Genomic DNA, 461,373 nt, shown 5'->3' on the forward strand with positions numbered 1-461,373 from the left:
AAACTACGTCTTCTAATCTATCTATAATCAGAACCATCGAGAACGAAACACGAAAATTCAAATTAATCGAATGGGGTGCCTTGAGGATGATGGAAAAGTGGAATGTCATTCAATTTCCGGGAATGAAAGCAGGTAAAGGAGGTACGGAAGCTCGGGAGGAGCTGTCGGTACGTCTGAAACAATGGCTTGGCTCCCGCAAGGCTGTCCAGATGGTTGCTTCCCGCAAATGGGTACTGCTGCTTACGTTTATGGGGTTCCTGCTCGGAAAGGCAATGATCCTGAATGAGTTATCTCCCTTTGCCATTGCTTACTTCGCCGTAATTGCTTTCATGCGCAGGGATTACATCATTCCGGTAGGCGCTGCACTTCTCGCAGGCAGTCTCTTTGCACCGTTTCCGGTACCACTCATTGTTGCATCGGAGATCGCCATCTTTTATCTGCTCTTCCGCGGTCTGGAGTCATATGATCGTGCTGAATTATCTTATGCACCAACGATGGTGTTTACGACTACATTTATGGTCAAGTTATTCGCGGTTGTGATTGGACCATCCTTCAGCTGGTACGCGATGCTGATGCTCACGATGGATTCGGTATTAAGTTTCGTGCTCACCCTTGTTTTTATACAAGCCATACCGATCTTCACCTACCGCAAAAAAAAGTTCAGCCTAAAGAACGAGGAGATCCTCTGCCTGATCATATTGCTCGCTTCCGTTATGACGGGAGCCGTAGGGTGGACCATTCAGTCTTTATCCGTCGAGCATATGCTCTCCCGTTATCTCATATTAATCTTTGCGCTGGTGGGCGGAGCCCCCCTTGGAGCCTCAGTTGGGGTCATTACCGGCTTGATTCTGAGTCTGGCTGACATGTCAGCGGTGTATCAGATGAGCCTGCTTGCTTTTGCCGGGATGCTGGCGGGTATGCTTCGAGAAGGCAAACGTGCGGCGGTTGCACTGGGCATGCTGCTGGGTTCGTCCATTCTATCCATATATCTGGGCGGACCGGGCGATGTGATGAACTCATTATGGGAGACGTGTGCAGCTATCGTACTATTCATGTTAACACCTAAAAGCCTGATGACGGCGATATCCAAATATGTACCGGGTACGCAGGATCATACCAAATCGCAGCATGAGTATGCCAAACGAATACGGGATATCACGGCAGAACGGGTAACCCGGTTCTCACAGGTATTCCGTCAACTGTCACGTAGCTTTGATCAGATGTCCGGTGCAGGGGAGCAGGTACAGAAAGAAGGTGGAATGGACCATTTCATGAATGCGGTTGCCGAGGGCACATGTGCAAGCTGTTTCAAGCGTACACAATGCTGGGATGCGAAGTTTATTCAAACCTACAAATATATGACGGACGTGATGAGTACGATTGAAGGAAACCCGGAGATCTCAGGCAAGCAGATTCCAGTGGACTGGAACAGGGTATGTGCGAAACCGGAAGAGGTCCTTGAAGTCATGCGTGCCCAGTATGGACTGCATCAACATAACATGCAATGGAAGCGTCAAATTATCGATAGCCGGCAGCTGGTTGCAGAGCAATTGTCCGGTGTATCTCAGGTCATGGAGGACCTGGCCAAAGAAATTCAGCGGGAAAGTGATGAGATGGTACAGCAGGAGGAGCAGATTCGGGACGCACTGGAGTCACTGGGCTTGTCTATTCACTCCATTGAGATCATCAATCTGGAAGCGGGCAATGTAGAGATTGAGATTGTACATGCATATACACGTGGATTCGATGAGTGCCGGAAAATGATTGCTCCGCTGATCTCGGATGTACTGGACGAGCATATTGCCGTCTTGCATGAGACCATGACCGATCCTCGTCAGGGATTGGCGACCGTTACGTTTGGTTCAGCCAAAACGTTCGAGGTTACCACGGGTGTTGCCGCCGCCGCAAAAGGGGGAGATGTGATGTCAGGCGACAGCTTCAGTACGGTTGAGTTAGGCAACGGTACATTTGCGGTGGCACTCAGTGATGGAATGGGCAATGGAGAACGGGCACGCATGGAGAGTAGCGCGGCGCTGAACATACTGGAACAGTTGCTACAGTCCGGCATGGACGAGAAACTGGCGATCAAATCCGTGAACTCCGTTCTGATGTTGCGCTCCCCTGAAGAGATGTATGCAACAGTGGATATGGCGCTGATCGATGAATATACGGCAGAGACCACGTTTATGAAAATCGGATCGACGCCAAGTTTTATCAAACGAGGACAGGAGGTTATTCAGGTTTCGGCCAGCAATTTGCCAATCGGTATTATTAAAGATATTGAAGTGGATCTGGTGACGGTACAGCTTCAGCCGGGGGATATCCTCATTATGATGACGGATGGCATCTATGATGCACCGGGGTATGCGGTGAACAAAGAGTTATGGATGAAACGGCTCATTCAAGAGATTGATACAGATGATCCACAAGATTTGGCCGATTGCCTGCTTGAAAGTGTCATAAGATATCAGCAGCATGAGATATTGGATGATATGACCGTCGTTGTTGGAAAAGTAGAGCATTTCCGCCCTGAATGGGCCACACTGCGTGTGCCTGGCATCAACCGGATGGAGCGTCCACGGACCGTCAGTTAATTGCATATTCTTCTGTTTGAAGTCTCTTCATTCTGGCAATGCTAGTCATAGAGTTGGAGAGTAACGAATAACGGAGGGATATCGGATGAAGCAAATCTTATTGATCACCGACGGTTGTTCCAATGTAGGACCAAGTCCAGTGCTGGCAGCGGCCGAAGCGCTGGAAGAGGGGATTACGGTTAATGTGGTTGGCGTGATTGATTATGGAACCATTGGTGAGTTGGGTAGCCGGGAGATTGAGGATATTGCCAGAGCTGGAGGTGGAATCAGCCAAATTGTAGGTACACGTCAGCTTGCCCATACGATGCAGATGATGACAAGGAAAACGGTGGTTCAGACCATTCAGCAGGCGGTTAATAGAGAGTTAACACAAATTTTGGGAGAGAAGGAGCCCAAAACGGTAACCGATCTGGAGCCTGCACAACGCGCCCGGGTCGTTGAAGTGATGGATGATATGGCTGAAACTACAGCGTTACAGGTTATATTGCTAATAGACGTCAGTGCTAGCATGAAGCCCAAACTGGCTGCGGTAGAAGAAGGCATTCGTGATTTAATGTTAAGTTTGCAGGCGCGTATAGGTCAGAGCAAGCTTTCCGTATTTCATTTTCCCGGACGACACAGCGGAGAAGATGCGGTAATGGATATTGACTGGACAACGGATCCAGGCCGTGTTCGGTCCTTGTTTGGAAGGTTGCAGATGAAGGGTGCAACGCCGACAGGTCCTGCAATTCAGAAGGTGATTGATTTTTACCGTTATGGTACACTGGAGAAACAGCAGGAAATAGAAGGGAACTATCGCATTGAAAGAGAAGGGATGCTCGGTGACAACGTTGTCTGACGCCTCTTTCCCGCCAGGAACAGTGGTTACAGGGAAATGGAATCGCAGTCGTTACACGATTCGGAAGCTACTGGGCAAAGGAGCTAATGGCATCGTTTTTCTTGTCCAACGGGGTGAAAATGGCAAACACTACGCGTTAAAAATGGGATTTGATCCGGTTGATCTGCAATCGGAAGTCAATGTGCTCAAATCTTTTCAACTACAGCGTAATCATGAGGCCCTTCGGCAGAGCGGCATTCCTTCCTATCTTAAAGATGTGGATGATTATGCCGTTCGTGGCCGGGATATTCCCTTTTATGTGATGCGTTACGTTAGAGGTGAGGCACTTCATCACTTTATTCGGCGTCAGGGGACAGACTGGACACTTCTGGTGGGACTTAGACTCTTGCAGAAGCTGGCACAATTGCATCAGGCGGGATGGGTGTTTGGTGATCTCAAACCTCAGAATGTGTTGGTATCCGACTATGGGCAGGTGGAATTGATCGACTACGGCGGAGTTACGTCGATTGGTCGAAGCGTCAAACAGTTCACCGAATGGTATGATCGGGGCTTCTGGAATGCAGGTAGCCGTACGGCAGATGGTACCTATGATGTATTTGCATTTGCATTATTATTGATTCATGTACTTGAAGCAGACGCGCTCAAGGCACTGGCGGCCGAAGGATTACCGCAACTGCGAAGTGTGAATCAGCTCGTAGCGCTGGTGGAGCGCAGTGAACGACTGGGTCCTTTTCGCAATTGGACGACTCAGGCATTACGAGGTCAGTTTCGTGATGCAGGTCATGCGGCACAAGGGTGGAAGGAAATGATGGCACGCCCCACGCCTCTCCGCCGTCGTTCCAAAAGTACAACACCGCGCTGGCTTATGAACGCATTCGCTGTATCTGTGATATTACTTATTGGAGTGCTCATCTATGCACTACTTTTCTGATCTGTGAGAGTGCATATACATAACGCAAGGAATGAGGAACAGGTATGGAGGCTTTACGCTGGAACATGCTGGTGAAGAACGTGCTGGATGCAGCGGAAGAGCATCAGTTATGGGTTCCCGGGGATCGGATTGTCGTCGCAGTATCGGGCGGGCCGGACTCGGTAGCTTTTTTGCATATCATGCACGAGATCAGCAAGCGGCATGTGCCACTTGAATTGATCTGTGCCCACGTGCATCATGGATTCCGGAGTGAATCTGATGATGAAGCGGAGAAAATGATGGAACTGGCACAGCAGCTTGGTATTACATTTGAATGGACCAAGGCCGATGTACCTTCATATATGGAGCTGACGGGTCAAGGACCACAGGAAGCAGCCCGCAACAAGCGATATGCCTTTTTGCACGAAGTGGCTTCCAAATATAATGCGGCAAGCATCGCTTTGGCACATCATGCCGATGATCAGGCGGAGACGGTCATGCTTCATTTGCTTCGTGGAACCGGCTTGTCGGGACTCTCAGGAATGAAGTTTAAAAGACGAGAAAAAAATGTGGAACTTATTCGTCCATGCCTTCGTATAAACAAGACAGACCTTGTAGAAGCTTGTAATACCCAGGGTTTTATGTATTTCAATGATGAGAGCAACGCCCTGCGTAAATATCGGCGTAATGCCATTCGCTTGGATGTGCTTCCTTTTTTGGGGCAGTATAATGGACAACTCACGCCGTCATTGAATCGGCTTGCCGAAATTGTGGGTGATGAAGACGATTTCATGGAGCAGAGTGCATATGACACATACAGGTGTCTAGTGCAGGTGAACGGCGGAAGGCAAACCTTTGAGGTGCCTTCCTTCTTGAAGTTACATGTCGCTTTACAACGAAGGTTGATTAAACTAATATTGAATTATCTGCCTTTGGACAGTGATTTTGTCGACTTTACCCGTATAGAAACCATTCGGCACAAGGTCATGGAGACCCATGTGACGACCTGGAGCCTGGATATAGGACAGACACTCGCCTGCACTCGGGAGTATAATCTGATTTCTTTTGGCATACGGACGGACGTACAGGATCAATCTTACGAGTATCGTCTTGCGCAATGGAGTGGAACTTATGAGCTTTCACTCACCCCAATTAACCGGTATATTCGGTTGATGACGGTGAGTCCCGAGGACTATCATGTACCGGAATCGGCGGATCAAGCCGCGTTTGATGCGGATCAACTGCTTATGCCGCTGGTTGTGCGTTCACGGTTACCTGGAGATACCATGAAAGTGATGGGATTAAACGGAAGCAAAAAGGTGAAAAATATTTTCATCGATGAGAAAATCCCCCCATCTGTCCGTCCACGTATTCCTGTGGTATGTGATGGAGCAGGTCATATCATCTGGTTACCGGGTGTTCGACGGTCCAGTGTGGCTCCTGTCAGGGAGGGCACTTCCGCAATCCTGTACATGACTGTAGGCGATTCAGCGATTCAGGGGTAGTGGTTATGGTTCAGGTAAGGCTTTCATAGTATAACTTAGGAGGTTCGCACAGTTGCAGAACGACATTCAGGAAGTATTGATCAGTGAAGAAGAAATTCAGAGTAAAGTCAAGGAATTAGGCGCAACACTAAGTGCCGAATATGCAAATCGCAATCCTTTGGTCATTTGTGTGCTCAAGGGTGCGTTTATATTTATGGCTGATTTGGTTAAAAACATAACGGTACCTGTTGAAATGGATTTTATGGCAGTATCCAGTTACGGCGCTTCCACCAAGTCATCAGGTGTTGTCAAAATCATTAAGGATCTGGATGTATCCGTTGAAGGACGGGAAGTTCTGATTGTCGAAGATATTATCGACAGCGGACTTACACTCAGCTACCTAATTGAACTGCTAGAAAACCGCGGTGCCGAGTCGGTGCGTGTGGTTACGCTGTTCGACAAGCCTTCAGGCCGTAAAGTTGAGTTGGAAGCTCATTACACAGGCTTTGACATTCCTGACGCGTTCATCGTTGGTTACGGTTTGGATTTTGCGGAGAAGTACCGGAACCTGCCCTATATCGGGATTTTGAAGCCGGAAGTCTATAGTAGCTAATATCCTGCCCGACCCAAGCCTTGAGCTGTTCTTGGCTTCTGTTGAGAAGCCATGTCGGGCTATGTTAAAATAATTAAAGTGTCTCGAGAGGAGGTAGGGGATGAATCGGTTCATCCGGAATTCTGGTTTTTATTTGATTCTTTTTTTAGTTGTGGTGGGGATAGTCCAGTTCGTCAGCAATGGCGGCGAAGCCACCGATAATCCTAGATATGATCAGTTGCGTGCAGCGATCAAAGCCAACAATGTCTCTGAATTGACGGTTCAATTCAACGGTCAAACGTATCTCGTGACCGGTCAATACAAGAAGGCACCTGATGGCGCCAAATCAGAAAATTTCTCAACGTATATTCCTCCTACGGATGAGGCAATTAGTGAGCTTGTAGCTGCAAGTGAAACTAACAATTTCCAATATCATCAGGAGCCAATGAAAGGTGACAGCATCTGGTTGACGTTGCTGACTTCCTTTATTCCTTTGATCATTATGTTCCTGCTGTTCTTCTTCCTGTTTAATCAGGCTCAAGGCGGCGGCGGTAAAGTAATGAACTTTGGTAAAAGCCGTGCTCGTCTCTACAACGAAGAGAAGAAGCGGGTTACATTTGAAGATGTTGCGGGTGCTGACGAAGAGAAACAGGAACTTGTTGAGGTTGTAGACTTCCTCAAGGACCCTCGTAAATTCGCAGCAGTAGGTGCGCGGATTCCTAAGGGCGTATTGCTCGTAGGGCCTCCAGGTACCGGTAAAACATTGCTCGCTCGTGCCGTAGCCGGTGAAGCGGGTGTACCATTCTTCACTATTTCAGGTTCCGACTTCGTGGAAATGTTTGTCGGTGTCGGTGCATCACGTGTACGTGATTTGTTTGAAAATGCGAAGAAAAATGCCCCATGTATCATCTTTATCGATGAGATTGATGCTGTAGGACGTCAGCGTGGTGCTGGTCTCGGTGGTGGTCACGATGAACGTGAACAGACACTCAACCAGTTGCTCGTTGAGATGGACGGATTCGGAGTTAATGAAGGTATTATCATCATAGCTGCAACGAACCGTGCAGATATTTTGGACCCTGCCTTGCTGCGTCCTGGACGTTTTGACCGTCAAATTACGGTTGACCGCCCTGATGTAAGAGGTCGTGAAGCTGTCCTGAAAGTACATTCCCGTAATAAACCATTGACCAAAGATGTGAAGATGGATATTATCGCGAAGCGTACAACAGGCTTCTCTGGTGCAGATCTGGAAAATCTCTTGAACGAAGCGGCATTGCTTGCAGCGCGTCGTAACCGTAAAGATATTTCCATGAAGGAAGTTGACGAAGCGATTGACCGTGTCATCGTTGGTACGGAGAAGAAAAGCCGTGTCATCAGTGATCGCGAGAAACGAATCGTTGCTTATCACGAAGCAGGTCATACCATTGTAGGATACTTCCTCGAACATGCTGATATGGTACATAAAGTGACCATTATTCCGCGCGGACGTGCGGGTGGATATGTAATCATGTTGCCAAAAGAAGACCGTATGCTGGTTACCAAGCAAGAATTGCTGGATAAAGTAACCGGACTTCTCGGAGGTCGTGTAGCTGAAGAATTGTTCATCGGAGAAATTGGTACTGGTGCATACAGTGACTTCCAGCAAGCGACAGGTATTGTTCGCAGCATGGTAATGGAATACGGTATGAGTGAGAAATTGGGACCTATGCAATTCGGAAGTTCACAAGGACAGGTATTCCTTGGTCGGGATATCGGTCATGAACAGAATTACTCGGATTCCATTGCTTACGAGATTGATCAGGAAATGCAACGCTTTATCAATGACTGTTATGAGAAGTGTAAGGACTTGCTTGTTAAACATTCAAAAGAGATGCACCTGATCGCTCAAACTTTGCTTGAGGTTGAGACTTTGGAAATGGATCAGATCAAGCAATTGATCGAAACAGGTTCTTTGACTCCAAAAGCAGAGAATGACAATGATGGTGAAGGCACACCAACTGAAGGCGGAGAGCCAATCATCGACACCATCGGTGATGTGCGTGTTCGTATTCAAGGTAAAGATGAAACGCCTGAGCCACCAGCCGGAGATATTCCAAACGAAGCTCCGAATCTGGAAAAGGGTAATAACAATAACCCGGATGATGGCGGAACTAAGCCAACGTCTTAATGCATAATACATCTGGCTATGATAGCAGGTGAAATCAAGAGAGCCCTCGAGGCTCTCTTTTTTTATCCATTATTTTAAAAGAGGATAGATAAAGATAAACGGGAGTTAGATGGCGAACCAGTTAGCAAACAGGTGGTTACAGCGCTGTTCCGGGCCTTTTTCATTTATTGACAGAGTCGTGAACGTTGTGTAAATTAGTTGTTAAACCGCTTGTGATTCGTTTCTCAAGCGAAGATAACGACTTAGGTTAGCCCACGAAACAGCGCATGACGCTGTCCCGATAAAGGAGAGGATCACAGGTGGAAGCTCTGGCTTTAGAGCGCAAGGCTGAGATGAACCGCGAGCTGCGTGAGCGGCTTATGGTGTTGAAGAAGGAACGTAATGCCATTATTCTTGCCCATTATTATCAACGTGACGAAGTACAGGAGGTTGCCGACTTCCGTGGAGATTCGTTTCTGTTAGCCCAGAAGGCAGCACAGACAGATGCGGATGTGATCGTTTTCTGTGGTGTTCATTTTATGGGTGAAAGCGCTAAAATTCTTGCGCCAAATAAAACAGTTATTATCCCGGACGAACGTGCGGGCTGCCCAATGGCAGATATGGTGAATGTGGATGGACTACGCAAATTGAAAGCACAACATCCTAATGCCAAGGTGGTTACGTATATCAATTCCTCGGCTGAGATCAAAGCAGAGACTGACATCTGTTGTACATCGGCGAACGCAGTCCGGGTTATTCAATCGGTGGATTCCGACGAAATTATCTGGGTACCGGATAAAAACCTGGGACATTATGTGCAGCAGCATACAGACAAGAAAATGATTATCTGGGAAGGTTACTGCAACACTCACGATATGCTTACAGTCAAAGATGTGGTGGAGATGAGAGCCAAGCATCCCAATGCGGAGTTTGTTGTCCATCCAGAGTGTCGCCCTGAGGTTGTAGAAATGGGTGATTTTGTAGGCAGCACAACAGCTATTCTGGAGTATTGCAAAAATTCATCAGCGAAGGAATTTATCGTAGGTACCGAAGATGGTACAGGATATCAGCTTCGTCTGGATAGTCCGGATAAACAGTTCCACTTTGCTACCAAGTTCCTCGTATGTCCCAACATGAAGGTGAACAACTTGAAGAAACTGGTGAAATGCCTGGAAACGATGAAGCCGCAAATCTACGTGCCACCGGCCGTTGCCGACAAAGCCAGAGAATCACTAGAGCGCATGTTGTTGGTAAAGTAGGATGCGCTACTCTTGCTCCAAGACAGGTGAATAACATGATACCGCAATATTTAGTTGATTTTGATCTGTCTGCGCTACCCATGGTAGAGACGGATGTACTGGTTATAGGCTCAGGGATTGCTGGTTTGTTTACTGCCATTAAGGCAAGTGAACAACAACGTGTATTAATGATCACGAAGAAGTCATTACTTGAAAGTAACACCAGATATGCGCAGGGAGGCATTGCTGCGGTTATTGCTGAGGATGATTCACCTGCTTACCACTTGCAGGACACACTTGTAGCAGGAGCGGGCTTATGCCGCTCCGAAGCGGTAGAGGTATTGGTGAATGAGGGGCCGGACGGAGTGAAGGAACTGATTCGTTTGGGTACTTTATTTGATCTGGAGAACGGCGAGTTGGCGTTGACGCAGGAAGGTGCGCATAGCCACCGCCGTATTTTGCATGCCAACGGAGATGCAACAGGATATGAGATTGTACGTGCGCTTGCTGTTGAAGTGAATGAACATCCCGGGATTGAAGTATGGGATGAGCATTTTGTTGTTGACCTGATTACAGATCGAGATCGAGGGGAATGCATTGGCGCTCTGGTTCAGAAGGATGACGGATCGCAAGTGTTCGTGAAGGCACAGGCAACTGTTCTTTGCTCTGGTGGGGCAGGACAACTGTACCGATACACGACGAATCCGGATGTAGCTACTGCCGATGGTGTAGCCATGGCCTATCGGGCTGGGGCTATTGTTCGTGACATGGAATTTATCCAATTCCACCCCACCTCTCTATGTTACCCGGGAGCCCCGCGTTTCCTTGTGTCAGAAGCCGTACGCGGTGAAGGGGCATATTTGCGCAATGTGAAGGGCGAGCGCTTCATGGATCGTTATCATGCCCAGCTTGAACTGGCTCCACGCGATATCGTGGCACGAGCGATTGTTAGTGAGATGGAGTCCACCAACAGTACCTTTGTGTACTTGGACATTACACATGAACAGCCAGAGATGATCAAGCATCGGTTCCCTACCATATATGAGACTTGTATGCGTTATGGATTGGACATGACAACGGACTGGATTCCCGTTGCACCTGCTGCCCATTACATGATGGGTGGAGTGAAAACGGATTTAAGTGGAGAGAGCAGTATCTCCCGATTGTTTGCTTGTGGCGAGGTGTCTTCTACAGGAGTGCATGGAGCTAACCGCCTGGCAAGCAACTCATTATCAGAAGCGATTGTATTTGGGCGGAGAATTGTTGATCGTATTCAATCTCTCCCTCCGCTTGGTTTATTACAAGCAAGAGGGGCTACGCCTTCATCTGTGGACATGAATAAAAAGATCAACAAGATCACGGAAGAGCAAAAGCCGGTATCCGAAAGACGTTTACGACTACAGAAAATGATGGTTCGTCAGGTCGGCTTGCGCCGGAATGGTGAGGACCTGCAGAAGGCTATGGACAAGCTGCAACAGGAATTGCAATTTTTTGATCAGACACTCACTCATAAGGAAGAGCTGGAGTATGCCAACCTTCTGACCTGTGCCTGGTTAGTTACCAGCGGAGCATTACATCGCGAGGAGAGTCGGGGGGCTCACTATCGTGAGGATTTCCCGGCGCGTGATGATATCGTGTGGCAGAAGCATAGTCTGCAACAGCGAGAACAAGCGATTGTGGAGGAATTGATGTCATGATACTGAATGGATATAATGAAGGGCTTATCGAATCGATCAAAAACTGGCTTCGTGAAGATGTTGGTGCAGGTGACGTTACAACAAGTGTGACGATCCCGGCAGGCAACCAATCCAAGGCCATTATACACGCCAAAGACAATGGTATTATTGCAGGCATGATCGTAGCTGAACTTGTATTTCAAGTCGTTGATCCTGATCTTGTATTTACACCGAAGGTAACAGACGGAGACCAGGTCACCCATGGCACGATTTTGGCCGAGGTAGAGGGAAGTACACATTCACTGCTTACGGGGGAACGACTGGCACTTAACTTGCTGCAACGTATGTCCGGAATAGCTACGCGTACGCGTGCCTACGTGGATGTGCTGGATGGTCTTGAGACCAGGCTCGTGGATACACGTAAGACAACGCCGGGCCACCGACTACTTGAGAAATACGCGGTGCGCGTGGGTGGCGGAGCGAATCATCGATTTGGACTGTACGATGCCGTTATGATTAAGGATAACCACATCAAGGGTGCAGGCGGAATCACCGAGGCGGTACAGCGTGCGCGAACCGTTATCCCACATACGATGACGATTGAAGTGGAGACTGAAAATTTGGAGCAGGTGAGAGAAGCCTTGCAAGCCGGGGCAGATATCATTATGCTGGATAACATGCATCCAGAGCGGATGCGTGAAGCGGTTGAACTTATTCGTGAACAGGCTCCTCATGTGAAGGTTGAAGCATCCGGTAACGTGTCTCTTCAGACCATTCGTGGTATTGCAGAGAGTGGTGTGGATGTAATTTCGGTTGGCAGGTTAACCTATTCCTTTGAGAGCCTGGATATTAGTCTGGATTTAAATGAAAAGAAAGAGGGGTGAACCTCTTTGATTCTAGTTGTAGACGTGGGGAACAGCAATATGGTGCTCGGCGTATATCAAGGCCGGGAATTGCTGCACCACTTTCGTCTGAGTACATCACGTCAGTCAACAGTGGATGAATACGGCGTATTGATTTATAATTTATTTCATATGTCCGGCATCAGGGCAAGTGACATCGAAGGTGTCATCATCTCATCTGTGGTTCCGCCACTGGTGAATGTAATTGAAGAGATGTGTGAGAAGTATGTAGGCAAAAAAGCTTTGCTCGTTGGGCCTGGTATTAAAACTGGCTTGAATCTGCGATACGAGAACCCTCGTGAAGTGGGGGCAGATCGTATTGTTAATGCAGTGGCAGCCGTTGAGAAGTATGGCGGCCCTCTCGTCGTGGTCGATTTCGGTACCGCAACGACTTTTGACTGTATTGACGAGAAAGGCCACTATCTGGGGGGAGCTATTGTACCTGGCATTCAGATCGCCACTGAAGCGCTCTATGAGCGGGCATCCAAGTTGCCTCGTATAGAGCTGGAGAAACCTAAAAAGGTTATTGGCCGTAATACTATTCATGCCATGCAAGCAGGTATTATATATGGCTATGCAGGGCAGGTAGATGGTATTGTAGAACGTATTCGCGAGGAGATGGGAGCGAAGCCCCGAGTTATCGCGACGGGTGGTCTCGCTACACTTATCGCAGAAGAAACCCGTAGTATAGAGGAAGTTGATCCGCTGCTTACGCTTGAAGGGCTGCGTATTATATATGAGCGGAACCGGGAAAGGTGAGCATAGTGACGGCATACAGCGGGCTGAGATTACAGCTTAAGTGTTGTGCCGTTTTTTCTGTGTTACGACTATTATGGCGATACGCCAAAGGAGGCTGAATGACTTGGAAAACAACAACAAGCATGACCGGTTAATTCGTGGTACAGCAATGAATGGAAAGGTAAGAGCCTTTGCTATCCAGACTACGGAACTGGTTGAGGAACTACGCAGAAGACACGATACGTTTCCCACGGCTACAGCTGCCATGGGGCGTACGGTTACAACAGCAGCCATTATGGGTGCAATGCTCAAAGGTGAAGAGAAGTTAACGGTACAAGTCAACGGTGATGGGCCCATTGGACAGATTGTAGCTGATGCCAATGCGAAAGGCGAAGTACGAGGATATGTTTCTAATCCGCATGTACATTTGCCAAGCAATAGTGTGGGGAAACTGGACGTTGCAGGCGCGGTTGGAACGGAAGGTTTTATCAACATAACGAAGGATTTGGGACTGAAAGAACCATATCGTGGCAGTGTGCCTATTATTTCAGGAGAACTGGGCGAAGACTTCACGTACTACTTTGCGCAATCGGAGCAAACACCTTCTGCTGTAGGCGTTGGTGTGCTCGTTGATACGGATAATTCCGTTATTGTCTCAGGTGGATTCATTATGCAGCTGTTGCCGGGATTGACAGATCCAGAGATCACGGCGATCGAAAACGCCATTAGTACGTTGCCGCCAGTGACGACGTTGCTGGAGCAGGGACTTGAATTGGAAGAGTTGCTTCGCCGATTATTGCCAGATGTACAAGTGATGGAAGGATTGGATATTCATTTTAGCTGTGAGTGTTCACGTGAGCGGGTAGAGAAGACACTAATCAGCCTGGGCCAAACGGAGATGGAGCAATTAATTGAAGAAGAGGGCCAGGCTGAAGTGGTCTGCCAATTCTGTAATGAAGCCTATGACTTTAACAAAGAACAACTTGAGACCATCCTAGAGCAAGCCAAGAACTGATCTATGCGGGGACGGGATGCGGAATGACAAGACAGGAAAAAGGGTTGTGGACGGCTGTAATTGTCTTGACGCTAGGTATGCTGGTCATGGGTAGTGTGATGGCTATGCATGGTCTCAGACAGGGCAAAGACGAGGCAGATGCATCCCATGATGCCAATACGGAAGAAGGAAGCACCGTAGCGACGATCAACGGAGAAGTTATCACGGACAAAGAGTGGACCGATGCGCTGAAACGACGTTACGGCAGTGAGTTATTACTCCAGATGTTAAACCGTAAAGCAGTATATGCCGAAGCAATTGAACGCAAGCTGATCGTCACTCCCCAAGAGATTGCAAGAGAACTTGGCGCCGCGATGGATGGGTACGATTCAGAGAAATCATATTTTGACGAGATGAAGTCTCAATTGGGCCTGTCAAAACAGGAACTTGAATTGGAAGCCGGCTACAGGCTGCTGCTTGAGAAAATCGCAACGATCGGTATACAGATCAAGGATGCAGATATTGAGCATTACTGGACTGAACACCGTGAGGATTACGTTTCCCCCGAGAAATATGACTTGTCCATCATCGTAGTGAAGGAAGAAGATGAAGCCGATTCCTTACTGGATGCGTTGGAGAAGGGGGAGGACTTTGAAGAAGCTGCTCGCAAGCAATCGACAGACAGCTTCTCTCGTGATGCTGGTGGCAGGCTGGGATGGATTGAGCGGAATGATCCATTCCAGTCAGAAGAAATCCTTCAACTTGCTGCCGGGCTGGATGTAGGCGATATTGCCGGACCGGTTCGAGTGGAAGAAGGTTATGTTATTATCAGACTTAATGATAAAGAAGAACGCCAGGTGCAATCGGCCGAAGAGGTCCATGAGGAGATTCGAATGCAACTGGCTCTGAGTCAGGCTGATCCGTTGCCGCAGGTAGAGCAAATGCTGCGTAACAAGTATGAAGCCGTAATTCTGTCCGAGATTCCTGCCTCCTGAATTCAATGGAAAAGACTTCCTCTTGCTGCTGCATCTTGATAAAAATACTCTGTCTGCGGTCTTAGGGCCAAAGGCAGAGTATTTTTTTTAAGTACTCATATTGACAATAAGGGTTAACGTTGATAAGATGAAAATAATAAATACCTACTCGTTTACTCGGATATAAAAGATTTATTTATGAACAAAGAAACTTTCGGAAACCTCCGCCCTGTCTAGAAATCTTAGCAGTAAGGGATAGGATCAACAGGATTTCCGCAGTTCTTCTATAACAGCTAGAGGCTACCGGCCGCACAGTATAGGTTAACAGGACTCAAGTTTTATTCATCCACTAAGGAGGGCATTCATATGGCTAAAGTAGTTAATAACGTAACAGAACTCATCGGAGGTACTCCGCTTGTTCGTCTGAACCGTATCGTACCTGAAGGCAGTGCTGAAGTATTCGTGAAGCTGGAGTACCAGAATCCAGGTTCAAGCGTGAAAGACCGTATCGCAATTAGCATTGTGGAAGAAGCGGAAAAAGAAGGCAAGCTAAAACCAGGTGATACCATTATTGAAGCAACAAGTGGTAACACGGGAATTGGACTCGCGATGGTGGCTGCAGCCAAAGGCTACAAGTCCGTTATTGTAATGCCTGAGACGATGAGCTTGGAGCGTCGCAACTTGCTTCGTGCGTATGGTGCTGAGCTTGTGCTTACACCTGGAGCTGAAGGTATGAATGGTGCTGTTAAAAAAGCCGAAGAACTGCTGAAAGAAAACCCTTCCTATTTCATGGCTGAGCAATTTAAAAATAAAGCCAACGTGAAGATCCACCGTGAAACGACTGGCCCTGAGATTGTTGAAGCAATTCAATCTGTGGGTGGTACGTTGGATGCTTTCGTTGCGGGAATTGGTACAGGCGGAACAATTACAGGTGTAGGGGAAGTGCTGAAAGAAGCTTTCTCTGGTATTAAAATTGTTGCAGTTGAGCCAGCAGCTTCGCCAATTCTGGCGGGCGGCAAACCTGGACCACATAAGATCCAGGGGATTGGTGCCAACTTTATCCCTGAGATTCTGGATCAGGAAATCTATGATGAGATCATTCACATTGAGAATGATGATGCATTCGAGACGGCTCGTCAGGTAGCGAAGGAAGAAGGTATTCTGTCCGGTATTTCTTCAGGTGCGGCGATCCGTGCAGGTCTTCAGGTAGCGAAACAGTTGGGTGAAGGCAAGCGCGTTGTCGTAATCGTGCCAAGTAACGGCGAACGTTACCTCAGCACACCTCTTTACAACTTCGAAGGCTAAGTCTACAAATGACAAAACCAATCCTCCTTGCCCGTATGACGGGTATGGAGGATTTTTGGCGTAATGCTTTTAAAAGGGGCGGCGCTTTAGTATACTATCAGACAATAGAACTAGCGACAGATGGAGGGCGGCACACCGCAATGACACACCTGATGACAACATACGCCGACTGGATGGAGTGGGCTGAACAAGGCTGGACCATGATGCCCTATATCACGAAGTCGGATGAGGGACCGTATCATGGCGGTTTACCGTTATCGTGGGAGGCAGCTTGGGAGCAGGCGTCACCATACGCAATTGTGCTGGAGAATGGCAAAGGCGGGAGATATACATTTCTGGGGTTAGACCCCGTATCCGTAATTTCCGGTAAAGGTCAAGAAGCGGTTATTCATGATGTGACGCAAGGAACCACCTTGACGGACAGCGGCAAGCCGCTTGATGTATTGAAGAGATGGACTGCCCCATATAACGCACCTAAGGTTAATGGGGCTCCAGACTTTGGGGGTGGATACGCAGGTTATCTCAGCTACGATGTAGCAAGATCATTGGAGAAGCTTCCAGTCTTGGCTGAAGATAATCCGGCTCTACCGGATTATTGGTGGATGCGCTTTGAAGAAATATGGGCGTATGACCATGAGCAGCAGGCACTTTTCTGCATGGTTCATCTGGCTATAGAGCCTAACCGGAACGAAACGGATATCCGTAGTCTATATTCAGCGGCAGAAGCACGAGCGACAGCGATGCAGAAACGTTGGCTTCATATTATGGGGGCTGCACAGGCTGAGGAACAACAACAGGCACTGGAACGCCGCAACAAGCAGGTCAATCGTACACCGCAGCCTGAAGATGCGGAAAGGGAATCGGAAGGATGGGAAACCTCCTTTCCCCAGGAGGACTTTGAACAAGCTGTGCGTACGGTACAGGAATATATCAGGCAGGGCGATGTGTTCCAGGTGAACCTGTCCTTGAGACAGGAAAAGCGGCTTCATTCGAGCGCTGAGCATATTTATGAATGGCTGCGCCTTGTGAATCCATCACCGTATATGGGAATGCTGCGTAGTCCAGACTTTCAATTGGTAAGCGGATCTCCCGAGCTTCTGGTCAAAGTGGAGAATGGCAAAGTCAGTGCACGTCCCATCGCAGGGACCCGAAGAAGGGGCCGGGATGAAGCAGAGGACAAAGCTATGGCGGATGAATTGCTCAGCAGTGAGAAGGAACGGGCGGAGCATATTATGCTCGTTGATCTGGAACGGAATGATATCGGACGGATTGCAGCCTACGGTTCGGTTCATGCGCCTGAATTGATGACCATCGAGAAGTATTCCCATGTCATGCATCTCGTTTCCCAGGTGGAAGGCAGGCTGGCAGAAGGGTTATCCGTATTTGATGTGATCGCTGCGACATTCCCGGGTGGAACGATTACAGGAGCCCCAAAAGTCCGCACCATGGAGATTATCGAGGAACTTGAGCCTGTGCGGCGTGGGCCTTATACGGGTTCCATCGGGTGGATGGATTACAGTGGGAATATGGAATTGAACATCGTCATTCGTACACTTGCCATTAAGGACGGTATTGGTTATGTACAGGCCGGGGCAGGGATTGTTATTGATTCCGATCCATATCGGGAATACAAGGAATGCCGCAACAAGGCAAGAGCCATGATGAGAGCTGTGAATTACAGCGAAGAGGCGGAAGCAAGCAGAGCTATTGAACAAGAACAAGCGGAGCGAACAGAAGCTGTTAAACTAAATTAAATTAAAATAAAACGAAGCAACCGTCACTTGTGTTGACGGATGATGAGGAGGAGCAGGCATATGATACTGGTTATCGATAATTACGATTCCTTCACGTACAACCTGGTTCAATATCTGGGTGAACTGGGCGAGACGGTGGAAGTTCGCCGCAACGACGAGATTGATCTGGCAGGCATAGAGGCACTGGCACCTGATCATATTCTGATCTCTCCGGGCCCGTGTACACCGAATGAAGCGGGCATTAGTCTGGCAGTCATCGATCATTTCAAGGGAAGCATTCCGATCTTTGGTGTGTGCCTGGGGCATCAGTCCATTGGACAAGCGTTTGGTGGCAATGTCATTCGTGCGGAGCGCATGATGCACGGCAAAACATCCGAGATGCACCACAATGGGACATCGGTCTTTGCCGGATTGCCATCTCCATTCACAGCTACCCGTTACCACTCCCTGATTGTCGAGCGCAGCAGCTTGCCTGACTGCCTGGAGATTACAGCGGAGACAGCTGAAGGTGAGATTATGGGTTTGCGCCACAAAGAATATGCGATTGAAGGGGTTCAATTCCACCCGGAATCCATTATTACAGACCATGGTCATCAGATGCTTCGTAACTTTTTGTCCCAACAAGTGAAGGTTTAACATGCAATATGCCGCGATAAACGGAGAGTTGGTCAATATGGCGGCGGCCGTGGTTCCTGTAACGGATCACGGCTTTTTGTACGGACTTGGACTGTTTGAGACGTTCCGGACGTATCAAGGTGTCCCATATCTTTTGGAACGGCATCTGGAGCGCATGGCCTCGGGGTGTAAGGAACTTGGCATTCCTTTTACAACGACCGCAGCAGAGGTGACTGATTGGATTCAACGTTTGATGGATGCGAACGGACTTCGGGAGGCGTATGTGCGATACACGGTATCAGCCGGTGAAGCACCGCTAGGCTTACCTTCTGGTGATTATTCGAAGCCGAATCATATTTTACTGGCAAAAGCATTACCTGAACCTTCTCCCTCTTTATATGAGAGCGGCAAAATGCTCCAACGTTTGTCTACACCTCGCAACACGCCCGAAGGAGAAGTTCGGTTCAAGTCGCTGCATTATATGAACAGCATTCTGGCGAAACGGGAGCTTAATGGATACGGGCAGTATGTGCAGGGTGCAGAAGGGCTACAATTAACCCGTGATGGGCATGTCGCTGAGGGTATTGTCAGCAATGTGTTTTGGGTACGGGAAAATGTGCTCTACACGCCAGCACTCTCAACCGGCATTCTGCCGGGTATCACGAGAGCTTTGGTACTGGAAATTGCCTCGCAGCAAGGAATCCCCTGTATAGAAACGTTAGCTGCCTGGGAGGATATCCTGCAAGCAGATGAAATATTTCTAACAGGCTCGGTGGCTGAACTGGTTCCGGTGACAACTCTGCGGGATCAGGACGGAGCCGAAACGATAATTAGCAACGGACATATTGGCCCGGTTACAGCAGTCCTTCTGGGTATGTACCGGCAGAAAGCGGGGTATACTTCATGACACTTACACCTGTCATTTATGAACGGAACTATGCATGGGGGCCAGCTGAATTGAAGCTGGGTACAAGAACACAGATTATGGGCATTCTTAACGTCACGCCTGACTCATTCTCGGATGGTGGACGTTATACCAACGTGGAGCGGGCGGTTGCTCATGCCAAACAGATGATGGAGGACGGTGCGGACCTGATTGATATCGGCGGGGAGTCCACCCGCCCAGGTTCAGATGTCGTGGGCGCCGATGAAGAGCTCAGCAGGATTATTCCGGTTATTGAAGCATTGCATCAGCAAGCTCCGCACATTCCGATATCGGTAGACACGTATAAGGCCGATGTTGCACGTCAGGCTATTCTAGCCGGTGCCCATATTATTAATGATGTGTGGGGTGCCAAGGCAGATGCAGATATGGCCCGCACGGCAGCAGAGCTGGGGTGTCCCATCATTCTGATGCATAATCGGCAGGAGCGAAACTATACTGATTATCTGAGTGATGTCGTGAGCGATTTGCAGGAGAGCATACACATTGCATTAACAGCCGGCGTGAAAGCAGACCAGATTATCCTGGACCCGGGCATTGGTTTTGTGAAGGATCTCGGAGAAAATCTGAAGCTCATGTCATCGCTCGGTTTGCTCAATGAAATGGGGTATCCCGTTCTGCTAGCCACCTCACGCAAAAGATTCATCCAGAACACTCTGGATGTCGGGGCGGATGATGCGTTGGAAGGAACGGCTGCGACCGTTGCATTTGGCATTGCCCAAGGCTGCCAGATGGTTCGGGTTCATGATGTGAAACCGATTCGGCGGACGGCAGACATGTGTGATGCCATGTTGTATGCTTCTCCGGGTATACGGAGGAAATAATGCTGGCGGGTCCCTGGTGACCCGTCCAGTGGAAGCGCAGCGTTTTTCAAAGGCGAAGCTAAGGCATAACTTCAAATAGATTAAAATTTCAATATATATAGAGGGCAGGCGGATCGTATGGATAGAATGGTATTGCATCGTATGGAGTATTACGGATATCATGGTGTTTTTGCAGAAGAACGGAAGCTTGGGCAGCGGTACTATATTGATCTGGAGATTGATATGGACCTGGGTGAGGCCGGACGTAACGATGATCTGACCAAAACGATTAATTATGCGGAGATCCATGAGCTGGTGAAACAGATTGTAGAGAATAAATCATTCCAGTTAATTGAAGCTTTGGGCGAACATATTGCATCTTCTTTACTAGACACTTATACTATTATCAATGCATTGACAGTCAAGGTGACGAAGCCACATCCGCCATTTGATATTCATTTTGAGGGCGTAACGGTAGAGCTTCGCCGCACAAGAAAGTGAGAACCGATCATGATTGCACATTCGACCTCTGAATCTTCAGAGGCTTATATTGCTTTAGGGGCCAATTTGGGTGACCGGGAACAGACGCTGTTTGAAGCATTGTCTTTGCTGGATGAACACCCTCATATATCCGTTCTGCGTTGTTCTGCACTATATGAGACGGAGCCTGTAGGATATGTAGATCAGCCTGCATTTCTGAATATGGCAGTCGCCGTACAGGTGATGCTGACACCAGAGCAGTTGCTCACGGAATTACTGGATATCGAGAATCGGCTTGGCCGTGTTCGTGATATTCGCTGGGGACCGCGCACCGTTGATCTGGATCTGCTCTGGATGCAAGGTGAGACGCGAGATACCGAATTGCTTCAATTGCCTCATCCTCGTATGGGAGAACGGGCTTTTGTGCTGGTCCCACTGTCGGATATCGTACCGGAGGGCGAGATTTCAGGTTTGTATACCTTTGTACACTCATCGTTGTCTGTACTGGATGGAAAGGATGGAATACAGCTTTGGAAAACATGCAATTGGCCAACCGAATCCGGGCATTCCGGAAGCTGAAAGGTTTAACACAACATGAACTTGCGGCTGAGACCGGCATCTCGCTGGCCATTCTGGGAACCATTGAACGGGGAAACCGTAAGGTATCACAGCAAGAGCTCGATCGAATTGCTGGTGTGCTGGCAATCAGTATCGAGGAGTTGCGGGGCAACTAGGACCGTTTCGGTTTCGTCATGTTACAACAACCAAGACACTGATCGAATTTTATATCGTGATATATACAGAATTAAAAAAGGAGTGGAACGACTACCGTGCTTAACATTGGTGGCATTGAAATGAAAAACCAGGTCGTACTTGCGCCGATGGCTGGCGTATGTAATCCGGCTTTTCGTTTGATCGCAAAAGAATTCGGAACAGGCCTCGTATGCGCGGAGATGGTGAGTGGCAAAGCCATTGTCCATGGCAACCAGCGTACGCGTGAGATGTTGTTTGTAGATGAGCGTGAGAAACCGCTGAGCCTTCAGATTTTTGGGGGAGATCGTGATTCCCTTGTAGAAGCAGCCAAAATCGTGGACAAAGAAACCAATGCAGACATCATCGATATTAACATGGGATGCCCTGTGCCAAAGGTAACAAAATGTGATGCCGGTGCACGTTGGTTGCTTGATCCGAACAAAATCTATGAGATGGTATCCGCTGTCGTGGACGCGGTGGAGAAGCCGGTGACGGTCAAGATGCGTATCGGCTGGGATAACGAGCATATCTTCGCGGTGGAGAATGCGCTCGCGGTTGAACGTGCTGGCGGACAGGCGGTAAGTGTACACGGCCGCACGCGTGAGCAACTCTATACAGGCACAGCTGACTGGTCACACATCAAAGATGTAAAAGAAGCTGTCTCTATCCCAGTGATCGGCAATGGTGATGTCCATACACCAGAGGATGCACGCCGTATGCTGGATGAAACGGGTTGTGACGGAGTTATGATCGGTCGTGCTGCCCTGGGTAACCCATGGATGCTGTATCGTACCATTCAATACTTAAGCACGGGGGAATTGCTTCCTGACCCGAATGGCGAAGAGAAGATCCGTGTTGCCATCCTGCATATGGATCGCCTGATCGCATTGAAGAATGAGACAGTTGCCGTACGCGAGATGCGCAAACATCTGGCTTGGTATTTGAAAGGCCTGAAAGGATCTGCCCGCATCAAGGATGTTATTATGGAAGGAACCAAGCGGGACGAGATGGTACAGATTCTGGAGAACTTTGTGAGTCAGCTGAAAAGCGAAGGTAATTTGGAGTCAGAACCGGTAATCACCGGAAATGCATCGTAATTATAAACGCATCTGTAAAACGTTTACACCTATAGGGGACGTAACATTGACTTTTCGAGATCGTTCCCCTATAATTTCTCAGTATAAATTCGCCATGTGCGTTAATAAGGATATAGCATCAGGAGGAATATTCTATTCCTCTGGAGAACTTCATATAGTTTTGAAGATGTATGCGAGCGGAGCTCTGTAACAAGCACTGATTCCGTTGCCGTACAATCAAATTTATTCCCATGACAGGAGAATCGGTTGAGATGAGCGACAAGGAAGTTATCCTTACACCAGAAGGACTCAAGAAGCTGGAAGAAGAATTGGAAACATTGAAATCAGTGAAGCGCCGCGAAGTGGCTGAACGGATTAAGGTAGCCATCGGGTATGGAGATATCAGTGAAAACTCTGAATACGAAGACGCGAAGAATGAGCAAGCTTTCATCGAAGGACGTGTAATCACGTTGGAGAAATTGCTTCGTAACGCGCGGATTATTAACAGCGACGAGATCGATACCGATGCCGTAAGCGTGGGTGCAACCGTCACTGTAGAAGATCTGGAGTTTGGCGACATCACGGAATATACAATTGTAGGTACTGCTGAGGCAGACCCGCTTCAGAACAAGATATCGAACGAGAGCCCTGTAGGTAAAGCGATTCTCGGCAAGAAAAAAGGTACAGTTGTTGATGTAAGTGTGCCTGCTGGCGTAATTCAATATAAAATTATGGACATTAAAAAGCTATAGCAACGAAGCAGTTGGGCACGGTAAACAAAAGCTTCCTTAGGGAAGCTTTTTCAACATTAGAGGAAAAACGACCTCTCGCGATGCCTGCAATGTAAATAAGGAGATGAATACAGATCATGACGGATGAAGTCTTGAATCAGGAAACCGAACTTAGCGAGCTTTTACAAATTCGCCGTGACAAATTGGACGAGCTCCGCAAATTGGGAATCGACCCTTTTGGCCAAAAATACGTACGTACCGAAGAAGCCGGCTCCATTCTGAAGAAGTATGAAGAACTGACCAAGGAAGAGCTGGAAGAGAAGCACATCGAAGTCAGTATTGCCGGACGGATTATGGCGAAGCGGGGAATGGGTAAAGCAAGCTTCGCACATATTCAGGACCTGAGCGGCAGAATCCAGATCTATGTTCGTCAGGATAGCGTGCCTGAAGACAAGTATGCGGCATTTAGCTTGCTGGACCTTGGCGATATCGTTGGAATAACAGGTGTGATCTTTAAGACCAAAACAGGTGAAACTTCTGTCAAAGTGAAAGATATTGAAGTGCTGTCCAAATCGCTCTATCCGCTTCCGGATAAATTCCATGGTCTCACTGACGTAGAGCTGCGTTATCGCCAGCGTTATGTTGACCTGATTATGAGCCCGGACGTACAACAGACCTTTATCGCACGTTCCAAAATCATTCAATCGATGCGTCGTTACCTGGATTCCCTTGGATATCTGGAAGTGGAAACACCTACGTTGCATACCATCGCAGGAGGAGCGGCAGCACGTCCGTTCATCACACATCACAATGCGCTGGATATGGAACTGTACATGCGGATTGCGATTGAACTTCACCTGAAACGTCTGATTGTTGGCGGGCTGGAGAAGGTATATGAGATCGGCCGTGTATATCGGAATGAAGGTATGTCCACACGTCACAATCCGGAGTTCACCATGATTGAATTGTATGAGGCATATGCCGACTACAAGGATATTATGCAATTGACGGAGAACCTGGTTGCTCATATTGCACAGGAAGTACTGGGTACGCAAGTGATCCAGTATGGAGATTATGAAGTAGATCTTACGCCACAGTGGCGCCGTGTTACGATGGTGGATGCAGTTAAGGAAGTTGTAGGCGTAGACTTCTCCGTACACATGACGGATGAGGAAGCACACAACTTGGCGAAGGAACATAAGGTTCCGGTTGAAAAACATATGACATTTGGTCATATTCTGAACGCGTTCTTTGAAGAATTTGTAGAAGAGACGTTGATTCAACCGACATTCATTATGGGACATCCTCTTGAAATCTCACCACTAGCGAAGAAAAATGATGTAGATCCGCGTTTCACGGATCGCTTCGAATTGTTCATCGTTGGACGCGAGCATGCCAATGCCTTCACAGAGCTGAATGATCCAATCGATCAGCGTCAGCGCTTTGAAGCACAGATGCTGGAGAAAGAACATGGGAACGACGAAGCTCATGAGATGGATGACGACTTCATCCGTGCGCTCGAATATGGTATGCCACCAACAGGCGGATTGGGAATCGGGGTTGATCGTCTGATCATGCTGCTTACCAACTCCCCGTCGATTCGTGACGTACTGCTCTTCCCGCACATGCGTCCTCGTACGCAAGATTAAATAAGGAACGTAGGATACGTTCATAATAGAAGAGGAACCTGCCGTTCAGTATCATGCTGGGGCAAGTTCCTCTTTAGGTTTACATAGACGCTAAAAATAAAGTTTGTCAGAAGGCCCTTGCTCACAGCACACCATAAGGGTAACACCGCGTCTTGAAATTGTTAGATTAACCTGTTCGTATTTTTGTTAAAAGAGGTGCCCTTCATGAAGTTCAGGCTTCACTTTGCCAAATTCTTATCTCCTCCGTTAATTCTGGTCGGTGGTTTTCTGCTTATCATTGCGATTGGAACGGTGCTTCTCATGTTGCCAATCTCCAACCAAAGCGGTATGCATTTGGCGTTTATTGACGCGCTCTTTACATCAACCTCTGCCGCATGTGTAACTGGACTTGTCGTTGTGGATGTAGGGACAACGTTTAATTTGTTTGGTCAGTTCGTCATTATGGTATTAATGCAGCTTGGTGGACTCGGATTCATGACCATGGCTACTCTCTTTGCCCTTGTATTGGGCAAGCGAATCTCACTCAAGGACAGGTTATTACTTAAAGAAGCCATTAATGCAGACAGTATGGAAGGGATAGTACGCATTATTCGCAAGGTGTTGATTTTTTCCTTTACCATTGAAGGGGTGGCGGCTGTCATACTAGCGCTGCGCTGGGCAACGGAGATGCCATTGGGTCAGGCTGTTTACTATGGAATATTTCATTCTGTTTCATTGTTTAATAACGGCGGATTCGATCTATTTGGTAACAGCTTCCAATACTACACTGGAGATTGGATATTCAATGTGACCGCTTCTGTGCTCGTTGTCTCTGGTGGACTGGGTTTTGTTGTATTGAATGACCTGTTTGAGTATCGCAAACGCCGCCGTTTGTCTCTTCAGTCCAAACTGGTGCTGTCTGTATCCGGAGCGCTGATCGGTATAGGAGCGATTGTGTTGTTTGTTTTCGAATTCACCAATGGACATACACTGGCTTCACTCACATGGAGCGAGAAGATCTATGCATCCTTCTTCCAGTCTGTCTCTACACGTTCGTCGGGAACGAGCACAATCGATATCACGGAGATGAGGCAGGCTACCCAATTCTTCTTCATTCTGCTGATGTTTATCGGGGCTTCCCCAGGATCGACCGGGGGCGGAATCAAGACGACTACATTCCTGATCATGATTGGTGCAGTGTATGCCATGATTCGGGGAAATAAGGATATTGTGTTTTTCCGCCAGCGTGTTCCGAAAGAACTGCTGATGAGGGCGTTGACCATTATTATGGTTTCTCTGATCATATTCATGATCGTGGTGATGCTTCTGCTTACGACAGAGGATGCGCCATTCCTTTCACTGATGTTTGAAGCTGCGTCCGCAATCGGTACCGTGGGTCTTTCTGTGGGAGTGACTGATGAGTTGACCAATTGGGGAAAAATTATTATTACCTTTACCATGTTTGTAGGTCGGATTGGGCCATTAACCATCGCGTATGCCCTTCGTCCGCGCAAAGAGAAGAAACTGTATCGTCATCCGGAAGGCCGGATCATTATCGGATAAAAAGAAAAACCGTCAGACATTCAGAACTAACTCCTGTTATCGTAACGGGCCTTAGTCACAACGAATGTGCTGCGGTTTTTTTTGGTTTAACGGCACAAGGAAGCAAGATGCAAAGTGAGAACATCGTCCATGAGCTTGGCATTCATCTGATCCGGTCTAAGCACGGTATGTATGCCTAAGCCATCTACCAGTGCATACAATCTCTCGATCTCCAGTTCTTTGTCCAGATCGGGTCTGGAGAGGTCGTGCTTTATCAGGTAGTTGATAACAGAACCTACAGCTTGTCTGAGTTCATCATATACGGTATTAGCAAGTTCTTTGAGTGTAGGATCGGTATTCGCTCTGGCTGTAAAAGCGTACCACACCTCCATTTCGGCCAGTTTTTCTTCCGTGTTTGGTAAGAATTCGAGCAATAGGCATTTCATATTGTCCATGGGAGAGCCGGTAAAGGACATTTTTTGGACTCGACGAGACACCCGTTCAGATACCAAATTCATGGCATATCGTAGTAGTTCCGATTGAGTAGAAAAGTAGTGACGCATCGAACCAACCGAAACTCCAGCTTCTTCAGCAATATTCCGAACAGAGGCCTGTTCCATGCCATCTCTTCGTATAATACGCCAAGCTGCCTCGGCCACGAGCACGCGCTGTTTATCGTGATCAACAAGTTTAGGCATAGGCATATTATATCACTGTTGATTATTATAGTACACACGTGCTAAATTATATTTAATACATTTGTATCAAAAAAAGGAGAGGCTGAAATGATTGGTTATTTCATTATAGGTTGTGAGATTGCCTTTTGGGTGTTTGTGTTCGCAGGTCTGAGTGTCAGGTATCTCCTTGGCATGAAGCGAATAGGCATCGGTTTGTTAATGGCGACGCCGGTTATCGATCTGGTATTGCTGGTAGCTACAGTTATGGATCTACAGCGAGGAGCTACAGCAAGTATGATTCATGGTATAGCTGCGGTGTATATAGGAGTAAGCATTGCCTATGGTCACCAGATGATCGCTTGGGCGGATCGATATTTCCTATATTGGTTCAAAGGTGGAGAAAACCCTCGTAGTAACAAGTTATATGGTAGAGAACATGCGAGTCGTGAGCGTAGTGGATGGTTTAGACATCTATTGGCTTGGGCTATAGGAAGTGCTTTTTTATTGGCCATGATATGGTGGATTGGAGATGCTGAACGTACAGCTGTCTTCAATAATTTGATCAGAGTGTGGGGATTGATACTCGGTATCGATTTTCTGATAAGTTTTAGTTACAGTTTATGGCCAAGAAAGGTTCCTGCTAGGAATGTTAAACGTTAAAGTGAAAATGGACGTGCGTATGAACTTGCTAAGTTGGGAGAATACCATATGTACGTCCGTATTAGATCAATCCGATTGTTAATATAGTTTCAAAAAAAGACTTGCATTCAATATCTGTACATGGTATATTCTAATTCCGGCCAAGAAAACACGGTTTACACGGTGCGGCAAGCAAATGAAATAAGCTTCGAAAGAAACTTAAAAAAAGAGCTTGCAAAGTTGGTTCGGATGTGATAAGATATAAAAGTTGCTGAAGAGAAAGACATTCGGTAACAAAATAAGTTTGATCTTTGAAAACTGAACAACGAGTGAGTAAACATTCTGCTTGCAGAATGAACGCGAAAGTTCGAGACAAGCCTTGGCTTGAATCGACTGGAGTACAAATGAGATTTTTAATCTCGTCAGATTCAAAATGAGCTTATCGCTCTTTTCAATACTTTATTGGAGAGTTTGATCCTGGCTCAGGACGAACGCTGGCGGCATGCCTAATACATGCAAGTCGAGCGGACTTGAAGAGAAGCTTGCTTCTCTGATGGTTAGCGGCGGACGGGTGAGTAACACGTAGGCAACCTGCCCTCAAGTTTGGGACAACTACCGGAAACGGTAGCTAATACCGAATAATTGTTTTCTTCGCCTGAAGAGAACTGGAAAGACGGAGCAATCTGTCACTTGGGGATGGGCCTGCGGCGCATTAGCTAGTTGGTGAGGTAACGGCTCACCAAGGCGACGATGCGTAGCCGACCTGAGAGGGTGATCGGCCACACTGGGACTGAGACACGGCCCAGACTCCTACGGGAGGCAGCAGTAGGGAATCTTCCGCAATGGGCGAAAGCCTGACGGAGCAATGCCGCGTGAGTGATGAAGGTTTTCGGATCGTAAAGCTCTGTTGCCAGGGAAGAACGCTTGGGAGAGTAACTGCTCTCAAGGTGACGGTACCTGAGAAGAAAGCCCCGGCTAACTACGTGCCAGCAGCCGCGGTAATACGTAGGGGGCAAGCGTTGTCCGGAATTATTGGGCGTAAAGCGCGCGCAGGCGGTCATTTAAGTCTGGTGTTTAATCCCGGGGCTCAACCCCGGATCGCACTGGAAACTGGGTGACTTGAGTGCAGAAGAGGAGAGTGGAATTCCACGTGTAGCGGTGAAATGCGTAGATATGTGGAGGAACACCAGTGGCGAAGGCGACTCTCTGGGCTGTAACTGACGCTGAGGCGCGAAAGCGTGGGGAGCAAACAGGATTAGATACCCTGGTAGTCCACGCCGTAAACGATGAGTGCTAGGTGTTAGGGGTTTCGATACCCTTGGTGCCGAAGTTAACACATTAAGCACTCCGCCTGGGGAGTACGGTCGCAAGACTGAAACTCAAAGGAATTGACGGGGACCCGCACAAGCAGTGGAGTATGTGGTTTAATTCGAAGCAACGCGAAGAACCTTACCAGGTCTTGACATCTGAATGACCGGTGCAGAGATGTACCTTTTCTTCGGAACATTCAAGACAGGTGGTGCATGGTTGTCGTCAGCTCGTGTCGTGAGATGTTGGGTTAAGTCCCGCAACGAGCGCAACCCTTATATTTAGTTGCCAGCACTTCGGGTGGGCACTCTAGATAGACTGCCGGTGACAAACCGGAGGAAGGTGGGGATGACGTCAAATCATCATGCCCCTTATGACCTGGGCTACACACGTACTACAATGGCCGGTACAACGGGCTGCGAAATCGCGAGATGGAGCCAATCCCAACAAAGCCGGTCTCAGTTCGGATTGCAGGCTGCAACTCGCCTGCATGAAGTCGGAATTGCTAGTAATCGCGGATCAGCATGCCGCGGTGAATACGTTCCCGGGTCTTGTACACACCGCCCGTCACACCACGAGAGTTTATAACACCCGAAGTCGGTGGGGTAACCGCAAGGAGCCAGCCGCCGAAGGTGGGATAGATGATTGGGGTGAAGTCGTAACAAGGTAGCCGTATCGGAAGGTGCGGCTGGATCACCTCCTTTCTATGGAGAATCGTTTCCTGCAACGGAAACATTCAAATATGCAGCTTAGCTGCAAAACACTCACTCGTTGTTCGGTTTTGAGAGCTCAAACTCTCAAAACAGCTTGCTTTTGCATGGAGCTTGTTCTTTGAAAACTAGATATCGAAACGAAACAAACGCGAATTAGAACATTCCTTTTTAGCTGAACTTGTGTTAAACAAGTTTCAATAAAAACGGTAGATTGCACGTACGATGGTATCGAATGGGAGCGACTTTTGGCTTTGCGCAAGCAAAACAAGGGAAGCGAGCAGTCGAAACCGGAGCACGAGGTTAAGCTACTAAGAGCACACGGAGGATGCCTAGGCGCTAGGAGCCGATGAAGGACGTGGCGAACAACGAAACTGCCTCGGGGAGCTGTAAGCAAGCTTTGATCCGGGGGTGTCCGAATGGGGAAACCCAGCTGGGGTAATTTCCAGTTACTCATAACTGAATACATAGGTTATGCAGAGGCATACCAGGGGAACTGAAACATCTAAGTACCCTGAGGAAGAGAAAACAATAGTGATTCCGTCAGTAGCGGCGAGCGAACGCGGAGAAGCCCAAACCAGAGAGCTTGCTCTTTGGGGTTGTGGGACGTCTCACATGGAGTTACAAAGGAACCGGTTAAGCGAAGAGGTCTGGAAAGGCCCGCCAAAGAAGGTAAAAGCCCTGTAGTTGAAAGTCTGTTCCCTCCGAGACGGATCCCGAGTAGTGCGGGGCACGTGAAACCCCGTATGAATCCGGCAGGACCATCTGCCAAGGCTAAATACTTCCTAGCGACCGATAGTGAAGCAGTACCGTGAGGGAAAGGTGAAAAGCACCCCGGAAGGGGAGTGAAATAGAACCTGAAACCGTGTGCTTACAAAAAGTCAGAGCCCGTTTTAGGGGTGATGGCGTGCCTTTTGTAGAATGAACCGGCGAGTTACGTTCCCGTGCAAGGTTAAGGTGAAGAGCCGGAGCCGCAGCGAAAGCGAGTCTGAATAGGGCGACTGAGTACGTGGACGTAGACCCGAAACCGGGTGATCTACCCCTGTCCAGGGTGAAGGTGCGGTAACACGCACTGGAGGCCCGAACCCACGCATGTTGAAAAATGCGGGGATGAGGTGGGGGTAGCGGAGAAATTCCAATCGAACTCGGAGATAGCTGGTTCTCCCCGAAATAGCTTTAGGGCTAGCCTCGGAAAACAGAGTCGTGGAGGTAGAGCACTGATTGGGTGCGGGGCCCGCAAGGGTTACCAAGCTCAGTCAAACTCCGAATGCCATAGACTTACTTCCGGGAGTCAGACAGTGAGTGCTAAGATCCATTGTCAAAAGGGAAACAGCCCAGACCATCAGCTAAGGTCCCCAAGTGTGTGTTAAGTGGGAAAGGATGTGGAGTTGCACAGACAACCAGGATGTTGGCTTAGAAGCAGCCATCATTGAAAGAGTGCGTAATAGCTCACTGGTCGAGTGACTCTGCGCCGAAAATGTAACGGGGCTAAACACACCACCGAAGCTATGGCTTGATGCTTTGCATCAGGGGTAGGGGAGCGTTGTATAAGGGTTGAAGGTGTACCGTAAGGAGCGCTGGACATTATACAAGTGAGAATGCCGGTATGAGTAACGAAAAGATCAGTGAGAATCTGATCCGCCGAAAGCCTAAGGGTTCCTGAGGAAGGCTCGTCCGCTCAGGGTAAGTCGGGACCTAAGGCGAGGCCGAAAGGCGTAGTCGAAGGACAACAGGTCGAAATTCCTGTACCACCGTAAGCCGTTATGAGCAATGGGGGGACGCAGTAGGGTAGTGACGCGGACTGATGGATGTCCGTCTAAGCAGTAAGGCTGATGTGTAGGCAAATCCGCACATTGTAAGGCTGAGCTGTGATGGGGAGCGAAAATTATAGTAGCGAAGGTCATGATCTCACACTGCCAAGAAAAGCCTCTAGCCAGGTGATGGTGCCCGTACCGCAAACCGACACAGGTAGGCGAGAAGAGTATTCTAAGGCGCGCGGAAGAACTCTCGTTAAGGAACTCGGCAAAATGACCCCGTAACTTCGGGAGAAGGGGTGCCCCGGTAGTGTGAATAGCACGAGGGGGCCGCAGTGAAAAGGCCCAAGCGACTGTTTAGCAAAAACACAGGTCTGTGCGAAGCCGTAAGGCGAAGTATACGGGCTGACGCCTGCCCGGTGCTGGAAGGTTAAGGGGAGTGGTTAGGAGCAATCCGAAGCTGTGAACCGAAGCCCCAGTAAACGGCGGCCGTAACTATAACGGTCCTAAGGTAGCGAAATTCCTTGTCAGGTAAATTCTGACCCGCACGAATGGCGTAACGACTTGGGCGCTGTCTCAACGAGAGATCCGGTGAAATTTTAATACCTGTGAAGATGCAGGTTACCCGCGACAAGACGGAAAGACCCCATGGAGCTTTACTGCAGCTTGATATTGAATTTGGGTACGATCTGTACAGGATAGGTGGGAGCCTTTGAAACGTGAGCGCCAGCTTGCGTGGAGGCAACGTTGGGATACCACCCTGATCGTATCTAGGTTCTAACCTGGTACCGTAATCCGGTGCGGGGACAGTGTCAGGTGGGCAGTTTGACTGGGGCGGTCGCCTCCTAAAGAGTAACGGAGGCGCCCAAAGGTTCCCTCAGAATGGTTGGAAATCATTCGAAGAGTGCAAAGGCATAAGGGAGCTTGACTGCGAGACCTACAAGTCGAGCAGGGACGAAAGTCGGGCTTAGTGATCCGGTGGTACCGCATGGAAGGGCCATCGCTCAACGGATAAAAGCTACCCTGGGGATAACAGGCTTATCTCCCCCAAGAGTCCACATCGACGGGGAGGTTTGGCACCTCGATGTCGGCTCATCGCATCCTGGGGCTGAAGTAGGTCCCAAGGGTTGGGCTGTTCGCCCATTAAAGCGGTACGCGAGCTGGGTTCAGAACGTCGTGAGACAGTTCGGTCCCTATCTGTCGTGGGCGTAGGAAATTTGAGAGGAGCTGTCCTTAGTACGAGAGGACCGGGATGGACGTACCGCTGGTGTACCAGTTGTTCCGCCAGGAGCACCGCTGGGTAGCTATGTACGGACGGGATAAACGCTGAAAGCATCTAAGCGTGAAGCCCCCCTCAAGATGAGATTTCCCAGTATGTAAGACCCCTTGAAGACGACGAGGTAGATAGGCTGGGGGTGGAAGTGCAGCAATGCATGGAGCTGACCAGTACTAATCGGTCGAGGGCTTATCCAATTAGCAAGTTGTAATTCGCATGTTTCGTTTCGAATCTAGTTTTCAGAGAACGATCTCTGAAATGTAAGCTACGCGTTTGGTGGCGATGGCGGAGGGGTTCCACACGTACCCATCCCGAACACGACCGTTAAGCCCTCTAGCGCCGATGGTACTTGGACCGCAGGGTCCTGGGAGAGTAGGACGCCGCCAAGCAAAGAACCACTGCCGATGTTATTCGGTGGTGGTTTTTATTATATAGTTTTATTATGCAGTATGGGATTAAAATACAGATTGAATTTGGTGATTTCTCAGCACAATAGGATGTATACAGGTAACGTTATTCGATACGAATTGACGTTTTTTTGCGTAATAACTAGACTTGTCCGCTCTGGAAAAACAGTTGTGTTCATCAGGCAATACACCTGATATAACCAAGTACTTTTCCTTGACAGTCTAAATATCGCTTTGCTAAGATGGCAATAATAAATTTTTCAGAAAACGTATTTTCGGCGTAAAATACAGCCTGGAATCTTCGGGTTTTGGACCGTAAAGCTGAGCAAACATAAGGAGGAACACTTGCGTGTGGGAAGATAAATTTGGTAAGGAAGGCCTCACCTTTGATGATGTATTGCTAGTGCCACGGAAATCCGAGACACTGCCTAAAGAAGTAGATGTATCTATTCGTTTGAGTGATACTGTAAAGCTAAATATTCCTTTGATCAGTGCGGGTATGGATACAGTAACTGAAGCGACATTGGCTATTGCCATTGCACGTGAAGGCGGTATCGGTATTATCCATAAAAATATGTCGGTTGAACAACAGGCAGAAGAAGTAGATCGTGTTAAGCGTTCGGAGAGTGGTGTTATTACAAACCCGTTCTCACTGACGGCAGATCATCTGGTATCTGATGCGGAAGCAGTAATGGCGAAATATCGGATCTCCGGTGTACCTATTATTGAAGGAGATCAGAAGCTGGTTGGTATTTTGACCAACCGCGATTTGCGTTTTATTCATGATTACGGCATCAAAATTAGCGAAGTCATGACTCATGAGAATCTGGTTACCGCTCCTGTTGGCACTACACTGCAAGAAGCTGAAGGTATCCTTCAGAAGCACAAGATTGAGAAACTCCCATTAGTTGATGAGACAAACACGTTGAAAGGTCTTATCACGATTAAAGATATTGAGAAAGCTATTCAATTCCCTCATGCAGCCAAAGATGCTCAAGGACGTTTGTTGGTTGGTGCAGCGATTGGTATTTCCAAAGATACATTTGAACGTGCTGATGCTTTGGTACAAGCTGGTGTCGACCTGATTACGGTAGACTCGGCTCACGGACACCACATCAATATCATTGAAGCTGTACGTCAGCTTCGTGAACGTTTCCCTAGCCTGACCATCGTTGCAGGTAACGTCGCTACTGGCGCTGCCACTCGTGACCTGATCGAAGCAGGGGCTTCGGTAGTCAAAGTGGGTATTGGTCCAGGTTCGATTTGTACAACACGTGTTATTGCTGGTATTGGTGTACCTCAAGTAACTGCAGTGTACGATTGTGCAACGGTGGCACGTGAATATGGAGTTCCGATTATCGCGGATGGCGGAATTAAATATTCTGGTGAAATTACGAAGGCACTGGCTGCAGGCGCACACGCGGTGATGCTTGGAAGTTTGTTTGCCGGCACAGCAGAAAGCCCGGGAGAAACTGAAATCTTCCAAGGACGTAGCTACAAAGTATACCGCGGTATGGGTTCAATGGCTGCAATGAAACAAGGTAGTAAAGATCGTTACTTCCAAGATGATGACAAGAAACTGGTTCCGGAAGGAATCGAAGGTCGTGTCGCTTACAAAGGACCATTGTCTGATACGATCCACCAACTGATTGGTGGTCTGCGTTCGGGTATGGGATACTGTGGTACAAGTAACTTGGAGCAACTTCGTAACGATACAGGCTTTATCCGAATTACAGGTGCGGGACTGCGCGAAAGTCATCCCCATGATGTACAGATTACCAAAGAAGCACCTAACTACTCGTTGTAATCTGAAGAGAGTTAATCATTTCCAGGACAGGCTCGGTGATTTTCACCGGGTCTGTCTTTTTTTGCAGATACCCCTGTGATAGAATAGAACAAGCGGTGACGATCCATGGATGGATTAAGGCGTTGCGGCGGCTTTTTGACGTGAATCTATGAATATGGTTTTGAAAAGCAAATGCAGTGCCAGAAAAGGCTGCCAGGTAAACAGAAGCGCGGACGTCCTTTTACATAAGCATTTGCAAAATGCGGACTAAGTGACAATCGATAACGAACTTTAGGAGCAATAATATTGCTCGTTCGATACAGCGCATATAGCACACATCTCATACATCAAACACGCAGGTTAGGGAACAAGAAAATCGCAGCATAAGCTGCACTGAAGCAATTAATAATGCTTTGGATCGAAGGGAGTATTCATCATTGAAAGCCAAACACATGAATAAAAAGAAACGCCAAATGCTCAAAAAGAGCGTAGCCTCTGTAATGCTAATTAACATGCTTTGCATGTCTGCAGTAATGCCGGTCATGGCTGCTGCGGATAACTCCGGTCAGGTTCTGACTGCTGCGGCAACAACAACAAAGACGGAGAAAGCCGTACAGGTTCCTGGGGTAGACTCACTTGGGCTTGAGGTTAGATCAGCGGTGCTAATGGAAGCCTCAACGGGACAGATTCTACTAAATGTCGATGCGGATAAAGCGATGCCACCTGCAAGTATGACCAAGATGATGACAGAGTACATTGTCGCAGAACAGGTCAAACAAGGTAAATTTGGCTGGGACGATATTGTACCTGTTAAAAAGAATGCTGCACAAAGTGTCGGATCACGTATTTTCCTGGCAGAAGGTGACGAGCACACAGTTAAGGATCTCTATATTGCTATGGCTGTTGGCTCTGCCAATGATGCTACGGTTGCTTTAGCTGAGTATGTTGCCGGTTCCGAAGAAGCTTTCGTGAAAATGATGAATGATGAAGCGAAGCGTATGGGCATGAAGGATACATTCTTCATCAACTCTTCGGGTCTGGATCGAGCAGATATGCCTGCTGATTTCCGCCCAGCTGAAGACAAGGAAACAGTGATGTCCGCTCTGGATGCTGCAATTCTATGCCGATACATCATTATGGATCACCCGGACTACACAGAATTTACAACGATTCAATCCTACAAGTTCCGTCCCAATGATAAAGCTCCAATTATCAATTACAACTGGATGCTGGAAGCGAATAAAAATATAACCAATTTCAAAAGCTATGCCTATGAAGGTCTGGATGGAATGAAAACAGGCCATACCACGAACGCAGGTAATAACTTTACAGGTACAGCAGAACGTAACGGTATGCGTCTAATTAGTGTTGTTATGGGCACAGATTCGGAATCCGCACGTTTCAGAGAAACTAAAAAGGTATTGGACTATGGATTTAACAACTTTGAAGTGAAACAGGCTGTTGCAGGCAAGACCAAAGTGACGGGCTGGGAAGCGGTACCTTTGAAAAAAGGGAAAGAAACAACCGTTCCTGTTGTAACAGATAATGCGGTAAGTTTCGTTGTTCCCAAAGGTACTCAGAACCTGAATGTGACGTTCAAAGCCAACGTAACTGAGGCTGACAAGTTGGTAGCACCACTCAAGGCAGGTACGAAGGTTGGTACGGTAACGTACACGTATAAAGCAGATGGAATTGAGCCACAGGAAAAAACAGTGAACTTGATCACTGCTGAAGAGGCTGAAAAAGGCGGATGGTTCCGTTTGTTCTTCCGTGCTGTGAAGGATTTCTTTGTGGATCTTTTTGACGGAATCAAAAACCTGTTCTAAGCCTTAGCGAACTTCATGGAGAGAGTATGATCATGATTTTAATGTTTACATGGTCATATCATTGACAAAATACAAGTTATTCCGACCGGATGGATTGTATATTTACAATTTTTCCGGTAAAATATCAAGTTAGAATTCACGTATGATGAAGTGAAAAAGTACAATGTTCGTTTACCGTATGCAAGATCGTGGCTGGTAAGAGAAGGGGAATGAGCGTATGAAGATCGGCGTTTTAGCACTTCAAGGAGCTGTCACAGAGCATATTCGAAGTATTGAACGTGCTGGAGCAGAAGGTATAGCTATCAAACAGGTTCAGCAATTGGAGGATTTGGATGGTCTTATCCTTCCTGGCGGGGAAAGCACGACGATCGGTAAACTGATGCGCAAGTATGGGTTTATGGATGCCATTCGGGCGTTTGCTGCTGAGGGCAAACCGGTATTTGGTACCTGTGCTGGCTTGATCGTTATGGCTAAACACATTGCAGGGCAAGAAGAAGCTCATTTGGAGCTAATGGATATGACAGTATCCCGAAATGCATTTGGACGGCAGAGAGAGAGTTTTGAGACGGATTTGCCAGTCAAAGGCATTGAGGAGACGGTAAGGGCTGTATTTATACGGGCGCCCTTGATCGAGAGTGTCGGAGACCAGGTGGAGGTTCTCTCCACATACAAGGATGAGATTGTTACCGCTCGTCAAGGGCATTTGCTGGCTTGCTCCTACCATCCGGAATTGACGGATGACTATCGTCTGCATACTTATTTTGTAGACATGGCCAGATCCTACAAACACACGGTAGACTCTAAATAATGCATGATGTACAACCTATGATCTCCCGGTCATCGGATCACTTCCCCAGAAGCCGTGTAAGGCCACTGGTTGGCAGTTGCATCTGAACGGATGCCTGATGTTGCCTGTATCTGCTTCATAGCGGGAATCGCAGCTGAGGGTGACAAGGGGGATATAGGTTGTTTTTTGGGTTACAGGTTCCGATAAGTATATAGTAAGGTGTATACAGTAGAGTTATGAGAATGGATTTAACATAAGGCTTCACGTTGTGAGGTTATTTAGGAGGGGTATATCGTGCTTGATGTGAAAATATTGCGGAATGAGTATGCACGTGTAGAAGAAGCATTGACTAAACGTGGCAAATCGCTGGATCTTATCGCTGGATTTACCGAGATGGATGCCAAGCGTCGGGAATTGCTTCAAGAGAGTGAAACACTGAAGAGCCGTAGGAATACAGTCTCCGCGGAAGTTGCTAGACTGAAGAAGAATCGTGAAAATGCTGATGATCTGATTGTGGAGATGCGTGAAGTCTCTGATCGAATCAAAGCCATGGACGAAGAAGTTCGGGAACTGGAAGTGAAGATCAATGATCTCACAATGGCGATTCCGAACATTCCTAACGAAAGCGTACCTGTTGGAGCTTCTGAAGACGACAATGTTGAGATTCGTCGTTGGGAAGAGCCGAAGTCATTTACTTTTGCACCAAAAGCACACTGGGAAATTGCGCAGGATCTCGATATTCTTGATTTTGAAGCGGCTGCCAAAGTAACAGGTTCCCGTTTTACCTTTTATAAAGGTCTGGGTGCGCGCCTGGAACGTGCATTGATTAACTTCATGATGGATCTGCACAGCGATCAACATGGATATGAAGAGATTCTGCCTCCATACATCGTTAATCGGGACAGCTTATTTGGAACAGGTCAACTGCCTAAGTTCGAAGAAGACCTGTTCAAGTTGAAAGATACCGAATATTATCTGATCCCTACTGCTGAAGTTCCGGTAACGAACTATCATCGCGAAGAGATTCTGAATGTAGATCAATTGCCTAAGCACTTTGTGGCATACAGCTCTTGTTTCCGCTCTGAAGCCGGTTCGGCTGGACGGGATACACGCGGCTTGATTCGTCAGCATCAATTCAACAAAGTAGAGCTGCTCAAGCTCTCTACTCCGGAGACTTCGTATGAAGAGCTGGAGCAAATGACTCAAAATGCAGAGCGTGTGCTTCAATTGTTGGGCTTGCCGTATCGCGTCCTGACTTTGTGCACGGCAGATATGGGCTTCACTTCAGCTAAAACGTATGATATTGAAGTGTGGTTGCCTGAGAGCGACACTTATCGTGAGATTTCTTCGTGCTCCAACTGTGAGGACTTCCAGGCACGTCGTGCCAATATCCGTTTCCGCAGAGAGCCAAAAGCCAAACCGGAATTTGTTCATACATTGAACGGGTCAGGATTGGCTGTTGGACGGACGGTAGCCGCTATCCTGGAGAACTATCAACAGGAAGATGGTACGGTTGTCATTCCTGAAGCATTGCGTCCTTATATGGGCGGTGCAAGTGTGATTGCACGTCGCTCTTAAGTTAGAGTTAGCTAACCATCCTCATCAAGGGGAATACAAATTCAATCCGTCATTTTGGAATGGCGGATTGGAGTGTTTTGTATAACTGAGGCAGTTGTCTGATACGGGATTATCAATTTTAATATAAAAAGGTTGCATTATAATGTCGAGATGTGGTATGATACTTTTCGTGGCAAGTTTATAAAAGTTAATTCCCTGGAGAGGTACCGAAGCGGTCATAACGGGGCGGTCTTGAAAACCGTTAGGGGGCAACTCCACGTGGGTTCGAATCCCACCCTCTCCGCCATACTACACTTATAACAAGGATTCGAGCGATCTCGCTCGAGTCCTTTTTTGCGTTGTGAGTTTGTCCAGCGTAGTGAGCATACAGGTTGGTGACCGATGTATACGTTGCTCAGTACAACGTTATATTTTGAATAAGGCTAATATGTATAAAAACATCTTCATCGCCGCACTTTATAGGAGTGGAGGTGGTAAGATGAACCGCGAGTTAAACATCGATCAGACAGAGCTTGTAGGGGCTTGGCAAGAACGTTTGCCTCAAGTCCTGAATGTTGGAGACCAGGCTCAGGTAATGGCCGATGAAGCCGATCAGCAGGCGATTCGGATACACATTGCTACAGCAGGGCACGAGATGTACTCTTTTGATTTCAAATGTGCATATGTCGATTCCCGTGAAGTCAGCGTACAGCTGATTGATGTGGAACGGGATGGACGAACGACGGATGAGCGTACAGAACCGATTCAGGAACTGGCTCACGATTATACACGGCACATTCATGAATGCGCCCAGTCGTTACAATCCCAGACGAGATAATAGCCTGAAATCTGAAGGAGTGAACTCAATTGACTAAAGCCAAAGCGGGAGTAGACAAAAACCTGCAAAATGTAGTCGATGATCTGGAGCAGCCTGCCGTAAACAGTCATCATGCCCAGCAAATTCAGCAAGATATTAATGATCGCCGTCATCAGGATGCACTGAATCATGACAAAACGGAAGATAGGGACCCATCCCATTCCTAACAATGATGAGGGGGCAATAATATGAGCAAACCAAAAACAATTCCCGTACCGGAAGCGCAAGCATCCGAACAGCATCGTCATTCATCCAAACGCTCTTCCATGCAGGAACCATTATCCGGTTCCAAAAAAGTAAAAAATCAAAATCATGTGGATCATTTGAACCCCCAAGGTTAATAGAAGAAACAGAATCACGCAAAAGTCCCTTGTTACCTAATAGGGGGCTTTTGCGTATTCATACATATATAAAGACAGGCACATGGTTATTCCCAAAGCTGACATAGGTCTTTGTAGCCATTTTAAAGAGGAAAGATCACATTTTTCCCAAATTAGGTTTCGGTATCTGGTGATATGGTATATCATTGATATTGAATTACTTTTTTTTGGGGTTATCACGAGAGGAGAGAAACAAATGACTAAACGTATGGGGGCGCTTCTTCTCACGTTGCTGTTGACCGTATCTATGGCATTGACAGCATGTAGCAGCAAGCAGGAACCAAAAGAGGCATTGAAGACGGCTGCGGCCAATGCTTCCAAATTGACTTCGTATGAAATGAGTTCTAATTTCACTATTAATGAATTGAGCTATAAACCTGGGGATGCTTCACAAACTGATCCTACCATGACTCAGTTTATGAGCATGCTGAAGGATGCTCAGTTGAATGTAACAGGTGTATACCAAAGTGAGCCAATGCAGACAGAGATGACTCTTGGCATCGAGCTTAAAGGCGACATGGGTATGACCTTTAACATCCCAATGGTGATGACGGCAGAGAAACTCTATGTGAAAGTGCCGAATATTCCGTTCTTCCCGATTCCGGAGAATGTTGTTAACAAGTTCCTAGAGTTGGACCTGAAAGAACTGGCTGAGCAAGAGGGTACGGAATGGAACCCTGATGCTATGGACGCAGCCAAAACGCAAAAGCTGAGCAACGAAGTCATGGACGCAGTGCTGAGCGAGTACGATCAAGCTAAATTCTTCAAAAATCTAGACACCAAAGATGCAAAACTTCCTGAAGGTGTAGATGCGAAGCAAGTTGTACAATTCTCGGTGAATAATGACAATGTTAAAGAAGCAGTTACTGTACTGGTAACAAAAGCTATGCCTAAAGTATTGGATATTCTGTCCAAAGAGGAATATCGTGAAATGCTGCAAATGGATCAGGCTGATATCGACAAAGCTAAAGAAGATCTGAAGATCACTGAAGCAGATCAGGCTGAAATGGCTAAAGACTTGGATAAATTGAAAGATGTTCTGACAATCAACCAATTCAACATCGATTTCGCATTGGACAAAAACGACTTCCCTGTATATCAAAAGATGGTCGCTGATGTGCTGATCAAGCCAGAAGGTACAAAAGACGAAGTGAAATTGGCATTTACCGGTTCCAATACGTACACTAAGATTAACGAAAAAGCAGCATTCAAAATCAACATCCCTACTGGCGATGACGTAATTACTATGCAAGAGTTCGAAGAATTGATGAACGCTTCATACGGATACTAATCTCGCTGCATTCAAACCGTCTGTGATTCAAGTGAAGGATAATCTCCTTCCGCTTGGGTACAGGCGTTTTTTTTTGTTAGACAGCGTAAGAGGGGATGTACGCAAAATAGTTGATCTTTGATGTTGAATCGTGGCTGGTGATCTATACAAATAAAACCGCACTCTCTCCTACATAACTAGGGTAGTGCGGTTTTGTACATTAAACTTGTATATTGTTGAATTGGGAATACAGACAGCTTTATTGGGAAGCTTCTAAATCAATTAATTCGTAAGTTCGTCCAAGTCTTCAGCAAGTACAGCATAGATCTGATGATCCTGATATTTTCCGTTGATCTTGAGGTATTTGCGAGCAGTACCTTCAAACTGGAATCCGTTCTTCTCCAGTACGCGCTGTGAACCTTTGTTGGAGGGCAATACTGCAGCCTGAATCCGATTTAACTTTAGCGCACGGAAGCCATAAGCTACGGCCAGTTTAACCGCTGCTGTCATTCGTCCGCCACCCTGATAATCTGGATGGATAAAGTAACCCATATCCGCATAATTGGCAACGCCCAATACGACATTGTTGATACTTACTTGTCCAATCAACAGGCTGTCTTTAATAGTATAGATTCCAAATTGATATCCTGTACCATCTTCTGCTGCCTTGACCCGATCCTCAATCCGCCGAGTCTGAGCATCCAGTGTATAGAATTCATCGTCTCGCACGGGTTCTACAGACTGGTAGGGGACGCGTGTGACCTGAATCAGGTCCAAATAGGACTGTGTATCTTGGGGTGTGAGCAACCGAAGGCTTATGCCATTGGCTGTATCATAGAGTGTTAGTGCCATTACAGCACACTTCCTTTCTAATTGGGATGTTTGTAGTCGGTGACTACTTTAACTTTTGGCGCAGACTTCTGAAAAATTGAGTTAGCATCGTGGAGCATTCAGGTTGGAGAATATCCGCAATAACCTCGGTGCGATGGTTAAAACGCGGCTCCTGTAACAGGTTCATCAGTGTACCTGCACAGCCTGCCTTGGGATCAGCCGTACCATAGATTACGCGGGGGACCCTGGATTGTACAATTGCACCTGCACACATTGGACAAGGTTCCAATGTGACGTACAGAGAACAATCCAACAAACGCCAAGCTCCGATGCTCTCGCTGGCCTGACGAATAGCCACCATCTCTGCATGGGCGGTGGAATCCAGTGTAGTTTCACGCAGATTGTATCCCCGACCAATAATTTGGTTATTTTGTACGATTACAGCTCCAATCGGCACTTCCCCAAGAGCTTCAGCCTTGTAGGCCTCGGCAATGGCCTCTCGCATCCAGTGCTCATGTTGAGCCTCTTCAGATAAATTCCCAAGATCGGGCTGGGGAGAATGGTCATTCATTACTATATAACTCCTTCCAAAATCGTTTATTCAGCGAACAAATATTCGGGTTGTTAACATGTTGTGTATAGAATTGTGGATAACCGTGTAGTTGCTCACATAGTTATAAACAAACTATCCACAAGCCTGTGGGTATGTGGATAAATATAGTGATTAATTTCATTGTAGAGTTCGAAAATGCAAAAAACAACGAATTTCGAGCTTTTCAGTCATTCGGTAACTTTTGGACACAGGTCAATTATCCTTTTCAAAAAGACATACAAGCGTTATGATGGAGATAGGTTTTGCCATATATCGCCAGAGGGTACAAGCCGAGAGGTGAACAAAAAAACTTGTCTATTAAAACGAAATTATCCATGATTATGTCGTGCTCAGTGCTCGTTATTTTAGTGTTGAATATCGCACTGAGTTATTATACTACAGAAGAGAATCTGAGGCAGGACAGTGAAACCAAGATGGTGCTCACTGCAAAGCAGATTGCAATTGCTGTCGAACAGAATCAATACAGTTCGGATTATGTAAAACGGCAGATTGGAAACAATCTGTGGCTTGCTGCTGTCATGGCAGCGGAAGAATTGGACCCGGATATTAATAATATCACAAATGAAGAACTTGTACGCTTGAGCCAAAAGGTCGGCGTCTCACATATTTCGTTAATGGAACAGACGGATGATGACATCGTTGTTAACCGCTCCTCAGATCCGAGAGAAATCGGGCTGTCCACCAAATCCATGACTTATTGGTATCAGGCCTTTAAGCAATTATTTGAAAAACAACAGGTGACGATTCCCCAAGGACAGAAGTTGGAGCATTTCTGGTCAGATGGATTCGAATATTCGACATCCAGTCCTTCGGATATTGATATCTGGGGTTACTACCATGATGGAAAGAGAAACTACATAATCAATCCCTTCTATAATAATACGGAAGTTGATGACTATGTGAAAATCTCTAGTCCGGATGAGATTTTAAATAAAATTCGTGAGGTCAATCCCTCCATTCTGGAGATTACAGGCATCAATCCGTTGACTTTTGGTAGCCCGAACATGGGTGATGACGGAAGAGATTCGAACTTTAGCAAGTTGAATAACAGACCGATTCGTTTTGGTACATACCAGTATGGTTCTACGGATGAGGATCATCGTGCTGTGGTGCGTGCCATTCGAACAGGGCAAAATGTATCTTTTGTCAGTGAAACGCACGAACAGAAGGTACTGAAGAGTTTTATTCCCATTTTCACACCCAATCAGTCTTCCTATGTGATCAGTATTGTCATGGACTATAAGCAAATATCCTCCATGGTATCTGAGCAGTTGGTGAGCCATGCCTCCATATCGTTGGTTTTGCTGGAGATTGTGATCTTTGGCAGCTATTTGCTCGCAGGGTATATCACACGTCCGATCCAATCCATACTGGGCAAAGTGAATGATGTAGCGGATGGGCACTTTGATTTCCGTCTGAAAGTAAAGAGGAAAGATGAACTTGGCCAACTGGCCAATCGTATTAATGCCATGATTCGTAATCTGGGCCATTATACGAGCCGTCTGAAACAGATGTATGAAGAGAATCGGGCGGTGAAAGAACATCTGGAGTCCATTATCAATCAGACAGCGGATGCCATTCACATTACGGATCTTGAAGGAAAAGTGCTGCGGGTTAACCGGGCATTTGAACAATTATATGGCTTTCGAAGTCGTGAGGTGGAAGGTCGTAATCTGAAGATCATCCCGCCAGAGGCAGAAGAAGAAATGAAACGTCAGCATGCCCAACTCGTTGAGGGGATGTCCATTACGTCCAACGAAACCACCTGGATGAAGAAAGACGGGACCCGAGTAGAGGTCAGTGTCAGTACGGCTCCGGTACGTGACGAGGCTGGAGAGATTACCGCGCTCATTAGTGTCTCCAGGGACATTACAAGCCGTAATCGGATGGAAGAGCTGCTGAGACGTTCTGAGAAGCTAACAACCGTGGGCCAGCTTGCAGCAGGTGTGGCACATGAGATTCGTAATCCACTGACCACGCTGCGCGGATTCCTGCAGTTACAGCAAGAGAGCAACAAGCTGAATCATCGTCATCTGGATCTGATGTTATCGGAGCTGGATCGAATCAACCTTATTGTTGGTGAATTTCTGATTCTGGCGAAACCGCAGGCGGTTCATTTTCAGAATCGGGATATTCGTTTTATTCTTGGCGATGTCATCTCGTTACTGGATAGTCAGGCGCATCTGCATGGTGTAGAATTTGTACTGCGTGCCTCATCCGATTCGGCTATGGTACACTGTGAAGAGAACCAATTGAAGCAGGTATTCATCAATTTGCTGAAAAATGGTATGGAGGCCATGCCAAATGGAGGAAACATCCATATCAAGCTCAAGCATGACGAGCAATCGAAACGCGTCAGAATTGAGATCAGGGATGAAGGGATCGGTATCCCGGAAGAGATGATGCCCAAGCTTGGGGAGCCTTTCTTTACGAATAAAGAGTCTGGAACAGGGCTTGGCCTGATGGTCAGTCAGCGCATTATTCAATCACATAAGGGCATGATGGATATTAAAAGCGTCATGAACAAGGGAACAACGGTTATTATTGAACTGCCTGCATCCGAGCAACAACCGGAAGTTATTGAGGTAGATCAGGTAACAGATGACACACTTACAGATGAAGAGAAATAGATGAGGTGAGATTACCTTTTGCGTATTAATAAATTTATTAGTGAAACAGGTTATTGCTCCCGGCGTGAAGCCGACAAGTTGGTGGATAGTGGTCAGGTAACCATTAATGGAGTTAAGGCTGAACTGGGCAGTCAGGCAGAAGAAGGCGACGATGTACGAATCAATGGCAAGCCAATCAAGGAAAAGAGAAAACACGTATATATCGCGCTGAATAAACCGATCGGGATCACAAGTACAACTGAGCAGCATATTCAGGGCAATATCGTTGATTTTGTCGGGCACGATGAACGTATCTTTCCTATTGGACGTCTGGATAAGGACTCGGAAGGTTTGATCCTGATGACCAATGATGGTGATATCGTTAACCGGATTCTTAGATCAGAAGGGCGCCATGAGAAAGAGTATATCGTTACTGTTGATCGATCTGTAACCCCGAGTTTCCTTAGGGGTATGAGCACTGGGGTGAAGATCCTGGGTGAAATGACCCTGCCTTGTACAGTGACCCGGATGACGGATCGAGTATTCCGTATCATCCTGACTGAAGGAAAGAACCGTCAGATTCGGCGGATGTGTAGTGCCTTTGGTTACGAGGTTCGTAAGTTGAAGCGTATTCGGATCATGAACATCCATCTTGGAGAAATGGCGACAGGTTCATGGAGAGAGCTTACCCCTGCTGAAAAAGCGGAGCTGGGCGGTCTGTTGGACTATTCGCTGGAATAGTTGATTCGAGTTCGACTAATTAACTGATTGAAGCCCTGCTTTCCGAAAAGGAGTGCAGGGCTTTTTGGTGCAGATTTAATGAAGACTGGTCAATAATACCGAATAGTACAGAAATATGTAGATGAACCAGGCATAAGCCTTATAAAACCAAAAAGACCGTTCTCCTTGTACTTGGAGAACGGTCTTTGGTTAATGAATCGCTGCAGGCCTCTAGTTTCCTCCGCCAACGGCTTTTACATTTGTATTGTTACTTTGATACTTCCGAATGATAGATACCTCTACACGGCGATTCTGTGCCCGTCCCGTATTGGTGTCATTGCTGGCAATTGGGTGATACTCTCCATAACCACTTGGTGTGAATTTGGAAGGGTCCAATTGCGAGTTCAGCAACAGGATTTTCAGGAAGTTGAGCGCACGATCTGCGCTTAGATCCCAGTTATCCTTATATTGGTTGTTCGAAATGGGAATATTATCGGTATGACCGGATACAACCACTTCATATTCAGGGAACTCCTGCAGCATGCTTGAGATTGCTTTCGCCAGGGATCGTGATTCAGGCTTCACATCTGCTCGGCCTGAGGAGAACAGGGCGTTATCACTGATGGTGATCTTCAATTCAGACTGATTCAGCTTGGTGTTCAGCTGGTCTGAAAGTCCGTTCTTCGAGATATATTTGTCGAGTCGCTCTTTGAGTTTCTCCAGGTCTTCTTGTTCTTTCTTAGCCATCTGTGCATCTGTAATCTGAGCTGGTGTTTTCTTGGTGATTTCTGTAGGTTCCTGTTTGTTCTTACCCAAATCAGCACCTGGCGTATCCGGATTCATGGACGAATGGTCCAGAATCCCGGAACCTCCATTTAATGCACTGTTTAGTGCGGAAGCCATCTGCTCGAACTTAGCTGCATCGATTGAACTCATACCGAACAATACAATAAACAGAGCGAGCAACAAGGTCATCAAGTCGGAATAGGGAAGCAACCAGCTCTCGTCTATATGCTCTTCATGTGGTTCGTGCTTCTTAGCCTTTTTCACCTGGTGATCCCTCCTTCTCTTCCAGTTGTTTACGTTCGGAAGGTGTCAGGAATACGGATAACTTTTGGTTGATGGCGATGGTGGATACACCAGACTGTATGGATAACAGTCCTTCAACCATCATCAGCTTGATCTCCATTTCTTGCTTGGACATCCGTTTCAGCTTGTTAGACATCGGGTGCCATAACACGTAACCACTAAATATACCAAGGAGTGTTGCGATAAATGCTGCCGCAATCGCATGGGAGAGTTTCTCCATGTCACTGAGATCGGCAAGTGCTGCGATGAGACCTACAACGGCCCCGAGAACCCCTAGGGTTGGTGCGTACATCCCCGCCTGAGCGAAGATCAAGGCACTGCCACGGTGGCGCTCCTCTGTAGCATGAATATCTTCCATGAGCACATCACTTACAAATTCCTGATCGTTGCCGTCTATAATCATACGCATACCGCCACGAAGGAACTGATCGTCAATCTCTTCTACTTTTGATTCCAGTGCAAGCAAACCTTCACGACGGGTAGTGGAAGCCCAATCCATAAATGTGCCGATCAGGGATACGCGATCAATTAGTACTTGATTTTTGAAAACAATCCCGAAAAGCTTAGGGATTTTCTTAACTTCAGACATCGGAAATGCGATAAAGATGGTTCCTGCCGTACCAACAAAGATAATAATGTAGGCTGCGGGATTGTTAACCAGGTTGATTAAGGGCGCACCCTTCAAGAACATACCAAATACAAGGGAGACCAGCCCCAAAATTAGTCCAATAATCGTTGAAATGTTCATCATACACCTCATCCATGAGATAAAATTGAATCCTTTCAAGCGGCTGTGTTCGGGCTTCCGGACGAATTTTTGGCCGCAATCCGTTCAATGTTAGGCATTCCTTACGGTTGCTAAAACAGTTAAAACGGTCATATATGTATTTATCGACCAGAAGGCCTTTTTTTTTAAGGGCTATTTTCAGGTATAATAAGATCAAATCCGCTCCTTAGGGGCCGAATAGGAGTGAAAAGCCAATGGGCGTAAAGCATGGACGGGATTATGAAGGAATTTTGACAGATCTGACAACGGCAATCGGACGCATACCGGATCGGTATGTTTTCTTTGAAATGGATGCGGAAGAGTGGGGGAGACTGGCTGCATCTGACCAACTTGAAGTGGATGAGGCATTGGCGGAGGATCTGTTCTATGCGCTGGGCGAGGAGTCTGTTATTCCGGTTGGAAGTGGCGTGGTCATCCATGATAAGGAACAGCACCGCATTCATATTTTGATCGGGGAAGAAGAGTTGACATTTGTACCTTTAATTTAGTGTGTTTACATGCATTTTCAGGGGTGTAAATGGAATTGGAATTCCCCTCAAAGCCTTATGGTTATTGGTTCTATGCCATGTAGTTGATTGGATTTTGAAGCTTGTCCGTGGTAAGATGTTAGTCGTGAAATGGGCCAACCGCATGGCGGTGAGCCTGGCCTTTGAGGTTGCTGTTGATAGCGCCGAAGGTGTCGGTGGTTATACGGACGCATGTCTGTAATGTACCATCCTATGGGGAGGAAGATAACGCATGGTTTTTTCGCAAGAGGAAGTCGAAGCTCATCTGGGAAGGCTGGAAGGCTGGGAACTGGAAGAGGGACGGTGGATTGTACGTAAATTCGTGTTCTCCAACTACATGAAAGGGATTGCATTTGTGGATGAGGTCGCTGCGATCTCGGAAGCATTCAATCATCATCCTTTTATTACGATTGATTATACAACGGTTACGCTGCGTCTCACATCATGGGATGCGGGTGGTATTACATCTGTAGATATCAAGGAAGCAGGGCAATATAACGAAGCTTATGACAAAATGAGGTCGCAATAACGAGGTTGGTTATTATCACGCGGCCAGAAGTGAGTGAACCATACATGTCAGACTATAATCAGAAACAACCTCTTATTGCTGTCGTAGGCAGTCTCAATATGGATCTTGTAGTGAAGACAGACACGATTCCGGAAGAGGGAGAGACGGTGAGCGGTGAGGAGCTGCATTATCTCGCTGGTGGCAAAGGGGCGAACCAGGCTGTTGCTGCTGCGCGTCTGGGTGGACAGACGACGATGATTGGTGCGGTGGGATCGGACGGTTTTGGCGAACGTCTGCTGCACAGTCTGACGGAAAGTGGTGCAGATGCCTCGCGGGTTCGCATATTGGAAGACACGGTTACAGGGACGGCTTCCATCTGGCTTTCTCGGGGAGACAACCGGATTATTGTTATTCCTGGTGCGAATGGGCAAGTGGTGCCTGAGATGCTGGAAGAGGCGGATACGGTAAAAAGCCTGACTGCAGCCGCAGCGGTGCTGCTACAGCTGGAGATCCCGCTGCCAGCGGTTACCCGCGCCGCCCAACTGGCGGCTGAAGGCAGCGCACTGGTGGTGCTCAACCCGGCTCCCGCAGTGCCGGGTCTGCCCCAGGAGCTCCTGCGGTGCGTCGACGTTGTCACGCCGAACCGCAGTGAGCTTGCCGTGCTTACCGGCCGGGATCATCTCCGGCCGGAAGACCTGGATGCGGCGGTCGCAGAGCTCGCCGCATCCCTCGGGGCCGCTGTCGTCACGACGCTCGGCCCCGAGGGGGCTGTGTACGCGGCGGCGCCTGGTGGCCGCGTACAAGCAGGGCGTGCCGGCGCGTGCCGTGCGCCCGGCTACGCCGTAAGCGCCGTCGATACGACCGGCGCTGGCGATTGCTTCAACGGCGCGCTGGCGGTAGCCCTCGCGCGCGGTGAGACTTTGGACGCGGCCGTAGGCTTCGCCATGGGTGCGGCCGCGTTATCCGTGACAAAGCTCGGCGCCCAGTCCGGGATGCCGTCCGCACGTGAAGTTGAGGCCTTTCTGGCTGAGCATGCCGCAGAGGCTTAATAATTGATATAACAAAGAGGCTCTTATTCTCCGAAAAGGGGATTAAGCGCCTCTTTGTTATGCGTGTGCAGAGATTATTTCTTCTCTGACAGCCACATGGCGATATTTGCAATTTCTTCATCCTGCAGCTTGCCCTTGAAGGAAGGCATGCCACCTTTACCTTTGACAATCGTAGAATAGATCTTCTCCAGATCATCCTGGCTACCGATGTTAGCCAGAGCAGGTCCTACGCCACCCTGAAGCTGATCCCCGTGACAGGAGATACAATTGGCTTTGACCAGTGCTTCAGCCTGTCCGGCATCCAATGTTACTTCCGGCATGGTTGGCTTGGCTTCTTCAGCCACTTCTTCTTTCCCTGGAAGCGTAAACATTAAAACAATAGCTAAAGCGCATGCTGCAAAAAATACTCCGCTCATGATCCATTTGTGCATCCCTTATGTCCCCTCCAGAATGAAAGATCATCTAACCTGAAACTATCCATATCATTATAACGGAACCTGTACTGACATCATAGCATTTTGTGGGAATTTTTTGAACTAATCACATAACAAGGGGCAAATTTAGTTGTTTTGCAATGGATTCTAACCGCGAGGCCCTTCATAAACCATACAGTGAAAGGGCTTCAAGCCGGTTGGGGTCTGCCGTTCGTATGTATCATGGGTGACAAATCCACTCTTCAGATAGACTTGAATGGCACGAGCATTCCAAGTGAGTACTTCCAGATCAATCTCATTCGTGGGATTTCGGCGAATGGCTTCCTGTACAATGGCAGTGACAAAAGCTGTCCCTTGACCCTGACCACACAGCTCTGGATGCATGCCAAGGCCAATCCGGGTTACCCCTTGAAGTGGGAAGTATTGAGCAAACCCACATATACGATCGTTCTGATCCAGGACGATTGCATATTGCTCCTGCCGCAGCTGTGCATCTCCGAATTCCACTTCCAGAGCTTTCATCTGCTCCCAGGGGAGCCAGCTGTAGATATTGTAAGGCGGATCATACTGCCAACTGCAGATAAGCTCCGCATGTTCTTCTCGCATGGGTACAACGTGAAACGTCACAGGGGTTTCCTTCATACACCTGCATGCTCCTTTCCTTGAAACAGAACTCTTTGTCCACTCTACAAAAGTGATGTTCATTTAGCAAGTCTTCCTTCCCAAGAAAAAAAATGAAACAAAAGTTCCGGTAATTTCGTTTATATTATAACGGGATGGGTAAAAACATCATAAGGGCACGGACGAACGAACGCAAAATGAACCTGTTGATGTCGCAGAATATGCCCCGAGTATAACTTGCAACATGAATAAGGATTGAAGCACAAAAAAACCGCCGGATACATTCCTGCGGAGAATGTACCGGGCGGTTCTGTTATGCTTCTTGCTTCGTTCCAGTATGTTTAATGGTTACAGCATCATGTTGCTCAGCTTGTCCCTAGTCAAGGGCCAGTGATTCATATGCGTCCGTGCTCATAATCCGTTTTGCGCCAACATAACGATTGGCCCAATAGTTTTCACTCAATGCACTGATCGTAACGCCTTTGGAAGAAGAGGAGTGTGCGAACTTTCCATCCCCTACAAAGATTCCTACATGAGATACGCCTTTACCTGTTGTATTAAAGAACACCAGATCGCCAGCTCTCATTTCCATGCGGGATACGGAATCGCCCATGTCGAATTGGGAACTGGATTGGCGTGCCAAATCAATACCCAACTTGTCGAATACATACCGGGTAAATCCGGAGCAGTCAAAGCCGTTAAGCGTTGTTCCCCCACTTTTGTATGTAGTTCCCATTGCTGAATCAATTACTGTGTCCATCTTTGAATCTGCGAATGCGCTACCTGCACCAAGCGATAAAGCGAATGTGATGCTAAGTACAGCTGCGGTTAATTTCTTCTTGAACAAGAGATATTCCCCTTCCAATGCCTGCGAGGTTAGCTTAAGGATTCGGTTGAAGGTCCCCTATGATCCCTCTGTAGCAAGATCAATTCACCCATAACTGGTTCCCCCGCTTCCCAGGTGCCAGGAATTTGGCTATGCTAGTTATGCACCTGCGAAATCAAGAAATGACGATTTAATTTTAAGTAGTTACAAATATGAATGTAAAGATTACAAAGTTGTTACTAAAAACTCACTGCGATTATTGTAACAGAGGAGTACGGCTTTGGCAACGTTTAGCAACAAATTTAGCAAAAAAAACCTCGACCTTTGACGGGGAAAGGTTGAGGTTTGCCTATTTATAAGTACATATTAGGCCATGAGTTTAACATGTGATGGTAACAATTTTTAAACTATCTGCTCTCACCTTTGGATATTTTGGACTGCCATAATCGGAAATGGCTGCATATTTTCCACAGACTCAATAGACATCTGGCAAGTGGATACGTCTGTTGTAGTATAAGTCCGGTCAGTCCCGTTAATAACCATGAGGCTGTAGTGAATGCCCCAAAGACGAGCAGGTGTACTCCGCCCAGCAGTAATGCAATGCCGATTACAGCGATGAGATGACGCAGTGCAATCCAGAGTGCTTTGAGGGTACCGTGAGCCCCGCCTTCTCCTTCTGGTGCCGAAACACCGAACTGCATATAGAGTATGACATGGTGGATGATCCAACCATATACAATCCAGGCAGCAACATAAGGTATGCCAGGCAAAAGTAATTGAAGGGAATGAAATCCGTCCATGAGAATCGAGTAGAGCTTCGGTATGAGCCAGTAGGCGGGCAGAAGTATCAATAATGTACGTATGGTGTGGAGCAGCAGCATCGGTTTCCACAGATTTTTGATTCCGCGGACAAAGGGGATGCGCTCTTCTGTAGAATTAAAGTGCTGAAGTGAGTAGAGCAGTCCTGCCTGAATGAGGGGGCTGATCAACATGCGAATCAGCAGCATGCCCCCGAGAATCCATAGATAACGATGAACCTCCGGATGGGTAGACAGGTTAAGTTGACTTTCCATTTTGAACAAAAGTGTACTCAGATCACCGGCATCAGCATCTGGATAGCGAAGGAGCAGTGGGATGACGGCCGATTGTACCATTCGATAGAAGAAATATCCCCAAATGAGTTGATAGAGAAATAAGAGTGCGGCAATGAACATATGCTGACGGACGAGAAACCAGCCTTCACGTATTTTCGCTTTCACCGTTTCCACCTCACCATGACAGACCTCCGAATATGGCTTCTATTAGTTTGGTTACACTCATGCTCCAGCGGGACTTCGTCTGCTCATCCAGTCCGGATTTCAGGAAATTGTTCATATGGCGGTTCTCCAACACGATCGAGTACAGGGGATCGGTCATGGCCCAGGATACGGGGGATGTGTGAGTTAATTTATACGTGATGCGATCTTCTTTGCCATTCCATTGCTTGGTGAGGATATGCCCGTCTTCAAAAGCAATGCGAACAGGAACGGCGCTGTAATCACTACCTTTTTTTGCGATCGTCACGGATGACTCGTACAATGTTTGACCGTCTTTCTGTACGGGCGTAATACGAATCTTCTCTACAGCAAAGTCAGCCATCCCGTTACCATAGACGTATTGATCAAAATAATCAGACCAGGAAGTGCGGGTCACTTGTTCCACAATTTTCTGAAAATCAGATGAAGTGGGATGTTTGAAACGGTACTTCTTCACATAGGTAGAGAGAATACGTTCCATCTTTTTGGCACCGACTTGATGTTCGATACCAAGCAATACAAGTTTGCCACGTGTATAGACATTGGCCGCATACTCATTCTGTGAATCGAACTTCCAGGATTCTTGTGTTAAGGATGAAGGAGACGTAATCAGTCCCGATTGTACCGGCAGATTCGGAATCAATCCGTATTCCTGCTCCATCAGTTTGTCTTCTGCATAAGAGGTGAACCCTTCATCCAGCCAGGCTTCCTCGAATTCGTTGCTGGCAACCATGCCGTAGAAGTACTGGTGTCCGATCTCGTGGACTACGGTACGTTCCAGGTCATAACCTGGCGTGGTGTCATCGGCTCCAAAGGCTGTAACTAGCGTAGGGTATTCCATACCTCCAGCGCCATTCCCCGCTTTGGGTGGAACTACGATGGATAAGGTAGCATAAGGATATGGGCCAAACCATTTGCTATAATTGGCTAGAGCGGCCTTCGCGGCGTAGAAATAACGTTCTTTCAGATCCTGATGAGCTGGGTCCAGATATAACTTGATTCGTACACCAGGCACATTGGGTGCAGAGAAGGGTTCCTCGGCGTACACAAAATCGGGTGAGGCTGCCCAGGCGAAATCATGCACATCATCGGCATAGAATTGATAGACCTTTTCTCCATTCTTCACCACGGCTTGCTGCGTCGGAAATCCGGTAGCAGCCACTTTGTATGTTTCGGGCACCCGAATACGTACACTATATATACCGAAGTCAGCGTAAAACTCTGAATTGCCATGGTACTGGTGCAGATTCCAGCCTTCCGTTGTTCGTCCACGTCTGCCCTCAGGTTCATAGGCACTTAATTTGGGAAACCATTGACCTGCCATGACAAAATGATCAGCAGTTCCCATCCGGGCAAAAATCTTCGGCAGATTCACTTCAAATCGGGTGTGGAGCGTGATGCTTTCCCCGCCTTTGACGGGTTTGGGCAAGCGTACTTTAATGAGGGTGGTGTCCTTGATATTTCCGTCATCTGGTTGCACATACTGCATCCGGTGCAGCAGAGAGAGCCCGTCCTCCGTTTTCATTTCGGTAATGTTCATGGAGCCATAACCATTGGTAGGCATGACATCACCCCGAAGTTTTCCACCGGATTCCTTCATAAAGGTGGTGTCAGCAGAAGAGAAGGCGTTGGGATACATATGAAAGTAAAGCTCGCTGACGGTTTTTTTACCTGGATGTGTCCAGGTAATCGTCTGAGTCCCTTCCAGTACATTCCCTTCGACCAGTTTTACATCCATGTGATATTCCACAACACGGTTGCTGTACACTTCGGCAGTAGGGGTCTGTACACTTTCTGGAGGTGCTGGCGTTGGGGCTATTGCCTTAGGCTTGCCCGATTCGGGGGCGAGTACTGGCAATTCGGAATGAGTTGAGCGATTATAACCCAGAGTGATCCATATCCCTCCGGCAAGTACACACAGGGCCAGGGATGCAGTGAGCCAGCTCTTGGCGCGTCGTGGAATCATCGTTAAATACCTCCCGTTGACAAGCATCTACAGCATGTATATGTTTGCAATGGGGCAATTATTAGTTAAAATATTTGTATCAACCCTTGGAGGTTATAAACATGGACCAAAACGAGCAAAACGGCAAAAAACAGATTGCCTTGAATATCGTTAGTGCAAAAAGCAAGCATAAAGGCTTCGGTGCAGGCTCCATTGAGCTGAATAACCTTTCCCCGGTCATTATTGATAATGGCGAAGCCAAAATCGATATCGGTGCGATGCATGCGAAGAGCAAAGTGGAACGCAATATCAAGTTCTCTACCAATCGTGAGGATGTGCCCAACGGACGCCAGGTATGGCTGGTGTGGGTAGCTGTCGATCGCACGGAGGAAGGCCAACTGTATGGTGGAGCAACGGCATGTGAGATGTGGATTGATACGGAAGCAAGACGTGGATGGAAACTGCTGGCCGAACATGTGAATCGCATGGATTATGCCTTGAAGCGTCGCTTCATGCTGGATGAGCTTGGACCCGAAGCTCGAGCTGCACTTAAGACACTGTTGATCTCACACAACGAAGACTGGTGGAATGCTTCTCCAGATGTATTGAAGGAAGCACTCGCCTAAGGCAGATCTTTTAACACAGTCTAAAAGAAAAAAAGCAAAAGGCCCCTTAACCGGAAATTTCGGTTGGGGGTCTTTTGCTTGTGCCTTAATCGTATTCATCGATCTGAATAATTATGAGTTTTCATCCAAAGTGAATTTCCAATTGTTCAATATAACCAGATGTTATAGGTGACGCAACTAAGTCATCGCTCATTTACGTCATTCTACCCACCAACGTTTGAAATCTCCCCACCAAGAATGTTTCTCTTCCTGTATGCCTTGTTGATTCTGTACCTGACGAGTCTTCTCATCTTCTCCAGAATCCGAATCATCCGTCGTGCCATGGCATACCTCTGTCGGTTCAGTACCATCAATAAAAACTTCCAATCGTTTCTCTTCACAACCGTTGCCTGCCAGCTTGCCGGATTCCGGATCAATATATACACTTACGACATGATCAGGCACGGTGAAGATTTTGGGTGGTACGCTCGCAAGGGCCTGTTCTGTGAACTGGGCAAAGATCGGCGCTGCCCGGCGGCCATCCGAAGTGGAGATGGCTTTGCCTTGGTCGTACCCAACCCATACCGCGGTGGAGAGCTCCGGTGTGAATCCAACGAGCCAGGCATCCGTGTTGGTTGTTCCCGTTTTTCCCGCAACCGGGCGTTTGATCGCCTTAGACACCCGGTTGCCCGTTCCTCCATTTTCGAAGACACTTTGCATTAAACGAGTCAGTACATAAGCTGCCGCAGGTTCCACAACGGCCTCAGCCTTCGTCTGAGGCGATTCATAGAGCACACGTCCTGCAGCATCTGTCACTTGTAGAATGGCTACAGGTGGCGTCCGTTGTCCACCAGCAGCAATGACGGAAAAGGCCGACGCCATCTCCAGCGGGCTGACAGGTGACGTTCCCAGTGCAAGAGAAGGTACGGCGCTCAGGTTGCTTGTAATGCCGAGGTTTTTTGCCATACTCACAACCTGCTCAGGACCGATCTGCATAATGGTGTTCACCGCATAAATATTGTCTGAAGCGGCGATCGCCTGTCTTAGATCAATCTCACCCAGATACTTGTCTCCAAAGTTGCCGGGTTTATAGGTTTTGCGGTCATTGTCATAGTGAAAAAGGGTAGGTTCACTGTTAAATATGGATGCACTGGTGAGCTGCTTGGATTCCAGGGCTGCCAGATACATAATCGGTTTAAACGCCGAACCTGGCTGGCGCGTTGTCGCTAGAACATGGTTAATCTGATTGGTACGGTAATTCTTGCCGCCTACCATGGCTTTGATGTAACCCGTACGAGGGTCGATGGACACGAGGGCCGTCTCCAGCTCACTTTTGGCATCCATACCCTTCGCTATGGCGTCTTCCGCTGCTTTTTGTACACGCAGATCCAGGGTGGTGTAGATGTTCAATCCCCCATGATCCAGCATCGCTTCACTGATTCCCAACTCTTTGATGGCCAGATTCCGGATATAGTCACGGAAATACGGGGCGCTTTCCACCGTTTTACGCTCACTTTCCGGTTTGAACGAAAGCATTTTCTCATAGGCCTTATCCGCTTCGGCCTGGGTGATCTTGCCGATATCAGCCATGGCATTCAGCACAATCTTCTGTCGGTCTTTGGCATTTTTCATATGGTTATAGGGTGAATAGTAGGTAGGTCCTTTCGGGATTCCTGCCAGCATGGCACTCTCTGCAAGATCCAGCTGTTTGGCTGATTTGCCAAAATACATTCGTGAAGCCGCTTCGATTCCGTACGCACCATGCCCATAATAGATTTCGTTCAGATACATCTGCAAAATTTCATCCTTGCTGTATTTCATCTCCAATTGTGCCGTGTACATGGCTTCCTTGGCTTTGCGAGTCCATGTTTTCTCATGAGATAGATACAGGTTACGCGCCAGCTGTTGAGTCAATGTACTTGCACCTTGCGACATCTGCATATGTTCGAGGTTAACGAGCACAGCCCGTCCCATCCCTTGCACGTCGAACCCGTAGTGATTATAGAATTTGCGGTCCTCTACAGCCAGAGTGGCATTGACCAAATCTGGAGCGATATCCTCCAGTTGAACGGGTACAGAGTCTTTGCCACCTGCGGAGAAGGTAGCGATGACTTCACCCTGACTGTCCAGTAATCTGGAATTCCGATCAGAGTCTGCTAGGGGAAGGCTGGTTGCGTATAGATAGACCAATCCTGCAGCGGTAGCAAGTATGGCGAGCACGGCGAGCAGAGACAGGTTTTTAAACAATTTACGTACACGGAACCCGCGTTTGCGGGTCTTTTGATTTGGCTTGGTCATGGAACGGGCTCCTCTCTTTTCTTCCAGTATGGGACTTGATTGGCAGGGATATTCAATCGGGTGCATAAGCAAACAAAATGTAGCATTTTCGCCTTAAAAACCGTTTTGCAGTATAAACGTCAATCGCGTATAATGCAAAAGGGTAATGAAAAGGTAAGATTCGGCACAAGATACTAAAGCGCGTAAGGACGAACAGACGAATGGTCATTGATTCATTGATTAGTCAGACGCTCTGCACGCTCTGGTCAATTTAATCTATATAATGAAGTGAACCGCGGACCTTTCCCGCAGGCCAGCAATGATAACGCGATATGGCGCCGAACGCTGGACGTGCTTGGGCGAACCGATTATAGTGCACAGCACTTGGTCGGGTATGGCTGATCATTAACTTTACGGAAAGAAGGTAGAGATTATGGAATTGTGGTTTACGGAGAAACAGACCCCGGTATTCGGGATCACCGCGAAGATTAAGCAGACCTATGTTACAGAGAAAACGGATTTTCAAGATTTGGCCATGGTAGAGACCGAAGAATTCGGTAACATGTTGCTTCTTGATGGCATGGTGATGACAACTGTAAAAGACGAATTCGTATATCACGAAATGGCGGCACACCCTGCGCTGAACACTCACCCGAATCCGAAAAAAGTTCTGGTTGTCGGTGGCGGCGATGGCGGAGTCATTCGTGAAGTCATTAAACATGCTGCTGTAGAAAAAGCAGTTCTCGTCGAAATCGACGGTAAAGTTATTGAATACTCTAAAAAATATTTGCCTGAAATCGCCGGCAAGTTGGATGAGCCTAATGTTGAAGTGCTCGTAAACGACGGCTACATGCATATTATTGAACATAAAAATGAATACGATGTGATCATCGTAGACTCTACGGAGCCTGTCGGCCCGGCTGCGCCATTGTTTGAGCGTGGGTTCTACCAAGGCATCTACGAAGCATTGAAAGAAGACGGAATCTTCGTTGCCCAAACGGACAACCCTTGGTTCAAGGCGGATCTGATCCAGAAGGTGAACAAAGACGTCAAAGAAATCTTCCCGATCGTACATGTGTACGGCTGTAATATTCCAACCTATCCAAGTGGTTTGTGGACATTCACTATGGGTAGCAAGAAACATGACCCGCTCGAAGTGGATGAGACTCAAATCCCGGAGATGGATACCAAGTATTACTCTCCGCGTCTGCACAAAGCAGCATTTGTACTTCCTAAATTCGTGGAAGATTTAACGAAATAAAAGGGGAAATCATTAATGAAACTGGATCAAGCTTATTCAGGAAACGTATTTATTTGCAGCTCTGAGGATTATGAGAACTCCAAAGCGGTTATCTATGGTATGCCGATGGATTACACCGTCAGCTTCCGTCCGGGTTCCCGTTTCGGCCCATCTCATATCCGTCAAGCATCGGTTGGACTTGAAGAGTACAGCCCATATCTCGACAAAAGCATTGTAGACATGACATACTTTGACGCTGGAGACCTGCTCTTGCCTTTCGGTAACGCGGGACGCAGCCTTGAAGTAATTCATGAATACATCGGCAGTCTGCTCGCTGACGACAAATTCCCAGTTGGTCTCGGTGGCGAGCATCTGGTTACTTGGCCAGTCATCCAACAGATGTACAAGAAATACCCGGATCTTATTCTGATTCATATTGATGCACACGCTGACCTTCGTGAAAACTATGAAGGCGAGCCATTGTCACACTCCACACCAGTGCGTAAAGCAGCTGAGTTGATGGGTGGCAAAAACATCTATCAGTTCGGTATCCGTTCCGGTTCCCGTGAGGAGTTCCAGTACGGTCGCGAGAACATCAACTTCTATCCATTTGAAGTGGCAGCTCCGATGAAGGAAGCTCTTCCGAAGATGGGCAACCGTCCGGTGTATGTGACCATCGACATCGATGTGCTTGATCCGTCAGCAGCGCCAGGAACAGGTACAGCAGAAGCGGGCGGCATTACGTCCAAGGAACTGCTGGAAGCCATTCATATGATCGCAGGATCTGATGTAAATGTAGTTGGTTGTGACTTGGTTGAAGTTGCACCAATCTATGATCCAACACAACAGACACAGATTGTAGCTGCGAAGCTGATCCGTGAAATGCTGCTTGGATTCGTGAAATAATCACAGAATAATCGATAAGTATAACGCTCTCTGTCTGCGCGGGTTCAACTTTGCGCAGGGGAGGGCGTTTTGTATTGTTAACTTTTGTACAGAGCTGTGCTATACTGACTACATAAGTATTCAGTAGTATATTAATTGATATATTACATTCGTGAAGTATATGGTGATCGGGTTCGGTCATATACTAAAAAGAGCCTTTACCGCTGCCAACGGTAAAGACTCTTAGGACCCGAAAGGCTGTGGATTGCCACGGCGCGCATGAACTAAATAATGCTATTCAAGCAAAACCCACCGTCAGGCTTCCGACCTTATGAGGTGGGTTTTCGCTTGCTACGAAACTTTTTGCGCAACCAACGGTAAAGCTTTCGCCCACTCAGTACAATACTGAGGATCGCAGCAATCCATCGGATTACATCAAGCAACGCCACAAGTTTGACCAACGACGTCACCCCCTTTTGGGAAGCTGCGCCGTGGTCTGGAAAACATCCACCGATATTCAAAAGTCCATAACATTAATTATAGCACGTACGTTCCCTTGTCTCTACCATTTATTTCATGTGTTAGTATGGACTCTCCTCTTACACAGATATCGTGCCTTGGTATGACTCTATCTTAATATTTGTGTATAATATGGAAATAGAGGAAGGGAAAGGTGAATATGAATGCGTATGATTCGGGCTCAATTGAGTATGTATCCCAGGTGGCTGACTGCAGTTTTTATAGTGTTTGTCATCAATTTTGTATTAGCAGTGACGATATTTCTTAACTTTACGTTGATGGTGGCTGATCTGGCTATGCTTTTTGCTGCATATAGTATTCGGGAATATAAATACAACAAAATATATTTTAGTTTATGCCTTTTATTAAGTATCAGTTTTGTTATCCTTGGTATCAGGACATTTCCCATTTAACTTAGAGTACACAACGTTTAGTAATCAACCACCCTTGCCTGCATGATACCAATCATGGGTAAAGGTGGTTTTTTTCTTGCGAAATTGTCATCAGGGTTAATCAGATTGTTACGTTAGAACCATCAAATTTGGGTAAAACCATAGAAGGAGGTGTTACGATGACAACCAAGAGTACAATGACATGGAAACGGATTGGTGCACTCGCATTATCGTTAACGCTGGCTTGGGGGATGGGTCCGGTACATACGCTATCAGGTGCTAACGCTGCATCTTCACAGGCATGTGGAAAGGGAGATCATGGACTATCTGCTACATTGAAAAAAGGCAGCGGTGTGGAAGAGCAACACCTGCAATTTACTGACATTGATTTTCTTAATGATACGACTGGACGAGCTGGGGGTGAAGGCTTCCTGATCGGTACCTCGAATGCAGGATGTACGTGGCAGTCCATATATACCGGGCAGTGGCAATTCACTCAGCTTGATTTTCCGAATAATGTGAACGGATATGCGCTGGCGCGAGTGAAGGATTCACCTGCAACCTATCTGATCCGTACCCATGATGGGGGATCGCACTGGACGCGGCTCGATACGCCGGGCATTCAATTCAAACGAATTGATTTTCGCAATAAAGATGTAGGTTATGGTTACACCTATAATGGTGCATATCAGACGAAGGATGGCGGGGTAACCTGGAGTAAAATGAATACACCTGCCAACACGCGTGCAGCTGCCTTTGCAACAGAGAAACAAGGGTATGCCGTCGTGGTTGTACCTGGATCGGGATATCATCTGAAGCAAACGAGTGATGGCGGCAAGAACTGGACAACCTCTCTTCGAGTTGTCTCAGACACATGGAGCGGAGCGGATCTGTATGCACATGGCCAACAAGTATGGGCCCTTTTGTATGGTGATGTAGGCATGTCCCAACAATCGTACTCCCTCTATGCGAGTGGTAATCAAGGCAAGAACTGGACCCAAGTATTTGCACAATCCACAGCAGGGGGAGGTCCTGCACCGGGTACAAACAGTACGGGCAAAGGAAACGGACCAGCCAACCCGGGTGGTCATCCCGGCAACATGGCGTTGATTGGTAATCAGACGGCGTATCTGTCTGCAGGTTCACCCGCAGCTGGCAAAGTGGGTATTGGACGTTCTTATGATACAGGTTCCACGTGGAAAAATATTGACCTGAAAGATCCGGGATACAGTTCCCGTATCTCGTTCCCATCGGCCAAGACGGGTTGGCTCGTAGTCACAAGTGATAACTCTCCTGCGATCTATCAGACTACAGATGGTGGAACGACGTGGACACAAAAAATGTTGTTGCCTTCAGAGCAGGATTAAGTAGCCTGTTATTCTGAAATAATAAACGGGCAAATCCAAATTAGAAATGTATAAAAATCAATTTGGTAAGTCTCTGTATGAATTTCTATAACAAACAAGCCTCTTCCTAATCAATTACACAGGAAGAGGCTTGTTTGTGTAGAAATAAAAACGGTTGAAACCTACTCTAAAACGAGTTATTGTAAGCGATAACAATACATTATATGGAGGTTGAAATCATGGTTGATGTTATTTTAAAGGCGGATTCTGATAAAGGATTAATAAATCGCAATATATATGGTCACTTTTCCGAACACTTGGGACGTTGTATTTATGAGGGGCTGTGGGTAGGAGAAGATTCACCTATTCCGAATACGGATGGGATTCGAAATGATGTATTGACGGCCTTGCAGAAGCTTAATATTCCAGTACTTCGCTGGCCAGGCGGTTGTTTTGCCGATGAATATCACTGGAAAGATGGTGTAGGTCCGAAGAGTGAGCGTGCTCGTATGATCAATACACACTGGGGCGGTGTGGAAGAGAACAATCACTTTGGTACACATGAATTCTTGAGATTATGTGAGTTGCTCGGCACGGAGCCATATATTAGTGGCAATCTGGGTAGCGGTACAGTGCAGGAGATGCAGGAATGGGTGGAGTACATCACGTTTGATGGCGAATCGCCGATGGCGAACTGGCGTAAGAGTAACGGTAGGGAAGAACCGTGGAAAATGAAGTATTTTGGCGTGGGAAATGAGAACTGGGGATGCGGCGGCAATATGCGTCCTGAATATTATGCGGATGAATATCGCCGGTATGCTACATATGTACGTAACTATTCCGGAAACGAGATTTATAAAATCGCTTGTGGACCCAACGAAGGTAACTATGAATGGATGGAAGTCCTGATGCGGGAAGCTGCTCGCTTTATGGATGGAATCAGTCTTCATTATTACACCATCCCTACAGGAGAGTGGAATGATAAAGGCGCAGCTACAGGATTTGGTGAGGCTGAATGGTTCACTACCTTGAAAAAGACGCTCCATATGGATGAATTACTGGTGAAGCACTCCGAGATTATGGACAAATATGATCCAGAGGGCAGAGTCGGCATTATTGTGGATGAATGGGGCACGTGGTATAACGTTGAGCCGGGAACCAATCCAGGGTTCCTGTATCAACAGAATACGATGCGGGACGCTGTGCTTGCAGGTGTTAACCTGAATATTTTCAACCAACATAATAAACGGGTACACATGGCAAATCTTGCGCAGATCGTCAATGTGCTTCAATCGCTTGTGCTCACGGAAGGGGACAAAATGCTCCTGACCCCTACGTACCATGTATTTGATATGTATCAGGTTCATATGGATGCACAGCGACTGGATTTGAATTATGAAAGCCCAGGATACACATTCGGAGAAGAGACCATTCCGCAGCTCAGCTTATCAGCTTCCCGCAACAAGGATGGGGTCATTCATGTGACAGCTTGTAATCTGAGTCACACGGATGAGTTGGAAGTTGTGTGTCAGCTGGACGCAGCTCAAGCGGCTAAAGTAACCGGGCAGATTCTGCACCATACTGATTTTGGTGCATTTAATACCTTTGAACAGCCGAATCATGTTCACCCTGTGGCGTGGGATGGAATCACACTGGAGAATAACACACTGCGTTTTGTCCTTCCACCAGCATCGGTTGGGGTGCTCGCTGTCGAGGGTTAATGCATGAAAAGGCAGGAACCTTGCAAAGGCTGTAATGATCAGTACGATGTGAAGATTAGCGATGCCAAAATGGCCAGACTTGTGGAGATTGCCTCACGTTCGCGTCCGACGGTACAGGATGAGGAATATGAACGTCGGCTATCCATCTGCTCTGCTTGTCCGGGATTGCAATATGGCACAACTTGTCGGCATTGTGGTTGTCTCGTACAGGTGCGAGCGAAGCTGAGTGAGTCGACATGTCCTTTTCCTTATGAATCGCAATGGGCCTGATCGGAGGAACGAATCTTATTATAATGAAGCAAAAGGGAGTTGCACTTTACAGGTGCGGCTCTTCTTTTTGGCTTGATGAGGAAAAAACTCTGAATTTGGATTTGAATTGAGCGAGGGAACTGGATATAGTTATACAGTAGAGTGTAGGATAGCGAGCTATCCGGGAATATGAGCGCGTATAGCGACACAACAATACGGGAAGGGCTGTTCTCACCAGCCGTGCCTGATTTTGCGTCGCCTCGAATATAATGGAGGTTAACATTCATGTCGAACATGCGACCGGTACACATCCGGCTGCACAGCCGTTATGAAGGTGAAGATGTGCTGCAGGAAATGCAGGGTGAAGCCGTGTTAAAAGGGTCTGTTCTTTATGTTCGTTATGAAGAACCGCAGGTTGGACCTGAGGGAGGTACAACCCGTACAACATTGAAGCTGGGCGGACAATCCATCAAGATTATACGTCATGGTGAGGTGGAATCGGAGCAGACTTTTGAGTTGAATCGGAAGCTTCCTGGTTTCTACCGATCACCATACATGTCGTTTGCCCTGTCCACGCATACACAGAAGCTGGAACTTTCCATTCAGGGATTGAGCGCACGCGCAGCGTGGAGCTACGACTTTTACCGCTTTGATGAAGAATCTGGACATTTCGCGATTAGTTTGCATATACAGGAGGAACCAATTTCATGACACGTAATCCACTAGATACGATTAACGAACGGGTAAGTACGGCCATCGGCAACGCCATTGTGACGGCCGGAATTGTTACGCAGGACGAATTGCCAGCCATCACATTGGAAGTGCCGCGTGAGAAGACACACGGGGATTTGGCGACCAATGCTGCCATGCAGCTGACCAAGATTGCCAAGCGCAATCCGCGTCAGATTGCTGAAGAGATCATTGCCAATCTGAATCTGGCTGAAGCCGGAATCGAGAAGGCTGAGATTGCGGGCCCAGGATTCATTAACTTCAAATTGGACAAGAGTTACCTCTATCCAGTACTTGCGCTTGTGCAGGAGCAGGGTGAAGATTACGGAAGAATTAACATCGGAGAAGGACGCAAAGTCGAGATGGAGTTTGTCAGTGCCAACCCGACAGGCAGTTTGCATCTGGGTCATGCCCGTGGAGCAGCTGTAGGTGATGCGCTATGTAACATCCTTGACTACGCAGGATATGATGTAACCCGTGAATACTACATTAATGATGCAGGTAATCAGGTGTTTAATCTGGCTCGTTCCATTGAAGCTCGTTATCTGCAAGAGCTGGGCCAGGATGCTGAGATGCCTGAAGACGGTTATCACGGTGAAGATATTAAAGGATTCGCCAAGCAGCTTGTTGCTGAAAAGGGTGACGAATTGCTGTCCATGCATCCGGGTGACCGTGCGGCTTATTTCCGTGACTTTGGTCTGGAGAAGGAACTGGACAAAATCAAACGTGACTTGAATCGCTTCCGTGTTAACTTTGACATCTGGTTCAGCGAAACTTCACTGTACGACAACGGAGAAGTGCTGCGAGTGCTTGATGAATTGCGTGACCGTAATGAGATCTATGAGCAAGATGGAGCAACTTGGTTAAAAACGATGCAGTACGGTGACGACAAAGAACGTGTATTGATCAAGAACGATGGCACGTATACTTACCTGACGCCAGATATTGCTTATCACCGCGACAAATATGCTCGTGGATACGACACGATGATCAACATCTGGGGTGCCGATCACCATGGATATATTCCACGGATGAAAGCCGCGATGCAAGCACTGGGTAATGACCCTGAGAAACTGGTGGTCTTGATTGCACAGATGGTGAGCTTGTTCCAGAACGGTGAAAAAGTGAAGATGTCCAAGCGTACAGGTAAAGCTGTAACGATGGAAGACCTGATGGATGAAGTCGGCATTGATGCCATCCGTTACTTCTTCACAATGCGCAGCATGGACTCCCATCTGGACTTTGACATGGACCTTGCGATTTCGACATCCAATGAGAATCCGGTATTCTACGTACAATACGCGCATGCCCGTGTATGTAGCGTATACCGTCAGGCTGAAGAACAAGGTATTGAACTGTTGCCACTGGCACAGATTGACCTGTCCAAGCTGACAACAGAGCACGAGTATGACCTTCTCCGCAAAATGGGAGAGTTGCCTGAGGAAATCTCGGCAGCAGCAACAGGATATGCGCCTCATCGTATCATCCGTTATGTATACGAGTTGGCATCCCTGTTCCACAGCTACTACCGTGCAGAACGTGTCATTACGGAAGACACGCAGCAAACTCAAGCACGTCTGGCACTGATCGGTGCTGTACGTACCGTTATCGCAACAGCGCTTCGTCTGGTAGGCGTAACCGCTCCTGACAAAATGTAAATTCCAGGCTCGCGGCCTATCCGCCGCTCTGCCTAAGGCAAAAAGTCTCCATGTCCATGTTGAGTGCCTTCAACGTGGTACATGGAGACTTTTTTTGTTCTGTGCCCTAGCTGAAGAAAACGAAATGCCTGACCCATCCAAGGCATACTAGCCTGCTCTGACATCACAGTGGGCGTAACCTAGAGTTTCAGCCGCTACGTAATACTTCCTCGTGCGTACTGCCTGGGCCGGGCTACTGCGTTTCGCTACAAGCCTCAATCAAATTCTGCTGACGGCTGACAGAGCTGGCTCACTCCCCGCCCTCCTGCATTAGCTTCAGGGCATCAATCTCGCCACCACGCACCTTGCTCTTCGCTGTGGTAGTCTTGCGAGCGCGCAACGGGATCGTAGCACGTTTGACGAGTGTCTTGATTTCACTAGGGGATAACCCCGGATGTTTGGAGAGCAGCAAGGCGATAGCGCCACTCACATGGGACGTTGCCATGGATGTGCCGCTCATCTCGTGATGTTTGCCTTGTACCCAAGAGGAGACGATTTTATCACCGGGTGCATAGACATCCACATATGCGCCACGATTGCTGAAGGACGCAATGCGTCTGTTTTTGTCGGTTGCCCCAACAGATATGGTCTGGGGATACCGTGCAGGGTAATCAATACTGCGGCGTTTGCCGTCATTTCCTGACGAAGCAACAATAACGATTCCGGCATGGTACGCACGGTTGACAACATCAAGAAGCGCCTTGCTACGTGTTTTCATGCCAAAGCTCATATTGATGATATCGACCTTGTTGCGTACACACCAGTCGATGCCAAGTACAATGTCGGATACATAAGCCGATCCGTTGTGGTCAAATGCTTTCACCGGATAGATCAGGGAGCGTGGAGCTACACCAATCATTCCTGCGGTGCTGTTAGCTGCGGCGATGGTCCCTGCAATGTGGGTGCCATGTCCGTTATCATCATGAGGAAGCAGGCTGCGGTTTAACAGATTGATTCCACGTGCCAGTGAATAACGAAGATCAGGATGATGATAATCAGCACCTGTATCAATCACACCGATTTTAATCCGGTGTCCGGTAGACACAGACCATACTTTGGGCGCCCGAATCTGCTTCACTCCCCAGGGTATGCCTTGAGCATTGCTTGGTTTGCTGTGGAGTGCAGTGGCATGAAGGGAGATGGGAACGTCTTCTTCAATCGTAATTTCATCCCCATAGCGGTATAGGTCCTCCGGGCGTTGGACTGGAGCGATAATGGAACGAGCCAGTCGCGAGGAACGGACAGCCCCAAGGTCGGTGAATTCATTCCGCATTCGGGACAATTCCACAAGACAGGCCTCGTACTGCTGCGGTTTGGCAAATCGGATCAAATATCGCCCACCCTGTTCTGGTTCAGGGCGTCGCATTCCGTCAATCAATTGATGCAATAAACCAGTATAGTCCATAATGGGCAGCCCCCTTCGGGATGAACATGCTGAGGTATTCTATGAATGCGCTCATCCCGCCGCATGGGGAACTTGCCCTTTTTTTACAAAAACACATTCTCTTCGTGTCAAAACGGGCGCAGGGACATATGATGGATGGAGAGCTAGAGGGCTCTTGCGGGGAACCTGGTGAGGAGTAATCCTCCAAGGGTATACAGTCAGAAGGCGGAGGGGACTCCGTCTTTTTTATTATGGAGTTGTCTCTTTGGCAAAAGAGGATATTCCTGTGGGTTTGATGTCACTTCACGTTTAATATGTGGACATATTGTTGCTGCTCTCCGCATTTGCGTCACATCCGTACATAAAAACTTGCTTTTTAACGCTAAATAGGTTTTACTTAGGTTTGTTAATGGATATGTTATACGTAACAGTCCAGTTCGTAGGGGTTAAAAAGTGAATTTTGTGTGAGAGGAAGTGTCTGCAGTGAGTACCTCGCTCAATTTGAAAATTGATAAAGAAAAGGTAAAAGAGATCCCTTTGGTGGACCTTGCCTTTATGGTGCTGAAAGCGGCTAATACGCCGTATTACTATCGTGACTTAATGAATGAGGTAGCGAAGCAGCGCGGAATGACTGATGAAGAAATCAACGAGTTTATCGCCCAGCTATATACCGAGATTAATATCGATGGCCGTTTTGCTTGCGTCGGTACAAGTCTGTGGGGCTTAAAGCGCTGGTATCCGGTAGCTGGAACAGAAGATTCCATGACGGGTGCGAAGCGTCCGCGTATCATCAACGATGAAGACGATGATCTGGAAGATGAAGACTTCGGTGAAGAAGAAGACAGCTATAGCAGCGATGAAGGCTTCGACAGCACGGATAAAGACGAAGAAGAAGACGAAGAAGAGGAAGAAGAAGACGACATCTTTGACGAAGAAGACAGCGAAGAAGAAGTGCTGGTTGAAGATGACGATCTGGAAGATGAAGACCTCGAAGAAGACGAAGAAGAGTCCGAAAACGAGGATGAATTTGACGACGATTCTGATAATCGATAGTCATTTTTGACGTCTATAATTTACCCGTTTCCCCGGAATAGTCAGCCTTGACAGCAGACGGGGTAACGGGTAAACTATTGCATGGGCTTATGAATGAGCGACAATATATTTATGTTTTTTATAGAAGGTGCCCCGTCCTGCGGGAGTACTTTTTTTTGTATTTTTAGAGGCATAATTTTGCAAAATGATTTTTTTCCGTATGCTCCCGGCCAACATTTCGTGGCCCGTTTTTGTATATCAAAAACACCAAATGGAATGAAGGCCATCGGAATATTTGCACCATTTTTTGCTGTAGAACAACGTGTATTTAAACCGACTTCGCAGAAAGAGCAGTTCGCAGATGCAGGGAATTTCTGCCATTGCTCTTTTTAACGATGATTACCTGGGAAACAGGTTACGATAACACCATATATCGCCTGAATTTCTGTACTTATATTAGGAGGGTAATAACAGTGACAAAGTATATTTTCGTGACGGGCGGAGTTGTGTCCTCCCTGGGCAAAGGGATTACGGCTGCTTCTCTGGGCAGATTGCTGAAAAACAGAGGGCTTAAGGTAACGATCCAGAAATTTGATCCATATATTAACATCGACCCGGGAACAATGAGTCCTTATCAGCACGGTGAGGTTTTTGTAACGGATGATGGCGCGGAAACGGATCTGGACCTTGGCCACTATGAACGTTTTATTGATATCAATCTCTCCAAAAACAGCAACGTCACGACTGGTAAAGTATACTCTTCCGTCATCAGCAAAGAGCGGCGCGGGGAATATCTGGGCGGAACGGTACAAGTTATTCCACACATTACGAACGAGATCAAAGAGCGTGTATTCCGCGCTGGACGTGAAGCGGGTTCGGATGTGGTTATTACGGAAATTGGTGGAACAGTGGGCGACATTGAGAGTTTGCCTTTCCTGGAAGCTATCCGTCAGATCAAGAGTGATGTAGGTCGCGACAATGTGATGTACATCCACGTAACACTTATTCCTTATATCAAAGCAGCTGGTGAAGTGAAAACAAAACCAACGCAACATAGTGTTAAGGAATTACGCAGCATCGGTATTCAACCGAATGTGATTGTATGCCGTACGGAGTATGAATTGTCTAAAGACATGAAAGCCAAGATCGCTCTCTTCTGCGACATTGATGAGAATGCCGTGGTTGAATGTCGTGATGCAGACACCTTGTATCAAGTACCTTTGAACCTGCGTGAAGAAGGCTTGGATGAGATCGTGGTAAATCACCTGAAACTGACTACTCCTGCACCGGATATGAGCGAGTGGGAAGGGCTGGTTGACCGGATCAACAAGTTGGAGCATACAGTTGAGATCGCTATTGTTGGTAAATATGTAGCGTTGCATGATGCATACCTGAGTGTTGTTGAGTCGTTGTCTCATGCAGGATTTGCATCCAATGCTGATGTGAAAATTCGCTGGGTTCCTTCTGAAGATATTACGGATGAGAATGTAGGCGACCTGTTACATGGTATTGGCGGTATCCTTGTTCCTGGTGGATTCGGAGATCGTGGTATTGAAGGTAAAGTATCGGCAATTCGTTATGCTCGTGAGAAACAAATTCCGTTCTTCGGTATTTGCCTGGGTATGCAGGTTTCCGTTATTGAGTATGCACGTTCCATCGTTGGTTTGAATGGTGCGAACAGTTCCGAGATTAATCCAGCTACGGAATTCCCTGTGATCGATCTGTTGCCTGAGCAAAAAGATATCGAGAATCTGGGTGGCACGATGCGTCTGGGTCTGTATCCTTGTAAGCTTCAGGAAGGTTCTTTGGCGATGGCTTGTTATGATGACGAGCTGGTGTATGAGAGACACCGTCACCGGTATGAGTTCAACAATGAATACCGTGAAACGATCGAAAAAGCAGGACTGGTTATCTCGGGTACATCCCCGGATGGACGTCTGGTTGAGATCGTGGAACTTCCAGGACACCCATGGTTCCTGGCGGTACAATTCCATCCGGAATTCACTTCCCGTCCGAACCGTCCGCAACCATTGTTCCGTGATTTTGTAAAAGCTTCTCTGGTGAATGCGCAGAAGTAATAAATTTTTTTGTGTTAACGTAATAGATATTGGGGATGTTCCTGGCAACCATAGCGGATGCCGGAACATCCTTTTTTTGCGTAGAAAGCAGGTGGAAATGCTTTTTGTCATTTTGTGAAGGTAGCAGGATTTTAATGGAAGAGGTAGAATACTTATCATGACGACTATGGGATAGTTATCCAGATTCGAAGATGTGCATGCTTTCCTAATTCTAGGAGGTTACAGAGTGGAAGATAAAAAAGTTTTGATTGTTGATGACCAGAATGGTATTCGAATCCTGTTAATGGAAGTGTTCAGCAGTGAGGGGTATAACACGTTTCAAGCACCCAACGGCAAGGTTGCTCTGGAGATTGTGAATAATGACAAGCCTGACCTGGTATTGCTCGATATGAAGATTCCTGGGATGGACGGTCTGGAAATCCTGAAGCATATTAAAGAAATTGATCCGGGTATCAAGGTGATCATGATGACCGCTTATGGTGAACTGGACATGATTAAGGAAGCCACGGATCTCGGAGCGCTCATGCACTTTACGAAACCGTTTGATATCGACGAGATGCGAGTGGCTGTGAATATGCAACTTCGCAACGGTACCGCCAATAAATGCAGCTGAATCCTGTTGATACAGGATTTTTTTGCGTGTGGAGAACATAGAAGGTACTAAGTGGGAAAATGAGGTATTTCACTCCTTCATCAGGGGAATATTGGAAATGGGGAAGTTATAAAGCGGTGTCTATGAAAACTGTGCTGCAAAGCACAGCATTTTTGCAAATGCTTGTTTAGTATTTGACATGGGATGTGGTATAATAAGCCCGTATGTGATTTCGGCTAAAAACCATAGACACAACCCAAACCCCTAGGAGGATTGAAACCATGCCATTAGTATCTATGACAGACATGTTGAACAAAGCACTTGAAGGAAAATATGCAGTTGGTCAATACAACATCAATAACCTTGAGTGGACTCAAGCGATTCTTGGTGCTGCTGAAGAAGAGAAATCCCCAGTAATCTTGGGTGTATCCGAAGGCGCAGCACGTCACATTGGTGGCTTCTACACTGTAGTTAAAATGGTAGAAGGACTCATTCACGACATGAAAATCACTGTTCCAGTTGCAATTCACCTGGACCACGGTTCAAGCTTCGACAAGTGTAAAGAAGCGATCGACGCTGGATTCACATCCGTAATGATCGACGGTTCCCACCACTCTATCGATGAGAACATCGAAATGACTAAAAAAGTTGTTGAATATGCACACGCTAAAGGCGTTTCTGTAGAAGCTGAAGTAGGTACTGTAGGCGGACAAGAAGACGACGTTATCGGCGGTATCATGTACGCTGACCTGAACGAGTGTATCCGTATCGTTAAAGAAACAGGTATCGATACATTGGCACCAGCTCTTGGTTCCGTACACGGTCCTTACCATGGCGAGCCTAACCTGGGCTTCAAAGAAATGGAAGAAGTTCGTGACGCGGTACAAGTTCCACTCGTATTGCACGGTGGTACAGGTATTCCTAAACACGACATCGACAAAGCCATTTCCCTGGGTACGTCCAAAATCAACGTAAACACAGAGAACCAAATTGCTTTTGCAAGAGTGGTTCGTGAAGTGCTTGCAGCTAAACCAGACGCTTACGATCCACGTACATTCATCGTACCAGGCCGTGAAGCAATTAAAGAAACCGTTAAAGGTAAAATCCGCGAGTTTGGTTCTAACAACAAAGCGTAATTTATCTTTACCAGTTCCATACTGTGAAATGGAAAAACACCGCCTAGCCGGTGTCTTTCCATTTTCACACCTTATTTCTACATCGGAAGCCAACAGCACGTATTGCCGTTCATCGGCTGCAAAACACGTAGGGGGACATTAAGCTTTATGGAAAAATTGATGATTAGTGGCGGACGTCCGTTACAGGGAACTGTAACTATAAGCGGCGCCAAGAACAGCGCCATTGCGCTTATTCCTGCAGCATTGCTTGCCGAGTCAGAAGTCGTGTTGGACAACCTGCCGCTTTTGAGTGACGTGGCGGTTTATGCAGAAATTTTGGAGGAACTCGGAGCACACGTAACTTGGGAAGGCAGTCAGATGAAGATTGACCCTTCTGACATCAAATCCATTCCTATGCCGAATGGTCCCGTGAAGAAGCTTCGTGCTTCGTATTATATGATGGGTGCATTGCTAGGGCGTTTCAAAGAAGCGACCATAGGTTTACCAGGGGGCTGTAATTTTGAGCCTCGTCCAATTGATCAACATATCAAAGGGTTTGAAGCGCTTGGCGCAACCGTAACAAACGAACATGGCTCCATTCATTTGCATGCCAAAGAGCTGCGGGGAGCAAAAATCTATCTTGATGTAAGCAGTGTCGGCGCAACCATTAATATCATGCTGGCGGCTACTCGTGCCAAAGGCTCTACAATTATCGAAAACGCGGCTAAAGAGCCTGAGATTATAGATGTAGCAACACTTCTGAATTCCATGGGTGCCAGCATCAAGGGTGCAGGTACCGAAACGATCCGTATTGAAGGGGTCTCGGAGCTTAAAGGCTGCCGTCATTCCATCATTCCGGACCGTATCCAAGCAGGTACGTATATGATCGCTGCAGCGGCAACGCGCGGAGATGTTCTGATTGACAATGTGATTCCCAAACATCTGGAAGCTTTAACGGCAAAGCTGCTAGAAATGGGTGTTGGCATTGAGGAATTGGATGAAAGTATACGTGTCATTGGTAAACCAAGCTATAACCATGTGGACGTGAAGGCACTTGTATATCCTGGTTTCCCAACGGATCTACAGTCACCAATGACCAGTGTTTTGACACAGGCAACCGGTGTGAGCGTCCTGAGCGACTTTGTATACAGTAATCGATTCAAGCATGTGCCTGAGTTAGTGCGGATGGGTGCAAAGATTCGAGTAGAAGGACGGTCAGCAATCATTGAAGGCAGTGCATTAAACGCGGCCAAAGTAAAAGCATCCGATCTTCGCGCTGGAGCAGCGCTGGTGATTGCAGGTCTCACCGTCAGTGAAGGTGTGACTGAAGTAACGGGGGTCGAATATATCGACCGCGGTTATGATCATCTGGTGACTAATCTGCGCCTGCTCGGTGCAGATGTATGGCGGGAAACTGATTAATAAGAAGCATTATGCATGATTCAGTCCTACGCATGTTTATTTTAACTGAACTGCATATCTTTTTGATGATTAGGTAAACCTGTTTTAATAGAGTTCTCAGTCTCTCCGGCATAAGATGAAATGTTTCTGTTTCCTTTACCGGAGGGTCTTTTTTTGAATTAAACTTCATATGGCTGTAAGAACATCATTTCTCATCCCCAACCCCCGGTTTTGTTTGAACTGCGCTCCATAGCCGGTCTATCCGGATTGATCGCCTCAATGCATCGTTCACTCAATACCGGATCTTGCCGAATGTTGGCCATCCCACCCGGAAACTTACACTCAAAGACAAGTATTTGCATTATAACGGTTACATTCCGTACAATGGACAGAAGGGATTGTGGCAGACGCCGCTCTCTATAGCCGGAACATCTAGCGAAACTATCCATTTCACACGGACTTATTAATTGAATAGGTGGTTATTATATGGATCTACAAATTTCCGATTTGGAAGAAATGAAACTAACGGACCTCTACAAACTGGCCAAAAAATATCAGATACCTTACTATGGTACGTTAAAAAAGAAAGAATTAATCTTTGCTATACTACGTGCACAAGCTGAACAGAGCGGCCTGATGTTCATGCAAGGCGTACTCGAGATTTTACCTGAAGGTTACGGTTTCTTAAGACCTATCAACTACTTGCCAAGTACGGAAGACATCTACATCTCAGCTTCTCAGATTCGCAAGTTTGACCTAAGAACAGGTGACCTCGTATCAGGTAAGTGTAGAACGCCTAAGGAAAACGAGAGATACTTCGGTTTGTTGCAAGTCAACGCTGTAAATGGTGAGAATCCATCGGCGGCTGCAGAGCGACTTCACTTCCCGGCACTAACCCCACTGTATCCGCAGAAAAAACTGGTTCTCGAAACATCCCCCAACCATTTGTCCACACGAATTATGGATGTGCTCGCCCCGGTAGGATTGGGACAGCGCGGATTGATCGTAGCACCTCCCAAAGCGGGTAAAACGCTTCTCCTCAAAGAAATTGCCAACAGCATCTCAACTAACAATCCTGAAATTGAACTGTTTGTCCTGTTGATTGATGAACGTCCAGAGGAAGTAACGGATATGTCGCGTTCGGTAAAAGGGGAAGTTGTGGCTTCGACATTTGATGAACTGCCTGAGAATCATATTAAGGTGGCGGAATTGGTGCTTGAGCGTGCGCTTCGTCTGGTTGAGGCCAAAAAAGATGTTGTTATCCTGCTGGATAGCATTACGCGTCTCGCCCGTGCATATAACCTGGTTATTCCACCATCCGGTCGTACACTTAGTGGTGGTATTGATCCAGCTGCGTTCCATCGTCCGAAACGTTTCTTCGGTTCTGCCCGGAATGTGGAGGAAGGCGGAAGCTTGACGATCCTGGCAACGGCATTAATTGATACGGGATCACGTATGGATGATGTCATTTATGAAGAGTTTAAGGGTACAGGTAACATGGAGCTCCATCTGGACCGTCGTCTGGCAGAGCGCCGCATATTCCCGGCGATCGACATTCGTCGTTCCGGTACACGTCGTGAAGAAGTGTTGCTCAGCAAGGAAGAGTTGGATACAATCTGGGCAATTCGTAAAAACATGAATGATTCCCATGACTTTGTTGAAGGATTCCTGAAAAAACTTCGTAACAGCAAGACAAATGCAGAGTTTTTGGCGGCATTTGATTCGGCTGGTAATAGCCCGACAAGCAATTCGGGTACAACAACAACCCGTCGCTCACCTAGACAGACAGCAACGTCAGGTACATCGACTTAAGTGTCGTTCGACCAATAACATACTTTTACAGCGTTGCTGTAAATTTTACAATACACTCGTCGTTAGGTTTAACCCATTAGATGTGAGGAGAACATCATGTATTTAGTATACGCAGATGAAAAAGGTAATGTATTTGATCATCCTTCCCTGTACGGGCTTGCCCGCAGTGGAGATATGATCGTTGAGATTATGGAGGATGAGTTGATTCCTCTGCCAGAAGGTGCAACGTTGGTTGGACTCCCGAGTACCCGGCCCATTGGTATGGACCCGGACACCGGTGAGATGCTGCCAATGCCAACAGACACACAGGCTGTAGGTGCTTTGCTTCCACAGGGATTCACTCGTTTGTGTCTCCCTGGTTATGTGAAGACGGATAAAGAGTATAAATTGCCGTTATTCGGCTATTCCGCAGTAGTTTGGAAAGATGGCGGTTTCTATGTCACCGCTTCGAAGTCGGATAGTCCTGAAAAATGGAATCCACTCAACTGTGATCGTGACGATGTGCGTTCCGGGGTCAAACGATTGACGGAGCAATACCCCGAGAACCGTCTTTACACCCATCTATCCAACTGTGCGCTTGGATATGAATGTCTAACTTCATCAAACACGTTCCTGAATCGTTGGGAAGGTGGAGTGCCGGTATCCTATTCTTGCAATGCGGGCTGTTTCGGGTGTATCTCCGAGCAACCGGATGATAGCGGCTTTGTTTCCCCGCAGACACGTATGAACTTCCGACCACGTGTGGATGAGATTGTGGAGGTTATGCTGGAACACCTGAAGACGCCGGAGTCCATCATTAGTTTTGGACAAGGTTGTGAAGGGGAGCCTTCCACGCAGGCCAAGCTGATTATTGAAGCGATTCGCGAAGTGCGTTCCGTAACGGACATGGGGTATATCAACATTAATACCAATGCCGGTCTGAATGATCACATTAGAGGTATTGTAGATGCTGGATTGGATCTGATGCGCGTAAGTACAATTAGTGCACTGGATGACCATTATAACGCTTACTATAAACCACGTGGTTATACCTTAGCCAATGTTGAGAAGTCGATGAAATACGCAGCGCAGCAGGGTGTATACACGTCCATTAACTATCTGATCTTCCCAGGCGTAACAGATCGTGAAGAAGAGATTGAGGCGATGATTGAGTTTGCAAGAAGAACCGATCTACGCTTGATTCAGATGCGTAATCTCAATATTGATCCAGAGAGCTATCTGGAATTAATTCCTCCTGCTCAAGGTGATATCTTGGGCATGAAGCAGATGATTGAGATCTTTGAAGACGAGTTGCCTGGTGTTGTGATTGGATCGTATACTCATGTTCCACCCGCTGGAATGGCACGTCCAAAACGGTTGATTACCTCTTAACAATAATGGATTGCAACAGGCGCAAGGTCGTGTTATAATCTCAGGGTTGTGCCATTTACTCTGGGTCCGCTTGAGGCTCAGGGCGGAAAGAGGTGAAAGGTAATGAAAGAAGCAATTCATCCTAATTACACGATTGGTCAAGTATCTTGCGCTTGCGGGAATACTTTTGAGACAGGTTCGGTTAAAGACGGACTTCGTGTAGAGATTTGCTCCGCGTGCCACCCGTTCTTCACAGGTAAACAGAAGTTTATCGATGCTGGCGGCCGTGTTGATCGTTTCAAAAAGAAATACGGAATCTAATTGGACAATTCTTGGAGTTGTCTGCTAATTGCATCCAACACACCCCTGCTGATCTGGCAGGGGTTTTTATATGTTATATGTTAAGCATAATCGCATTCACGTTCCTCTGGTTGCAATTTGGATAACCTTACGTTATACTATTTCTTACCGTGCTAGATGGGGAGGTAGCGGTGCCCTGTAACTCGCAATCCGCTATAGCGAGGTTGAATTCCTGCTAGAGGTTTTGCCGATGTGAGGTTTGGTCCCTAAACGTGGTGTTGACGGTTGGGTCCTCCGCAATGAGTACTCATGAACCTGGTCAGGTCCGGAAGGAAGCAGCCATAAGTGAGATCACTCTTGTGCCGGAGGGTTGCCTAGCCCGAGCTATTGTTCAGGGGTGCCACTTGGATCGCAAATATCGATAGCAGGTGCACGGCTTACCTTTTAAATGTAGAGACCTTTGCAGTTGTATGTATGCAGAGGTCTTTTTGATATGTCTTAATAAACCACGCATGAATGAGTCAGATAAAGTTTGGATTCACCCTGGAATATAGTATAATAGGGGAACGACAAAGGACTCGAATGCGAAGTGGAAGGAAGGTAACGCATCATGGAGCATATCGCGTTATACCGGGCTTGGCGTCCCCAGTCGTTTCAAGATATGGTGGGGCAACAGCATATTATTCAGACCTTGCAGAACGCGATTCGTGAACAGCGGACTTCCCATGCCTACTTATTTAGCGGGCCCAGAGGAACGGGAAAGACAAGTGCCGCCAAGATTTTGGCCAAAGCTGTGAACTGCGAACGTGGGCCTGCGCCTGAACCTTGTAACGAGTGTGAAGCTTGCCGCAGAATTACGACTGGCGCTGTGATGGATGTGCAAGAGATTGATGCTGCATCCAATCGGGGCGTTGAGGAAATACGTGATCTTCGGGAAAAGGTTAAATATGCGCCAACCGAAGTCCGGCAGAAAGTCTATATTATTGATGAAGTGCACATGCTGACAACGGAGGCATTCAATGCTTTGCTCAAAACATTGGAAGAGCCACCACCACATGTGATGTTTATTTTGGCAACAACGGAACCGCACCGCCTTCCGGCTACCATTATATCGCGCTGTCAGCGATTTGATTTTCGTCGGGTGTCCCTGGAAGAGCAGACAGCGAGACTTACACTGATCTGTGAACAGGAAGGCATGGAAGCTGACCAGGATGCGCTCCAATACATTGCCCGTTTATCGGACGGTGGAATGAGGGATGCACTTAGTGTGCTGGATCAGATCTCTTCATTTACGGATGGACGAGTAACGTACCAGCAGGTTATGGACATGACGGGTGGAATTGCTTCAGAGCAATTTGCCAAACTGGCTGCTTCGCTGCTCAAAGGTGATGTTGGTCATATTTTGCAGATGATTGAAGGTTTCATGCATGAAGGAAAGAGTGCAGACAAGTGCATGGAGAATTTACTGTATTATTTCCGTGATTTGCTTATGATTAAGATGGTACCTGATGCAGATAAACTGACGGACCGGGTACTTAATCCGGAGTCTTTCCGTGATATGGCGGAGTCATTCACCAAGGAACAACTGTTCCACATGATTGACACCCTTAATCGGTACCAGAGTGAAATGAAATATGCAGTACAACCACAGACATTATTTGAAGTTGCATTGCTTAAACTGTGTAGTATTCCAGCTCAAGGTGAGGCTTCTGTTCAGGTGGGAGCTTCAGCTCATGCAGCACCTGCTGATGGGGGTGAGATCAACCGCTTGAAGCAGCAGCTTGCTGAGTTGGAGAAGAAGTTGGATCGTGCACTGAAAAGTGGTTTGTCTGGTGGAGAAGGTTCATCGAGTGCTCCATCTCGCCCGGCAACAAGAGCGCCGGTATCGAGAGGCAATTCACCTGCGAAGCTTCCTGCACAGTTGGATCAGTATGTTGCGCGCAAGGGAGCCCCTGAGTTCGCAGAGATCAGCAAAAAATGGAGTCAGATCCTGCAACGAGTGAAGGAAGAGCGGGTTACCGTTCACGCCTGGTTTGTGGATGGTGAGCCGGTATCATTGCTTGAAGACAATGTGTTGGTTGCTTTTAAAAACAATATTCACCGTGAAACGACGGAGAAGCAGGCTAACCGCGAAGTCATTGAGCGGGTGTTGTCGGAACATCTTGGGCGTTCGGCACGATTGGTGACGATGATGCTCAAAGATTGGACTGGAGCAATGGAGGGAGCTTCTGAAGCGCCAAAGGAGGACTTTAAGCTTGAACCTGAGCATGAAGACGGCGGTTCAGGCAACAAACAGCCTTGGATTGATGAAGCCATCCAGCTCTTTGGTGAGGATCTTGTAGTGATCAAAGAATAATGCGCATAGCGCGATAACCATAACAAAGGAGATGAACAATTATGAACAACATGAACCAAATGATGAAACAAGTGAAGAAAATGCAGGAGCAAATGCTGAAAGCACAAGAGGAACTGGCGGACAAAACAGTCCAAGGTACTTCTGGTGGCGGTGTAGTGACGGCTGAAGTTAACGGACACAAGAAATTGCTTGCTATCACGATCAAACCTGAAGCGGTAGATCCGGAAGATGTTGAAATGTTGCAGGATCTCGTTATGACAGCTGTTAATGATGCTATGGCCAAAGCCGATGAGATTGCCAACAAGGATATGGGCAAGTTCACAGGCGGCATGAATATTCCGGGATTATTTTAATTAAAAAATTGATCCTGTCAAAGGAGACACAATCGATTGTATTATCCCGAACCAATAGCCAAGCTGATTGATGCCTTCACCCGGTTGCCGGGTGTGGGTCCCAAGACGGCAGCGCGTTTAGCTTTTCATGTGCTTAACATGAAGGAAGATGACGTTATCGATTTTGCCAAAGCACTCGTAAGTGTGAAGCGTAATCTTCATTACTGTTCTGTATGTTGTAATATCACTGATACGGACCCGTGTCGCATCTGTCAGGATAAGTCCAGGGATGTCTCTGTAATCTGTGTAGTTCAGGATTCGAAAGATCTGGTGGCCATGGAGCGCACCAAGGAATTCGATGGGTACTATCATGTGTTACAGGGCGCGATTTCACCTATGGAGGGAATTGGCCCAGACGATATTCGTTTGAAGGAACTCTTGGTTCGATTAAGTGATGAACGTATAAAAGAGATCATCTTGGCAACAAACCCCAACATTGAGGGTGAGGCTACAGCGATGTATATCTCCCGCTTGGTGCGTCCGTTTGAGATCAGTGTGACTCGTATTGCGCATGGATTGCCCGTAGGTGGCGATCTTGAGTATGCGGATGAAGTGACCCTTTCCAAAGCGTTGGAAGGTCGCAGGGAGATGCGTTAGTGTGATCAATTTGTATTACGCAGCGGACTTCCTTGGAAACTTCGGATGCTAAATAAGTTTCGATATGCAAAGAGAGCCTTAGGGCTCTCTTTTTTTTGTGAAGAAAATGAATGCTCGAGTTCTAAGTTTGTCCTTTCCCTGATAAGTATGAGAATATGCTGTGCTGATCAGGAGGGGGAGAGATTATGTTTTTGTGGCGAAATACACGGAACTCGGTAGAGAAACACAACAGAATGTTGAAGGAACTTGAGGCGGATCAGATCTATGCAGATATTCAAATGGCTAAGCAGGAATGGGAACGGGCTATGAGACAGTTTGAAGATGCACAGGGGCAGGATGAGATTGATTATGCTATTTATGTATTGGAGGCAGCTGAGCGGAAGTACCAGATCCACTTGAGAAGAGCAAAGCGAGCCAGAGCTAATGATGATGTTACATCACAGCGAGGGGTTAGTATGTAGAGTCATGTTTACATTAAACACGGAGGTGTAACATATGAAGAGTATCATACTGGGAAGTGTATTGGTTATATCATTACTGGGGCTTATCGTTATTTTATTCAGAAAGCGGATAGGGTTATCGTTTTTCACGTCATTTGGAATTCATCTGGTGCTGGCTGCAGTAGGGATATATATCGTGAATTATTCCGGCTGGATTACAGGTACCTACATCCCGCTGAACCCTGCAACGATAGGGACTGTAACTGTTTTGGGATTGCCAGGTGTGGGGCTATTATTAGGGTTGAAAATTTCTTTGTTCGGATAGTTGACTCGCAGGATATTTATATGGTACATTATATCTCGTTGCTTTGCTTGCTTGGTTAGATGCTTTAGATGAAATGAAGGAGTTCATTGCGAACTTCGAAAAAGAATTTCAAAAAAACACTTGACCAAAACAAACGAAGTATGATATATTATAAAAGTCGCCGCTGAGAGAAAATGGTGACGAAAAAACAAGTTTGATCTTTGAAAACTGAACAACGAGTGAGTAAACATTCTGCTTGCAGAATGAACGCGAAAGTTTGAGACAAGCCTTGGCTTGAATCGACTGGAGCACAAATGAGATTTTTAATCTCGTCAGATTCAAAATGAGCTTATCGCTCTTTTCAATACTTTATTGGAGAGTTTGATCCTGGCTCAGGACGAACGCTGGCGGCATGCCTAATACATGCAAGTCGAGCGGAGTTGATAGGAAGCTTGCTTTCTTGATACTTAGCGGCGGACGGGTGAGTAACACGTAGGCAACCTGCCCTCAAGTTTGGGACAACTACCGGAAACGGTAGCTAATACCGAATAATTGTTTCCTTCGCCTGAAGGGAACTGGAAAGACGGAGCAATCTGTCACTTGGGGATGGGCCTGCGGCGCATTAGCTAGTTGGTGAGGTAACGGCTCACCAAGGCGACGATGCGTAGCCGACCTGAGAGGGTGATCGGCCACACTGGGACTGAGACACGGCCCAGACTCCTACGGGAGGCAGCAGTAGGGAATCTTCCGCAATGGGCGAAAGCCTGACGGAGCAATGCCGCGTGAGTGATGAAGGTTTTCGGATCGTAAAGCTCTGTTGCCAGGGAAGAACGCTTGGGAGAGTAACTGCTCTCAAGGTGACGGTACCTGAGAAGAAAGCCCCGGCTAACTACGTGCCAGCAGCCGCGGTAATACGTAGGGGGCAAGCGTTGTCCGGAATTATTGGGCGTAAAGCGCGCGCAGGCGGTCATTTAAGTCTGGTGTTTAATCCCGGGGCTCAACCCCGGATCGCACTGGAAACTGGGTGACTTGAGTGCAGAAGAGGAGAGTGGAATTCCACGTGTAGCGGTGAAATGCGTAGATATGTGGAGGAACACCAGTGGCGAAGGCGACTCTCTGGGCTGTAACTGACGCTGAGGCGCGAAAGCGTGGGGAGCAAACAGGATTAGATACCCTGGTAGTCCACGCCGTAAACGATGAGTGCTAGGTGTTAGGGGTTTCGATACCCTTGGTGCCGAAGTTAACACATTAAGCACTCCGCCTGGGGAGTACGGTCGCAAGACTGAAACTCAAAGGAATTGACGGGGACCCGCACAAGCAGTGGAGTATGTGGTTTAATTCGAAGCAACGCGAAGAACCTTACCAGGTCTTGACATCCCTCTGATCGATGCAGAGATGTATCTTTCCTTCGGGACAGAGGAGACAGGTGGTGCATGGTTGTCGTCAGCTCGTGTCGTGAGATGTTGGGTTAAGTCCCGCAACGAGCGCAACCCTTATATTTAGTTGCCAGCATTTCGGATGGGCACTCTAGATAGACTGCCGGTGACAAACCGGAGGAAGGTGGGGATGACGTCAAATCATCATGCCCCTTATGACCTGGGCTACACACGTACTACAATGGCCGGTACAACGGGCTGCGAAATCGCGAGATGGAGCCAATCCCAACAAAGCCGGTCTCAGTTCGGATTGCAGGCTGCAACTCGCCTGCATGAAGTCGGAATTGCTAGTAATCGCGGATCAGCATGCCGCGGTGAATACGTTCCCGGGTCTTGTACACACCGCCCGTCACACCACGAGAGTTTATAACACCCGAAGTCGGTGGGGTAACCGCAAGGAGCCAGCCGCCGAAGGTGGGATAGATGATTGGGGTGAAGTCGTAACAAGGTAGCCGTATCGGAAGGTGCGGCTGGATCACCTCCTTTCTATGGAGAATCGTTTCCTGCAACGGAAACATTCAAATATGCAGGTTCTTAGAACCTGCGACAGCGATTCATTTCGGTCCGTCACTTCGGTGTGGATGAAATGAAGAGCACAAGCAACTCACTCGTTGCTCAGTTTTGAGAGTTCAAACTCTCAAACGTTTGGTGGCGATAGCGAAGGGGTTCCACACGTTCCCATCCCGAACACGACCGTTAAGCCCTTCAGCGTCGATGGTACTTGGACCGCAGGGTCCTGGGAGAGTAGAACGCCGCCAAGCGTAACCCATTTTGGGTTCAAATAGTATATGTAATGTGGGCCCTTAGCTCAGTTGGTTAGAGCGCACCTCTGATAAGGGTGAGGCCGGTGGTTCGAGTCCACCAGGGCCCACCATCTATACCTTTAAACTTTATATGGGGCCATAGCTCAGCTGGGAGAGCGCCTGCCTTGCAAGCAGGAGGTCAGCGGTTCGATCCCGCTTGGCTCCACCAAAAAAGTTTTACAAGTTTGTTCTTTGAAAACTAGATATCGAAACGAAACAAACGCGAATTAGAACATTCCTTTTTAGCTGAACTTGTGCAAACAAGTTTCAATAAAAACGGTAGTTAAATTGCTTTTGCGAGGGTATTGAATGGGAGCGACTTTTGGCTTTGCGCAAGCAAAAAAAAGGGAAGCGAGCAGTCAAAACCGGAGCAATATGGTTAAGCTACTAAGAGCACACGGAGGATGCCTAGGCGCTAGGAGCCGATGAAGGACGTGGCGAACAACGAAACTGCCTCGGGGAGCTGTAAGCAAGCTTTGATCCGGGGGTGTCCGAATGGGGAAACCCAGCTGGGGTAATTTCCAGTTACTCATAACTGAATACATAGGTTATGTAGAGGCATACCAGGGGAACTGAAACATCTAAGTACCCTGAGGAAGAGAAAACAATAGTGATTCCGTCAGTAGCGGCGAGCGAACGCGGAGAAGCCCAAACCAGAGAGCTTGCTCTTTGGGGTTGTGGGACGTCTCACATGGAGTTACAAAGGAACCGGTTAAGCGAAGAGGTCTGGAAAGGCCCGCCAAAGAAGGTAAAAGCCCTGTAGTTGAAAGTCTGTTCCCTCCGAGACGGATCCCGAGTAGTGCGGGGCACGTGAAACCCCGTATGAATCCGGCAGGACCATCTGCCAAGGCTAAATACTTCCTAGCGACCGATAGTGAAGCAGTACCGTGAGGGAAAGGTGAAAAGCACCCCGGAAGGGGAGTGAAATAGAACCTGAAACCGTGTGCTTACAAAAAGTCAGAGCCCGTTTTAGGGGTGATGGCGTGCCTTTTGTAGAATGAACCGGCGAGTTACGTTCCCGTGCAAGGTTAAGGTGAAGAGCCGGAGCCGCAGCGAAAGCGAGTCTGAATAGGGCGAATGAGTACGTGGACGTAGACCCGAAACCGGGTGATCTACCCCTGTCCAGGGTGAAGGTGCGGTAACACGCACTGGAGGCCCGAACCCACGCATGTTGAAAAATGCGGGGATGAGGTGGGGGTAGCGGAGAAATTCCAATCGAACTCGGAGATAGCTGGTTCTCCCCGAAATAGCTTTAGGGCTAGCCTCGGAAAACAGAGTCGTGGAGGTAGAGCACTGATTGGGTGCGGGGCCCGCAAGGGTTACCAAGCTCAGTCAAACTCCGAATGCCATAGACTTACTTCCGGGAGTCAGACAGTGAGTGCTAAGATCCATTGTCAAAAGGGAAACAGCCCAGACCATCAGCTAAGGTCCCCAAGTGTGTGTTAAGTGGGAAAGGATGTGGAGTTGCACAGACAACCAGGATGTTGGCTTAGAAGCAGCCACCATTGAAAGAGTGCGTAATAGCTCACTGGTCGAGTGACTCTGCGCCGAAAATGTAACGGGGCTAAACACACCACCGAAGCTATGGCTTGATGCTTTGCATCAGGGGTAGGGGAGCGTTGTATAAGGGTTGAAGGTGTACCGTAAGGAGCGCTGGACATTATACAAGTGAGAATGCCGGTATGAGTAACGAAAAGATCAGTGAGAATCTGATCCGCCGAAAGCCTAAGGGTTCCTGAGGAAGGCTCGTCCGCTCAGGGTAAGTCGGGACCTAAGGCGAGGCCGAAAGGCGTAGTCGAAGGACAACAGGTCGAAATTCCTGTACCACCGTAAGCCGTTATGAGCAATGGGGGGACGCAGTAGGGTAGTGACGCGGACTGATGGATGTCCGTCTAAGCAGTAAGGCTGATGTGTAGGCAAATCCGCACATTGTAAGGCTGAGCTGTGATGGGGAGCGAAAATTATAGTAGCGAAGGTCATGATCTCACACTGCCAAGAAAAGCCTCTAGCCAGGTGATGGTGCCCGTACCGCAAACCGACACAGGTAGGCGAGAAGAGTATTCTAAGGCGCGCGGAAGAACTCTCGTTAAGGAACTCGGCAAAATGACCCCGTAACTTCGGGAGAAGGGGTGCCCCGGTAGTGTGAATAGCACGAGGGGGCCGCAGTGAAAAGGCCCAAGCGACTGTTTAGCAAAAACACAGGTCTGTGCGAAGCCGTAAGGCGAAGTATACGGGCTGACGCCTGCCCGGTGCTGGAAGGTTAAGGGGAGTGGTTAGGAGCAATCCGAAGCTGTGAACCGAAGCCCCAGTAAACGGCGGCCGTAACTATAACGGTCCTAAGGTAGCGAAATTCCTTGTCAGGTAAATTCTGACCCGCACGAATGGCGTAACGACTTGGGCGCTGTCTCAACGAGAGATCCGGTGAAATTTTAATACCTGTGAAGATGCAGGTTACCCGCGACAAGACGGAAAGACCCCATGGAGCTTTACTGCAGCTTGATATTGAATTTGGGTACGATCTGTACAGGATAGGTGGGAGCCTTTGAAACGTGAGCGCCAGCTTGCGTGGAGGCAACGTTGGGATACCACCCTGATCGTATCTAGGTTCTAACCTGGTACCGTAATCCGGTGCGGGGACAGTGTCAGGTGGGCAGTTTGACTGGGGCGGTCGCCTCCTAAAGAGTAACGGAGGCGCCCAAAGGTTCCCTCAGAATGGTTGGAAATCATTCGAAGAGTGCAAAGGCATAAGGGAGCTTGACTGCGAGACCTACAAGTCGAGCAGGGACGAAAGTCGGGCTTAGTGATCCGGTGGTACCGCATGGAAGGGCCATCGCTCAACGGATAAAAGCTACCCTGGGGATAACAGGCTTATCTCCCCCAAGAGTCCACATCGACGGGGAGGTTTGGCACCTCGATGTCGGCTCATCGCATCCTGGGGCTGAAGTAGGTCCCAAGGGTTGGGCTGTTCGCCCATTAAAGCGGTACGCGAGCTGGGTTCAGAACGTCGTGAGACAGTTCGGTCCCTATCTGTCGTGGGCGTAGGAAATTTGAGAGGAGCTGTCCTTAGTACGAGAGGACCGGGATGGACGTACCGCTGGTGTACCAGTTGTTCCGCCAGGAGCACCGCTGGGTAGCTATGTACGGACGGGATAAACGCTGAAAGCATCTAAGCGTGAAGCCCCCCTCAAGATGAGATTTCCCAGTATGTAAGACCCCTTGAAGACGACGAGGTAGATAGGCTGGGGGTGGAAGTGCAGCAATGCATGGAGCTGACCAGTACTAATCGGTCGAGGGCTTATCCAATAGCAAGTTGTAATTCGCATGTTTCGTTTCGAATCTAGTTTTCAGGGAGCAATCCTTGAATGATGTTGATGATTGTTATTTGGAGAGATACCCAAGTGGCTATAAGGGGACCCTCTGCTAAGGGGTTAGACTGCGTAAGCGGTGCGAGGGTTCGAATCCCTCTCTCTCCGCCATCTTTACCTAAAGATGGACAAGCAATCAAGACACAATTTATATGGCGGTGTAGCTCAGCTGGCTAGAGCGTACGGTTCATACCCGTAAGGTCGGGGGTTCGATCCCCTCCGCCGCTACCATATTACCCAGGAGGCTTAGCTCAGCTGGGAGAGCATCTGCCTTACAAGCAGAGGGTCGGGGGTTCGATCCCCTCAGCCTCCACCATATACGCCGGTGTAGCTCAACTGGTAGAGCAACTGACTTGTAATCAGTAGGTTGGGGGTTCAAGTCCTCTCGCCGGCACCATTAATGCCTGGAACCGTGGTGTAGTTGGCCTAACATGCCTGCCTGTCACGCAGGAGATCGCGGGTTCGAATCCCGTCGGTTCCGCCATTAATCCTAAAAATTAAATATGGCTCGGTAGCTCAGTCGGTAGAGCAGAGGACTGAAAATCCTCGTGTCGGCGGTTCGATTCCGTCCCGAGCCACCTTTAATCCCTGGAGGATTAGCGAAGTGGCCAAACGCATCAGACTGTAAATCTGCTCCCGTACGGGTTCGGTGGTTCGAATCCATCATCCTCCACCAGTTTTATGAGTCATTAGCTCAGTTGGTAGAGCACCTGACTTTTAATCAGGGTGTCGAAGGTTCGAGCCCTTCATGACTCATCTTTAAGAAAAGAGTGATTAATCATTAATTTGATTAGTTGCTCTTTTTTTGTTGTGTAATTTTATCTCAATATGGATATTTATTAATGCTGGGCAAGATATGATAAACTAATAGAAAACATGCAGAGTGGTGACGTTCATTATATGAAGCTCATACCTGATCTAAAACAGCAAATTGAAGTCATTATAGGCACAAATTTGGACGAATATGAAATTACAATAGAAGAATGGATGCAATCTGTTGCCAATCTAGTTGGTAATCATGAAAATTCAGAGACCTTTGGTGATGAAGGTGAGCGTCAGGAGTTATCTGATCAATCTGCATCTCCAATTTCATCCGATGTGATCAGTTTGAATACGGGAAAGCGTATATTTTTTAAGGTTCGGATGAATGAGCAAGAAGAGACTGTCGTGTGTTGGGGATGCCCTGCAAAATCTATTACCGTGGAGACACGACAATTGATTGAGCTTTTGATCCGTACTAACACGGCTCTACCCGATGAGGTACAACCTGTTGTATATGAGAATGATAGGGAGCAGTATTTGACTGAATTGGGTCTCTGGCTTAAAGAGCAGATCGAAGAACCAACCAAGCAGGAATCTGAAGCGGTTCCTGATCGCTTTGTGGTGCCCGCAGGCTTAAATGCTGAGAAGATTCTCTTCTTGCTGCAAGGGGATACACCGGATGCACATCGTTTACGATCCAAGGAACTCAACAAGTTGCTTGAGAGTTACTTTGGCGAGGAGATAGTCTTGATTCCTTTGGGGGAGCAAGAGTGGATTTTCATGGGTGATAAAGAAATTGTTACTGAAGAAGCCGAAGAAGATACAACGGAAGCCAAAAAGGATTCACTGAACGCTTTTTGTCTGGGGTTACATGAATTGGTTGCCAGTGAGTGGGCTGGGGTGTTCCATCTGTCTGCATCTCTGCCATGCATTCCTGCGCAACAACTTGTATCGGTCACAGTTCTTCTTAAAGAAAGTGTTCACTTAGGGAGAGCATTCCATGTTACGCAGCATATTCATCTCCCATGGGATCTTCACCTGGAGCGGTTGGTAGCGAGCATTCCAGATGATCAACGTATACGTTTTATAAAGGAAACTGGTAAAGACACGGTAATCTTCAATGACAGTGAGACACTTGCTACGCTGGAGACCTTTTTTAGCCTGGACTGTAATGTCAGCGAGACAGCGAAACGACTTTTCATTCATCGTAATACGTTGGTTTATCGTCTGGACAAGATAAAACAGGAGATTAGTTACGATGTGAGGCACTTCGAAAGTGCTGTTCTAGTGCAGTTTTTACTACTAATGTACAAAGTGACGAAAAAGCATTGATATTTTTGTGCAGTTTGCGAATAGTCAAACCTCACGTAGATAGGGTATTATAAAAATACAAATTGTATTCGATTACAAAATGATCTCTGAGGAGGCAACAATCATGGCTGGAGTACGTTTAGAGCATATTTTCAAAAAATACCCGGGTTCTGATAAAGCAACTGTAGTTGACATTAACCTGGACATTAAAGATAAAGAATTTCTGGTACTGGTAGGTCCGTCCGGTTGTGGTAAATCAACAACACTTCGTATGATCGCAGGCCTTGAGGAAATTTCTGAAGGTAAACTCTATATCGGTGACCGTGTCGTTAATGATGTTGCACCTAAAGACCGCGATATCGCGATGGTATTCCAATCCTATGCCTTGTATCCGCATATGAGCGTATATCAAAACATGGCGTTTGGTTTGAAATTGCGTAAGGTTAAAAAAGATGAGATCGACAAACGTGTACGTGAAGCAGCTAAAATCCTGGATATCGAACATTTGCTTGAGCGTAAACCTAAGGCATTGTCCGGTGGTCAACGTCAACGTGTCGCTTTGGGACGTGCGATTGTCCGTGATCCACAAGTGTTCTTGATGGATGAGCCTCTCTCCAACTTGGATGCCAAACTGCGTGGTCAAATGCGTGCTGAGATCACTAAACTTGCGAAACGTTTGGAAACAACTGTTATCTACGTAACGCATGACCAGATCGAAGCTATGACGATGGGTGATCGGATCGTTGTTATGAAGGATGGTATCATCCAACAAGCAGCTTCTCCGGAAGAGTTGTACAACCTGCCGGCTAACCTGTTCGTAGCTGGTTTCATCGGTTCCCCGACAATGAACTTTATCTCGGGTAAACTCGCTGAGCAAGGTACTAGCATGCATTTCATAGCTCCTGGTGTGGATGTTGAAATCCCGCAAGGTAAAGCACAAGTGTTGAAATCTAGAGGATACATTGGTAAAGAAGTGATTCTGGGTGTTCGTCCAGAAGACATTCACGAAGAGCCAGTATTCCTGGAAGCATCCCCGAACTCTGTATTCTCTACACACGTAGATGTTACAGAGAACCTGGGTCACGAAATGCTCCTCTACTTGAGCGGTGTTGGTAATGATACAACGATCGCACGTGTAGACGGACGTTCTAACACTCGTGATGGTTCCACAGTTAAAATGGCCATCGACATGAACAAAGTTCATATCTTTGACAAAGAGACTGAAGTGAACGTACTTCTTCAAGACAAATAATACTGGGATTCCTCGGTGACGATGGAACCTGACAGTTAACGCAATTATACATTGTAATGAGAGCCCCTTCCGTTATTGCTGGAAGGGGCTTTTTTAAGATTAATGAATATATAAGTTTCGGCAGAGTGGAAGGATTAATAATCGCAAGAAAAACACCCCTTAAACTACGAATGTAGTATCCTAGAAGGTGCTTCGATCAGAAGACTTTTCTTACTAATGGTTGTCGGAGGCTGCGATTGCATTCATCCCGGAATTCATTTAAGATTATTTGAAGGTCTGTCTTCATTTATTTGAGAGAATTGACTGTTGGAAGGGTATGCATTCTGTACCTCATGTTGTGAATGCGCTAATAATGGAAATAACTGATACACGATCTGATGTACATAGAGGGACAGCTAATGCTGAAAGGAAGAGACAAATGGCGAAAAAAGTGAAAGTATCTGAACTGGTGCAGCAATTTCAGTTGGAGGTTGTTTCTGGATCTCACGGATTGAAAAGAGTCATTACGGTAGATGACCTGAATCGTCCTGGTCTGGAAATGGCCGGTTATTTTGAATACCATCCACAAGAACGGGTACAGCTGCTTGGAAGAACGGAATTAGCTTTCTTTGCAATGTTACCTGAGCAAGAGCGGCGCGATCGTATGCAACGTCTTTGTACGGAAGAGACACCTTGTATCGTTGTCACGCGTGGACTGGAAGTTCCACAAGAGCTGATTGATATTAGTGAAGAACAGAATCTGGCTGTACTTCGCAGCAACATGGCTACAACGATTCTATCCAGCCGGATCACGGGATTCCTGGAAAAGAAATTGGCACCAACAGCAACCATTCACGGTGTACTTTGTGATGTCTATGGCGTAGGTATGCTGATCACAGGTAGCAGCGGTATTGGTAAGAGTGAAACAGCGCTTGAACTGGTGAAACGTGGACACCGATTGATTGCCGATGATGCGGTAGAGATCCGCCAAACGTCAGATTTTCAGTTGCACGGTACTGCACCTGAATTGATCCGTCATTTACTCGAAATTCGAGGTGTCGGTATTATCAACGTCATGACATTGTTCGGGGCTGGTGCGGTTCGGAATAACAAACGGATTACCTTGGTTGTACGTCTGGAGGCATGGCAGCAGGATAAACAATATGATCGGTTGGGTCTGGATGAAGAGACTACACGTATCATTGATACGGATGTACCTCTTGTTACGATTCCTGTTCGTCCGGGACGGAACTTGGCGGTTATTATTGAAGTGGCAGGTATGAACTATCGCCTGAAACAGATGGGTCTGAATGCTGCGCTGCAATTCACGAACAAGCTGACAGCAACCATCTCGGAAGATATGGAAGACATGGATTAAGAAATATTTTATACAAGGAAATGAAGATAAATGGTTGACATGTACTGCTTCTCTTAAGGCGCAGTGTATGCCAACCATTCGTCATGCGTGCGATTGATTGAATAAATAGGAGTGTGAATGAATGGATACATTATTACTGTTGAACCCGATTGCGTTCTCTATTGGAGCGTTAAAGGTTCACTGGTACGGGCTTATTCTTGGTGCCGCGGCACTTATAGGACTCCTGCTCGTGATCCGGGAGGGCAAACGATACAATATTCCACAGGAAGTGTTCATGGACATGGTCTTGCTGGGCGTGCCTTCTGCCATCATTGGTGCCCGCATCTACTACGTCGCATTTAAATGGGAAGATTATAAAGATAATTTCTGGGATGTCTTTAAAATATGGAATGGCGGTATCGCCATCTATGGTGCCCTTATTGGTGCAATCATCTGTGCAGTTATTTTCTTCCGTCGTAAAGGATATAACTTCTGGCGTATGGCCGATATCTGTGCGCCTGGACTGCTCGTTGGACAGTTGATCGGACGCTGGGGGAACTTTGTGAATCAGGAAGCCTACGGCGGTCCTGTAGAAGAATCATTTTTGAGAGACAAGCTTCATCTGCCAGACTTTATTGTGAATCAAATGAACGTAGAAGGCGTATTCCACCATCCTGCGTTTTTGTATGAATCGATGTGGAGTCTCGTTGGTCTGGTCTTGCTGCTGGTTCTGCGTCGTCAGAAGTTTCTGCGTTCAGGTGAACTGTTCATGTCTTATTTCATCTGGTACTCTATCGGTCGTTTCTTCATTGAAGCTCTACGTACGGACAGTCTTGGCTTCCAGGCTCCGCAATGGGTCGCTTCATTAGTAAACGGGCTATGGTCTCCAATGACTGCAATGGGCTTTGAACAAGGATATCTTGATCCTGCTTACGGTAACGTAAGAATCTCGCAACTGCTCGCTATTGGCATCATTATTGTTGCTGTTGTATTCATTGTGGTGAGAAGAGTGACAGGTAAAGCAGATGTTCGTTACAGTGATCCGATTGTATCGTCCAAAGTTACCTCAGATGATATGGAGCATACGGGAACAGTTGCTGGCAAAGAGAATAAGTTAACACCTCCAGCCAAAGATGAATCCAAGCAAGTTGATGATAAAAAGGAGTAATGCAACATGATTGACACGGTATTGTTTGATCTGGATGGCACGATTATTGATACCAATGAGCTGATTATCAGCTCATTCCAGCATGTCATGGGGGGATGGGAGCATTCAGCTCCATGGACACGGGAACAGATTATTCCACATATGGGCGGCACACTGGAGCAGCAAATGCGTACCTTCTCTGGCCAGGAGGAAGTCTCCGAGTACGTGAAAGGTTACCGTGCTTATAATGATATCCATCATGAAGCGATGGTTAGACCTTTTCCACATGTCATTGAGGTAGTAGAGGCGCTGCATCAGGCTGGCATTGTGATGGGTGTGGTCACAACCAAAATTCGTCCATCTACATTAAAGGTGCTAGAACGTTTTGACCTATTGAAGTATATGAAGACGATTGTAACAGTAACTGACGTAACGAATCCGAAGCCGCACGCTGAACCGGTACTGAAAGCGATGACGGAACTGGGTGCAGATCCTGCCAAAACGTTAATGGTGGGTGACAGTCCAGTGGATATCCAATCGGCTCAAAATGCGGGCGCACTCTCGGCGGGGGTTGCATGGTCCCTTAAAGGGGAAACAATCCTGAACGGATATGGACCCGATCATATGTTGCATGACATGAGAGATTTATTGAAACTCATCCGTATTGAAACGGGACGTTCATGAGAAAAGTAACCCGCTATCCGGTAGAGGACCAGAATGCACTTTGGCATATCTACAAGACAGTGAGTCCGTGGAAGGGCGTTCGTAATTTTATCTGGATCCAGTTGTCACGTTACTGTCCGATCCTATCGGTGAAGAATTGGATTTACCGCCGAATGCTCGGTATGAAGGTGGGAAAACACACAGCCTTTGGCCTGATGGTGATGGTGGATGTATTTTTTCCGGAGAAAATAACGGTCGGCGAAAACTCGGTCATCGGTTACAACACAACGATTCTCGCTCATGAGTATCTCATTAAGGAGTACAGACTCGGTGAGGTGATTATCGGGGAAAATGTACTGATAGGTGCCAATACAACGATTCTGCCCGGGGTAACTATAGGAGATGGAGCTGTTGTGGCTGCTGGAGCTGTCGTACATAAGGATGTTGCACCAGGAGCTTTTGTTGGAGGTAATCCACTTCGTGATTTATCCCGCGCGGCAGCTTCTACAGAAGAAACTGTCTTTAACACGGATGATTCTTCTCAGGGTAGTGTGCATTGAGTCAATAAAGTAATGAATGAAGATGGGTTGAAGTTAAAAGCTGCTTATGGCAGCTTTTTTCGTATATAAATACCGATTGGCGAGCGTAATGGTGTGCATATAAAACGATATGTCGATCCAAGGGCAATCAAGCTTTGGTATTGTTGACGGTAGTGCGGATTTCGTGTTATCATATCCCATATCCTTTAGTTTGTTAGCACTTTACCATGTGAAAGTATTCTTGGAGAAATGAAGCATGATAAGGATTGGACTAAACCAATAGTTGAAGGCTTATGCGATAATACTGTGATTCAGGTTTATAAGATAGAATGGGGATTTACACTACATAAATCCTGTTGAAATAGAACGAGTGCAACTCTTAAATTACTGACTCGGGGTGAATATTACCAATGTCCAAACCAAAAGGTTTTGAAAAACCGACCGGATTCCGCGACTATACACCACATGTAGTATCCAAGCTGCGGACGATTGAACGCAATGTACTGGAATGTATGGAACGCTGGGGTTACCGTCAGATCATCACACCAACCATTGAATATTACGATACGGTAGGTGTGGCAAGCTCTACATCAGATCGTAAATTATTTAAATTGCTAAACAGCCGGGGAACCACACTGGTACTCAGATCGGATCTAACGGCTCCTATTGCACGCGTCGTTTCATCCATGCTCAAAGATGAGCAGTTGCCGCTGCGTCTGTCCTATCATGCGAACGTATTCCGTTCTATTGAAGAGGAAGCTGGGCGTGAAGCTGAATTTTTCCAGACGGGCGTGGAGTTGGTTGGAGACGACTCGCCTGAAGCGGATGCAGAAGTTGTTGCGCTTGCGATTGCCTCTTTGCAGGCAGCGGGTGTGTCTTCTTTTAAAATAGCGATGGGTCATATGGGATTCCTGAACGGATTACTGGAGGAAGTGATTCCAGGCCAGACCGCTGAGCAGGAGCAATTGAAGGAAGGGTTGCTCGGACGTGATTATGTCGGCTATCGCCAGTCGATTGAAGCATTGAATCTGGAGCCTAAGTTGAAAGAACAGCTTGAAGCGATCCTTCGTCTGCGTGGTGGCAAGGAAGTATGCACACATGCGGTAGAGCTAAGTTCAAGTGCTGAAGCAGCACAGTCGATTGCACATCTGTGTGCCGTATTCGAAGTGTTGGAAGCGTACGGTGTATCCGAGCATGTGCTGATTGATCTGACGATGATCGGTGATTTCTCCTATTATACGGGCATGACCTTTGAAGGGTATGCAGCCGAACTGGGATCTCCGGTATGTAGCGGCGGACGGTATGATAATCTGTTACAACAGTTTGGTCGTTCATTGCCAGCTACAGGATTTGCACTGAAAACGAACCGTATTATTGATGGTGTTCATGGCATTACCATTGAAGAGAAAAAACCGGTACTTATCCAATATACCCCGAAGCGTCGGGCCGAGGCACTAACAGAAGCGGCAAGATTACGCAGTATGGGACAAAATGTAGTGACACTCCTTCTTCCTGAAGATGGGGCTGGGGCAAGTGCCGTATCGGTTGAAGCAAGAACCGCTCACGCTGAGCAGGTTATTACTTACGGATCTGAAGAAGGAGGACGCTGAGATGTCGGATATTCTGAAGGTGGCCATGCCGAAGGGCCGAATCTATAAAAAAGCCTCCAAATTGTTTCGTGAAGCGGGGCTGGATATTCCAGAAGACGTGGACGATACACGCAGATTGGTCATCGAAGTACCGGAAGCGGGAATGGAATTCATTATGGCTAAGCCAGTAGATGTTCCAACATATGTGGAGTACGGTGTTGCCGATATCGGAATTGTTGGTAAAGACGTGCTGCTGGAGGAAGATCGGGATGTGTACGAACTGTTGAATCTGGGAATCGCTCAGTGCCGTATGTCTGTGATCGGACTTCCAGACTGGAAGCCAGGCATCCAGCAACGTGTTGCAACGAAGTATCCAAGGATTGCTTCACAGTATTTCCGGGAGCAGGGGCAGCAGGTCGAGGTGATCAAGCTGAATGGTTCCATTGAGCTAGCGCCCCTGATTGGTCTGGCAGACCGGATTGTCGATCTGGTGGAGACAGGTCAGACACTGCGCGAGAACGGATTGGTGGAGATGACAAGCATTCTGGACATCACCAGCCGTCTTATCGCCAATCGGGTAAGTTATCGGATGAAAAATGCACGAATCCAGGCTTTATGTGATGCACTTCAGCAGGTCATACCGGCATCGAATGAGATATCGGCGGGAAGCTTTCGGGGATAAACTACTGCGTCAGAAATATAGATGAGAAACATGTAAAGCAGAAGCAGAAGCAAAAGCAAGAGTAAGAGACACAAAAAGGAAACGAATCGGCCACAAAAAGGCAGGCATTACAGAGGATGAGGAGGTTGTACGTATGAAAATTGTACCTGCACGGGAGTTTGATCTGAAGCGGGAAGTGGAGTATGGCACGCCGGAGCAAAATGAAACGGTACGGCGTATTGTCAGCGACATTCGCCGTGAGGGTGATACGGCACTGCTGCGTTACACGGAGCAGCTGGACCGCACAAAGCTGACTGCCGCGGAGTTGCGCGTGCCGCAGGAAGAGCTGCAGGCGGCTTATGCAGCCGTGGAGCCATCCTTTGTGACGGCGATCCGGCAAGCCGCCGCCAACATTCGTGCGTTTCATGAGAAACAGAAACGCAACTCGTGGATGGATTGGCAGCCGGACGGCAGCCTGCTGGGCCAGGTCATCCGACCGCTGAAGCGGGTCGGCGTTTATGTACCTGGCGGCAAAGCAGCGTATCCATCGTCTGTGCTGATGAATGTGATTCCGGCACAGGTGGCAGGCGTGCCGGAGATTGTTCTCGTGACGCCGCCGTCTACGAATGGTGGCGAAGGTATTAACCCGTACATCCTCGTTGCTGCTGCGGAAGCAGGCGTGAGCGAGATGTACCGGGTTGGCGGCGCTCAAGCTATCGCCGCCCTGGCTTACGGCACGGAGAGTATTGCACCGGTCGACAAGATCTGTGGACCGGGCAATATTTACGTGGCGCTCGCGAAGCGCGAGGTGTACGGTGCGGTCGATATCGATAGTATCGCCGGGCCGAGTGAGATTGTGGTGCTCGCCGATGATACGGCGAATTCGGTGTACGTCGCCGCCGACCTGTTGTCGCAGGCGGAACATGACGAGATGGCATCGGCCATTCTCGTCACGAATTCGGCCACGCTGGCGGAAGCCGTGCAGGGCGAAGTGCAGCGGCAGCTTGAAGTGCTGCCGCGGCGGGATATCGCTGCTGCTTCCGTGGAGCAGTATGGCGCGATTATTGTGGTCGATTCCATCGATGAGGGAATTGACGTGGTGAACCGGCTCGCACCGGAGCATCTGGAGATCATGGTGCAGGAGCCGATGGCTTACGCTGGCCGGATCGAAAATGCCGGCGCGATCTTCCTCGGCCCATACAGCTCGGAGCCGGTGGGGGATTATTTTGCAGGACCCAATCACATTATTCCGACCAATGGAACTGCGCGATTCAGTTCACCAGTGGACGTGGATGATTTTATCAAGAAATCGAGTCTGATCTATTATAGTAAAGAAGCGCTGCTGAAGAACGGAGCGGCTATTATAGAGTTGGCCCGCCATGAGGGTCTTGAAGGGCATGCCCGTGCAATCGCTGTAAGGTTAGAACAGGAAGGAAAGGCGGAATCGGACAATGGATAAGCAAAATAATGGTGTGGAACTTGAAAACAAAGGTGCGGTGCGCCAAGCAGAGGTTGACCGCAAAACAAACGAGACCAATATTCAGTTGGCCTTTAATGTAGATGGAACAGGACAATCCACGATTGAAACGGATGTACCTTTCCTGAATCATATGCTGGATCTGTTCACAAAGCACGGACAATTCGACCTGAACGTGCAGGCCCGCGGAGATATTGATATCGACGATCATCACACGGTTGAAGACATCGGAATCTGTCTCGGACAGACGTTGCGAGAAGCGTTGGGTGACAAACGTGGAATTAAGCGTTACGCCAGTGTTTTTGTACCAATGGACGAGGCACTCGCTCAGGTCATTATTGATGTGAGTAACCGACCTCACTTTGAATACCGTGCAGAATACTCTTCCCAACAAGTAGGCAGTTTCTCCACGGAGCTGGTACATGAATTCCTGTGGAAATTAGCGCTGGAAGCTCGGATTACGTTACATGTCATTGTGCACTATGGTCAGAACACCCACCACATGATTGAAGCGATCTTTAAGGCGCTGGGACGTGCACTGGATGAAGCAACGATGATTGATCCACGTGTAACGGGTGTGCCTTCCACGAAGGGAGTGCTGTAGACGATGGCGATTGCAATTGTCGATTACGGTATGGGTAACCTGCACAGCGTCGGCAAAGCGGTCGAACGTCTTGGCTACGAAGCGCTGGTCACGGGTGACCGGGAAGAGATTCTTGGCGCAGATGGTGTCATTTTACCAGGCGTAGGTGCTTTTGGTGATGCGATGGTTCATCTGCGGGAGAGTGGACTGGATAAGGTGGTGAAGGAAGCCGCTGCCGGGACCAAACCACTGCTCGGTATCTGTTTGGGCATGCAATTGTTATTCAGCTCAAGTGAAGAGCATGGTGAGCATGAGGGACTGGATATTTTTCCAGGTAAAGTGGTGCGATTCGCACCAGGAGAGCTGAAAGTTCCTCATATGGGATGGAACCGTTTGGAATTTCTGCACGCGGAAAATCCTCTATTTACGGGGCTTGAAGCAGGTCACGTCTATTTTGTCCATTCCTATCATGCGCTTACTGAAAACAGGGACGATCTGCTGGCGGTAACGGATTACGGACATCCGGTGACAGCCATTGTAGGCAGAGGATCCAACTTCGGCATGCAATTCCACCCAGAGAAAAGTGGAGAGCTCGGTATGAAGCTGCTTGGCAACTTTTTGGCTCTGACAGGAGCACCTGTACAAAGGTAAAACATCATCTCTTCTTAACTATAGAAAGCGTACAAATCTAATTCATATTCAGGAGGCCTTGTATGTCATCTTTTATCCTATATCCGGCGATTGATATCCGGGACGGCAAATGTGTAAGACTGGTGCAGGGAGATTATAATCAGGAGACCGTGTATAACGATGACCCGGTTCAAGTGGCTTTATCCTGGGAGAAACAAGGCGGTACATATGTCCATCTGGTGGATCTGGATGGTGCGAAAGCGGGTTATCCTGTTAACGATGAGCTGATCGGGCGGATTGCCTCGGCTGTGAACGTACCTGTTCAGGTAGGTGGCGGACTTCGTACGGTAGCTGATGTAGAACGTTTGCTGGGTCTGGGTGTTAGCCGGCTGATCATTGGAACAGCAGCGATTGAGGATCGTGCATTTACAGAGGAAGTACTGGGACGTTATGGCGACAAAGTGGCAATTGGCATCGACGCTCGTAACGGTTACGTGGCAACTCGCGGTTGGCTTGAAACATCGGAAGTGCAAGCAGAGGTGCTCGCGAAGGAACTGGCGGCATATGGAGCAGAAACATTTATCTTTACGGATATTTCCCGTGATGGCATGATGCAGGGTCCTAATGTGGAAGCGATTGTGTCTCTAGCTAAGGCAAGCGGACGGACGGTTATTGCTTCAGGCGGTGTGAGTGTAATGGATGATCTGCTTCGTCTGAGTCGCCACGCGGATGATGGTGTTGGTGGAGCAATTGTGGGTAAAGCACTGTATACGGGAAGCATCGATCTGTCTGAAGCAGTACGTGCGGTCAATAAGTAAGGGATATTCGGATAGAGAGGAAGAGGTAGCATGCTGGCAAAAAGAATCATCCCCTGTCTGGACGTGAAAGACGGCCGGGTCGTCAAAGGCGTCAACTTCGTTAATCTCCGCGATGCGGGTGATCCGGTAGAGCTGGCGGCACTATATGACCGCGAGGGCGCGGACGAATTGGTCTTTCTCGATATCTCCGCTTCGGTAGAAGGTCGCGAAACGATGGAAGAAGTCGTGCGGCAGACGGCGGGCGAGATCGCTATTCCCTTTACGGTAGGTGGTGGCATCTCCAAGGTAGAGGACATGAAGCGGATTCTCCGTGCAGGAGCGGATAAAATTGCAGTGAATACAGCCGCGGTACTTAATCCGCAGTTGATTGCAGATGGTGCACGTCGCTTTGGCTCGCAGTGTATCGTGGTAGCGATCGATGCCAAGTATAACGAAGCTTGGGGCGAGTGGGAAGTCTATACCCATGGTGGACGGAAACCCTCCGGGATCAAGGCGCTGGAATGGGTTAAACAGGCTGAGAGCTTGGGCGCGGGGGAGATTCTGCTCACAAGTATGGACGCGGACGGAACAAAAGACGGCTTTGATCTGAAGCTGACGGCAGCGGTATCCGAATCTGTGCGTATTCCAGTCATCGCATCGGGCGGTGCGGGCAAGGAATCTCATTTCTATGATGTATTTACCACAGGCAAAGCGGACGCAGGGCTGGCCGCAACGATTTTCCATTACAAAGAAATCGCCGTACCGGCGTTAAAACAACATTTGAGAGAACAAGGGGTGGAGATCCGTGACTAAAGTGAGCGATGAAATCAAGGAACAGTTATCCTTGGAACAGGTTGTGGAACACATTCGTTGGAGTGAAGGTTTGGTTCCTGCCATTGTGCAGGATGTAGATACCCGTGAAGTTTTAATGATGGCTTATATGAATCGCGAATCTCTGAAGTTGTCGCTGGAATCCGGTGAGACCTGGTTCTGGTCACGCTCGCGTCAGGAGTTGTGGCATAAAGGAGCAACATCTGGCAACGTGCAGACGATTACTTCCCTAAAATATGATTGTGACGGCGATACCTTGTTGGTTGAGGTGAAACCGAACGGTCCGGCTTGCCATACAGGGGCGGTAACTTGTTTCCATAATGAAATCATTGGTTTGCCAGAGAAATCGGCAGACAAGGCTTCGGATGAAGCGGGTGCGGCATCTGCTTCTGCAAGTTCCGGTTCCGAAAGTCGCTTTGAGGTATTGGCTGAACTGGAATCCGTTATTGCAGAGCGTGAACGTGAGCGTCCTGAGGGTGCATATACAACGTATCTGTTTGATAAAGGTGTAGACAAAATACTGAAAAAAATCGGTGAAGAAGCGTCCGAGACGATCATCGCCGCCAAAAATAAAGATAATGACGAGCTTCGTCTGGAAGTCAGTGACCTGATGTATCACCTGCTCGTCCTGTTACAAGAGCGCAAGCTACCGCTGGACGACATTATGTCAGAGCTGAGCCGCCGTCATGAACGGCCTCGCCGCGATTAAGGAGGCGAGTTTCGTGCGTATAGACTATCATACACACCATGAGCGGTGTGGACATGCCGTGGGCAAACTGGAAGAGTACGTGCAGCGTGGTGTGGAGATCGGACTATCCCAGATTGGATTGTCCGATCACATGCCCTTGTTGCATGTCGATCCGGCTCAATATTATCCGGAAATGGCGATGCCTATGGATGAACTGCCGCGTTACGTAGAGGAGTGTTTCTCCCTGAAAGAACGTTACCGTGGGCAGATTGACGTACGTGTTGGTCTGGAAGGTGACTATATCGAAGGCTGGGAAACAGAGATCCGTGCAATCATTGAGCGTTATCCATGGGATTATGTGATTGGCTCTGTGCATTTTCTTGGGGAATGGGACATTACGGATTTCCGCCAGACCCATCACTGGGAGGGCAAAGACATCCTTGAAGTATATCGTCAGTACTACGATGCCGTAAGCAAGGCAGCCGCCACGGGCATGTACGATATTATGGGCCATACGGATGTCATTAAACGGTTTGGCTATGTTCCTTCAACGGAGCAGACAGAAGAACGTATCTCACTGGAGAACGCAGCGCTGCAGGCTATTGCCAAAAGTGGTTGCGCCATGGAGCTGAATGCTTCCGGGATATCGAAGCCTTGTGCCGAGATGTTCCCTAGTCGCAGAATGCTGACAGAAGCCATTCGCTTGGGTATTCCATTAACCATGGGCTCTGATGCACATGACCCAATGAAGCTGGGCGATTATTTGCCTGAAGCTGAAGCACTTTTACATGAGTTGGGCTGTACGGAAGTCGCTGTTTTTGAAGGCCGTCATCGCTCGTTCATTCCTTTAAATGTATAAGCCATTGGAGTATAATGAGGGTAGGAAATAACCTTTTAGAGGTAGTTCAAAAATTCCGCCTTTGATTACGAAGGATGCCTAATGGCATCTTCAGCATCGAAGCTGGAATTCAGCCGAAATGTCCGTTGCTCACGTAGTTTTGCCTACGCTCCGCTACTCCATTTCTAGCTTTATCCCATCTTCTCGGTACTGAAAACCGGTCTTTTTGAACACTCGCTTTTAGATAAGGGATTATATAGGGACTTCAACCCTCGGGAGGGCATTATGCAGCATTCGTTACGTATTTTTTCCGGTTCATCGAACCCTAAGCTGGCAGAACAGGTATGTGACAAGCTGGGTGTACAACTGGGCAAGATCAAGCTGTCCAGGTTCAAGAGCGGAGAAATATACGTTCATTATGAAGAAACGATTCGTAATTGTGATGTGTTTCTGGTACAGTCGTTGTCTCATCCGATCAACGAGCTGTTTGTCGAGTTGCTTGTGATGATTGATGCTGCAAAGAGGGCTTCAGCGCGCACTGTTAACATCATTGTTCCGTATTACGGTTATGCTCGTCAAGAGCGCAAATCCGCACCACGGGAACCGATCTCGGCCAAGATGGTAGCAGATGTATTAACTACGGCTGGCGCCAATCGAGTGGTAACGATTGACCTGCACGCAGCGGCCATTCAGGGATTTTTCAACATTCCGGTTGACCATATGACATCACTGGATCTGATTAGTGATTATCTGTTAAGCAAAGGAATCGAGAACCCTGTTGTCGTCTCCCCGGATGCGGGACGAGCATCGATGGCAGAGAAGCTGGCGAACCGTCTGGATTCTCCATTTGCCATTATGATCAAGAAACGTCCAAGCCATAATGAATCGGTGATTACCCATGTCATTGGTGATGTAGAAGGACGGACACCTATTATTATTGAGGATCTGATCGACACTGGAACAACCATTCTGAATGTCGTGGAAGGGTTGAAGGAACGTGGCTCCAAAAATGTATATGTATGTGCAACACACGGATTGTTCTCGGATGGTGCAGTAAGTAAATTGAATCACCCGTCGATTGAAGAGGTGGTAGTTACGGACTCGATCGCACTGCCAGATGATCACCCTGAATGCTTCAAAGTGTTACCTGTTGCGCCAATGCTGGCCCGCGCTGTACGCATTATTGTGGATGGTGGCTCCATGGCCACATTGTTTAAGGATTCTGGCATTTAGAGCATCGAAGATATAACGGTGTGCTGCCAGATGAATTGTTCCGTGTCTGAGTTGTTATCTGCTCAGCACGGTTTTTTTTGTTTTGGCTCTTTGAATTCAATTCTTGCTTTGCTGCTCAGAGGCTTGTGCTATAATAACATAAAATCAGTTATGATAGCGTTATCATATAGTATTCAGCCCCTAAGGTGAGATGGATGCTGAACAGTAGAACCACGGCTGAGAACATTGGCATCGTGGAGTGAGGAGTGGGGTCTATTGTCTCGTAATTGGTACTATCGGTTATTGTTCTCGTACTTCCCAATTTTTTTTCTTACGGTGACCATACTCATTTTCATCGCGTTTGTTTTCATCAATGACATCTCTAAAGAGGAAACAAAAAAAGCAGACCGGATTTCCTCCAGTTATATGATAGACACGGTGGATCGCACAATCAGGGATATTGAACTATCCATCCTGGAAACGGTACAGAGTCAGCAGGCATACAAACTCTATTTTAATAACACAAACCTGACCAGCTCGGACACGGTGTATGCAATTGCGCAGAATTTACGTGAGCTATCCAATTCGTCCTCATGGATTCAGTCCATCTATCTATATGACAAGCGAAATAAACATGTTCTGACCGTAAGTGGTTCCAGAGAAGTGGAAGGTTTCTCGGATAAGGCATGGATTGATCAGATGGGTACCGGGTCGATCGGTTCAGGCTGGCAGCCGGTCCGGGAATTCGATGCGGACTCTGTTCAACGTACCCCTATTCGCGTATTAACCGTGAACAAGGACATGCCTTTGCCTTTTGGCTCTCAGGGCACATTGGTCATTAATATCAAGATGAGCAGCATTGAACAGAGTGTAGATAGTATGGTTAATGGTCAGCTCTCATTCCTGACGATTACGGATCGGGACGGTAAGGTTGTGTATAACGCACATTCGGACCAAGAGGGCTCGATAGACGGTCAGGAACTGAATAGGCTAGCGCTAGAAAGACTGGGCTGGACAATATCCAGTGGAATTAAGGCTGGCAACTTGTTTGGCTGGGTATCGGTCATATCTTATGTATGGGTGATCATTGCTATTGTGACTGTCATCTGTGCGATTGTATATATCGTGTATATTACTCGCCGTAACTATAAACCCATTCAGATCATCATGAACCGGATTGAGTCTCATCAGATTCGGGCGTTCGAACACTCAGGTGCTCGCACGGATGAGATGAAGATGATTGACGGTGTGCTTGAGAATCTGATTAATCATATGATGGATTATGACAAGAAAAGCAGGGAAAATGTACTTATGCAGCGCAGCAAGTTGTTCAATGCCCTGTTGCATGGTGAACACATGGAAAATGCAGCAGAGCAATTAAAAGAGCTTTCTCCATTGAATGACGTGCATGACTCGTCGCGTTTTGTCGTTGTTGTTGGAGAGATTAACCGTTATGAGAAGGGATTTCAGGAGAGGTACACGAGAGGTGAACAAAATACGCTGAAATTTGCCTTGATGAACGTTTTGCAAGAGCTGTCACGTAATACGGGAGTCCAATGCTGGACGGAATGGATTAGTGTGGATCGAATTGCAATCCTTTTTGTGTTCAAAGAACAGAATGATAACAACTTGGATATGTCTGGGCAGATTCGTGTTGTAGCTGAGGAATGCAAATCTTGGGTAGAACAAAATCTACGCATTTCCTTAAGCTTTGGCATTGGACCTATCGCTCAGGGAATCGGTACAATACGAGATTCCTATGCGGCCGCAGAAGCGGTAATGCAACGTAAACTGTTGATGACTGGAGATGTCGGCCAAGCCGACTGCGGTGAAACGCAGCATCCTTTGCTGGATACCTATACCTATCTGCAGATGATTGCGGACTTTGTTAAGCGGTTCCGGATGTCGAGTGGACAGTGGCGGGAACAGTTGGAGGAGATCTTTACAGCGTTTGAACAGAACAAACTGCCGGATGATGAGATTCGTTCTCTGATTCAGGCCATGTTACAGATGCTCAGCCGAGAGGTGGCCATGATGTCGGAAGGACTCCAGGAAGAGCTGTCCGAAGAAAACATCAACAGATGGTTGAGTGCTGTAGAAGAGGCAGAGACGCTTGCGGATGTGAAAAGTCTTTTGTTTGATGGTCTGACGGACTTGTTCAGAACGTATGTAGCGGTAACGGAAACCAAGAGCTACAAAGCCATGGTCAACGAAATGAAAAATTATATCGAAGAACAGTTTGCGAATCCTGATCTTTCATTGAAACATCTGAGCGATCGATTCCAGATTACGGGCAAACATGCGAGTTATTTGTTCAAGACAGAATTCAACATGAAGTTTGTTGATTTTGTTACAGAGCTTCGCATGAAGGAGACGGAGCAGCTTCTGCTCAATACCGATTACTCTTTGCAGGATATTGCCCTGAAGGTGGGGTATGCAAATGGAATTACGTTGGGACGTGTATTTAAGCGGGTAACGGGTATTACACCAGGAGATTATCGTCGTTTGAAACGTGAACATCGAGAACCCGAAGAGTAAAGCAAAAGTGATCCTATTCTGAGATCTGTACATCAGGATAACACAGGGTGAATTTCATGTAGTCACTTTCCACTTAGGAGAGAGGCTTGCAGAGGTTCGCCCTGTTTTCGTTGAACAATACTCTTATACTAAATCGGATGCAACTGTTTTCGCAGGATAACAAGCTAATATTCCTGTTTTTTTCCCGTTTACGAATATAGGCAGTGTGTGAAAATGGTTTATCCGACTTGGGACAGGCAGTTCTGATCCTTGAGGCGAAGAGTGCCGTCAAAGCCTAGAGCAGCGCAGCTTTGGGAAAAGAATCAGTCTGCGAAAATAGGCTTAACATATAAACCATAATCCGTTTGTAAGCGCTTCCGAAAGAGGTTTATTGCAGGATGACGGAAAAATGTGAAATACTCTGGGCAAGCTTTAAACATTCACGCAAAGCCAAAGGGGATGACAAAATGAGAAGCAAAGCAACCAAAGGGAGTCTAAAGAAATGGATGGGTTTGGCGCTTACGATGGTAATGGGCGTTTCTTTACTTGCGGGATGCTCATCAGCATCAGAAGAATCAGCTGAAGGCGGAACATCAGGCAATGGCGAGCGCGTTACCTTAAAGGTGGAGATTTTTGACCGTGGTAACAGTCCTTCACCGTACACAATTACGAACAACTATCTATCTAAAATGATTCAGGAGAAGTTCGGTGATCCCAACAATATTGACGTACAGTTTGTACCCGTTCAGCGTTCTGAGGAAGTTACCAAGCTGAACGTCCTGATGGCTAGCAATACGGATGTCCCTGATATTGTCTTTGTTTATGACTCAAGCGTGTTTTATCGGTATGCCCAGCAGGGTGGTTTGACTGATGTTGGAGAGTTGATTGATCAGCACGGTCCGAACCTGAAGAAGTTCCTGGGTGAAGATACTTTGAAGTTTGGGCAAGTGGAAGGACAACAGTTTGCTGTTCCGGGTAAACGTGCTATCACAGGCCGATACAGTTCTTACATCCGTCAGGATTGGCTCGATAAGCTGGGATTGCCAGCGCCGAAGACCACGGATGAATTATATACAACTTTGAAAGCGTTCAAGGATAAAGATCCTGGTGGTCTCGGAAGCAAAAACATCCCAATGGGTATGGCTCTTGCACCAGCTCAATTCGAAACGCTCATCTACTCATTCATCAAGCCAGTTAGTGGCGACCTGACCTATGGTCAACGGTATGAATTGCCACTGCATGAAGGATTCAAAGAATCGATGCAGTTCCTGAACAAACTGTACAACGAAGGTCTGATCAGCAAAGACTTCAGTTTGGATGAAGACAAAACGCAGTTAGGGAAAGACATTCAAAACGGTAACGTAGGTTACTGGTCTGAAGATGTGGATGCCATGTTCTACGGAGATGGCACACTGGATAATTTGCATAAAAATGTGAGTGGCAGTGAAGTGTTGCCGGTTGATGTGTACACCAATCCAAATGCAGACAACAAACACATCAAGTCACGCTACGGAACAAATGGTATGTACATTATGATTCCGAAGAGCAGCAAACGTTCTGTCGAAGCGATCAAATATCTCGACTGGATGGCATCTGACAACAATCTGATTGATATCTACAGTGGTGTGGAAGGCGAGAACTATGATTTGGTAGACGGCATTCCAGTAGTGAAAGAGGATGCATCCCAGGAAGCGCAGGATCGTCTGTTTAACGCAGGGGATACAGCCATTATCTCGAACGGTAAAAACATTGGTGATCAAGCGACGAATGAAAAGGCATGGATTATGGGCTTCCCGCAAAATAATCAGGAGATGCTGAAACAATCCATTGATATTGCTAACACCGATACGGTAGGACCAATCATTTTCGACAAACCGATTGAAGCAGAGATGAAGTACAGCACAGCTCTCAAAGACAAATTAAATGTCATTATCGTAAAAACAGCGATGGCTAAGCCAGCAGAATTCGATGCGGTATATGAAAAAGAAATGGCTGATTTCATGTCTCTGGGTGGTACTGAACTGAAAAAAGAACTTGAAGAAGCAGTTCAGGCACTTCCTGCAAATTAAGTAGCTCCACATTTCAATCTCCAAGACAGATACCCATACTACTGCTTAACTAGAAAGGAACGTGTGCCGCCGGACTGGCGGCACAGCCGTTTCCTTGTTGATAGGAGGAAACCGACTTGACCACCACATACTTGAAGAGGTATTGGCAATTATACGCTCTGATTTCACTGCCCATTATCTACTTTTTAATCTTTCGTTATGGACCGATGTACGGTGTACAGATCGCCTTTAAGGACTTTAACCTGTTTCAGGGAATCAGCGGCAGTGAGTGGATCGGTTTTGATGCTTTTCGCGAAGTATTTGGAATGCGGGACTTCTACACGACATTGCGCAACACCTTTATGCTGAATTTTCTTGATCTGGTCGTTTCATTTCCAGCTCCTATTATTCTGGCAATCATGCTTTATGAAGTTCGATTCAAATGGTTCAAAAAAATCTCACAAACGATATTGTACATTCCTCACTTTATCTCATGGGTAATCATCGGGGGAATTGTGTACCAATTGTTCGGTAATCAATCCGGTATGGTTAACGGCGTACTGGAAAGCATGGGCTTAAATTCAATACCATTTTTGACAGAAAAAAATCCATGGCTTGTGACGTATCTCTTCACAGGTGTCTGGCAAAGTGCAGGATGGGGAACCATTCTATATCTGGCCGCATTAACCGGCGTCAACAAGGAATTGTTTGAAGCAGCTGAGATCGATGGAGCATCGCGGCTGAAGAGAATCTGGCATATTACATTGCCAAGTATTAAACCAACCATCGTGACCTTGCTTATTCTCAATCTTGGACATATGGTCAGCATCGGTTTTGATCGGCCTTATATCATTGGTAACACGGCCGTGCGTGAATATTCCGATGTACTCAGTACCTTTGTATACAGAGTTGGTCTTGAATCAGGACAATACACGCTGGCAACTGTCGTCGGACTGTTCCAAGCAGTGGTGGGACTCATATTCGTGCTAGGATCTAACTATATTTCGAAGAAAGCAACCGGTGAAGGTATTTTGTAGGTTGTGGATGAACGGAAGAGACGCCAATCGGCTTGTTTGTATAGACCATCAGTAAAGGAGCTGTGCGCATATGAGTGAACGCACCTCAAACCGGATTTTTGATATCGTTAATATCTCCTTTATCACCTTGTTTGTTATATTCTGCCTGGCTCCATTTCTGCACACGATCGCGATCTCATTCAGTTCTAACCGTGCGATTACGTCAGGAGAAGTGACCATATTCCCGAAAGAATTCAATTGGGATGCGTATATTCAGGTGTTCTCTGATCAGTCGATGATCTATTCACTGGGTTACACGACAGTTCTGACCATTGCTACTACTGTGCTGTGCATGGTGTTCACACTGGCAGCTGCTTACCCGTTAACCAAGAAAAAATTAAAAGGGCGCAAGCTCTTCATGTATGTCATCATCATTACGATGTTCTTCAGTGGCGGGATCATTCCTGAGTATTTGCTCATTCGTGACCTGAACTTACTTAATTCCGTGTGGGCACTGATTCTGCCAGGACTGGTCAGTCCGTTTAACCTGATTATCCTGATTTCTTTCTTCAGAGGTATTCCTGAAAGTCTGGAAGAATCCGCTGAGATTGACGGCAGTTCCCATGTACACACGCTATTCAAAATTATATTGCCACTATCCATGCCTGTACTGGCTACATTAGCTCTTTTCTATGCGGTTGGACGCTGGAATGGGTTCCAGGATTCCCTGATGTATATTAATGATCCGAAGCTGTACCCGCTTCAACTGAAGTTATTCCAAATGGTACAGAACAATATGGTCAGCGAGCTTACCCAGATGGAGGGTGCTAACCGTACGCCATTGACTCCCGAGAGTCTCAAGGCCGCAACCGTTATTTTTGCAACCGTTCCGATTCTACTTGTCTATCCGTGGCTGCAAAAGTATTTTGTCAGTGGTGCGATGCTTGGCGCGGTAAAAGGTTGAGTTAAGGCTGATGTAAAAAGTTTAGCCAGAGGGAGGAGAAGGAAAACAGATGCAGCACATAGACAAGGGCGAATACTCATTCTCGACATGTTGGAACATCAGGAAACATCCAGTAGGGGAAGATATGATTCGGGAGATTGCGGATCTCGGCTTTCGTCGGGTGGAGCTCAATTATAATGTGACGAAGGAGATGCTCACGACGATTGAGCCGATGATTGAGCGTGGAGAAATCGGAATTTCTAGTGTCCACAACACCTTTCCACATGACCCTGATCCAGACTACGGTACGGATTCCATCTTGCTCGGCTTCGAAGATGAAGTGAAACGTAAACGGGCGATCGAATTGCTGGTAGAGTCGGCTGAATATGCCCAACGTTATGGTGGAGAAGCAGTTGTTGTACACCCGGGAGAGGTACCTTTTCCTGAGGATATCAGCAAAGACCTTGGAAAGATCTATAACGAGGAAGGTCCGGACTCACCGAAGTATCGCAGTAAATGGGCTGAATTGATGGAGCGGCGGGAAGCCCTCAGTTCAGGGTATGTGGAGAAAATTATCGCCAGTCTGGATGAGGTATGCAATCGGGCGGCAGCTAAAGGTCTGGATGTTCGTTTTGGCATCGAGACAAGATCGCGACCACAACAGATTCCTACCCTTGCCGAAGCCAAGACTATCATCACAGCTCTCAAAGGGGCTCCGGTTGGTATCTGGTACGATACAGGTCATGCCATCATGATGGACCGAATGGGCCTTTATGACAGTGTGGGAGAAATGCAAGGGCTGATGGATGATATCGTAGGGGTCCATATCCATGAGACACTTGGTCTCTCTGACCACTGGTGCCCGTATGTACACAGTAAGGATATGAACTTCTATGATGCCTATCTGCCGATGATTCGTCGCGCACAGGTGAAGGTGTATGAGTTGAAGTCTGCCTGTAAGGCAGAAGAGATTCATGAGAGTCATGACTTGCTAATGAAGAAGCTTGGAGTGACAGAGTAGGCGCGGTGAAGTGGGGAACAGTTTGCATGTTCACAGCCTGTGTTCAACGACTGTTTCCTCAGTGACGGAGACACATGAGTATTTAGTAAAACAAGCACAGATTTTCTGGCGACTTTTGTAGAAATATGATATATACTGACGAGAAAAATGAACTCACCTACGGGCGGTATGAGAAGGCTTCCGGTCTGAATTGAAGGCACTGAAGCAACATACTCCGCACATCGGGAGAATGCATTGGTATGGAGGGGACTGCACATGTACAAACAACTGGTGGACAGTAATGACAGAGCGGTAGAAAGAGGCATATCCCGGCAGATGCTTGACCCGGAAAGCCGTTTCTATGGAGGGACAGTTGATCCCTTCACAGGTGTTGCCTGGGTCAACCATACGACTGGAACGCCCACGGATATGTGTTACTGGGGAGCTGCGCTCTCCAATCCGGACTCTATCTATTACCGGGATGAATCGTTGTTAAATCGACTGCTGTTAGCTACGGAATTTGTACTCCGTTTCCAGCATGAAGACGGTTCAATATCGCCTGGCTGGACCAATTACCATTCCCCTCCGGATACTGCATTTGTCGTTGTAGGGTATTCACAGTTGTATCAGCTTCTTCAGCAGCAAGAATGGGAGCCGCTTCAACCTGTATTGAACAATATGAGGCTGTTTCTGGAACGTACAATCCCAACCATGCTTACAGGAGGTTGTCATACGCCCAATCATCGCTGGGTGCTATGCGCGGCGCTTGGTTTCCTGCATAAAATATTTGATCTGGAGGAAGCTGTGCAGCGCGCAGAGCAGTGGATGGATGAAGGCATGGATATCACACCCGATGGGGAGTGGACAGAACGGAGCAACGGGATATACAGCGCAGTTAGCGACATCATGTTAATTCATGCTGCGCGCCTGCTCAATCGTCCTGAACTGCTGGAACCAGTGAGGCTTAATCTCCGCATGATGGTGTATCTGGTCCATCCAACGGGTGAAATTGTTACGGATTATTCAGGGCGACAGGATCTGGGCAGTGTTCATGATCTGTCACCTTATTATCTGCCTTATGCCATTTTGGCTCGGCTGGACGGTGATCCACTCTTTGCAGGTATGGCAGCCTGGGCTGGAGATACATTGACAGATCCGGGAGTATGTTCTGTGAATACGCTCATTCGATTAATGCTTGAGCCGGAGCTTCAGCAGACGAATGATACACGTGATGCATTACCGGAACAGTATGAGGTCATGCTGAATGAACATTTTGTACGGGAAGAATATTTGGAGCAGATGGACTCAGTGGGGCATCACGGACGGATCTCTCACAGTCGGATGCATACGGATTTTGGTGCTCCGGTAGCCCGAATTCGGGATGGTGCTACTAGCGTGACTGTGATGACAGAAGTTCCTTCTTTCTTCGCGCTTCGTCATGGCAAGGTGCGTCTGCTGGCTGTGCAACTGGCCTCGTACTTTAATCCAGGGTATGTACCTATGCAGCAAATGACGAGGCTGTCCGAAGGGTATCGACTAACTGGTGAGCAGAAAAAAGGTTATTACGGCCCAATTCCTGCGAACCTGCTGCCAGAATCGGCTGCATCAGATATAAGTCCATGGTATTTGTTACCTCATCAGAGTCGTCAGCTTACTCATGAGCAGACATTCCGTGTAGGAGCAGAATTACAGCCAACGGAAAACGGATGGAACATGCATCTATCTGGACAGGAACCGGAGGACATTATGATGCAGTTATCCTTTGTATTCGGAAGCGAAGGTGAGCTGACCTGTGAGGACGCGATTGAAACGAGTGAGGGTCACTATTTGTGGAAAGGCGGTACATTACGCTATACCTGCGGAGAAGACTGGCTGGAGATCACCGGGGGCGAACTGGGTCATCTGGCGGCAACGGTACGTGAGGCAAAACTGCCGGACAAGTGTAAGGTTGTGCTGGTCAATTTCATGACGCCGTTTGATAAAACCCTTCATATTTCACTTTCTCCTTCGATGGCGTCGAAAATCTAGATTTATTAGATATTTAAGCCATAATAGTTAGAAGACCGAGCCCAAATGCTCGGTCTTCTTTTTTTACGAACGACGAATGACTGCAATTAACGTTCTAAAATGATATTCCCACTGTCCAGCTCAGTCCAGTAATGTATGAACTATGATCATTTAAGTTGCTCTAACGCAGTTTCGATTGGTTTAGTGAACAGAGGATCATCTTTGGTTTTGCTCCAGTAAACGATAAGAACATTTCCTTTCTCATATAGAAAAGGGAATGTTGTGAATTGGGCGCTTTCCATGTGTTTATTGAATTCTTTTGTCCCGTTGATGCGACCCTTTTCTGAATTGAAAATATAAAAATGTATAAATTCAGGGCTATATGGTTCTTCTTCCACGGGCACTTCAACGGAGTACACCTCAGGTACAACATCATCTAATTTCAAAGGATACCCGGTTATACCAAAGGACACTAAATCCAGTTCTTGAGACTCGAGCGCGCTCAGTACATCCTCTAATGTGAACTTATTTTCTATGTTTTCTATATCTTTTGAACATCCATTCAAAGCAAACAAGCATATTAAGATGAATATAAGTGGTTTTATCTTTGAGATCCTCAATATAACATCCCCTTAAAATAATAATGATGTGTCTTTATTTTTTATTACATACGCGAAAAAGAGGCTGACGGACAGAGCTAATATACGTTGTTTAATTTTTAATGGAGATAAACCACTAAAAAGGACAATGAGGATAATAATACCATAGACTACACTCGTATTATTATAACCGGACCGAATCCAGTTAAATGCCGCGTAACCGACAAGAATAGACTAATGCAATACTGCAAAGAGAGCCTATGGTAAGTGAGTGTAGGAGTCTCTAGGTAAACATGGTTTTCCTTTGAATAAACAACGCTCCAAGGTGATAGGTTTCCGCAAAATGGAATATCATCTTCTTTTGCATTTTTTTCATAAACGACATGAAACTACATATTGAGAAGTGGGCCTTAAGATGTGGTATACTGAAGAGTATGAATGAAATGCAAAGAGGAGGTGCCTTGGAAGATGAAGGGCAAGCTAGTGCGGGCTGAGGGACACCTTGCCAATATTATACCGATTCACTTGGATGCTTCTTTCTTCTTTGAAAGAGCTGTCCGCTCGCTGGACCGTAATCATGTCGACAAGGCATTAAAATATTTTCGCAAAGCTGTTGAATACGAACCGGAAAATCCGGTAAATCATTGTAATATGGCGGGTATATTATCGGAGAAGGGGGATTACGAAGCCTCCAATGCCATTCTGGCTAACGTGCTGGAAGTGGTAGATCCATCGATGACGGAATGTTATTTTTATATGGCGAACAATTATGCAAATATGGATCGGTTTGAGGAAGCCGAGCAAGCACTTGTTACCTATCTGGAGGAGGACACTCAAGGTCAGTTCATGACGGAAGCCGAAGAGATGATGGAGCTTCTGTATTATGAGCTGGATCGTCCGACTAAACTGAATCGAATCAAATCACGCAAAGGTGTAGTGGAGCACGATCAGGCACGGGAACTGCTGGAAGAAGGAAAATTTGCACAGGCTGCTGAATTGCTCGAAGGCATGTCTTCTGATTATCCTGATTACTTGGCTGCCCGTAACAATCTGGCACTCGCCTACTATTATATGGGTCTGTTTCCCAAAGCAAAAGAGACTATTGCCGAAGTGCTTGAACAGGAACCAGGGAATCTGCATGCACTCTGTAATCTGGCCATTTTCCATCAAAATGAGAACCGGGCTGATCAAGTACTGCTTTTGATCAAAAAATTGCGGGTCATCGTGCCATTCCAGCACGAACAAGTCTACAAACTGGCGACAACGATGGGAATTCTGGGCCAACACGATACGGCTTATGTTCACTTCCGGCGTTTGCTCAAGGACGAAGAGACAGCTGCTGATCCGGCACTTGCTCACTATGCAGCAGTGGCGGCTTATAATACAGAACGTTATGATGCTGCTGAGCGTTTATGGCATCATGTGTCCAAGCTTGATCCGGGTTCCGAAGTATCCCGGTATTATCTGTCAGGTCTTGAGGCTGTAAAACAAGGCGAGCAAGAGCCAGAGAAGCTGAGCTATCACTATCATCTGCCATTTGATGAGCAATTCAGACAGTGGGAGAACTACGGTAGTGGCATACCTGAAGAAATGAAGAATGATCCACTGATTCGCTCATCCTTCTTCTGGGCATTGCGTCATGGTGATCGGGCAACCAAGCTACAGGTTATTCATGCGCTTGGGATGATCGGTGACTATGAGGTGCAACAGGCTCTGCAATCCTTTATTGAAGAGCCTGGAGAAGAAAAGGATCTGCTTGAGGCAGCACAAACTGTACTGAACGGATTGAAATCGGCTGAACATGAGGATCGGAATTCTCAGGTGGTTCGCCCCTTTTCTCCTATAGCCTTGAAGTCTATTGGGAAGGTTCCATCCACATCAGAGCAATCGGACACTGGATCAACTTCCCATTGGCAGGCTGTTGTTGATCGTGCGTTACAGATGTCTGAAGCAAAGGCTGAGTTGCAGCACGAGATGGAACGGCTCTGGACGGATTATGTATCCCGGGTACATCCGGAAGTTCCGGGTACGAAGCAGATTGAGGGTTGGGCTGCAGGACTTGAATATTTGGCAGCGAAGAATCACAGTCGGCCCGTTACCTATCAAAGCATTGCTGAGCGGTATGGGATATCGGCATCAACGGTTAGCAAGTATGCTAAACAGATTCATTCGGTTTGTAACAGCAAGCCACCACTAGTATAGAAAGTTCGCTTCAACTCGTTTTCAGAAAGACATCATCAGGTGAAGGATACAACAACCGGGAAAACGGGTAAACTTAACGAATGGGCTTCGTAAACGCCTGTAGGATATCATCTTGGCAAGTTCATCGCTAGTACAACACATTCTCACCTTAATTAAGGAGGCTGTATCTATATGTCTAAATACAGAACGATTGTGATCGGAACGGGACCTGCGGGTCTGACAGCAGCGATATATCTGGCTCGTGCTAATCTGAAACCACTGGTTATCGAAGGTCTTCAGCCGGGTGGTCAATTGACGACGACAACGGAAGTTGAGAATTTCCCCGGTTTCCCGCAAGGTATCATGGGTCCGGAACTGATGGACAACATGCGTAAGCAAGCTGAACGTTTTGGAGCGGAATTCAAAAACGGTTGGGTGGAAGAGGTTGATTTCAGCAAACCGCCCTTCAAGGTCAAAGTTGGAGGAATCGGTGAACTGGAAGCTGAATCGATCATTATCTCCACAGGTGCTTCCGCTCGTTATCTCGGTATTCCGGGCGAGCAGGAAAATGTGGGACGTGGTGTAAGTACATGCGCGACATGTGACGGTTTCTTCTTCCGTGGCAAAAAAATCGTGGTCGTGGGCGGTGGAGACTCCGCGATGGAGGAAGCGAGTTTCCTGACTCGTTTTGCAACAGACGTGACATTGGTTCACCGCCGGGATGAATTACGTGCATCCAAGATTATGCAGGATCGGGCTCGCAGCAATGAAAAGGTGAAGTGGGCGCTGAACCGTACTCCACTCGAGGTCGTACCAGAAGCTTTGGGTGTCAAAGGGCTGAAAGTGCGCAACAACGAGACGGGGCAGGAAGAGTTGCTTGAAGCAGATGGCGTATTCGTTGCCATTGGTCACACACCGAATACCGGATTCCTGGGTAATGCGATTGCACTGGACGAACATGGCTATGTTGTCGTTAAACCCGGAACAACGGAGACCAATATTCCAGGTGTATTTGCCTGTGGCGATGTTCAAGATACGAAGTATCGTCAAGCTATTACGGCTGCAGGATCAGGATGTATGGCGGCAATGGATTGTGAGAAGTTCCTTGAAGGAAGCATTGTCCATGATTGGAGCGAAACGTTGGATAAATAAGCATTACATGCGTGAGGTTAGGCATATGCTGGGAATAAGAGACAACGGGAAGTCTCATGAAATGAGAGAAGCCGGAAGGCTTCTCTTTTTTTGAAACTACAGTGGGCATGAGATCGTATACATATAGGGCATATTAGCTGTGAGGTGAAGATTTTGGGGGAAATGATAAAAGATTGGTTACAGAATGCGACAGTGAGACGATTTTTAATCCTGCTCTTGTTCTGTTTAATTTTGTTCAGTATGGGGAGTATGCTGCACATGATTCTGCTGTTGTTCCTGGTGACGTATGTCATGAACAGGTTACAGCATTTCATTACAGGTGGTTTAAATCGGTTGTTTCCAATCAATTATAAAGTTGTAGTCATCCTACTCTATATGATTGTGATTGCAGTCATTGTGCTTGGCATTTCCAGATATTCACCACGGATCGTGGATCAGGTCGTCCAGTTGACAAACGAGATTATGAAATTTCTGGATAGTGCAGACGGTGATAATTTTGCGTCCAAAATTGCGGGTTATCTTCAATCCTTCGATATTAAAAATTACACCAATGATGCATTGAAATATATTTTCGCTTTGAGCAAATGGCTGGAGTTTATTCTGCTCGTCATCATTCTGAGTCTGTTCTTCTTGTTGCAGAAGCAGGAGATATCCAAGTTCACGTCCAAGTTCAAAACAAGTAAAATTGGATGGTTCTACAATGAAGTTGCTTATCTGGGAGACAAGTTCGTATCTTCTTTTGGTAAAGTCATTGAGGCACAGCTTCTTATTGCGGTGTTTAATACGGTACTGACGATACTGGGCTTATGGATTCTGGGTTTCCCGTATCTGTTCGCTCTGACCATTCTGGTGTTCATGCTCAGTCTGGTTCCCGTTGCGGGGGTTATCATCTCACTTGTACCGCTCTGTCTGATTGGGTATCAGATGGGTGGACTGAAATTAAGCATTATTGTGATCATCATGATTATTGTTATTCATGCTTTGGAGACGTACTTCCTGAATCCAAAACTGATGGCACACAAGACCAAATTGCCAATGTTCTACACCTTTATCGTACTAATTCTGTCGCAACACTTTCTGGGGATCTGGGGACTGATCATTGGTATTCCGATCTTTGTCTTCCTGCTCGATATTCTGGATGTGAACAAGATGGAGAAGACGGAAGAGCCGGTACGTGTGGAAACGAAGTTATAACGTAGAAAAATCAACTGAGTCAGCCCAATTTCTACAATTTTAGATTTTCATAAAAGTAAGGGAGCCTTCCTGTGGATGGAAGGCTCTTTTTTTGTTGGCAATACCGTCATTAGATAGCTTTCTGCGTAAAAATGACAGGTGGCGGGGTGCATAAGATGAGTCACCTATATGAGGGGACGATGTTGATCTTTTATGAATGGAACGAGTGAAGATGCAATATCATGAGTTGAGGCTTCCTCTGTTATGGGGAGGAAGGAATAAAGCGTGCGTTTATAAATGAAGGTAATGAGGATGTATACGTATTCAAAAACGGTGCGTGATGTGGTTCACAACCCCGGCGGAGCAGGAGGTACTAGAGGTCTTCTCGTCTTGACCCAGGCGTATCCTTCAATTATAGTTGGTACGTAGGACTTAAACTATTTTAGATAGATAAAGGTGGCTTGCAGCATGTCTGAGAAAATCTACGTTGGGGTCGATCTCGGCGGAACAGCAATCAAGGTCGGTATATGCGATGAACAAGGTCAGCTAATGCATACGTATGAAGGACCGACTGAAGTGGATAAGGGCGTAGACACGGTCATCGCCAACATCGAGAAGTATGTCCGACATATCGTAGCCGAATCACCGTACAGTTGGGAACAGCTTGAGGGTGTAGGTGCTGGAGTGGCCGGTTTCACGAATGTACGCGAGGGAATTATCGTTCATGCCCCTAACATCGGATTTCGGAATGTGGCCATTCGTTCGATTCTGGAAGAACGTCTGGGCAAGCCAATCAAAATAGATAACGATGCAAACGTGGCTGCACTGGGTGAAGTCTGGGCAGGTGCGGGTAAAGGCGTAGACAACTGCGTATGTTATACACTCGGTACGGGTGTTGGCGGAGGCTTGATCCTGAATGGTAACATTTATCAGGGTTTCTCCGGTATGGCGGGAGAACTGGGTCATATCAGTGTTGTACCTGATCTGGAAGCCATCAAATGCGGTTGTGGTAAAATGGGATGTGTAGAAACAGTATCGTCTGCAACGGGTATTATCCGTATGGCAAAGGATGCCGTAGAGCGCGGGGATCATACGTCACTGGCACTCGTCGACAAGATTGCAGCCAAAGAAGTATTTGATGCTGCCAAGGCAGGCGATGAAGTGGCACAGCGCATTGTGAATCGTGCGGCCTTTTACCTGGGCAAGTCCATGGCTACTGTAGCAGCTGTCATTAACCCGGAGATGTTCATCATCGGTGGCGGCGTATCCAAAGCGGGCAATTTCTTGTTTGATGAAATCCGTACTGTGTTTGCTAAGCTGACGCCAGAACCGTTGCAAGATGGGGTTCAGATTCTGGAAGCTACACTTGGTAATAATGCAGGTATTGTGGGTGCAGCAGGTCTTCTCTTGCGTTCCTAGTATCCTCGTAACAATATATGAAGACAGCAATATGATAAGGAGGGGACATTTATGCTTGAAGGTGAAGGATCACCAGGCACAGGCGCCACGCTCATTATCATTACGGGCATGTCCGGAGCAGGTAAAACCATTGCAGTACAAAGCCTGGAGGATCTGGGTTTCTTCTGTGTGGATAATCTGCCGCCGGTATTGATTCCAAAATTTGCGGAACTAATTGAACAGTCAAACGGCAAGATTGGTAAGGTTGCATTGGTTATCGATCTGCGCGGGCGTGAATTCTTTACGGCTCTGTCCGAGTCTTTGAACTATATTAAAGATCATTTTACCATTCATTGCGAGATTTTATTCCTGGATGCTACAGATTCTGTACTTGTTCAGCGTTACAAAGAAAGCAGGCGCAGACATCCTCTGGCTCCTGAGGGCATGCCGCTGGATGGCATCCGACTGGAACGCAAGATGTTGGAGGAACTCAAAAACTCTGCGACTCAGGTACTGAATACAAGTACAATGAAGCCTGCTCAACTGAAAGAACGTATCATATCCCGTTTTTCTCATCTCGAGAGCCAAATGCTGTCGGTGAATATTACATCGTTTGGATTCAAGTATGGGATTCCGATTGATGCTGATCTGGTGTTTGATGTACGTTTTTTACCGAATCCACATTATATTGATCATTTGCGACCGAATACGGGACAGAATAGTGATGTGTACGAATATGTTATGAAGTGGCCAGAGACACAGGCGTTTCTGACCAAGCTGCTGGATATGCTGCATTTCCTGATTCCGCAATACCGGAAGGAAGGCAAAAGCCAGGTTATTATTGGAATCGGCTGTACCGGAGGCAAGCATCGTTCGGTAGCAATATCGGAATATTTGGGCAAGATGTTGGGAAGCAGCGAGACAGAAGCTGTTACCGTGAGCCATCGCGACGCTGACCGGGACCGTCATTGAAGAGGGTGAAGGGATGAAAGAGGCCGGACCACGAAGAGAACGTCCGAGAATAGTTGTAATGGGCGGCGGAACCGGATTATCCGTGATGCTGCGCGGTTTGAAAGAGAAGCCGCTGGATATCACGGCCATCGTCACAGTTGCAGATGACGGTGGAAGTTCAGGCATCCTGCGCAATGAGCTACAGATGCCGCCTCCGGGCGACATTCGCAACGTGCTTACGGCACTGGCTGATGTAGAACCATTGCTTTCAGATATGTTGAAGTACCGTTTCAATACAGGCGCGGGGCTTGCAGGCCACAGCTTGGGAAATTTGATTTTGGCTGCAATGACGGATATTTCGGGCGACTTTGTGACCGCAGTGCGGGAGCTTAGCCGCGTGTTTGCCGTTCGAGGTGAGGTATTGCCAGCCGCAGGCCAGGCCGTTGTGTTGCATGCCGAGATGGAAGATGGGACAATTATTACAGGTGAGTCCAAAATCCCTGAGGCGGGTGGACGCATCAAACGTGTTTTCCTTGAACCGGATCACGTGGAGCCGTTGCCAGAGGCAGTAGAGGCCATTCGTCAAGCTGATGCTATTCTGATCGGGCCAGGCAGCCTCTATACAAGCATCCTTCCCAATTTACTCGTACCTAAGCTTGCAGAAGCTGTGGTAGAGGCTGATGCGGTGAAGATGTTTATCTGTAATGTGATGACACAGCCGGGAGAAACAGATAACTATACGGTAAGTGACCACCTTAAGGCGGTACACGAGCATATAGGTCATCAGCTCTTCGACTATGTTATCGTAAATAATGGTGATATTCCGCTGCAAGTGCAAAATAAGTATGCGGAAAAAGGAGCAAAACCGGTTGTACTGGATATGAATGTACTCGAAAGTGCCGGTTATCAGGTGGTTGCAGATACCCTTGTTCTGTTCAAAACCTATCTGCGTCATGATGCTGACAAGTTAAGTCATCACATCTACCAACTGGTACAAAATTGGATGTTACGGAAGAGGTGAAGTCCCATGTCGTTTGCAGCACAGACCAAAAAAGAATTAACCATGATCGAGAGCGAACCGTGCTGCGAAAAGGCGGAACTTTCAGCCCTCATCCGTATGCTTGGTGCAGTGCAGTTATCGAATAAAAAAGTGATCTTGGATATTTCGACGGAGAATGCCGCGATTGCAAGACGGGCATACTCTCTGCTTAAAAAGCATTTTCAAGTGCATACGGAATTACTGGTCCGCAAAAAAATGCGGCTGAAAAAGAACAATGTATATATTGTTCGTATTCCAACCATGGTACAGGAGATTCTCAATAGTCTTCATATTGTATCTGAGGGCTTTCTCTTTACCCCAGGGATCAGTACGGAATTGTTTCAACAAAACTGTTGTAAACGGGCCTATCTTCGCGGTGCATTTCTGGCCGGTGGATCGGTTAATAATCCGGAAGGTTCCTCGTACCATCTGGAGATTGCGTCCATGTATGAAGAGCACTGTCAGGCACTGGTTGACCTGGCCAATGAATTTCATCTGAATGCCCGGTGTATAGAACGGAAAAAAGGATTCATCCTATACATTAAGGAAGGCGAGAAAATCATTGAGCTGCTCAGCATCATTGGTGCTCATCAGGCCTTGTTCAAGTTTGAAGACGTACGGATTATGCGCGACATGCGTAACTCCGTTAATCGGATTGTCAATTGTGAGACCGCCAACCTGAATAAGACCATCGGAGCGGCGGTGAGGCAAATCGATAATATCCGGTTGTTACAAAAGGAAGTTGGTCTGGAATCTTTGCCTGAGAAGCTTCGCGAAGTGGCGGAAGTTCGACTCGCTCATCCGGATATCAACTTGAAGGAAGTTGGCGAGCTCCTTAAAGGTACAGTCAGCAAGTCGGGAGTGAACCATCGGCTTCGTAAAATTGATGAGCTGGCTGAGAAAGTACGCACAGAACGTTATGGTTAAGACGGAGTAGGGTAAAGTAACAAGGTCGGGAAAGTCAGCCGTTAAGGATCTGGGAGACTCACTTAGGTCATTGGATGCGCTGTGCAAAAGATGAAATTAGGGCAAGATAATGTCCTCCAAAGCACCCTGAGTTTTTTCTTCTAGTGTCCTGCACGGGTTAATGGTATAATGTTGTATAAATATAATTGTGTATTTAATGTCCAGATTTCATAATAGGGGGTAAGTTTCCATGACAAAGCACCCGGTAGTTGTCCGTTTGAAAACGGGTCTCCATGCCAGACCTGCGGCACTGTTCGTTCAAGAAGCGAATAAGTACTCGTCTGAAGTGTTCGTCGAGAAGGACGACAAAAAAGTTAATGCAAAAAGTATCATGGGGATCATGAGCCTTGCAATTAGCACAGGTACGGAAATCCAGATTAGTGCAGAAGGCGCGGATGCCGAACAGGCTGTAAACGCTTTAGTTAGTCTGGTAAGCAAGGAAGAGCTCGAAAACCAATAAGATATGATCAATCTAATGAAGAAGTCCCGAAAGGGGCTTTTTTGTGTTTTTCACGTTTATGCTATCGTCAAGTGCAACATTATGGAATTTGTCCCGTCTGTTAAGGTATCAAATCGTTTAAAGTTTGAGATGTTAACACATAAGGAGGCTATCGTGATGGGTAAACAATGGATGAAACCGTTTGGTGCGGTGCTGGTGGCAAGTACGTTGCTTATTGGAGGAACAGCATGGGTTGCACCAGGTAACTATGCTTACGCTGCAGAGGTTCAGGGTGTACAACAGAATGTGATTAATGTTGTGGGTAAAGGTGAGATTCAGGTGAAGCCTGATATCGCTTATCTGTCCATTGGTGTGAACAGTACTGCAGAGACAGCTGCATCTGCTCAAAAAGCGAATGCTGCCAAAGTTCAAAAGGTATCCAACTTGCTGAAGAATACGTGGAAGATCAGTGCAGACGACATTCAAACGAGTCAGTTCTCTGTACAACCCAACTATACGTATAGCGAAAAAGACGGACAACAAATTAAAGGATATACAGCGCATCATACGCTGACAGTCACATATCGTCAGATGGATAAGATTGGCGAGTTGCTCGATGCTGCTTCGGGTGCGGGTGCCAACAATATTGAAAACGTGCGCTTTACTGTAGAAAATCCGGAAAGTTATGAATCCCAAGTGATTGAAAAAGCTGTTGCCAATGCAGATGTGAAAGCGGGCGCCATTGCAAAAGCAGTTAAACGTCAACTGGGTGCTGTTCTTTCCGTGAGCCAAGGTGATGCCGATGTGCCTGTATTCTATGCAAGCGAGGCGTTGATGTCCAAAGCACAAGATACAGCAGGTGGTACTGAGATTGAAACAGGCCAGGTTAAAGTAAGTACAATCCTGAATATCACGTATGAAATGAAATAAACAAGATCGAACTAAGGATTGTAAACTTAAGAACCTTTATAAGTGTCATTTGAAGGGTACAACGAAATAATGACAAAGACTTTGTCCTGTGGACAGAGTCTTTTTTTGTTGGAAAAGCAAACTTTGATGAAGTTATATAGAAGGGTACCTTTTTGAAGCAACATGAAATGCTGTATATTGGTATCTTTTTTGTATAGTTGTTCGTGACAAAAAGGTCATATCCCCATATATTTTCCTACTGATATTCATCAACATTGTAACTCGAGCTGTAAACCTTTCCGAATTCGGGTTAATTATAATAGAGAGGTGAGCGTATGAGATATGCGATCAGGTCAGGATTACATACGCAATGATCCCTAATTGTGAATTCAGAGAGGAGTTTTATATATGACATCATGGAAAAAATGGACAAGTGCATTGCTCGCAGCAGGAATTATTGTAGGTAGCGGTTCGGTGTGGCAGGACAGTTCGGTTCAGGCGGCATCGGTATCCTCGAAAGTGACAACCACAGCTGAGGTGACCCTGAAGTCGGGTGGAAAAACACTGACTCAAAAAGGACTTCTTCAAGGTGGTTCAACTTGGGTATCTCTTACGGCAGTTAAAGATGTGGCAGGTGGAACGTTGAAATATGATGCGAAAACCAAAGAGTACGCTTTGACAGCAGCCAATAACACGATGACGATCAGCCTATTGGATGGCGAGCCGAGTGTTCGAATTAACAACTATTATCCTCAAGTGGACGCAAAGCTGATCAACGGCAGATTATATATCCCATTCTCAGCAATGAGAGATTATCTGGGTGTACAGGGGAATTGGGATGCCAAAACCAAAACGTTGTCACTCAGCAAGTTGAAACAAAATAACGTTAAAATTAAAGCGGCAACAGTTAATGTCACTGTAAAAAATGCTGAAGTAGATGTTCAATATCCACAGGTGAGTGGACTTGCCAGCAAAGAAGCTGAAGCGGCGATCAATAAAGTGCTGAAAGACGAAGTGGATACTTATGTAGCTGACTTCAAGAAACAGACATCTGAATTCGGCGGTGCAACCGCCAACCGTCCATATGCATTTGAGAGCTCCTATGTAGTGACGTACAACGAAAAAGGCGTGCTGGGACTCATTACACAACGATACGAAGATTATGCTGGCGCTCATGGCATGACATACCGTACGGGCCACACCTTTGCACTGGACACAGGTAAGGAGCTTACGTTAGATGATGTGCTGCAAAATAACAAAACGATGCGCGAGACGTTGAGTAAAAAAGTGGGTGAGCAACTGAAAGCCCGCGGTGGATACCTCGACGGTTATAAAGGTTTGAATAAAGATCAAGATTACTATGTGACACCAACGGGTGTAGTTGTGTTCTTCCAGTTGTATGAGTATACGGCGTACGCAGAAGGCTTCCCTGAAATGCCATTTACGTACAAAGAGCTTCTCCCTAAAGGCACAGAACCTTTCAGTAATGTAAATGGAACCAAATAAAGAATCATTATTATGCACTCTTAAGTTATTTTTCTTATAAAATGAAAAAAGAAGCCCCCATCATAATTATGATGAGGGCTTCTTCTCGTATAGACAACACAATTATATGTTGCTGATTACGTTAGGTGTTGATTATGTTAACGCATAGACCGTGGTCTACGTCACACTTAGATGCCTTGTGATCCTACGTTTTCGATAACTTTATCAATGATACCGTAATCGGCGGCTTCAGCAGCACTCATGAAGTAGTCACGATCTGTATCTTTCTCAATCCGCTCCAGCGGTTGACCTGAACGCTCAGAGATGATGCGGTTCAAGGTATCACGCATTTTCAGGATGCGGCGAGCACGAATTTCGATGTCAGAAGCCTGACCTTGTGCACCACCAAGTGGTTGGTGAATCATAATTTCACTGTTTGGTAATGCAAAACGTTTACCTTTTGCACCGGCATTCAACAGGAATGCACCCATGGAAGCCGCCATACCTACACAGATGGTAGATACATCCGGTTTGATGAATTGCATTGTATCGTAAATCGCCATACCGGCTGTAATCGATCCGCCTGGGCTGTTGATGTATAAGTGAATGTCTTTCTCCGGATCTTCCGCAGCCAGGAACAACATCTGTGCCATAATGGCATTAGCCACTACGTCATTAACATCGCTACCAAGGAAAATAATACGATCCTTCAGCAATCTGGAGTAGATGTCGTAGGCGCGCTCACCCCGGTTGCTCTGTTCAACGACCATTGGAATAAAACTCACGTGAAAAACCTCCTTGGAATGTAAATGTTATTGGTGTTTATACTTAAACTGTTACCGTATTACCCACATAATAAACAATTCCAAACAAAAAGTCAAAGAAAGTCAAACTAACTTGCAAAAAAAAGAAACCTTTCCGGTTTCATTGGTTAAATGGGTTATGAGCTGTTAAATAAAAATGGCGCGCCCGCCAAGAATCGAACTTGGATCTCAGGCTTCGGAGGCCTACGTCATATCCATTGGACCACGGGCGCACATTAATTTGCTACCAATTTATGTAGCTTTCTAAATATATGACAGCAATAATGATTATAGCTCATGAAATATTTAATTGCAAGCAGTTCGTTGTGGTATTGGTTTGGATTAACCTAAAAATGATCATGATGAAGAAGAGTGGATAAAGAGTGCATTTAAGTAAATGCTATTAGAGGTTTTGGACATGCCGTATGAAATGTAATTCTGAGCGATATGTAGATTGAATTCATTTGTTTCTTCTATATATGGTATGTGTGAGCTAGTCCTAGATCATGGAAGTCTGGGATTGTGAAAATAGGCGCGTACAAACGCTGAATGCGTGTCGAAATAACACGTTGAAACACTTGCATGTCGCGTCAGTTTTAGGTAGAATAGACGTGGGACTTAAAAAGTTAACCCGGGACGTTTTAGGGCCACGAAAGAGAGCTTAGAACGAGAACTTGCGGGAGTGGAAAGCATGCGAACGATTTTAGAAGTACAAAAGCAGCTTCTGCCTGATCTCATGGATATCTTGAAAAAGAGGTATACGATTCTACAACAGATCATGTTATCGGATGTGATCGGACGGAGAACGTTAGCTAATTCCATGCAGATGACCGAGCGGGTTCTGAGGGCTGAGACCGATCTGTTAAAGGCTCAGGGACTTATTGAAATTGACAGTGCAGGAATGAAGATCAGCGAGGCAGGGTATGATTTGCTGCAGCAGTTAGAGCCCGTAGCCAAAGAGTTGTTCGGATTATCCGAGCTGGAAGAGCGCATCAAGCAAGCCTACGGTCTGCAAAAGGTAGTTGTGGTTCCTGGCGATTCGGACGTTTCTCCATTTGCCAAAAGGGAACTGGGCAGAGCCGGAGCGAAGGCTCTCGGCAATATCATGAGTGACAACGACGTTGTCGCCGTTACTGGTGGTTCAACAACGGCCGAAGTCGCAGAACAACTAAATCCGCCAACATCGCTCAAAGGTGTCTGGTTCGTACCAGCACGCGGTGGACTTGGAGAAAGCCTTGAAATTCAGGCTAATACGATCGCATCCACAATGGCAAAACGGGTAGGGGCGCAATACAAACTCCTGCATGTACCGGATTTGCTCAGTGATCATGCCTATGAATCATTAATCCAGGACCCTAGTGTTCAGGAGATTCTGCAGCTGATCAGGCAATCACGGATTGTTATTCATGGAATTGGTGATGCCGTAGAGATGGCCAAAAGACGCAAACTTGCGACGGAGATTATAGATGAACTTCAGGAGCAAGGGGCCGTATCTGAATCTTTCGGTTATTACTTTAATGATCAGGGTAAGGTGGTACATACCATGCTTACACTGGGTATGCGACTTCAGGATATTGAACGAACCGATGTTGTGATTGGAATTGCAGGTGGCAAAAGCAAAGCTGCTGCTATACATTCCGTGTTACGATTTGGTCAGGAAGATATTCTGATTATTGATGAGGCTGCTGCCGAAGTCATCGTTGCTGAAATGGAATAAGGTTTTACTTTGTATCACAACTATTGTTGTCTTGACGGACTTCACCGTCTGTCTTGAATATATAAGTTTCATAAAAAATTAATCAAAACTTGGGAGGAACTTACTCATGATTAAAGTAGGTATTAACGGTTTTGGACGTATTGGACGCTTGGCATTCCGCCGTATTCAAAATGTAGCAGGCATCGAGGTAGTAGCAATCAACGACTTGACTGACGCTAAAATGCTCGCTCATTTGCTCAAATATGATACAACTCAAGGTCGCTTCGATGGCGATGTTGAAGTACACGATGGCTTCTTCAAAGTGAACGGCAAAGAAGTTAAAGTATTGGCTAACCGTAACCCGGAAGAACTTCCTTGGGGCGACCTGGGCGTAGATATCGTTCTGGAATGTACTGGTTTCTTCACAACTAAAGAAGCAGCTGAGAAACACTTGAAAGGTGGAGCTAAGAAAGTTGTTATCTCCGCACCAGCTACTGGCGACATGAAAACCATCGTTTACAACGTAAACCATGAAATCCTCGACGGTACTGAAACTGTAATCTCCGGCGCATCTTGCACAACAAACTGCCTGGCACCTATGGCAAAAACACTGCAAGACAAATTCGGAATCGTTCAAGGTTTGATGACTACAATTCACGCTTACACTGGCGACCAAAACACGTTGGATGCTCCACACCCTAAAGGTGACTTCCGTCGTGCTCGCGCAGCAGCTGAAAACATCATCCCTAACACAACTGGTGCTGCTAAAGCAATCGGTCTGGTAATCCCAGAACTGCAAGGCATCCTTGATGGTGCAGCTCAACGTGTACCAGTAGCTACTGGTTCCCTGACTGAGCTCGTAACTGTTCTGAACAAAAAAGTAACTGCTGAAGAAGTTAACGCAGCTATGCAAGAAGCTTCCGATCCAGAAACTTTCGGATACACAGAAGACGAAATCGTATCTTCCGATATCCAAGGAATCACTTTCGGTTCCCTGTTTGATGCAACTCAAACTAAAGTTCTGACTGTTGGCGACCAACAATTGGTTAAAACTGTAGCTTGGTATGACAATGAAATGTCCTACACTGCACAATTGGTTCGCACTTTGGAGCACTTTGCAAAAATGATTAAGTAATATCTGTAATAACATAGAGCGGAAACAGATGCTATATTGTTTCCGCTCTTTATATATCTACATTTTGCAAATTTCTCAAAAACACCAGGATTTACGAGGGATTTTAGCTCTTGATTGGTCCACCAAATACATGGGTGCGGAGGAAATACAGATGAACAAAAAAAGTGTACGCGATATCGAATTGACAGGAAAACGGGCTTTTGTCCGTGTAGATTTCAATGTGCCGCTCGAAGATGGTAAAATTACAGATGACAAACGTATTCGTGCAACGCTTCCTACAATCAACTTCTTGATTGAAAAAGGCGCTAAAGTCATTTTGGCAAGCCACATGGGTCGTCCTAACGGCGAAGTGGTTGAATCCTTGCGTTTGACTCCAGCAGCTGAGCGTTTGTCTGAATTGCTTGGTAAAACAGTTGTTAAAGCTGACGGTTCTGTTGGTGACGCTGTTAAAGCTCAAATCGCTGAACTGAACAACGGCGACGTATTGTTGCTTGAAAACGTTCGTTTCCACGCAGGCGAAGAGAAAAACGATCCGGAACTGGCAAAACAATTTGCTGAACTGGCTGACGTTTTCGTTAACGATGCGTTTGGCGCGGCTCACAGAGCACACGCTTCGACTGAAGGAATCGCTCACTTGCTTCCAGCAGTGTCCGGTTTGTTGATGGAGAAAGAACTTGAAGTGTTGGGTAAAGCAATCTCCAACCCTGAGCGTCCTTTCACAGCTATTATTGGTGGATCCAAAGTTAAGGACAAAATCGATGTAATCGACAACCTGCTGAACATTGCAGACAACGTAATCATCGGTGGCGGTCTGACTTACACGTTCTTCAAAGCACAAGGACATGAAATTGGACAATCCTTGCTGGATGACTCCAAACTTGATGTTGCTCTTGGTTTTATCGAAAAAGCGAAAAAATTGGGCAAAAACTTCTACCTGCCGGTAGATATCGTAGTGTCTGACGATTTCAGTGCGAAAGCAAACACACAAATCGTTGACATCGATGGTATCCCAGCAGATTGGGAAGGTATCGACATCGGTCCTAAAACACGTGAGATCTATGCTGATGTAATCAAAAACTCCAAATTGGTTGTGTGGAACGGACCAATGGGCGTATTTGAAATCGAGCCATTCTCCCACGGTACTCGTGCAGTAGCGGAAGCTTGCGCTGAGACAGAAGCTTACACTGTAATTGGTGGCGGTGACTCCGCAGCAGCAGCTGAGAAGTTCAAATTGGCTGACAAGATGAACCACATCTCTACAGGTGGCGGTGCATCGCTCGAGTTCATGGAAGGTAAAGTACTTCCAGGCGTAGTGGCATTGAACGACAAGTAAGTTTTAGTAGCCTATAGCATGAAGGAGTTGAAACCCATGAGAACACCGATTATCGCAGGTAACTGGAAAATGTTCAAAACGGTTTCCGAATCCAATGACTTCATTCAGGAAGTTAAAGGAAAAGCGGAAGTTGAAGGCGTGGAAACTGTAATCTGCGCACCGTTTACAAATCTGCCATCCCTGGTAGAAGCTGTTAAAGGCACAAACATCAAAATTGGTGCACAAAATCTTCATTTTGAAGATAACGGTGCATTCACAGGTGAAATCAGCGGCGTGATGCTGAAAGACCTGGGTGTGGATTATGTCATTATTGGTCACTCGGAGCGCCGTCAATATTTTGCGGAAACCGATGAGACTGTCAATAAAAAGTTGCATGCAGCATTCCGTCACGGATTGACTCCAATCTTCTGCCTTGGTGAGACGCTTGAAGAGCGTGAAGCGAACCAAACAAAAGACGTATGCAAAGTGCAAACAGTAGCTGCTTTTGCAGGTCTGTCTGCAGAGCAAGCGGCACAAGTTGTTATCGCTTATGAGCCAATCTGGGCGATTGGTACAGGCAAATCCTCCACTTCCCAAGATGCGAATGAAGTTATTGCTTACATCCGTACGCTGGTGAAGGATCTGTACAACGAGACGGTTGCGAATGCAGTTCGTATTCAATACGGCGGCAGTGTTAAACCAGAGAACGTAACAGAATACCTCGGACAAAGCGACATCGACGGCGCACTTGTTGGCGGTGCCAGCTTGCAGCCGGCTTCGTTCATCGCGCTTGTTGAGGGGGCGAAGTAAGATGACAGCTCCAAAACCTGTAGCACTGATCATCATGGATGGCTTTGGTCTGCGTAACACGGTGGAAGGCAATGCGGTAGCGCAAGCCAAGAAACCGAACTATGACCGTTTCATGAGCCAATTCCCACATACAACGCTCACTGCATGCGGTGAAGCTGTAGGTTTGCCAGAAGGGCAAATGGGAAATTCCGAGGTAGGTCACCTGAACATTGGTGCCGGCCGGATCGTATACCAGGATTTGACCCGTATCTCCAAATCCATTCGTGACGGCGAGTTCTACGACAATGAAACACTTGTCAAAGCCGTTCGTGAAGCGAAACAAAGCGGCAAAAAACTTCATCTCTACGGCTTGTTGTCTGATGGCGGCGTACATAGTCACATCGACCACCTGTTTGCTATGCTAGATCTGGCCAAAAAAGAAGGAATGAATGATGTATATATTCATGCTTTCATGGATGGCCGTGATGTTATGCCAGACAGTGGTAAAGACTTCATGCAGAAACTGATCGCTAAGATTGAAGAAGTCGGTGTAGGTAAAATCGCTACGGTTCAAGGTCGCTATTACGCGATGGACCGTGACAAACGTTGGGAACGGGTTGAGAAATCATACCGTGCCATCGTTTATGGAGATGGACCAAAATACACTGACCCACTCAAAGCGGTTGAAGAATCGTATGAGAAATCCGTATTTGATGAATTCGTTGAACCAACGGTTATCGTTAAAGCGGATGGTGAGCCGGTAGGTTTGGTTGAGAGCGGCGATTCCGTTATCTTCCTCAACTTCCGTCCTGACCGTGCGATCCAGTTGTCGCAAGTATTCACGAACCAGGATTTCCGCGGTTTTGATCGTGGTCCGAAGTTCCCTGTGGGCTTGCACTTTGTATGCTTGACTTTGTTCAGCGAGACGGTTGAAGGTTATGTGGCTTATTCGCCGAAGAACCTCGACAACACCCTGGGTGAAGTTCTGGTACAGAACAATAAAAAACAACTGCGTATTGCAGAAACTGAGAAATACCCGCACGTTACCTTCTTCTTCAGCGGCGGTCGTGATGTGGAGCTTCCGGGCGAAACTCGTGTACTGATCAACTCACCAAAAGTTGCAACGTATGACCTGCAACCAGAGATGAGTGCGTATGAAGTAGCTGATGCATGTGTTCGCGAGATCGAAGCAGACAAACATGACGCCATCATTCTGAACTTTGCTAACCCTGACATGGTTGGACACTCCGGCATGCTGGAGCCTACCATCAAAGCGGTTGAAGTAACAGATGAGTGCATGGGCCGTGTTGTGGATGCAGTACTTGCCAAAGGCGGCGTTGTACTAATCACTGCGGATCATGGTAACGCGGATATGGTGTTCGATGAGAAGGGACGTCCGTTCACAGCTCATACAACGAACCCGGTTCCATTCATCGTTACCGATGCAAATGTAACCCTGCGTGAAGGCGGAATCCTGGCAGATATCGCGCCAACGATCCTTGACCTGATGCAATTGCCTAAACCGGCTGAAATGACAGGTACATCTGTCATCGCTACCCGCAAATAAGTTACACAACAACATATATAATTGGGCGGTTTGGTGTTTGCGCATTGAACGAAGGCAGCAGAAATAGTCTGAAGAAGCGAAGCGTTCGCCTTTATCACATGATTTCAACTTATGAAAATAAGTTCAAAGAAATCAGGGGATAACAGCGATTGGAAGACGATTCTGCTGATGTAGTAAAATAAGGGCAAACACAAGTTGGTCCAAAAATTAAATCCCAACTATAAAGGAGATTATCACAAATGACTATTATTTCTGACGTGTACGCTCGCGAAGTCCTCGACTCCCGCGGTAACCCTACAGTAGAAGTTGAAGTATACCTGGAGTCCGGCGCAATCGGACGCGCAATCGTTCCATCTGGTGCATCCACTGGTGCCCACGAAGCCGTTGAGCTTCGCGATGGTGACAAATCCCGTTACCTCGGTAAAGGCGTTCTGCAAGCTGTTAAAAACGTAAACGAAACAATCGCTCCAGAAGTTATCGGTATGGATGCATTGGATCAACTGGGTATCGACAAATTGATGATCACTTTGGATGGTACGCCAAACAAAGGTAAACTGGGTGCTAACGCAATCCTGGCTGTATCCATGGCAGTAGCTCGCGCAGCTGCTGACGCTCTGGACCTGCCATTGTACGTATACCTGGGCGGATTCAACGCTAAAGCATTGCCAGTTCCAATGATGAACATCATCAACGGTGGTGAGCATGCTGACAACAACATCGACGTTCAAGAGTTCATGGTTCTTCCAGTTGGAGCACCAAGCTTCAAAGAAGCTCTTCGCGTAGGTGCAGAGATCTTCCACAACTTGAAATCAGTATTAAGCTCCAAAGGCTTGAACACAGCTGTAGGTGACGAAGGTGGTTTCGCACCGAACCTTGGTTCGAACGAAGAAGCAATCACTACAATCATCGAAGCAATTGAAAAAGCTGGTTACAAACCAGGCGTTGACGTATTCTTGGGTATGGACGTTGCTTCCACTGAGTTCTACAAAGATGGTAAGTACACACTTGCTGGCGAAGGTAAATCTTACACTTCCGCTGAGTATGTTGACCTTCTGGCTTCATGGGTTGAGAAATACCCAATCATCACAATCGAAGACGGTATGTCCGAAGATGACTGGGATGGTTGGAAATTGCTCACTGAGAAATTGGGAGACAAAGTACAACTCGTTGGTGATGACCTGTTCGTAACAAACACTGAGCGTCTGGGCAGAGGTATCAACGAAGGTATCGGTAACTCCATCCTGATCAAAGTTAACCAAATCGGTACATTGACTGAAACATTCGATGCAATCGAAATGGCTAAACGCGCAGGATACACAGCTGTAATCTCCCACCGTTCCGGTGAGTCCGAAGACAGCACAATCGCTGACATCGCTGTTGCAACTAACGCTGGTCAAATCAAAACGGGTGCTCCTTCCCGTACAGACCGTATCGCGAAGTACAACCAATTGCTTCGCATTGAGGATCAACTGGGTGAACTGGCTCAATACAATGGTCTTAAAGGATTCTACAACCTTAAAAAATAAGCTGGATATTCAGCTTTTACAGGCAAGCCGGGTAACCGGCTTGTCTTTTTTATTGCAACGAAGTAATGGTATAAAGTAAGCATCACGCGATGGTGAAATTTAGGGCATTGTATAAACTGTACTACTTGTAGTACAACCATAGCTATGTTACAATTAAAGTATCTGTTTTTATGGTGAGATGTATGCCCACATGGGTAGGAGGTGGAAAGAATGGATATTGCTTTGAAATTGCTGCTCGTTGTTTTCTCGATCGGTCTAATCACTGTAGTATTGCTGCAGCACGGGAAAAGCGCTGGTTTGGCGGGTGCCATCTCCGGTGGTGCGGAACATCTTTTCGGTAAAACGAAAGCGCGCGGATTGGATCTCTTCCTGCAACGTGCAACGGTGGTACTGGGTGCAGGATTTATGATTTTGTCTATCGTTGTTACGGTGGTTTCCAAGTAAGAATTGGAACTGCTGTTCAATGAATAGCTTAAGCTAATGGCTTAATTGATGAACCTTCGTTTCGTGAAGAAACGGGGGTTTTTTAATAAATTCTTACGCGTCCAAACTTTTCCAACAATTTAATCTATAGACTCCATGATTTTCGGTCTTCTTCTCACTTCTGTTTGGTTTTCCTTCCTTAACATGCAACACACCCCTATCATGTATGGTATGTCCCTCGCTTATTCGTTACGCGAAATCACTCCCTATAATGAATGTCATGTGTACGAAAATTTTCGGATGTAGTTCTTTGCCAGATGCGCACAGCACGTGTATCGCATAAAATGTCTGTATAGATACGTGAAAGCGTGATTTTAGAGGAGCGTCCGGGAACTGTGGTTTTTTTGCGAGGTACGGATGGGTCGGATTGAATTCGTGTATACTAGGGTATGAGATAGTATGGTTGCACTACTACGCTCTTCACAACAGTGAAATTGCATTGCATGAAAATGGTAATAATTCCGATACATAAAGAGATGAGACTTGCTTACACTTTTATGTTTCCCGAGGTGAATATATTAATGATAACAGAACAACAATTGCTCGACTTCATGCGGGAAACCGCTTATAAACCTATGACTTATCAGGAGTTGGAACAGCACTTCGCTATTGAAGATGCAGCTGATTTCAAAGCCTTTTTGATTATGCTTAATACGCTGGAGGAATCCGGTAAAGTTTTGCTGACCCGTAACAATCGCTATGGCATGCCAGAGCGTATGGATTTGGTACGTGGACGTTTACAGGCTCACGCCAAAGGTTTCGCTTTCCTTATCCCTGAGGATCGGGAGCACCCGGATGTGTACATTCACGCCAATGATATGAAAAGTGCGATGAATGGTGATACGGTATTGGTTAAAGTCACATCTCAAGGACCTTCAGGTGGTCGTTTGGAGGGTGAGATCGTCCGTATTGTTACTCGTGCTGTGACACAAGTCGTTGGTGTGTTCCAGAGCCATGAGGTGTACGGATTTGTCATTCCGGATGATAAACGGATTAATCGCGATATTTTCATCCCACGTACCAACTTTGCTGGGGCGGTTGATGGACAGAAGGTCGTAGCCAAGATCGTCAGCTATCCGGAGGGCCGTGCGGCTGCCGAAGGTGAAGTGATCGAGATTCTCGGTCATAAGGATGAGCCGGGTATTGATATTTTGTCCGTCATTCGCAAGCATCAGTTGCCTGAAGCTTTCCCTGATGAAGTGGTAGAAGAGGCGGAAAAAGCACCCGACTCCATCACGGATGAAGAGATTGTACAACAGGGTCGCCGTGATCTGCGCGGACTTAACATTGTCACGATTGATGGCGAAGATGCCAAGGATCTGGATGATGCTGTAAATGTAGAGAAACTGCCTAACGGGAACTACCGTCTGGGTGTTCATATTGCCGACGTTGGCTATTATGTGCAGGAGAATTCCAAGCTGGATCAGGAAGCCTACAACCGTGGATGCAGTGTGTATCTGGTAGACCGGGTTATTCCTATGCTGCCACAACGTCTGTCCAACGGAATCTGTAGTTTGAACCCCCAGGTAGACCGCCTGACCCTGTCTTGTGAGATGGAGTTTAACGACCAGATGAAGGTTGTTAAACATGATATTTTCACGAGTGTAATCAAAACCAAAGAGCGGATGACGTATTCCAACGTCCGTAAAATCCTTGAAGGTGAAGAGCCGGAATTGCTCGAACGTTATAAGGATCTGGTAGATGATTTCCATCTGATGAAAGAGATTGCCTTGAAGCTGCGTGCTATGCGTATGCGCCGTGGTGCGGTTGACTTTGATTTTGAAGAATCCAAAATCATTGTGGACGCAGAATGCAAACCGGTAGATATCGTAAAACGGGAGCGTTCGATTGCAGAGCAAATCATTGAGGAATTCATGTTGGCAGCGAACGAAACAGTGGCAGAGCATTTCCACTGGTTGAAGGTTCCTTTCATTTATCGTGTGCACGAAGACCCGGATCAGGAAAAACTGCAAAATTTCCTCGCCTTTGCGGCGAATTTTGGACACCAGGTCAAAGGACGTGGCAATGCGATTCATCCACGGGCGCTTCAATCGTTGCTTGAGGATATCAAAGAAACGAAAGAACAAACCGTGATTAGTACGATGATGCTGCGTTCCATGAAACAGGCGAAGTATGACTCTGAAATGTCGGGTCACTTTGGCCTCGCGGCAGAATTCTATAGTCACTTTACGTCTCCAATTCGTCGTTATCCCGATCTTGTCATTCACCGGGTGATTCGCGAAGTCATTGAAAATAATGGTGCATTGCCGGAGAACCGTCAGGAGTATTTGGCAGCACGTATGTCCGATATTGCGCAGCAGTCTTCGGAACGTGAACGTGTGGCGGTAGAAGCTGAGCGGGATACGGAGAAAATGAAGAAAGCCGAGTACATGCTCGACAAAGTAGGCGAAGAGTTCGAAGGCATGATCAGCAGTGTGACCAGCTTTGGTATGTTCATTGAGTTGGAAAACACGGTTGAAGGCTTGATTCGCCTGAGCGCACTCACGGACGACTATTACCATTTTGACGATCAGCATATGGCTCTGATTGGTGAACGTACCTCGAAAGTCTTCCGCATCGGTGATGAAGTGAAGATCCGTGTGGCACGTGTAAGCATGGAAGAGTATACGATTGATTTTGAAATGGTAGATATGAAACCTCGCGGTGAACGTCCTGGCGGCTTCGGTGGCGGACGTGGCGGTAAAGGTGGACGCCCAGCAAGTGGTGGCGGTCGCGGCGGTGCCAAGGGTGGACCGGGTGGTTTCGGCGGTTCACGTGGCGGCAAAGGCAGTTCGGCAGGTGCTGGAGCCAGCCGTGGTGGCAGATCAACGGAAGAAAGCAGCAAAGGTGGACGTGGCGGTCGCGGTGGAGCAGCAAGTGCAGGCGCGGGCGCAGGCTCATCTGGTGGCTACGCAGGTAAAGGCGGCGGCAAACCTAAAAGTGAGCGTCGTGCTGGTGATGCTGGTGGATCAACTGGTCGGGGCAAAGGCGCGGTGAGCTTTGGTTTTGGCTCAGGTAAAGGCGGATATAGCTCTACATCGGGTGGATCGGATAGTAGTTCAACCGATGGACAAGGAAGTGGCCTGAACAGCGGCAGCGGTCGCGGTGAAGGAAGCTTTAAGTCCGGCAAGGGCGGCGGTAAAGGTGGCAAAGGCGGAAGTGGGCGCAAAAACACTTCGCCAAGCGGCGTATTTATTGGAGAGAATGCAACTCCTGGTGGCGCTCAGGAAAGCGGAGCACCACGACGCAAGCGGAAGAAGAGCAAAAGTGCAGCTGGTAACGGCACGGCAGCTTTTGTACGGAAAAAGAAAAAATAAAGCTAACGTAACTTGGAGAGATGGATTACAATTCGTTCCTTCAGGTTAATCGTTGGAGAAAATACCCACTTCAGCCGGTGTGTTGTTTCGCACAGTCTGGAAGTGGTGTAATGAGGAGGGGCGGCAGAGGTCGCCTCTTTCTTGATTTTAACAGCCGTACTTGCTACAATTAAGGTCTGGCACGTGGTACCTTGGTGCAACATTGGGTGCGCTGCTATAGAGCATGGTACCGGCTTATTTTACGGAGAAGGAGTGAGGACATGGGCAAGAATGATGGACAGAGTAAAGTGCTCGCACAGAATAAAAAGGCTTCCCATGACTACTTCATTGAAGATACGTATGAAGCGGGCATGGTGCTTACCGGAACGGAGATCAAATCTCTTCGTAACGGCCGTGCGAATATTGGTGATGCATTTGCCACGATTCGAAACGGTGAGATTCATATTCACAATATGCATATTAGTCCTTTTGAACAAGGGAACCGAAATAATCCGCTCGATCCAACACGTACGCGCAAGTTGTTGATGCATAAAGTGCAGATTCACAAGCTGCTCGGGCTGTCGAAACAGGATGGGTACAGCATTGTTCCGCTGAAAATCTATATCCGCAATGGTTATGCAAAGCTTTTGCTTGGACTGGGTAAAGGTAAGAAGCAATACGACAAACGTGAAACTGCCGCGAAGCGCGATGCTCAACGTGATATCCAACGGGTACTGCGCGACAAGCAGAAGGTTGCGCGTTAAGTGGAGCGCTGGGCGTAAATGCTTTACTTTTAAGTGTATAAGATAGTTTTTTTATGATGAAGCTAGGAAGATTGATGTATGAGTTAAGGAGTCTCAAGGTTTGTCCTGCAATGGGCAAGATTGAGGCTTTTTTTATTTGTGTTTGGGGAAGGTGATTTGATGTGAATAGCCGAAGTGTGCAGTTGGCTGATTTTTGTTGTGTGTGACTAAGAAAATTGCCAGGAGCATGGAGAGTGCGGTGATGAATTTAAATTATCAGCTGTTGCGTAGTTTATCAGGCGCGTGGGTAAAATACTAAGGTACAGTTGTTCGTGAGCCGATCTGGGTAAACTTTACTTCCGATTGGCGACGCGGTATAATATGTAGACGATTGAGCCTGTTGTATTGGATAACCTTGTACACATGCTCAGCCTGCTGGAATGTCTTCCAGCAATCTGTACTATTTCGGTGATGTGTCCTGTGTTATGATTACTCATGTAGCAGACTGGAATGCCGAGTTTGAAAGAAGCATCTTTTTACCTTGGAGGAAAAAGATGTGCAGCACCTTTGCTCCGTATTCACGGATTAATCCTGGAGCCCTTCTTCATTGAGGGGGCGTTTATGGATTCGACGGGGATAGTTCGAGCATGGGTAGCGGGTAGTGGGGACGCGTCCGCTTTATCAACGCTAAAGCCTATTAAACGGCAAACAACAAACAAACTACGCTTTCGCAGCCTAAGAAACTGTGTGCGTGCTTCTACCCTGCATCGCCCATGTGACAGGGATAGGGGCTAACTAGTAGTGGGATACGCTGTCACATCTCCGCCTGGGGTGTGCTGAAGAAGACAATCAGGCTGACCCAACGTATAGCCGGTTACGGGGCGATACTCGGGTGACATCAAAACTGTGACTACACCCGTAGAAGCTTATGTGTCGTTATCTTCGGACAGGGGTTCGACTCCCCTCGCCTCCATTAGAGTCAAAAACCATCAACCAGTAAATCTGGTTGGTGGTTTTTTAGTTTATGATATAATAAACAGAAATTTAGATTGGGGGACTCAGGATGTTTACAAATCGAAAACAACTCCAAGAAATTTTAAACAAAGCAAGTCAACATGCACGGAAACAAGCTAAAGAATCAGGCGCCTCTATTTATTATATAAAGAATAACAAACGCGTTCGTGAGGATGCTGCGGGTAATAAATTTGAAATTATATTTGATGCTACTGGGAAACGCCAGGAGTTTGAGTATCATGAGTGAAATCAGACCAGTCATGACGGTATTTGCTGGAACCAATGGAGCAGGGAAAAGTACACTCAGTATGCAAATGAGAGAGTGGCTTGGTGAACTGGTTGATCCGGATCAAATTGCAAGAGAGTTGAAGCCAGAGAATCCGCGCAGTGCTGACCTGTCTGCTGGCAGGGAAGCTGTGAAAAGAATCCGATCTCTCATTAAAAGTGGTGTAAACTTCGCTATTGAAACGACATTGTCCGGATCATTTGTTTTAAAACATATGGAAATTGCAAAAGAAAACAGTTACGAAATTGTCGTATACTATATCGGCCTTGAGGATGTGCAAATGCATATAGATCGTGTTGCCTCTCGTGTTGAACAAGGTGGACATTGGATTGCAGAAGAAGACATTCGTTATCGATATGGTCAGTCTTTGAAGAACCTTAAACCGGCTCTATCTATCGCAGATCGGGTTATCATCATTGATAATACATACGAGCCTTTAATTGTTGCTGAAATCATACAGGGTGATTTGATCTATTGTGTTGAGTCCATACCTGCTTGGGCTAATCCTGTTCTTGTGGGTTACTGATACACGGGACATCACAACAGTGACTATACCCGTAGAAGCTTTTGTTCCGTTATCTTCGGACATGGGTTCGATACCCCCTCACCTCCATTAGAGTAAGCAAAATCCACCAACCATTGTTCTGGTTGGTGGATTTTTATTTTATGATATAATAACCTAAATTATATAAATGGAGGGAATCGAGGTATATGTAGGTCGAAAAGCTTTAAGAAAGTATATCAGGTACATTTAGGTTCTGAAACGTATATAGGTATCTATAGCCTGCTTTAACTAGACCAAATTATGATAATAGAAAATACATACGGGCCATCCATTGTTATGAGGATTTTTAATAGCTTGTTGATTCTATTTTGTGGAGCCTACGTTGATTTGTGCTCGAATTTAGTATTAAGAAATTAGATTAGGTAACATCCATACTGAGACTACTCCCCGCAGATCTTTGGAAGAGGCTTGACTCTCAGGGTCTATTTTATGAAAAACTAATTTTATAGTGTGTAACATTACATAGCACAATGTTGATTCTATAACAGAGTAAAGGAGTAGTTATTTTGGATCCGTACTTATATTTGTTTTTTCATGTTCTATCACATGCTCTTCTTGGGGCGGTAATTGCATACTGCTTTTTGCCAAGGGATACATGGAAAAATCTTATGATATGTCTATGTTCGGGTGCACTGTGTGGAATATTTCCTGATATTTTTGGGGATAGAAGTGTAGCTCCGTGGTCTCATTCTATATTGTTTACACCCCTTTTAGCTTTAGGAATAGCATATTTGACAAAACTGTTCTATAAAAAGACAAGTTTCAAATTAATCTGGGGATCTTCTATTTTGTCTGTCTTGTTTGGACACTTATTTTTAGACTATATGGGACATGATTTACCAGCATTCTATCCCCTTAGCGATAAGTCATATATTATGGGAGCCATTACATTGGGAGATCCATGGATATGGTTTCCATTAATTATTGGTCTTGGATTGAGTGTTTTTTTGAGGAACAAGCCTAAATTACCCGTAGTTACTTCGATACTATTCATATTGGTATATTTAGTTTTTCGAATAATATCCAAAGAAATAATCGAGCATAAAGTTCAAGTTCAACACCCAGTTCCTGAAAAGTCATACATTATAGTGGAGCCCGATAGTCATTATGAATTTCCTTTAGATCCCAGAAAGTGGTTAGAGTTCAGGTTTCGAGTCATCAGTCCTCATTTCTCTAAAGGTGGTGATGCGGGTATACTGGGAGAGAAATCAGACAAACTATTCTGGTACGATTTTTATCCAGTAGCCTTTGAGATAAATTTATCAAGAGGAAAGTATGTTCCAATAAATTCACAGGATTCTAAAGTTGTGATATCTGTTACTAAGGAATGGAAAGAAGCGGGTTCTAACTTTATTCAGGGAAAGTATGATGGAAACCTTCTTACCTACAAAGAAACCACCAATGGTCAGTGGGAAGAAGTTATACCGCAATAGTTTTCTACAGTTTCTATCCACCATCAACCAGCGGTCTGGTTGGTGGTTTTTCTGTTTATGCTATAATCTTTGTAAAATAAGCTGATGCAAGCCTAATTTACTCTGTAATCTCCCAAAGGAGGCAAAAAAGCATGAGCGAAACGCAGCAACATATCTGCGAGTTTGTTGCAGGGATACAAGCATATGTCTCGCCAGTAAATGTGATTAATCCTTGGAGAGATTATGTGACGGGCTATGATATCGGCCCCGAAGCGGTGAAGATTCGTTCTGAACATTTGGTCAGGTATTTGGAACCACGAATATCCAAGGCTCGGTACATTTTTATTGCTGAAGCCGTGGGATATCAAGGGGCGAGGTTCTCCGGCGTACCTTTGACGTCCGAGCGAATGGTTACCGGGAATCACTCACTGGTGAATCACCAGATGATTTTTGCAGGTGATCCGGGTGTCCGAACAAGCCTGCCCAATATCGCCAAACCTAACCGGAGTCAGGCACTGTATGGTTTCGCAGAACCGACAGCATCCATCATATGGGGCGAAGTGTTATCCAGTTCAAGGTGGAAACCAACGGACTTTATATTTTGGAACATCTATCCCTTTCATCCTTATCAATCTGCCGAAAACAGGATGACGAATCGAACGCCGACTTTGGCAGAGTTGGAGGATGGTGTGGTATTCGCCAGACAGCTTATGCAACTGAATCCTGATGCTCAGATCGTGGCTATTGGCAGAAAGTCAGCAGACACGTTAAGCTCCCAACTCATTAAACATCACCATGTTCCTCATCCTGCAAATGGAAGGGCAGTACAATTTCAAAAAGCAGTAAGGTCAATGATCTAGCCCATTTTGAACTGGAGAAATGTAAGGCTGACATATGCATTTTTATCGTTCAAGTGCCCTACACATAATGTAATGTCCTATCATATAAAGATTGGTTGGTGAAGCTAAATGAATGAAAAATACTGGCTTGTGGTGCAATATCCGCTGAAGAGCGCGCAGGGTAGCAAACGTGATCATTGGTTGAAGGAAAAGGTGATGGAATATCTGGAAACCGTTCTGACCCAGGCGGAGTTGGGAGAGGTGGATGGATGTGACCTGGGCAGCCGTATGGCTGATCCGAAGGAATATGTAATGAACATTTTCTGTGTGGTAACGGATGAAGATCGGAGCATAGCGCTAGTTAAAAAAGTGCTGAGAGAGAGTCGGTTGGATTATACCCGCATCCAAATCGCTACGATGCCATATGGCACAGAAGGAAGCTACACGCTGAAATATGCCTCCAAAAAAGGCGTTACCGAATTCTCGCTTTGATCACGCTTCGTTGTTTCTTACCATAACGAACGCTATGCTTGTCCTGCACTAGGGCAGTATGCTCCCGACATTTTTCCCACTTAAATTCATCATACGAGAAAACGATAATTGGATTTTCCCAACCTTAACCACTCGATCAACACTCTGTAAGTAGTAAGAATTATGCCCGTAGATATTGTAATTTTGCTCAAAAGTATGTACATATCAAGGTAGACGTTTATCATCGTCTTTTGTGTATCCAGACCCTCCGCTTCTGCCCCGCTTCACTCTCCATCCGGCACAAACCACAGCTTATTATCTGTACCTCCAACATTTTATAAAGCAGTACTTCTTGCGGCTCCAATTAGGGGCCCCTACCCGCAGCATTCACCACGATCAGATCCCCAAAGCCTCATTTCACTTCACTCAGTCAAGCTATATCCAAGCGATAAAAAGAGTTGAGCCTCCTCCATACACAGTCCTATAATATACAATTGTATAAAATCCGAGAGAGTGGTGGATATCACAACAGGTCATCCGATCCCAGCCGATAAACCCATCACACCTCGGAAACAAAGGAGGGTTACAATGCAAAACAGAGCAAAGGATACAACAACAGAGGCAACAGAAGCAGCAGAAGAAGATGCCACGATTGAAGCGAAAGCAACAGCAACAGCCCAATCAGATATTGAGACCGATGCAGAAGTAAACGCAAATACAAAAGTGAACATTGGTGCAATGAAGAACAATTGGACTCCCCGTTTCAAAGAGTTCATTCAACGCAAGCCCAAGACACTCGCTTTTAAAATCCCGTTTGCTTACTTTGTCATTATTCTGCTAACGGTGGCGTTCAGTGCGTTGGTGTTGAATCGAATCTCGGAAAGTGACGCGCAGCGAAAGATCAATGAAGCATCATTGCAAACAATTACATCCATTGAAACCAACGTTAATCTGATGATCGAGAACGTGAACAATTATTCGAAAATGATTTTTTCCGATCCCAACTTGCAGAACCTGCTGCGGCAGGGCAATGTGTACTCCAATTTACAGACACAGTCCAAGGTCAGCGCGTATTTGACCAATCTTATGCAAGCGGTTCCAATTATCGATTCAGTATATATTTACGATAATTCGGGGCACCGATTCTCGGTTGGTACACAGGAATGGCCCACGTTTATGGAAGCGAATGTGAAGGAAGCGCCGTGGTACGAACAGGCACTGAAGCATAACGGAAGATATCTGCTCAGGCTGAATGGTGGCAACAACGACAGCGGAGTCTCGGCGACGGGGGATAAGGATGGGCAAGAGGTGGTGTCGTTTATTCGCCTCATTCGGGATTTGGATGATACGTCTCCGCTTGGATTTCTGGTCATGAACATCAAGGGAAAATCCATTGCTCAAGCCTATGCCAACCTGTCTGCACCGGATTCATTTCAGGTGGCCATCCTGGATGAGCATCAGCGGGTGATTGCAACCAACGCTACCGATGGAAAGAAGGCCGTGCCTGCTGTATCCGGCGAATCCATATCTGTGGCTTCTGGACAGGAAGGGATGCACGAGATGTTAGAGGCCAATCAGGCCAAGTTAAAACAAACATTTCAAGAGCAATCCTTCGGCTTCATCACCTTGCAATCGGGTGGTCAGGAATATGCGGTTACCTATCGTTCGTCTGGTGATGATCAGTGGAAATTCATCAGCATGAGCCCATACCAGGCTACCGATACCCGCAATAAATCCATGGTGATGCTTGCGCTGATCCTACTGGCGGTAAACGGGACTGTCTTTTTTGTCAGTTCATTCATCATCTCGCGCAGCGTCATTAAGCCGATTCACAAGCTGCTTCGCTCCATGCAGAAAGCACCAAGCGGCAACTTCCGCAAAGTGACGGTTGAGCTGAACAGCTACGAGTTCGCACAGCTATATGGAGGATACAACCAAATGATTGAGCAGATTGACCAGATGTTGAAACGCATCATTCAGGAGCAGCAGACGATTCGCCGAGCAGAGCTGAATACACTTCAGGCGCAGATCAAGCCGCATTTTCTATACAACACACTTGATTCCATTACCTCCCTGGCGATGTCGGGCATGAACGATAAGGTATGTGAGCTGTTAGAAGCGCTCGGAAGTTATTATCGGCTGAGTGTCAGCAAAGGGCGTGAACTGATTACACTGCACGAGGAGGTTGAGATTGTACGCAATTATCTGACGATCCAGCAGGTACGATACCCCGGTGTATTTGAGGTGCAGTACGATATTGCTCCAGATTGTGAGCGAGTGATGATTCCCAAGCTTGTGCTCCAGCCGCTGGTGGAAAATTCGCTATATCATGGCATACGCCCTAAAAGCAGTCCAGGCACGATACGCATTCAAGCTCGTCGATCCAAGGAAGGGGTACTTCTAACGATCACTGACGACGGAGTCGGCATGTCCGAGGAAGAAGTGCAGCAGGTTCAACGCACAGAAATGAACAGGTCTAATCGCTCGAACCCATCTAACTCTTCTAATACCTCTAATCCTACCTATAACGCTAAACACAATCCAAGCTTTGGCTTATGGGGGACGATGGAGCGGCTTCGCATTTTTTATGACAGAGAAGATGGACTCAAGCTGCAGAGCGAGGTTGGAAAAGGAACAACCATTATCATAACGATCCCGAAGGGAGCCGATGAATCATGGAATTAACTGTGGAACCATTAAAGGTATTGATAGTGGATGATGAGTACCTCATCCGAAATCTGCTGCGTATGCGTATCGATTGGGAGCAGCAAGGCATGAGCATCATTGGCGAGGCCTCCGATGCTGCAGAGGCTTTGGAACAGGTCGAGCTGTTGCGCCCGGACATCGTGTTCACGGACATATACATGCCCAAGATGGACGGCATTGAACTGAGCGGTATCCTCATGGAGCGTTACCCGAACTTAAAAATCGTGGTTGTGACGGGACATGATGAATTTGAATATGCTCGTCAGAGTGTGAAGCTGGGCATATCCGATTTTATTTTGAAACCCATTCGTGCTTTTGAGTTATTACAGGTTACGGCGAAGCTGCGAGTGGCAATCGAGCAGGAGATGGGGCGTGAGTACGAGCTGATGAAGCTGCGAGAGGAGATGAAGCAGAGCCTGCCTTATCTCAGGGAGCGATTTGTAAATCAATGGTTAAGTGATGTGATACCTGAGGATGAACTACAAGAGAAGGCGCGTTTCTTCGGTATTCCCATCTCTTCAGGCGAACCAGGATCACGCATCGCAGTAATGGAGGTGAAGGTTGCTGTACCGCAAGCGAAGATAGCTGCACCAGAGGTATATCAACATCTGTCCGAACCATATCACCCAACACCCCAAACACTCCAAACACATGAAGCACATCGAGGACCCCAACAACAACACGGTCAGCCCCAATTAAGCCAGCATCAGACAGAAGCCCATCCACATACTGCCGAGGAAATACATATTTTGCTGCGGATGGTAGGCATGAAGCAGGTGCAGGCATTTTATCCGCAGGATCCGCAAACCATTATCGTCATGGACCCGCATAACCGGATAGTTGTGCTCTCGCTTGGTGCGGATACGGAATTTTCCAATCAGGTGCAGCAGCTTCAGGAAGAACTTCAACATACACTTAAGCTCGAAGGGTGTGAAGTTGATGTGACCGTAGGGATTGGGCAATGGCAATCAGGATGGGGAAGGGCCTGTGTGGGATACCGGGAAGCTTGTCGTGCACTCGATTATCAGGCGTTTGTGGGGAAAAATCAGGTTATTTGCTTCGAGGATCTGGTCATCGAAGGCGGAAAAAGGCGGTACCACTCGGATGCTCAGCTGCTCCAACAACTGCAATTTTACGTCAGTGTTGGTGCGGGGGAAGAAGCCGTATTGTTGCTGGAGCGTATGCTGTCAGTGCCGTTCTCGGACGTTTCACAGTTTCGGATGGCAGCCATGGATGTGGTTACGGAGTGCCAGCGTGCCGCCATAGAGCAGCAACTTGAGGGAGAACACGCATTGAACAAAGAGGCCGTTGCGGCCATTTTTACAGCAGGTCATCTGCCTGAACTAAAAAGCATGCTGGAGCAGCATGTCCGCACGGTATCGGATGTCATACAAGCCAAACGACAGGCCAAGGAAGGTAATCTGATCGACCGGGTGATCGCTTATCTTGAAGAGAACATGGGCAATGCGGAAGTGGGGCTTTCCAGCACCGCGGCTGCTTTTTACGTAAGTTCGGGCCATCTGGGGCGGCTGATGAAAAAAGAAACCGGGCAGACATTTGTGGAATATCTGACTCAACTCCGCATGAAGAAGGCTGAAATGCTGCTGAAACAGACGGATATGAAAGGGTATGAGATTGGGGAGCAGGTAGGCATCCCGGACCCACATTATTTCAGCGTCTTGTTCAAAAAACATATCGGCCGATCCATGAATGAGTATCGGAATGTAAAAACCTGAAAAACGAGAATGCAAAAATGGGGAGTGTGGGGGAGTGCAGAGAAGGTTTGAGCGTAAACTCACTTCCACTTCCAGTTCCACATATGTTCGAATATTACAAATCGATGCCTGTTTTCTAAATGGAGAACAAAGCACAGTTTGCCTAAAATATGGGATATAACCAACTAAAACGCATAGGGAGGTCCATAGAGATGAAAGCGCTATTAAAAAAATCAGCAAGTCTAATTCTGACTCTGGGCATTGTAAGCAGTTTGGCGGCATGTTCATCCGGTTCGTCCGGCGGAGCACAGGGGGAAAGTAACGGCAAGATTAAGCTGACGCTGTGGGATCAATCGGTCGGCAATACCGATCCTTCGGCCAAGTTACTACCCGAGATTGTTGAGAAATGGAACAGCGAGCACCCAGACATTCAGGTTGAACGCACGGGCACGACAGGAGAACAGTACAAAACCAAAGTCAAAACATCAATTGCAGCTGGTGAAGCGCCAGACCTGTTCTATGGCATGGGTGGCGGCAGCTTCATGCAGCCATACATCAAATCCGGTAATGTGCTGGAAATCTCAAGTTACCTGACGGACGATATTAAAGAACGAATGGGACCGGGTATGGCGGAGGCCATCAATATGGACGGCAAAATCTACACATTGCCCGTGTATACCCATATCGCCAACCTTTACGTGAATACGGAATTGTTCGAGCAGGCGGGTGCCAAGATTCCGACCACATATAACGAACTGCTGGATGCAGTCACTAAGCTGAAAGCAGCAGGAATCACCCCGGCTGTGATTGGGGAAAAGGATCGCTGGCCGGGCATGTACTGGTACGACATTATTGCGATGCGTCAGGCAGGCAATGCTGCGGTGATGGAAGCCTTTAAAGATCCGTCAAAGTGGGATTCGCCCGATTTTGTTGCCGCCGCGACCAAAATGCAACAGCTTGCGCAAGCAGGAGCGTTCAACAGCAGTATGTTTAGCATGAGCTATGACGAGATGCTTGGGGCATTTAATGCAGGCAACGGGGCGATGATGTTCCAGGCCAACTGGGTGAATGCAGGAATTGAGGACCCGTCCTCCGCAGTCAAAGGAAAAGTGAAAGTGATTCCGTTCCCGGTATTTGAAGATGGCAAAGGCACAAATACCGAAATCTTCGGCGGTGCCGTCGATGGTTTCTACATCAACCAGAATACCAAACATCCGAAGGAAGCCGTGGAATTCCTCATGTATCTGAGTGAGCAGCTTGGTACGCAAGGTTTCCTGGCTGGAGCGGGTCTGCCAAGCTGGAAAACCGATGCACTCGACACATCCAGCCTGTCCTCTCTTGATCTGTCTGCGGCAGATATTATGAAAACGGCGACCTCATTCATCGCGTGGTGGGATAACATTCTGCCTGCGGAGTCTGCCGAAGCGCACAAAAACCTAATTGCCCAGCTGCTTGCTGGCGATGTAACACCGGAAGAGTTCTGCAAACAGATGGCACAGCTCAAACCAACAGAGCTAAGTCTATAGAAAACAGGTAGGCAGGTATACGTGCGTGCAAGCTTACAAGCTTAAATGCTTACAGGCCCTAGGTCCTTACACTACAAGTCTTTGCAAATTACCTGTGAATATCTTGCGCATAGACCTTGTGAGCTTGCAATGTGCTACCGCTTCTAACAATGAAGATGAACCCAAACAAGGCGTGGTCCGGCATATCCCGGTCACGCCTTTGAGAGGAGAACAACAATGAACTCTGTATTTTCCAATAAAGGCACGATAGCCGTCTTTGTACTGCCCACCCTGCTTCTGTTCTGCGGAATTGTGCTTATTCCCATCTTTGTCTCCAGTTATTACAGTCTGCTGGACTGGAACGGCGTAGGCAGGGGTACATTTATCGGCCTGGACAACTATGTAGAGATGTTTAAGGATACCCGGGTGCTGAATTCGATCAAGAACTCCCTGTTATTCGCGGGTGCTTCGGTGTTCATTCAACTGCCGATCTCGCTGGTGCTCGCACTGATTCTGGCGTCCAACGTCAAGTGGGAAGGCTTCTACCGCACCGTATATTTCATCCCGGTGTTGATCTCAACGGTGGTTATTGCCCAGTTGTGGTCAAAAATCTATAATGCCGATTACGGCCTGCTGAATGTGCTGCTGCAAAGTATCGGCTTATCCAGCCTGGCGCAGGACTGGCTGGGGCAGAAGGACACCGCGCTGGCGGCATCTTTTATTCCAACCTTGTGGCAGTACGTGGGGTATCACATGCTGCTGATGTATGCAGGTGCGAAGTCCGTGTCTCAGGATGTGCTCGAAGCGGCTCGAATGGATGGTGCTTCCCGTATTCGGACGGCGTGGTCCATTATGATCCCGTTGATGAAGCCAATTCTGAAGGTAAGCCTTGTTTTTTCGGTCATCGGTGCATTCAAGGTGTTTGACCTGATCTATGTGCTGACAGGTGGCGGGCCATTTTACACCACTGAAGTGCCAAGCACGCTGATGTACGCTACCATTTTTGATACGTTCCGGTACGGATATGGCAGTGCGATCTCGGTCTTTATTATTGTGGAGTGTCTGGTGTGTACGATCCTCATTAATTCATTGTTCAAAACGGAGTAGAGGGAGGCATAAGGCATGAGTACCGTAGAAGTCATGTTGCAAAAAAAGCCCAAGCCGAGGTCCATCTCCGGACCGATCGGGAAAGTGTTCCTGCAAGCGTTTCTGATCCTCGTTGCGATTGTGCAGATCTATCCCCTCATCTGGCTGGCGCTGTTTTCCCTGAAGGATAACAGTGAGATTTTCAGCGGTGATGTAGCCGGGTTGCCCAAAGCGTTTCTGTGGAGCAACTACACCAAAGCAATGTCCGACGGCCATGTGCTGACCTATTTTATGAATAGTGTGCTGGTTACTGCGGCCTCCATTGTCTTGGTACTGATCCTGTCCTCCATGACGGGTTACGCAATCACGAGAATGAACTGGAAGCTCAGTGGGTTGACGATGACGATTATTTTGCTGGGCATGATGGTGCCGATTCATGCAGCGCTGCTGCCATTGTTTATTATTTTGAAGAATCTGAGCCTGCTCAACAGTTACTGGTCTCTGATCATTCCCTATGTGGCATTTGGCATTCCGATGGCGGTATTCATTCTGGGCAGTTTTTTCAAAGGTATCCCAAGAGAGATGGAGGAGTCGGCGGTTATCGACGGCTGCGGCATATACCGGACGTTTTTCTCCATTATCCTGCCTCTGGTAACCCCGGCTATATCAACGGTAGCTATCTTCACATTTCTGTCCTGCTGGAATGAGCTGATGTTTGCAGTTACGTTTATCAATAACACGGCTTACCAGACATTGACGGTGGGCATGATGTCGATGGTGGGAACGTACATTACGCAATGGGGTATCATTGGTGCGGGACTGATGATTACGACGGTGCCAACGGTGGTCATCTATCTGCTGCTGAACAAACAGGTGCAGAAGAGTATGATCGCAGGTGCAATTAAAGGTTAGCTGGAGGCTGGACTGGAGGGCGTGGCGGTAGAAGGGCTTGCTGCTCGCTCGCTGTGCTCTCTTTCTGGTGGATATCGGCTGATTCAGGATTTCGCAAGGTGTGATCTCTGGACTAGACCGGAGCCTGTGGTCATGGAATAATAAGGGTGTATGTAGCCAGGCAGTTGCAGAGAGGGGTCATTATAATATGGTCAATATCGTGATGGTAGAGCAGGAGTCTGTTCGGGAAAAGGTTGTGGCATTCACGTTTGATGATGGGCCACATCCGGTGTATACACCTCAAGTTCTTGAGATATTCCGCCGTGCAGGTGGGCGGGGGACGTTTTTCATGATTGGCCAAGAGATAGAGAACCACCCGGAGATTGCCGCGGAGGTGCACCGTGAAGGGCATGAGATCGCCAACCATACGTACACGCATCCAGATCTGACCAAGTTGACGCTGGAGGAAGCCGGGGAGGAGCTGCAACGTGCAGAAAATCTTGTTCAAAAAGTTACGGGGCAACCTGCCCGCTGCTTCCGACCGCCGTATTTTGGCGTAAACGATGATATATTGTCTCTGGCGGCGGAGCGTGGATATCGTACGATTGGTGCGGTGAACGGTGATGCGAGAGATTGGGACAATCCCGGCGTTGAGCACATTCTGGAGCATACCCGGTCTGCGGTGAAACCCGGCAGCGTGCTCATATTCCATGACGGGTACGGGGATCGTTCCCAGACGGTGGAGGCGGTTCGTGTGCTGGTGGATGAACTGGTCGCGGAAGGGTACCGTCTGGTGACGGTGAGTGAGTTGCTGGACATTTCTCGTGATCATAATGCAAAGACGACATAATCAAGTGGACCCATCATTCTTTGAATGACAGGGTCCTTTTTTAATATATATAATGCATAGGAAGAACGGAGCGGGAGCACAAACTTTGCTTGCCCTCTCAAACTACTTTATAATAATAGGCTAAACTAGATTATGTCAGGAGGAAACAATGGACTTTATCAGAAATCAACTAGAAGAACTCGGCATGAGTGGACCCTCCATTGGTTATCTTTCAAACATCATTATGATTATTTTTATAGCAGTGATCTCGATATTGGCGAATGTGATTGCCAAGCGAGTGGTACTGAAGACGGTCCATCGTATCGTAAGTAACAACCGTTTCAAGTGGGGCCATATTGTGGTTCAGAAAAATTTATTTCAGAAGCTGTCGCATCTTGTGCCAGCCATTATAATCTATTATTCTGCTTATATTTTCTCGCCCTATCAGGCCATAATTGAAAAATCAGCAATGACCTATATGATTGTTATCATGATTACGGTTCTGAATGCTCTGCTGAATGTCTTCGATGATATCTATCGTACCTATGAGGTGTCGAAGATTCGCCCAATCAAGAGTTACATTCAGGTAGCCAAGATTGTCCTGTTCATTATCGGGGGCATCATCGTCATCTCCAGCCTGATTGGACAGAACCCGCTCATTATCCTTAGTGGACTTGGGGCGTTATCGGCGGTATTAATGCTCGTATTCAAAGACTCAATCCTGGGCCTCGTGGCCGGTGTACAGCTATCGTCAAACGATATGGTGCGTGTTGGTGACTGGATCGAGATGCCAAAGTATAATGCGGACGGTGACGTCATCGACATTACTTTGAATACGGTAAAGGTTATGAATTTTGATAAAACGATTACGATGATTCCAAGCTACGCCCTCATTTCGGATTCGTTCCGTAACTGGAGAGGCATGCAGGTGTCCGGCGGCAGAAGGATTAAGCGGAGTATCTATATTGATATCAGCAGTATCCGTTTTTGTACGGAAGAGATGGTGGCTGAATTTGAGAAAATCCACTACCTGACTGATTATGTCACGGAAAAATTAAAGGAAATTCAAGCATACAATATGGAGCACGAGGTGAATACCGAAAGCAACGTGAACGGCAGACAACTGACAAATGTCGGTGTATTCCGGGAATATATCCATCAATATTTGAGGAATCATCCAAAAATCAATAAAGATATGACGATGATTGTGCGACAATTAGCACCGGAAGATCGCGGGCTGCCTCTGGAAATCTATGCATTCAGCAATGATATTAACTGGGGTGTATATGAGAACGTTCAGGCGGATATCTTTGACCATATCTTCGCGGTGGCGTCAACATTTGGACTACGGGCCTTCCAGAATCCAACCGGACATGACATTGTGCAACTGAAAGAGGATAAGCAATATGCACGAGAGTATTAAGAAGATTTATCAAAATAGATGTGACGGCCACCATATTGGTGGTCGTTTTTACGTTTGGATGCCCCTCCAAATTGGCCATGGGTGAGAACACGTCGAGTGTTGGTAAGTTGGCTAATTTTAAAATTACAGGAACAGATCCAAGTGCTTTATTTATGAGACTGACGGCACAGTTCTGGAATCGGGATCAAATACAGTTAGCAAAACAGAATTACTGTAAAAACAAGTAGACAATATGTATTTCTTTACATTATAATCTAATTAATTCCATATTTTGAAAGGGGTGATTTGGAGCTTTTTCTGATCAGGCGTGTCTATGAACGAGGGAAAAGCATGGAGTCTCTTTGGCGTGCTAACTTTTCAAAAGAAATGGAGGGAGAATGAAATGAAGAAAACATTGTATTCTGCTATTATGATGACGCTTTTATCAGGATCGATTGTGGGTACGGCCTTGGCGGATAATTACGAGTCGAATGACACTTTGAGCAGCGCGTATAAAATCCCAACGCAAACGGTGGCCACTCCCTACGGTCCGGCTTACTGGGGTGGAAGTGCTTGGTCTTATCTATCTTCCCCGACAGATGTAGACTACTTTACATTCAGAGGGCATGGCAAATCTGTCGTGCTGGGTTCTCCTTCCGGTTATGATTACGATTTGTACGCCTATGACAGCGCTGGAAATTTGGTTGCTTCTTCTACGAATACGTCAGGAGCGGATACGGTTCTTGTCGACTACAATAATGTATATTTTAAAGTGGTAAGCAAAGATGGAAGATACAGCGATACCGATGCTTACAGCGTAACCTTTTATAAAAGGGATGTCTGGGTGCCGTGACCAGCTCGTGAGAGTAAAATAACGTTAGGTATCGTAGACTTTAATGCTTCCGTCTCATGAATAGGAACTCTACCGCCTCAATGAGGTAGTAGAGTTTTATTTATTCAAGCCAATGGTCTGGAAGAATGGGTTATCATTTCCCCACTTGAGTTCATTGGAAAATTTAATGGAGGTGAGTGTCGTGGCACGTGCATTAGTTGTGATGATTCCTGCAGAAGGCCATATCAATCCGTCGCTTGGATTAATCAAGGAACTGGTTGAGAACGGTGATGAAGTGGTCTACTGTTGTACCGAAAAATACCGGACGAAGATTGAAGCGATAGGCGCACAATTTAAAGCATACTCTTTCAACGAGGCAACTCTGCTCAATAACCCTGGAATGAAGCCATTCGAACTCAAGCATCCTTACCAATTTTTATATATGATATTGAATAAAGTGATTCAACGCTTTATACCAGATGTTCTGAATCTGATCGAACATGAAACCTACGATTATATCATTTTTGACTCCATAATAGGCTGGGGAGGACAAATTCTAGGTGAGAAGTTAGGTATACCAACGGTATGCTCAACCAGCACCTTTGTTTTTGTGGAGCCTCTTGGATCAGACAATCAACTGAATGATGATACGGAGGAGGTCAAGGAGCTATATAATAGCATCGTGGAAATGTCCCAGCAAATAGCTTCCCAGTTCGATGTGGCTGTACCTTCCCTGGCGGAACTTTCAGGGCATTCAGGACAACTGAAGATTATCTATACAAGTCGTTATTTTCAACCCATGGGGGACAAGCTGGACGACAGCTTTGTGTTCACCGGCCCATCCATTATCCCACGCAAGGATGCGCCAGCTTTTGCAAATGAATCTCTGCATGCTCTTTATAAGCAGGTCGTTTATATTTCGATGGGAACCATTTTAAATAAAGATCTTGATTTTTATAAGCTTTGCTTTACGGCCTTTCGTAATTTGCCTGTGCAGTTTATATTATCTTCTGGGAAGGATACCGATATAGAGCCCATTGCTGATCTCATTCCTGACAATTTCATCATAAGACCCTATGTCCCTCAACTGGAAGTGTTGCAGTGTGTAGATGCTTTTCTGACCCATGCAGGCATGAACAGTACCAGCGAAGCTTTGTATTACAATGTACCATTAATCATGCTTCCGTTAACATCGGATCAGCCGCGTGTAGCAGGCCGGGTACAGGAGTTGGGAGCAGGGGTCATCGTGGACAAAAATAACCTTACACCCGATGTGCTTAGAAACGCAGTATTAGAAGTGCTCGGTAATGCCTCCTACAAGGAGCATGCTGAGGTTATTGGGAAAACGTTACGCGATGCTGGCGGGTATAAGCAGGCTGCTATGGCTATTAAGAACTTTATAGGCAATCAGCCGTTATCGGCGACGCCCATCTCTTCGTTTGAATGAAAAGGAGAGCGTTCTTCATGAGAGCTAGAAGAGGAAGCCGTCACCCGACTAAAACGGAGTGGTGACTTTCAATTGATTCAAGCGCGTATGGAGGGGTAGATAAACGGAGAGGGGCATTATTTTTACCATATTGTTCGTATACCTTTTGCAAAGGAGAGTCTTCAGATGAATCATCAAATTCCGGAATATACATTGAACGATGGCTTGAAAGTGCCTGCAATTGGATTTGGTACCTATAGTTTAAAAGGTGAAGAAGGCGTTGAATCGATCGCGTCCGCAATGGATACGGGTTATCGATTAATTGATACGGCGTATAACTATGAGAATGAGGCAACGGTGGGCAGAGCAATCAAACAAAGCTCCATCGCCAGAGAAGAACTGCTCATTTCCTCGAAGCTGCCGGGGCGTTATCACGCTCATGATAAAGCACTTGTGGCGATCCAGGAATCCCTGTACAGAGCGGATCTGGATTATTACGACCTGTATCTGATTCACTGGCCCAATCCGAAAAAGGACATGTATGTCGAGGCATGGCAAGCACTGATCGAAGCCAAAAAACGTGGATATATACGATCCATTGGAGTCAGCAACTTCCTGCCTGAGCACAATGATCGGCTGATTAAGGAAACGGGGATAGCGCCGAGTCTGAATCAGATTGAGCTGCATCCGTTCTTTGACCAAGCCGATCAGCGGGAACAGGATAAAAAGCATGGCATCGTGAACGAATCCTGGAGTCCGATTGGACGTGGCAATGATGCCGTACAGGATATTCTGAAGGATGAGAACATTCTTCGGATTGCGGAAACGCATGGCAAAACGCCAACCCAGATCATTCTGCGCTGGCATGTTCAACTGGGTTCCATTCCCATTCCGAAAGCCGGCTCCTTGCAGCATCAACAGGAAAATATCGATATATTCGATTTTGAGTTGAGCACAGAAGAGATGCAGGTCATCTCTGCATTTAATCGTCCGGATGGACGTTTGTGGGATCAGGACCCAAGCGAGTACGAAGAATTTTAAAGAACGACAAATGAAGGGCTGCTCTCATGTCAGATATGACAGGAGGCAGCCCTTTATTGCTTTATTGTTGAAGCATATTAAGCAATGTTGCAGTTTTTCATGTTGCGTAATTTCTGTTTACTGTTCAGCAGGGATACGGAAGGTCAGAATCTCATACGGTTTGATATCAAAAGAAATTCGACCATTTTCCACGGCGCATTCCGCTTCGTTATTCTCGAGCAAATCACACGCGTACGCCGTAGCACCTGCTCCCTCAGGCAATTGCAGGGAAGCACGGCTGCGGCGGCCATGTGCTTCGTAGACTCGGATGATCATATCATCGTTGTTCTCGGCTTTTTTGATAACCTCCAGCACGACATTATCCTGATCGACCGATGCAATTGACCATGTTCCCGGCAACGTACCGGTTTGCGGACTTACTTCACGGGCAACCAGCGGACGGTTGAGATCATAAGCAGCTTGGATGACACGTCCTTCACGGAAGTCGCCCTGATGCGGATAGAGCGCGTAGGTGAATACGTGCTGCTCTTTGTCGGCATTTTCATTCGGGTACGTTGCGCTCTTGATCAGCGACAGTCGCATCACCGAGTTATGAATATCATATCCGTATTTGCAGTCGTTCAGCAGAGCAGCACCGTACCCGTTCTCCGCCAGATCGGCCCACTTCTGCCCGCATACTTCAAACCGGGCTTGATCCCAGCTCGTATTACGGTGGGTAGCACGCTCAACGTTGCCATACTGGATTTCGTAGACGGCCTTTTCACTCCAGATATCCAGCGGGAAAGCGGCTTTCAGCAGCAAATGCTCCTGCTTCCAGTCCACAAACGTACGGAAATCAATCCGGCGCGTATGCGCGTAGAAGATGATTGTCTGCTCAATGACCGAGTCCAGGAACTGTCGCTTCACTTGAAGCACGGAACGTACCGGCCCACTTTCAACCCACTCCAGCGACTGCAGGTCATTAATCTCCCACATATGCTGTTCATAATAATCGTCAATGTTCCATGCCTCGTATTCCGCAGGTCGATCCTCGAACACTTGCAGCACGTTACCACGCTTGCCAGACTGAAGCAGCTCACGGCCCTCCAGCTTGTCCCATACGGATGTGAACTCGGCACTTTCATTCAGGTGAATATTGTACCAAGGTGTATGGATGTGGCGCCGATCTGCTTCCCACTGTGCAACCGATACGCCCGCAACAAGCTCGTCTGTCAGATCTGGTGTGATTCGGAAGGATTTATACCCGGATGCAGGCACGTTCTCTGCAAGGAACACAAGTCCGCCTTCGGGAGTCCGCTGGCTTGGTACAGGGCGATCTCCATCATAGACGGTTACTTTTCTCGCAAAAGCAGGCAGTTCAACCACATCCGTCCGTACAAATCCGGTCGTGTTGAATACTACAATGGCTTCGCCATCAGATGTAATTTGGCTTGCAATGCCGTTCAGCGCACTGTCTTTCAGCTCATCCGTGACACGCAGAACTTCTTCATACTGCTCCTTGGAATCCACATATACCTGCTCAATGGAGCTGCCCGGGAGAATATCATGGAACTGGTTCAGCATCGTGAGCTTCCACGCATGCTCCAGTGCATCGGTTGGATAGGCCGCATGTGCATTCGCCTGACGATGAATCATGGCATATAGTTCGGCATCGGCCAGCGCAAATTCGCTATGACGGTTATACCGTTTGTTGCGCGCCATGGAAGTGTAGGTACCCCGGTGATACTCCAGATACAGCTCACCCGACCAGCGAGGAACGGAAGGAACATCAGCCAGATTTTGCTCCAGCTTCTCGAAAAACTCGCGTACAAAGGTGCGTTTCACCGCGGGTACACCCGGCAATCCGACATCGAGTCGTCTGCCATGCTCCAGCATCTCTTCGGTTGGTCCGCCGCCGCCATCTCCAAATCCGAAACATTGAAGCACATCTGCATTGATGTTTTTGTTCTGGTATCGCTGCCATGTACCTTTCACTTGCGAAGCATTAAATCGTCCATTATAGGTCGTTTCGAAGCGACGCTGCCTGAAATCAGGGTGTTTGTCATAGTCTGTTGCTGTGATAAAGTGGGTCAGGACCTCTGATCCGTCGATTCCTTTCCAGTACATCGTATCGTTTGGAATTTGGTTTGTATCATTCCAGGCAATTTTGGTTGTCATAAAATAATCAATGCCGCTCTTGCGCATAATCTGCGGCATCGCTGCACTATAACCAAATACATCCGGCAACCAGAGCACACGGTTCTCCACACCGAATTCTTCCTTGAAGAAACGTTTCCCGTATATAATCTGACGAATCATGGATTCACCCGAGATCAGGTTACAATCGGCTTCCAGCCACATTGAACCTTCCGCTTCCCAGCGGCCTTCGGCCACCTTTTCTTTGATTTTTTCATATAGGGACGGGTAGTCTGCTTTCAGGTATGCATACAGCTGGGGCTGAGAGGACATAAAGGTATACTCCGGGAACTTGTCCATCAGATACAATACACTCGCGAAGCTACGAATGACCTTCTCCCGAGTCTGATCCAGCGTCCACAGCCATGCCACATCGATATGCGTGTGTCCGATACAGTGCACGGTAGGGATGTGATCACCGGCAGGGCGGATATCACCATAGACATGATCTTGCAGATATCGGCGCGCTTCCAGTACCGACGCATGGAATTCTGCACTGTTTTCCTGACGCAAATCCAGCAAATTCACGGCTTTATTCAGATGTTCGACCAACTTCAGGCGCTCCAGATCATCCTCACGCAACAGATCCGCAGCATCCAGCGCAGCCTTGAGATCGTAATACAAATCGGAGACTTGCTGATGATGCTCGGCGATATATACATTTAGAAAAACATCCGCAGCAGACGTACTGCAATACGCATATAATGCCAGTTCGAATTCATCACCTTTTGCCGCAGCGGGTGTCAGGTCAATTTCCGTATGGTTCACGTCTAGACCGCAGATCAGTTCCCCATTGAGGAATGCTAAGAATTGCGGATTATCGTAATTCCAGATGTCATCAGCACCAGTAACGATGGTACATACGACCTTTTTTCCTTCCAGATGGTCCGGGATTCGAATGCGGGTTTTGAAGCAACTGTGTACATCTTTGCCACCCCAGCCATCACCCTTACGGAATACGTTCCAGGAGGAAGGGTCCTCATGCACCAGTTCCCAGGAGTGGTATCCACTTTCTTTATGATAAAGCTCAGGGATATATGTCTTTGAGGTTAGTCGTGCACGTTCCAAGTGTTTCACAATGGTATGGATTCGAGTATATAAGGAATTCATTTTCATGTTGGTTTCCCACCTTGGTTTGTAGTAAGTACAGGCTGTAGTCGTTGTTGGGGCGAAAATACTGCAAGCGCTAACATATCAACTCTATCATAACAAAAGAGAAATGGGCGAAACTACGTATTGTATGCTGAAAATAACGTCTTTTTATTGCATTTCATGCTAAAATAAAATCATTAGAATCAGGATAGGGGGCATGTCCATGACACCATCGGTTTTGGCATACGAGCAAGGATATGCGATCCATGTGAACCAGCCTGGAGATTCACTTTTTTATCATCTGGATTATGACGAGCGCTCCCATGAACTGAATATGGAATTTCAGCATTTCCATGATTTCTATGAAATCTGTATTCTTCTGGATCGAACAGCTGCGCACATCATTGAAGGCAGTTTATATGAGATCCAGCCTCTGGATATCGTTCTGCTGCGGCCTTCATTGCTGCATAAAACGCAATATCCGAAGGGTGCCCCGCCGAAACGATTGATGATCACCTTTGCCATGCCACGTAATACACCTGGTCTTGAGAGCGGTTACACAGAGCTGTTTTCGATTTTTAATAAACCGGTCCCGATATTCCGATTTACAGAAGAAAGACGCAAGGAAGTCCTCGCGCCGATCAATGATATTTTTGCTATATCGCAGCAGTCTTCTGTCCTTCAATCGGTTATGATTCATAGCAAGTTCGTGGAGTTTCTCTGTGCTCTTCATCGTTACTCACCAGAGAACGGGTATGTGCGTGAAGAGACTGGATCAACGATGTCCAGGCGCATGTATGCCATTGCCTCTTATATTCACAGCCATTATCAGCAGGATTTATCTTTGGACGAGGTATCCAAGCGTTTTTATGTAAGTGCCCATCACTTGTCTCGCCAATTCAATAAGGTTACCGGCTTCACCTTCACGGAGTATGTGCAGATGACCCGTATTCGGAATGCCCAGCAAATGCTGCTGAATTCGAGTGAGAAAATCACAGATATTGCTGCACAGTGTGGGTTCACAAGCTTTTCCCAGTTCAATCGCATCTTCAACAAACAGAACGGAATGTCACCAAGTGCATATCGCCGAAGCAGACATTCGCAGAGCGAGCGTGAAGTTATGCTTGTGGGTGAGAGACCCGAACCACTTGGGAGCCTAGAGTGAGAGGGACGAGGAGAGTGATGGACAGACCTATAATCTACTTAACATGTTACTCTTTTCTGAATAGAAGCTTTTTATAAAAGAAGGAATAGAGAAGAGAAATGGTATATTGTTTGGTCCATATATTTACGATTCAGCTAGGGACAAACCGCCATCATACATCCGATATACTTTGTCACAATATTCAAGCATACGCTCATCATGGGTAACCATAATGGCCGCCTTTTGGCGTGATTTCACTTCTTGCGCGATTAGACTAACCACTTCATGGGCTCGTTTGGTATCCAAACTGGCGGTTGGTTCATCGGCTAAGATGATGTTGGGATTATTCATTAAAGAACGAGCAATGGCTGTCCGTTGTTTCTCACCACCGGATAACTCTTCGGGAAAACTTTTTAACTTCAAACCCAGCCCCAGTTCTTCCAGCAGCTTGGTGGCAAATGCCTTATCCTCTTTTTTAATCGTCCCCGCCATCCTTTTTACAACTAGCAGTTGATCCAGAACATTTAGATAGGGAACTAGATTTGAAGATTGCATAATAAATCCAACTTCTTGCAGCCTTATATTAGATAACTCTTTCTCCGTAAGCTTCGAAATATGATTTCCGTTTAGTTGAATATCTCCTTCGGAGGCTTTCAGCATGGCCCCAGCAATAGATAAGAATGTACTTTTACCAGAACCAGAAGGTCCAACTACAGCAACAAACTCCCCCGGTTCCACGGATATGGATACATGATCAAGCGCGGTGATCCGATTGTTTCCTTCGGCATAATACATAGTCACTTCCCGCATGTGCAGTCCCTTACTCATTATTCAACCCTCCCGAGCGCCTTAAGCGGATCAATCTTAGTAATTTTGCGAACAGATACCAGCGAACTTAACATAGCAATAACCAGCAAGATAACAGAATAATTGAAGACAAGACTGGTTTCCAGCTTAAATGGCATTCCTTTTGGCATAATTGCTGCTGTCCCATAAGTCAGCAAGATTCCAACAACAATACTAGTCAGCGAAAGTACAAACACTTGCGAGATAATGGCTTTTCCCAAGAAACGGTTACTAGCGCCTATCGCTTTCATAATGCCAAACTGGTTGGTTTTTTGCATCGTAATGACATAGAAGAATACCCCGAGTACAAATGCAGAGATCGCTAGTAGAAATGCAAGCATCATCAGAATAGTTCCGTTCTCCTCTTTGTACCCTGGCATGCCTTGCACAGCTTCCGACCGGGTAACTGTATCCGTGCTGGATAACTCTTTATTTATAGCTTCTGGATCAATATTCTCGCCTTGTAACATGATCGCATTAACCGGTCCGGCAATTCCTTTATCTGAACCTGGAGCCGCGAAGGCAATCTTCCGCCATTCAGCCATTGGGGTAAATACGGATGCAACGTGGTTATACGTCTGATTCTCCACAAATCCGATAATAGTCAATGATTCCGTCGTTCCATCCAGTTGAAACGTGTCCCCAAGTTGATAGCCCTCATCTTTCATGGTTGAATTCACCACGACACCCGTAGGGTTCTCGGAAGACAGGCTTTCACCTTCTACAATAGCTGGTTCCAAAAAGCTTCCTGGGTCAATTCCTATAATCGCTATATCCACCTTATCTTCATTCTTGGTGCTATTCTCTTTCAGTGCCGTTGCCATCGTACTTCCCATGGGTGCAGCAGCATCCACATTAGGAAGTTGTTCCGCCTTCGCCACCAGTTGATCTGACAGCAGTGACTTGCTCATGGAAGACTGAGCTCCTTCTTCAAAGATGACATAATCAGCCTTCATGGTCTTGAATGTTGATGCAGCTAGCGTAGACAATCCATTTCCCAGACCGGATAAAATAAATACCAACCAAGCCATTAGTACGAAGATAATGATAATCATCAAAAACTTCATTTTACTATGCATTAACTCCTTCATCGCTAAAAACATGATCTGTTCAACTCCTTCTCTATCTTTTTTTGACACAAGTGTCAATTTAGATGCGCGGCCACGCGGTCTTCATTATTAAACGATATAAATGACACTTGTGTCAAATTAAAGCCAAGAATAAAGTTAGCTCTTGGCTCCTCCGATCCACATTTGGAACAGCAGCTTTCCCCAATCAGGCGTAGGGATATTTAGCATATTAGGCGTATTAATTAAGTTAAAAAAAACACCAATAAGTACAGGTAGAGGAATATCTTGTCGCAGGGCTTGATTCTGCTGAGCGCGTTCAAACAAGCGTGATAATTGAATTTTTAGGGTCCTATGTGCTTCCTCAATAAATTCAAGATCTCTCGCTGCCGCAGCAGAATTAGTTGTATTAATTTTACTGGCATCTCCCAGAAGTTGATGGAGCGTAGATTCTTCTGCGTAGATCAGAAGCAGTTGCTCAAGAGCATCCATTGGATCAGTCTCATCAATGGCTAATGAATTCTCTAATACGGTTGCAATTGATCGCTTCATACAAGCAGCGACGATCTCTTCTTTATTCGCGTAATATTGATATATCGTGCTCCGGGCTCCGGACAGATGCTGTGAGAGCAGCTTGAGATGAAAACCGTCATAGCCATGCTCAAGTACTAATTTTTTAGTTGTGTCCAGTAGCTCTGTTTCAGTAAAAGATTGTTTTCGTCCCATTAAATCTCTTCCTTTTTATCATTTAAAATCGGTGTGAACTTCACGTAATCGATGTGTACTGCAGGTCTGTAGAAGTTCTTCACTTTACTTGCTTATTATGATCAGTTTAGCATATGTTTGATGGCCATAATACCAACCAAGACTATTGTTCTGGATAAATGGGCGGACGATATACAAAAGGCAAACCCTTGAACTTACAGAGGGTTTGCCTTTTTCTTTCTATTTATCGAATAACGAATATATACCGATACGAATACAATTGATCTTACGATCAGACTCACGCATGTACCGAATGAATCTTGATGTTATCCTCGATCCTTCGGCGCCAGCTCGATAGCAGAGCGAATGGCAGCCAGCATGCTTTTATCATCGGCGATATTTTTACCGGCGATATCGAAGGCTGTACCGTGGTCAACAGACGTACGGATGATACCGCCTTTCAGACCAACGGTGATGTTCACGCCTTCTTCAATGCCCATTACCTTGATCGGTGCATGGCCTTGGTCGTGATAGCAGGCTACGACGATATCGAAGTCACCGCGACCAGCGCGGAAGAAGAGTGTGTCCGCCGGGAGTGGACCAACGACGTTAATGCCTTCCTTCTGTGCACGTTCGATACCGGGCTGAAGCTTCTCTTCTTCTTCTCCATTACCGAACAAGCCGTTCTCTCCAGCATGAGGATTGATTCCGCATACGGCAACGCGCGGATTCTCAAAGCCTGCTTTTTTCAACGTATCATGAGCAAGCTTCACGACGGTGTAGGTTCTTTCCGGGTTAATACTTGCAATGGCATCGATCAGACCCATGTGTGTTGTCAGGTGAATAACGCGCAGATTAGGCGTGGTCAGCATCATCGAGAAGTCCTGTGTATCGGTCAGGTCAGCCAGAATCTCGGTGTGCCCCGGATACAGGTGCCCCCCTTGATGGAGAGCTTCTTTATTCAAAGGTGCGGTGCAGATGGAGTGAATCTGCTGTTTTTTGGCAAGATCAATGGCTTTGGCGAGAAACTGGAATGCTGCATCTCCAGCCACGGCAGATACTTTACCGTATTCCAGATCCGCAGGAACGAGGTTCAGATCAATCACATCCACAGTACCGAATTCATACTTGGCTTCAGAAGGCTCTTGAATCGCATTAACGTTCAGACTTGAACCGATGACTGGCAACACACGCTCCAGAATCTTTGCATCACCGATAACGAGTGGATTGCACTGATCGTACATTTCTTGATGACCCAGTGCTTTCATAATAATCTCCGGTCCAATACCTGCTGCGTCGCCCATCGTAATTCCAATTGTAGGTTTCATACGAGAATACCCCCTTTTAATTTTTGAATCGCATGGATAAAGACATCCGGTTTACCGAATCCGCCTGCTTTGGTAATCACATGCAGATCATCAATCCCTATAAACTTGGAGATCGGCACGCCGATTTCAAGCTCATCCAGCAACTCGAAGCCGCTAATATTCCATTTCAGACAGATTTGTTTTGCTGTATCGCCACCGGTCATGGATACCCCTTTGAACAATCCCTCTTCCAGCAGTTTGGCACAGATCTCACCCATCGCAAGTACAATCTCGTTGCTGACTTCCGTGTGATTGAGACCACGAATTTCGCCCGTTGCTCGTGCCAGTTCGATATCCACCTGTTCAGCGGTGGAGTAGAGGACAACATCTTGTCCTTCCAGCGCTTTGTCTCGAACCTCGTTATATACACGTTCCATCTCTTCCGCGCGGTCTGCGGTTGCGGATACCGCTTTGAAAGAATGGAAGGAGACTGAAGCTACGCGGGACTTGCGCATCAAGCGATGCAGCTGCTCTCGGGAGTTTTTGTTCACGCTGCCAACCACCGTTAGGATTGGACCGGGATTCTCCGGGATATCAAGTGACGAAGCCCTGGATTCCAACTCGTAATGTGCGGGGAGGTAATTGGCAATGCCCGCCGAACCTGCCCAAGTAAAGGTATACTCCAACTCGCGAGTCATCTGCAGAATCAGTTCCAGATGTCTTTCTTCGGTGGAGTCCACCATTACATACGGGATATTCTTTGTTTTCAACTGCTCTAGCTTGGTGCGAATATGATTCTGCCCGGCTTCCAGATCGGCGACGGTGATCTCGCCAACTTCGTACTTGGTCTGTTGTTTCAACAAGTCCGGAAGGTAGGAAATCGTTACAGGTGTCTTCGGATCATGGGCAATTTCAGTATCTGCCAGCGGAACGCCGTTCAGGTAATGAATTCCTTCCAATATCGTCCGGTTATTTTTTGGATAACCTGGGGCAATCATCATAAAGTCCGGCTTTACGACATCATATACAGCATCAATCTCGATACCGATATTACCGCGCATGGTGGAGTCCATTTTTTTGAAAATCGTCTCAAATCCGTTGTTCTTCAGCAATTCAGCAGCCCGATATACACGGTCATACGCTTCCTGCGAGGATATGGAACGACTATCTGTATCAAAGACGACGGCATCGTAACGTGTAAGAGGGCCTTCATCCATATTAAAAAGAACACTGGTCTTCAAGCCGTGACGGGCAAGCTGCACCCCGCTGTCATTGGCACCGGTCAAATCATCTGCAATAATGGCTAATTTCATGCAGTCATCCCTCCTTGTAAGCACAATTTAATAAAAAGTCCGTTCAGATCATCCATTAAGCACAGATTAAGCAAATTAAATCAGGTGATACCCATTTATGTGGTTGGTCGTTGATTGTATTTCTCGACTCCACCTGATTTCTCTAATCGTTTGGAGAGGAACCCGATGAAGATCGGCAACAGGATGGCTGTTGTTACAACGCTCGCTGCAATTTGCACCGTAGCAATCTCGGCAATTGGGCCAAATGAAGCATTAGCAGCCACGATGGCAGCAGGTGTACCTACGGCATTCCCGGCAGTTGAACCTTCGGAAGCACCAACGATAGGGTTCCAGCCGATGGCTTTAAAGAGCAGGAAACCGATTCCCCCCGTTAATAACACGGTTAACACACCCAGTAAAATTCCGCTAAGACCACCTTGAATGATGGAGGAGAAGCTAATGTTCATACCCAGAGCAAATGCAAAGAACGGAACAAGTTTGTCACTGCCTTTATGCAGCCATTCCGCCAGATTGCGGTCCAGATTACCAATAATGACACCAACGATGAGTGGAAGCAATACCGCAACAAAGGCCATAGGGGAAAACATACCGTTTGCAAAACCCATCGCACCAAAGATGGAGAGCGCTACCATGGTCAGGAAAGGACCATCACTGAGAGCGAGGAAAGGGTAGGCTGCTTTGTCATCTTCTTTCCCGTATTGGCCGGCGAGAGCAATGTACAAACCGCCATTAGAGTTAGTCATCGCAGCAATAATGGCAAGCGGGGCCAGACCGAGAAATAACCCGTTTGAATCCGCGAACAAAATAGCGATAAAACCAAGGGCTGCACCAATCACCCATTTGAACGTAAGCAAGGTCAAACCTTTGCCGACAGAGGAACCTGCTGTTTTAAACGTAATCTGTGTACCCGCAATGAACAGGAATAGGGCAATCAACGTACTGGCACTGTTAACAAAAAGTGCTTCCGTGAATCCGCCAATGCGCAGGGCATTCGGGAAGAATGTATTAATGGTTGCACCAAGTAACAGGGGAACGACCATCATACCGCCAGGGATGCGATCTAAAGTTGCTTTAATGTTCATAGTAGTAGCTCCTTATGAAGTAATCGTTTTTATGAAGCGCTTGCAGGGATTATATTATCCCATATCGTTTAATATAGCAACAATAAATTATTGTAAATTTTAAATACGCTGTTAACTGTTTAAAAATGCAACACATAAAAGCGATAAAAAAGACGCAAACTTAAAGTTAATCTTTAAGTTTACGCCATAATGTGGCCCGGTTAATCCCCAGACGCTCTGCGGCCTTTGATTGATTGTTATTTTCCTCCTGAAGCACGAACTGAATAACTTCTTTCTCAATCTCCTTCAGCGTACCGTTCAACTTCATTGGGCTTGAAGAAGGTTGCTGATCCAGCAAGCGGGACAAGGTAGCCGTGGTGATTACATAATCTTGTTCGTTGAGTGCAGCCTGCTTGATCAGATGTTTCAGCTGGTTGACATTCATATGTGTGATCTGATCTTGGATCAGCTGTAGAGCATCTTCTTTGATTCTCACCGCAGTAGTTCCGTATTTGTGGTAGTAATCCGTCAGGAAATGCTGCATCAGTGGAGCCAGATCCTCCGGTCTATCCGCAAGATTTGGCATCATGATTGTATTAAGCTCCAGATCAAGTGACCACTGCGGGTTCAATATCTGTTCCCCGAGTATAAACACACCTATTTGGTTTTGAAGGCAACTCTGGATAAAGGCGAGCAACTCCGGATCTTCCATACGTGTTTCCATGTGGTTAATCTCTACATTTCTAACCTTGGCGAGTGGTATCTTGTGCAAATGACCGGGCGGAACTTGTGAGAGATCCATCTGTAATAAGAGTCCGCCACCGGAGTACATCTGATGAATATGTTTGACCAGAAAAGATTTACCGGAATCCGCTTCACCCCGCAGATAGATCGGTTCATGATTCTCGTAGAGTGCCCGAATGTTCTGTAATACCGCCTGCATGGCAGGGGATTCGGCAACGATAGGCTCCATCGATGCGTCCGTAAACGTTGTGATGCCGAATTGTGCAAAGGCATAGGGTTGTCCTTTTTCCAGCATATATACCTTGTAGTTCTTGTTGTCCAAGGTCGTTTCATAGGCGTTAACCGTAAGTTGATAATCGTCCACCATAAACACATTTTGGATCTGGGATTGATGGAATTCCAGACTGGTATTGGTCAGATATATGTGATTATCGGTCAGCGGATTTTGCTCAAAATCGGTCAGGTTCTCAAATACAACCTCATTCCGTTCATTTAAAATAACTAAATTGGGATGTTCCCGTGTAACCAGGTCATTCAGGATGATCGATATCGCATGATTTTTGCTCAAATAACGATAGACCAACTGCGCATCCTCCATCGCTCTAAGGATGGATTCCTGGCCGGATTGGATCAACAATCCCTCCAGACCATAAGTCTTCGCGGTGTTGACGGTGATCACATCTCCGACAATCTGTCGGTACCCGGAAGCTTTCAACTCCAAGAGTAATCGTGCCACATCTTCCGAGCTATGTATGGTATAGACCTTGAGGGGCAGATCCATCAGATCAATAATCGATTGTGCACCAGAGGTGATGTTGGAGAAGCCAACAATAGCTGTTTGGCCGTTAAACTGGCTTGCTAGTGTAAGTGAACGAATCATATCATAGCCCGATAACTGCACATCAATGACGGGAATGGTCACTGCTTTTTTAATGAGTTGGGCGGTTCCGCCGCGGCTGATGATAATCTCTGCACCGTTTTTCTCAGCTTGAGTTGCTAATTCCACACCGTTTGCCAAGTCGCCCACGTCCGTCTGAATGGTTAACTGGGGAAAGCGAGGAATGCACTCTTGTATAATAGGAATCATCGATTCGTAGGGAGCAATAAAGTGAACTCGTGTACGCATAATTTTCCTGCCTTTATAGAAAACTTTGATCCCCTTATTATAGCCAACTTGCGAAGGAATGGCACCTATGGGGGAACCAGCCCTGTTGTGTCTGCAAAATACCTGTGTTTATGCCTTCATAACTCTCCGAGTGGAATGTGATGAAATGCACTGAATCGAATCGTTATGTATTTCAAAATTAATGCATAATTGCACACGCTAAGTATAGAGAAATGAGGAGATTCTAAATGGGAGAGATTCATAAAGTTGCTGAGCCGGATCACATCATTAAGGATGTTGTCGGAAAGTTCCCGTGCAGGGTGCTGTGGAGTGAAGGCCGCCCATGTCTGGAGTATCAAAGGGAAGAGAATGTGGCGTTAATCACAAAATACGTCCATAAAACGTATAACGTTGAGCTGTTGGATGTGTTTTTCACAGCGGTGGAGAGCCTTCCAGTTGAGCCATAGATTAGCAGGGAATTGTGGATTGCGGGCAAAGGGTTTAGTACTTACGTTTTTGTGTGTTTATACAAGGTCATAAGGCGACACTATAGGTGTTCGTCTTTTCTTTTATTACTCCATCATTACCCGAGTTTGGATCGTAGTAACTCCACTTGCCATCGTGAAATGTGAAACGTATGTGGGCGTATTCATGTATTATAGTATACATATGAACTTTTCGGAGGAGGAACAAGTAATGGGAATCTTATCGAGGTTTAGAGACGTGATGAAGGCCAATGTGAACCACATGTTGTCTCGGGCGGAAGACCCGGAGAAAAGTGTGAATGAATATATGCGCAGCCTGAGCAGTGATCTGGGTCAGGTGAAGGCTGAAACGGCAGCGGTGCTGTCGGATGAGAGCCGGGCGAAGCGAGCATTGGATGAGTGCAGCGCCGAGGTCAACAAGTTACAGCGGTATGCGGAAAAATCGGCGGAGTCGGGAGACGAAGACAAGGCACGTGGTTTTCTGGAGAAGAAAGTGAAGTTGGCTGACAAATTGAACGAATTACAGGCTGCCTATGAACGTGCTTCAGCCAAAGCCAAGATGATGAAACATATGAATGATAAACTCGTTGCAGATCTGGGGAAATTGGAGGCGCGGCATGCAGAACTGAAAGGTCGCATGGCAGATGCAAAGGGGCAGCAACAGGTCAACGAACGGAATGCATCTGCGGGCAGAGCTGATGCTACATTGAAGGCCATGGAAGACAAGGCGAACCAGGCGCTGAACGAAGCAGAGGCTTTGGCAGAACTTCGTGCTGGGGCACAGGAAGATGATTTGGACGAATTAATTGCCCAGTTGGAGAGGGACATGAACGCAGATGCGGGTAATAATGAGAGTGCGTCGCCAAGTGCAGAGGAAGAACTCGCAGCGATTCAGGAAAAGCTGAAGAATAAGTAATACGTTACACCATTTCGTTAACATTGAGGTGAGCAGATGCCGGTTATTGAATATAAATGTCCAAACTGCGGCAGTGGTATGATCTTTGACAGTGTGTCAGGTGCATTATCCTGTCCCAGCTGCGGCCGCCAGGACAACATAGAGCAGATCCCCGATCCCTTGAAGAGACAAGTATTCACCGAAAATGAGGTCAAGGAATACCACTGTAACAGCTGCGGAGCTGACATTGTGACAGAACCGGAGACCAGTGCGACGACCTGCAGTTTCTGCGGTGCAGCGGTTGTACTCAGTGATCGGCTGACGGGCAATCTGGCCCCTGCGATGGTGATTCCCTTTTCGATCAACAAGGATCAAGCCAAGCAGGCTTTCAAAAAGTGGTGCAAAAACGGCCTTTTAACGCCAAGTGGCTTCATGTCCGCCGATCGGATTCAGAGCATTACCGGCATGTACGTTCCGTTCTGGTTGTACGAGTTACATAACAAAATCGAAGTGCATGGTCGTGGCACCAAGGTCAGATCCTACACCCAGGGCGACTACCATTACACGGAAACACAGCATTTCGATATATACCGCCGGATTCGGCTGAATTACGTGAACCTGCCCATCGATGCATCGGAGAAAATGAAAGATGAACTGATGGATAAGCTTGAGCCTTTTCCATATAATCAGCTGAAATTGTTCAAGACCCCGTATCTGGCGGGGTACATTGCGGAAAAATACAGTTATACGGACGAGGAACTTTTCCCACGGGCCAAGGATAAAACGAGATCGTACATTGATTCTTATATTGCCTCAACTGTATCCGGATATACCAGCGTGAGCTACACGGACAAACAGATTGATACTACGCTCAAAAATGCGGACTATGTGCTGCTCCCAGTGTGGATGGTCAACTATGACTACAATCGGGCACAGTATACCTTTGCCATGAATGGTCAGACAGGTAAAGTGGTCGGCAAACCACCGATCAGCAAAGCCAAAGTGGCAGGATGGTTCGCAGGAGTCTCTGCGGTCTCGTTGTTGTCACTGAAGCTGGTTTCCTGGATGATGGGAGGTGGATTCTTATGAGAAAAAGAATCCCTCTGGCCGTGATGGCTACGCTCATTTTACTTATGATCACCCTTGTCGCTCCGTTGATTCCCATGTCATCGACATCCGCAGCGGAGGGCAAAAATCTCATCTACGATGAGGCCAACCTGCTGAGTGAGCAGGAGAAAAGTGAATTGAATGCACTTGCGAATCAGTATGGCGCGGAACGGCAGACGGACTTTGTTATTTTGACAACAAATAATGTTGAGAATCAGGATGTTATACTCTTAACTGAAGATTTTTATGATGAGCAGAGGCTAGGATACGATAAAGAACATGGTAATGCTGTCATATTGACGATGGACATGAATAATCGTGAAGTATATTTGGCTGGGTTTTATAAGGCAAAAGAATATCTGAGCGATCAGCGGCTTGATGCTATTCGTACCCGAGTTACCTCTGAATTGTCCAGTGGGGATTATAAACTCGCATTTGAGAAATATATTGAGCTCTCTTACAAATATATGGGGTATAAACCTGGTGTGAATCCAAACAATATTTTGTTCAACGGTTGGTTTCAGTTGGGAGTATCTGTAGTTCTTGGCGGTATTGTTGTTGGTATTATGACCTATCGTTCCGGGGGACGTGTCACGGTCAATCGTGCGACTTATGAGGATTCAAGCAATTCTAGTGTAATTGATCGTCAGGATCGTTATATCCGTACAACCGTAACCAAGCGCAAAATCGAGAAGAACAACAACAACGGTGGCGGAGGAGGAGGCGGGGGTACCTCCCGAGGCGGTCATTCACACAGTGGAAGTAGAGGTTCGTTTTAGTAACTGAGTAATCGGATTACGTTAAATAGAAGGGATGGGAATTAGTATGGGATTTTTCAGAAATCAATTTTCGAATGTGGTGGAATGGGAAGAGTTCAGAGATGACATGATATTTTGGAAGTGGAGCAACCGGGAGATTAAGAAGGGGAGTAAACTGATCATCCGTTCCGGTCAGGACGCCATTTTCCTGAATAACGGTAAGGTGGAAGGCATTTTCGAGGACGAAGGATCATTTAATATCGATTCCGAGATCATTCCGTTTCTTTCTACCTTAAAAGGATTCAAATTTGGATTCAACAGCGGCATGCGGGTCGAAGTCTTGTTTGTAAATACAAAAGAGTTCACCGTGCGGTGGGGCACACAAAGTCCGGTGTTGATTCCAACACCACAACTGCCGGGCGGGATGCCGATTCGGGCCAACGGTACATTTAATTTTAAAGTAAGTGACTATGTCACCCTGATTGATAAGATTGCAGGGATCAAACAAAGTTATCTGGTGGAGGATGTCAAAATCCGAATCACTTCCGTGCTGGATCAGCTTCTAATGAAGTGGATTAGCCGTGAAGGGAAGGATATGTTTAACCTGCAGGCGAACGCCTCGGATATTGCCAAAGGTATTCAGGAAGATCTGGATATGCAAATGATGGATATCGGCATTGGGATTACCGGTTTCCAAGTGATGAGCTTCAACTATCCAAAAGAGATTCAGGATATGATTACAAAGACCGCTTCGCATGAGATGATTGGTAATCTGCAAAAGTATCAGCAGGTGAGTATGACAGACGGCATCTCATCCGGTAAAGTACAGGGCGGCGGCGCGGCTTCGGATATGGCGGGCATGATGATGGGTATGAACATGGCCAATGAAATGATGAAAAACATGAACCAGAACCAAGGCCAAAACCAGAACAATAATTCCAATTCGTCTCAGAATCAGAATAACGATCAGAAACCAGCGGGAAATAGCAACGGTGATTCAAATACATCTTCATCTACAGAAGGCAACAAGAAGCCAAACTTCTGCCCGAACTGTGGAGCCAAAAATGAAGGAGCCAACTTCTGTCCGAATTGTGGGCAAAAGCTGAGCTAATTAAATAAATACATGTAGGGCTAGGTTCGTAGTAAGTGAAATTGCTGCGGAGCTAGCCCTTTTTTGTTTGGATTCATACTTATAGCAACATGGAGTAGAGCAGAGGAACGGGTGCAGTATTTTAATTTTTATAAAAGAGTTGACAACCGATCACAAATCATTTATCTTTAACTTAAGATATTTAATTTAAACATAAATAGCAATCAAAACAAATATCTTTAATCCATTACACAAGGAGAGATCAAGATGATGATCCCAACATTGACCAGAATAAATGAACTTTCAAGAAAAGCCAAAGAGGGCGGATTGACGGAGATGGAGAAAGAGGAACAGGTTCGTCTTCGCCAGGAATATCTGCAAACTTTTCGCGGTTCGGTCAACGACATTCTGCTGAATGCAACCATCTATGATCCAAACGGCGATGACGTGACTCCTGATAAATTGAAACAAGAACAGGCCAATCAAAATAACGACTAGAATACAATTCGCTAGATCATATATCTTAATTTAAAGATAATACAAACTTACTATAAATCACTTACCAAACCAAGGAGGAAATAATCATGACTATTCAAACAGCAGGTATTCACCATATTACAGCTTTCGCAGGAGATCCACAGGCCAACGTTGATTTTTATGCCGGAGTTCTGGGACTTCGTCTGGTGAAAAAAACAATCAACTTCGATGCACCTGATGTATATCATCTGTATTTTGGCGATGAGCACGGAAGCCCAGGTACCATCATTACCTTCTTCCCATCCGCTGGATCACCACGGGGCAAAATTGGCGGAGGTCAGGTCGGCATCACTTCCTATGTCATTCCTCCTGGGTCGATTGGCTTCTGGCAGAATCGGCTGGAACAGTATAACATTGAGGTAACCAAAACAAGTCGCTTCAATGAAGACCTGCTTCAATTCGAAGATGGCGAAGGCCTGCGGCTTGAGCTTGTTGAACGGGAAGAGGGAGCAACCAGCACTTGGGCGCACGAGGGCATTCCAACAGATAAAGCAATCAAAGGCTTCGGTGGTGCTGTCCTGTTCAGTGTTAACCCGCAAAGAACGATGGATGCTCTTGAGAAAATTTTGGGATTTGTCAGAGTGAGTGAAAATGAAGAGTATGCCCGTTTCCGGTCCAGCGGGGATATCGGTAATGTCGTAGATGTTCCAGTGACCCGTATGGCTCTGGGTATGGGCGGCGCAGGAACCGTGCACCATATTGCATGGCGCGCTACAGACGATGAGGAGCATGCACAGTGGAGCGAAGCTGTACGTGATTACGGGTACCAACCGACTCCAGTGCAAGATCGTCAGTACTTTAACGCAATCTACTTCAGAGAAGCTGGCGGCATTCTGTTTGAAATTGCTACAGATCCTCCGGGTTTTGCCAAAGATGAACCTGCTGATTTGCTTGGACAAAAATTGATGCTGCCTGAATGGTTTGAGAAATACCGCCCTCAAATTGAGGACAATCTGCAACCGATTGTGGTAAGAACGCTCGTACCTGCTACAGCTGCGAACTAATAAGAGTTCTAGAAAAAACCTGAAAAAGCGAAGCGTTCGCCTAAAAGCTTTCTGAAAGAAAGCTACATCGGAAGTATACGCTATCCCCGGATTTTCCCTTAGGAAAAGGGAATTGAAAAATCTGGGGATAACAGCGATTGGAGGGTTATTCGTCATCGAAGTGTAGGTGTAAATGAAAAACCTAAAGGAGCAACGAAGGATGATGGAGAAAAAGGTTACCTGGCTGGAGCTGTTTTACGATCTGCTCTTTGTAGCAGCGGTCTCCAAAGCGGGTCATGTCTTGTTACATGCCGAACACGGAGTAATTTCGTTTGAATATTTAATGAAGTTTGTGCTTATTTTTATCCCTGTTTGGTGGGCATGGGTCGGTCAGACCTTGTTTATTAACCGTTATGGTCAAGACATCCTGATCCATCGAATATTCCTCATCCTTCAGCTTCTGTCCGTTATGGTCATGACGGCGAGTCTTTCTACCCATTTTGACCAATACTACTTGTCCTTCTTCATAGGATATATCGGCTCGCGGGCATTTACGGCGATTCAGTATCTGACGGCTCACAAGTCAAAAGGCGAGCATCAGCAGCGAGCGGCCCGTTATTTGGGTATCTGTTTCCTTATTGGCATATTGATCTCATCAGGTTCATTGTTCTTCGATTCCTGGTTACGCTACGTGATTTTGTATGCGGGGATTGCTGTGGACATTGTGCTTCCGCTGATCGGACGCAAAAATCTGGTGAAGGTACCGGTTCAGACCCATCACTTGTTGGAACGTTTCGCGCTCTTTACACTCATCCTGTTGGGTGAATCGGTGGTAAGCATTATCGCGGTGCTGCAAGCCGATCACTGGGATATGAAATCCATTCTGTTTGCCGCCTTTACGTCCATCTTTGTCATTGCGATATGGTGGCAATACTTCGACAACGTGGAGAAAAAAGTCAGCAAAGAGATTCAGACTGCCGGGCAAGCGATCATATACGGCCATCTGTTCATCTACATCTCTATGAGTATGATCGCTGCCTCAATTCAGCTGTTATATCAGAATCAGTTAAACTATGTGTTCATGCTGGGGTTTGTATTTGGATCAGCGTTACTGTATTTCTTGTCGACATCACTTGTGTTCCATCGTTACAGACACGCACATCTACGACTCCGGCCACGTCATCTGGCAGTCATGGTGGGATTACTGGTGGCATTTGTCCTTGTTGATCTGGTCTACCAGGTTCCGAGTTATGTCATCATGGGCGAAGACATGTTATTCTTCCTGGTGTATGCGAAACTTACGACTTAATATGAGTACTATAAAATGAAGAAAAGCCACGGACAACAGGTGTCCGTGGCTTTTTATTATGCCGCTAATCCTGGACATTTTTTAATAATATAAATAAAGCACAAATCTAATTTAATTTCTTCTATAGAATCTGTTAATATGAGACTAGGTACAAGTGAATCTACCAGATCATAGAATATCTTTTTATAAAATGAGTGTACGTTTTGTTATATAAATTGAACTAAACATTTACACGAAACGGAGAGGACAGAAAAAACCTGAAGAAGCGAAAGCGTTCGCCTTTATCCCCGGATTTTCCCCATATAAGGGGGATTCATAAAATCTGGGGATAACAGCGATCGGAAGGTTATTCTGTCATCGGAGTGTCCAGTGTAAATATTCTTTAGTTCAATTTATATAGTTCATTTTATATATAGCGATTCGTAGATATGGGGATGACAATCAGGAGGGAAATCATTGAGCACACATCAAATCGGAGTTCCATTGGAAGGGTTTGCAGAGTTTAGTCGTACGGTTGCCGCTGAAGGAGCCGTTTTACTCAGAAATGAAGGCCAAGTGCTTCCACTTCGTGAAAACGAAAACGTTTCAGTTTTTGGTCGCATTCAAGTCAATTATTATCGGAGCGGCACGGGTTCAGGCGGTAGTGTTCATGTAGCTTATACAACGAATCTGTTAGATGGACTTCGCAGCAAAAAGAATATTACTGTTAATGAAGAGCTGGCAGCTGTCTATGAGAAGTGGATTGAGGAAAATCCATTTGATGATGGCGGAAAAGTATGGGCGGCTGAGCCATGGAATCAGAAAGAAATGCCTTTGACGGATGAACTGGTTGCACAGGCCAGAAGCAAGTCTAGCAAAGCCATTATCGTTATTGGACGTACAGCAGGAGAAGACCAGGATAATGCGGATGCGCCAGGAAGTTACCAACTGACAGAAGATGAGAAAGCGATGTTGAAGCAAGTTACGTCGCAGTTTGAACACACAATCGTTGTGTTGAATGTCTCAAATATCATCGACATGAGCTGGTTAAACGAAACGTATCTACATCCGATCCAAGGCGTAATTTACTCCTGGCATGGCGGTATGGAGGGTGGTAATGCGATTGCCGATGTGCTGGCGGGGGACGTTACACCAAGCGGTAAACTGACAGATACGATTGCATATTCCATCGAAGATTACCCTTCGACAAGCAACTACGGCAATGAGTTCAAGAACCTGTATCAGGAAGATATCTATGTAGGTTATCGTTATTTCGAAACGTTTCGACCTGAGCGCGTTCAGTTTGAATTCGGTTACGGCCTGTCTTATACGACGTTTTTGGCCCAACACGAAGAAGCAAAATCAGTGTCCAAAGACGGCGAAACCTACATTGAAGTTCGTGTAAATGTGACCAACTCAGGTACAACATATGCGGGCAAAGAGGTTGTGCAAGTTTATTATGAAGCACCACAAGGCAAACTGGGACAACCGGTGAAGGCTTTGGTGGCTTTTGGCAAAACAGGATTGTTGCAGCCGGGCGAGTCAGAACTTCTGACGATCAGCTTCCCGATCCATGCCATGGCATCTTACGATGATGCAGGCGTTACAGGTCTTGCTTCCGCGTACGTATTGGAAGAAGGCACATACCGACTGCATGTAGGAACCAGTGTGAAACAAGTGCAGCATATCAGCATTGATGGCCAGGATGGCTATAGTATTGAATCTCTTCAATTGGTGGAGCAACTGCAAGAAGCGATGGCCCCAACTGAAGATTTTACACGGATGAAACCAGGTTCACGCAAGGAAGATGGATCTTATGAACTGACTTATGCAGAAGTACCGAAACGTAAGATATCCATGGCAAACCGGATTGAGCAGAATCTCCCGCAAACGCTGGAGCAGACAGGTAACCAGGGCCACAAGCTGAGTGACGTTAAGGCTGGCAAAGTGAGTCTGGAAACCTTCATCGCTCAACTGAGTGATCAGGATCTAGCGGCAATTGTCCGTGGCGAAGGCATGAGCAGTCCGCTCGTTACTTCGGGAACAGCATCTGCATTTGGTGGTGTCAGCGACAGCCTGTTTAACTACGGTATTCCGGTAGCATGTACGGCAGATGGCCCGTCCGGTATTCGTATGGATAGTGGCGAGAAGGCAACACAGGTATCCATTGGTACGTTGCTTGCGGCCACATGGAACAAGGATCTTGTTGAAGAGTTGTATGTGATGGAAGGACAGGAATTGCTGAGAAATCAGGTGGATACCCTGCTCGGACCTGGACTCAATATCCGCCGGAGCCCGCTCAATGGCCGGAACTTTGAGTACTTCTCCGAAGATCCGCTGATCTCGGGTGTATTTGCCGCAGCATGTACGAAAGGTATCATGAAGGGTGGTTCCAATGCCACACTGAAACACTTTGCCTGCAACAATCAGGAGAAACACCGCAGTAAAGTAGATGCTGTTGTCTCCGAACGTGCACTGCGTGAAATTTACCTGAAAGGGTTCGAAATCGCTGTAAAAGAAGGCGGAGCAAACTCCATCATGACCTCCTACAACCCGGTTAACGGACACTGGGCGGCATCCAACTACGACCTGAACACCACGATTTTGCGTGGCGAATGGAATTTCGAGGGAATCGTCATGACCGACTGGTGGGCGATTATGAACGATGTGACCGAAGGTGGAGAAGCTGATCGCAAATACACCAACTGGATGATCCGTGCGCAGAATGATCTCTACATGGTTGTACCGAACTACGGCGCAGAGATTAACGGCTGGGACGACAACACGATTGAATCCTTGGAAAATGGAACACTTACGCGCGGAGAACTGCAACGCTCGGCGATTAATATCTGCAAATTCATCATGAATGCACCGGTGTCCGGCAGAAAACACGAGATAGTGGAGAACGTCGCTTCGTTCCAAGCGAATGCATCCCTATCTGCTGCACAAGCTCAGGATCTGGTTGAGAACGCACAGGTGAAACCTGCGGTAGCTGAACCGGTCTACATGAAAGTGGACAAGGCAGGCCATTACCGGATTATCGTACAGATCATGTCCCCTGAGCCGGAACTGGCTCAAAGTGCATGTAACCTGCTCCTGAATGATCAGTTGGTGACCACCATCCAAACGAATGGTACAGAAGGCAAATGGATCAGACAGAAACTTGTCAAAGTAGATCTTGAAGCAGGACTGTATGAATTGAAACTGGACTTCACCAAACCAGGTCTCCAGATTGACTGGATCGAATTCAAACAGGTGTAGAAGATAATCGGAAATATCAGGTGATAAGAGCAATCGAAAGGTTGTTCTGTCATCCAAAGCAGAATACGTTGGTATATGACAAAGGACACTGTACGCGGGTGTCCTTTGTTGTAACACAGAATAGCTACTGTTATGATAGTGTTATGAGATTCGTAGTTCTGAACAATGGGGTCAGGGGTGTTGCGAGGAATGAGAAATTATAATTTTTTAAGTCCAATCCTGCTGGTTGTGGTGGCGCTGATTGTGAGAGGCCTGGTGACTAACCTGGGAGTTCTTTTCGGATTATCACAAGAAGTGGCGAGTAATATTGCCATGATAGCCATGATTATTGCTGCACTGATTATGTTTAATCGAATGACGAAGGCTCGGCGTAGAAAATAGAAAAAGCTCGGATAACCAGAAGGTTATCCAAGACACGAAGACACCCTCTGGGTGTCTTTTTTTGTATTGACGTTCTGATCCTAACGTTTTAGACTATTGCTAATTGATAATAACATTATAAATAACAAAAATAACAAAATCATTAAACAAAGTATATGATGTCCATTGCACTCTCTATTTGCTAGCCCATTCCGGTCCCCAAAGGAGAATCCAATCATGAAGATCATTACCGACAAACCATATATCGTTCAGGACGGCCAGCCTTTGCAGATTGCAATCTGGAAGCTGACCGTCGTCAAATAATGATGAAGAAGGACCGCAGGAGCGCTGATGAAGCGTTCAGTCGGTCCTTTATGTCATGGATCAGGCTGTGTGCAGTTCGAGAGATGTGTATCGATACGGGTTAACGGTTCTAGAATATTCAACGATGAAGTGAAGGGAGCGATCCTTATGAAGAGACAGCCTGTATTGGAAGTCATTGCTGTGGATGTGGAAGATGCCAAGGCAGCTGAGGAGGGAGGGGCTGATCGGATTGAGCTGGTGTCTGCGATGTCTGAAGGAGGACTTACCCCCAGTTATGGCGTCATGGAGCATGTGGTATCCCAGGTATCCATTCCGGTGTATGTCATGATCCGTCCCCATAGCCGCTCGTTCCGCTATAGCGCAGATGACATCCACGCCATGACCCGGGATGTACGCGTGGCGAGGGAACTTGGAGCCGCTGGCATCGTAATCGGTGCCCTCACCGGAGATGGTGAAGTGGACCTTTTACCCATGCAATTATGTATGGCCGAAGCTCAGGGTTTGGGCGTTACGTTTCATCGTGCAATTGATGTGAGCACAAGCTTGACTGAGGCGCTCAAGGCCATTAACACATTGGGCAACGTAGAGCGTGTACTTACATCGGGAGGGAAACAGACAGCGCCTGAAGCCATACTGGAACTGAAACAGCTTCAGCAATTGGGGCAAACCTTGAACATCGCTGTCATGGCAGGGTCGGGGGTCACCATAGAGGGAATTCAAACGCTAGTGAGGCAGACGGGTATCACGGAAATCCATATGGGATCAGGCGTGAGGTACAAAGGCAACTTTAATTATCCCATTGATCCACATTTGGTTGAAGAAGCCAAGCAACAGTTATTGCTTGCATCACAGCCATTCATGGACAGTAGTGCACTGAGTAGTGGTCCAAGCAAGGGTGGTCCAATGATATGGGGATGCGCTAAATAAAAGGAGTGATACGCCATGAATTATGAACTGCAACCAGCCGAATGGATTAAGTCCGCAGCACAGGTCAGCCCATCCGAACGCCAGCTGAGATGGCAGGAGATGGAGTTCTACGCGTTTATTCATTTTACGGTAAATACATTTACGGATCAGGAATGGGGCACTGGGGAGGAAGACCCGGCGATTTTCAATCCTTCTGAACTGAACGCAACGCAATGGGTGCAGGCATGCAAGGCTGCGGGGATGAAGGGGCTGATTCTGACATGTAAGCATCATGATGGATTTTGTTTGTGGCCCAGTCAGTTTACAGCGCATACGGTCGCGGCTAGTCCGTGGAGGAATGGTACGGGGGATTTGGTTCAGGAAGTCGTCGATGCCTGCCGTGAGGGTGGATTAAAGTTTGGCGTGTACCTGTCTCCTTGGGATCGGCATGAAGCCACTTATGGAGATTCCGAGAGGTATAACGAGTTTTTCCTCCAACAGTTGCGCGAGCTGCTTACGAATTATGGCGATATCTTCTGTGTATGGTTCGATGGTGCATGCGGTGAGGGTCCGAATGGCAAAAGGCAGGTCTATGACTGGGACGCCTATTATGCGCTTATTCGTGAACTTCAGCCTGAGGCTGTCATCTCAGTATGTGGCCCGGATGTTCGCTGGTGCGGCAATGAGGCGGGGCATACACGGGAATCGGAATGGAGCGTTGTGCCAGCGCATATGCAGGATAATGAGAAGATTCAGGAGCAATCACAACAGGTGGATGATGGTGAGTTTGCCACAAGGATCAATACGCAGGACAGTGATTTGGGAAGCCGAGAGGTCATTCGTTCCCAAGGTGGGCAACTGATCTGGTACCCTGCCGAGGTGAATACCTCGATTCGCCCAGGATGGTTCTATCATGCCAGTGAAGATGATCAGGTCAAAACACTGGAAGAACTGCTCGCCGTTTATTACGGCGCAGTGGGAGGCAACGCCACCTTTTTACTCAATCTGCCACCGGATACGCGTGGTCTCATTCACGAAACGGATGTGGAGCGACTACAGGAATTGGGAGATTCGCTGCGTACCATTTTTCAGGAAAATTTCGCCTTGCAGGCGCTGGTAAAAGCATCGGAGACGATGGATGAACAACATGCCGTATCGGAAGTGCTGACGGAACGCCGGGATACGTATTGGTGTCCTCACGAAGGAACAGAGCAGGCTTGGATTGAGCTGGATTTGCGGGAGGAACGATCGTTTGATCGGTTGGTGCTGATGGAACATATCCAGACAGGTCAACGGATTGAGCGTTTTACACTGGAGTTACAGACGGCAGATGGTGGTTGGGAAACGTTCTACACGGGGACGGTGGTGGGGTATAAGCGAATTTGCTGTTTCCCACAGGTCACATCGAGAAGGATGCGATTAACCATTCATGAATCCAGATGGTACCCTACGTTGTCTGGGTTGGGCATATATCTAAGTGAACGGGGAGGGCTGTAACATGGCGGTGCTGACGTATAAAGGTTCACATTTCATGTATGATGGCGAGCCTATTCGGATTTTGTCGGGTGCAATCCATTATTTCAGAGTGGTCCCCGACTATTGGGAGGATCGGTTACTCAAGTTGAAAGCCTGCGGTTTCAATACGGTGGAAGCGTATGTGCCGTGGAATGTTCATGAGCCGCAGCCGGGGCAGTATTGGTTTGAAGGCATGGCTGATTTGGAACGTTTTATTCGCATTGCGGGAGATGTGGGTCTGCATGTGATTGTTCGCCCGAGTCCTTATATATGTGCCGAGTGGGAGTTTGGCGGATTACCTGCCTGGCTGCTTGCCGATGATGAAATTCGTCTGCGGTGTAGTGATGCAAAATTTCTGGAGAATGTGGATCGTTATTATGATGTGCTTTTGCCCAAATTGAAACCTCTTCTGAGCACCCATGGCGGGCCGATCATTGCAATGCAGATTGAAAATGAGTACGGCAGCTTCGGGAACGACGCGAGTTACCTGCATTATTTACGTGATGGCATGGTAGAGCGCGGTATGGATGTGTTGTTATTTACCTCGGACGGACCGACAGACCACATGCTGCAAGCGGGATCAGTCCCGGGGCATCTGGCTACAGTTAATTTTGGATCAGGAACGGAAGGAGCGTTCGCCAAGTTGCGTGAATATCAGGCGGATGAACCTTTGATGTGCATGGAGTATTGGAACGGCTGGTTCGATCACTGGGGTGAGTCACATCACACCCGAGAAGCCACAGATGTGGCTGGTGTGTTTGAGGAGATGCTTCGAGCAGGAGCCTCGGTTAACTTTTACATGTTCCACGGTGGAACGAACTTTGGATTTTATAACGGGGCGAACTGTCAGCAGAAGGATCAATACGAACCCACAATTACAAGTTACGACTATGATTCACTGCTCAGTGAATCCGGGGAGCCGACAGCGAAGTTCCATGCGGTGAGGGACCTTATTGCTCAATATAGCGGCGAAGATCTGGGTGAGCTTGTGCTGCCAGAATCAAAGGGGACCATCGCTTATGGGCGGGTGGAGTTGACCCAACAGGCGTCATTACTGGCGCAGATGGACCGGATATCAGTCCCGGTACAACGCACGAATCCGGAACCGATGGAGAAGCTGGGTCAGGATTATGGCTTTATTTGTTATCAAACCCGAATATCCGGGCCAAGGGAGCGACAGGAACTGGTGGTTCAGGAGGTTCGTGACCGTGCGCTTGTGTTTGTTGATGGGCAATTTCAGGGCGTGCTGGAACGGGGGAATACGGCATTATCGGTTTCCTTTGCAGTGCCGCCTGAGGGCGCAGATCTATTGATCCTTGTTGAAAATATGGGGCGAATCAACTATGGTCCGTACCTGAGAGATCCGAAGGGCATCACCGAAGGTGTGCGACATGGCTTTCAATTTTTATATGATTGGACGATTCATTGTCTGCCATTAACTGATCTGTCGGGTTTACAATTTAGTGATGTGATTAGCGAAACAATTAATGAAGTACAGGGACCAGCATTTTATCGAGGAGAGTTTAATATCACGGATGTAAGAGATACTTTTCTGCGACTGGATAGCTGGACCAAGGGGGTTGTATTTGTAAACGGATTCAATCTGGGGCGCTACTGGAATAAAGGACCGCAAAAAACGTTATATGTACCAGCCCCGCTTCTTCGTGAAGGTGAGAATGAAATCATCGTATTCGAGCTTCATCAGACGGATGATCTGGCAGTAACGTTTGTGGATACACCGGATTTGGGCTAGAAAAAGGAAAATAGTAGAGTCAAACGATTAATGGCAATTGTCGTGTCCGCCGGAAAAAGGTATACGTTGGGTATGGACATTGACTACAAGAGAGGATGAGGAAAAATGAAAGTTGGACTCAGCACCTACAGTCTGCAACAAGCATTGGATCGCAAAGAATTAACCGTACCAGATGCCATTCGTTGGATCGCCGATCAGGGCGGGGAACATGTGGAGATTGTACCGATGGGATTCAGTCTGATCGATAATCCGGAGTTGATTGATGAGATTAAAGCTGTGGCAAAAGAGGTCGGGATCGACATTTCCAATTACGCCATCGGCGCAAACTTCGCTGTTCAGGAGGACGCCGAAGCGTTGGAGCAAGAGATCCAGAATGTGATGCGACATGTGGATGTGGCTGCTGCGCTCGGCGTGAAGCTGATGCGTCATGACGTGGCTTTCCGCCCTGCACCAGAGGGAACTGTAGCACAGTTCGAGATCGACCTAACGGTACTGGTGAAAGCCTGTCAGCGGATAGCCGATTATGCAGCGGATTTTGGAATCACAACAAGCGTTGAGAACCATGGGTACTATGTGCAGTCGAGTGAGCGAATTCAGCGTTTGTTACACGAAACGGCGCGGAGTAACTTTAAGACCACGCTGGATGTCGGCAATTTCCTCTGTGTGGACGAAGACCCGGTGAGTGCCGTGAAAAATAACATTCCGTACGCGTCGATCGTGCATGCCAAAGACTTCTACTGGAGACCTTCCTACCGGAACCCCGGTGAAGGCTGGTTCCAAACCTCGCATGGCAATTACCTGCGCGGTGCCATTGTGGGCCATGGCGATATCGACATGCCTGAGGTATTCCGTGTATTGAAAAAATCCGGGTATGACGGATATATCTCGGTTGAATTTGAAGGCATGGAGGATTGCAAAACCGCCTCACGCATTGCCATGGATAACGTCCGCCGCCTATGGGAAGAGGCATAGAGCTGAGTACTTGTTTTAAATGAAATATGACTTGTTACGTATGGCTCAAACAGAAAGTTAGTTCAGTCAGAAAAAGTAGTGGAGGGGGCGAAATCGATTCTGAAGAAACGAAGCTAAAAGCTTTCTGCAAGAAAGCTACTTCGTAAGCATTAACTCGCCTTTATCACCGGATTTCCCCTTTTGAGAAAGGGGATTAAAGAAATCTGGGGATAAGAGCGATCGGAAGAACGATTCGCAACCGGAACGTCTACCCAATGGACGCCAATTATTTTATTTATGGAGGAGTCAGCACTATGTCCAAATTGAAAGTCGCCGTTATCGGTGCCGGATCCATATCCGATTGCCATTTGCAAGCCTACGCCAGTAACCCGGACGTTGAAATATACGCTATCTGCGACCTGAATGCAGAACGTGCCACAGAAGTGGCGAAGCAATATAATGCACCTCATGTGTTTACCGATTACAAAGAATTGCTCGCACTGCCTGAGATCCATTCCGTCAGCATCTGTACATGGAACGACTCCCATGCGGAGATTAGTATTGCTGCTCTGGACGCGGGCAAAAACGTGCTGTGTGAGAAACCACTCTGCCAAACGGTGGAGGATGCCCTCGAAGTAGAGAAGGCGGTTCATCGCAGTGGAAAGCTGCTGCAAGTCGGTTTTGTTCGCCGATATAGCGACAATGCACAAATTCTGAAGAAGTTTATCGACGAGGGTGAGCTGGGCGAGATCTATTATGCCAAAGCCTCCAGTCTTCGTCGTCTGGGCAATCCGGGTGGCTGGTTCTCGGATATCAACCGTTCTGGTGGTGGTCCGCTGATCGATATCGGGGTGCATGTAATCGACATTTGCTGGTATCTCATGGGCAGACCAAAGGTGAAATCCGTCTCCGCCAACGTGTCCAATCGATTGGGAAACCGCTCGAATATTAACAATCTGTCGTTCTACAAGGCAGCGGACTATGACGCGGGGCAGAACACCGTTGAGGACATGGCGAATGCACTGATTCGTTTCGAGAACGGTGCGAGCCTACTCGTGGATGTCAGCTTCACGCTCCATGCTAAAGCGGATGAGACTTCGGTAAAGCTATATGGCGATAAAGGCGGTGCCGAGCTGGAGCCGGAAATTTCGATCATTAGCGAGAAATTCAACACCATTTTGAACATGACGCCACAGGTGGATTTCAAATCATTCGACTTTATGGGATCGTTCCGCAATGAAATCAACCATTTTATCGATAGTACACAGGGCCGCAAAGAAACACTTAGCCCCGTCGAAGACGGCGTCGAGGTAATGAAGATGCTCTGTGCCATCTACGAATCGGCACGCCAGGGCCGCGAAATCACGCTGTAAAGGTAGGATTGTATTGCGTTGTTACGCTACGTTGATACTTTACTACTCCGTTTCATTGAAAGTTATGAGCACTTCATTCCTTTTCGATGAAAAGCTCCGCTCGGGGTGGGATTCGGAGTCGACTTCTTGGCCCGCGGTTGGAGTAGAGCAGGGAGCGAGTGCTAACGAATCTGAGGCGTCTTATTCAAGGATTCGAAGCGCTGGCAGAAATCTAAGGAACCTGACACATGCTATATCAGAATAAGCAGCAGTTTACAGCGTTTTTACCACCTAATTTCGGGAAATAACGTGTCTGATGTTCCTTACAATTTAAAAAGTGGACCTAAGGATCAAATAAGACGCCCTGAGTTCTTTAGAAAATTTTCTACCCATTCGCCAGGATCACCCGCTTGGATTTCAAGACGTTATAAACGCGCTGACATCCATCATCGTATATCTTCCCTGAACTGAAGTTGAAGACACACCCTATAGAAGACTTACCGTTTACGCTATAACAGAGAGTGCAGAACTAATCCAAAACAACGAATCGCATTCTCTCTGCTCTTGTATTTCCCTATAGAAACGAAGTGAATATGGGGTTCCATGGTAATTGAAGATGGCACCGCACTCGAAATAACAGAGTTACTAAGCCCCTTAATAGTCACATTAAAAATGACAGGATTTGCGATGTCCTTCTTAGTTGAATTAAACATTACACGATAACGGAGAGGGCAGAAGAAATCTGAAGAAGCGAAGCGCTCGCCTTTATCCCCGGATTTCCCCTCTAGGGAAATAATCAAAAAAATCTGGGGATAACAGCGATCGGAAGATTATTCTGACCGCGCAGTGGCCGAGTGTAAACCTATGTGTTCAGCGTTTGACATGAAATCCAAAGGAGATGAAACAGGATGAGCGAAGCCAAAGAAACCGTACTGGAGCAGGAAGAGCAGATTGTCGAAGCCGGCGTGCACAATTTTAGCAAAGAGGATGAATGGATCAAACCGGAAGATCCGCTGCTGAATGAGCGGCTGGAGTGGTTCAAGGATCAGAAGCTGGGGTTGATGATGCACTGGGGGCCGTATTCACAGCTTGGTCTCGTGGAATCTTGGGCGCTGAGCGACGAAGATGGCGATTGGTCGCGCGATGACATCGACTGGACGGATGACATGGAAGACTTCAAGCGGGAATATTTTGATCTGAACAAAACCTTCAATCCGATTCGTTTCCAGCCTGAGGAATGGGCACAAATGGCGGCAGATAACGGGTTCAAATATTTCCTGTTCACCACCAAGCACCATGACGGTTTCTGCATGTGGGATACCAAGACGACGGATTACCGGATAACGGGCAAGGACACGCCTTTTCATACCCATAAGTATGCGGACATCTGTCGAGCATTATTTGATGCATTTCGGGCCAAAGGACTGGGCATCTCAGCGTATTTCTCCAAAGCGGACTGGCATACCCCGTATTACTGGGCACCGGGCATGGAGCGTGGACGTCATATGTGGCGCGGGCCCTCGTATGATCCCCATAAGTATCCGTGGCTGTGGGAGAAATTCGTGGAGTTCACACATGAGCAGATCATGGAGCTACTGACGAATTACGGGCGAATCGAATGTCTGTGGCTGGATGCTGGATGGGTGCGCGAAGGTCGCCATGGTCAGGATATCAGGCTTGGAGAAGTCGTGGAACGGGCGCGTAAGACCACACAACCTTGGCTCCTGTCCGCAGATCGCACCGTGGGTGGGGCGTATGAGAATATCGTTACCCCCGAGCAGACCATACCGGAACATCCGATGAACATTCCATGGGAGAGCTGTATTACCGTGGGGAACTCCTTTGCCTTCGGATTCGATGATCAGTATAAAACGGGAAGACAGCTGGCACATATTCTACTCGAAGTTGTGTCCAAGGGCGGTAACCTGGCGCTGAATGTAGGTCCACAACCCGATGGGCGTCTGCCAAAAGGGGCAATTCGAGGCATCAAGGGCCTCGGTGAATGGTTGGGTACTCATGGGGAAGGCGTCTATGGAACCCGGATCTGCGGGCCATATTTTACGAAAGATTGGGCTTTCACACAGAAAGAAGAGATCAACACCGTGTATGCCTTCCGTATATACCGAAACGAGAATGAGACCGTACAACCACAGTTAATCATTCCTTATCTGGAAAAGGTAGAGCGGATCGAACTCGTCGGTAGCGATGACGTACTTTCGTATCAGCAGACAGAAGACGGACTTCTTGTGGATCTGCCCCAATCCGCTACAACCAATGAAGCTCCCATCACACATACGTTCAGATTGGTCACAAGCGCATAGAGGTTGTTCAAAAAGTCCCCAATTGATCACGAAGTAAACCACGAAGCGAACTCGACATCGAATCTTGCGTTCACCTTCGGAGTCCGGTGCTCATGTAGGTTTGCCTACACTCCGCTCCTCCTCTTTCAGGTTCTCGCAGCCTTCTCGGTGCTGAATCGTTAACTTTTTGAACTTGCATGTAAGAATGCCATGTCAATTCCGGGGGAGATATAACCACCTCCGGGATTTTTTTATTCATACATAAGGGACACGATGCCCAATAGAAACGGCTCGCAATCGCTTGTCACACAAGGGTTTGTGGAATAAAGAGAAGTCGGAGAAAATTGCAAATTGATAAAAGTTTATCGAGCGATGTACTATCAAATCAAGAAAGCGCTACCTGATATGAATGTTTACATCATATTTGTTGAACAAGGAACTAAGAACAGAAAAAAGGATGTTTAAGGGATGTAAATGTAATGTATTATTACACTTGAGGTGTAGAAGGAGTGACGCAAATGAGTCGAGCTACGGAAAGCATACCCGCCAAGATGGAACTCCATCAGAGGAAACATGTAGAGCCCAAGCGGCAGCATCCATTCATCAAAAGCCTCAAGAAACACTGGGAGCTCTACCTGCTCGTGCTGCCCCCGGTGTTGTATCTGTTGATCTTCAAGTACATTCCTATGGTAGGTGTCCAAATCGCCTTCAAGGACTTCAGTGTGGTCAAAGGAATCTGGGGAAGCCCGTGGGTCGGATTCAAACACTTTGAAGCCTTCTTCCAATCTCCAAACTTCTGGCTGTTAATCAAAAACACGATAGGCATCAGCTTTTATTCCTTAATTGCCGGTTTCCCCATTCCGATCCTTCTGGCGCTGGCGCTGAATGAGATTCGAACGGGTTACTTCAAGAAGACCGTGCAGATGGTCACTTACGCTCCGCATTTTATCTCAACGGTTGTTATGGTATCCATTATCATTCTGATGCTCTCCCCGCATGTGGGCGTGGTAGACAAGCTGTTCACACTGCTCGGCTTCCCGATGACGAACTTCATGGGCATTCCGGAATACTTCAAATCGATATATGTCTGGTCAGGTGTGTGGCAGGGCATGGGATATTCATCAATTATATATATCGCAGCTCTTGCTGGTGTTGATCCATCTCTCTATGAAGCAGCAAAGATGGACGGCGCATCAAGGCTTCGGAAAATATGGCACATCGACCTCCCATCGCTCGTTCCAGTCACCGTTATCATGCTGATTCTGAGTCTGGGCAGCATTATGGGTGTGGGCTTTGAGAAAATATACCTGATGCAGAATCCACTCAACACAAGCGCTTCGGAGGTTATCTCCACGTATGTGTACAAGGTGGGTCTGATCGGAGCGAATTTCAGCTTCTCCTCGGCAGTTGGGTTCTTCAACTCCATTATCAACCTGATCCTGCTGGTTATCGTCAACGGCATATCGCGCAAAGTATCCCAGAACAGCTTGTGGTAAAGGAGGAGTTTATCCATGTTCAACCTGATTAATCGTAACCGGATCAAGGACCCGCTCGGTGACCGCATTTTCATGACATTCAACTATATCTTTCTGTTCGCCATACTGCTAACAGTGTTTTATCCGCTTTTGTATATCATCAGTTCTTCGTTCAGCTCTTCACGAGCCGTGACATCCGGTCAGGTGTGGCTGTTCCCGGTAGACTTTAACATCAAGGCGTACATCTCCATTTTCAAAAGCCAACAGCTTATGCTCGGTTTCTATAACACGATCATTTACACCGTGGTGGGCACGTTCATTAACGTGGTGCTGACCGTCATGCTGGCGTATCCTTTGTCACGAAAATCGTTCTATGGACGAGGGGCCATCATTATTTTCATGATGATCACGATGTTCTTTGATGGCGGTCTGATTCCCACCTACCTCTTGATGAAGGATTTGCACCTGCTCGATACACGTTGGGCGATGTGGCTGCCCGGGGCGCTCGCAGTATTCCAGGTAATCGTGGCAAGAACTTTCTTCCAATCTTCCATTCCGGAAGAACTCGGGGAGGCCGCGGAAATGGATGGTTGCCGGGATATCCGGTATCTGATCAGCGTAGTTCTTCCCTTATCAAAGCCCATTCTGGCAGTCATGACACTCATGTATGCCGTAGGTCACTGGAATGCGTACTTTGATGCATTGATCTACCTGCGTTCCGAGAAATTGTTCCCTCTACAATACGTGCTTCGCAATCTGCTTATCCTGAACGCGGCTGATCCGGCGATGCTCGCCAATACCAGCCAACAGATGCGGGACCAAGGGTTCGAGCAGGTGTTGAAATATGCACTGATTGTTGTCGCGAGCATTCCAATTCTGATCATGTATCCATTTGTACAGAAACATTTTGTTAAAGGGGTCATGGTTGGTTCCCTGAAAGGTTAATCCTTGTGAGTTAAGCCCGGTTGCCTCTTGAAAGGAGGTGGAAGGAACACGCCGGCTTCCGGGGTCGATTTTATACACGTGCAGTACAAGTCAATAATTTGCCGTTATGAACAAAAAGGAGGAGTCAGATTGAGAAAATCTTGGATTTCGATGTTGTTTCTGGTCTTTGCTTCGATGGCTTTGTTGTCCGCATGCAGTTCATCCGAGGAATCGGGTGGAAGTAGCGACGGTAGCGGGGAGAGCGGCGGTCCTGTAACCATGACCCTCTTTGCTCCGCAAGGCAAAGCGTCCATGGAAGAGAATGAATTTACCCAATTTATCGAAGACAAGTTCGACGTTACCCTAAAATGGGATCTGGCCCCAACGGACGCTTTGCAGGATCGCAGACAATTGCTGCTGGCTAGTGGTGATTATCCGGAAGTATTTCTTCACGGCAAGTTCACCACCTCAGACCTTCAAACCTATGGAAAACAGGGCGTGTTCCTTCCGCTACAAGATCTGATTCAGAAGTATGGTCCGAATCTGACCAAGATTATGGAAGAGAAACCATACTTCAAAGAAGCCATTACGGCACCGGACGGCAACATCTATGCGCTGCCTATCTTCAATGAATGTTACCACTGTACGTATGCACAGAAATACTGGATCAACACGGAATGGCTCGATAATCTGGCTCTGAAAATGCCAACCACAACTGATGAACTGTATACCGTTCTGAAGGCGTTTAAGACACAAGATCCAAACGGTAACGGGAAAGCGGACGAGATTCCACTTACAGGCGCACCGAACAAGTATGTATGGAATGGCAACATTGATGCCTACCTGATGAATAGCTTTATATACAATGACAACGACAAATATCTGATCGTGAACGATGGCAAGGTGAGTTTTGCCGCCAATCAGGAAGGCTGGAAGAAAGGGCTGGAGTACATGAACAAGCTCTATGCAGATGGCCTGATTGATCCGGCTTCCTTTACACAGAATGATCAGGCGATTGGACAGCTGGGGAACAAGGAAGGCGATGAAGTGGTCGGTTCCATTACAACGGCGCTGGTCAGTTATCTCGTGAATACTTATGACAAAGATATCACCCGTCACCAGCACTGGGAGATCGTTCCTCCATTGAAAGGACCAGATGGAGTGCAGACGACAGGCGCCACGCAGAGCGTAGGTGAGTTTGAGTTTGCCATCACGAACAAAGCGACAGAAGCACAGCAGATTGCCGCCATCAAGATCGTAGACTACATGTTCAGTGAAGAAGGTGCGCTGTACGCGGAGTATGGACCAACTGAAGGCAAGGGCTGGAAGAAGGCAGATGCCGATGAGAAAAACATCAATGGCGAGCCGGCCAAATACAGCTACTACAACCTGCCTGAGCGTGATCCAAACGTTGTTGTGAACGAGAGTTGGTCACAGATCGGAGCACATGACTTGTCCAACACGTTCCGTAATCTGTTTGCGGAAGGACAGAATCCTTTAGAAGCAGAGGGTTATGGTACACGTCTGGCTCAAGCTACCAATGTGTATGAACCTTATGCACCCAAAGAAGTATACCCTGCGAACGTATTTATTCGTCCAGAGGATACGGAATCAGCCGCACAACTGACTACGGCCATCAAGGATTATGTACAGACGAATATGGCACAGTTCATTATTGGCAGCAAGAGCATTGATAAGGAATGGGATTCGTATGTCAAAGGCTTTGATGGTCTCGGACTGAGTAATTACCTTGAGATCTACCAGCGTGCCATTGAGAAGAATCAATAATTGAAGGATTCAATATAGAGGCTGTCCCGTCTGTCACCCGTGACCGGGACGGTCTTCTCCTATGACAACCCCACGTCATCCGATATAATGTACTGAATATTTATGGAAAATTAGCGATCAGCACAGATGTTTGTCGTCATTCAGCATGAACAGTAATGGTGGGGGGATCTCGGAGATGAACAACAATTGGTTTAGACGTTTGCTGTTATCGTATCTGCCTGTTTTCTTTATTGTGACGACCATTCTATTCTTTATTTTCTTTCAAGTATTCAATGAACAGAACCGTAGAGAAGCGCTTAAGGCCAATGAATTTCTGGCCTCTCAGGTCACGCAATATCTGGACAACTCCCTGCGTTCCATCGACTTCAAGGTACTGCGTGAGATTTTGACCAACCCTAACTTGAAGAATTATTTCTCGGTATCTGGCAGCGATGATGTGTATGCCGGCATTCAGGCGGTCCAGGTGGTTGATGAATTGAAAATAGAGTATCCGCTGATTGATTCGATTTATCTCGTTCGATACGGGGATGGCACGGTCTTCAGTAACGGGAAGGCTGTTCCGATTGAAGAGTTCCCGGATGCAGACTTTATTGCAGATAGCCGGTCAAGGGATGAACAGAAGTGGGCAGGGGCACGAGCGTTCCGGGCTTTTCCATCGCAAGCGACTGAGCAAGTGATTACGATTGTGCGCAGTGTAGGAAACGGCAAAGGACTTGTGGTCACAAACGTGGACCTGAGTACCCTGAGAAAATCCATCATGCAGATGTATGATCCGGAATTTACGTTTGTGAACATCTTCAACCGTTCGGGCGGCAATCTGTGGGATAGCAGCATGCCAGGAGGGGGTGCAGCTTCTACTAAAACCACGTCGGGAGAAGTCTTCTCCGAATTCACGTCGAGTTATAGCGGTTGGAAGGTGCAGACAGGTCTCAACAATGGAAAAATCGTCAAATGGACGCTGCAATTTTATAATATCTGGTTTGCCTTTGCGGTAGTGGTTGTGTTGATCGGGGTGGTGTGGGTGATCTACGTGACCCGTAGAAATTACAAGCCGATTCAGCAGATTGTCACGTTAATTCAGACCGTCTCTTCGCAGAAGCAATCGGGGCTGGGCTATGGCAAGGAGAATGAGTTTCGATTCATCCATACAACGCTGGAACGCATGATTGATCAGACGAGACAATATCAGGAGGAGCACGAAGAGAATCTGATTTTGCAGAAAAAAATGTTCTTTCAGGAGTTGCTGGAGGGCACACGAGACTTTACGAGCACGGAGCTGACAGCGGAGATGAAGAAGTTCAAACTGCCTGAGCTGGAGCATCGTTGGGCCGTCATGGTAATTGAAATGGATCGGTATGATACATTTGTGACGGAGTATCATCATCAGGACCAATCCCTCCTGAAATTTGTGTTATCCAGTATTCTGCAAGAGAGTGCACGCCATGAAGGGACGGAAGTATGGGCTGAATGGATCTCCGATCAGCGTCTGTACGCCATCCTCTGGATTCCGGAAATGGAACAAGCTGAGGAGACTGAACATCGATTGCTTGCTGGTTATCTGGACAGAATCGATCAGTATCTGAACTTCACCGTGACCATTGGTGTTGGTCGGGTTGCTGTTGATATTCGGGGGTTGAGAGCTTCATTGAAAGAAGCCGTGCACGCGCTGGAGTACAAGGCTGTACTGGGCATAAATCGCATCATTCCGTGTAGTGATGTGCCGAATTCGACCAATGATGTGTATGAGTTCCTGAAGACCATCTCCCTGCTGGTACAGGCGATGCGCTTGTCGGACGATGTTTGGGAAAAGCATTTTGAGAGACTGTTTGAACAAATCAGTGAGTCCGTTCTGTCCCGTCAGGAAATTATGAATACAATCCAATTGTTATTTCAACATTACAATCGGGAATTCGCCGAACTTCCACGGGAGTATCAGGAGTCATGGGCTGCTATATTCACCCCGCTTCTTCCAAGGCTTGAGGGCTGGGAGACGTTAGACGATCTGCGTGAGCTGTGCTGGGAAGGGTTCAGAGAACTGGCGTTGCAGATGCAGACGCTGCATTGTTCCCGAAAACACAGATCACATATTCTGGAGATTCGCAAATACATCGAAGAGCATTACAACAATCCTGATCTGTCGCTGAACTACCTTAGTGATCTATTCGATATTAATCCGAAGTATCTGAGCAAGCTTTTCAAGGATGAGATTGGAGAGAAGTTTGTGGATCTGCTCATTAGTCATCGCATCGAAAAAGCTAAGCTGCTCATGCAGGAGACGGATAAGGCTATTCAGGAGATCAGTGAGGAAGTGGGTTACACGAACTATAATTCCTTCAACCGGGCTTTCAAAAACGTGGTGGGTGTGGCACCAAGTGACTACCGCAAAGCCATGTGAGTGCACGCGCCTAACTAATTCCGAACGCATAAGGAGAATGTGCATATGGACTATAAAGATGCTTCGCTTCCCATTCAGGAGCGGGTTCAGGATCTGATCGGACGGATGACAACGGCAGAGAAGATTGGACAACTCATTCAGCCGATGGGATGGAAGACGTATGATAAAGCAGCTGATGGTACAGTACAGGTGACGGAAGAGTTCAAAGCGTACATGGAACAGGGTGGTGTCGGTTCTCTGTACGGTGTGCTTCGGGCCGATCCATGGACCGAAGTGACGCTGGAAACGGGGCTTACCCCACGGCAGGGGGCCGTTGCCACAAATGTCATTCAGCAGTATGCCATGGAGCATTCCCGGCTGGGCATACCCATTTTGTTTGGGGAAGAGTGTTCCCACGGGCATATGGCGATCGGGGCAACAGTTTTTCCGGTACCGTTAACAGTGGGCAGCACGTGGAATATGGAGTTGTACCGCAAGATGTGTGAAGCCATCGCTGTGGAGACCCGGAGCCAGGGTGGAGCGGCAACGTATTCCCCGGTGCTGGATGTCGTACGTGACCCGAGGTGGGGACGGACGGAGGAATGTTTTGCCGAAGATCCATACCTAATCGGTGAATTCGCAGTAGAAGCCATGAAGGGACTACAGGGTGACCGCCTTGATTCCAACCAGACAATTGTCGCGACACTCAAGCATTTTGCGGCTTATGGCAGCTCGGAGGGTGGGCGCAATGCTGCTCCAGTTCATATGGGCTTACGTGAATTACATGAAATAGATCTGTTGCCGTTCAAAAAGGCAGTGGAAGCCGGAGCTTGCTCCGTGATGACCGCATATAACGAAATTGATGGCGTACCTTGCACGTCCAGTACGTATCTGCTGAATGACCTTCTGCGCGAGCAGTGGGGTTTTGATGGGTTTGTGATTACTGATTTTGGTGCCATTCAGATGCTGGTTCATGGACATAACACCGCCGAGAACGGGGAGCAGGCCGTGGCACAGTCCCTTCAGGCAGGTGTAGACATGGAGATGTCCGGGTACATGTACCGCAAACATCTTGGTCAGGCGCTTGAGCAGGGAATGATCGAAGAGAAGGATCTGGACTTGGCTGTGTGGCGAGTGCTAGAGATGAAATTCAGACTTGGTCTGTTTGAACAACCTTTCGTAGATCCTGACTTTGCAGAACAGGTCATCGGATGTGAAGACCATACACAGCTGGCGAGGGAAGTTGCACAAGAGGGGATTGTTTTACTGAAAAATGAGGGAAATACTCTTCCGCTTGCCAAAACAGGCACGAAGCTGGCCGTCATTGGTCCGAACGCAAACCATATCTATAACCAACTTGGGGACTATACCTCGCCACAACCGAGAGAGCAGATCGTCACCGTACTGGATGGCATTACGCGCAAGCTTGGCGCGGATTCGGGTCAGGTGCTGTACGCGCCTGGCTGCCGGATTAAAGGCGACTCCAGAGAGGGCTTTGCGCAAGCGCTGGCTTGTGCGGAACAGGCAGATGCCATCGTGATGGTGATGGGCGGGTCCAGCGCCCGCGATTTTGGTGAAGGTACCATAGACTTGCGGACAGGTGCTTCAGTGGTGACCGATGATCCATGGAACGACATGGAGTGTGGCGAGGGCATTGACCGGGCTTCCCTGAATCTCATGGGTGTTCAATTGGAGCTGGTGCAGGAAGTACATAAGCTCGGGAAACCCGTTATCGTGATGTATATTAACGGCCGCCCCATTGCTGAACCTTGGATTGATGAGCATGTCCATGCCATTGTGGAAGCGTGGTACCCCGGACAGGAAGGTGGTAACGCGATTGCGGATATTCTGTTTGGCGATGTGAATCCATCGGGTCGTCTTACCGTCTCCATTCCCAAGCATGTTGGGCAACTTCCGGTCTATTATCATGCCAAACGCACTCGTGGCAAGCGGTATCTGGAGATGGATCTGGCGCCGCAGTATCCGTTTGGATATGGACTGAGCTACACCGAATTCAAATACGAGAATGTAAGAGTTATACCGGATGTGATCGGCCCGGATGATGAAGCACAGGTGATGGTTGAAGTCACGAATACCGGAGCGGTATCGGGAAGCGAGGTTGTGCAGTTGTACATCACGGATGTGTCGGCTTCGGTTACGCGGGCTGAAATGTCACTTAAGGGTTTTCGTAAAATCCATCTGGAGCCAGGACAGACTCAGACCGTTACATTCCCTGTGCAAAAAGAACATCTCGCACTGATCGACTCTCGTCTCCAGTCTGTCGTAGAACCGGGTGAATTCAGGCTCATGGTTGGCCGCAATTCTATGGATTGGACCGCCTGCAGTCTGCACATCCAGAAGGTGGAGGTGCAGGTATGATTCGAATTCAGCGATTCATCGAAGATCTAAAACAGCGACAATGGCTGGATACGATCGAGCTTCCAGCGTGGGAGATGCAGAGGGCCAGATACATTCGGCCAGGGGAATACGAGTACGAACAGGCAGAAGTAAATAAAGATGAGCAGGCAGACAAGGCCATGCAAAGCTTGAATCCGCTGAAAAGCGTACACGGCACGACGTATTTTCTGAGTAATCGTGTGGAGATTCCGGCGGAATGGCAAGATCAAGCTGTTGGGCTGATCTTCGAGGCTGGAGGAGAAGGGCTGCTGAAGGTGAATGGCATGCCGTATCACGGACTGGACCGGAATCACGGGTTCGTACCCTTGCCAAGAAGTCGGGTAGGGGATACGCCGCAGTTGGAGATTGAACTCTACGATCCGATTCCGGAGCCGCAGGATCCACTCAACCGACAAGCCGTTATTCAGCCGCCTATTCAGGGCATTCGGGCAGCACTGGTTTATGTTAATCAGCCATTGCAGAGCCTGATGTACAGCGTTACGGTACTCACCGAGTCGCTCCGGGCATATAACGAGAAGGAACCCAAGCGGATGGCACTTGTTCAAGCCATTCATCAGGTGATGGATGACATGTACAATGACCCGAATCGCTGGAGTGATACAGCCTGGATACAGAACTTCGAACATGGATTAGTACAGTCGGTACAGCAGGAAGATCCGGAGGAGTATCGAAGTGGCTTCATGCATCTGGTTGGACAATCCCACATTGATATTGCCTGGCTGTGGCCTGTACGTGAGACGGTTCGCAAGTCCAGTCGCACGTTCTCGACCATGTGTACGTTGATGGACACGTACCCGGATTTTGTGTATTCCCAGAGCCAGCCGCAGTTGTATGCCTTCGTGAAGGATAATTACCCGGAGCTGTACAAGCGTGTTAAAGCCCGCATTGCCGAAGGACGCTGGGAATTGGTTGGAGGCATGTGGGTGGAGCCGGATCTGAATATTCCGAGTGGAGAATCGTTGGTTCGGCAGATTCTGTATGGACAGAACTTCTACCAGGCGGAATTTGGCAAGCGCTCCAACATCGAGTGGCTACCGGATACCTTCGGCTACTGTGCTTCTTTGCCGCAGATGCTGAAGCTTGCGGATATTCCTTATTTTATGACCACCAAGCTGAATTGGAATGATACCAATGCGTTTCCGTATGACCTCTTCGACTGGGTGGGCATTGATGGTACTTCGGTGCTTGCGTATCTGAACCATGGGGTGAATGAGCATACGCGTCCCAAAGATGTGGATGAACATTGGCAATCATTTAAACAAAAGGATGTTCACCCTGAGCAAATGTTGCTTTACGGACATGGCGATGGTGGTGGCGGCGTGACGAATGAGATGGTGGAGTTTGCGGAGCGATCCCACTTGATGGTGGGGCAGCCAATCAGTAAATTCAGCACAGCAGGGGCTTTTTTTGAAGACATATCATTAAATAATCCGACGTTGCCGAAATGGCACGGGGACTTGTATCTGGAACTGCATCGCGGAACGTATACAACTCATGCGAGGAACAAACGTAGCAACCGTAAGGCAGAGGTATTATATCGGGAAGCGGAAATCTGGGGGCAATTTGCCGGGGCTTACGGCGCGCACACGAAGAATGATCTGGATGAAGGCTGGAAGTTGATTATGCTCAACCAATTCCATGACATTATTCCGGGAACGTCGATTCCAGAAGTTTACGTAACGTCCACCGAGGAGTACACGAAGGTATTTGCACTGGGTACATCCGCACTGCGGGAAACGCTGGATACCCTTGCGGAGAACATTGCTACAGATGAAGTTGATGGTCTTCCCTACATTATATTCAACAGCCTTGGCTGGGAACGTGGAGAAAATATCACCATTACAGGGGATGCCCACCTCGCCAGGATGGCAGCATTTGATCGTCAAGGAGACCGTCTGGCCTGTGATCTTGAACAAAAGGAAGACAAGTATACGTTGCTCGTGCATGTTCCGTCGATTCCTGCTTTTGGGTATACAACCATATGGCTGCGCGAAGCATCGGATGTTATCCTTCCAGTAAGGGAAGAAAAATCCTTCCCTTCCACGTGGGAAACTGAATTTTACACGCTTGAGTTTAATAACTTGGGAGAGATCACTCGATGGTATGACAAAACGGTAGGACGTGACTGGCTGAAGCCTGGTGATCGGGCGAATGAGTGGCAGTTTTTCCACGACAAACCGACGTACTGGGATGCATGGGATATCGATCCACGATTTGAATCCCAGCGAGCTGGTGCGGTGCAGTTGATCTCCAGAGAGATTGTACAGCGCGGGGCTACGCGAGATGTACTACGCTTTGTCTGGAAGTTGAATCAATCGGAGATCAGTCAGGATATCATTTTGCATCGTTACCAGCGGCGTGTTGATTTCCGTACAAAAGTGAACTGGAATGAGAGCCATAAACTGCTCAAGGTGGCATTTCCGGTGGACCTGGTGGCAGCCAAAGCGGCTTATGAAATTCCGTTTGGAGCGTTGGAGCGTCCAACTCATAACAACACCAGTTGGGAGCAGGCGCAGTTCGAGGTCTGTGGACATCGTTGGGCGGATATCTCGGAGGGCAACAGCGGTGTGAGTTTGCTGAATGATTGCAAGTACGGGTATGACATCAAGGATCGGACGATCCGCCTGTCCCTGCTTCGTGCCCCGAAATGGCCGGATGAACATGCCGATCAGGGCGATCATGAATTCACGTATTCTATCCTGCCCCATCAGGGCGATTGGCGACAAGCCGCCGTCGTTCGCCGGGCGATGGAGCTTAATCATCCGGTGGAGGTTGTGGCAGCGAGTCAGTCTTCGGGTCACTTGCCAGCTGAACACGTTTGGGTTCAGTTCAACAGTGAGCATGTCATTCTGGACGCAATCAAGCCCGCGGAAGACGGCTCGGGAACGGTGCTGCGTTTCTACGAATCATCAGGAGGTCGGGAAACGGTGCAGGTTCAGTGGGCTGAAAAGGAAATCAAAGCGTCCATCATTAATCTTCTGGAGGATGAGATCCATCCGTTGGCTTGTTCAAACGGCACAATTGAACTGACATTCAAACCGTATGAGATCAAGTCGGTGAAACTTGTTGATATCAGTAATGAGTCGAACCTTACATTTACATGAGAACGTAGAGTTACTCACTCAATCACAGGAGGTATGACATGAAATTAACGAATAAGATCGGTGTCATCGTGGATAGCTTTGGCGTAGGTGTACGGGAAGGGTTGAACAAAGCCAAAGACGTAGGTGCAGAAGGTGTGCAGATCTACGCCGTCAAGGGAGAGATGGACCCTGAAAACTTGTCACCTGCGGCGCGCAAAGAGTTAAAGGGTTACATCGATTCTCTGGGTCTTGAAATTTCAGCACTGGTTGGCGATCTGGGTGGACATGGGTTTCAGGTCAAGGAAGATAATCCGTGGAAAGTGGAGAAGTCGAAGCGGATCGTGGATCTCGCTTTGGATCTGGGCACCAACATCGTCACAACACATATCGGTATTGTTCCACACGACCCTTCATCGGAAGTCTACGCTGCGCTGCATGCTGCTTGTGAGGAGTTGGGCCAATACGCCAAAAGCGTTGGCGCATACTTTGCCATTGAGACAGGACCGGAAACGGCTGCTGACTTGAAAGGATTCCTGGATACGTTATCGACCAACGGAGTATCGGTGAATTTTGACCCGGCGAATATGGTGATGGTGACCGGAGATGATCCGGCGCGGGGTGTTCATCTGCTCAAGGATTACATCGTACATACCCATGTGAAGGATGGTGTGCGGCTGAAGGAAGTTGACCCACGAGACGTATACGGAGCAGTCGGTTATGCCCCTATGGATCACGATAAGATTGCCGAGATGGTCTCTTCCGGAACCTTCTTCCGCGAGGTTCCTCTGGGTGAGGGTGGCGTTGATTTTGATGGATACTTTGCAGCGCTTCAGGAGATTGGTTACACCGGTTATCTGACGATTGAACGTGAAGTAGGCCATCAACCGGAGCAGGACATTCGCAAAGCGGTTCAATTTATCCAACAATATCGATAGGGAGCTGAGCAGATGAAAGTGGGCCTGAGCACGTATAGTTTGTTGAACGATTTGAATTCGGGTGAGATGACGGTGCTGGATGTGATCGACTGGATTGCGGCGAACGGCGGCGAGCATATGGAGATGGTACCTTACGGTTATACCGTGGAGGATAATCACGATCTGGCGGATGCGATTCGGGAACGGGCAGCGTCTGCGGGTATTGAACTGTCCAACTACTCAATGCCAGCGAACTTCGTGCAGGAGACGGAAGAGGCGTTTGAAGAGGAGATGGCTCGGGTCAAAAGACATGTGGATGTCGTACACCGGATGGGTGTAAAACATCTGCGTCATGACGTCACGGCGTTTACCCTGCCAAAGGAGAAGATGACCATCACCTGGTTTGAGCAAAATCTGCCGCTGATGGTGCGGGGAAGCCAGATCATTGCGGACTACGCCGCGCAGTTTGACATCACGACAACCATTGAGAATCACGGCTTCAGTGTGCAGGCGAGTGACCGGGTGCAGCGTGTACTGCATGCTGTGGATCGTCCGAACTTCAAAACAACACTCGATATTGGAAACTTCATGTGTGTGGATGAGAATCCGATCATTGGTGTCATGAAAAATCTGCCGTACGCTTCTCTGGTCCACTTCAAAGATTTTTACTTCCGTCCTTATGATGAGCATCCAGGTGAGGGTGAATGGTTTACGACGGCCAACGGTAACTTCCTGCGTGGGGCCATCGTTGGACAAGGTGACATTCCAATTCGTAAAATTGTAAAGCTGATCAAAGACTCCGGCTATGATGGAAACATTACGGTGGAGTTCGAAGGCATGGAGGAATGCAAATCCGCATCCAAAATCGCCATGGACAACCTGCGCCGCTTCTGGGAAGAGGCGTAACGAAGCATGATGAAACATAATAAGGGAATGGATCAAGGGCCACTTTTCGAAGTGGCTCTTATTTTTGATCATTAGGATTCTGGACTGTCCATCGGTCCAGGATCATTTCGATGTAACGCATGGTTTCCGTTGTCATACCATATACACGAGCTGACCGATCATCCCCTGGGGTGATATAATCCCAATATTTTTCTGCCAATTCTGCATTCCCTTGAAAAGCCCTTTCAGCATAATCAGAGATTCGGATGGCCAGTAACCGTGAGGCTTCGGAATCCGGAGGTTCCATCTTGCATGTATGAACATCTTTAAGAATATCAGCCCATTCCATGGATATTGAATTGTTCTGATTATTCAGAGGTAACGATTCCATTTCTTCAGGTGTAAAAACATCTTGACGGAACTTGCCCGGAGGTTGATCCAGTTCACGGATGAAACCCAGCATCTCATCCAGACTGATTTTACCGGAGGCTCTGATGGCATATATAGTTGAAAAAAGAAGATGCTCGACCTTGCTTAATCTCTCCTGCTGTTCCTTAACGACGGCCAGTTGTTGTTCCAACGTATTATTCCATAAAGTGAGATTACTCTCTGGTTCAGAGCGAGTAGCATCCTGATCAAGGAATTCTCCAATCTCATTCAATTTAAAATGCATTTTCTTCAGAATGGTAATCTGCTGAAGTCGTAAAATATCCTTTTCACCATATAAGCGATACTGATTGTTCTCATTACGGGCCGGTCGCAGTAAACCCAGCTTCTCATAATAATGCAGTGTTCGGATGGATACTCCGGTATGTTTGGATAGTTGTCCAACGGTATACAACAGGCAGATCCCTCCCTCATGATTTATGTATTCTCCACCAGCGCCATGCATTGAGCACCGCCAGAATGATCCCACCGACGAAGATTATCATCATATACAAAATAAATATTTCGGCCAACCCGTTATCTTGCGCGGTATAGCTTAACAATGCCGGTCTATCACCTGGCATAACAACGAATCTGGCTACTTCCAGGTAAGCGATATGAAATCCGATGGAGGCCCATAGAGAACCGGTCAAACTGCGCAGAAGCTGTAACGTAATTCCATAGGTCAAGAGTAGGATCATATAATCCAAGGTTATCCGGTTTCCGGCATCCATACCGACGAGCTCTTGCAATAGGCTGACACTCATCGGAACCAGCAGAAAGAGTATGATTTGAGTTACATAAGCGAAAAACACAGGAAGTCGCAGTCTGGAGCGTAATCCATCATAGACCATGCCTCGCATGGATAGTTCCTCTGGCAAAGCTTCATACAAGAAAGCAATACAACTATTAAGTGCAACAGCAAGCAAGAACTCGGCTGAGAAGTGCCACTCCGTAATCGTAATCCAGTTGTTCATACTAGCTATCGCTAACCCGATGAAGGCCAGAGAAGTGGCAAATAATGCGCCAAAGAGCAAGTGAATTATGCTTTTTCCTGTCAGAGGAAGAAGAATGGACTTCATATGGAAGTGTCTTCGAATGACGAATAGTACGGGCAAGACGATACTAATAATGACAACAGCCTGGATGAGATGAACCATCCATTCAGCAACACCAATAGTGCTGACAAACTCCCCTGCGAGTGTAGCAAAAAACAGACCCAATGTCATCGTCAACCAACTCATTCCAATAATGGATATTCCACTGCTGCGTCGTTTCTTGGTTACATGTTCAGGTGACATACTCATGCTAATCCCCTCCTGAAGCCAGTATAAACCCTCGAGTTAACGTCAGGGTCAAGCAGGAAATATGCCTATCAGAATATGGTTCTGCGCAAGGATTAAGTTACGAGCAGCACAAGTGTGGTATACTGGATATATTCAGCCTGATAATAACTGGCTATGGATAGGAGATGTCACTGATCTATGCAGGTATTCGAGGACTGGAATCAGAAAGTAAAGAGGACGTTTAATGCTACGAACCCAGAGGTAGTATTGACGGTATCGGAAGCTGGAAGTTTGCTTGGTTTGACCAAAGACCAGATGAAACTGTACGTGGACAAGAACAAACTAACGAAGGTCCCGATCATGAGAAGTGTTCACCGATACCTCTTATTGAAAAGTGAAATAGATAACATCGTTCAAGCTCGATAACTTCATAGGATTGAACACAACCATTTTACCGATAGGATTCGGGAGAGTGGTCTTTTTTTTATCTGAAAGGGGACGGAACGTGCTGAATAAAGTGTCAAATTGGTTCTATCAGCGGGTGAATTGGAAATGGTTTGCAGCTGCGGTTGTTGTTTTTGCCTGTTTTATTGCATTCATTCTGCCCTCGCAGGCGGCAAAGTCGGAGGAAGCCACAGGTGGTGGACAGTCCCCGGATTCATCGTTTCTGTACACGGCGGATGATCTTTATCAGATGGCTGAGCAGTATGGAGAAGCAGGGCGAAGCGCCTATATTCAGGCACGGTTCACATTTGATCTCATATGGCCTTTGGCCTATCTGTCCCTCTTAGTTGTTCTGTTATCGATACTCTATCGTGTGCTTCCGGTAAAGAGTCGCTGGCGTTGGGTGAATCTGATTCCGATCTTAGGTTGGGTTATGGACATGCTTGAAAATATAGGTGCATCCCTGATCATGTATCGTTATCCTGAACGTACGTCTGTGCTTGCTGAACTCACTCCGCTATTTACCCTGTTGAAATGGTGTCTGATCTATGCCAGTTTTGCAGCACTGGTTCCGGGTGTTCTGATCACTGCTCTCTATTATATACGCAAGCGTAAGAAGTAGTGGAGCGAGGGATGGATTAAGAATATGTTGGTAACCCTAATCGTGTAAAGGTCCGCAGTGATGAGTGCAGAAATATACGCTTGTCAAAGGACAACCTGTTCATATATACTCATGTCGCAAGTGGCGTGAATCGTATAATTACAAGAGCCCAAGGAGATGAAGAACGCATGTCGATCAGCTTGAATGTGTATCTGGTTACAGACGGTAATGGACGTGAAGCGGTAGATTTTTATCAAAAGGCATTTGGAGCCGAAGTGCTCGCGCTTCAAACATTTGGCGACGGTCCATCTGACCCGAATCACCCCATCCCGCCAGAAGCGAAAGACCGTATTATGCATGCTTCTTTGCAGATTGGTAGCTCAGTATTAATGTTGTCTGATACGTTTCCAGGTATGCCGTACACTGTAGGTAATCATGTTACGGTTACTGTGAACACGGATACGACGGATGAAGCCAAAGCGATTTTCAACCAGTTGCAAGACGGTGGCGAAGTGAAAATGCCGATACAAGAAACGTTCTGGAGTCCAGCCTACGGTTCGGTTGTCGATAAGTTTGGCGTACAGTTTCAGATCAGTGCTACGCCGGGACAAGCTTAAGAGTGTACTCTTCACTAATATAAACTTCAAATGGCAAAAACCTCCGCGGTCTGCTTTGAGCAGTTGTGGAGGTTTTTTGCTTTTTTTTGTAATGACTCGTGATTAATCTTCCTTGATTAGTCTTCCTTCTGAATCTTGGAAGGATTGTTGATTTTATAGGGAACCGGGTTACGTGTCAGCTTCTTCTTGATAATTTTCGCTTCAAACGTGATAACATCTCCCACTTCCAGTTCCTGTTTCTTAACCGTAGCACTGTGGCTGGACCAGGCTTCCCCAACATCGATGACGTCTGGCTCCGTTATGGTAACTGCTTCGTAGATGATGACTTCATCATCATTGTCAGAGAAATGATTCGGTACGGTGGTGAATTCTTTGACAACGGCACTCATCTTCACTTTGCCTTCGGGCAGATCAATCTTGACGCTCTTAGCTTTGCTTGCTGTTTTGGCTTTGGGTTTGGCTTCACTGGTTGCTCCAGACTGAGGTCCAACATACTCTTCTACAAGCCCATCCGGATCACCCTTCATCCCCGAGGAGAATTCATCTGTGTCCGTGTCGTCCGAATCATCCAGATCCGGCGGAATTTCATCCAGGTTAACCAAGGCATCTGGAGTTTGCGTAAGTTCAGCAGGGGTAACTGGTACGACTGTATCCGAAGTTGTCGATTCTGTGCTGCGATCTGACCCGGCATTACTTATGCTTCTGGCACTGTAACTGGACGCTTGCATTTCCTTCAGATAAGACGGGTGAATACAATGCTTTTGACCATTATCCAGTTGAATAACGGCTGCCATGTGATCGACATATCCAATGATGGTGCACGGCATGTTTAATCCGTTTCCTTTATAATAGAACGTTTTGAGTTTGGTCGCTTTACCGGAAAGCAGGCCCCACTCCTGACATTTCTCAATCAGTTCATCTTCGTTATCCAGCGCAATAAAATCCTGCGGTTCAATCATAAATGCGTATGTCATATGGAATTTCCGCCCTTCCAATCCATTCTTCATGTTCATCGTTTCCAAATTACAACCAGTGTATCACAAATGAGCATTTTGCATAAATCGAAACGCTGAAATCTGTACTCGAAGATGAAGATTATCAAAGCCTGCTCACAGAGGCCTATGCTATAATTTGATCAGAATATATGGTGGGAAGTTGTTACTATATATGTTGAACTAAAGATTATTTACACAGACACTACGATGACAGAACAACCTTCCAATCGCTGTTATCCCCAGATTTTTTCGATTCCCTTTTACTAAGGGAAAATCCGGTGATAAACGCGAAGCTTATGCTCCCGAAGTAGCTTTCTTGCAGAAAACTTTTAGCTTCGCTTTTTCAGGTTTTTTCTGTCCTCTCCGTTATTGTGTAAATGATTAGTTGAACTTATATAGCCTTGATATACATATATCATGAAGGGAAGATATGCATGGAGAAGAAGGTAAATCATCAAGCTGTATGGCTTGCTATAGGTGTTGCCATGGGAGTCAGCATTGGTACGGCTACACAGCAGCTTGGACTCGGGATTGCTTTTGGCGTGGCGCTTGGCATTGTGATTGGTTCGGTGGTTAGCAAACGTGCAGGGTCAGACTCGGAACATATGCTCAGCGAGCATGTCCGGGAATTGCACAAACCAGATGACTGGGAAGACGCGCTGCATTGCTCGCAGGATCATCCGGTGCTTATCCTGAAACACAGCACGACTTGTCCAACCAGTGCGAGAGCGTACAGAGAGTTTATGGCGTTTGTAGGCACCCATGCATCAGATCCCAAACAACCTATGGACTACCGCATCGTCAAAGTGATTGAAAATCGTTCGTTGTCCCGCCATATTGCAGAGGAAACAGAGGTTCACCATGAGTCACCCCAGGTACTTCTGCTCGATCAGGGGCAAGTCATCCATCATACCTCTCATGGCAAAATCACAAAAAAGAGATTATTGCAGTGGGCACAGAATCCATTTGGATAAATAGTAAATCTTATAGACCCGTTCTTTTCAGCCCATTGCTGAGGAGAGCGGGTCTTTTTTACGTTTTTTTTACACCCATGGAGGCATTTCTTTACCCCTTTTTTACAGCGTTTCATATTACGATTTTACATGTAGCAGGTGCAGAGAACGGTAGCGAGAGGGAGGAAGGGCACATGGTGAATGATGCCACGATGATTGGATTGGTTGTGCTGCTGTTTGCGGTGTTTTGGGGATTCGTGAAATTCTGCGAGAAGGCTTGAGGGTAGAGAGGGGGATGCCAAATGATTGTCATCGGCATGATTGTACTCGCACTGGTGATATATCTCGGTTATGTGCTGGTGAAGCCGGAGAAATTCTGATGCTGACAATGTGCGTAATGCACGAACAAGTGAACGTCGAATAGGGAGGAAATGCGGATATGGGTATCGGTGTAGTGCAAGTAGCGGTGACGCTACTTATCATCCTACTGCTGGTGAAACCGGTGGGAAAATATATAGTGAACGTGTTTGATGGACAGCGAACGGGGTTGGATCGGATTTTTGGCGGACCGGAGCGACTGCTCTATCGAGTAATGGGAGTACGCGAGAACGAATCGATGGGGTGGAAAAAGTACCTCACGGCTGTTCTCCTCTCCAACTTTGTAATGTTGGTGTTGATGTTTCTGGTGCTACGGCTGCAAAAGTATTTACCGCTCAATCCGGATGGCATCGGCAATATGCCAGCGGCGCAGGCATTTAATACGGCCGTATCCTTCATGACCAACACGAACTGGCAGTCGTATACGGGCGAGAACGCCTTGTCGTATCTGTCACAGATGCTGGCCGTGACGTTTCCGATGTTTACGTCGGCAGCAACGGGATTTGCAGTGGCTATTGTGTTCATTCGCGGGCTGATAGGCCGCCGGGATGAACTGGGGAACTTTTACGTCGACCTTGTACGGTCGATTACGAGAATTTTTTTACCGCTGAGCTTCATCGTGGCCTTGTTCCTCGTGTTCCAGGGGGTGCCTCAGACACTCGCGGGAGCGGTGAACGCAACCACGCTGGAAGGCGCGCAGCAGACGATCTCACGTGGACTGGTCGCCTCACTGGAGTCGATCAAACACATCGGAACGAATGGTGGCGGCTGGTTTGGAACCAATGCTGCACATCCATTCGAGAATCCGACGGCCCTGAGCAATCTGGTGCATATCGTCTGTATGATGCTGTTACCCACTGCACTGGTATACGCCTTCGGCTTGATGGTCAATAACCGGAAGCAGGGTTGGGCATTGTTCGCAGCGATGAGTTTTCTTTTCCTAGTGATGTTGACCACCGTATTTGTCTCCGAATATCGCGGTGTACCCGCGCTGGATGCAGTAGGTCTTCAAGGCAATATGGAGGGGAAAGAGGTTAGGTTCGGCATACCGGAGTCGGCCTTATTCACAGCGGTCACGACGGCGGCTACAACAGGTTCAGTCAACAATATGCACGAGTCGCTCACTCCGCTTGGAGGTCTTGTGTCACTGGCTCAGATGATGCTCAATAACGTGTTTGGGGGCAAAGGGGTAGGACTGATCAACGGACTGCTGTATGTGATTCTGGCTGTGTTTATCTGTGGATTAATGGTGGGACGGACACCTGAGTTTCTGGGCAAAAAAATCGAGGGCAAAGAAATGAAGCTCGCATCCATCGCCTTGCTCATTCATCCTTTGATTATTCTGGGGCCAACGGCAATCGCGCTTATGCGGCCCGAAACCGTTGCGTCCATCTCGAACGGGGGGATGCATGGCCTGACCGAAGTTCTCTATGCTTTTGCCTCGGGTGCAGCCAATAATGGATCGGCCTTTGCAGGACTAAATGCCAATACAGACTTTTACAACATCGCGATTGGTATCGTTATGCTGCTGGGAAGGTACGTTTCGATGATCGCCATGCTGGCTATTGCGGGTTCACTCGCCACCAAACGGGTTGTGCCTGTAACTACGGGCACGTTGCGGACACACACACCTCTATTTGCTGGCATTTTGGTCATGATGATCATTGTAGTTGGTGCGCTTACGTTCTTCCCGTCGCTTGCCCTTGGACCGATCGCAGAGCATCTGGCAATGATTCAATGAGAAATATGACAGGGGAGCAACAGAGGAATTGGTATAAGGACGTAACGTACGGAGGTGGCAGTGCACGATGAATGCAGTCGAACGAAAGAAGGAGCAGACGATGCAACACATGGATACAGAAATGTTTAGAACGAAGGGCAATGAGCCGGATAACAACCGAGGTAATATTCAACGTGATCCCGGATCGAAACGGTCGTTAAGCAAGGATATGATACTTCAGGCTTCACTCGATGCGTTCAAGAAACTAAATCCGATGTTCATGATCAAAAATCCGGTCATGTTTATTGTCGAGGTTGGTACATTCATTACGCTCTTACTCTGCATCAATCCCGATCTATTCACCGCATCCGAGGCTGGGTGCGGGTACAACATTGCCGTGTTTTTCATTTTGCTGTTCACGCTGCTGTTCGCCAACTTCGCGGAGGCACTTGCAGAAGGCAGAGGTAAGGCTCAGGCGGATACGTTACGCAAGACGAAGTCGGACACCCTGGCCAATCTGGTGCAGAAGGATGGAACAATCCGGCAAGTGTCTTCGACCCAGTTGAAAAAAGGCGATATGGTCCGTGTGGAAGTTGGTGAACTGATCCCGACGGACGGTGAGATTATGGAAGGCTTGGCCTCCATTGATGAATCGGCCATTACGGGAGAATCCGCCCCGGTCATCAAGGAAGCAGGGGGAGATTTCTCCTCCGTTACCGGGGGGACACGTGTCGTGTCCGACTACATCGTCATGCGTGTTCAGACCGATCCGGGGGAGTCATTTCTTGACCGAATGATCTCTCTGGTTGAGGGGGCACAGCGCCAGAAAACACCAAACGAAATCGCGCTGACAACCCTGCTCGCCGTATTAACTCTGATTTTTCTGATTGTCATACTCACGATGGTTCCAATGGCGAATTACCTGGGTATTCGACTGGATCTGGCGACATTGATCGCACTGCTCGTCTGCCTGATCCCAACCACAATTGGTGGATTGTTATCGGCCATTGGTATTGCCGGGATGGACCGTGTTACGCAGTTTAATGTGCTCGCCATGTCGGGTAAAGCGGTGGAAGCAGCCGGGGATATCGATACGTTGATTCTGGACAAAACGGGGACGATCACATACGGAAACCGTATGGCATCTGAATTCATTCCAGTTCAGGGCATTACTTCATCAGAGATGACGCGGGCTGCTTTACAGGCTTCTGTGCGAGATGAGACCCCGGAAGGGCGTTCTGTTGTGGAATTGGGAGGCAAACAAGGCCAAAGTTGGTCTGAGACGGAGTATGCCAATGCGGAAAATGTGGAATTCACGGCAGAGACCCGGATGTCCGGTCTGAATCTGAGTAGCGGAATGAAGATCCGCAAAGGTGCGGTGGATGCGATCAAAAGATATATTACTTCCTCAGGAGGTAGCATACCTGGTGATCTGGATGAGATTGCAAATCGTATTGCAAAGGCTGGAGGTACGCCACTTGCTGTGGCCATCGATGAACGAATCTACGGTGTGATCTATCTGAAAGACACTGTGAAGCCAGGGCTGAAGGAGAAGTTCGCTGAGATGCGCGCCATGGGCATCAAGACCATTATGTGTACAGGCGACAATCCGCTGACCGCAGCAACCATAGCGCTGGAAGCGGGCGTGGATGATTTTATTGCCGAAGCGAAGCCCGAGGACAAGATTGCGGCGATCAAAAAAGAGCAGCAGGAGGGCAAACTTGTCGCCATGACGGGCGACGGTACCAATGATGCTCCTGCTCTGGCGCAGGCCGATGTGGGCCTGGCGATGAATTCGGGCACCATGGCGGCCAAAGAAGCGGCCAACATGATTGACTTGGATTCCGACCCGACTAAGTTATTGTCGGTTGTCTCCATTGGCAAACAGTTGCTGATTACACGCGGCGCACTGACAACCTTTTCGATATCCAATGATATCGCGAAGTATTTTGCGATCATTCCAGCCATGTTCATTCTCGCTATGCCGCAGCTTCAGGCGCTGAATATTATGAATCTGGCTTCGCCGCAGTCCGCGATCCTGTCGGCGCTCATCTTCAACGCTATTATTATTCCGCTGCTTATTCCCATCGCGATGAAAGGGGTTAAGTATCGGGCGATGTCAGCCGAACGACTGCTTGGTCGCAATGTGTTCATCTATGGCGTAGGTGGTGTGATTGTACCTTTCATCGGCATTAAGCTGATTGACATGGTTCTGTCGGGATTTTTTTAACGAGATAACAACCCATATCAATATTGTCCTTCTATCCTAATGAAATCAGGAAGTGATCTGTATGAACATGTTCTTGACCGCCGTACGGTTATCCGTTGTGCTTATGCTGATATGTGGCCTAATCTATCCTCTCGTAACGACTGGCGTAGCTCAACTTCTCTTTCCTGCGCAGGCGAACGGCAGTCTGATTACGCAAAATGAGAAAATCATCGGCTCGTCCCTGCTGGCGCAGGAAATCCAATCGCCGGGGCTGTTCCAGCCCCGGGCATCAAATGCCAATTATGATCCAACGGCTTCGGCCGGTTCCAATCGCGCTGTAGCCTCAGAGGAGTATATCGGCGAGATGAAAGAAAAGATTGCTCAGCTTAGGCAGGAAAATCCGGGATTGAAGCAGATCCCTGCTGATCTCGTGACGGGTTCAGGCTCTGGACTTGACCCGGATCTCTCTCCCGAAGCCGCTGAGGCACAGATGCCGCGAATTAGCAAAGCTACAGGGCTTAGTGAACAGCAGCTTATGCAACTTGTAAAAGAGCAGACGGAAGGTCGTCAGATGGGTATATTCGGGGAACCTCGTGTGAATGTAACGGCTCTGAATCTGGCGCTGACAGCAGAACTGAAGTAACGAACGAACATATTAGCCTGCTCACGATATATCGGGAGGGGCTTTCTCCATTTTTATCTTCATAGTAAACAAGAAAGGGGGAGAGGACGGATGGAAGACAGCTTCAAGCGCAAATCACCGGAAGAGATGCTGAAGATGATTACGAAGCTTCAGCAGGGTACGCTCAAAATCTACATCGGCCCAGTCAGCGGATCGGGCAAGACGTATCACATGCTGCGGGAAGGGAACACGTTACGCCAACAGGGCATTGATGTGGTCATATGCGCCGTCTCCACGATGCGTAGACCGGAAACGGTGGAGCAACTTGGGGCACTCGAAAGGATTCCAAGCATTCACTGGGTACGCCAGAGTGATGATGTAGAGATGAAGGATCTGAACTTGGATGCACTATTGGCGCGTAATCCGGAGGTTGTACTGGTGGATGGTTTGGCACATCGCAACAGAGAAGGTGCTCGGTATGCTACCCGGCTGGAGGATATTCAGTTTTTGCTCCGAAACAACATCAGTGTCATGACAACGGTGAATGTGTATGAGCTGGAAGGCTATACAGAGCTGGCACGACAACTTACGGGGATCGCAGCAGAATATACGGTGCCTGCCGATACATTGGAGCTTGCGGATGAAGTGAAGCTGATAGACGTCACACCAGAAACCTTACTGAGCCGTCTGGCAGAAGGTCATCTGAAGGGGCATGAGGGAGAAGCAGTTTTTCGTCAAGGCAATCTGGGTATTCTGCGCGAACTGGCCCTGAGATTGGTTGCAGAAGGGGTGAATGAATCCCTGCGTGAGCATCGGGAGGAGATGGGAATTACCGTCACAACAGGCATCATGGAACGGATTCTGGTGTCCACGCAATATCATTGGAATGGCTCCATCTATATCCGGCGTGGACAACAGATTGCCAAACGGCTGAATGGTGATCTGTGCGCCGTGGTTTTTCGGAATATGAAGCAGCCATTAACCAAGGAGGCAACCGTATTTCGGCGCAATATGATCAAGTTGGTGGAGAAGTTTGGCGGCCATATGGAGGAACTGTCCGTATTACACCGTCGCAACATCCCGTCTACGCTGGCGCGTTACGCCATGGAGCACCAGATTACCCGGATTGTGATGGGACACTCCCGGCGTACACGCTGGCAGGAACTGTGGCAAGGGTCCGTTGTTAACTCGCTGCTGCGCAGATTACGTGGTGTCGATCTGTTTCTGGTTGCTGATCGAGCGGCCCGGGAGGGTGAACGTGTGGTTCCGGCTAAAGTTAACGATGTGGAGTCGCTGACATACCGCAGACTAAGCGAGCAGGAAATGAAGGAACAGATTGGCCAGATTCAGCGCGGTACATTCAAAATATATATCGGAGCCGCACCAGGTGTAGGCAAAACCTACATGATGCTTCGGGAAGGCAATGATTTGCTCCGTAAGGGCATCGATGTGCAAATCGGTTTGCTGGAGACACATGGCAGGGCGGAAACCGTGGAGCAGATGGGTCACCTGTCTGTGATCCCTCGCGCGAAGCGCGTTTATCAGGAGACTCGTCTGGAAGAGATGGACACGGAGGGTATTCTGCAACTTTGTCCGGAAGTGGTGCTTGTGGATGAACTGGCGCATACGAATGTGCCCGGAAGTGTCCGGCAAAAGCGTTATGAAGATGTCCTGCTCCTGCTGAATGCAGGCATCTCGGTGATTACCACAATGAACGTACAGCATCTCGAAAGTCTGAATGATGCCGTTGAACATATTACCGGTGTTCGTGTCCGCGAGACCGTACCCGATCGGATCATTCAGATGGCGGATGAGGTGCAGTTGATTGATGTCGCGCCCCAGGCCTTGCGGCAGCGCATGAGGGAGGGTAAAATCTATGCAACTGCCAAGGTCGAGCAAGCCCTTGCGAATTTCTTCAAAATCGGTAATCTGATTGCCTTGCGAGAACTTGCCCTGCGCGAACTGGCGGACGATGTCGATGAACGGCTTGAAACACAGCAGGCCAAAATTGCACTTCGAGGACCTTGGCGCAGACAGGAAGCGGTCTTTGTATGTGTAAGCAGTGATCGTCATGCCGAGCGGCTGATCCGGCGCGGATTCCGCATGGCTTATCGTCTAAAAGCCATCTGGCATGTACATCATATCCACATCGGTGAGTCCATGAGTGACGAAGTGAAGTGCCATCTGGAAGCGTTGGAGCAGCTGACGATTCGGCTTGGTGGCCAATTTCATATTCATCACAGTCCAAGGCTGTGCGATGTACCTGAGATTTTGGCAAGAAAGGCATCGGGGGCAAGAGCAACCCAGCTGGTGGTCGGGCAGGCAAGACGGGTGTGGTGGCTGAATGGCTACCGCGGCTCAGGGTCGGTGGTCAACCGACTTGTACGCTTGTCGCGGCATCTGGATGTATTAATCGTTGCAGATTATGATTATGAACTGAGCGGGATGTGAATGGATATTGTCTGAACAAATAAAAAAAGAAACGCAGGCAGCCCACGGGAAACGGGTTCCGGCATATGTATGGGTGACCCTCGGGGTGACGCTGCTAACTTTACTGCTTCATGCCATCGGCATGAGTGGTGATTTGGTTAATGTAGCGCTTATATATCTGTTTCCCGTCCTGGTGAGTGCCGTGTATTGGGGAATGGGGCCAGCTGTATATGCCGCGAGTTTTAGCGTCATTATGTTTGACTTCTTCTTTGTGCCGCCATATCTGAGCTTTACGGTTGAGGATTTGAGATATCTCATCTCCTTTGTTGTGTATCTTGCAGTAGCGATCCTGACAGCAAGTCTTGCAGGTCGTTTGCGACAACAGTTGGAGAGGGTAAAAGCACGCGAGGCCACGACGAACTCCCTGTACGCATTGAGTCGTCAGATGACAGCTATTACGGATCTGAATACGTTGCTGGTTAACATTGCAACCCAAGTATCGCTTACCCTGGGTAAGCCAGCAGCTGTGTATCTTCCGAATGGGCAGGGGGATCTGCTGGTTACAAGCTCTTCTGCACCCGCATCAGAAGGGGAAAAGGATGGCTGGGGAGATGGAGAGTCGGAGATTGCCATTGCCAAATGGGTATATCATCACGGACAGATCGCCGGTAAAGGATCATCTACTCTGCGCGAATCTCCCGGACTTTACGTGCCGTTACGCACAGAGGAGCAGATTCATGGCGTGCTCGCCGTAAGCATGGACGCTGGCGAGATTCATGAGCAGCAAGAAGAGCTTCGTCTGTTGGAGGCATGCGGAGGACTGGCCGCAGGTGCTATTGCCCGAGTGAAGCTGGCGGAAGAGGCCAGATTAGCGCAGATTACTGCTGAATCAGAGCGCATACGCACAGCGCTGCTGGATTCTGTCTCTCATGAATTGCGTACGCCCCTAACCGCCATTATCGGCTCGGCTACAGGATTGTTGGAGAATGATACGCTTTTTACACCCGAGGATCGGAGAGAATTAACAGGCAACATTCGGGATGGAGCCTTGCGTATGAATCGTCTCGTCACAAATCTTTTAGGTATGGTTCGGCTGGAGAGTGGCATGTTGCAACTGAACCGGAAATGGTGTGACGTGGAAGATATAATCAGCGTTGTACTGACACAAGTTCGGGAATTCAGTCCGCATCGTAACATTCAAGTTGAACTTCCTGATGATCCGGTGTTCATTTATGGAGATGAAGTATTGCTGGAGCAGGTGCTGGTCAATATCGTCAGCAACGCCATCAAATATTCGCCCGACGAGACCCAGATTGTCATCATTGTGGCGAGTGACAGAAGTCCGAATCAATTGACGATCATGGTTGCTGATCAAGGCATCGGTATACCAGAAGCAGAAAGAATACGTATATTTGATAAGTTCTATCGCTCAGAGTCGACTCAGCATGTCACAGGGACGGGGCTTGGTCTGGCGATCTGCAAAGGCATTGTGGAAGTGCACGGAGGTACCATTGTGGCAGAGCCGAATCCGGGCGGGGGAACGAGAATGCGCATAGATATCCCCATGGAGGCTCAGGGATCACGGTTTCCCTATTCAGAACAAGGAGAGGTTGAAGAATAACATGAACGCACCACTAGGGGCTCGCATACTGGTGATCGATGATGAGCCGCAGATTCGCAAATTGCTCAAGGTCACCCTTCAGGCACACCAATTCGAACTCCACGAGTGTGGGGATGGCGAAGAGGGCGTTATTCAGGCCAGTATTGTACATCCGGATCTGATCATCCTTGATCTTGGTTTGCCGGGCATGTCTGGCATGGAGGTACTTCGCCGGATTCGCGAATGGTCACAGGTACCGATTATTGTGCTGACAGCGAAGGATCAGGAGGGAGACAAAATTGCCGCGTTGGATGGTGGTGCAGATGATTATATAACCAAACCATTCGGAATGGGTGAGTTGGTCGCCCGTATTCGGGTGGCGCTACGTCATGTAGCCAAAACGACAGATGAACCCATATTGCGTTTCGGATCACTGACGGTTGATCTGGCCCAAAGGCAGGTTGAACTGGAGGGGGCTTTGGTGAAATTAACTCCAACGGAATATGAGATGCTGAAGGTGCTTGCCTCCAATGCAGGGAAAATCATCACTCAGCGTCAGCTTTTGCAGCAAGTATGGGGAGGGCATCATCATGAGTCTGACAGTCATTACCTCCGGGTATATGTGGGACATTTGCGTAAAAAATTAAAGGAAGATCCGACGAATCCCCGATATATTCAAACGGAGCCTGGCATTGGTTATCGCTTTTTGCTCCCTGCCGAATAAGGTCCAAGGGAGCGAGACATTTCTTAACCATGATGTGATGCACGATTTCAGTTCGTGAGCGCCATGGAACGAACAAAACACCATCCCCTTTAACAGCAAAGGAAACGGTGCTTTTGTATTATGATGTGTATTTTGGCAACCAGTCGCCGTGAGCCTCAATCAACTCATCACACATGGCTACGATGTCATCGATAGACAGTTCTGCAGCTGTGTGTGGATCAAGCATGGCGGCATGATAGATATGCTCTTTTTTTCCAGTAATTGCCGCTTCGATTGTCAGCAGTTGCGTGTTGATGTTTGTCCGGTTCAATGCCGCGAGTTGTGGAGGCAGATCACCAATGTACGTAGGGCTGATTCCTGATCCATCGACCAGACAAGGTACCTCGACACATGCCTCACGCGGCAGGTTTGTAATCAGTCCGTTGTTCATAACGTTTCCGCCAATCTTGTAAGGGTTATTCGTCTCCATCGCTTCGATAATATGCGATGCGTATTCACGGCTGCGGGTATGTTCAATATTTTCGCTGGCAAACAGCTTGGTACGCATTTCTTTCCAGCCTTCAATCTGGTTCACACAGCGGCGGGGATATTCATCCAGTGGAATATTGAAGCGTTCAATCAGCTCCGGATAATTCCGCTTGATGAAGTAAGGGTGGTACTCGGCATTATGCTCAGAGGATTCCGTTACATAATAGCCAAAACGCTGCATCAGCTCAAAACGAACCATGTCGTCATGCTGTTCCTTCTGTTTTTCCTTCGCCCGACGTTTAATCTCGGGGTACAGATCCTGCCCGTCTTTGGTAACTTCGAGCAGCCACGCCATGTGGTTGATCCCTGCAATCTTAGCCACAACACCTGTCTGATCGATCCCCAGTGCATCAAACAGATGTGGTACACATACCTGCACACTATGACACAATCCTACAGTTTTGATCCCACCATGCACATTCATGACGTTGGTAAGCACGGCCATCGGGTTGGTGTAGTTCAGGAACCACGCATCTGGACATACTTCCTGCATATCTCGGGCGAAATCCAGCATGACCGGAATCGTCCGCAAGTTACGGAAAATTCCGCCAATGCCGAGTGTATCTGCAATTGTTTGACGCAGTCCGTATTTCTTCGGAATCTCGAAGTCTGTAATGGTACATGGATCATATCCACCGACCTGGATAGCGTTGATGACATATTTGGCCCCGCGCAGCGCTTCTTTACGGTCATGATATACGTTCACAACGCAACGACTTCCAAGTGAACGGGCCAGACTGGTCAGCAAACGCTCTGAATCGCTCAAACGTTCAGCATCGATATCAAACAATGCCAATTCAAAATCCTGCAGTGCTTCGGTCATCATGACATCACCCAATACATTTTTGACAAAGACAGTGCTACCTGCACCGAGAAATGTAATTTTATTCATTTAAGTTTAGCCTCCCTGAAAAATGTTGTACCCCAACTATAGGCCGATTCGGCACATATAACTATGGCTCAACCCCTCTCAAACATGTCATAATCCCATTTTTGTGCCCGCTTTCAACTAATATGGAAGCACTTTAGCTGTTATAATATAAATAGACCAAATGAAGAGGTAAGCGGAACGAAGTCAGGATGGAGGGCGAAAAATGAGTCGCATTGAGATGAATGTGGTTCCCGCAGGCTGGACACAGATGGAGCTGATGTTGTTGTTTTTTGGGTGGGAGGCATGTGATCCTGCGCATTATTGGGGACCGGGTGTACGTGATTCTTACATTGTGCATTACATCCATGAAGGACGGGGTACCGTGTACATGGGGGATCAGGAATACAAGCTTAGCGAGGGACAGGGATTTGTCATTCTCCCAGACATACTTATTCATTATGAGGCAGATCCGAAGGAGCCCTGGACGTATTCGTGGTTTGGTTTTAAAGGCGTACAAGCCAAAGCATTCATGCAACGTGCCCAATTGAGCCCGGAGCACCCGATATATGATGCCCAGGATACAAATACGATGGAACAGTTGTATACAGAGATGGTCCAGGCTTCCACGCGTCCGGGAGGCGATGTTTTGAACCAGAGTCTCTTGTATCGCTTGGTGGCAGAATTAATCTCTTCTTCGCCTGTGAAGGAAGAAATAGGGAAACTCCTTTCGAACAAAGAGACGTACATCCGGCAGGCGGTGCAGTTTATGGAGAACAGGTACAGTCAGCGGACCTCCATTCTGGATATTGCCCAAGCTGTGGGACTGGATCGCACGTATCTGTCGGGATTGTTCAAAGAGCGATATGGCATGTCGCTACAGTCCTTTTTTCTGGAGTACCGTATGAATCGGGCTGCCGAACTTCTTCAGAATCCAGGGCTGTCGGTCAGTGAAGTGGCCCATTCTGTCGGTTATACAGACCCATTACTGTTTTCCAAGATGTTCAAGCGAGTGACGGGTGTGTCTCCAAAGGGTTCGAGAAATCGAGATTAGACGCACCTAGTGCTTCAAATTTAAAAGAAAAGTTTTGATCATTATTCGTCGTCCCGCTAAACTGATACAGAAATGTATCTGAATATGTGATACTTGGTGCTTTGCCCGTCAGGGTGGAAGCTTAATAGGGAAGTCCTGTGTAATACCGGCGCGGTCCCGCCACTGTAACAGAGAAGTCAGGTAGCGATAATCCACTGGTTTAGACCGGGAAGGAGCAGTAAGTGACGATGATTCCGGAGCCAGGAGACCTGCCAGGTTTAAGAAACACAGTAGTACCCTACGGGAGATAGGAAGGTGTTTAGAAAGCATGATTTTTTCTGAAAATCTGTTTATTTAAGGCGTCCTCATCCAGTAACACGGAGATGGACGCTTTTTTTATGGACGAATAACATCATGGCACATACATAAAGTTGTGGGGAAGGACGTTAGAGCACTTTAGCAGATATATCGTTAAACGATTATTACAATTGGTAGCAGTATTGTTCGGCATCACGTTCCTGACGTTCCTGCTAACCTACCTGTCTCCTGGAGAAAGTCTGTCAGGATAATACTAATGTGCGGATTTTCTTTATAGTCTAAGTAAGGTTATGAAAAAAGAATGATGCAAGAAGGGTTACCCCAGAAGTCCATAGATGACTTTCAGGATAACCCTTTTGTTGTATAACAGGCATGTTGTGTGTAGTTGGGATGTGACACTGGAATCACTTGTGAATGCTTTATCGTATGTGGTTCAGTACACCTATATCATTAAGCACACCATAGTTTTACGCAGGCTGTATAGTACTTAGTCTGACACTTCATGGCTATTTTATCATACAATTATTGATTGCTTCCTTGGGTGATTATCGCTTTACAGATATTCAGTCTTATTTTGGAGAGGTACTCCGCATACAGACTCTTCGGTCCACATGCAGTTGGCTACATATGCTTAGCCAGTCGTGCTGACATGAGAGATTCAAACTAGTGCGGTACTTGGGATTGGAAGTCATTCCGGCTAGACTGATCAGCATGGTAAAAGACAATATCGCCATCCTTCAGCGGCCAGGTTCTACCTTGACTGTCTGTTGGCTTTTTGTTGAAACCTTCCATCTGCCATTGATTCATCAGTGGTGCATGAATGTATTGCAGATGGGGCGCCTCTGTATTTCCATTCCGCAGGCTCTCCATGTTGAAGTTGACTACGATAAAACCATTCTTTAGAAAAATCTTCGATTTCTCATCCAGCTGATTTTGTCGGGCGAGGGGTTCGAGATCCGTACCTTTTGGTACGGCATATACATCGGCCGGCAAGCTGTACTCCCCGTACCAACGCTGGATTGCTGCATTGGCCCGGTCCACTTTGACCCCGGAAGAAATCTCCGTTTTGGGCCCAATGAGTGTCCGAATCGGAGCGGACAGGATCATCCAGTCATAACGACCTACCCATGTTTTTTGATGAGATGTCTGATCGACTAGGCGAACCATATGTTCTGCCAACGTACGCTGGCTGCGTTCTTCCGCTGTCAGTCCATAAGTATACTGATAACGCGCTGTATCACCTAACTCTGTCCCGGGTACATTTCGAAGACGTGAGTTAAGGACAACAAAGCGTTTCTCCAGATCCTGAGCCGATCCGATACGGATTAGGCGTTCCTGGCCTCGATGGTAGTACAGATCCACTTCTTGACGGGAGGACCCGTCTTTACTCACAAAAGCAAAAGTGGGTGTAATTCGAATACCATCCTGTTTGCCAAACATATTGCCCTTGGTTTTCAGATCGAACTTGAAATGGTATCCTGTCTTCACAGTCGCGTTAGCGAATCCCTGCACCGGATGGCTTCCTGGTCGAATAGGCAATACAAATGGAGCCAGGTTACCTCGCGGATCACCATCAATGCTATTCATCCCGGTCCAGTAGCTATAGCCCGTTGGTTCGGGGCTACCCAACCGCTTGCGAAATACACTTTCCCAGTTGTAATCAGAGATATCAGTGACGTGAAAATCATATAACCTTCCGATAACATCTACCGGTACGGTGTCTGCTGCAACATGATGTGCCAGATTGGTATTGGCATCCTGTTGTTCGGTAAAGTTTGCAGGTGCATTCTCTGCAATATTGCGGAATACAATATGGTATTTGCCTTCGTCTACCCATACAGGGAGATAGAATGTGGTGTCCAGTTGATTGACCGGAATATCCACCCATGTTTTGGCAGGGATAAACTGACTCCGATCTGCGTTATAGACATCAAATGGGAATTGCACCTGTTTGATTCGAAAATATTTGGCATAGTCCCGATTTCCATAACCGGGATAACTCGCTGCGTCCAAGTGCTGTCCCGATGTGGGAATTCGCACAATGAACGGACGTTCCAGAATGAGTGCAGCACTGGTTGGGTCTGGTACGGTTTTCTGATTATGCGGCTGATCATCCGATACCCAGGCGTAGTTGACGACAGGGGTGTGTAGGGTGACCGTGTTGATGCCGTTAATCGGTAATATTTTATTGGCACCGCCATTCACGTTACCCGGTAGCAAATCATAATAGATCTCACCAGAGCTTGTGGTGTTTGCTTTATTCAGCAGGGAATTGCTGATCATATTACCCGGTTTGTACAGCACATCACGCCCAATCATCGTTGGATTAGGAATATTGGATGGCGTTGGGCCATCTTTGGTTGCTTCCACATCATTCATAATGGTTGTGTTGTTGAATTTCACTAGATCATTATTCACTTTACTTTGAGGTGTGTTGGACTCAGCCATCCCTTTTAACCGTGATGTATCATCTGGCACACTGGGAGGTTGGTTCAAACCACCTGTTAATTTGGGTGGAGTATATGAGATTGAAGTGGTTTGCCCTGGTCGTACATGGCTTTCTACGGATTCATCATTTTTAGACTCCAGTGTTGGTGGTGTGTATCCTGTTGGATTCATCGTAACGGTCTCACCGGGCAAAGCGTAATTATTCATGGTTGCTTTAGCGATCTTGTATACTTCCAGATTGTTAATTTTCCAGTAGGAGTAGTCTCTTGTGATCTGGAAGTTGTATGGCTTGGGTACCGTGTCGTTCGCGGGTACAGGTGGCCCTGGTGTACAACCATCATCATCACATTCCTCTGGTCCAGGTACTGTCCACTCTCTGTCGTACGAGATTGTGACATTACAGTTGTATGTAACTTTACCGCTCATTTTCGCCCAAGCTTGTTTAAATAGGTAATTGTCAGCAAAGGCATTTGTGTAGAGTGACTCGGAAGTAGGGATTCCTCTTAACACATTGAATGTCTCATTATCTCTGTTATCTGACTTGATAACACCGTTGGTATTTGGATCGAGATCATTCATGCTCATGATGGTTCCAGCAGAAGGTGGTCCAATCGTTGGTGTGCAACCTCCACCGCCTCCGTTACCGTCGCCTTCGCCAGTACCTGGGCTCTCTTCAACACCAATGTTTGTAGTGGTAGTTAACTGAAAATCGTCCTTCTCCCACAATACGGTGATGGTTGTTGTTCCTCTGCTGACGGCTTGGACTACTCCGGAGTTACTAACGGTAGCAACACCAGGATTGGATGATTCCCATGTAGTTGTACCACCGCTACTGGTGTTTACATTGGTTTCTGCACCAAAGTTTCCATCTCCAGTTTTCGTTTTGACCGTTGCATTCAATTGTTTGGACTGGTTCAAGCTAAGTTGTCCGCCAGCGGTAAGATTGATCTCTTTTGTTATTTCGGCTTGGCCTTCCCAGTATAGATCTGTGTTAAAAAGATAATCTGCAGAATATTTGGGTAACTCATAGGGTCTGTATTCAGTAGGCTCAATAGCTGCACCAATTTGCACAGAAAATTTTGTCTTTTTCTCAGTAAATGATTCTACATTTAATAGGATAGGTAGTCCAGGCCGATAGTAAGCTGTGTTATCCATATAGATAGGAGATATGGAAGTAGAAGTAATTTCGTTTCTTGGATGTGGATTACCTTGTTTATCTAAATACTCTGTAGGCTCATAGCTAGGGGCTTCTAAAGATAAATTTACACATATTATCGAAGAATTTGGCTTATTGGTAGCAGGATTATTACCTAACTCTTGTCCGTTACATTCTCCAACTACTTTCCATTTCATATTATCTAGTTGAAAAATATAAATCCCGATATTAGTAGTTCCCTTACCTTGAAGAGGGATAATTTTTTTCTGGGATTTTGAGGGAGTAGAAGGCTCTATTCTGGAAGATTGCAAAATGGGTTTGTCCCCAGGACCACCTCCTGCAAAAACAGCAGGAGGTGAAATGAAGACTAAACTTAATGTGAGAATTGCGAGAATCGTTTTTTTCAATAGTTTAAGCAAATACACATTACTTCACCCTTATCATTAATTATTAATTAGGTCTTACTCTGAAAACCGTCCCATTTTTTAGAGTGAGTAAAACTTCTGGATTGAGTTCTTTGTCGAAATGTAACAAACCTTCTGCCCAATAAATTGGATTCTTAACATTAAATACTCCTTTTGCACCAAGTAAATTACTGATACGAGGTGCGCTGTAACTAAAAATCGCTTCGCTATTAGGTGATTTAAGAGGGTTAATAGTAGGAGAGTTAATTAGACTTCCACCTTGTAATTGATTCATAGTGTTCTTTATTTCAAGATCGAATTCAACAAATGAATAATATGCTCCTCTTACCAGTCTGTCTTTCTCATCTACAAAGACAGGGTAGTAAATGCTTCTATCGGAATCTGTAACATAAGGGTTAACAACAATCCAATTTCTCACTTTGAGATCAGCGTAATTAGTTTTGGTAACTATTTCTTGATTACGAATTTTGGAAAAGTCCCCAGTCACCTTGCTGTAGTCGTAAGGATAGTTGCTCTCTGAAATCACCTGATACTTAGGCGCAATAATATTCAAATTCGTCCCCGTCAAACCCACTGCTCGCAGTTCATTCAGAGCCTGAAAATCGGCAGGTTTTTCCTTGGAAACTGTTGCATAACGGGCGATCAATACAGCTACTTCAGCTCGTGTTGTAGTACGATCAACGCCAAATGTTTTATCGTTTGCCACACTCATCAGTCCTGTTCCCAGCGCAACGGCTACTGCATTTTTTTGAGCGCTTGCGAGTTTACCAGTGAAATATTCCTTTGTAGGCACAACGGTGTTGGTTACATCAGAGAGTGCTTGTTTGTACTCAGGATCAACCACGGTTAGCCCTTGCGTTAGCCAAGTAGCCATTTCGCCTCGTTGAAGAGCGCCTTGTGCATCCAATTTTCCCTTGTAATTAGAAGGGTTGATAAAACCTTTTGCGATAGCAATTGAGACACCACTCTTTGCCCACTCGGGTATGTCCGTGAAATTATTTTGTTCTTGTGTCGTTGCATTAGGCTGGTCGGATAAACGTCCCAGGATACTTGCCATTTCAGCTTTGGTGACTGGTGAACTTGGTTTAAATGTCCCATCGGCATACCCCTTGAAATACCCTTGTTCCACGGCTGAATTAATCGCTGCGGATGCCCAGTGTGTAGCTGGAACGTCCTTGAATTTAGTTGTAGCTTGTGCGGCTTCTACAGAACTCCCAACACCTCCAAAACCTACGATACCCCCTGTTAATAAAGCCAATGCCGTTACGCCGGAAATCATCATTTTTCTCATAAATTTTACTCCTCTCAATTGTGAGTTTTTCTCCTTGATATGTACTTTTCAGGCTACTAGATACTAAATTTGTAATAATAATCAATATTCTACCATGTATAACTAGGCTATTGGTATGATTTATCAATATATTTTCTCCTTTCTACACAACTGTTACTAATGCTCAAGACCTATATTTCCTCAAAAAACACAAAAAAAGGCCACGAATCCGCAGATTCATAGCCTTATGCTTTAAGGTCTCCAACATATGTAGTTCCATCAATAATCAATAAATCAAGAATACTCGATTTCCAAACATTTGAAAAGCCCTATTCTTCTTACTCAAAATAAAGTCAGGCTATCGGTGTTCCATTAGGTAATGGACTATCCGGTGTGAGCAAGACAACATCGCCTTCACCAGGCACGCCGCCTAGCACAAGTACTTCAGAGACAAAACCGGCAATACGCCGGGGTGGGAAATTAACTACAGCAATGACCTGTTTGCCGATCATCATGTCAGGCGTGTAGCGCTGGGTAATCTGAGCACTGGAGCGCTTAAGACCAAGTGGTCCGAAGTCGATCGTCATTTTAATAGCGGGTATGCGAGCCTTGGGAAAGGGTTCGGCTTCCACCACGGTACCAACACGGATGTCATGTTGCATGAACTCTTCAAAAGTAGCCATAGGGGTAGATCTCCTTTCAACTATTGGGGACTATTTATAAATGAAAAATCAACAAAAAATCCAGATTACGCTGTATCGTAACCTAGATTTCTGTTGTGTTGCTTTGAAACAAATTAAGCGCCGTTCCAATTCTCTCCGGTGAGGTATTTCTCGGTGAGGATGGATAACATCTGAATACCTACTTCATTATGTCCGCCTTCTGGAATAATGATATCGGCATACTTTTTGGATGGCTCGATAAAAGCATCATGCATTGGTTTTACCGTTTCGAGATATTGCTTGTACACGGATTGGATCGTGCGTCCGCGTTCTTCAATGTCTCGTAGTACTCTACGTAGAATCCGCACATCGGAATCAGTATCAACGAATACTTTGATGTCCATCAGACTGCGAAGATGTTCGTCAATCAGCACATGTAACCCTTCTACAATGACAATATGGTTCGGTGCCAGTTCAACCGTCTCATTGGCAGCACGGTTATCTATGGTGAAGTCATATACGGGGGCATACGCCGCTTGGCCTTTTTTCAACAGGGTGAGATGCTCAATCAACAGATCATTATCGAATGCAAACGGGTGATCGTAATTGGTGAGTCGGCGTTGCTCAGGTGTGAGCTGCGACTGGTCTTTGTAATAATTGTCTTGGGATATAAACGTAACCTTACCTGATCCCAGACGGTCTATAACGGAGCGAGCTACCGTCGTTTTACCGGAGCCGGTTCCTCCGGCGATACCAATAATGAGCATGGTTGTTCCATAAGCCTCCCTAGAATGGCAGCATAGTCATGGATAAAGAGCACTGTTCCACAATCGATTCAGCATCTTTACCCACATGTCTGTCTGTGAATACACAATTCCTTCATTGTACCACAGCGCTTTGCTTTTTTCATCTGCCTTGGAGAGGGATGTATTCCCTAGGATTGGATGATTGACTTTTTTTAAAACAGCACTATAATAAACTTATATTCATAACACGGACTGTTACTGGGGAAACCAGGCATGACCGAATTCGATTGCTTTACTGTAATCGCTTTCGGTCTTTTTTTATTTTTGTTGGGGGGTGAGAACATTGAAGGTTATCAAGAAAGTAAACAATAACGTAGCCATCGCTATTAATGAACATAACGAAGAGGTTTTTGTCGTAGGCAAGGGTGTAGGATTTCTGAAAACGCCCTATGAGCTGACGGAGACGGACTTGGTGGAGAAAATATTTGTAGCACCAAAGAATATCCGTATGTATGACCTGCTGAACAGTATTCCGATTGAGGATATTTATCTCGCGGAGGAAGTCATCAAGCTGGGCAGTCAGATCCTGAATAAAACATTTAACCCGAATCTGCTTCTCACCCTGTCTGACCATATCAGTTTTGCATTAACCCGAACGAGAGAAGGCATCCGTATCAAAAATCCACTGGAATGGGAAGTGCGGACACTCTATCCGGACGAGACCCGGGTGGGGGAGGCTGCGCTGAAGCTGATTCAGGAAAAAACGGATATCGCTCTGCCAACAGCCGAAACAACACTGATTGCTCTGCATTTTGTTAATGCACAGGTTGGATCGGGAGAGATGACGGATACCACCAAGGTGACCACAGTTACGGGCGAGATCCTGTCCGTGATCAAATATGCGCTCAAAATTGACTTTCAGGAGGATTCCATCCATTTCATGCGCTTTGCCACACATATCCGGTATTTCATTCTGAGGCAGATGAGCGGTAAGTCCCTCAAGGATGAGAATGAATCGCTGTTCCTGATGGTGAAGGAGAGGTTTCCGAAAGAACTGGCTTGTGTGGAGAAGATTGCTGATTTCCTGAAAAATAATTACGGCTGGACCTGTTCGGATGATGAAAAATTATATCTGATTCTGCATATCCAACGATTGATCTCAAATGAACCAACGGAATGAACTAACCGAATAATCCATATTGGACTGTTACTGATTCGATCAGGCATGACCAAGCGTAGGGAATGACGATTCCCCGGCTTGGTCATTTTTTATATATCCAATTTATTCATGTAGAGGAGAAGGGTCATGAACAACAAAGACTTGGCTAAAAACGTACTTGATCTCGTTGGCGGCGAGCAAAATATATCGGGTCTGACACACTGTGCAACCCGTTTGAGATTCGTATTAAAGGATGATAACAAAGCAGACCTCAAGGCGCTGGATCAGCTCGAAGGCGTGCTCAAGGCACAAAATTCCGGTGGACAGGTTCAGGTTGTTATCGGTGCCAAAGTAGACGCGGTATATAGTGAAGTGAAGAATCTAACTTCTGACAAGATTGGAGAGCTTACGGAGTCTACAGACAGTGGACCGAAAAAGAGACGTAACCCCGTCAACGTAGTGCTTGAAACCATCGCAGGTATATTCACGCCTGTTCTGCCAGCACTTGTTGGTTGCGGGATGATCAAATGTTTGGCTACCGTTATAACTGCCATGGGTTACCTAGAAGGCTCCGGTTTCCTGACAATCATTAACATGATCGGGGACTGCATTTTCTACTTCATGCCGTTCTTCCTGGCTGTCAGTGCAGCAAACCGTTTCAAAACCAATCCCTATTTGGCGGTAGCTCTTGCTGCGGGACTAATGCATCCAACCATTTTGAACGCTGCGGCTCAGATTGCTGAGACGGGTGTAAACAGTATTGATTTTCTCGGCATGCCGATTCTGTTGATGAAATATTCCTCTTCCGTCATTCCAATCATTTTGGCGGTATGGATTATGAGTTATGTGTATCCAATTGTTAATCGAGTAATTCCTAAGTTTTTGCAGGTCCTGCTTACCCCAATGATTGTTTTGTTCATTATGATTCCAGTGGAACTGATCGTGCTTGGACCAGTAGGTTCATATATCGGTGACTGGTTGACGAATGGCATTAACTCATTGTTCTCCACTGCAGGTGTTCTTGCTGGTGCGATCCTTGGATTTTTCAAACCGATCATGGTTATGTTCGGTATGCACTATGCCATCATGCCGATTCAGGTTCAACAAGTGGCTACCCTGGGTGCAACCGTGCTGTTACCAACGGCACTGGCGGCGAATTTGGCTCAGGCTGGAGCAGCCTTCGGTGTGTTTGTCCTAACGAAGAGTAAAACGATGAAATCAGCGGCTGCTTCGAGTGGATTCACTGCGTTATTCGGGATTACCGAGCCGGCGATCTATGGTGTAACGCTGAAATACAAACGTCCGTTTTTCGCAGGTTGTCTGGCAGGAGGATTAGTTGGTGGATTCTACAGCTTGGTGCATACAACAGCGAATGCAATTTCACTTCCAGGTGTATTGGCAATTGGCACGTATTCATCGGATCGTTACATGTATGTCGTTATTGGTTGTGTTGCCGCAGTTGTACTCGGGTTTGTGTTCACGCTGTTGGCGGGCATCAAGGAAGATACAGATGGAAATAAATCGAAGCAGCAAGCTACGAATAAAGCAAATAGCAATCAGGTAGCAGTTGCCACAGAGGTAACTCCAGCGTCCGTATCATCACAGACATCCACTTCTTCTGACATGCTTATCGTTAGTCCAATGACAGGGGAGATCAAACCGATCTCTGAAGTGGAGGATCAAGCGTTTGCCCAAGAATTGATGGGTAAAGGCATTGCAATCGTTCCGACAGATGGCAAGGTATATGCTCCATTTGACGGGGTAGTCGAAGCACTTTATCGCACCAAACACGCCATCGGATTGAAAGCTGCGAATGGTGTCGAGATCCTGATTCATATCGGGGTGGATACCGTCAGTCTGAAAGGGAAATATTTTAACGCCCATATCGAACAGGGACAGACAATCAAGGCAGGGGATTTATTGGTTGATTTTGATCCGAAGGGTATTACGTCAGCAGGTTATAACACCATTACATCAATTGTGGTAACCAACATGCAACAGTACGGAGATGTGCTGACTACAGCGACCAGCGGCCCGATCCGGGAGAGTGAACCTTTGATCAAGCTGATTCCATAAGAACTGCTCATCTTTTCATTAAGCTACAAGTTACAAGCTAGATGGTCTTAATAACACGTAATAACAGGAGGAAACTAAAATGACGAATTCCAATTTTCCAAAAGATTTTTTATGGGGCGGTGCACTGTCTGCCTGTCAGGCCGAGGGAGCTTATAATGTAGATGGTAAGAGTCTGACCATTCCAGAAGTGATGAAATTTAACGAGAAGAACGACCGTAAAGTGACCAAGCAGATCAGGGTTAATTGGGAGATGATTGAAGAGGCCAGGAATGACCCGGATACCGTGAAATATCCGAAGCGCCGGGGAATCGATTTTTATCATAACTTCCGTGAGGATATCGCCTTGTTTGCTGAGATGGGCTTCAAAGTATTCCGTTATTCGATTTCATGGGCCAGAGTATTCCCGGGTGGCGACGATGCTACTCCGAATGAAAAGGCATTAGAGTTCTATGATCAGGTTATTGATGAATGTCTTAAACACGGTATGGAGCCCTTGATCACTATCAGTCACTTTGATACACCAATTGTACTGATGGACAAGTTCGGAGGATGGTATAACCGCAAATTGATCGATCTGTATGTGAACTATTGTGATGTGCTGTTCAATCGCTACAAGGGCAAAGTGAAATATTGGGTGACGTTCAACGAGATCAACATGAGCGTGAAAGCATCGGCCAAAACGCTGGGAATCATTGATTATGATGCTCCAAATTATGAGGAAATGTTGTTCCAGGGGTTGCATCATCAATTTGTAGCTGCATCCAGAGCAACCAAGATGGCACATGAGATTGATCCGAATAACCAGATCGGAAGTATGGTGGCTTATTTTACAACGTATCCTTACACTTGCAAGCCGGAGGACGCACTCCAGATGCAACAGGATGATCAGATGAAAAATCAGTTCTATCTCGATGTGCTCAATAAAGGCGAGTACCCTTACTATAGTAAAACGTATTTCAAAAACAAGGAGATCCAGCTGAATATCGAGGACGGCGATCTGGATAGCATTAGTGCACACACGGCTGATTTCGTGGGGATGTCGTATTACAACTCGATGATTTCCAGCAGTGATACGGAGCAGCTCGAACTAACGGCAGGTAATGTACACAGCGTATATAAAAACCCGCATCTGCCCGCTAACGAGTGGGGGTGGCAGATTGATCCGATTGGCCTGCGGTATACGCTTAATCTCGTCTATGATCGGTATCAAAAACCTGTCTTCATTCTGGAGAATAGCTCAGGTTTCTACGATAAACTGAATGAAGACGGAACGATCAACGATCCTTACCGGATTGATTTCCTAAGCAAACATATCGAACAGATGGGACTCGCCATTGCTGATGGGGTCGAGGTGTTGGGATACACGATGTGGGGACCAATCGACATGATCAGTTCAGGGACCTCCGAGATGAGCAAACGGTACGGATTTATCTACGTCGATCAGGACGACTACGGCAATGGTACGCTGAAAAGATATCGTAAGGATTCCTTCTTCTGGTATCAGAATGTGATCCGTACCAACGGAGCAGAACTGTAACGCACCATGAACATTTTGGGTCGTATCCAAAAAATACCCGGCGGCTTGCTGATTGTTCCTATGCTGGCCGCCGCGGTCATCAACACGGTGTTTCCATCATTTTTTCAGATCGGAGATCCAACAACAGCGCTGTTCACATCGAAAGGTACCATGGTGCTGATCGGTATGATTTTACTGATATCAGGAACACAGCTTAACTTGTCACAGCTTCTGGTGACCTTGAAGAGAGCAGGGGTGCTCTGTATTTCACGCATCCTCATCAGCTGCCTGTTCGGATGGGCGTTTGTACACTTTTTTGGCATACGTGGGGTCGGGGGAGTGTCTGCGGTAGCCTTCATTGCCGTTCTGACCAGTTGTAATCCAGGATTATATCTGGCCTTGATGAACACATATGGAGATGATGTGGATCGGGCTGCGTTTGGCATTCTGAATCTGATCGCCGTACCGGTTATTCCGGTCATGATATTGAATTCGGCAAGCGGTGTCGGTATCGATTATCTCAGTGTACTTGCTACACTAGTACCTTTTTTGATCGGGATACTGCTTGGTAACCTGGATAGCAACATACAAAAGATGTTTGCTCCGGGAACACTGATTCTGCTACCTTTTCTAGGTACAAGCTTTGGGTCCAATATTGATCTGCGTATTGCATTTCAGTCCAGTCTGTCCGGCTTGCTGGTCACCGTGTTATTTTTGCTGATCTGTATGTTGCCGCTCATTGGAATCGATCGCACGATATTAAGACGGCCCGGTTACGCAGCGGCTGCGACATGTTCGGTTGCTGGATTATCCATGGTGGTGCCTTCGATGGCTGCCGGGTTCAATCCGGCGTATGCACCATATGTAGACACAGCTATCGCTCAGATTGCGTTTGCCGTGATCCTGACGTCGGTGACCGTGCCTTACATCGTGAAGCGTTTGGCTGGAGGAACAGCAACGGAAGCTTCTGCTTCGACAAATCACTAGAAAAAAACAGCATGTGTTCTGTCAGATTATGACGGATCACGTGCTGTTTTGCTTTGTACATCTATATGATCTCCTGGGGGAGGAGAGGGATCGATCGGTTTATTTTACAGACCCAGCAGTTGTTTAACACTTTCAGCTACAGCTTTGCTAGATTGCGGATTCTGTCCTGTGACCACGCGGCCATCTGTTGTGACATAGGAACCGAAGGCAGCAGCTTTATCATATTGTGCAGCGCGTTCTCTCAAAGCATCTTCCAGCAGGAAAGGAACATACTCGGTTTGTTGAGCCAATGTTTCTTCTTCATTCGTGAAGCCGGAAACGGTTTTGTCGTTGATCAAAAGCAGGCCGTTGGACAGCTTCACATTCAACAGGGCTGTAACCCCGTGGCACACGCCGGATACAACGCCACCTTTTTCATAGATATCACGAGAAAGCTCTTGAAGTTCGGCATTGTCCGGGAAATCCCACATTGTACCGTGACCTCCTGTGAAGTAGATTGCATCGTAGTCACTCGCATTTACTTCGCCAGGTTTCAACGTATTTTTCAATTGGTTCATGAACGTTTCGTTCTCGAAATAGGCTTTGGTGCTCTCATCCAGAGAATCGCCGAGGCTTTTCGGATCAAGAGGTACGTTACCACCTTTAGGGCTAACCAGATCGATCTGAACATTGTCATTATGGTCAAACTCTTCAATAAAGTGAGTTGCTTCGCTCAGCCACAAGCCGGTAGGCTCATCCTTCGTTGCGTACTTATCTACATTTGTTAGAACAACCAGTATCTTTTTCATATAAAAAACCTCCCGTAAAGTATATAACATCAATTTATATTAAATATCACAAAATTAAATTGTGTAAAATCTATTAGTGAATATAACATAACCATGTTCTAAAGTAAAATCATGAACGTATCGTCAATCTCCAATGTGACTTTCAAGCGTTGGAGTAAAGAACAAACTAGTCGTAGTAAATATGCCCGTAAGAATGCACTTTTACTTAGTATGCCCTGCTTAATTTACTCAAATTGTAAGCGGAGGTAGGCGGGTGTAAGGGAAATTGAGATTAATTCAAATTTGAAGTTAATTTGATTGTACAACTAGTTCTTTTGATTTAGAATGGCGGAAGATGCCAACAAAAAACTGGTACAAATTACATATATACTTGGAGGAACATTCATGAAACGTTCAGGCAAATTTTTCGCTTCAACAGTAGTTGCTGCTGTTGCTGCAGTATCCATCGTCTCTTCAGCTTCAGCGAGCACAGTTTCAGTCTCCAACATCTCTGGCGTAACACCTATCAACATTAGCAGTATGGATATCGAAACGGCTTTGATGATGGTTCAGAGCGAACGCGCCAAATTGCTGGATGCGCAATTGCAAACGCAAATCCAGGAAGTACAGAACCGTAATCAACAGATCGCGGAGTTGAACTCTCAATTGCAGGTAGCCCAGCAAAACGGGGATGAAGCAGCTGTTCAAAAGCTGAAAGGTCAAATTGATGCTGCAAGCAACTCGCAACAGATGGACATGCTTCGTCTGCAGTCCATGTCCAACAAGCGCAATGAAGCGTTTGATGTCATGACAAACTTTGTCAAAAAAATGCAGGATTCGAGATCATCCATCATCGGTAACATGCGTTAAGAACGGATGATTAACTGCTGCAACAATACAAAAAGAGCGAAGTCGGAATTCAAATTCCGAAACTTCGCTCTTTTTGTGTTTCTCTTTTTTTATGATATATATCATCTAATCCAAGTTAGCCCGACCAGTCACGACGCCGAGTGAACAGATCCTGCAACTCGTCCGTCGACAATTCGGTAATCCAGTTCTCAGAGCTTGTGATGATGTTATCGCTGAGCTGCTGTTTGCTCTCCAACATCTCGTCGATCCGCTCCTCCAATGTGCCAAGAGAGATGAACTTATGCACCTGAACATCTTTGGTCTGACCCATCCGGTAAGCCCGGTCGGTGGCTTGATTCTCAACAGCAGGGTTCCACCAGCGGTCAAAATGGAAGACATGATTGGCTGCGGTCAGATTCAACCCCACACCGCCTGCCTTGATGGACAGAATGAAGACGGAAGGTTGCTTATCCTCAGGCAATGTACGGGATTGGAATTCCTCAATCATACGATCCCTTGCCGTTTTGGAGGTACCCCCGTGCAGATACAGCACAGGCTCCTGCAACTCCTGACGCAGTACCTGTTGCAGCATCTGTCCCATACCGATGTATTGGGTGAAAATAAGGCATCGCTCGCCTTCGTCCCGCAATTCCCGGACAAGTTCCATCAGTCGTTCCAGTTTTGCGGAGCGACTAATCAGCATCGCCATATCTTGCGGACTGTACAAGTCATAAGCAGATGTTAATGCGCCGTCTTCAGGCAGTTCCTCAGGCAAAGCCTCTTTGGTCAACAGCAGAGGGTGGTCACACAGTTGCTTGAGCTGGGTTAACGCCGATAGAATGGCACCTTTGCGCTTGATGCCTTCCAGCTCTTTCATTTTATCCATCAGGGCCTGTACGGACTGGTCATACAATGCACTTTGTTCGCCCGTAAGGTGAATGTAAGTCTTCATCTCGTTTTTGTCCGGCAGATCAAGCTGGATATTGGGATCTTTTTTCTTACGGCGTAGCATGAATGGTTTCACCAATTGCTGTAGATCCTGCATGCGCTGCTCATCTTTATCTTTTTCAATGGCACTGATGAAGCGAGTCTGGAATGCCCGGGCGTTGCCCAGATATCCTGGATTGATAAAGTCATAGATCGACCACAGCTCGGACAACCTATTCTCGATCGGCGTACCTGTCATGGCAATGCGGTGTTTCGCAGGGAAGCTGCGGACAGCCAGCGACTGTTTGGTCTGGGCGTTTTTGATATTCTGCGCTTCATCGAGACAGATGCATGACCACGTATAGGTTTGTAACATCTCCTGATCCAGTGTAGCCGTAGCAAAGGACGTGATAATAATATCCACCTGCTCAGTCTGATCCCGGAATTCTTCTCCACTTAATCGGCGTGCGCCATAATGCAGACTGACATTAATGGAGGGTGCGAAGCGGCTAATTTCCTTTTGCCAGTTGCCCAGTACGGAGGTTGGGCAGATCAGAAGAACCGGGGCTTGTCCCGGCTTACGTGGTTCATGATCCTTGATGTGTAACAGATACGTGATGAACTGAATGGTTTTCCCGAGACCCATATCATCGGCAAGACATGCCCCAAGGCCAAATCTGCGCAGGAAACCAAGCCATGCAAAACCTTCCTTCTGATACGATCGCAACTCGGCATGAAGCCCTGTCGGAATGGGCAGGGAAGGTGCGCCGCCTTGTCCGCCCCCGAGTTGTGCAATAACCCGGTTCAGGTGCTCATTCAGTTCTACTTCCAGCCGAATGTTCTGATCATCCTGTGGTGGCTGCTCTTCCTCGGTTTGTTGTCCTTCCTTCCATTTCTGGTTGCGATATTCCCGTTGCTCATTGTGCAGCAGATGCAGGTGCAGAATATCCTGGAATGAGAGTCCCTGTTCCCGATCTACACCGCCCATGGCACGACGTATCTGTTCCAGCAGGTCGGGGTCGAGAGGAACCCATTCTCCACGGAAGCGAACCAGTCGTTCATTACGGGCAACAAGGTCGGCGAATTCATCTTCGCTGAGATCCGTGTCACCAATCGCAATTCGCCAGTCAAAATGAATAATCGAGTCCAGTCCAAAGAAAGACTGTCCCCGTTCACTGCCTTCCTCCGGCTGTACCTTAGCACGCAGCTTTGGTTTCTTCTTACGGGCTGCTTCCCACCAACCAGGCAGCAGAACTTGCCAGCCCGCTGCGAGTAACCGCCCGCTATCCTGCGTCAGGAACTGCCAGGCTTCCTGATCTCCCAAAGGATCACTCAGCACATCCCGCCTACCACTAATGGAGCTTCCAAGACGCGGCAGATGTGCACGCAGCTGATCCAGCCATCCGGCCGAGCGATCCAGAATGAACGGTGTCCATACCTCTGGCCATTCACCTTCAAGTCTGCCCCGTGAATCCAGCATGACGGGCACCAATACAGCGGCATCCAGCTTGTTCTGCAACACCAATCGCAGCCGCCAAGATGGCTCATCCTCGTCCGGCTCCTGCAATTGCAGCATGGGTCTGAATGGTGCGGCATCTGCTTTCCAGCCAATGGATACGAGCCAGGACTGAGCATCCATCCCGGCTGTCTTGGGTAGAGTGCCACGCTCTGGGAACAACTGCGGGAATTCACGCCGCAGATCCGTTGCAGCTTCTTCCGAACTGTACCAGCGCTGGAATACAAAGGCGGAATAGGCCGCCCCAAGTCCTTCGGCATAACTCTCGTCCGTTTGCTGAATCGCTTTGGTAAGCGATGCCCGATCCTGCTTTTTCAAGCTATCCGGGTCCCAGGTCCACTGAAGCTGTCCTGCACGGTATGCCTCGAAGCTAGGTACGTATTTTCGTTTCTCTATGGAGGATGCCAGTGCTGGAGCTAGTCGAATCAGATGTTCCGCTTGCTCGTCCCACTTCCATTCAATATGAAGCAGCGTATGCATCTCGGCAAAAAAGGGAATCACTTCTTCCGCAGGCAGAACAACCAGCTCAATCTCCTCAATCTGCCGAACTTCCAGTTCGGTCCCGTAGAAGGAAGGCGCATGCCAAGCGAACAATCGCTGCTTAAGCGACTGTCCCGGTACAAAGTGGTGTGTGTTGAGTGCTCCGTAAAACAAAGCATCGCCATATCCGGTTAAAGCGACGTGAACCTCAATCGTTTCAGTGTAAGGATGAATTAAGCTCATGAGATCAGTTTACCTTTCCGAAGCTCTTCCTGCAGGGCGCGCAGCCGACTGTTACGAACGGCGAGTGTGGTGATGAATTGCTCCCAGTGCGCTTCTTGCTTCATTTTTTTATAGATTTTGGACAGACGTTTCAACAGCTTCACCGCTGCTTTGTATCCGTCCCTGTTTTTGTGTCCGATATAACGCTCCACTGCCTGATGATAGAAGGGAAGCAGCAGCTCAGGTGCATCTTTTTCGATTGGTTGCAGCATCGCTACGCGGAATTCGAGAGGTTCCGTTCCCGTACTCAGCTGAAAATCAATCCATCTGCGCCACTGTCCACGCGAATGCATAGCATCTTCGTAGGCGGGGCGGGAGTGGGGAAGCATACTGACAAGCGTGTCCCACATACGGTTCTCTGCATCGGGCAGATGTTGAATGGCCGTATCCCATAGATGCATGTAATCATTCAAAGGTGTATTACGCCGATTCGCCAGAAGGGGGCCAAGTTGTACCAACCAATCCCCAAGTCGCTTCCATTCAGCCGAATCTGCGAGTACATGGAGAAAATGCAACAGTTGTTCTGGCGGGAAGCCGTAGGCCGAGCTTCCATGGATGAGTCGCTGCCATGCCTGATCATCTTGCCCCAGATGGAAGTGCATCCAGCTCTGCGCGAGTATGAGTGGTAAAGGCAGTGTTACGGCTTTGCCTGGTCTATCACTACTACTTCCATTATTTTGAGCGCTACCCAAGACACTCCCACCTGACTGGGAAGGTGACGAAGCGGCGGTTATATTGCGTTCTATATCATCTAAGATGGCCTGTTCCGACACTAACATGTCCCGCGACCCTTGCAGCTCAGGTACGATCCAGTTCAACCACAGTTGTCGATAGATCGGAGTGAAGAACATCATGCTGGCTGTCTCAGGCATCATCTGTTTACGTAAATAAGCTGAGGTTTCAGACAGTCTGTTCCAAAGTTGTTCAAGCTTGTTTCCCTTTAGACCTGACAGGTCTAGTGGATGGTTAAAGATCCGTTCAATGTCTTTCTGAAGTGCATCCACCGCGAGCTGGGCAGGGTAGCTCAAGTACACGGGGGTATGAGTGATTGAGTTACGAGCCGGCGGCACGCAGAATCGGATGAGGTGCAGCTGCACATGTAGTTCAAAAAGTTGGTCCATTGCAGCGGACAGCCTTGGTTTAATGGCATACAGCTCGTCCGTTGCTTCCTGTACGTAGGATGTGCTTGCTGTGCCAGTCCCCAGCCGTCTCAGACAGGAGTGGAATAGTTCGTGCCATTCCGAGATTTCGAGATCAGCAAGCTCTGTTGCACGTTCCTTGATCTGGCTGTATTGGTTGTCCGGAATGTCCATATCCTGTTGTTCATCGGCATCTGCATAGCTGGATATTCCTGCGGACATGGCCCCGACGGGTTTGGTCGTTTGTTTGAGTGCAGTACTGGAGTGCGCATTCACAATGGCATGGACAGGTCGCTCAAGTTGCTCGGCATAACTCATTAATACAGCCGTCATATGTTTGCATACGGAACTCACCGGGCAGGTACAATGACTTGTAGTCAGGGATTGCATGCTTAGTGTGACCTCGTACTCTTCCGATCCTTGTACAACGGCCGAGATCCCTTGTTGTTCGGAATAGGTTAATGGTCCGACACGTTTCTGTTTATAATATTGGAATCCGCGCATGATCGTCAGGTTATTAAAATGCTCTGCAACCTGCCTGATCAACTGTTGCCACTGCGCATCATCCATCCTCATGTTATTCGGTATGTTCATCATTCCATCTCCTGGGGTAAACATAGGTTCAGTAATCACCACGTCTATGACGTGATGTTGTAAATTTGTTGTATCCATCATATCAGTTATGAGCCAATCCGTGCATGGGTTATGAAGAATTTGAAGTTATTTTAGACCAACTGGAATCAGGATGAACACGTCGGTTCTGCTGGCGGACGGAATGCATGATTGCACCATATTGTGTATGCTTATGGTATGTATTCCTTTCAGGAACGATGCAGGCCGGGGAAACGGCCATACTACACACAACAGGAGAGAGCATATGAAAATACTTACGTTAAACACACACGCCTGGGCGGAAGAGGATCAACTGAACAAGATCAGTCAACTGGCTGATTTTATTAATACACATCAATTTGATGTGATCTCCATGCAGGAGGTCAACCAATCCATGCAGGAAGCGGCGCTTTCTGAAGAAGAACTGAAGATGTATTATGCTACTGAATCCGATGCTGTGATTAAAAAAGACAACTATGCCTACGTCCTGCTTCAGCAGCTGACAGAGCAATATTACTGGACGTGGATTCCGGCTCATGTCGGGTTTCAAAAATACGATGAAGGACTGGCGATCCTTAGCCGGACGCCGATTAAGCAGGCTTTTGGGGAATACGTGTCCCACATGCGAGATTATAACAACTATCGTACACGCAAGATTGTGGGAATTCAGACAGTCGTCCAAGGTGAAGCAACCTGGTTTGTGAACGGACATTATAACTGGTGGGATGATGCGCAGGAACCTTTCAAGGGACAGTGGGAGTTGACGGAGAGCAAGCTTGCCCCCTACATGGACCAGCCGTTATATATAATGGGTGATTTCAATAATGTCGCGGAAGTGCGTGGTGAAGGCTATGATTATATGATGAATAAAGGCTGGAATGACCTGTACACCACAGCATTGCAAAAGGATGAAGGAGCAACCGTGGTGAAGGCCATTGCCGGCTGGGCAGATAACAAACGCGATCTTCGGATCGACTATATTTTCTCCAATCGTCCGATTCAGGCTAAATCTTCTACCGTGGTCTTGAACGGTAAAAACGGACCGGTAGTATCTGACCATTTTGGCGTCGCTGTAGAGATATAACAGCCGTGTGAGCATAAACCGTAAAGGTGATATCACCGCAAGTACGAAACAAAGCCTCCGCTGACTTCCTGTAAAGGGAAGTCAGCGGAGGCTTTTCACATTCTAAATCATTTGTTATGTACATTTCATATCGTTTGTTCTTTCTGTTGTGGAACTCTATTGTTATTCGAGCGCCAGCATCTGATGTACGAACTTTTTCAGATTCGCGCTTGTCTCACTAAGCTGTTCGATACTTTCCATGAACTCGGTAACAAGCTTGGCCTGATCCACTGTTGCGGTTGTAATCTGACCGATCTCCTGCTCCATATGTTTCATGGAATCTTGCACGCTGCCTAGGGACGATTCGATATCAGCTGCTGCTTGCTTCGTATGATCCGACAGCTTGCGTACTTCACTAGCAACCACACCGAATCCGGCCCCCTGATCGCCTACACGGGCTGCCTCTATCATGGCGTTGAGTCCAAGCAGGTTGGTTTGTTCCGATACTTCACGAATGACGTTTGTTACTTTACTTACACTGACCGAGTTCTCTGAAGCTTTTTTGGAATTGCGCAGAATCTCTTCCGATGTCGCGGAGAGTTCTTCGGAATGTGCAGCAATCTGCTGAATGCCGCCGACGAGCGCATTAATGGTTGTTTCGTTTTCACGGATCAGCGTTTCCAGTGTCATGTGACTATCCAGTGCGTAGTTCACACCCAATATACCCACGACCTGATCGTTCTCTTTAATAGGGATTAGAATGGCATCAAAAGGTCTGCCCTGCAGATCACCAGGCATGCGTGCCACGGTACGGGAATCTCTGTTAGTCAGCATTTTGAAATGTTTATAATCATCATGCAGCTCATCCCCAACCTTCACGCCAATCTCCAGACTTTTTGCTTCGGAAAAATACAATACTTTCTCATGATCATTAATGGATATGGATATGTCGTCACGAAACATTTGGCTAACAAAAGGCATAGCATTTACCAGAGATTCAAGAGTATTCAATGTGCATCTTTCCTTCCCGATACAAAAAGTGGAATTTTTCAATCTATATAAGTTGAACTAAAGATATATTCACACGTACACTCCGATGACAGAATAACCTTCCAATCGCTGTTATCCCCAGATTTTTTTGATTCCCTTTTCTCAAGGGAAAAATCCGGTGATAGCGTATGCTTACGATGCAGCTTTCTTTCAGAAAGCTTTTAGGCGAACGCTTCGCTTTTTCAGTTTTTTCTGTCCTCTACGTTTCTGTGTAAATGATTAGTTCAACATATATAGTTTCTATATCGGTAACATTTTCCGTTTTTTGAATTAATGTCCCAATGAAGGTGTAATTGGCGAAGTAAAAACCGAATTTTCTGATTTTTTGAAAGCGTAATCAAAAATCTGTAGCCACCACCGAACATGTCAGTTATACTGGGATTATTATTCGGCTATTCAGAAGATAACCAAGGGACATACCTATTTCCCGGTAAGGGGATTACCCACCTAGGTTAAGCGCTATACTTTATTACTGCATATTAGTTTGGTGCTCCAGTGTGGATGGTATGAATGCTATGATATAAGACTTTATTTCAACGGGAGAAGGATGTGCGCCATCGATGACGACCTATTTCAGTGAACCACAGAGCATGTATTACCGATTTGGAGAAGATCAGGATCAGGTGTTGAAGGTACTGGCCGAGAGGTATATTGGAGCCAATGCACAGGCTGATTTTGTATATCGGGTATTCCAAAAGTCTGGTATTTTGCAAAATGAAAAAGGGCTTTATGATCTGAATTTAGGTAAACGCTTTCCTGATGCACCTAAAGACCATATATCCTACGCAGCTGCATTGGTTTGGGGGGACGAGGACCGGAATCTGGACGTGCTGGTCCGTTGTTATGGCCCTGTTCGTTTCTATTTCAATGAGCAGTTGGTCTATCGGTCTACCGTAATGGATGAGATTAGTCCTGATGCAACGGTGAAGCTCAGCATTGACATCAAGCCTGGTTGGAACACCATTTGGCTGGAGATGAAAAACACCCCTGCCGGCTTTGGCTGCCAGTTTGGCTCAGATGAAGGTAAAGTGCGCATTTTGAATGTATATGCTCCATTCCAGGAGAGACAGGGGCAAGCGGGGTGGGTGTTCTCCCAACCGAACCCAGCCACGAGTAAACAACCGGACCTGCTGGGAAAAGAAGCAGACTACAGCTTGAACTGGCTGCCTGAGACAGGTTGGTCTGACGAAGATAAAACCAAGCCAGCTTTCGAGCGAATATTCGGAAATCTTGCTGGTAAGCATGCTTATGCTTGGACCCATCTGAACAATAACGATTCAACCGGGAATGCGGTGCGATTGTCAGGTCAATCTTCCGGTTCTCTGAGTATATGGATTAGCGGCAAGCCCGTGGCGCAAGTGAAGGAAGCGGGTCCGTTCGAGGTGGATGTAACAGCCTCTTTTGGGCGGAGTGACCTGCTTGTCCGAAGTGAATATGACGATACGGCGGGACCTTGGCATTTTAATTTGAACGCAACCGTGTCGGGCAAGCCGCTCTCACTGGAACTTCCTCAGCGTGTGCACGGAGCTAATGGAGAGTCTTGGTTATATGTTGGACCTTTTGAGTCGGAGGTTGAACCGGACTTGGCGGATCTGACTCGAACGGACCGAGTGTATCAAACGGGTCTAGAACAGACGTATTGGCGCTTAGATCGACCGGATGCTTGGATCAGACCTTATTATGAGAACGCGATGTTAAGCAACAAATGGACAGTGGGCAGTGTGACCAATTATGGTCGCTGGGATTATCCATTGGGTGTCACTGTATATGGTCTACTACGGACGGGGCGTTATTTGCAAAGACCGGACATTACACGTTATGCGGCTGAGCATGTGCAGGCATGTACCCAGATGTATGAATACTCCTTATGGGATCGGGAGCAGTATGGTTTCCCGGCAGTCAATCAACAATTGGTCATGCTGAAAATGCTGGATAACTGTGGTTCTTTTGGTTCGGCCATGCTAGAAGCGTATTCAGAGTGTCATGAACCAACGTTTCTTCCGATTGCTGAACGGATTGCAGATTTCATGCTTTCCCGCCTGGAACGGCAGGAGGATGGTGCATTTTATCGCACATGTGTAGGGGAGTATGCCGAGAATACCATGTGGGCAGATGACCTCTATATGAGCACGCCGTTTCTCGTTCGTTATGCACGGGTGACAGGCAACTCAGCCGCATTGGATGAAGCCGCCAGACAATTTTCACTGTATCGGAAGTATCTGTTTATGCCTGAGTTCAAGATCATGTCCCATGTGTATGATTTCAAATACGGACAGGCAACGCAGATTCCATGGGGACGGGGAAATGGCTGGACACTGTTTTCCTTGACAGAGGTATTGGAAGCTTTGCCAACAGAGCATCCCGAGCGCCCAGCCTTAATAGATTTCTTCAATGAGCTGTGTGAGGGGTACGCAGCGCTTCAAGGGGAAAGCGGGTTGTGGCATCAGGTGTTGAATGTTCCGCAGACGTATGAAGAAGCCTCCTGCACGGCGATGTTTGCCTATGGTTTTGCGAGAGGTGTACGCTTTGGCTGGTTCAAAGACCCTGAAGTTTACGTCACAGCTGCCGAGCGGGCTTGGAAGGGACTTATCTGCAAAGCCATTGATCGTCAAGGGAGTGTGCATGGCGTGTGTAGCGGATCACGATATGCGTTTACGGCAGAGTATTATGATCAGGACTTGCGTACCGTTACCAATGACAATCACGGAATAGGCATTATGATGCTGGCAGGAACTGAAGTAGCAAAAATGAAGAAACATCTGGCTGAACACAGGGTGTCTTCACCTGCCGTCTCACATTCCTGACAGACCACCGAGGTCTGATTTTCATACTATCGTTTCTATACAACAAGTTGTCTTCTGCTCCACGTAATACGGTTGTATATCCGTAATCATATTTGAGACGGGATCATCACCGCCGGGAATATCATTCCTGGTGGTTTTTGATTCCTGTAACTCCTTACTTTTTTGAAAGGAAAGCTTACTTTTGTTTATGTCATGTGCAGTAATAGACCGATACAATAGGTTTTGTAAGCGATTCCATAAATGCAAGAAGGGGAGGAAATTCATTTATGATGATTACAAAAAAGTGGGTAACCCTGTTCTGCCTGTCCCTGTTATTGTTCGCTACAGCCTGTTCTGGAGGGGCCACCGATACACCATCTTCTTCTGGAGAAGCAAGTGGAAGTGAAGGAGATTCATCAGGCAAGATTGAACTGCGCATGACTTGGTGGGGATCACAGACCAGACATGATCTGACGACCAAAGTGATCCAATTGTTTGAAGAGAAACATCCGGGAATCACCATTAAACCTGAATATTCCGGTTGGGACGGTTACTTTGACAAGTTGACTACACAGGTAGCTGGTTCGAATGCACCGGACATCATCCAGATGGATTACGCCTTTTTGACTGACTTTGCCCGGCGTGGTGCCTTGCTTGACCTAACCCCGTTTGCAGAGAGCAAAGAGCTGCGGACAGAGGATCATGATCAGAGCATGATTACAGCCGGTTCGATTGACGATAAATTATATGCGATTACCCTCGGAGTAAACGCACCAGGTGTCATATATGACGCCACCGTATTTCAGGAATTAGGTATAGAAGAACCACAAGAGAGCTGGACATGGAAGGATTTTGGGGATATTGCGACCGAGATTGCCGCAGCCAAAGGTGAGGGGTTCTATGGATCTGCAGACATTTCCGGTACAACAAACATGTTTGAAGTGTTTATTCGGCAATCCGGGAAAGGATTGTTTGATGGTGGCACAATGACCGCTACCAGCGAGGAACTTCAGCAATGGTTCGATATGTGGAGCGCACTACGCGAGAATGGTGGAGTGACCACAGCGGAGATAACGGCATCCACAACCAATGCGCTGGAGACACGCCCGATCTCGCTGGGTACAGCTGCCATGGATTTTGCATGGTCCAATCAATTGCTGACATTCCAGCAGGTGAACAAAAACCAGGATCATAAGCTTGGCATACAAGTTCTTCCGCATGGTGTAGGTGAAAAGCAAATCGGTGAATATCTGAAACCAGGCCAGTTCCTCTCCGGTTATGGCAAAACCAAACATCCAAAGGAAGTTGCCATGTTCATTGATTTCATGGTCAATGATCCAGAAGCAACCGCTATTCTTGGTTCTGAGCGTGGGGTGCCGGTTAACTCAAGCATTCGTGAACAGATGCAGCCTACGCTGCCGGAAGCGGAACAAACCATTTTCCAATTTATCGACACCGTATCGAAGAACTCCAGCGAGATTGACCCGCCATACCCGCAAGGATTTGCTGAAGTGGACACAAGTTTCAAGAGCGCAAGCGAGCAGATCGCCTTCGGTCAAGGTAATACTCCAGATGTCATTGCCCAGTTTATTGAAGGAGCCAAGGCTACGCTTGGATCGAGTCAATAATGATTGAAACTGTCTCACACTTCTAATTCTGCGGGGAGGTTGCGAAGATGACGACATCACAGGTCAGTCAAGCCCGAATCGAGCGTGTAACTACCCGGCGGGTCAAACGGAGATATGCGCATAATGGAGCCGCACTTCTGTTTCTCGCCCCATGGCTTGTCGGATTGTTATTCCTTACCCTAGGTCCAATGTTGGTATCGTTATACATCTCGTTCACCGATTACAGTATCCTGGCCGCCCCTTCCTGGGTCGGTCTGGATAACTACACCACGATGTTTACATCGGATAAACTGTTCACCCAGTCGCTCAAAGTCACCTTCACGTATGTCGCTGTATCCGTACCGGTCAAATTGATTTTCGCGCTGCTTGTAGCGATGTTGCTGAATAAAGGGATTCGAGGACTCGGCATTTACCGTACGGTGTATTACATCCCGACATTGCTTGGAGGTAGCGTGGCGATTGCGATGTTGTGGCGTAAAATGCTGGGTGGGGACGGGCTACTCAATAGTGTTCTTGCCATGGTAGGCATTAAAGCGCCCGATTGGGTAGCGAATCCGAAATATGCTCTGTACTCCATCGTGCTGTTATCCGTGTGGCAGTTCGGATCGTCGATGATTATTTTCCTAGCAGGCCTGAAGCAGATTCCACCCGAATATGATGAAGCCTCAGCGGTAGATGGTGCAGGTCCCCTGCGGAGATTCTTCTATATAACGTTGCCGATTCTGTCACCCGTTATCTTCTTCAATCTTGTCATGCAGCTGATTACATCCTTTCAATCGTTCACGCAGGCTTTTGTTATCAGTAATGGTAGCGGAGGGCCAGTGAACTCAACCCTAATGTACTCTCTGTATCTGTACAAAAAAGGATTTTCATTCTTTCAGATGGGCTATGCTTCTGCGATGGCCTGGGTGCTGGTCATCCTGATTGGCGTATTTACATTGCTCGTATTCCGCAGTAGCAAGCTGTGGGTGCACTATGAGGATGGTGGGAAATCATGATTGGACAACGGAACTCTACAGCATGGGTCGTCAGCAAACATGTGTTGATCTCAGGCATCGCCTTTGTCATGCTCTATCCGATCCTCTGGATGCTGGGCAGCTCATTCAAACCGGGACATATGATCTTTACAGAGACCTGGTTTTGGCCACAGGAATGGAATTGGGAAAATTACATGAATGGCTGGGCGGGAATTCAGGGCAACCCGTTCTCCCGCTTTCTGACCAACTCTGTCATCCTGTCGCTTGGCGCCGTACTGGGCAATGTCATCTCCTGCTCTATGGCGGCATATGCCTTCGCCCGACTGAATTTTCGTTTCAAAGCTATCTGCTTCGGACTGATGCTTATGACGATCATGCTGCCCCATCATGTGACGCTGATCCCGCAGTATATCCTTTTCAACCACCTGGAGTGGGTGAATACGTATCTGCCTCTCGTCGTGCCAAAATGGCTGGCGACCGACGCATTCTTCATTTTTCTCATGGTACAGTTCTTCCGGGGATTGCCCAAAGAGCTGGATGAGGCGGCTACCATTGATGGATGCGGTCCTGTGAAAATATACACCAAAATCATCATACCACTGGCTTTCCCAGCATTGGTCACTACGATGATCTTTACATTCTTGTGGACATGGGACGACTTCTTCAGTCAGTTGATCTACCTGAGTGACGTTAGCAAATACACTGTGCCGCTGGGTCTGCGCCTGTTCCTTGATTCCAGCTCTCAATCCGATTGGGGCCCGATGTTTGCCATGTCGGTGTTGTCGCTGGTGCCATGTTTTATCGTATTTATCGTGTGTCAAAAGTACTTCGTGGAAGGAATCGCGACCTCTGGGCTCAAAGGGTAATTCCAAGACGAAACGAGTTGATTTTTCCATGAGGAAAGGAAGATGGTCTTCATTCATTAATCAAAAGCTGCAACAAAGCAAGCTCTCCACGTTGATGGTGACTTGCTTTATTGCGTTTAACCTGTTGCTTGTCTCGGTTGTTGTCTGGCTAGCATATCAGTCTTTCTCAGCAGTCACCTTTGCCGAGATTAGCAAAGCACGCCTGGCTCTTCTGAACGAAAGCACACGTCGGGGATTTGATTTCATCACAGGGGTAACCGGAACCGCTTATGCTTTGGCTAGCAATCGGGAACTGTCCAGTCTGCTCGAAACGGCTGATACAGGCAGGCTTGCACAGATTCACCAGCGGAGAGAGGTCTCTCGAATTCTGGATCATACCATGGTCGTGAGTGAAGGCATCACTTCCATTGAACTGTATACGGATGCCTTTAATGAAGTGACAGTGACTATGGCTGATCGCATATTTCCGGTGGACACCATCGCACACGACTCTTGGTTTGCTACGCTGGAAAAGGCTGATGCGGCTTGGGTTCCGCTGCGTGAGAACGAATCAGGCCAATCCCTGGTCGGATACGCCCAGCGGATTTTCGACAGTCGTGGTGGAACGGTTGCTTATGTGCTCATTCGACTGAGTAGAGCGGACATCGTACGCAGGTTTGCTGATGTACCCATGGTGCTTGATGGAAAAGTCCTGTTGGTAGATACGGCTGGTAATGTCGTAATGCAGATGGGGAGAGTTGATCCAACAGGGGAGAAGGAACGGGCGGATCGAAGAAATGAAGCTAGTACAGTACAGGAAACGGGTGAAGCTGTAAATTCATCTTCTTCTATTATAGATAGTGCATGGATTCAGGAACATGTACAGCATGGTGCAGACGGGTACGAAGTAGTTTCCGGCCAACCTGGAGGTGCTCAATTGGTGCTGTACTCCAGGCCAGCCATGCTTCAGTGGCGCCTCGTACAGACTATTCCGGTATATACACTGTTATCTCCGCTCAGACAAGCAGGCTGGCAGATCCTCGGCATCGCCGTGCTGGGACTATTATGCTCGGCTGTGCTGGCGTACCTGTTTGTAAGGCAGATCATCGGACCTTTGCGACAATTAATCAAGCGAATGAGACAACTGGAGAAAGGGGACTTCGATACCCGGGTCCAACTTTCGTTTACGGAGGAATATGCCCATTTGGCTTATGGCTTTAATCACATGGCTTCACAGCTCACGACGCTGATGGAACAGGTGAAGGATGAGAGCCGGGCCAAGCGTGAAGCCCAGACGGGCTTGCTTGAGGCCCAGATCAAACCCCATTTTCTATACAATACCCTCGACATGATCCACTGGCGCGCACTTGATTACGAAGCCAAGGATATCAGTCGCATGATTGTACAACTCAGTAAGCTGTTACGGATCGGGCTGAGTGGAGGGAGATTGTTTATAAGGGTTCGTGATGAGTTGGAACATGCCCGTTGCTACGTTAACATCCAGTCAGAGCGGCTACCGTTCTCCATTCAATATCAGGAGCAGATCGATCCGCATATTCGCGGTTGTTACATTCCCAAGATCATTTTGCAGCCCTTCATCGAAAATGCCGTTATGCACGGGCACCCTGAAGAAGGCACACTTCGAATTCAGGTGCATATGCACGAAGAGGTTGGCCCGCATGAGGATATCGTCATTCGTATCACGGATAATGGGCGGGGGTTGCCGGAGGGGTGGAAACTCGAAGAGACGTGTGGCATCGGTGTAAGGAATGTACATCAGCGCATCCAGCTTTATTGTGGGAGGAGGTATGGCGTTCAACTGGGTGATAGAGAGTCAGGTGGCGTGGAAGTGACCATTACGCTGCCGCGTATTGAGACCGACGAGCAATTAAATCTATGGCTGGACGGTGAAAAATGATGAAGACCATTATGCTTGTTGATGACGATCCTCATATTGTAAAGGCATTAACAGATCATATCGATTGGCCTTCTATGGGCCTCAGCATTGCAGGCACTGCTTCCAATGGCTTGGATGCGCTGGAGCTGTTTCACCGCATGCATCCAGATGTCGTTATGACTGACGTATATCTACCGGGGATGACCGGGCTTGAGATCACACAGACGTTGCGACGTGATCATCCCCACTTGCCGATCATCATTCTTAGTGGATATGACGAATTCGAGAACGCCCGGGCAGCCATGCGCTGGGGGGTGAATCACTTTTTGCTGAAGCCGGCAGAGGTTGAGGAGATTGAGTCTGTGCTGCGTGAGGTGTTACTGGAACAAGATGTGCGAGAGCGGCATGAGCGACTGGAGCAGACGTACAAGCAGGAGGTCGGACGGGTACTTCCGTATTTGCGCAAACAATTTCTTCACGAACTGCTGACTACGCGATATCGGGCAGACGAGCTGCCCAAAGAACGCATGGACTATATAGGCATTCATATGTCCTCCCAGACACGCGCCATTAGCCTGCAACTGAATCGCCCCGTATTTTTGACACGAATGAAAGAACGGGATTGGCAGCTTCTCCGCTATGGGGCGGCCGATATTATTCAGGAAACGGTGAAGGAGCAAGCGGCGCGCATGAATGGTCAGGTAGAGATTGTTGATTATTCGGATCAGGTATTTGTGTTGCTTCTATTAGGAGATAAAGATCATCTGGAAGAATGCCTGCCATTCGTGGAGAGGATGATCGATCAGATCTTTACGTATCTGAAAATTGAAGTGAGTGCTGGAATCGGAAGATCCAAGAGTCACCCATGTGAGGTGATAGATTCCTATCTCGAGAGCAGGGAAGCGGTGGAAAAAGCAGAGTTTCAAGGTGGAAGTCGTATCTACCACTATGAAACATCAGAGGAAACAGAACCAAGTGTGACCGATTATTCATTATTGCTTCGTCAATGGAACGAGGCTTGGGCGGATATTCGACCTGACTTGGCGGAAGAGGTATGGCATCATATTTGCCTTTTGCTGAAAGAGGGGAAGTGTGTTGGGATACAGGATGTACAGGTTGTGGCGGTCAGTCTGTTTGACACGTTGATGCATAGCTGGAACCGACTTCATCCTATGTCAACGCCGCCGCTGGCGATGAGTGATTTTTTGCGTGAAATTCAATCGAAATATGCTTTGCATGATCTGGTAAAGTGGATGGATCGTATTATCTGCGACTGGCTGGAACAGATACGTAAGGAGATGAGCGAGAAGAAAAGCAATAAACTTATCGAGCAGGTGAAACAGTATGTAGAGCTTCATTACGCCGAAGAGATTAGTTTTGAAGCGATAGCCAAGGGGCTGTTCGTACATCCGAAGTATCTGAGTCAACTTTTTAAAAGGGTGACCGGTGAGAATTTCGTCAGTTATTTGAACGGGTACCGGATTCAGCGAGCGTTGGAACTGTTGCAGTCGGGACATTACATGGTATATGAGGTGAGCGAGATGACGGGGTTCCGTAATGCAACGTATTTTAGCCAGGTGTTCAAAATGCTTACGGGCAAGAGTCCGTCTGAGGTGGGGTAGAGCGATACAGGTACAGTAATTAAATAAAGTGGAAGAGGAGGTATGGTTCTTATGATGATCGATCAGCAGGAATATTACATTAAAGGCTTATCTTACTCCATTAGATCGGCAGAGGAAAAGGATGCTGAGACCTTGTCTTCACTACGTGTACAAATCGATGGGGAAACCGAGAACATGGATCGTGAAGAGGGCGAGGCGTATATCGACGCAACCGGGTTTAGGAGGATCATCCATTTGGACAGTGAGAAGTCACGGAATCTGTTCCTTGTTGCTGTAGTAGCGGGTGAGATTGTGGGATACTCCCGATGTGAAGGTACAGTGCTGAAGCGCTTTTGCCATAGAGTTGAGTTCGGCGTGTGTGTAGCCCGAGAGTTCTGGGGGCATGGGATTGGCAAGAACTTGTTAGAGAAGTCGATAGAATGGGCAGACCAGACTGGTGTAGAGAAGATGACGTTGAACGTGCTGGCATCCAATGAAAAGGCAATCGAGTTATACCAAAAGAGTGGCTTTGAGATCGAAGGTATTTTGAAAAAGGATCGTAGACATGCGGATGGACAGTATTACGACACGATAGTGATGGGCAGGTTCAGAGACTTATAATGGTATAAAAAGTGAAAAGCAGAATCTATATAAGCCCACAGCTTACGGAGTTTAATTATTAGATTTGATACCGACATAATAGATAGCAGTGTTATTGAGAAGATGTATTATGTTTCTTATCTTATAGAACGAATGTAATGATGTTGAATGAGTCTATTCACAACCTATTATTGAGATAGATTAGACCGGTGAGTGTATATAGGATATAGTAAGAGGATATTGCCATTGGAAAAAGAGATTATGAAGAGATTGAATCAAATATATAATAATTTTATAGATGGGATATTTTACAAGTAGTAATTGTGTTGTGTATATGATATATTCTATTTCCGGCCAAAAAAACACGAGAAACAAAGTGCCGCAGGCAAAACATATAAGCTTCGAAAGAAACTTAAAAAAAGAGCTTGCTAAGTTGGTTCGGAAGTGTTATGATATAAAAGTTGCTGAGGAGAACAACGCTCGGTAACGAAAACAAGTTTGATCTTTGAAAACTGAACAACGAGTGAGTAAACATTCTGCTTGCAGAATGAACGCGAAAGTTTGAAACAAGCCTTGGCTTGGATCGACTGGAGCACAAATGAGATTTTTAATCTCGTCAGATTCAAAATGAGCTTATCGCTCTTTTCAATACTTTATTGGAGAGTTTGATCCTGGCTCAGGACGAACGCTGGCGGCATGCCTAATACATGCAAGTCGAGCGGAGTTGATAGGAAGCTTGCTTCCTTGATACTTAGCGGCGGACGGGTGAGTAACACGTAGGCAACCTGCCCTCAAGTTTGGGACAACTACCGGAAACGGTAGCTAATACCGAATAATTGTTTTCTTCGCCTGAAGGAAACTGGAAAGACGGAGCAATCTGTCACTTGGGGATGGGCCTGCGGCGCATTAGCTAGTTGGTGAGGTAACGGCTCACCAAGGCGACGATGCGTAGCCGACCTGAGAGGGTGATCGGCCACACTGGGACTGAGACACGGCCCAGACTCCTACGGGAGGCAGCAGTAGGGAATCTTCCGCAATGGGCGAAAGCCTGACGGAGCAATGCCGCGTGAGTGATGAAGGTTTTCGGATCGTAAAGCTCTGTTGCCAGGGAAGAACGCTTGGGAGAGTAACTGCTCTCAAGGTGACGGTACCTGAGAAGAAAGCCCCGGCTAACTACGTGCCAGCAGCCGCGGTAATACGTAGGGGGCAAGCGTTGTCCGGAATTATTGGGCGTAAAGCGCGCGCAGGCGGTCATTTAAGTCTGGTGTTTAATCCCGGGGCTCAACCCCGGATCGCACTGGAAACTGGGTGACTTGAGTGCAGAAGAGGAGAGTGGAATTCCACGTGTAGCGGTGAAATGCGTAGATATGTGGAGGAACACCAGTGGCGAAGGCGACTCTCTGGGCTGTAACTGACGCTGAGGCGCGAAAGCGTGGGGAGCAAACAGGATTAGATACCCTGGTAGTCCACGCCGTAAACGATGAGTGCTAGGTGTTAGGGGTTTCGATACCCTTGGTGCCGAAGTTAACACATTAAGCACTCCGCCTGGGGAGTACGGTCGCAAGACTGAAACTCAAAGGAATTGACGGGGACCCGCACAAGCAGTGGAGTATGTGGTTTAATTCGAAGCAACGCGAAGAACCTTACCAGGTCTTGACATCCCTCTGATCGATGCAGAGATGTATCTTTCCTTCGGGACAGAGGAGACAGGTGGTGCATGGTTGTCGTCAGCTCGTGTCGTGAGATGTTGGGTTAAGTCCCGCAACGAGCGCAACCCTTATATTTAGTTGCCAGCACTTCGGGTGGGCACTCTAGATAGACTGCCGGTGACAAACCGGAGGAAGGTGGGGATGACGTCAAATCATCATGCCCCTTATGACCTGGGCTACACACGTACTACAATGGCCGGTACAACGGGCTGCGAAATCGCGAGATGGAGCCAATCCCAACAAAGCCGGTCTCAGTTCGGATTGCAGGCTGCAACTCGCCTGCATGAAGTCGGAATTGCTAGTAATCGCGGATCAGCATGCCGCGGTGAATACGTTCCCGGGTCTTGTACACACCGCCCGTCACACCACGAGAGTTTATAACACCCGAAGTCGGTGGGGTAACCGCAAGGAGCCAGCCGCCGAAGGTGGGATAGATGATTGGGGTGAAGTCGTAACAAGGTAGCCGTATCGGAAGGTGCGGCTGGATCACCTCCTTTCTATGGAGAATCGTTTCCTGCAACGGAAACATTCAAAACTGCAGCTTAGCTGCAAAACACTCACTCGTTGTTCGGTTTTGAGAGCTCAAACTCTCAAACAGCTTGCTTTTGCATGGAGCTTGTTCTTTGAAAACTAGATATCGAAACGAAACAAACGCGAATTAGAACATTCCTTTTTAGCTGAACTTGTGTTAAACAAGTTTAAATAAAAACGGTAGTCAAATTGCTTTTGTGATGGTATCGGGTGAGAGCGACTTTTGGCTTTGCGCAAGCAAAACAAGGGAAGCGAGCGACCGAAACCGGAACAAAATGGTTAAGCTACTAAGAGCACACGGAGGATGCCTAGGCGCTAGGAGCCGATGAAGGACGTGGCGAACAACGAAACTGCCTCGGGGAGCTGTAAGCAAGCTTTGATCCGGGGGTGTCCGAATGGGGAAACCCAGCTGGGGTAATTTCCAGTTACTCATAACTGAATACATAGGTTATGCAGAGGCATACCAGGGGAACTGAAACATCTAAGTACCCTGAGGAAGAGAAAACAATAGTGATTCCGTCAGTAGCGGCGAGCGAACGCGGAGAAGCCCAAACCAGAGAGCTTGCTCTTTGGGGTTGTGGGACGTCTCACATGGAGTTACAAAGGAACCGGTTAAGCGAAGAGGTCTGGAAAGGCCCGCCAAAGAAGGTAAAAGCCCTGTAGTTGAAAGTTGGTTCCCTCCGAGACGGATCCCGAGTAGTGCGGGGCACGTGAAACCCCGTATGAATCCGGCAGGACCATCTGCCAAGGCTAAATACTTCCTAGCGACCGATAGTGAAGCAGTACCGTGAGGGAAAGGTGAAAAGCACCCCGGAAGGGGAGTGAAATAGAACCTGAAACCGTGTGCTTACAAAAAGTCAGAGCCCGTTTTAGGGGTGATGGCGTGCCTTTTGTAGAATGAACCGGCGAGTTACGTTCCCGTGCAAGGTTAAGGTGAAGAGCCGGAGCCGCAGCGAAAGCGAGTCTGAATAGGGCGAATGAGTACGTGGACGTAGACCCGAAACCGGGTGATCTACCCCTGTCCAGGGTGAAGGTGCGGTAACACGCACTGGAGGCCCGAACCCACGCATGTTGAAAAATGCGGGGATGAGGTGGGGGTAGCGGAGAAATTCCAATCGAACTCGGAGATAGCTGGTTCTCCCCGAAATAGCTTTAGGGCTAGCCTCGGAAAACAGAGTCGTGGAGGTAGAGCACTGATTGGGTGCGGGGCCCGCAAGGGTTACCAAGCTCAGTCAAACTCCGAATGCCATAGACTTACTTCCGGGAGTCAGACAGTGAGTGCTAAGATCCATTGTCAAAAGGGAAACAGCCCAGACCATCAGCTAAGGTCCCCAAGTGTGTGTTAAGTGGGAAAGGATGTGGAGTTGCACAGACAACCAGGATGTTGGCTTAGAAGCAGCCACCATTGAAAGAGTGCGTAATAGCTCACTGGTCGAGTGACTCTGCGCCGAAAATGTAACGGGGCTAAACACACCACCGAAGCTATGGCTTGATGCTTTGCATCAGGGGTAGGGGAGCGTTGTATAAGGGTTGAAGGTGTACCGTAAGGAGCGCTGGACATTATACAAGTGAGAATGCCGGTATGAGTAACGAAAAGATCAGTGAGAATCTGATCCGCCGAAAGCCTAAGGGTTCCTGAGGAAGGCTCGTCCGCTCAGGGTAAGTCGGGACCTAAGGCGAGGCCGAAAGGCGTAGTCGAAGGACAACAGGTCGAAATTCCTGTACCACCGTAAGCCGTTATGAGCAATGGGGGGACGCAGTAGGGTAGTGACGCGGACTGATGGATGTCCGTCTAAGCAGTAAGGCTGATGTGTAGGCAAATCCGCACATTGTAAGGCTGAGCTGTGATGGGGAGCGAAAATTATAGTAGCGAAGGTCATGATCTCACACTGCCAAGAAAAGCCTCTAGCCAGGTGATGGTGCCCGTACCGCAAACCGACACAGGTAGGCGAGAAGAGTATTCTAAGGCGCGCGGAAGAACTCTCGTTAAGGAACTCGGCAAAATGACCCCGTAACTTCGGGAGAAGGGGTGCCCCGGTAGTGTGAATAGCACGAGGGGGCCGCAGTGAAAAGGCCCAAGCGACTGTTTAGCAAAAACACAGGTCTGTGCGAAGCCGTAAGGCGAAGTATACGGGCTGACGCCTGCCCGGTGCTGGAAGGTTAAGGGGAGTGGTTAGGAGCAATCCGAAGCTGTGAACCGAAGCCCCAGTAAACGGCGGCCGTAACTATAACGGTCCTAAGGTAGCGAAATTCCTTGTCAGGTAAATTCTGACCCGCACGAATGGCGTAACGACTTGGGCGCTGTCTCAACGAGAGATCCGGTGAAATTTTAATACCTGTGAAGATGCAGGTTACCCGCGACAAGACGGAAAGACCCCATGGAGCTTTACTGCAGCTTGATATTGAATTTGGGTACGATCTGTACAGGATAGGTGGGAGCCTTTGAAACGTGAGCGCCAGCTTGCGTGGAGGCAACGTTGGGATACCACCCTGATCGTATCTAGGTTCTAACCTGGTACCGTAATCCGGTGCGGGGACAGTGTCAGGTGGGCAGTTTGACTGGGGCGGTCGCCTCCTAAAGAGTAACGGAGGCGCCCAAAGGTTCCCTCAGAATGGTTGGAAATCATTCGAAGAGTGCAAAGGCATAAGGGAGCTTGACTGCGAGACCTACAAGTCGAGCAGGGACGAAAGTCGGGCTTAGTGATCCGGTGGTACCGCATGGAAGGGCCATCGCTCAACGGATAAAAGCTACCCTGGGGATAACAGGCTTATCTCCCCCAAGAGTCCACATCGACGGGGAGGTTTGGCACCTCGATGTCGGCTCATCGCATCCTGGGGCTGAAGTAGGTCCCAAGGGTTGGGCTGTTCGCCCATTAAAGCGGTACGCGAGCTGGGTTCAGAACGTCGTGAGACAGTTCGGTCCCTATCTGTCGTGGGCGTAGGAAATTTGAGAGGAGCTGTCCTTAGTACGAGAGGACCGGGATGGACGTACCGCTGGTGTACCAGTTGTTCCGCCAGGAGCACCGCTGGGTAGCTATGTACGGACGGGATAAACGCTGAAAGCATCTAAGCGTGAAGCCCCCCTCAAGATGAGATTTCCCAGTATGTAAGACCCCTTGAAGACGACGAGGTAGATAGGCTGGGGGTGGAAGTGCAGCAATGCATGGAGCTGACCAGTACTAATCGGTCGAGGGCTTATCCAATAGCAAGTTGTAATTCGCGTGTTTCGTTTCGAATCTAGTTTTCAGAGAACGATCTCTGAAATGTAAGCTACGCGTTTGGTGGCGATGGCGGAGGGGTTCCACACGTACCCATCCCGAACACGACCGTTAAGCCCTCTAGCGCCGATGGTACTTGGACCGCAGGGTCCTGGGAGAGTAGGACGCCGCCAAGCGAAACCCCATTGGGGTATTTTTTTTCGAAAATTGATAAGGGCCCTTAGCTCAGTTGGTTAGAGCGCACCTCTGATAAGGGTGAGGCCGGTGGTTCGAGTCCACCAGGGCCCATAGCAAGACCACAACAAGAAATACACCAGAGTATGGGGCCATAGCTCAGCTGGGAGAGCGCCTGCCTTGCAAGCAGGAGGTCAGCGGTTCGATCCCGCTTGGCTCCACCATTCCCTGATAGCTCAGTTGGTAGAGCACTCGACTGTTAATCGAGTTGTCACAGGTTCGAGCCCTGTTCGGGGAGCCAGTAAGGCCCGTTGGTCAAGGGGTTAAGACACCTCCCTTTCACGGAGGTAACAGGGGTTCGAATCCCCTACGGGTCATAATATGGAGGCTTAGCTCAGCTGGGAGAGCATCTGCCTTACAAGCAGAGGGTCGGGGGTTCGATCCCCTCAGCCTCCACCATATAACTTTATAACGACGCGGGGTGGAGCAGCCCGGTAGCTCGTCGGGCTCATAACCCGAAGGCCGCAGGTTCAAATCCTGCCCCCGCAATTAACTTTCCTTGAGAAAGTGATCTGGAACCGTGGTGTAGTTGGCCTAACATGCCTGCCTGTCACGCAGGAGATCGCGGGTTCGAATCCCGTCGGTTCCGCCATTTTTTTTAATGTAGTAAGGCTCGGTAGCTCAGTCGGTAGAGCAGAGGACTGAAAATCCTCGTGTCGGCGGTTCGATTCCGTCCCGAGCCACCATTTATAACACCATGTAATACGCCGGTGTAGCTCAACTGGTAGAGCAACTGACTTGTAATCAGTAGGTTGGGGGTTCAAGTCCTCTCGCCGGCACCATGTAATCCTGGAGGATTAGCGAAGCGGCCAAACGCATCAGACTGTAAATCTGCTCCCGTACGGGTTCGGTGGTTCGAATCCATCATCCTCCACCAGTTTTTCTATGAGTCATTAGCTCAGTTGGTAGAGCACCTGACTTTTAATCAGGGTGTCGAAGGTTCGAGCCCTTCATGACTCACCATTATATGCGCGTGTGGCGGAATTGGCAGACGCACTAGACTTAGGATCTAGCGTCTTTGACGTGGGGGTTCAAGTCCCTCCACGCGCATCCTTTATTTGCGGAAGTGGCTCAGCGGTAGAGCATCGCCTTGCCAAGGCGAGGGTCGCGGGTTCGATTCCCGTCTTCCGCTCCAATATTTTGCGCCCTTAGCTCAGCTGGATAGAGCGTTTGACTACGAATCAAAAGGCCGGGAGTTCGAATCTCTCAGGGCGCGCCATTATAACTTCATATTATGCCGGCGTGGCGGAATGGCAGACGCGCTCGACTCAAAATCGAGTGGGAAACCGTGGAGGTTCGAGTCCTCTCGCCGGTATAGATAACGGGATGTAGCTCAGCTTGGTAGAGCACCTGGTTTGGGACCAGGGGGTCGCATGTTCAAATCGTGTCATCCCGATTGTTGTTATGCGGGTGTAGTTCAATGGTAGAACTTTAGCCTTCCAAGCTAATAGCGTGGGTTCGATTCCCATCACCCGCTTATATATTGAAAAAGAAAGAGACGGTACTCACCGTATCTTTCTTTTTTTGCATTCACAGGCATATATTCCATGATTTTATACAAAGACCACGGATTATTTGGCTGAATATCATGTACCAGCATGTATCCCATCCTCACGATATATTTCCCTCTCTTTTAAGTCTGTCCTTAGTCATTGTGGAAGTGTTCAAATAGAGAAGGTCTAACACATGTTCGAACACAAGAATATCTTTTCTTTATCACAATTTATAAAAACGCTTACAAAAATAGCTTGCGTAAATCATTAACCTGTAATACCATATCAATTAAGCGCTTAACCTTTAGGGGTAAGGCGCTTAAACTTAACGTAGATTAAGCGCTTAACCCGTAAAGGAAAGGACGGCGATCAATTCATGAATACAATTCGACTAACGATGGCTCAGGCACTGCTTCGATACCTGGATCAGCAATATATCTCGGTTGACGGGGTGGAAACCAAGTTTGTGAAGGGAATCATCGGTATTTTTGGACATGGCAATGTAACAGGCATTGGAGAAGCGCTGGAGCGCAGTCCGGGAAGCCTGACGTATATGCAAGGCAAGAACGAACAAGGCATGGTGCATACGGCAGCGGCTTATGCCAAGCAGAAGAACCGTAGACAGATTTATGCATGTACAACATCCATTGGACCTGGTGCTTTGAATATGATTACAGCGGCAGCTACTGCAACGGTGAACCGGATTCCGGTTTTATTGCTTCCTGGAGATAACTTTGCTACACGGGAACCGGACCCGGTACTTCAGCAGTTGGAAGTGAGCAGTGATTATACAATCTCAGCAACTGATCCATTCAAAGCCGTCAGCAAGTACTGGGATCGCATTGTTCGTCCCGAACAGTTGATGATTGCTGTTACACAGGCGATGCGTGTGCTAACCGATCCAGCAGAGACGGGAGCAGTAACGCTCGCATTGCCGCAGGATGTGCAGGCAGAAGCGTACGATTACCCGGAATCTTTCTTTGCCCGCAAAGTACATTATCTGGATCGTCGTCCCCCGGTACAGGCAGCCATTGAGCGGGCAACGGAGCAGATTGCCCGAGGCAGAAAACCGCTGCTCGTTGCAGGCGGCGGTGTGTTGTACTCTGAGGCGTCCGTTCAACTCTTGGAGTTCGCCGAGGCATTTGGTATTCCGATCGCCGAGACGCAGGCGGGCAAGAGCGCAGTTTCTTGGGACCACCCACTAAATGTGGGGGCAATCGGGGTTACCGGCTCTCTGGCAGCCAATAGGCTGGCGAGAGAAGCAGACGTTGTGATCGGCGTCGGTACGCGGTTCTCGGATTTCACGACGGCGTCCCGCTCTGCTTTTCAGCACCCAGAAGCTTCATTCATCAACATCAACCTGAACGGCATGGATGCCGCCAAGTTAGGCGGAGAAGCCATTCTGGCAGATGCACGCGAAGGATTGCAGGCTTTGCAAAAGGAATTGCAGGAAAGACAATACCGAAGTGCATATGGTGCATCCGAAATCGCTGATCTCCGCGCTGAGTGGAATGCAGAAGTGGATCGGCTGTATGCAGCTCAACATGAAGCAGGGCTGGCACAGACTACAGCAGTTGGCATCGTTAACCGGACCATTGATCCATCCTCCGTCATAGTGTGTGCGGCGGGCAGTCTGCCAGGCGATCTGCATCGTCTGTGGCGTGCGGCTGAACCAAAGACGTATCACATGGAGTATGGGTTCTCCTGTATGGGGTACGAGGTAAGTGGAGCGTTCGGAGCAGCACTTGCCGAGCCGGATCGTGAAGTGTACGCCATGGTAGGGGATGGCAGTTATCTGATGCTGCATTCGGAGTTTGTGACCAGTTTGCAGGAACAGAAGAAGATGACTATTTTATTATTCAACAACAATGGATTCCAATGTATTCATAATTTACAGCGGGAACATGGTAGTGACGGGTTCGGCAATGAGTTCCGTTATCGGGAATCCGAGAGTGGACGACTGACCGGGGATTACATGCCAATGGACTTTGCTGCACACGCCCGAAGCATGGGAGCCAAATCCTATAGAGCGGAGACAGCAGAACAGCTGGAACAAGCACTCCGAGATGCGAAGAACGAAACAGTGAGTACGTTGATTGAGATTCCGGTCGTGCCTGGAACCAACGCAGGTGGATACGAGTCATGGTGGAATGTGGGTGTACCTGAGGTATCTGCCGAAGAAAAGGTAGTTCATGCTCATCACACCATGCAAGCCAACCGTGCCAAAGCAAGACCGATTTAATCCGGTTTAATATAGTGAACAACAATGTTGAACGACAAAGGAGACGTGGAGCAATGAGCAAGCTGCCATTCCAGCTTGGGATTCATCCGATCAATTGGGTCGGTGAAGATGTGAAGGAGCATGGTGATGCGACAACGTGTGCACAGATTCTGGATGACATTCAGCGTCTTGGGCTGACGGGTACAGAGATGGGACGTAAATATCCTACCGATCCTGCTATATTGCGTGAGGAATTGAGCAAAAGGAATATCAAGCTGGTCTCCCAGTGGAAATCCGTACTTTTCTCCGACCCGGCATATCGTCAGTCGGAGCTGGACAGTTATCGCAGACATGCGGAGTTTCTGCAATCCATGGGCAGTAAGGTAATCAGTACGGCGGAGGTAGGCGGGTCACTTCATTTTGATCCAAGACGAACTCCGAATGAAAAAGAAGTGCTCAGACTCAGCGAATCTGAATGGCATATTCTTGCTGAAGGGTTGAACGAAGCAGGAGCTATTGCTCGCGAACATGGGTTGAAGCTTACGTACCATCATCATGGAGGCACAGTGGTAGAGCAACCGGATGAGATTGATCGACTGATGGAGCTGACAGACCCTTCTCTCGTGTATCTGCTCTATGATACTGGTCATGCCTACTATGGCGGAGCCGATCCACTTGAACTGCTGCGCAAACATTATGATCGGATCGCCTATATCCATCTGAAAGATATCCGCCCGCATGTGCTGGATGAAGCACGCGCGGAGCAGTCTGATTTTGTTGGTTGCATTCGTAGAGGCGTGTTCACCGTACCAGGGGATGGATGCATTGACTTTGCTCCTATTCTGCAAGAACTGATCACACGAGGGTACGATGGCTGGGCGATGCTTGAAGGAGAGCAGGACCCTGCGATTCATAACCCGTATGAGTATGCGAAGCGATCTTTGAACTATATGGAGTCTTTATACTAACACAGCTGATCCGTTCAGCATTGCAGCGGTCAGATGCTGCACCTATGAAGTGAAAAAGGAAGAAGGCCAGCAAGAGTATAACGTTACGATTGGAAAATAAAAATGACTTACTCTAGCCGTTTACGAGTTCTTACGATGGAATGAGTAACTAGTCTAGATATCCATATACAACATGGAAAATCCCACTACAGAAAGGGGCTCACATGCAATGACTTACGTATCCTTTCCGGTATCCAGGAAGAAGGATTTCACCGCCATTGGTCGCTTGTGCATCGACTTGAACGCCAATGAGATCAATCGCCCGATGGAAGAGACGATGACGTTCACAAAGTATGTTGGCGGCTCTCCGGCCAATATTACGATTGGCATGTCCAGACTGGGTATGGAGACGGCTTTTATCGGTAAGATCGCGGGTGACCAGATGGGCAGATTCATCCAGAGTTATTTGGAGAAGAACGGCATCGACACATCAAATGTAGTTACAGATGACACTGGAGCGGTGACAGGGCTTGCTTTTACCGAAATCAAAAGCCCAACGGATTGCAGTATCCTGATGTACCGGGACAATGTAGCGGATTTGTTATTACAGGCGCAAGAGGTACAAGAGCAGTTGATTGCTGACTCCAAAGTGCTGCTAATCTCAGGCACAGCCCTCGCGCAGAGCCCATCCCGTGAAGCCGTATTACAGGCACTAACGTATGCAAAAAAACATGGCACAGTTATTGTGTTTGATCTGGACTATCGCCCATACACATGGACATCAGATGAAGAGACAGCGGTCTATTACAACCTTGCAGCCGAGAAATGCAATATCATCCTCGGCACACGTGAAGAGTTCGACATGATGGAGACATTCGATCACAATCCGGATCATAGCGATCAGGTGACTGCGCAGAAATGGTTTGATTTCTCAGCGAATATCGTTGTAATCAAACACGGCAAGGAAGGGTCCATTGCTTATACGCGTGAAGGGCTTTCCCACCGCGCGGACAGCTATCCGGCAAAAGTGGTCAAAACGTTCGGCGCAGGCGATTCCTATGCGGCTGGGTTCCTGTATGGATTGATGCAGGGCTGGACAATTGAGCGCAGTATGGCGTATGGCAGTGGCGCAGCAAGTATCGTCATTTCGAGCCACAGCTGTTCGGATGCAATGCCAACGGTCGAACAGGTAAATGACTACATTGAACGTTGCAATCGGGGCGAGATCACCGTGTCTTGAAGCTCGTTGCAATACTTTGAATAACACACTCATACAGATCAACATCAATCATATAAGTTCAACATAAGGGATCACACATAAGCGAAGGGAGACAGGGCTATGGGAAAAGGAATTTCTGAAGCGTCTGCAACAGCGACAATGGTACAAAACTGGATCGGAGGTGCCTGGGTAACCCCAGCGTCAACTCGCACGGAGCCAGTGGTGAATCCGGCTACAGAAGAGGTTATTGCACATGTGCCATTGTCCGAACAAGCGGACGTGGATCTGGCGGTTCAGACAGCACGAGAAGCGTTCAAATCCTGGAGCAGCACACCGGTTCCACGCCGTGCACGTATTCTGTTCCGATACCAGCAGTTGCTGGTTGAACATTGGGAGGAGCTCGCCCGCCTGGTAACGCTGGAGAACGGTAAAAGTTATGCCGAAGCGTATGGCGAGGTATTGCGTGGCATTGAATGCGTCGAGTTCGCGGCTGGTGCCCCGAATCTGATGATGGGCAAACAACTGCCTGACATCGCTACAGGACTGGAGTCGGGCATGTACCGCTACCCAATCGGTGTAATTGGGGGGATTACCCCATTCAACTTCCCGATGATGGTGCCGTGCTGGATGTTCCCGCTGGCTATTGCGTGTGGTAACACCTTTGTCTTGAAGCCGTCCGAGCGCACACCGCTGCTGGCAGGCCGCCTGGCAGAGCTGTTCAAGGAAGCGGGGCTTCCTGACGGTGTGCTCAACATCGTTCACGGTGCGCATGATGTCGTGAACGGGTTGCTGGAACATAAGGATGTTCAAGCGATCTCCTTTGTCGGATCACAACCTGTAGCTGAATACGTCTACACCACTGCATCCAAGCATGGCAAACGGGTACAGGCACTGGCTGGTGCCAAAAACCACTCCATCGTTATGCCGGACGCCGATCTGGATCTAACCGTGAAAGAGATTACCAGTGCAGCTTTTGGTTCAGCAGGGGAGCGTTGTATGGCATGTGCGGTTGTTGTAGCTGTGGGTGATGTGGCTGACGAACTGGTACAAAAGCTGGTGGAAGCGGCAGACCGCATTACCATTGGTAACGGCATGGATGAGGGCGTGTTCCTTGGTCCTGTCATCCGTGGACCACATAAAGAGCGTACACTCAGTTACATTGAAGCCGGAGAGCAGGAAGGCGCGGCATTGATTCGGGATGGACGTAAGGATCAGGCGACAGGTGAATCCGGTTATTTTGTAGGGCCTACGGTATTCGACCAAGTTGATAGCAATATGAAAATTTGGCAGGATGAGATCTTTGCTCCGGTACTCTCGGTGGCAAGAGTGTCTACGCTGGAGGAAGCCGTTGAGCTTGCGAACCGTTCCGACTTTGCCAACGGGGCGTGTCTGTTCACTCGCAGCGGGGCGAGTATGCGTCAATTCCGTGAAACGATTGATGCGGGCATGTTGGGTATTAACCTGGGCGTACCTGCACCAATGGCATTTTTCCCGTTTTCCGGTTGGAAAAAGTCCTTCTATGGTGATCTACATGCCAATGGTACGGATGGTGTTGAATTCTACACTCGCAAGAAGATGGTAACGGCGCGCTGGTAACAACCAGAGCATCACTCGGGCTAAGGGGAACGCCCAGCCCATATGGACGCACATAGGGAGGATAACGGAATGGGCAAGGACAAAGTGAGAATTGGCATCATCGGTGCTGGACGGATCGGCAAAATTCATGCAGACAATCTCCTGCGTAACCCGCATGCCGAGATTGTGGGAATCAGTGACTTATTTGCAGGTCCTGAATTGGAGGCTTGGGCCTCCAGTCGTGGCATCCCTGTTGTAACAACGAACAGCAGCGAGTTGATCTCGATGCCTAATGTAGACGCGGTGCTGATCTGTTCTTCAACAGATACACATGTGCCGCTGATCGAACAGGCCGCCCAGGCGGGCAAACATATCTTCTGCGAGAAGCCGGTCAGCATGGATCTGGCACAGACCCAAGCGGCGGTAGCGGCAGTTCAGAAGGCTGGCGTGAAGCTGCAAATTGGATTTAACCGCCGCTTCGATCACAATTTCAGACGGATACGTGCGCATGTGCAGGATGGTACGATTGGTGATCCACATATTATCAAAATTACGTCTCGCGACCCGAGTCCACCGCCTGCGGAGTATATCCGGGTGTCTGGCGGGATCTTCATGGACATGATGATCCACGATTTTGACATGGCCCGTTATCTGTCCGGGAGTGAAGTGGAAGAAGTGTACGCTCAGGGCAACGTGCTGATCAATCCGGTTTTTGCGGAACATGGTGACGTGGATACAGCGATTGTAACGATGACTTTTGCCAATGGAGCGATTGGTGTTATTGATAACAGCCGTCAGGCAGTATACGGATACGATCAGCGTGTTGAAGTATTTGGCTCGAAGGGCAGCGCCGCAGCGGCGAATGATCATCCAAATACGGCTGAGATCAGTACAGCGGCCGGGCTCATGCGCGACAAACCGTTACACTTTTTCCTGGAACGCTACAATGAAGCATATGTACAGGAGACAGCCCTCTTTATCGATGCAATCATTCATGATACACCGGTTATCGTTGATGGCCATGATGCAGTACAGGCAGAACGAATTGCACTGGCAGCAAAAATGTCCATGGAGCGGGGAAGACCTGTGAAGCTGAGTGAAGTCCCTGGGGTGTCACTGGAATCGCAAACGGCAACGCCATAGGTGGATGATTAAAGTCACTTTTTTCTAATAGAGCGTAAGAATGGTCCAAGTTTTTGTTTTTTATAAGTATCAGGTTGTTGTGGACGACTACAGAAAGGAGTGGATGGCAAGATGTCAGAACGTATTGTGAAACCCGTGGTCAACCCGGAGGGAGACGGTACACTTATAAACGTAACACCGGAGTCGGCGGGGTGGGAATATGTTGGCTTTCAGGTAGCGAAGCTGGCGGAGGGGGAGACGCTAACCCGTGAGAGCGGTGATCAGGAACTCTGTGTGGTGCTTCTCAGTGGTTTCGCCAATGTAAGTACCCGGGAGCACACATGGGATAATATCGGAAAAAGAATGAGTGTTTTCGAGAAAATTCCACCGTATTCGGTCTACGTCTCAACTTCCGATCAAGTGCAGATCACAGCACGTACCGAACTGGAAATCGCTATATGTGTTGCACCCGGTAAAGGCACGTACCCGGCTCGTCTCATTGCACCCGAAGATGTAGGGGTAGAGGCACGAGGATATGGCAATCTGGAACGCCAGATTCACAACATTTTGCCGGAACAAAAAGAAGCGGACAGTCTGCTCGTTGTTGAGGTATTCACGCCAGATGGGCATTGGTCCAGTTACCCGCCACATAAGCATGATCGGGACGCTCTCCCGGATGAATCTTTGCTGGAAGAAACGTATTACTTCCGTGTGCAGCCTGAGCAGGGATTTGCCATTCAGCGCATATACACGGACGATCGTTCTGTGGACGAGACGCTAGCAGTGAAAAACGGTGAAGTGGTGCTTGTTCCGGACGGATATCATCCGGTAGGCGCTCCTCCGGGGTATGAGGTCTACTATCTGAACGTGATGGCTGGACCAACCCGGACCTGGAAATTCCATAACGATCCTGACCATGAGTGGTTGATGAAAAAGTAAAACAGTTCATGCTACGCACATTGTGCTGGCTTCAAGTTGCGTATGCAGACTTCCCCCTGCATAATGAGAAGAGAACAATTATCTATGTATAACGAAACTTATATATAGCACAAATGGGGAACAACAATGAAAGCAACCATATACGATATAGCACGCGAGGCGGGTGTATCCATTGCAACCGTCTCGCAGGTCATTAATGGCAAAGGCAAGATCAGCGAGAAGCGGCGCGCTGAGATTATGGAGATCATGGAACGCCTTCACTATCAACCCAGTGCGATCGCAGCTGCACTTACAGGGAAGCAGACGTATACATTGGGGCTGCTCGTACCGGACATCTCAAACCCTTATTTCGCAGAACTCGCAAGAGCCGTGGAGGATCGAAGCCGTCAATTGGGTTACAGCGTGGTCATCTGCAGTACGGATAATAAGGACGAGCGGGTAGAGCGTTACCTGAATCTGCTCCAGCAAAAAAGGGTCGATGGCATGATGATCGGAACCGGGGTCGATAATGCAGAAATTTTGTCACCCCTCTTGCAGCAGTCTATCCCTGTTGCTCTGATTGCCCGTCATATGCCATCCCTGTCGGTACATATGGTCACTATTGACGACATACTTGGCGGAGCACTCGCAGCCGATCATCTGCTTGAACTTGGACACACCCGTGTAGCAGTTCTGTCGGAACCGTCCAAAGTCAGCAGCAGTCAGGAACGTGTACGTGGATTCCGTGAAACACTGATTAAGGCAGGCCATACGCTGGAACCGAATCAAATCCGAGAATCGGCAGCTGACCTGAGCTCGGCCAAAAAAGAGGCGTTACTGCTGCTCGGTGAGAAGGATCACCCGACAGGTTTGTTCTGTTGTAATGACATTCAGGCCATTGGTGCACTTCAGGCAGCCAAAGAGCTGGGGCTACGCGTACCAGAGGATGTGTCGATTATCGGGTTTGATAATACCATTCTGGCTTCGGTGACCAGTCCACCGCTTACGACCGTTGCCCAGCCAATTGAAGAACTGGGACATCGCGCTGTAGATCTGTTGATTGAAGAGTTAAAGGATGAGCGAAAAGAACCGCAGAAGATTGTCCTGAAGCCCGAGCTGGTTATCCGAGAATCAGCAGGTCGTGTATTGAGCTGAAAACAAATAGTTTTCGGCGTACGCTGAACAGACGTGAGGCCAAGTCTACGAGTGTCATATTCATGGCTCGGGATAAGTGTTATCGTCTTACCTCGTTCTGAATAGGTAATAAAACAATATAACAAAGTAACAAACAAGCCGCGTTTACCCTATGGGAGAACGCGGCTTGTTCATTTAAATCTTTAATTTTTAGTGTAGCCCAAAACGTCATCGTAATTGAGGGACCAGAGATAAGAAATGACATTGGAACAGAAGGAGTGAGATGTTATACTGGGATATATCAATAATTACCAATTTATATGTTTTATGTAGATCTAGAGAGGGGATTGGGATGAGTAGACAAATCAAGATGATTATGGGTATCTCCATAATTATTGTTTTTTTAGCTATTGCAGTGCGTATGTATACCTCTGGTCAATATACTAAGTATATCCCCAGCAAACACACGACGTTTCGAGCAGAGGTCACAAATCATATGACGATGCTGGATACATTGGATCGACTGACGATTAGGAAAATCTCCGACAATGAACCGTATAATGAAGATGATGAAGTGACGATTACAGATCCCAATAAGATTAGAGATATGCTGAAGCTATTAAAGGATGTTGATCTTAAAAGAGTAGGGGAATTCGACGTTTCCGAAAGGAATCCGCATTACTATGAGTGGCGACTTACCATTAATAAAGAAGGTCGCTTTACCGATGGATTTGGACTGACGTTTTATAATGAAAAGTCCATCTCAATCTACAGCGAGGCAAAAACGAGAGACAAATTTGAGGACTACGAGATTACCAATGAGTTTAATCTGAATGAGATGGACCGCCTTTTTGAAAAGCTGAAGGAGGAGCAAACATGACCATCATATCCAACTATTATGTACGCCCTATTGAAGAACAGGATATCCCCTTTCTGTGGGAGATGTTATACGCATCCCTGCATAGAAGAGAAGGTGATGAACCTTTTCCAATCGAAAGTATTCATACTCCCGGACTGTCCAAATACGTTGAAGACTGGGGAAGAGAAGGGGATTTCGGGTATGTTGCAGTTGACCAGCAGGGCAAGAGACTAGGTTCAATAACATTAAGATTCTATACGGATCAGAATGCGGGATACGGTTATGTGAGTGCAGCTACGCCAGAGATGGGGATGGCTGTAACGGAAGATGCACGTGGAAAAGGAGTAGGTACTTTACTGCTTCAGACCGCATTAGATGAGGTTGAACGGCGGGGAATTGCAGCAGTCTCGCTCAGTGTTGACCCGGATAACCAAGCGATTCGCTTATATAAGCGGTTAGGATTTGTGGAGGAGTCCTTAAATGGTACATCAGTAACGATGGTGCGTGTTAGTAAACTTGAATCTTAAATGATGAGCGTTCGGATCACTGGCAAAACTGAGTAAACCACGTGGAACTGCAAAAGAAGAGGCGTTTCCTCATGGGAACGCCTCTTTCTGTGTGCCATGTACAGCATCGGTATCTCTCTTATTATACTAAGTCCGTAGCACTTCAATATTATTTCAACAAAAATGCCAAAGCCTCATCATACGTTTCCCATTGGAATTCAGTCTGGTGCGCGGACTCTTTGGAGATCCGATTCAATTGCATTTTGGCGATCGCACCACCTACGGCTACACTAGCTCGCTTCATCCCCCACTGTGTCAGTAGTTTCTGGTGTTCCACAATTTTCTCTTTGGTGTCCTGAGGGAAAGCCTTCATGTTCCGCATATCTACTAGCACATCAAACGAATTCCCCAATTGTTCCGCTATTCTCTGGATTTCTGTATTCGTTTGTTCGACATGTTCAGGAGAAACAATACCTTCCCAGATAATTTCAATAATAGGTTTAGTTGAATCCAAACGTCTAACAGACATGTAGGCAACTCCTCGATAATAAAATAATATGTAATATATGAGACTATAAGCCTATTAATTATACCTTTTTATAACGAGAATGAAAACTAAATTCATAATTAAGTGGTTCTTATGGACTACTTATTCCTAGGGAAGTTAAATTCAGGGATTGTTATCATATCTTCTTTGGAAGGAAGGTTAAATAGCTAAAAGCCGCCCAGAGAATGAACTCCAGACGGCTTCTATAACTGTAACATGATAAATTGAAAATCCTACGTAAATTAGAAGCCAATCTTCAAACTGTTACCTTCCGTTGCTACACCTTTGGAAAGGGAAATGCTCAGCTTTTGTTCTGCCGAGAAGCCTAGTGTTTCCCCGTCATGTAGTGTGACGTCGTTCTCAACAACATACGTTGTGGTCATGAACATCATCTCAAATACATCGCTTAAGGATTCAGACGATTGCATAATCTCCATCTCTTCTTTTCCAAAGTTACGTAGTCCGTAAGTGTAAGCTGAAGCGGCCTCGGCATTTTGGAATAATCCGATGAAAATCCAGAGCGAGACTGGCAACTCATCATGTTTGATCCCACGGCTGGTTTCGACATACTGACTGGCTTCAACAACAAGTGGGGCCATGTATATGGCAAGCGCGTGATCCAACTGTAACAAAGCACTCGCTGTTTGAGTGAACAGAACATGTCCTTCAATTGCATCTGTTGCGTTCAGAACAGAGACAATAATCTGAGACTGGTGCCGTGAGGTAACTTGCTCCGCTTCTCGCCAAAGGATATTGAGTTTGGCATTCTCCTCAACTTCACGGTCAGGCACAGGCGCGGCAATGTGGGCACATACTACCTGCATTCCATTCACTTCGAAAAAGAGATTGCCCTCCTCTGGGCGTTCTTCAATCTCGATATCCCATTCGTTCTTCATGTTCCTGATGAAGAGGTCAAAATCACAATCCTCACGCTCCAGCAGGACAAAACCCACGATGGTTTCACTGTAATTCGTCGATTCGACAGCACCACCTGCAGGTACTTTCTCCTTTTTGCGCCGCCGAAGCTTGTCAAACAATCCCATGACATGTTCTCCTTCCAATTCCAGAACGATTCTGGTCATTGTACACTGCTATCTATTCACTACCTTACCATAAAGGAGTTAACATGAATCGAAGCAATGCACCATTCGACAGAAATTACAGGAACAGAACGAGCAACAACGCAATGATCGCAGGCAAACCTTGTTTGATAATGATGGAACGTGAAGAAGTTGCTCCCCCATAAAGAGCCGCGATAATCACACACGCCAGGAAGAAAATCTGAATATGCTGTCCAACGGCAGCATCCGGATATACGAGTCCCCAGATCAGACCTGCCGCAAGAAATCCATTGTAAAGGCCTTGATTGGCCGCAAGGGATTTGGTGGATTTGGCGAATTCCGGCGTGAGATTAAAGGTTTTCATTGTGCGTGGACGAGTCCACATAAACATCTCCATCACCATGATATAGAAGTGTTCGACAGCTACAAGAGCTACAAAAATGATACTAATCAAAGGAAACACCTTGCTTTCTGATATGTAATTTATTTACTTGTCCATCCTAGTATAAATGTTTGCAACAAGAACGGAAAGAGCAAATTTGATTTGTAACAATTTAATTGCGTATTATTTAAATTATTTATTGTTTTCCAGTTGAGTTATGATGTTGAAATTAAAAAATGGTTACAAAGCTAAGCATACGCCGATTGTCGACAATCCATTCATTGGGTAATAATGAACAATAAAGAAGTAATATTGCTCAGGAAAGGGAGGAGATTACTATGGGAACAGTTCAATTCGTCATGTTGGCTGATGATCCATCCACATTTGTGACCCGAGTTGTACCTTTTATCGACATTGAGCTTGCAGGAATTCCGGGTGACCGTCATTATGGTCTGCTTCGTCCGGCGGACTCACGTCAGAAAATCTACAAGCGTGGCACACCGATTGCGAATCGCCGCCAGATCAGTATTGTGTCTGAGGAAGAATGTGCTCTTATTGCTGAGAAAATGAACATTCCTGAAGTGCGTCCAGAGTGGCTTGGTGCCAATATACTGGTCCGTGGCATTGATCGATTGACGGAACTGCCTGCTGGAACGCGGCTCCTATTTCCAGACGGGACAGGGTTAATATGCGAAGGAGAGAACCTTCCCTGTGTACATCCGGGAAAAATGATTGAACAATTCTACGAACAGGACGGTTTGCGCAAAAAATTCGTGCCTGCGGCGCGCAAAAAACGTGGAATCGTGTGCTCGGTTGAACGGGAGGGTGTAATTCATACGGGGGATACCATAGAAGTCATTTACCTGTCCTGATTTTCAGGACAGGTTTCTAATTGATCAGCCCTCGGCGCTCACCATGCGGATGTCTAGAGTGTAAGTATTCCTCTGGTGTACTGCTCATCTCACATTATTTAGGTTCTCTGAACAACAATGCCCGCACAGCAAAACGGGGTAAAATGAGTTGCCTGCGCCATCTCGAAGGTTGACTGAGGAGGCGATAGAGCCATTCCAGGTTAAGCTTCTGCCATATCGCAGTGGCACGTTTGGTTTTGCCAGCCACGATATCGAGACTGCCTCCAACACCTATGGCTACACGAGCGTTCAACTGGTGGCGATACTTGTTAATCCAGTGTTCCGCATGGGGGGCGCCAAGAGCCACGATAAGAAAGTCTGGTTGAGCAGTACGAATCTCTTCCACAATCTGTTGTTCCTCATCTGCCTGGAAATAACCATGGTGTCTACCTTTTACGATAACTCCGGGGTAACGCTGCGCAATGATCTTTACTGCCTGTTCACTGACGCTTTCCTCTGCTCCCAGCATGTAGAATGACCAGTGTTTTTGATCACCTTCCTCTAATAAACGAAACAGCAGATCACAACCGGTTACCCGTTCAGTCAATTGTCCGCCGCGGAAACGGGATACCATCACAATACCGGCACCGTCAGCTGTGACCAACCCGGCTTGATCGACGACTTTCCGAAGAGATGCATTCTTTTGACAGGACATAACAATCTCGGGATTACCTGTGATGACATGGAAGAGTTCATTGCTTTCCTGATCTACGACTTTATCAAGGATCGCAACGGTTTGATCCATCGTGACATTGGGAAAAGGGATACCCATAATATTGGTTGATTGGCTCATATCTCATTACCTTTCTTAATTAGTCGCATTACCTTGAACAGACCTGTTATTTCATTCCAGTTTAGTATATCTGATCTTCTGGAAAAGGACTATTTTACCTGTTGTCGCGTTTTTACAATACGGCCTTTGGGGTATAACGATAGGATAGGAGTGCGAGCTTGGCAGATCGCGTATCCAATACATAAAGGGAGTGAGTCCATGGAACTGAAATATGAATTCTATATCAATGCTGGACTGGAAGAGGTGTGGAATGCTCTAATATCACCAGACGGCACACGGAACAGCTTTTTCGGCAGTGAACTTCGCACCAATTTCCAACCAGGCCAGCCGTTTGCTTATGTAGGGCCGGGCAATGATGGTGCGGAGACTGTCCATGTGTATGGAGATATATTGGAATTTGAACCGTTGTCCAAACTTAGTTATCAGGAGCATCCCGGACCGTCGTACCATGCGAATCATGCCGAGCTTCAATCCAGAGTGGTCTTCCAGTTGGAAACTGTAGGTGAGTGTACGAAGCTGACGCTGATCAATGATCAATTTACAGATAACCATCCTTCCATTGCGAATGCACAGAGCAGCTGGTGGATGATTCTAAGCAGTATCAAAACTTGGGTGGAGACGGGGAAAACACTGAATTTTGGCTGGTAGCTGGGAAGAGGTAGTCATTTAAGATTTATTTTCATAAAAAATAAAGGCAATTAATATAAGAACCAGTGCTGTTTCAGCGCTGGTTCTTGTTTTTATACAAAATTAAGACCATTGCTCTACACTTAATGTCTGATAATGTCGAAATATATATCATATGAGCTAAGAGGAGAAATGAGCATGTTTCGTAAACGTACTGAATCGACCAAACACCTTCGTACAGATACTCATCAGAGATTATTGGAGTATAGTCGTAAACTGGTAGCAAACGCAGAAAAGGGCGACTATGACGCATGGATTGAAGATGGCATTGAGTTTCAGGATACTGATGAAATAGCTAGTAATATCAAAAAAGCAGTACATATGATGAAAGCTCAGAACGAAGACGTGGAAATGCGCCTTAGAATGCTGAATCAGGCAATGAATGTGGGATTATGGGAATCAAAAATTGTTGCTGGTGATCCACTGGATAACAATAATATCGTCGCATTTTCGAATGAATTCCGCCAAATGTTAGGCTTCCATAATGCCAAGGATTATCCCGATTCATTTGCAAGCTGGGCCAAATCGATCTATCCGGATGACAGACCCCAACTGGTGCAGGAGATTATGAAACATGTGAATGACACAAAAGCAACAACTGCCTATAACGTCATCAGCCGTATGATTACAAAAAGTGGAGAAATTCGCTGGTTCCGATGCCTTGGACAAGTCATCCGAAATCAGGCTGGAGTTCCGGTCAAACTTCTGGGCATCATGTTTGATATTCATGAGGAGAAGAGCAAGTCTGATGAGCTGGAAGCACTCGTCACCCGATATGATCTGGTTAACCGCGCCTTGGTGGAGGCACCGTGGGATATGACCGTTGTGGCTGGAGATGTAGTTAATCCAAACAATGAATTTTGGTGGTCACCCCAGTTCCGTAAAGAGTTAGGGTTTAAAGACGAGCAGGATTTCCCGAATGTGTTCAGCAGCTGGAGCAGCCGACTTCATCCGGAAGACCATGATCGGACGATCAACGAATTTGCCAGACACATGAACGATTACAGTGGTCGTACGCCGTACGATCTGGATTATCGTCTGCAGCGCAAAGACGGGGAGTATCGGTGGTATCACGCGGGTGGGGAGACCATTCGGGATCAGGATGGAGTACCACTCCGTGTAGCTGGAACCATTCGAGATGTTACCCATGAGAAGAATAAGGAACAGATCGTGGAGGCCATGAATCTGAAAACAAAACAATTGTCGGAGTCCATTGGCGAGATGGTACGTGGAATCAACTCGATCACCGATCAGGCACAGGATCTGGTTACTGCACAGGAGTTATCCGCCGATGCGGCCATTCAAGTGAAAAGCAGTGCAGATGATACGAAGAATATCACCGTGTTTATTCGAGAGATTGCCAGTCAGACCAATCTGCTGGGGTTGAATGCAGCCATTGAAGCTGCACGAGCGGGAGAGCTGGGACTGGGATTTGGCGTCGTTGCAGGTGAAGTGCGGAAACTGGCTGATCACAGTTCGGAGGCCACAGTAAATATCGAAGATAGCATGCAGAAAATGAAAACATTGATTGATCAGATTCTTGAGCACATCGGTAATATGTCCACGTTAACGCAAAATCAAGCTGCTCTGACACAACAGGTGAATGCTTCAATGGATGAGATCAACACCATGTCACAGGATCTGGTTAATTACTCGAGGAATCTATAATCTCGAAGCCGTTTGTTGTAACATCACGATCATTGGCAACAACATCAACAAAAAACCACCGGGAAGCATTTCTGCTCCCGGTGGTTTTTTGTATTTCTATTTTATAGCTAAAATGTATAGCTTCAGTTTCAGCTATTGAATTAAACTTGTTGAACTTTGATCAGGTTTGTATTACCGGATTGACCGATTGGAACACCAGCGGACAATACAATGATGTCACCTTTTTCAATGTAACCAGTTTTGATTGCGTTACGCGTAGCCGATTCGAACATTTCATCCGTTGTCGTTACTTTGTCGCCCATAACCGGAATGACACCTGAGAGCAGGCAGATTTTCGCCAATACTTCTTCATGTTGTGTAACTGCGATGATTGGTGCTTTTGGACGATACTTGGAGATCATACGTGCTGTGAATCCACTCTCAGTCGAAGTGATGATTGCTTTTGCATTCAGTACGAGGGAAGAACTTACAGCGCCCTGACTGATAACTTCAGTAATATCAGCGATCTGTTGAGCCGATTTTTGTGCGAATTGCTCTTTGTAATCAATCATTGTTTCGGCACGGCGAGCAACAGCAGCCATCGTGCGCACGGATTGTACCGGATATTTACCAGCAGCTGATTCACCGGACAACATCACAACGTCAGCACCTTGAAGTACAGCATTGGCCACGTCACTAACTTCGGAACGAGTAGGGCGTGGGTTCACTTGCATGGACTCCAGCATGTGTGTAGCTACGATAACCGGTTTACCAGCGCGGTTACATTTATCGATCATTTCTTTTTGCATCATTGGTACGTCTTCGATTGGCACCTCAACACCGAGATCTCCACGAGCTACCATGATACCGTCAGAAGCCAAGATGATGTCGTCCAGATTAGTCATACCTTCTTGATTCTCGATTTTAGAGATGATCTGTACGTGCTCTACACCGCGTTCTTTCAGAATGCTGCGGATTTCACGGATGTCGTCGCCTTTACGAACAAAGGATGCTGCGATAATTTCGATATCGTTTTCGACCCCAAATCCGATGTGCATAACGTCACGCTCGGTTACACCTGGCAATGTCGTTTTGATTCCTGGCAAGTTAACCCCTTTGCGTGGTTTCAGAATGCCGCCACTGATGATTTTACAATGGATATCGGATCCTTCCACAGACAGTACAGTCAGATCCACAAGGCCATCATCGATGAGGATACGATCGCCAGGTTTCACAACGAGGTTCAGTTCCGGATAGTTTACCGAGATACGCTCAGCGTCACCAAGAATTTCTTCGGTAGTCAGGATCAGTTCTTTACCCGCTTGCAGATGGCAGGATGCTTCTTTCAGTTTACCGATACGTACTTCCGGCCCTTTGATGTCCATCATGATCGGTATATAGGTGTTCAGTTCGGAAGCTGCTTTGCGGATATTGTTAATGCGTGTAACGTGATCTTCCAGTTCGCCATGAGCCATGTTCAGACGGGCAACGGTCATACCTTCCTGAATCATTACTTTTAACAATTCGATTGAGTCACAAGCAGGTCCCATGGTACAAATAATTTTTGTTTTTAACATGCTAATTTCCTCCTCATATTTAAGCTTATATGTGTATTGTAGCGTTTTCTGTCGAATCAGGGTATGAACTATAGTACAATGATTAGAGTATAGTCCGATAATGAGGTGTGTTATGGTCACTCCACTTGAAGTACGACATATTAATGGTGTCGGTTGGTACGAAGAAGCTGTGCAATCTCAAGAAACTTGGCGGCTTAGTTTGGTTACTTATGGAAAATGTGTATATTGGGTGAACGGTGATAAACAGATCATGGAAAAGGGTGAATTGCTCCTCATTCCAGGTGGTACCCCATATTACGGCAAGAGTATTCCTACAGTAACGCACACACAGATTGTAATTCAACTGCAACGCGACCATACTGAAACTCTGCCTGCACTGGAACGGTATGAGGCTTTGCGGCATAAACCTGGATGTTATGAGCTGATCCATCAACGCATGAGCGCTATTTATCAACAATGGCAGGAGCGTCCGTCTTATTATGTCATGATGAGCCAAGCCTTATTGATGGAAGTGTTGATTTATATGAACAGGGAGCTTGATCGTGGAGTTATCCCGCCGGAGAGGCATAATCATGTTGAACGGATGAAGCGATATATTGAGCGGCATTATCGGGAGAAAGTGACGAAGGAAGAACTCGGGGACGAGATCAATAAAACTCCCAATTATGCTGCCGCATTATTCAAAAGCATGACAAATCAGACCATCAGTCAATATGTCCATGATCAACGGATGAAACGAGCCATATATCTGCTCACTGAGTCACAACTCTCCATCCAGGAAATTGCCGAATTTCTCGGCTACCGGGACCTGTCTTATTTTTACCGCATATTCAAACGTATAACCGGAAGTCCACCGTCTGACCTTCTTCATGAACGTCCACCTATAGCATGAAACGCGTACTCCAACCCAAATAAAGTTCTTCTATATAAGTAGGTTTAATTCAATGAGTACAAAAAAAGAGGGCCTATGCCCTCTTTTGCTGTATAGCAGGATCATCATCCCACCTGTTACATATATATATGTCGTTATACATGACTGCTTGGGTTAGAGGCTGTGAGTGGCTGCTTGCCTTTTTTTCGTGCCTGCCCAAGACGAAGAGCAAAGACATGTACAGTCCAATACGCTCCCTCAGCAAACAAAATGCCTCCAGCGATGTCCAGCAAGGAATGCTGTTTTACAAACACCGTTGAAGCAATAATCAACCACAGCCATACCGACCAAGAAATCCGTGCCAAAGGCTTAAAGTTCAAGTGTCTGTTGATCACAATAAACAGCAAGTAGCTGGTCAGAACGTGAACACTTGGGAAACAGTTGAAGGGCGCATCATTGGTATAGATAAACTGTACTAACACGCTGCTCAGATCAGTTCCGCCGATCTCCGGGCGCGGGACATGGGTAGGAAACACCGCAAAACAGACATTGGCAGCCATGACACCAACATTATAGGTAATCAACGTACGCCAGAATAGCGACTTGTTCGTCAGACCCAGATAGAGAAATCCAAGATACAGAATGGGCATCCAGCTAATGTACGGATAAATAAATTCTTTGAGAAAAGGAATCTGTGTGTCAATCCAAGCATAATTGTAGAAGACATCACTTCCGGTGTTGCTGCCTAGAAATACGTAAATGGAGCCTTGGAGCGGTATGCACAGAATAGCCAGTAAATGCCCCCAGCGCTGAAAGAATGCTTTCATAGTATCCCCCTGATTTCATTATGCATTGTGAAACTATCGTTATGGGTACTTCATAGATATAAGACGCTGAAGAGTCGCCACACCCCTGCAGCATTGAACTCTTGTAATACTATAATGGACAGATAAAGGTATAAGCCATACCTGATTTTAGGGGAAAAGAAGTCAGGATAAGTCTCTTTTTTGTTACTTTTATAGTTTTATCCATAATAGGAATATTCAATATACGGATGATGTGATACAACTATATTGGCATATAAGTTCTTATGACAACGGAGAACATAAATGAAACGAGGTAGGTAAATGTATGATTAATGCGCAATCCAAGCCAAAACATTCCTTTTCCAAGCGCAAACCTGTGCTCACCGTTGTGATTATTGAGCTGCTTCTTCTGTTAGCCGTATTTGCAGCAGGGGCCATTGCAACGATAAAACAACTGGACTACACTTCCCCTGTACTCATTTCTTTTACACCCATTGCCATTGTTCTGATGATCTATCTGACGTTAAGACGCAAGTGGGGAGAGACTGGCTTCCGATCTTTGCGAAGTATCCCGGCTGGCCACGCAAAGTATTATATTCCACTACTCCTTGTACTGGGTACACTTACCCTGAAAGGATTTGGGGAGCTGAGCTTGTCACGAGTAGCCTTTTTCATCTTTTTTACCTTGCTCGTAGCTTTTGTTGAGGAAACGATCTATCGGGGGCTTATTTTCAAAATATTGCTTCGAAAAAGTGCAGTGGCCGCAGTTGTGACCTCCAGCATCTTGTTTTCCATCACACATCTATTGAACGCATTGTCTGGTCAGGATACGACGGATACGATCATACAATTGATCTATGCGCTGCTCCTGGGAGCTGTACTGGCGTTATTGATGCTGAAGAACTTAAATATCGTACCGCTTATATTGTTTCATTTCATACATAATCTGATTCAATTTCTAGGGAATGATCTGGAGGACACAGGTACACTTCCTTACGATCTGTTTATACTGGCAGTACTGATTGCTTACTGTGCATGGTTAGTGTGGAGCATTCGAACAAATTCGTCTATTCCATCCAAAGGGAGTGAGCAAGCGAATACGGTTGTTCATTAAGGGTATTGCGGGTATTGCTTGAAAGTAGTTATCATACAGTTTCCCGTCAGCAGTTGGATCATGGTATACTTCAGTCTGGCGGGAAGACAGATATGTTCATGATACGAGGTCTGCCTATCCGTACATTAGATTCAGACAGTAGGTGATATTGTGGAGAAGACAGCACAAGGCGTAGCAGAATGGATGGTACAGGAGATTAAATTCACAGGAACACTTCATCAGGAAGCTGCCATAGAATATGTGAAAATCCATTTTGGTGAAGAGTTTGTTTTTGTGAACGAGAACGGCAATACATCATTGTCCAAGGAAGTGAAGAAAGCTTTCCGAAAGCTTCATCGTGGGCAGATCGCCTGGGATCGGGATGCATTTATGTGGGCATGGACATAGTGTGTTATACTGGAGTAAGATGATTCATTGGTTGTGTTGGATATGCATGTCAGAATGTTATATAAAAAATGTATAAGATGGATTAGATCTGCATATCCTTTCATAAGACCGTACATAAGCGGCCACACACATAAGTGTGATAAACCCTGTCCCCGCGCGTGTTAATAACATGTATTTCCAAAGCTGTTTGAAAAGAAAATACAAAGATTTGCTTTTTTGCTGAATTGGAGTTATAATAAAAACAAGTTGTAGAGAGTGGAAAACCTAATTCATATATTGTAAAGGGCGATCACTTATAGGTTTATGACTGGTACCTTTTTCAATGTGTGAATTTTTATTTGCTTGCTGCAAAGAACAAAGGAACATGTTAATTTTTATTTGGAGGTGTAATTCACATGCAAAACGGAACAGTAAAATGGTTCAACGCTGATAAAGGCTTCGGTTTCATCGAAGTTGAAGGCGGAGAAGATGTATTCGTACACTTCAGCGCTATTACAGGCGACGGCTTCAAAACTCTGGACGAAGGTCAACGCGTACAATTTAAAATTGTACAAGGAAACCGTGGTCCTCAAGCAGAAGAAGTTGTAAAACTGTAATTAAAGCATAGCTGCCTTTAACATGTTAAAATGGTAAAGGCAGCTTCTTTTTTTTGATCAGTTATATAAAAGTCGACCCATTAGTTGACGAGGCAGGAGTCCGGTGGGACGTGAAACTTCCGCTAAGTGTAGGCTTCTGTGAAATAACGTCGGTTAGATGTTTTTCCATAACAAAGGGGGTAGAAGTCATGTATAATCGCAAAAAACCGTTGGAAGAAATTCCACAAGCTGATGCGGCAATCTGGGAATGTACGAGTGATACGTGCAAAGGATGGATGCGGGACAATTTTGCGTTTGATAACGTACCTACTTGTCCGATATGTGCTTCTGAGATGGTCAGCACGACTAGGATGCTACCATTGCTTGAGAATTCGAATAGTAATCTGAAAACGATGCCTAAAGGAAATCGGATTTAACATAGCTTACCCGCCTCTAACGAGGTGTTTTTTTTTAAGATTAAATAGACACCCTGTGCGAAGGTAAGGGTATTAAATATGAAGTTCCCGGCATTCGTTTTGGCGAATGCCTTTTTTTGTATCATTTTTTAACAGTAAATATAGTGTAATTGACGTGAATCGTATGAAAAAGATAAAGACCCCTTTTGCTATAAGCAAAAAGGGTCTTTGTTATGACTATAATTTTTACAACGATCAGATTGGAATTTAGATGAACAGGAACGGCAGCAGAAACAATGTTGCTACCAGAGCCAGATCGATTCCTGCTCCATAGCCGTAACCCCCACCGTATCCTCCGTAACCATATCGACCGTAGGCCGAAGATTTAACTTTTTTTGTTGCAACAGCGTTTTTCTTGCTGCTTTTTACCAGCTGCTGTTTGGATTTGACTGAACACAGCCGTGGTCCCTCGAAACACCCGTTCAAATAAATTTTGCCATCACGACATTGACTAAGCGTACCATACATATGCTTACCGTCGTTCATAACGAGACAAACGGAACGTCCAACGTGCGGAGAAACCGTTTCTTCACATACCCGATTAATTCTGTACATGCAAATCCTCCTCATTAGATGCGGTTGCCGCTTGAATTCAACGGTTTGTATATCATAGTAAAAAGAAGACCAATTGGTATGGACGAGTACCCGGAAAATCGAATGGGGAGGAGCCGTTTTTGAATCTACTCCATACACTGGGAGAAGTGAGGAGGGGATGTCGCGTGGATTATCATGACATGCTGGCTCGGTTAGGGGAGGGAAGTGCCCATCCTGGAGGATTTTTGGCAACATTGAAGTTGCTGGATGGCTTATCTCTGCCTGTGAGTAATCATATTCTTGAGATAGGGTGCGGCACTGGGAGGACTGCGTGTTACCTGGCTAAAAGTGGATATCGGGTAACTGCGATTGATCTTCATCGCAATATGCTGGATAAGGCAGTTCGGCGAGCGAGACGAGAACGGGTGGATGTTCGATTTGTTCAGGCTGATGTAACATCGTTACCTTTTCCGGAAAATCATTTTGACGTGGTATTTGTGGAGTCGGTCACGATCTTCACCCCATGGCGGAGTGCACTTGCTGAGTATAGAAGGGTGTTGAAGCCCGGAGGACTTTTAGTGGATCGGGAGATGGTTCTATCAGGCCAGAAGACCGAATTGATGTGTCGTAGGTTAAAGCAATTTTACGGTATACGAACCCTGGTAACGGCCACAGCATGGAGAAAACGCCTCAAGCAGTGTGGTTTCACCAAGGTAGAGGTCAAAGAACATTCGCGATCCATGGCAAAATGGAGCGTTGATCATGATCCACATCGCGAGATCGATATGAATTGGTTTGAGGATGAACGTATGCAGCGTATGAGTCTTACCAATGATCGTTTGCTCGCGAAATACGGCAAAAAGTTGGGATATGCTGTTTTTGCGGCTAGGGCACCGTTGGAGGTCAAAAACGAAAAATAGGAAAAAGACAACTCACACAATCGTGTGGGTTGCCTTTGGTTTGTTCTGACAGAACGTACTACAGCATATCGTTGTCGATAATCCGCCAGTGATGTTTGAGCAGGGCTTCCAGTTGGTTCTTATCCTTGGCTCGAAAAGCACTTAAAATTTGCCGGTGCTCCTCATTAACTTCGAGCAGTACCTCAGATAGCTTTGGTTTATTATCACTAACATACGACTGCCGGATGAAACTGTTCTTCAATGTGTTTAACATCTCAATGACTGTGGCGTTACCACATCGCTGAATGTACAGATTATGGAACTGATATTGGTTTTTGTTGTAGGCAGCAAGATCAAGCTGGCTGATATCTTCGTCCATTCGAACAACCAGAGTTTCCATCTCCATAAGTTCTGATGGTCTGAGATGGTCTGCTGCAAGTGTGGCAGCGAGTGCCTCCAGCACACCGATCGCTTGGGAGAATTCCAGTTTTTTGCCTGCATCAAAAGGAGTGACAATAAATCCCCTGCGCGGGATGTATTGCAGCAGATTGTCTGAAGCCAGCTGGAAAAGCGCCTCCCGAGTAGGCGTGCGACTGATGTCCAGCTTTTTGCATATTTCTGCCTCGTTGATCTTCTGGTTGGGAAGCAAGGTTCCGTCCTGGATCTTCTGGGCAATGTAATCGTATACGTGATCTTTCAAGGACCGGTATTTGGGTAACTCCATACCGAATCCTCCTTTCTATGTATAGTGAATAAATAGATGGGTGTGAGGCCGTACTGTACGCGCCGTTCAGGAGTTTCAAGTTTTTATCATCTTAACACCGAGGGGGAAGTTGGGCAAGCAAACTTCATGTTTCAGCCGATGTAAATGCCATGTTATATATAGCACATTTTATGGAATTAAAGCGTATAAATGTTTAAATAATGATTGTGATAAACCAGAATGTTTGTTAGTATTACTTACATATAAGTCCATATATTGTATTATGTATATTGTATACAAACCATTATGTTACTCATTCAAAAAAAGAATAGGGGTATGATGTGTGAAAAAAGTGCTTTTGCCAATGATGCTGTTGTTAGTGGTTGTATTCATGTCCGCATGTGGGCAGGAAAAAACGACAGAGACCGGATCAGACGCTACTTCGTCTTCGGGCAGTAGCTCTGCGGAAAAGGAAGTCATTGTACTTGGAACCAGTGCGGACTATGCACCCTATGAATTTCATAAGAAAATCGATGGTAAAGATACCATTGTAGGTTTTGACATCGAGATTGCCAAAGCAATTGCGGCTGATCTGGGAGCCGAGCTGAAGATTGAGGACATGGACTTTGATGGCCTTCTTATGGCCCTCGGTTCAGATAAGGTTGATTTTGTGATATCAGGCTTAACCCCTACCGAAGAACGAAAGAAGAATGTTGATTTTACGGATATCTACTATTATGCAGAGCAGGCTGTACTTGTTAGAGAAGGGGAAGATACCGCATTAAAGTCCATAGATGATCTATCAGGCAAACAGGTTGGCGTGCAAAAGAGTTCCATTCAGGAAGGGATTGCTCAGGAAATAGAGGGAGCAAAGCTCACTTCTCTGGCCAAAATACCTGAGCTGATTCTGGAGTTGCAGACGGGGCGTGTAGACGCACTCATCCTGGAGAAGCCGGTGGCTGAACAGTATGTGAAGAACCAAGAGGGGCTTGTTGTTGCAGGTGTGGAGGTTGAACAGGCTGAAGACGAGGGTGGTTCGGCCATCGCGGTGAAGAAAGGTAATCAGAAGCTGCTGGATCAGATCAACACTACATTGGAAAAGCTCAAAACAAACGGAGATATTGAACGGTTCGTCGTTGAAGCGAATGAGATGCTCGGCGAATAAACCGGACGAGTGAGGGATATGCCGTGAATTTAGATTTTTCCTTTCTATTAGAACATTGGCAGGATTATGCACGAAGTGCGTGGGTCACGCTTGAACTTTCCTTCTTCGGCGTATTGTTTGGTACGTTGCTGGGTGTATTCATGGCGCTAATGCGAATATCCCGAATATGGCCAATTAAATTTGTGGCATCGGCGTATATTGAACTCATTCGGGGAACGCCAATGCTCGTACAGATTCTTATTATTCATTATGGTCTGACGGTTGTAGGTGTGAACTTGCCGGCATTTATGTCGGGGGTGGTAGCTCTGACGATGAATAGCTCGGCCTATATGGCAGAGGTGTTCAGGGCCGGGATTCAAGCGATTGATAAAGGACAGACCGAAGCTTCGCGCTCCCTTGGTATGACAAATGGTATGACACTTCGTTATATTATACTGCCGCAGGCTTTTCGTAACATGCTTCCAGCCATCGGTAATGAATTCATTATTATCATTAAAGATTCTTCGCTTGTCTCCATGATCGGCATAGCCGAGATTATATACACGGCCAGAACGATTCAGGGTGTTACGTTCCAGCCGCTTGCTCCGCTGCTTGTTGCCGCCGGCCTCTATTTTATAATCACATTTACACTGGCTAATTTACTCTCTTGGTTGGAACGTAGACTGTCTACCTCTCGCTAACTATGGATAAAGGATTTGATTCGAGAAAGGCTTGGAGTAGGCTGGAGTGGAAAAAGAGAGATGTAGTCGTAAATGGCGATGGCATCGCATACATTGTTATTGTATTTTGTATACAATATTTTGGAAAGGTGTTGGGTGTGTATGTCAGATTCCAAAATGTTAATTGATTGGTCAGAGCGTTATGCTGCACCTAATTATCATCCGCTCCCTATTGTTATTGAACAGGCGGAAGGGGTATGGGTGGAAGACCCTGAAGGCCGCCGTTATATGGATATGCTAAGTGCATACTCTGCATTGAATCATGGTCATAGACATCCTGTGATCATACAGGCGCTCAAGGATCAGGCAGATCAGGTTACGCTGACATCACGGGCATTCCACAGCAGCTCCGCTTCTCTTTTTTATCAGAAACTCTCACAATTCACGGGGAAATCCAAGATTCTCGCCATGAATACAGGAGCGGAAGCGGTGGAGACTGCGGTGAAGGCGGTACGTAGATGGGCTTATCGTTGCAAAGGTGTACCGGGAAATCAAGCCGAGATTATCGTATGCTCTGGTAACTTTCATGGAAGAACTCTGACGGTTACGTCTTTTTCTTCTTCAGCGGAGTATAAAAAAGATTTTGGACCGTTCACACCTGGATTTCGGATTATTCCCTATGGAGATATAGAAGCGCTGAAGCAGGCCATTACACCAAATACGGCTGGTTTTCTTGTAGAGCCTATTCAGGGCGAAGCAGGAATCGTTATCCCGCCTGATGGATATTTGGCAGAAGCTTTTGCTCTGTGTGAGAGCCAGCAGGTGTTGACTGTATCTGATGAGATCCAGACCGGATTTGGAAGAACAGGTCGCCGTTTTGCCTCCGACTGGGAAGGGGTTGAACCGGACATTTGGATTATGGGCAAAGCGCTGGGGGGAGGAGTCATGCCGATCTCGGCTATTGCTGCTGATGCGGAGATACTTGACTTGTTTGAGCCGGGGTCTCATGGTTCTACGTTTGGGGGTAACCCACTCGCCTGCGCCGTAGCTATAGCAGCTCTGAAAGTTCTTGAAGATGAGAAGCTTGCCGAGCGATCGGAGCGTCTGGGGAACTATTTTATGAAAAGACTTCGAGATATTCGCAGTTCAGCCATACGGGATATTCGGGGGAAAGGCTTGTTTATCGGTGTTGAACTGCATGAACCAGCCCGCCCTTATTGTGAGCGTTTGATGTCTGCTGGACTGCTGTGTAAAGAAACGCATGAGACAACCATTCGATTTGCCCCACCACTGACGATTAAAGAGTCCGAGATTGATTGGGCACTGGAGAGAATTGAGCAGGTATTGATCACCAAAGAGGGAGCTGACCTACATGAAAAATGATGATGATGTCCATGGTGGAATAAAAGATACTTCTATTGATACAAGTCAAACATCTGTGCGACGTAATATTGCTATCATTAAGGTTCCTTTTGGACTCGGTGGAGCAAGAGGTGGAGCAGAGTTGGGGCCGGATGAATTGATTACAGCTGGACTGAAGCGGGAGATTGCGAGTCTTGGGCTAGTGCTTTCCAAAGAAGTGCGGGTAGATTGTCCTTCTGAACCAGCTGCCCCTATTGAGCGAAATCGTGTAAAACACTTAAATGAGGTACGTCAGGTCAGTGAGAAGGTGTGTAGTGAAGTATCAGGCGCAGTAGAGGAGGGGGCTTTCCCACTTGTGCTTGGGGGAGATCATAGTGTAGCGATTGGTACTTTTGCCGGGCTAACAGCACACTATTCGAATTTGGGTGTGATCTGGTTTGATGCGCATGCAGACTTGAATACGGAAGAACGCAGCTTGTCCGGTAATATGCATGGGATGAGTGTGGCTGCATCCTTGGGGCATACTGCATTCAATCTGTCGCACATTGCTGGAGCAGGCGCGTTTATTGATCCGTCCAACTTGGTCTATATTGGTCTGCGTGATCTGGATGAGTATGAGAAAGAGCAGATTAAGGGACTGGGAATCCGAGCATTTACGATGCATGATATTGACCGGATGGGAATAAAGCAAGTTATTGAGGAAGCAATAGCTACAGCGGGAAAAGGGGCAGATGGTATTCATGTCAGCTTCGACATGGATTGTCTGGATCCGCGGGAAGCTCCGGGTGTGGGCACTCCAGTACCTGGTGGTCTGAATTACCGAGAGGCACATTATGCATTGGAGATACTTGCTTCCACAAATCAAGTTACGTCGATGGAACTGGTTGAGGTGAATCCGTTGTTTGATCACAATAGACATACGGCAAGGCTTGGTGTGGAACTGATCGCTTCCTTACTTGGTAAGCGCATATTGTAAGCACTGAGAAGTGAAACGGAATGTGTAAGCTGTACCCAAGGAATATACTTTCTTATCTATTATAGAAGGAAAGAAAACTGAGATCTCCGAAAACTAGGGCTAGTCACAATCAATTGTTCACTGCAATCGCAGTGGAAGTGGCTTCCCTGGTTATGTTTAATGGATATGTATATTAGAAGCGCTGTAATAAGGATGCTGAGAGTTATTTGTATGTACAGGAGCGTCAGATTACATATTGTGCTGATGATGTGGGTTGATTATAATTTTTGAAAAAAGACTTGCAATTGAAATCTGTACATGATATATTCTAATTCCGGCCAAGAAAACACGGTTTACACGGTGCGGCAAGCGAATGAAATAAGCTTCGAAAGAAACTTAAAAAAAGAGCTTGCAAAGTTGGTTCGGACATGATATTATATAAGAGTTGCTGAAGAGAACAATATTTAGTAACGAAACAAGTTTGATCTTTGAAAACTGAACAACGAGTGAGTAAACATTCTGCTTGCAGAATGAACGCGAAAGTTTGAAACAAGCCTTGGCTTGAATCGACTGGAGCACAAATGAGATTTTTAATCTCGTCAGATTCAAAATGAGCTTATCGCTCTTTTCAATACTTTATTGGAGAGTTTGATCCTGGCTCAGGACGAACGCTGGCGGCATGCCTAATACATGCAAGTCGAGCGGAGTTGATAGGAAGCTTGCTTCCTTGATACTTAGCGGCGGACGGGTGAGTAACACGTAGGCAACCTGCCCTCAAGTTTGGGACAACTACCGGAAACGGTAGCTAATACCGAATAATTGTTTTCTTCGCCTGAAGGAAACTGGAAAGACGGAGCAATCTGTCACTTGGGGATGGGCCTGCGGCGCATTAGCTAGTTGGTGAGGTAACGGCTCACCAAGGCGACGATGCGTAGCCGACCTGAGAGGGTGATCGGCCACACTGGGACTGAGACACGGCCCAGACTCCTACGGGAGGCAGCAGTAGGGAATCTTCCGCAATGGGCGAAAGCCTGACGGAGCAATGCCGCGTGAGTGATGAAGGTTTTCGGATCGTAAAGCTCTGTTGCCAGGGAAGAACGCTTGGGAGAGTAACTGCTCTCAAGGTGACGGTACCTGAGAAGAAAGCCCCGGCTAACTACGTGCCAGCAGCCGCGGTAATACGTAGGGGGCAAGCGTTGTCCGGAATTATTGGGCGTAAAGCGCGCGCAGGCGGTCATTTAAGTCTGGTGTTTAATCCCGGGGCTCAACCCCGGATCGCACTGGAAACTGGGTGACTTGAGTGCAGAAGAGGAGAGTGGAATTCCACGTGTAGCGGTGAAATGCGTAGATATGTGGAGGAACACCAGTGGCGAAGGCGACTCTCTGGGCTGTAACTGACGCTGAGGCGCGAAAGCGTGGGGAGCAAACAGGATTAGATACCCTGGTAGTCCACGCCGTAAACGATGAGTGCTAGGTGTTAGGGGTTTCGATACCCTTGGTGCCGAAGTTAACACATTAAGCACTCCGCCTGGGGAGTACGGTCGCAAGACTGAAACTCAAAGGAATTGACGGGGACCCGCACAAGCAGTGGAGTATGTGGTTTAATTCGAAGCAACGCGAAGAACCTTACCAGGTCTTGACATCCCTCTGATCGATGCAGAGATGTATCTTTCCTTCGGGACAGAGGAGACAGGTGGTGCATGGTTGTCGTCAGCTCGTGTCGTGAGATGTTGGGTTAAGTCCCGCAACGAGCGCAACCCTTATATTTAGTTGCCAGCATTTCGGATGGGCACTCTAGATAGACTGCCGGTGACAAACCGGAGGAAGGTGGGGATGACGTCAAATCATCATGCCCCTTATGACCTGGGCTACACACGTACTACAATGGCCGGTACAACGGGCTGCGAAATCGCGAGATGGAGCCAATCCCAACAAAGCCGGTCTCAGTTCGGATTGCAGGCTGCAACTCGCCTGCATGAAGTCGGAATTGCTAGTAATCGCGGATCAGCATGCCGCGGTGAATACGTTCCCGGGTCTTGTACACACCGCCCGTCACACCACGAGAGTTTATAACACCCGAAGTCGGTGGGGTAACCGCAAGGAGCCAGCCGCCGAAGGTGGGATAGATGATTGGGGTGAAGTCGTAACAAGGTAGCCGTATCGGAAGGTGCGGCTGGATCACCTCCTTTCTATGGAGAATCGTTTCCTGCAACGGAAACATTCAAATATGCAGCTTAGCTGCAAAAACACTCACTCGTTGTTCGGTTTTGAGAGCTCAAACTCTCAAACAGCTTGCTTTTGCATGGAGCTTGTTCTTTGAAAACTAGATATCGAAACGAAACAAACGCGAATTAGAACATTCCTTTAAGCTGAACTTGTGCAAACAAGTCAAGTGTATAAAGGTAGTTAAATTGCTTTTGTGAGGGTATCGGGTGAGAGCGACTTTTGGCTTTGCGCAAGCAAAACAAGGGAAGCGAGCGACCGAAACCGGAACAAAATGGTTAAGCTACTAAGAGCACACGGAGGATGCCTAGGCGCTAGGAGCCGATGAAGGACGTGGCGAACAACGAAACTGCCTCGGGGAGCTGTAAGCAAGCTTTGATCCGGGGGTGTCCGAATGGGGAAACCCAGCTGGGGTAATTTCCAGTTACTCATAACTGAATACATAGGTTATGCAGAGGCATACCAGGGGAACTGAAACATCTAAGTACCCTGAGGAAGAGAAAACAATAGTGATTCCGTCAGTAGCGGCGAGCGAACGCGGAGAAGCCCAAACCAGAGAGCTTGCTCTTTGGGGTTGTGGGACGTCTCACATGGAGTTACAAAGGAACCGGTTAAGCGAAGAGGTCTGGAAAGGCCCGCCAAAGAAGGTAAAAGCCCTGTAGTTGAAAGTTGGTTCCCTCCGAGACGGATCCCGAGTAGTGCGGGGCACGTGAAACCCCGTATGAATCCGGCAGGACCATCTGCCAAGGCTAAATACTTCCTAGCGACCGATAGTGAAGCAGTACCGTGAGGGAAAGGTGAAAAGCACCCCGGAAGGGGAGTGAAATAGAACCTGAAACCGTGTGCTTACAAAAAGTCAGAGCCCGTTTTAGGGGTGATGGCGTGCCTTTTGTAGAATGAACCGGCGAGTTACGTTCCCGTGCAAGGTTAAGGTGAAGAGCCGGAGCCGCAGCGAAAGCGAGTCTGAATAGGGCGACTGAGTACGTGGACGTAGACCCGAAACCGGGTGATCTACCCCTGTCCAGGGTGAAGGTGCGGTAACACGCACTGGAGGCCCGAACCCACGCATGTTGAAAAATGCGGGGATGAGGTGGGGGTAGCGGAGAAATTCCAATCGAACTCGGAGATAGCTGGTTCTCCCCGAAATAGCTTTAGGGCTAGCCTCGGAAAACAGAGTCGTGGAGGTAGAGCACTGATTGGGTGCGGGGCCCGCAAGGGTTACCAAGCTCAGTCAAACTCCGAATGCCATAGACTTACTTCCGGGAGTCAGACAGTGAGTGCTAAGATCCATTGTCAAAAGGGAAACAGCCCAGACCATCAGCTAAGGTCCCCAAGTGTGTGTTAAGTGGGAAAGGATGTGGAGTTGCACAGACAACCAGGATGTTGGCTTAGAAGCAGCCACCATTGAAAGAGTGCGTAATAGCTCACTGGTCGAGTGACTCTGCGCCGAAAATGTAACGGGGCTAAACACACCACCGAAGCTATGGCTTGATGCTTTGCATCAGGGGTAGGGGAGCGTTGTATAAGGGTTGAAGGTGTACCGTAAGGAGCGCTGGACATTATACAAGTGAGAATGCCGGTATGAGTAACGAAAAGATCAGTGAGAATCTGATCCGCCGAAAGCCTAAGGGTTCCTGAGGAAGGCTCGTCCGCTCAGGGTAAGTCGGGACCTAAGGCGAGGCCGAAAGGCGTAGTCGAAGGACAACAGGTCGAAATTCCTGTACCACCGTAAGCCGTTATGAGCAATGGGGGGACGCAGTAGGGTAGTGACGCGGACTGATGGATGTCCGTCTAAGCAGTAAGGCTGATGTGTAGGCAAATCCGCACATTGTAAGGCTGAGCTGTGATGGGGAGCGAAAATTATAGTAGCGAAGGTCATGATCTCACACTGCCAAGAAAAGCCTCTAGCCAGGTGATGGTGCCCGTACCGCAAACCGACACAGGTAGGCGAGAAGAGTATTCTAAGGCGCGCGGAAGAACTCTCGTTAAGGAACTCGGCAAAATGACCCCGTAACTTCGGGAGAAGGGGTGCCCCGGTAGTGTGAATAGCACGAGGGGGCCGCAGTGAAAAGGCCCAAGCGACTGTTTAGCAAAAACACAGGTCTGTGCGAAGCCGTAAGGCGAAGTATACGGGCTGACGCCTGCCCGGTGCTGGAAGGTTAAGGGGAGTGGTTAGGAGCAATCCGAAGCTGTGAACCGAAGCCCCAGTAAACGGCGGCCGTAACTATAACGGTCCTAAGGTAGCGAAATTCCTTGTCAGGTAAATTCTGACCCGCACGAATGGCGTAACGACTTGGGCGCTGTCTCAACGAGAGATCCGGTGAAATTTTAATACCTGTGAAGATGCAGGTTACCCGCGACAAGACGGAAAGACCCCATGGAGCTTTACTGCAGCTTGATATTGAATTTGGGTACGATCTGTACAGGATAGGTGGGAGCCTTTGAAACGTGAGCGCCAGCTTGCGTGGAGGCAACGTTGGGATACCACCCTGATCGTATCTAGGTTCTAACCTGGTACCGTAATCCGGTGCGGGGACAGTGTCAGGTGGGCAGTTTGACTGGGGCGGTCGCCTCCTAAAGAGTAACGGAGGCGCCCAAAGGTTCCCTCAGAATGGTTGGAAATCATTCGAAGAGTGCAAAGGCATAAGGGAGCTTGACTGCGAGACCTACAAGTCGAGCAGGGACGAAAGTCGGGCTTAGTGATCCGGTGGTACCGCATGGAAGGGCCATCGCTCAACGGATAAAAGCTACCCTGGGGATAACAGGCTTATCTCCCCCAAGAGTCCACATCGACGGGGAGGTTTGGCACCTCGATGTCGGCTCATCGCATCCTGGGGCTGAAGTAGGTCCCAAGGGTTGGGCTGTTCGCCCATTAAAGCGGTACGCGAGCTGGGTTCAGAACGTCGTGAGACAGTTCGGTCCCTATCTGTCGTGGGCGTAGGAAATTTGAGAGGAGCTGTCCTTAGTACGAGAGGACCGGGATGGACGTACCGCTGGTGTACCAGTTGTTCCGCCAGGAGCACCGCTGGGTAGCTATGTACGGACGGGATAAACGCTGAAAGCATCTAAGCGTGAAGCCCCCCTCAAGATGAGATTTCCCAGTATGTAAGACCCCTTGAAGACGACGAGGTAGATAGGCTGGGGGTGGAAGTGCAGCAATGCATGGAGCTGACCAGTACTAATCGGTCGAGGGCTTATCCAATAGCAAGTTGTAATTCGCATGTTTCGTTTCGAATCTAGTTTTCAGAGAACAACAACTCTGAAATGTAAGCTATGCGTTTGGTGGCGATGGCGGAGGGGTTCCACACGTACCCATCCCGAACACGACCGTTAAGCCCTCTAGCGCCGATGGTACTTGGACCGCAGGGTCCTGGGAGAGTAGGACGCCGCCAAGCGATTTCCCTTTGGGGTATTTTTTTTGCCCCCCTTGCCAAGGAATAAGGGATATATATTAGGGCCCTTAGCTCAGTTGGTTAGAGCGCACCTCTGATAAGGGTGAGGCCGGTGGTTCGAGTCCACCAGGGCCCATAGCAAGACCACAACAAGAAATACACAGTGTATGGGGCCATAGCTCAGCTGGGAGAGCGCCTGCCTTGCAAGCAGGAGGTCAGCGGTTCGATCCCGCTTGGCTCCACCATTCCCTGATAGCTCAGTTGGTAGAGCACTCGACTGTTAATCGAGTTGTCACAGGTTCGAGCCCTGTTCGGGGAGCCATATGGAGAGGTGTCCGAGCTGGCCGAAGGAGCACGATTGGAAATCGTGTAGGCGTCACAAGCGTCTCGAGGGTTCGAATCCCTCTCTCTCCGCCAGATATTTTTTAGCAAGGCCCGTTGGTCAAGGGGTTAAGACACCTCCCTTTCACGGAGGTAACAGGGGTTCGAATCCCCTACGGGTCATATTATGGAGGCTTAGCTCAGCTGGGAGAGCATCTGCCTTACAAGCAGAGGGTCGGGGGTTCGATCCCCTCAGCCTCCACCATATAACTTTATAACGACGCGGGGTGGAGCAGCCCGGTAGCTCGTCGGGCTCATAACCCGAAGGCCGCAGGTTCAAATCCTGCCCCCGCAATTATACTTTCCTTGAGAAAGTGATCTGGAACCGTGGTGTAGTTGGCCTAACATGCCTGCCTGTCACGCAGGAGATCGCGGGTTCGAATCCCGTCGGTTCCGCCATTTTTTAATTAAATATACACCGTGCCGGTGTAGCTCAACTGGTAGAGCAACTGACTTGTAATCAGTAGGTTGGGGGTTCAAGTCCTCTCGCCGGCACCATTTTTAGTATTTACATCTGAATTTGTGATAGAATGTATATTACAAGTAAAACTGTTAATACTAAGATTCTCTTAGTGGATGAATGGCTTACTCTATGGCGGTCGTGGCGAAGTGGTTAACGCACCGGTTTGTGGATCCGGCATTCGGGGGTTCAATTCCCCTCGATCGCCCCATGATTTTTTAATGGGGATTAGCCAAGCGGTAAGGCAACGGACTTTGACTCCGTCATGCATAGGTTCAAATCCTATATCCCCAGCCATTTCATTACGAGTCATTAGCTCAGTTGGTAGAGCACCTGACTTTTAATCAGGGTGTCGAAGGTTCGAGCCCTTCATGACTCACCATTATATTTTGCGGTCGTGGCGGAATTGGCAGACGCGCACGGTTCAGGTCCGTGTGGGCTAACCCCCGTGGAGGTTCGAGTCCTCTCGACCGCACCATATGTTTTGCGGAAGTGGCTCAGCGGTAGAGCATCGCCTTGCCAAGGCGAGGGTCGCGGGTTCGATTCCCGTCTTCCGCTCCAATATTTGCGCCCTTAGCTCAGCTGGATAGAGCGTTTGACTACGAATCAAAAGGCCGGGAGTTCGAATCTCTCAGGGCGCGCCATTATTCTCATAAGTATCGGGATGTAGCTCAGCTTGGTAGAGCACCTGGTTTGGGACCAGGGGGTCGCATGTTCAAATCGTGTCATCCCGATTTTTTTTATTTGCGGGTGTAGTTCAATGGTAGAACTTTAGCCTTCCAAGCTAATAGCGTGGGTTCGATTCCCATCACCCGCTTCCTAGTAACATATAGAAGAGCCTTTGCTTATAACAAAGGCTTTTTTTGTGTTAAAAAGAATAAGTGTAATTTATTTAAAATAGGGTCAATTGTCATTTGATTAAGGATGGAATCTTTGTTTAAATAAATAGAACAATTCGTATCTGATTAACCGTATTTATTTATAAAGGAGGACAAACAGTAATGAAAAGAGCTCTGGTCATTGGTGGAAACGGAACATTAGGTAAAGCCGTCGTTGCGAAACTGAGAGATTATTCCGTTAAGGTTATTACAGCAGGTAGACAATCCGGAGATGTTCAGGTGGATATGACGTCGACAGAGAGTATTACTACCCTCTTCGAAACGGTGAGAAATATTGATTACGTCATTGTGGCGGCGGGCCAGACCCATTATGCTAAACTCGAAGAACTGACACCTGAGAACAATATGATTAGTGTGCAGGGTAAACTGCTTGGACAGGTCAATATCGTATTGATTGGACAGCACTATATTAACGACAAGGGGAGTTTCACGCTGGTCAGTGGCATTATACAAGACCACCCTATTGAGCAAGGTGCATCAAGTGCTATGGTCAATGGGGCTATTGATTCGTTTGCCAAAGCGGCAGCGTTTGAGTTACCAAGAGGCATTCGTTTGAATTCGGTTAGTCCTAATCTGTTTGTAGAGTCTGCGGAAAAATATAAGGATTTCTTTATTGGATTTAATCCTGTACCTGTAGAGAAAGTGGCTAATACGTTTATCCAGAGTGCACTTGGGATTGAAACAGCCCAAAATTTTAAAATATATTAAAAGCCGGAAAGTTATATATGATTTTGATGATTACCTATCCCTAATTAAATGCAGGATGAGAAAGGTGTACATGAAATACATTTAGCTGTTAAGCATGTAGAATGATTTTTCATAAAACAGGACTGAATGAGGCCATTTGGAATATTAAATATAAAGGAGATCCACCGAAAATCCGGTGAATCTCCTTTTGTTTGCTGTGGATGAAACAGACGGTATGTTTACTATTATGGAGCAGGTAGTCCAAGAACTTCGAGCATTTCATTACGTTTGAGCGATTCGGCAATGGGGCCGTCAATGAGCCATTTCTTAGCATTGAGGACATAGACATGACCATTTTGGACAGCGGGTAAGCTTTTCCATACTTGGAGTTGCTGGATTTCGTTGAGTTCATCTTTTGTTTTTTGCAACGCTTCAGCTGACCCATCTGAGCTAATGGACACGATAAACAGATAGTCTGCTTTGATTTCAGGCAAAAGTTCTACCGAGATACTGGCATTCATCCGATCCGGGTTCTCTGCCTCGAGTTTGGTAACGAGAGCATCGGGAGTGAATCCAACCTCATAACCCGCTCCTACATAACTGGAAGCTGGGAATGGCGTGGATGGAATGGAAGAGAAGAACAAACGCATATCCTTCTCTTCCAGGCGCAGGAATGCAGCTGTAGGTTTGGTCTTGGTGATATCGGCTGCAAGCTTCTGAGCTTCAGTTACTTGATCTTTATTTTTTTGTAAAAGCTGTTCAGCCCGCTCTTCAATATCTAGCGCATTAGCTACCTGCACGATAGATTCCTGCCAATTACGGCGATCATAAGTGATCGTAGGCGCGATCTTCTCGAGTTGTTCGAGAATTTTGGCATCCAAACTGGCATTGGCAATAATGAGGTCCGGATTGGCGCTAACTACAGCTTCAAAATTGACACTTTCATTAATGGGTTCGACAGCCACGCCTTGGGCTTCAAGTTGCTCATTCAGATAATCTTGCCGGCCAATAGGTGTAGCAAGTACCAGTGGTACCTCCAAGGAGAGGAGAATATCCTCCATATTAATGGACACAATCCGTTCAGGATGTGCCGGGATTTCTTTGCTGCCACTGGCGCTCTCCACGGTCTTAGTAGCTGATTCAGTGGATGAGTCGCCATCTGCAGATGGCTGCGAAGTGCTTGCAGGTGTCTGCCCACACGCAACAAGTAACATGGCGAGTATGAACAGTATCCCCGTTATTTTGACATAATGCTGTTTGTACATCATAATCCCCCTGTGTTTCTAATGATATTGATTCTCAGTACACTTTATATTGTAGCGGTCTCATGTTGGGGGAGACATAGCCTTCTGTGCTATCCGGTCATGGATTAATGTGCTGAGTTCCACCAAAAAGTTTCAGGGTTTCATCGATGATCTGATCATGAGCATATGGTGAATAATCCAACCACGGCATTTCATCTAGCAGATATACATGTTGGTTCTGCACAGGCATCAAATCTTGCCATTGCTGAGTATGTTGTAGTTTATGCCAACGTTGCTGGGATTCTGAGTCCTGGTCCACAATCAGTAACATGCGATCTCCAACCATTTGAGGCAACTCCTGTTCATCCAATGCACGATAGACTTGCCCTGGAAGCAGATCATGTGAAGGCGCCACGCCCAGGTCGTTATATAGAACAGCGCCCCCATTGCGTCGCCCGTAGATTAACAGATGACCCATCATGATATGAATAATGGAGACCGTATCCTTACCGATTAAATGAGTAAGCTGCTCTTTGGCTTGGATTACCTTGTCATCGTACTGCTCCAACCATTGCTGAGCATCTTGTTGCTGTCCCACAATGGAGGCAACTTGTATGAAGTGTTCCCGCCAGCTCAATCCTTTCCATGGGATAACGATGGTAGGCGCAATTCGCTGTAGCGTTCTTTTTAACGTATGGGCTTCGTACTCATTACAGAGTATGAGGTCAGGGCTCGCTTGCATCAACAACTCAACGTTGGTTTGCCAGATATGAGGATTCATTCGTTTGCTACGCCCCAGATGATAAGGGATATTGGAGAAAAAAAGATTCCTGTGTTGATCCCGTCGGTTATCGATCAATGCCGCATGGGGGATGATCTGTAATGCCAGCAGATGGCCAGTGGTTCCGAAGGAGAGAGCGGCAATTTTACTGCGTTTCTGTCGTTGATAGGTAGAGGGAGACACGCCAACATATTTTTTGAATTTGCGACTAAAGTAAAACTCGTCCTGAAAACCAACCTGTGAGGCGATATGTTTGATGGTTTGGCCGGGGACGAGCAGCATCTCTTTGGCCCGGTCCATGCGGATGCTATTCACGTATTCCATGGGACTGATGCCAGTGCTGTTTTTGAATACCCGCGAATAGTGCCACACACTCATGCCTGCCACTCCGGCAAGAACTTCACGAGAAAGATGCTCAGCATATCCAAGCTCAATAAGTTCAAGCGTTTGATCCAAAGCAGAGGTGTGTTCGGAATCTCCTATTGCACTTTCTTTGGGAGGAGCATACACATGGGTTAACAATTCATGCATCAAAGTCTGAATACGAAATGGACGATTTTCTTGAGGTACAGAGATGCATTCATGGAGCTGTGAGGCAATTCTGGTACATTCCTGAAAAAGTTCATGCGGTAACTCATCGGCATAAGCCGAACGAAGTAACCCTTTTTGGTATACCTCCATTACAGTAGATCCGGAAGTAGCTTTATTGATGTCGGAGAGAGGCTTCAACATATCAAAATATATCGCGATGCCCTGTAAAGGATGAACCTCATCCGTTGTATATTCTATCGCTGTTCCTGGCAGGATTAGATACATCTTGCCGAGTGTGGCATGATTCAGCCTATGCCCAATACGGATATCGGCTTCACCGCCAGTACAGATGAGCAGAAGATGTGAGTCCGCTAATACGAATGGGGCAAGAAAAGACGCTTGATCGAGAACTTCGGATGTCTTGAATCTTGCATATAGGTCACGGGTATGGTCACCGTTAGATATCAGTGGAAAGACTTGCAAAGTCACCAGAATCCCTCCTTAACTTGCAATAGTAACATTACATATGATGTATTTGAGAATAATTATCAATTATCGCATATTGTCATTCAAATAAGAAGTCCATATGATAATATGAAAATGAAATAGCGAATTCTAATCATTGAACCGCGTAACTTTCCACTATAACTTGAATTGAAATAGGTTACCGAGTTGGAAAATAGCCAATACATAGTTCCCATCATCTAAACCGTTGAGCGAATAATTAGTGAAAATCTTAACTGATGTTAATCGTAGAATTACTTAAATAACAGATCATTTAATTCACTACGCAAAAAAAGACAAGCCCCTCTCCTACGATGTCCGCAGGAAGAGGAACTTGTCTTTTTAATTAGAGCTTGCGATTAGTATCTTTCCAGAATCGTCTGTGTTTTCAAGCCATCTGCAGGAATCAGCCAGTTGTTGTTCTCCAGTAATTGCAGCAGTTGGGTACGGAGTCCGGATACGGCTACAGCATCATCGGTTTTGAAAGAAACCTCTACGATATTCTCAATACCTGTACCTGCTGCGTCACGGATCGGCCATACTTCGAGTGTAAGCTCTTGACCACTCCATGTACCTTCATATCGTTGGAATGTGATTGGGACCATATGCACGGGATTGAGTCAATTGCTGCTTGCCCCAGTTGGAGGCAGACCAGTTTTTCAATTTGCCCGGAAGCTTGTCCAGTAACATGTTCAAGGCTTCTTGCTGGGAAGGAAGTTGGACTCCTGTCGCTTTGGTATCGACTTTTTTGGTATTGGAGAAGCTCAGGGTTTGTTTGCCATATCCCCAATCAATCTCAGCCTCGTAGTTATCATCTGATTTGTCAAATCCCTCTTGATTAGCCAGAGTCAGCGCTGCGTTGATATCGCCATTGATTACAGGGTAGCGTTTTTTATAAGTCAATTCGTAGTTATTCTTGTCATCCTTTTTGCGAAAACGAACGTTCCATCCTTGTTGATCCAATCCGAGAGCATTGGTGTCGAAGTACTCTACGTTAATGTTTCTTGGCGTGGAACTCAGGCCGAGTGTCTGAATCACTTCACTGCGTGGTGTCCCATCTGTATTCAATACAAGTTCCGGCTTGGCCAGAAACTTTACTTCATATGCAGGAACGGCATTGGCAGCAGCTGAAGCCTGGGGTGCTCCCAGAAATGTCATTCCACTTCCCAATGTTACGATGCTCAGCATCAATGAGGCGGTTACCTTTTTCCACTTTTTCAAAACCAATCACTCTCCTAATCTGGATTAACGTACAGACTCACTTTATCGCCTGAATATATGAAAGCGATTAAAGGGAAGTGCACATTGCGTTAACCCTGCATAGATTTGATGAATGGCAAATGATAGTTTATAGCGGATCAGGGCATTCAGCCATGGAAAATGGGGAAGCCGTGACTCACCTCTCGCAGCACTTCTTTGAAGCGGTTTACCTGAACGGAAGGGTGGCGATCCTTGTTATGTACCGTATAGATATGGCGCGGTGCCTGCTCTCCCGGAATTGGAAGAACTTGAATGAGCCTGTGCTGTTCCTCCCACTGTACCGCCATCCGAGACATGAATGAGACATGCCCCCCGATTAACACGAGCTGTTTGATCGCTTCCAGGGAATCCATCTCCACGGTACTCCGCAAACGAATATCATGTTGCGCAAGCCATTGATTGGTTAGCCGCCGTGTACTGGATTCATTGCCATGTAAGGCAAAAGGAATCTGCGCGATATGATCAGGTGTTAATGCATCCTTCTGGGCCAACCCATGTTGCGGGGAACAGATTAATACCAGGTCGTCTTCACACAGCGTCTCAGCTTGCAGGGCAGGGCCAACAAATGGCTCGGAAGAGATCACCCCCAGATCAATCTGATGCCGAATCAGCATCTCGCGAATAACAGGTGATGGTTTGACGGATAAGACAATACGAATGCCCGGGAATTCCTGAGAAAAGGTGTTGAGTATGGTGGGCAGCAAATATGTAGCCGGTACATAGCTTGCTCCAATGTGCAGGGTGCCGCGATAGAGACTGTCATATTCCTTTACGACCCGCCTTGCCTCTTGTGTCAGAGCATTGATTTTGACAGAATAGTGGAGCAAAGCCTGTCCGGCTTCGGTTAAAAAGGTCTTTCCACTACGCGATTCGAATAATCGCACGCCCATCTCTTCCTCCAATGACTTCATATGAAATGTAACGGTGGGTTGCTTGATCCCCAGTAACTCGGCCACGCTTGTCATGTGATGATGCTTGTCGATCAGCTCAACAATTTGCAATTTGATCAGATTCAATGTCCCCCAACTCCTCTCACTTCTACTAGCCCCAATATATAAGATGATCTAATGTTTTCATAAAGACGGAGAGTACAGAACCAATCTGAAGAAGCGAAGCGTTCGCCTTTATCCCCGGATTTCTCCCTTCATAAAGGGAATATAAGAAATCTGGGGATAACAGCGATCGGAAGATGGTGCTGTAATCGGAGCGACAACATGAAAATTAATTTAGTTCACCTACTATAGATTTAATCTATGAACATCAACAGAATTCATCTAAAAAGTTAATTCCAATTTTACATACAAGACATACAACTCGCGAAAGCGGACGTTAGACTGAGAACAGTGCAAGAGATCAAGTAACAGAAGACAGGCAGGGATGCTTATGAAATTAGAGATGACAGGAATTCAAAAATCATTTAATCAAACACCCGCGCTGCTGCCAACAGATCTAACGCTAGAACATGGAAAGTTCACGACCTTGCTCGGCCCATCCGGCTGTGGCAAAACAACACTGCTCCGCATGTTGGCCGGGCTGGAACAGCCGGACGCGGGGGAGATTCGTGCAGATGGTCAGTGTATCTACTCTGCGGCGAAGCGGATTGATATACCAACACACAAGCGTAATCTGGGCATGGTGTTTCAAGATTTTGCATTATGGCCGCATATGACCGTATACGAAAATGTAGCGTTTGGCCTGAAGGCCGGAAAACAGAAATCTGATCTGCGGCAAAAGGTGAACGAAGCGCTTGGCATGGTTCGCCTGCAAGGCATGGAAGACCGATATCCTCATCAGCTGTCTGGTGGACAGCAGCAACGGGTTGCTTTTGCCAGAGCCGTAGCGGTCAGACCTGGTGTGATCCTGTTCGATGAACCACTGAGCGCACTGGATGCTGTACTCCGGGAAGAGATGCGGATTGAGATGATGTCACTGGTTCGGGACATGGGATTGACTGCGCTGTACGTCACACATGATCAGATTGAAGCGATGTCGATGTCAGATGAGATTGTGGTGATGCAGAAGGGGCGAATATTGCAAAAGGGAAGCCCGGAAACGATCTACTCGGCGCCAAGTGATCCGTATGTCGCTTCGTTTATCGGAAAGTCCAACTGGCTCACGCCTAATCAATCGATGGTGCGTCCAGAGCATGTCACCTGGAACAAAACAGGTCATGACGATCTGTGTTATCCGGGGACGGTACTTAGTGTCAGCTATGTAGGTGAACGATATGAAGTACGAGTGCAGATGGAAGGGCTGGGCATATGGACAGCTTATATGAACCAAAGGGTGCGCGTAGGGGAGCGGGTGCAACTCTATGTAACCCCTGAGCGGATATGCCGAATGGACGGTTATGAACACCCGAGTATGAAGCAGAACGAAGCGATCGCAGTGGCATATTAGATTGTTGAACAAGCACGCAGTTGGAAGCAGAAGTACACATTTTATAAGAAACCAGGGGAGATGGACGAATATGTTGGGTATGAACACACGGAAAAAGAGCGCAATGCTGTTATTAACAGCGGTAATGAGTATCAGTTTGTTCGGATGTAGCACAGGGAACTCCACCACAGGCAACGCAGCACAACCCGCAGGTGAAGGAAACACAGCAGCAGCGGCGGAAACAACGAAACCGGCTGGTGGCAAGTTGGTCTTGTACAGTGCTGGCCCACAGAAGCTGGCAGATAACATCGTGAGCGGATTTACAGACAAAACAGGGATCGAAGTTGAGATGTTTCAGGGAACGACAGGAAAAATTCTGGCTCGTATGGAAGCTGAGAAATCCAATCCGGTTGCAGACGTTGTGATCCTGGCCTCTTTACCTTCAGCACAGGCTCTGAAAACCGATGGACTGACTATGCCATACCCTGAAGCAGCCAATGCAGACAAGTTGAACAAGGACTGGTCGGATGCAGAGGGCAACTATTTTAGCAGCAGTGCTTCCGCACTGGGCATTGTGTATAACACCAAACTGGTATCTACACCACCAACAAGTTGGGCAGAGCTGGCTACGCCTGCGTGGAAAGATGCAGTAAACATTCCCGACCCTACATTATCAGGTTCAGCACTCGACTTCATCACAGGCTACCTGAGCGCGAACGGTGAAAAAGGTTGGGATCTGCTGAGTGCCTATAAAGCCAATGGTGTAGCGATGGCAGGCGCCAATCAGGAAGCACTTGATCCGGTCATTACGGGTGCCAAAAGCATCGTAGCAGCAGGTGTGGACTACATGGCGTATTCCTCCAAGGCAAAAGGCGAACCACTGGATATCGTATATCCTGAGGAAGGCACGGTAATCAGCCCAAGACCGGCAGCGATTCTGAAATCCAGTCCAAATGTAGAAAATGCCAAAGCGTTCATTGACTACCTGTTGTCCGATGAAGCACAGAAGCTTGTTGCAGATGCTTATCTGATTCCGGGCCGCGAAGACATTGAAGCGACTAACCGTGCCAATGTGAAGGATATTCCACAACTTAAAGTGGATTGGAACTGGATGAGCGAACATGGCGAAGAGACAGCGGCGCGTTTTTCCGAGACTTTTAAGTAAGAAGAACAAGTATAGAGACAATTAGGCAAAAGGAATATCTGCTGTCTGTGGAAAGTCATGTGAGGTGAACGTAGTGAAACCTGTTGTAATGGACAACAACCGAATTTTTCGGAGAGTGGGCGTGATTCTGGCCCTCTTTCTGCTGACCATAAGCATTGGCGTACCGCTCTTGCTGATCTTCTGGCAAAGTGTGTATCCGGACGGGCAGTGGGATTGGATGGCTCCGATTCGCACGATTACCGGTCATCATCTATCAGGTGTATTGCTGAACTCCGTCTGGCTTGGCATATGCGTTGTAGCGGTAACTACGCTGCTGGCGCTACCGCTGGCTTGGATGATGGCGAAGACCCGAATGGGCGAGCATCGCTGGGTCGATGTAATCCTGATGATTCCGTTCATGACTCCGCCGTATATCGGATCGATGGGCTGGATTCTGTTTATGCAAAAAGGGGGATATCTGCAGCAATGGGTGCCCTCATCTGCGGGTTGGAGTGAGCTGTTCTTCAGCTTCTGGGGCATGGTGCTCATCATGAGCTTGCACCTGTTCCCGTTCCTGTATCTGCTGCTTCGAGATGCGTTGATCCGCATCGGTGGCAATCTCGAAGAAGCGGGAGCTGTGCACGGTGCACGTGCAGGATACCGTTTCAGACGTATTATTTTACCCTTATTGTTGTCGTCCTACGGCATGGGGATCATGCTGGTCTTTGTCAAAACGATTGCGGAATTCGGAACTCCGGCAACCTTCGGGCGCAAGATTGGCTATTATGTCATGACCTCCGAGATCCATAAGTACATCTCCAGTTGGCCGATTGACTTCGGCAAGGCGACTTCGCTGGCATCGGTGCTGTTGTCCGTCTGTCTGGTGATGTGGTATATGCAGTCTGCCATGAGTCGAAAGTTCACGTATCGTCTGGTCGGTGGCAAAGGGCAACGTTCGAAGCGATATTCTCTTCGTGGCGGAGCAGGATTGTTATGCGGGGTGTATCTTGCGATTCTGTTGATCCTGTCGATAGGTATCCCGTATTTCTCCATCATTGCCGCTTCGACCATGAAGTTACGGGGATCGGGAATTGCATTTGATAATCTGACCTTGGATCATTACAAAGAGCTGTTATCTTGGGGATCGGTGAGCATGAAGGCCATCGGGAACAGTCTCGGTCTATCCCTTGCGGCTTCAACGGTCGCTGTTATTATCGGAACTGGATTTGCGCTGGCGATCGGCAGATCATCTTCATTCATGCAGCGTGTGATTGACTTGTTCAGTCTGTTGCCTAATACGGTGCCGGGTATCGTGATGGTGGTGGGTTTGATTCTGTTCTGGAACTCACCCTGGATGCCAGTCACGTTGTATAACACCTATGGCATGGTTGTGCTCACGTACGTTGTGCTCTTCTTGCCTTACACCGTGCAGTATGTAAAATCGAGCTTTACCCAGATTGACGGAACGTTGTTCCAAGCTGGGCAAGTGTTTGGCGGGAAGCCGCTGTATATTCTGCGGCGAATCCTGATCCCGCTGATCCTGCCCGGCATGCTGGCCGGCTGGATGATGACCTTTACGATTGCTACCCGGGAGCTGGTAGGTTCGTTATTGATTCTTCCGCCGTCGATGCAGACGTCGGCTACGTATATTTTTGCCCAGTTTGAACAAGGTCAGGTGTCGTTGGGAATGGCAATGGCTGTTGTGACTGTAGGCATGACGGTGCTGATGCTGCTGGGAATCGAACTGCTGAATTCAAAGAGAAAGTGGAATGCATCATGATCAAACTGAACGTATGGGGCGGTGCAGGGGAACACGGACGTTCCGCCTATCTCCTGAGCGGGAGCCAGTTCCACCTTTTGCTGGATTGTGGTGTGAAAAAAGAAGGCACGGGCGAGTATCCGATGATTGACCCGGAGATTGTCCCGCAACTGGATGCGGTCCTGTTGTCCCACGCCCATGAGGATCATTCGGTCGCCATCCCTTTGCTGTACAAGATGGGCTACCAGGGTGAAGTGTGGACGACGAGAGAGACGAGGGCGCAACTGCGTACGTATTTTGCCAACTGGCGAAGGTTTGCAGAACGTGTCGGAGAGAAGCTCCCTTACGATGAAGCAGATGAGCAGGCTATTCGTTATCGGTATCTGGAGGATAAGGTTGTATCCCAAACCTGGTTCGAACCCATTCCTGGAGTAAAAGTGATGTGGGGCCGGAGTGGACATCTGGCTGGATCGGTATGGTTTGGGGTTGAAATGGAAGGTAAGCGGATTTTTTATTCCGGGGACTACACGTCCGAATCGATGCTTTTACAGGAGGATTATCCAGCGGAGGCGTTCTTACGGGAAAACATGATTCGTGAAGATACGTTGTTCGATACTCCGAGCAGTGAACAGTGGGGCGCGGAGGAACTAATTGCTATAAACAGTGGGCAAAAGGCTGGAGAACTCATAACGTCACCAGATCAGACATCTGTTGCATCAGAAGCGTCGTCAAGAACACTCGTATCCACGGAGATACCCATGAAGCAGAGAAATTTCACATCCAAAGAAGCAGATGGAGTAGGCAGAGCAAGCGGAGTAGATAGAGCAGCAATATCTTCAGTCGGGCTGGTAGATCTGGCGATTGTTGATGCGGCCTACGGTACGGACCAAGATACACAGGCTGACAAACTGGAACAGCTCGAACGAGCCATTCGCCATACGATTGCACGCGGTGGAAAGGTGCTACTACCCATGCCTGTCGTAGGGCGTGGACAGGAGATCATACTGTGGGCACAGCAACAATTCCCGGCTATTCCAATCGTAGTGGAACAAGGGCTGGTGGACGGTATGAAGCAACTTCTGCATGTTCCGTATTGGTTGAGGGAGAAGGGAGAGCATGTCATCGGAAGTTCGTTGAAAGACGAAATCGATTGCTTTCTGACCGGACGAGGATGGGATCTACCTACAACCACCCAAGAGCGGGAACAACTGTTGGAACATCATGCTGCTTCGCTATGGTTCATTCCGGACGGCATGATGCAGTCCTCGCTTGCCCGTTGGTACTATAGTCAATTATCGGACAGGGAGGAGAATCTGATTCTGCTCACTGGGCATGTTGCTCATGGTACATTTGCTGATAAGTTGCTACGGGTTCCTGACAAGTATGGAGCATGTGAGGTGCGGAAAATACGTTATAAAGTTCATCAGGGCTGGAAGGATGTTGAACGGATGCTGCATCAGGTTCCAGCAAGGCATACGGTCCTTGTGCATGCTGACCGGGTAGAGACGGACCGATTAAAAGAAGGTTTGCTCAGAAATAGCCCGTCACCGAGAACAGTGATACATTCACTGTCTGCTGGTGACGAGCTATATGTGTGAATTGTGCATGAATCGAATTGATGCGTCAGATTGGAACGTCCCTGGGGACGTTCTTTTTCCATTGTTGTCTGATCATTTAGGGTTCGCGATGAATGGGGTGCTCCAGTTCGGCATGACCCATCAAACTATCAACGGCTTCACCATCCACCAGTATATCCAGACTCTTCACTTCATCAAATTGAAACATCGTTGTTGTTAAAGCTTCCAATGCGAGCAATTCTCCACTGGTACCGAGGTTCGCTTCAGCGGGGATATGAACATCCAAAGTCACCGTACCCTCAGCATATTGGACAGAGAGCAATTCCACCTGCTCCCAGAGGGAAACAAGCTCTGAATCGGTGTTCGTTTGCAACGCTACAAATGTTTTTTCATATTTTTCGGAGTCATCCTTGTACTCAATTTCCTGCTCTGTTTTCTCTAGCTCAAGTACCTGAGAGTCTGCCAAATATACATCGACGACTTGTGTATTCATTGTGCCCAGATCCACCTCCGTTTCGGATGGGTTTGGTGCCTGCACCTGTCCTCCCTGAACAGCAGGTTCATTCGAACCGGATTGGCTCACTGGCTTCTGGGCACATCCAACTCCGATAAGGATCAAGCATGATAATATAAGTGCACAACCTAGCTTCTTATTCAAAGAAACACTTCCTTTATCTGATTTATTTGATAATTTATAGGCCCAAATACTCCTTGATTCCATCGGCTATCGCTTGAGCGGCTTTCATCTGAACAACTTCGGACGACATCAGTTCTTCATCGAGCACATTACTCAAGAATCCCACTTCCAAAAGCACTGCAGGCATGGTCGTGTCTCGGATTACTTCCAAGTTGCCATTCTTCACACCACGATCTCTGAGACCCATGGCTTTCACCAAACGTTGATGAATGATAGTAGCTAATTCCTTGCTGTTACTGCGTTGATAATAATATGTCTCCGTACCTGTGGCTTGGGGGGCGGACTTCACGCTATTGCCATGGATAGATACAAATACATCCGCATTTAATTGATTGGCGAGTTGAACACGCTCAGGGCGGGTCGGATAGGTATCACCTTCACGAGTCATCACCAATTCGATATTGGGTTCATTGAGCAACAGGGCTTGTACTTTGTGAGCTAATGCCAGATTGTATTCCTTTTCGGGTTTGTTCGTGATGCTGATCGTCCCTGGATCACTGCCACCGTGTCCTGGATCGATGACCACAACCTTGCGTCCTGAGTCGCCTACTGGAGTGACTGGAGCAGGTGTGACATTGTCACCCGCAACATTCAGATCAATAATCAGTTTGTCGGCAATCACATTGTGGCTGTACTGGACATTCTTCACATTATTCAATTCTACGACAATGCGAACTTGTGCCGGTTCTCGTTTGAACAGTGAATATCTCACTTCTGTCACATTGGGATAACCGCTCACATCCAACTTGCCATTGAGTCCTTGATCCAGCGGCTGGGGGATATCACCAAAGGTGGCTCCGGGCAAGTCCACAACCAGACGATCAGGGTACTTGAGGGTCGTTACTATCGGCTGAACGGCCCCATCGGTGGATAACACGAGCTGATTATTGGCAAATTGGATATCGGTAACCTGAGCGGTAGAGCTTGAATCCCCTTTTCCAGGACTATTTCCTGGTTCAATAGCAGGTTCCTTACTGGTGTTTGTTAAGTATACGATCTTGTCTTGATTGTTCCATCTTACCTTAAGCCCCATTTGTTCACTGACAAATCGAATGGGAACCACCAGCGTTTTATTCAAAATCTGCGGTGCTGTGTTCAAAGTGACTTGTTTGTCAGCAACCATGGCTTGCTTTTGGTCCACGGTTAGGGAAATCGTCTGTTGATCTTGCTGAATTTTTACAGTGCGTGCTTGTTGGTTCCAATCGACTTTGAATTTCAAATTTTCGGCAACGACACGAATTGGGATCATCACGTTTCTATTGATAATCGTCACCTGTACATCACTTGGGAGGACTAATTCCTCTCCATCCATAAAGATTTTCGACGTGCTTGCAGCGGCATTTCCCTGATTAGGGAGCAAAACGAGTAAGAACAGACTTAAAAACAGTAGTAAAATGGTTTTCTTCATTATGCACCTCGACTAATATTAGAGCATTTTCTTAATTCCAAAATATCCCTACATATTATAAACGGTAAAAATGTAAAAATGTTTCTCTTCTGATATCTAATTATCAATTGATGGAAGAAAACATGATGTGTGATCGCAAATGGGATGAATATTTCTCTTTTTATTTTCAATGATGTAATTAAATTTCATATAATGTTTGACTTGTGAAATTTAATATCATATACTGGGTGAAATTATGGCAGGATGACGTGTTCATCGGGTCTTGCAGGAGGTTGGAAGTGGATGGATACAGGCAGCTATCCGATGTGGGAGAAGTATCGTTTGAAGCAGGAGCATCTGGTCATCGGACTAATGTCAGGAACGTCACTTGATGGAACTGACGCGGCACTGGTGCGTATTCAAACCGATATGAGCGGGGCATTACAGCAGATAGAGCTGGTTGATTTCGTCTGTGTGCCTTATTCGAATGGATTGAGAGACGTACTGATCCGGTTATGTTCACCGGGGACGGCGCGTGTCGACGAGCTGACAGCCGCGCACTTTGGTGTATCGGAGTGGTATGCGCATAGCGTTACGGAACTGATGCAGTCTGCCGGTATCTCAACGCAGCAGGTGGAAATGATTAGCATGCATGGACAGACTGTATGGCATGCTCCTGTAGCATCTGCATTTCCAGGGCCAACGGGAGCAAGTATTGATGTGGTATCGACATTGCAGATCGGTGAATGTGCTGTCGTTCGAGAACGGACAGGACTTCCAGTGATTGGCAACCTGCGGGCAAGGGATATGGCGGCTGGTGGGGAAGGTGCCCCGCTTACGCCTTATGCGGATGCTCTGATGTTCCGTAGCCCGACGGAAGGACGGCTGGTGCAGAATATCGGTGGCATTGGCAATGTGACGGTGCTTCCCGAGGAGTCATCTACCGAAGGTATTTCGGCATTTGATACGGGACCAGGGAATATGGTGATGGACGCCATTGTGCGGCAGGCAACGGATGGGCGGCAGCATTATGATCCGAATGGAAGTATTGCCGCACAGGGAAAGGTCGATCAGGGTCTGGTAGACCTGTGTTTGGAGGATGAGTATTTCAAAAGACTTCCACCGAAAAGTACCGGGCGAGAAGTATATGGAGCCGCGTATGCAGTGAGACTGATGGAGATGGCCGCAAAGCGTTCCTTATCTCTTGAAGATACGCTGGCTACTGCCACCTGTCTGACCGCGGAAACCATCGTGCGTGCAGTGAAGGATTTTATCCTGCCCAAGGTGCAAATATCGGCCATGCTCGCGTGCGGTGGTGGCACTTCCAATGCCACGTTAATGGAGATGATCCGTCAGAGACTACCGAAGGATATCCGTTTGGAACGAACGGCAGATTATGGTATACCCGATGATGCTCGGGAAGCCATTGGATTTGCTTTACTTGGCCATGAGGCACTTATGGGAAGAACCAATACACTTCCGGCAGTAACCGGCGCAAAACACGCCGTAATCTCGGGCAATCTCACACTTTAGTGAGACCTGAATTTAATATGAGTTCAGTTATGGAAGGGCGAGGAATTCGATTAGACGCGAGTGGAATTATAAGATAAAATGCTTGTACATGAATGCAGTACGGAAAGGAGGAGCGAATGGAAGGCATGAAAGGTGGACTTGTACGTTTACGCGCATTAATGGATGACTTGACCCCGTCCGAACGGAAGATCGGAGCTTATATTCTCGATCACCCGCAAGAAACTGTTCAATCCTCGGTGGCCCAGTTGTCTGAACGGAGTGGAGGCAGCCCAGCTGCCATTATCCGTCTCTGCAAATCACTAGGTGTAACGGGTTTTCAGGAGCTGAAGCTGAAGATTGCCGGAGATTTGCAGACGAGTGAGCCATATCAATATACGGAGATTCGTCCCCAGGACTCCATGGAGAGCATTATTCAGCATGTGTCCGCAAACAATATTCAGTCGGTGAAGGATACGGTTCATATTCTGGACCCACGTCTGGTGGAAAAAGCTGTGGACGTGCTTCATCAGGCAAACCGGATCTTTTTCTATGGAGTAGGGGCCTCCAACCTGATTGCGCTGGATGCACATTACAAGTTCATGCGAATCAATCGCACAAGCTTTTCGTTCGCCGATCCGCATATGCAGATTTCGTCCGCAACGACGCTTCGTGAGGATGATGCGGTGGTATGTATCTCGTATTCAGGGGAGACGTCGAACGTAATCTCCTGTCTCAAGCATGCTCATGATGGTGGTGCAGCGACAATCAGCATTACCAAGTGGGGCAGCAATACACTCAGTAGTATGGCGGATGTGCCCCTGATGATTACTTCTACCGAAAGTGATATTCGGAGCGGAGCAACTTCGTCACGGATTGCACAGTTGAACGTGATCGATATTTTGTATCTGGCGATTGCCAGTCGGGATTACAACCAGTCGGTGGAATATTTGGAGAAGAGCCGACAGGCTATTCTGGAGCACAAGTGAAGTAGAACCATATGAATCCCTTTCTGTTTATGCAGGAGGGGATTTTTTGACGGATTATATCCGCTTTTAGAATAAAAAAATAAAAAAAAGAGCCCAGACTAATGTTGGGCTCCTCTCTTACCACCTCTAATAATACCCCTTGTACGGCTCAGGAAGGCCCCGCAATGGCGCTGCGGACAAATCCGTCAGCCAGATCAAGCCTGTGCTGGGCTTCCGTTGCGTCCACACCTGCCATCAGCATGACGATTGCCGTTTTTACATGACCGTCTGCACCGGTAAAAGCCTCTTCAATATCCGCTTCATTTGCTCCGGTTGCCAGATGGATCATGCGTTTGGCCCGATGGACAAGCTTCTCGTTCGAAGGGTTCAGATCAACCATGAAATTACGGTAAACCTTGCCCAGACGAATCATGGCGGTAGTGGTGAGCATATTCAGAATCATTTTCTGGGCGCTGCCTGCCTTCATACGTGTTGAACCCATGACAACCTCTGGGCCGACAACAGCCTCAATGCTCACATCAGCCAACAGGGTCATCGGCGTGCCTGCATTATTACTCAGGCTGATCACCGTAGCCCCGATCTCCTTGGCGTGTCTCATCGCACCCAGCACATACGGCGTTCGTCCACTGGCTGCAATGCCAACCACAACATCGTTTTTGTCTAAGCCATGTTCATCAAGGTCCGCAACTCCCAACTCCTCATTATCTTCAGCACCTTCAACCGGGTCCTTCACTGCCCGGAATCCCCCTGCAATAATACCCTGCACCATGGAGGGCGGGGTTCCGTAGGTAGGCGGGCATTCCGAAGCGTCAAGTATTCCTAATCGTCCACTGGTACCTGCGCCTACATAAAAAAGCCTGCCGCCAGACTGAAACGCCTCCAAGATCCGATCCGCAGCTTGAGCAATGACCGGAATGAGGGGCTGAATGAGCTCCGCAATCCGTTGATCTTCCTTATTAATGAGTTCCATAATTTCTGCCGAAGGCAATTCATCTATATGATCCGTTAGTGGATTGGGTTGTTCTGTTAGTAGTGAATTCAGCATGTGATTCATCCGTATGGCCTCCTTCTCTCTTTTAAAATGATTCATTCAGGGAACAGTGTATTCTTGCCAGTTGTGCTGCCCCAACCGCTGGAGCGGGGGCATCTTCACGATATACAAAGTCCAACTCTCCATAATATCCCGATAACTTCAGGATAAATGTATTTCGGAAAAGTGTAGCGTATCGAAACATTGATCCGGACAGGACAACCGGAGTGGATACAAATTCGGGATGACGGGCAACCAGCGCCTTGGCGGTATCCGCCAATTGTGAGGCTTCGTCGATGATCAGTGCCCGGGCGGCCTCATCTCCGAGTTCAGCTGCTTCTATAGCTAAGCGGGCGATGGATGCGGTCTCGGTTTTGCCCCAATCCGTCTGATACACTCGCGTCTTTAACTCCGATATATCCCGAAGGTTCAGATTCTTTAGAAGAAGCGGGGTTAAACAGGTTGGAGGAAGAACACCGTCATAACTCTGCATAACCACTTGGAGTGCACGCTGCCCAATACGATAGCCACTCCCCTCATCTCCGAGCAGATGACCCCAGCCTCCTGCACGGTATCGCTCGCCTTCCAGCGTAAATCCGTACACGATGGAACCTGTTCCAGAGATACACAATACACCGTGCGTATGTCCGAGAGAGGCCATCAGAGCAATCTCTCCTTCGGATACAACCCAGACTGGACAACCTTCTGATGCCTGTTGATTACGACTCTTCATATAGTTATTTACTGCTTCGGCTATTAGTTGCCGTTCTTGGATCGTATCTACACCTGACATACCAAGGCATATACCCTCACAATTTGTCGATAAATCACTTATTAGATTAAATAGCTGTTCCAGCACTCGTTGCAGTTCGGAAATGGTCTGTTCAGTGGATACGCTGTGAGGATTCGTGGGACCGCCGCTGAGTCGGGCAAGAATTTCACCAGATTCAGAAATGACTGCTGCATCAGTATTGGTACCGCCTCCATCTACGCCTACATATACTCGCAAAGTGGCTCACCTCGCTTGCTTGGGTTTTCTTTTTACATAGTATAGTTGCATGAAAAGAAAAAGTAAAATTAAATTTTATAATAAAAAATAATGTTGAATTTTTATTTTACAACTCATATAATGAATTCAATCTACAATTTTGGAAGGAATTAATACTGTTAATGTCAATTAAGTTGACGTTAATATTGCATTTAAGAGATTTAGCCTGCGACTGGCAGGCCCAATCTACAGGGGAGGTGCTTTTCCTTACTGCCGCGTGTATAGGTGGATTGCGTTTGAAGGCCGAACGATCACAAAGGGGTAGCATGGTTAGGCAATGAAAGAATCGGATGATGACATGCAAAGGAGATGAAGGGATGAAAAAGAAGGGTCTGGTATGGGCAATGTTGTTGATGATGGTCTGGGTTACAGCCTGTGGGAATAGCGGAGGTGCTGCTTCGGATGACCCGAATGCCGATGATACGGTAACGGTATGGACCTATCCTGTACATGGCACATATGAAGATGAACTGAAGGATCTAATCTCTGATTTCAATAAAGAACACCCGAACATTACCGTGAAGACGGAAATGCTTTCCTGGGCGGAAGGGCCCAAAAAATTCGATGTCGCTCTGAACGCAGGTAACCCGCCGGATCTTTACTTTCATAGCGTAGACGGCACATATGTGAATACGGGATTGGCACTTGAGCTGGACAGCTACCTGACACCTGAGATCAAGGACGACTACCTGCCAGGTACGCTTGATTTAGGCCAGATTCAGGGGAAACAGTATGGACTGCCTTTGTATCAATTCCAATGGGCTTGGGGTGGTAACAAACGCATTCTGGAGGAAGCAGGCATTGATTGGAAGTCCATTCAGCAAAATGGCTGGACCTGGTCCGAATTCAACGATGCTGCTGCCAAGCTGACCAAAACGCTGGATGGCGGGGCCAAGCAATATGCACTGGTTACCGACGGAACCTCACTTGACTTCATTGAGATGCTGTCCCGGAATAACGGGATGATTGATGTTCTTGATAAAGACGGCACGTTCCAATGGAATGATGGTCGCATTCTGGATACCCTCTCTTTTATCAAAAACCTGATGGATCAAGGTTATATGCCGAAGGAAACGGCGGCTCTCGCTCCAGCGAAACGGACGGATATGTTCTACGCGGGGGAAACGGCGATTATCTCCAAAGCGATTCCTTATTATGATGTGATGATTCAGAACCGCAACAAGGACATCGATGATGGCAAGGTACAGGGAGAGAAGATTGATTTTGTCCTGCTGCCTGTACCACATAATGATGATCAACCTGCGGCCACAACAATGGGGGGCGAAGGGTATGTAGCCTTCAAACAGAAAAAGGACAAAGGCGAACAGCATGCCAAAAATACGTTCCTGGTGATGGAGGCGCTCAGTGGTGCCAAAGCAGGGAACTCGGCCAATGAACTGGCGCTTCCATTCGTAAGACAGTCCCAGGTGGATCTGTTTAAAGGAAAAGAGCTTGGTCAACCGGATAATCTGGCTGCTGCAAAAGTCATGGCAGAGAATATCGCGATGCCGGTTGTACTTGAACTGGATATCGACAAAGCATCTCAGCAAAAACAATTCAAGGAACAGGTTGTGAAGCCTAATATTCAGGCGCTGTTCTCGGGTGAAAAATCACCGGAGCAGATCGCAGAAGACTTCAAGAGCAAAGGCCAGCAGATGTTTGGACAATAACTCGGACAATCAAACATAACGTAAAACCACACTGATTAGGAGAGGAGGATTCGCCATGCAGACCGCCCTTGCGCCAAAATCGTCAGTGCCCCGGACTTCCCGGGTTGCCCGGTTTTGGCGAGACTACGGGTGGGCGTATTTGTTTATTTTGGCGCCTGTCCTGCTGTTTCTCATTTTCACACTGTATCCCGTTCTGACGGCTCTTGTGATGAGCTTCCAGAAATACAATATTATGAACTCGACGTGGGTTGGATTGGATAACTACGAGCGTTTGGTGAAGGATGAGACATTCTGGAAGTCGATTAAAAATACAGTCATCTTCACCGTAGGCACAGTCCCGGTCAATATTCTCATTACATTTGTACTGTCCTATTTCATCTATCAGATGAAAAGTAAATGGCAGACATTTTTCAAAGCTACCATGTATCTGCCTGCGGTAGCCTCCGGGGTGACCATCTCCATTGTATGGCTGGCGATCTTTGATCCGACGGATTCGGGACTGCTTAACCGTTTCCTCGGTCTGTTCGGCTTGGATCCGGTGATCTGGCTGGGCCAGTCGGGAACGGCACTCTTTTCCCTCATTCTGATGAACTGGCTTGGATCGCACGGAGCGGGCATTATTCTGTATCTGGCAGCCATGGGCGGTATTCCGAAATCGCTGTACGAAGCGGCGGATATTGATCATGCCAGCGGCTGGACCCAGTTCAGCAAGATTACATGGCCGCTGCTCAAACCAACGACGCTGTATCTGCTCGTCACGGGTGTCATTACATCCTTCCAGGTGTTTATCTCGGTTTATCTCATGACACAGGGTGGACCAAACTTTGCGACAACAACAATCGCTTATCTGATCTATGAAACGGCATTTAAATTCTATGAGTTCGGATTGGCTTCGGCTCAGTCGTTTGTACTGGCGATTATCATCATTGTCATCTCCGTCATACAGTTCAAATATTTCTCCAGCGATATTGAGTATTAGAGGTAGTTCAAAACACGTACGATTAGAGCACGTTGCATTAAGCATCCGGGGGTGAATGAAATCCATGAAATCAACACAGAAAAAGATTCTGCTCGTTGTTGCATCCATTCTGCTGGTAGTCTGGGCGCTGGTGACGGTCATTCCGATGTATTGGATGCTCGTTGGTTCGGTGCAGGATAGCGCGATGTCGGCTTCGTTTAAACCACAGATGATTCCGGAGCAGTTGTCGTTATCACCATATGAGCGCTTTTTTGCCAAAACCGATGCCTGGCGCTGGTTATACAACTCGCTGCTCATCTCGATCATTCTGACCGTAACAAATGTATTCTTCGCCTCCCTGGCGGGATATGCGTTTGCCAAACTGAAGTTTCCGGGTAGTCAGGCGGTATTCTGGACTTTGCTTGGGACCATGATGATCCCGGCGCAGGTGACACTGATTCCTTTGTACATTCTGATGGTCAACGTGTTTGACCTAGGGGACACGTATACGGCCATTATTCTGCCTGCTGCCGTTAGTGTGGGCAACATTTTCTTGATGAAACAGTTCATGTCTACGCTGCCCACATCGCTGATACATGCGGCACGTATCGATGCATGTAGTGAATTCGGTATCTTCTGGAAAGTCATTCTGCCGATGGCAAAGCCGGGAATTGCGGTGCTGGCGATATTCACGTTTGTAGCTTCGTGGAATGAATTCTTCTGGCCGTTCCTCATTACCAATTCCAACGAGATGCGTACTATTCAGGTGGGGCTGGCCTCGTTTGTATTTGCCGAATCAACCGACTTCGGCGCGATGATGGCGGGGGCTACAATAGGTGCGCTGCCCATGATCATTCTGTTTTTCTCACTGCAACGTTATTTCCTACAAGGCATTACGATCGGTGCAGTCAAAGGTTAATTCCAATATATGTTCAACTAAACATTTACACTATAACGGAGAGGACAGAAATAACCTGAAGAAGCGAAAGCGTTCGCCTTTATCACCGGATTTCCCCTTTTTATAAAGGAATCAAAGAAATCTGGGGATAACAGCGATCGGAAGGTTGTTCTGTCATCGGAGTGCCAGTGTAAGGATTCGTTAGTTGAACTTATATAGTTCAGGACAAGCGACAACGTAAAGGGGGATCTACCTATGGCACGCGTGGAGTTTCGCCAAGTGCGCAAAGAATTCAAAGACGATCATAAAGGAACGTTCACGGCTGTAGCCGGCTCGGACTTTGTTATAGAAGATAAGGAATTCGTAGTGTTTGTGGGTCCTTCGGGCTGTGGCAAGACAACGTCACTGCGGATGATTGCCGGACTTGAAAAGCAAACAAGCGGTGATATTGTGATCGGTGACCGGCTTGTTAACGATCTGCATCCGAAGGATCGCGATATCGCGATGGTGTTTCAGGATTATGCACTCTATCCGCATATGACCATCCGCGAGAATCTGTCCTTTGGCCTGAAAAATCTGAAAAAGCCAAAGTCCTATATTGATGAACAGGTGCAGAATGCGGCCTCCATTCTGGGACTGGAAGCGATGCTGGAGCGCAAACCACGCGAGCTGTCTGGTGGTCAGCGCCAGCGTGTTGCGGTGGGACGGGCGATCGTCCGTGATCCGCAGGTGTTTTTATTCGATGAACCACTGTCCAATCTGGATGCCAAGTTGCGGGTACAGATGCGGGTGGAGTTGGGTGAGCTGCATAAACGTCTCGGTGCCACGATTGTGTACGTGACGCATGATCAGGTAGAAGCCATGACACTTGGGGAACGCATCGTGGTCATGAATCATGGAGACATTCAGCAGGTGGCTTCACCAAAAGAACTGTATGCGAGTCCGCGGAATATGTTTGTTGCCGGATTTATCGGTTCTCCGGCGATGAACTTCATTGATGCCCGGATTGAAGGCACGCAGGTTGTCGTGGACGGTGCATCATTCACCTTGCCAGAAGATGTACTCGCTCGTCTTCAGAGTCATCAAGGCAAGCCGGTGATTATGGGTCTGCGTCCAGAGCATATTTTTGGTGATGATGTCGCTCCGAATATCCCAACAGACCATATGCTGCAGGCGCGGGTTCAGGTTGTAGAACATCTGGGCTCCGAAAATTTGGTATATTTCCATTCAGGTGCCCGTACTGTTACGGCCAAGGTCCACCCGGAAACACATGCTTATGTAGGTATGGACAAAAATTTTGTGCTGGACCTACGTATGGCGCACTTTTTTGATCCAGAGACGGAGCTTGCGATTGGACGGGAGTAGGCGGGGCTGAAGTTCGTTACAATTGGCATGCCTCGAAAATCCGTCGTTAAGGTGCGGTAGATTCGTTAGCACGTTGCAAGTTTGGTACAACATACTGATCGGTGGTGCGGCCAAGCCAACCCAAATGGGTAGCCCTTTTAAGACAGCCCTTGTGGGCGAACGCTTCGCTTCTCCAGATTTGTTCTGTTTTCTCCGTTATCGTGTAAATTTTTAGTCCAACTTATATAGAAGGGAGAATAAAAATGCGTAAGCTGAGTGAAGTATTGATCAAGTCGGGTGCGGAAATCTATCGGGATATTATTCCGGTGGCCTTGTACAGTGTCGTTAGTTCCATCGTATTGGTTCCCATTCTGATGTTTGCTCCGTTGCCGATCGCGGTGCTGCTTCTGGCCCTGATGTATATGCCCATCCTGTTCGGGGTCTGTTATGCCGTACATCACAGATTGGAACGTAAGGAACGGCGCAATGGGCTTAAGGATATCTGGGTCGGAACATTGAAGGGAATAATCCCGGGAGGATCGGTGGGTGTGCTTTTCGCGGTGCTTGGCTTCATTCTATGGTCAACCTGGTGGTATTACGGTGGACAGGGTGGAATTACAGGTACAGCAGTGGGTGTATTCCAGACGTTCTTTGTTCTCATGGCGCTGATGTCACAGTTCTATACCTGGCAGCTTTTTTTACAAAAAAACATGGGCATCGTTCAGGCGATGGGGGAAAGTGTAAAGCTGTTCTTCCGTCACCCGGGGTACACGATGGGCGCTTGTTTTCAGGCCATGTGCCTGACGGCTCTGCTGATGCTGACTGTCGTTGGTTTCGGAGCGCTGTTTGGAGGTATGTTTGCCATTTATCAGCATAAGGTAGCTCTTAATGTACTGGAGCCTGAAGAAGAGCCTGTCGTAACAGGTGGTAATGATCACCAGCATACAGGCTGGGTCAGCCAGGGGAATGTGTGATGGGTCAGTTGAATGGGACCGAGCAGATCCCGGCTGTAAAAACGGGAGTTGATCTTCTGTCCAGAGGGTTATCGCATCCATGGATAACAGGTAACCGAATCGGTCTAATTACAAACCCGACTGGTATTACAGCGGATTTTGTATCGACAATAGATGTGTGCGCCGGACTGGCTAATACCGAGCTTACGGCGCTCTATGCCTGTGAGCACGGACTGTATGGAGAGCTTCAGGCGGGTGTCAGATTCGGAGACATGTTTCATCCACGTCTGGACATTCCGGTGTTCAGCCTGTATGGAGATTACAAGAAACCTATGCCTGCAATGCTGGCTGGAGTGGATACGGTGCTGTTCGACATTCAGGATGTGGGTATCCGTTATTACACATATGCCTCAACCTTGTTCCATATGATGGATGCCTGTGCTGGAGCAGGCAAACGTATGCTCATTCTGGACCGTCCCAATCCGCTAGGTGGAAACGTTGTGGAAGGCGGCGTACTGAACGCGGGGTATGAATCACTCGTTGGCGCTTGGCGTGTACCTGTACGTACCGGATTGACGATAGGTGAACTCGCCCTGATGGTCAACAGCGAGATGGATGTACCTTGCGAATTGGACGTGGTTGCCATGGAAGGATGGCAGCGCTCCATGGAGTTTGCGGATTGTGGGCTTCCCTGGATGTTACCCTCTCCCAATATGCCCACGCTGGACAGTGTGCGGGTATATGCGGGTACGTGCCTGTTCGAAGGCACTAATGTATCGGAGGGCAGGGGCACGACCCGCCCATTCGAGTGGATTGGGGCACCCTGGGTTGATGGTGAGCGTTTGGCGGAACGATTTCGGGAATACAAGCTGGAAGGTGTACATGTGCATCCAGTGTACATGTCCCCAACATTCTCCAAACACGCAGGTGAGCTGTGTGGTGGCGTAAGGATTTTTGTAACGGACAGTAGGAAATTTCGGGCGGTAGAGACAGGGTTGGTGCTTTTGCATGAACTGGTGTCACTCTATCCGGAGCAATTCTGCTGGCTGGAGCCACCAGAGCCGGGTTCAAGATACTTTATCGACCTGCTGGCAGGGGGTAAGGAAGCCAGGGAAACGATTCATGACCGCGCGGAATTCATTCGTTTAATGAACGCGTGGAATGTACAGGCAGCGGAATGGAAGGAGCGGCGAAAGCCGTTTTTGTTATATGAATGAACGGATGTTTGTTAGCGGAGGGAGGCATGAAATGAGTGGGCCAAAAGAGTTATACCAGTCGAAGCTGAAACAGATGACCTTGCGTGAGAAAATCGGGCAAATGCTGCTTTGTGGCTTTCATGGCACCGAAGCTGCTGGCGATGTGGAATCCTTTCTCCGAATGTATCCAATCGGTGGCGTAATCTACTTTGCTCGCAACGTTGAGTCGCCAGAGCAGGTAGAGCGGTTATCGTTAGGGTTACAACAGATTGCCAAAAGCAGCGGTAATGTGCCGCTCTGGATATCCATTGATCAGGAGGGCGGCATGGTTGCTCGAATTACCGAAGGGATAACCTTGATGCCTGGACCAATGGCCATTGCGGCTGCCGGTTCCATTGACGATGCGTATCAGGCGGCATATATCAGTGGGGTGGAGCTGAAGGCCATGGGCATTAACATGAACTTTGCTCCGGTATTGGATGTAAACAATAACGCGGCCAATCCGGTCATCGGTGTACGATCATTCGGCGAATCTCCACAATCCGTTGCAGAATATGGAGCCAGAACCATTGCGGGAATACAGGACGCTGGAATTGCAGCGACAGCCAAGCACTTCCCGGGGCATGGGGATACGGATACCGATTCCCATCTGGACCTCCCAATCATCACTCATGATCGTGAACGGGTAGAGCGCCTGGAGTTGATTCCATTCCGAGCCGCTATCGCCGAAGGTGTCGATGCCATGATGTCGGCGCATATTTATTTTCCTGCACTGGAGCCAGAGCGTCTGCCTGTAACGCTATCGCAAACCGTATTAAGCGGTCTGCTTCGCCAGGAACTGGGTTATCAGGGCATGATCGTGACAGATTGCATGGAGATGGATGCCATTGCCGTGAACTATGGCACTGTCGATGCAGCCGTAATGGCGGTAGAGGCCGGGGCAGATCTGGTGTTAATTAGCCATACGGCTAAGCTTCAGGCAGAGGCATTTGATGCGTTGTTAGCAGCTGTGAGGAGCGGGCGGATTAGCGAGAGACGTATTGATGAGTCGGTGAATCGCTTGCTGATGTACAAGGCGAAGCGTGGTTTGTTGGAGAGTGGAATGGGTGGTGCAGGTGATGAGGAAGTGTATGGCGTAGTATCGAATGCATCATTGCCAAAGGCATCAAACGCTCCTGCTCTATCCAGTGGGTCGGAGCGCAACAGTTCATTACACCAAGAGGTTGCTCGCCGTATTAGCGAGAACAGTATCACACTGGTGCGCGATCAGCTGAATATGCTGCCTTTGAAGCCGGAACGCACGCTGGTCATAACGGTTGCCACGTCCGTGACGACAATTGCCGACGAACAGCTGACTCAGACGTTCACCTTGGGCTCAGCCTTATCCATGTATGGTCTGGATGTTGTCGATCTGACGGTCACGCCCGAGGAAGTCGCCATTCGTTCCGCACGTCTGCTTCAGGCAGCGGAAGCAGATGACATTCGGCAGATTGTGGTGGGAACCTACAATGCGGGAAGTCCCTCCGGCGATCCACAGTGCAGGCTGATTGGTTGGATACAGCAATTGGGCAAACCGCTGGCTGTTGTGGCATTGCGAAGCCCCTACGATCTGCTGGCGCTTCCGGATGCCCAGGTCTATGTAGCGGCTTACGAGAGCCGGCCACTTGCCATGGATAGCGTCGCTCAGGCGCTGATGGGGCGCATTCCTTTTGCGGGGAAACTTCCTGTAACATTAAAGCAGACAGATGATGAAAGAGCGGATGTCTCCTAGGCAGTAATAAGAATATGAGTAAAACTACCTTTTGCAGGATGGAGAAGAGATGGATTGTGGGTTGAGCGAAACGGAAGTGTGAGTCGTTAAAATGAGAACATATACAACACAAAGAGACGATCCTTTAAAGGACCGTCTCTTTGCTCATTATAAGCTATTAATTATAGATTATTGCAATTGCAGTGCTTTGGCTGTCTGTGTCTCAACTTCATCCAAAAGTGAAGTCATGTCCATACCTGCGTGGTTGCCAAGCAGGATAATGGTGATATCATCGGACAGATTACGTGAAAAGGCTGTGGCAAACCCGCCACCACTACCGTTGTGGAAGACGGTACGGTTTGCGCCATTCTCTTTAAGAATCCAGGCGTAGCCATAGTTTTTATCAGAATAAGGCTCATACATCTGTTCAATCGTATCCTGGCTTAGAATCTTGTCCGTATACAGCGCACGATCCCATTTCAGCATATCGTCCACCGTGGAATAGATGGTTCCTGATCCGGATTGAGACACATAGTAAGGTGCAGTTACCCATGCGTTATCTTCTTGAACAAAACCACTAATCGTGTGCACTTTACGGGAGGCCTCTCCCGAATTTTTCATACCAAGTGGTTTCAGTATCGTCTGCTGCACGTAGTCGGCATAACTCATGCCAGATACCTGTTCAACGACGTATGCAAGTAAAACATACCCGCTGTTGCTGTACAGATAGGCACTTCCTGGTTCAAACTTCAGCGTTTTGTGGCGAATCTCCTCTACAGTCTCTTCCATAGAAGTTCCTTCACCCCGACCAAATGCGGATGGCAGACCTGAAGTCTGGGATAACAGCATATGCAGCGTGATCTGATCTCCCTTTGGTATACCAGAGATATACTTGGAGATCGGATCTTGCACATTAATCTTACCATCCTCCACGAGACTCAGAATGGACGCGGCCGTGAAGGATTTGCTCAGCGATGCGATTCGGGTCTTTTGATCCGGTCGATTCAGCGTCTGTTCATCGGCAAGTCCGTAGCCTTGCTTTAGAAGTACTTCACCATCGCGGGCGATCAGAGCCATACCTGGATAGTTGATCTCGCGCAGATATGTATCGACGCTGGCAACCTCGCTGTTCAGCATGCTGACTTGATCAGTGACCATACTTACACTCATCTGCCCCGTGGCTGTACGTTGGACCTTGATGTCTGCTTTGATTGCATTAGCCATGGCTCGGACAGGCACCATCAACGTACCGTTAACGGTACGTGAATTCACACCTGTAGCCAGATCAACCTTGTTTACTTTAATGGAATTGCTGCCAGCCTGATGGATCAGCTTGTCTCTGCCAACGGTAATGGTAGCCGTCTTCGTGCGATTATCCCATTTCAACGTGCCTTTGACCGATGTGACCACATCCCGCAGTGGAACAAACGTTGAACCTTTGATGATAAGTGGTGCGTTCTTCCAGGATTGTTGCTCACCATTCACTTCAATGTGAACTGCTTGCGTCGCCTGCGCTGCGGATGCCGTAATACCAGCTTGTCCCAGAATCGGGCCTGCACACAGGATGAGCGCTAACAGAATGCGGAACATGGATGAATATACAGTGGAAACATGTTGCCTTTCATTTGCCTTGCGTAAGATTTGAATCCTCTCCTTCCAATCGTTTCATGAATAACCAGCTTATGAGCATTGTAAACGATCTCGCTAAGGGGGTCAAAACGAATAGAAGGATTAGGTGAATCCATCTAAACTGATCGAAAAGATTAAATTTATTCTAATTTAGTATCTATACATAATATTTTTACAGCGATTGTCCGATAAAAGGATGGGTGAAGATTATGATGGGGGATAGTTATATGAAGAAAAGGATTCGAAATTGGTTTACTTTAACCGTAAAAAAACGCCTGATCGCTGCATTACTCCTGTTCCTGATTGTACCGAGCATTACTGTTGGTTGGTTGTCTTATCAAAAAGCTGCTGACCAGGTTAAAATGGAAATTATTCGTTCCGCACAAGCCAAAACAGAAATGCTTAGTCTGCAGATAAATCAAATGCTGGATATGGAGAAGGATAACGCAGCACAGATGGCTGCGGGTATTACTTCAAACGATATTATTAATAAATCCCCTGCACTGCAAAGGCAGATGGATCGGATGTCTCAGAATCATAAGGAACTGGGTGTACTCACCGCAGGTGCGGAAGATGGCAGCTGGATGAAATCTCCTGATCCCGGGGAACAGATCTATGATCCACGTGAACGTTCATGGTATACGATGGGCATGTCCCAGGACGAACCTGTAATCTCGGATACGTTCCAATCGGTCACAACAGGTGAATGGGTTGTAACGGCAGCTGCCAAGCTGGCTGATGGCAAAGGGGTATTCGGGGCCAATGTCAGTCTCAATCATCTGAAAGAATCCGTTGATCAGATACGTATTGGTAAAGAAGGCAAACTGTACATGCTAGATAACGGGGGTAAATTCCTGTTCCACTACAATATTGAATCCGGTACACAGTCGGATGAAAGCTACATTAATGAGATGTATACGAAAGAAAGTGGAACGGTGAAGTATACATATGATGGTCACGAAGTGGAAGCTGTGTATTTCACCAATCCGGTGACAGGTTGGAAAATTGTTGGCGAGATGGTTCCTTCCGAAGCAAGTGAAGCGGTAATGCCTATTTTGATCCGTGCAATTACAATTGTGGCATCTGCATTGGTTATCGGGTTAATTCTGCTTATATTCATTATCCGCAGTATTCACCGGCCATTGCTGCAATTAACGCAGGCAGCATCCAAAGTAAGCGCCGGGGACCTCACCGTTCGGGTAGGTTTACAGCGCCGAGATGAGTTCGGACAGCTCGGGGAAAGCTTCGACACGATGACGACTTCACTACGTAGTGTGCTTGGAGAGGTGCATGATACATCCAGCCAGCTGGCGGCATCTTCTGAAGAACTGATGGCGAGTTCCGAGCAGACATCCAAAGCCACAGAACAGGTGGCTGAACTGATGCAGGATGCAGCTGCGGGAACGACTTTGCAGAACAATAGTCTTGCTGCTACAGGTCAACTCGTGGGCGAAATGTCCATTGGAGTCAAAGAGATCTCATCAAGTGCTGAAGATACCGCTCGTATCGCTCTGGATGCATCCACTAAGTCGGAAGCAGGTATGGTTACAGTAGAAGAAGCGGTTACCCATATTCAGCAGGTGAATGATGAGAGCAAAGCCATGTCTGTGGTCATCGAGGATCTGCGCGCGAAAAATGAAGAGATTCTTGTGATTGTGGCCGAGATTACGGCCATTGCCAAGCAGACGAACATTCTTGCATTGAATGCATCCATTGAAGCTTCAAGAGCTGGCGAGCAAGGGCGCGGATTCGCGGTTGTAGCCAACGAAGTGAAGACACTGGCTCACAGTTCAGGCGCTTCAGCCGAGCGGATTAATGAGCTTATGCATGAGATGCAGGAGAAAACCAATGCGGTGCAATCCACTTTTGCCCGTACGGGAGAAGGTATGGTGAAGAGTTCGCAGATGGTTACAGAAGCAGGCGAAGCATTCAATATCATTCGTACTGCGGTACAGTTGGTGGCTGCACAAGCTGGAGAAGTATCCACGGCTTCCCGTCAAATTGATGGGGGCATGAGTCATATCAACAAGGCAGTAAGTGATACAATGGTTCTGTCAGACAGAATTGCCTCTGGAACGGAAGATGGATCAGCGGCTGCTCAAGAGCAGTTGGCTACAATGGAAGAGGTTGCAGCTTCTTCGGCAGCATTGTCACGTATGGCTGAAGATCTGCAAAGCATGATTGAACGGTTTAAGTTGTAACCGAGATTGAAATGAGACTGCAGGGTTGCGACCCTGCGGTCTTTTTTCTGTTGAACAAGGGGCATCCGTTATGTCTTTAAACACAGCATTCTTTTCCGTTATATTGACATATAACAAACAAAAATATATTATATCTATAAATAAACAAACATTATTATAAAATATTTTATTAATATACGGTTGGAATGACCATACAATGATAAAAAGGAGCTTTTACATGAAATTATCGGAATCCTGGTTGCAAACAGCTTCATTGGAAGAGATCAAGCGTGGTTATATGGAGGAGGGTCCCGCCTATATATGTGTCTGCTGCGGATACAGGACGGAATCGGGGATTATCTATCCTGAAGAAGGAGTGCTCTATGAGGCAGCCCGTTATATGCGAGTGCATATTGAGAAGGTTCATGGATCGGTATTTGAATATTTGCTGGAGCTGGATAAAAGCGTAACCGGATTGTCTGATGTCCAGCGGGGCTTGTTGTCACAATTCTATGAAGGCAAGAAGGATGCTGAAGTACAGAAGACCCTTGGCATCGGGAGTGCTTCCACCATTCGGAATCATCGGTTTGTATTGAAGGAGAAGGAACGGCAGGCCAAAATATTCCTGGCATTAATGGAACTTCTCAAAAGTAAGGATACACAGGCTCCAGCCGAATGGGTATCGCCGGTGACAAGACATGAACATACGATCCATCCGAACTCATTTGATATCACAGAACAGGATCGGGAAAAGGTGCTAAACAAGTATTTTCCAGAGGGTACTGGCGGTCGGCTGACGACGTTTCATATGCAGCAAAAACATAAATATATTGTGCTCACCGAAATTGCCAAACGATTCGAGACAGAGCGCAAATATTCCGAGAAACAGGTCAATGAGCTGCTGAAGGAAGTTCATGATGATTACGTGGAAATACGGAGGTATCTCGTCGACTATGGTTTGCTGGAACGTGAGCCAGACGGCAGTCAGTATTGGTTGGGAAGCCACACAGATCAACAGAGCGCCAAAGTTGGAAAACAGGAGCGCAAAGAAAAGGGGGAGCAGGAGCAGATGAATCGTCGCAAAGAATTGCAGGAACAGGCCAAAGAAGTTAAAACGGAAGCGGGCGTCTACCAAATTCGGAATGAACGTAACGGTAAAGTTTATATCGACAGCACACTGAACCTGAAAACCATTAACGGACAACGGTTTATGTTACAGATGGGTAGCCATCTGAATCGAAGATTGCAGGCTGAATGGAATGAATATGGAGAGAATGCGTTTGTGATCGAGGTGCTGGAGACATTGAAACAAGACGATAACCCGTATTACGATTCCAAAGATGCACTCGCCAAATGTCTGAATCGCTGGTTTGAACAGTTAGAGCCCTACGGAGATCAAGGTTACCACGGAGATAAAAAGCAATCTGCTGAATAGGAGGGATATTTCCATTCTAGAATGCCCGACCTTTTAACACCCAAAGCCCCTTTGCCAATATGATGGCAAAGGGGCTTTGGGTATTACAGACTACTTAATTTTATAAGTTGAACTAATCGTTTGCACGATAACAGCGATTGGAAGGTTATTCTGTCATCGTAGTGTTATTGTAAACAATCTTTAGTTCAACGACTACAGCTTGAATTGTTCCACCAGCTTCTGCAGCTTGTGAGCCAGATGGGCAAGGGAATCAGCAGAGGATGATATCTCCTGCATGGAAGCCACTTGCTCCTCCGTAGCAGCAGAGATGTTCTCCGTTCCATCGGCATTGGTTTCCGATATGGCGTGGATCTGATCAATGGATTGCACCACTTCGGCTGTACTTGCAGACATCTGTTGTGAGGCGGCTGCAATGTTCTCAAGCTGATGATTGACGACCCCAACAGCCTCACTAATCTGGGCAAAAGCTTCATCTGCAAACTGAACGGCACGAATGCCGTTGCTTACATCCTGTTGCCCGATCTGTACACTGTGATTGGCCATTGAAATCTCCTGTTGAATCGCTCCGACCATCTCTACAATCTTCTGGCCGGACAGGCTGGATTGTTCCGCGAGCTTGCGGACTTCGCTGGCAACAACGGAGAAGCCGCGTCCATGCTCACCTGCACGCGCTGCTTCTATAGAAGCATTGAGAGCAAGCAAATTGGTCTGTGCAGCGATATCTGTAATGACAGATACCATCTCACCAATGGATGTGGAATGCTGTTCAAGTCGTCCAGCAGTATCTGCCATACCTTGCACAAAGCGACTGACAGAACTCATCTCGGATACGGCCGTCTGCATGGTAGCATTCCCTTTATCCGCGAGCTCACTTGCTTGCATGGCAGCTTCGGATACTTGCTGTGTGCTGTTCGTTACCTGTCCTACACCTCCAGCAAGCTCATTCATCTGTAGTGCCGTATGTTTCAGGCTGCTTGTTTGTTTCTCAAGTCCAGCTGCGGATTCTTCCGTGATCAGGGCGACTTGCTCTGTTGCTTTGGTTGTCTCCGATGAGTTGACTGCCAATTGTGTGGATGAGGCGGTTAACTCGTCAGCCGTGTGTCGCACGTCCTGAATAACGGTTCGTAAGGATTCGCTCATCTTATTGAAGCTGGTGCTCAGCTTGCCGAATTCATCCTGTCCCAATACAGCAACTTCGATGGTCAGATTACCATTACTAATTTCGTCAGATGCCTTCACCAAGCGGTTCAGTGGTTTGGTGATTGATTGCACAATCCAGAAAATAATGATGGAGCTTACCGCAATTGCAATCGCTACAACAATAAGTGTGGTGTATAAAATCGGACGGACAGATGCCGTCACTTCCCCACTGTCGATGACACCAACCACGGTCCAGCCCGTCGTTTCATTGGTGGAGAAAAAGGCGTGTTCCTGGTTTCCATTTAGTGTATAGGTCAGACTTCCGTTTTTCTGTGCGAAAATATCTTTATAGGGTGCCATGGTTCCTTCGGTCCCCGGTTTTTCGGTAGGATGTACAATGATTTTATTGGCATTATCAATGATATAGATATAACCCTTCTCGCCAATCTTCGTGGAGTTAACCGTCTTCGAGAGGGCTTCAAGCGACAGGCTGACAGAGACGACACCATGGCCATCCGCTGAGGTCTGAGCTACTGAAGCAACAACATTGCCGGTATTGCTTGATAAGTAGGGGGTAATTACGGTAGGGACATCTTTGTTCTGCGTAGCAGCCTGATACCACGGGCGTTCGCGCGGGTCATATCCTTCTTTGTTCACCGCAGTTACAGGGGAGTTAATATATACGCCCTGATCGGTACCGATGGAGGCAAGTTCCACGTCATCATGCGTTTCCTTATAAGCGTCGAGCAAGGTACGGATGGTATCTGTTTCGTCACCCTGATTGGGTCCGACATTGCCTGCATCCAGCTGACTTGCCAGGAAATCAACATTTTTGCGTGTTGCACCAATGATCTGGTCAATGGTCTGGTTGAGCACAGTAACACTGCTGATCGCGTTCTCATACATTTTCTCTTCAACCTTGGCATCAGCTGTTTGGAACGAGATAATGCCCAGACTAATGGTTGGAATGAGCAATACAATGGCAAATGACAAAATCAGTTTCTCTCTCATCTGCATTGTTCTTTTGACCCCTTGTTTACGAATTTTTTTCATACACATTCCCCCTCTGTGTAACCCATCCCCATGTCTAGTGGACAAGCCCATCTGGTAAAAGATATTTCATTCCATCCTTTCCAGAAGTTTCTGGTGCTATCGTATGACAAATTTCGCGTTTATTCAACATAATTTATGAGTTTCGCGAAAATATTTTTTGGTTTTGTAGGTATTTAGGATTACATCTGTTCTATAAAAATTAATCTGTCTCTCCCTTAGTGCACATCATGTGTTATATTTCTGAATTATGTGAAGTGAATTTTGCAAAATGTGAAATCCATAAGGCATGTAACTGGGCATGTTGAATACACAAAGAAGTTGTTTTCATGAAGAATGGACTTGGATGGATCTACATCCATATATATCGGTTTATGGGGACAGAAATTGGAGAGGGGTTGTACGGCAGTTGGACCAAAGTACACTACAGATATCTGGACAGGAGGACATGGAAGAGGTCCAGGATCAAGCTACATTCATGCAGGGGGTCAAAGATTGTATTCCAACCCTGCTTGGTTATTTGAGTATTGGCTTTGCGGCGGGTGTCATTGAAATGACCGCAGGTCTGAGTCTGGCGGAAACGGCACTGCTCAGCCTGATTTTATATGCAGGATCGGCTCAGTTCATTGCAGCAGGCATGCTCGCATCGAATGGGTCAGCAGTAGCCATTATGTTCACCATATTTTTTGTGAATCTTCGCCATTTGCTGCTCAGTGCGGCTGTATCACCGTATTTTCGGCATCTGACCCCGCTTAAAAATATGTGGATTGGTTCACTGCTTACCGATGAGTCTTTCGGCGTTGCGATGACACGTGCAATTGGCAGAGAAAGGCTCAGTGAACGCTGGATGCACGGTCTGAATATTACCGCATATCTGAACTGGTTCGTGGCTAATATGGCGGGAGCGTACTTTGGACGCTGGATCACTAACCCGGAACGACTGGGTCTGGATTATGCCCTGCCAGCGATGTTTATTGGACTGGTTGTACTCCAGTTGGTGCATCGCAAAAACAAAAAAATACACATTAATGTGGCTATTATCGCCGTGGTCTGTGTAATCTTCGCCAGCATGGCTTCACTTGGCAGCATGAGTGTCATTGTGGCTGCGGTCATTGCGGCAACGATGGGAGTGTTCATGGAACGATGGAAGTAAGATGGGATGTATTCTGGATTATTATGGGCTCAGCGTTGTTAACATTTATTCCGCGTGTACTGCCACTGATGCTGTTCAGCAAGATACAGATTCCAATGTGGTTATTACGCTGGCTGGAGTATGTACCCGTAGCGGTCATGGCAGCGCTGATTGGTCAGGAACTGTTCATGTCGGACAACCAGTTGGTGCCGATTACGCAAAATGCAGCTCTGTGGGCATCCCTGCCTACGATTGCAGTAGCTATCTGGACACGCAGTCTGCTGGGAACCGTATTGGTCGGTATTGTGGCTATGATGATACTGCGATATTGGATCGGATAATTGCTAGGAGATTCATAAGATGGCGACCCTCAGTGATGAAAACGCTATTTTCTATTGTAGCCGAAAGGGATAAAATGAAGACTGAGGTGTACAGTGTTTCCATTTTGCACAAGAGGAAGGAACGATTTCAATCATGAGTACAAGTCCATCCGTTATATTGTTTCAGGGAGACTCGATTACAGATGGGGGAAGATCACGCAATGATGATCCAAATCATTTTCTCGGACACGGGTATGCGTATCTGATCTCCAGCAAACTGGGTATGGAACTGGCGGGTAAGCAAAAGACCTTCTATAACAGAGGCATCAGCGGGGATCGGGCATCGGACCTGTACGCACGCTGGAATGAGGATACCATTAGTCTAAAACCGGACCTGATCAGCATCCTGATTGGGGTTAATGATGCCTGGCGCACGATGAATGGTGAACCTAGCGGGGTAACGGATCGTTTCGGACGGGCGTATCGCCATTTGCTCGAAGAAACTCGGGAAGTGATGCCAGATACGGGGCTGATTTTGATGGAGCCGTTTATTCTGAGAACCGGAGCGACTGCGGAGAAATGGGAAGCCTGGGAAGAGTATGTCGGTCAATATCAGAAACTGGCCCAAGGTCTTGCTGAAGAATTTGGAGCTGTGTGGGTACCATTGCAGCAGACGTTTAATGACGCTCTGAAACAGGCGGATGCAGCGTACTGGTTGTGGGATGGCGTACACCCAACCGCAGCAGGTCATGAGCTGATTGCACGCCAATGGTTGTCTGTTGTACAGAATTCTTCGCTTGCGATTGTGTGATAACAACAGCGGACAGCTAGGATATGGGCAGCAGCATTATAGGTATTCAGGATTAATTGAGGATGAGGATATAAGATAGTTAAGAATATGAGATAACCATAAAAAGCCTGTGGTGACAGGCAGAATGCAACGGAGAACCTGGCGAAGGTTCTTCGTTTTTTTGGTTAGGAAGGAGAAGGAAGTAACGTCGTGGAAAGGGTTATAATGGATAATTCTTCAAAAATGCTATCATATCCGGTAAAATGAAATCGATTACATTATAATATGGGCATGACAATCCATTAACGAAGAGTGGTGAATCCAGTGGAAGATTCCATTCACGAAGTCGAAAATGAAAATATAAACCAACGTGGTACTGAGAGCAGAGCATTGAGTTCCTTAAGTGCCGACAGACTCTTGGAGAAGTTATCCCGGCCTGAATTGGCTACGTTATACACAGACTTGAAGGCTTACGGTGAACGTGCCTTGAAAGAACCCATGCCTTCCTTGTCGTTCCGTCTATATCGACAGTTCAGCGATACGGGTGAGCGGAAAGCCTATGAAGAGGCTTATTTCGATCGAAGGGGCAGGCTGGCTGCTGTGGCGATGCTCGCATTAGACACAGCTAGGCCGGATGCACTGCAGGCGCTGGAAGAAATATTGTGGGACGTGTGTGGTGAGTATACGTGGTGTTTGCCCGCGCATCTGGGTACGGGAGAGGTCAACCAGGTGAATGGGAACATCGATCTGTTCGCCGCAGAGACGGTACATATGCTGGCCGAGATTGTGACCATTCACGCCGAGCGGCTGGATCGCCTTGTCATAGAACGGATCAGGTCTGAAGCAGAACGGCGAATCTTCACTCCGCTTTACCGGGAGCAACGGAAGTTCCACTGGCAGACAGCGGATCACAACTGGTCGGCGGTCTGTGGTGGGTGCTGTGGCATGGCCGCATTGTTGCTGCTCGAGGATGAGTCCACACTACAGGAATCGATCTCCCATACGGTCAGCTGTATGAACGCATTCTTGAGCGGATATGGCGAGGATGGTGGCTGTGCCGAAGGCATTGGATATTGGGTATATGGATTTGGTTATTTCACCTATTATGCCGAGATGCTTCGTGAGTACAGTGAGGGCGAACTAGATCTGCTGACGGGTTCCAAAATAACAACTATCGCAGCCTTCCCGCTGCGAGTTCATCTGTCGGGCGGCACATATGTGAATTATTCGGACAGTGCCGAGCAGGAAGAGATCCCTTCCGGATTGCTTTCTCTGCTCGCATCCCGGGTGGGGTTGCAGATAGATCTTCCATTTCATATCCCACTGCTTACTGATGATTCCTGTCATCGCTGGGCTCATCTATTGCGGAACGTGATGTGGAGCGATCCGCCAGTATACGGTGATGAAGGTGCCTCTGGGCAGGCTGAACGGGGATTTATTTTTCAAAATCTGGGCTGGATGATTGCAAAAGGATCGCTCGATTCTCCGGATACAAAACATGCGAACGGCGCACCCCTTCATGTGGCTATTTCCATTAAAGGCGGGCATAACGATGAACCTCACAACCATAATGATCTGGGGCAGTTCATTATCCATTGCGGTGGTGAGAATATTCTGTGTGATCCAGGAGCAGGGTTGTACAGCCAAGCGTATTTTGCACCAGGCAGAGAGCAGCTGTTCCACATCTCATCATCCGGGCATAACGTTCCGCTCATTGAAGGCCAGGAGCAATGCTCCGGTCGGCAAGCGCAAGCTCATGTGTTAGAGGTAAAGCTGGCAGAGGGTGGCTGTGAGCTGAATGCAACAATGGATCTAACATCCGCATACTCTGGGGCAGCTTCACTGGCTCGTTATACGCGCCAATTTCATTGGAAGATGGCTTCTGACGGGAGCGGGAATGGAGCGGAATTGCGTCTCATTGACCGTTTTCAATGGAAGAGCAGGGTGGTGTCTTCGGCAGAACGATTCTCTTCGGTGGATGATTCAGATGCAGGATGTTCGAGCGTAGTGGAGCGCTGGATGAGCAGAGTACAACCTGAGGTGGTGAAGAGTGGTAATCTTCGCTGGCAAGGTGCACATGGGGCGATCCATATGACGTATGATGCGAACCAGTGGAAAATTCTTACGGAGAAACTGGACACAGTTGATCATGACAATGTTCCAGTCACATTCTATCGGACGTCACTATCATGGACAGGTGCAATTGATGAGACGGATGTTCGGACAGAACGCCCTAATCCGCTTGAAACGGTATGTGAGGTACGCTTCATCATTGAACCGAAAATGGGAGAAACCGAGGTGAGCATGCGTGAGTAAATATACATCTGCGTCCACGTATCCATGGAAAGACGAACTCGAACATTACCGTACATTGGCAGAACAAGCGGGCCCCCCTCCGGCAGACGGCTGGAATAGAGAGCGCAAGTTGGTACTTGTTGAAAGTGTTGTTCGCGCTTACACACCATATCAGGACAGCCAGGGTACAATTATCGACCCGTTCTCGGGTGTGGAGAGATATTATTCTACACCGGCCTATGCAATGGCTGCGGCAGTTCTGGTTGATGCAGGGCGTACAGATCTGCTTGACTCCGCAGCGGCAGCCCTGTCACAGAGCATTGATGCCGTGGTCAAAGGTAGCGCACCTGACAATCACCCTGATTTTTTTCCGGTGCTCATGATGAGAGCATATATGTTGTTGAAGTCACATCTGCCGGAACAAGCGAAGATCTGGGCTGAGGCACTCAAGACAATCAGTCCTGAACAAGATTATGTATTTACGATGAGCAAGATGAACAATCCCAATCGCATGATTAACTGGAACGCCATTATGATCTCTGGCGAATATCTGCGGTGGCATGAACAGCTGGCGAATGAGGGTACTGCGTGGATGGATCGATATCTGGAAGCCTATCATCTACCCCGGTTTACGGCCCTTGGCTTGTATCAGGATGGACCGATGGATCGTCCAAATTGTCCATTTTCCTATGATATTGCCACCCGTTATCACCTTGGGGTGATGCTTGAAGCTGGTTACGAGGGAAAGACTGCGGATACGTTACGTGAGCAGCTGCGCCATGGTGCCTTCAGCTCGTTACTGACGCTCTCGCCGCTAGGTGAGATTCCACCGCGTGGTCGCAGCTCCCAGCATCAGTGGAATGAAGCGGCGGCGGCTTATGTATGTTCTACACATGCAACGCAGGCTCTGGAGGCGGGTGATCCGGTGATGGCGGGTGCTTTTGCACGTGCGGCCAATCGGTGTTTTGCTGCTGTGGAGCGCTGGAAGATGGATGATGGACGCTTGAAAATTGTACGCAATGAATACAAGCCAGAAGATCGGCATGGGTATGAAATCTATACCAACCATACCTGTTACAATCTGTGGACGGCAGCAGCGCTGGCTCACGCTTGTCTCAGTGATCCGGGAGACGATGTGAGCGAAGTGTACCTTCCTTCCGAGTTAGGCAGCAGGGTTTTGCAGACCGATGGGTGGTTTGAAACTGTGATTGCTTCCATACCTGGTCAGCAACTGGTATTACACACGGCGATGAATGATCCGTATACGATCCCTGGTTTGGTACGGATTCAGCAGATGGGGTTACCTGGTCTGATTGGTCCGTCCGCCGCCAGCCATGTGCAGGCCGGATTTACGGAATTTGCCGATGGGGAGGTCCGACCGCTCAGCTACTGCCCTGCCTGGAAGACACCAGATGGGGTATGGCACAGTCTTGCAGAGGGGATTCCATCCGGTGGTACATATGATCGTGACGTTGGATTAGACCCTGCACAGGGAGGAGGTTCCGTTGTGTACGAGAAGGTGGACCATAATACGCCGAATCAAGTGGAGCAACATCTGGTGGAAAGAGCGTCAGAAGATGGCGGCGAGCATCGGGTTAATTCTTTTGCCGTGACATGGGTCGGTCCATTACCCGGAATTGAATCATTGCGTACCCATTATGTGCAACAGGCGGATGGGCTGACCATAACGTATGAGTTCGAAGGTGAGATTGCGGCGGCAGGTGCACTCATTCCATTGATGTTCCATGATGGTCGCGAACAGGCGGTAATTACCCATACGGATCATAACGTACGAACGGAGTATCGGGGGGCCTATGTAGAATCTACAGCGCTGGATCAGGAAGCCATAATTTATCTGGTGGAGCAAGCCGTGGCTTCACGTAATGGGTTACTGAAGGAAGCCCGGATTGAAGTGAACGGAGCACGTAGGTTGTCATTTGCGATCCGATTGGGCGAGTTTAACTGAAGGGTGTTCAGGTTGAGGATCATTAGATCTCCAAACATCTCAAAACAGCTCGAAGCATAGTTGAAAGTGTTATTCGTGGATGATTAGTGATATTTATCGGATAGCTATTGCAGTTACGGCATACGACGCTATAGATAAGTTGAGGATGAGCTGGAGCATCAAGCTTAGATGTCTGGTATTGAATCGAGGAGGGATATGTTCATGAACACATCAACGTCGGTAAAATGGCTCGAGGAAGCGTGGCAACAGGGGGCTGCCAAGACAATTCGGAATGCAAAGCGGATCAAGGATACATTTCCACACATTGCCCCGCAGGGGACGTATGACCGGAATGATCCGGAATGGTGGACAGCGGGTTTCTGGCCTGGATTGTTATGGCTGGTCTATGGGGATGCGCCGGCAAGTGAAGCGGCGGCTTCGCTACATCGCATTGCCGAAAGCTGTGAGCGGCAACTGGAAGGTTGTCTGCGTGATCCCGAATCGGTAGATCACGATCTGGGGTTCATCTGGCTGCTTAGTGGCGTAGCCAACTACCGCCAGACGGGTAGCATGGATGGACGGCGGCGCGGCATGCTTGCCGCCAACCTGCTCGCTGCCCGGTTCCACGTGCGCGGTGAGTTCATCCGCGCCTGGAACTTCAGCTCGTCAGCAATGGATACGCGCGGCGTAGCCATCATTGACAGCATGATGAACCTGCCGCTGCTCTACTGGGCATCCGAGCAGAGCGGCGACCCGCGCTTCCGTTGGCTGGCGGAAGCGCACGCGGACACCGTGGCGCGCGAATTCATCCGCGCGGACGGGTCCATCTGCCACGTGGTGGAGTTCGACCCACACACGGGGCAGAAGCTACGAGAGCATGGCGGACAGGGCCATGCTCCAGGTTCCGCCTGGGCGCGGGGGACCGCCTGGGCGTTGCACGGGTTTGCGCTGTCTTTCCGGTATACGGGCGAAGCCCGATATCTGGAGACAGCGGAGCGTGCGGCCGATTTCTTCCTCGCCATGCTTGGCGAAGAGATCGTGCCGGTGTGGGATTTCCGCGCACCTGCGGAGCATCAGGTGGCGTGGGACTCGTCCGCTGCGGCGATTGCCGCAAGCGGGTTGCTTGAGCTGGCGAAGCTGTCGCCACGCGGGGAGACCTATGCTGCCGCGGGAGAACGCATCGTCCGCGGCTTGCATGAGCACTATAGCTCCCGCGACTCGGCAGCGGAAGAAGGTCTAATCATGCAGGGAACGGTGCATTACCCGGAAGGGCGAGGGCTGAATGTGCCGATTATATACGGCGATTATTTCTATATGGAAGCGCTGGCGAAGCTGCGTGGACATGCGGGGTTATTTTAAAAGAAGAATTGAGAACTACGGGCTGGAAGAACTGAAGGGGAGAACGGATTAGTAAGGTATTAGTGTTGTGAGCCTTCGAATTATTTCATTAGATTCAAATAGTTAACCAGTTATATATTCAGTATTTAGTTGTCAGTAGCATCAGTAGCAAACCATCATCACCTGTCCACGTGAGGCTGTCTCCAGTATTAGGAACGATATCCCTTCTATTGGAGACGGAGTATACCTAAGCTTGAGCTTTGAATAGACAAATCAAGGTGAGTGGACAGGTGGATGGTGTACATAATCGAAAGAAGACAAAAGAAGTATCTGGCCTATGAATATCTCATTCTTACGGGTCCAGTTGGGGTACAGAATTAGCTATGCTTTACTGAAAAAATCGATTTTCACTTCGAAGGTGTACGTCTCAGGATGACAAAGTCGGCAGAAGATTGATCTGGATAGCGCTGCGGAATAATCTCATGAACTTTGAAATCAGGGTAGTCGAAGAGATACTCGAACAGATTACGGTCCTGGATTGTATCAATCCCCGGGTTGCCGTTTTCTTTCAAACGGGTGTAAAGCACCACCCATGCTGTTGAGGAGTGCAGAATATCATAGAGGGTATTGCGAAAATCTGTTTCATCCGTGATGTGATATAACACATCCAGACAGACCGTCAGATCGGCTTGCAGGAAACCACGGTTAATCCATAGGCCTGGTGTATACAACATGAAGCTCTTGGACGAATCCTTGGCAAATTGGGAAGCACAACGCTTTACTGAAGAAGCCGCTACATCCACGCCCAGGTAGTCCTCATAATTCATGTATTGCAACTGGTTGCCATCCCCACATCCAAACTCAATGACACGATGAATCCCTTCACGTTGAATCAGTCCGTTCACGACCTCGGCCTTGAATTCAGCCAAAACCCCGTATGAACCCCTCCCAGAAGTTTCACCCGAACGATATGTTTCCTCCCAATACCCGATGTAATCAAAAGGCTGAACCATTATGTTTCCTCCAATCCTGTTAAAAGAAGTTCAAGACAGTCAATATACATAGGTATGCGTAATATTCGCAGGTATGATCGGTTGAAACAGGAATCGAAGATAAATTAATTTCCATAGAATTCCCTGAAAATTTCCTGAAAGTCTAAACATCTGGAAAGGACTTGCCGACATAAAACATAAGGAAAAAAATGATGATAATCGGGGGGAAATGATGTTAAAGCCAAGATTGACCAAGTACATGGTGATGATGCTGGTGTTGATGCTGAGTATTTCCAACGTAGGCTTGGCCGCTGCGGCAGACAAAGAACTGTCCAAAATTGTGGTTTCCAAGAATGAGATGTCGCTCGAAGTTGGTGATTCTGGGTCTGTTACGGTGACAGGGGTATATTCAGATAATACCTCGGCTAATGTAACGATTAGTACAACCTGGAGTAGCGAAGATACTTCGATAGCAACTGTATATAATGGTGCAATCACGGCCAAAAAAGAAGGTAAAGCGACGATTACCGCAGCTTACCAGGGCCAGAGTCAGACCGTTCAAGTGAAAGTAACGAAGAAGGTCAAAGCTCTTTCGAAAAACGTGCAAAGTCTGGATTTACGCACGGGAGATACAAAAGAAATTATTTTGACAGCAACGTATAGTGACAATGAAACAAATAATGAAGCAGCAAGTACTGCAGAATGGTCTACCAGTGATGAGAAGGTTGCTACCGTGGTGAATGGTAAAGTAACTGGACAAAGCGCTGGTACAGCTGTGATCACAGCCAAAGTTGGCAGCCAAAGCGTGACGGTGGATGTTAACGTTGAAGTGGTTAAACGTGTAGATGTAGATAAACAGCAAGTTAACTTGCTGTTGAACAAAAGTGAAAGTGTGAAAGTGACGGCTACGTATCCAGATGGTACAACCAAAGATGTAACCGATCTGGCGGAGTGGACATCCAGCAATGAGAAGGTCGCAGATGTTCTCAAAGGCGAAATTACAGGATACTCGGCAGGTTCTGCCAAGATCACAGCCAAATACGGTACGAAATCTGTATCCGTTGACGTGGATGTGGATCTGACCAGCAAGCTGAGTGTGGAGAAACAAAGTATTTTCTTCCGTTTGGATGGGGACAAGAGTACAGCCAATATCGTATTAACGGCTTCTTATCCAACCAGCAGCGATGTGAATGTAACGGATCAGGCGACATGGACATCCAGCAACGAGAAAGTTGCAACGGTATTCAAGGGGCAGATTACAGCCATTAGCGCAGGTTCAACAACGATCAAAGCAACCTATAGTGGAAAAACTGTAGAAATTGCTGTAGATGTAGATACGGCAAGATATCTGGATATCAAAGATGTAAATGACAAGCTCGCCATGAGTGTTACCGGTGATAACAAGTCTAAGACATTGGTAGCCAATGCCGAATATATTGATGCCAGTACAGAAAATGTAACTTCCAAAGCAACATGGACTTCAAGCAATCCAGATGTCGTATATGTATCAAACGGCGATCTGATTGCATACAAATCCGGTACGGCTACGATCACTGTAGCTTATGGCGGTAAAACGGTTAAATTCACAGTGAATGTAGACGTAGCAGACAAGTATGAGATGGACAAGAAAAAAGCATCGGTAGCCGTTGGTGGAACGACTTCTGCCAAAGTACTGGCGTTGTATGGTGAAACATCCAAAGATGTATCTGAAGATGCAACTTGGAGCAGCAGCAGCGACAAAATCGCTGAGGTAGATAGCAAAGGGGTTATCACAGGTGTTGCTACAGGTAAAGTAACCATTACCGCGAAGATTGAAGGCAAAACACTGACTCTGCCTGTTGAAGTAGGTATGGCTAGTGGACTGGAAGCAGATGTGAACTTCGTTGTTCTGTCTGCCAAAGAAACTCAGACGATCCTTCTAACAGGTACGGATGAGGACGGCAACACGTTGGATGTTACATCCGAAGCAACCTGGAAATCCAGCAATGCACGTGTAGCAGATGTGAAAAAAGGCGTGATCACAGGTAACAGCAGTGGTAAAGCCAACATCACAGCAGAATACGGCTCCAAAAAAGTGACGATCCAAGTTGAAGTGGATGTCATCACACGTATTGAAGCTTCCGAGCCGGTTCTTTCCCTGAAATCAGGCGATACAGCTGATCTGACGGTAACTGCCTTCTTGAGCGACGGTAGCGAGCGTGATGTTACGGACAAAGCTGAATGGAAAACGAACAGCTACAAAGTAGCTCAAGTGACCAAAGGTAAAGTCAAAGCTACAGGTTCAGGTAAAGCCAAAATCACAGCAAAATACGGCAGCAAGTCTGTAACGGTTGCTCTAGATGTGGATACACTGAAATATTTGCAGACGGATAAAGTAACGTTGACCATGAAACCTGGTGAAAAGGTAACCGTGGCTGCAACTGCAACGTATGCCGATGGCAGTGAAGCGAATGTATCCAAACCGGCTCTCTGGAAATCTTCCCGTATTGCTACAGCATCGGTGAAAGATGGAATTATTCAGGCGAACGGCAAAGGTAAAGCAACAATTACGGTGACATTTGCAGGTGTGAAAACCAAAGTAACGGTAGTGGTTGAAGCAAAGTAAACGATATTTTTCAACTGTGAGTGTGAAACGTGCAAATAAAAACGGTGATGCCAGCTAATAGCTGGTATCACCGTTTTTTGTTTATAAACTAGAGCGTGTCTTCAAGCGCTAACGAATCTGAAACGTCTTATTCAGGGGTCTGGAGCGTTTGCAGAAATCTAAGGAATCTGAGACACGTTATATCGGAAAGTACAGTCTTTTATAGCACTTTTGTCAGGTGTTTTTGGTGAATAACGTGTCTGAGATTCCTTACAATTTATAAAGAGGACCTAAAGACCAAATAAGACGTCCTCAGTTCCTTAGAAAATGAAAATAGTCTGGCCATTCGCCAACGTCCAGAACCCTTGCATACACCCATTGCAGATGTATCCAAGTGCTTCTGTGACGCTCCCTGTATGTTCTATAACTACATCGTGTTAGACAATACCAGCGCACCATAGGCAAAAGCGATCACGATCAGGATGGCGGGATGCAGCTTGGTTTTGGTCATGACCCAGAGCGAGATGCCTGCAATGATCAACGTCTGCCAGATGCCGATGGAATCAGTGGACAGCTGCCCGAATTCCCATGTGAGCAGAATCATGAGTACGGCGATAACAGGCTGCACAAGCAGGGTCATGCCTTTGACTTTTGGTGACGTGCGATGTTTGTTCAACAGACGAAGTAATATAATTAGTGCAGTTGCGGAAGGCACGATTGTGGCAAAACTTGCGATAAATGCCCCGAACCATCCTGCTACGTGGTACCCGACAAATGCAGCAATTTTGGTTGCAATCGGGCCGGGAAGGGCGTTACCAATCGCCAGTACATCACCGAATTGCTCGGTGGTCATCCATTGGTAGTGGTTCACAATCTCTTCCTGCATAAGCGGAATGGATGCCGGACCGCCCCCATATCCCAAGATGTTTGCTACGAAAAATCCCCAAAATAATTCCCACCAGGTCTGGAGCATCCTTAGGACACCCCCTTATCGGACTCGCCTTTGGACTTGAAGCGCTGAACCAGATCCAGATGGAAGACACCATATCCCAGGAAAACCGCGATCACAATCCCCGGATGGATATCCAGCAACTGCAATAGTACAAAGGCAATTACGCCGAATAGGGCGGCAAAAACTTTACCGAGTCCCTTCCAGGCTTTCATGGCAAATTCATAAGCCATCATGCCCAGCATGACAAAAATGACTGGCCGCACGGCGGCTACCATGCCTGCAACCACTTTCGACTCGCGTAGCGCGTACATGGAACCGAGCAGCGCGATAATGGCAATGCTTGTCGGTAAAATGTGAGCGAGTACGGACACGATCGCGCCCAGCACACCTTTGGTTTTATAACCGAGATATGCGGCCATTTTGGTCGCGATGGGACCCGGCAAGGCGTTGGCGATAGCCAAAATCTCGCCGAACTCCTCATCACTGACCCATTTGTAACGCGTAACGGCTTCGTAACGGATTAACGGGATCACCGAAGGGCCGCCGCCATATCCGAGAATTCCGGTTCGTACCATTCCGATGACGAGACCGTTGTAATCTTTCCAACCCATGCTGATTTCCTCCTAGAGTCTCATGCCCATCCGGCTTTTATAACGTTTCAACAATAGCTGTGATTCCACTTTGACGATACCCGGCATCTTATAGAGCTTCTCCAGCAAGAACTGCTCCATCTCTTCCATATCCGCAAAAATACCATGCATGTGCAGTGTACTCGGGCCTGTCATATGATAAAGACTGGTGACGGCTGGCTCTTCATCCAGTTTCTCAGCGACTTCATCCAGGAAGGGCGGTTCAACATCGACATTGAAAAAGGCCGAGACCTGAAGCCCAACTTTGCCAGGGTTTATTACAACGGTGAAGCGTTCGATGATTCCTTTTTCGGATAACGCATTAATGCGGGCCTGAACGGCTACACGTGACAACCCGATCTGTGTACCCAGATCCGTATAGGATATTCGGCTGTTGTGGTGAAGCGCGGCGATGATTTTGCGATCCATCTCGTCCAGATTGTACATTTGTGGAATTTCTCCTCCTTTGGAGGAGCGTTTCTCTGACATGTTGACCATCCTTTTCTCTCGCTATATGAAATAAACAATAAAATTTTACTAAACATACAATGTGTATGTGGCATTCATAGTTTAATGACGAATCGTAACTGGAGTCAATCTATTTATCATGATTATTGAATTTAACCGATTTTGAGCCTTCATTTTGTCATTTGGACCAATCGGAAATAAAAAGACCACTCGCATAGTCCAATAGCGAGCAGCCGTTAAATAATAGATAAGCTGGAGTAAAGCGCAAAGTGTGATACGAAGCATGTACGGTTATCCCTGTGCTGTCTTGGGCAATAAAAGGGTAACGGTAGTCCCTTCGCCAGGCTCGGAAGAAACTCTCAACGTTCCTCCTGCACCACGGGCACGCTCTTCCATACTGAACAATCCAACGCCATTGCCAGCGGTTGCTTCGCTGAATCCGGCACCCTGGTCTTCAATAATAACCATCGTCATGTCCTCAGCGTCTTCTATAGTAACACGTGCCTCGGCAACATCGGCATACTTCGCGACATTGGTTAAGGCTTCCTGAATAATCCGGTAGATGGCTATCTCCCGGTTCATTTCCAATCGTTTGCGCAAATTACATTCCAGATCAACTTCGATCCCGTAGTGACGGGTGTAATTCTCGATATACGTACGAATCGCCGGAACAACACCCAGGTCATCCAGAACGGATGGTCTCAGCTCCCATGCCATGCCGCGCACATCTTCCATGATGCCCGTGACCTGTTTCCGGAGTGCTTCCACGCCCGGTTGAGGCTGATCTGCCAGTAGTCGGTCCATCTGGATCACCAGAGAGAAGAGACTCTGTCCGATCCCGTCATGCAGTTCACGCGAGATCCGGCGTCGTTCCTCTTCCTGAATGTTCATCACTTGGGACATCATTTTCTGCAATTCGCCTTCGACAGATTTCAGCTTGGTTACCTCGCTGCGTACAGCCAGATATTGATATGGCTCGCCATCGTTATCGAGAAAAGGCACGATGGTGGTGTTGACCCAATAATAACTGCCATCTCTGGCACGATTGCGAATCTCCCCGTTCCATACCTTACCTGAGGATATCGTGTCCCACAGGTTTTTCATAAAGCTTTTGCCATGGTATCCAGAATTAATGATTCGATGATCCTTACCGATCAGTTCCTCGCGCTCATACTGCGAGATTTCACAGAATTTATCATTCACATACTGGATTTTACCCTTGCGGTCTGTCAGGGCTACAATGGAGGATTCATCTAAGGCAAATTTCAGATCACTCAGTTGATGCAGAGAACCCTTCAGCCTGCTGCGAAATTCGTTATCCGTAATGTGATTATCGATTTCGTTCAGCAGGAGGCGTACGGGCTGGTCTGCGAGTCCACTTAATCTGTTCTTGCGTGCACTACTCAAAGTTCAGCAACCCCTTTTTCATGGCGAACTTCACCAGTTCCGGTCGTGTACGCAGGCCAAGTTTCTCCATCAGATTGCTTTTGTGGGATTCGACCGTTTTGACACTGATGATCAGATGTTCGGCGATTTCCTTGTTGGCGTAACCCTTGGCAATCCAGGACAAAATCTCTTTCTCCCGCTCGGATAACGTGTCATACGGTCCGGCGTTTTCCTGTTTGGCTTTGTCCAGGTATTCACTCATCAGCCGCTTGGTTGCACTGGGGTACAGATAGGCGCTACCCTCTGCTACGGAACGAATCGCAGCAAGCAATTCTTCATGCGGCGCACTTTTGAGGATATATCCGGATGCTCCCGCATGGATGGCGCGGAACAGATATTCTTCATCGTCATGCATGGTTAGTATCAAAATGGAGACATCTGGCATCAATTTCTTCAATTCAGCGGTAGCAGTCAGACCGTCTTTGCCTGGCGGCATGCTGAAATCCATCAAGACCACATCTGGCTTCAACTCTTGAGCCTTGGCAATGGCTTCATCGCCATCTGCGGCATCTCCAACGATATGTATATCATTCTTTCCTTCAAGTAAGGCGATCAGCCCGGAACGCACGACAACATGGTCGTCTACAACTAATAGTTGAATCACATGATTTCCCCCTGTCCGCTTCCCTAGTTCTATCTATATCATAACAAAAAAAGAAGCCATTCAGAGCTTTAATCTCCGAATAGCTTCTCTTACTCAACGTGTGGGATAGAAACATTGAACCTTAATGTTCTGTTTGGCCGAAACGTTCCTGAATCATATTGGCAATTTCCTGGACTTGTGCCTCCACGGCAAGAGGATCATATGGCCAGAACCGTTCCCCATCCAGCTTGAACACTCGATTGTTCTTCACGGCGTCCAGGGATGACCAGACGGGTGATGTTTCATCCAGCGAACCACCATTGGATAAATCCAGGAAAATATAATCACCGGCATAATCCGCCAGTTTCTCCTCGGATACAGTTACAGTATCTTTATCCTGATCAATCAGTTCCTTTTGTACAATGTCTGGTGCTTTCAGTCCGAGCTGTTGGTAGATGGCTTGCCCACCGCGGTTGACACCATCTCCGTTGATATACCAATCCTTACCAAAAAGACTGAAGTTGGAGAAAGTCGTACCTTCCTGAACCAACCCTTGAATGGAGTCCTTGGCTGACTTCACTTTTACTTCGAATTGGGACAACCAGTCTGCGGCTTCCTTTTGTTTGTTTAAGATTTCTCCAAAAGCAGTGATTTCCTCATGCACATTGTCGTATGTACCATAAGGGATGATGAGGGTTGGTGCGATTTTGCGATATTGCTCATTCAGCTTCTCATCTCCACCTACAGTGACGATCAGGTCGGGCTCAAGTGAAAGAATTTTTTCCACTGAACCACCGTCAATACGACCAATGTCTGCTACGCCTTCAACCAGATCAAGCACATAAGGGCTTTCCAGCTCATAATCCGGTGCGCCTACTGGTTTGATACCAAGTGCGAGAAAATCAGCGAGGTAGCCCTGTGTCACAATCCGCTGTGGGTTCGCGGGTATTTCAACGTCTCCATTAAAGGTGGATATGAACTGCGTTTTTGCGGCGCTGTCTGCCGGTTGTTCTTCTGTAGCAACAGGTGAGGAAGGTTTATTTTTTGTGGTTTCTTCCACTTGGCTTGAGCAGCCAATAATTCCAATCACCAGTACCAGGAACATAAGCCCAGTCCACCATTTTGATTTAACCCCTGTCATTCTGCTTCTCCCCAATCAATAATGATTATCTTTCTCAATAAAACCTCCTTAGTATCGTAGCTTTTGGATACAAGTGTCGTCCATCTCAAAATGTGACCTCTTGAGCATGGACAATGGTTACCTGTTCTTTTCACCATTCTCCCGAATCAGGATATCTACCATAAGCTGAAGTTGCTTTTCCAGAGCCAGCGCATCATTACACCAGAATTGTTCCAGCTTGAGAGGATATATCCGGCTCTTTCCGTTATTCATAACCTTGTTCCAGTGTGGTCGTTCCATGAGTTTGACTTGTGCATCATGATAGAGACCGCCTTCATGTGAGGAAAGCACGAGAAACATATGGTTTGCTGCATATTCCGTCAATTGATCTTCCTGGATGAACTGATGATTATTAGGTTCCAGAACGTCACGTAGAATACTGGGAGGAGGTGTAAGATTGAGTCCATAATAGACGTTGTATGCCGCTCTGGCGGTTACATTCCAGATACAGATCGTTCCATCTTCCCAGAGTTCATATAACCCAACGGTTTCATCAGGCTGGATTGCAGCCCCAAGTCGTTCAGCTTCACTGCTGACCAGCGCGGTGTAATGATCTATCCAGTTTTCGGCAGCCTGCTCTCGACCTATGATTCGTCCGATAAGTTGAACGGTCTCCATTCGATTTAACTTGTCCCATGGCAGGACCATAACTGGAGCAATCTGTTCCAGTTGTTCGAGCTTATGGGGCAAATAGTATAGATAATCTGGCGCGATGATCAGATCAGGTGGTTCAGTTCGGAGGATTTCTTCCACACCATATTGATCTAAATCCAGTACATCATGCAACTCGTCTTGGATTAGCGGTGACATAGCCCAGGGTAGGAATGAGGCGGCAATGGGGTAAACGCCTAAGGCTAACAGATCTCCTGTGTACTGTACGGTAGCAATTCGTCTTGCGCGGGGCTGTAGTCGGTATTCACTTGGACTAATCCCAGTAAACTGCTTAAATTTTCGACTTAAGTATAAACCGTCGGAGTATCCCACAAGCAGCGCAATTTCATTTAAGGTGGCATGCGTGGACAACAGGTATTGCTTTGTCTTGTCCATACGAACTCGGGTCAAGTGAGCTTGAAAGCTTCGTCCAACCTGTTTTTGAAAGAACCTAGAGAAGTAGCTCGCATTAAACCCGGTTAATCTGGCGAGTTCTTCACGGGTGAGATGACTGTCATAGTGATGATTCATGTAGCGAAGTGCTTCACGAATTATACTGTCTACCATTTCTGTAGAAGGTTTAATCGCCAGCTTGAATAATTCAAGCAATTCACTCAGCAGATAATGAGACCTGGCTTCTTCGGTCTGGACACTTCCTGTCCTTTTTTCGGAAAGATCCTGGATGATTGCCAGCATTCGCAGAACCTGTGGACTTGCTCCGGTCTTCGAACCATGTGAGGGCAAGTTCACTGTTGTTAGCTCATAAACACGTTTGTCAGGACTCTCTTCCGTTAATGCATAATCCTGAAAACCGATATGATACAGGGTGAAGGCAGAAGGTGGGATATGTATCAGCTCCAGGGAGCATTGGGGATGTAGAAAAAGTAACTGTCCTTTATGTAAAACACCGTGCTCATTACCATATCTATAGTCCACCGTCGCTGTGCAGGTAACCAATGAAGGCGTTTTTATGGAAATGGTACTGTTGTGCTGTGTGGATTCCCATGGAATAACACTGGCAGTTGTCAATACAAACATATCTTTAGCCTCCTTAGCTGTATATACTATCTATGAATATACGAATGTATGGACTCGATTATATCAATCTGTGTGAGTGACGTCGATGTATACAGATGAGCGAAGACAGGTGAACAGACTAAGGCTTGCTCCGCTGTAAATAACTATAATAAAAAAAGCCTTGATACTCCCCTAAGGAAATAACAAGACTTCTTCCATATTAAAGACAGATGTTGTTATCCAAACACCTTCGGCTGAAGATGTAGAGCGATTTGCTCCGTCTGCCGGATCATGTCCGGTGAGAAGGTGCAAGGCAATCTGCTGCCAACAAGCAGCACGGCGCCAGGCACGCTTCCTTCCTGGAACACAGGTACTGCTATGGCACATACCAGCCGCTCAGCGAGCATTAACGGGCAACGACCGGGTGTATGCTCCCCGGTGGATTGTGCATCAGATCGAGCTGTGCGTCCAGTCCGAAGGGCTGTGCCCACCAGATCTTGTCCGGCGCGCATTTCCATGCGTTTCACCCGTTCATTACTAGCCCCAGAGGTATACTTCCAGCGTAGCATCGTCCCGTTCAGACAGGCAAGTCCACAGAAGTCGCTGGATGTGTTCAGGCGCAGGCCGTCGATCATCTCCTGAATGCCAGATGGCAGTTCATCATGCATGAGAGGACACTTCCTTTTTCGAAATTATAACGTACGTGACGTGTAATTATTATCATTAACCTTTGAACAGGATCATCTTAAAGTAAGGGTATTACAATGTTAATTCTATTGTAGACCCTTTCTCGTACGTTGTAATTCAGGGAAAACCCCTATTTCCGTTCTATAATCTACTGAACTTAGGCAGTGGAGGACTCCTGAATCAGGTGCACCAAGGGATTGAAGAAGTGCGAAGGATGAGGCATATCGGTGAAATGTGACTTTTCTCACAGCAAATTCAGGGAGTTTCTCGTTAATGATCAGGTAATCCCCCGATAACCCTCGCGCTACTTTCGCGGTATGATGGATACATAAGGAATCACCGAGGGGGACGAAGGTTATGGGTACAGTATTTGTAGAAAGAACAACCCAGAGAGCAGAGCAGAAACAAACGGAGGCGGGCAAAATGACACGAGAAACAGGCGGAATCCTTTCGTTCGTTACATCTGAGCAATGGGGCCTGATTGAAGCAAAAATGCAGCCCAAACGGGTGAAGTCGGGGTATAGTCTCTTTCTCGAAGGCGATGAAGCCGGATATCTGTACTACATTCGTTCGGGACGAGTGAAAATGACCAAGTCGACGGAGGATGGCAAGGAAATTATTTTATCCATTCAGCAAAGCGGCGATCTCATCGGTGAATTCGGCGGCATCGGCGGATTGAATCATAGCTACAGTGCAGAGATGGCGGAAAAAGGGGAACTGGCCATTATCTCGCTTAGCGATCTGGAAAGTATACTCAGCAAACATGGCGACCTTGCCTTGAAATTCTTGCAATGGATGGCACTGTCGCAGCGGATCACCCAGTCGAGATTCCGTGATTTGCTGCTCTATGGCAAGGCGGGTGCGCTCGCTTCGACACTGATCCGTGCCAGCAATTCGTATGGTAGGGTTACACCGGATGGTATTGTGCTGGACATGAAGCTGAACCATACCGATCTTGCCGAGATGATTGGAGCTACCCGGGAGAGCGTAACGCGGATGCTGGGGGCATGGAAGGAACAAGGTACGCTGGATATGATGGACGGCAAACTGATGATTCGTGACCTGGCAGCCCTGCGCTGTATGTGTGGATGTCCGACATTCCCAAGCTGCCCGGTAGAGCTGTGCCGGTTGTAAATTAGTTTGTTCAGAGGCTTCACCTCCATTGGCGATTGGGGTCGTTACGGAGTAAAAGAAAAAAAGCTGGCGTCCCATATATGGGAGTCAGCTTTTTGTGTTTCTTTGAAATTGTTCATGTGCATATTCACTGGAGAGAATCGAATAGATCACAGAGTCATGAAAGGAACCTTTGTAGAACCAGTGCTCCCGTAGCAGACCTTCACACTGCATGCCAATCTTCTTCATGACATTCTCCGAAGCAGTGTTATGCGGACGACATTTGGCGTAAATCCGGTGAATTCCGAGTTCGTTGAAACCGAAGCCTAGTAGAGCACTGGCTGCTTCGGCGGCATACCCTTTTCCTTGATAGGTGGGATTAAGGACATAGCCGATCTCTGCATTGGTTTTCTCCATAACGTGAATACCGACTCCGCCAAGGAGAGTTCCATCACTTTTCAAACATATTGCAAGTTCAAAGCCCTTTCTTGGATGTGCCTGCTGTGTGTCCAACACAAACTGCACGTATGCTCGTGTATCTTCTTCCGTATTCGGTCCCCATGCCGTATGCTGAGTAACTTCTGTCATGGATGTGTAGCTATGTATACTTTTCCAATCGGTCTCCCGAATTTCCCGGATGATCAGTCTGTCAGTCTCCAGTTGCATCGTTGTTCACTCCTTCACGTTTGAATAACTTTACTGTCCATTGTACAACAAAAATAGCCCATAACAGATTCAACGAATGAATCGGTCATGAGCCTGATGTAGATCTATGATGTATGTGGCATGCTATTGTGGTTGTTTACATTGAACTGCGGGATAAGTATAAGCCAGCTTACGGATAATTTCCTTTTGCCATCTCGTATCACCCAGGTTGGTTGCCAGGTTCAGAAGATCCAAATAATCGTCAAGCTGCAGATCAGCCTTTTGCAGAGTTGTATTCATTCGATGTTCGTTCCCCTTTATCTATAAAATCGTAAAATCATATGCAGTAGAAAGTTACAAAGAGACAAGTTCAAGAATGATAATCATTATCATGTTTATATATTCATTATGCAATGAACGCTGGCAAAATGCAATCCCAAGTCCGCATCGAATTTAACTTTTTTCTGAAAATAGGCTCACCCACAGCACATAGGGAATGTATACACCGAGATATGCAGACGGATACAAGAACCAGCCATTCAGCAGGAAATGGTGAATTTCGGTGGTGAATGTGGTCATATGAGCATTCGTCGCATACACATCACCAGCGATGACGGTTGCCGCACTGTAGAAACAGAGTAGCGCAAGAATATGGAATACTCGGGTAACCATGCGGGAACGAAGAGCAACATAAGCCATAATCAGCGGAACAATCAACAAGAGCAACAAAAATATTAACTTCATCATCGTTTTACTCCTTCGGTAAATGGAATTCTAATGATAATCAGTATGGGCCAATAGACTCAACTTCTAAACTTTTTCATAAACTTTACAAAAAGAAAGAGGAATTCAGCATATGAACAATTAAATTAAAGGAGGATAACCCATTATCAGGTAATTTGGAGGAGGAGAAAGGGAATATGAAGAAGGCGTTATGGCAGCACTGGATCGGGGCATTCCTGGTCTTTATCATGATGGCAACCGCACTGCTGGGGCCGGGTTCGCAAAGTCCGGTACAAGCTGCAGCACCACTTACGGTATCTCAGGCCATCGCTGCCCAGAGCGGTGGAGGAACAGCAACGGTTGAAGGAATCATTGTTGGACATGCTACCGGGTCGCTTACCGCGAAGTTTACATCTCCGTATGCCAATGATTTTAATGTTCTGATTGCGGATTCAGCGTCAGAGCGGACCAACGCCAGATTATTGGATGTACAGATTCCCTCATCTTTCCGTTCGCAATATGGATTGGCGTCCAACCCCAGTCTTGTAGGAAAAAAGATCATCGTAACCGGAACCTTAGGTGCCTACAACAGCTATGCAGGAGTCAAAAACCCAACGTCCATCACACTTTCCTCCGGAACAACCAATCCTGATCCAGAACCAAACCCGGGCACAACACTGCCGGACGGTACCGGCAAGAAAGTATTGTTTGATAATACCCACGCCCAGACAGCAGGTGCTGCCGACTGGATTATTGACGGGGCATTTTCGGATTTTGCCAATGGTTTGCGAAACGCAGGCTTTGCCGTGGATCAGCTGGAACGCAGCATCCCGTATACATTCGGTGAGCAAGCTATCACCTATAATAAATTGAAAGATTACGACGTCTTTGTCATCGGCGAAGCCAACGTGCCGTTCAAAGCGACTGAGCAGGCAGCGCTTGTGCAGTACGTGCAGAACGGAGGAAGTATCTTCTTCATCTCCGACCACTATAATGCAGACCGCAACAAAAACCGCTGGGATTCTTCCGAAGTATTTAACGGCTATCGCCGCGGTGCCTTCCTGAATCCGGCCAAAGGCATGTCCTCGGCTGAAGCCGAATCACCAGCGATGCAGAGTGTGACGAGTTCAGACTGGCTCGCGACGAACTTTGGTGTCCGTTTCCGCTACAATGCCCTTGGAGATGTAAATGCATCGGATATCGTTGCACCTGCACAATCCTTCGGCATTACGACTGGTGTTAATTCTGTAGCCATGCATGCGGGATCGACCATTGCGATTATAGACCCGAACAAAGCCAAAGGCTTGGTCTATGTACCAAGTGGTGTATCCAAGTGGGGCAATGCCGTGGACCAGGGCGTATACAATGGTGGTGGACGAGCTGAAGGAGCCTATGCTGCCATTGCAAAGGTTGGTGTAGGCAAAGCCGCATTTATCGGTGACTCTTCACCTGTAGAAGACGCGACTCCGAAATATTTGCGTGAAGAGACCGGTGCTACCAAGAAGACCTATGATGGATTCAAAGAAGTGGATGATGCAACGTTCCTTGTGAATACTGTGAAATGGCTCGCGGTCAAAGAGAGCTACACCAGTCTGGCACAAGTGCCAGGATTGACATTGGATACGGCAACAAGCCTGCTTCCTATCGAAGCTCCAGCCGCATCAACCGAGCCGCAACTTGAGCCATGGGCTGCACCAGCGGCAGGGTACAAATGGTATGATCCAACTACATTTAAGACAGGTTCATACGGCAAAGCGCAATAATTAAAGTAGACAAACATCAAATTATTATGCGAATAGGGTCTGACCGTGGAGTTTTGCGGACAGGCTCTTTTTTTGCTTGTTATATCAGTTACAATGAAGCTCGTGATTAGCTCCTACAGCCCCGCCATTGCATAAATATGTGCTCCAGAGGGGAAGGTATGGGTACTAATGATGCGGCGTGAAGCCCAACCCAACCAAGGAGGCGGCGAATGATGACCCAGCAAGCAGACTGTGACAGTTCCTCGATGAGGCAGAAGCTTAAGGCAGATCTCCATCGTGTAGCAGAGCGTATGAATCTGACGTTATCCCGATTTGACAATGACAGTGCCTGCCTGCTGGGGCAATTTGCAGAGATTCGAGCGGAAATCAAGCAAATCGAGGTGCTCGCCTCTTCGTTTTATCTGGATTGTTATCTGTCACCTTTTACCGAGAAGTTTGCCGAATTAACATCGAGCGTACAGCATCTATCTGACCGGAGATATGGGGCGTTGATTGTGATTGAACGGGAGATTCCGTTGGAGTCGATCATTCATTCAGGTGTGGCTGTGGATGCAAGAGTGACGCATGCGTTGCTGGAATCGCTATTTATTCCCGGTGCACCTCTGCATGATGGGGCTGTGTTGATTCGTGGCAATCAAATTGTATCCGCTGGTAATGTGCTGCCGTTGTCGCAAGCGGAAGTGCATGAACGAAAAATAGGCACTCGTCATCGGGCTGCATTGGGTTTAAGTGAATTGACGGATGCGGTTGTGTTGGTTGTCTCCGAGGAGACAGGACAGGCTTCATTCGCTGTGGATGGCGATTTGCATCCAATCAATGTGGTCGAAACGCTCCCTTAAATGTGAATGATCAAGTGGCCTACTTGGGGCGATTAAGTTGATGCAGTTGAGGGAAGTGTACCTTTCTCCTGTAAGGGAGAGAGGTTTTTCTATGGATAGACGATAAAATTATAATCTGAAATTCGACCGCTATGCTCCCGCCATATGAGAAACATCGATCGATGCTTCTCTGACATTGCGATGTGATTTTGCACAAACTGGGTATTCATGGGTACAATAGAGGATGGTCAATGAATAGAGAACAATGCGATTGGATCGCAAAAATGGTTGGAGGAGACGGTTAGCACATGAGTTGGTTTGAAGCAATGGAGCATCACGATTATGAGGAACTGGTTCTGTGCCAGGATCGAAATTCAGGGTTAAAAGCAATTATCGCCATACACGACACAACACTCGGCCCTGCGCTGGGAGGCACACGGATGTGGACTTACGCTTCAGAAGAAGCAGCCATTGAAGATGCCCTGCGCCTTGCCCGTGGTATGACATATAAGAATGCGGTATCCGGCCTGAATCTGGGCGGTGGCAAAACCGTTATCATCGGAGATCCGCGGCGCGACAAAAACGAAGCGATGTTTCGGGCGTTTGGACGATATATTCAAGGGTTGAACGGACGTTATATCACGGCCGAAGATGTGGGAACAACGGAAGAGGACATGAACTTGATCTATCAGGAAACCGATTATGTGACAGGCATCTCCGCGAGTTATGGTTCATCCGGTAACCCATCGCCTGCAACGGCTTGGGGTGTATATCGGGGGATCAAGGCAGCGGCCAAAGAAGCATTTGGTACCGATCTGCTGGAGGGTAAAACGATAGCGGTCCAAGGTGTCGGCAATGTGGCGATGCATCTGTGCAAATATCTGTATGAGGAAGGTGCACATCTGATCGTTACGGATATCCATAAGGACTCGGTGAAACAGGCTGTGGACCGCTTCGGCGCAACAGCAGTTGATCCCGCAGACATCACGAGTGTGGAATGTGATATCTATGCACCATGTGCACTGGGCGGCACGATTAATGACGATACGCTCAAAACGCTCAAGGCAAAGGTTGTAGCGGGCTGTGCCAATAATCAGCTGTTGGAGACCCGTCATGGGGATCAGCTGTATGATATGGGCATCGTATATGCGCCTGACTATGTTATCAATGCAGGTGGTGTAATTAACATTGCGGATGAGTTGAACGGTTATAACGCGGATCGGGCGTGGAGCAAGATCGGAGAGATCTATTCCAATCTGGAGAAAATATTCGAAAGCTCACGTACCGAGGGCATCGCTACCTATGTTGCCGCAGATCGTCTGGCTGAGCGACGGATTGAACAGATGAAGAATACGCGCAGTACATTCTTGCAGAATGGTCATCACTCATTGAGTTCCCGGAGATTGCGCAAGTAAACTTAATAGATTCATAAAAAAACTTAAAACGGTCTGTTAGATAACGGCAACATCCATTCCCAAGATGGATAGTCGATCTGACAGGCCATTTTTTTATGTTGCTATCAGAATTTCAAAAAAAAGAAAAACAGTGGCAATATCTCCCTAATTGATCAATTTTACTATGGATTTTTCCGATAATGTATGTACATCGTTCAGATGCAGATGGTTCAGGGAAGTGGGGAGAAGGAAATGGGGAAAAGAAAAGGTGTAGGACATGAGCTCAAAAATATGTCGCTTAAAATCAAGCTGCCTTTCATGATCAGTGTATTGGTTGTTTTGGTTCTGCTTGGTGCAACGACCACAAGTTATATGATTTCATCTGATGTTGTGGTCAAGAAAAGCAAGGATGAAATGAATGTGATGGCTGACCGCCTTGGGGAAGGGCTTTGGACAGCTATGCAACTTCAACAACAATTGAGTCATTCGATATCCGTACATAGTACTTTTAAAGAACTCTTAAAGTTGCGTGATACAACTGACATGACGGATGAAGAATTTTTATCGGATGAGAACCCGTATTTCAATAAGGCCAATACGATCTTGACCGACAGTATATCGGAAACGGAAGGAAGTAAGCCAGATCTGTTCGTTTTTGATAAGGAAGGAATCATGGTGGCAGGAACCATGCCAGAAGTCATTGGTCAGTCACGGGGAGATCGGGAATATTTTAAGGAATCTATACAGGGGAAATCCTTCATCAGTGACGCGGTCGTCTCTAAGACTGGCAAGAAGCTCATTATTGTATTCTCGGAGCCTATCACCGATGAAGAGGGGAATAACCTGGGTGTGCTTGCTATGTCGGTGGACAGCAGCTTCTTCCTGGGGCAACTCGGAGACATTAAAATCAATGGTCAAGGCAGAGTTGAAGTACTGAGTCGGAGCGGCATCATTATGTATGATTCACTGGACCCTTCCGTTGTGGGACAAACGCTGGAAGAAGATAAGGACGCGATGGGAATTATCGAGGCTAGAGCCACCGACAAAGTGAAAATCACTTCGATGGATCGAGAAGATACCTACTATCGTATTAATCAGATTCCGGGTGCAGATCTCTCTGTGCTCATTATTGACGATTATGATGATATCAAGCGTCCGATAGAGGATATGCAGCGCCAGATGGTTATCGTGATATTGATCGGGATTGCTCTGGCTATTGGTGTGGGATTACTGATTTCTCGCAGTATTACAAGACCTATCATACGTCTGAGCGGTCTGTTCCAACAGCTTGCTCAAGGCAATCTGACCGTTAAGGCCAATGGCAAGTATAACAGCGAATTCAAGGATCTGGCGGAGAGCTTCAATGGTATGGTGGAGCAGAACAGGAACCTTATTACCGATATGAATAGTTCGATTCATGTCCTTCAGGCCAGCACTCAGGAGTTGGAGGAGACATCCAGACAGACGGCAAGATCCATTGATGAGACATCGGCAACGTCCATGGGGATTGCCAAAGCCATGGAGGCTCAATCGGAAGATACCGAGCAGATTGCAGGCAAATTCAACAGCTTTGGCGATAAAGTGGCTGCCATGAACAGCAGTGCACAGGATGTGAAGGCAAGAGCAGATGAGATCGAAACGGTATTCCACAACGGGAATGAAGTCGTGAATGAACTGATGCGTATCAATGAGGTGAACGAACGGGAAGTGGAGAAAATCTCGGAGATTACCGTCAAACTTCAAACCAGTTCGGGCAGTATTAGTCAGATCACGGAAGCCATCAGCCAGATTGCGAAGCAGACCAATCTGCTTGCATTGAATGCTTCCATTGAAGCATCAAGGGCAGGTGAGCATGGCAGAGGATTTGCGGTTGTGGCCGAAGAGATCCGCAACCTGGCAGAGCAGAGCTCCCGCCAATCCAAGGAAATCTCCAGCATTATCGAGCAGAATCTGGCCGATGTCGCCGAGAACAACCAAAGTGTTGCAGAGATTCATACCATCTCCTCCAGACAGGATGAGCTTGTCTTGCAGACTCGTCAAGCGTTCGATGTGATTCTGGAGAAGGTAACGGTTATCAATCGACAAATTGCCACGATGGCAGGACAGATGCAGGAGATGTTACAGAACAAGGATGACGTACTGGAGTCTGCCCATAGTTTGTCGGCTTCAGGAGAGCAGGTATCCGCTTCGGTTGAAGAGGTAACAGCAACCATGATGGAGCAATCTTCAACAGTACAGCAGTTGGCCAACATGGTTGATACGATCGATCAATTGACGCAAAAGCTGGCCGAATCGGCTGCGCGATTCAAGGTGGAGTAAGGTGCTGTCTCAAAAGGAATTCCGCCTCACTCCAAGCGCTAACGAACCTACTGGAGCTAGAATAAAAAGTGGACACCCGTTAACGGACGGAAGGATAATAAGACTAACGGAGGTGTCCACATGGGAGAACAGCGGCAACGATATAACGAAGAATTCAAGAAACAAACGGTCAAATTCATTCAAGAGCAGACGAAGACACTTGGAGATTTGGCAGAAGAACTCAACATTCCAAAAAGTACGTTGCACCAATGGATGAGTAAGTACCGCGAACTAAAACATGAGCCTGTTGCCAGTGTAGATCGAGTGAAGGAACTGGAAGCAGAGCTTCAAGAGATGCGCCGATTGCTTCAAGAGAAAGAGCACACGCTTGCGGATACACAAGAAGAACTGGCGATTGTAAAAAAAGCAGTGCACATCTTCAGCAAACCAAAGAGCTAAGATTTCAGTTTGTGGAAGACCATCGCTCCGAGTTTTCTTTGGAGAAGATGTGCAGAACCTTTCAAGTATCACGGAGCGGATATTACAAATGGCGAATGGACCGAACCAGCAAGCGGCAGGACCGCAAAGGCGAGGTCATGAAGCGTATTCGCTATCATTTTTACGACCACCAGATGCGGTGTGGAAGTCCTAAAATTACGTATCTGCTCCATTTAGAAGGGTTGCGAATCTCTTCACGTACCGTCAGTATATACATGCGTCAAATGAATCTACGTTCTGTGGTCATGCCCAAATATCGCGTTCAGACTACGGATTCCAAACACAACCATCCCCTTGCACCAAATACGCTGAATCAGCAATTTAAAACGTCCAAACCGAATACGGTATGGGTTACCGACATCACCTACATTCCTTGCCGAGGAGGTCGTCTATATCTCGCCAGCGTTCTGGATTTGTGCACACGTGAAATTGTAGGCTGGCGTCTATATAACCATATGGAAACCAGTTTGGTGATGGGTGCACTGGAGGAAGCTTACAAGGCCAAACGCCCCGCTCCGGGATTACTCCATCACTCGGATCGCGGCTCTCAATACACGTCCAAAGAATACGTGGAGCAACTAAAATCATACGGAATGGAATCAAGCATGAGCCGCCGAGGAAACTGTTATGATAACGCCTGTATTGAGTCATGGCACAGTATTTTAAAGAAGGAACTCATTTACTGCAACCCTCGTTTTAAGACACCGGAAGAGGCTTATACTGCCATCTACCAGTACATTGAGTTCTATTACAACCGCAAGCGAATGCATGGCGCGCTAGGGTATCTTTCCCCTGCTCGTTTTGCGATGCAATTTACGGACAAATCCGCAGCGTAGTGTCTACTTTTTTGACATAGGTCCATACCGCACCTTAAAAGGCGGATCATCAACGCTTGCAAGATTTAAAGAATCTCAGTAACGCTATTTCGTCAAAAAACGTTGTCAAAACCTAGAAAATCGAGTGAATCGACGAAATAACGTCTCTGTGATTCGTTAGATCTCAGATCTGGGCAAACGGGAGCGAATAGCGTGTCTCAGGTTCATTAAAACAAAATAACACGAACAAGGGATGTCCCCTGTCATATTCATGACTTATAGGACATCCCTTTTTTTTATGCTCTCGATCAATGTGCTCTAGTCCATTTAGTGATCAATGAGATGCAACAGTTGAGGGAGAGGTGTGCGAGGCTTGGGCATAGGCTGATCTTCAGCGTTAAAATACCCCATGTGTAGTGTACCTACTATTTTTTCCTCAGATGTCACACCAATGGCTTCACAGAATAGCGGATTTTCGTTGAAAGGGCTTGTCTTCCATACAACGCCGATGTGTTGTCCCCAGGCGAGCAACTGTATGTTCTGGATCAGTGCCGAGGTTGCAGCAAAAGCCTCTTCCCACGCCTTGGAGGGCAGGTTGGCTGTCATAACCACAACCAGATGCACAGGTGTCTGTGCACAATAGGCCGCTCTGATTTGTTGTCCGTACTTTGTTACAAATTCAGGATTGCGTGTACTCAATACAGCGCTTGCGAATGTTTCTCTGCCCTCATTCATAAACAGAATGAAACGCCAAGGTTCCTTTTTGGAGTGAAAAGGAGCCCATATCGCGTCCCCCAGAATCTCATGAATCGTTTCCAAGGGAATGGGTAGGCCATTAAATTCCTGAATCGTACGTCGTTCGATCACGGTCTGCTTAAGACTTGTTTTAGGTTTCATCATGTCCCTCTATAACTCGAAGGAAGCAGCGATCTCATCAATGATTTTGCTAAGACCGATGGGACCGTATCCTGCAAACCACAGGTTGGCATCACCGATATATACATGATCGTTCTGGACTGCATTCAGATTGGACCAGATGGATGTATCCATGATGTTATTAAGCACAACCTTGTTTTCTTCCCCTGGACGCAGAATGATAAACAGTCGATCCGGGTTCAGCTCAGGCAGAATTTCCTCGGAAATTGCCACATTCCATGATCCCTCGAAATCTACACTGTCTACTGAAGCAGGGGTTAATCCCAGAGCACCAAACAGAGTGAAGTTATCATCAGGTTTAATCAACTGAAGCTGTTTATCCTGCACGCGCATGTAGGCCACCGTTTCGTCTTTGGCTTTTACGGCAAGCTCATCATGGGTTTGGGTGACTTTGGTATCATAGGCATCTTTGACCGCTTGGGCTTCTTTTTCTTTGCCAAGAACAGTTGCCGTTTCCATGAATCGCTCCCAGTCTCCTTTTTCTTCATTATCAAAAAGGATCGTTGGAGCAATCTTGGAGAGTTGCTCATAGTTTGCTTCATTTAACGTTTTGGAGGCCAGAATGAGATCCGGCTCAGCCTGGAGCAATGCTTCAAAATTGGGAGACTCGCCGGAACCTACGGCAGTGGTATCTTTCATCTGATCTGCCAGATATTCAGGGAATCCGAGATCGTTATACGTTACCATGGCTGTTGGTTCAATGCCGAGAGCGAGTAACTGGTCAGCAAAGACGTAGAGCATACCCGCAATTTTTTGGGGTTCGGCAGGAATTTCGATATCCCCTTTAATCGTAGAAATGGTGCGTGTATTCTCACTTCCCTGTTCAGCGGTTGATGGCTCTGCCCCACTGGATTCGGGTGAAGGGGAGTTCCCACTGTTCTGGGAAGTCCCACAGCCCGCAAGCATGCTGCATAGAACAAGAACGGTTATAAGGAATCGTCCTGATTTGAAAAAGGTAGAGAAGCGTTGGTTATTAGGTAAAGACACGTTGTACACACCCTTTAATTGATTTTGATTATCATTATCAAAATAATTATAGGTCCATTCCAAATCGTAATCCATGGATATTCCTGTTTAATGCATGGACGTTTGGCTCAGGAACAATTGACTAACCCGATTCAGAAACAGATCATGGGCCAAGGAAGTATAACAGGAGTAGGGGGAGGAATCGCCCAATTCATAGACTTGATTCATACGAACCGCCTCCCATTGCTGCCAAATTGAATTTTGCATAAGCGATGCTACAGTGTGCGCACGCTCGTCTGCTTGGCCACTTGTAAACAGAATGAAGTGTTCAATATCCGACTGAACCAGCTGTTCCAGTGACATTATACGGGAATGGGATACGTGGTGTAGGGCTTGGGGTACGGATAACTGCAAATCATCATAGAGTACCGTCCCCAGATTACGGTTGCCGTAGACCCGGAACTGTCCATCTTCGTATTGCGCCACAGCCACAGGTCGGTCATCGATGGCATGCTGTATACTGGAGATTTTTTGTTTGACCGATAGATCATAACGTTCCAGCCATTCTTCAGCAGCTGTTATTTTGCCTACGGATTGTGCAATGGAGTACATTTGTTTACGCCAATCTCCTGTAAAAGATACGGTACAGGTGGAGGCAATATGCCGAAATAATTCGGCTTTTTTGGGCTCTTCATAATCGGTTCCTTCATACCCAATGATCAGTTCCGGATGTGCGTTCATTAATAGTTCCAGATCAGGCTGATCTCTGCCCACTTGAATCACATTTTTGAATTCATATGAGGTTCTATGGACCGGATTAATCAGTGCCGCATAAGGCTCAATACCAAGGGCAAGCAGATGTCCCGTATAGGGATGGGCAAGTGAAGCGATACGTGTTACGGAGCGATGCTTTTTAATATAAACCATGGGAGACAATCCGGTGGTTGCTTTGAATTTTCGGCTAAAATAGAATTCATCTTCATACCCGACCTGACGGGCTGTTTGTTTGATCGTGTTGTCCGAGGCCAGTAGCAGATCACCGGCTTCCCGGATGCGTACGGCGTTCAAGTATTCAATGGGGCCTTGTCCAATCATTTTTTTGAACAATCTGGAATAACGGTTGACACTCAGTCCAGCCATTTCAGCCAGTTTTTCGCGTGTGAAGTTATCCTGATAATGTGTATTGATATATTTTTGGCTCTGCCTTACCGCTTCCATGGCGGTACCTTCCTGGGATTTTTGCTTCTTTTGCTTCAATAGGACAAGACAAAGTTCCTGAAAGAGGATCTGACGTGCCATTCCAGCCCATGGATCTTCCTTCTGCCCACCTTCATGGATTTGAATGGCGAGAACGGGAGCTGAGGGAACAACAGCGGCAATGAATTCAAGATGTGGATCAATAACTTGTTGCATGTTGCCATCTAGTTCTTCGTTGTAGACATTGTAGGTTAAGGTGACACATTCAAAATCATGCTGTACCTCGGTGGTTGCGATACAGGTGTGAGAAGGCGGGACGGAAAGGACTTGAGGAGCGCATAGGGAGATGACTTTGTCTTCGACTTTGACGGTTAAGATCCCTTTGATCACAATAAGCAGCGTATGATGTGGACGGGATGGAAAGGACACTTGTTCAGCATTGTTGTCGACACGCCGGGCATCAATGAGCCTATATAAAAGATTCATGAGTTTCATCTGATCTTCTCCTGACTGCTGTGAATGTACATACTATACTGCTGCTTATAAAAGTTATCTATATCAAAACGTGATGCACTTCTGATTCAGCAGCTTCATGAATTGATCCAGCGCACTACTGACATACCGATCCTCACCGCGGACAAAGGTTGTCGTGGTATGGGTAAAACGATCTGCCAGATCAAATACGGAGAAATCATCCGGTTTCTTGTGAATAACGTTGCACGGCATAATGGTAAAAGCAATTCCAGACTCCACACAGCTAAGCAGGTTTTCCATCGTACTCACTTCGATGATATTACGTGCGGACAGTCCCTCTTCCTGCAAAAATTCTTCGGTCATTTCACGATAAGGACATCCCTCGGGGAAAACAACCCATGATACTTGGCACAGACTTTCAGGTGGTGTATCCATCTTCTTGGAGATGATATGAACCGTGTCCTGCATCTCATATTCCACCTTCAGACCCTCTTTCACACAAGCCCCGCTGATAAAAGCACCATCAATCTCATCGTCCTGTATTTTCTTGCGCAGTACTTTGGGTGAAGTGGCGTTGACGAGTGAGATGGACACCTTCGGGTAGGTTATCTGATATTCATTCAGAATCTCCATAAAACGGCTGGATGCCGCCGTTTCTACAATGCCGATTTTCAGCGTGCCGGAAGGCTCACCGGGATCGGTCATATCCTGCTTCAGATCATGTAAAAGGTTGTGAATCTGTGTGGCGTACTGGACGAACTGTTCTCCTTTGGAGGTCAGTACAACACCTTTGGGAAATCGGTTGAACAACTGGATTTGATATTCCTGCTCCAGTTTTTTGATGCGCGTAGTGACATTGGATTGCGCGTAATTCAGTTCTTTGGCGGCCTGTGAGATTTTGCCTGAACGCGCCACCGCGAGAACAATATCGATATCGGAAAGTTCCATGCTGTATCCTCCTGAACGTGGGTTAACTTTAATTACTTCCGCAGATGTTGATGTTAGGTATCTCTTTGAGAGATACAACTATATATTTCAATCATTTTACGATATATCGGAGCCGCCGTACAATATCCTTAATGACAAAGAGAGTAGGGATATGACATGGATAACATGAATACACGTTCAACATTATTAAGCCCGGTAACGATTCATCAGTGGCAACTAAGGAACCGAATTGTGATGGCTCCGTTGACCCGGGGATTTGCTGATGATCGGGAGGGGACCGTGACGGATGAGATGGTGGCGTATTATGAGCAGCGTGCGTGGGATGGTGTGGGGCTGATTATTACCGAGGGCATTAACCCGAATCTGGCAGGCAAAGGCACTTATGGCATCCCTGGCTTATATACAGATGAACAGACGATTTCTTGGAAAAGGGTAACGGATGCTGTTCACAGACATGGCGGCACCATTATTGCTCAACTGTGGCATGTTGGCAGGCTGTCCCACTCCGATCTGATCGGAACCACTCCAGTGGCACCTTCCAGCCTTGCGGCAGAGGGAAGAGTGCATAAGCTGCATAAACCGTATCAGGTTCCTCAAGCGATGAGTACACAGGATATAGCGGATACGATTCAGCATTTTCAGACGGCTACCCGCAATGCGGTTCTGGCGGGGTTCGACGGGATCGAGCTGCATGCTGCGCATGGGTATCTGATCGACCAGTTTATCAATGAGAAGACCAACCACAGAACAGACAAATACGGAGGAGACACAGCGGGCAGATTGCGGTTCTTGCGGGATATTATTGTGGCTGTGAAAAAAGAGATCAGTGTAGATCGAATATCGGTACGATTCTCCGAGAAAAAGGATGATGATGCATCCTATGCATGGGCAGATAAAGCTGGAATGATCGATGCATATCTGAACTTGTTCCGCGAGACGGGAATTACAATCTTGCATCCCTCAACAGATCAATATACAAAAGCGTGGGAAGAGGAGCAGTCCTTTCACGAGCGGATTCGAAGTCAGTGGGATGGAATTATCATTGGTGTGGGGGATTTGGATGTTCAAACCGCAGAGCACGCGATTGGTAAGGGAAGCATAGATCTGGCTGCGTTCGGCAGACCGTTTATCGCCAATCCAGATCTGGTACAGAGACTGCATACGGGTCAGCAATTGATTGAGTATGATGCGAATGCACATTTGCCTATTTTGGTGTGAAAATAAAGTGAAAAAAAGGGCAGAATAGGCTGCCCTGAGGTTCAGATACTTTTTGAGTGATCCAGCGGTTTCATTTCGTTTCTTCTTGTTGAGCTTTTTTCGATATACCAGAGAATGATCATAGACAACGCATAGAACAGACTGACAGCCAGAATAATGATCCATACACTTTCCATGTCCATGCTTTTGATGAAAATGCCTGTCAAATATGGGCTAAGTGTATAACCCAGGCAACCTACGAATAACAGCAAGCCATTAAACCGGCCCTGATGTGTATCGGGTACACGCGAAGCAATATACAGATTGATATTGGTCTGCACGAGAATCTCTCCAATGGTCCACAGCACCGTGGATAAGGCGACGATGGAAAAGTGGGGGAAGGTTCCGAGCAGGTTCAAGGCTCCAAATCCGATTCCATAGAAGAGTGCGCCTGTAGCTATGGAGTTTAGGGCAGTAAATTTGCGTGTAGCGGACAGGATCACGGTGGTAAGAATAATGACGCTAATGGCATTGATAGTCATGACAGAGCCGTAATATGCTGCCCCGTTCTCGCCAAACGAGTGATTCATCTGGAGTGGGAGGCTAAATGAGTATTGCATATAGATAAAATAGTTAAGAAATGACACAACGATGAAAAAGGCAACAAGTGGATTTTTCAGCAGTAATCTGAATAACGGCGAAGGCGGTTGGCTCGATCGTTGTTGTTCTTGTTGTCCAGCATGTTCGCTGCTTGTTGATGCCAATTCCTTGCGTGTGCCGATCTTAACCTGGTTGATGATGATAAAGGTAGATATCAGAAACACGGTGCCGATACTTATAAAGACAATGTTGACGTGATCCTTGATGAAAAAACCGGCGATCAGTGGTCCGATGGCTATACCCAGATTGGCCCCCAGATACATGAGGGAAAAGGCGGACTTTCGCTCTTTCTCCTCCGTACACAGTTGAATAATCAGTGCATTATAAGCAGGCCGGGTAATACTGATGAAAAACATGACTGCAATCAGTAGATAACCAACGGTAATGGTGCCTGACCAAAAAGAGCAGCTTATAATCAGGATGGCAGACAACAGTTGCCCGATGACAATAATTGTTTTTTTTCCCATAAGATCGCTTAAATAGCCGCCGAGCAGTACACCGGGTCCGCTAATCAGGGCTGCCATGGACACAAAGATCCCTGCACTGACCACATTCATGCCCATTTGCAACGTAAGCACCAAGGTAATCAGGGAGAATACAAAATCTCCCGTGCTGTTAATCGTTCTGGCTAAACAGAGATAATAGATATCGCGGCTCAGACCCGCGTAGGTTTTGAATAAAGACAATAATTCCAGCCCTCCCCAAGATAACCGTCACTCCAGACCAAAAACGGTGAGGATCATCCGTACATCTTACACAGTTTCAGCAACCGTCACTTCAATCTTGAAACGATCGTACATATCCAGCAGGGTTTGACGCAATTCCTCGAACGAATCACCCTCGACGATAGCATACCCTGATCGGGTCATGGTATCGTTGACGTCCCCGGCCCGCTGCCCCACTTGATAGGATACATTGAACTCAATGATGCCAGGGATATCGGCATAATCTTCTATTCCGGATATGTGTTGAATTACCCCTGCGCGTGAAGGGAAGCAGATCATGCCTGTGAATTTATGGCGCGTCTCCTGTTGCTTAAATTCATATATTCCAACTTCCAGATCAGTGACGGCTTCGAAGAAATCAACGCCATGAGTGTTCTTGATACAAGGAGGCATAACATGTGATCCCCCGATTCTTGCACCAATTTCTCCAAACACTACTTCTCCTTCTGGAGTCAGAAAAAGTTCGGCATGTGTTACGGATTGATTGATACCCAAGGCAGCAATGGCCTGTTCATTGAGTTCTTTGATGTGATGGATAAAATCAGCTTCCGTGCCTTCAGGGAACGTAATACTGGCCGGAGGTTTCTGCTTCGTCGCAATGTCCAGGCAGTTATACAGGTATTGGGAAACAGATGCAAATACAACTTTGCCCTTGGACACAATGGAATCACAATGAAACTCCGTACCGTGGATGAATTCCTCCAGCAAATCCCTTTGCTGTGCTTGTCTTGTATGGTGTAGATAATATACCAGTTCATCCATGCTGGACAATTTGAACGTATTGATACTTCCATATCCGCTGAGTGGCTTCACAATAATCGGAAACCCGTGTACAGCAGTGAAATGAATATAGTCCTGTTCATGTAGAGCAATGGCAATTTCGGATGTCCGAATTCCGCGTTGATGCAGCATTTGTTTCATGATCCATTTGTTGCGAACAGCCTCAGCCTGATTGCGCTGCATACCGGGGATCCCGAACTCGGAACGGAGCTGACCACCGATCTCAATCGCATTCTCACCCGGCGTTAACAGAGCAGAGATGGAATGGGATTCTCGGATCTGCATCATATGCTCCCGGATGGCATCTACGGACTCCAGATGATCGACATATCTAATTTCGTCAAAGAAGTCCCTGAGGACCTCATCATGATGCAAATTATGCCGTTCAATAATCAGAATTTTCTTGTGATCCGCCAATTTCTGCAAAGGTTTAACGAAGTTTAATCCAGTTGGAAGCCTGAAATCAGATATGTATACAATGGTTTTCATACGTTCTCGTATATCCCCTTTCAATAAAATACTAAATATAGTAAAAATTCATTTCATAACATTATAGCTCAATATTTTCCATTTTGAATACACCTTTTGGTTAAAAATATGAACCAAAATACATATTTATGTTGCGTTAAAGTGTTAATTGACAATAGGAAATTTTTGGTATACGATCTTTAGCGGATTAGAAATAAAAAGGAGGAAATAGAAATAAATGGAGATCGTTAAAGAGAAATATGCCATACTGGGAACGCTAGGAGACGATGAAGGATTCCTGACTTGCAGCATGCATATCGCGAAGAAATTAGGCAACTCGGAACGTATCAAGCCATACCCTGAATTTGAAGCGGCTGCGGAAGACTTGAGATCAGGGATCATATCCTGCTTGCTGGTCCCCGGGGCGTATCCCAAGCTCAACAGCTTCATCATGGATTCTGAACTAGCGGTGTCTGAGAGCTTTGTGGAGAAAATTCCTGCGCTGGTTCTATCCGGCTTCCATGCGGTATGTCCCGATCAGATCGATATTATCTATCATCATCCAGCAACCACATACTTGTTATCTGAACTTGATACAACCTATAGAGAGAACAGCACCGTATCGTCCAACCCTGAAGCTTGCAGGAAGGTCATGCACAACACGGAGAAGTCCATTGCGCTCACGAATCAGCTATGCGCTGATCATTACGGGCTTGTGACCTACAAAGTATTGCGCGAGGGAATCAATATGCCATGGGTATGTTTTACACAAAATACACAGAGGGTGAATACAGTCATATGAAAAGAATTGCTATTATACTAGATAAAAATCTGGAACCTGGCGCCGCCGCTAATGTGGCTGCCCTGTTAATGGGACAAGCATCGCTGAATGAGCCGGAGTTATATTCTGATCAACCTGTGCTGGATCATAGCGGCGTTCAGCATGCCGGCATCCGATATAGCACTGTCATTCTGAAGGCCGGGGAGAATCAACTGATCAATCTGGCCAAACTCTGCTCAGACGACAGCGGGGGACTGAGCCATGTTGTTTTTTCACAGACAGGCCAGTCGCTCAACAATGCCTTTGAACAATATGCAGTTGAGATCGCTTCGATGGAATTGGAAGATACCAAAGTGGTAGGTGTCATTGTATGGGGCGAGGATGATCGAGTTAGGGCAGCGACCAAAAAATTCAGTGTCATGAAATAAGGGAAAAGGGCAGAAGCGGATCTTAGAGATCACTCTGCCCTTCTTTATATATGAAAGAATTGTTATAGAGGTTGTTCAAAAGTCCGCTTTTGATTATGAAGGATGCCTGAAGGCATCGCATTTATAGATGATTGCTGATAACGGCAGCTTTCTTTTCCGTAAAGTAATACACCAAAGCGAGCAGCGGCATAATCAGGCCAATCAGCGTTGTGAGACTCCAGCCTCCGTTAGCATAAGACCAGCTTCCAAGGGATGAGCCAATCGCACCGCCGACAAAAAAGATCGACATGAATATGCCATTCACGCGCCCTCTCGCTTCATTTCCTAGCGAATAGATGATGCGTTGACCCAGCACCAGATTTCCCGAGACAGCCATATCCAGTGTGATCGCCACGATCACAAGCAGTATCAGTGCTAACGTGGAGTGACTCTGGAACGCATAAGCAAGACCAAACGAAGCAGCAGCGATCACCATGGCAGCACCTGTCAGAATACGTGTTAGTCCGCGATCAGCCAGTCTCCCGGCAATGGGAGCGGCAATAGCACCACCGACACCAGCCAGTGCGAACCAGGCAATCCCTTGCTGTGACATATCAAAATCGTTAGCGAGCCTGAGCGGAACCGTAGTCCAGAACAAGCTGAAAGCACCAAACAGACTGGCCTGATAGAACGCCCGGCGGCGCAGCAGCGGCATCGTTCTGAACAGTGTGCCCAAGGACACGATTAATTGCCCGTATTTCAAGGTGGGTTCAGGCTGGCGAGCAGGAAGAGCGCGTGATAGGAGCAACATGAGAAGTGTTATGACAATGGCGGAGAATACAAAGACCGTCTGCCATCCGAAGAGGCTGGTGATAAAGCTTGCGACAGGACGAGCCAGCATGATGCCCAGCAGCAGACCACTCATTACATTGCCAACAACCCGTCCGCGCTGTTCCTCGGAAGTAAGATATGTCGCATAGGGCACCAGAATTTGAGCGACCACAGAACCTATACCAATGAACAGAGAGGCAGTCAGAAATACAACAGCAGTGGGCGAGAAAGCCGCAGCAATCAGGGCAACAACCAGTACGATGAGGAAAAGAACGACCAGGCGTCGATTCTCGGTAATGTCACTGAGCGGCACGATAAACAGCAAACCAATGACATAACCAATCTGAGTCAACGTTACGATCAATCCGGCAGCGGCAGAAGACAGACCCGTTGTCATGCTGATCGGACCGATAACGGTCTGAGCGTAATACAGATTTGCCACGATCAATCCACAAGCGGATGCCAGCAAAAAAATAATCCAGGTGGGTACAGGTGCCTTCTTCACTTGTTGTCTCATATCCATCATAATCATCCTCCACAGTTCTAAATTGGTATTCCCAATAAACAGGTGATATTTAAAAACGTTAATTACTAAACGGTGTGTTCACTAATTACAAATATATAATAAACTAAACGTATAGTATTGTAAATAGGCTCTACATATTTTAATGAGAAAGTTAATGAGGATGAAAAGGTGAGCGGAGGATGGAATTGTGTGTATTCATGGCAGTTTAGTATAATGAACGTATCGTTTTTATGAAAAATACTGATGATTAAATATATTTTATACATCCAGGAGGGCTCAAGATGACTGCCAAAAGAGGACGTCCGCGTAACATGGAAACCCAGAATGCCATTCTTACAGCATCGTATGAGTTGTTGTTGGAGCACGGATTCGGGGTGGTTACAATCGAGAAGATTGCTGAACGTGCACAGGTGAGCAAAGCCACTATCTACAAATGGTGGCCGAATAAAGGCGCTGTCATCATGGACGGATATATGTCTGCGGCAACGGCAAGATTGCCAGTGCCAGATACAGGGTCGGTATTGGAGGATATACGCATACATGCGAGTAATCTGGTTCGTTTTTTGACCAGTCGGGAAGGAAAAGTGATTACACAGATTATTGGGGAAGGGCAGTCGGATGCAGGGCTCGCCGAAGAATACCGTACAAGATACATCCAACCACGTCGGCGTGAAGCTTGGGGGATTCTGGAGAAGGGTGTGGTGCGCGGCGAATTGAAGGCAGGGGTGGACATTGGACTGTACATTGATCTGATCTATGGGCCGGTGTTCTATCGTATGTTAGTGACGGGGGAAGCGATGGATGATGCGTTTGTAGATCTGATGCTTCGTTCATTGTTGGAAGGCATTCAGTCCAAGTAGATATAGGGATAGTCGCGATACAAGTGGGAGGAAGAGGGAAGAGGGCGATTCGTAGGAATCACCCTGGAAGGAGCCCATGTATATTGTACGTGGGAGATTGTTAGACCTGGAATATAGGTGAGATGGCTGTGGGCCATGAATTTGTAACATTAGAGGAAAGGAAGGATGAGTGCTGGGTTAACACCGGGGGTTCATTCCATACCGAACTGGGCAGTTCGCGGCGTAATACAGGGGCAACTTCCTTGGCAAAACGCTCCACTTGCTCCAGTTGCTCGCTATGCGTCAGTCCATCTACGCTGATACTCAGCACCTGATGTCCGTAAGCGGCATGATAGTCCAGAATTTTCCCAATGATCTGCTCCGGACTGCCGATTAACACAGGGCCTCGTGCAATGTTATCCTCCAGATCGGTGAAGGGGGACTGGTTATGCTGTGCGGCGGCAGTGGCATGGAACGCTTCATAATATGGCTTATAACGGCGAATGGCTTCTTCGCCCGTATCCGCAAGATAGAGGCTGCCGGCACCAGAGCCAATCACTGCTTGCTGCGGATCATGACCATAATAATCGAGGCGTTCCCGATAATGATCAATCAACGCTTTGTATTTGGCTTGCGGGTGAAAAGAGTTCGACGTGAAGAGCGGCTCGCCATATTTGGCAGCGAGTTCCGTCGAGACCGTGCTGGACGCGCTACCATGCCAGATTGGGATGGATTGCTGAAGCGGCCTGGGCCACGTGGTCACTCCATCAAGCGGAGGGCGATACGTTCCCTGCCAGGTTACATTCTCTTCAGACCACAGCCGTCTTAGCAGATGGTAGCGTTCATCGAGTGAGTCCCATTGTTCCTCTTCGCTTATGCCAAACAGCGGATAGTGCCGAGGGTCATTGCCTTTCCCGATGATCATCTCCAGCCGTCCGTCCGATAATTGATCCAACGTGGCATAATCCTCGGCAACCCGGACTGGATCAAGTATACTAAGAACAGTAACGGTGGTTAGTAACCGAATGCGTGTGGTTGCTGCGGCTATTGCCGTTAATACGACAGGTGGCGAGGAAGATAGAAACGGCGCACCGTGTCGTTCACCGATTCCATAGGCATCGAAACCCAGTCGTTCAGCCAGCTTTGCTTGCTCTAATATATTATGGAATTTCTGCTGAGTTGTCAGAGCTTCCCCGGTTACGGCATTAGGCAGATTCATCATGAGACTAAACAAGGCAAATTTCATCTGACCTTCTCCTCGAACTGAATTGATAGTATCTGTGTCGTATAATCCTATTGAAATAGTAGGATATGTAAGTTGGATTAAATGTATCACGTTCTCACGGATTCTTCTAATGGATTTTTTCTATAAGCAGGAACAGCGAGGCCTCCTTGCATAAATGTGAAGGGAATTGCCACGATTTTTATTGACCGCTGTAAAATTTAGGATTAAAATTGTGCTTATCATATAAATTCAAAATTATGGATTTTCATTGTGGAGGTGGGATACATGGAACCTACAACTACGATACGCTCATATATTGAGGACTACATCAGGAAACAGGGGTACACCCTGCAGTATTTTGCCGATATATCGGGAGTTAACGCTGGAACGCTTAGCGCAATTATTAAGGGGACTCGGCCCATCGCTATGGCGCAACTGGATCTGATTACCCAAGGCATGAAGCTGGAAGAGGGGTATTTCTACGAGATTTATGGGGCTGAATGTTTCGTGGAATCGGCACCTCATTGGAGGAGACTGGAACCATTCCTGCAACGCTGTGCTGAATTGGACAAGCTGGAATGTATTCATAAGGTTATCCAGGAAGTGACGGATGACCGCTCGTATATCTCGGAATTGTTCGAGATGGCGGAAGGCATGCTTGAACGTGGACAGACGAAGGCTGCACGGATGTTGTACGAATGTGTGGCGGAGTGTGAGAAATATCAACACTCGGAACGTCTGGCTCTGTGCCAGTATCGTATCTTCACGTTATCTCTTGGCCAGGACCAGCATGATAACCTGCGGGCCGCTGTGCATTTTGAGCCATATATTAATCGGCTGGATGAGGAGAGGCAGCTGGATGCGATAAGGGAGTTGGCTAATACATATGGTGGGATATGTCACTGGGATAAAGTGTTCCAGTTAGCTGAAGAACTGTTGCAACGGGTCAAATTTTTGGAACAATACAAAAATAAAAAAAAGGGATTGGAGTTTATTAGAGCCTCCAAACACCCGTTATTTACTTATAAATACTATGCTTACTTATTAATTGCAACAGTATGGGGAGAACGTAAAGAGTATGAAAGGGCACTAGAGTATACTTCGTTCTATTCAAATATTATTATTGAAGACCCTACTTCAGAGGATCAAGAATTTGTTGAAAGATACAAAGATTGGGCTGAAGTTAATACTTATCTGTACAAATTGATGATGGGTAATTATGATTCACTAAATTCCTATTTAGATTTTATTGAAGAGAATGAAAATGAAACCCTTCTTGGTCTGGTTAAGGTTATGGAAGCGGCTAATTTATATAATTTGAATGTTGACCACGCCCTAAGAAGATTCGACCTATATATTCATATGTTATATGACGATCGTAAATATGAGAGTAGTTATAATGATCAAATAAAGGATGATAGATATACTAAATTTTGGGCTGAATTAGCATTCTATCAGTTATCCAAAGAAAGATTTCATGAAGGATTTAGGAACCTACTTACCTGTCTGAAATCTGCCCATAAGATCAAAGATGACTCTACCATAATTTATTGTGTGGGTTTATTTGAAGAATACAGAGTTCAGGCTTCTGATTCAGTAGAGTTCCAATATACAAGTCTTATCAAGGAGGTTTACGGTCGATATGATAAAAAAAGCAAAATTAGTATTAACACTGTTTAGTTCGTTCATCATGTTCTCTAGTTTAACTGGCGGTATAAACTCTATTATAAATGCAGTTTTTAATCACGGTTTGGGAGGATACTAGAACTTAATCAGTCAGTTAATTAAGGTCCCACACTAACATGCGTCTTATTTCCGGATCTGGAGATGGGACGCTTATTTGTAATGTCCATTAAATCATTCATAACGAAAAGAGGATTTATCATTGCATATTGATATTCAGAAGCTTTACGACAAATATATGACGTTGAACATCCCTAATCCATTCACTTTAGAGCAAATTCATGATCGACTAACCAAGAAATACTACGCTGAGAAGGTGGATTTAGAAGAGTTTTCCGACTTACGCAACGACCCTCATGCGGGATTTGATCAGGCGGTTGCAGCTTATGTATTTAAGGATGAGAGGGGAACCAAGCAATTAATTAGCCTGAACAAGGATGAAGATATCCATGAGCCACTGGAATTTGCATGGATAATCAGATCCACTGTGCGAGGATTTTCTCTTCTATTAACTCTTGAGATCGATGTATTTTATGGGATGGAAGAGAGTGAGATAACTCTTGGCAATCAATGTTTTGAGGAATATCTGATCCTACTCTATTTAACAGGTTACATTGAGTTTGAGAATGACTCCTTCATTAATCCATTACGTGTTCGTTATCGAGAGGGCTACAGACTTCGTTATTTTGGTATGCAGAACGGTGATGAAAATTACCTATACAAATAGATTACTTTTCGATAAATTTATTAACTTCTCGTGAGAGAAAGGTGCGAGAGATACTTAGGGTAAAATGGATAATATGTCCATAACGCACTTTAACGGTAAAGGATTCGCGTATTCTCGAATACGATATGTAGACATGTTATAATTTTCTTTGCCCACATCTTGTAGAAAAGAAGAGACGTCAACTCTCTATGCAAATTGCTTGATGTTGAAAGTATCTCTATGTAAATAAATATTTTATTCTGCAAAGGAATAAAATATGAATTTTTTGGCAATGTATCCTAAACTGTTATACAAAGAGGGGGTGCATGCTGTGAGTGAACCGATACAGATCACAGATAAAATCGAACGGAACAGGCAAGAGTTGAGTCGTTTGGCGGAGAACCATGGCATGCAGGACAACAAAGTCCTCCGACAGTCCATGGTACTGGACGAGCTTATTAATGAATATAATCGATTCAAATATAAAAGCCATCTCAGGAACAGACAACCGATTGCATAATGCAGTCGGTTTTTTGGTCTAATTAGTGTTCTATAGAAATAGCGTAGTCGACTGTAGCGATACAGTCGGCTTTTTGGCGTTCACCCTGAAACCTATGCGGATAACTTGAAATTCCGTACCAATTCCAGGATTGGCAGGATAGCGGATGATCATTAAAACTGGATATGATGACCCCAGTTATATCCAGATTGATCAGTGAAGGGGGCTCATACAATGATCGGGAGAGGGAGGGATGAACGGAAATGATGGACAAGGTACGCATTTTTTTTGGAAAAAATGTAAATCTGCGCACCAAGTTGCTCCTGTTGTTCCTGGCGCTGACGTTGCTGCCGCTAAGTTTGCAGGGATTGATGAACTACAAGCATTTCTCGAAGACGATGGATCGCAAGACCGAGCAGTTCACCATTGATATGGTTCGCCAGATTAACGCCAATCTGAATCGGCTGCTGAAGGACTATGAGCGGTTGTCGCTCTTGCCGCTTTACGATCAGATGGTGCTTGGCATTCTGGGCAAATACAACGCTTCAATGGGGTCGGGAACATGGGCGAGGTCTGAGGATTATCTGAAAATGAAGCTTTACACATCGGGTCAAGCTTATGACCGGCCCGAGATTCGGGGAATTCATCTGATCAGCAACAGCGGTATTTTGTTCTCCAATCTCGATTCACTGGCGGTCAAGCCGGTATGGGACAGTAGGCAGGATGATTGGTTTGCAGAGCTTGAAGACTCGGAAGGGACATGGCGTCTGCTTCCTCCGCATCAACCCGGCTATTACACGGGCGGTCAGCAAGAATCGTATATATCGGTGGGCAGAGTGCTTCGAGATCCGGGCACGCTCCAGCGATTGGGTTACATTCTGATTGATATCCGTCTGGAGGCCTTCGGTCAACTGTTATCCAATCTGAATTATGAGCAAGATGCAAGCCTGATGATTGTAGACAGCAAGCAGCGTCTGCTGTTCGAACGGACCTCAATCGGAGGGATGTCTGCGTACGACCAGTTGCTAATGCAGGGACAGCTTCAAAGCTATGCAGGAAACCAAAAAGTTATTCTGGATGGGCAGTCTTATCTCTATGTAAAACACCATTCCAGCTATTCCGGGCTTTCGGTGATCAGTCTTACACCTATTGCTGTGATTCAAAAGGAGTCGGGTGAGATGCTCACCTTCACAATATGGTTCGCTGTGTTATGTATGGCGGGTATAGCGATTCTGGCGGTTCTGTTATCTTATCGTATCACCCGGCCGCTGATTCGACTGAAGCACCACATGATTCGGGTGGAGCAGGGAGATTTTAGCCAGCGTGTAGCACACTTCAGCAGTGATGAATTCGGACAGATTAGCCGGGGCTTTAACCGAATGATGAAAGAGATTCATCGGCTGTTCAATGAGGTGTTTCTGCTGGGCATTCAAGAGCGGGAGGCAGAGTTGTCAGCGTTGCAAAGCCAGATGAATCCCCATTTTATATATAACACGCTGGAGTCCATTAACATGATGGCCATTCGCCAGAAGCATGCTGAGGTATCGGACATGGTGACGGCGCTTGGCAAGCTGCTGCGTTATACGATTGATAAGGTGGACCGGATGGTTCCACTTGGAGAAGAACTTGCTTTTGTACAATCCTATGTACGCATTCAGCAGGTACGTTACGACGGCAAGTTAGAGATTATCTATGATATCGAAGAAGGGATAGCCGAGTATTTGATTCCCAAGCTGGTATTGCAACCGCTGGTGGAAAATGCAGTCTACCATGGCATTGAAGGGCAGGAAAATGGAGGAGTAATCTGGGTATCTGCCTTGAAATTCGACCATGAGTTGCTGATTAGCGTGCGAGACAACGGTAAGGGTATGACTCAGGCAAAGATTGACGAGTTAAATGAGTCCATATCAAAACAGCCATCCAATGAGGCATTACGTTGCCATGCCGGGGACAGTCTGGGGCTTAACAATATCGCTCAGAGGCTTCGCCTCATGTATGGAGAAGGCGGCAGCCTAAGCATTGATGGAAGTCCCGGGCAGGGACTGGTGGTCACGATATCCATTCAACTTCTACCGAAAGGGGATTGAAGCGCATGTATAAAGTATTGCTTGTAGAGGATGAGACGGTCATCCGTCAGGGACTGAGGGAGCTGATCATACAAGTGTCTTCTCAGTTTCAGGTAACGGGCGAAGCGTCGAGCGGTACCGAGGCGCTGGATTTTCTGAGATGTGAGGTGCCGGACGTGTTAATCACGGATATCCGCATGCGTGAAATGGACGGACTAACTTTGGTAAGCAAAGCAAGAGACATGTACCCTGAATTGCTAATGCTCATCATTAGCGGCTACGGCGAGTTTGAATATGCACGCAGAGCGATGGAGTTCGGGGTGTTGAACTACCTGTTGAAGCCCATCGATCGTTATGAACTGGCATTATGCATACAAAAGATTCAATTGCTGCTGGATCGCAGATACGGTATTACAACTCTTTCTATCCCTGAGCCATCTGGCAAAACAGAACACGCTGGTGGAGATACACGGAAGATTATCCGAGATGTGAAGGAGCACATCAAGCAACATCCCGATGGAGATCTGCGACTTCAGACGATAGCCGATCTTGTTAACTTGAACCCTACTTATTTAAGCCAATTGTTCAAGAACGAAATAGGCATCAATTATTCCGAATACATCACAGAGGCACGTATGGAGCGGGCCAAGTGGTTGCTGATCAATACGGGTCTCAAAATCTATGATGTGGCACGGTTATCCGGGCATCAGAGCCCCAAACACTTCATGTTGGTGTTCAAGCAGCAGGTGGGATGGACCGCAGGAGAATATCGAGACCGATTCAGTATCTCTTGAAAAACCATACCATTTCTGTAGTTGACGTGATTTAAGGGGGAACGATGCTTTCGTTATACTTTGGTTGCACATATATACCACGACGTCCATAAGGGGGATTTCCATGAAAAAAGCAGGACTGATACTGGTTTTTATATTCATGATGATGGCTTCAATCGCGTGCACAAGCTCCAATTCCGGCAGTGAATCTGGCAGTTCAAGCGGAGAGAATGGAGAGGTCGAGCTGAAGTTCATGATGTGGGGCAATCAGGCGCATATGGATGTGTACAACAAGTTGATCGATGACTTCACAAAGGAAAATCCAGGCATCAAAGTAACGATGGAATCCGTACCTTTCGCAGAATACCAGCAAAAGATTTCGGTGCTTGCCGCCGGAGGCTCTCTTCCCGATCTCGCCTGGGTATCGGAGCGAATGATACCACAATTCAAGTCCAACCACATTCTGGCCGATGTATCTGAGTTTAAAGATGATGCACAGTTTAAGCTGGATGATTATATTCCAAGTACATTGGATTTGTTCCGTGATGGCAATCAACTGCTGGGATTACCTTTTTCTACACCTCCGGTGGTCATGTTTTACAATAAATCGCTATTCGATCAAGCCGGCCTGACTGATCCAAACACACTTGCTACCCAAGGACAATGGACATGGGAACAGTTCGAAGAGTCCGCCAAAGCCATTACCAGCAAGGATGCGACCAACCGAGTCTATGGCGCCAACTTTTTTCGCGACTGGAAGACCTGGGCGGTGCTTTCCTCCTACTCCTGGTCCAATGGAAGCGGTCCATTCGACGAAAGCATGACAACGTTCACCTGGAACGATGCCTATGGCGTACAGACTTTTGAATTGCTGGAACGCATGATGTTCACCGATGAATCACACCCGAAGGCGGGCGAACAGGTCAGCTTTGATGCGGGTAATGTGGGCATGTTCTTCGATAATTACAGCTATGTTTCCAAAGCAAGGGAGATTACGGATTTTGAATGGAGCATCGCTCCTATGCCTTCCGGTTCTCAAGGCAGTGTGCCAATGCTGGGGCAGGCCGGATATGCCATGTTCAACGACAGCAAACATCCAGAGGAAACGAAGAAACTGTTGAAGTATTTTGCCAGTGAGCAGGGAATTCAGGCGACAGCCACCTACTTTGTGCCTCCGCGTACCTCTGTTCTGAACTCAGATGCATTCATTCTTCAGCCGAATAACCCGAGCAAAGAGCATATCGTGCAGGCGGTCATTGATGAAATGCCAAAAGCGCGCTTAATTCCCGGTCATATCCGTTGGCAGGATATCGACAATGCGGTATTGCAGGGATTTGACCGACTGTTTGCAAAGACAGCGACAGCTGAGGATAACCTGAAACAAATACAGGAAGAGATCCAAAGTGTGTTGCAACCCTAAATCATTTGATCGAAACCGGAGGTGAGAACGATGGGCAAATTCAAAGAATTACTTGAACAGAAACCGCTGTCGCTGGTGATCAGCCTGCCTGAGAATGATATTGCTTTGGCACGGGCAGCCATGGAAGAGGGCGCTGATGCACTGAAGGTGCATTATAATGTTGGTCATCGCGCCAGCGGGAATCATTTTGGTCCATTGGACATGTACGCCGAGGTGTTTCGGGCGATCCGCAGTGAGTTTGGTGGTCCGCTTGGGGTCGTACCTTCTGGCAGTATTGATGGAGCAAGGCGAGAGGATGTGGAGAGGCTTTCCGGACTGGGTTTTGATTTCTCTTCCATCTATGCACATCACTTGCCATCTTTCATGTTGAATGACTTGGGGCTGGACCCAACGTTTGCGATCAATGAAGAATATGATGCTTCCCTGGTAAAATCGGCAGCTCACTTCGGGTTCACTGCTCTGGAGGCATCCATTGTACCTGGAAAAGAATATGGTACACCGCTCAGCTTCGCGGATGTGCTCAAGTATCGCCGTCTGGTCTTGCAAGCCCAGGTACCGGTATTGGTTCCTTCTCAGCGAAAGCTGGTGCAGGAGGATGTTCGGGTGCTGCGCGATACCGGGGTAAAGGCGATCATGCTTGGGGCGGTCGTGACAGGCAACACGGAGGAGCAGTTGCGAAGGGCTGTGAACGGGTTCCGTAATGCGGTGGACAGTCTGAACCGTCCGGACTATATAAGTTGAAAGTCACGTGAATCACGGGGGGCACCCCATGTTAGCATTCATTCGTTCTAACGAATCGAGGACATGTTATTCGCGCCCATTTGTACGGATCTGAAGTTTAAGGAATCAGAGAGACGTTATTTCGTCCATTTGGTCGATTTCCAAGGTTCTGGCGACATTTTATAGAGATATAACATGACTGAGATTCGTTACCCAGTGCATTCTTTAAAAATCTGCCTTATAAGATGCGGTCGATCCGATAGCGCTTGGAGCGAGGGGGATCATTCCTTTTGAGACAGCCCCTTGTATAGAATCGTCGCAGAGTTCAGCTTCGGAGGAAATTTTATTAAAAGGGGGAGGCCTGATTGACCCATTCACACAAGCGCAAAAGAGGGGGACCGCTCGCCAGAGAGGCCCAGATCGCAGGTTGGCTGTTTGTATCGCCGATGGTGCTTGGGTTTACCCTGCTGCTGTTATTTCCCATGGGTCTCGCGTTATACATGAGCCTGACCGATTGGCCGCTGCTGGGGGATCATCATTTTATTGGGTTGGATAATTACCGGAATATTATGACAGACGCGATGTTCTGGAAAGTGCTCGCCAATACAGTTTATTTCACAGCGGGGCTGGTGCCGCTTAATATTGTGCTCGCCCTGTTGCTTGCGTTGTTGCTGTCCAGAAATCTGCGGGGCATCGGAATTTTCCGAACAGCGATCTTTGTTCCGGTCATGACCTCATTGATCGTATGGGCCATCGTGTGGAAGCTGATGTATGCGACTGAGTCTGGATTGATTAATCAGCTTCTGTTGATGCTGGGCATCAAGGGTCCGGCTTGGCTTTACAATCAGGATCTGGCAATGCCAGCGATTATCGTGACAAGTGTGCTGAAAAATGTAGGTCTGAACATGGTGCTGTTCATAGCAGCCATTCAGCAGGTACCGCGTTCGCTGTACGAAGCGGCAACATTAGACGGGGCGGGCAAGAGGGGAACTTTCTTTCACGTCACACTGCCCATGATCACGCCAACCGTGTTTTTGACCGTAGTCATGACCGTGATTGGTTCACTCAAAGTATTCGGGCAGATCTATGTGATGACACAGGGCGGGCCGAGCAACAGCACCAAGGTATTGGTTTATTATATCTGGGAAAAAGCATTCAAGTTATTTCAGTTTGGCTATGCTTCTGCTCTCGCATATGTACTGTTCTTTATCGTGCTAATTCTGACGCTGCTGCAATGGCAGCTCCGAAAGAGGTGGGTATTCAATGAAGGCGATGCCTAGTCCTTCGGGGCGGAAGATAGGAAGTACTCTGGGGACGTATTTGTTGCTGACTCTGATTTCCCTCATTATGATTGTGCCATTTATCTGGATGATATCGACATCATTCAAGGAACCCCAGAGCATATTCACCTATCCACCGCAGTGGATACCGGAAACATTCCGATTTCAGAACTATATCGATGTCTTTCAATTGATTCCGTTTCACCGTTTTTATTGGAACAGTATCTACATTTCTGCTTTGGTTGTGCTAGGAACTGTATTCTTTGCTTCCCTCGCAGGGTATGCATTTGCCAAAATTCCGTTCAAGGGACGCAATGTGGTATTTCTCATCCTGCTGAGTGCGATGATGATCCCCCATGAGGTGACGGCAATTCCGATGTTTCTGTTCATGCGGCAGCTGGGGTGGATTGATACCCATCTTCCGCTGATATTATTGCCGATCTTTGGCGCGGGTGGTGTATTTGGCATCTTTGTGATGCGGCAGTTCTTCATTACGGTGCCAACGGAGCTGGAGGAAGCGGCGATGATGGACGGCTGTAACCGATTCCGAATATATGCGCGAATTATGCTGCCCATTGCCAAGCCGGGTATGGCTACGCTGACGATCTTTACGTTTGTGACGATCTGGAATGAGTTTTTTGATCCGTTGATCTTCATTAACTCGCGTGATCTAATGACGCTGCCGCTTGGATTATCCCTGTTTACAGATGAAGTGGGTACAGCCTGGCAATATCTGATGAGTGCCACCGTCATGGCAACCTTGCCACTGTTAATTGTTTTTTTTCTGGCACAGCGGCGCTTCATTGAAGGGGTTGCCATGACGGGACTGAAAGAGTAAGCCGTGTAATACGTGCAATAGAACGAAGGAGGGACAACATTTGCGTGAACGGATGAGCATGAAAAAGGAAGAAGCAGATGTCGTTATTGTGGGAGGGGGTCCTGCGGGTATAGCGGCAGCCATTGCGGCTGGACGGCAGGGGATACGAACAGTGTTGGTGGAGCGATATGGATTCGTGGGCGGGATGTCAACCGCCGCTATGGTCTATCCCTGGATGACTTTCCATACGGAGCGCGGTGAGCAGGTTATTAAAGGTATTGCGCAGGAGATTGTAGATCGTTTGCAGGCACGTGGCGGCTCCCCGGGGCATCTGCGCGATACGGTTGGATTTGTTCATACCGTCACGCCGTACCATCCAGCCATCTTTCAGGTGGTTGCAGCAGAGATGTTACAGGAGGCAGGTGTCCGGCTGTTATTGCACAGCTTTGTGGACGAGGTGGTCGTTGTAGAGGATCGGGTGGAAGCGGTGCGAGTGACCAACAAATCTGGAAGAAAGGAGTTCCAGGCGAATGTATTTGTGGATGCAAGCGGTGATGCGGATCTGGCTTATCTTGCGGGTGCTTCTGTGGCAAAAGGACGAGACGGCGACCATCAGTCACAGCCAATGACCATGAAATTCCGCATGCGTGGTGTCGATCTTGGACGAGTGAAACAATACATGCTGGAGCACCCGGAGGACTTCTATGTGAAAACTCCTTTTGCTGAACTGGACAGCATTCCGTTAACCGGGGTGAGTGGTTTCTATTCCCAGTGGAAAAAAGCAGGTGTGCCGATTAATCGCGACCAGGTGTTGTTTTTTACCGGACCGGCAGAGGATGAAGTGCTGATTAATTGTACCCGGGTGCAGGGGCTCGATGCGACGGATGCCGAGGATCTGACCTCTGCGGAGCAGGAAGGCCGGAAACAGGTGCTGATGATCGCTGAGTTTTTGCAGCGTGATGTGCCTGGATTCGAACGGGCTTCGATCTCGGCAGTAGCGCCGCAGATTGGTATTCGTGAATCGAGACGGATCATTGGGCAGTATGCATTGACACAAGCGGATGTAGTTGCAGGACGGAAATTTGACGATGTGATTGCCAGAAGTGGTTATCCGATTGATATTCATGACCCTTCGGGTCAAGGTGTTGTGGCTGCCTTTATAGAGGGGGATGGGGCGTACGATATTCCGTATCGCTGTCTGATCTCTCGCAATATCCGCAATCTGCTGGCGGCAGGACGCTGCATCTCCACCACACATGAGGCGCATGCAACGACAAGGTTGACTCCAAGCTGTATGGCTACCGGGGAGGCCGCAGGAACAGCTGCTGCACTCACAGTGAAGATGAAGCTGGACCCGGTTGATCTGCCAATCGAGCTGTTACAGGCGGAATTACGTCACAACGGAGCGGCGATCTAGCGGATGAGCTGATTGTGGACGAATTGGGTGAATCGGGTGAATCATTAATAGTGAAAGTGGATGTTTATTTAATTCGCGGTGGTGGCGTAAGTTTTAACGAACCTGAAACGTCTAAATTCGGGGCTATAAGCTGAAATGAAAAATGTAACGAATCTCAGCGAAGTTATTTTACTCAAAACCCTGTAATAGGGGGTAAAAGTGGGGTAAATCGGAAGAATAGAGCGTCTATGATTCGTTAGATTAGGCAATGTCCCGAAAAAGGCTAAATAAGCTTCCCTCAGTTCGTTAGAAATTGGTGGGAAGCTTGTGAATTGATGAGCATAACTGTAGCCCCAAAGACTCCAAATCCACTACATAGGTGGGTTTAGAGTCTTTGGGGCGCTTTCATTCTTTTCATCTATTAGGTTCTTTCCTTCAAGTTCATTTCTTCATATCTGATCAATCATGGGGTCTCGGTTCCGTCATGCTCCTTCATGTTTCGTATTATCTCATGCCTTATTCTCAGCGCTTCATTCATTCAGTCATTCAATTCATCCGTGCCTCAAGTCGTCTTGCGACAATGGATAGCGCGTAGTTGATGGCAAAATACAATACGGCTGCGAGCAGCAGGGCCGGGATAATGTAATCAAAACTTTGACCGCCAAGGATCTGCACGTTGTGCATCAGCTCCGGCAGAGAGATGATGATCGCCAGTGAAGTATCCTTCAGGAGTGAGATGAACTGGCTGACCATCGGCGGGGACATGCGGCGTAGCGCCTGTGGCATGATGATGCCACCGAGAGTCTGCATGTAACTCAGGCCCGAGGAGCGGGCAGCTTCCACCTGACCGCGCTCGACGGATTTCAGACCGCTACGGACGATCTCGGCGATCATCGCGCCTTCAAACAGACTCAGTCCAACAACTGTGGACCAGAAGACGGACATTTTAATCCCGAGCTGTGGAAGTACCATGTGGATGAAGAAAATGATGAGCAGCAGCGGCAGATTCCGGATCGTATCCACGATCACTGCGACGATCTGTGACAGAACAGGGATACGGGTAAATCGGATTGTACCCAGCACAGTGCCAAGCACAAAGCTGAATATAATGGATAGCCCTGCTACCTGCAGGGTAATCAGGAATCCATGAAGCAGAAAACGAAGGTTGGGCCACGCATAGGCCCCGCTAAAGTCCATATTTTATTAGCCTCCTTCTGTATGCAGGAATGAAATATCGAAGATCAATAGATGGGGCATGGACAAGCCAATATATTTCCCTAAAAATCTGCGCAGGTACAAGTCAATCTGTTACATGGTGACCTGACCTGCCGGTTTGTTCTTTTTCGGTTTGCCTTTGGTGCTGCGCGCTTCTGCATCGCTCTGTCCAAACCTGCGCTCCATATAATGTACCAGGAAGCTGAGTGGTAGTGTCAGCACCAGATAGAACAGCGCAACAATGGTGTACACACTTAGCGGCTGGAACGTATCCGAGTTAACCAAGTCGGCAAAATACATAAGATCCATACCGGCGACAACGGCAAGAATGGATGAGTTTTTGACCAAATTGATGAACTGGTTGCCGATGGACGGCAGTACAATCTTGATGGCCTGGGGCAGAATGATAAGGTTCATGGCCTGTACATAGGACAAGCCGGAAGACCTTGCTGCTTCCAGTTGTCCACGCGGGACCGTCTGAATGCCCGCTCGGATCGCTTCGGCAATGAAAGCGGCGGTGTAGATGGTCAGACCCAGAGTACCGGAGACAAATCCATCCAGCGAGATGCCTAGTGCAGGCAGTCCAAGATAGAAGAAAAACACAACCAAAAGTAATGGGATGTTTCGGATAAATTCCACAAAAGCCGTGCCAATCCAGTTCAGCGGTTTCACAGGGGATATCCGAAAGATAGCCAGGATCGCGCCAAGGATAAAGCTGCCAATGAGAGCCATAATGCTCACTTGAATCGTATTCAGGAACCCTTCCAGAAAACGATCCGAGTGTCGCATTAGTACGCTGAAATCCAATGTGCCCATATAGGCGAAGCCTCCGTTCTCCAGATGTAGAAACGGCGATTACGTCTGCTCATGCTTCGCATCCAGCAGACGAATTCGCCGCTTACCTATCTTAATTCGGGTTACTCGGGCTTCGCGCCCAGCCATTTCTCATGTAAAGTGTCATATTCCCCACTGTCTTTCATGCTTTTGAGCAGCGTGTTGACTTCCTCCACGAAGGCAGTGTCACCTTTGCGAATGGCCATACCATAAGGTTCGCTTGTGAAATTGCCACCAACCAATTGGAAGCTGTTATCCGTCTGTTGCATACCGATGAGGATGATGTTATCTGTAGTCAGCGCTTCGCCTTTACCTGCTTTGAGAGCAGTGAATGCATCCTGATAGTTATCGAATTCAAGCACCTCAGCATCCGGGGCTTTCTCGCGAATATTCTGAGCGGATGTGGAGCCTTTCACCGCGAGTACTTTCACCCCGCTGAGGCTTTCTAGGCCGGTAATCGCACTGTCGTTTTTCACCAGCAGGGATTGGCCTGCTTCAAAATAAACATCACTGAAATCTACCTGTTCCTTACGCTCATCCGTAATTGTCATTGTGGCAATGATGATGTCGATGTCTCCATTTTGCAGCATGGGAATACGTGTCTTGGAAGTGACCTCTTTCAGTTCGACCTTGGTCTCATCTCCAAGGATCTGTTTGGCGAGTGCTTTGGCGATATCAATATCGAACCCTTCAACGTTGCCACTTGCAGGATCTTTCAAGCCAAACAGCTTCGTATCGTATTTCACACCGGCGATGAGCTTGCCGCGTTCCTTAATCCGCTCAATCGTGCCTTTCGCCTCAGCATCGCCACCACCGCTCGCTGAAGGTGTATCTGTACCTGTGCTACAACCTGACAATACAAGGGAGAGAATGAGGACAAGCATAAATGATGGCCATTTCAATAATTTCTTCATGAATAAAAGACCCCTTTCAAAATGGAATAGTGGATTATTCTTAATGATGAATCAGACGGCTCAGGAATTGCTGTGCTCGTTCTTCTCTGGGGTTGTCAAAAAATTCAGCAGCGTTGGCCTCTTCTACAATTCGGCCTTCGTCCATGAAGATGACCCGGTCCGCAACTTCGCGGGCGAATCCCATCTCATGAGTAACAACGACCATGGTCATGCCATTATGGGCAAGGGAACGCATAACATCGAGGACTTCCCCGATCATCTCGGGATCGAGAGCAGAGGTAGGTTCGTCAAAAAGCATGATTTTGGGCTCCATAGCGAGTCCTCTGGCGATGGCTACCCGTTGTTGCTGTCCACCGGACAACTGGGAGGGATAACTGTCTGCTTTGTCGGCAATGCCCACCCGGGTCAGATACTTCATTGCTGTTGCGGCTGCCTGTTCTTTGGGTTGTTTGCGCACCTTCATGGGTGCAAGGGTAATGTTATCGATGACTTTTTTGTGAGGATAAAGATTGAAGTGTTGAAATACCATGCCGATGTCACGGCGGAAGAGGTTAATGTCCACCTTTTTCTGATGTAGAGGAATCCCACTGACGACAAGTTCACCTTCGGTAATGGTCTCCAGGCGGTTAATACAGCGGAGTAACGTGCTTTTGCCGGAGCCGGAAGGTCCGATAATGACGACGACTTCTCCTTCTTCAATGTGAAGATGGATATCCTTGAGGACATGAAAATGACCGAAATGTTTCTGGACACCCCTAAATTCAATCAAGAGTACACCCCATCCTTTCTGCAACGTCTGTGTGTAAAAGGAATAATAAGGAATAAATTGAAACTAGTTATTTAATCATACATAGTCATCCTGCTTATGGCAATTGGTTTGTGATAAAACATGACATAAGTAATAGGTTACCTAGGGCTATAGCCAGAAAATATGTTATATATCTGTCATGTTACTAAACCCCTTGTGACGAATCCTGATAGAAAAATGAATCTATTCTCCTAGTTGCTTTCCAACCTTTGGAATAGTTGTATAGAGTATACTGAAAGTGATGTTTGATTTATGACTCTGATTAACAAAACAAATAGCATCAAGTTCCACGTGTACATGGCAAGAAAGCTCAACCCTACACGTCATGCCATTGATATGATGGAGCGAGAGAGCGTCCGTTTGAACGTAAGTAAGGAAAGTAAAAGCGATGTATTGATCCCATAACAATTCCATTACATGTAGAGAGGATGATTCTGCACGATGAATACATATCACTCCCCAATGTCGACAGGAGCAAGTGCCCAGTCCGATGTTCGAGCTTATGAAGCTAAGTTGCCCGTCATCCCTGCTCAGGATTTTCAGCTTACAGACTATGGAGCTGTTGGAGACGGCGTAACAGATAATACGGAGATGTTCCGACTTGCCATCGCTTCATGTGCTGAAGCAGGAGGTGGGAGAATCGTCATTCCTGCCGGGGTATGGCTCACAGGTCCGATTGTAATGCGCAGCCGGATCGAACTACATGTGGAAGAAGGGGCACTGGTTACGTTTAGCCGAGATTTTGATCAATACCCATTAATTGCATCAAGCTTCGAAGGCTGGCAGGTGGTACGTTGCCAATCCCCGATCGATGGTGATCAACTGGAGGATATTGCGATTACTGGTGAGGGGATATGGGATGGGGGCGGGGAAGCGTGGCGCCCGGTGAAACGCTCCAAAATGACCACTTCACAATGGAACCAATTGGTCGCTTCCGGTGGTGTTGTAGAGCAATCCGGCGGAGATGAAGAAATCTGGTGGCCTACCACAGCTGCACTTGAGGGCGGCACCATTGCAAATCGATTGCATCAGGAGCAGGTACGTGATGTCGCTGCCTATGAAGAAGTCAGAGACTTTTTACGCCCCAACATGGTCAGTTTGCGCAGATGCAAACGGGTATTGCTGGACGGTCCAACGTTCCAGAACTCGCCTGCATGGAATCTGCATCCCTGGGCATCTGAGCATGTCACCATTCGTAACGTGAGTGTGCGAAATCCGTGGTTTTCTCAGAATGGAGATGGGCTGGACGTTGAATCCTGCCGTCATGTGGTGGTGGAGAATAGTGTATTCGATGTCGGTGATGATGCGATCTGTCTGAAATCAGGCAAGGATGCCGAAGGCCGTGAACTGGGTCTTCCATCGGAGTACATCACCATTCGGAATTGCACGGTGTATCACGGTCATGGCGGGTTTGTAATTGGCAGTGAAATGTCCGGTGGAGTGCGGCATGTGCGTGTGTCGGATTGTACGTTTATCGGAACGGACATTGGACTTCGCTTCAAAAGCGCACGTGGGCGCGGCGGAATGGTTGAGGACATTCAGATTGAGCGCATATATATGAAAGATATCATTATGGAAGCGATCTCGTTTTCCTTTTTCTATGCAAATCAGGAAGGGTCTGCCCGGGGCAGTGATCTATCTCAGGAGATTAGCGAAGAGACGCCAGTGTTCCGAGATATTCGAATATCGGATGTGATCTGTGCGGGTGCCGACACTGCGTTGCTTGTGAGTGGATTGCCGGAACAGCCTTTGGATGGGGTGATCATCCAGCGTTACAACGTGCAAGCTCGCAGTGGTATCCAATGTGCTCATGCAAAACATCTGCATATCGCTGAATTGAAGGCGCAGATCACTGAAGGTCCATTGGTTCATTTGCACCAGTGCAAAGGGGCGGAGCTAGAGAGCATTCAGGGAAAAGGTGCGGATGGCCGACTTCTGATGGTGACCGGACACGAGTCCGCAGGCATTGTATGTCGTGAAGGCGATGCAGACACAGACGGTCGTCAGATATCTGTGGGTCCCGAGGTGCGAAGTGGCGTGATCATTCGTAGATAAAAAGTATGTAATAGGGTTATACAATTTGGTCCAATTCAGCCGTAGTGGTGCAGCCATGATCCAGTAATCGTGATGCCTTTTGATATAAGGAATGCGTAATCTCTGGAGCGAGGCTACCCACTCGGCTTTTATATGAAGTTATCTGATGATCTACCGGTGTTCCTTACGATAGCGCAGCGGTGTTGTACCGGTAACCTGTTTGAATGTTTTGTTAAAATGAGCCGTATGCTCAAATCCTACCTTCTCAGCGATCATCTGGACACGCTCTTGTGTGGACAGCAATCTTCGTTGTGCCTCCCGGACACGAACAACACGCAAATATTCGCTAAACCGAAACCCCGTAAATCGGCTGAACATTCGGCTCAGATAGGATGGACTGATATAAAAACGATTGGCTGCACCCTCCAATGTAAGTGGTTCGGTATAGTTTTTATTCACATAAGTGACAATTTCACTGATTTTGTCCTGCATCGGATGCAAGGGACCGGGGCATGACTGCCGGATGTCCTCCTCTACCCGATGGATACGGATCAAAAGTTGGGCAAGCAGACTTCTTACGGCGATCTCATAGTGAGGGCGTCGCTCTTTGCATTCTTGCAGCATCTGCCACAATATACGCTCCATCTCGGGCTGTTCCGCTTCAGGCAGGCGAAGGAGTCTTGAACAATTAAAAGGCAGCAGACCACATATGCCAAGTTCCATCCCCGTTGCAAAAGCAGGAGAAAAACCGATTAATATCCGTTCGAAGCCGGGAATACTTCCTTTGGAGGTGGTATGTACATCGTGTGGATTAATCAGAATAAAATCACCCTTGCGGGCGGACAGAATCTGACCATTCATGGAATACACTCGTTCACCTTCAAGTAAGTAATACAGTTCGTAGAATGGATGAGCGTGAGGTTGTGGCATACCATTCCCATCATGTCTGCGCATATGTTCAATGGTAAATGAATGTTCACCGATTCGGTATTTGGGTCCAATCCGGTCCTCTATGAGACTCATGGTACAGCTCCCCTCTGCTTCACGGATTAACAACGATATCCATATCATAACGGAACATCCATCTTTTTGTAAACGCTATCATTGGAAATGAAATATTTCTTTAATCCTATCGTTAAATACCGAGAGAATGAATTCGGCATGGCACTTATGTGCTGTCAAGGTGACAAAACTTGAATGATGTTTTAGAGTAGGGGGAGAGAGGCGAAACTCTGGTTAAGGAGTGCCTTCAATATGATTTGGAAGGAAGGAAACAGGTTATGACGACACATGAATTATCGCCATTGGTTGCTGCGCTCAATATGCAACCTCACGTTGAAGGCGGTTGGTATAAGGAAGAATGGAAGGCGTCTTATCAGATTCCACAGTCCGTTCTGCCGGATACATACTCCGGTCCACGATTCTCGGCAAGTTCCACGTATTTCCTGCTGCACGCACATGAAATCTCCGAGTGGCATACGGTTCTGTCCGATGAACTTTGGCTGTGGCACAGCGGCAGTCCAGTTGAACTGAAGCTGGGTGGCAATGGGGAGAACCCGGAGAACGAGGAAGTTCTTGTTCTGGGGATGGATATTGCTGCGGGGCAATCACCACAGGTGCTCGTTCCTGCCGGCGTATGGCAGACAGCGCGTCCGCTGGGCGATGAGCCTGTACTGGTAACTTGCGTAGTAGCGCCAGGTTTCCACTTTGATGATTTCAAGCTAGTATCCAAAAGCGAATAGGTTTTAATATGTGAAAATCCCGATCCGAGATGCTCAGGGCATCCGAATCGGGATTTTTTTGGATCGAGCGTATTAAATATGCTGAGGTCTATGCCCAGTTCAGGGATGTAGGATTCCCTTTTGGATCAGCATCACTTTGGGCAATGACTAATCACTTCGGATTCTCGTTACTCATCCAGCTGTCCACATAAAACTCCTCATGATAATCCGGTTGCTGAGCTAGTTCTTTGAGCTTCTGTTCAGCTTCTTCAGCGGTAAGATATTCTCCAATAACTGCTGTAAACTCACCAGTGGACGTTTTGAGGAAAGAGATGTCCTCATCCGGATAGGATTCTTTAATTATACCCATCGATTCTCCAAAAGGCATTGATTCTGTGCGGAGAGAGTATACCTTCCGAGGTGTGACCGGTTTGCCGTCGGAAGTCAGTTTCACTTCCAGGTATCCAGGGTTCTTAAATTCCGTTACGGCATACTGTACCCCTTCTTTTAAAACAACTACGAATCCGACGGAAGAGTCGTCTAAAATCATGGAACCATAAACATCTTTCACTAAAGGCTGGGTCATGAAGTCGGCTTTTACTTTCTTTATATCCATGTAACGTGCACCGCTAAAAGTGAAGAGGATACGATTCGGTGCTTCTTTGTGTACCACATTATAATGGGGTGCATCATTAGTCTGATTTTGATCGTCGGTGCTAAAATTGATTTTTAGCGTATTTTCGGTTGCTTCCGATCCCACAGTTACTCCATCTGTAACTTTGCCTCCATCGCCAAATTGCAACACCTGAACAATAGAGCCGACCACAGGTATTTTGGACATGGCGTTTGCTACGGAAGGGATGTTCACCACGAAGAGAAAAGCAGCACATGCCGCTATGACTGAGGCATAACGAATCATTCGAGATGAATTCTTGCGAGCAGTGGCTCTTTTCTGTGCATGATGAATAACGTCAGTAAGTTGAGCAGGGATTTCAATATTTTCGTAACGATCTTTTCCTGTCATACGTTCTCAACCTCTCCTTCAATTAAATCCATTTTTAATTTGTTGATAATCCGATAGAATTTTGACTTAACGGTATTCTCCGACAGGGAGAGCACTTCAGCGATCTCCCGGAAACGCATATTACCAAAGAACTTTAATATAATATAGGCTCTATCTTCGGGCACGAGTCGATCCAGTGCGTCATATAGATCCATTTTTTCTTCTAGCGACGCCCCTCGCTCTGGAGCTACAAACTCCTGCACATGATCCTCTATATAGGTCACTCGCTGGTTGCGTCGAATATGATCTATCGCTGTGTTAATCACAATTCGTGACATCCAGGAATCAAAATAAGTCATGGACTCCATCTTTCCATAAGCGATGTACCCTTTATAGACCGCTTCGGATACGATATCCAGCGCTTCTTGTTCATTTTTAACATAGCAGTATGCCAGTCGATATAATTTATTTTGAATCTCTGTTATTTTTTCGCTGAACTGTTCTTCTTTTGTCTTTCTATGGTTCAGTCTAATCACTCCTGATCCCCCCTGATCAACCTAAATATTCAAGTCACCGCTCGTTCCAGGCCTGGTTTCTATAGAAGTGCTTGAGTTCGTTTGACACTCGTTAGACTGGTGAGGAGAAGAAATAGTTCTAAACGGTCAAGAATTTTTTTTCTTTCGGCCCTGAATAGGATAACGAGCCTCGCCTCCATTCTTAACAACGAATAGTTTGCCTATAACATCACATACCAAAACACCCGCTCTTCTAAGATCGAAGGCGGGTGTAATCGAATTCATCTGCTTATATTAGAAGTTAAAGTTGTCTGGATCAGAACCAAATCGTTTATTCTCGTTCAGACTGTTAATCTGCTCTATTTCTTCCGAAGTTAACTCAAAATCATAGAGATCAGCATTCGCGTGAATACGCTCAGGTGTAACGGATTTCGGTATGGTCACGATGCCGTTCTGCAGATCCCAGCGCAGAATTACTTGTGCGGGGGACTTGCTGTATTTGGCGGCGATATCCTTCAGCAACGGATGATCCATCAGATGACCTTGTCCGAGCGGAGACCAGGCTTCGATCTGAATCTGATGTTTGTTGCAGTACTCACGAAGCTCTGACTGAATCAATAGTGGGTGAAGCTCCACCTGATTAACTGCTGGTTTGATCGTGGCATCGATCATCAAGTCTTCCAGATGGTGAATCTGGAAGTTGCTCACACCGATCGCGCGGATGCGTCCTTCTTTATGGAGTTTCTCCAGCGCTCGCCATGTGTCTTTGTACTTGCCCTTAACCGGCCAGTGGATAAGATAGAGATCCAGGTACTCCAGTTCGAGTCGTTCCATGCTTGCTTCGAAGGCAGCCAGCGTGGATTCATATCCCTGATCACTATTCCAAACTTTAGTGGTAATGAACAGATCCTCACGAGCTACTCCAGATTCACGAATACCCTGAGCGACACCTGTTTCGTTGTTATACGCTTTGGCTGTGTCGATGCTGCGATAACCAGCTTGAATGGCTGTTTTGACAGCATGAACGACTTCGTCTCCGTCTTTAACTTTGAATACCCCAAAACCCAGCCATGGCATTTTGACTCCGTTATAGAGCGTGGTTGTGTCCTGCACGTGTTTCATGGTCCGAAATTCCTCCTCTTATTGATTCATTGTTCCACTATGTAATTACCCTGCTGTTCAGTAGCCAATCGATATCGAAGGGCCGTCTTGAATGATTATACTAAAATCTGTCTGGTCTTGGTAAAGGGAGTGATCCATTTTACGAAGTAAACGCCGCTATTATCCTTTTTCTTCAACCAGAGGTTTGGTTTTGACGCTTGTGGGTGATAAGATGAAGTATACGAAACATGGAAGTCAAGACTTTGCTATGGAGAATTTACATAAGAAACGAAGAAGTGCGGAATCGGGTACAGATCGGACCGTACGACTAACGATAAAGGAGCAAGAATACAATGGCTAAACCTAAACAAACCAAAAAAGCAGCTGCTTGGTCTCTCGTAGTAATGGGAGCGGGATTTGCTGCATCCTTGCCGTTCCAGGGCGTTCCCGTGGGCAAGTTGCTGGTAGGATCATTTGAAGCGGGACTCGTGGGTGGACTTGCGGACTGGTTCGCCGTTACTGCACTATTCCGTCACCCGCTCGGCATTCCAATTCCGCATACGGCATTGTTGCCAAAAAATCGGGATAAAATGACGGAAGGTCTGGTCTCCGCGGTAGAGAATAACTTGCTCAACAAAGACAGCATTACCGAGAAAATTGCAGATTTCAAAGCAGCAGAGACGGTGCTCGATACGTTGACACGTGAGCTTCACAGTGACGGGATCAAGATCATGATTGATACACTCTGCAAACGAATTCTGGCTGGTCTGCCGTTAGAGCAGATTGCTCCGCTCGTGGCACGTGAGATCAAGTCACAAGCGGGAGCCTTTGATCTGGGTCCGATTCTGGAACGGGCTGCCCACCAGATGACAGAGCGTGGTTACGACGCCAAAGCGCTGGACTACGGACTGAAGCAAGCCGAGGAGTGGCTGGTTAAACCCGAGACGATCATGTTTTTGGGTGAAAGCGGCATGAAAGCCATCAGCGGCATTCAGATGAACGGATTGATGCAGTTTGCGATGAATGCGTTCCTGGGTTATATGAACGAGGAGCGTCTGGGTGGCATTTTACAAGGATATCTCTTCGATCGGGTAGAGGATATGAAACGTGAAGGCAGTGCTCTAAGATACAAGGTGCTTGATATGGTACGTACCCAGACGGTGCGTTTGGCAATGAGTGAGGCTATGCAAGATGGAATCAACAGCTGGAAGAACAATATGTTGGAGGGCTGGAACGCAGAGGAAACGGTGCTGAACAAACTCACCGAACTGAGAGACAAGGCGCTCGCTGCGATGGAAGATGGACAGTATGTAGATACGTATGCACTGCCTGCCATTGAGCGGGTACTGGTTGATCTGCGGGCAGATGACGAGTTGATGACAGGCATGAATGCCAAGATCGTAAATGGCGTCACAACACTGCTGGAGAAAAATCATTCCAAAATCGGTAAACTGGTACGCGAAAATGTGGACAAAATGGACAATGCCACTTTGGTTTCGATGATTGAGGATAAGGTTGGACAGGATCTGCAATGGATTCGGATCAACGGAGCCGTTACCGGATTTGTTATCGGGATTGCGCTGACTGCGCTACAGATGGCATTAGCATAACCTAAAAGAGCCACCCTTGAAGTAATAGGGCAAGGCTCTTTTTGTTATGCAAATATCAATGGAGATATAGATACGCATCTTTTTCTATTTAGAGGTTAACTGCTTGGCTTGCCCTGGCAGATCGTCCGCTGTGACCTCTTCCCAGTGTGTAACACCACGCAGCGTGGATACATATAGTTTCAGATAGGCCCCATTTTTGAGTAGCTTACTGGTGGAGAAGCTAAGTGTTTTGGATTTTCCTTCGTCTGTATAGCCGATCAGTTCATAAGCATATCTGCCATTGTCATCCTTGTTGACTGTAGTCTGATTCACAGTGGTATAGTAGGTTGTTTTGCCGGCAGGGTTATCGGGAGTCAATTTAGCAGGGTCCATGAAGAAGAGCCACAGGCAAGTCAGAATAACGAGTACCAATGCGAGAATAGTGAATGCTTTTTTCATGTTCTTGTCCTCCTTTAATCTCGGTAAATTTAGGACGATGCGATGTCTTTATATTTCAGGCGGCGGATCGACCAGGTAGCAAACAGAAGGATAAAGAGACTGTTCATGAAAAGAAAAACGATATTCTCCGAGGATGTCAGTCCCTTTTGACTCAGAACGCCCATGCCTATAGTTAACAAGGAGTAGGGGAATAACATGCCGATTTTCAGCACATACATGCCTAGTCCCAGAAAGACTGCACAAAGGCTGATGCCAATTGGCGTCGCAAAGCTTCTTATCCGGATCGACAACCCTAGTTGCAGTGCAGCAATAGAGATAGCGGCAAACCATCCTCGCAGGCTCCATACGACGGTCTCCATCGGGAACGGACCCGGAATGACGAACAGTTTGCCTGCTGCCCAGTACATGAGCATGAAGAAGGCTTGAGCCGAGAAGATCAATATGCCAACAATGACCAACTTGGCAACAAATAGGCTGGTGACTGACACTGGAGAAGCCAGAATCATATTCCAGTTGCGATTGCTGTGTTCCAGGCGGCATACAAAGGCACAACAGATAGCGATCAGGATGGGCAGGAAGAATTCTCCGTAAAACAAACTGACCTGTGTCCACAGGCTGTACCACCCGTTTTGTAAAGCCGCTTGATTAAAATAAAAGTTAAAGCATCCGATAAGCAGACTGATAATAGGCAGAATGGCCAGTACCAGGCTGATCCGGGAATGCCGAAGTTTAAGCCATTCTGCGGAAATGCTCCTCAGCATGTGTTCCCCTCCTCAAATCTCTTGTCTTGAAGCATGAATATTCCCTGCAAAATAGAAGATGGCAGCCATCAACAAGGCGGCTAAGAAAAGACCGACAGGCAGCATACCCGATACATAGGTACCCGAAGATGCGCTGTAAATATAAGTGACTGGATTCAGATCCATGTAGTAAGACCAGATGAAAAGGTGACGTACACCTGCTGGAAACAACCCCGATGTTGTTCCGATGAATCCGCCCAGCATACCCAGACATAACGCAAAAGCCTGATTGCGTACTGTAAGAGACAACCATTGCTGAAGAGCGGTGATGGCGAGTGTAGTTAGCATTGTGCCTATAGCGAACTGCCCAAGCAGGGAAAGTGGCAGCGGACCGGAAATATTTTTGGATAAACCGAAACCGACAATGAACACAGCTTGCGCAAGGATACCATAAAGGATCAGGCTGTTCGCACATATGTATTTGGCTGTGTAGACATGATTACGTCCGGTGTTGGTCGTCATTAGCATCTTCCAGGTGTTCCCCTTATGCTCCATATCACAGATGCGGGATACAACGATAGCCGATATAATGGGCAGAAACAGACCGTTCATGGAAGCGATGCTGAAGATCAAGGCTTCCCAGCTCGCATTGGCTGCACTTCGGGAGATGGAGATACTCATGGACATGGAGGCCCAGATCATCTCAGCGGCCAGAAAAAGAGATAGCATGACCCAGATCTTTTTGCGGCGGATTTTAAAATACTCTAAGGATAGAGCTTTCATTACAGGCTCCGCTCCTTTCCGGTCAGATCCAGGAATATACCTTCCAGACTTTTCTTGTATTCCTCGATACGAATCACAGGAATATCGTGTTGTACCAGCACCTTATTCATCTGCGAGACTTCTTCGTCACGAAGGTAGTCGAACACCAGTTGTTTGCCCTGGACTGTAGGCATGTAGCCTTGAGTCAAAAGGATTTTTTCCGCCCTTGCCGTATCCGTCGTCTGAAAACGTATGGTAGCCTTGTTATTGGCCTGAAGACTCTGCATGCTTCCCTGAAACAGAAGTTTGCCATCACTGATAATGCCGACTGAGGTAGCAATCTGTTCGATCTCTGATAACAGGTGGCTGGATAGCAGGACTGTTATGCCGTATTGACCTGGAAGGGACTTGATCAATTCCCTAATCTCACCGATCCCCGACGGATCAAGTCCGTTCGTAGGTTCATCCAGAATAAGCAGGCTTGGGAAGGCAAGCAGGGCCATGGCAATACCGAGTCTTTGCTTCATCCCCAGCGAATACTGATCGGCCTGTTTATGTTTTTGATTTTCAAGTCGAACAATTTTGAGAGCTTCATCAATATTTTTGTTCGGTACGTTCCGTAGTCGCTGCATGACTTTCATATTCTCAAGTCCAGTCAAGTGGCCGTAATAAGATGGAGATTCGATCAGTGAACCTGTCTGATTCAGAATGGAAGGGCGATGTTTATTCAGATCTTTGCCAAACACCTTTACAGTGCCTTCGGTAGGTTTGATCAAACCCAAAAGCATTTTTAATGTGGTTGTTTTGCCTGCTCCGTTCGGACCCAGGAAGCCAAAAATCTGTCCCGTCTCAACTGCCAGATTGACCTGATGTACGCGGTTAGTACCGCCATAAGATTTAGACAGGTTATGCGTTTCCACGATGGGGGAACTGTTTATCATTGATCTCAACTCCATTTCACTAATGTCTCTGTTGCTCTAAATATAGATCAGGCTTCTTGCTCGTAGCTGAAGATAACCTTACAATTACCTTAAATGGAAATGGAAAATATCGGATGATTGCCTTTATGATGTATAATAAAAAGGGTGATATCAATGGAATTATTGAAGAATAAGAAAATATTGATCGTAGATGATGAGCCCGAAATACGGGAAATGATTGAACGTTTTTTACGGAAAGAAGGTTTTTTCCGGATCTATACGGCTGGTAACTTCGTGAATGCCTTGGCGGTATGCAGACTTGAAAAGCCGGATGCAGCTATTCTGGATGTGATGCTTCCGGATGGAGATGGGTTCTCTCTGCTCTCTTCGATCCGGTCATTCTCGGACATGCCTGTTCTGTTCTTGTCTGCACGTGGTGAAGATGAGGATCGACTGCTCGGTCTGGGGCTTGGAGCAGATGATTATATGGTCAAGCCCTTTCTGCCAAGAGAGTTGATTCTCAGGCTGATGGCTATTCTGAAGCGGGTATATGCCTCCAATACGGTGGAGAGATTGCCTGTATTTCGTTTGGGTGGACAAACCATTGATCTGGAGAGCGCTGTTGTACAGAGGACAGACAGGGAGCTTCCATTGACAGCTAAGGAGCATGCCATACTGATCAAGTTGTATGAGAATCAGGGCCGAATTGTAACCAGTGATGCCCTGTGTCAAGCCGTCTGGGGAGACGAGAGTTATGGGTATGAGAATACCCTGATGGTGCATGTTCGGCGAATCCGGGAGAAGATTGAGGAAGATCCATCCAAACCGATATTTCTGCTGACGGTACGGGGACTTGGTTATAAATTGATGGTTCAGGAGTCTAGGTAATGGATGGCGTTGTTCGAATTCTAAGAAGGTTCGTCGGATCAACCATTCTGGTATCTGTGGTGCTATTACTATTCAATCTGATTCTGCTAGGTTCGCTGATCTTCAAGGAAATTCATGAAGGGCCTTCCCCTGGTGCGGTTGTGAAGCAGATGGCTAGTGGCCTGAGCAAGGGAGAGCAGGGGGAATATGCGCTGGACAGCGATGGAATGCAATTGCTGGATACATATCAGGCTTGGGCTATGCTGCTTGATCCCCAGGGCAAGGTACAGTGGAGCGAACAGCTTCCGGCTGAAATCCCGCGCTCTTATAACGTGACGGATGTTGCGAAGTTCTCCCGATATTATCTTATGGAATACCCAGTGTATGTGTGGGAGCGTAAAGACGGATTATTGGTCGTAGGCTACCCCAAGAATACGTACGGAAAATACCAGTTCGACTTTTTGGCAGAGTGGCTTAAGTCATTACCTGTTCGGATCATCCTATTATTGGTGTGTAATGTGGCTCTTGCTCTTCTGGTCTCCGTATTAATTGGAACACGGGTAATCCGTAGTATTCGACCGTTGATCAATGGCATTCATGCGCTGGCAAAGGAAGAGCCTGTTCATGTCGAGACCAAGGGTATATTTAATGATCTGTCTCAAAGCATCAATTCAACATCTCGCATGCTTCAGGATAAGGATGATGCTCTTAAAGCGAGAGATGAAGCTCGATCCAACTGGATCGCAGGCATTTCTCACGATATACGGACGCCATTGTCCATGATTCTGGGTTACGCGAGCGAGTTGGAAGAGCAAGTGGATTTGCCAGCTGAGCAAAAACAGCAGGCATCCATTATTCGTCGCCAGGGTGAACGTCTGCGGTCACTGGTCAGTGATCTGAATTTGGTGTCCATGCTGGAGTATGAGATGCAGCCCTTGCAGTTGAAGTCGATTCGACTCTCTGTTCTGGCAAGACAGGTCGTGTCAGATTTTTTGAACAATGGCCTGGATGAACGTTATCCGATCTCGCTTCATGTTCAGGACGAAAGTCTTCAGGTTATGGGGGATGAGCGATTACTGTATCGTGCAGTAACGAACCTGATACATAACAGTATCAGGCATAACCCGGATGGATGTGCAATTGTGCTGGAAACGAGCCGTTCAGCGGAGGATTTATGTTGTGAATTTGTGGTATCTGATGATGGGATAGGAATTCCAAAAGAGTATCTGGACGATGTGGTGGTACTCCCTTATGCCGCAGGACGTGTACGGCCCTCCCGCCAGGGACATGGCTTGGGGCTTCCAATGGTATCAAGGATTGCAAAGGCTCATCGGGGAAGGCTTATTCTCACGAGTGACAGTGGGGAAGGGTTTAGAGCTGTATTGCAGTTGCCTGCTACTTAGAAAAACACCTGCCTTGGACAGGTGTTTAAAACTTTATACATGTAACAACGAACTATCGCAATTTTGTCATCGTCATAGTAAAAGTAATGTTTCTTGTCAAAATGACGCGAAAATCCAAAGAATGGATTTACAAAAAATAGCAAATTGTGCTAGGATGAATATAGGAAATAATTACATAAATTAAATATTTTGGGATTGTAAAGACTTGAATTCAACCTTGGTGTTTAGCTTTTTTTAAGCTATACATATAAAAAAAATTGAATGGAGGTTTTTTCAATGAAACAATTCAATCTCGAAGCATTGGGAGCAATTGAGGACATCAGTGATGATGAGCTGATGGTCATTACAGGTGCGGTATCTGTAATTGATGTTGAAGCAAGCGGCGGTGTATTCTGTACGGTAAGTCATGAATGTCATTATAATTCGGTTTCACCTTCTTCTTGGCTGACTTGTTGTTAATTTTTACTCTTATCTTCGGGCACATAGCTGATTTCAGTTATGTGCTTGATTTTGTTATATGAGGTTTTGGGCACGAACCATCCAATAGAAGGGGAGATAAAACGATGAACATACAGGAGCGGTTACATGACTCCCGGTGGAGTTATGCACTCTACTTAACGGAGAAATACAAGCAGTTTGTGCAGCGATATGCTGCCCAAGTTCCCAATGATCTCTTATTTAGCGAGGAAATTGCTGTTGATATAAATGAAAAAAATATAACTGCTGACGTTCAGCATGGGGACATGCCTGTGGAGCACACTTCCGAGTCGGGAAGGATGCAGAAATGGCTTGAAAAGTTTTTTCAGGACCAGGAGCTATTGTCCAATCGCTTCCAGGCTGAATCCATGAATATGGAGACGGTGCAGGCTATGTTTAACGATACAGGCTTCATGTACGACTTTGTGCAGATGCCCTGGCATCAGGAACTCTGCAGCACATTTCTGGAGAATGAGCATTTGGAGATCGAATATTTTATTGAGGGGAATACGGAAGAAATCCCGTTCTTTGAGTTTTCTAGACCCTTCCTGCAACGATCCATTCAGATCATGACGGACGGCTTGAATGATGGATATGAATGGCTGGACAAACGACGTGTTACTGGGCTTGTTCTGAAGACCGTCTCGGATAAAGTGTTCCACATGTCTGCCAAGACACTAATCTATGAATTAAATAAAGCGAGATTGCAAGATGAATTGAGAGGTGAGGATTCCCGGCAGCGGTATCTGCACTTTGTGAACCAGAACATGCAGTCCAGGGATCAGATTCTCTCCTTACTACTGGAATATCCTGTTCTTGCACGAGGACTTGTCGAGCACACTCTTCGGATCAGTCTGAATATGATGCGTGTTCTGGAGCGGCTGACAAGAGATCGTCGTGAACTGGAATCTTTTTTTGATTTCAAGCTGGATAAGCTGGAGGATATCGTATTTCTCGGGGATTCCCATAACGGTGGAGCTAGTGTATTGCGGTTGGCATTTGCCGAAGGGGTCAATGTCATGTACAAACCTAGGAACATGGCCATCGACACCGCTTTTGCCAGTCTGTTGCAATGGTTTAACGATCAGCGAATAGGATTACCCTTCCGTATTGCCAAATCGCTGGATCGCGCCGAATATGGCTGGCAGCAATTCATTCCCTATGAGGAAGTCACCAGTCTGGAGGGAGCGGAACGCTTTTTTGAACGGCAGGGGCAGTATCTCGCTATTTTGTATGCCGTTAATGCAACAGACATGCATATGGAGAACATTGTTGCTCAGGGCGAGCATCCCTTCTTCGTCGATCTGGAATCACTGTTGCATAATCAACCTTTCAAATATGAGGAGGAGAAGGCACACTATACAGCGCTGGAGAAGACCCTTTCGATATTGAATGATTCCGTGTTAAAAACGAGCATGTTACCAACGTTGGATTCCAACGCTTTGTATCACAGTGATCTGAGCGGACTTGCAGGGGATGTGGATCAGGTACTCAATACGTATGAGATTCATGATAAAAACACCGATACCATGAGAATCCAACGAAGCAAGGTGAGTGTGAGTCGATTTAGTCATTTGCCTTCATATGAACATACACCCATTAAACCTGAGCGATATATCCAAAGTTTGAAGGAGGGTTTCTATCGCATATACAGTGCTATTATGGAGCAAAAGGAGTCATTTATCTCAACAGTCCGCAATGACTTCCATGGTTGTGCTGTACGTACCATTGTTCGTCCGACCGTTACCTATTTTACGCTGATTGAAGCCAGTTCCCATCCGAAATATCTCAGAGACGGGTTGGATAAGAATCTGTTGTTCGACATGATGTGGATGATTGTGCGGCAGGATCGTGATCGTGAAAAACTGGTGAGATATGAGTGCCATGATCTATTGCATGGCGATGTACCCATGTTCCAGACGTTTATCGGTGAGCAAATGTTGTTCCACCACTACGACAACCAAGCGATTGACGGCGTGTTTTCCTCCGATATTTTAACGCAGACCGCGGATAAAGTGCGGGCGATGAATCCCAAAGACATGGATATGCAATGGGAGTTTACCGAGCGTACAATCCAGACTAAATATGTCCTGGAACGCTCATTCGCCATGGAGAAAAGCACGGAAAGCGTCCGACCGGAAATATTGAATGAAACTCAAATACACATGACCAAAGAAGAATATTTGCAAGAAGCCGTGAGGATTGGGGAGTACATAAAAGATATTGCTATTATGGGAGATGAAGGTCTTTCGGTGTCATGGATCAGTATGGGTATGGATGCAGACGAGAAGCTGATCTACAAATCTTCCGAGTTGGGGTTATATAACGGGGTAACCGGTATTGCCTATTTCTATCTGTATCTGAGTCAGGAGACAGGTGACCACAAATATATGCAGATGGTTAATCTGTGCATTCAGACTGCCTGGGAAATGATTCGCAAAAACATCGACAAAAACATCTCATTGTTCACTGGCTACGGGTCGCTTCTCTATCTGCTGGTGCATAAAGCTAACGTATGTTCCGAGCCGGGGATCAACCCGGATACGCTGGAATTACTCGATATCTTGGACGATATGATTGATAGTGATCAGCAATTGGATGTGATCTCAGGTTGTGCGGGCACATTGATGGCATGTGTGGACATGTATACGAGCTTCCAATCGCAAAAAGCGCTGGATGTGGCCGTGCGATGCGCAGACCGATTGCTGGATCTTGCCCAGCCGATGGATCAAGGTATGGCTTGGGTGACGTCAGCGATCAATAAAACGCCACTTAGCGGTATTGCACATGGCAACGCAGGTATCTGTCTGAGTCTGGCTCGTCTATACAGTACTACAGGCAACAAAGCCTATCTTGAAACTTGTATGGAAGGACTGAAGTATGAGGAAGCCCTCTACAGCCCTGAAGTAAACAATTGGAAAGATCTGCGGTTCACCGATGGCAACATGCCGGAAGAACACTATGTTATGTACTGGTGTAATGGCGCACCCGGTCTAGGGATCGCCCGCGTAGGGATAGCGCAGCAATTGAGGTCATTGGGAGCTATGGATACGATAGAGACAGATATCCGCAGGGCGTTAGCCAAGACGATGGAAGAAGGGTTTACAGAAGTTAGCTATTCGCTCTGCCATGGGGATATGGGCAATCTCGAGCTGTTCCTTCTCGCAGCCGATTACTTGCAGGATGAAGAGTTGAAGGAGTTCTCGGTTCAGATGGCAAATTACATTGTGACACAGGTGAGACGTGATAACCATCATTGGAGATGCGGCATTCCGGGTCGTCAGCAAATCCCAGGACTGATGCTAGGGCTTGCAGGAATTGGATATCAATTGCTCCGACTGTACAATCGTGACCTGCCTTCAGTACTGATGATGGAAGGACCAAAGGGCAAGGGGATAAGGGATATGGCTCAGACATACGCTATGGAAACGGCGTCCGCTCAGCAGCAGATGACTACTATGGAGCAGTCATCCCATATGGGGCAGCATCATGCCTGAACGGCCTGTATTCCGTCTGCGCCGGAAGAGACAACGCAAAATCCCTGTCAAACTGCAAATGAATCAATATGATTGTGGTCCCAGTTGCTTGCACATGTTACTCGCATATCATGGCTATGAAGCTGATTTCACCGATCTGAGGGAACGTTTTGCAATGCTGGGAAACGGCAGGGATGGTAGCTCCATGCTCAAAATGAAAGAGGTTGCTCAGACCTATCACTTGAAAGGGATAGCCAAAAAAGCGCCTGTTGAATCACTTAACAATGATTTTCTGCCAGTCATTTGTTTCTGGGAGGACAATCATTTTGTCGTGCTTGAGCGGATCAAGACGAGTGGGCACTTCATTATTGTTGATCCGGCTTTGGGAAGGCTGGTTATCAGTACGCAGGAGTTTGCGGAGAAATATTCAGGTATTTTTTTGCTCGTATATCCGGATGAGGGCTTTGTACCCTTGTCCGAGAAAAAGATTAGTAAAGTGGCGTACTTCAAGGATTTGATTCGCAGTAACAAAAAATATTTTGGTTGGACCGTTCTACTTGCTCTGGGGCTGCAATTGGTTTCGGTGGCCTTTCCGTTCTTGATGCAGGTTTCGATTGATGCGGCCACTAGCGGTGAGGGCTACTCGTTATTTCCTGTCCTGATCACCAGCATTGTGCTGTTAACCCTATTTCAGATCGGTTTCAGTTATATGAAGGATATGTGCATCGTACGGCTTCAGGAATTGCTGGATTCCCAACTGACGACAAACTTTGTCTCTCATATGCTCAAACTGCCTTATCAATATTTTGAAATTCGTTCGCGCGGGGATTTGATGCTGCGGATTAATAGCAATACGACCATTCGAGAGATATTATCCCAGAAGATGATCTCTACGCTAATCAATCTATTTTTAATTGTTGTGACCTTCACGTATATTGTAATCCAGTCCCGTTTGATCGCTTTTACACTGCTTGGTGTTGGACTGGTTCAAATTCTTGTTTTTGTATACACACGTAGCAGATTCAAGAAACTGACACAGACCCAAATTGTTGCCCAAAGTTTGGCTGGATCATTCATGACGGAAGTGTTGGAAGGCATCTCGACCATCAAATCACTTGGGATTGAAGAGCGTACCGGGGAAAAATGGAGAGCACTATTCATGCGTCAGCTCGCAACGGTCAAGGAAAAAGCTATTTTTCAGACAAGAGTAAATACCGTGACGAATACGCTGAGTTTTATGACTCCGATGCTCATTCTGCTGGTGGGACTATATCAGATTATGCAGGGGAATATGACACTTGGTATGCTCGTTTCATTCCAGTCCCTGGCCGCGCTGTTTCTGGGGCCGCTGAACTCGCTTGCTTTGATGCTGAACGAGTTCGTGATGGCGGATGCGCTGCTGGATCGAATCTATGATGTCATTCAAGCCGAGGAAAGTAATAAATTCAAGAAGAAAACACCGACCCTCCGAGATGTAAAGCTGAATGGGGATATTACAATTGATCAGGTCAGTTTCAGGTATACGGACTACGGGGAAGATGTGCTGAAAAATATTAATATTACGATTAAAGCAGGGCAAAGGGTCGCTCTGGTTGGCAAATCAGGCTCAGGAAAGAGTACCTTGGCGAAATTGCTGGTAGGGCTGTATACGCCCACACAGGGTAATATCTATTTTGACGGCGTGGTTGTAGAAGAACTGGAGCAGCAGGATATTCGCAGCCAGATCAGTATCGTGCTTCAGGATAACTTTGTGTTTAACAACACCGTGTATGACAACATCAGGCTACATGCAGAGGGTTCAACGCTGGAGGATGTAATGTTCGCAGCGAAGCTGGCGGATATTCATGACGATATTGAGAAGATGCCAATGAAGTATAACACACTGATCTCTGAAGCGGGTTCGAATCTGTCTGGAGGGCAGAAGCAACGTGTCGCTCTCGCACGAGCATTGGTAAGCAGACCCAAAGTTCTTCTGTTGGATGAGGCAACTAGTGCTTTGGATACTGTTACAGAAGCGACGATTGCCCATAATCTGAATATGTTGAAATGCACCCAGATTATCATTGCTCACAGACTCAGTACCATTCGAAGCGCGGACACCATATATGTACTGGATCAGGGGGTACTCGTGGATGCTGGAACACATGATGAATTGATTGGACGGTGTAAATCCTACAATGATCTCGTGTGTGAACAACTGGACGAAACCGGGGCCAGACAGTATGGATGAGGCTAGTGAGGATGATGTTGACGGAAGACAAAAGGCTTTCTTTTCTACACAATATGTGTTGAAGAGAATGCTTTTTTGTTATATATGGAAAATTCGAGAAGCTAAACTGATGCAAAATTCAGGAAATCGGGTAATATACACGCGAACACGCGTATGAATCATATTAGGAAGAAAGATACATAAAAACGATGCTCTCAGCCGATGTGGTCATGTTGATTTTGTACTATGATTCAGTTAACAGAAGCAGAAGGCATGGGTGAATGATCCTGATTCATTGGGTGCACATATACATTGAAATCATAAGAAGAAGGTGATTGGTATGAGGCCAATACAAAAAAAGGTATGTGTATTCTTACTAATTGTGCTATCTATCTTTATTTTGGGAGGCTGTCAGAACATGAAAGAAAGTGAGAAACAGGCACTTTTTCAAGAAGCAGAAGCGAAAGCGGTCAAATATTTCAAAGACAAGTATGAGATGAACGTTGTTATTACCAGCAAGGAGTTGCTACCCGAAATGGCACTGGACTCGATTGCAATGGAAGGGCATGTGGTAGAGCAGGAGGATCAGGAGTTCACTATTTCCTATGACTATAGTGATAAAAAAATCAAAAATTTTGGAATGAGCCCTGCCATCAAGGCAGCCATCATTGAGAAAGGCTACGATCCTTTTGCCAAGTAGATTGTATTGAATTTTGGGAGGTGAACATAACATGGGGGATACACCAAGAATTGATGATGAAACATACCGTCTGATGTCGGAACTGGCTTATGAAAATGCCAAAGCAGGTACCGAATATGCGAATCTACCAGGCTGGCAAGTGCTTGAGGATACGCATGGCAACGGTTATTCCGGTTTTGACGCAGTGACTTTTTACAATCCGGAAACGGGGCAGGCGGTCATTTCTTACCGAGGAACAGAAGGAAGTGCCGGATGGGATCGTAAAGGGCCTGATTTTCTGGCGGATGGTCAGATTGCGATCCCCGAACTGGGCAGAAAAATTGAACAATCTACCGATTTCACACCCGATTGGTTATCAGGTGGAATTCAAAAGGTAAAAGACGTCACCGGACTGACTCATTTGGATAATGCGGTGGGTGAGCTGGATAGACAGATTGATAAAAAGCTGAATCCTTTTCCAAATCAAATGTACGAAGCAGAAGACTACGCGAAGGATATGCAGAACAAATATAAGAATTTGGACTTCTCTCTGACAGGGCATTCATTAGGCGGCGGAAATGCTCAGTATGCAGCAGCGCATACGGGAATGACGGCAGTAACCTTTAGTGCGCCATCTGTAATATCCAGCTTGACTCCATCACTGAAACGTAAGGCAGAAGAGGGTGGATTCGATAATCAGATCGTAAACTTTGGTCACCCGGGTGACTTTGTCGCCAGTGGATTCTTTGGTGGCTATGATCGTCATGTGGGTTCCATGTATTACATCAACTCTAATTACAAGGACATGAATGACAACATGAGCATGGGAGATAAGATGGGTAACACCTTTGGTGGGAAGGAATACCACGACCTGAAGCAGTATCAGTTCGAGAATGGTTATATTTCCAATGATCTATACGACCCTACCACTGGTGAGAAAATCAATAAAACTCCCCGTGAACCTTCCAATATCATGACGGAGCTTGCGGATGTTATGCGTAGCTTTGGTGTGCAGACTAACAAGATGGTTGCAGGTGTTGGCTCAGTGGGGGGAGCTTCAGGTCTGATTCAGGTAACGCCGGAAGAACTGAAAAGTGTCGCTTCACGGTGGAAGCAAAATGCACAACAGTGCAATGCGGAGCTGAATCAGGTGCGAACCCGCATGGCCCAATATCTGCATACGAGCCGCAGTCGCAGACTGGAGCCAATTGTCACCCAATTGGACGCATCCATTCATGAGCTTGGCACATGGCATATGAAACACACCAGCCAGTTCCTGAACTTTATTGATGAGAAGGCGGATGCTTTCCGGCAGGCGGACGAGAGTCCGGTTCATTTTTAATTAGGATTTCTGGGTGGCTAGCGTTGATATCACGTACATAGGGGAGGGGAACACGAGTGGGTGGACAATTGCTGGTGGAATTGAATGATCTTCGGATTGCGGAAAAAGAACTTACACAGCTGCTGGCCCGTCTGCAAGCCGATGAGCAAGAAGCGCGGGCGCTATACAGTCGGCTGAACGATTGGAAAGGCCAGTCCGCAGATCATACAAGACAGCAGATTGAAGAGTTTTTTGCGGGCTTGTCCAGACGTATTCAATCCATTGAACAGCAGAAGAAAAGCTTGCTGCAATACATTGAGATCATGATCCAGACGGATCAGGAACGCTAAAGGGTGGTAAGGCTGATGCCAAATTGCGGATGGTAATCAGCGTGGATAAGAGTGTGACCGTGGAGCGGCATGATTAGTGCCTTAACCACGGATTGTAAAAAACATGGGTAGCCAATCAAAATGATGATAGCTAAAAAGCCTACGGCACATCGGGTTTGATCCCGTATGCCATAGGCTTTTTGTTATCTGAATTTTTCTCAGGTTTTCGTAAAACTGTAAGTTAGTTCTTAACGTTTTTTGCGACGTGTAGCCAACGCAATCCCCAAGAAGGACAGGATCAGGGCCAGAATGGATACGATCAATGTTGCTTGTTGAAGCTTCAGCGTACCCGGGTCTGTATCCGTGTTGTTTGGTTCACCTGTAACGGTGTCATTGAGTGCATCGCCCAGCGTGGTGTCATCGTTTGCTTTGCTATCGTCGGTAGCTGCATTATCTCCAGTGGCGCCTTCTGTACCTGCACTATCATGTCCATCGTTGGCATGACCTCCACCTGCCGCAGCATTACCAGCAGCAGCCGGATCTTCGCTAATCGTTGTGATACTGTGCGGGTTGGCATCACTTGGTTGGCCTGTCCATTCTACGATGCTGCCATCACTGTAGTATTGGAAGGCATCCCAAGCTATTTCAGCTTCCGCCTTAGGGTTCTGTGCAACGAAGTTGAACTGCTGGAATTGTCCTGCCAGAATGCCTTCGTTATCGCCGTCAATTTCCCACGTAATCGATGTTACTTCATTGGAATCGTTCTTCTCTGTGGTGATTTTCCAGCCTGCCAGTGGTTGATATTGCTTGAATGCAACACCTTCCGGAACTTTCATGGTGATTTTGGTTGTAGGCAGTTCTTTCTCGGATGGAATCTTAATCGTGTACGTCTGCCATGCACTTGTCTGTGCAACGGATGGGCTAACGGTAACATGAGCGCTAGCGAATCCGGCGAATAACATGAATGCTGCGGTACCTGTTGCGATAGTGGATGTTAGTTTGGAAATCCATGATGTTTTCTTCAAAATAAATAACCCCTCTCAGTTCTTATCATATATGATGCGGCCCATTTTCTTAAATGAGTGTCTACGTTCTGCAAAGGCCGTTTCGGTTACGAATTGTTCTTTCGATGACCGTTATTCCCGGAATTTATTGATCCAACTATATAAATTGAACTAAAGATGGTTTACACATACACTCCGATGACAGAATAACCTTCCAATCGCTGTTATCCCCAGATTTTTTGATTCCCTTTTCTTAAAGGGGAAAATCCGGTGATAAAGGCGAACGCTTCGCTTTTTCAGGTTTTTTCTGCCCTCTCCGTTTCAGTGTAAATAATAGTTCAATTTAAATAGTAATAAGTTGAAATCCGGGAATAAAGGCGAGTGCTTCGCTTCTCCAGAATCAATTCGTTCCCTTCACTACATTTGCAGTTTGTAGAAACACTCATTTTAGATTGGGTCACTTTTCAATATAAACGTTGTGTAACTATGGCTTGGCGGTGTCAATCTCAAATTCGGCATCCAGTGCATCCAACGTCTTGGTCAGGAGATGTACCTTGATATTCCAACGTCCAGGCATGGAGATATAATCTTCAGCCTTGTACACACCGGTGTCGTTTTTCGGAATGGTAATCTCATAGATCCCCATATCCATGTCCAGATGTGTGAGTGACAGTGTGATCTGTTCCAGATCGTTAACGATACTTCCATCTGCCCGTTTCACATCAACTTCGAATTGGTTCTCTCCCGTTATATTGGGACTCACCTGAAGTGTGATCGCCGAGCCGTCTTCTGTAGTCTTTGTCTCCTGATACGGTCCGACCGCAGCGGGTTGTCCTGGAGACAGGTGTGTCAGTACGGCAGCAAGAGCGAGAATGACAGCACCGGTGGCAAGTTCCGCTTTCAGGCTGCCGGATAATCTGCTTCCCGTTGCTGCTCTTGCCAATCTGGCATGACGCCAGGCGAAGACAAGCATTACAATAAGCAGGACGATCTTGCCGATCAGGACAAGGCCATAAGCTGTAGTGAACAGGGAAGTCAGCACAGGTGCTGGTAGAATAATCAGACTGCTGTATATCCCTGTAGCAACCAGAGCGGCTACGGCGCCAATTCCCCAGGCGGTAAACCTGCGAATAGCAACCCAGTAGACCTCTCCTCGCACCTTCGATGGTAGCTTATCCGCCAGTGGAGGCAAACATATCGCCATGGCGGTTAGTGCGCCAATCCAGAAAGCGGCACCGATCAGATGCACGAAGTCCATGGCAATCGCGAGAGCACGTTGATCCGCCGCAGCCGGATGTCCCGTCATGGCATGCGTGAACAGCCATCCAAGCACGAGCACAAGTGAGCCATAGGAAGACCAGATGCGAGCACGGATGGATCGATCGCGATCATATCCGGAGAGAATCGTGACGGCCAGCAGCATTACAATGAGTATCTGTAACATCCAGATCTGACCAAAGGATGTCAGCTTGAGCGCACTTCCGATCAGTGCCCAGCTTAGTTCGTTCAGAGCCACACCAGATTCATATAACGTATTCAGTGGCAGGCTGACCAGAGTGGCAAAGGAAGCAGCAGCATAACTGATCCATAACAATCTGTAGCTGCCCGGAACGTCCATAGGTTCTCTTGTCATGGATGTCGGTGCGATTCGCAGCAGTAAGAATGCAAGTGTCCCCAGAATGACAGACAATCCGAGATACTGAATCCAGTCTGTCAGGGATACAATCCATTTCAGCGGCCCACCTGTTGAACCGGAACCGGATGTAAGATCACTCAGTCCGGCAGGAGAACCGGATGGTTCACCGATATGGAAAACATACGCCCCTTGAATTGGGTGTCCATCGGCAGATACAGCTTTCCAGTTAACGGCATAAGTCCCGTTCCCGAGTCCAGCTTGCAGGCCAGTCTCCAGAATATGAGGGCGATCCACATCGATCTTTACATTTCCATCGTCTGCCTGATTGCCGTCAGGGCCGGTTATTTTGATATCATAAAAGGCCGTCTGCAAGGATTCGTTGAACTCCAGCGTCAGCCGCTCCGGAGCAGCTACGAGGATCTCATTTTCTCCTGGCGAAGCCTTAACAATATAAGCATGGGCAGATGCCCACTGTGGCATAACAAGGCAACATACGAGCAACAGACAGGTGACCAATGCCCAGTGCCGTTTGCCCCATTTCAGGGTAAAGCGTGTAAAAATCAAAAAATCATCACCCTCAGGTTATAGATTTGTAGTCATTCATGGTCCTTAAACACAATCTAACCCATTATAACTTTGTCCAAAATGACTGCGTATGACTACATTGGGCTATAAAAAAACGATTTGGTCTACATAATTGTGACAAAAGCATGAATGCTATGTCATTTCTCACCTATGTCGGAAGCATCATTGACTCCGAATTAACAATGTTTATTTGCGAAGTTTACGTCCTGCAAGCCCGCTCTCTAGTGCGTAGCGGGTGAGTTGTACCCGGTTTTCAAGCTGGAGCTTCTGCAAAATGTTTTTGAGATGATTCTTCACCGTCTGGTCTGAAATACCGAGTTGATCGGCAATCTCCCGATTGGTATATCCCGCGGATACCCATTGCAGAATCTCAAGTTCCCGCGCCGTTAGCGGGTTATCTTGCACATCTTCACTGCGTGGTGCGGGGAACTCCTGCAAAATCCGGTAGGCCAGTTCCTTACTGAGCGGTGCGTCGTCACTGACGATTGCGCGCAGGTATTCAAGCCAGGTGGAAGGCGTTAGATTTTTGAGCAAATAGCCTTGAGCGCCTTGTTTCAGTGCTTCGAACAGAAACGTCACATCATCCGATACCGTGACCATAACAACAATAACATAAGGGAATCGCAGCTTGATCTGACGGGTGGCTTCCAGCCCATCCATGCCCGGCATCTGCACGTCCATCAGGATCAGGTCGGGCATCCATTGCCCGGTGAGCTCCAGCGCTTCCTGTCCATTCGAAGCTGTACCTATCACTTCAAACAGGCTGTCCTCGGATAAAATGCTACAGATCGCTTCACGCGCATGCGCATGATCATCAACAACCAGTACACGTACATGTTCCATATTAAGCATGCTCCTTTCCTATCGTCATTCGGGTATGCCCCGGTCTTGAATCGAGGGTGAAAGACCAACCCATCTCGGCAGCACGCTCCTTCGTAATTCGCAGTCCGTACCGATCCTTCAGATGAAGAGGATCTCCACTTAGTCCATTCCCATTATCCTGAATATAAATGAACCAGGCAATTGGGTTACCTTCCGCGTGAACCTGAACGCGGGTAGCCTGCGCATGTTTGCGTACATTCAGTAGTCCCTCCCGGATACAAGCGAGCAGTTCCACTTGTTCCTTGGCAGAGAACGTTACACCCTTGAGTTCCCAATGAATCTGTGCACCAGGTACCGTTTCCTTGACGAGCACTTCGACCTGCGCATGCAATGAAATAATTTCTGATGTTACCGTAGAGGAAGGAACAAAACGCAACTGGGCAATAGCTTGCCTTACATATGTATTGACTTCATGCACGGTTTTTTGAATCTCCTGGATCTCATGCTCATGTCCGCTCCCTGCTAGACTACGGCCTGCTTTATCGGTCTTCACTGAGAGCAGGAAAAGAGACTGAGATATGCCGTCGTGAAGTTCCCGTGCCAATTGGTCACGAGCTTCCAGCGCTGCTTTCGCTGCACGTTCCTGCTCCAGAGCAGCCCTGGCACCTTCGAGCATGTGGAACAATCGGCTGAGCAGAGTCACGCTGACGAGGTAAACGATGAGGGGTGTTAACCAGTTTCCTGCATCCATCGAAAGGTACGGCATCAGAAACTGATGGCGAATGTATTCCCAGATGCCAACCGTGAATGTAGGGATCAGCAGAATCATCCATTTAATTTGTTTATAGGACATGAATGCAGAACTCCTTTGATCTAGGATTAGCTTAATTAGGTACTTTATTTATACAGGGATGGGATCATTATAACGCAAGCTTGTCCAAGACCCTAGTCTGTGTCTTTAGAGAAAGCTGGGGAGGATCAGGGAGTATTTAGAAGGATATCTAAGAACGACAAGGGGTGAAATGTTGTCACGCTAGGTGAGGGTTGGTGTGTCCAGCTGAGGAAGGCTGAGTCCGTTTTCCCTATCGGAGAAGGTCCTCTATACTTAATATAGAACGTGAATTCATTACAAAACATGTTAAGGAGTGAAGCAACAACATGAGTCAAGAAGTATTGGAACGTCGCAGTGAATTGCTCAAAAAGAACATTCATCAGATGCTTGTTCAAGACAATCAGCACGGTATCAGTCGCCAAGACAACATGTTTTTGCAGCAGATGATTAAAGAGCTGCATCAGACCTCACATGAGCTGAATACCAAATCTTAATGTAGAATCTGCACGAGAATGAAGTTGTCTGGTGTACGATTCATTCCATGAAAATGAAAATGGCGCTATCTCCGATCAGACCGGGGATAGCGCTTTTACTTTTTCTGGGCTTATAGAAGAAGTTCTGTTTATTTTACTGCAACTGTTGCTGGGCGGTTCTTTTCTCAATATATTGAATGAACAACTCGGCAAGCTCCGGATCAAACTGTGAACCCGAACATGAGCGTAGCTCCCGAATGGCTTCTTCCACGTTCTTGGTTTCCTGATACGGCCTCTCTGTCGTCATGGCATCAAAGGAGTCAATCACGGTCAGCATCCGGCAGAGCCGGGGAATCTCGTTACCCTTCAGGCCGTAAGGATAGCCTTTGCCATCATAACGTTCGTGGTGAAGTTCAATATACGGAATCAGATCGGCGAAGCGATCGTTCGTGATCACCATTTTTTTGCCCCAGGTGACATGTCCTTTGATCGTTTCCCATTCTTCTGCGGTGAGCTTGTCCTTTTTGTTCAGAATAGACCAAGGAATCTCCAGTTTGCCGATGTCATGAATCAGTGCTCCCAGCACGAAGCGACGTTTTTCCGCATTGTCCAGTGCGAGCAATTCACTGATATCCAGTGCATATTTGTAGACCCGTTTGGAATGTTTAAACGTATCCATATCTTTGTATCTGAACAGATTGAGCTGCTGTTCGATGTCACGAACGTCCTGTACCAGATCAATCTCGTGTTCCATGCCATCATTGCTGCCGTGGCGGTGCACGTTGTTCTTGCCCTGTTTCTTCGCATAATATAGTGCTTTATCCGCCTGATCCACAAGCTGGGATTTGTTATACATATCCACCTGATAGGGCGCGACGCCAGCAGAGAAGGAGAGACAACCGTGTGGAAACACTTCAACGCCTTCAAACGGCGTGTCGTTCAGTTGTTTACGCAACTTGTTCATAAACCTGTAGGATTCGTCCAGCTCCATGCCTGGCATGAGCAAAGTGAACTCTTCTCCTCCATAACGAAAGGCGGTAACAGGTGTGCCTTCCGTCTTTCGCATTAAAAAATCCCCCAGCAGGGCTAGCAGACTGTCACCTTGAAGGTGGCCAAACCGATCGTTATACTTTTTGAAATCATCAATATCAATAAGCCCCAGACATAGCGGTGTGCCCTGCGTTCGAGCGTTAGTCAGTTCGCTTTCTAACATGCTTTCGAAATAACTATGGTTGAACAGACCCGTACGTTGATCCGTGTTGGCCTTTTCCTCAATCGTCTGATACATCACGAACAACTGCCTGAATGCATGGGAGAGCAGAATGCTAAGACTTAGATACAACAACAGGCCAAGTACGCCATTGTGCACAACCAGAATTGTCAGGACCAGCGCCAGAATCAGCGTACACAGATAAACCAGCAGGGATTCGGTAACGAATGCCCGCTTCATCTGCTGTAATGCATCCTTTGTTGAGAAATGAAAGAATAAGCCAAGTGTGATCGTGTTGATGATGAAGTAGGCTGCGAGCGCTGCAAAATAAGGAATCAGGTTATAGCCGTCCAGAGTTCCCGATTGCCCGCCAGTCCACTCAAACACGGCAGCTGCTCCCGTAATCATGAGACTGTAGATGCTGAAATTAACAATGTGTTTCCACCAGGTTAGCTTGCGCTCTTTGATTAACAGGATGATGGAGACAGGAAGCAGTACGGATAAACTGAAAGCTCCGCCAAACATGAATATACAGGCAAGGTATACCGATGAATCCATGGATTGCTGATTGCCTTTGGGTGGAATCTGGAACGTGAAATAATCCAGAATTAACGCCGCACCCAGCATGGTGTAGACCATAACCCAATCCGCCGTGGTTAGATGAAGGTAAGACCACTTGTTCATGTATAGAAAAACACCGATCCCGGTACAACTAAGCAAAATAACATACATACTGCTTCGATCTGCCTTATGGATAAGGTTACGAATAAAGTTCATAAAAAATCTCCTGCTTGAGTTTAGTCTAATCTTGATGTGTATATAAATTGAGCTGATGGGTATTAACACTTACACTTCGATGACAGAACAACCTTCCGATCGCTGTTATCCCCAGATTTTTTGATCTCTTTTCCAAAAGGGAAAATCCCGGGATAAAGGCGAACACTTCGCTTCTTCAGGTTATTTCTGTCCTCTCCGTTATCGTGTAAATGTTCAGTTCAATATATAATTGGTGTTCTTGCATCGGTATATACTATATAGATGTATAACATAACAAGTTGACTGGCAAAAATCCAGAAAGAAAAAACAGGCCGCTGGCAGCCTGTTTGTCTTGTTGGGTGGTATGGATACTAGCCGCCCAGCTTGTATCCCGAAGTTAACGCTACAACGACAGAAGCCACGATGATTGCGTTGATGACAATGCGGGAATATTTCACACCTTCAAATTTTTTCATGGAGAAGACCTCCCTTCCTTGGAGTCTACCTGTTTTCTTCAAGCCTGATGAGTTTTAGCAGGTTGCACAGCCTTTTTGTCCCGATTCACCATCATGTATTGAATAAAAAGGAATATGCCAATATTCATGACCACATCACCGATGCTGATGACCTGAGTCCGTGGATAAGGGCTGGAGAGTGGGATGATATCACCGAGAAAAGGCAGATTTGTAGATGCATCCATCATAAAATGCTTTGATACGGCGCCGCCTTCCCGGAGCATGTCTACATAGTAGGGTCCCAGTACAGCGGAGGCTTCCACAGAAACAGGCATGCGCCCACCGTTTACAGCCATAACGGCAAAATTGAGAAATACCCCAATCCAGATGAGCATGAAACCGGTATGGTGTCTGTTGAGCCACAGGAAAGCGAGCCCTGTAATGTAGACGGCAGCAAAGAGATATCCATTAATGGATGCCACCCATTCGAATCGTTCCTGGAGATAGAAAATAAAGAACTGGATTAGCAGCAATACAGGGAAAATCCAGCCACTTCGCAGCTTGAGTGCTGCAAACTGGTTGAGCCCATGCCGCAACCCGCCCCGAAAAAATCCAACGATCAAGCCTAGTAGAATACCGTCATATACCATGGAGTAACTCCTGTTCGTGCGGAGATATGCAATATGATTGCGTGTTTGTGTACATAAAGGATTCGACCTTATATTGGTAATTCCTGCATGAGAAAAATGATTTTGTAGAAGAAATTTGCAAAATGCTGAACAAAAAACCGCCTTTACGAATCTAGGGGTCGAAACCCCTGTGAAATTCGGTAAGGACGGCTGCTTATGGTGCCAAAATACGAGCTTTAATTCGGTTGAAGACGGAATTTATTTTATTCAGATCCACCGTTCAGATAGTTGAAGAAAGGCTGGTCCACCCAGAAGTCATACGTCGTAATGTCCGCATCAGGTGCCAGCTTCAGGAAACCTTCCCGAATGGATTTGGCATTCTCTTTCAGAGAGAAGGACTGAGCGTAGTAATTGCCAAGCGCGATCTTATTATTGGAAATGACAGGGTAGTTCGCCAATGCGGTTGGTGAATAATACAGCGGTTGCCACCAGGAGCTGAGAATCAGTGGAGATGTACTGTCACTGTTCTTTTTGGCATATTTCAGCACAATGTCGTTGAAGCGAACTTTGTCTGCCACATTGTTGAACTCGAACTGGATATCATATTCCTTCGCAGAAGCAATATAGTTACCATTCTCGATCTGTGTCACTTTATAATCAGGCGTTTCCTTCGGCTCGCCCCATTCCTTCAAATAAATGAAGGCAGATGTCTTGGGTTGGAATTGCACATCAGCATCAATACCTTCGCTACGCAACAAACCAACCAACTGTACAGCATGTTGAATATTATCGTGGCCGTAAGTAAGTGTCAGTTCATCGATAAAGTTGGAATCAAAGCGGCTATCCTTCAGATTATAACCTGTTACGAGATCATCTCGCAGGGCCTGATCCACAATCTTTCTCAGCTCAGGTGATTCGATCAGATCCGCTGTGCGATATGCAGCATACAGTTTGGAATAGATGTCCGCATCGCCGGAACGCCCAATCTCATGTTTGTATTTCCCTTGACTGACCAATACGCGTCCAAGCAAAGTATCAGCGAAATCTTTACTTGCTACGCCACCCTTAAGGAGAGCGGGGTATAGGCTTTCAGGGATCAGGCCTGTATCGATCGCAGCAGCCAGCTCCTGTGCGGCTTGTCCCTGAACACGGTTTGGTTTAATGCCAACTTTGGCAAGTGCTTTGGCCGTTTTCTCTGTGGGATATGTATAAGCGAGTTCCTTGAATCCGGCTGCTTTCACCGCGATGAAGACGGCGGCATAAGTGCTCAGTTGATCCTTGGCACGTACTTCTGTACCCGTAAGAACCCCATTATTGTATAAGGCTACGGCAGCATCATATGAAGAATCACCAGAAGACAGATCGGTAAAGACAGGAGCGTTAGCTTCACTGTCACTTGCTTGAGTTGCTTCCGTGATGGCTGCAATGGCTTGAATGAAATCACCTTTGGTAATCTGTTGCGGCAATTGAATGTTGTATTTCGCTTGCAAGAATTGAGCAAAATCCGCTGCGCTTTCCGTGTAAGCAACTGGCGCCTGAGCTACCGGTCCTTTGACACTTTGTGAGGTGGTTGGTTTAGCCGGAGTTGCAGATGCTGCAGAAGCGGAAGCGGGCAAGCTAAGGCTGCCGAGTGTTACCGGAGCGGCGAGTAGGGCCGCCAACGTGATCTGGGTGATTTTTTTCAAATGAATAGCCTCCTTAAAATGGGTTGGAAAATAATCAGCTTTGGGTTATAATTCTGACAATTCCTATCAGAATATAATAATTGGATTGACTTTAGCACGGAGACGCGCTGGATGTCAACGGAAAAAAGCTTGATACAGAACGGTTTCCAAAGCTTGGTAGAAAGCGAATTGTCAATTATATTCTATTTGAGTGTATACGCTCAAAGATTTATTGACAAGGATCGACAGTATCCGCTAGGATAAGAAAAAAGAATGTTGAAAAGGGGTATTTTCAAAATGAAAAGAGGTTTATCGTTCGTCTTATCGATCATCATGTTGGCTATTTTGTTGGCAGCTTGTGGGAATTCGGCTTCCAAAGACGAACAATCCGCCCAAGGCAGTGATTCGGAGAAATCTCTTCGGATGGCCCTCGTACTTCCCGAAAAAATAGGGGTTAACCCTTTCTTTGTACAGATGGATGAAGGTTTCAAAAAAGCAGGCGAAGAATTCAAAGTAGATACCAAGACGATTGAATCGACAGACCCGGCAGCATTTGAACAAAATCTGCGTGCTGCGGTTGCCGAGAATTATGATCTGATTATTACAGCAACTTTCCAGGCAGAAGATGCATTGAAGAAAGTCGCTGCAGAGAATCCGGACAAGTCTTTTGCGATTGTAGATACAACCGTTGATCTTCCTAACGTTCGTAGCGTTGGTTTCCGTGAATATGAAGGGGCGTACCTGCTCGGTGCAGCTGCTGGATTGTCCACCAAAACAGACAAAGTCGGCATGATCGCAGCAATGGATGTACCATTGATCAAGAAATATACGGAAGGTTTCAAAGCTGGATTGGAATCCGTGAATCCGGATGCAGAATTCCTCGTGAACTATGTAGGTGGATTTAATGACCCAGCCAAAGCAAAAGAATTGGCGCTGGTACAATTCGGAAAAGGCGCTGACTTTATCGCTGGCGCATCCGCTGTAGGCGATCTCGGCGTGTTCGAAGCAGCCAAAGAAAAAGGCTTCTACACTTCCGGTCAGGATACGGACCGTACGGTTGAAGACCCGGAACATATCGTATTGTCTCAATTGAAGTCAACCGATACGGTTGCTTATGAGACTGTGAAAGATTTTGTAGAAGGCAACTTCAAAGCAGGTGCAGTAAACTACGGTTTGAAAGAAGACGGTGTAGGCCTGACTTACGTTACACGTGACAGCGAATCTCCATTGAATGCTTTTGTCGGACAAGAAGTGATCGACAAGGTTAAAGCAATCAAGGATGATATCGTATCCGGCAAAATCGTAGTCAAAGATCCATTGCAACAATAGTTTTGAATGTTCTTTTCAATGAATGAGTGATGGAAATGATCAGCCGGCTGCCCGATCAGGCAGCCGGTTTTGCTGCTATTAAATGACCAGTATATGTTCAACTTATCGTTTACACGATAACGAAGAGGACAGAAATAACCTGAAGAAGCAACGCGTTCGCATTTATCCCCGGATTTTCCCGTGTCAAAAGGGAATCAAAAAAATCTGGGGATAACGGCGATCAGAAGGTTGTTCTGTCATCGTAGTGGCGAGTGTAACCTTTTTAAGTTGAACTGAGAGGAGCGAACGCAAGATATGCTGTTGGAGATGGAGCAGATTACGAAGAAATACGGCGGCTTCACCGCTAACCGGGACATCCGTTTTAATTTGCGTGAGGGAGAGATTCATGCCCTTGTCGGTGAGAACGGGGCTGGTAAAACAACCTTGATGCGTATGCTGTACGGTATGGAACAGCCCACGTCAGGCACAATCAAAGTCCGCGGACGTGAGGTGAGCTTTGCCACGCCGTCCCAAGCGATGGCAAGTGGCATCGGTATGGTGCATCAGCATTTCATGCTGTTCCCTTCCTTTACGGTGGCGGAGAACATCGTGATCGGACGTGAACCGGCTAAGGCAGGCGCATTTGATCGCAAAAAGGCAGCAGCCCAAGTAAATGAGCTTGGCAGACAATATGGCATGCCAGTTGACCCATGGAAAAAAGTGTCCGAGTGCCCGCTTGGCATGCAGCAGCGTGTTGAAATTCTCAAGGTGCTGCATCAGGGCGCAGACATCATTATATTGGACGAACCTTCAGCGGTACTGACACCGCTTGAAGTGAAGGAACTGCTGGCGAATATGAAATCTCTCGCCAAGTTGGGCAAAACCTTTGTACTGATCACGCACAAGCTGCAAGAAGTCATGGATGTAGCCGATCGGATCACGGTGCTTCGGGATGGTCAGGTGACAGGCACGTTGGAAGCCAAAGATACACATGTGGAGGAATTGTCTCGTCTGATGGTTGGTCGTGAACTTGTGCGTATGGACAAGCAGCCATCGGTTCCAGCGGAAGCCGTGCTTCAGGTGGAAGGGGTTAATCTGTCCGGAGCGAAGGATCGTTCGGCGCTCAAGGACATCCACATGGAGGTACGAAAAGGTGAGGTCGTGGGTATAGCAGGCATCTCGGGTAACGGCCAGTCGGAACTGATTCAAGTGATTGCGGGACTGCGTAAGGCGGATAGTGGTCGCGTTATACTCTCCGGGCAGGATACAACCAACTGGCCGGTACGGCGCATTCGGGAGCATGGACTTGCTCATATCCCGGAAGATCGTTACATGTGGGGAGCGGCCAAGGATGCGAGTGTTCGCGAGAACGGGCTGATGGGACACCATCATCGCTTGCAGTCACGCGGTATTATCAAAGCCAAAGCAGCAAGAACAATGGTAGAGAGTTGGATCCAACAGTTCAGCATCAAGACGGGTTCTGCGGAGACCAAGGCACAGTTTCTGTCTGGAGGAAACTTGCAGAAGCTGATTGCTGCCCGTGAATTTGCACAGGATACACCGTTTCTAATTGCAGCTGAACCGACTCGTGGTGTGGATATCGGAGCGATGGAGACAATCCATGCTGAATTGCTGCGCAAACGTAGCGAGGGCGCGGGTATTCTGCTCATTTCATCGGAGTTGTCCGAAATTTTGCAATTATCTGATCGGATTATTGTCATGTATGAAGGTGAAATTGCCGGAGAACTGAGAGCAGAGGAAGCAACTGAGGAACAGATCAGTTTGTTAATGGCAGGAGGGAAAGAGCGGATATGAATCGGGTAAAAGAAACACTTCGCGGACTCGTCCAGCCGCTGCTTGCCGTATTCATCGGTCTGATTGCAGGGGCTGTGGCGATTCTGATCGTTGGCGGTAATGTGGTGGATACGTATGCGGAGATGTGGAAAGGGGCCTTCGGCAACTTCTACTTCTTCACCAATACGTTGGCTCGTTCCACACCAATCATCTTGGCGGGGCTTGGCGTAGCATTGGCATTCCGTGCCGGATTCTTCAATATGGGAGCCGAAGGCCAGATGATTCTTGGCGGGCTTAGTGCCGCGCTCACGGCGCTCTATCTGCCAGGACCAGGCTGGTTTGTGTGTATTGCTGCGATTGTGGCAGGTATTGTTGCCGGGGGAATCTGGTCCCTGTTTGCAGGCTGGCTGGATGCACGCTTCGGCATGAACTTGTTGATCACAACCTTACTACTTAACTATATTGCCATTTATTTCGGGGGCTACATGGTCTCCTATCCATTTAAGGACCGCACAGGATCTGCAGCGATGGCACAGACTCCGATGATTGATCAAAGTATCTGGTTACCGAAGTTGTTCCAAGGCATGGGACTGCATGCTGGCTTCATTATTGCCATTGTAGCGGCTATTCTAATCTACTGGTTCACACATAAAACGGTGACCGGTTATGAAATCCGCATGCTCGGCAGCAACCCGTCCTTTGCAACCTACGGCGGTGTTCGCCGCATTCGCATGATGATGCTGTCCATGGTCATCAGTGGTGGACTTGCTGGACTCGCGGGTGCGGGGGAAGTGCTCGGTACACAGTACCGTTTCCTTGATGGCTCATTGTCATCGGCAAGTTACGCATGGAGCGGCATTATGGCAACGCTGCTTGCCCGCTCGCATCCACTCGGTACAGCTGTAGCAGCTATTTTGCTGGCTGCGTTACAGACAGGTGCCATGGGGATGGAACGGAATACGGATGTGCCGCTGGAAGTCGGCAGTGTCATCCAAGCTGTATTGACGTTATTTGTATCAGCTCAGATCGGTTATTCATTCCTGAAGCGGAGAAAGGAGAAAAAGTCCAATGCAACAACTGTTTGATGCAGCCATGTTTGGCTCAACCTTGCGGATTATGACTCCAATCCTGCTTGCAGCGCTCGGTGGGGCTTTATGTTCTCGTGTCGGTCTGTTTAACGTGGGTCTTGAAGGACTGGTTCTGATCGGTGCGTTCTCCGCTATTGTCGGTAATTATCTGTTTGGCAATGTGCTGCTGGCGGTACTCTTTTCCATTATAATTGTGATGTTATTCTCGGCGCTCTTTGCCTTTATAAGCATTAATCTGAAAGCCAACGCCATCGTGGTCGGGATCTCGCTTAACTTCCTGGCTGCGGGGGTGACGACCTTTGCACTGCGTGCGATTTTTGATGTAAAAGGTGCATACTACGACAAAGACATGGTGGGACTTCCCAAGTGGGATATTCCGCTGATTAAGGACATCCCGTGGGTGGGCGATGTAATATCGGGACATAGTCCGCTGGTTTACCTCGGTATTGTGCTCGTGATTGCACTACAATTTTATCTGTTCAAAAGTGTATCCGGCTTCCGCCTGCGCTCCGTAGGTGAGAACCCGATTGCAGCACAGAGCATTGGGATCAAGGTACGTGGCATCCAGTATGGTGCCGTTCTGATGTGCGGTGTGTTGTGCGCTCTGGCTGGAGCACAGTTGTCGCTCGGTCAGGTGACGATGTTTACCGAAGGCATGACTGCTGGTCGTGGTTTTATCGCGCTGGTGGCAACGATGTTAGGGCAAGCGAATCCGCTTGGCGTCATGGGCTCCAGTGTGCTGTTTGGCTTCATGGAAGCATTGAGTATTCGTCTGCAAGGTTTCTCCCTGCCAACGCATTTCACATTGATGCTGCCGTATATTGTGACGCTGGTCGCGATGTTCTTTTTCAAAGACCGTACCTATGCACAGGATGCACTGAAAGCGGGCGGAAGCTCGCGTTAATTCTGAATGTCTATGTTAGAGACAGTAAAAGAAGGAGGAATTCCACTTGCATAACAAGGCTGAACGTTTGAAAAAAAGTAAAACCCCGGCACCCAAAACAGGCAACGATCACGGAAATCGGCTGCCGCCAGGACAGATGCTGACGGAGAAATTCCCGATTCTGCATGAAGGGGAAGTGCCGGAATATGACCTGTCCACCTGGGACTTGAAGGTATTCGGTGAAGTAGAAGAGGAGAAGGTGTTCTCCTTAGCTGAGTTGCAGGCGATGCCACAGGTGAACACGGTGAGTGATATTCACTGTGTTACCCGTTGGTCGAAATTCGATACGCCGTGGGAAGGTATACGCTTTTCCGATTTTGTGAAACTTCTGGGGGTTAAGCCAGAGGCAAAATACGTCATGATCCATGCAGATCATGATTATGAAACAAATGTACCGCTCGAAGAATTGATGCATGATGATGTACTGCTCGCATTCAAATATAACGGTGAGCCACTAACACCCAAGCATGGTTTTCCACTGCGTATGGTTGTGCCACAACTTTACTTCTGGAAGAGTGCCAAGTGGGTACGTGGTCTGGAGTTTATGACAGAAGACCGGAACGGATTCTGGGAAGTGAATGGTTTCCACCATTTTGCCGATCCGTTCAAGGAACAACGCTTCTCGGGTGAAGATCTGCCGATTCCGGAAGACGAGTGGACGAAGAAGGAGTTTGATTGATATGTTGATGCCTATTTTGCAGATTCATTCGGAAGACATGCCGGCATATGCCATCGTCTGTGGTGATCCGGCACGTGCGGAGAAGATTTCCCATAAGCTGGAGCAGGTGAGAGAACTGGCGTTCAGCCGGGAGTATCGTACATTTGTTGGATTGTATGAAGGGGTACAGATCGCTGTGGTCAGCCATGGTGTAGGTTCACCTGGGGCAGCTGTCTGCTTCGAGGAATTGATTCGGGCGGGTGTAACAACTCTGATTCGTGTAGGTACAGCGGGATCGTATACAGCTGATTATCCGGCAGGCAGTGTGATTGTGAGTACAGCCGCTGTTCGTACAGACGGGTTGACTCGCCAACTGGTACCGGATGGTTTCCCGGCGGTAGCGGACATTGGGGTGACTCAAGCGTTGATCGAAGCTGCTCGTGAGCAAGAAAGCGCGGATGCTGCAACCTTTGCAGGTAAAGTGGGCGTTGGTATTACCGTAACACTGGATGCATTCTTTGCAGGCGTGGAAGAGATTCCACACCGCAAGTATAAGCAGGCTGGAGCACTTGCGGCCGAGATGGAAATTGCGGCGCTCTACATCGTCAGCACCTTGCGTGGCGCTCGCGCCGGAGCCATTGTCGCGATCGATGGATTCGCGGACAGTGATCTGGCAGCCGAGTATGATCCGCATACGGATGCAGTTGGACAAGCGGTGGAGCGCGAGATTAATGCAGCGCTACGCGCACTAGCCGCGCTTGCTCGCCAAGATCAGGCGTAGGTTGGTTAAGGCAATACATTTTTGCTCATTGTTACAAGCAAAACAGTAGATGATGTCCATTTGAGGTGGACAATATAAAAAGGGCGTCCCGTAAGGTCATGAATATGACCCAAGGGGCGTCCTTTCCTTTTTAAGAGGGAGATGCAGGTACAGTAGCGAATTGTATTTGCATGGCATGTCATTAAATTAGGAGAGTGATTAAATATGGGCTGGAGTGAATTACGTGAAATTCCTAATGAATACAGCGATGAGGTACAGCGGATTGATGAACAACTTCTGAAACTGGTTGCAGCCAGAAAGGATATAACCGGAGCAGTCCAATACCAACCCCCTCAAAATACCATCGATGAATGGGTGAGCTTACTGGATATGAAGGAGGAAGATATCCGATATGTTCTCCGTAGCGTGCAACCGATGCCGCAAAGACATTACTTTCCAAGTGAACCTCTTCAATTGACGAGTGTGGTGCCGATTATGAAAAAAATGATTAAAGATTCGTGTGAGTATATGATCACGCATTCGATGCAATATGAAGGTGAAAGCCTCGTTTATGTGGAGATTCAATATAAGGGGAATGAGGCTGAGCGTATACAAATGGTTCCACATTTGGCTCTGGAAATATTCAGCGAACAGAGATATATCACCATGAGACATGGCAGTCGTGGAGGAGGTGGGGAGACGCAAATTAGTTTCCGAGTGGTTCCTGCCCTTCCTTCTTCTCTGGAAAACGTTCGATTCTCCTTGATTCCCTCAATACCAGAGATGGAATACAAAGTAGAGGAAATCATTTTGGATAAACAGGTTGATTTCGATTAACGAAAGGGTTTAGAGATGGATTTAGCTTAACTTGGGGGGGTGTCCCTCGAAGAGAATGATAATGCAGAAAGTGGGCACGTTATATAAAGGAACATCAACATGAATACGAAAAAAGGGAGGACTCTATGATGACACAGAACAATCAACCTCAGGACGAGGCGGAAATTCGCAACAAGCTGGATGAAGACGGGGATTCCTTGATGGAGAAAAAGAAGATTTTGAGCGGAGTAGACATTGAGCCGCAGGCGGACGAATGGGCAGCGAAGCCATCACCTGTTGCTTTTAATGAAGGAAATACTTCTTCGAAAAAATAAACAACATGAGCATCATATTGGCTTGATGGAATGAAGATAAATTAACGAAGCAGGTACCCTTATGGTATCTGCTTTTTGGTTGTATAATAATGTAAAATTCAGTAGACGAAAGAGTGATTGGGATGAGTACAGGTACGATTAACATCCGAAAGGCAGAAATGAGGGACTACTCTGGCGTGTCATTGTTGATGGATGAGCTGCACCAGATGCATGTCGAGGCGCGGCCGGATCTATACAGAGCGTTGGAGACTAGAATGGAGAAAAAGGAGTTCATCGAACTGCTGGAAACGGACAAGCGTTACCTATATGTTGCCGAGTCTTCCGAAACGGGCTTGATTTTGGGTTACGGGAGCGCGCAGTTAAGTGTAATTCAGGATAACCCATTGATGGTGGATCGCAAGATGTTGTACATCCATGAACTTGTAGTGGATAACAAACATCGGGGCCTAGGAACAGGTAAACAGTTACTACAAGCATTCATCGAGTTAGGGAGAGAGCTTCAGGCAGAAAGTATGGAATTGTCCGTGTCAACGTTTAACTCTGGGGCACAGGCTTTCTATGAACAGATGGGTATGGTCGTTCGCAGTAGCAGGATGGAGTATACCTTGTAAGATGCATCGCTCTATTTAATTAGGAAGAATTCATCCATTTTTAACAAAATATCAGAATACTCTTGAATACCCCTATGGGGTATGTTACTCTTAGAAAAGAACGAAAGAAAAGGGGTGTTCATGATGGATCATCAGAGCCATCCCGAGGAACCTTTGCAATCCTCCAAGTCAGATTCAACGGAAGCTTTGGCTACAGTTCAAGAAGTGGTATCCTGTCATACCGAGGGCAGTGATGGGAAGCATGTGCGCAAGAGTCACCATTCGCAGGAGATGAAGAGTAATCTGGTTTCTCGTTTGAACCGTGTGGAAGGTCAGATTCGCGGGATCAAGGGATTGATCGAGAAGGATACGTACTGTGATGATGTGCTGACGCAGATCGCGGCGGCTCAGTCTGCTCTTAATTCAGTAGGCAAACTTTTGCTTGAAGGCCATATGAAGAGCTGTATCGTTGAGCGTATTCAGGCTGGTGAACATGAGGTTGTGGACGAACTGCTGGTTACGATGCGGAAGTTAATGAAGTAAGCTGGATTTATTTACCAAATCAAGTTATCATTTTAATATACCCCAAGGAGGAATTTACAATGTCTAATGTTACGTTGAACGTTACGGGAATGTCTTGCAATCACTGCGTGAAATCAGTTGAAGAAGCTGTGAAGAATACCGGTGCGAGTGGTAAGGTTGATCTGGCAGCGGGAACAGTAGCGGTGGAATATGATGAGCAGACGGTGAACGTGGATCAGATCAAAGCTGCCATTGAAGATCAGGGGTACGATGTAGTCTAGCGGGATCACAGGCTTAAACCGAACATGCTCATGGGCGAAAAAGAGGTCAGAGTACCTTTTCCCAAGAGTCAGGTTTAAGCCTAATTTTCTGTCTGATATATACCCCTTGGGGGTATAATGGGTGCAACATACAAAAATTGAATCGACATGAAAGGAGCTGACATGATGGATAACTCAACGAATAAACCAATGGATAGATCATCCGAACCCACACCAATGCCACCTATGGCAGAAGCACCAGGGCTGAAGGCAACACTGCACATCACGGGGATGACTTGTGCTGCATGTTCGACGCGAGTGGAGAAGGGATTGTCCCGCATGGAAGGTGTGCATCAGGCCAATGTGAATCTGGCCATCGAACAGGCAACCGTTTCTTATGATCCAAAGACAACCAACGTGAATGCGTTGCGGGATAAAGTTGAGGCTCTTGGCTACGGTACGGTGTCCGAATCGGTTGATCTGAACATCACCGGTATGACGTGTGCCGCCTGTTCTGCCCGGATTGAAAAAGGTCTTTCCCGACTACCGGGGGTATCTCAGGCGAATGTGAATCTGGCGCTGGAGACAGGGCATATCGAATATGCCGCTGGTGCATTGAAACCTTCGGATATTACCGCCAAGATCAAGCAGATGGGCTACGGTGCTGAACTGCAATTGACACAAGAAGAGACCACATCGGTTCGTGAACGTGAGCTGCAACGCAAAAAGTGGAAATGGATGATATCTGCTTTATTATCGATTCCGTTGCTGTGGGCAATGGTGGGGCATTTCTCGTTCACATCCGGAATCTATGTCCCCGAACTATTCATGAACCCTTGGTTCCAGCTGCTGCTGGCAACGCCGGTACAGTTCGTGATTGGGTGGCAATTCTATGTGGGGGCGTACAAAGCCTTACGTAACCGCAGTGCCAATATGGACGTTCTCGTCGCATTGGGTACCAGTGCAGCGTTTTTCTATAGTCTGTATCTGACGTTATCCAGTGGGTACTTACCTTCTACAACCATGGACCATGGGGCAATGGGAACGAGCACAGCCGCCATGCCCTCGGTAGAACTCTATTATGAGACAAGTGCAATTCTGATTACGTTAATTCTACTGGGAAAATGGTTCGAAGCTGTGGCGAAAGGTCGCTCTTCACAGGCGATCAAAAGCCTGATTGAACTGGCTCCACGTGAAGCCCGTGTCATCCGTGATGGACAGGAAGTGATGGTTCCTGCCGCATATGTCGCGGTGGGTGACTTGGTTCTGGTGAAGCCGGGTGATAGCATCCCGGTGGATGGTATTGTTGAAGAAGGGCAATCCTCAGTAGATGAATCCATGCTTAGTGGAGAGAGCCTTCCCGTGGATAAAAAGCCAGGAGATCCCGTTACAGGTGCTACGCTGAACAAAAACGGGGTATTACGGCTGCGTGCGACCCGAGTGGGCTCGGACACGGCTTTGTCTCAAATCATCAAAGTAGTCGAGCAAGCTCAGGGTTCCAAAGCACCAATCCAGCGGATTGCAGATGTCATTTCAGGCATATTTGTTCCAATTGTCGTCGGTATTGCCGCGTTGACATTCTTGATCTGGTATCTGTTTGCAAGTCCAGGTGACTTCGCTGATTCCCTTGAAAAAGCGATTGCCGTGCTTGTCATTGCTTGTCCATGTGCACTGGGGCTGGCAACGCCGACTTCTGTCATGGCTGGATCAGGACGTGCAGCTGAATATGGCATTCTGTTCAAGGGCGGCGAACATCTGGAGTCGGCACAACAGATTCAGACCGTGGTGCTCGACAAAACAGGTACAGTAACCCAAGGTAAACCGGTCCTTACCGATGTTATCACGGCTCCGAATTGGACGGAATCTGATCTGCTTGAGCGAGTGGGAGCGGCCGAACAGAGTTCCGAGCATCCGCTGGCAGAGGCGATTGTTGCAGGTATTCGTGCCAAGGGTCTGGAGCTAACCCCAACAGAGAAGTTTGAGAACATACCGGGATACGGCGTGCGAGCTTCAGTAAAAGGGCAAGAGATTCTGGTCGGCACGCGTCGTTTGCTTGCAGATGCACAGGTGAATGTCTCTGAGGAAACCGTTCAGCAGATGAACCGTCTGGAGGAACAAGGGCGTACAGCGATGCTGGTAGCGGTAGATGGTCAGTGGGCAGGGATCGTGGCTGTGGCTGACACCATCAAGGATACCTCTCGTGAAGCCATCGGTCGTCTTCAGGCGATGGGGATCGATGTCATCATGATTACGGGAGACAATGAGCGAACAGCTCGCGCTGTAGCTGAACAGGCAGGGATCGGTAAAGTACTGGCTGAGGTTCTGCCGGAGGGTAAAGCTGCGGAAGTGAAGAAACTTCAGGAGAGTGGCCTGAAAGTCGCGATGGTAGGTGACGGCATTAATGATGCTCCGGCACTCGCTACAGCGGATATTGGGATGGCGATCGGAACAGGAACGGATGTAGCGATGGAAGCGGCGGATATTACGTTGATGCGTGGTGATCTGAACAGCATTGCAGATGCGATTGAGATGAGCCGGCGCACGATGGGTAACATCAAACAAAACCTGTTCTGGGCACTCGGATACAACGTGATTGGTATTCCCATTGCGGCAGTTGGCTTCTTGGCTCCATGGCTGGCAGGGGCGGCGATGGCGTTCAGCTCCGTGTCGGTTGTACTGAATTCGCTGCGTCTGCAACGCATGAAGCTGAAGAGAAATGACTGACCGACCTTTGTTTGGAGATATATTCAACGCCTCATTGTCAATGAAGTGAGGATGAATAAATACGCGGTTCGCTGCGGCGGACCGTGTTTTTTGTTGAGAAAAATACAGTTGCGTCGCCAGAAAGTAAGCCTGAATCGGTGGTATTAGATGTTCTTTTCTACGGAGAAAGGAAAGCATAATGCTCTTTTGTGAAAATGGATCAATTGTATTCATGAATAAAGCTTATATTTTCTGAATTTTTCAAAAAATGAGTTGACAATATGGACATATTCACATAAAATTTAAACGATCGTTTGATTCAAACAACTGTTTAAATCAAATTAGAACTATTTGAGTAATGGAGGACACCATTTATGTTACAGGCTTTACGTACATTGTTTAAAAAACCGCCAGTGATTGTAGGGATCGTAACAGCACTTATGTTCCAAGTGATCTTTAGCGTGATCTGGATGACCGCATATTCTGGAGTAAATGACCGTGCGAAAGAATTGACGGTTGCGATTGTGAACGAGGACGGCGAAATGTCCAAAGGAATCGCGGATTCGCTCGCAGGAACACTGCCTTTCCATACCGTATCCAATCTAAGTGCGGCTGAAGCTTTGGATCAGCTGAATCATCACCAAGTACACATGGTGCTGGATATCCCGGCTGGGTTTAACGAATTGCTTCAGACGGCTGGCTCAACCGCCGAGATTAAATACACCATTAATGAAGCGAACCCGGTTACGATCAAAAGCATGATGCAAGGTGTATCACAAAGTGTGACAAACACGATTAACAAACAAGCTACAGCACAAGGAGTACAGACGGTGTTAACCGCTTCAGGTGCGCCTGCCGATCAGGCTGCTGAAGCCGCTACAAACCTGACTACCCGAGTGGAAGGAACGACAACGTCTATCAACCCGGTTAACGGGATGAATAATCAGATGGTGCCAATGATGATGGTACTGGCTTCCTATGTAGGTGCCATGATCATGGGGATGAACCTCCAGACAGCCATGGGTATGCTGTCATCCACCTATTCCCGATTGACTTTGTTTGGCGCGAGAGTAGTCATTAATGTGGGTTCCGCATTGGTTGTTTCCTTGCTGGGATCATCGCTGATCGTGGCACTGGGAGGACAGATTGCACAAGGATTCGTTGCATTCTGGTTGTTCCAGGCGCTCTTCCTGTGCACGTTCATGTTCTTCTCCCAGTTCTTCCTGATCTGCTTCGGACCAGCGGGAAGTCTGTTCAACATCATCTCACTGTCCTTGCAACTGGTATCCTCCGGTGCTATGGTACCACGTGAATTGCTGAACAGCTTCTATAGCGGCATTGGGCAGTACCTGCCTGCAACATACGCCGTTCAGGGTATTCTGAGCGTGCAGTTGGGAGGCCCAGGAGTTCAGTCTGCTGCGGGCTCTATCGTGATTGTACTGTTGGTTGCCGTTGCGTTGTCACTGGTCGTGACGTTGTTGAAAAAACAACGTATGCCAGCTATGGCTCCAAGCCCTGCTCAAGCAAACAACTAATACAGCAGATGTATACCATTGCTTTATAGGATAGGACAAGCACCCCGATGATTTTCATCGGGGTGCTTGGTGTAATATAATAGACAGATGATTCGCTGGCTGCAGTCCTTGAGCTGGAGCGAATGAGATGAACGGACAAGAGGGAGCGGGACGGAATGACGGAACCGGAGTTGGATATCAAAACGAGGATATTGCTTGCAGCCAAGAAGCTTTTTGCACAGCAGGGGTATGACGGGACGAGTGTTCGTCAAATATGTGATGAGGCAGGTGCCAATGTGTCGCTGGTGTCTTATCATTTTGGCGGCAAAGAAAAGGTGTTCGAAGCATTATTTGAGCATTTCTTCCCTGGGCATATGATGAACGCGCTGGCTGAAGAGTCCATGTCCTCGCCTGTGGAAGGTATCCGACGAATTATTGGTGAAGTTGTGAAGTTCACGATGACGGATCGGGAGATGAGCGATATTGTGCAGCTTGAAATTACACTGCGTACACATCGTACAGCTACCGTATTTCGTTTTCTAGACCCTGTATGGACCCGAGTGAGGGACCTGCTGCAAGAAGGAAAAGACCAGGGATTGTTCCAGGTCGAGTCCGTATCTTATGCGATGCTTCAGGTTATGGGTGTGGCTTTGGCGCACAAACGGGCCAAGAATTCACGATTTGGCTTTGATTATCAGGATATGAATACAGACGAGCTTGCTGAGCAGACAATTGAGTTCGTACTTCGAGGATTGGGAGTGAACCACCATGAATGAAACCATTGAGTTGATGATGAAACACCGCTCTGTACGCAAATTCAAGCCAGACCCGGTAAGTGATGAGCAGCTTGCAGCCATCGTAGCGGCTGGGCAGATGGCTTCCTCTTCAAGTAGTGTGCAAGCCTATACCGTAATTGCTGTGACTGATTTAGAGCAAAAAGCCAAGCTGGCTGAATTGGCAGGCAACCAGGCCTATGTCAATGAATGTCCGGTGTTTCTCGTATGGTGTGCTGATCTGTATCGGCTGAGTGATGCCGCGAAACGTCATCTTCCTGAGAAGGAATCGTATGCCGATTCAACCGAGAATTTCATGGTAGCCACGATTGATGCTGCTCTGGCTTCCCAGAACGCCGCTCTTGCAGCGGAGTCACTAGGGTTCGGAATCGTATATATTGGCGGGCTTCGTACCCGGATTGAGGAAGTTGCTGAGCTGTTGGGATTGCCGGAAGGGGTATATCCGGTGTATGGCATGTGTATTGGTGTTGCAGATCAGGAAACGGGAATTCGCCCGCGTCTGCCACTTAATGCAGTTCTGCATCGTAATCGTTATAATGCCGAGCAGAGCACCAAAGGTGTTGAGCAGTATGATGAGACAACGACGGCGTACATGAAAGCACGAACTAACGGTGAACGAACGACTCCATGGTCCGAACTGATGGCGAAGCGCCTGACTGAGCCGACAAGGTTGCAAGTGAGACCGTTCCTGGAAGGCAAAGGATTCTTGAAGCGCTAAGTTGAACTGAAGGTAGTTACACTTGCCACTCCGATGACAGAACAACCTTCCGATCGCTGTTATCCCCAGATTTTTTGATCCAATTTTTCTGAAGGTGAAAATCTAGTGATAGCGTATGCTTCCGAAGTAGCTTTCTTTCAGAAAGCTTTTAGGCGACCGCTCTGCTTCCTCAGGTTATTTCTGTCCTCTACGTTCCTGTGTAAAAATTTAGTTCAACTGATATATAATAGTAGACTAGAAGTCAGTCGGTGGCGAAGCCGACTGGCTTCTTTGTGCTGTATTGGCAGGGCAAGCGAGAGTGCTTGCTACTACCAGATTGTAATCAAGTTAAGCCATAGAAACGCTTTGTGTTCTGATAAAAAAGACGGGCGGCCCGCTCGGTTCCCATGCCAGTGATCTCACTCCACGCCTGGATGACCTGTCTGGTCATGGCCGGGTGTGTCATTCGTCCCTGAAATGGTCCTTCGAAGGGCCAAGGTCCGTCGGTCTCGGCCATCACTTGTTCTGATGGATATTGCCGGGCGAGTTCACGAATCTCTTCTTCATACCGAATATCCGGCGTGAAGGAAATGAAATAACCGTTGTCCGCCATGCGCCTTACGGTTTGGCGAGAACCTTTGAACCAGTGGAAATGAGCACGTCGGAACTGATATTGCTCCAGCAAATCACAGACGATATCCGCATCATCGTATACCGCATGAAGGACAAGTGGTTTGTTATGCTTTTTGGCAAGTTGGATGAAACGTTCAAGCAGTTCAATGTACCCGCTCTGATCGAAGCGTTGCCCTGCCTGCTCCGCTTCCTGACGATTGTAATAGGGAAGGCCAACTTCTCCGATGGCTGTGGCTTGTCCCATATGCTTCTCGATCCATTGGAAGAATAGGTCCATTTCTGCAACGGACGGCAGTTCCTGTTCCGGATGGAAACCGAAGGCCGGATAGATGTTACGTGGATGTTGTTTTGCAAGCTCCAGATTGGCCTGGGCAGAAGCGAGATTCATAGACACGGCGATGACTGCCTCGACTTGCTGAGACGGGAAAGATAGCAGCATTTCGCGTTGTTTGTCAGGGGTATACTGATCGAAGTGAATATGAGCATCAATTAATGGTGCAAAAGCTTGAGAATGCATGAGGGAATTCCTCCTTGTGTTCAGTTATATTCTAACTATGTTACGCAGAATTTCTTAAGGCGGATCACCTATTAAAGGAAAATAATAACTTAAAAACCCGCGCTATTATGATAGGCGGGCTTTCTGCTGTTCTTCTCGCATCCACTGAGCAATCTGCCGTTTACGCTCCAGAAAAGCGGATTCCTCCGTAATTTCTTCTCGTCTTGGGCGATCAAAAGGAACATGTACCTCGTGCAACACTGTTGCAGGTCGGTTGGATAATACATAGACCCGATCCGCAAGCAGCAATGCTTCTTCGATATTATGGGTGATGAACAGCACCGAGCGGCGGTTCTGTTCCCAGATATCGAGCAACCAGCGCTGCATGTCGCTACGTGTCAGTGCATCCAGCGCGCTGAAAGGTTCGTCCAGCAGCATGAGTTCCTGCGGACTGAGCAGGGCGCGCAGAAATGCAGCACGCTGCTGCATTCCGCCCGACAGCATATGAGGGTATGCCTGCTCGAACCCGGCAAGACCCACGCTGCTTAACCACTTACGAGCTTCTGCAAGTGCTTCGGTCCGAGGGGGAGTGCTTGAAGCCACTTCTCCAGCAAGCAGTACATTGTCTTCAATGGTACGCCAAGGGAAAAGGGCGGGCTGTTGCGGCATATAACTAATCTTGCCACGCTGTCCCGTTACATTTTGACCGTTCATAAGCACTTGGCCTTCCTGTGGCTTTAGCAGACCGCCGATGATATGGAACAGGGTACTTTTACCGCAGCCAGAAGGCCCGACGATAGCGACAAACTCGCCTTGCTCCACAGTCAGGGACAGTCCGTTCAGAACCGAAAGCCTACTCCGTCGTTCGCGGAATGATGCATGAACATTAACAACGTCCAGTGCAGGTGGAACCGGAGCAGGAGTCGTAATGGCAGGTTGATCAGGCGTAGCCGGGTGATGTTTTTCACCATGCTTTGGCTCCAATACACTTGTTCCTCGTTCAGGCTGGACTTGTTGGTCCAGTTGCCGATTCATATGATCATCACTTCCTAATATACAGATTACATCTTTACTATCGCTTCTGTGGCCGCCAGCCCACAAGCAGCTTCTCCAGTAGGGCAATGAGCAAGAAGAGCAACAAGCTGAGCGCGACAATAATCATGATTGCCACGAATAGGCGATCCGTGCGATAGGCTGACTTTTGCAACATCATATAATAACCAATACCCTTGTCTGCACCAATCCATTCGGCAATGATGGCACCCATCACGCTATAGGTAGCGGCGATTTTGACACCGGAGAACACGGATGGCAGAGCATGAGGAAGCTCCAGCTTCCAGAAAATCTGATGACGTTTCGCACCAGCCATGCGCATATAGTTCATCATCGCCGCGTCAGTACGGGTCAAGCCATCCATCGCCGCCACTGCAACAGGGAAGAAGCAGACGAGGATGATCGTAATCAGCTTGGGCAACAGCCCGAATCCAAACCAGATTAACAGGAGCGGCGCGAGCGCGATGGTTGGGATATTTTGACTAAGAATAAGTAAAGGGTACAGGGCTGACTTGAGAAAAGGGACCAAATGCAGTACCATCGCAATCAGTAATCCAACCGCTGTTCCAGCGGCGAATCCAATCAGCGTTAACTGAATGGTTGCGGAAGCGTGCATGCCAAGCCGTTCGGCCTGGGTTGCCGCTTCGCGGGCGATGTCGGACGGTGAAGGCAGCATCCATTTCTCAATATGGAAGAGGGAGACGGCTCCCTGCCATATCGCTATAAAGAGAATAACCGCCACAATGGGCGGCCATACACTTTTGAAATAGGCAGGCATTAGCGATACTTCTCCGTCAGGGTATCCATGCTGAAGCCGGTAGGGCTATGGGCGATTTTGATCTGGGAGATGATGCTTGGGCTGCCAGCCTCCACGAGTACCTCGTGCATTTTACGGACAACTTCCAGCAGTTCCTCTAGTTCCCCCTCCATCGTGGTGTCGAGCGCGTTCACCTGATATTTCAGGCCGGATTGCTGAATAACTTCAATGGCGCGATCAACGTAAGGATAAGAGTTCTCGCCATTTGGCGTTTTCGGGATAACCTGAATACTAAGTAGTGTGCTTGCCATGAGAGATCACGGCTCCTTTCGTGATAAATAAAATGAACTAATGACTGTTACACTTGCCACTTCGATGACAGAATAACCTTCCAATCGCTGTTATCCCCAGATTTTTTTGATTCCCTTTCTCTAAAGGGAAAATCCGGTGATAAAGGCGACCGCTTCGCTTTTTCACGTTATTTCTGTCCTCTCCGTCATCGTGTAAATATTAAGTTCGTTTTATATGAGAAATTTTATTGGGGTAAAAACTCGTTCGTATATGCCTTGCTCACATCGATCTGTTCATCCAGCAGTTTTTTGCTAAACATCCAGTCGGTGTAGTTCTGCCACACTTCCTGCTTTTGCTCACCCCAACGCGGGGCGTCATCCGTGTATTTTGGACTAAGCCACTTCTGGCTTGCCAGTACCAAGTCTTTATCCAAGTCCGGTACGGCCTTGATCAGAATGTTTGCTGCGTCTTCGGGATGATCAATTGCGTATTGATATCCTTCTGAAGTGGCTTTCAGGAATGCTTTCACCAACTCAGGGTCGTTTTGGATCGTCTGCTCGTTTGTTACTAGTACAGGCGTGTAGTAATCCAGTGCATCTGAATAATCCTTCACATATAACATGTCGATCGGTTCTCCGCGCAGTTCGGCTTCAATACCTGTCCAGGCGTAGAAAATCCATGCGAAATCGATATCCCGTTTCACTGCGGTGAAAAAGTCGGCATCACCCATGTTAATGTTTTTCACTTTGGATACATCGGCTCCGTCGCCTTCCATAATGGATTGCATCACGGCTTCTTCGACTGGGGAACCCCAACCGCCATAGGTTTTACCTTCAAAATCTTTCGGTGACTTGATATTCCGATCCGCCGGAGCAGCGAAACCAGATGTATTATGCTGAATAACTGCTGCGATGGAGACCAATGGAACACCCTGTGTGCGGGCTTGAGTTACACTCTCCTGATAACTTACGCCAAAAGGCACTTCATTCGAGGCAACCATTGTATCTGCGCCACCGGCACCTGGTTGTACAATCTCAACGTTCAAGCCTGCGGCTTTATAAAAACCTTGATCTACAGCTGCATACAGGCCTGTATGATTCGTATTTGGTGTCCAGTCGAGCACCACTTTAATATCTTTCAGGGCGGCAGTGTCACCTTCGTTGCTGCTTTCCGTATTTGTGTTGCCGTTCTGCCCAGCTGGGGCAGCTTCTTTGCCACCACATGCGGCTACAGTCACCATAAGCACGCATAAGAGCAACAATCCCATCGTTTTACGCCATTTCATCTGTGGTTCTCTCCTTCGGTATGTCCGGCCGATTGGCACGGGGTACTCCTTGGCTTCATATCCAATCATCTTGCATAAATCGACAGATTTATACCAGTTGAGATCTGGATAACGTCACTTTTTTTAGCTCTCTGGCTATATAAAAGAACATTAAAAAAGCGTCCCGTATTCCGGGACGCGTGCAGGCGTTAGAGAGGTGGCGTTCAGCCATAGGGCTGTGCCATTTCGATATACTCCGATTCCTACGCTGGCATGATCCAGATCAGGTCTAAGGGTTAGTATCTTGGTGGGATACACTCTCAGCCGGCCAATTCCGACTCCCCTGGGAAACTATGAAGTTACGGGCATTACTAGGTGTAATTATAGGCCAGAGGGTAGGACCTGTCCAGTCATGAACTGGATAGGGACACGTATAAGTTATAAACAGGCCGTTATACATATGTATAACAGCCTGTTTGGATGTGTTATTTTCAATAATTATCGTGGGGAATCATATAAGGCAATCTGACTGAGTGCAAAAGCATCGGATTTTGGGTCATAACCTACCTGTTTCTGAGTGGTTTCCAGATTTAATCGTTTAAACCGATTATTCGAGATCCCATGCAGTATGGTGAAGGGTTCCAGATCGGTAGTTGTAATTGCTTTGAACATCAAATCACACAAGTCAGCCGGACTAATATACGCGCTCATATCCCTTGCCTCCAGCACGGGTCCGTCCGGTTGAAAATCATCATATGCACCTATACGTATTGCTACACTTTGTAAACCTTCGGTATACGCAAAATAGGAAGCGAGCGATTCTCCAAAACATTTGCTAACCCCGTACAAATTCCGTGGGCGTGTCGGCATGTCCGGATAGACCTGAGCATCAATGGGATACCCCTCGATCGTCTGTGCACTGCTTGCCAGAATGACTCTTCGTACACCTTGGTCCTTGGCTGCACGGAATACATTAAATGTGCCTTTGATATTGATGTCCAACAACGATTCATAAAATCCGGCATGCGGGGAAGGATCTCCCGCCAGATGTACAACCACATCCATGCCTTCGCAAGCATGCTGACAGGCTTCGGGGTCTGTCACATCCAGTGTCATGATCTCATGGCCTGTCCCTTGATACGTATGCAGTCTGTCGATATTCAAATCCGTTAGTCGCAGGTGAAATGTCTCTGACAAGTGTTGGGACAAGTCACGTCCAATTTTTCCGGCTGCGCCGGTAATTAAAATGTTCATGAAATCAGCTCCATTTCTTAGCGCTGGAAGAACTCAATCCATTCCTTTTCAGGTCCATAGATGAAGAAATAGCGGTAACCGTTAGGCAGTGTAATAATCTCTCCATCGATAAATTCGGCTTCGGTGGATTGAATGCGTTTGTACTCAGAATCAAGATCATCCACGTGGATCGCAAAATGGTGCACCGTACCTTCGGAAGGCAGCTTGTCGCTGTATCCTTGAATTAGCTCAATCTCAGTCTCGTTACTTCCATTGAAGCCGAGAAAGGCGAGCTGAATGACGCCGTTAGTATGGGTTACCCGGTCTTTCAATTCAAGACCAACAATCTCCGTATAGAAACGCAGCGTGGTCTCCAGATCACGCACGGCAATGCCGACGTGGTCAATGCGCTTTTGAAAACTCACAATCAAAAACCTCCTTATGTAGTGAATGTTTCTACCATTTTAAGGGATATCATAGAGCTGTACTACATGGTTGTCAAATCCAATTTTAATTTGGAAAAACCATAACTGTTCACAGAATGTTCACTTATGTGGAGGGTTTCCTCATCTCTATAATTACGAAGGTAAACAGAGAGGATGAGAGAATTGCCAACAAGCAAGAGGGAACAAATTATTTTCGGATTAATGATGTGTACAGGAATGGTCTTGGTCATGATGTTCTTCAATCTATGGCACAGTGGGTTACTCGGCAAGATGTCCCCGATTGAGATACTGCTTCAATTCATATTATGTTTTGTCATCGCGTTTCTGGTGGAGTCTTTCATAGTTGGCCCTGTGGCGAGAAAGATTGCATTCTCATTGCTCTTCGACAAGTCCAACAAGATTTTGGGTGTGCTCGTTATGTCATTTTTTATGGTGATTGGCATGGTTCTGATCATGTCCATGTATGGAATGATCTCGGCTTATCTCGCTGATCAATTAAGTGGGTCATCCGTACTCCGTACGTATCTCCATACCATTGCTCGTAACTTCAGCCTTGCGCTTCCATATCAGTTGATCGTTCTGGGACCACTCGTCCGATATGTATTCGGTAAATTCATCAAGGATAACGGGCCTGTATTGCCTGTCGTTAATAAAAGTGTGTGATTTGGTTGACCATAAGTATTTCCTGGGCAATCTTGTGCAAATGAATAGATATTATTCTCACCTTTAATGAAAGGAGATGAGAGAGGCAAAGATAGGGTACTTGCCGCCATATTACAGCGCTAACGAATCGAGGACACCTTATTAGGCGAGTTTCTAAGGGAATGAAAACCTAACGAATCTCAGCGGTGTTATTATGCAAAAAACCTCCAACGAGACATTTAATTGAAGCTAATTATCTATAATAACGTCTCTAGGATTCGTTAGATTTCAAACATGCGGAAATGGAGGGGGATAGCGTGTGCTAGGTTCGTTAGAACAGAATAATGCTACAAAAAGATGTCCACCGTCAGGTCATGACAGTAGACATCTCGATTTCTTTAATAGGTATTTCTAATCCTCAGGACTAGACCAACACAGAACTGTTAAGTCGCAGAATTCACTATATGTTTGTTCTGCCATTGATACGTGATTACGCTAATGACAAGCAGGCCAACTGCAAAGATCGCAAGCATCCATGCAGACTGATTAACCGCCAGATGATCAAGACTCCATCCCGTAGTCAAAGGCAGAATGGCACCGCCAACCCCACCTGAGGCAATCAAAATGCTGGGTGTGGATTCTTCTGTTCCGGGCAACAGTTTACTGGCGAAGACAAGGGCAATGGAGAATATCCCTGACATCGCAAGTCCAAGCAGTAAGATGATGAGAAATGCAGACCAGATTTGGTTTGTAAATGGAAATATCATTAACAAGAGAACAGATGCAAGACAACTGTACAGGACATATACGCGGTATTGGAATTTCTCTGCGATATAACCGGCGAAGAGCCGTCCCACGGACATGGCAATCCAGAAACAGGTGACACTAAGGGCTGCTCCGGCTTCCTTCATGTTCATTTTCTCAATCAGGATCGCCGGCATGAAGTTCGCAAGACTCATCTCTGTGCCAACATAGAGGAAGAAGAACAGGACGAATAATACCAGAAGAGTCCTGTTACGGCCACGATAGGTTGGACTGGATGTACTTGCAGATGCGGGATGCATCTCACCCGATGTCCCAGCAGAGTGCGTATTTACGGAAGCATGATTTGAACTCTGTCGCTCCAGAAACTTATCGAGTTCACCGAATGATCCTTTCGCCCAGAAAACAAAGGTCAGCGCTGCGCAGATCGCAACAACGAGAAAGGAGAGACGCCAGTATCCGGCAGCAATCAGACCGCTGGCAATGAGCGGCATGACCATCGCCCCAATCCCGAATAACACTTCCAGTCGACTCATAGCAACGGCTGTATTGTCTTTGATTGCAGCGATGATAATGGTGCCAATAACAGCTTCAACCATTCCGAATCCAAAGCCGGCAGCGGGTGCAATGACGAACATCCAGCCCCATGGTGGCAGCAGCATGTAGGATAATTCTGCAATACAGAGCAACGCTGTGGCGATTAACAGGCCTCCCCGTTTACCAAAGCGTCTGTTCAGCCATGGAGATAACAATACACCACCCAGGAATCCGGCAAATTGAGCAAAGATCAGCGTTCCGCCTTGGCTATAATCTTTGCCGTAATGTTCAAGTGCAACCGGTAGAATGGAACCGAGCACAACGTGGGCAAGTCCAATCAGGAAATAGGACAGACATCCGATCCAAAGTAATTTTTTCATAAAGAACTCCTTCTACTTATATACATAAATTGAGGATCACAATAAAGCGCAATCTTGAAGACAAAGTCTATCATAACAGGACATGTTAAGTTGTGCCATGAATTCCTGATCGATACAGAAGGTTGCAATCTGGTCCGGCGTTCGTATATACTGAGACCAACAATTACAGATCGGACCATGCCGTTGAAGAGCATCCAACTCGGAGGCGTTTTCGCCAGGGGAGCGATATTTCCCCAAGTTAACCGGAACCGCCCGTTATCGCGGACCAAGAGGCTGGAAGCAGGATATCCTGATTCAGCAAGTTGGGTGGCACCGCGAGCAGAGCGCTCCTCGTCCCAAGGGATGAGGGCGCTCTTTGTATTTTTACAGCCAAAGGAGACGGTGACCATGTTAGAAATGAAATGGATTCGGGCACATGCAGAAGAGGTTCAGGCAGCGGCAGACGGGAAAAAAATCAAGATCAACATTCGCACATTGTTAGATCGGGATGAGGAACGCAGGGCACTTTTGCAGGAATCGGAAGAAGGACGCAGATTGCGCAATACGTTATCCGCGGACATTGGCAGACTCATGCAGGCCGGGAATCGGGAACAGGCCGAGGGTTTGCGGGCTCAGGTGAAACAGATCAATGAACAGTTGGAACAGGTGGAAGCGAGGCTCGCCCCTGTGCAGGAGGAAGTAACCAAGCTACAATGGCTGGTACCCAATATCGTGTCCCCGGATACCCCCAATGGCTTGTCGGACGCAGACAATGTAGAGCTGCGACGTGTGGGAGAGGTGCCAACGTTCGAGTATAACACCAAAGATCACGTGGAACTTGGGGAGTTGCATGATCTCATCGATATTCCCCGTGGAGTTAAGATTGGCGGTACGCGAAGCTATGTATTAAAAGGCGCTGGCCTGTTATTACATCGAGCAGTACAGCAACTTGCGCTTGATTTGCTTCTGAAGCACGGCTTCACACCGATGGAGGTTCCGCTGATGGTCAGGGAGGATGCACTGGTGAACACCGGATTCTTCCCAACCGGTCGAGATCAGGTCTATGAACTCGAAGGGGAGAACAAGTGGCTGGTGGGAACTTCTGAAGTGCCGCTGGTCTCGTATTATGCGGATGAGATTGTTGATGTTCAAGAGCCTGTGAGGCTGGCTGCGGTATCGACGTGTTTCCGCAGTGAAGTTGGCTCCGGCGGACGGGATGTACGCGGATTATACCGTGTGCACCAATTTGCCAAAGTTGAGCAGGTCATTCTCTGTGCTCCTGATGCGGAAGAATCGGAGCGCATGTTGCAAGAGATTACAGGACACGCCGAAGAATTGCTGCAATTACTGGAACTGCCGTATCGTGTTGTCGCTGTATGTACCGGGGATATGTCGCAGAAAACGTACAAACAGTATGACATCGAGACCTGGATGCCAAGCCGCGGTGCATATGGAGAAACGCATTCGTCGTCGAATCTGCATGATTTTCAGGCGCGCCGTTCGAATATTCGTTGCCTCGATGCCGAAGGCAAGTTGGTCTACTGTCACACCTTGAATAATACGGCGGTGGCATCGCCGCGTATCCTGATTCCTTTGCTTGAGAATCATCAGCAGGAGGATGGAAGCATTCACATTCCGGCAGCCCTGCGGCCCTATATGGGCGGGGCCGAGAGCTTGATTTTGCCAGAGCAGGATGAAGTGAAGTAGAGAGGTTAGGTAACGCTTTAGGAATTCAAAAAGGGGATGTTCCACACGTTATGTTGCATGTGACGATGGACATCCCTTTTTAAACTGAAATAGTATTTACATAAATCAAGCTCCTACTATGTTGGGCTAGATTCAAAGGTTTTTATAACGATTTCACGCTGATCTCATGAATTGTTCCAAAACTCTCACTTACGACATTCAACTTTATGCAATTCGTATCCGATATAATATAATAGGAGTAAAATATTGGATTATGGGAGATGGATATAGAAATGAATAGAATCAAATTAGCGCTTCGAGGCACGCTCGCTCTAATTATGGCATTAACAATATTGGTCCCTTCGTTGGCCTTGGCGGCTACCGGTGACGTGAAATCGATTGAAATAACCAATAGCAGCCCGCAGAAGATGAGTGTTTCCGAAACAGCTGCGCTTCAGGTGATGGCAACGGTAGAAGGTTTTGATAACAAACAGGATGTTACCGAAGGTGTGACTTGGTCCACCAGTAATGCAGCGGTTGCGACGATGGTGAAAGGCAAAGTCAAGGCTGTGGCCGCAGGCGAAGCAACGATTTTTGCAGAAGTAGACGGGTCTAAAGCCCAGTTGGTTGTCCAAGTGCAGGAGAAGATCAAAAGCATCAAAGCTTCACCGAAATCCTACAGTTTTGTTAAAGGCAGTGAAAGCAGCCTTCCGAAAGTAAGCATTACACGTGCGAATGGTAAGGAAGAGGATGTGACGTCTGAGATTGTGTGGTCCGTATCCACTTCTTCGGCTGTCCTGGAAAACGGTAAAATCAAAGGGGTTACACCCGGCAGAGTATTGCTGCAAGGCAAATACGGAACAACGATTGTGAAAGTCCCCGTTGCCGTGACGGATGAGATTACTAAAGTCGAGGTTACCCCTGCAACTATGCAGCTGAATATCAAGAAGTCCAAAGCGTTGAAGGTTATCGGCACCTACGCGAATAATAAAACGATTAACCTTTCGAAACAAATCATATGGACTTCTTCCAATACAAATGTAGCTATCGTGAAAAATGGAGCCGTTAAGACACTGACCGAGGGACAAGCAACCTTGACAGGAACTTATCAAAATCAGACAATAAAGGCAGAGGTTACCGTTGTACCTTTGCTCAAAAAGCTGATTACAGGCCAGAAAAAACTGGTTTTGTCCCCACAGGGAAGCACAACACTGAGTGTGATGGCCCAGTATGATACGGGCAAGACCACTGTTGTGACCAACAGTGCGGTGTGGAGTAGCACAAAGCCGGGCGTAGCGACAGTGACAAATGGCAAGATCGTGGCTGTAGGCAAAGGTAAAACGTCCATCACGGCCAAGTGGGGCAACAAAAAAGTGACGATCCCCGTTACGGTAAAATAAATCTTCATATAATAAAGCATCTTGCATGATCCAAAAATTGGTTTCAGTACATGACATCGTTAAAATCATCAATATCATCAAGGTAACAGACAACCAAGGGGCGTAGACATACGCTCCTTTTTTGGATATATAGAAATATGTATCTGAAATGCCTTCTGCTTCAACAACTATATAAGGGGATTGGATGGGATGAATATGAAAGCTTCGATTATAAGCTCAGGCCCTAACTCTAGTGATCTGGCTTACCTGAAATATCTTCTTTTATCCCTAAGTTTCACACTTACATTTCAACGGAGTACTACGATTAAGTGCATGAAGCAACGCACCTATGAAAAATACAGAGAAGGTTACCAATTAAAATGTCATGGTGCAGAGGAGGTGCCTGAATGAAAGATCCATTGCAACCGGAAAACTGGCCTGCCTGGGCGACAGAGGCGGTGGAGATTGCTCCGGCCAACCCCAATTGGGATGCACAGGCTCAGGAAGAAATCCGGCAACTTAAACACCTGTTACAGCAGTTGAATATCCATCAATTCGAACATATCGGAAGCACATCCATTCCAGGGTTACCCGCCAAACCCATTATTGATCTGATGGCAGAGGTACAGTCATGGGACGACATGGATCTGATTGCCGATCAGTTGAATCCGTTGGGCTGGAACTATGTTCCGCCTGAACTGGATGGCCGGGATTATAGACGATTCTGGGTGAGAGTTAAGGATGGCAAGAGAGCTGTGCACCTTCATCTTATGCGCCCGGGAGAGGACCGTTGGGATCGTCAAATGCGGTTTCGGGATGTGCTGAGAAAACGCCCAGATCTGGTGGAAGCTTACGCCGTCCTGAAGATGAAGCTTGCTGATGAGAATAAAGAAGACAGGGAATCGTATACCGCTGCCAAAACGCAATTTATTTTACAAGTGCTTGATGAAGGCGTGTGATTAATTGAAAAGCGTACTTATCAGAGACAGGCTGATCTATTTCTTCGCAGTCATGATGACCATGGCGGCAGGGCTCGCATCCAGATACTATAGTGAACGATTGCCGGGTTGGGTGCATGAACATTTCGGGGATGCATTATGGGCGGGCATGATTTATTTCGGAGTACGTATGGTGTGGCCTCATCGCAGCTTGGTATGGGCGATGTGTTTGAGCTGTGTATTCAGCTGGCTGATTGAGTTCTCACAGTTGATTCAGACGCCTTGGCTGATTGATTTACGCTCTACCGTATTAGGTGCTCTTATTTTGGGACATGGTTTTCTGGTGATCGATCTGATTCGATATTCGGTTGGTATTCTGTGCATGGTTATGATAGATCGTTATTTCCTGAGAAATAAGATGGCTGGAGCATGAAATCAAGTGAATCATGGAGGTGCGCTGATGAATGTTGAAAAACTTTTTGCCGAATCGCCCGAATTCGAAACACAGCGGTTAAAGCTTAGACGCCTTGCGATGGATGATCTTGAAGATTATTATGCATTTGCCTCTGATCCGCGAGTGAGTCAGCAAAGCTTGTGGAACTGCCATGAGACGGTGGAGGATTCAATTCAATATATTCAGCGGGTGCTGGATAATTATGAACGGAAAACGGTACATATCTGGGCTTTTGTTTTAAAGGAAACAGGGACCTTGATCGGGAGGGGTGGCATTTTTGATCTCAACGAACCCATGCAGAGTGCTGAACTAGGGTACGCGATAGCCAGCAGTCACTGGGGTAAGGGGCTCGCAGCGGAAGCGATGCAACCCATCGTGGATTATTGCTTTCGGGAACTGGACTGCAATCGGTTGGAGGGGAAATGTAATGCAGGCAACATAGGCTCTGCACGCGTAATGGAGAAGCTGGGTATGTCGTACGAAGGTTTGCTACGCAAACAGTTGAAGATCAAAGGTGTATTTACGGATCAAAAATTGTACTCCCGTATCCGGGATGATCTATAATACTTCCAATGACTCATAGGGTACATCGCAGAAATTGAAGGAGGCAGAACCATGATCTATAGTATTATTTCCCGTTCGTTGTGGGAGCAAGTGTCAAAGGGGAGTGTGTATGCACCAGATAGCCTGGAGACGGACGGATTCATTCATTGTTCCACCAAGGAACAGATTCCATGGGTAGCCGGGCAATATTATGCAGGCCGCACGGATCTATTATTACTTAGTATTGATGAGAAGGCGTTAGAGCCAGAACTGGTGTATGAGGATCTCTACGAATTAAATGAACTATATCCACATATCTATGGAGAGCTCAATCTGGATGCGGTTCGCAAAGTCATTCCATTTGAACCGAATGCAGACGGCACATTCTCATTTCCTGAATAAAATAACATGTGACGTATCTTTCTGAACGTGATCAGGGGTCATATTACTTTTCCGAAGGGTGGTTAACGGATGCATATGAATCAGGTTTTTTTGGAGACAGCGGAGAAGCAATTCTTGTATTACAAGCAGCTCGGGGAAAAAGCCATGGCGCAACTGGAGTCCGAGCAATTGTTTCAATCTTGGAATGAAGACGCGAACAGCATTGCGGTAATCGTAAAACATTTATGGGGCAATATGCTGTCCCGTTGGACGGATGTACTGACAACAGATGGTGAGAAACCGTGGCGTGAACGGGACGCCGAATTCGTGAATGATATTTCTTCCCGGGAAGAGTTGCTCTCCAAATGGGAAGAAGGCTGGAATTGTCTACTCGAAGCCATTCGTTCGTTTACCCCGGAACAATTGTCTCATATCATATATATTCGGAATGAAGGTCATACCGTGATGGAGGCCATTATTCGGCAATTAGCACATTATCCGTATCATGTCGGGCAGATTGTATTTGCCGCAAAAATGCTCAAAGAAACAGCTTGGGACAGTCTCTCGATTCCGAGAAACGGGTCAGATCAATATAACGGCGGCAAATTTGCCAAGCCGAAGGCACGCAAACATTTTACAGAAGATGAACTTCATATAGAAAAAGGTGAGGAGCAACAATGACTCAAATTGCATTGATTCGCCATGGAAGTACAGCGTGGAATAAGGAAAAACGTTCACAGGGACAGACGGATAATCCGCTGGATCAGGAAGGAAGGGAACAGGCGGTATTACTTGCCGCGAGACTGGCCGAAGAATCCTGGGATGCCATCTATGCAAGTGACTTGGAACGTGCAAGTGAGACGGCTCGCATCATTGGTGATCGCTTGGGCATTCAGGAGATTCATCTGGACCCTAGACTTCGCGAGATGGGCGGAGGACAGGTCGAAGGAACGACGGAAGAGGAACGGTTAGCCAAGTGGGGAGCGGACTGGAGTACTCTGGATCTGGGACGTGAGCTTGTAGATGCAGGGACTGTTCGAGGTAGTGCGGTGCTTGAAGATATTGTACGGCAGCACCCCGATGGAAGAGTGATTGTTGTCAGTCATGGGGCCGTCCTGAGGAATACACTGCGAGGACTGGTGCCTGAACTGGATATCAGCGTGAAGCTGTCCAATACATCCATTACCCGGATCGCCAAGAATGAGAATGTGTGGCAATGCGAACTGTACAATTGCAGCGTGCATTTGGATTCGTCCAGGGAGTCCTAATAGATGGATGCTCTGACGTTAAAACGCTAGCAAACTTTGTGGACAAAGGGGGAGATGGCGCATGACCAAACAGCCGTATTCATGGACGGAGGAGATCTTATCTCCGCTGGGTGAGGAAGCGGTTATCATCCAGTGTGGAGATCAATTGTCTGACGCTGTGCAGCGCAGAGTGATGTCTGTATGTGCTTTGCTGGAAAAAAGCACTTTGCCAGCCATGATCGAATGGGTGACTTCTTACACGTCCGTTACAGTATTTTATGATCCGTTCATCTCCTCTTACCCTCAGTTATGCAAGATTCTACTTCAACAGTTGAATCAAATGAAGGAATCCGTACAAGACAAACCCAGAACGGTCACGATTCCCGTATGTTATGGTGGCGAGTGGGGCCCTGATCTGGACTACGTTGCCAGTGAACATGGACTGACCGCAGAGGACGTTATTGCGATTCATACATCCGGGGATTATCTCGTACATATGATTGGATTTGCACCGGGTTTTCCGTATCTCGGTGGGTTGTCTGAACAGATTGCTACGCCCAGACGGGCAACGCCAAGGCTTCGGGTTGAGGCGGGCACAGTAGGTATTGGTGGCAAACAGACGGGAATCTATCCAGTGGACACACCCGGGGGATGGCAATGTATTGGACAAACGCCACTCCGGTTGTTTCGGCCGGAAGAGAACGTACCGAGTTTGCTGGCAGCAGGTGATCGGGTTCGATTCAAACAGATTACGATGCAGGACTATCTGGCGTTGAAGCGGAAGGAGGGCGAACGATGAGTATTGAAGTGATTCGCCCTGGTCTGTTATCTACCGTTCAGGATGAAGGCAGAACCGGCTATCGCCGGTATGGTATTCATCCTGGCGGGGTCTTGGACACCTTTGCAGCCAGAGCAGCCAATATGCTTGTGGGCAACTCCCGACATGCGGCAGTGCTGGAGATGACGATGACGGGACCGGAGCTTCGATTTCAGGAGAGCCAGCTAGTCTCATTATGTGGAGCTGATTTGACGGCAACGGTGGATCATCTGCCTGTACCTTTGTGGCGTCCTGTGCTGGTGCGGGCAGGAAGTGTACTGAAGTTTGGCCCATGTCGTCATGGTTTGCGTGGATATCTGGCGATTGCGGGTGGAATAGCTGTGCCTGAAGTGATGGGCAGTCGAAGTACAGACCTCAAGACAGGTCTTGGCGGTGTGGAGGGCCGAGCCTTGCACGTGGGGGATCTGTTATCCATAGGTGAACCTTCTGGTGAAGCGCAAGGTTGGATGCAGCGTATGGAGCAGCAGGTAAAGCAGAGTGAGCGGGACCACCGAATATTGGCGCCTGCGTGGCTTTTATCTGAACGTGAAAGACCTGACTATTATGGGCAACCTGTTATTCGTGTGATGGAGAGCAAGGATAGTTCGCTGTTCAGCGAGACGAGTCTGGGACAATTCTATGCCGAAAAATACGTGATCTCTCCACAATCCGATCGGATGGGCTATCGCTTGCAAGGCTCCAGACTGGAGCTGGATCAGCCCTTGGATCGGCTGTCTGAAGCCGTTACCTATGGCACAGTGCAGGTGCCACCGGATGGTCAGCCCATCATCTTGATGGCAGACCATCAGACGATTGGAGGTTATCCTGTCATTGCACAGGTAGCTCGGGTGGATATGCCAATCCTGGCTCAGGCTAGGCCAGGAACCCAAATTTCTTTTAAAAAGATTACGCATGATCAAGCCGAACAGTTGTATATGGAACAGGAAATCAATATGCAGTTCATGGATAAGTTGATACGCAGAAGAATGGCAGGAATGGGGGGCGCTTAATGAATACCTCGAAAACCTTGGATATCAATTGTGATCTGGGCGAAAGTTATGGTATATATCGCACGCTATCGGACGAGGCCATTCTACCTTTGATTACATCAGCCAATATTGCCTGTGGATTTCATGCAGGGGACCCGGCTACAATGCGGCTGACGGTGGAGAGGGCATTGGAGCATCAGGTGGCAATTGGAGCCCACCCCGGGTTGCCGGATTTGCAAGGGTTTGGCAGAAGACGTATGGACATTACGCCACGGGAAGCATATGACATGGTGGTGTATCAGATTGGTGCGCTGGATGCATTTGTCCGGGCAAGTGGAGGGCGAATGCATCACGTAAAACCGCATGGAGCTTTATATAATATGGCCGCAGAAGATATGAAGCTTGCTGAAGCCATCACCGAGGCGATCTATCAAGTACAACCTGAACTGTATCTGTATGGTCTGGCGGGCAGTGAGCTGATTCATGCCGCGGATAGCATCGGTCTGCGTAGTGTGAGCGAAGTGTTTGCGGATCGAACCTATGGGACGGACGGTAAGCTCACCCCTAGAAGCCAAGCGGGAGCTGTCATTGAAGAGTCGGGACAAGCGATTGCTCAAGTGCTTCGGATGGTGAAAGACGAAGTCGTTGTATCCACGGATGGTACGTTGGTTCCCATTAAGGCAGAGACGGTCTGTATCCATGGTGACGGAGCATATGCTCTCGCATTTGCTCAAGAGATTCGTCGTGTGTTGGAATCGGAAGGCATTAAGTTATCCGCGCATACCACGGGATGATACGAATGTTCAGCAGAACAATAGTAGTATCAGGTTGTTCGGATTGAACTTTGAAATTTTAGAATGACAAGGAGTGGATCAACAGAATGAAACCCATACGCAACTCGGCGAAAGCTGTCATTGTACAGGATGGACGATTGCTGGTCATCCGGCTGGAAGACCAATATGGTACCGCTTATGTGTTCCCAGGTGGAGGACAGGAGAAAGGTGAAGAACTCAAGGATGCGGTCGCGCGCGAATGTTTGGAGGAGATCGGTCAGGCCGTGAATGTGGGAGAGCTGTTACATATCCGGGAGTATATCGGAAAAAATCATGAATTCGCCGAGTGGGATGCAGATATCCATCAGGTTGAATTTTATTTTGCGTGCAGCTTGTTCGATCCGGAGGCAACCGTTTTTGAAGGCTCCAATCCAGATGACCACCAAGTCGCCGTGGAATGGATTGCACTTGAAGACCTGTCCAACATTCGTTTATATCCAAAAACAATTGGCGAATTGCTTCTTAAATCAGGCTCTTCTTCAATCTATCTTGGAGATCTGAATTAAATTAGCCATGAAGAAATATCGTGCTAACCCTTTTATGTAAACATTTTTATAAAGAACTTTTCCAATTTTGTCACGTTAGCGTATCGGTTCATGGATTCACCATAGGTGAGGTGGGTACACTATAAGTACAGGCTTATTACACCTAACGTAAGTTGACTGTACTTATACACAGCAACGGAGCGGATAAAACCTAAAGAAACGAAACCTGCAAAGTTAAGTACAGGTTTCTGTTTGAACTTTAGCTTACCCACTCCTCAAATTGGAAGAACAGTAGACGTAGTGGAGGGGACGGAATCGATTCTGAGGAAGCAAAGCGTTCGCCTTTATCACCGGATTTTCCCTTTGAGAAAAGGGAATCAAAAAAATCCGGGGATAACAGCGATCCAAAGAACGATCCGTACCCGCAACGGCCGCCTACAAGAGTTCTTCAAATATCCCCCAAACCGAAAGGAGCACTTCCCATGAACCAGACTGAATTGGAACAAAACATTGTAAAAGCATTGGAAAACAACCCTTTTTGCAGCTTCTCGACTGTGGAGAATGGTAAACCAAAATCCCGCTATATGGCGCTTTTCAACGATGGACTGAATATTCATCTGGCAACGAACCGCCGTACACACAAAGTAGAGGAACTGGAGAATAATCCGAATGTTAGCCTGCTACTTGGTTATGAGGCTGGTGGTTCCAAAGAAGTGGTTGAGATCGAAGGAACCTGTGAAGTGACAAAGAACGAAGGCTTGCGTGAGCAAGTGTGGAACGACGAATTGAAGGCGTGGTTCGATGGACCTAATGATCCAAACTATGTCATTCTGGACATTACCCCGACTCGTATTGAATACACGGGGAAAGATCATGAACATCATGTGTGGGAACAATAATCCGAATATGAACATAACCTCTGCAAAGTAGCGTCCTTATGCGAAAATACGCGCAGAGTTTAATCCAACCGTGAAAGCCATTAAGGTTTCACGGTTTTTGGTATGGATGAATAACGCTGAATTGGATATACATGTAAGACACATGTAATATACGTATTTTAAAGATAATAAGCACTAAATACCTACTAAAATGTTGAAAAAAATGTCGAAATCACGCATGATAATGTAAACTTGCCTAGGTATGTGCGGGTAATGTAAAAAATAATGCTTTTCAATGACTGAACATTGCGTTATGATTTGGAATGTAAACGACAAGCACAGACATAAATAGATGTTCATGTGAGATAAACTTACCTGAAATTCCGATGCATGTCATCAGAGCGTCAGTACGCACAACCCATGAAATCTATCTTTTTTCTGCGCTCTTCGTTTGCCCATTAATGCATGATTCAATGTACATAACCGGGAGGGGTTATTTTGAAAACGAGTAAAAAAGTATTATCAAGCCTGACTGCCGCTTTGGTTGCATTAAACGTGCTTGCGGTGTTTCCGGTACCTGTATCGGCTGCAGATGCTGCCAAAGTTAAACTGCGGATCATGGAAACCACAGACATTCATACCAACCTGGTTAACTATGACTACTATTCCGACAAAGAGACAGACCAGTATGGACTCGCCAAAACAGCTACACTGATTAAGAAAGCCCGTGACGAGGCGAAGAATAGCCTGCTGTTTGATAATGGGGATCTGATTCAGGGGAATCCGCTGGGAGACTACTCTGCGAAAATTGATCCACTGAAAAAGGGTGAGACTCACCCTGTATATAAAGCGATGAATCTGCTCGATTATGATGCAGGTAACATCGGTAACCATGAATTCAACTATGGTCTGGACTTCTTGGACATGACGCTGGAGGGAGCAAACTTCCCTTACATTAATGCCAATGTCTATGTAGACGATGGTGATGATGATGAGACAAATGACAAGAACTATTTCACACCATATGAGATTTTGGATAAAAAAGTAACGGATGAGACTGGCAAAGAACATACGATCAAAGTAGGTGTGATCGGATTTGTACCGCCACAAATCATGCAATGGGATAGCGCTAACCTTGAAGGCAAAGTAATCGCCAAGGATATTATTGCTACCGCGAAAAAATTCATTCCTGAAATGAAAGCCAAAGGTGCCGACATTATTGTAGCTATCCCTCACTCCGGATTTGAGGAAATTCCTCAAACAGATCTGATGGAGAACTCCGTTCTGTATTTGAGCCAAGTTGAAGGCATTAATGCCATTCTGTTTGGACATGCCCACAAAGTGTTCCCGAGTGCTGATTTTGCCGGCAAAAAAGGGGTAGACCTGGAGAAGGGCACCATTAATGGCGTTCCTGCTGTAGAGCCAGGGTTCTGGGGTGATCATCTTGGTATCATCGACCTGGATCTAGAACAAGTGGATGGCAAATGGAAAGTGGTCGATTCCAAAACGGAAGCACGCCCAATCTATGACACAGCCAACAAAAAGCCACTGGTAGATGCGGATCAGGACATCATTGATGCGGTTCATGAAGAGCATGAAGGTACATTGGAGTATGTTCGTGGTCCGGTGGGCGAAACGACTGCACCTATCAACAGCTTCTTCGCTCTGGTTCAGGATGATCCATCCATTCAGATCGTAACGAATGCACAGAAATGGTATGTCGAAAAACATATGCAAGGTACGGAATATGAGAAAATCCCTGTATTGTCCGCAGGTGCACCATTCAAAGCCGGTGGACGTTCAGGCGCTTCGTATTACACGAATATCCCTAAAGGCACCATTGCGATCAAAAACGTTGCTGACCTGTACGTATATCCAAATACGGTACATGCTGTAATGGTTAACGGCGCAGAACTGAAAGAATGGCTGGAATGGTCTGCAGGCCAGTTCAACCAGATCGACCCGGCTAAAGGTGGACAACAACAACTGATCAACAATGACTTCCCAACGTACAACTTCGATGTTATCGATGGTGTAACGTATCAGATTGATGTGACACAACCAGCCAAGTATGACGGCAAAGCAACCGTTGTAAATGCATCGGCAAGCCGGATCAAGGATCTGAGTTTTAACGGTAAACCGATTGACCCAGCGCAAAAATTCATCGTAGCGACAAATAACTACCGTGCTTCTTCGTCCAAGCTGGCTAACCCGGACGGTAAACGTATCGTTCTGGCTGCACCGGATGAGAACCGTCAAGTGATCATCGACTACATCCGTGAGAATAAAACGATTAATCCGGCAGCGGACGGCAACTGGTCCCTGGCACCAATTAAGCCATCTGCTGGGTTAACCGCAGCAGCGCTGAACGATCTTGAAGTTGTGTTTGCTTCTTCCCCGGATGCAAAAGATCTGGTTGAAGCAAACCCGGCGATGTCTTTCATTGGTACAAATGATGATGGTTTTGCTGAATACGGCATGAAATTAACTGGAGAAGCAACAACAACTCCGAAACCAGGTACGGAGCCTGCTCCTACGCCTACAAAGCCAACTAAACCTACGGAGCCGACTACTCCAACCAAACCAACGACCAAGCCACAGCCTGAGAAACCAGCGGGCGGCAAAGTGGTATATGTGGTGAAAAAAGGCGATAACTTGTACCGTATCGGCTTAAAATATGGTGTGGACTGGCGCAAGCTTGCGACAGCTAACCAAATCTCAAATGAACACAACCTGAAAGTTGGACAGAAAATCGTGATTCCCGCTTCTTAAAGTTTAATAAGTTGAGGGGGACCGACAGTCATCAGACTGTCGGTCTTTTTTTCTGTAAATTTGAATATATTTGTTCCAAGAACCGTCATACAGGAAGTCATCAAAACAGTAGAGATTAATTTTAAGACCCATGATATAATATTTACAAACTTTGGGTATATACAAGTGAACATTAATGGACATGGAATCTAAATTGGCAAGGGGGGTCCTACATGAATTGCAGTGGCTGCAGTCCAATCTATCCTATAGAGGGCCAAGGTACCTTGTACTTGCGTCCCATTTCCCCCGCTTTGCTGGAAGCGCTACAAACGCCGGGAAGACTTATCGAGACGTCGGATGACATGATGTGGATGGATTTTTCGAATCTTGAGACGGTTCAGAATTTAATAAAAGAGATCGGCGAAATTGATCCGACATTACGTGATTCCCTAACCGTTCAGATTCTGCCTATTTACGAACAGGCTAATGAAGAAAGCTGGATTAGTCTAACCATGCAGGAGTCCCGTTTCAAACATGCGGAGCTTGTTTCCATTATTCTGGAGCATCAATTCAGCAGTCATATGCAACCCATCGTTGATGCATCGGAGCAGATTATCGGATATGAGTTTTTGCTTCGTCCTGCTGAGAATGGAAAATCCTTCAGTTCCTATGAATTATTTGAAGTTGCGCGTGAGACCGGACTACATTCTTTTCTGGATCGATTGGCGCGTATTACTGCTATTGAGACCAGTGCCCTTTTTCTGCCGCATGGTGTCAAACGCTTCGTCAATTTCCTGCCTTCCTCCATATACAATCCCGAATATTGTCTGACACATACGTTTGAAGCGATTGAACGCCTTTCGCTGGACCCTAAAGATTTTGTGTTTGAAGTCGTGGAAACAGAGCAGATTCAGCATATGCCCATCTTGCAGCAAATATTTGAGGTATATCGTTCCCGTGGAATGTCGGTTGCACTGGATGATGTGGGTGCCGGATATTCGACAATAGAGTTGATGAATCGGTTAGAACCGGATTTTGTCAAAATAGATCGAAGTCTTATTGACCGTTGTGATCAGGATTCGACCAAACAAGAGAAAATTCTTCATATTGTTGAGATGTCGAGTCGATTTGGAGGGCAAGTCCTTGCCGAGGGGATCGAACGGATGGAAGAGTTTGAATTCTGTCGTTCCATAGGTATTGAGCTTGCACAGGGCTACTATTTTGGTAAACCCTCGGCGCAACCCCCAGGCGGTCCTTACTCTAATACTTCATCTAAATCATGGAATAATTAGTAACCTGTACCTTGTACAAGTCGCTTCTGATCAGAGGTGGCTTGTTTGGCGTGCCTGCACATTTTTCTCTCAAATAAATACCCTCATTTAGCCGATATATAAGATAAGCCTTTTAGATTGATCCATACATACAAAGAAAGAGGGCATTTTTACATTTTGAGGGGGAGAAAGACATGAGTGAAACTCAGGATAATAAACCAATGAAAGCAGCGAAACCTGCCAAACCAAAACATAGTCAAAATAAAAAGAAGAAAAAGAAAGGTTTCGTCTGGAATATAAGGAACAAACTATTGGTCTCCTTCCTGGCCGTTCTACTCCTGCCAAGCTTGGCAGTCGGCTTAATCACACTAACGATGGCTGAAGATGGCGTACAAGGACAATTAGTGGATAGTGCCATGCAAAGTGTGAGCACTGCCAATACCATTGTAGAAAGCCAAGTGAATTACAAGATTCATGACATTAACTATTTCGCGGATGCTCTTGATCCGAGCCTGATCAAAGGGGAGAACGATAGTCCCGAGCTTCAGTTGAAACTGGAGCAATATCTGGGCTTGCATCCCGATGCCATGAATATTTTTGTAGGAACAACAGACGGAGTCATGGTTCGAGGTAAACCAACAGCGAGCAGCACACGGGGAGATGCTTATGATCCTAGGGAGCGGGAGTGGTACAAACTAGCGATGGAAAAGCCAGGTACAGCTGTTGTATCAGCGGTGTCTGTTAATACCGATGGTGTTGCAGTTGTGTTTATCTCCAAAACATTAAAGGATCAATCCGGTGTCATCGGTTTATCTCTGGACCTGACAGACCTGCAAGAGCAGGCATCCATTAAGGTGGGCAAAGAAGGCTACGTCATTATTATGGATGCAAACAAAAACTATGTCGTATCCCCTGTAGCAGATGCAGGTACGCCGGAAACGAGCGGCACCCTTGATGAGATGTATCAGAGTCAAGAAGGTCAATTCGATTACGTGTACAACGATCAGCCGAAGATGATGATTTTTTCAACAAATGAAGCAACGGGCTGGAAAATTGCCGGCACGATGTTCAAGAGTGAAATAACCAATGCGAGTAAGGATATTCGCATGGCCACATTTATTGTTATTCTGGCGGCTACGTTCCTTACGCTCCTCTTTATTATCTGGTTTACACGCTCCATGCTGCGTCCAATTAAACGACTGCAGGAATCTGCCAGAGCCGTGAGTAAAGGTGACTTGACCGTGAAAATGGAAACAGGACGTAAAGATGAAGTGGGAGAACTTGCGAAGTATTTTGAACGTATGGTCGATAACCTTCGAATGATGATTCTTGGTGTACAGGAAACGACAGAACAGGTATCAGCTTCTTCTCAAGAGTTGTCTGCCAGTGCAGAACAAACCACCAAAGCGATTGAACATTCAACACAGGCCATTCAGGAACTGGCTGAAGGTGCAGAGCAGCAGGTAAACAGCGTGAAAGACGGATCGGGACAGATGAGCCGAATGGCAGAAGATGTTCGAATGATGTCGGAGCGTGTGCAATCGATTACGGCGAATATGCGGAATACGTCCGGAGCAGCTACTTCTGGTAATGAGGCAGCAGGACAGGCTGTGGTGCAGATGAACAGTATCCAGGAAACGGTGGAGCAGCTGGGAACGGTGGTTCAGTCTCTGAATGCCCGTTCGGTAGAGATCGGCAGCATGGTTGATGTCATTGCTTCCATCTCCAAACAAACGAACTTGCTCGCATTGAATGCTTCCATTGAAGCGGCAAGAGCGGGGGATGCGGGTCGTGGGTTTGCCGTCGTAGCGGGAGAAGTACGTAAACTGGCAGAAGAATCCGGAAGTTCGGCAGCGCAGATCGGTGAGGTGGTTCATAATATCCGTAAGGACATGGATGCCGCTCTAATCGCTATGAATGCGGCTCAGACTCGGGTAGGAGAAGGAATTCAGGCCGTGAATACGTCAGGACAATCCTTTGCTCAGATTCGGGAGGCGGTGGAAGATGCTGTTCATACATTGGATGACTTGTCCGCAACAACGAAGCAACTGGAGAGCGGTGCATCCCACGTTGCCAAGGCGATGAGTGATATTTCGAATGTGACCCAGGAATCGGCTGCGAATACAGAATCCGTGTCGGCATCTTCGCAAGAACAACTGGCATCGGTAGAAGAGATTGCATCATCCTCGGCACATCTGAATAGCATGGCGGAACAATTACAAGGGTTGCTTGGCATGTTCAAGATGGTAGAGGATACGCCGAAGGATAAGGGCAAAGAATAAAATCTAACATTGGAACGCCATAATTTACCACACTTTTTATAATAGAAGAAAATAAAGATAGACAATGTTCCTGTAGCCCTGTATAAATATATCGTCTGGTTATTCTGCGCGTATAGCGGTGTAATCTTACAAAACAAGATCGAATTAACGAAATAATATATTGATACAGGGTACAGCAGGAGGCTCTATGGTATACGTAGCAATACTGATTTTTGTAGTGACGATCACCTTGGTGATCTGGCAACCTCGTGGATTGGGTATCGGTTGGACTGCCTCTGGTGGGGCATTGCTTGCTCTGCTATGTGGAGTTGTCAGCTTAAACGATGCCTCGGATGTGGCATCCATTGTATGGAATGCAACGCTGGCCTTTGTTGGCATTATTATGATTTCTCTCATTCTCGACGAGACGGGTTTTTTCGAATGGGCTGCCCTGCATATGGCAAGGCTGGCTGGAGGAGACGGTCGCAGACTGTTTTTCTACTCCATTCTGCTGGGAGCCGCAGTGTCTGCCTTGTTCGCAAATGATGGTGCAGCGCTCATTCTCACGCCAATTGTGCTCGCGATGGTGCGTGCATTGAAGTTTGATGAGCGCATGGTACTGGCTTTTGTGATGGCGAGTGGATTTATCGCGGATACTACATCGTTGCCGCTGGTCGTCAGCAATTTGGTTAACATTGTGTCTGCTGATTTCTTTGGCATTACATTTGTGGAGTATGCGGTACGCATGGTTGTGCCCAATCTGTTCTCCATCGTAGCGAGTACGGGGATGTTGTTTTTGTTCTATCGCAAAAGCATACCCCTTCGCTACGACATCTCCGCGGCACGTGACCCGAAGGAAGCGATCCGTGATCCACGGATGTTCCGAATCGCCTGGTTCATGCTTGGGCTGTTACTCGTGGCTTATGCATCTAGTGAGTTTCTGCCGATTCCCGTGTCGGTTATCGTTGGCTCTGTTGCGTTGCTGTTCGCTTTGTTGGCACGCAAGAGTGAGGCTGTTGATCTGAAACGGGTAATTAAGGAAGCGCCATGGTCGATTGTGGTGTTCTCGGTAGGCATGTATATCGTCGTATATGGACTGCGTAATGCAGGGTTAACGGATCATCTGAGCCGCTGGCTGGATGCCATAGCAGAGCATGGTCTGCTGGCTGCTTCGCTTGGGATGGGCATCATCGCTGCTGTATTATCATCGGTGATGAACAACCTGCCGACCGTGTTGATTAACCTGCTAGCCATCCAGG

The 461,373-nt window shown here is 47.3% G+C and carries 382 protein-coding genes, 46 tRNA genes, 12 rRNA genes, 2 other RNA genes and 3 riboswitches (1 of these 445 cut by a window edge); of the genes, 338 read left to right on the forward strand and 104 right to left on the reverse strand.

Translation table 11 applies throughout. The features are described from left to right. Positions 1–86 precede the first annotated feature (86 nt). The 24 genes from spoIIE (at position 87) to MKY95_RS00395 (ending at position 26,737) form a co-directional block, all read left to right on the forward strand. Positions 87–2,594, forward strand: a complete 2,508-nt coding sequence (gene spoIIE, locus MKY95_RS00280; RefSeq protein WP_179088724.1) for a stage II sporulation protein E — start codon at positions 87–89, stop codon at positions 2,592–2,594. 85 nt (positions 2,595–2,679) lie between these two features. Continuing rightward, positions 2,680–3,432 (forward strand): VWA domain-containing protein, encoded by a 753-nt coding sequence (locus tag MKY95_RS00285; protein ID WP_036668461.1) that lies wholly within the window; start codon positions 2,680–2,682, stop codon positions 3,430–3,432. Next, on the forward strand, positions 3,416–4,363 hold the full coding sequence (locus MKY95_RS00290; protein ID WP_036606117.1) for a protein kinase: 948 nt from the start codon (positions 3,416–3,418) through the stop codon (positions 4,361–4,363). The genes MKY95_RS00285 and MKY95_RS00290 overlap by 17 nt, the downstream gene beginning before the upstream one ends. A 44-nt stretch (positions 4,364–4,407) precedes the next feature. Next, positions 4,408–5,847, forward strand: coding sequence for a tRNA lysidine(34) synthetase TilS (gene tilS, locus MKY95_RS00295; protein WP_253504665.1), 1,440 nt, complete (start codon positions 4,408–4,410; stop codon positions 5,845–5,847). A 52-nt stretch (positions 5,848–5,899) separates the two neighbouring features. Continuing rightward, entirely contained in the window at positions 5,900–6,439 is a 540-nt protein-coding gene (gene hpt / locus MKY95_RS00300; RefSeq protein ID WP_017691352.1) for a hypoxanthine phosphoribosyltransferase, read from the forward strand. Between the two features lie 100 nt (positions 6,440–6,539). Then, positions 6,540–8,585: an ATP-dependent zinc metalloprotease FtsH gene (gene ftsH / locus MKY95_RS00305; protein ID WP_036606115.1), complete on the forward strand. Its 2,046-nt coding sequence runs from the start codon at positions 6,540–6,542 to the stop codon at positions 8,583–8,585. Positions 8,586–8,884: 299 nt separating this feature from the next. Beyond that, positions 8,885–9,823, forward strand: a complete 939-nt coding sequence (nadA, locus tag MKY95_RS00310; RefSeq protein ID WP_036606114.1) for a quinolinate synthase NadA — start codon at positions 8,885–8,887, stop codon at positions 9,821–9,823. 35 nt (positions 9,824–9,858) lie between these two features. Then, positions 9,859–11,499, forward strand: coding sequence for an L-aspartate oxidase (gene nadB, locus MKY95_RS00315; protein WP_339199878.1), 1,641 nt, complete (start codon positions 9,859–9,861; stop codon positions 11,497–11,499). After that, on the forward strand, positions 11,496–12,362 hold the full coding sequence (gene nadC, locus MKY95_RS00320; protein WP_047844509.1) for a carboxylating nicotinate-nucleotide diphosphorylase: 867 nt from the start codon (positions 11,496–11,498) through the stop codon (positions 12,360–12,362). Before nadB ends, nadC begins: the two co-directional genes overlap by 4 nt. A 6-nt stretch (positions 12,363–12,368) precedes the next feature. Next, on the forward strand, positions 12,369–13,139 hold the full coding sequence (locus MKY95_RS00325) for a type III pantothenate kinase (protein WP_339196325.1): 771 nt from the start codon (positions 12,369–12,371) through the stop codon (positions 13,137–13,139). 73 nt (positions 13,140–13,212) lie between these two features. Next, a complete protein-coding gene (gene hslO, locus MKY95_RS00330) occupies positions 13,213–14,133 on the forward strand; it encodes an Hsp33 family molecular chaperone HslO (protein WP_047844508.1) in 921 nt (306 codons plus the stop codon). A gap of 23 nt (positions 14,134–14,156) precedes the next feature. Then, a complete protein-coding gene (locus tag MKY95_RS00335; protein ID WP_339196328.1) occupies positions 14,157–15,107 on the forward strand; it encodes a peptidyl-prolyl cis-trans isomerase in 951 nt (316 codons plus the stop codon). A gap of 345 nt (positions 15,108–15,452) precedes the next feature. Continuing rightward, the gene (gene cysK, locus MKY95_RS00340; RefSeq protein WP_036606108.1) at positions 15,453–16,391 is read left to right on the forward strand and encodes a cysteine synthase A; all 939 of its coding nucleotides are present in this window, start codon (positions 15,453–15,455) and stop codon (positions 16,389–16,391) included. A gap of 140 nt (positions 16,392–16,531) precedes the next feature. Beyond that, positions 16,532–18,145 carry an anthranilate synthase component I family protein gene (locus MKY95_RS00345; protein WP_339196331.1) on the forward strand — a complete coding sequence of 538 codons (1,614 nt, stop codon included), beginning with the start codon at positions 16,532–16,534 and terminating at the stop codon, positions 18,143–18,145. Between the two features lie 60 nt (positions 18,146–18,205). Then, complete coding sequence (gene pabA / locus MKY95_RS00350) at positions 18,206–18,781, forward strand: aminodeoxychorismate/anthranilate synthase component II (RefSeq protein WP_036606106.1); 576 nt, start codon at positions 18,206–18,208, stop codon at positions 18,779–18,781. 1 nt (position 18,782) lies between these two features. Next, positions 18,783–19,667, forward strand: coding sequence for an aminotransferase class IV (locus tag MKY95_RS00355; RefSeq protein ID WP_339196334.1), 885 nt, complete (start codon positions 18,783–18,785; stop codon positions 19,665–19,667). Continuing rightward, positions 19,664–20,527, forward strand: coding sequence for a dihydropteroate synthase (gene folP / locus MKY95_RS00360; RefSeq protein ID WP_076254631.1), 864 nt, complete (start codon positions 19,664–19,666; stop codon positions 20,525–20,527). Before MKY95_RS00355 ends, folP begins: the two co-directional genes overlap by 4 nt. 117 nt (positions 20,528–20,644) lie before the next feature. Beyond that, complete coding sequence (gene folB / locus MKY95_RS00365; RefSeq protein ID WP_036606103.1) at positions 20,645–21,007, forward strand: dihydroneopterin aldolase; 363 nt, start codon at positions 20,645–20,647, stop codon at positions 21,005–21,007. Positions 21,008–21,016: 9 nt separating this feature from the next. Beyond that, complete coding sequence (gene folK, locus MKY95_RS00370) at positions 21,017–21,565, forward strand: 2-amino-4-hydroxy-6-hydroxymethyldihydropteridine diphosphokinase (protein WP_315372210.1); 549 nt, start codon at positions 21,017–21,019, stop codon at positions 21,563–21,565. Beyond that, the gene (locus MKY95_RS00375) at positions 21,526–21,720 is read left to right on the forward strand and encodes a helix-turn-helix transcriptional regulator (RefSeq protein ID WP_036668438.1); all 195 of its coding nucleotides are present in this window, start codon (positions 21,526–21,528) and stop codon (positions 21,718–21,720) included. The genes folK and MKY95_RS00375 overlap by 40 nt, the downstream gene beginning before the upstream one ends. A 96-nt stretch (positions 21,721–21,816) precedes the next feature. After that, positions 21,817–22,836 carry a tRNA dihydrouridine synthase DusB gene (gene dusB / locus MKY95_RS00380; protein WP_047844501.1) on the forward strand — a complete coding sequence of 340 codons (1,020 nt, stop codon included), beginning with the start codon at positions 21,817–21,819 and terminating at the stop codon, positions 22,834–22,836. A gap of 251 nt (positions 22,837–23,087) precedes the next feature. Beyond that, the gene (gene greA, locus MKY95_RS00385) at positions 23,088–23,567 is read left to right on the forward strand and encodes a transcription elongation factor GreA (protein WP_036606099.1); all 480 of its coding nucleotides are present in this window, start codon (positions 23,088–23,090) and stop codon (positions 23,565–23,567) included. 116 nt (positions 23,568–23,683) lie between these two features. Further along, the gene (lysS, locus tag MKY95_RS00390) at positions 23,684–25,195 is read left to right on the forward strand and encodes a lysine--tRNA ligase (RefSeq protein ID WP_339196341.1); all 1,512 of its coding nucleotides are present in this window, start codon (positions 23,684–23,686) and stop codon (positions 25,193–25,195) included. A 204-nt stretch (positions 25,196–25,399) separates the two neighbouring features. Further along, positions 25,400–26,737 (forward strand): TrkH family potassium uptake protein, encoded by a 1,338-nt coding sequence (locus MKY95_RS00395; protein ID WP_076320270.1) that lies wholly within the window; start codon positions 25,400–25,402, stop codon positions 26,735–26,737. Between the two features lie 86 nt (positions 26,738–26,823). Here the strand turns inward: MKY95_RS00395 and MKY95_RS00400 are convergent, their stop codons facing one another. Further along, a complete protein-coding gene (locus MKY95_RS00400; RefSeq protein WP_036668480.1) occupies positions 26,824–27,414 on the reverse strand; it encodes a TetR/AcrR family transcriptional regulator in 591 nt (196 codons plus the stop codon). Between the two features lie 87 nt (positions 27,415–27,501). Here MKY95_RS00400 and MKY95_RS00405 point away from each other — a divergent pair, with 87 nt between their 5' ends. The 13 genes from MKY95_RS00405 (at position 27,502) to MKY95_RS00465 (ending at position 41,991) form a co-directional block, all read left to right on the forward strand. After that, entirely contained in the window at positions 27,502–28,053 is a 552-nt protein-coding gene (locus tag MKY95_RS00405; RefSeq protein ID WP_036668435.1) for a hypothetical protein, read from the forward strand. A 438-nt stretch (positions 28,054–28,491) separates the two neighbouring features. Next, positions 28,492–30,044: ribosomal RNA gene (locus MKY95_RS00410) — 16S ribosomal RNA — on the forward strand. Between the two features lie 307 nt (positions 30,045–30,351). Next, positions 30,352–33,277 (forward strand): 23S ribosomal RNA (locus MKY95_RS00415). Positions 33,278–33,352: 75 nt separating this feature from the next. Beyond that, positions 33,353–33,469, forward strand: a 5S ribosomal RNA gene (gene rrf / locus MKY95_RS00420). Together the 16S, 23S and 5S rRNA genes form the textbook arrangement of a ribosomal RNA operon. A gap of 367 nt (positions 33,470–33,836) precedes the next feature. Next, on the forward strand, positions 33,837–35,294 hold the full coding sequence (guaB, locus tag MKY95_RS00425; protein WP_036607306.1) for an IMP dehydrogenase: 1,458 nt from the start codon (positions 33,837–33,839) through the stop codon (positions 35,292–35,294). Positions 35,295–35,710: 416 nt separating this feature from the next. Beyond that, positions 35,711–37,099 (forward strand): D-alanyl-D-alanine carboxypeptidase family protein, encoded by a 1,389-nt coding sequence (locus MKY95_RS00430; protein WP_076320316.1) that lies wholly within the window; start codon positions 35,711–35,713, stop codon positions 37,097–37,099. 217 nt (positions 37,100–37,316) lie between these two features. Further along, on the forward strand, positions 37,317–37,907 hold the full coding sequence (gene pdxT, locus MKY95_RS00435) for a pyridoxal 5'-phosphate synthase glutaminase subunit PdxT (protein ID WP_036671585.1): 591 nt from the start codon (positions 37,317–37,319) through the stop codon (positions 37,905–37,907). 273 nt (positions 37,908–38,180) lie between these two features. Then, entirely contained in the window at positions 38,181–39,464 is a 1,284-nt protein-coding gene (gene serS, locus MKY95_RS00440; protein WP_339196347.1) for a serine--tRNA ligase, read from the forward strand. Between the two features lie 197 nt (positions 39,465–39,661). Next, positions 39,662–39,750 (forward strand) — tRNA-Ser (locus tag MKY95_RS00445). 192 nt (positions 39,751–39,942) lie between these two features. Continuing rightward, a complete protein-coding gene (locus tag MKY95_RS00450) occupies positions 39,943–40,281 on the forward strand; it encodes a hypothetical protein (protein ID WP_036607297.1) in 339 nt (112 codons plus the stop codon). Positions 40,282–40,310: 29 nt separating this feature from the next. After that, positions 40,311–40,487, forward strand: coding sequence for a hypothetical protein (locus tag MKY95_RS00455; RefSeq protein WP_017691325.1), 177 nt, complete (start codon positions 40,311–40,313; stop codon positions 40,485–40,487). Between the two features lie 21 nt (positions 40,488–40,508). Continuing rightward, on the forward strand, positions 40,509–40,661 hold the full coding sequence (locus MKY95_RS00460; protein WP_036607296.1) for a small acid-soluble spore protein P: 153 nt from the start codon (positions 40,509–40,511) through the stop codon (positions 40,659–40,661). Positions 40,662–40,896: 235 nt separating this feature from the next. Continuing rightward, a complete protein-coding gene (locus MKY95_RS00465) occupies positions 40,897–41,991 on the forward strand; it encodes a hypothetical protein (RefSeq protein ID WP_036607295.1) in 1,095 nt (364 codons plus the stop codon). A 261-nt stretch (positions 41,992–42,252) separates the two neighbouring features. On the opposite strand, the gene MKY95_RS00470 is transcribed toward MKY95_RS00465, so the two are convergent. Beyond that, positions 42,253–42,822 (reverse strand): GNAT family protein, encoded by a 570-nt coding sequence (locus MKY95_RS00470; protein WP_036607294.1) that lies wholly within the window; start codon positions 42,820–42,822, stop codon positions 42,253–42,255. 43 nt (positions 42,823–42,865) lie between these two features. Next, the gene (gene tadA / locus MKY95_RS00475) at positions 42,866–43,372 is read right to left on the reverse strand and encodes a tRNA adenosine(34) deaminase TadA (protein WP_076320314.1); all 507 of its coding nucleotides are present in this window, start codon (positions 43,370–43,372) and stop codon (positions 42,866–42,868) included. Positions 43,373–43,704: 332 nt separating this feature from the next. Between tadA and MKY95_RS00480 the strand changes: the two genes are divergently transcribed. Further along, positions 43,705–46,044: an ATP-binding protein gene (locus MKY95_RS00480; protein WP_047841153.1), complete on the forward strand. Its 2,340-nt coding sequence runs from the start codon at positions 43,705–43,707 to the stop codon at positions 46,042–46,044. An 18-nt stretch (positions 46,045–46,062) separates the two neighbouring features. Beyond that, positions 46,063–46,764, forward strand: coding sequence for a 23S rRNA pseudouridine(2604) synthase RluF (gene rluF, locus MKY95_RS00485; protein ID WP_036607293.1), 702 nt, complete (start codon positions 46,063–46,065; stop codon positions 46,762–46,764). 210 nt (positions 46,765–46,974) lie between these two features. On the opposite strand, the gene motB is transcribed toward rluF, so the two are convergent. Next, complete coding sequence (gene motB / locus MKY95_RS00490; protein ID WP_036607292.1) at positions 46,975–47,793, reverse strand: flagellar motor protein MotB; 819 nt, start codon at positions 47,791–47,793, stop codon at positions 46,975–46,977. Beyond that, on the reverse strand, positions 47,780–48,580 hold the full coding sequence (motA, locus tag MKY95_RS00495; protein ID WP_036607291.1) for a flagellar motor stator protein MotA: 801 nt from the start codon (positions 48,578–48,580) through the stop codon (positions 47,780–47,782). Before motA ends, motB begins: the two co-directional genes overlap by 14 nt. A gap of 233 nt (positions 48,581–48,813) precedes the next feature. On the opposite strand from motA, the gene MKY95_RS00500 reads away from it, so the two are divergent. From MKY95_RS00500 to rbsK, 4 genes are all read left to right on the forward strand, one after another. Next, positions 48,814–49,107 carry a hypothetical protein gene (locus MKY95_RS00500; protein ID WP_036607290.1) on the forward strand — a complete coding sequence of 98 codons (294 nt, stop codon included), beginning with the start codon at positions 48,814–48,816 and terminating at the stop codon, positions 49,105–49,107. A gap of 64 nt (positions 49,108–49,171) precedes the next feature. After that, complete coding sequence (locus MKY95_RS00505) at positions 49,172–49,327, forward strand: hypothetical protein (RefSeq protein WP_155985029.1); 156 nt, start codon at positions 49,172–49,174, stop codon at positions 49,325–49,327. A 30-nt stretch (positions 49,328–49,357) separates the two neighbouring features. Further along, positions 49,358–49,654: a 4a-hydroxytetrahydrobiopterin dehydratase gene (locus tag MKY95_RS00510; protein WP_017691315.1), complete on the forward strand. Its 297-nt coding sequence runs from the start codon at positions 49,358–49,360 to the stop codon at positions 49,652–49,654. 44 nt (positions 49,655–49,698) lie between these two features. Continuing rightward, entirely contained in the window at positions 49,699–50,682 is a 984-nt protein-coding gene (gene rbsK / locus MKY95_RS00515; protein ID WP_074092940.1) for a ribokinase, read from the forward strand. A gap of 74 nt (positions 50,683–50,756) precedes the next feature. On the opposite strand, the gene MKY95_RS00520 is transcribed toward rbsK, so the two are convergent. The 5 genes from MKY95_RS00520 to MKY95_RS00540 all read right to left on the reverse strand — a co-directional run bounded on the left by MKY95_RS00520 (position 50,757) and on the right by MKY95_RS00540 (position 55,824). After that, positions 50,757–51,113: a cytochrome c gene (locus MKY95_RS00520; protein WP_036607288.1), complete on the reverse strand. Its 357-nt coding sequence runs from the start codon at positions 51,111–51,113 to the stop codon at positions 50,757–50,759. Positions 51,114–51,263: 150 nt separating this feature from the next. After that, positions 51,264–51,758: a GNAT family protein gene (locus MKY95_RS00525; protein WP_127551367.1), complete on the reverse strand. Its 495-nt coding sequence runs from the start codon at positions 51,756–51,758 to the stop codon at positions 51,264–51,266. A gap of 355 nt (positions 51,759–52,113) precedes the next feature. Continuing rightward, positions 52,114–52,548, reverse strand: a complete 435-nt coding sequence (locus MKY95_RS00530; RefSeq protein ID WP_223199955.1) for a C40 family peptidase — start codon at positions 52,546–52,548, stop codon at positions 52,114–52,116. 39 nt (positions 52,549–52,587) lie between these two features. Then, positions 52,588–52,725: riboswitch (cyclic di-AMP (ydaO/yuaA leader) on the reverse strand. Positions 52,726–52,970: 245 nt separating this feature from the next. After that, positions 52,971–53,822: a hypothetical protein gene (locus MKY95_RS00535; RefSeq protein ID WP_339196357.1), complete on the reverse strand. Its 852-nt coding sequence runs from the start codon at positions 53,820–53,822 to the stop codon at positions 52,971–52,973. A 10-nt stretch (positions 53,823–53,832) separates the two neighbouring features. Next, positions 53,833–55,824 carry a M1 family metallopeptidase gene (locus MKY95_RS00540; RefSeq protein WP_339196360.1) on the reverse strand — a complete coding sequence of 664 codons (1,992 nt, stop codon included), beginning with the start codon at positions 55,822–55,824 and terminating at the stop codon, positions 53,833–53,835. Between the two features lie 101 nt (positions 55,825–55,925). Between MKY95_RS00540 and MKY95_RS00545 the strand changes: the two genes are divergently transcribed. Next, positions 55,926–56,429, forward strand: coding sequence for a YwhD family protein (locus MKY95_RS00545; RefSeq protein WP_017691308.1), 504 nt, complete (start codon positions 55,926–55,928; stop codon positions 56,427–56,429). 198 nt (positions 56,430–56,627) lie between these two features. Here the strand turns inward: MKY95_RS00545 and MKY95_RS00550 are convergent, their stop codons facing one another. Then, the gene (locus MKY95_RS00550) at positions 56,628–58,706 is read right to left on the reverse strand and encodes a PBP1A family penicillin-binding protein (protein WP_339196363.1); all 2,079 of its coding nucleotides are present in this window, start codon (positions 58,704–58,706) and stop codon (positions 56,628–56,630) included. 412 nt (positions 58,707–59,118) lie between these two features. Between MKY95_RS00550 and speE the strand changes: the two genes are divergently transcribed. Continuing rightward, complete coding sequence (gene speE, locus MKY95_RS00555; protein ID WP_017691306.1) at positions 59,119–59,946, forward strand: polyamine aminopropyltransferase; 828 nt, start codon at positions 59,119–59,121, stop codon at positions 59,944–59,946. Positions 59,947–59,961: 15 nt separating this feature from the next. Beyond that, positions 59,962–60,831 carry an agmatinase gene (gene speB, locus MKY95_RS00560; protein WP_036607280.1) on the forward strand — a complete coding sequence of 290 codons (870 nt, stop codon included), beginning with the start codon at positions 59,962–59,964 and terminating at the stop codon, positions 60,829–60,831. A 308-nt stretch (positions 60,832–61,139) separates the two neighbouring features. On the opposite strand, the gene MKY95_RS00565 is transcribed toward speB, so the two are convergent. Beyond that, complete coding sequence (locus MKY95_RS00565) at positions 61,140–61,271, reverse strand: hypothetical protein (protein WP_017691304.1); 132 nt, start codon at positions 61,269–61,271, stop codon at positions 61,140–61,142. Between the two features lie 629 nt (positions 61,272–61,900). Here MKY95_RS00565 and MKY95_RS00570 point away from each other — a divergent pair. The 5 genes from MKY95_RS00570 to argS all read left to right on the forward strand — a co-directional run bounded on the left by MKY95_RS00570 (position 61,901) and on the right by argS (position 67,424). Then, positions 61,901–63,088, forward strand: coding sequence for a hypothetical protein (locus MKY95_RS00570; RefSeq protein WP_339196367.1), 1,188 nt, complete (start codon positions 61,901–61,903; stop codon positions 63,086–63,088). Between the two features lie 218 nt (positions 63,089–63,306). Next, complete coding sequence (locus tag MKY95_RS00575) at positions 63,307–64,788, forward strand: alpha-N-arabinofuranosidase (protein ID WP_339196370.1); 1,482 nt, start codon at positions 63,307–63,309, stop codon at positions 64,786–64,788. A gap of 3 nt (positions 64,789–64,791) precedes the next feature. Then, complete coding sequence (locus MKY95_RS00580) at positions 64,792–65,058, forward strand: DUF6171 family protein (RefSeq protein ID WP_036667692.1); 267 nt, start codon at positions 64,792–64,794, stop codon at positions 65,056–65,058. Positions 65,059–65,322: 264 nt separating this feature from the next. Further along, a complete protein-coding gene (locus MKY95_RS00585) occupies positions 65,323–65,748 on the forward strand; it encodes a DUF1934 domain-containing protein (protein ID WP_017691299.1) in 426 nt (141 codons plus the stop codon). Beyond that, positions 65,745–67,424, forward strand: a complete 1,680-nt coding sequence (gene argS, locus MKY95_RS00590; RefSeq protein WP_047841138.1) for an arginine--tRNA ligase — start codon at positions 65,745–65,747, stop codon at positions 67,422–67,424. Before MKY95_RS00585 ends, argS begins: the two co-directional genes overlap by 4 nt. 289 nt (positions 67,425–67,713) lie before the next feature. Here the strand turns inward: argS and MKY95_RS00595 are convergent, their stop codons facing one another. After that, a complete protein-coding gene (locus MKY95_RS00595; protein ID WP_036607270.1) occupies positions 67,714–68,868 on the reverse strand; it encodes a S8 family peptidase in 1,155 nt (384 codons plus the stop codon). Positions 68,869–69,330: 462 nt separating this feature from the next. Here MKY95_RS00595 and rpoE point away from each other — a divergent pair, with 462 nt between their 5' ends. From rpoE to MKY95_RS00625, 6 genes are all read left to right on the forward strand, one after another. After that, positions 69,331–69,900 carry a DNA-directed RNA polymerase subunit delta gene (rpoE, locus tag MKY95_RS00600; protein ID WP_047841137.1) on the forward strand — a complete coding sequence of 190 codons (570 nt, stop codon included), beginning with the start codon at positions 69,331–69,333 and terminating at the stop codon, positions 69,898–69,900. 93 nt (positions 69,901–69,993) lie between these two features. Next, on the forward strand, positions 69,994–70,272 hold the full coding sequence (locus MKY95_RS00605; protein WP_143781163.1) for a hypothetical protein: 279 nt from the start codon (positions 69,994–69,996) through the stop codon (positions 70,270–70,272). Between the two features lie 80 nt (positions 70,273–70,352). After that, entirely contained in the window at positions 70,353–71,957 is a 1,605-nt protein-coding gene (locus tag MKY95_RS00610) for a CTP synthase (RefSeq protein WP_036607266.1), read from the forward strand. 226 nt (positions 71,958–72,183) lie between these two features. Continuing rightward, a complete protein-coding gene (locus tag MKY95_RS00615) occupies positions 72,184–72,570 on the forward strand; it encodes a response regulator (protein ID WP_017691292.1) in 387 nt (128 codons plus the stop codon). Positions 72,571–72,830: 260 nt separating this feature from the next. Continuing rightward, positions 72,831–73,685: a class II fructose-1,6-bisphosphate aldolase gene (fba, locus tag MKY95_RS00620; protein WP_036607263.1), complete on the forward strand. Its 855-nt coding sequence runs from the start codon at positions 72,831–72,833 to the stop codon at positions 73,683–73,685. A 147-nt stretch (positions 73,686–73,832) separates the two neighbouring features. After that, positions 73,833–75,086, forward strand: a complete 1,254-nt coding sequence (locus MKY95_RS00625) for a UDP-N-acetylglucosamine 1-carboxyvinyltransferase (RefSeq protein WP_036607261.1) — start codon at positions 73,833–73,835, stop codon at positions 75,084–75,086. Between the two features lie 191 nt (positions 75,087–75,277). Here the strand turns inward: MKY95_RS00625 and MKY95_RS00630 are convergent, their stop codons facing one another. Next, a complete protein-coding gene (locus tag MKY95_RS00630) occupies positions 75,278–75,427 on the reverse strand; it encodes a hypothetical protein (RefSeq protein ID WP_339196378.1) in 150 nt (49 codons plus the stop codon). 124 nt (positions 75,428–75,551) lie between these two features. Here MKY95_RS00630 and rho point away from each other — a divergent pair, with 124 nt between their 5' ends. From rho to MKY95_RS00850, 44 genes are all read left to right on the forward strand, one after another. Continuing rightward, positions 75,552–76,877: a transcription termination factor Rho gene (gene rho, locus MKY95_RS00635; protein ID WP_036607258.1), complete on the forward strand. Its 1,326-nt coding sequence runs from the start codon at positions 75,552–75,554 to the stop codon at positions 76,875–76,877. A gap of 96 nt (positions 76,878–76,973) precedes the next feature. After that, positions 76,974–78,248, forward strand: a complete 1,275-nt coding sequence (locus tag MKY95_RS00640) for a radical SAM protein (protein WP_047841136.1) — start codon at positions 76,974–76,976, stop codon at positions 78,246–78,248. Between the two features lie 102 nt (positions 78,249–78,350). Then, positions 78,351–78,548 carry a 50S ribosomal protein L31 gene (gene rpmE, locus MKY95_RS00645; RefSeq protein WP_036607255.1) on the forward strand — a complete coding sequence of 66 codons (198 nt, stop codon included), beginning with the start codon at positions 78,351–78,353 and terminating at the stop codon, positions 78,546–78,548. Positions 78,549–78,695: 147 nt separating this feature from the next. Then, positions 78,696–78,963, forward strand: an RNA gene (gene ffs / locus MKY95_RS00650) — signal recognition particle sRNA large type. Between the two features lie 174 nt (positions 78,964–79,137). Further along, on the forward strand, positions 79,138–80,883 hold the full coding sequence (dnaX, locus tag MKY95_RS00655) for a DNA polymerase III subunit gamma/tau (RefSeq protein ID WP_036607251.1): 1,746 nt from the start codon (positions 79,138–79,140) through the stop codon (positions 80,881–80,883). 41 nt (positions 80,884–80,924) lie between these two features. Next, on the forward strand, positions 80,925–81,236 hold the full coding sequence (locus tag MKY95_RS00660; protein WP_036607248.1) for a YbaB/EbfC family nucleoid-associated protein: 312 nt from the start codon (positions 80,925–80,927) through the stop codon (positions 81,234–81,236). A 36-nt stretch (positions 81,237–81,272) separates the two neighbouring features. Further along, entirely contained in the window at positions 81,273–81,872 is a 600-nt protein-coding gene (gene recR / locus MKY95_RS00665; protein ID WP_036607246.1) for a recombination mediator RecR, read from the forward strand. Positions 81,873–82,057: 185 nt separating this feature from the next. After that, the gene (locus MKY95_RS00670; RefSeq protein ID WP_036607244.1) at positions 82,058–82,333 is read left to right on the forward strand and encodes a DUF2508 family protein; all 276 of its coding nucleotides are present in this window, start codon (positions 82,058–82,060) and stop codon (positions 82,331–82,333) included. A gap of 34 nt (positions 82,334–82,367) precedes the next feature. Beyond that, positions 82,368–82,637, forward strand: coding sequence for a pro-sigmaK processing inhibitor BofA family protein (locus tag MKY95_RS00675; RefSeq protein WP_036607241.1), 270 nt, complete (start codon positions 82,368–82,370; stop codon positions 82,635–82,637). Between the two features lie 348 nt (positions 82,638–82,985). Then, positions 82,986–84,538, forward strand: a 16S ribosomal RNA gene (locus tag MKY95_RS00680). Positions 84,539–84,696: 158 nt separating this feature from the next. After that, positions 84,697–84,813 (forward strand): 5S ribosomal RNA (gene rrf, locus MKY95_RS00685). Between the two features lie 36 nt (positions 84,814–84,849). After that, positions 84,850–84,926, forward strand: a tRNA-Ile gene (locus tag MKY95_RS00690). 22 nt (positions 84,927–84,948) lie between these two features. After that, positions 84,949–85,024 (forward strand) — tRNA-Ala (locus MKY95_RS00695). Positions 85,025–85,232: 208 nt separating this feature from the next. Beyond that, positions 85,233–88,158: ribosomal RNA gene (locus tag MKY95_RS00700) — 23S ribosomal RNA — on the forward strand. An 81-nt stretch (positions 88,159–88,239) separates the two neighbouring features. Further along, positions 88,240–88,331, forward strand: a tRNA-Ser gene (locus tag MKY95_RS00705). 43 nt (positions 88,332–88,374) lie between these two features. After that, positions 88,375–88,451, forward strand: a tRNA-Met gene (locus tag MKY95_RS00710). A gap of 9 nt (positions 88,452–88,460) precedes the next feature. Continuing rightward, positions 88,461–88,536 (forward strand) — tRNA-Val (locus tag MKY95_RS00715). A 5-nt stretch (positions 88,537–88,541) separates the two neighbouring features. After that, positions 88,542–88,617, forward strand: a tRNA-Thr gene (locus MKY95_RS00720). 9 nt (positions 88,618–88,626) lie between these two features. Continuing rightward, positions 88,627–88,704 (forward strand) — tRNA-Asp (locus MKY95_RS00725). Between the two features lie 21 nt (positions 88,705–88,725). Beyond that, positions 88,726–88,798: transfer RNA gene (locus MKY95_RS00730), tRNA-Phe, on the forward strand. A 12-nt stretch (positions 88,799–88,810) separates the two neighbouring features. Continuing rightward, positions 88,811–88,896: transfer RNA gene (locus MKY95_RS00735), tRNA-Tyr, on the forward strand. 7 nt (positions 88,897–88,903) lie between these two features. Beyond that, positions 88,904–88,976, forward strand: a tRNA-Lys gene (locus tag MKY95_RS00740). 144 nt (positions 88,977–89,120) lie between these two features. Beyond that, on the forward strand, positions 89,121–90,314 hold the full coding sequence (locus MKY95_RS00745; RefSeq protein WP_051447417.1) for a helix-turn-helix domain-containing protein: 1,194 nt from the start codon (positions 89,121–89,123) through the stop codon (positions 90,312–90,314). Positions 90,315–90,417: 103 nt separating this feature from the next. Beyond that, complete coding sequence (ugpC, locus tag MKY95_RS00750; protein ID WP_017691279.1) at positions 90,418–91,545, forward strand: sn-glycerol-3-phosphate ABC transporter ATP-binding protein UgpC; 1,128 nt, start codon at positions 90,418–90,420, stop codon at positions 91,543–91,545. A gap of 418 nt (positions 91,546–91,963) precedes the next feature. Then, complete coding sequence (gene hprK, locus MKY95_RS00755; protein ID WP_017691278.1) at positions 91,964–92,902, forward strand: HPr(Ser) kinase/phosphatase; 939 nt, start codon at positions 91,964–91,966, stop codon at positions 92,900–92,902. 121 nt (positions 92,903–93,023) lie between these two features. Beyond that, positions 93,024–94,049: a prolipoprotein diacylglyceryl transferase gene (gene lgt, locus MKY95_RS00760; RefSeq protein WP_036616160.1), complete on the forward strand. Its 1,026-nt coding sequence runs from the start codon at positions 93,024–93,026 to the stop codon at positions 94,047–94,049. A gap of 6 nt (positions 94,050–94,055) precedes the next feature. Continuing rightward, the gene (gene ppaX, locus MKY95_RS00765; protein WP_017691276.1) at positions 94,056–94,712 is read left to right on the forward strand and encodes a pyrophosphatase PpaX; all 657 of its coding nucleotides are present in this window, start codon (positions 94,056–94,058) and stop codon (positions 94,710–94,712) included. Next, entirely contained in the window at positions 94,709–95,251 is a 543-nt protein-coding gene (locus MKY95_RS00770; RefSeq protein ID WP_036616162.1) for a DapH/DapD/GlmU-related protein, read from the forward strand. The genes ppaX and MKY95_RS00770 overlap by 4 nt, the downstream gene beginning before the upstream one ends. A gap of 389 nt (positions 95,252–95,640) precedes the next feature. Then, positions 95,641–96,840 (forward strand): ATP phosphoribosyltransferase regulatory subunit, encoded by a 1,200-nt coding sequence (locus tag MKY95_RS00775; RefSeq protein WP_036616165.1) that lies wholly within the window; start codon positions 95,641–95,643, stop codon positions 96,838–96,840. A gap of 1 nt (position 96,841) precedes the next feature. Then, the gene (gene hisG / locus MKY95_RS00780; protein WP_036616167.1) at positions 96,842–97,501 is read left to right on the forward strand and encodes an ATP phosphoribosyltransferase; all 660 of its coding nucleotides are present in this window, start codon (positions 96,842–96,844) and stop codon (positions 97,499–97,501) included. Positions 97,502–97,634: 133 nt separating this feature from the next. Then, positions 97,635–98,939: a histidinol dehydrogenase gene (gene hisD / locus MKY95_RS00785; RefSeq protein ID WP_036616169.1), complete on the forward strand. Its 1,305-nt coding sequence runs from the start codon at positions 97,635–97,637 to the stop codon at positions 98,937–98,939. After that, on the forward strand, positions 98,932–99,561 hold the full coding sequence (hisB, locus tag MKY95_RS00790; protein ID WP_036616172.1) for an imidazoleglycerol-phosphate dehydratase HisB: 630 nt from the start codon (positions 98,932–98,934) through the stop codon (positions 99,559–99,561). The genes hisD and hisB overlap by 8 nt, the downstream gene beginning before the upstream one ends. Before the next feature lie 3 nt (positions 99,562–99,564). Next, positions 99,565–100,191 carry an imidazole glycerol phosphate synthase subunit HisH gene (gene hisH, locus MKY95_RS00795; RefSeq protein WP_036616175.1) on the forward strand — a complete coding sequence of 209 codons (627 nt, stop codon included), beginning with the start codon at positions 99,565–99,567 and terminating at the stop codon, positions 100,189–100,191. Positions 100,192–100,253: 62 nt separating this feature from the next. Then, the gene (hisA, locus tag MKY95_RS00800; protein ID WP_036616178.1) at positions 100,254–100,988 is read left to right on the forward strand and encodes a 1-(5-phosphoribosyl)-5-[(5-phosphoribosylamino)methylideneamino]imidazole-4-carboxamide isomerase; all 735 of its coding nucleotides are present in this window, start codon (positions 100,254–100,256) and stop codon (positions 100,986–100,988) included. 30 nt (positions 100,989–101,018) lie between these two features. After that, positions 101,019–101,780 carry an imidazole glycerol phosphate synthase subunit HisF gene (hisF, locus tag MKY95_RS00805; protein ID WP_017691268.1) on the forward strand — a complete coding sequence of 254 codons (762 nt, stop codon included), beginning with the start codon at positions 101,019–101,021 and terminating at the stop codon, positions 101,778–101,780. Position 101,781: 1 nt separating this feature from the next. Then, positions 101,782–102,507 carry a bifunctional phosphoribosyl-AMP cyclohydrolase/phosphoribosyl-ATP diphosphatase HisIE gene (hisIE, locus tag MKY95_RS00810; RefSeq protein WP_036616408.1) on the forward strand — a complete coding sequence of 242 codons (726 nt, stop codon included), beginning with the start codon at positions 101,782–101,784 and terminating at the stop codon, positions 102,505–102,507. Positions 102,508–102,520: 13 nt separating this feature from the next. Continuing rightward, positions 102,521–103,345, forward strand: a complete 825-nt coding sequence (hisJ, locus tag MKY95_RS00815) for a histidinol-phosphatase HisJ (RefSeq protein WP_036616181.1) — start codon at positions 102,521–102,523, stop codon at positions 103,343–103,345. Positions 103,346–103,609: 264 nt separating this feature from the next. Beyond that, a complete protein-coding gene (locus MKY95_RS00820) occupies positions 103,610–104,557 on the forward strand; it encodes a ribose-phosphate pyrophosphokinase (protein WP_036616184.1) in 948 nt (315 codons plus the stop codon). Between the two features lie 255 nt (positions 104,558–104,812). Further along, positions 104,813–107,074, forward strand: coding sequence for a helix-turn-helix domain-containing protein (locus MKY95_RS00825; protein WP_036616187.1), 2,262 nt, complete (start codon positions 104,813–104,815; stop codon positions 107,072–107,074). Between the two features lie 446 nt (positions 107,075–107,520). Continuing rightward, positions 107,521–109,122, forward strand: a complete 1,602-nt coding sequence (locus MKY95_RS00830) for an extracellular solute-binding protein (protein ID WP_036674794.1) — start codon at positions 107,521–107,523, stop codon at positions 109,120–109,122. A gap of 116 nt (positions 109,123–109,238) precedes the next feature. Continuing rightward, entirely contained in the window at positions 109,239–110,138 is a 900-nt protein-coding gene (locus MKY95_RS00835) for an ABC transporter permease subunit (RefSeq protein WP_036616191.1), read from the forward strand. A 70-nt stretch (positions 110,139–110,208) separates the two neighbouring features. Continuing rightward, a complete protein-coding gene (locus MKY95_RS00840) occupies positions 110,209–111,081 on the forward strand; it encodes a carbohydrate ABC transporter permease (protein ID WP_036616194.1) in 873 nt (290 codons plus the stop codon). Between the two features lie 49 nt (positions 111,082–111,130). After that, positions 111,131–112,081 (forward strand): TIM barrel protein, encoded by a 951-nt coding sequence (locus tag MKY95_RS00845; RefSeq protein WP_047841453.1) that lies wholly within the window; start codon positions 111,131–111,133, stop codon positions 112,079–112,081. Positions 112,082–112,336: 255 nt separating this feature from the next. Beyond that, on the forward strand, positions 112,337–114,088 hold the full coding sequence (locus MKY95_RS00850; RefSeq protein WP_076320058.1) for a hypothetical protein: 1,752 nt from the start codon (positions 112,337–112,339) through the stop codon (positions 114,086–114,088). 146 nt (positions 114,089–114,234) lie between these two features. On the opposite strand, the gene MKY95_RS00855 is transcribed toward MKY95_RS00850, so the two are convergent. Further along, entirely contained in the window at positions 114,235–114,513 is a 279-nt protein-coding gene (locus MKY95_RS00855) for a hypothetical protein (RefSeq protein WP_155985139.1), read from the reverse strand. Positions 114,514–115,134: 621 nt separating this feature from the next. Here MKY95_RS00855 and MKY95_RS00860 point away from each other — a divergent pair. The 10 genes from MKY95_RS00860 (at position 115,135) to MKY95_RS00905 (ending at position 126,380) form a co-directional block, all read left to right on the forward strand. Beyond that, a complete protein-coding gene (locus tag MKY95_RS00860; RefSeq protein WP_036616205.1) occupies positions 115,135–116,868 on the forward strand; it encodes a tetratricopeptide repeat protein in 1,734 nt (577 codons plus the stop codon). A 171-nt stretch (positions 116,869–117,039) separates the two neighbouring features. Then, the gene (trxB, locus tag MKY95_RS00865; protein ID WP_036674745.1) at positions 117,040–117,999 is read left to right on the forward strand and encodes a thioredoxin-disulfide reductase; all 960 of its coding nucleotides are present in this window, start codon (positions 117,040–117,042) and stop codon (positions 117,997–117,999) included. A gap of 162 nt (positions 118,000–118,161) precedes the next feature. After that, complete coding sequence (locus MKY95_RS00870; RefSeq protein WP_036616412.1) at positions 118,162–119,193, forward strand: AI-2E family transporter; 1,032 nt, start codon at positions 118,162–118,164, stop codon at positions 119,191–119,193. A 447-nt stretch (positions 119,194–119,640) separates the two neighbouring features. After that, entirely contained in the window at positions 119,641–120,591 is a 951-nt protein-coding gene (locus tag MKY95_RS00875; protein ID WP_017691252.1) for an ROK family glucokinase, read from the forward strand. Positions 120,592–120,642: 51 nt separating this feature from the next. Next, a complete protein-coding gene (rapZ, locus tag MKY95_RS00880) occupies positions 120,643–121,542 on the forward strand; it encodes an RNase adapter RapZ (RefSeq protein WP_017691251.1) in 900 nt (299 codons plus the stop codon). A gap of 13 nt (positions 121,543–121,555) precedes the next feature. Next, a complete protein-coding gene (locus MKY95_RS00885; protein ID WP_017691250.1) occupies positions 121,556–122,542 on the forward strand; it encodes a YvcK family protein in 987 nt (328 codons plus the stop codon). A gap of 6 nt (positions 122,543–122,548) precedes the next feature. Beyond that, positions 122,549–123,487, forward strand: a complete 939-nt coding sequence (gene whiA / locus MKY95_RS00890; protein WP_036616210.1) for a DNA-binding protein WhiA — start codon at positions 122,549–122,551, stop codon at positions 123,485–123,487. A gap of 229 nt (positions 123,488–123,716) precedes the next feature. Further along, positions 123,717–123,986, forward strand: a complete 270-nt coding sequence (locus tag MKY95_RS00895) for an HPr family phosphocarrier protein (protein ID WP_017691248.1) — start codon at positions 123,717–123,719, stop codon at positions 123,984–123,986. Positions 123,987–124,142: 156 nt separating this feature from the next. Further along, positions 124,143–124,895, forward strand: coding sequence for an SIMPL domain-containing protein (locus MKY95_RS00900; protein ID WP_076320059.1), 753 nt, complete (start codon positions 124,143–124,145; stop codon positions 124,893–124,895). Positions 124,896–125,282: 387 nt separating this feature from the next. Further along, complete coding sequence (locus tag MKY95_RS00905) at positions 125,283–126,380, forward strand: DUF4163 domain-containing protein (RefSeq protein ID WP_076320060.1); 1,098 nt, start codon at positions 125,283–125,285, stop codon at positions 126,378–126,380. Between the two features lie 167 nt (positions 126,381–126,547). On the opposite strand, the gene clpP is transcribed toward MKY95_RS00905, so the two are convergent. After that, entirely contained in the window at positions 126,548–127,144 is a 597-nt protein-coding gene (gene clpP, locus MKY95_RS00910) for an ATP-dependent Clp endopeptidase proteolytic subunit ClpP (RefSeq protein ID WP_017691245.1), read from the reverse strand. Positions 127,145–127,320: 176 nt separating this feature from the next. Further along, a tRNA-Arg gene (locus MKY95_RS00915) sits at positions 127,321–127,395 on the reverse strand. Between the two features lie 458 nt (positions 127,396–127,853). On the opposite strand from MKY95_RS00915, the gene MKY95_RS00920 reads away from it, so the two are divergent. From MKY95_RS00920 to rnr, 8 genes are all read left to right on the forward strand, one after another. Then, entirely contained in the window at positions 127,854–128,879 is a 1,026-nt protein-coding gene (locus MKY95_RS00920; RefSeq protein ID WP_036616216.1) for a sugar-binding domain-containing protein, read from the forward strand. 106 nt (positions 128,880–128,985) lie between these two features. Then, positions 128,986–129,993, forward strand: coding sequence for a type I glyceraldehyde-3-phosphate dehydrogenase (gene gap / locus MKY95_RS00925; RefSeq protein ID WP_017691243.1), 1,008 nt, complete (start codon positions 128,986–128,988; stop codon positions 129,991–129,993). A 151-nt stretch (positions 129,994–130,144) separates the two neighbouring features. Beyond that, positions 130,145–131,326, forward strand: coding sequence for a phosphoglycerate kinase (locus MKY95_RS00930; RefSeq protein ID WP_036616219.1), 1,182 nt, complete (start codon positions 130,145–130,147; stop codon positions 131,324–131,326). A gap of 36 nt (positions 131,327–131,362) precedes the next feature. Then, a complete protein-coding gene (tpiA, locus tag MKY95_RS00935; RefSeq protein WP_036616221.1) occupies positions 131,363–132,115 on the forward strand; it encodes a triose-phosphate isomerase in 753 nt (250 codons plus the stop codon). A gap of 1 nt (position 132,116) precedes the next feature. Beyond that, a complete protein-coding gene (gene gpmI / locus MKY95_RS00940) occupies positions 132,117–133,661 on the forward strand; it encodes a 2,3-bisphosphoglycerate-independent phosphoglycerate mutase (protein WP_036616224.1) in 1,545 nt (514 codons plus the stop codon). Between the two features lie 239 nt (positions 133,662–133,900). Continuing rightward, positions 133,901–135,187 (forward strand): phosphopyruvate hydratase, encoded by a 1,287-nt coding sequence (eno, locus tag MKY95_RS00945; RefSeq protein ID WP_036616228.1) that lies wholly within the window; start codon positions 133,901–133,903, stop codon positions 135,185–135,187. Between the two features lie 210 nt (positions 135,188–135,397). Further along, positions 135,398–135,631 carry a preprotein translocase subunit SecG gene (secG, locus tag MKY95_RS00950; protein ID WP_036616231.1) on the forward strand — a complete coding sequence of 78 codons (234 nt, stop codon included), beginning with the start codon at positions 135,398–135,400 and terminating at the stop codon, positions 135,629–135,631. A 560-nt stretch (positions 135,632–136,191) separates the two neighbouring features. Continuing rightward, positions 136,192–138,987, forward strand: a complete 2,796-nt coding sequence (rnr, locus tag MKY95_RS00955; protein ID WP_036616234.1) for a ribonuclease R — start codon at positions 136,192–136,194, stop codon at positions 138,985–138,987. Between the two features lie 2 nt (positions 138,988–138,989). Here the strand turns inward: rnr and MKY95_RS00960 are convergent, their stop codons facing one another. Next, the gene (locus MKY95_RS00960) at positions 138,990–139,190 is read right to left on the reverse strand and encodes a hypothetical protein (RefSeq protein WP_143781149.1); all 201 of its coding nucleotides are present in this window, start codon (positions 139,188–139,190) and stop codon (positions 138,990–138,992) included. A gap of 57 nt (positions 139,191–139,247) precedes the next feature. On the opposite strand from MKY95_RS00960, the gene smpB reads away from it, so the two are divergent. The 17 genes from smpB to MKY95_RS01045 all read left to right on the forward strand — a co-directional run bounded on the left by smpB (position 139,248) and on the right by MKY95_RS01045 (position 157,729). After that, positions 139,248–139,730, forward strand: a complete 483-nt coding sequence (smpB, locus tag MKY95_RS00965; protein WP_036616237.1) for an SsrA-binding protein SmpB — start codon at positions 139,248–139,250, stop codon at positions 139,728–139,730. A gap of 590 nt (positions 139,731–140,320) precedes the next feature. Then, positions 140,321–140,685, forward strand: a transfer-messenger RNA (tmRNA) gene (ssrA, locus tag MKY95_RS00970). Positions 140,686–140,772: 87 nt separating this feature from the next. Continuing rightward, positions 140,773–140,970 carry a hypothetical protein gene (locus MKY95_RS00975; RefSeq protein ID WP_036674733.1) on the forward strand — a complete coding sequence of 66 codons (198 nt, stop codon included), beginning with the start codon at positions 140,773–140,775 and terminating at the stop codon, positions 140,968–140,970. Then, positions 140,963–141,535, forward strand: coding sequence for a zeta toxin family protein (locus MKY95_RS00980; RefSeq protein ID WP_036674731.1), 573 nt, complete (start codon positions 140,963–140,965; stop codon positions 141,533–141,535). The genes MKY95_RS00975 and MKY95_RS00980 overlap by 8 nt, the downstream gene beginning before the upstream one ends. 545 nt (positions 141,536–142,080) lie before the next feature. Further along, on the forward strand, positions 142,081–143,007 hold the full coding sequence (locus MKY95_RS00985; RefSeq protein ID WP_036674729.1) for a metal-dependent hydrolase: 927 nt from the start codon (positions 142,081–142,083) through the stop codon (positions 143,005–143,007). A gap of 131 nt (positions 143,008–143,138) precedes the next feature. Then, a complete protein-coding gene (locus MKY95_RS00990) occupies positions 143,139–143,846 on the forward strand; it encodes a uracil-DNA glycosylase (protein WP_036674727.1) in 708 nt (235 codons plus the stop codon). Positions 143,847–143,954: 108 nt separating this feature from the next. After that, the gene (locus tag MKY95_RS00995; protein WP_036616245.1) at positions 143,955–144,317 is read left to right on the forward strand and encodes a hypothetical protein; all 363 of its coding nucleotides are present in this window, start codon (positions 143,955–143,957) and stop codon (positions 144,315–144,317) included. Between the two features lie 567 nt (positions 144,318–144,884). Further along, entirely contained in the window at positions 144,885–146,981 is a 2,097-nt protein-coding gene (locus MKY95_RS01000) for a sensor histidine kinase (RefSeq protein ID WP_256721349.1), read from the forward strand. After that, complete coding sequence (locus tag MKY95_RS01005) at positions 146,972–148,738, forward strand: response regulator (protein WP_036674724.1); 1,767 nt, start codon at positions 146,972–146,974, stop codon at positions 148,736–148,738. The genes MKY95_RS01000 and MKY95_RS01005 overlap by 10 nt, the downstream gene beginning before the upstream one ends. A gap of 191 nt (positions 148,739–148,929) precedes the next feature. Then, entirely contained in the window at positions 148,930–150,243 is a 1,314-nt protein-coding gene (locus MKY95_RS01010; protein ID WP_036674723.1) for an extracellular solute-binding protein, read from the forward strand. Positions 150,244–150,459: 216 nt separating this feature from the next. Then, positions 150,460–151,329 carry a sugar ABC transporter permease gene (locus MKY95_RS01015; protein WP_036674720.1) on the forward strand — a complete coding sequence of 290 codons (870 nt, stop codon included), beginning with the start codon at positions 150,460–150,462 and terminating at the stop codon, positions 151,327–151,329. Positions 151,330–151,344: 15 nt separating this feature from the next. Continuing rightward, positions 151,345–152,220 (forward strand): carbohydrate ABC transporter permease, encoded by an 876-nt coding sequence (locus MKY95_RS01020; protein WP_017691224.1) that lies wholly within the window; start codon positions 151,345–151,347, stop codon positions 152,218–152,220. Between the two features lie 187 nt (positions 152,221–152,407). Next, positions 152,408–153,049, forward strand: coding sequence for a polysaccharide deacetylase family protein (locus tag MKY95_RS01025; protein WP_036674718.1), 642 nt, complete (start codon positions 152,408–152,410; stop codon positions 153,047–153,049). Positions 153,050–153,197: 148 nt separating this feature from the next. Beyond that, positions 153,198–154,451 carry a mechanosensitive ion channel domain-containing protein gene (locus MKY95_RS01030; RefSeq protein ID WP_036616263.1) on the forward strand — a complete coding sequence of 418 codons (1,254 nt, stop codon included), beginning with the start codon at positions 153,198–153,200 and terminating at the stop codon, positions 154,449–154,451. 382 nt (positions 154,452–154,833) lie between these two features. Next, a complete protein-coding gene (locus tag MKY95_RS01035; protein ID WP_036616266.1) occupies positions 154,834–155,283 on the forward strand; it encodes a hypothetical protein in 450 nt (149 codons plus the stop codon). Between the two features lie 181 nt (positions 155,284–155,464). Continuing rightward, complete coding sequence (locus tag MKY95_RS01040; RefSeq protein WP_036616269.1) at positions 155,465–156,709, forward strand: macrolide family glycosyltransferase; 1,245 nt, start codon at positions 155,465–155,467, stop codon at positions 156,707–156,709. Positions 156,710–156,874: 165 nt separating this feature from the next. Next, positions 156,875–157,729 carry an aldo/keto reductase gene (locus MKY95_RS01045; RefSeq protein WP_036616272.1) on the forward strand — a complete coding sequence of 285 codons (855 nt, stop codon included), beginning with the start codon at positions 156,875–156,877 and terminating at the stop codon, positions 157,727–157,729. 117 nt (positions 157,730–157,846) lie between these two features. Here the strand turns inward: MKY95_RS01045 and MKY95_RS01050 are convergent, their stop codons facing one another. Beyond that, the gene (locus tag MKY95_RS01050) at positions 157,847–161,020 is read right to left on the reverse strand and encodes an alpha-mannosidase (RefSeq protein ID WP_051447420.1); all 3,174 of its coding nucleotides are present in this window, start codon (positions 161,018–161,020) and stop codon (positions 157,847–157,849) included. 199 nt (positions 161,021–161,219) lie between these two features. Here MKY95_RS01050 and MKY95_RS01055 point away from each other — a divergent pair, with 199 nt between their 5' ends. Further along, positions 161,220–162,161, forward strand: a complete 942-nt coding sequence (locus MKY95_RS01055) for an AraC family transcriptional regulator (RefSeq protein ID WP_076320061.1) — start codon at positions 161,220–161,222, stop codon at positions 162,159–162,161. A 123-nt stretch (positions 162,162–162,284) separates the two neighbouring features. Here MKY95_RS01055 and MKY95_RS01060 read toward each other — a convergent pair whose 3' ends face one another. The 7 genes from MKY95_RS01060 to MKY95_RS01090 form a co-directional block, all read right to left on the reverse strand. Then, positions 162,285–162,968, reverse strand: a complete 684-nt coding sequence (locus tag MKY95_RS01060; protein ID WP_076320062.1) for an ABC transporter ATP-binding protein — start codon at positions 162,966–162,968, stop codon at positions 162,285–162,287. Beyond that, a complete protein-coding gene (locus MKY95_RS01065; RefSeq protein WP_076320063.1) occupies positions 162,968–164,089 on the reverse strand; it encodes an ABC transporter permease in 1,122 nt (373 codons plus the stop codon). The genes MKY95_RS01060 and MKY95_RS01065 overlap by 1 nt, the downstream gene beginning before the upstream one ends. A gap of 123 nt (positions 164,090–164,212) precedes the next feature. Further along, entirely contained in the window at positions 164,213–164,779 is a 567-nt protein-coding gene (locus tag MKY95_RS01070; protein WP_076320064.1) for a TetR/AcrR family transcriptional regulator, read from the reverse strand. Between the two features lie 305 nt (positions 164,780–165,084). Then, positions 165,085–166,086 (reverse strand): 4-hydroxythreonine-4-phosphate dehydrogenase PdxA, encoded by a 1,002-nt coding sequence (gene pdxA, locus MKY95_RS01075; RefSeq protein ID WP_036616286.1) that lies wholly within the window; start codon positions 166,084–166,086, stop codon positions 165,085–165,087. Next, positions 166,083–167,378, reverse strand: coding sequence for a four-carbon acid sugar kinase family protein (locus tag MKY95_RS01080; RefSeq protein WP_036616289.1), 1,296 nt, complete (start codon positions 167,376–167,378; stop codon positions 166,083–166,085). The genes pdxA and MKY95_RS01080 overlap by 4 nt, the downstream gene beginning before the upstream one ends. Before the next feature lie 95 nt (positions 167,379–167,473). Next, on the reverse strand, positions 167,474–168,460 hold the full coding sequence (locus MKY95_RS01085) for a 2-keto-3-deoxygluconate permease (RefSeq protein ID WP_036616292.1): 987 nt from the start codon (positions 168,458–168,460) through the stop codon (positions 167,474–167,476). 166 nt (positions 168,461–168,626) lie between these two features. After that, complete coding sequence (locus MKY95_RS01090; protein ID WP_036616294.1) at positions 168,627–170,309, reverse strand: sigma-54-dependent transcriptional regulator; 1,683 nt, start codon at positions 170,307–170,309, stop codon at positions 168,627–168,629. Positions 170,310–170,536: 227 nt separating this feature from the next. Between MKY95_RS01090 and MKY95_RS01095 the strand changes: the two genes are divergently transcribed. The 24 genes from MKY95_RS01095 (at position 170,537) to MKY95_RS01210 (ending at position 204,035) form a co-directional block, all read left to right on the forward strand. Continuing rightward, entirely contained in the window at positions 170,537–170,755 is a 219-nt protein-coding gene (locus tag MKY95_RS01095; RefSeq protein ID WP_036616296.1) for a hypothetical protein, read from the forward strand. A 229-nt stretch (positions 170,756–170,984) separates the two neighbouring features. Beyond that, on the forward strand, positions 170,985–171,689 hold the full coding sequence (locus MKY95_RS01100; protein ID WP_036616298.1) for a PspA/IM30 family protein: 705 nt from the start codon (positions 170,985–170,987) through the stop codon (positions 171,687–171,689). A gap of 36 nt (positions 171,690–171,725) precedes the next feature. Next, complete coding sequence (locus tag MKY95_RS01105) at positions 171,726–172,757, forward strand: hypothetical protein (protein ID WP_036616300.1); 1,032 nt, start codon at positions 171,726–171,728, stop codon at positions 172,755–172,757. After that, on the forward strand, positions 172,754–173,554 hold the full coding sequence (locus tag MKY95_RS01110) for a TPM domain-containing protein (protein ID WP_339196415.1): 801 nt from the start codon (positions 172,754–172,756) through the stop codon (positions 173,552–173,554). Before MKY95_RS01105 ends, MKY95_RS01110 begins: the two co-directional genes overlap by 4 nt. Before the next feature lie 46 nt (positions 173,555–173,600). Continuing rightward, positions 173,601–174,644, forward strand: coding sequence for an SPFH domain-containing protein (locus tag MKY95_RS01115; protein ID WP_036616306.1), 1,044 nt, complete (start codon positions 173,601–173,603; stop codon positions 174,642–174,644). A 249-nt stretch (positions 174,645–174,893) separates the two neighbouring features. Then, positions 174,894–175,121 carry a DUF896 domain-containing protein gene (locus MKY95_RS01120; protein WP_036616421.1) on the forward strand — a complete coding sequence of 76 codons (228 nt, stop codon included), beginning with the start codon at positions 174,894–174,896 and terminating at the stop codon, positions 175,119–175,121. 86 nt (positions 175,122–175,207) lie between these two features. Next, on the forward strand, positions 175,208–176,164 hold the full coding sequence (locus MKY95_RS01125) for a ring-cleaving dioxygenase (protein WP_339196420.1): 957 nt from the start codon (positions 175,208–175,210) through the stop codon (positions 176,162–176,164). Between the two features lie 199 nt (positions 176,165–176,363). Continuing rightward, positions 176,364–177,452 carry a low temperature requirement protein A gene (locus MKY95_RS01130; protein ID WP_036616312.1) on the forward strand — a complete coding sequence of 363 codons (1,089 nt, stop codon included), beginning with the start codon at positions 176,364–176,366 and terminating at the stop codon, positions 177,450–177,452. Positions 177,453–177,908: 456 nt separating this feature from the next. After that, entirely contained in the window at positions 177,909–180,692 is a 2,784-nt protein-coding gene (locus tag MKY95_RS01135) for a glycoside hydrolase family 3 C-terminal domain-containing protein (protein WP_036616315.1), read from the forward strand. Positions 180,693–180,881: 189 nt separating this feature from the next. Then, a complete protein-coding gene (locus MKY95_RS01140) occupies positions 180,882–181,073 on the forward strand; it encodes a hypothetical protein (RefSeq protein ID WP_017691199.1) in 192 nt (63 codons plus the stop codon). Positions 181,074–181,523: 450 nt separating this feature from the next. Beyond that, positions 181,524–182,303, forward strand: coding sequence for a copper homeostasis protein CutC (locus MKY95_RS01145; protein WP_051447421.1), 780 nt, complete (start codon positions 181,524–181,526; stop codon positions 182,301–182,303). A gap of 15 nt (positions 182,304–182,318) precedes the next feature. Next, complete coding sequence (locus MKY95_RS01150) at positions 182,319–183,779, forward strand: alpha-L-fucosidase (protein ID WP_036616319.1); 1,461 nt, start codon at positions 182,319–182,321, stop codon at positions 183,777–183,779. Position 183,780: 1 nt separating this feature from the next. Continuing rightward, the gene (locus MKY95_RS01155; protein ID WP_036616322.1) at positions 183,781–185,550 is read left to right on the forward strand and encodes a glycoside hydrolase family 35 protein; all 1,770 of its coding nucleotides are present in this window, start codon (positions 183,781–183,783) and stop codon (positions 185,548–185,550) included. Positions 185,551–185,655: 105 nt separating this feature from the next. Next, positions 185,656–186,522, forward strand: a complete 867-nt coding sequence (locus tag MKY95_RS01160) for a sugar phosphate isomerase/epimerase family protein (protein ID WP_036616325.1) — start codon at positions 185,656–185,658, stop codon at positions 186,520–186,522. A gap of 293 nt (positions 186,523–186,815) precedes the next feature. Continuing rightward, positions 186,816–187,874, forward strand: coding sequence for a Gfo/Idh/MocA family oxidoreductase (locus MKY95_RS01165; protein WP_036616328.1), 1,059 nt, complete (start codon positions 186,816–186,818; stop codon positions 187,872–187,874). A gap of 887 nt (positions 187,875–188,761) precedes the next feature. Beyond that, entirely contained in the window at positions 188,762–190,174 is a 1,413-nt protein-coding gene (locus tag MKY95_RS01170) for an alpha-L-fucosidase (RefSeq protein ID WP_339196431.1), read from the forward strand. 530 nt (positions 190,175–190,704) lie between these two features. Further along, positions 190,705–191,649 (forward strand): ABC transporter permease subunit, encoded by a 945-nt coding sequence (locus MKY95_RS01175; RefSeq protein WP_235193981.1) that lies wholly within the window; start codon positions 190,705–190,707, stop codon positions 191,647–191,649. Positions 191,650–191,664: 15 nt separating this feature from the next. Next, positions 191,665–192,573, forward strand: a complete 909-nt coding sequence (locus MKY95_RS01180; protein ID WP_017691189.1) for a carbohydrate ABC transporter permease — start codon at positions 191,665–191,667, stop codon at positions 192,571–192,573. Between the two features lie 129 nt (positions 192,574–192,702). Next, on the forward strand, positions 192,703–194,340 hold the full coding sequence (locus MKY95_RS01185; protein WP_051447422.1) for an ABC transporter substrate-binding protein: 1,638 nt from the start codon (positions 192,703–192,705) through the stop codon (positions 194,338–194,340). A 175-nt stretch (positions 194,341–194,515) separates the two neighbouring features. Next, the gene (locus MKY95_RS01190) at positions 194,516–196,735 is read left to right on the forward strand and encodes a helix-turn-helix domain-containing protein (RefSeq protein ID WP_036616337.1); all 2,220 of its coding nucleotides are present in this window, start codon (positions 194,516–194,518) and stop codon (positions 196,733–196,735) included. A gap of 45 nt (positions 196,736–196,780) precedes the next feature. Then, positions 196,781–199,093 carry a glycoside hydrolase family 3 N-terminal domain-containing protein gene (locus MKY95_RS01195; RefSeq protein ID WP_036616339.1) on the forward strand — a complete coding sequence of 771 codons (2,313 nt, stop codon included), beginning with the start codon at positions 196,781–196,783 and terminating at the stop codon, positions 199,091–199,093. Continuing rightward, a complete protein-coding gene (locus MKY95_RS01200; RefSeq protein ID WP_036616341.1) occupies positions 199,090–202,236 on the forward strand; it encodes an alpha-mannosidase in 3,147 nt (1,048 codons plus the stop codon). Before MKY95_RS01195 ends, MKY95_RS01200 begins: the two co-directional genes overlap by 4 nt. Positions 202,237–202,274: 38 nt before the next feature. Continuing rightward, complete coding sequence (locus MKY95_RS01205) at positions 202,275–203,150, forward strand: sugar phosphate isomerase/epimerase family protein (RefSeq protein WP_036616343.1); 876 nt, start codon at positions 202,275–202,277, stop codon at positions 203,148–203,150. A 12-nt stretch (positions 203,151–203,162) separates the two neighbouring features. Beyond that, positions 203,163–204,035 carry a sugar phosphate isomerase/epimerase gene (locus tag MKY95_RS01210; RefSeq protein ID WP_036616345.1) on the forward strand — a complete coding sequence of 291 codons (873 nt, stop codon included), beginning with the start codon at positions 203,163–203,165 and terminating at the stop codon, positions 204,033–204,035. Between the two features lie 58 nt (positions 204,036–204,093). Here MKY95_RS01210 and MKY95_RS01215 read toward each other — a convergent pair whose 3' ends face one another. Next, positions 204,094–204,855, reverse strand: coding sequence for a MerR family transcriptional regulator (locus MKY95_RS01215; protein ID WP_036616348.1), 762 nt, complete (start codon positions 204,853–204,855; stop codon positions 204,094–204,096). 16 nt (positions 204,856–204,871) lie between these two features. Next, complete coding sequence (locus MKY95_RS01220) at positions 204,872–205,747, reverse strand: CPBP family glutamic-type intramembrane protease (protein ID WP_051447423.1); 876 nt, start codon at positions 205,745–205,747, stop codon at positions 204,872–204,874. A 177-nt stretch (positions 205,748–205,924) separates the two neighbouring features. Here MKY95_RS01220 and MKY95_RS01225 point away from each other — a divergent pair, with 177 nt between their 5' ends. The 3 genes from MKY95_RS01225 (at position 205,925) to MKY95_RS01235 (ending at position 207,388) form a co-directional block, all read left to right on the forward strand. After that, on the forward strand, positions 205,925–206,152 hold the full coding sequence (locus MKY95_RS01225) for a hypothetical protein (RefSeq protein ID WP_017691180.1): 228 nt from the start codon (positions 205,925–205,927) through the stop codon (positions 206,150–206,152). Between the two features lie 79 nt (positions 206,153–206,231). Next, entirely contained in the window at positions 206,232–206,792 is a 561-nt protein-coding gene (locus MKY95_RS01230) for a hypothetical protein (protein ID WP_051447424.1), read from the forward strand. Positions 206,793–206,959: 167 nt separating this feature from the next. Then, positions 206,960–207,388, forward strand: a complete 429-nt coding sequence (locus MKY95_RS01235; RefSeq protein WP_036616351.1) for a VOC family protein — start codon at positions 206,960–206,962, stop codon at positions 207,386–207,388. 116 nt (positions 207,389–207,504) lie between these two features. Here MKY95_RS01235 and MKY95_RS01240 read toward each other — a convergent pair whose 3' ends face one another. Continuing rightward, positions 207,505–208,362, reverse strand: coding sequence for a hypothetical protein (locus tag MKY95_RS01240; protein WP_036616428.1), 858 nt, complete (start codon positions 208,360–208,362; stop codon positions 207,505–207,507). Between the two features lie 455 nt (positions 208,363–208,817). Between MKY95_RS01240 and ytxJ the strand changes: the two genes are divergently transcribed. The 8 genes from ytxJ to MKY95_RS01280 all read left to right on the forward strand — a co-directional run bounded on the left by ytxJ (position 208,818) and on the right by MKY95_RS01280 (position 219,019). Next, positions 208,818–209,357: a bacillithiol system redox-active protein YtxJ gene (gene ytxJ / locus MKY95_RS01245; protein ID WP_051447425.1), complete on the forward strand. Its 540-nt coding sequence runs from the start codon at positions 208,818–208,820 to the stop codon at positions 209,355–209,357. 77 nt (positions 209,358–209,434) lie between these two features. Continuing rightward, entirely contained in the window at positions 209,435–209,617 is a 183-nt protein-coding gene (locus MKY95_RS01250; RefSeq protein WP_036616354.1) for a hypothetical protein, read from the forward strand. 164 nt (positions 209,618–209,781) lie between these two features. Further along, the gene (gene kdpA, locus MKY95_RS01255) at positions 209,782–211,455 is read left to right on the forward strand and encodes a potassium-transporting ATPase subunit KdpA (RefSeq protein WP_036616430.1); all 1,674 of its coding nucleotides are present in this window, start codon (positions 209,782–209,784) and stop codon (positions 211,453–211,455) included. A gap of 208 nt (positions 211,456–211,663) precedes the next feature. Further along, the gene (gene kdpB, locus MKY95_RS01260; protein ID WP_051447432.1) at positions 211,664–213,664 is read left to right on the forward strand and encodes a potassium-transporting ATPase subunit KdpB; all 2,001 of its coding nucleotides are present in this window, start codon (positions 211,664–211,666) and stop codon (positions 213,662–213,664) included. A gap of 61 nt (positions 213,665–213,725) precedes the next feature. Next, positions 213,726–214,286, forward strand: coding sequence for a potassium-transporting ATPase subunit KdpC (kdpC, locus tag MKY95_RS01265; protein ID WP_036616357.1), 561 nt, complete (start codon positions 213,726–213,728; stop codon positions 214,284–214,286). Positions 214,287–214,376: 90 nt separating this feature from the next. Further along, a complete protein-coding gene (locus MKY95_RS01270; RefSeq protein ID WP_036616360.1) occupies positions 214,377–216,716 on the forward strand; it encodes a histidine kinase in 2,340 nt (779 codons plus the stop codon). Positions 216,717–216,723: 7 nt separating this feature from the next. Beyond that, entirely contained in the window at positions 216,724–218,316 is a 1,593-nt protein-coding gene (locus tag MKY95_RS01275; protein WP_235200847.1) for an ATP-binding protein, read from the forward strand. 1 nt (position 218,317) lies between these two features. Next, positions 218,318–219,019 (forward strand): response regulator, encoded by a 702-nt coding sequence (locus tag MKY95_RS01280; RefSeq protein WP_036616366.1) that lies wholly within the window; start codon positions 218,318–218,320, stop codon positions 219,017–219,019. A 118-nt stretch (positions 219,020–219,137) separates the two neighbouring features. Here MKY95_RS01280 and MKY95_RS01285 read toward each other — a convergent pair whose 3' ends face one another. Then, complete coding sequence (locus MKY95_RS01285) at positions 219,138–220,439, reverse strand: alpha-glucosidase/alpha-galactosidase (RefSeq protein WP_076320072.1); 1,302 nt, start codon at positions 220,437–220,439, stop codon at positions 219,138–219,140. A gap of 202 nt (positions 220,440–220,641) precedes the next feature. On the opposite strand from MKY95_RS01285, the gene MKY95_RS01290 reads away from it, so the two are divergent. Further along, positions 220,642–221,469 carry an AraC family transcriptional regulator gene (locus MKY95_RS01290; protein ID WP_076320073.1) on the forward strand — a complete coding sequence of 276 codons (828 nt, stop codon included), beginning with the start codon at positions 220,642–220,644 and terminating at the stop codon, positions 221,467–221,469. Positions 221,470–221,546: 77 nt separating this feature from the next. Further along, a riboswitch (cobalamin riboswitch) is annotated at positions 221,547–221,740 on the forward strand. A gap of 689 nt (positions 221,741–222,429) precedes the next feature. Here MKY95_RS01290 and MKY95_RS01295 read toward each other — a convergent pair. From MKY95_RS01295 to udk, 4 genes are all read right to left on the reverse strand, one after another. Beyond that, positions 222,430–225,369 (reverse strand): DUF5704 domain-containing protein, encoded by a 2,940-nt coding sequence (locus MKY95_RS01295; RefSeq protein WP_339196452.1) that lies wholly within the window; start codon positions 225,367–225,369, stop codon positions 222,430–222,432. Between the two features lie 451 nt (positions 225,370–225,820). Further along, complete coding sequence (locus MKY95_RS01300; RefSeq protein ID WP_076320075.1) at positions 225,821–227,086, reverse strand: S-layer homology domain-containing protein; 1,266 nt, start codon at positions 227,084–227,086, stop codon at positions 225,821–225,823. Between the two features lie 332 nt (positions 227,087–227,418). Then, entirely contained in the window at positions 227,419–227,748 is a 330-nt protein-coding gene (gene csaA, locus MKY95_RS01305) for a chaperone CsaA (protein ID WP_076320076.1), read from the reverse strand. A gap of 113 nt (positions 227,749–227,861) precedes the next feature. Continuing rightward, positions 227,862–228,494 (reverse strand): uridine kinase, encoded by a 633-nt coding sequence (udk, locus tag MKY95_RS01310; protein ID WP_017691162.1) that lies wholly within the window; start codon positions 228,492–228,494, stop codon positions 227,862–227,864. A 313-nt stretch (positions 228,495–228,807) separates the two neighbouring features. Between udk and MKY95_RS01315 the strand changes: the two genes are divergently transcribed. From MKY95_RS01315 to MKY95_RS01330, 4 genes are all read left to right on the forward strand, one after another. After that, on the forward strand, positions 228,808–229,653 hold the full coding sequence (locus MKY95_RS01315; RefSeq protein ID WP_256721350.1) for a PRD domain-containing protein: 846 nt from the start codon (positions 228,808–228,810) through the stop codon (positions 229,651–229,653). Between the two features lie 126 nt (positions 229,654–229,779). After that, positions 229,780–231,708: a beta-glucoside-specific PTS transporter subunit IIABC gene (locus MKY95_RS01320; protein WP_076320078.1), complete on the forward strand. Its 1,929-nt coding sequence runs from the start codon at positions 229,780–229,782 to the stop codon at positions 231,706–231,708. 79 nt (positions 231,709–231,787) lie between these two features. Beyond that, positions 231,788–233,245 (forward strand): family 1 glycosylhydrolase, encoded by a 1,458-nt coding sequence (locus MKY95_RS01325; protein WP_076320079.1) that lies wholly within the window; start codon positions 231,788–231,790, stop codon positions 233,243–233,245. A gap of 6 nt (positions 233,246–233,251) precedes the next feature. Continuing rightward, the gene (locus MKY95_RS01330) at positions 233,252–234,211 is read left to right on the forward strand and encodes a 2-keto-3-deoxygluconate permease (RefSeq protein WP_076320080.1); all 960 of its coding nucleotides are present in this window, start codon (positions 233,252–233,254) and stop codon (positions 234,209–234,211) included. 104 nt (positions 234,212–234,315) lie between these two features. On the opposite strand, the gene MKY95_RS01335 is transcribed toward MKY95_RS01330, so the two are convergent. After that, positions 234,316–234,999 carry a type 1 glutamine amidotransferase domain-containing protein gene (locus MKY95_RS01335; protein WP_076320081.1) on the reverse strand — a complete coding sequence of 228 codons (684 nt, stop codon included), beginning with the start codon at positions 234,997–234,999 and terminating at the stop codon, positions 234,316–234,318. 384 nt (positions 235,000–235,383) lie between these two features. Here MKY95_RS01335 and MKY95_RS01340 point away from each other — a divergent pair, with 384 nt between their 5' ends. Beyond that, positions 235,384–235,848, forward strand: coding sequence for a hypothetical protein (locus tag MKY95_RS01340; protein ID WP_051447427.1), 465 nt, complete (start codon positions 235,384–235,386; stop codon positions 235,846–235,848). Between the two features lie 115 nt (positions 235,849–235,963). Here the strand turns inward: MKY95_RS01340 and MKY95_RS01345 are convergent, their stop codons facing one another. Continuing rightward, the gene (locus tag MKY95_RS01345) at positions 235,964–238,984 is read right to left on the reverse strand and encodes a DEAD/DEAH box helicase (RefSeq protein ID WP_143781150.1); all 3,021 of its coding nucleotides are present in this window, start codon (positions 238,982–238,984) and stop codon (positions 235,964–235,966) included. A gap of 5 nt (positions 238,985–238,989) precedes the next feature. Then, positions 238,990–240,747 (reverse strand): hypothetical protein, encoded by a 1,758-nt coding sequence (locus MKY95_RS01350; protein ID WP_339196462.1) that lies wholly within the window; start codon positions 240,745–240,747, stop codon positions 238,990–238,992. A gap of 301 nt (positions 240,748–241,048) precedes the next feature. Here MKY95_RS01350 and MKY95_RS01355 point away from each other — a divergent pair, with 301 nt between their 5' ends. Next, positions 241,049–241,867, forward strand: coding sequence for an endonuclease/exonuclease/phosphatase family protein (locus MKY95_RS01355; RefSeq protein WP_076320084.1), 819 nt, complete (start codon positions 241,049–241,051; stop codon positions 241,865–241,867). Between the two features lie 162 nt (positions 241,868–242,029). Here MKY95_RS01355 and MKY95_RS01360 read toward each other — a convergent pair whose 3' ends face one another. Then, the gene (locus tag MKY95_RS01360) at positions 242,030–242,857 is read right to left on the reverse strand and encodes a methyl-accepting chemotaxis protein (RefSeq protein WP_017691152.1); all 828 of its coding nucleotides are present in this window, start codon (positions 242,855–242,857) and stop codon (positions 242,030–242,032) included. Between the two features lie 599 nt (positions 242,858–243,456). On the opposite strand from MKY95_RS01360, the gene MKY95_RS01365 reads away from it, so the two are divergent. The 36 genes from MKY95_RS01365 to MKY95_RS01540 all read left to right on the forward strand — a co-directional run bounded on the left by MKY95_RS01365 (position 243,457) and on the right by MKY95_RS01540 (position 270,934). Continuing rightward, the gene (locus MKY95_RS01365; RefSeq protein ID WP_076320085.1) at positions 243,457–245,700 is read left to right on the forward strand and encodes a glycoside hydrolase family 88 protein; all 2,244 of its coding nucleotides are present in this window, start codon (positions 243,457–243,459) and stop codon (positions 245,698–245,700) included. Between the two features lie 266 nt (positions 245,701–245,966). Beyond that, entirely contained in the window at positions 245,967–247,307 is a 1,341-nt protein-coding gene (locus MKY95_RS01370) for an ABC transporter substrate-binding protein (protein ID WP_076320086.1), read from the forward strand. Positions 247,308–247,354: 47 nt separating this feature from the next. Next, the gene (locus MKY95_RS01375; protein ID WP_036616398.1) at positions 247,355–248,305 is read left to right on the forward strand and encodes a sugar ABC transporter permease; all 951 of its coding nucleotides are present in this window, start codon (positions 247,355–247,357) and stop codon (positions 248,303–248,305) included. Then, complete coding sequence (locus MKY95_RS01380; RefSeq protein ID WP_036674647.1) at positions 248,302–249,150, forward strand: carbohydrate ABC transporter permease; 849 nt, start codon at positions 248,302–248,304, stop codon at positions 249,148–249,150. Before MKY95_RS01375 ends, MKY95_RS01380 begins: the two co-directional genes overlap by 4 nt. A 28-nt stretch (positions 249,151–249,178) precedes the next feature. Continuing rightward, positions 249,179–251,047 carry a histidine kinase gene (locus tag MKY95_RS01385; protein WP_036674645.1) on the forward strand — a complete coding sequence of 623 codons (1,869 nt, stop codon included), beginning with the start codon at positions 249,179–249,181 and terminating at the stop codon, positions 251,045–251,047. Beyond that, entirely contained in the window at positions 251,044–252,648 is a 1,605-nt protein-coding gene (locus tag MKY95_RS01390; protein ID WP_036674640.1) for a response regulator, read from the forward strand. Before MKY95_RS01385 ends, MKY95_RS01390 begins: the two co-directional genes overlap by 4 nt. A gap of 51 nt (positions 252,649–252,699) precedes the next feature. After that, positions 252,700–253,248: a GNAT family N-acetyltransferase gene (locus MKY95_RS01395; RefSeq protein WP_036674635.1), complete on the forward strand. Its 549-nt coding sequence runs from the start codon at positions 252,700–252,702 to the stop codon at positions 253,246–253,248. A 632-nt stretch (positions 253,249–253,880) separates the two neighbouring features. Continuing rightward, positions 253,881–255,433 (forward strand): 16S ribosomal RNA (locus MKY95_RS01400). A gap of 311 nt (positions 255,434–255,744) precedes the next feature. After that, positions 255,745–258,670, forward strand: a 23S ribosomal RNA gene (locus MKY95_RS01405). 74 nt (positions 258,671–258,744) lie between these two features. Continuing rightward, a 5S ribosomal RNA gene (gene rrf / locus MKY95_RS01410) occupies positions 258,745–258,861 on the forward strand. 38 nt (positions 258,862–258,899) lie between these two features. Further along, a tRNA-Ile gene (locus MKY95_RS01415) sits at positions 258,900–258,973 on the forward strand. Positions 258,974–259,007: 34 nt separating this feature from the next. Continuing rightward, positions 259,008–259,083, forward strand: a tRNA-Ala gene (locus MKY95_RS01420). A 1-nt stretch (position 259,084) separates the two neighbouring features. Next, positions 259,085–259,160: transfer RNA gene (locus MKY95_RS01425), tRNA-Asn, on the forward strand. A 4-nt stretch (positions 259,161–259,164) separates the two neighbouring features. Next, a tRNA-Glu gene (locus tag MKY95_RS01430) sits at positions 259,165–259,236 on the forward strand. 6 nt (positions 259,237–259,242) lie between these two features. Continuing rightward, positions 259,243–259,318: transfer RNA gene (locus MKY95_RS01435), tRNA-Val, on the forward strand. Positions 259,319–259,334: 16 nt separating this feature from the next. Next, a tRNA-Met gene (locus MKY95_RS01440) sits at positions 259,335–259,408 on the forward strand. Positions 259,409–259,433: 25 nt separating this feature from the next. Beyond that, positions 259,434–259,511 (forward strand) — tRNA-Asp (locus MKY95_RS01445). Between the two features lie 18 nt (positions 259,512–259,529). Then, positions 259,530–259,605, forward strand: a tRNA-Phe gene (locus tag MKY95_RS01450). 20 nt (positions 259,606–259,625) lie between these two features. Then, positions 259,626–259,701, forward strand: a tRNA-Thr gene (locus MKY95_RS01455). 9 nt (positions 259,702–259,710) lie between these two features. Continuing rightward, a tRNA-Tyr gene (locus MKY95_RS01460) sits at positions 259,711–259,796 on the forward strand. A gap of 10 nt (positions 259,797–259,806) precedes the next feature. Next, positions 259,807–259,882 (forward strand) — tRNA-Lys (locus MKY95_RS01465). Between the two features lie 6 nt (positions 259,883–259,888). Continuing rightward, positions 259,889–259,969, forward strand: a tRNA-Leu gene (locus MKY95_RS01470). A 10-nt stretch (positions 259,970–259,979) separates the two neighbouring features. Continuing rightward, positions 259,980–260,054, forward strand: a tRNA-Gly gene (locus MKY95_RS01475). Positions 260,055–260,061: 7 nt separating this feature from the next. Continuing rightward, positions 260,062–260,138: transfer RNA gene (locus tag MKY95_RS01480), tRNA-Arg, on the forward strand. Positions 260,139–260,155: 17 nt separating this feature from the next. Next, positions 260,156–260,234 (forward strand) — tRNA-Leu (locus MKY95_RS01485). Positions 260,235–260,241: 7 nt separating this feature from the next. After that, positions 260,242–260,315, forward strand: a tRNA-Pro gene (locus tag MKY95_RS01490). A gap of 10 nt (positions 260,316–260,325) precedes the next feature. Then, positions 260,326–260,396: transfer RNA gene (locus tag MKY95_RS01495), tRNA-Gly, on the forward strand. 392 nt (positions 260,397–260,788) lie between these two features. Then, a complete protein-coding gene (gene iolD, locus MKY95_RS01500) occupies positions 260,789–262,654 on the forward strand; it encodes a 3D-(3,5/4)-trihydroxycyclohexane-1,2-dione acylhydrolase (decyclizing) (RefSeq protein WP_076320391.1) in 1,866 nt (621 codons plus the stop codon). A gap of 53 nt (positions 262,655–262,707) precedes the next feature. Continuing rightward, positions 262,708–263,601, forward strand: a complete 894-nt coding sequence (iolE, locus tag MKY95_RS01505) for a myo-inosose-2 dehydratase (RefSeq protein ID WP_076320392.1) — start codon at positions 262,708–262,710, stop codon at positions 263,599–263,601. Positions 263,602–263,809: 208 nt separating this feature from the next. Then, the gene (iolC, locus tag MKY95_RS01510) at positions 263,810–264,820 is read left to right on the forward strand and encodes a 5-dehydro-2-deoxygluconokinase (protein WP_076320393.1); all 1,011 of its coding nucleotides are present in this window, start codon (positions 263,810–263,812) and stop codon (positions 264,818–264,820) included. 99 nt (positions 264,821–264,919) lie between these two features. Next, positions 264,920–266,395 carry a CoA-acylating methylmalonate-semialdehyde dehydrogenase gene (locus MKY95_RS01515; protein ID WP_244661184.1) on the forward strand — a complete coding sequence of 492 codons (1,476 nt, stop codon included), beginning with the start codon at positions 264,920–264,922 and terminating at the stop codon, positions 266,393–266,395. 69 nt (positions 266,396–266,464) lie between these two features. Next, entirely contained in the window at positions 266,465–267,517 is a 1,053-nt protein-coding gene (gene iolG / locus MKY95_RS01520) for an inositol 2-dehydrogenase (protein ID WP_036607993.1), read from the forward strand. Between the two features lie 111 nt (positions 267,518–267,628). After that, positions 267,629–268,435, forward strand: coding sequence for a 5-deoxy-glucuronate isomerase (gene iolB / locus MKY95_RS01525; RefSeq protein ID WP_074093115.1), 807 nt, complete (start codon positions 267,629–267,631; stop codon positions 268,433–268,435). 126 nt (positions 268,436–268,561) lie between these two features. Continuing rightward, positions 268,562–269,569 (forward strand): LacI family DNA-binding transcriptional regulator, encoded by a 1,008-nt coding sequence (locus MKY95_RS01530; RefSeq protein ID WP_076320394.1) that lies wholly within the window; start codon positions 268,562–268,564, stop codon positions 269,567–269,569. A gap of 331 nt (positions 269,570–269,900) precedes the next feature. After that, entirely contained in the window at positions 269,901–270,428 is a 528-nt protein-coding gene (locus MKY95_RS01535; RefSeq protein WP_036607984.1) for a hypothetical protein, read from the forward strand. Further along, positions 270,425–270,934: a GNAT family N-acetyltransferase gene (locus tag MKY95_RS01540; protein WP_051447063.1), complete on the forward strand. Its 510-nt coding sequence runs from the start codon at positions 270,425–270,427 to the stop codon at positions 270,932–270,934. Before MKY95_RS01535 ends, MKY95_RS01540 begins: the two co-directional genes overlap by 4 nt. Positions 270,935–271,082: 148 nt before the next feature. Here the strand turns inward: MKY95_RS01540 and MKY95_RS01545 are convergent, their stop codons facing one another. From MKY95_RS01545 to MKY95_RS01555, 3 genes are all read right to left on the reverse strand, one after another. After that, positions 271,083–271,442: a hypothetical protein gene (locus MKY95_RS01545; protein WP_036607981.1), complete on the reverse strand. Its 360-nt coding sequence runs from the start codon at positions 271,440–271,442 to the stop codon at positions 271,083–271,085. Between the two features lie 260 nt (positions 271,443–271,702). After that, positions 271,703–272,542, reverse strand: coding sequence for a DUF4261 domain-containing protein (locus MKY95_RS01550; RefSeq protein WP_081745884.1), 840 nt, complete (start codon positions 272,540–272,542; stop codon positions 271,703–271,705). Between the two features lie 76 nt (positions 272,543–272,618). Further along, positions 272,619–272,984, reverse strand: a complete 366-nt coding sequence (locus MKY95_RS01555) for a DUF1304 domain-containing protein (RefSeq protein ID WP_081745883.1) — start codon at positions 272,982–272,984, stop codon at positions 272,619–272,621. Positions 272,985–273,241: 257 nt separating this feature from the next. On the opposite strand from MKY95_RS01555, the gene MKY95_RS01560 reads away from it, so the two are divergent. Further along, positions 273,242–273,775 carry an MOSC domain-containing protein gene (locus MKY95_RS01560; protein ID WP_076320395.1) on the forward strand — a complete coding sequence of 178 codons (534 nt, stop codon included), beginning with the start codon at positions 273,242–273,244 and terminating at the stop codon, positions 273,773–273,775. 94 nt (positions 273,776–273,869) lie between these two features. Here the strand turns inward: MKY95_RS01560 and MKY95_RS01565 are convergent, their stop codons facing one another. Next, complete coding sequence (locus MKY95_RS01565) at positions 273,870–274,607, reverse strand: WecB/TagA/CpsF family glycosyltransferase (protein WP_036607975.1); 738 nt, start codon at positions 274,605–274,607, stop codon at positions 273,870–273,872. A gap of 198 nt (positions 274,608–274,805) precedes the next feature. Between MKY95_RS01565 and MKY95_RS01570 the strand changes: the two genes are divergently transcribed. Together MKY95_RS01570 and MKY95_RS01575 are read left to right on the forward strand one after the other, a co-directional pair. Next, a complete protein-coding gene (locus MKY95_RS01570) occupies positions 274,806–275,255 on the forward strand; it encodes an SRPBCC family protein (protein ID WP_076320396.1) in 450 nt (149 codons plus the stop codon). 177 nt (positions 275,256–275,432) lie between these two features. Next, positions 275,433–276,962, forward strand: a complete 1,530-nt coding sequence (locus MKY95_RS01575) for a PAS domain-containing protein (RefSeq protein WP_076320397.1) — start codon at positions 275,433–275,435, stop codon at positions 276,960–276,962. A 140-nt stretch (positions 276,963–277,102) separates the two neighbouring features. On the opposite strand, the gene pyk is transcribed toward MKY95_RS01575, so the two are convergent. After that, entirely contained in the window at positions 277,103–278,518 is a 1,416-nt protein-coding gene (pyk, locus tag MKY95_RS01580) for a pyruvate kinase (protein ID WP_076320398.1), read from the reverse strand. A 112-nt stretch (positions 278,519–278,630) separates the two neighbouring features. On the opposite strand from pyk, the gene MKY95_RS01585 reads away from it, so the two are divergent. Beyond that, a complete protein-coding gene (locus tag MKY95_RS01585; RefSeq protein WP_036607966.1) occupies positions 278,631–279,410 on the forward strand; it encodes an AraC family transcriptional regulator in 780 nt (259 codons plus the stop codon). A gap of 134 nt (positions 279,411–279,544) precedes the next feature. Here MKY95_RS01585 and MKY95_RS01590 read toward each other — a convergent pair whose 3' ends face one another. Further along, the gene (locus MKY95_RS01590) at positions 279,545–280,216 is read right to left on the reverse strand and encodes a phosphatase PAP2 family protein (protein ID WP_051447060.1); all 672 of its coding nucleotides are present in this window, start codon (positions 280,214–280,216) and stop codon (positions 279,545–279,547) included. Positions 280,217–280,520: 304 nt separating this feature from the next. Here MKY95_RS01590 and MKY95_RS01595 point away from each other — a divergent pair, with 304 nt between their 5' ends. The 4 genes from MKY95_RS01595 to MKY95_RS01610 all read left to right on the forward strand — a co-directional run bounded on the left by MKY95_RS01595 (position 280,521) and on the right by MKY95_RS01610 (position 282,708). Then, the gene (locus tag MKY95_RS01595; protein ID WP_076320399.1) at positions 280,521–281,309 is read left to right on the forward strand and encodes a CPBP family intramembrane glutamic endopeptidase; all 789 of its coding nucleotides are present in this window, start codon (positions 280,521–280,523) and stop codon (positions 281,307–281,309) included. 150 nt (positions 281,310–281,459) lie between these two features. Next, positions 281,460–281,696 (forward strand): hypothetical protein, encoded by a 237-nt coding sequence (locus tag MKY95_RS01600; RefSeq protein ID WP_076320400.1) that lies wholly within the window; start codon positions 281,460–281,462, stop codon positions 281,694–281,696. A 395-nt stretch (positions 281,697–282,091) separates the two neighbouring features. Then, positions 282,092–282,292: a cold-shock protein gene (locus MKY95_RS01605; RefSeq protein ID WP_017691122.1), complete on the forward strand. Its 201-nt coding sequence runs from the start codon at positions 282,092–282,094 to the stop codon at positions 282,290–282,292. Positions 282,293–282,480: 188 nt separating this feature from the next. Further along, entirely contained in the window at positions 282,481–282,708 is a 228-nt protein-coding gene (locus MKY95_RS01610) for a cold-shock protein (protein WP_017691121.1), read from the forward strand. 246 nt (positions 282,709–282,954) lie between these two features. Here MKY95_RS01610 and MKY95_RS01615 read toward each other — a convergent pair whose 3' ends face one another. Continuing rightward, positions 282,955–283,302 (reverse strand): hypothetical protein, encoded by a 348-nt coding sequence (locus MKY95_RS01615; protein WP_074093127.1) that lies wholly within the window; start codon positions 283,300–283,302, stop codon positions 282,955–282,957. Between the two features lie 164 nt (positions 283,303–283,466). Between MKY95_RS01615 and MKY95_RS01620 the strand changes: the two genes are divergently transcribed. Beyond that, positions 283,467–284,201 carry a class I SAM-dependent methyltransferase gene (locus MKY95_RS01620; protein WP_076320401.1) on the forward strand — a complete coding sequence of 245 codons (735 nt, stop codon included), beginning with the start codon at positions 283,467–283,469 and terminating at the stop codon, positions 284,199–284,201. Positions 284,202–284,259: 58 nt separating this feature from the next. Here MKY95_RS01620 and MKY95_RS01625 read toward each other — a convergent pair whose 3' ends face one another. Continuing rightward, a complete protein-coding gene (locus MKY95_RS01625) occupies positions 284,260–284,904 on the reverse strand; it encodes a GntR family transcriptional regulator (protein ID WP_076320402.1) in 645 nt (214 codons plus the stop codon). Positions 284,905–285,226: 322 nt separating this feature from the next. Here MKY95_RS01625 and MKY95_RS01630 point away from each other — a divergent pair, with 322 nt between their 5' ends. From MKY95_RS01630 to MKY95_RS01750, 25 genes are all read left to right on the forward strand, one after another. Continuing rightward, positions 285,227–286,048, forward strand: coding sequence for a transporter substrate-binding domain-containing protein (locus tag MKY95_RS01630; RefSeq protein ID WP_076320403.1), 822 nt, complete (start codon positions 285,227–285,229; stop codon positions 286,046–286,048). 23 nt (positions 286,049–286,071) lie between these two features. Then, complete coding sequence (locus MKY95_RS01635) at positions 286,072–286,728, forward strand: amino acid ABC transporter permease (RefSeq protein WP_076320404.1); 657 nt, start codon at positions 286,072–286,074, stop codon at positions 286,726–286,728. A gap of 141 nt (positions 286,729–286,869) precedes the next feature. Next, positions 286,870–288,090, forward strand: a complete 1,221-nt coding sequence (locus MKY95_RS01640; protein ID WP_076320405.1) for an ornithine--oxo-acid transaminase — start codon at positions 286,870–286,872, stop codon at positions 288,088–288,090. Next, complete coding sequence (gene rocF, locus MKY95_RS01645; RefSeq protein WP_083669988.1) at positions 288,080–289,045, forward strand: arginase; 966 nt, start codon at positions 288,080–288,082, stop codon at positions 289,043–289,045. Before MKY95_RS01640 ends, rocF begins: the two co-directional genes overlap by 11 nt. Positions 289,046–289,660: 615 nt before the next feature. Further along, positions 289,661–291,213: ribosomal RNA gene (locus MKY95_RS01650) — 16S ribosomal RNA — on the forward strand. Positions 291,214–291,523: 310 nt separating this feature from the next. Further along, positions 291,524–294,449, forward strand: a 23S ribosomal RNA gene (locus MKY95_RS01655). 76 nt (positions 294,450–294,525) lie between these two features. Continuing rightward, positions 294,526–294,642, forward strand: a 5S ribosomal RNA gene (rrf, locus tag MKY95_RS01660). A gap of 59 nt (positions 294,643–294,701) precedes the next feature. Next, a tRNA-Ile gene (locus MKY95_RS01665) sits at positions 294,702–294,775 on the forward strand. Positions 294,776–294,808: 33 nt separating this feature from the next. Further along, positions 294,809–294,884: transfer RNA gene (locus MKY95_RS01670), tRNA-Ala, on the forward strand. Between the two features lies 1 nt (position 294,885). Further along, positions 294,886–294,961: transfer RNA gene (locus tag MKY95_RS01675), tRNA-Asn, on the forward strand. A gap of 3 nt (positions 294,962–294,964) precedes the next feature. Continuing rightward, positions 294,965–295,056 (forward strand) — tRNA-Ser (locus MKY95_RS01680). A gap of 15 nt (positions 295,057–295,071) precedes the next feature. Beyond that, positions 295,072–295,143 (forward strand) — tRNA-Glu (locus MKY95_RS01685). Between the two features lie 6 nt (positions 295,144–295,149). Next, a tRNA-Val gene (locus tag MKY95_RS01690) sits at positions 295,150–295,225 on the forward strand. A gap of 16 nt (positions 295,226–295,241) precedes the next feature. After that, positions 295,242–295,315 (forward strand) — tRNA-Met (locus MKY95_RS01695). A 26-nt stretch (positions 295,316–295,341) separates the two neighbouring features. Beyond that, a tRNA-Asp gene (locus MKY95_RS01700) sits at positions 295,342–295,419 on the forward strand. Positions 295,420–295,442: 23 nt separating this feature from the next. Next, a tRNA-Thr gene (locus tag MKY95_RS01705) sits at positions 295,443–295,518 on the forward strand. A gap of 97 nt (positions 295,519–295,615) precedes the next feature. After that, positions 295,616–295,691: transfer RNA gene (locus MKY95_RS01710), tRNA-His, on the forward strand. Between the two features lie 11 nt (positions 295,692–295,702). Next, positions 295,703–295,777: transfer RNA gene (locus tag MKY95_RS01715), tRNA-Gln, on the forward strand. 9 nt (positions 295,778–295,786) lie between these two features. After that, a tRNA-Lys gene (locus MKY95_RS01720) sits at positions 295,787–295,862 on the forward strand. A gap of 9 nt (positions 295,863–295,871) precedes the next feature. Further along, positions 295,872–295,958: transfer RNA gene (locus MKY95_RS01725), tRNA-Leu, on the forward strand. 8 nt (positions 295,959–295,966) lie between these two features. Continuing rightward, positions 295,967–296,041 (forward strand) — tRNA-Gly (locus MKY95_RS01730). 6 nt (positions 296,042–296,047) lie between these two features. Then, positions 296,048–296,124, forward strand: a tRNA-Arg gene (locus tag MKY95_RS01735). A 16-nt stretch (positions 296,125–296,140) separates the two neighbouring features. Beyond that, a tRNA-Pro gene (locus tag MKY95_RS01740) sits at positions 296,141–296,214 on the forward strand. A 12-nt stretch (positions 296,215–296,226) separates the two neighbouring features. Beyond that, positions 296,227–296,297 (forward strand) — tRNA-Gly (locus MKY95_RS01745). 184 nt (positions 296,298–296,481) lie between these two features. Next, on the forward strand, positions 296,482–297,087 hold the full coding sequence (locus tag MKY95_RS01750) for a short chain dehydrogenase (protein WP_076319609.1): 606 nt from the start codon (positions 296,482–296,484) through the stop codon (positions 297,085–297,087). A gap of 224 nt (positions 297,088–297,311) precedes the next feature. Here MKY95_RS01750 and MKY95_RS01755 read toward each other — a convergent pair whose 3' ends face one another. From MKY95_RS01755 to MKY95_RS01775, 5 genes are all read right to left on the reverse strand, one after another. Then, on the reverse strand, positions 297,312–298,334 hold the full coding sequence (locus MKY95_RS01755) for an ABC transporter substrate-binding protein (protein WP_083669887.1): 1,023 nt from the start codon (positions 298,332–298,334) through the stop codon (positions 297,312–297,314). A gap of 94 nt (positions 298,335–298,428) precedes the next feature. Next, the gene (locus MKY95_RS01760; protein ID WP_315371995.1) at positions 298,429–300,111 is read right to left on the reverse strand and encodes an AraC family transcriptional regulator; all 1,683 of its coding nucleotides are present in this window, start codon (positions 300,109–300,111) and stop codon (positions 298,429–298,431) included. A gap of 374 nt (positions 300,112–300,485) precedes the next feature. Next, positions 300,486–300,731, reverse strand: coding sequence for a hypothetical protein (locus MKY95_RS01765; RefSeq protein WP_339196508.1), 246 nt, complete (start codon positions 300,729–300,731; stop codon positions 300,486–300,488). Next, complete coding sequence (locus MKY95_RS01770; protein ID WP_339196510.1) at positions 300,703–301,347, reverse strand: hypothetical protein; 645 nt, start codon at positions 301,345–301,347, stop codon at positions 300,703–300,705. Before MKY95_RS01770 ends, MKY95_RS01765 begins: the two co-directional genes overlap by 29 nt. A 146-nt stretch (positions 301,348–301,493) precedes the next feature. After that, entirely contained in the window at positions 301,494–302,402 is a 909-nt protein-coding gene (locus MKY95_RS01775) for a LysR family transcriptional regulator (protein WP_339196513.1), read from the reverse strand. Positions 302,403–302,769: 367 nt separating this feature from the next. Between MKY95_RS01775 and MKY95_RS01780 the strand changes: the two genes are divergently transcribed. From MKY95_RS01780 to MKY95_RS01795, 4 genes are all read left to right on the forward strand, one after another. After that, entirely contained in the window at positions 302,770–303,786 is a 1,017-nt protein-coding gene (locus MKY95_RS01780) for an ABC transporter ATP-binding protein (protein WP_127548097.1), read from the forward strand. Between the two features lie 70 nt (positions 303,787–303,856). Then, the gene (locus tag MKY95_RS01785; RefSeq protein WP_076329875.1) at positions 303,857–304,930 is read left to right on the forward strand and encodes an ABC transporter substrate-binding protein; all 1,074 of its coding nucleotides are present in this window, start codon (positions 303,857–303,859) and stop codon (positions 304,928–304,930) included. A gap of 88 nt (positions 304,931–305,018) precedes the next feature. After that, entirely contained in the window at positions 305,019–306,689 is a 1,671-nt protein-coding gene (locus tag MKY95_RS01790; RefSeq protein WP_036616794.1) for an iron ABC transporter permease, read from the forward strand. Next, positions 306,686–308,266: an MBL fold metallo-hydrolase gene (locus MKY95_RS01795; protein ID WP_036616483.1), complete on the forward strand. Its 1,581-nt coding sequence runs from the start codon at positions 306,686–306,688 to the stop codon at positions 308,264–308,266. The genes MKY95_RS01790 and MKY95_RS01795 overlap by 4 nt, the downstream gene beginning before the upstream one ends. A gap of 76 nt (positions 308,267–308,342) precedes the next feature. Here the strand turns inward: MKY95_RS01795 and MKY95_RS01800 are convergent, their stop codons facing one another. Then, the gene (locus MKY95_RS01800; protein WP_339196518.1) at positions 308,343–308,864 is read right to left on the reverse strand and encodes a GerMN domain-containing protein; all 522 of its coding nucleotides are present in this window, start codon (positions 308,862–308,864) and stop codon (positions 308,343–308,345) included. A gap of 73 nt (positions 308,865–308,937) precedes the next feature. After that, on the reverse strand, positions 308,938–310,350 hold the full coding sequence (locus MKY95_RS01805; protein ID WP_339196521.1) for an N-acetylmuramoyl-L-alanine amidase family protein: 1,413 nt from the start codon (positions 310,348–310,350) through the stop codon (positions 308,938–308,940). A gap of 282 nt (positions 310,351–310,632) precedes the next feature. Between MKY95_RS01805 and MKY95_RS01810 the strand changes: the two genes are divergently transcribed. Further along, positions 310,633–311,862, forward strand: coding sequence for an anhydro-N-acetylmuramic acid kinase (locus MKY95_RS01810; protein ID WP_101314837.1), 1,230 nt, complete (start codon positions 310,633–310,635; stop codon positions 311,860–311,862). Positions 311,863–311,987: 125 nt separating this feature from the next. Further along, positions 311,988–312,827 (forward strand): MurR/RpiR family transcriptional regulator, encoded by an 840-nt coding sequence (locus tag MKY95_RS01815; RefSeq protein WP_036616797.1) that lies wholly within the window; start codon positions 311,988–311,990, stop codon positions 312,825–312,827. A gap of 148 nt (positions 312,828–312,975) precedes the next feature. Here the strand turns inward: MKY95_RS01815 and murQ are convergent, their stop codons facing one another. Then, positions 312,976–313,881 carry an N-acetylmuramic acid 6-phosphate etherase gene (gene murQ / locus MKY95_RS01820; protein ID WP_339196526.1) on the reverse strand — a complete coding sequence of 302 codons (906 nt, stop codon included), beginning with the start codon at positions 313,879–313,881 and terminating at the stop codon, positions 312,976–312,978. A gap of 22 nt (positions 313,882–313,903) precedes the next feature. Further along, positions 313,904–314,866 (reverse strand): BadF/BadG/BcrA/BcrD ATPase family protein, encoded by a 963-nt coding sequence (locus tag MKY95_RS01825; protein WP_339196528.1) that lies wholly within the window; start codon positions 314,864–314,866, stop codon positions 313,904–313,906. A gap of 356 nt (positions 314,867–315,222) precedes the next feature. On the opposite strand from MKY95_RS01825, the gene MKY95_RS01830 reads away from it, so the two are divergent. The 7 genes from MKY95_RS01830 to nagZ all read left to right on the forward strand — a co-directional run bounded on the left by MKY95_RS01830 (position 315,223) and on the right by nagZ (position 323,695). Beyond that, entirely contained in the window at positions 315,223–316,575 is a 1,353-nt protein-coding gene (locus MKY95_RS01830) for an extracellular solute-binding protein (protein ID WP_036673010.1), read from the forward strand. 55 nt (positions 316,576–316,630) lie between these two features. Beyond that, positions 316,631–317,554 carry a sugar ABC transporter permease gene (locus tag MKY95_RS01835; RefSeq protein ID WP_036616502.1) on the forward strand — a complete coding sequence of 308 codons (924 nt, stop codon included), beginning with the start codon at positions 316,631–316,633 and terminating at the stop codon, positions 317,552–317,554. A 64-nt stretch (positions 317,555–317,618) separates the two neighbouring features. Beyond that, positions 317,619–318,452 carry a carbohydrate ABC transporter permease gene (locus MKY95_RS01840; RefSeq protein WP_017691096.1) on the forward strand — a complete coding sequence of 278 codons (834 nt, stop codon included), beginning with the start codon at positions 317,619–317,621 and terminating at the stop codon, positions 318,450–318,452. A 234-nt stretch (positions 318,453–318,686) separates the two neighbouring features. Continuing rightward, complete coding sequence (ugpC, locus tag MKY95_RS01845; protein ID WP_339196532.1) at positions 318,687–319,796, forward strand: sn-glycerol-3-phosphate ABC transporter ATP-binding protein UgpC; 1,110 nt, start codon at positions 318,687–318,689, stop codon at positions 319,794–319,796. 242 nt (positions 319,797–320,038) lie between these two features. Further along, the gene (locus tag MKY95_RS01850) at positions 320,039–320,749 is read left to right on the forward strand and encodes a hypothetical protein (RefSeq protein ID WP_339196535.1); all 711 of its coding nucleotides are present in this window, start codon (positions 320,039–320,041) and stop codon (positions 320,747–320,749) included. After that, the gene (locus tag MKY95_RS01855) at positions 320,749–321,945 is read left to right on the forward strand and encodes a DUF1343 domain-containing protein (RefSeq protein WP_339196538.1); all 1,197 of its coding nucleotides are present in this window, start codon (positions 320,749–320,751) and stop codon (positions 321,943–321,945) included. Before MKY95_RS01850 ends, MKY95_RS01855 begins: the two co-directional genes overlap by 1 nt. Before the next feature lie 31 nt (positions 321,946–321,976). Then, positions 321,977–323,695 (forward strand): beta-N-acetylhexosaminidase, encoded by a 1,719-nt coding sequence (gene nagZ / locus MKY95_RS01860; RefSeq protein WP_339196541.1) that lies wholly within the window; start codon positions 321,977–321,979, stop codon positions 323,693–323,695. Positions 323,696–323,863: 168 nt separating this feature from the next. Here nagZ and MKY95_RS01865 read toward each other — a convergent pair whose 3' ends face one another. Then, positions 323,864–325,264, reverse strand: coding sequence for a serine hydrolase (locus MKY95_RS01865; RefSeq protein WP_036616509.1), 1,401 nt, complete (start codon positions 325,262–325,264; stop codon positions 323,864–323,866). Between the two features lie 266 nt (positions 325,265–325,530). Between MKY95_RS01865 and MKY95_RS01870 the strand changes: the two genes are divergently transcribed. Further along, a complete protein-coding gene (locus MKY95_RS01870; protein ID WP_162158995.1) occupies positions 325,531–327,504 on the forward strand; it encodes a methyl-accepting chemotaxis protein in 1,974 nt (657 codons plus the stop codon). A gap of 217 nt (positions 327,505–327,721) precedes the next feature. After that, entirely contained in the window at positions 327,722–328,918 is a 1,197-nt protein-coding gene (locus tag MKY95_RS01875; protein ID WP_339196546.1) for a DUF2087 domain-containing protein, read from the forward strand. Between the two features lie 192 nt (positions 328,919–329,110). Here the strand turns inward: MKY95_RS01875 and MKY95_RS01880 are convergent, their stop codons facing one another. Continuing rightward, positions 329,111–331,111 (reverse strand): methyl-accepting chemotaxis protein, encoded by a 2,001-nt coding sequence (locus tag MKY95_RS01880; protein WP_339196549.1) that lies wholly within the window; start codon positions 331,109–331,111, stop codon positions 329,111–329,113. A 445-nt stretch (positions 331,112–331,556) separates the two neighbouring features. Here MKY95_RS01880 and MKY95_RS01885 point away from each other — a divergent pair, with 445 nt between their 5' ends. The 6 genes from MKY95_RS01885 (at position 331,557) to MKY95_RS01910 (ending at position 338,949) form a co-directional block, all read left to right on the forward strand. Then, positions 331,557–332,261: an AzlC family ABC transporter permease gene (locus MKY95_RS01885; protein WP_036616527.1), complete on the forward strand. Its 705-nt coding sequence runs from the start codon at positions 331,557–331,559 to the stop codon at positions 332,259–332,261. Next, a complete protein-coding gene (locus MKY95_RS01890; RefSeq protein ID WP_076319591.1) occupies positions 332,252–332,581 on the forward strand; it encodes an AzlD domain-containing protein in 330 nt (109 codons plus the stop codon). Before MKY95_RS01885 ends, MKY95_RS01890 begins: the two co-directional genes overlap by 10 nt. Before the next feature lie 133 nt (positions 332,582–332,714). Beyond that, on the forward strand, positions 332,715–333,371 hold the full coding sequence (locus MKY95_RS01895) for an SGNH/GDSL hydrolase family protein (RefSeq protein ID WP_047840427.1): 657 nt from the start codon (positions 332,715–332,717) through the stop codon (positions 333,369–333,371). 291 nt (positions 333,372–333,662) lie between these two features. Further along, the gene (locus MKY95_RS01900; RefSeq protein ID WP_339196552.1) at positions 333,663–335,666 is read left to right on the forward strand and encodes a heparinase II/III family protein; all 2,004 of its coding nucleotides are present in this window, start codon (positions 333,663–333,665) and stop codon (positions 335,664–335,666) included. Beyond that, complete coding sequence (locus MKY95_RS01905) at positions 335,659–337,611, forward strand: glycosyl hydrolase (RefSeq protein WP_339196554.1); 1,953 nt, start codon at positions 335,659–335,661, stop codon at positions 337,609–337,611. Before MKY95_RS01900 ends, MKY95_RS01905 begins: the two co-directional genes overlap by 8 nt. Before the next feature lie 201 nt (positions 337,612–337,812). Next, positions 337,813–338,949, forward strand: a complete 1,137-nt coding sequence (locus MKY95_RS01910; RefSeq protein ID WP_339196557.1) for a glycosyl hydrolase — start codon at positions 337,813–337,815, stop codon at positions 338,947–338,949. A gap of 386 nt (positions 338,950–339,335) precedes the next feature. Here MKY95_RS01910 and MKY95_RS01915 read toward each other — a convergent pair whose 3' ends face one another. Then, the gene (locus MKY95_RS01915) at positions 339,336–339,941 is read right to left on the reverse strand and encodes a class I SAM-dependent methyltransferase (protein ID WP_339196560.1); all 606 of its coding nucleotides are present in this window, start codon (positions 339,939–339,941) and stop codon (positions 339,336–339,338) included. A 208-nt stretch (positions 339,942–340,149) separates the two neighbouring features. On the opposite strand from MKY95_RS01915, the gene MKY95_RS01920 reads away from it, so the two are divergent. Then, positions 340,150–342,525 (forward strand): Ig-like domain-containing protein, encoded by a 2,376-nt coding sequence (locus tag MKY95_RS01920; protein WP_339196562.1) that lies wholly within the window; start codon positions 340,150–340,152, stop codon positions 342,523–342,525. A gap of 406 nt (positions 342,526–342,931) precedes the next feature. Here the strand turns inward: MKY95_RS01920 and MKY95_RS01925 are convergent, their stop codons facing one another. From MKY95_RS01925 to MKY95_RS01960, 8 genes are all read right to left on the reverse strand, one after another. Then, positions 342,932–343,477: a chromate transporter gene (locus tag MKY95_RS01925; protein WP_339196565.1), complete on the reverse strand. Its 546-nt coding sequence runs from the start codon at positions 343,475–343,477 to the stop codon at positions 342,932–342,934. A 2-nt stretch (positions 343,478–343,479) separates the two neighbouring features. Next, the gene (locus MKY95_RS01930) at positions 343,480–344,067 is read right to left on the reverse strand and encodes a chromate transporter (protein WP_017691071.1); all 588 of its coding nucleotides are present in this window, start codon (positions 344,065–344,067) and stop codon (positions 343,480–343,482) included. A gap of 12 nt (positions 344,068–344,079) precedes the next feature. After that, on the reverse strand, positions 344,080–344,574 hold the full coding sequence (locus MKY95_RS01935) for an Lrp/AsnC family transcriptional regulator (protein WP_036616550.1): 495 nt from the start codon (positions 344,572–344,574) through the stop codon (positions 344,080–344,082). Positions 344,575–344,844: 270 nt separating this feature from the next. Then, positions 344,845–345,960 (reverse strand): PAS domain-containing protein, encoded by a 1,116-nt coding sequence (locus tag MKY95_RS01940; protein WP_339196569.1) that lies wholly within the window; start codon positions 345,958–345,960, stop codon positions 344,845–344,847. Next, positions 345,953–346,603 (reverse strand): response regulator transcription factor, encoded by a 651-nt coding sequence (locus MKY95_RS01945; RefSeq protein ID WP_017691068.1) that lies wholly within the window; start codon positions 346,601–346,603, stop codon positions 345,953–345,955. Before MKY95_RS01945 ends, MKY95_RS01940 begins: the two co-directional genes overlap by 8 nt. Positions 346,604–346,724: 121 nt before the next feature. Further along, positions 346,725–347,723, reverse strand: a complete 999-nt coding sequence (locus MKY95_RS01950) for an ABC transporter substrate-binding protein (RefSeq protein ID WP_339196572.1) — start codon at positions 347,721–347,723, stop codon at positions 346,725–346,727. 117 nt (positions 347,724–347,840) lie between these two features. Beyond that, positions 347,841–349,451, reverse strand: coding sequence for an AraC family transcriptional regulator (locus MKY95_RS01955; protein WP_339196574.1), 1,611 nt, complete (start codon positions 349,449–349,451; stop codon positions 347,841–347,843). A gap of 215 nt (positions 349,452–349,666) precedes the next feature. After that, on the reverse strand, positions 349,667–350,098 hold the full coding sequence (locus MKY95_RS01960) for a GAF domain-containing protein (protein WP_051447438.1): 432 nt from the start codon (positions 350,096–350,098) through the stop codon (positions 349,667–349,669). 376 nt (positions 350,099–350,474) lie between these two features. Here MKY95_RS01960 and MKY95_RS01965 point away from each other — a divergent pair, with 376 nt between their 5' ends. Next, entirely contained in the window at positions 350,475–351,251 is a 777-nt protein-coding gene (locus MKY95_RS01965; protein ID WP_235193905.1) for a Crp/Fnr family transcriptional regulator, read from the forward strand. A gap of 87 nt (positions 351,252–351,338) precedes the next feature. Here the strand turns inward: MKY95_RS01965 and MKY95_RS01970 are convergent, their stop codons facing one another. From MKY95_RS01970 to MKY95_RS01980, 3 genes are all read right to left on the reverse strand, one after another. Further along, the gene (locus MKY95_RS01970; protein WP_036673069.1) at positions 351,339–351,896 is read right to left on the reverse strand and encodes a GNAT family protein; all 558 of its coding nucleotides are present in this window, start codon (positions 351,894–351,896) and stop codon (positions 351,339–351,341) included. A gap of 123 nt (positions 351,897–352,019) precedes the next feature. Next, positions 352,020–352,175: a hypothetical protein gene (locus tag MKY95_RS01975; RefSeq protein WP_017691064.1), complete on the reverse strand. Its 156-nt coding sequence runs from the start codon at positions 352,173–352,175 to the stop codon at positions 352,020–352,022. A gap of 153 nt (positions 352,176–352,328) precedes the next feature. Further along, a complete protein-coding gene (locus MKY95_RS01980) occupies positions 352,329–352,622 on the reverse strand; it encodes a hypothetical protein (protein ID WP_036673074.1) in 294 nt (97 codons plus the stop codon). Between the two features lie 224 nt (positions 352,623–352,846). Here MKY95_RS01980 and MKY95_RS01985 point away from each other — a divergent pair, with 224 nt between their 5' ends. The 6 genes from MKY95_RS01985 to MKY95_RS02010 all read left to right on the forward strand — a co-directional run bounded on the left by MKY95_RS01985 (position 352,847) and on the right by MKY95_RS02010 (position 360,205). Then, a complete protein-coding gene (locus MKY95_RS01985; RefSeq protein WP_235193913.1) occupies positions 352,847–354,361 on the forward strand; it encodes a DUF6359 domain-containing protein in 1,515 nt (504 codons plus the stop codon). 209 nt (positions 354,362–354,570) lie between these two features. Beyond that, positions 354,571–355,200 carry a sporulation-specific diadenylate cyclase CdaS gene (cdaS, locus tag MKY95_RS01990; protein ID WP_036673077.1) on the forward strand — a complete coding sequence of 210 codons (630 nt, stop codon included), beginning with the start codon at positions 354,571–354,573 and terminating at the stop codon, positions 355,198–355,200. A gap of 287 nt (positions 355,201–355,487) precedes the next feature. Beyond that, entirely contained in the window at positions 355,488–356,594 is a 1,107-nt protein-coding gene (locus MKY95_RS01995) for a Glu/Leu/Phe/Val dehydrogenase (protein ID WP_036673078.1), read from the forward strand. 231 nt (positions 356,595–356,825) lie between these two features. Then, positions 356,826–358,892 carry a methyl-accepting chemotaxis protein gene (locus MKY95_RS02000; RefSeq protein WP_036673221.1) on the forward strand — a complete coding sequence of 689 codons (2,067 nt, stop codon included), beginning with the start codon at positions 356,826–356,828 and terminating at the stop codon, positions 358,890–358,892. 120 nt (positions 358,893–359,012) lie between these two features. Beyond that, positions 359,013–359,330 carry a transposase gene (locus MKY95_RS02005; RefSeq protein WP_036673079.1) on the forward strand — a complete coding sequence of 106 codons (318 nt, stop codon included), beginning with the start codon at positions 359,013–359,015 and terminating at the stop codon, positions 359,328–359,330. 11 nt (positions 359,331–359,341) lie between these two features. Continuing rightward, positions 359,342–360,205, forward strand: a complete 864-nt coding sequence (locus tag MKY95_RS02010; RefSeq protein ID WP_235193907.1) for an IS3 family transposase — start codon at positions 359,342–359,344, stop codon at positions 360,203–360,205. Positions 360,206–360,511: 306 nt separating this feature from the next. On the opposite strand, the gene MKY95_RS02015 is transcribed toward MKY95_RS02010, so the two are convergent. The 4 genes from MKY95_RS02015 to MKY95_RS02030 all read right to left on the reverse strand — a co-directional run bounded on the left by MKY95_RS02015 (position 360,512) and on the right by MKY95_RS02030 (position 364,705). Next, a complete protein-coding gene (locus tag MKY95_RS02015; RefSeq protein WP_036673082.1) occupies positions 360,512–361,084 on the reverse strand; it encodes a nitroreductase in 573 nt (190 codons plus the stop codon). A gap of 6 nt (positions 361,085–361,090) precedes the next feature. Beyond that, entirely contained in the window at positions 361,091–362,107 is a 1,017-nt protein-coding gene (locus MKY95_RS02020; RefSeq protein WP_235193908.1) for an iron-siderophore ABC transporter substrate-binding protein, read from the reverse strand. Positions 362,108–362,194: 87 nt separating this feature from the next. After that, a complete protein-coding gene (locus MKY95_RS02025) occupies positions 362,195–363,778 on the reverse strand; it encodes an AraC family transcriptional regulator (protein WP_051449902.1) in 1,584 nt (527 codons plus the stop codon). A gap of 63 nt (positions 363,779–363,841) precedes the next feature. Further along, entirely contained in the window at positions 363,842–364,705 is an 864-nt protein-coding gene (locus MKY95_RS02030) for a LysR family transcriptional regulator (RefSeq protein ID WP_036673084.1), read from the reverse strand. A 165-nt stretch (positions 364,706–364,870) separates the two neighbouring features. On the opposite strand from MKY95_RS02030, the gene MKY95_RS02035 reads away from it, so the two are divergent. Then, positions 364,871–365,923, forward strand: a complete 1,053-nt coding sequence (locus MKY95_RS02035; RefSeq protein WP_339196588.1) for an alkene reductase — start codon at positions 364,871–364,873, stop codon at positions 365,921–365,923. A gap of 41 nt (positions 365,924–365,964) precedes the next feature. On the opposite strand, the gene MKY95_RS02040 is transcribed toward MKY95_RS02035, so the two are convergent. Then, entirely contained in the window at positions 365,965–367,248 is a 1,284-nt protein-coding gene (locus MKY95_RS02040) for an MFS transporter (protein WP_339196591.1), read from the reverse strand. Positions 367,249–367,314: 66 nt separating this feature from the next. Continuing rightward, positions 367,315–368,556, reverse strand: coding sequence for an ATP-grasp domain-containing protein (locus tag MKY95_RS02045; protein WP_339196594.1), 1,242 nt, complete (start codon positions 368,554–368,556; stop codon positions 367,315–367,317). 217 nt (positions 368,557–368,773) lie between these two features. Here MKY95_RS02045 and MKY95_RS02050 point away from each other — a divergent pair, with 217 nt between their 5' ends. Together MKY95_RS02050 and MKY95_RS02055 are read left to right on the forward strand one after the other, a co-directional pair. Further along, positions 368,774–369,337 (forward strand): hypothetical protein, encoded by a 564-nt coding sequence (locus MKY95_RS02050; protein ID WP_036673091.1) that lies wholly within the window; start codon positions 368,774–368,776, stop codon positions 369,335–369,337. Then, positions 369,334–369,744, forward strand: a complete 411-nt coding sequence (locus MKY95_RS02055; protein ID WP_036673092.1) for a DUF2000 family protein — start codon at positions 369,334–369,336, stop codon at positions 369,742–369,744. Before MKY95_RS02050 ends, MKY95_RS02055 begins: the two co-directional genes overlap by 4 nt. Before the next feature lie 121 nt (positions 369,745–369,865). On the opposite strand, the gene MKY95_RS02060 is transcribed toward MKY95_RS02055, so the two are convergent. After that, complete coding sequence (locus tag MKY95_RS02060; RefSeq protein ID WP_036673093.1) at positions 369,866–371,080, reverse strand: MFS transporter; 1,215 nt, start codon at positions 371,078–371,080, stop codon at positions 369,866–369,868. A gap of 281 nt (positions 371,081–371,361) precedes the next feature. Here MKY95_RS02060 and MKY95_RS02065 point away from each other — a divergent pair, with 281 nt between their 5' ends. Then, positions 371,362–371,940: a TetR/AcrR family transcriptional regulator gene (locus MKY95_RS02065; protein ID WP_036673094.1), complete on the forward strand. Its 579-nt coding sequence runs from the start codon at positions 371,362–371,364 to the stop codon at positions 371,938–371,940. Between the two features lie 100 nt (positions 371,941–372,040). Here MKY95_RS02065 and MKY95_RS02070 read toward each other — a convergent pair whose 3' ends face one another. Next, positions 372,041–373,165: an LLM class flavin-dependent oxidoreductase gene (locus MKY95_RS02070; RefSeq protein WP_339196599.1), complete on the reverse strand. Its 1,125-nt coding sequence runs from the start codon at positions 373,163–373,165 to the stop codon at positions 372,041–372,043. A gap of 405 nt (positions 373,166–373,570) precedes the next feature. Between MKY95_RS02070 and MKY95_RS02075 the strand changes: the two genes are divergently transcribed. The 10 genes from MKY95_RS02075 (at position 373,571) to MKY95_RS02120 (ending at position 384,525) form a co-directional block, all read left to right on the forward strand. Next, positions 373,571–374,824 (forward strand): transcriptional regulator, encoded by a 1,254-nt coding sequence (locus MKY95_RS02075; RefSeq protein WP_339196601.1) that lies wholly within the window; start codon positions 373,571–373,573, stop codon positions 374,822–374,824. 205 nt (positions 374,825–375,029) lie between these two features. Beyond that, the gene (locus tag MKY95_RS02080; protein ID WP_339196604.1) at positions 375,030–375,554 is read left to right on the forward strand and encodes a pyruvate kinase; all 525 of its coding nucleotides are present in this window, start codon (positions 375,030–375,032) and stop codon (positions 375,552–375,554) included. Positions 375,555–375,864: 310 nt separating this feature from the next. Continuing rightward, on the forward strand, positions 375,865–376,053 hold the full coding sequence (locus tag MKY95_RS02085; protein ID WP_315372307.1) for an aspartyl-phosphate phosphatase Spo0E family protein: 189 nt from the start codon (positions 375,865–375,867) through the stop codon (positions 376,051–376,053). 242 nt (positions 376,054–376,295) lie between these two features. After that, positions 376,296–378,119 (forward strand): sensor histidine kinase, encoded by a 1,824-nt coding sequence (locus tag MKY95_RS02090; RefSeq protein ID WP_339196607.1) that lies wholly within the window; start codon positions 376,296–376,298, stop codon positions 378,117–378,119. A gap of 5 nt (positions 378,120–378,124) precedes the next feature. Next, a complete protein-coding gene (locus MKY95_RS02095; protein WP_339196610.1) occupies positions 378,125–378,892 on the forward strand; it encodes a response regulator in 768 nt (255 codons plus the stop codon). Positions 378,893–378,995: 103 nt separating this feature from the next. After that, on the forward strand, positions 378,996–380,291 hold the full coding sequence (locus MKY95_RS02100) for a sugar ABC transporter substrate-binding protein (RefSeq protein ID WP_339196613.1): 1,296 nt from the start codon (positions 378,996–378,998) through the stop codon (positions 380,289–380,291). A gap of 30 nt (positions 380,292–380,321) precedes the next feature. Next, positions 380,322–381,032, forward strand: a complete 711-nt coding sequence (locus MKY95_RS02105) for a hypothetical protein (protein WP_339196616.1) — start codon at positions 380,322–380,324, stop codon at positions 381,030–381,032. Positions 381,033–381,376: 344 nt separating this feature from the next. Beyond that, positions 381,377–382,291 carry a sugar ABC transporter permease gene (locus MKY95_RS02110; protein WP_339196619.1) on the forward strand — a complete coding sequence of 305 codons (915 nt, stop codon included), beginning with the start codon at positions 381,377–381,379 and terminating at the stop codon, positions 382,289–382,291. Then, a complete protein-coding gene (locus tag MKY95_RS02115) occupies positions 382,275–383,129 on the forward strand; it encodes a carbohydrate ABC transporter permease (protein ID WP_074093196.1) in 855 nt (284 codons plus the stop codon). Before MKY95_RS02110 ends, MKY95_RS02115 begins: the two co-directional genes overlap by 17 nt. Before the next feature lie 58 nt (positions 383,130–383,187). Next, positions 383,188–384,525, forward strand: coding sequence for an FAD-dependent oxidoreductase (locus MKY95_RS02120; protein ID WP_339199886.1), 1,338 nt, complete (start codon positions 383,188–383,190; stop codon positions 384,523–384,525). A 525-nt stretch (positions 384,526–385,050) separates the two neighbouring features. On the opposite strand, the gene MKY95_RS02125 is transcribed toward MKY95_RS02120, so the two are convergent. The 4 genes from MKY95_RS02125 to MKY95_RS02140 form a co-directional block, all read right to left on the reverse strand. Beyond that, a complete protein-coding gene (locus tag MKY95_RS02125) occupies positions 385,051–385,701 on the reverse strand; it encodes an amino acid ABC transporter permease (protein ID WP_076253898.1) in 651 nt (216 codons plus the stop codon). A 111-nt stretch (positions 385,702–385,812) separates the two neighbouring features. Continuing rightward, complete coding sequence (locus MKY95_RS02130) at positions 385,813–386,535, reverse strand: amino acid ABC transporter permease (RefSeq protein WP_036616642.1); 723 nt, start codon at positions 386,533–386,535, stop codon at positions 385,813–385,815. A 101-nt stretch (positions 386,536–386,636) separates the two neighbouring features. Further along, the gene (locus tag MKY95_RS02135; RefSeq protein WP_047840395.1) at positions 386,637–387,467 is read right to left on the reverse strand and encodes a transporter substrate-binding domain-containing protein; all 831 of its coding nucleotides are present in this window, start codon (positions 387,465–387,467) and stop codon (positions 386,637–386,639) included. A gap of 40 nt (positions 387,468–387,507) precedes the next feature. Then, on the reverse strand, positions 387,508–388,236 hold the full coding sequence (locus MKY95_RS02140; protein WP_051449904.1) for an amino acid ABC transporter ATP-binding protein: 729 nt from the start codon (positions 388,234–388,236) through the stop codon (positions 387,508–387,510). Between the two features lie 480 nt (positions 388,237–388,716). Between MKY95_RS02140 and MKY95_RS02145 the strand changes: the two genes are divergently transcribed. After that, entirely contained in the window at positions 388,717–390,330 is a 1,614-nt protein-coding gene (locus tag MKY95_RS02145; RefSeq protein WP_339196625.1) for a glycoside hydrolase family 28 protein, read from the forward strand. 150 nt (positions 390,331–390,480) lie between these two features. Here MKY95_RS02145 and MKY95_RS02150 read toward each other — a convergent pair whose 3' ends face one another. Continuing rightward, positions 390,481–391,332, reverse strand: coding sequence for an AraC family transcriptional regulator (locus MKY95_RS02150; RefSeq protein ID WP_036616653.1), 852 nt, complete (start codon positions 391,330–391,332; stop codon positions 390,481–390,483). A gap of 257 nt (positions 391,333–391,589) precedes the next feature. Here MKY95_RS02150 and MKY95_RS02155 point away from each other — a divergent pair, with 257 nt between their 5' ends. Continuing rightward, a complete protein-coding gene (locus MKY95_RS02155; RefSeq protein ID WP_017691032.1) occupies positions 391,590–392,051 on the forward strand; it encodes a cupin domain-containing protein in 462 nt (153 codons plus the stop codon). 151 nt (positions 392,052–392,202) lie between these two features. On the opposite strand, the gene MKY95_RS02160 is transcribed toward MKY95_RS02155, so the two are convergent. The 3 genes from MKY95_RS02160 to MKY95_RS02170 form a co-directional block, all read right to left on the reverse strand. After that, complete coding sequence (locus MKY95_RS02160) at positions 392,203–393,054, reverse strand: hypothetical protein (protein WP_339196628.1); 852 nt, start codon at positions 393,052–393,054, stop codon at positions 392,203–392,205. Next, a complete protein-coding gene (locus tag MKY95_RS02165) occupies positions 393,051–393,569 on the reverse strand; it encodes a sigma-70 family RNA polymerase sigma factor (protein ID WP_339196631.1) in 519 nt (172 codons plus the stop codon). The genes MKY95_RS02160 and MKY95_RS02165 overlap by 4 nt, the downstream gene beginning before the upstream one ends. Before the next feature lie 273 nt (positions 393,570–393,842). Continuing rightward, positions 393,843–394,670: an aldo/keto reductase gene (locus MKY95_RS02170; RefSeq protein ID WP_036616658.1), complete on the reverse strand. Its 828-nt coding sequence runs from the start codon at positions 394,668–394,670 to the stop codon at positions 393,843–393,845. A 211-nt stretch (positions 394,671–394,881) separates the two neighbouring features. Between MKY95_RS02170 and MKY95_RS02175 the strand changes: the two genes are divergently transcribed. Beyond that, entirely contained in the window at positions 394,882–395,010 is a 129-nt protein-coding gene (locus MKY95_RS02175; RefSeq protein WP_339196634.1) for a hypothetical protein, read from the forward strand. Next, on the forward strand, positions 395,003–396,259 hold the full coding sequence (locus tag MKY95_RS02180; RefSeq protein WP_036616660.1) for a DUF445 domain-containing protein: 1,257 nt from the start codon (positions 395,003–395,005) through the stop codon (positions 396,257–396,259). The genes MKY95_RS02175 and MKY95_RS02180 overlap by 8 nt, the downstream gene beginning before the upstream one ends. A gap of 84 nt (positions 396,260–396,343) precedes the next feature. Here the strand turns inward: MKY95_RS02180 and MKY95_RS02185 are convergent, their stop codons facing one another. Genes MKY95_RS02185 through MKY95_RS02200 form a run of 4 tightly spaced genes read right to left on the reverse strand, consistent with a single transcriptional unit; the run spans position 396,344 to position 399,137 of the window. After that, positions 396,344–396,697 (reverse strand): YxeA family protein, encoded by a 354-nt coding sequence (locus tag MKY95_RS02185; protein WP_036616662.1) that lies wholly within the window; start codon positions 396,695–396,697, stop codon positions 396,344–396,346. Positions 396,698–396,726: 29 nt separating this feature from the next. Beyond that, the gene (locus MKY95_RS02190; RefSeq protein WP_036616664.1) at positions 396,727–397,458 is read right to left on the reverse strand and encodes an ABC transporter permease; all 732 of its coding nucleotides are present in this window, start codon (positions 397,456–397,458) and stop codon (positions 396,727–396,729) included. A gap of 12 nt (positions 397,459–397,470) precedes the next feature. Then, complete coding sequence (locus MKY95_RS02195) at positions 397,471–398,220, reverse strand: ABC transporter permease (RefSeq protein WP_036616666.1); 750 nt, start codon at positions 398,218–398,220, stop codon at positions 397,471–397,473. Next, positions 398,220–399,137, reverse strand: coding sequence for an ABC transporter ATP-binding protein (locus MKY95_RS02200; RefSeq protein ID WP_036616824.1), 918 nt, complete (start codon positions 399,135–399,137; stop codon positions 398,220–398,222). The genes MKY95_RS02195 and MKY95_RS02200 overlap by 1 nt, the downstream gene beginning before the upstream one ends. Positions 399,138–399,293: 156 nt before the next feature. Here MKY95_RS02200 and MKY95_RS02205 point away from each other — a divergent pair, with 156 nt between their 5' ends. From MKY95_RS02205 to MKY95_RS02240, 8 genes are all read left to right on the forward strand, one after another. Next, a complete protein-coding gene (locus MKY95_RS02205) occupies positions 399,294–400,007 on the forward strand; it encodes a response regulator transcription factor (RefSeq protein ID WP_036616668.1) in 714 nt (237 codons plus the stop codon). Beyond that, the gene (locus tag MKY95_RS02210) at positions 400,007–401,389 is read left to right on the forward strand and encodes a HAMP domain-containing sensor histidine kinase (protein ID WP_036616670.1); all 1,383 of its coding nucleotides are present in this window, start codon (positions 400,007–400,009) and stop codon (positions 401,387–401,389) included. Before MKY95_RS02205 ends, MKY95_RS02210 begins: the two co-directional genes overlap by 1 nt. A gap of 276 nt (positions 401,390–401,665) precedes the next feature. Continuing rightward, positions 401,666–401,848, forward strand: a complete 183-nt coding sequence (locus tag MKY95_RS02215) for a type A2 lanthipeptide (RefSeq protein ID WP_036616672.1) — start codon at positions 401,666–401,668, stop codon at positions 401,846–401,848. A 104-nt stretch (positions 401,849–401,952) separates the two neighbouring features. After that, positions 401,953–405,363 carry a type 2 lanthipeptide synthetase LanM family protein gene (locus tag MKY95_RS02220; protein ID WP_036616674.1) on the forward strand — a complete coding sequence of 1,137 codons (3,411 nt, stop codon included), beginning with the start codon at positions 401,953–401,955 and terminating at the stop codon, positions 405,361–405,363. Further along, positions 405,356–407,572: a peptidase domain-containing ABC transporter gene (locus MKY95_RS02225; protein WP_051447441.1), complete on the forward strand. Its 2,217-nt coding sequence runs from the start codon at positions 405,356–405,358 to the stop codon at positions 407,570–407,572. The genes MKY95_RS02220 and MKY95_RS02225 overlap by 8 nt, the downstream gene beginning before the upstream one ends. Positions 407,573–407,969: 397 nt before the next feature. After that, a complete protein-coding gene (locus MKY95_RS02230) occupies positions 407,970–408,251 on the forward strand; it encodes a hypothetical protein (RefSeq protein ID WP_036616676.1) in 282 nt (93 codons plus the stop codon). A 31-nt stretch (positions 408,252–408,282) separates the two neighbouring features. Next, complete coding sequence (locus tag MKY95_RS02235) at positions 408,283–409,572, forward strand: hypothetical protein (RefSeq protein ID WP_036616678.1); 1,290 nt, start codon at positions 408,283–408,285, stop codon at positions 409,570–409,572. A gap of 56 nt (positions 409,573–409,628) precedes the next feature. After that, positions 409,629–409,901 (forward strand): hypothetical protein, encoded by a 273-nt coding sequence (locus MKY95_RS02240; RefSeq protein ID WP_017691024.1) that lies wholly within the window; start codon positions 409,629–409,631, stop codon positions 409,899–409,901. Positions 409,902–410,128: 227 nt separating this feature from the next. Here MKY95_RS02240 and MKY95_RS02245 read toward each other — a convergent pair whose 3' ends face one another. The 4 genes from MKY95_RS02245 to MKY95_RS02260 form a co-directional block, all read right to left on the reverse strand. Continuing rightward, positions 410,129–410,905 carry a YcnI family protein gene (locus MKY95_RS02245; RefSeq protein ID WP_036616680.1) on the reverse strand — a complete coding sequence of 259 codons (777 nt, stop codon included), beginning with the start codon at positions 410,903–410,905 and terminating at the stop codon, positions 410,129–410,131. A 463-nt stretch (positions 410,906–411,368) separates the two neighbouring features. Further along, positions 411,369–413,084: a copper resistance protein CopC gene (locus tag MKY95_RS02250; RefSeq protein ID WP_339196646.1), complete on the reverse strand. Its 1,716-nt coding sequence runs from the start codon at positions 413,082–413,084 to the stop codon at positions 411,369–411,371. 207 nt (positions 413,085–413,291) lie between these two features. Beyond that, a complete protein-coding gene (locus MKY95_RS02255) occupies positions 413,292–413,948 on the reverse strand; it encodes a response regulator transcription factor (protein ID WP_036616682.1) in 657 nt (218 codons plus the stop codon). Between the two features lies 1 nt (position 413,949). Next, positions 413,950–414,780: a histidine kinase gene (locus MKY95_RS02260; protein ID WP_338707609.1), complete on the reverse strand. Its 831-nt coding sequence runs from the start codon at positions 414,778–414,780 to the stop codon at positions 413,950–413,952. Positions 414,781–415,085: 305 nt separating this feature from the next. On the opposite strand from MKY95_RS02260, the gene MKY95_RS02265 reads away from it, so the two are divergent. After that, positions 415,086–415,253 carry a hypothetical protein gene (locus MKY95_RS02265; protein ID WP_017691019.1) on the forward strand — a complete coding sequence of 56 codons (168 nt, stop codon included), beginning with the start codon at positions 415,086–415,088 and terminating at the stop codon, positions 415,251–415,253. A 133-nt stretch (positions 415,254–415,386) separates the two neighbouring features. Here the strand turns inward: MKY95_RS02265 and MKY95_RS02270 are convergent, their stop codons facing one another. From MKY95_RS02270 to MKY95_RS02280, 3 genes are all read right to left on the reverse strand, one after another. After that, positions 415,387–417,219: a diguanylate cyclase gene (locus MKY95_RS02270; RefSeq protein WP_051449905.1), complete on the reverse strand. Its 1,833-nt coding sequence runs from the start codon at positions 417,217–417,219 to the stop codon at positions 415,387–415,389. A gap of 493 nt (positions 417,220–417,712) precedes the next feature. Further along, entirely contained in the window at positions 417,713–418,303 is a 591-nt protein-coding gene (locus MKY95_RS02275) for a DUF5317 domain-containing protein (RefSeq protein WP_036616686.1), read from the reverse strand. Positions 418,304–418,545: 242 nt separating this feature from the next. Continuing rightward, positions 418,546–419,967: a hypothetical protein gene (locus tag MKY95_RS02280; RefSeq protein ID WP_339196652.1), complete on the reverse strand. Its 1,422-nt coding sequence runs from the start codon at positions 419,965–419,967 to the stop codon at positions 418,546–418,548. 276 nt (positions 419,968–420,243) lie between these two features. Between MKY95_RS02280 and MKY95_RS02285 the strand changes: the two genes are divergently transcribed. The 15 genes from MKY95_RS02285 (at position 420,244) to nfsA (ending at position 434,749) form a co-directional block, all read left to right on the forward strand. Continuing rightward, a complete protein-coding gene (locus MKY95_RS02285; protein WP_017691014.1) occupies positions 420,244–421,275 on the forward strand; it encodes a BMP family protein in 1,032 nt (343 codons plus the stop codon). Between the two features lie 294 nt (positions 421,276–421,569). Further along, a complete protein-coding gene (locus MKY95_RS02290) occupies positions 421,570–423,069 on the forward strand; it encodes an ABC transporter ATP-binding protein (protein WP_339196655.1) in 1,500 nt (499 codons plus the stop codon). Continuing rightward, positions 423,066–424,133, forward strand: a complete 1,068-nt coding sequence (locus tag MKY95_RS02295; protein WP_017691012.1) for an ABC transporter permease — start codon at positions 423,066–423,068, stop codon at positions 424,131–424,133. The genes MKY95_RS02290 and MKY95_RS02295 overlap by 4 nt, the downstream gene beginning before the upstream one ends. Further along, positions 424,117–425,040, forward strand: coding sequence for an ABC transporter permease (locus MKY95_RS02300; protein WP_017691011.1), 924 nt, complete (start codon positions 424,117–424,119; stop codon positions 425,038–425,040). Before MKY95_RS02295 ends, MKY95_RS02300 begins: the two co-directional genes overlap by 17 nt. A 46-nt stretch (positions 425,041–425,086) precedes the next feature. Continuing rightward, positions 425,087–425,758 (forward strand): sulfite oxidase-like oxidoreductase, encoded by a 672-nt coding sequence (locus MKY95_RS02305; RefSeq protein ID WP_339196658.1) that lies wholly within the window; start codon positions 425,087–425,089, stop codon positions 425,756–425,758. A 1-nt stretch (position 425,759) separates the two neighbouring features. Then, complete coding sequence (locus MKY95_RS02310; protein ID WP_339196660.1) at positions 425,760–426,518, forward strand: nucleoside phosphorylase; 759 nt, start codon at positions 425,760–425,762, stop codon at positions 426,516–426,518. Positions 426,519–426,722: 204 nt separating this feature from the next. Continuing rightward, positions 426,723–427,334, forward strand: a complete 612-nt coding sequence (locus MKY95_RS02315; protein WP_339196663.1) for a hypothetical protein — start codon at positions 426,723–426,725, stop codon at positions 427,332–427,334. A 128-nt stretch (positions 427,335–427,462) separates the two neighbouring features. Beyond that, positions 427,463–427,648, forward strand: a complete 186-nt coding sequence (locus MKY95_RS02320; protein WP_036616704.1) for a hypothetical protein — start codon at positions 427,463–427,465, stop codon at positions 427,646–427,648. A gap of 122 nt (positions 427,649–427,770) precedes the next feature. Further along, positions 427,771–428,259, forward strand: coding sequence for a GNAT family N-acetyltransferase (locus tag MKY95_RS02325; protein ID WP_339196666.1), 489 nt, complete (start codon positions 427,771–427,773; stop codon positions 428,257–428,259). Positions 428,260–428,382: 123 nt separating this feature from the next. Beyond that, entirely contained in the window at positions 428,383–428,781 is a 399-nt protein-coding gene (locus tag MKY95_RS02330; RefSeq protein ID WP_339199888.1) for a metal-sensitive transcriptional regulator, read from the forward strand. Between the two features lie 59 nt (positions 428,782–428,840). Beyond that, positions 428,841–429,041, forward strand: coding sequence for a copper ion binding protein (locus MKY95_RS02335; RefSeq protein ID WP_017691004.1), 201 nt, complete (start codon positions 428,841–428,843; stop codon positions 429,039–429,041). 216 nt (positions 429,042–429,257) lie between these two features. Beyond that, a complete protein-coding gene (locus tag MKY95_RS02340) occupies positions 429,258–431,744 on the forward strand; it encodes a heavy metal translocating P-type ATPase (RefSeq protein WP_339199890.1) in 2,487 nt (828 codons plus the stop codon). A gap of 353 nt (positions 431,745–432,097) precedes the next feature. Continuing rightward, entirely contained in the window at positions 432,098–433,258 is a 1,161-nt protein-coding gene (locus MKY95_RS02345) for an ABC transporter permease (RefSeq protein WP_036673157.1), read from the forward strand. A 155-nt stretch (positions 433,259–433,413) separates the two neighbouring features. Next, positions 433,414–434,013: a TetR family transcriptional regulator gene (locus tag MKY95_RS02350; protein WP_074093225.1), complete on the forward strand. Its 600-nt coding sequence runs from the start codon at positions 433,414–433,416 to the stop codon at positions 434,011–434,013. Beyond that, on the forward strand, positions 434,006–434,749 hold the full coding sequence (gene nfsA / locus MKY95_RS02355) for an oxygen-insensitive NADPH nitroreductase (protein ID WP_339196670.1): 744 nt from the start codon (positions 434,006–434,008) through the stop codon (positions 434,747–434,749). Before MKY95_RS02350 ends, nfsA begins: the two co-directional genes overlap by 8 nt. A 322-nt stretch (positions 434,750–435,071) precedes the next feature. Here the strand turns inward: nfsA and MKY95_RS02360 are convergent, their stop codons facing one another. The 7 genes from MKY95_RS02360 to MKY95_RS02390 all read right to left on the reverse strand — a co-directional run bounded on the left by MKY95_RS02360 (position 435,072) and on the right by MKY95_RS02390 (position 440,880). After that, entirely contained in the window at positions 435,072–435,878 is an 807-nt protein-coding gene (locus tag MKY95_RS02360; RefSeq protein WP_084650464.1) for a TatD family hydrolase, read from the reverse strand. Positions 435,879–435,983: 105 nt separating this feature from the next. Continuing rightward, positions 435,984–436,892 (reverse strand): ABC transporter ATP-binding protein, encoded by a 909-nt coding sequence (locus tag MKY95_RS02365; RefSeq protein WP_339196674.1) that lies wholly within the window; start codon positions 436,890–436,892, stop codon positions 435,984–435,986. Positions 436,893–436,929: 37 nt separating this feature from the next. Next, positions 436,930–437,688: an ABC transporter permease gene (locus tag MKY95_RS02370; protein ID WP_339196677.1), complete on the reverse strand. Its 759-nt coding sequence runs from the start codon at positions 437,686–437,688 to the stop codon at positions 436,930–436,932. Further along, positions 437,688–437,978, reverse strand: coding sequence for a thiamine-binding protein (locus MKY95_RS02375; RefSeq protein ID WP_017690996.1), 291 nt, complete (start codon positions 437,976–437,978; stop codon positions 437,688–437,690). The genes MKY95_RS02370 and MKY95_RS02375 overlap by 1 nt, the downstream gene beginning before the upstream one ends. A gap of 224 nt (positions 437,979–438,202) precedes the next feature. After that, positions 438,203–439,243 carry an ABC transporter substrate-binding protein gene (locus MKY95_RS02380; RefSeq protein ID WP_338707625.1) on the reverse strand — a complete coding sequence of 347 codons (1,041 nt, stop codon included), beginning with the start codon at positions 439,241–439,243 and terminating at the stop codon, positions 438,203–438,205. Positions 439,244–439,464: 221 nt separating this feature from the next. Then, a riboswitch (TPP riboswitch) is annotated at positions 439,465–439,577 on the reverse strand. 143 nt (positions 439,578–439,720) lie between these two features. Continuing rightward, positions 439,721–440,476, reverse strand: coding sequence for an NAD(P)-dependent oxidoreductase (locus MKY95_RS02385; RefSeq protein ID WP_339196680.1), 756 nt, complete (start codon positions 440,474–440,476; stop codon positions 439,721–439,723). Between the two features lie 17 nt (positions 440,477–440,493). After that, entirely contained in the window at positions 440,494–440,880 is a 387-nt protein-coding gene (locus MKY95_RS02390) for a VOC family protein (RefSeq protein WP_076253877.1), read from the reverse strand. 174 nt (positions 440,881–441,054) lie between these two features. On the opposite strand from MKY95_RS02390, the gene MKY95_RS02395 reads away from it, so the two are divergent. Continuing rightward, on the forward strand, positions 441,055–441,564 hold the full coding sequence (locus tag MKY95_RS02395; protein ID WP_305955691.1) for a hypothetical protein: 510 nt from the start codon (positions 441,055–441,057) through the stop codon (positions 441,562–441,564). A gap of 422 nt (positions 441,565–441,986) precedes the next feature. Here MKY95_RS02395 and MKY95_RS02400 read toward each other — a convergent pair whose 3' ends face one another. Then, positions 441,987–443,222 carry an MFS transporter gene (locus MKY95_RS02400; protein ID WP_076319526.1) on the reverse strand — a complete coding sequence of 412 codons (1,236 nt, stop codon included), beginning with the start codon at positions 443,220–443,222 and terminating at the stop codon, positions 441,987–441,989. 387 nt (positions 443,223–443,609) lie between these two features. Here MKY95_RS02400 and serS (MKY95_RS02405) point away from each other — a divergent pair, with 387 nt between their 5' ends. The 17 genes from serS (MKY95_RS02405) to MKY95_RS02485 all read left to right on the forward strand — a co-directional run. Further along, entirely contained in the window at positions 443,610–444,908 is a 1,299-nt protein-coding gene (serS, locus tag MKY95_RS02405) for a serine--tRNA ligase (RefSeq protein ID WP_339196688.1), read from the forward strand. A 272-nt stretch (positions 444,909–445,180) separates the two neighbouring features. Beyond that, the gene (locus tag MKY95_RS02410) at positions 445,181–446,287 is read left to right on the forward strand and encodes an Ig-like domain-containing protein (protein WP_076319524.1); all 1,107 of its coding nucleotides are present in this window, start codon (positions 445,181–445,183) and stop codon (positions 446,285–446,287) included. 386 nt (positions 446,288–446,673) lie between these two features. Next, positions 446,674–447,225 carry a GrpB family protein gene (locus MKY95_RS02415; protein ID WP_076319522.1) on the forward strand — a complete coding sequence of 184 codons (552 nt, stop codon included), beginning with the start codon at positions 446,674–446,676 and terminating at the stop codon, positions 447,223–447,225. A gap of 4 nt (positions 447,226–447,229) precedes the next feature. Further along, on the forward strand, positions 447,230–447,637 hold the full coding sequence (locus tag MKY95_RS02420) for a DUF2809 domain-containing protein (protein WP_076319521.1): 408 nt from the start codon (positions 447,230–447,232) through the stop codon (positions 447,635–447,637). A 27-nt stretch (positions 447,638–447,664) separates the two neighbouring features. Next, the gene (locus MKY95_RS02425; protein ID WP_076319520.1) at positions 447,665–448,222 is read left to right on the forward strand and encodes a GNAT family N-acetyltransferase; all 558 of its coding nucleotides are present in this window, start codon (positions 447,665–447,667) and stop codon (positions 448,220–448,222) included. Positions 448,223–448,273: 51 nt separating this feature from the next. Next, positions 448,274–448,603 carry a DUF952 domain-containing protein gene (locus MKY95_RS02430; protein WP_036616752.1) on the forward strand — a complete coding sequence of 110 codons (330 nt, stop codon included), beginning with the start codon at positions 448,274–448,276 and terminating at the stop codon, positions 448,601–448,603. A 69-nt stretch (positions 448,604–448,672) separates the two neighbouring features. Continuing rightward, positions 448,673–449,263, forward strand: a complete 591-nt coding sequence (locus MKY95_RS02435) for a DUF1572 family protein (protein ID WP_076319519.1) — start codon at positions 448,673–448,675, stop codon at positions 449,261–449,263. Next, a complete protein-coding gene (locus MKY95_RS02440; RefSeq protein WP_076319518.1) occupies positions 449,260–449,850 on the forward strand; it encodes a histidine phosphatase family protein in 591 nt (196 codons plus the stop codon). Before MKY95_RS02435 ends, MKY95_RS02440 begins: the two co-directional genes overlap by 4 nt. Positions 449,851–449,911: 61 nt before the next feature. Next, entirely contained in the window at positions 449,912–450,628 is a 717-nt protein-coding gene (gene pxpB / locus MKY95_RS02445; protein ID WP_076319517.1) for a 5-oxoprolinase subunit PxpB, read from the forward strand. Then, positions 450,625–451,656, forward strand: coding sequence for a biotin-dependent carboxyltransferase family protein (locus MKY95_RS02450; RefSeq protein WP_076319516.1), 1,032 nt, complete (start codon positions 450,625–450,627; stop codon positions 451,654–451,656). The genes pxpB and MKY95_RS02450 overlap by 4 nt, the downstream gene beginning before the upstream one ends. After that, positions 451,656–452,429, forward strand: coding sequence for a 5-oxoprolinase subunit PxpA (locus MKY95_RS02455; protein WP_076319515.1), 774 nt, complete (start codon positions 451,656–451,658; stop codon positions 452,427–452,429). Before MKY95_RS02450 ends, MKY95_RS02455 begins: the two co-directional genes overlap by 1 nt. A gap of 86 nt (positions 452,430–452,515) precedes the next feature. After that, a complete protein-coding gene (locus MKY95_RS02460; RefSeq protein WP_076319514.1) occupies positions 452,516–452,974 on the forward strand; it encodes an NUDIX domain-containing protein in 459 nt (152 codons plus the stop codon). 461 nt (positions 452,975–453,435) lie between these two features. Next, positions 453,436–453,852: a pyridoxamine 5'-phosphate oxidase family protein gene (locus MKY95_RS02465; RefSeq protein WP_074093246.1), complete on the forward strand. Its 417-nt coding sequence runs from the start codon at positions 453,436–453,438 to the stop codon at positions 453,850–453,852. A 477-nt stretch (positions 453,853–454,329) separates the two neighbouring features. After that, complete coding sequence (locus MKY95_RS02470) at positions 454,330–456,603, forward strand: bifunctional 2',3'-cyclic-nucleotide 2'-phosphodiesterase/3'-nucleotidase (protein ID WP_339196704.1); 2,274 nt, start codon at positions 454,330–454,332, stop codon at positions 456,601–456,603. A gap of 212 nt (positions 456,604–456,815) precedes the next feature. Beyond that, positions 456,816–457,874, forward strand: a complete 1,059-nt coding sequence (locus tag MKY95_RS02475) for an EAL domain-containing protein (protein ID WP_076329747.1) — start codon at positions 456,816–456,818, stop codon at positions 457,872–457,874. 173 nt (positions 457,875–458,047) lie between these two features. Beyond that, positions 458,048–460,135 carry a methyl-accepting chemotaxis protein gene (locus MKY95_RS02480; RefSeq protein ID WP_339196708.1) on the forward strand — a complete coding sequence of 696 codons (2,088 nt, stop codon included), beginning with the start codon at positions 458,048–458,050 and terminating at the stop codon, positions 460,133–460,135. Between the two features lie 187 nt (positions 460,136–460,322). Beyond that, a protein-coding gene (locus MKY95_RS02485) for an arsenic transporter (RefSeq protein ID WP_047840355.1) crosses the window boundary here: on the forward strand, positions 460,323–461,373 show its 5' portion. Its footprint extends 242 nt past the window's final position; 1,051 of the gene's 1,293 nt are visible here — the first part of the coding sequence; it begins with the start codon at positions 460,323–460,325; its stop codon lies beyond the right edge, outside the window.

It is taken from the genome of Paenibacillus sp. FSL P4-0176 (assembly GCF_037975265.1).
GTDB classification, from domain to species: Bacteria; Bacillota; Bacilli; order Paenibacillales; family Paenibacillaceae; genus Paenibacillus; species Paenibacillus amylolyticus.

What these genes read in the sequence shown, in the direction of transcription:
- MKY95_RS01235 (WP_036616351.1), top strand. Translation starts at nt 206,960, where the DNA reads ATGTCGATCAGCTTGAATGTGTATCTGGTTACAGACGGTAATGGACGT.
- MKY95_RS02160 (WP_339196628.1), bottom strand. Translation starts at nt 393,054, where the DNA reads ATGACAGGAAAAGATCGTTACGAAAATATTGAAATCCCTGCTCAACTT.
- MKY95_RS01120 (WP_036616421.1), top strand. Translation starts at nt 174,894, where the DNA reads ATGATCCCAACATTGACCAGAATAAATGAACTTTCAAGAAAAGCCAAA.
- MKY95_RS01025 (WP_036674718.1), top strand. Translation starts at nt 152,408, where the DNA reads ATGGTCAATATCGTGATGGTAGAGCAGGAGTCTGTTCGGGAAAAGGTT.
- MKY95_RS01375 (WP_036616398.1), top strand. Translation starts at nt 247,355, where the DNA reads ATGACGACATCACAGGTCAGTCAAGCCCGAATCGAGCGTGTAACTACC.
- MKY95_RS01605 (WP_017691122.1), top strand. Translation starts at nt 282,092, where the DNA reads ATGCAAAACGGAACAGTAAAATGGTTCAACGCTGATAAAGGCTTCGGT.
- MKY95_RS00975 (WP_036674733.1), top strand. Translation starts at nt 140,773, where the DNA reads ATGTTTACAAATCGAAAACAACTCCAAGAAATTTTAAACAAAGCAAGT.
- MKY95_RS01350 (WP_339196462.1), bottom strand. Translation starts at nt 240,747, where the DNA reads ATGAGGATGGATGATGCGCAGTGGCAACAGTTGATCAGGCAGGTTGCA.
- MKY95_RS01220 (WP_051447423.1), bottom strand. Translation starts at nt 205,747, where the DNA reads ATGAGTATGTCACCTGAACATGTAACCAAGAAACGACGCAGCAGTGGA.
- MKY95_RS01835 (WP_036616502.1), top strand. Translation starts at nt 316,631, where the DNA reads ATGCAGACCGCCCTTGCGCCAAAATCGTCAGTGCCCCGGACTTCCCGG.
- pabA (WP_036606106.1), top strand. Translation starts at nt 18,206, where the DNA reads ATGATACTGGTTATCGATAATTACGATTCCTTCACGTACAACCTGGTT.
- hisD (WP_036616169.1), top strand. Translation starts at nt 97,635, where the DNA reads ATGAAAATTGTACCTGCACGGGAGTTTGATCTGAAGCGGGAAGTGGAG.
- MKY95_RS00335 (WP_339196328.1), top strand. Translation starts at nt 14,157, where the DNA reads ATGACAAGACAGGAAAAAGGGTTGTGGACGGCTGTAATTGTCTTGACG.
- MKY95_RS00670 (WP_036607244.1), top strand. Translation starts at nt 82,058, where the DNA reads ATGTTTTTGTGGCGAAATACACGGAACTCGGTAGAGAAACACAACAGA.
- MKY95_RS01010 (WP_036674723.1), top strand. Translation starts at nt 148,930, where the DNA reads ATGAAAGCGCTATTAAAAAAATCAGCAAGTCTAATTCTGACTCTGGGC.
- MKY95_RS02210 (WP_036616670.1), top strand. Translation starts at nt 400,007, where the DNA reads ATGGATGGCGTTGTTCGAATTCTAAGAAGGTTCGTCGGATCAACCATT.
- MKY95_RS02475 (WP_076329747.1), top strand. Translation starts at nt 456,816, where the DNA reads ATGAATTGCAGTGGCTGCAGTCCAATCTATCCTATAGAGGGCCAAGGT.
- MKY95_RS00850 (WP_076320058.1), top strand. Translation starts at nt 112,337, where the DNA reads ATGTACAAACAACTGGTGGACAGTAATGACAGAGCGGTAGAAAGAGGC.
- MKY95_RS01875 (WP_339196546.1), top strand. Translation starts at nt 327,722, where the DNA reads ATGAAATTATCGGAATCCTGGTTGCAAACAGCTTCATTGGAAGAGATC.
- MKY95_RS01250 (WP_036616354.1), top strand. Translation starts at nt 209,435, where the DNA reads ATGGAGGCATTTCTTTACCCCTTTTTTACAGCGTTTCATATTACGATT.
- nadC (WP_047844509.1), top strand. Translation starts at nt 11,496, where the DNA reads ATGATACTGAATGGATATAATGAAGGGCTTATCGAATCGATCAAAAAC.
- argS (WP_047841138.1), top strand. Translation starts at nt 65,745, where the DNA reads ATGACACGTAATCCACTAGATACGATTAACGAACGGGTAAGTACGGCC.
- MKY95_RS01885 (WP_036616527.1), top strand. Translation starts at nt 331,557, where the DNA reads ATGGAAGAGGTCCAGGATCAAGCTACATTCATGCAGGGGGTCAAAGAT.
- ftsH (WP_036606115.1), top strand. Translation starts at nt 6,540, where the DNA reads ATGAATCGGTTCATCCGGAATTCTGGTTTTTATTTGATTCTTTTTTTA.
- MKY95_RS00675 (WP_036607241.1), top strand. Translation starts at nt 82,368, where the DNA reads ATGAAGAGTATCATACTGGGAAGTGTATTGGTTATATCATTACTGGGG.
- MKY95_RS02125 (WP_076253898.1), bottom strand. Translation starts at nt 385,701, where the DNA reads ATGGACTTTAGCGGGGCCTATGCGTGGCCCAACCTTCGTTTTCTGCTT.
- MKY95_RS00355 (WP_339196334.1), top strand. Translation starts at nt 18,783, where the DNA reads ATGCAATATGCCGCGATAAACGGAGAGTTGGTCAATATGGCGGCGGCC.
- MKY95_RS00960 (WP_143781149.1), bottom strand. Translation starts at nt 139,190, where the DNA reads ATGTTGCACCAAGGTACCACGTGCCAGACCTTAATTGTAGCAAGTACG.
- MKY95_RS02410 (WP_076319524.1), top strand. Translation starts at nt 445,181, where the DNA reads ATGAATAGAATCAAATTAGCGCTTCGAGGCACGCTCGCTCTAATTATG.
- MKY95_RS01170 (WP_339196431.1), top strand. Translation starts at nt 188,762, where the DNA reads ATGAGCGAAGCCAAAGAAACCGTACTGGAGCAGGAAGAGCAGATTGTC.
- MKY95_RS02480 (WP_339196708.1), top strand. Translation starts at nt 458,048, where the DNA reads ATGAGTGAAACTCAGGATAATAAACCAATGAAAGCAGCGAAACCTGCC.
- MKY95_RS02465 (WP_074093246.1), top strand. Translation starts at nt 453,436, where the DNA reads ATGAACCAGACTGAATTGGAACAAAACATTGTAAAAGCATTGGAAAAC.
- MKY95_RS01195 (WP_036616339.1), top strand. Translation starts at nt 196,781, where the DNA reads ATGGACTATAAAGATGCTTCGCTTCCCATTCAGGAGCGGGTTCAGGAT.
- MKY95_RS02330 (WP_339199888.1), top strand. Translation starts at nt 428,383, where the DNA reads ATGGATCATCAGAGCCATCCCGAGGAACCTTTGCAATCCTCCAAGTCA.
- MKY95_RS00870 (WP_036616412.1), top strand. Translation starts at nt 118,162, where the DNA reads ATGATAAAAGATTGGTTACAGAATGCGACAGTGAGACGATTTTTAATC.
- speE (WP_017691306.1), top strand. Translation starts at nt 59,119, where the DNA reads ATGGAATTGTGGTTTACGGAGAAACAGACCCCGGTATTCGGGATCACC.
- fba (WP_036607263.1), top strand. Translation starts at nt 72,831, where the DNA reads ATGCCATTAGTATCTATGACAGACATGTTGAACAAAGCACTTGAAGGA.
- MKY95_RS02395 (WP_305955691.1), top strand. Translation starts at nt 441,055, where the DNA reads ATGAGAGAATTGCCAACAAGCAAGAGGGAACAAATTATTTTCGGATTA.
- folK (WP_315372210.1), top strand. Translation starts at nt 21,017, where the DNA reads ATGATTGCACATTCGACCTCTGAATCTTCAGAGGCTTATATTGCTTTA.
- eno (WP_036616228.1), top strand. Translation starts at nt 133,901, where the DNA reads ATGACTATTATTTCTGACGTGTACGCTCGCGAAGTCCTCGACTCCCGC.
- MKY95_RS02295 (WP_017691012.1), top strand. Translation starts at nt 423,066, where the DNA reads ATGAATCGGGTAAAAGAAACACTTCGCGGACTCGTCCAGCCGCTGCTT.
- MKY95_RS01915 (WP_339196560.1), bottom strand. Translation starts at nt 339,941, where the DNA reads ATGGTTCAGCCTTTTGATTACATCGGGTATTGGGAGGAAACATATCGT.
- MKY95_RS02145 (WP_339196625.1), top strand. Translation starts at nt 388,717, where the DNA reads ATGAATACATATCACTCCCCAATGTCGACAGGAGCAAGTGCCCAGTCC.
- MKY95_RS00525 (WP_127551367.1), bottom strand. Translation starts at nt 51,758, where the DNA reads ATGAAGGAAACCCCTGTGACGTTTCACGTTGTACCCATGCGAGAAGAA.
- pdxT (WP_036671585.1), top strand. Translation starts at nt 37,317, where the DNA reads ATGAAGATCGGCGTTTTAGCACTTCAAGGAGCTGTCACAGAGCATATT.
- MKY95_RS02005 (WP_036673079.1), top strand. Translation starts at nt 359,013, where the DNA reads ATGGGAGAACAGCGGCAACGATATAACGAAGAATTCAAGAAACAAACG.
- lysS (WP_339196341.1), top strand. Translation starts at nt 23,684, where the DNA reads ATGACGGATGAAGTCTTGAATCAGGAAACCGAACTTAGCGAGCTTTTA.
- MKY95_RS01285 (WP_076320072.1), bottom strand. Translation starts at nt 220,439, where the DNA reads ATGAATAAAATTACATTTCTCGGTGCAGGTAGCACTGTCTTTGTCAAA.
- tilS (WP_253504665.1), top strand. Translation starts at nt 4,408, where the DNA reads ATGGAGGCTTTACGCTGGAACATGCTGGTGAAGAACGTGCTGGATGCA.
- iolD (WP_076320391.1), top strand. Translation starts at nt 260,789, where the DNA reads ATGAATACAATTCGACTAACGATGGCTCAGGCACTGCTTCGATACCTG.
- MKY95_RS00840 (WP_036616194.1), top strand. Translation starts at nt 110,209, where the DNA reads ATGAGTGAACGCACCTCAAACCGGATTTTTGATATCGTTAATATCTCC.
- MKY95_RS00345 (WP_339196331.1), top strand. Translation starts at nt 16,532, where the DNA reads ATGACACACCTGATGACAACATACGCCGACTGGATGGAGTGGGCTGAA.
- spoIIE (WP_179088724.1), top strand. Translation starts at nt 87, where the DNA reads ATGATGGAAAAGTGGAATGTCATTCAATTTCCGGGAATGAAAGCAGGT.
- MKY95_RS01895 (WP_047840427.1), top strand. Translation starts at nt 332,715, where the DNA reads ATGAGTACAAGTCCATCCGTTATATTGTTTCAGGGAGACTCGATTACA.
- udk (WP_017691162.1), bottom strand. Translation starts at nt 228,494, where the DNA reads ATGCTCATTATTGGTATCGCCGGAGGAACCGGCTCCGGTAAAACGACG.
- MKY95_RS01035 (WP_036616266.1), top strand. Translation starts at nt 154,834, where the DNA reads ATGAAGAAAACATTGTATTCTGCTATTATGATGACGCTTTTATCAGGA.
- MKY95_RS00995 (WP_036616245.1), top strand. Translation starts at nt 143,955, where the DNA reads ATGAATGAAAAATACTGGCTTGTGGTGCAATATCCGCTGAAGAGCGCG.
- MKY95_RS00895 (WP_017691248.1), top strand. Translation starts at nt 123,717, where the DNA reads ATGACAAAGCACCCGGTAGTTGTCCGTTTGAAAACGGGTCTCCATGCC.
- MKY95_RS01355 (WP_076320084.1), top strand. Translation starts at nt 241,049, where the DNA reads ATGAAAATACTTACGTTAAACACACACGCCTGGGCGGAAGAGGATCAA.
- MKY95_RS00860 (WP_036616205.1), top strand. Translation starts at nt 115,135, where the DNA reads ATGAAGGGCAAGCTAGTGCGGGCTGAGGGACACCTTGCCAATATTATA.
- MKY95_RS01380 (WP_036674647.1), top strand. Translation starts at nt 248,302, where the DNA reads ATGATTGGACAACGGAACTCTACAGCATGGGTCGTCAGCAAACATGTG.
- murQ (WP_339196526.1), bottom strand. Translation starts at nt 313,881, where the DNA reads ATGAATCACATGCTGAATTCACTACTAACAGAACAACCCAATCCACTA.
- MKY95_RS01205 (WP_036616343.1), top strand. Translation starts at nt 202,275, where the DNA reads ATGAAATTAACGAATAAGATCGGTGTCATCGTGGATAGCTTTGGCGTA.
- gpmI (WP_036616224.1), top strand. Translation starts at nt 132,117, where the DNA reads ATGACAGCTCCAAAACCTGTAGCACTGATCATCATGGATGGCTTTGGT.
- MKY95_RS02265 (WP_017691019.1), top strand. Translation starts at nt 415,086, where the DNA reads ATGAGTCAAGAAGTATTGGAACGTCGCAGTGAATTGCTCAAAAAGAAC.
- MKY95_RS00605 (WP_143781163.1), top strand. Translation starts at nt 69,994, where the DNA reads ATGAGCGACAATATATTTATGTTTTTTATAGAAGGTGCCCCGTCCTGC.
- MKY95_RS02105 (WP_339196616.1), top strand. Translation starts at nt 380,322, where the DNA reads ATGGGCAAATTCAAAGAATTACTTGAACAGAAACCGCTGTCGCTGGTG.
- hisF (WP_017691268.1), top strand. Translation starts at nt 101,019, where the DNA reads ATGCTGGCAAAAAGAATCATCCCCTGTCTGGACGTGAAAGACGGCCGG.
- MKY95_RS01020 (WP_017691224.1), top strand. Translation starts at nt 151,345, where the DNA reads ATGAGTACCGTAGAAGTCATGTTGCAAAAAAAGCCCAAGCCGAGGTCC.
- MKY95_RS02000 (WP_036673221.1), top strand. Translation starts at nt 356,826, where the DNA reads ATGGGGAAAAGAAAAGGTGTAGGACATGAGCTCAAAAATATGTCGCTT.
- MKY95_RS02460 (WP_076319514.1), top strand. Translation starts at nt 452,516, where the DNA reads ATGAAACCCATACGCAACTCGGCGAAAGCTGTCATTGTACAGGATGGA.
- MKY95_RS01535 (WP_036607984.1), top strand. Translation starts at nt 269,901, where the DNA reads ATGAGTAGACAAATCAAGATGATTATGGGTATCTCCATAATTATTGTT.
- MKY95_RS00465 (WP_036607295.1), top strand. Translation starts at nt 40,897, where the DNA reads ATGACTAAACGTATGGGGGCGCTTCTTCTCACGTTGCTGTTGACCGTA.
- MKY95_RS01955 (WP_339196574.1), bottom strand. Translation starts at nt 349,451, where the DNA reads ATGTTTGTATTGACAACTGCCAGTGTTATTCCATGGGAATCCACACAG.
- MKY95_RS01610 (WP_017691121.1), top strand. Translation starts at nt 282,481, where the DNA reads ATGTATAATCGCAAAAAACCGTTGGAAGAAATTCCACAAGCTGATGCG.
- MKY95_RS01750 (WP_076319609.1), top strand. Translation starts at nt 296,482, where the DNA reads ATGAAAAGAGCTCTGGTCATTGGTGGAAACGGAACATTAGGTAAAGCC.
- MKY95_RS01960 (WP_051447438.1), bottom strand. Translation starts at nt 350,098, where the DNA reads ATGCATGATGAACTGCCATCTGGCATTCAGGAGATGATCGACGGCCTG.
- MKY95_RS01515 (WP_244661184.1), top strand. Translation starts at nt 264,920, where the DNA reads ATGGGAAAAGGAATTTCTGAAGCGTCTGCAACAGCGACAATGGTACAA.
- MKY95_RS02215 (WP_036616672.1), top strand. Translation starts at nt 401,666, where the DNA reads ATGAAACAATTCAATCTCGAAGCATTGGGAGCAATTGAGGACATCAGT.
- MKY95_RS01890 (WP_076319591.1), top strand. Translation starts at nt 332,252, where the DNA reads ATGGAAGTAAGATGGGATGTATTCTGGATTATTATGGGCTCAGCGTTG.
- MKY95_RS02225 (WP_051447441.1), top strand. Translation starts at nt 405,356, where the DNA reads ATGCCTGAACGGCCTGTATTCCGTCTGCGCCGGAAGAGACAACGCAAA.
- MKY95_RS02055 (WP_036673092.1), top strand. Translation starts at nt 369,334, where the DNA reads ATGAAAAGAATTGCTATTATACTAGATAAAAATCTGGAACCTGGCGCC.
- hisB (WP_036616172.1), top strand. Translation starts at nt 98,932, where the DNA reads ATGGATAAGCAAAATAATGGTGTGGAACTTGAAAACAAAGGTGCGGTG.
- MKY95_RS00395 (WP_076320270.1), top strand. Translation starts at nt 25,400, where the DNA reads ATGAAGTTCAGGCTTCACTTTGCCAAATTCTTATCTCCTCCGTTAATT.
- speB (WP_036607280.1), top strand. Translation starts at nt 59,962, where the DNA reads ATGAAACTGGATCAAGCTTATTCAGGAAACGTATTTATTTGCAGCTCT.
- MKY95_RS01850 (WP_339196535.1), top strand. Translation starts at nt 320,039, where the DNA reads ATGCGTAAGCTGAGTGAAGTATTGATCAAGTCGGGTGCGGAAATCTAT.
- MKY95_RS00660 (WP_036607248.1), top strand. Translation starts at nt 80,925, where the DNA reads ATGAACAACATGAACCAAATGATGAAACAAGTGAAGAAAATGCAGGAG.
- MKY95_RS02205 (WP_036616668.1), top strand. Translation starts at nt 399,294, where the DNA reads ATGGAATTATTGAAGAATAAGAAAATATTGATCGTAGATGATGAGCCC.
- MKY95_RS01055 (WP_076320061.1), top strand. Translation starts at nt 161,220, where the DNA reads ATGACACCATCGGTTTTGGCATACGAGCAAGGATATGCGATCCATGTG.
- MKY95_RS02300 (WP_017691011.1), top strand. Translation starts at nt 424,117, where the DNA reads ATGCAACAACTGTTTGATGCAGCCATGTTTGGCTCAACCTTGCGGATT.
- MKY95_RS02045 (WP_339196594.1), bottom strand. Translation starts at nt 368,556, where the DNA reads ATGAAAACCATTGTATACATATCTGATTTCAGGCTTCCAACTGGATTA.
- ppaX (WP_017691276.1), top strand. Translation starts at nt 94,056, where the DNA reads ATGATTGACACGGTATTGTTTGATCTGGATGGCACGATTATTGATACC.
- MKY95_RS02180 (WP_036616660.1), top strand. Translation starts at nt 395,003, where the DNA reads ATGGCTAAACCTAAACAAACCAAAAAAGCAGCTGCTTGGTCTCTCGTA.
- MKY95_RS02025 (WP_051449902.1), bottom strand. Translation starts at nt 363,778, where the DNA reads ATGAAACTCATGAATCTTTTATATAGGCTCATTGATGCCCGGCGTGTC.
- MKY95_RS00470 (WP_036607294.1), bottom strand. Translation starts at nt 42,822, where the DNA reads ATGGCACTAACACTCTATGATACAGCCAATGGCATAAGCCTTCGGTTG.
- hprK (WP_017691278.1), top strand. Translation starts at nt 91,964, where the DNA reads ATGGCGAAAAAAGTGAAAGTATCTGAACTGGTGCAGCAATTTCAGTTG.
- rnr (WP_036616234.1), top strand. Translation starts at nt 136,192, where the DNA reads ATGATAACAGAACAACAATTGCTCGACTTCATGCGGGAAACCGCTTAT.
- MKY95_RS00500 (WP_036607290.1), top strand. Translation starts at nt 48,814, where the DNA reads ATGGGCGTAAAGCATGGACGGGATTATGAAGGAATTTTGACAGATCTG.
- MKY95_RS01240 (WP_036616428.1), bottom strand. Translation starts at nt 208,362, where the DNA reads ATGACATACGCATTTATGATTGAACCGCAGGATTTTATTGCGCTGGAT.
- MKY95_RS02455 (WP_076319515.1), top strand. Translation starts at nt 451,656, where the DNA reads ATGAATACCTCGAAAACCTTGGATATCAATTGTGATCTGGGCGAAAGT.
- MKY95_RS00845 (WP_047841453.1), top strand. Translation starts at nt 111,131, where the DNA reads ATGCAGCACATAGACAAGGGCGAATACTCATTCTCGACATGTTGGAAC.
- MKY95_RS01925 (WP_339196565.1), bottom strand. Translation starts at nt 343,477, where the DNA reads ATGCTCCAGACCTGGTGGGAATTATTTTGGGGATTTTTCGTAGCAAAC.
- dnaX (WP_036607251.1), top strand. Translation starts at nt 79,138, where the DNA reads ATGGAGCATATCGCGTTATACCGGGCTTGGCGTCCCCAGTCGTTTCAA.
- MKY95_RS01970 (WP_036673069.1), bottom strand. Translation starts at nt 351,896, where the DNA reads ATGCAACTGGAGACTGACAGACTGATCATCCGGGAAATTCGGGAGACC.
- pdxA (WP_036616286.1), bottom strand. Translation starts at nt 166,086, where the DNA reads ATGAAACCTACAATTGGAATTACGATGGGCGACGCAGCAGGTATTGGA.
- hisH (WP_036616175.1), top strand. Translation starts at nt 99,565, where the DNA reads ATGGCGATTGCAATTGTCGATTACGGTATGGGTAACCTGCACAGCGTC.
- MKY95_RS01150 (WP_036616319.1), top strand. Translation starts at nt 182,319, where the DNA reads ATGAATTATGAACTGCAACCAGCCGAATGGATTAAGTCCGCAGCACAG.
- MKY95_RS01335 (WP_076320081.1), bottom strand. Translation starts at nt 234,999, where the DNA reads ATGAAAAAGATACTGGTTGTTCTAACAAATGTAGATAAGTACGCAACG.
- kdpB (WP_051447432.1), top strand. Translation starts at nt 211,664, where the DNA reads ATGATACTTCAGGCTTCACTCGATGCGTTCAAGAAACTAAATCCGATG.
- MKY95_RS00550 (WP_339196363.1), bottom strand. Translation starts at nt 58,706, where the DNA reads ATGACCAAGCCAAATCAAAAGACCCGCAAACGCGGGTTCCGTGTACGT.
- MKY95_RS01060 (WP_076320062.1), bottom strand. Translation starts at nt 162,968, where the DNA reads ATGAGTAAGGGACTGCACATGCGGGAAGTGACTATGTATTATGCCGAA.
- MKY95_RS01810 (WP_101314837.1), top strand. Translation starts at nt 310,633, where the DNA reads ATGGATACAGGCAGCTATCCGATGTGGGAGAAGTATCGTTTGAAGCAG.
- MKY95_RS01805 (WP_339196521.1), bottom strand. Translation starts at nt 310,350, where the DNA reads ATGAAGAAAACCATTTTACTACTGTTTTTAAGTCTGTTCTTACTCGTT.
- nagZ (WP_339196541.1), top strand. Translation starts at nt 321,977, where the DNA reads ATGAGTGGGCCAAAAGAGTTATACCAGTCGAAGCTGAAACAGATGACC.
- secG (WP_036616231.1), top strand. Translation starts at nt 135,398, where the DNA reads ATGGATATTGCTTTGAAATTGCTGCTCGTTGTTTTCTCGATCGGTCTA.
- MKY95_RS02095 (WP_339196610.1), top strand. Translation starts at nt 378,125, where the DNA reads ATGTATAAAGTATTGCTTGTAGAGGATGAGACGGTCATCCGTCAGGGA.
- MKY95_RS01540 (WP_051447063.1), top strand. Translation starts at nt 270,425, where the DNA reads ATGACCATCATATCCAACTATTATGTACGCCCTATTGAAGAACAGGAT.
- MKY95_RS01550 (WP_081745884.1), bottom strand. Translation starts at nt 272,542, where the DNA reads ATGACCAGAATCGTTCTGGAATTGGAAGGAGAACATGTCATGGGATTG.
- MKY95_RS02335 (WP_017691004.1), top strand. Translation starts at nt 428,841, where the DNA reads ATGTCTAATGTTACGTTGAACGTTACGGGAATGTCTTGCAATCACTGC.
- MKY95_RS01765 (WP_339196508.1), bottom strand. Translation starts at nt 300,731, where the DNA reads ATGGTCCCAATCACATTCCAACGATATGAAGGTACATGGAGTGGTCAA.
- MKY95_RS01625 (WP_076320402.1), bottom strand. Translation starts at nt 284,904, where the DNA reads ATGGAGTTACCCAAATACCGGTCCTTGAAAGATCACGTATACGATTAC.
- MKY95_RS00520 (WP_036607288.1), bottom strand. Translation starts at nt 51,113, where the DNA reads ATGCACAAATGGATCATGAGCGGAGTATTTTTTGCAGCATGCGCTTTA.
- iolE (WP_076320392.1), top strand. Translation starts at nt 262,708, where the DNA reads ATGAGCAAGCTGCCATTCCAGCTTGGGATTCATCCGATCAATTGGGTC.
- MKY95_RS00745 (WP_051447417.1), top strand. Translation starts at nt 89,121, where the DNA reads ATGAAGCTCATACCTGATCTAAAACAGCAAATTGAAGTCATTATAGGC.
- MKY95_RS02450 (WP_076319516.1), top strand. Translation starts at nt 450,625, where the DNA reads ATGAGTATTGAAGTGATTCGCCCTGGTCTGTTATCTACCGTTCAGGAT.
- MKY95_RS01370 (WP_076320086.1), top strand. Translation starts at nt 245,967, where the DNA reads ATGATGATTACAAAAAAGTGGGTAACCCTGTTCTGCCTGTCCCTGTTA.
- MKY95_RS01390 (WP_036674640.1), top strand. Translation starts at nt 251,044, where the DNA reads ATGATGAAGACCATTATGCTTGTTGATGACGATCCTCATATTGTAAAG.
- MKY95_RS02230 (WP_036616676.1), top strand. Translation starts at nt 407,970, where the DNA reads ATGAAAGAAAGTGAGAAACAGGCACTTTTTCAAGAAGCAGAAGCGAAA.
- MKY95_RS02075 (WP_339196601.1), top strand. Translation starts at nt 373,571, where the DNA reads ATGGCGCAACTGGATCTGATTACCCAAGGCATGAAGCTGGAAGAGGGG.
- MKY95_RS01005 (WP_036674724.1), top strand. Translation starts at nt 146,972, where the DNA reads ATGGAATTAACTGTGGAACCATTAAAGGTATTGATAGTGGATGATGAG.
- MKY95_RS02035 (WP_339196588.1), top strand. Translation starts at nt 364,871, where the DNA reads ATGAATACACGTTCAACATTATTAAGCCCGGTAACGATTCATCAGTGG.
- MKY95_RS00510 (WP_017691315.1), top strand. Translation starts at nt 49,358, where the DNA reads ATGGTTTTTTCGCAAGAGGAAGTCGAAGCTCATCTGGGAAGGCTGGAA.
- pxpB (WP_076319517.1), top strand. Translation starts at nt 449,912, where the DNA reads ATGACCAAACAGCCGTATTCATGGACGGAGGAGATCTTATCTCCGCTG.
- csaA (WP_076320076.1), bottom strand. Translation starts at nt 227,748, where the DNA reads ATGGCTACTTTTGAAGAGTTCATGCAACATGACATCCGTGTTGGTACC.
- MKY95_RS01790 (WP_036616794.1), top strand. Translation starts at nt 305,019, where the DNA reads ATGGACAACAACCGAATTTTTCGGAGAGTGGGCGTGATTCTGGCCCTC.
- MKY95_RS00625 (WP_036607261.1), top strand. Translation starts at nt 73,833, where the DNA reads ATGGAAAAATTGATGATTAGTGGCGGACGTCCGTTACAGGGAACTGTA.
- MKY95_RS02435 (WP_076319519.1), top strand. Translation starts at nt 448,673, where the DNA reads ATGCATATGAATCAGGTTTTTTTGGAGACAGCGGAGAAGCAATTCTTG.
- MKY95_RS01110 (WP_339196415.1), top strand. Translation starts at nt 172,754, where the DNA reads ATGAGAAAAAGAATCCCTCTGGCCGTGATGGCTACGCTCATTTTACTT.
- MKY95_RS01950 (WP_339196572.1), bottom strand. Translation starts at nt 347,723, where the DNA reads ATGACAGGGGTTAAATCAAAATGGTGGACTGGGCTTATGTTCCTGGTA.
- MKY95_RS02220 (WP_036616674.1), top strand. Translation starts at nt 401,953, where the DNA reads ATGAACATACAGGAGCGGTTACATGACTCCCGGTGGAGTTATGCACTC.
- MKY95_RS01935 (WP_036616550.1), bottom strand. Translation starts at nt 344,574, where the DNA reads ATGTCAGAGAAACGCTCCTCCAAAGGAGGAGAAATTCCACAAATGTAC.
- MKY95_RS00575 (WP_339196370.1), top strand. Translation starts at nt 63,307, where the DNA reads ATGGTTGATGTTATTTTAAAGGCGGATTCTGATAAAGGATTAATAAAT.
- MKY95_RS01385 (WP_036674645.1), top strand. Translation starts at nt 249,179, where the DNA reads ATGAGGAAAGGAAGATGGTCTTCATTCATTAATCAAAAGCTGCAACAA.
- MKY95_RS01165 (WP_036616328.1), top strand. Translation starts at nt 186,816, where the DNA reads ATGTCCAAATTGAAAGTCGCCGTTATCGGTGCCGGATCCATATCCGAT.
- MKY95_RS01175 (WP_235193981.1), top strand. Translation starts at nt 190,705, where the DNA reads ATGGAACTCCATCAGAGGAAACATGTAGAGCCCAAGCGGCAGCATCCA.
- hisA (WP_036616178.1), top strand. Translation starts at nt 100,254, where the DNA reads ATGTCATCTTTTATCCTATATCCGGCGATTGATATCCGGGACGGCAAA.
- MKY95_RS02255 (WP_036616682.1), bottom strand. Translation starts at nt 413,948, where the DNA reads ATGGAACATGTACGTGTACTGGTTGTTGATGATCATGCGCATGCGCGT.
- MKY95_RS00540 (WP_339196360.1), bottom strand. Translation starts at nt 55,824, where the DNA reads ATGATTCCACGACGCGCCAAGAGCTGGCTCACTGCATCCCTGGCCCTG.
- folB (WP_036606103.1), top strand. Translation starts at nt 20,645, where the DNA reads ATGGATAGAATGGTATTGCATCGTATGGAGTATTACGGATATCATGGT.
- MKY95_RS00595 (WP_036607270.1), bottom strand. Translation starts at nt 68,868, where the DNA reads ATGGACTATACTGGTTTATTGCATCAATTGATTGACGGAATGCGACGC.
- MKY95_RS01585 (WP_036607966.1), top strand. Translation starts at nt 278,631, where the DNA reads ATGGTCACTCCACTTGAAGTACGACATATTAATGGTGTCGGTTGGTAC.
- MKY95_RS02430 (WP_036616752.1), top strand. Translation starts at nt 448,274, where the DNA reads ATGATCTATAGTATTATTTCCCGTTCGTTGTGGGAGCAAGTGTCAAAG.
- MKY95_RS02315 (WP_339196663.1), top strand. Translation starts at nt 426,723, where the DNA reads ATGGGCTGGAGTGAATTACGTGAAATTCCTAATGAATACAGCGATGAG.
- MKY95_RS00545 (WP_017691308.1), top strand. Translation starts at nt 55,926, where the DNA reads ATGGACCAAAACGAGCAAAACGGCAAAAAACAGATTGCCTTGAATATC.
- MKY95_RS01115 (WP_036616306.1), top strand. Translation starts at nt 173,601, where the DNA reads ATGGGATTTTTCAGAAATCAATTTTCGAATGTGGTGGAATGGGAAGAG.
- MKY95_RS01080 (WP_036616289.1), bottom strand. Translation starts at nt 167,378, where the DNA reads ATGAAATTAGCCATTATTGCAGATGATTTGACCGGTGCCAATGACAGC.
- MKY95_RS02155 (WP_017691032.1), top strand. Translation starts at nt 391,590, where the DNA reads ATGACGACACATGAATTATCGCCATTGGTTGCTGCGCTCAATATGCAA.
- MKY95_RS01045 (WP_036616272.1), top strand. Translation starts at nt 156,875, where the DNA reads ATGAATCATCAAATTCCGGAATATACATTGAACGATGGCTTGAAAGTG.
- MKY95_RS02360 (WP_084650464.1), bottom strand. Translation starts at nt 435,878, where the DNA reads ATGCATTCTCAAGCTTTTGCACCATTAATTGATGCTCATATTCACTTC.
- MKY95_RS01095 (WP_036616296.1), top strand. Translation starts at nt 170,537, where the DNA reads ATGGGAGAGATTCATAAAGTTGCTGAGCCGGATCACATCATTAAGGAT.
- MKY95_RS01365 (WP_076320085.1), top strand. Translation starts at nt 243,457, where the DNA reads ATGACGACCTATTTCAGTGAACCACAGAGCATGTATTACCGATTTGGA.
- MKY95_RS00640 (WP_047841136.1), top strand. Translation starts at nt 76,974, where the DNA reads ATGTATTTAGTATACGCAGATGAAAAAGGTAATGTATTTGATCATCCT.
- MKY95_RS01160 (WP_036616325.1), top strand. Translation starts at nt 185,656, where the DNA reads ATGAAAGTTGGACTCAGCACCTACAGTCTGCAACAAGCATTGGATCGC.
- nfsA (WP_339196670.1), top strand. Translation starts at nt 434,006, where the DNA reads ATGAATGAAACCATTGAGTTGATGATGAAACACCGCTCTGTACGCAAA.
- rpmE (WP_036607255.1), top strand. Translation starts at nt 78,351, where the DNA reads ATGAAAGAAGCAATTCATCCTAATTACACGATTGGTCAAGTATCTTGC.
- gap (WP_017691243.1), top strand. Translation starts at nt 128,986, where the DNA reads ATGATTAAAGTAGGTATTAACGGTTTTGGACGTATTGGACGCTTGGCA.
- MKY95_RS02440 (WP_076319518.1), top strand. Translation starts at nt 449,260, where the DNA reads ATGACTCAAATTGCATTGATTCGCCATGGAAGTACAGCGTGGAATAAG.
- MKY95_RS02070 (WP_339196599.1), bottom strand. Translation starts at nt 373,165, where the DNA reads ATGAAATTTGCCTTGTTTAGTCTCATGATGAATCTGCCTAATGCCGTA.
- MKY95_RS01090 (WP_036616294.1), bottom strand. Translation starts at nt 170,309, where the DNA reads ATGCGTACACGAGTTCACTTTATTGCTCCCTACGAATCGATGATTCCT.
- MKY95_RS01030 (WP_036616263.1), top strand. Translation starts at nt 153,198, where the DNA reads ATGGACTTTATCAGAAATCAACTAGAAGAACTCGGCATGAGTGGACCC.
- smpB (WP_036616237.1), top strand. Translation starts at nt 139,248, where the DNA reads ATGGGCAAGAATGATGGACAGAGTAAAGTGCTCGCACAGAATAAAAAG.
- iolC (WP_076320393.1), top strand. Translation starts at nt 263,810, where the DNA reads ATGACTTACGTATCCTTTCCGGTATCCAGGAAGAAGGATTTCACCGCC.
- MKY95_RS01975 (WP_017691064.1), bottom strand. Translation starts at nt 352,175, where the DNA reads ATGAATACAACTCTGCAAAAGGCTGATCTGCAGCTTGACGATTATTTG.
- MKY95_RS01980 (WP_036673074.1), bottom strand. Translation starts at nt 352,622, where the DNA reads ATGATGAAGTTAATATTTTTGTTGCTCTTGTTGATTGTTCCGCTGATT.
- MKY95_RS02320 (WP_036616704.1), top strand. Translation starts at nt 427,463, where the DNA reads ATGACACAGAACAATCAACCTCAGGACGAGGCGGAAATTCGCAACAAG.
- MKY95_RS01085 (WP_036616292.1), bottom strand. Translation starts at nt 168,460, where the DNA reads ATGAACATTAAAGCAACTTTAGATCGCATCCCTGGCGGTATGATGGTC.
- greA (WP_036606099.1), top strand. Translation starts at nt 23,088, where the DNA reads ATGAGCGACAAGGAAGTTATCCTTACACCAGAAGGACTCAAGAAGCTG.
- MKY95_RS00900 (WP_076320059.1), top strand. Translation starts at nt 124,143, where the DNA reads ATGGGTAAACAATGGATGAAACCGTTTGGTGCGGTGCTGGTGGCAAGT.
- MKY95_RS02090 (WP_339196607.1), top strand. Translation starts at nt 376,296, where the DNA reads ATGATGGACAAGGTACGCATTTTTTTTGGAAAAAATGTAAATCTGCGC.
- MKY95_RS00585 (WP_017691299.1), top strand. Translation starts at nt 65,323, where the DNA reads ATGTCGAACATGCGACCGGTACACATCCGGCTGCACAGCCGTTATGAA.
- MKY95_RS02275 (WP_036616686.1), bottom strand. Translation starts at nt 418,303, where the DNA reads ATGGTATATGACGGTATTCTACTAGGCTTGATCGTTGGATTTTTTCGG.
- MKY95_RS02050 (WP_036673091.1), top strand. Translation starts at nt 368,774, where the DNA reads ATGGAGATCGTTAAAGAGAAATATGCCATACTGGGAACGCTAGGAGAC.
- MKY95_RS01065 (WP_076320063.1), bottom strand. Translation starts at nt 164,089, where the DNA reads ATGTTTTTAGCGATGAAGGAGTTAATGCATAGTAAAATGAAGTTTTTG.
- MKY95_RS02185 (WP_036616662.1), bottom strand. Translation starts at nt 396,697, where the DNA reads ATGAAAAAAGCATTCACTATTCTCGCATTGGTACTCGTTATTCTGACT.
- MKY95_RS02260 (WP_338707609.1), bottom strand. Translation starts at nt 414,780, where the DNA reads ATGTCCTATAAACAAATTAAATGGATGATTCTGCTGATCCCTACATTC.
- MKY95_RS00875 (WP_017691252.1), top strand. Translation starts at nt 119,641, where the DNA reads ATGTCTGAGAAAATCTACGTTGGGGTCGATCTCGGCGGAACAGCAATC.
- MKY95_RS01050 (WP_051447420.1), bottom strand. Translation starts at nt 161,020, where the DNA reads ATGAAAATGAATTCCTTATATACTCGAATCCATACCATTGTGAAACAC.
- MKY95_RS00885 (WP_017691250.1), top strand. Translation starts at nt 121,556, where the DNA reads ATGAAAGAGGCCGGACCACGAAGAGAACGTCCGAGAATAGTTGTAATG.
- MKY95_RS01995 (WP_036673078.1), top strand. Translation starts at nt 355,488, where the DNA reads ATGAGTTGGTTTGAAGCAATGGAGCATCACGATTATGAGGAACTGGTT.
- MKY95_RS01280 (WP_036616366.1), top strand. Translation starts at nt 218,318, where the DNA reads ATGAACGCACCACTAGGGGCTCGCATACTGGTGATCGATGATGAGCCG.
- MKY95_RS01190 (WP_036616337.1), top strand. Translation starts at nt 194,516, where the DNA reads ATGAACAACAATTGGTTTAGACGTTTGCTGTTATCGTATCTGCCTGTT.
- MKY95_RS01395 (WP_036674635.1), top strand. Translation starts at nt 252,700, where the DNA reads ATGATGATCGATCAGCAGGAATATTACATTAAAGGCTTATCTTACTCC.
- MKY95_RS01015 (WP_036674720.1), top strand. Translation starts at nt 150,460, where the DNA reads ATGAACTCTGTATTTTCCAATAAAGGCACGATAGCCGTCTTTGTACTG.
- MKY95_RS01930 (WP_017691071.1), bottom strand. Translation starts at nt 344,067, where the DNA reads ATGGGTTGGAAAGATTACAACGGTCTCGTCATCGGAATGGTACGAACC.
- MKY95_RS02190 (WP_036616664.1), bottom strand. Translation starts at nt 397,458, where the DNA reads ATGCTGAGGAGCATTTCCGCAGAATGGCTTAAACTTCGGCATTCCCGG.
- MKY95_RS00905 (WP_076320060.1), top strand. Translation starts at nt 125,283, where the DNA reads ATGACATCATGGAAAAAATGGACAAGTGCATTGCTCGCAGCAGGAATT.
- MKY95_RS00450 (WP_036607297.1), top strand. Translation starts at nt 39,943, where the DNA reads ATGAACCGCGAGTTAAACATCGATCAGACAGAGCTTGTAGGGGCTTGG.
- MKY95_RS01815 (WP_036616797.1), top strand. Translation starts at nt 311,988, where the DNA reads ATGAAAGGTGGACTTGTACGTTTACGCGCATTAATGGATGACTTGACC.
- MKY95_RS02015 (WP_036673082.1), bottom strand. Translation starts at nt 361,084, where the DNA reads ATGATGAAACCTAAAACAAGTCTTAAGCAGACCGTGATCGAACGACGT.
- MKY95_RS00830 (WP_036674794.1), top strand. Translation starts at nt 107,521, where the DNA reads ATGAGAAGCAAAGCAACCAAAGGGAGTCTAAAGAAATGGATGGGTTTG.
- MKY95_RS02100 (WP_339196613.1), top strand. Translation starts at nt 378,996, where the DNA reads ATGAAAAAAGCAGGACTGATACTGGTTTTTATATTCATGATGATGGCT.
- whiA (WP_036616210.1), top strand. Translation starts at nt 122,549, where the DNA reads ATGTCGTTTGCAGCACAGACCAAAAAAGAATTAACCATGATCGAGAGC.
- MKY95_RS01530 (WP_076320394.1), top strand. Translation starts at nt 268,562, where the DNA reads ATGAAAGCAACCATATACGATATAGCACGCGAGGCGGGTGTATCCATT.
- MKY95_RS00770 (WP_036616162.1), top strand. Translation starts at nt 94,709, where the DNA reads ATGAGAAAAGTAACCCGCTATCCGGTAGAGGACCAGAATGCACTTTGG.
- MKY95_RS00580 (WP_036667692.1), top strand. Translation starts at nt 64,792, where the DNA reads ATGAAAAGGCAGGAACCTTGCAAAGGCTGTAATGATCAGTACGATGTG.
- MKY95_RS01570 (WP_076320396.1), top strand. Translation starts at nt 274,806, where the DNA reads ATGGAACTGAAATATGAATTCTATATCAATGCTGGACTGGAAGAGGTG.
- MKY95_RS00630 (WP_339196378.1), bottom strand. Translation starts at nt 75,427, where the DNA reads ATGCAAATACTTGTCTTTGAGTGTAAGTTTCCGGGTGGGATGGCCAAC.
- MKY95_RS02380 (WP_338707625.1), bottom strand. Translation starts at nt 439,243, where the DNA reads ATGAAATGGCGTAAAACGATGGGATTGTTGCTCTTATGCGTGCTTATG.
- MKY95_RS01795 (WP_036616483.1), top strand. Translation starts at nt 306,686, where the DNA reads ATGATCAAACTGAACGTATGGGGCGGTGCAGGGGAACACGGACGTTCC.
- lgt (WP_036616160.1), top strand. Translation starts at nt 93,024, where the DNA reads ATGGATACATTATTACTGTTGAACCCGATTGCGTTCTCTATTGGAGCG.
- MKY95_RS01870 (WP_162158995.1), top strand. Translation starts at nt 325,531, where the DNA reads ATGAAGAAAAGGATTCGAAATTGGTTTACTTTAACCGTAAAAAAACGC.
- MKY95_RS02385 (WP_339196680.1), bottom strand. Translation starts at nt 440,476, where the DNA reads ATGAACATTTTAATTACCGGCGCAGCCGGAAAAATTGGACGTGACTTG.
- MKY95_RS01755 (WP_083669887.1), bottom strand. Translation starts at nt 298,334, where the DNA reads ATGATGTACAAACAGCATTATGTCAAAATAACGGGGATACTGTTCATA.
- MKY95_RS01965 (WP_235193905.1), top strand. Translation starts at nt 350,475, where the DNA reads ATGGGTACAGTATTTGTAGAAAGAACAACCCAGAGAGCAGAGCAGAAA.
- MKY95_RS02325 (WP_339196666.1), top strand. Translation starts at nt 427,771, where the DNA reads ATGAGTACAGGTACGATTAACATCCGAAAGGCAGAAATGAGGGACTAC.
- MKY95_RS01225 (WP_017691180.1), top strand. Translation starts at nt 205,925, where the DNA reads ATGCAGGTATTCGAGGACTGGAATCAGAAAGTAAAGAGGACGTTTAAT.
- MKY95_RS02060 (WP_036673093.1), bottom strand. Translation starts at nt 371,080, where the DNA reads ATGATGGATATGAGACAACAAGTGAAGAAGGCACCTGTACCCACCTGG.
- MKY95_RS01340 (WP_051447427.1), top strand. Translation starts at nt 235,384, where the DNA reads ATGAAACGTTCAGGCAAATTTTTCGCTTCAACAGTAGTTGCTGCTGTT.
- MKY95_RS01070 (WP_076320064.1), bottom strand. Translation starts at nt 164,779, where the DNA reads ATGGGACGAAAACAATCTTTTACTGAAACAGAGCTACTGGACACAACT.
- MKY95_RS02135 (WP_047840395.1), bottom strand. Translation starts at nt 387,467, where the DNA reads ATGAAGAAATTATTGAAATGGCCATCATTTATGCTTGTCCTCATTCTC.
- MKY95_RS01300 (WP_076320075.1), bottom strand. Translation starts at nt 227,086, where the DNA reads ATGAGAAAAATGATGATTTCCGGCGTAACGGCATTGGCTTTATTAACA.
- MKY95_RS01575 (WP_076320397.1), top strand. Translation starts at nt 275,433, where the DNA reads ATGTTTCGTAAACGTACTGAATCGACCAAACACCTTCGTACAGATACT.
- iolB (WP_074093115.1), top strand. Translation starts at nt 267,629, where the DNA reads ATGTCAGAACGTATTGTGAAACCCGTGGTCAACCCGGAGGGAGACGGT.
- MKY95_RS01560 (WP_076320395.1), top strand. Translation starts at nt 273,242, where the DNA reads ATGGGAACAGTTCAATTCGTCATGTTGGCTGATGATCCATCCACATTT.
- cdaS (WP_036673077.1), top strand. Translation starts at nt 354,571, where the DNA reads ATGATGACCCAGCAAGCAGACTGTGACAGTTCCTCGATGAGGCAGAAG.
- MKY95_RS00400 (WP_036668480.1), bottom strand. Translation starts at nt 27,414, where the DNA reads ATGCCTAAACTTGTTGATCACGATAAACAGCGCGTGCTCGTGGCCGAG.
- MKY95_RS01910 (WP_339196557.1), top strand. Translation starts at nt 337,813, where the DNA reads ATGAACACATCAACGTCGGTAAAATGGCTCGAGGAAGCGTGGCAACAG.
- MKY95_RS02270 (WP_051449905.1), bottom strand. Translation starts at nt 417,219, where the DNA reads ATGAACTTTATTCGTAACCTTATCCATAAGGCAGATCGAAGCAGTATG.
- MKY95_RS02195 (WP_036616666.1), bottom strand. Translation starts at nt 398,220, where the DNA reads ATGAAAGCTCTATCCTTAGAGTATTTTAAAATCCGCCGCAAAAAGATC.
- MKY95_RS01840 (WP_017691096.1), top strand. Translation starts at nt 317,619, where the DNA reads ATGAAATCAACACAGAAAAAGATTCTGCTCGTTGTTGCATCCATTCTG.
- MKY95_RS01140 (WP_017691199.1), top strand. Translation starts at nt 180,882, where the DNA reads ATGAGAAATTATAATTTTTTAAGTCCAATCCTGCTGGTTGTGGTGGCG.
- MKY95_RS02340 (WP_339199890.1), top strand. Translation starts at nt 429,258, where the DNA reads ATGCCACCTATGGCAGAAGCACCAGGGCTGAAGGCAACACTGCACATC.
- motA (WP_036607291.1), bottom strand. Translation starts at nt 48,580, where the DNA reads ATGAACATTTCAACGATTATTGGACTAATTTTGGGGCTGGTCTCCCTT.
- MKY95_RS02170 (WP_036616658.1), bottom strand. Translation starts at nt 394,670, where the DNA reads ATGAAACACGTGCAGGACACAACCACGCTCTATAACGGAGTCAAAATG.
- MKY95_RS01180 (WP_017691189.1), top strand. Translation starts at nt 191,665, where the DNA reads ATGTTCAACCTGATTAATCGTAACCGGATCAAGGACCCGCTCGGTGAC.
- nadB (WP_339199878.1), top strand. Translation starts at nt 9,859, where the DNA reads ATGATACCGCAATATTTAGTTGATTTTGATCTGTCTGCGCTACCCATG.
- rho (WP_036607258.1), top strand. Translation starts at nt 75,552, where the DNA reads ATGGATCTACAAATTTCCGATTTGGAAGAAATGAAACTAACGGACCTC.
- MKY95_RS01105 (WP_036616300.1), top strand. Translation starts at nt 171,726, where the DNA reads ATGCCGGTTATTGAATATAAATGTCCAAACTGCGGCAGTGGTATGATC.
- MKY95_RS02285 (WP_017691014.1), top strand. Translation starts at nt 420,244, where the DNA reads ATGAAAAGAGGTTTATCGTTCGTCTTATCGATCATCATGTTGGCTATT.
- MKY95_RS00930 (WP_036616219.1), top strand. Translation starts at nt 130,145, where the DNA reads ATGAACAAAAAAAGTGTACGCGATATCGAATTGACAGGAAAACGGGCT.
- MKY95_RS01210 (WP_036616345.1), top strand. Translation starts at nt 203,163, where the DNA reads ATGAAAGTGGGCCTGAGCACGTATAGTTTGTTGAACGATTTGAATTCG.
- MKY95_RS00920 (WP_036616216.1), top strand. Translation starts at nt 127,854, where the DNA reads ATGCGAACGATTTTAGAAGTACAAAAGCAGCTTCTGCCTGATCTCATG.
- MKY95_RS01130 (WP_036616312.1), top strand. Translation starts at nt 176,364, where the DNA reads ATGATGGAGAAAAAGGTTACCTGGCTGGAGCTGTTTTACGATCTGCTC.
- MKY95_RS01640 (WP_076320405.1), top strand. Translation starts at nt 286,870, where the DNA reads ATGTCAGATTCCAAAATGTTAATTGATTGGTCAGAGCGTTATGCTGCA.
- MKY95_RS01325 (WP_076320079.1), top strand. Translation starts at nt 231,788, where the DNA reads ATGACGAATTCCAATTTTCCAAAAGATTTTTTATGGGGCGGTGCACTG.
- MKY95_RS01615 (WP_074093127.1), bottom strand. Translation starts at nt 283,302, where the DNA reads ATGTACAGAATTAATCGGGTATGTGAAGAAACGGTTTCTCCGCACGTT.
- MKY95_RS00980 (WP_036674731.1), top strand. Translation starts at nt 140,963, where the DNA reads ATGAGTGAAATCAGACCAGTCATGACGGTATTTGCTGGAACCAATGGA.
- hslO (WP_047844508.1), top strand. Translation starts at nt 13,213, where the DNA reads ATGGCGATACGCCAAAGGAGGCTGAATGACTTGGAAAACAACAACAAG.
- MKY95_RS01830 (WP_036673010.1), top strand. Translation starts at nt 315,223, where the DNA reads ATGAAAAAGAAGGGTCTGGTATGGGCAATGTTGTTGATGATGGTCTGG.
- MKY95_RS00375 (WP_036668438.1), top strand. Translation starts at nt 21,526, where the DNA reads ATGCAATTGGCCAACCGAATCCGGGCATTCCGGAAGCTGAAAGGTTTA.
- ugpC (WP_017691279.1), top strand. Translation starts at nt 90,418, where the DNA reads ATGGCTGGAGTACGTTTAGAGCATATTTTCAAAAAATACCCGGGTTCT.
- MKY95_RS00460 (WP_036607296.1), top strand. Translation starts at nt 40,509, where the DNA reads ATGAGCAAACCAAAAACAATTCCCGTACCGGAAGCGCAAGCATCCGAA.
- MKY95_RS02415 (WP_076319522.1), top strand. Translation starts at nt 446,674, where the DNA reads ATGAAAGATCCATTGCAACCGGAAAACTGGCCTGCCTGGGCGACAGAG.
- rbsK (WP_074092940.1), top strand. Translation starts at nt 49,699, where the DNA reads ATGTCAGACTATAATCAGAAACAACCTCTTATTGCTGTCGTAGGCAGT.
- MKY95_RS02370 (WP_339196677.1), bottom strand. Translation starts at nt 437,688, where the DNA reads ATGCCTGCCTATTTCAAAAGTGTATGGCCGCCCATTGTGGCGGTTATT.
- MKY95_RS02290 (WP_339196655.1), top strand. Translation starts at nt 421,570, where the DNA reads ATGCTGTTGGAGATGGAGCAGATTACGAAGAAATACGGCGGCTTCACC.
- MKY95_RS01595 (WP_076320399.1), top strand. Translation starts at nt 280,521, where the DNA reads ATGATTAATGCGCAATCCAAGCCAAAACATTCCTTTTCCAAGCGCAAA.
- MKY95_RS02375 (WP_017690996.1), bottom strand. Translation starts at nt 437,978, where the DNA reads ATGGCAAGCACACTACTTAGTATTCAGGTTATCCCGAAAACGCCAAAT.
- folP (WP_076254631.1), top strand. Translation starts at nt 19,664, where the DNA reads ATGACACTTACACCTGTCATTTATGAACGGAACTATGCATGGGGGCCA.
- MKY95_RS01985 (WP_235193913.1), top strand. Translation starts at nt 352,847, where the DNA reads ATGATGGCAACCGCACTGCTGGGGCCGGGTTCGCAAAGTCCGGTACAA.
- MKY95_RS01780 (WP_127548097.1), top strand. Translation starts at nt 302,770, where the DNA reads ATGAAATTAGAGATGACAGGAATTCAAAAATCATTTAATCAAACACCC.
- MKY95_RS02235 (WP_036616678.1), top strand. Translation starts at nt 408,283, where the DNA reads ATGGGGGATACACCAAGAATTGATGATGAAACATACCGTCTGATGTCG.
- MKY95_RS02350 (WP_074093225.1), top strand. Translation starts at nt 433,414, where the DNA reads ATGACGGAACCGGAGTTGGATATCAAAACGAGGATATTGCTTGCAGCC.
- MKY95_RS01920 (WP_339196562.1), top strand. Translation starts at nt 340,150, where the DNA reads ATGATGTTAAAGCCAAGATTGACCAAGTACATGGTGATGATGCTGGTG.
- MKY95_RS00285 (WP_036668461.1), top strand. Translation starts at nt 2,680, where the DNA reads ATGAAGCAAATCTTATTGATCACCGACGGTTGTTCCAATGTAGGACCA.
- MKY95_RS01200 (WP_036616341.1), top strand. Translation starts at nt 199,090, where the DNA reads ATGATTCGAATTCAGCGATTCATCGAAGATCTAAAACAGCGACAATGG.
- MKY95_RS01290 (WP_076320073.1), top strand. Translation starts at nt 220,642, where the DNA reads ATGAGTCGCATTGAGATGAATGTGGTTCCCGCAGGCTGGACACAGATG.
- tadA (WP_076320314.1), bottom strand. Translation starts at nt 43,372, where the DNA reads ATGAATGACCATTCTCCCCAGCCCGATCTTGGGAATTTATCTGAAGAG.
- MKY95_RS01155 (WP_036616322.1), top strand. Translation starts at nt 183,781, where the DNA reads ATGGCGGTGCTGACGTATAAAGGTTCACATTTCATGTATGATGGCGAG.
- MKY95_RS01295 (WP_339196452.1), bottom strand. Translation starts at nt 225,369, where the DNA reads ATGGATAACACAGCTTACTATCGGCCTGGACTACCTATCCTATTAAAT.
- MKY95_RS00990 (WP_036674727.1), top strand. Translation starts at nt 143,139, where the DNA reads ATGAGCGAAACGCAGCAACATATCTGCGAGTTTGTTGCAGGGATACAA.
- hisG (WP_036616167.1), top strand. Translation starts at nt 96,842, where the DNA reads ATGTCGGATATTCTGAAGGTGGCCATGCCGAAGGGCCGAATCTATAAA.
- MKY95_RS02065 (WP_036673094.1), top strand. Translation starts at nt 371,362, where the DNA reads ATGACTGCCAAAAGAGGACGTCCGCGTAACATGGAAACCCAGAATGCC.
- MKY95_RS01865 (WP_036616509.1), bottom strand. Translation starts at nt 325,264, where the DNA reads ATGTTCCGCATTCTGTTAGCGCTCATCCTGTGTGCAGGCCCGATTCTG.
- MKY95_RS00820 (WP_036616184.1), top strand. Translation starts at nt 103,610, where the DNA reads ATGCAGCATTCGTTACGTATTTTTTCCGGTTCATCGAACCCTAAGCTG.
- ugpC (WP_339196532.1), top strand. Translation starts at nt 318,687, where the DNA reads ATGGCACGCGTGGAGTTTCGCCAAGTGCGCAAAGAATTCAAAGACGAT.
- MKY95_RS02130 (WP_036616642.1), bottom strand. Translation starts at nt 386,535, where the DNA reads ATGGGCACATTGGATTTCAGCGTACTAATGCGACACTCGGATCGTTTT.
- MKY95_RS01880 (WP_339196549.1), bottom strand. Translation starts at nt 331,111, where the DNA reads ATGAAAAAAATTCGTAAACAAGGGGTCAAAAGAACAATGCAGATGAGA.
- MKY95_RS02345 (WP_036673157.1), top strand. Translation starts at nt 432,098, where the DNA reads ATGTTACAGGCTTTACGTACATTGTTTAAAAAACCGCCAGTGATTGTA.
- MKY95_RS02115 (WP_074093196.1), top strand. Translation starts at nt 382,275, where the DNA reads ATGAAGGCGATGCCTAGTCCTTCGGGGCGGAAGATAGGAAGTACTCTG.
- MKY95_RS01545 (WP_036607981.1), bottom strand. Translation starts at nt 271,442, where the DNA reads ATGTCTGTTAGACGTTTGGATTCAACTAAACCTATTATTGAAATTATC.
- MKY95_RS02365 (WP_339196674.1), bottom strand. Translation starts at nt 436,892, where the DNA reads ATGAATCGGCAACTGGACCAACAAGTCCAGCCTGAACGAGGAACAAGT.
- trxB (WP_036674745.1), top strand. Translation starts at nt 117,040, where the DNA reads ATGTCTAAATACAGAACGATTGTGATCGGAACGGGACCTGCGGGTCTG.
- MKY95_RS01590 (WP_051447060.1), bottom strand. Translation starts at nt 280,216, where the DNA reads ATGAAAGCATTCTTTCAGCGCTGGGGGCATTTACTGGCTATTCTGTGC.
- MKY95_RS01320 (WP_076320078.1), top strand. Translation starts at nt 229,780, where the DNA reads ATGAACAACAAAGACTTGGCTAAAAACGTACTTGATCTCGTTGGCGGC.
- serS (WP_339196688.1), top strand. Translation starts at nt 443,610, where the DNA reads ATGTTAGAAATGAAATGGATTCGGGCACATGCAGAAGAGGTTCAGGCA.
- MKY95_RS02150 (WP_036616653.1), bottom strand. Translation starts at nt 391,332, where the DNA reads ATGAGTCTCATAGAGGACCGGATTGGACCCAAATACCGAATCGGTGAA.
- kdpC (WP_036616357.1), top strand. Translation starts at nt 213,726, where the DNA reads ATGAACATGTTCTTGACCGCCGTACGGTTATCCGTTGTGCTTATGCTG.
- MKY95_RS02310 (WP_339196660.1), top strand. Translation starts at nt 425,760, where the DNA reads ATGTTGATGCCTATTTTGCAGATTCATTCGGAAGACATGCCGGCATAT.
- MKY95_RS02030 (WP_036673084.1), bottom strand. Translation starts at nt 364,705, where the DNA reads ATGGAACTTTCCGATATCGATATTGTTCTCGCGGTGGCGCGTTCAGGC.
- MKY95_RS00405 (WP_036668435.1), top strand. Translation starts at nt 27,502, where the DNA reads ATGATTGGTTATTTCATTATAGGTTGTGAGATTGCCTTTTGGGTGTTT.
- ytxJ (WP_051447425.1), top strand. Translation starts at nt 208,818, where the DNA reads ATGGAGAAGAAGGTAAATCATCAAGCTGTATGGCTTGCTATAGGTGTT.
- MKY95_RS01565 (WP_036607975.1), bottom strand. Translation starts at nt 274,607, where the DNA reads ATGAGCCAATCAACCAATATTATGGGTATCCCTTTTCCCAATGTCACG.
- MKY95_RS02120 (WP_339199886.1), top strand. Translation starts at nt 383,188, where the DNA reads ATGAAAAAGGAAGAAGCAGATGTCGTTATTGTGGGAGGGGGTCCTGCG.
- MKY95_RS01100 (WP_036616298.1), top strand. Translation starts at nt 170,985, where the DNA reads ATGGGAATCTTATCGAGGTTTAGAGACGTGATGAAGGCCAATGTGAAC.
- MKY95_RS01145 (WP_051447421.1), top strand. Translation starts at nt 181,524, where the DNA reads ATGAAGAGACAGCCTGTATTGGAAGTCATTGCTGTGGATGTGGAAGAT.
- MKY95_RS01125 (WP_339196420.1), top strand. Translation starts at nt 175,208, where the DNA reads ATGACTATTCAAACAGCAGGTATTCACCATATTACAGCTTTCGCAGGA.
- tpiA (WP_036616221.1), top strand. Translation starts at nt 131,363, where the DNA reads ATGAGAACACCGATTATCGCAGGTAACTGGAAAATGTTCAAAACGGTT.
- cysK (WP_036606108.1), top strand. Translation starts at nt 15,453, where the DNA reads ATGGCTAAAGTAGTTAATAACGTAACAGAACTCATCGGAGGTACTCCG.
- rapZ (WP_017691251.1), top strand. Translation starts at nt 120,643, where the DNA reads ATGCTTGAAGGTGAAGGATCACCAGGCACAGGCGCCACGCTCATTATC.
- MKY95_RS01270 (WP_036616360.1), top strand. Translation starts at nt 214,377, where the DNA reads ATGGAAGACAGCTTCAAGCGCAAATCACCGGAAGAGATGCTGAAGATG.
- rocF (WP_083669988.1), top strand. Translation starts at nt 288,080, where the DNA reads ATGAAAAATGATGATGATGTCCATGGTGGAATAAAAGATACTTCTATT.
- MKY95_RS01000 (WP_256721349.1), top strand. Translation starts at nt 144,885, where the DNA reads ATGCAAAACAGAGCAAAGGATACAACAACAGAGGCAACAGAAGCAGCA.
- MKY95_RS02400 (WP_076319526.1), bottom strand. Translation starts at nt 443,222, where the DNA reads ATGAAAAAATTACTTTGGATCGGATGTCTGTCCTATTTCCTGATTGGA.
- MKY95_RS01330 (WP_076320080.1), top strand. Translation starts at nt 233,252, where the DNA reads ATGAACATTTTGGGTCGTATCCAAAAAATACCCGGCGGCTTGCTGATT.
- MKY95_RS00775 (WP_036616165.1), top strand. Translation starts at nt 95,641, where the DNA reads ATGTCCAAACCAAAAGGTTTTGAAAAACCGACCGGATTCCGCGACTAT.
- MKY95_RS01855 (WP_339196538.1), top strand. Translation starts at nt 320,749, where the DNA reads ATGGGTCAGTTGAATGGGACCGAGCAGATCCCGGCTGTAAAAACGGGA.
- MKY95_RS02175 (WP_339196634.1), top strand. Translation starts at nt 394,882, where the DNA reads ATGAAGTATACGAAACATGGAAGTCAAGACTTTGCTATGGAGAATTTA.
- pyk (WP_076320398.1), bottom strand. Translation starts at nt 278,518, where the DNA reads ATGTTAAAAACAAAAATTATTTGTACCATGGGACCTGCTTGTGACTCA.
- MKY95_RS00570 (WP_339196367.1), top strand. Translation starts at nt 61,901, where the DNA reads ATGACAACCAAGAGTACAATGACATGGAAACGGATTGGTGCACTCGCA.
- MKY95_RS02425 (WP_076319520.1), top strand. Translation starts at nt 447,665, where the DNA reads ATGAATGTTGAAAAACTTTTTGCCGAATCGCCCGAATTCGAAACACAG.
- MKY95_RS01785 (WP_076329875.1), top strand. Translation starts at nt 303,857, where the DNA reads ATGTTGGGTATGAACACACGGAAAAAGAGCGCAATGCTGTTATTAACA.
- iolG (WP_036607993.1), top strand. Translation starts at nt 266,465, where the DNA reads ATGGGCAAGGACAAAGTGAGAATTGGCATCATCGGTGCTGGACGGATC.